The following is a 461,373-nucleotide window of genomic DNA, read 5'->3' on the forward strand; positions in this document are numbered from 1 at the left end:
TACTTGTGCTTCATCACGATTATCACAAGCGATGCCATAGGCTCTGCCACCATCTTCCATGATTTCAGCAACAACTTTATCGAGTTTTTCTTGGGTACGCCCTGTAATAATCACTTGTGCATCCAATGATGCAAGCTCATGAGCTGTACAACGTCCAATACCAGAACCACCTCCTGTCACAATGATGACCTGATTCTGAAATAAGTTTTCCTTGAACACTGAGTTATATGTCATGCCAATCCTTAGGTTGTAATTTTTATCGACTTGCAAAATTATCCCGATTTTTTAACAGTTGCAAGATCATAGAATTTTATAATTGTTGTTTTAAATGCTAATCAAACCTTTCATTCAAGGGCTATGGTATCGTTTTTACAAAACGCATTAAGATTTTTCTTACCACAGGTAAAAATATTAAGATCAATGGAAATGCGATTAACCAAGACATTGCCCACGTCTTTATCCAGACCACCCAGATCCCATCAAAAAATCCACGATTCATTACAATATTAATTAAAGAAATTGAACCACTCATCAAACATGACAAAATTAACGGCATCAGCCAATTGAGATGTTTGGGGTGAAATTTTGGGAGTGCTTTATTCATTGTAGCGCCTAATCATTTCATCTCATTTAATTTAGCACCAATGCAATCACTATTCCTATATTTTTCAAGTTTCAAGCACACAAAACTAATCCAATATCGTTAAAATTTTGAACCTTGAGGCATGATTTAATATTTTTTCTTAGTAAATGTATATTAAATAGAATGGATTAGTTTCCATCTTAATCAAGACTCATGAGCAATAAAAAAATATTTAACTTTAAACGATGATTTTATTTTTTAGCTTTTCTACTCTACGAAAATGTTTTAAGTTTTTAGTTCAATTTTACCGTTAATCTCTATTCTTTAGATTCGAAGCATTTTTTTCAGTTTTTGCATAGCCTCTCTAGGCATAGGCGCTGTCATCATTTATTGGTATTCTAAACAAGCTTTACTAGGGTGTTTTTGTTGTATCGGAGCATTAACACACACCGTTAAGAGCATCAAAAGCAAATACGCTATTATTTCATAATATCTCGAATTTATCGTTAATGTTTACCCTATCTTAGCTCATTAAGACTAGTGTGGTCGTTATTAACTTTTAAATAAAAAAACCCACCATCAGGCGGGTTTTTTTAAATCAGTCAATCTTAAAGACGAACCAATTCCACAATCTTCTCAGCCAATTCTTCAGCAGCTTCTACTTCAAAACTTGCATCCGTACCTGTTGCAGTATCAGTAATGACCACCACTCCAGTTTCACGTAATAATGCAACTTGCTCAGCAGTTAAACCAGCTTTAGCAATCGCGACAACACCTTGTTGGATCAATAAGCTTTCTAATACTTGTGCATTCACAATTGCAGCATTTGATACAGTTACCGCAGCAGGTTTTTGACCCAAACGCGCCGCACGTGCTTCTGATGTTACAGGCTCATTATGTGCAGTCCACTCAACTGCCTCTTCAACCATACCTGCACCAACTGTAACGTTGCTTAAGCGGTCAATAAAGATAAATGAACCTGTGTAACGGCTATCTTGATAACGGTCAAATACGACTGGTGCATCAAATTCAATCGTTACATTCGCAATCGCATTCAGCTCTAAGTTTTCAACTTGAACTTTTTCAAGCGTATTTACGTTTGTACGGAAGTTAATTGCTGTTACCTTAGCAGGAACAGTTTGCGTACCAATCTTCACGTTATATAACTTACCAATCGCAAGCGGTTGATCTGCCATCCATACAACAGTCGCTTGAACAGAACGAGAAATTGCCGGTACTTCTTGGTCTGCACGTACAAGTACGTTACCACGAGAAATATCAATCTCGTCGTTTAACGTTAATGTCACTGCTTGACCAGCAACTGCACGTTCTAAGTTACCATCAAAAGTAACGATTTCTTTAACTGTAGATGATTTACCTGATGGCAACGCAGTAATCGTATCTCCAACGTTGATATCACCTAGTGCGATCGTACCGCAGAAACCACGGAAATCGAGGTTAGGACGGTTCACATACTGTACAGGGAAGCGGAAGTCACCTTTAGCTGAAGTACGATTAATCTCTACAGATTCAAGCGTACCCATCAAAGTTTCGCCTGTGTACCACGGCGTATTTGGAGATTTGTTTACAACGTTATCACCATTTAACGCAGAAATCGGCGTAAAGATGATGTTAGATGGTTTACGGTCACCCAATTGTGCAACAAAGCCTGCATATTCAGTTTGAATCTCATTGAATCGTGCTTCAGAGAATTCAACCAAGTCCATTTTGTTGATCGCAACAATAATGTTCTTAATACCAAGTAAGCTTGCAATATACGTATGACGACGTGTTTGTGTCTGAACACCGTAACGCGCATCAATTAAAATGATCGCAAGATCACACGTAGACGCACCTGTAGCCATGTTACGTGTGTATTGTTCATGCCCCGGAGTGTCGGCAATAATAAACTTACGTTTTTCTGTAGAGAAATAACGGTAAGCTACATCAATCGTAATACCTTGCTCACGCTCTGCTTGTAAACCATCTACAAGTAGCGCTAAGTCAGGTGCATCCCCTGTTGTACCGACTTTTTTAGAGTCACGTGTAACGGCTTGCAATTGATCTTCATAAATCAATTTTGAATCGTAAAGTAAACGACCAATTAAAGTTGATTTACCATCATCTACGTTACCGCAAGTCAAAAAGCGTAATAAGTCTTTATTTTCGTGTTGTTTTAAATAACCCAAGATATCTTGGCTAATCAAATCTGATTGATGAGACATGGCTCATAGCTCCACAAATATGTTGAAATCGGTGTATTTGAATCCCCCTCGTTCCCCCTTTGAAAAAGGAGGATGACTCCTCTCTTTTACAAAGAGAGGAGCAGCACTGCTGCGGCAGAGAGATTCTAGAAGTAACCTTCTTGCTTTTTCTTTTCCATCGAGCCCGCTTCATCATGGTCAATCATTCGACCTTGGCGCTCAGAACTCGTTGCAAGCAACATTTCTTGGATAATTTCTGGCAAGGTGTTAGCAGTTGACTCCACCGCACCTGTCAATGGGTAACACCCCAAAGTACGGAAACGAACCGATTTCATTTGTGGAACTTCACCTTCTTTTAAAGGCATACGCTCATCATCCACCATAATTAATGTACCACTACGCTCAACAACAGGTCGTTCTGCCGCTAAATACAATGGAACAAGTGGAATACTTTCTAAGTAAATATATTGCCAAATATCAAGCTCAGTCCAGTTCGACAATGGGAACACACGGATACTTTCGCCTTTATTCACTTTACCATTGTAAAGATTCCAAAGTTCTGGACGTTGGTTTTTAGGATCCCAACGATGTTTATCATCACGGAATGAATACACACGTTCTTTGGCACGTGATTTTTCTTCATCACGGCGAGCACCACCAAATGCAGCATCGAACTTGTATTTATCTAATGCCTGTTTTAAACCCTGAGTTTTCATGATATCAGTATATTTCGAACTACCATGATCAAATGGGTTAATCCCAGCATCCTTACCTTCTTTATTTTGGTGGACGATAAGATCGAAACCGTGTTGCTTAGCCATATTGTCGCGGAAAGCAATCATGTCCTTAAATTTCCAACCTGTATCTACATGTAACAGTGGAAAAGGGAGTTTTGCAGGATAGAATGCTTTAAGCGCTAAATGCAGCATAACTGCCGAGTCCTTACCAATCGAATAAAGCATGACTGGATTTTCGAATTCTGCAGCAACTTCGCGAATGATATGAATACTCTCAGCTTCAAGCTGTTTAAGATGAGTAAGTCTTTCCTCATTTAATGACATGGACAACACCAGCTAGAATATGTGTACTTATGACACTTTTGAAAATTTATATTCATTATAGTGATTTAGACAACGGAGCTTTATCTCGTTTTTTTATATTAATATACTCAAATAGAATATAAGCAAAGAGACAATCTAATTATGATAACAATTACAGGCCTTTCAAATATAAAATACCAAGAATGGTTAGCCCTTTGGTCAGCTTACCTTGAATTCTACAAGACCGAATTGAATCCTCAACAAGCGGCTCTGACTTTCAAACGATTATCTGATGCGTCGCAAACCGATATGTTTGGCTATGCCATTATAAAAAATCAAAACGTCGTCGGAATTGTACATCTCATTTCTCACGCAAGCACTTGGACTAAACTCCCTTATTGTTATCTCCAAGATTTGTTTATTGATGCAAATTATAGAAATCAGGGCTTAGCCAGGAAATTAATAGAATTTAGCTATGACGAATGTAAAAATAATTATGATAGAGTGTATTGGTTAACCCATAAAAGCAATGATAATGCTAGACTTTTGTATAATCGTGTTGCAACCGAAACGGGATTCATTCAATATAAAAAATCTCTAAATTAGTTATTTTTATCTCCCATGCTTAGCCTTGAATCTCTTAAACAACATTTAGAGCGAGCTCAAATTGCTGGTCATATTTATCAGCATCATCAAATTCTAGTGTTACAAGAACCGTTTACTGAAAATGGTTCTGCTTTAAATATTTTTGTTCAGCACGAGTTAACTGCTGATCAAATTGGCTTACAGTTTGCTGTTGAACATACTGATCAAAAACTAAAGTTCTTGATTGGCGTTACACATAGCAATCAAGATCATAGAAGTGAAATTAGTATTGGTCATTTAAAAGGCAATCAAAAAGCTTTTAATTTGTGCTACGCCTTTTACAATTATCCAAAACATTTTTTTGTAGTTGAAACAGATTTATATGCGAACGCTGAGCAATTTAAAGACTGCTTAGAAAAGCAATTATTCAGTCAACCTGAGCTTAGTTTTTTAGACACAGCCACTAAAGTAAATCCAATGGGACAGAATTACCCATGGATGAAGGATTATATCGGGCAACTTAGCTTAGAAATGAAAGTTCGGATACAAACAAGTCTCATGTAAAAAAAGCCACCTTTTTAGGTGGCTTTTTCAATTGCTAATCTAAGAATATTAACGTCCCAGTTTTTTGACATCTAAAGGTATTTCAATACCAACAGAAGCACCTGCATCATTACCATGACGATCTGAATCTGCAATCCAACCATTAATCTTTAATGGCAAATTCGGCTTCACAAAATGCGTCCAAGTTAAATCTAATGCTTGGATATCATCTTCCTCAGAAAATGCAGCATTGGTATCTCGATTTGATTGATTTACTTTTGCAAATAATACGCGACCTGAAAGTCTGTTCATGGCATCAAAACGAATATTTCCACCCAAAGAAATCATCTCACCATCTCCTCCAATCGCATGTGCAAGAGGATAGCCATGTTGATAATATCCATCTGTGTAAATATGATGATTATAAGATATCCCTCGAGCCTTACCATTTGTAGTGGTGTCTACCCACTCTGCATAAATCTGATAAGGCATTTTTTTTAAAGATGAAGAATAATCCACGCCGGCTTGATACATTTTCTTAGCAGGTAAACCACCAGCTTCATCTTCACCCACGTATTGAGCATAAAGGCCTATTGGTTGGTTCGATAAATAGCTTAGATTCAATCGTGCATCGAGTCCAGCAATTTGATTTGATGCATTACCCTCACCACTACAATTATTATTTTCACACTCATTATCTTTTCCAATGAAAGCGTTCCAATAAGATTTAACAGAATTTGGTTGACCTTTACCAGCAATTTGAAAAATTCGTGATAATCCCAATTCTAGATAAGGTAAAGGCTGAGCTGTAAAACGTAAGCCAATTAACTGGGTACCTGACACAGCTTTATAATCATCTAACTGGCCGCCAAAAGCTTGGTATTGCCAAGGCCCGATCCATGATAGCCATTTATGATCAAAAGCAGACTGTTCAGCACGCTGTAGAGTGAAACCATATACTGGTCGACTTGCATCTCCACGTATCAAACTACCATCGTGTGCAGGCCCCCAGTAAGTTGGAATCTGACCAGCAATGAGCCATTGATTCCAAAGTTTACCCGCAAGATATGAGCCTTCTAGATTAACGTCTTGCCCATTGTCTATCTGAGGATTTTTTTCACCTCTAACTTTGAGCTTCGCATCCCAATTTTGCCCCCCAAGATTTAACTCTGCACCAAGCGCATATTGTGCTTTTTGATGATCGGCAAAAGATTGTGGGATTTTCTTTTGATCACTCTCCGCGAAAGCATCAACTTTTAATGTTTCATTTTGCTGCTTAATCGCTCTTTCGACTTCCTGAATAACCTTTTGTTGTTCGATGGAGTTAATTTTAGCATTGGTGAGGGCACGCTGGACTTCATTACCACTTAGCGGCCATGTTGAGGTGCTTATTTGAATCACACCTTGTTGATTCAGCCAATTTAAATCATCTCTCAGGTTTTCATCGTTGAGGAGAATACCATTGGCAAAGACCCATGGACTAGAAAATAGTAAGCTCGATGAAAGGATTTTTATAAGTCTATTCGGGTTCATCACAAATCAATTTAGGATTATATCTTATTGATTATTTGAATTTTTAATTTATAAATCCATTAACTTTACATTAAGTATTTAATTAGATACATTTAATAACATTGTGTAAATATTTGGATAAACATACAGCTGGTTAAACAGATTAGCTTTAATGATAATTTTCTATATTTTTTATCACCTTAATTAAATATTTTGTGATTAAAACCTCAAAATACACTCACACTAAAAAACATTTAAATTTAATTTTATGTTAAGAAAAATTAAAAAAGCCCTTCAAAGAAGGGCTTTTTTAATTTCACTATTACGCATTTTTGTGACGCATATGTGGGAATAAGATCACATCGCGAATACTTGGCGCATTGGCAAATAGCATTACCAGACGATCAATACCAATCCCTTCACCTGCTGTAGGAGGTAAACCATATTCAAGCGCCTCAACGAAGTCGGCATCATAGTGCATTGCTTCATCATCACCCGCATCTTTTTCAGCTACCTGTGCTTGGAAACGCTCAGCCTGGTCAATTGGGTCATTTAACTCTGAGAAGCCATTTGCAAGCTCACGACCACCAATAAAGAATTCAAAACGGTCAGTAATGTGCGGGTTGTCATCGTTACGACGTGCCAATGGAGAGGTTTCCGCAGGATATTCAGTAATGAAGGTCGGTTGACGAAGTTTCGTTTCAACAGTTTCTTCAAATACAATCGTTTGAAGCTTACCTAGACCAAAACCTGGCTTCACTTGCTCTTTAAGTTCATTCTTAACAAACTCAGCTAAGAACTCGCGATCATTTACATTTTCAGGTGTAAATTGTGGGTTATGTTCAAGAATTGCATCAAACATTGAGATTTTCTTGAATGGACCTTTGAAGCTATATACTTCTTCGCCATAAGGTACATCTGTCGAACCTAAGATATCAATTGCTAGTTTTTCTAGCATTTGCTCTGTCAGTTCCATCAAGTCTTTGTAGTCTGCATAAGCTTGGTAGAATTCGATCATGGTGAATTCTGGGTTGTGACGTGTAGACACACCTTCATTACGGAAGTTACGGTTAATCTCAAACACACGTTCAAAACCACCTACAACCAAACGCTTTAAGTAAAGTTCTGGTGCAATACGTAAGAATAATGGCATGTCTAAGGCATTGTGATGCGTTTCAAATGGACGCGCAGAAGCACCACCTGGAATCACATGCATCATTGGCGTTTCAACTTCCATATAACGTTTTTCAGTCAAGAAGTTACGAATACCAGCAACTACTTTTGCTCGAATTTCAAAAGTCTTACGCGTTTCTTCGTTCACGATCAGATCAAGATAACGTTTACGGTATTTTACTTCTGTATCTGTTAGACCGTGGAACTTATCTGGAAGAGGACGGAGTGATTTAGTGAGGAGTTCAAAATGTTCAATATGCACATAAAGATCACCTTTGCCTGAACGTCCAATGTAACCTTCAACGGCAATAATATCACCTAGATCAAGACCTTTAATGGTGTCTAAAGTCTCTGCAGATAATTCTTTACGTGCAACATAAAGCTGAATACGGCCAGTCATGTCTTGGATCACCATGAACGAACCGCGGTTCAACATCACCCGACCCGCAACTTTGACATAAACTTTTTCACTGCCTTCAATTTCTTCTTTTGATTTATCAGCAAACTGATCCTGAAGGTCTTGTGCATAATGTTCACGCTTAAACGTGTTTGGCCAAGGGCTCGTACCCTGCTCTTGAGCCTTATCTTGAATCTGTTTTAACTTGGCATGACGCTGTGCGATTAAATCGTTTTCGGAAATGGCTTGTTCAGAAGTCGATTGAGCGTTTTGTTGCGTCATCTCTGCCTCGTAATTTTATTTAAAAAAGAAGTTGCATAGCATAGCAGAATTCAAAGTACTTGAGCATTAGAAAATAATCAGCCATTTGAAAAACGCTTAATTTCATCCACTAAAGTCTAGGTCTGAACATTTCTTAGACCAAAAGCTAAGTTGTACTTTGAATACAGCACTCTACAATCATCCTATAAATTGTGGAAAAGTATACTTTCAACAATCATAAAAAATAGAATGGATTTAATGATGACTTATGAACACTCAAGACCCTAAAGTATTGTTTATGCATGGATTAGATTCTTCAAGAGAATCTACCAAGTTTCAGGCAATTCTTTCTAAAAATAAATATTGCATTAATGTTGATTATCGAAATTTAAAATACGCTGCTGTTGAACGTTTTTATATCGATATGATCGAGAAAATTAAACCAGACATTTTAGTAGGACATAGTCTAGGTGGTTACTGGGCATTAAAGATGTCAAATCGATTTCAACTTCCTGCTGTGATTGCAAATCCGAGCTTAATGCCATCTTTTGATCCTGATTATCCAGCGATTACAATTGAGGAGCTTCAATCCAAAACCTCATCTCAAATCGCTTATATCGAACTTGGTGATGAACTGATTGATATGCATAGTACCTCTGACTTATTAGAGCCATACATGTACGTTGAAAGTATTATTGGTGGCCGTCATCAACTGGAAAACCCTGATCGTCTGAATTACCTGATCGGATTAGTCAGCCACTCAAATCATCAATCACATTAAAAAAGCCTTGTGAATCACAAGGCTTTTCGACTTAAATTTGAGGTTTTGATTTATCGTCCAAAACAGACCAAATATTCATTCCTAAATCCGCGTGTAAGTCTGGCAAATCAAGGAAAATACTCGCCCCTAAAACAGTGTGCTGACATTTATCCATCAATTGCTTAACTGCTTTTAATGTACCACCTGTGGCCAATACATCATCAACAATAATCACTTTTTGAGCCTGTACATCCGCAGACATTTCTAAACGGTCCATGCCATACTCAAGGCTATAGCCCACACCAATCACTGGTGGTGGTAATTTTCCAGCTTTACGAACCAACAACAACCCCTTACCAGTACGTTGCGCCAACAAACTCGCCAAAACAAACCCACGTGCTTCAACCGCAACGAAACTCTCTACCTCTGCCAATTGCTCCGCAGGAATACTTTCGATTAAGGCGTCAGTTAAAGGTGCAATGCTCTGCATGAACAAAGGAGTTAAATCAAAGAAACAAATTCCTGGTTTTGGAAAATCTTGGACCGTACGAATGTGTGACCACAATGATGTAGACAAAGAAGTAGACATAGGAGATAAAAATTAGACAAAAGAATGCGTGAATTTTAACGAATTATTGACAAAAAATATAGCAAACATGAGCTAAGAAAAAATACCGACCAATATAACTTATTGATTTTTAATAAACCATTTTTTAATTAAATAACAAGTATAAAACACAAACAGTATAAATTTTATATGAGTAGCTGGTAAATCAATACGCGACAAAAGTCTGACAATTTTTTTTAAATCATAATACATATAATTTTGGCAAATATTTCAAAGATTTAATGCTCAGTCCTATCATGCATTAGCATAATTAGCATGCGTTTTGTCCTAATCTGCCATTCAGCTTCTCTTTTAGTCAGCTAAACTCCGTTATTTACTTTACTTTCCACCTCGAACTGCGTAAAAATTTGCTTGAATATGAACGATAAAAATTCATATCACTCGAGTCTAGGTGTGAGAAAGATTTTGGCTGACACCAATAAATGGAATTGTCAGTATTTTTTGGAGAATCAAATGAAAAAATATCAATGCATCGTTTGTGGATGGATTTATGACGAAGCAGAAGGCTGGCCACAAGATGGCATTGCTGCAGGCACTAAATGGGAAGATATTCCAGATGATTGGACTTGCCCAGATTGCGGCGTATCAAAAGCAGATTTTGAAATGATTGAAATCTAATACAGATTTCCTTTAAAGACCATTTTGATATGGTCTTTTTTCTTATTTACTAAAAAAATTATCAGTATTGGAGAGTACTATGCAACCGATCATCATTGTTGGCTCTGGCATGGCAGGTTACACATTAGCGCGAGAGTTTCGCAAACTGAATGCTGAACAAGCACTTGTTATGATTTGCTCAGATGATGCGGTGAACTATGCAAAACCAACTTTATCTAATGCACTTGTAGGTAAAAAAGCGCCAGAGCAAATTGCCTTAGGTGATGCTGAGAAAATGTCTGCGCAATTGAATATGCAAATTATTCATCATGCGACTGTAACTTCAATTTCTGCAGATCAACATCAATTGACCTACACAAAAGATGGACAAGCTGAAAACCTTATATACAGCAAATTAATATTAGCTGTAGGTGCTAACCCTATTCGTTTAGCCATTTCAGGTGATGGCGCTGATGATATTCATGTAGTTAACTCACTGATTGATTATCGTGAATTTCGCTCTAAGCTCGACCTTAAACAAGACAAGCGTGTTGTCATTTTAGGTGCAGGCCTCATTGGGTGTGAGTTTGCCAACGATTTACAGAACACTGGTCATCAAGCGACTGTGATTGATCTTGCCCCACAACCTTTGGGTCGCCTTCTACCAGAACACGTTGCACATGCTTTCCAGCAAAATCTTGAAGAAACAGGTATTCAGTTTGCATTAAGTACCACCGTAGATCGGGTAAGTAAAAACTCAGACGAAAGCTATACCGTAACGCTTGCAAATGGACAGAGCTTTACAGCTGACGTTGTTCTTTCTGCTGTTGGCCTGCAACCCAATACATCAGTTGCACAAGAAGCAGGAATCCATACCAGCCGTGGGATTGTGACTAACACTTTAATGGAAACCAATAAAACCGATATTTATGCATTAGGTGATTGTGCAGAAGTAAATGGTTTACTGCTTCCGTATGTCATGCCAATTATGCAACAAGCACGTGCTTTAGCTAAAACATTGTCTGGTGAAAATACACAAGTTCATTATCCAGCGATGCCAGTTGCAGTGAAAACTCCTGCTGCACCACTGACTGTATTACCTGTACCTCAAGGTGTGGAGGCAACTTGGGAAACTGAAGAACTCGATGACGGAATGATTGCTAAAGCACTTGACCAAGAATCAACGCTTCGTGGATTTGTGCTACTTGGACCAACAGCAGCGAAGCAACGTTTAACATTGACCAAACTGGTCCCAGATTTAATTCCAGCTGCCGTTTAATTATTCAAAGATTTAGGGTATTTTCAAATGAAAGTACCCTTTTAGTTTGGACACAATAAAAATGAATAACGCACTAGAATATCAAGTTTCACCTTATGCTCCATTCATGCAAGAAAGTAAAGTGAGTCTAGGCAATGGGATCGACCTTCATATTGAAGTTGGAGGCAAGGCTGAACATCCTACGATTATTCTCATCATGGGACTGGGTGCGCAGATGCTTTTTTGGCCAGATTTTTTTTGCAAATCTTTAATAGACCAAGGTTTCAGAGTCATTCGTTTCGATAACCGAGATATTGGCCTCTCAACAAAAATTAAGCACAAGGGACCTCGCCTCAATACATTTAAACTTATGGGTCGATTTGCTTTTGGTCTAGGAAATCAAGGCTCTCCTTACAATTTATTTGATATGGCTGAAGATGTAGCGTTACTCATTGAACGATTAGGTCTTGAAAAAGCGCATATTATTGGTGCATCAATGGGGGGAATGATCGCTCAGATATTGGCAGCAAAATATCCAGAAAAAGTGGATAAACTAGGATTATTATTTACCAGTAATAATCAGCCATTTCTTCCGCCACCATTTCCAAAACAATTATTTAGTCTTATTGGTCGCCCTGCATCGAATGATGAAGATGGTATTGTAAATCATAGTATTAAAGTCATTCAGACGATTGGTTCACCTGGTTACGTCAATCAATTGGAAGTTATTCAAAACGCGCGTAAATTATATAAGCGTAGTTATCATCCAGCGGGTGTACTTCAACAGTTTTTAGCAATATTATGTACAGGCTCATTAGTTTCTATCGATAAGCAAATTCAAAAGCCAACACTGGTTGTACATGGCTCAAAGGATCGTCTACTCCCTTTTAGCCACGGCAAGGCAGTATCAAAAGCAATATCAGGCGCAAAGTTTGAATTAATCGAAGGAATGGGGCATGATATTCCTGCGCATTTCATCCCACAACTGAGTGGTTTGTTTGCAAAACATTTTAAATGATAAACACTAGGACACTATGGCTGCATTACCATCCCTAAGACAGCTGTCATATCTCGTGACTCTGTCTGAGACGTTGCATTTTACAGAAGCAGCACGTCGCTCATTCGTTACTCAGTCTACGCTTTCTGGCGGGATTATGGAGCTCGAGCGTTTATTGGGTGGCGTTCTCGTTGAACGTGATCGCCAAAATGTACGTTTAACCCCTCTCGGTGAGCAAGTGGTTGCACGAGCACGTGTCCTTCTTGCTGATGCTCAAGATCTCATGCGACTGAGCCGTGAGATGAGCGAACCACTTACTGGTGATCTTCATTTAGGAATTATTCCAACGATTGCACCATTTATTTTGTCGCAATTGTTAGAAGAAGTTCATAAAGAGCTGCCTAAAATTCAACTACATCTTCATGAAGCACAGAGTGAACATTTGGTTGAAAAGCTAGAACATGGCAATTTAGACATGATCATGTTAGCGCTCCCATTCGACACACGTGGCTTAAAAGTCGCTGAAGTTGCGAAAGAGAGTTTGTACTTAGTTGCAAACAAAGCTGACCACAAAACGGCGCAAGCTAAATCTCTAGAAGACCTTGATTTGACACACCTCATGTTGCTTGAAGAAGGTCATTGCTTAAGAGACCATACTTTAAGTGTATGCCCTATCGGTGAACGCAAGAATGATCATCGCCTTAAAGCGAGCTCATTACCAACCTTGGTTGAAATGGTGAGTTCTAATCTGGGCTTTACATTACTACCTCAGATTGCGGTAAATACACATATGCTGAAAAATAATGATCAATTGGTGATCCGACCAATTGAGAATGCCCCTTCACGCATTCTGTCATTAGTGACGCGTAAAAGTACGCCATTGCAAAGCGAATTTGATGTCCTTTTACAAATTCTACAGCGCATTACTGCTGATATTTGCTAATAAGTCATCACAAAAAAGGAGCCATTTGGCTCCTTTTTTTATAAAAATCATTTAAGATTTAAAGAGTTCAAGCAATTTATGTTGCGCATTATGAGGAGTCTCACCTTCATCGCATTGCGCACGTGACCAAGTTCCATCACCATTTAACAACCAAGCTTGTTGATTATCTTTCATATAATTCAATAAACCATGTTGATAAATGTGCTTTCTCAAAGTTGGATCCTCAACAGGGAAACAAACTTCAACACGATTAAATAAATTACGATCCATCCAGTCTGCGCTTGAACAATACAGTCGTGGTTGCCCTGCATTTCCAAAATAATACACACGTGTGTGCTCTAAGAATCGTCCAACGATAGAGCGCACACGGATATTCTCAGAAAGCCCTGGCAAACCTGGTCTTAAACAACAAATTGAACGTATGATTAAATCAATCTGCACACCAGCTTGTGATGCTTCATAAAGTTTATTAATCAGTTGCACTTCAGTCAGCGCATTCACTTTCACAATAATCTGAGCTGGCTTACCCGCTTTGGCGTGAGCAATCTCTTCATCAATATAACTAATTAACTGTGTATGCAACGTAAATGGCGCATGAAGTAATTTCTTCAATTTTGCCATTTTGCCCATTCCAGTCAACTCTTGGAATATACGATGCACATCTTCACAAAGCTCTTTGTCCGTTGTCATCAATCCGTAATCGGTATAGATCCGGGCATTGGTTGCATGATAATTCCCTGTACCTAAGTGCACATAACGAACCAATTTATTATTTTCACGGCGCACAACGAGAATCATTTTTGCATGTGTTTTATAGCCTACGATGCCATAAACCACCACAGCACCAGCCTCTTGCAAAACATTTGCTACCGCAATATTTGACTCTTCATCGAATCGCGCTCGAAGTTCAATGACAGCTGTGACTTCTTTACCATTACGTGCAGCTTCAGCCAACACTTGAACAATCTCAGAATCAGGCCCACTTCGATATAATGTTTGCTTAATCGCTAAAACTTGTGGATCTCGTGCTGCCTCACGTAATAAATTAATAACTGGAGCAAATGATTCGAATGGATGATGTAAAAGAATGTCCTGTTTCTTCATCGCAGAAAAAACATTTTCAGACTTCTTTAATACTTTAGGAATGACCGGCGTATGTGAGTCATATCTCAAATGCGGACGTTTAAAATTAGACACTAAACGTGCCAAGTTCACAGGTCCATCAACTTTATATAATTGTTCTTCATGCAAGTCGAATTCGTTGAGAAGGTAATCATAAATATGTTTTGGACAATTTTCTGTCACTTCTAAACGGACAGCACGTCCGAATCGACGAGAGTTTAACTCCCCTTTTAAAGCTTTTGCCAAATCTTCGACATCTTCATTAAGGGCTAAATCCGCATTTCGCGTCACACGGAATTGATAGCAACCTGTCGCAGTCATTCCTGGGAATAAATCAGAGACATGCTCATGAATAATCGCTGACAGCATCACGTGGTGTTCTTTACCATCGGTTAACTCGTCAGGTAAACGAACCACACGTGGTAAAGAACGTGGCGCAGGGACAACGGCTAAATCAATCTGTCGTCCAAAAGCATCTTTGCCTTCTAGCGTGACGATAAAGTTGAGTGATTTGTTGACTAAACGCGGGAATGGATGTGCTGGATCTAAACTAATTGGAGTAAGTACTGGCGCAACTTGTTCCTGAAAATATTTTTTAATCCATTGGGATTGAGCAGGTGTCAACTCTCCACGACGTAAGAAGCAGATATCTTCTTCACGTAATTTTGGAAAAATTTCATCATTCAAAATACGATATTGACGCTCTATTGCAGCATGCGCAGTCTGTGAAATTTTCTCAAGAACTTGCTTTGGTGTTAACCCATCTGGACTACGGCTTTCATTACCGAGCTCCAATTGCTCCATAACACCAGCAACACGAATTTCAAAGAATTCGTCCATATTTCTTGAAAAAATCAATAAGAAATTCATTCGCTCAAGCAATGGATGCAATGGATCAACTGCTTGTTCTAAAACACGAAGATGAAAGTCTAAAATCGAAAGTTCACGATTGATATATCGTTCATTATAAGTATATTCAGTTGGAGTATTTGTAATCGCGGTATTCATACCACAAACCTGCATGCTAAAGATCTGCCTTAAGTATGCTTCAAATTTATGACAATTTCATAAAAAATGCACATGATCACTGTGCATTTTTGATCTCACGAGAGTTTTTTAAACAAGTCCATCTCACGGAATTCTTGAAGTATTCATGTAACGCAAAATAATTCGCTGTTTATTTTTGAGTTTACGATCTTGACGGTGGTGTTGATAATAACGCGGATTCGGCAAGATCGCTGCCAAAAATACGGCTTGCTCACGTGTTAGACTGCTTGCCGATTTTCCAAAATAATGACGTGCTGCAGCTTCCACACCAAAAATATGATCTCCAAATTCAATGGAGTTCATGTATACCTCAAGAATGCGTTGTTTTGACCACATACGCTCCATCATGACAGTAGCGACAGCCTCTTGTCCTTTACGTAAAAAAGAACGCTTATTAAATAAAAATAGATTTTTGGATAATTGTTGGGAAATGGTAGATCCACCCGCAACCACTTGTTCTTTTTCTTTATTTCTTTCCAAAGCATGTTTTATGCCGTCAAAATCAAAGCCATGATGTTGCATAAATTTAGCATCTTCAGCTGCAATAATCGCACGTTTCAGATGATCACTGATATTCTCATAATCACGCCATTGATGCTGAATAGGCTTCGAACTGTCGGTCCAGTATGTCCAACGCATGAGCATCGTTGTATCAACAGCATTGGTTCTCCACCATGCAAGACTTGAAAAAATCCATAGTTGAATTACAAGGATGATACTGACAATGACCAATAAAGTTCGAACAATAAATGCTTTCATGTCAGTGTGTTGCTCCTTTTGTTAGCGTAGTGCATGCTTGACCTTAATCCATATCATTATCACAGAATACAATGACATGACTGAAATGCAACCACCCCAATTTCAAAGCCAATCACGTCTACCCTTAAGTCAGATTACGTTTTTACTCATTACACTGAATGTTGGACTTTTTATCTGGCAAATCTTTAGCGGGGTGGATGTATCAAACCCAGCAACAATAGATGCTTTGCGCTGGGGTGCTGATTATGCACCGCTGACTTATTTAGAGGAACCCCTCCGAATCTTCAGCAGTACATTTTTTCATTTTGGTCTTATTCATTTAATGCTCAATATGTGGGCATTGTATATCTTTGGCAATGTCGCTGAGAAAACACTTGGACACGTTTATTTTTTAGGCTTGTATCTATTAGCAGGCATTATGGGAAGCTTGATCAGTGGACTGATTGATATTCGGAATAGTTACGAGTTATTGGAGCATGTCAACCATGATTTATTTCCACGTGTATCCGCAGGTGCATCAGGTGCCGTTATGGGTTTAGGTGGTGCTTTAACGCTCTTATCTCTTTTTCCCCCTTTACCACAACAACAATTTCTCTTTGATCGTAAATCGCTGCTGATCATCTTGGCATTAAATATTGGTATGGGATTCATGATCCCTGGAATAAATAATGCAGCGCATATTGGTGGAATGTTGATGGGTGCAGTCATGGCTTTATGTTGGTACATCGGTCAACGATTTAGACTAGGCTTCACCACTACCATCGTGGTACTTCCTCTAGGCATCTTCTTATGTTGGCTCATGTATCAATATAACTTAGGCTTAGTGAGCGGAATACAACCCATTTGGGCTGAAATGTTGCAGCAAATGAAAATGCAATTGGCGTATTAATTCCAATTGCATTTTTTAGACCTCATATATTTTATGATTGATTGAGTTCGCGCAAGCTTTTTAATGGAGGAATCTCAGTTAAGTAGCTTAAACGATAACGACCTATCAGCGCACATAAGATCATCATGCTCATAGGTAGAATCACCCAGATTTCCCAATGCGGTTGTATTGCGAGATCCATTTTATAACTGGCGATCGCACTGATGACCTCAGCAAAAAAACACGATACTAAGCCAGCCATAAAGCCGATAAATCCAATTTCTAAACTCAGCATATTTTTCAAATTGGATTTTGAGCTGCCAAATGATCTTAAAATCGCGACTTCTCGCTTTCGCTCATCCATCAATAAATTAATGCAAGCAATCAACACCAAAAAACCTGAAACACTGACGAGAAGCGCAAGAATGGTAATAATCTGAACCAGAACAGATACTAAGTTTTTAATTTCCTCTAAAATTAAGGAAACATCGATAAATACAGTATTTGAGAACTGCTGAATCAGATTGACCAACTTGGATTTTTCATCTTGAGGTACAAAAAAACTTCCTAAATAACTTCCAGCATTTTCATCCATCGTATTCGGTGCAAAAATGAAGAAAAAATTTGGACTGAAGCTTTCCCACTCGACTGTTCTTAAATTTACAACTTTGGCTTGAAGTTCACCTTCTGGCAAGCTAAAGCTGAGTTGATCACCCACTTTTATCCCTAACTCTTCAGCAAGATTTGCTTCAACAGAAACATCTCCCACCTGCTGCAATTGTGGCTGCCCACTGACAATGACATTATCTTCTGGATAGCCTTGAGCTTGAGTCAAATTCAACTCTCGTCTGAGTGAGTTATTTTGCGCTCTTAATGATTCCGAAAATGGCTGACCATTATGTTTAATTAGGCGTCCGCGGATATTCGGATACAAGGGTGTACTTGGCCAACCTTCTTTTTCGATCTGAGCTTTAAATTGCTCAACTTCAAATGGAGGAAGACCATAAATAAATTGATTTGGCGTACCTTCAGGTAACTGTTGCTGCCAACGATCTAATAGATCCGTCCTTAATACTACAAGAACTGTAATCAGGCTCAGACCTAATGCAAGTGCAGTAATTTGAAATGCTGTTTGATTAGGTACACGTACATAGGCTGACCATCTATTTTTCAAAGATTTGATCATCTTTAATAGCAACCAAACTATGCTGAACATACTTGCACACAATGCGAGGATCGTACCGATAACGAGCAATGAGAGCTGTATATTTTGAGTGAGCAAAATACAAAATAAAATAAGACTTACAGCTCCCGCTCCCAATAAGGTCAAGAGAGAACGCGTAGATTTAACATCCTCACGGATAACACGAATTGGAGGCGTATTTAAGAGCTGCATCAAACTTGGGACAATAAATCCAAACATCACAATGACACTGGTGAATATTGCAATCGGCAAAGGACCCAAAACCAAATCAAACAAGCTAAATTGGATGTCTAAATGCGGAATTAGTTGTAACATAAACTGCAATAAAATATAGCCTAGACCAATCCCTAATCCAGTACCGATGAACATCGCAATTGCGACGGCAATCATAAGTAATGCAATATAGTTCTTAAGAATTTGGAACTTTGCAGTCCCCATACATCTCATTAAAGCAACATGATCTTGATTTTGTTGAACGTACCGTTGACTGGTCAACGCAATTGCAATACCGCACAGTAAAATTGTAAGAATGTTTGCAAGCTGTAAAAAAGTATCTAGATTTTCAATTGGACGCATCAGGCGGGTATTCGCCTCATCCGCAGTTCTCAAGCGAATTGAGCTTGGGGTTTCCATTGCTTGCTGATCATCTGCATTTGGTTCAATCATTTTTTTAGGATGGAGCTGATCAAAATAAGCCGTAAACTCATTAAGTCTATTCGGCTCACCAGACATAAGCAGACGATATTCGATACGACTTCCAGGCTGAATCGCATTGGTTGCCGCAACATCAGATTGTGAAATGATCACTGTAGGTGAAAAGGCTGAAAATCCGAGTTCTTGGTTAGAATCCTTTTCAATGACTCCTGTGACTGTAAAACTCACATCTGCGATTTGAACCCTCTCCCCTATTTTAACATTTAATAAATCTAAAGCACGTTGACTCAGCCATACCTCTCCTGACCGAATAGCAGTCTGATCAGGTTGAATAATGAGTTCACCACGTAGCGGAAAATTGGACTCAATCGCTTTGACATTCACCATGACAAATTGTTCATCGGTATGTGCCATTGAGCCAAAAACCGTCACTAGGGACTGGTGTAGATTGAGTTGACTTGCCTTCTTTTTAAATTTTTCATCGAGCGGATATTGATCACTTAACACTAGATCTGCAGCTTGAAGCTTAGCAGCCTGCAATGAAACAGCTTGTTGAATCTGATCATTACTGAACTTTAAAGCGGTTGTCGCACTAATCGCGAGACTCAATGCAAAAATGAGCAAATAAATCCCTGTACTAGCAAAACTTTGCTTCAACAAAGGTTTAAATAGCGCACTCATACACGCTCTCCAGATCTTGAAGCACCTTGTACTTTTTGTAATTGACCATTGATCAATTCATAATGCGTCTCACATTTTTGTGCTAGCTGTTGATCATGGGTGACTAAAACCAATGTAGTGCCCAGCTCCCGATTCAAATCAAATAAAAGCTGTTCTATCTCCTGGGCTGTCGTCCCATCTAAATTTCCCGTTGGTTCATCCGCAAATACAATTTTGGGCTCAGCAATTAAAGCGCGTGCAATTGCTACACGTTGTTGTTCTCCCCCAGACAGTACTTTAGGTGTTTGAGTACTTTGACGATCTAAACCCACTTTGTTCAACCAATAAAGGGCTTGTTGTTCTGCTTTGGCATAATCAAAATTCTTTTGAATTCTCAGCGGTAACATGACATTTTCAAGCGCAGATAAAGAAGGTAAAAGCTGAAAGGATTGAAATACAAAACCAATATTTTCAAGTCTAATTTGAGCGCGTTGCTCTTCGCTTAATTGCTCAACTGCTATACCATTAATCGACAATGTTCCTGAACTTGGCTGATCTAATGTCGCCAGAATTCCCAGCAGTGTAGATTTTCCAGAACCCGATCTGCCTGTGATTGCGACTTGCTCGCCAGGATAAATTTGTAGATTTAGATTCTCAAAAATCGTCAACTTTTTTTGTTGGATCTGTATCGTTTGTGTCAATTGCTGTGCAGAAATTAACGCTTGTGGCATGATTGAAGAAGTTGAGTCATTACGAACCATAGAAAGCCTTTATGCAAATCAGTCAAAGTTTAAATATTGTTACGTTGAGAAAAACTGCCTTTTTATTTATCTGCAGTTGTCTGTTTCTTTTACCGATCAATAGCTTTGCAAAAACTATCCTTATTCTTGGTGATAGTTTAAGTGCTGGTTACGGCGTGCCTACCGAGAAAGGTTGGGTCAATCTTTTACAAAAACGTCTTGATCAACAGTATCCGAAACAACATCGAGTGGTCAATGCAAGTGTCAGCGGTGAAACAACCAGTGGTGCATTAGCACGTTTGCCCAAATTGCTTCAAACACACAAACCAGATATTGTCGTAATTGAATTGGGAGGTAATGACGGTTTACGAGGTCAACCTCCAAAAATGATTCAACAAAACCTAACTCGATTAGTTCAATTGAGCCAAAAATCTAATGCCAAAGTCCTTATGTTTGGCATGAAGATTCCTCCAAATTACGGCTCAGCCTATAGCAAATCCTTTGAAAATAATTATAGGGTTGTGAGCCAGCAATTTAATGTGAAGTTGCTCCCTTTTTTTCTAGAAGGTGTTGCTGGAAATAATAAACTCATGCAAAAAGATCTGATTCATCCTAATGAACAAGCTCAACCTAAACTCTTAAATAATGCATATCCTTACATTAAAGGCGCTCTATAAAGTTATAGACATAGAGATCCATAAATCCCAATCAATAAAAAAGCCAGCTTAAGCTGGCTTTTTTAAAATGCTGATATTAGAAGTCAAAGAATGTAACTTCACCTGTTTCAAGTGAGTATTCTGCACCTACAACTTTTAATTTACCTTGTGCAATCAAGTTTTCCAACACCGCAGAACCATGGCGCAACTGGTTAACTGAAGCAAAAACATTTGAGCGAACCGCGTGTACTGAAAGCTTTTTCAAATCATCTTTTAACTCAGTTTGCATTAAAATTTCGACTGATGGACGTACGCGATTGACAATAGACATCAAATTAACAGATGGCGGTTGTTGAGGATTACGTAATGCTTCAATCGTTGAGTCGATTGCGCCGCAATGTGTATGACCCAATACAATCACTAAAGGACAATTAAAACTTTCGGCTGCAAACTCCACACTTCCAACTTGAGATGGAGCTACGATATTACCTGCTACACGAATAACAAATAAATCACCTAAGCCCTGATCAAAAACCATTTCAGCTGGAACACGTGAATCAGAACATCCTAATACAATCGCAAATGGCTCTTGAGTTTCAGCCATCTGAGCGCGCTCATGATGCGTCAATAATCGTTGATGCTTGGTTTGACCTTCAACAAAACGTTGATTACCAATTTTTAAACGTTCTAAAGCTTCTTGTGCAGTTAGCATCTTGTATCCATGGTTTATCAAGGTTTGAAGTAATTTTAATACTGTGCTTTTTGATTGTCACTGACAAAATTTAAACTCTGTTACAATTTTTGTTAATTGCTAAAAATATCTTCAATTTCTTCAAATCTGATGATTATGATCATTCCTTACTGAATCACTTTAGCAGCTGATTCAGCGCTTAAATTTATGTTTATGAAGTAAAACTTATTTAAATCGAGAACCAATTATCACAAAAATAGGATTTATTTTTTTACTTTTAACTACTACTTTATAAAAGTCACTTGATTATAATGTCGCCCTGTTTTAAGGGATTTCACCTGCATGTTTGTTCATCTTCCTTTACCCATATTAAAGCATCAACATTTATTTTCCATTTTACTCTCGTTAATGCTCAGCCTCGGTACCTCATCTACCCGAGCAAATACTGTTGAATTTATCGACTATCAAAAAGTTTTAAATGAAGAACGTGCTTGGTCAGGATTATCCAATAAAACGATTCGCGTCGGAGATGTTGTGTGGTCTTATAGCGAAGGTGGTCCTGCTGATCGACCTGCCTTATTGCTCATTCATGGTATAGGCATGAACCGAGACAGTTGGAATCATGTAGCTCGGAATCTCACACAGCAATATCGCGTCATTATCGTTGACTTGCCTGGAAGTGGACAAACGCTAACACCGAAGGGATTTGACTTATCACTTCCTCATCTGACTGAACAGTTACGTCGTTTTGCAGAAGCATTACGCATTGAAAACCAGCTTAATCTAGCGGGTCACTCTGTCGGTGGATCAATCGGACTGATGTATGCTGCTAAATATCCTCAAGAAATGAAAAGTTTATTTCTGATCAGTGCCGGTGGATTATTCAGAAGCAACAAAACATTCTTCCTTAATAACCCAATTTATTTAAAGCAGCTTTTAATCTCACAACCTGGTGACTTGAATTATGTTTCTAGGAGAGTCATGCATAAAGCTCCCTTCGTACCCAGTTTAATCAAGAAACAACAAGAGCAAGCACTTATTCAACGCGCGGCGGATACATCTGAGTTGATTCATCAGCTTGTTAAACTCAATCAACAGTACACCGTTGAATCATTTGCTCAATTGTTAAAAAATATTGAGGTTGAAACATTGATTTTGTGGGGAAAACAAGATCAGATAGTCAATGTTGAAGTTGCACATGAATTAGGGACCGCCTTAAAAAAAGCACATCCCCCTATTCTATTAGATCAAATTGGTCATACACCTATCGTAGAAATACCTGATCTTGTGGCGCAACATTACTTAAGTTTTTTAAATAAGATGAATACCGTTAAAACGTCATCATCAAATTAAGGATATTGAGAATTTTCATGGAAAAAAATCCTAAAATCGAACAGTTGATTGAGGCACATTTGGCATTTCTTGATCATGAATTTTCTCAAGACGACACCATTGAAAATGAATTTTTATATTTTTATCAATGGTTTAGAAAACAACCTTTAAAGCAAATTTGGTCTTTCGAGGCGATTAATGCACTGCTTCAAAAACAAATTCTAAATACACCTGCAACTGATTCTCTCATTCAACAGATTGCGGAGCATATTCGATTTGCGTTGGTTCACCCGCTTAATGAAACGACTCAAATCGAAGATATTATCTCGGTTCACACCATTGATCGAATTGCACTTTATATTTCATCTAAAAGTGCTCACCGCCAAGCTCTAATTAAACGTATTGTAAACAATCCCGCATTTTCGAGTATGCTCACCGAGTTAATCCATCATTCTATTCAGGATTATATTGATAATTCAGTGATGAATAAAAAAGTACCCGGTGTCGGCCGCTTTATGAAAATGGGCAAATCAGTTCTTGAAAGTGTCACTGATTCAAATCTTGATGATACGGTCAAACATTATCTTCAAAAAAATATTATCAAGATCAGTCAAATTAGCGAACAAGTGATTAACCAACACTTTGATGATAATAAGCTATACCACTTCCAAGCCAATCTTTGGCACAAAATAAAGCAAGTCCCACTCTCTGCTGTTAAAAACTATATTGAAATCAATGATCTACCAAATACTGTGGCAATGGGACATGATATTTGGGACAACCTCCGTCAAACTGAATACCTAAAGCAACAAGTACACGATGGTATTTATACGTGGTATTGCCATAATCAAGACCGCTCTTTTGATCTGATCATGCAAGATATCAATATCAACGAAAGCCTTGTTCAAAATGAATTAAGTGCTCTACTCTGCCCCGTAATTAAGCATATGATTTCTAGTGAACACCTTAAACAACGTGCACGTGTATATCTTGAAAAATTCTACTATTCTGAACCAGCACTAAGTATTCTCACATCTTAATTAGAAAACCGCTCCTTAGAGCGGTTTATTAGAAATATGTCGTCGGTATTTGAATCTCAATTTGATGCTCACTCAGCCATGAATTGAGACGTTCTATTTTACGTAGGTCCTTTGATTTTCTATGCTCGCTTATAGGGTAGATATAATGGCAATTCATCAATAAAAATATACTCTCAACAAGTAGTTTTAAATTTTGCTGAAAACAAGGAAGGTGATGTAACTGTTGAAAAGTTTTAGAACCTGTTCTTAAACTTTCAATAATGACACTCATCACCTCCTTCGGAGCTTGAATTGGGCCAATTGATGTTTTTAAATTAATATTATCCAATCGCTGATTGTTAAGAATAAGATCTAATCTAATCTTATGTAAAATTCCTAAATGGTCTTCAAAACGGTAATTCACTGATTTTTTTTGAAACAAATCCATACGCTGCTTTGAATCCCGAGCAATATCTTTTAGATACTCTTTTGTATTCGAAATATTCACATCTGATATCAACTGTTGCAAGTCGACTGGAATGCTAAGAGAATCTAAGTTTTCAGTTGGAACTACACTCCCAATATATGATAGATCAGCTTCAATCTTTAAAATCTCATGTACATCTACACTATAAAGGGGTTGCCAATAATCAGTTAAAAGTTCGTGAGCGAGATAATTGGTATCATTTTTTAATGTATTCACAATTCCTTGTATTTTGTCATATCCAATAAAAGCGCCTCTCCGATTTAATTCACTCACTAGTGCTGTAGACAATTCAATACTTTGAGCAGATTGCTGAGACGTATTTTTATCAACCAAGTTAAAGATTTTTTGAATAGGCTTTAAAGTAGCGGATCCAGGAAAGCACATATAGTGTAAATAGAATAGCCCTTGGTCCTTTAAAGATTTATCTAGAATCTGCCTAATAAAATATTGATTGTATTCAGAAACCCAAGAATACACTCCATGACAGACAATGAAATCAAACACTTCATTATTATTTTTGTTAAATTTTTCAAAGTCTATATTTAAGAATCTTATATTGCTTAACTGTAAGGATTGAGCAAGATCTGTAGCTCGTTGTATGTGTTTGTCATTAAAATCCACTCCGACAAACTCAGCGTGCGGATTTGCAATTGCTGCCACAATCAAGTTAAGACCACAACCACAACCCAACTCTAAATATTGAAAATTTTGAGATATATCTGGCGCTATATAACCTTGAAATTGGCTGATTGTACTCAGCCAAATTGGCTGCATCTCTGGATAAAAAAACATAGGATAGATGGTGTCAACCACATAGCCATCGACGCGCTTCATTATTTTCCTTCTAAACTCGACTATTCAAAGCTTGGAGTGAGATTGTCGCTCTCACTCCAAGCACAAGACATTAAAACTTATAATTCAAGGCAAAGCTGTAACGTCGACCATCAAGCACCCAATCATTTCCATCTTTCAGTACATTTTTGTTTGCAACATTATATACACCAGTAGATAGCTGGAATTGGTCACTATACTTATACACAGCTCCAACATCTACAAATGTATAAGCTGGTGTTTTATCTCCATCGGTATCACCCACTGTTTTGCCACGATAATTCAATTGAGTCCATAAATACAATTGATCATTAAAGTCCCAATCTAAGCCTGCATTAAACATATGTTTAGGCAAATTATTCAATGGTTTACCTTCATACTGTCCAGATTTTTGCTCACTATCTGTGAATGTATAAGAGTGTCTATATTTTAAGTAATCTGTGATGTTGTAATCTGTGGTCAGTTCAAGCCCTCTAATTTCGGCTTTATCAATGTTATAGTTGAGTGTATAACCATTTGCGTTATATGGCAGATTAGGGTTGGACTGATAGAAAGCACTGCTATCAACGAAATCATTAATTTCAGATTGAGTGTAAGGCGGCTCACCGTCATTTTTTGGGGGAAGTCGACTACCATCTAAACGACCAGATCGAGTAATTTTATCGTTAAAGTCAGTTTGATAGACCATAAGACTTGCAGATAAACCCAATTCAGGATGAGTGAATGCAAAACCTGTTTCATACGTTAAACTGGTTTCTGGCTTTAAATTTGGGTTTGGCATAATTGCCCCGCCCATTGAGTTCAGCATGTAATCTGGAGAAGAATTACGTAAGCTCGGCGCTTTATAGCCTGAAATTACACCTCCTTTTAAAGTCACGTTGTCTGTAGCTTTATAAACTGCATATGCCTTTGGACTGAAATTATCACCAAAAAACTCATTTTCATCGAAACGACCACTTAAGGTTAGTGCTAACTTATCACTGACATTCCAAGTATCTTCTGCAAAAATAGACCATTGATATCGATCCATTTTAGTGACTTTACCAGCCATCGCTGCATTTTGGTTACTTGTACCATCCTCGAGATTTTCTTTTAAATATCGCCCGCCAATGGTCAGACTATGATCTTTGAAAAAGTACGTTCCTTGTGTATTGGCTGTGATAGTCTCAAATAAAATCCCCCCTGGATTTTGAACTTTACCCACAGTACGCCCTGTAATTGCATTATTTTTATCTTTATCATATTGCAAGTAAGAAGTGAGTTTTAGATTGTCGTAATCACCATCATGAGTAAGACTAAAATTATTTTTTTCTAATTCGGAGTAAGTCCCTGTATTCGGTACGACATCTGAACGATAGATTAGGTCACCATCATCATTACGATTATTCGTATTATATGCTGGATAATAATTTCCATTAGATAGAACGAAATCTTTACCATCGATATCAACTTTAGGCCCCGTTACTGAAACATACTGGGTATAACTTTTACCTGGGTTGTGTGTACGCTCTTGTTGAGTTCTTACATATTCAGCAGTGAGTGTGTTTTTTTCATCTGGTGTAAAAACAAACTTTGTACCTAGATTTGTTTTTTGAAAATCTGGTTCACTCTCACCTGTTTCAGCTGTATTTTTTTGTAATGAACTTTCTTCAATTGTTTGAAGACCAGCCGTAACTTGGACTGAAAGAAGCTTATCAATTAATGGCGCATTTACATACAAGCTGGTATTGGTTGCGTCGTTGTTAACATCATTCGATTTTCCAGCTTTGATATATTCTGTTCGAATACTTGCAGTCAAACGATCTTGATGCTTTTTAGTAATGATATTAATTACACCACCCATAGCATCAGAACCATATAGAGAGGATGACGGGCCTCGAATCACTTCAATACGTTCAATTGATTCTATTGGCGGTAAGAAGTTTACTGATGCTCCTTGAACCCCCCCATTTGTTGTTAAAAGACTACCATCATTCATTGGACGTCCATCTACTAAAAATAGGGTATAAGCTGATCCCATACCCCGAATGGAGATCGTCTGGTTCGTTCCACCACCTTGTACAAATACACCTGGAACATTTTTCAATGCATCAGTTACATCACTATAAGATTTTTTTTCTAATTCTTCGGCAGTAATCACTGAAATCGTAGCAGCAGCATCCGCTATATTTTGCTCATAACCACTCGCTGAAGTTACGACAATTGTTTTTAACTTAGTTGTATCTTGTTTTGCATTAGTATCTTGACCAATTTGCTCTTGTGCAAAACTTGAAACCGACATGGTGGTTAAGACAGCAAACGCTAACTTAGATTTTAAAAATGTCTTTTGCATTGTGTAATTACCAAAGAATGTGTGGAGAGATCTTGTTCGAATTGTGTCGCATTGTAACAAATGATAATCACTTTGCAATAGATTATGATAACTATTCTCATTTATAGTTTTGTTTTTACATTTCAATTTTATTGATATTACTCATTTTGTTCAGTTTTCATAAAAAAAGCCCCCTTTTAATGGGAGCTTTTCAAATCAACTTTTGTAAATTTAAAGGCAACTTATTTGATATAAGCGCCTTCTGATTGGCTGTGGTCTGTCTGGTCCACAACACGTTGTAACTCTGGGATATGCTGTTTTAGCGTAACTTCAACACCTTGTTTAAGTGTCACATCAATTGCTGAACACCCTTGACAGCCACCACCAAATTTCAAGACCGCTGTTAAACCATGCTCAGCATCTTCAACCACTTCAACCAATGCACAGTTTCCACCATGCCCTGCTAAACCAGGGTTAATTTCCGACTGTAATACATAGGTTATACGTTCTTCAATCGATGCATCTGGACCTACACGTGGCACTTTCGAGTTAGGTGCACGGAAAGTCAACTGACCACCAAAGCGATCTTTGTTGTAATCAATCACTGCATCCAATAAGTATGGGATTGATGGTGTATCAATATATGCAGCAAATTTTGGATATTCTTGTTTATAGTCGGTTGGAACGACTTCATCTGGTGCACTATATGCCATGCAGCATTCAGCACGTGGTGTACCCGGATGTTCTACGAAAACACGTACCGCGATACCAGGAGTATTTTGCTTCTCTAAAAGTTCAAACAAATACTCTTGCGCAGTTGGTGTAATTAATAAATTTGGAATTTCTTCAGCAACTGCAGTGCTGGTGTTCTCAGTCGACATAACAATTTTTCCTCAAGCTGAAGACTCTATTTTAACTGAAGATCGGGGGTAATATTTAAAATTCAACTAAATTTGTCAGAATTATTATATTAATAACAATTAAATTTAAAAAAATGGCATGATGAACAGAATTAAAGCAATTTATTCAATCTTATCCATATGCTTGATTTACCTTTTAATCATACTGTCACCATCGTTTTAATTACGGTTGCCATTTCACTGGTTGCATTTTCCAATCAAAATATTATGAATCGTTTGATTTTTTGGCCTCCAGCCATGCAGAAAGGTCAATACGATCGATTTATCACGCATGGTTTTATACATGCAGATGGAACACATCTACTGTTCAATATGATCACACTCTTTTTCTTTGGAAGTGTAATTGAGAGTTTTTATCGACAATACTTATATGAACTCGGATTTGTTCTGTTCTATTTAGGCGGTTTAATCGCGGCAATTATTCCAAGCTATTTAAAACATAAAAATGATCACCGCTGGGCAAGTCTAGGGGCTTCTGGAGCAGTGTCAGCAGTCTTGTTTGCTTATATTTTATTTCAGCCCTGGAAACTGATATTTGTCTTTTTTATTCCTGTTCCAGCCATTATTTTTGCCGTGCTTTATGTTGCTTATAGTATTTGGTCAGGTAAACGTGGAAACAGTAACATCAACCACAGCGCACATTTATGGGGTGCAGCCTACGGTGTCGTAGTTACGATATTGATTGAACCTCAAATTATTCCACATTTCTTCAGCAAGTTGCTTCAACTACCTTTCTAATCCTTTGATCATTGCGGAGGGTTAAAACACTCCGCACAAATACCCTTAAATTCAAAATTGATGCTGTTAAATAAATCAAAAACACAAACTCAACAATGATAATGATTATCATTTATATATTCATGTTAAGCTTTTATCAAACCACGAGGTATTGATATGACTTACATTAAACTTCCATTGGCACTCATTCTTTCATTCAGCGCCTTTGTTTCATATGCTCAACCTGTTCAATTCACTTATCAAGATCAAACTATTCAACTTCAAAATACACCACAGAAGCTGGCTGTTTACGAACTATCCGCGTTGGATACACTGAATGCTTTAGGTATTCAAGCATCAATCGTACCCGAAACTACATATGTTGGTGCTTTGAAAAAATTTAATGACAAACAATATTTAAAAGCTGGATCTTTATTTGAACCCAACCAAACCTTATTAAAAGAACAAAAGCCAGATCTCATCATTGTCGGCGGGCGTTCTGCTGCAAAATTAAATGAGGTCAAAAAAATTGCACCTGCAATCAACCTCTGGCCTGATACTCAAAACTTCAATCAAGACCTGAAAAATCGCACACTTTTTTTAGCAAAAATGTTTAATAAGGAACAACTCGCACAATCTAAATTAGATCATGTCTATGCCCTTCAAGCACAACTTAAACAACTCACTAAAGGCAAATCCGGCCTGATGCTTTTTGCCATGGGTGATAATTTTATACCGCATGCAAAGAATGAAAGATTTGGATTTGCCTATGATATTTCTGGCTTAAAGTCAGTGGTGCCGACTGCAGCACCTCAAGCCTCAAGTACTCGACCTGCTCCAAACTCACCAGAAGCTCTTGCTGCCGCGCAACGCAATTTAGAGCGTCTAGCGCAAGCAATAAAACAAAATCCTGATTTCATCATTGTGTTAGACCGTGGTGCTGTAAACACGCAAAACTATGCTGCGAAACAACATATTCAATCACATCCATTACTCAAGAATAGTCAAGCAATCAAAGAGAATCGTGTCATCTTTGTTGATGCCGATGCCTGGTATTTAACGGGCGCTGGCTTAGATAACACTGCATTTATGTTAGAAGAATTGATCAATGGTATAAAAAATACTAAATAATTGATTTTATTTATAAAGGAAGTCTTCGGCTTCCTTTTTTTAGAAATATCTCGTAATAATTCAATCAATATCTGGTAATTAATGCCACCTAGATCATTAATTTTGTCAGGATAATGTAGGCATCCGCGAATTTATTCATTTTTTTTTGAGATTTTTTGCATGTCTAATCAACCTGATGGTTTACAATTTTCCTCTAACACGTCCTCTAAACCCAGCAGTTCAAAATCAGGCCAACGCATCGTCAGTGCGGCATTACAACAAATTCAGCCAGAATACGCTGATGCAGTTATCAATGAAAAGAATTGGCGCAAATCCTATCCGATTCATTTTAAACGGTTGGTAGAATGTGGGCTCTCATCACCTGAAGCTGCGCTGCTCATCGCTCATGATGGACTTCAACAAGCTTATGAAGAGTTTAGTTTTCAACGTGATCAACATACACACGCATTGAATGAAGTGATGAATCTTAAATCAAAAGATTTAAATACCTACACACTTCAAGGAAACTCTACTGCTGAGCCGCAATGGTTTGTACCTTATCAGGGTAAAAATTTAGAAGGTCAAGCCCTACTCGACCAAATTCAACTCTGGTTAGACAGAGGTATTATAGAAGCATCACATGCTCAGGCACTACAAGCGTGTGTGCAGCATCCAGAGTGGTTTGACCTTTCGGATCGAACAATGGTGCTGTTTGGTGCAGCTTCTGAAGCAGGACCTTTACCTTGGCTGGCGAAATGGAAAGCCAATATCGTGGCGCTTGATTTAAATCATGAGCGAGTATGGACAAAGATTTTGAATACTGTTCTGCAAGGCAATGCGACCTTATACGCTCCAAGTGTCGAATCAATAGATTCATCTGCATCTATACGTGAAGCTGCAGAGCGTTTAGGCGTTAACTTATTAACAGATACCCCTGAGATTGCACATTGGCTCACCCAGTTTGATCAAGACTTAGATCTTGCCGCAATTGCGTATTTAGATGGCGAAAAGCACGTTCGTGTTTCTATGGCGATGGACGCCATTATGCAACATGTCAGCCAACAAAAATCCAATACCAGTTTAATGTATATGTGTACGCCCACTGACGTCTACGCTGTACCACAGGAAGTTATTCAAGGTGGATTAGATAAGTTTAAATCACGCTCTAAACTTGAAAATATTCTGTCCAAGAGTATTTCGACTGTCTCTCGTGATTATTTTTTCAAACAAAACGAAGAACGCTTATTCCAATGTCATGATAAACAGTATGGGATCTGCGACTGTCTTGTGGTTGAACAAGGTCCAAATTATGCGTTGGCGAAAAGGATTCAACAATGGCGCGCTACGTTAGCACGGTCACAAGGTCAACGTGTCAGCATTAATATTGCTCCATCGACCACTACACATTCGGTAACCAAAAACCCATTATTAAAAGCTGCTTTCAATGGTGCCAATTTGTTTGATGTTGAAGCATTTGAACCCGCGACGACCAATGCGATTATGGCTGCGTTGTGGATTCATGATTTGAGAAACCCACAGTCGGTTGCCAATCCTGAAATCGCCCTCAATCATCCATTAGACTTAATCATGCATGGTGCTAATCATGGTGGATTATGGCGTGTAGCATATCTCGCACGCACCGCCCTACCATTTGCCGCATTATATGGTTTTGCTGAGGAAAAACTCCCCTTGAAAAAACTTTGGTCTAAATTCCAAAAATAAGCGTCATAAACAATTGATCATAAAAAAAGCGCTGATTGTTCAGCGCTTTTTTAGTCTTTAAGTATTGAATTCAATCAGGTGAACTGAAGGAACAACCAGAATAAACCACCTGATAAACAGATTGTTGCTGGCAGTGTGAAAATCCACGCTGATAAGATTGTGCGAACCATTTGGAAGTTTAAGCCCGACTTATTCGCAACCATCGTACCTGCTACAGCAGAGTTTAAAACGTGTGTTGTTGACACTGGCATACCAAAGCCATCAGCAGCAGCAATCGTTGACATTGCAACTAACTCTGCAGACATCCCCTGACCATACGTCATGTGTTGTTTACCAATACGTTCACCAACGGTAACAACAATACGTTTCCAGCCTACCATCGTCCCTAGACCTAATGCCAATGCAGTCGCAACTTTCACCCATGTTGGAATGTATTGAAGGAATGAATCTAAGTTATCACGGTAGTTGTCCACTGTTTTTTCTTGCGCTTCAGTCATGGCAGGTAAAGCTTCTGCTTTATCTAAACGCTTGAATGCAGTCGTGCTGAGGTACATATCATTACGGAATTCAGCCACTTGATCTTCAGGAACATCTTTAATGGATGTGTAGCTTCCTACTTTTTCACCTAAATGATCCGTCAAGCTTGCCAAAGCTGGCACAACTTCAGGTGTGATTTCTTTGGTTTGGATATATGACGTGATAATTTGACGCGCTTTTTCATCTGGAATATCTTGGTGATTTGGATAAATCAAATCAGCAGTTTGAGCAGATAACTGACCAAACGTTTGGATATGTTGTTGATCTAGACTCTTGTTTAAAGAGTAAGCCAATGGCACGATCCCGATCAGAATCAACATAATCAGACCCATACCTTTTTGGCCATCATTTGAGCCGTGTGCAAAACTTACACCGGTACACGTGAAAATCAAAATGGCACGAATAAGTGGCGGCGGCGGTTTATTCCCTTCTGGTGGTTGGAATAATTCCACTTGTTTCTTAAAGATTTTTTTAACCAATAAGAACAATACAGCCGCAAATGCAAAACCGATTAATGGTGAGAATAAAAGTGCTTTACCCACTTTCATCACCTGTTCCATGTCTACACCTGACGCACCATTACCTGCGTTTAAGATGTAGTTCATGATGCCCACACCTAAAATCGAACCGATCAGAGTATGAGAGCTAGAAGCAGGGATACCGAGGAACCAAGTTCCTAGGTTCCATACGATTGCGGCAATCAACATGGCAAAGACCATGGCAAAACCAGCACCTGAACCGACGTTCATAATCAATTCAACAGGCAATAGCGCGATAATACCGTAGGCAACTGCACCACTTGCGACCATTACGCCAAGGAAGTTACAGAAGCCTGCCCACATTACAGCGACAGGTGCAGATAAAGCGTTGGTATAAATAACTGTTGCCACAGCATTGGCCGTGTCATGGAAACCGTTAACGAACTCGAAACCCAATGCGATAAACAATGCCGTGGCCAACATGATCACAGCATAAAGATTTAAAGCAGGCACATGAGATAAATCAGCAGCCAACTGAAAACCAATGTAAATCAAGGTTGAAACAATCAGTGTAAGGAACACTGGCATAAAGAATTTCGGCGTTGGCACGTGAACATTCGTCGACTGCATAGGCGTTGACGATTGTGCTGAATCTGAAACTGGAGTTTGATTAGAATTCATGCAAGCAGAGAAAGAGGATAAATATCCCCTCTATTGTTCAATTTAATTATTACAATTATATGACAAAGAGCTGTCATATAAGTCATCCAAACGATACTTATTTAAGAAAATTAAACTTTAAAAACAACCAATATTCAAAATTTAACAATAATAATCAGATAGTTAATACAAAACCCTCGCCTTTAATCTTTATTTCAATCGGCAATTAAATAGATGAAATAAAGATGACATCACTGTCACATTTGTTACAACGGCAGTTATTATTACATTAGATTATGACAACATGATGAAATATAGACAGTTTCAGTTTTGATAGGTTGATCATCGTAGTCGATGGATGAAATTCATCCTTAATTTTTTGGGAATAGGTTCATAAATTTTTATTTATCAGAAAAGTGGACGTAACTCTGCTAAAATATTGCACCATTATTTGTGCAGATTTTTGTGAGAGTCATTTGATGTCTACCCTCGCCACCTTAAAAGCGCTTCTTGCCAAACGTATCCTGATTATTGATGGTGCAATGGGTACCATGATCCAACGCCACAAATTGGAAGAAGCTGATTACCGTGGTGAACGTTTTGAGGATTGGGCCTACGACCTTAAGGGTAATAACGACTTATTGGTTCTAACTCAGCCACAGATTATTCAAGGCATTCATGAAGCTTATCTTGAAGCTGGTGCAGATATTATTGAAACCAACTCGTTCAATGGAACGCGTGTTTCAATGTCTGACTACCATATGGAAGATTTGGTTCCTGAGATTAACCGTGAAGCAGCTCGAATTGCCAAAGAAGCATGTAAAAAATACTCAACACCTGAAAAGCCACGTTTTGTCGCGGGTGTATTAGGACCAACGTCACGTACCACTTCAATTTCACCAAATGTAAATGATCCGGCATTCCGTAACATCACCTTTGATGAGTTAAAAGTTAACTATATAGAAGCGACTAAGGCATTGATTGAAGGTGGTGCAGATATCATCTTGATTGAAACGGTCTTCGATACCCTAAATGCCAAAGCTGCGATCTTTGCAGTGAAAGAAGTGTTTAAAGAAATTGGTTACGAACTGCCAATTATGATTTCGGGCACCATTACCGATGCATCTGGCCGTACACTCACAGGTCAAACCGCAGAAGCATTCTGGAACTCAATGCGCCATGCTGAGCCTTTATCGATTGGCTTTAACTGTGCACTGGGTGCAGATGCGATGCGTCCACACGTCAAAACCGTGTCTGACGTTGCGGATACTTTTGTTTCAGCGCATCCAAACGCAGGCTTACCAAATGCGTTTGGTGGTTATGATGAAACCCCTGAAGAAACTGCAGCATTTATTAAAGAATTCGCTGAAAGTGGTTTGATCAACATCACCGGTGGTTGTTGTGGTACGACGCCTGATCATATTCGTGCGATTGCGCAAGCAGTTGAAGGTATTGCGCCGCGTCAAATCCCTGAAATTGAACCTGCATGTCGTTTAAGTGGTTTAGAGCCATTTAACATCACTAAAGATTCATTATTCGTCAACGTCGGTGAACGTACCAACGTGACAGGTTCTAAAAAATTCCTTCGTTTAATTAAAGAAGGTAACTTCACCGAAGCTTTAGATGTGGCACGTCAACAAGTTGAAGCCGGTGCGCAAATCATCGACATCAACATGGATGAGGGGATGCTGGATTCGCAAGAAGCGATGGTGCATTTCCTGAATCTGATCGCGTCTGAGCCTGATATTTCACGTGTGCCAATCATGCTTGACTCTTCTAAATGGGAGATCATTGAAGCAGGTTTGAAATGCGTCCAAGGTAAAGCGGTTGTAAACTCAATTTCCTTAAAAGAAGGTTATGACGAGTTTGTAGAACGTGCTCGCCTCTGCCGTCAATACGGTGCAGCGGTGATTGTCATGGCGTTTGATGAAAACGGTCAGGCGGATACTGCTGAACGTAAAAAAGAAATCTGTAAGCGCTCTTATGATGTCTTAGTCAACGAAGTGGGTTTCCCATCTGAAGATATTATTTTTGACCCGAACGTGTTTGCGGTCGCAACAGGTATTGAAGAACACAACAACTACGGTGTGGACTTCATTGAAGCAACCGGTTGGATTAAACAAAACCTTCCAAATGCGATGGTGTCAGGCGGGATCTCAAACGTATCGTTCTCATTCCGTGGTAATGAGCCTGTTCGTGAAGCGATCCATGCGGTGTTCTTGTATCACGGCATTCAACAAGGCTTAACCATGGGGATCGTCAACGCAGGTCAGCTTGCAATTTATGATGATATCGATGCTGAGCTAAAAGAAGCGGTTGAAGATGTGGTACTGAACCGTAACCAAGGCGCAAGCGGTCAAGAAGCGACTGAAAAATTGCTAGCTGTTGCGGAAAAATATCGTGGTCAAGCGGGTGCGCAAAAGGCTGAAGAAAACCTTGAATGGCGCAATGAACCTGTAGAAAAACGTCTTGAATACGCGTTAGTTAAAGGTATTACGACTTATATCGATGAAGATACTGAAGAAGCACGTTTAAAATCAGCTCGTCCACTTGATGTGATCGAAGGTCCACTCATGGCAGGGATGAACGTGGTGGGTGACCTGTTCGGTGCCGGCAAAATGTTCTTACCACAAGTGGTGAAATCTGCACGTGTGATGAAACAAGCCGTGGCTTGGTTGAACCCATTTATTGAAGCAGAAAAAACCCAAGGCGAAGCCAAAGGTAAAATCTTGCTTGCTACTGTTAAAGGCGACGTACACGACATCGGTAAAAACATCGTGGGTGTGGTACTTGGCTGTAACGGTTATGACATCGTTGACCTTGGCGTGATGGTACCGTGTGAGAAAATCTTACAAACTGCGATTGATGAAAAAGTTGACATCATCGGTTTATCAGGTTTGATCACACCGTCATTGGATGAAATGGTTTTTGTTGCCAAAGAAATGCAACGTAAAGGTTTTAACATTCCATTGATGATTGGTGGTGCAACAACATCGAAAGCGCATACTGCCGTGAAAATTGCGCCGCAATATCACAATGATGGCGTGTACTACACGGCTGATGCCTCTCGTGCAGTCGGTGTTGCAACGCAACTTTTATCTGCTGATATGAAGCCTCAATTGGCAGCGGACTATGCAGCGGATTATGAAAAAATCCGTACACGTCTAGCGAATAAGCAACCGAAAGCTGCAAAACTGTCTTATGCTGAATCAGTTGAAAATGGCTTCAAAATTGACTTTGAAAAGCATGCACCTGTAAAACCAAACTTTATTGGTTCTGAAACATTCACCAACTATCCTTTAGAAACTTTGGTGGAATACTTCGACTGGACACCATTCTTTATTTCTTGGAGTTTGGCGGGTAAATACCCGAAAATCCTTGAAGATGAAGTTGTGGGTGAAGCTGCACGTGATTTGTTTGAACAAGCACAAGCGATGCTCAAAGACATCATCGAAAATAAACGTTTCGATGCACGCGCTACTTTCAGTCTTTACCCTGCCAACCGTGTTGCAGCAGACACTGTTGCGGTAACGGATGAAAATGGCAATGTGACGCATACCTTTGAGCATATTCGTCAGCAGTCTGACAAAGTCACAGGTAAAGCCAATTTCTCACTGGCTGATTTTGTTGCACCAAAAGACGTGGCTCAAGATTACTTGGGTGGTTTCACCGTTTCGATCTTTGGTGCAGAAGAGCTTTCGCAAGAATATAAAGCCAAAGGTGATGACTATAACGCGATTATGGTTCAAGCCTTGGGTGACCGTTTTGCAGAAGCATTTGCAGAACACTTGCACCAACGTATTCGTAAAGAGTTTTGGGGCTACCAAGCCGATGAACAGCTTTCTAATGAAGAATTGATCAAAGAGAAGTATGTGGGTATTCGTCCTGCACCGGGCTACCCTGCTTGTCCTGAACATTCTGAAAAAGCACCGCTGTTTGATTGGTTAGGTACGACTGATAAGATCGGAACTTACTTAACCAGTAGCTTTGCAATGTGGCCACCTTCATCAGTGAGCGGTTTCTACTATGCAAACCCTGAAACGGAATACTTTAACGTGGGTAAAATCTCTGGCGATCAGTTGGAAGATTATGCGAAGCGTAAAGGTTGGACGTTAGATGAGGCGAAACGTTGGTTAGCGCCGAATTTGGATGATTCTGTGGTTTAATTGATTATCTGAATACTTTTGAATCCCCCTAAATCCCCCTTTTTCAAAGGGGGACTTTCGCGTATCAAATGGATTACGTTACGGCTCCTCCCTTTTTTAAAGGGAGGTTGGGAGGGATTAGATATAGAAAATAATATTTATTTTTAATATATTAGATCAAAAAATTACACTAAAAATTTTATGAAAAATTATATCGGATATTTATCTTACGAAAACATCCAAAATATTCCTAGTAAACATGTGCCTACACATGAGTTTATCTTCTTCCTACATGATCAATGTGCAAGTTTGTTAGTGCAATATGAACAAAGCAACATCAATGAAATTGGTATAGATAAAATAGTAGAGGCATACTCAGAGAAGTTTCCAGATCATAACTCAGATATAATTGAAATATTACAATTTTGTAGGGATGGAGGATTTGATACTCCCTATTATCATTTCCTAATTTCGAAAATTTTACTGGGACTAGCAAGTGATCTACTGCATTTTACGTATGAAGCATTAAAATCTTTCGAAAAAAGAAAGTTTGCCGTTGCCTATAGCCTACTAAGAAAACCATTTAAAGAAAATTTAATATTCATCTGTCAGCTCTTTAATAATTATGAGAACTTTATAGAGCTTTTTGAACAGGAGACGGATAAATCTTTAAATAATATCTCTCAATCAAAAAGACTATCCATATTTCAAGAAACAATATCAAATCTATCTTATTCTGAACTTTTTGATGCAACCTTAATTGAAGAAATGATCTTTTCAAAACAACACCCTTTGGGTTTAGAGATATCATGCCAAAAAGCAACACATCTGATCACTTCTCAAGGAGCATACTTAAAAACTGGAAGAATGTTCATTAACTCAATTTTCGAGGATCCAAATAATATTGACCAATACGAACCGCTTTATACTTCACTTCCCATAGTCATGATTTTTACTACTCACGTAATCCTAGAAACCTTCCAAAAATTAGCTCCATTAAATAAAAATACTTATCAACATATTACAATTAGTACTCTAGGTTGCTATGAAAATTTGTACATTGATGGAAGAAAGAGATTATTAACTAGAAGTTATGCAAAAGCATGTAAAGATTTTTTAGAATGTATCCATTGTGGAAAGCAAATTTTTCTAACAAAAGAAAACTCTTTAAGAATGTTCATGACGGGTATACTTATTTGTAATCACTGCCATCAAAATTCTGAGTTTCCCTTTTATTGGCTTTTATCAAAGTCTACTGCTACGTTTAAAAAAGATGAATCTGAAGATGATAATGCATGGAAAGATACGATTCTTTCCCGAATGTTTAAATCTGAAAAAGATGAAAATATATAATCCCTCCTAACCTCCCTTTGAAAAAGGTGAGAAACTACGTTTCGCAAGAGGGGGATTCCTGCTGAATAAATTGAAAAATTGTATCCACTACCTCATTAATCCGCCCCATCACTTGCCTATTATCAAACCTTAAAACTTTTAACCCCAACTGAGCCAAAGCTTCATCCCGAATCCGATCTGCTTCTAAACCATCTTCCGTAAAATGCTGACTACCATCACACTCAATCACTAAATTGGCAGCAGGACAGTAAAATCTACGATGTAATTTAAGATTGGCTTTTGCCGATAAAACTGCAAACCTAAAATTTGCTTATTACGAAGTCGTGACCATAACAGCTTTTCAGCATCAGTCATGTTATTGCGTAAAACACGTGAGGCTTGTTTTAAGTTTTTATTGTAGGGCTTCATTTTTATTCTCTTTTTTAAAATCTCCCCTAGCCCTGAGCAATATATGGCGCAAGGGAAAAGAGGGAAATTTCACGCATCTAAAACCGCAATCAAATTCGCGCAAGTTCCCCTGAGCGAGACTTAAGCACTGCTTTATGTAGAAGCGCAAGAAAGGGGGATTTAGGGGGATTCTTTTCATCAATATATACATCAAAATCCGCCCCCTTTTCTAACCACCCGCCCCCCAAATCATCCGTTTTAACATTTTTAGATCAGCAAACCTTTCAACTTTAGTGAATAATTAATACTTATTAATGAAATTACCAAAAGTTTGATATTTCCATGAAAAAACTCATCAACCACCCTGAAAACTTGGTTGTCGACATGTGCAAAGGCTTTGTCTTGGCACACCCAGAACTTGCATTCACTGAGTCTCACAAAATCATTTCAAGAAAAGAAAAACACAATAATGTTGCTCTCATCAGTGGTGGTGGTTGCGGGCACGAACCTGCACATGCGGGCTTTGTCGGTAAAGGCATGTTAGACGCTGCGGTATGTGGCGATGTCTTTGCATCGCCTTCACAAATTCAAGTCTATAAAGCACTACAACACGTCGCAACTGACAAAGGCGTGCTGATGATCATCAAAAACTATTCTGGTGATATGATGAATTTCCAGAACGGTGCAGCTTTAGCAACTGAAGATGGCATCAAGGTCGACTACGTCAAAGTGGCAGATGATATTGCAGTCAAAGATAGTTTATATACCGTCGGACGTCGTGGTGTCGCAGGCACAATCTTTGTTCATAAGATTGCAGGCGCAGCAGCATCAAAAGGCTTAGAATTAGGTGAAGTTAAAACAGTCGCTCAAAAAGCGGCTGACAATGTCATCAGTTTAGGTTTTGCCTATAGCTCATGTACTGTTCCTGCTAAAGGCACACCAACCTTCACCCTTGCCGATGATGAAATGGAATACGGCGTGGGTATTCATGGTGAACCGGGGATCCGTCGTGAAAAAATCTTGCCAGCAAAAGAACTGGCACAACGTATGGTCGATGATCTATTTTTAGATCGCCCAGACATGAAAGAAGTCGCAGTATTGATCAATGGCTTTGGCTCAACTCCAATGCAAGAACTGTATCTGTTTAATCATGATGTATGTGAACACCTTGCACATAAAGGCATCAAAATTTACCGTACCTTTGTCGGCAACTATATGACCAGTATCGACATGAATGGCGCATCCATTTCATTACTTGAATTGGATGATGAACTCAAAACATACTTAGATGCCGAAGCCAACACCCCTGCCTTTAAACTTGATGGTTCACCTGCTTTAGCCATTGAGTTTGCGATAAAAGATACGGCTACCCAACATCAAGGCAATAGCGAAGTTGAAACTGCAGCAGAACATGCTGAAATTCAAAATGAGCTATTCACCATTGAAAACATGCGCTATGTGGTCGATGTCATGGCTGCCTGTATTATTAAAAATGAAGTGCCATTTTGTGAGTTAGACGCACACGCAGGTGACGGCGACTTCGGCATGAGTGTGGCTAAAGGCTTTAAACAACTCAAGAAAGAATGGCAAAGCTTGATCCAAGCGAAGCATATGGATGAATTCTTGCTCAATAGCTCCATGATCATTATGGAACATTGTGGCGGTGCATCAGGTCCAATCTGGGGTTCAGCATTCCGTGCCGCAAGTAAAGCCATTCAAGGTAAAACCACGTTAAGCGTGGCGGATTTTGCCGATATGCTGCAAGCCGCAGTAAAAGGTATTCAAACCACAGGCGAACGTTCATTTGGACGTGGCGCGGTAGTGGGAGATAAAACTCTCATTGATGCGCTCGTGCCATGCGCAGATTCATGGTCTGCCAACACAGACAAAAGCTTTAAGGAAAACTTTATCTTAGGTGCTCAAGCTGCTGTTCAAGGCGCAGAATCAACCAAAGAGATTGTTGCACGTATGGGTCGTGCAGGTACTGTCGGGGATCGTAGCTTAGGCTATCCTGATGCAGGTGCATATGGTTTAGGCGTGATTTTTACCGATATTGCTGATCATCTAAAATAACATCTAAACATGACATAAATGATTGATTAGTTATGTAAAAAAGCCCTGATGATTCAGGGCTTTTTTTGCTTTTTATTTTTTAAAACTTGATAATAATGCGCTGGTAATCGCCTGATTATGTGATGCCACACGAGACTTCTTCGCTTTCGCTGACTGGTCAGCTACACGTTGAATTTTGACTGCTTTTAATTTACCTTGATTTTCAACAACCTGAAATTTGACTCGGTCATTGCGTTTTGGCTCACCTTCATCTGCAGGAAAGTCAGAAATGTGGAAAAAAATATCCTCACCTGCACCACCAATAAAACCAAAACCTTTATCGGCATGATAAATTTTAATTTTTCCTTGCTGGACTTCAGACTTCATAACATTCCCAAAAAACGGTATACAATTTTCAATATTATACACGCATCTTAAAGTGCATCATCTTTGCTGATCACTTTAAATAATCATGCAAATGCTGTTGGACAATGACGCGTTTGTGTCCTTTACTTTGTTGTTCCGATAACAATGATTCCGCATCTAAGACCACTACTCTGTGACCATCATCCTGTAGACGTTTCACACCTTCAAATAACATTCGAGCACCGACATCATGGATTAAGGTCAGATGTGTAAGATCAAGCACTACTTTATTTTTACCTACAGGCTCATTCTGTAACTCACGCAAGAACATTTCAGTCTCTGTAAATTGCAAGACACCACGTAGCTCATACACCACCATGCCATTATCATACTCACGGCGACTTTGGATAATGGTTTGTGCTGAAGGGGTTCCCTCCATTAAATGTAATCCCATATCACTTGATAGACGTTCAAAGATTTCCACACCTCGAACACTGTTGCCATGGCTGTCTAATTTAGGCGAAAAAACCGCAATTCCAACCTGACCTGGTAAGACACCAATGATCCCCCCTGCCACACCACTTTTGGCAGGAATACCAACGGTGGTCAACCAATCTCCAGCTGCATCGTACATACCACACGTCATCATGACGCTAAGTACCTGACGACATACCTGACGATCTAAAATACATTTCCCCGTAACAGGGTCTTTTCCGCCATTCGCTAATACACTGCCCATTCGCGCTAAATCTTTCACGGTGACTTTAATCGCACACTGTAGAATATAACCATGAACAATATGCTCTGGGTCTTCTTCTAGCACGCCGACGGTACGCAACATATATCCAATCGAAAGATTACGAAATGCTGTTTTGAGTTCAGATTGATAGACTTGCTCATCAAAGGTTAATTCACGCCCACACAGTTCACTCAAGAAACGTCGTAAATGTTCTGCACGAGAAACAGTCTTTTTATGAGGTAATAAAGAATGTGTCGTAATCGCACCCGAGTTAATCATTGGGTTCTTGGGAATCGATCGTTCTTTTTCTAATGAGATTTGATTAAATGCTTCCCCCGACGGCTCAACGCCAACTTTTTCTAATACTTTAGCTAAACCATGTTCTTGAATCGCTAATGCATAAGCAAATGGTTTAGACATTGATTGAATCGTGAACTCAACCTCATCATCCCCTGAAGAATAAATCGTACCATCAATGGTCGAAAGTGCTAAAGCGATACGATTTGGATTGGCGGCTGCCAGTTCTGGAATATAGTCAGCCAATGCTCCTTCGGTATTCGCATGACATTGGTCCAATACATGGGCAAGATAATCAGGTACAGGTGTCTTCATTTTTATTCTCTTGGTGATCAATGGAGACCCCAAATAAGATCTCAAATGTTAAATTCAGCTGTCGATATCGTGTCACATCTGACTTGATTACGACCATTTTGCTTTGCAAGATATAGTGCTTTATCCGCTGCACTATAAATCCTTTGCTTTACTTCGTCTGTGTATAGATGTGGTAAATTTTGTGACATCGCCACGCCAAAGCTTGCGGTCACTTGAATAAAAGTCGCTGGGCTAATCTCAATTTTTTCACTTTCGATCGTTCGACGGCAGCGTTCTGCGATGTTTAATGTTTCGTCGATATCACCATCTGTCAGTACTAGAACAAACTCTTCACCACCGAGTCGTCCCACTATATCCTCTTCTCGTGTTTGCTGTTTTAAAATGAGAGCAATACGTTTAAGTACAAGATCACCAACATCATGACCATAATTGTCATTAATCTGCTTGAAGAAATCGAGATCTAAGATGATGAAAGCAAAGCTTCGATTTTGTTGAATTAACTTACTAATAAACTGATTGATGTAACGACGGTTATAGAGGTTGGTTAACGCATCTTTCTGACTTAGTACTTCAATCTTACGCTCACGTCGTCTCCACTGCGACAAGATCAACTCAAAAAATACTGCTGAGCACAACAGTATGGGTAAATATAGTACCGCCATACTTTTCAGCCAAAAAGGATTGGCATACAAATTAGATTGATTCAGTGCATCACTAAACAATGGTGCATAAGTCAGTTGACCATTGGCCGTCAGTACTGCCAACCACACGATAATACAAGCAATAATAAAAGAGACGCTATAAATGATGCGCTGTTCATATAACACAAAACCAATTAATACAATATTGACCGTTCCCGCCATCACCGCAGGACTATAAATCCCAACCGTGTATCCCGAAAAAATGACAAGCAATCCATAAAATAAGGGAATTAAATAGCCCAAAATTCGGCGAGCAGTAGCATTTTTTCGAAGCATTAAAGCGATTATCAGAAAACACGTGGTCAAAATCACTTGTAAACATGTGGTCAATGTCCGATGAGGATAATATTCTGAATCTAACCAAATTTGATATTCTGAATGGAAAGTTAGGTAGTACCACAACCAATGACCGATGAGCATCAACAGCCCAAATATAAGTAACAGAATCCCTTTATTAAAGTTGGACCAGTTCATAATAGAACGATCAGATTCTAACAAGACATATTTGATAGCTTGCAATAAACTGCGCTGTTGTTGTACTTCATTCTCTCGAGTCATCATCTAATTGTATTATCAAATATTCATATTTATTTTATTAAAATTTGGATGTATTCAGCGATCATGTCAATGCGCTTTAAGCATTAAAAAGACTGCTTTATCGTTCAGATCAATTTATGGTATGAATTTGATGATCACTGTCCAAAACAGAAGCATTGCTATAAAAAAAACCTAAACGTATGTTTCTCTATAGTTAGTAGTACCAAAACCGAAATTTAATCATTCAACTAAGCTGACCGATATAACTGTACCTGATTTCGTCCGCTTTCTTTGGCAATATATAAAGCGTGATCTGCACAATGCGTAATGACGTCTTGATCAGATAACTCATGGGATAATGCTATACCAAAGCTTGCCGTCACATTTAACGAGGTTCCATCATCCAGCACAATCGGCTGCTGTGCAATTGCGTTACGGCAACGTTCTGCAATATCAACCGCTTGATCACGACTGAGATTGTCCAGAATTAATATAAATTCTTCACCGCCATAACGTCCAACCGTATCACCAATACGAACATGATATTCCAAACGCGTCGCCACCTGTTTCAGGACTTCATCTCCTGCTGCATGACCATATTGATCATTAATTTGTTTAAAATGATCCAAATCCAATAAGATCACAGCATAATCAGCACGATCCTGCTGAAAATGTGATAACACTTCATTGATTTGACGACGGTTATAAACGTTCGTTAGTGCATCAAATTTACTGCTGGTTTCGAATTGTTTTTCACGACTGCGCCATTGGGTGAGTAAAATCTCAAAGAATAAAACACTCATAAGTAAAATGGGCACGTAGAGCTGTACCATGCTCATGACCCAAAAATCATTTTGGTAAACGATACTTTTATTCAACTCATCACTAAACATAGGTGCATAACGAATTCGATCGATATGCGTCAAGTAACACGTTAATAACGTGTATATCGTAATTGGAATTGCAATCCCATAAATAATTTTACGGCTATAAAATACCAACCCGACCAATACAATACTAATGAACCCTGCCATTGTTGCAGGACTATAAATTCCAATCGAATACCCTGAATAAATCATGGTCATTCCAAAGAAACTAGGGGCAAAATAAGCAATGAAGGTTTGAAACTTAGCGATATGCTGAAACTTGAAACAACTCCAAAACAGGACAAGATAAATCACGGAGGTCACCAACAATTGGGTAACACGTAATTCAAAATAGTCAGGATTTAACCACTGTGCTTTTTCAGGGGTATAAAAAGCCACAATTAACCAGCGAGCGACCTCAAGTTGGCTTAGAATTCCAAAAAAGAGGATAAGCCGTCCCTTTTTAAAATCACTCCAATTGATCAGCATATTTTGAGGATCAAGGATGTACGTATTGGCCATACGATACAATCGCTTAATCATATGTTGAATCTTCCTGATTAACTTCATTCTGTCCTTTTATCTTTTATATTGTCTTTTTAAGCAGCGTGAACTCGCTCTACAAACAAGATCCCATCAAGATGGTCAATTTCGTGTTGAATAATTCGTGCAGGGAATCCTGAAAAAGTCTCAGTAATTTCCTGTCCTTGCATATTACGATAACGGACACGGATTGATGAAGCTCGAGCTACTTCCGCACGTCGATTCTCTACACTTAAACATCCCTCTTCTCCTAAAACAACATGATCAGAACGCTCCAATATTTCAGGATTAATCATGTAAATAGGCTCCATCTCAGGCGCATCGGGATACCGTATATTGGGTTTTGAAGCGACGATAATAATCCTTTTAGAGACATAAACTTGTGGTGCAGCAATACCGACACCATTGCGCTGTTGCATCGTAAAATTCATTGCTTCAACCAGATGCGTTAACCAGCTACTACTAAACTCAAGTTCACTTACCGGCGATGCAACCAATTCAAGGATCACTTCACCTTTTTGAGCAACGGGTAGTATCGTCATAATACGTTCATCTCAATTATGATAAGAATTTGATCTTCATAATTTTTTAAATTTTAAATCAAATATTTGATTAATAGTCAACCAATCTTAAAGCATTTCAAGATGAAGTAAAACTGATTTAAATGACGAATTTGTGACCTGATAATTTTACGGCTCAAGTTTCACTTTTTTGTATGACATCAGCATCCTGAAGTTCGTGGTAGTGTCTAACCTGATTACGACCACGTTTTTTTGCTAGATATAATGCTTGATCTGCATGACGAATCACCGCTTCTTTATTTAAATTAAATTCAGAAATGGCTATACCAAAGCTTGCTGTCACTCTGATTGTCGTACGTTCATCGATATAAAAGAGCTCATTTTCAATTTCTTTGCGACACCGCTCAGCGACCTCCATCGCAGCTCTGAGGTTTTTATTCTGCAACAGCATCACAAACTCTTCACCACCAAATCGCCCGACAATATCTGTATCACGTATATTTTGACGTAGTACATTGGCAACACGCTTTAAGACGTTGTCTCCGATATCATGACCATAGTTATCATTAATACTCTTAAAATGATCAAGATCTAACAGAATGAGAGCAAATTTTCGTTCTTGTAATTGAATTTCATTGAGTTCTAAACCTATTTTTCGACGGTTATAAATCCCCGTAAGCGGGTCCATTTGACTCATTAAATTAATTTGTTTTTCTCGATTTCTCCATTGCGTCAACAAAATCTCAAACAATACAAAAGTCGCAAAAAAAATAGGCACGTAAAAATAAAGTTGTGAATAAACCCAGAATTCATTAAATACCATGACTGAATAATTGAGCTGATCACTAAAGACCGGTGCGTAGGTCATATAACCCAATGCACTACTGACAATTGCAATGAGCATATATACAGTGACTGGTAAAAAAAGCAGATATACAATCTTGCGTTCAAATAAAACCAGACCAACTGTTAAAATACTGATAAATCCCGCAACGGTAGCAGGACTACTGATACCAACCGAATAGCCACCATAAATAAAGCTTACGGAAAATACCAAAATAATAAAGTAAGGTAAATATTGTATCACCCATTCTTTATGACGCCATATGACACAAGGAATAATCAGTAAGAACTGTAATACACAGCACAGCAACATCCGTGATAGGTGAAAATAATAATAATCAGGATTGAGCCAATGATGTAATGCAGGATGATGAAATGAAAATAAATACCATGTAATCCAGGTGATATGTGCAAGCCCGCCCAATACCATGACCAGAATACATTTATTTAAGTTACTCCAATTCATCAACACACTTTGATTCATAAATGAATGAAGTGTATAGGGGCGAAAAATTCGATTGAATAGTCTTAACATAATGAACTAACTCAATTGAAACAGCTCATCAAAATAAACTATATTTTCATTTAACTCTGTAATCATTAAATCTATTTCACCCCTACAAAATATAGTGAATAAAATCACATATTTTTTATTATAATTGCACTTATTATCACAATCTAACCTTAAGATTAGGATTTATCAAGGTTTTTTTACCATTTATTCTATTTTTTTTTTAAAGCTTTTTTTGCTTAAATCCAGCTAAGGATACGCTCAAGCATTTTAATTTGACTCAGCTAAAAATTGCTAAACACACTCCTAACTCTTAGAGATCGAGTTCTCGATAAATAACTTTAATTTCTTGTGCAATGTGAATACTAACTTGATGATGCAAATATTGAATCAAAATATCAAATTGCTCTGCACCATCGTCTAATCCAGTACAAAAATATTCAGTATGAGGAGGAAGCGTTTTTAACCACTGACTTTGATAAAAATCGGCAACGGATTCAAAGTTAAGATAACGATGAGGATGCTGTTGTAATGATTTTACAAATTGCAGAAATCGAGCTTCCCAAAAGTGGATAATCATACATTTAAAGTCTACTGGTTAAATTCAATTTCATTGTTACGTCGATCTGCTTTATTTTGCAGATCGAATCATTCAAATCAATGTCCAAGGATGTAAATTTTTCAGAGTGAGTAGACGGTTTGCTGTTGAACTTGATATTTTTTCTTCCACTGAAGATAACCTAATAAGGCTAAAACAATAAATGCGCCATAAAGACCAGCCGTCAAGTATAGATCTTTATACATAAACATCATCACATAGATGATATCCACCACGATCCAAGCAGGCCAAATTTCCAAATATCGTTTTGACGTCCAATATGTAATGAGCAGACTTAAACTTGCCAATTGAGCATCTAAATAAGGAATGGAAGCATCCGTAAAATAATCCAGACCTAAACCAAAAATAAATCCTGCCAACATTGTAAAAAACACATGTTTGATAATTCTCAACCCTTGAATACGATTGATGGCAAGTTGCTCTTGTTGTTTAAACTGAGCTTTCCATATCCACCAACCATACAGTCCTAAACCGATAAACACGCATTGCAATATCGTTTCACCATAGAGTTGATAGTCATAAAATAACTTTGCATATAAGCCATAAGCCACGAGATTCACAGGCCAACACCATATATTACGACGAATCGTGAGGGTTACACCCAATACACTCATCAATACTGAAATAATTTCTAAAAGGCTCATACACTACTTAAAATGATCGTGGTTTATTCAATACGTCTATCCTAACGTATATTGAATGGCACCATACATGATTCTTAACAAACACCACTTAGCGATGTTCAATTTGAACTGCACAGTTTTGACCTAACCATTAAACTCCTCTAAAAATAGAATGTCCTCAATGGAAAATAATAATGATGAATACAACTCAAACGACCAGAATAACCATTGAAATTCGCAATCATCTGATGTTGATTGGTTTAAACCGTGCTGCGAAGCGCAATGCATTCGACAGTCATATGATTGATGAACTTTCACAAGCACTTACCACCTATGAAGACCAGTCCGATTTACGCTGTGCTGTGATTTATGCACATGGAGAGCACTTCACGGCAGGATTAGATCTGCTTGAGCTTCAGCCGCGTATGTCAGATGGTATATTTTCGGAAGATATGAATCTGATTAACCCATGGGGCACGACTGGTCGTAAACGAAAAAAACCAGTCGTTGTCGCTGTGAAGGGGTATTGTTTTACTGCTGGAATAGAATTGATGTTGAATGCCGATATCTGTATTGCCCATCAAAATACCCAATTTACTCAACTTGAAGTGCAACGTGGCATCCTCCCCTTTGGCGGAGCAACTTCACGCTTCGTTAAAACTGCAGGTTGGTCTAATGCAATGCGCTACTTATTGACGGGGGATTTTTTTGATGCTGCAACTGCATATCGACTTCATTTAATTACCGAAGTAACAGAACAAGATCCGCTTGACCGTGCCATTGAACTCGCCGAATCCATCGCTTCAGCTGCTCCACTCGCTGTTCAGGCCACATTGACGGCTGCTCATGAAGCAATTTCACATGATGAACAGTACGCTTTTAATCAGTTAAAGACTCATCTTCTTCCACTAATACAATCTGAAGATGCAGTCGAAGGTATGCGAGCAATGAGCGAAAAACGTCAACCTCGCTTTAAAGGTCAATAGTTCAATATCGGGAAATATAGACATGCAAGCTATTCCAAATGTGAACCAGATGCCAAGAAGCATCAATAAAACTCAAGTTCAGTTTCCTGCCTTAGATAACTATATGCTCACCGGCACTCGCTACCTATCATCTGGTGTGAAGACTGTTGCACGTATTATTGTGGCTTCAGCGACAGCGGTTCCCCAACCTTTTTATCGCAGATTTGCAGAGTATGCTGCAGAACGTGGTTTTGAAGTGCTAACCTTTGATTATCGTGGTGTGGGGGCATCATCTCCAGCACAACTCAAAGGTTTTAAAATGAGTTATTTGGATTGGGGGAAACTTGATCTCGCTGGTGCCATTGAATACTTTTCTAGCGATACTTTCCCCTTATTTGTGACTGCACACTCTTATGGTGGTCAAGCCTTGGGACTTACCCCTAATCATCATCGAGTCAGTGCCATGTGTTGCTACGGTACAGGTGCAGGTTGGGCAGGATATATGCCGTTCAAAGAAAGATTCAAAGTATCCGTGATGTGGAGTATTGTGTTTCCACCCATTGTCGCAGTCACAGGTTATTTACCTTGGAGTAAATTCAATATGGGCTCTGATCTGCCTTTAGGGGTATATCAACAGTGGCGTCGTTGGTGCAAAAATCCGTTATATTTTTTCGCTGACCCCGAGCAACAAGATTTAAAAGCACAATATGCAAGTGTTAAAACCAAAATTTATGCTGTTTCAGCATTAGATGATGATTGGGCTCTCCCAAATTCGAGGCAAGCCTTTATGCAACATTATCGTTCTGCTGATATGCGCTACATTGATATCACAGCCAAACAGTATCAAATGCCTGCAATTGGACACATGGGATATTTCAAAAAAGGCGCAGAAAAAATTTGGGATGACATGCTCCAAAATTATCTCAATTTAGTTAATGATTAAATTCTAAATTACTGAATGAAGTCAGATTGATGCTCTACCCCTTGTGCGTCAGTATGTCGATACATGATGCCATATTGACTCACATAGTATTCAAGAGATTGATTGCGATATTCCCATAAAATCGACCACTCACCTAAATCAAATTGATTGATCTGACATAAAGTTCGTGATGGCATCTTGTTCAAAAACTCATATTGAATTTGCTGAGCAAACTTGATATCACGATGATTTACACGTTTCTCAAACAGTAATTTAGCAACCTCATCAAACATACGAATATCTTCGATAGAATCCGTATCATACACCAAGCGCGCCGGCTGGCTGAGATCAGTAGGCTTGAGGAGTTTTGTTAAATCAAAGTGCCTCTGCGTATTCCCCATAATCAATTTAGGTTGTAATAATAGTCGCCATACGGCATAGCAACTGACCAAAGCAAAACACACCACGATTAGCATCATATTTTTTACTCATTCCGATGATTATTCATTGAATCGTTCATTACAGAAATGATTATTTCTTTATTTTTATTGTTAATTTTCTTGGTGTTATTAAGTTTTAACTTTTAAAATATTAACTTAAAAACCAGTAGAGGGATGGCACGAAACGTAACAACTCATTTCAAAATCCACATGTTATGTAAACCGTGTAAATCTAGGTAATTTTATTCAATTAATATGACTTAAAAGTACGTTGAAAGATTCTCATTAAAATAGGGTTTAAAATCTTAGTGTTCTAAATCATTACGACATTTTTTGTCGTTTAACTTGATACGCATCTACACTATTCTTTTCTCAAATTTTATAATTTAACCATGAACTATTCCCGTAAACGCAAACCCATTACCAGTGCATGGCCAGTTGAGCATGATTGCTTCCTCATTGAAAACAGTCATCTTCAACTCGAAGCATTGCAACAGACGCTTCCTTATTCTGCTCAAGAAATTCAAGATCGCCAAGAAATCTTGGGGCTCACGAGACGTCGTCGTCAAATGAAAAAATTAGGTCAATTTTAATTTTCTAATGAAGCTAAAAATAAAATCCCAATAATCCATCAAGTTTAAGTATTTTTTGTTTAATAAATTAACCCCTCGTGCCCTCTCTGACAATGAATCAATTTCGCCATATTCTTGGATGGTGATTTGCCATCATTTTTGCTCAAAAATAATTATTATTTAAATGCTCTCTCAAAAATGGATCCAAAATATTTAGTTTTAAAGATTATTATTGACTTTTTATCTAAAAAATAGAATTATTGGATCCAATTGATAAGGAGATCAACTCATGTTTGTAAAAAATGCTTGGTATGTGGCGGCACGACCTGAAGAAGTACAAGATAAGCCTCTAGGAAGACAAATTTGCGGTGAAAAAATGGTTTTTTATCGTGGAAAAGAAAACCAAATACATGCCGTTGAAGATTTTTGCCCACATCGCGGTGCACCTTTGTCATTAGGCTTTGTTGAAGATGGTCAACTGGTCTGTGGTTATCATGGGTTAGTGATGGGATGTGACGGCAAAACGGTTTCAATGCCTGGGCAACGTGTACGTGGCTTTCCTTGCAATAAAAGCTATCGCGCAATTGAAAAATTTGGCTTTATTTGGGTATGGCCAGGAGACCAATCGCTTGCAAGTGAAGATCAACTCCCAACTTTAGAGTGGGCTGAAAATCCAGAATGGGCCTATGGTGGTGGACTATTCCACATCAACTGTGATTACCGCTTGATGATTGATAACTTAATGGATCTCACCCATGAAACATATGTTCATGCAAACAGCATTGGTCAAAAAGAAATCGATGAAGCTGCACCAACCACTCGTGTTGATGGTGACCACGTTGTGACTGAACGTCATATGGAAAACATTTATGCACCTCCATTTTGGCAAATGGCTCTAAAAGGTAATAATCTCGCTGCAGATGTCCTAGTAGACCGTTGGCAAATTTGTCACTTTCATGCACCTAGCAATGTTCATATTGAAGTTGGTGTTGCCCACGCAGGCCATGGTGGTTACAACGCACCGGAAAATAAAAAAGTGTCTTCAATCGTTGTAGATTTTATTACCCCCGAAACGGAAACGTCTCACTGGTATTTCTGGGGAATGGCTCGACACTTCCAACCCGACAACATCGAATTAACTAACCAAATTCGTGAGGGACAGGGCAAAATTTTCTCGGAAGATTTAGATATGCTTGAACAACAGCAACAGAATTTATTGAGACATCCTGATCGTAAATTGCTGATGCTGAATATTGATGCAGGCGGTGTTCAATCTCGAAAAGTAATAGACCGCTTGATCAGCATAGAGCAAACGAATGATGAGCAGAAAATTACAACTTTGAATGTTGTTTAAAGTAAACCCACATTTTATCAGTTTTTCATTTTACCAAGGAGCGATACTCACATGGATGTGACTATTCAGAAGATTTATCGTCATAATGAACACATTTTATCTTTCGAACTGGTAAACACCCATGGTGAATTATTACCAGCTTTTCAAGCCGGTGCACATATTGATGTGCACTTAGGTAATCAATTAATTAGACAGTATTCTTTGGCAAATTGTAGTTCAGAGCAGCACCGTTACGTCATTGGTGTCCTGAATGATCCTTTATCACGTGGTGGTTCTAAATTTATTCATGAACAACTTCGTGAGGGTCAGCAGCTCAAGATTAGTGAACCACGAAATTTGTTTGCCTTGGTTCCTGAGACAGAATATGCATATTTGTGTGCAGGTGGAATCGGTATCACTCCTATCTTAGCAATGGCTAAAGAGCTTAAACGCAATAATCAGTCCTTCCAATTACTGTATTTTGTGAAAACGAGAGCTTCTATTGCATTCCAACAAGATTTAGAGGCTCTAGGAGATTCCGTCCACATCCATATTGATGATGAACCTGAAACACATATTCTTTTGAATACGGTCTTTGCCTCTCCTCATATCGATCATCATATTTATGTATGTGGCCCAGATGGTTTTATGAACTATGTGATCCATACCGCAGATACGCTCTCTTGGCCTAGTCATCAAGTACATAAAGAGCATTTCAGCGCACAAGCTATTGATACCAGTCAAGATGGCAGTTTTGAAATTGAGATTTTAAAAACAGGGCAACGTATTCATGTCGCAGCTGATCAATCTGCAGCACAAGCTTTAGAACATGCTGGAATCTGTATCCCTTTATCTTGTGAACAAGGTATTTGTGGCACTTGCTTAGTAAATGTAGTTGAAGGTGAAATTGATCACAGAGATATGTATTTAACTGAAGAGGAACAAGCTGCAAATGATCAATTCACACCTTGTTGCTCAAGAGCCAAATCTCAACGAATTATCATTGATGTTTAATTTGGATCGATAGATTTTCAAGTGTAGCCCTTCATTAATTGAAGGGTTTTTTATATAGACCCATCTGTGTGAAATATTGAACGCATAGTCTCCCCTAAAGTAACCACATGACTATGCTCACGCATTAAACTTTCAGCGCGTGCTGAGTCTTGTTGCTTTAATGCATTGAATATTGAGCAGTGTTGGATATGCGCATATTGCAAACGACGAATTTCAGACAGCGCATTATTTTTATCATAAGTCAGTGCTTGTGCAGATGCCATAGGTAACTGATTGTTTTTACTAAGTGCTTGCACAATTGCAATATTATCCGAGCCTTGAATAATAGTATTGTGAAAAATAGTGTTGTAATGATGGTAGGTTTCTAAATCATCGCTTGTTAGTTCTAGTTTATTGAATATGGAATCAATTTGGGTAATACAATTCAAAAGTGTTTGATGTTGATCTATCGTCATGCCTTTTTCAGCAAGCGTTTTTGCAGCTAGACCTTCTAAAACGCCACGTACATGCAACGCATCATGAACTAATTTGGATGAAATTTCTCGAACAGTATAGCCTCGAGTTGGATTTTTAACGAGTAAGCCTTCTTGCTCTAAAAGCCGAAAAGCCATTCGAATGGGTTGACGTGATACACCTAGCATTTCAGCAGTCGGAATTTCAGCCAAACGAGAACCTCCTGCAATCTCCCCAGAAATAATCATTTTGCGAAGTTCAATTAACACTTGCTGCCCTGAAGACATATAACTACTCAATATTTTTGATCATGATTGATCCTAACGAGTCAGATTTGGAATATCAATCTCTGTTGACTTAAAGGACTCTTTTAGGCCGGAAATTCACTATTCTATTTTTGATAACTGAGGTGATTATGAGTTCGTATCATCAATATTTATTTTTTGAAGATTGGTTGCCATTAACTCTAGATTGTTTCGAATTAAATAAGCTAAATGGATATCTACCCCATCTAACATTTTTTGTTCTATCTCATTAACAATGTTTCGACATTGTTCGAGTTTTTCAAATCCTTTAGGCGTTACATTAATTAAAATTCTTCGTCCATGTGAGGGATCTGAAGCTCTACTGATCCAATCCTGGTTTTGTAAATCTTGTAGAATTTTATTGGTAGATTGCGGTTTAATAAATGAACGTTCTGCAAGTTTTGCATTAGATAGATTGCCTTTCGCAGCGATAACTGACAATGCTGTAAACTGAGATAAGGTGATATCTAAGTCTTTTAAACGTTCAGTTAAAAGTTTACTCACAATACGATCAACCCTTGCAATTATATAGCTCAGTGTCGGAATCGAATGATTAACTTCTGACATTTTATATTCCTTAATAGATGAACAAAAGTATGACTACTGTCGTAATCATACTTTTAACATATGTTTAACGTGTAGTTATATTTAGAACAGCATCAGACTGCTCTGGACGTGGTTTGCGTACAAGCATTAATGCCGCAATAGCTGCAAATAAAATCAGTGGAATACTTGCACCAATGACCATTGCTGAACTAGAACCTAACGACAGTAGCATGCCAGCAAATAGGGGCCCTGCAAAAGATCCTATACGCCCTACTGCGACTGCAGCGCCTACACCCGTGCCACGCATTTCTGTTGGATAGAACATCGCTGCCAATCCGTAGAGCGCTGATTGGCCACCTACAATAAATAGACCACAACCCACAGCAGACAATACAAGTAAAGCAACAGTTGGTGAGATTGCAAGACAGCACAGTGATAACAAGATACCAATATATATAAATTTAATTACAGTACTCATGCGAATCTTATCAAGTAAAGTTCCCATGAGAATCGACCCGAAGATACCACCGATGTTGTAACCAATTTGAACATAGTTCGCTTCTGTTTTTCCTAAACCTTGTGCACCCATCAATAGTGGCAACCAGTTGAGTAAAAAATATAAAACAACTAACGTAAAGAAAAAACTGATCCAAATTTGAATCGTGGAAAAACGCCGTTCTTTTGCAAACAACACTTCAAAGAATGGAGTAGAAGTTTTATTCTTCGTCGCTGTTAAATAGTCTTTAGACTCTGGCAAATACTTCATTAGCAAAGGAATTAAAAGAATTGGAGCGAAGCCACCAATGTAGAAGATATGTCTCCATTGCGCATCACCAGCTAAACCCATTGCCACGAATGATGTCAACATTCCACCAAATGGAATACCGCTATACATAATACTGACTGCAATGCCTTTATGTTTCTCTGACACTGCCTCAGATGCCATGGTGATCATCATTGGTAAAGCACCACCCATCCCTAACCCAGTTAAGAAACGAATGATTAAAAGCAGTGTGTAATCAGAAGCATATGCCGTTAGAACTGACATCACTCCAAAAATTAAAATACTGGTCAATAGAACTGCCTTACGCCCAATTTTATCAGCGTAACGACCTCCTAATAATGCACCAGGTAAAGTACCCAAGATTGCCGCGCTAAACGCCCATGCCATTTGAGTATTATCTAAGCCAAACTCTGCTCGCATCCGTGGTGCTGCTACGCCCATTGATTGAAGATCGAAACCTTCAAATACAGCGATAGCGAAACACAGTACGAGTGTAAGCGTAGCTTTAGTCTTACTACTTACACTTTGTTCCATTTTTTATTGTCCCTTTTAGAGCTTTTAAAATACTTTTAAAAAAATACACATCCTATGTATTGCCTCCGTCCAGGCAACTCAAAAAATATCACCTAAACTTATAAAATAATCAATATTTTTTTTTAAATAAAATTCATTTAAAATATTATTTTATTAAATATCAATATATTATAAAAATTATATAAAAAATTCAAAAAAACACTTGTATGTAAGTTTAACTGATATTATCTTAATTTCATCAGGACATAAAACAAACACTAAGGAGCTTATCATGTCTTATCAAAATCGCTGGTCCACTGTAGATGTAAAAGTTGAAGCTGGCATTGCTTGGGTCACTTTAAATCGCCCAGAAAAGAAAAATGCGATGAGTCCAACCTTAAATAAAGAAATGATTGATGTACTTGAAACGCTTGAACTCGATCCAGAAGCAGGTGTTTTGGTACTCACTGGTGCTGGGGATTCTTGGACAGCAGGTATGGACTTGAAAGAGTACTTCCGTGAGGTTGACAGCCAGCCAGAAATTTTCCAAGAGCGAATTCGTCGTGATGCATCACGTTGGCAATGGCATTTACTTCGTTTTTATTCAAAACCAACGATTGCAATGGTAAACGGCTGGTGCTTCGGTGGTGGATTCTCACCACTAGTCGCATGTGATCTAGCCATTGCAGCAGATGAAGCTACATTTGGCTTGTCTGAAGTGAATTGGGGAATTCCTCCAGGTAACTTAGTGAGCAAAGCTATGGCTGATACAGTCGGTCATCGTGCTTCTATGTACTACATCATGACAGGCAAAACCTTCTCTGGTGTTGAAGCTGCAAATATGGGCTTAGTGAACAAGAGTGTTCCACTTGCTCAATTACGTGCAGAAGTAACTGAATTGGCAAATAATTTGCTTGAAAAGAATCCAGTTGTACTGCGTACTGCGAAGAATGGTTTTAAACGCTGTCGTGAGCTGACTTGGGAGCAAAACGAAGATTACTTATACGCCAAACTGGATCAATGCAACTACCGTGATGATGAAGGTGGTCGTGCACAAGGTATGAAGCAATTCTTGGATGACAAAACAATCAAACCAGGTCTTCAAACTTATAAACGTCCTGCTTAAGCAGAATCTACTTTATTCGTCATGATGGACATGTAAGGAAACATTCACCATGCAAAACGTACAGTTACTTATTCACGGCCAATCTGTTGCAGCAAGTTCAGGACAAACTTTTGAAAGAATCAGTCCAATTAATGGCTCAATCGCATCAACGAGTGCAGCAGCGACTTTAAGCGATGTTGATCGTGCAATTGAGTCAGCGCATGAAGCATTTAAAACTTGGTCTGCTCTATCACCAACAGACCGACGTTTAAAATTGCTTAAAGCTGCAGATTTGATGGATCAAAAAACTGAACAGTTTATTCAAACTGCAATACATGAAATAGGTTCAACTGCGACGTGGTATGGCTTTAATGTCCATCTTGCTGCCAATATGCTGAGAGAAGCGGCAGCCATGACTACACAAATTGATGGAAATATTATTCCATCAGATGTTCCTGGCAATATCGCTATGGGTGTTCGCGTTCCATGTGGTGTCATCGTTGGTATGGCGCCGTGGAATGCTCCTGTTATCTTAGCCACTCGTGCCTTAGCGATGCCTCTGGCTTGTGGGAATACAGTCGTACTTAAAGCATCTGAAGCTTGCCCTGCAACACATCGATTAATTGGGGAAGTACTTCATGAAGCAGGTATTGGCGATGGTGTTGTCAATGTCATTACTCATGCTTCGCAAGATGCTCCACAGATTGTAGAGCGTTTAATCAGTCATCCATTGACTAAAAGAATTAATTTTACAGGTTCAACGCATGTAGGACGAATAATTGCACAAACTGCAGCGAAATACCTCAAACCAGTGTTGCTGGAACTTGGTGGCAAAGCACCGGTCATTGTATTGGAGCAAGCGGACCTGGACGAAGCCGTTAATGCCATCAGTTTCGGCGCTTTTTTCAATCAGGGACAGATCTGTATGTCGACAGAGCGTGTTCTTGTGGATGAAAAAATTGCAGACCAATTCATCGAAAAATTGATCAATAAAGTTCAGAATATCAGAGCAGGAAATCCACTTGAGAGTCAAGAACCCCTAGGCGTTCTAGAAAGTTTAAAAGCTGCAACAAGAATCAAAAATTTAATTGAAGATGCACGTGAAAAAGGTGCATATTTACCACTAGGTTTAAGCATTGATGGTGCTATGATGCAACCTACTATCGTAGTTGACGTCACTAAAGATATGCAGATTTATGCCGAAGAGTCTTTTGGTCCTGTGTGCACCGTTCAACGTTTTAAAACTATTGATGAAGCAATCGATTTAGCAAATGACTCAGAATTTGGATTATCTGCAGCAGTTTTTAGTCAAGATTTATCCCTAGCTCTAGATGTTGCTAAACGTATCGAATCAGGTATTTGTCATATTAATGGTGCAACCGTTCATGATGAAGCGCAAATGCCTTTTGGTGGCGTGAAACAAAGTGGTTATGGACGATTTGGGAGTAAAGTCTCAGTTGCAGAGTTCACTGAGCTGCGTTGGATCACCATGCAAACCAAAACTCGTCACTACCCTATTTAACGAATATTTCAAAGAGTTGACATGAAGTCAGCTCTTTTCGTTGGAAAAGAATAGCTAAAAATACATGGAGTGAAAACAATGTCGAATATGACGGTTCATACGCATAAATATCCTGAGCGATTTGTTAAATTAGGCAGTCACGAGATTGAGTTTCAATCTAAAAATGGCACTTTGTATATTTCCCCAAAAGAACAACTTAAACCATACCCACAAAAAATTACTGACCGTTTAATTCAATATGCTCAAACACATCCCGATCGTGTATTCGCAGCAAAACGTGGTCACGATGATGAATGGATTAAGCTTACATACGCAGAAACATTAGATCAAGCATGGCGTATTGCACAGAGTTTGAAACAATATTCACATCTTTCAACTGAACGTCCTATTGTCATTCTATCTGGGAATGATCTAGAGCATCTTACTTTGTCAATGGGAGCAATGCTTGCAGGGATTCCATTCTCCGCAATTTCTCCTGCCTATTCACTTATTTCTAAAGATTTTGGCAAGCTCAAACATGTGTTTGATGTTCTAACACCAGGTTTGGTTTTTGCTAATGATGGTCAAGCTTTTGCTAAAGCGATTGAACATTGCTGCGATACAGATGATATTGTGATCGTTACGAATTCTGGAAAATTTGGTGAGAAAAATTGCCTTGCTTTCTCTTCATTCCTCTCCTCTGAAATTAGTGATATTAAAGATCATTATGAGACCATTGATGAACATCAAATAGCGAAATTTCTATTTACATCTGGCTCAACTAAAATGCCGAAAGCGGTACCTACAACGCATCTAATGCTATGTACCAATCAACAGATGCTGCTTCAGACCTTCCCTGAGTTTGAAGAGACCCCCCCAGTATTAGTTGATTGGTTAGCATGGCATCATACTTTTGGTGGCAGTCATAATGTAGGAATCGCATTATATAACGGCGGCACAATTTATATTGATGACGGCAAGCCAGTTCCAGGAAAGATGGAAGAAACCATCAGGAATCTTAAGGAAATTGCACCTACTGTGTATTTAAACGTTCCTAAAGGATGGGAAGAAATAACCGTAGCTCTTGAACGAGATGCTGAGTTACGCGAAAAATTTTTTAGTCGAGTTAAAATTTTGTTTTTTGCTGGTGCTGCACTATCAGAAGCTGGTTGGAACAGACTTGACCAAATCGCGCAGTCACACTGTGGAGAACGTATTCGTATCATGAGCGGTTTGGGGATGACTGAGACTGCACCATCATGTGTGTTTACAACTGGTCCCAAAGTAATGGCTGGGTTCATTGGATATCCAGCTCCAGGTTGTGAAGTGAAGTTAGTGCCTTATGGTGACAAACTTGAGTTTTGTGTTCGTGGTAAAAATGTCATGAAACATTACTGGCGTCTACCTATAGAACAACAAGCTGACATCTTTGATGATGAAGGCTTTTACCGCACCGGGGATGCTGTGAAGTTAGTGGATCCATCCGATCCAAGTCAAGGACTCATGTATGATGGCCGTATAGCTGAAGATTTTAAGTTAAATACAGGTACCTTTGTCAATGTTGGAACTTTACGCAATAAAGTTCTCATTACAGGTAATCGACTTATTCAAGATGTATGTATCACCGGTTCTAATTTAAGTGCGATTGGATTTTTAATATTTCCCAAAATTGCAGATTGCGCTGAGTATGCAGGATTAGATTTAAGTCTAGTGGATACTAAAGAGGTACTTCTACACCCTAAAGTTCAACAGTGGTTTAAGCAGTTTTTAATTGATTTCAACAAAGATGCGACAGGTAGTTCAAACACTGTTTCAATGCTTTACCTCATGATTGAACCTCCACTTCTTGATGCAGGAGAAACCACTGATAAAGGCAATCTCAATCAAAGTGGTATCTTGAAACGTCGCATAGCAATGGTGGAAGAGTTATACGAAAAAAACATTAATAATCCTCTCATTATTCGCATTCCAACCCTTAGAAATTAACTCAACTTTTTTATTCAGCAGCGTTTAGTCAAACGCTGCTTAGACAGTTGCATTCAAAATTAGGATAACGCTATGCAGAAAGATAGTGATTTTGAGCTGTTTCGGGACAATTATCGACGCTTCCTAGCAGAGTTTGTCGCCCCATATTATGAGTCATGGGAAGAGCAAGGACTCATGCCTCGACAAGTTTGGGATCAACTTGGACAAAATGGATTTTTATGCGTCGATGTGCCTGAACAATATGGAGGTTACGGCGCACCGATATATTATTCACAAATGATCGTTCAAGAAACGGCTCGAGCGGGCTTCTCTGCGTTAGCCGTTGCAATCGGTGGTCAGAGTGAACTTGTTTCACCCTATATCCAGAATATTGGAAGTGAAGATCAAAAACAATATTGGTTACCTAAAATGGTATCCGGTGAAGTTGTTACAGCTATTGCAATGACTGAAGCCAATGCAGGTTCAGACCTACAAGCCATCCGCACTCAAGCCTTATTAGATGGCGATCATTATGTGGTAAATGGCTCAAAAACGTTTATATCGAATGGTCAACAGGCAGATCTCATAGTTTTAGTTGCTAAAACTGATCCTCAAGCAAGAGCTAAAGGTATTTCGATTTTATTGGTGGATGCTCATTTAGATGGAGTAAAAAAAGGTCGTGGTCTAAAAAAAATTGGGCTTCAATCTCAAGACACTGCCGAATTATTTTTTGACCAAGTCAGAGTTCCTAAAGACCAATTATTAGGTCAGGAAGGTCAAGGCTTTAGCTATCTCATGCAAGAACTTCCACGTGAGCGTTTGAGTATTTCTCTCATGGCATTAGGCGCTTTGCAAGGTGCTTTAGAAATTACTCAAGAATATGTCCTCGAACGTAAAGCTTTTGGACAATCAATTGCACAATTTCAAAATACTCGTTTTGTAATCGCTCAAGCCAAAATTAAAACTCTAGCAGCCGAAGCCTTTGTCGAAAAATGTAAGTCGCTTTATCAACAGGGAGTATTGGATGTAAGCGAAGTTGCGGCATTGAAATGCTTCATCACTGATACCCAATGTGAAGTCATTGATCAACTTCTGCAATTGTTCGGGGGATATGGATACATGCGGGAATATCCAATATCTCGATTTTATGTCGATGCACGTGTTCAAAAAATTTATGGGGGAACCAATGAAATTATGAAAGAAATCGTTGCAAGAGAACTTTTAGGAAAATAACACAAAGATTACCTCTATGTATTAATACTATTTCAGGATGAAATAAAGATGAAAAAATTATGGATCACACCACTTCTATTATGTACCGCTCCAGCATTTGCAAATAATTTTATCGACCAAAGTAAAGTCGAATTAACTGCACGTAACTTCTACTTTGACCGTGACTTTAAAGTTGAGAATAGATACCCCGCATTAAGAGACTGGACACAAGGATTTATCTTTAAAGCGCAATCTGGATTCACTGATGGACCGATTGGTTTTGGTTTAGATCTATTAGCGACTGCAGGTTTTAAACTGGATGCTGATGCTAAATATGGAGGTACAGGAAACTTAATTCGTTCCTTGGCAACCAATGAGCCTGCAGATCAATATGGTGAAGTTGGAGTCACTTTAAAAGCTAAAGTTTCTGAAACCGAGGTACGTATAGGGACCCTTCAACCCATGACTCCTGTTTTAGTCGGCTCTCCAGCACGACTTTTACCTCAAACGTATCGAGGTGTTGCAGTTCAATCTAAAGATATTCAAGGTCTGGATCTCCAAGCATCCTATATTGATGAAGTCAATCAACGTGATTCTACAAATTATGAAGCTATAAAGATCTCTGGAGTAAATGGTCGTTATATTTCTGAAGAAACAGATTATTTGTATTACTTAGGTGGACATTATGACTTAACTAATAATCCATTGCGGTTGACTGCATTTCATATGGATGTTAACGACTTATATCGCCAATCGTTGTTAGGCATAACCTATAAATATCCAATCTCTAATCAATCCACTTTTACAACACAGTTGCGTTACTACATTAGCGATGAAGATGGGACTGCTAAAGCGGGTTTAGTTGACAATAATTTACTTCATAGCCATTCAGAACTTCAACACCAAAACCATAAGTTTATCTTTTCTACATTTCACCACTTTGGAGATACTGCTTTTCCGTACTTAACTGGAGGAGAAACTGGACTAGCAATTGATACTTGGACTGGTGAGTTTTTGAATGCGAAAGAGCGTGTTTATAGCCTGCGTTATGAATACGATTTTAAAGACTATATTCCAGGTCTTCGTTTTATGACCCGCTATACCCATGGTAGCAATATTTACGCACCACAGTTGGGTGGTACAGATTTTTCGGAAGATGAATTGGATTTTGATCTAGCTTACATAGTTCAAAATGGCCCACTAAAAAATTTAGGTTTACGCGCGCGTTACGCGATCTACGATAATGATATGCCAATTACCGCCAATATTAAGCCAGCCAATGAAACTCGTATCAATCTTGATTACACATGGAAATTTAAATAATAACAAAAGGGTTCTTTACTGAGGAACCCTACCCTCTCTAAGGATAATAAGTATGAAATATTTAATCGGCTTATTGGTCTACACCACCACTACATTAAGTTTGGCAAATACCCAATATTCACCACAACCCATAAAACTTGAACCCCTTGCGACATTCAATGTTGAACTCACAGCCCCAGTTTGGGAACTAGGTAAAACTTCAGATTTAGGGCAAAGACGCATTATCCCAATCACTGGAGGAACTTTTTCTGGACCAAGTTTGAAGGGGCGTATTCTTAACAATGGTGCAGATTGGCAAAAGGTCGATAGCAAAGGTTTGGCATATATAGATACGCGCTATTTATTAGAAACTGATGATGGTGCTCTGATTTATTTACAAACTAAAGGTTATCGCCATGCTTCACCACAAGTACTAGAACAATTAAGTCGTGGCGAAGATGTTAATCCCACTCAATATTACTTCAAGTTAACCATGCAGTTTGAAACTAGCTCAGAAAAATATGCATGGCTAAATCAGACAATTGCAGTTGGAAGTGCAATGCGTCTCGGAAAAGCCGTGATCTATGATGCATTTGCAGTGAAATAAATATTAAAGGAGTACTTTTCAATGGAAGAACAAGTTTTATCTAATCTGCCCCCTATTCATCATTTGTTGGGTGGTCATCAACTTCACTGGGACAAGGAAAAGCGAGAAATTTCAGTTCAATATACTGCTCTTGAAAGTTTTACTAATCCTAGGGGAAGTGTTGAAGGAGGCATGATCTGTGCCATGCTTGATGATGCAATGGGTATTTTAGCTGCCTTAAATCAAACAGAAAAACCAGCTGCCACAATTAATTTAACAATTGATTTCTTCAGACCATGTGAAGTTGGTGAAGTATTGGCAAAAGCGTGGTTCATCAAAGAAGGACGTAAAATTTTAAGCATTCAAAGTGAAGCTTGGCAGCATGGAAAGTTAGTGGCAAAAACCAGTGCTGCATTTATGGTTCTATAAGGATTAAAAAAAGAATGGATATCTTAAAATTAAAGGACTGTGTCGACAACGACAGAATAAGTTCATATCAAAAATTTGTCGTTTTTTTCTGTTTTATTTTATACATTATCGATGGATTCGATTTCATGATAATGGCTTATTTGGCAAGTTCAGTTGCCAATGAGTTTTCATTAACTGGTACTAATATAGGAACTTTAATTAGTGCTGGTTTAATTGGTATGACCGTCTGCTCATTTTTACTTGCACCTCTCGCAGATAAAATCGGTAGACGTAATTTAATTAACCTTTGTCTATTAATCTGTGGTTTGAGCATGTTTGCATCTGCATTTGCCACCGATTTTAAGCAATTGGTTCTGTGCAGATTTTTCACTGGTGTTGGTATTGGTGGTGTTCAAATCAGTGCTATGATTTTGGCCAGTGAATATTCTCCGACTAAATATAAAAGTTTTAGTGTTGGGATATTATCTGCCGGTTATGGGATTGGAGCAATTAGCGGAGCACTACTTGCTGTATATAGCTTAGAAAGTATCGGTTGGAGACAAGTATTTCTAATTGGTGGATTCGTTACTACATTTGCTTTTCTGTGCTCATTGAAATTTTTACCAGAATCGATCGATTATTTATTACTAAAACAACCAAAACATGCTTTGGAAAAATTGAATCAAATTTTCTCTAAAATGCATAAAAAACCAATTCTCACACTCCCCAAAGCATATGTAGAAAATCAAAAGTCTTCTTACGTAGAAATATTTAACCACAAGTATTTAGTTAAATCCCTTGTATTATGGGTTTCTATATTCTTTATTCTTTTTGGTTTTTATTTCGTGATGGGCTGGACACCTAAAATTCTCAATAGTTCTGGTCTAGATAACTCATTATCTATTAAAACTGCCATGATGATCAGCGTGGGTGGTATTTTAGGTAGTTTTATCATTGGTGTTCTTAGTTCTAAAGTCAGCGTATACATCAATCAAATTGCCTTTTTAATCCTCACGTACGTATGTATTTTATTGTTTGTGAACAATACAGATAATTTAAATATATTAATCATCGTTGCCACAACGCTAGGATTCTTTATTAATGGCTGTTTAGCTGGAATCTATGCCATTTCTACACAGCTCTATGAGGCAGATGTACGATCAACAGGCGTGGGGATTGCAACTGGTGTTGGTCGTTTTGGTGGTATTTTCTCTCCAATCATTGCGGGATACTTTTTAGACCTAGGGAACTCGCCTTTAGAATTGTACGGAAATTTTGGTTTTGCATTTGTTTTAGCAGCTATTGCCATTTTCATCATCTATAAGTTAAAACAAAAATCCGTAGTAAATACACCATACGTCGTTTTACAAAAAGAGCCTCCATAATTTATGCTCACGAATATATAACTTTGTATTGTTAAGATAAGTTGTTTCATCAAAATCTATTGATAGAAACAACAAAAGGTCAGTGAAATCACTGACCTTTTGTTGTTTCTTGTTCAAAGTTTAAATATCAAAGAATACAGTTTCATTTTCACCTTGAATACGAATATCGAAACGATAAACGATCTGACCATCACGCTCTTCACGCTTAGCAATGAGTGTTTGACGACGTGGTGCCCACTCAATACCATTCAAAATTGGGTCTTTCGCATTCGCTTCAGCTTCATCCTCGAAGTAAACTCGAGTATGTAAACCTAAATTGATACCACGCGCAAAAATAACCAGCGCGATATGTGGTGCTTGCTGTGAACCCTTACGTCCAGGAACAGCACCTGGTTTGATCGTATCGAAGCTCCAAAAACCAGTGTCAAAATCCGCACCCGCTCTACCCCAACCTAAAAAGTTTGGATCTGGCTGCTTCCCTTGCGTATCCTGCTGACTTGGATAAACACCATTGGCATCAGCTTGCCAAATTTCTACGAGTACATCGCGAAGTGGTAAACCCAAACCGTCAAAAACTTGCCCTTCGAGGCGAATACGTTCACCTTGAGTGCCATCTTTCACCATTTGATTATTGAAGCTATGCTCAAATACTTCTATACCAGCTTGATTAGGCATTAATCCAATATGGACATATGGACCACCTGTTTGAGATGGTGTTTCATGTAATTCTTCAAATTTCCAGCCATTCATCCTGATGCTCCCTATCAAGTCAAATCATTTTCAAAATATGTCGCACGACGACCACGTAAAGTAATGTCAAAACGATAGCAACGACTATCTGCTTCAATAAAGTTGCTCTTGTCTTCGAGCGCAATTAAAGCTCTTCGCTGTTGTTCTGAAGGAACAGTTTTTAAAATTGGACAGCTATCAATTAATGTATCGCCTTCAAAATAAAACTGGGAAATCAAACGCTGTGCCCAGCCATCTGCCATCACAGAAAAATGGATATGTGCTGGACGCCACTCATTGATACGGTTACGCCACGGATAAGGTCCTGGCTTTATCGTTCTAAAAATGAAGAATCCATTTTCATCTGTGAGCATTCGACCGCAACCACCAAAGTTAGGGTCCATAGCTCCCACATACTGATCATTTGGATGGCGATAACGTCCTGAGGCATTCGCTTGCCATACTTCAATCAAAGCATTTTTAACAGGACGACCAAATTGATCACGTAAATAACCATGAATAATGACGCGTTCACCAACAGGTAAACCATCTTTTGCATAATTTAAAATTAAATCATTGTCTTTAGGACCCAATAAGTCTGCGCTAAAGTGAGGTGCAGTAACCTCGGTTAATGTTTGCGCAATCGAAATCAGTGCATTTTTCGGGGAACGTAATACACTGGTTTTATATCCCGGTGCATATGCTGGTGGATGATCATCTGTATTTCGCTGTGCATAAGCACCCATCAGAATTTGAGACATGAATCTCTCCTTATTCAATTTAAAATATCGTCCGTTTATTTAATTTTCTCAGGCGAAATGCCTAACTCTGCAAATACTTCTTCTGCCATATGCATTGCAGCATTGGCTGCAGGAAGTCCTGCATATAAAGACGCATGCAAAAATAATTCTTTAAGATCATCTTTAGTAACGCCATTGTTGAAACAAGCACGAATATGCATTCTGAGCTCTGCTTCACGCCCCAATGCAAGTAAGATTCCAATCGTCACCAAACTACGTGTATGTCTTGGCAATCCTGGTCGTGACCAAACCTCACCCCATGCAAAACGACTAATGAAGTTTTGAAAATCAGCATTAAATTCATTTAAATTTTCAAGTGAACGCCCGACATGGGCTTCACCCAAGACTTCAGTACGGACTTCTAGCCCCTGCTTATAACGTTCTTCATCATTCATGAGGTTGTTCCTCTTTAAAATTGAAATTATTTGATGTTCAGATGTGCTTAAGACTGAATAAAAGCAAGCAATGCTTGGTTAAATTCAACTGGTCGCTCAATATTGGATAAATGCGATGCATCTATGACTGCAAGTTGACAGTCAGGTATATGTTGTTTTAAAAACTCACCATCATTCACTGTGGTCACAGGATCTAAGCCGCCACATAATGCCAAACAAGGCACAATAATTTTTCCAAGTTGATTGCGTAAATCCGTCTGAGCTAAAGCACGACAAGAGGCTGCATAGCCTTTAGGCTGAGTGACAGACAAACTCTGAATGGTTTTTTGAGCTGTCACATCGTGTAAATAATCAAACTGTTCACTAAACCAACGCGTATGTGTAGTACTGACGATATCAGCCAAACCATTTTGTTCAACCGCATCTGCACGACTCAACCATGCCTCGGCATTTCCAATTTTTGCTGCTGAATTTGCAATCGTAATAGAGTTAAAACGCTCTGGTGCAATTATGCCTAATTGAATCCCAGTAACTCCCCCCATGGAGATACCACAAAAATGCGCTTTTTCTATAGAGAAATGATTGAGTACATCAAGGACATCATTGGCCAAATCAATGATTGTGGTATTTTCAATGACATTACTTCTTCCATGACCACGTGTGTCATAGCAAATCACATCATAATCTTTGGAAAAATAATCAATTTGGGCTTGCCACATGCCATGATTAGTGCCCAGTGAGTTTGAAAAAATGATGCTTGGTTTTGTATCGTCACCAAAACGATAGACCGCAAGCTGCTGACCATTACGATTATTGATTAATGTCATTATGGTGTACTTCCTTGAACGCTCTCTAGTACCGCATCTATTTGTGCTTGAGTATTTCCTAGATAATGTTGCGGATTAAAAATCTGACGGAGTTGATCTAGATCAAAAATAGCTAATATTTCTGGATTATTTTGTACAACATCGAGTAAGTGTCGTTGTTCGGCAACTGCTTGCTTACAAGCAGCTTCCACAAGATGATGTGCATTCAATCGACCCATCTGAGGTGCGAGTGACATCATTAGTGCTTCAGCCATGATTAATCCTTGCGTGCACTCTAAATTTCTGAACATATTTTCAGGATCTACTTCTAATCCCGTAAATACATCGATTGCTCTACTTAAACTACCCGCCGTCAGTTGAAATAACTCTGGTAACGCTAGCCATTCAGCATGCCATGCACCTAAACTTCGTTCATGTTCTTGTACTAAGCTTTGGTAGATACTTGACATTAATGCAGGGACGCGATTTGCAGCGGCTAGAATTGAAGCAGCTGCAACAGGATTACGCTTATGAGGCATCGTCGATGACCCTCCACGCCCAGCACCACTCGGTTCAAACACTTCTGCAATTTCTGTTTGCATCATGAGTGACCAGTCACGGGCCATCTTGCCCAAGTTTCCTGTAATCGTTGCAAGTACATGTGCAATTTCGGCTACACGATCTCGCTCCCCATGCCATGTACATACGGGTGTATTTAAACCAAGTTTTTGTGCGTAGGTACTCACTACAGCCGAACCATATTCAGTTAGTGAAGCTAAAGTACCTACCGCACCACCTAACTGCGCTGTTAAGACATGTTGCTGTAACTGCTGAACACGCTTTAAATCTCGATCTAAACTAGAGAGCCACCGTGCTGTTTTATGTCCAAAGGTAAGCGGTAAACCTTGTTGCAACCATGTACGTCCGATCATCACCTGATCACGGTATTGAATCGTCAGTTTTTTAGTTGCCTGAATAGCCTGGATAAGTTGCTTTTCGATCAGCTGTAACGCATCTTGAGCTTGCAGCATAAAGGCCGTATCAATGATATCTTGGCTGGTCGCACCCCAATGCACATAACGAGAAGCATCTTCATTGATTTTTTTCACAGCAGCAGTGAATTGCTTTACGAATGGAATTGCAATATTGCCAGCGAGACCACTGGACTGTGCCAAATGATCAAAATTAATAATGGAATGAATTTCTTGTGCTGCAACACGTTGAATCGTTTCAGCAGCAATTAAGGGAATAACACCAACTTCAGCTTGAGCTTGAGCCAGTGCAACCTCTGCACGCAACATATATTTTACGAGTGCTTCATCACTAAATATGATATTTACATCATTCTGATAAAACAAACTTGCATATAACTGACTCATAACTTATCCCTATTACGCTTCATCATGTGTTTCACCATAAAGCGTCTGTCCAAAAATTGCTGTTAAACTTTTTCAATAATTAAAGCGATGCCTTGACCCACACCAATACACATAGAGCACAATGCATATTTGCCACCAGTTGCTTCTAGTTGGTTGAGAGCAGTCGTCACCAAACGCGCACCTGATGCACCCAATGGATGACCCAGTGCAATTGCACCACCATTTGGGTTTACACGCGCATCATCGTCGGCTAAACCTAGGTCACGTGTACACGCCAATGCTTGTGCTGCAAATGCTTCGTTCAGCTCAATCACATCCATTTGCTCTAGTGTTAAGCCTGTTTGAGCCAGTAACTTCTTAATCGCAGGTGCCGGACCAAAGCCCATAATGCGAGGTTCAACCCCCACAGTGGTTGCACCAATCACTTTGGCACGAGGTTTTAAACCATATTTTTCTACAGCTGCATCAGACGCAATCAGAATCGCAGCAGCACCATCGTTAATGCCTGATGCATTACCTGCGGTTACTGTGCCGTCTGTTTTTACAACAGGTTTTAACTTGGTTAAGGCTTCTAAAGTGGTTGATGCACGAGGATGTTCATCTTTTGCCACCACAACCGCATCACCTTTACGCTGTGGAATAGTCACAGGCACGATTTCTTGATCAAAGAAACCACGTGCTTGCGCTGCAGCCGTACGTTGTTGGCTGGTTAAAGCAAATTGGTCTTGATCAGCGCGGCTAATGTTGAACTGTTCAGCCACGTTTTCGGCCGTTTGCGGCATGGTTTCAACACCATACATTTCTTTAAGCTTCGGGTTGATAAAACGCCAGCCCATGGTGGTGTCTTCAATCTTTTGACTACGACCAAATGCACTCTCAGATTTACCCATCACAAATGGAGCACGTGACATAGATTCAACACCACCTGCCACAATCACGTCAGCTTCACCAGCTTTAATGGCACGCGCGGCCATTGCTACGGTATCGAGTGATGAACCACATAAACGGTTGACTGTGGTTGCAGGTACTGTATAAGGGATACCTGCTAAAAGCGCCGACATACGACCGACGTTACGGTTATCTTCACCGGCTTGGTTGGCACAACCAAATAAAACGTCATCGACGACATTCCAATCCACAGAAGGGTTACGTTCCATTAACGCTTTTAATGGCACTGCACCTAAGTCATCCGCACGGACAGGTGCTAAACCACCGGCATAACGACCAAAAGGCGTACGGATGGCATCAATGATGTATGCGTTTTTCATAGTGTAAGATCCTAAAACCAGTCTTAAGCCTGAGTGGCATCAATGAGTTTGGCACCCGTCATCGATTGAAGCTCTTCAAAAGATAAGCCTTCAACTTTCTCAATGACTTTCATGCCATCTGCCGTCACATCAATCACACAAAGGTCCGTATAAATGCGGTCCACACATTTCAAACCTGTCGCAGGATAAGTCAGCTCAGCAACGATTTTCGGTTCGCCTTTTTTAGTGACATGATCGGTGGTAATAAAGACTTTCTTCGCACCCACGGCTAAGTCCATTGCACCACCCACAGCAGGAATGGCATCAGGTGCACCGGTATGCCAGTTTGCAAGATCACCATTTTCTGCCACTTGGAAAGCACCCAGTACCGCGATGTCTAAATGACCACCACGCATCATGGCAAATGAATCACCATGATGGAAGAAAGCTCCGCCTTCTAGCAGGGTTACAAACTCTTTACCTGCGTTAATTAACTCAGGGTCACGGTCTTCTTCCGCAGGGGGTGGACCAAAGGCCAATAAACCATTTTCAGAATGTAAAAAGACATCTTTGTCAGCAGGTAAGTAACTCGAGATTTTCGTCGGTAAACCAATGCCAAGGTTGACATAAGCACCATCAGGAATATCTTGTGCAACACGTTCAGCAATTTGATCACGGGTTAATTTTTGATAACTCATTGTATTTCTCCAATCTCAAATTACTGCGCAGGTTGAACTTGTACAACGTGTTGTACAAAGATCCCAGGGGTGATGATGTGTTCAGGATCTAAGGCACCAAGTTCCACGACTTCTGATACTTGTGCGATGGTGATATCTGCTGCCATGGCCATAATTGGACCAAAGTTACGTGCAGATTTACGGTACACCAAGTTCCCCCAGCGATCGCCCTTATGCGCTTTAATTAACGCAAAGTCAGCTTTAATTGGATTTTCTAAAACGTAGTCTTTACCTTCATAATTCATGGTTGGTTTGCCTTCAGCAAGCAAAGTACCAAAACCTGTTGGTGTGTAGATTGGACCTAAGCCCATACCCGCCGCTTGAATACGGCAAGCCAAGTTGCCTTGCGGTACAAGTTCTAACTCGATTTTGCCTGCACGGTAGAGTTCATCGAAGACATAAGAGTCAGACTGACGAGGAAAAGAACAGATGATTTTACGTACAGCGCCTGCTTGTAACAGTTTAGCCAAGCCGTAATCACCATTACCTGCGTTGTTGTTGACGATCACTAAGTCTTTAATACCGAGTTCAATTAAGCCATCGATGAGTTCAGCAGGCTGACCTGCGGTACCAAACCCACCAATCATAATGGTTGAACCGTCTTTAATTTGGGATAAAGCTTCAACTAAAGACTGTGACGATTTATCGATCATCCAACAACTCCCTCTGTACAACATATTTTAATATTTGGGGAATCCACGATTAGCGCAATTTCAATCTGGACGGAGATTGAAATATGCAACTAAATCGCTTGGATTCCGTCACTCCATTCTTGATAAATTAAAAAGCTTGAGCTACCTTGAAAAAAGGTTTTTGTACGATTTACAGATTTTTTGTTCGATGATCGAACAATATCTTGAGTATATTGCTCAAGATTCTAAATCAGCATCAATAATTCAATTTTTAAAATAGCAAGGAAAATGCTGTGTCTACAGAATCAGACCCAAGGAACAGACAACTTCAAAATCCAGATAATAAAAAGTGGATTCGTCATGAAGACTTTATTGCAGGTATCAGCAAAGGACTGGCTATCCTAGATTGTTTTGCAAATGACCGTCACCGTTTAAATGTGACCATGGCTGCAGAAAAAACTGGGTTGACTCGAGCCGCTGCAAGACGACATTTAATGACTTTAGAATATTTAGGTTATTTAGAGTTTGATGGTCATTACTATTATTTAACACCTAAAATTTTAAAATTTTCAGGTGCATATTTAAGTGGTGCACAGCTGCCTAAAATTGCTCAGCCATTGTTGAATTTACTTACTCAGCAAACCTCTCTCATTTATTCCGTGATGGTATTAGATGGCTACGAAGCTATTACGATTGCACGTAGTGCAGCGCATCAACAGACTGATCGTGTTAATCCTTATGGATTACATTTAGGTAACCGACTACCCGCTCATGCGACATCTGCAGGGAAAATTTTATTAAGTTATTTATCCAAGGAAGCACAACAAGAATGGTTGGAAAAATATCCACTCAAAGCACTCACCAAATATACGTATACCGATAATGAGAAATTTATAAAATTATTAGCAGAAGTTAGAGCTGATGAATATTGTTACTCAGCTGAAGAACATGAGTTAGGCGTACATGCTTTGGCTGTACCTATTCACAATCATCGTGCTGATGTTGTCGCAGCATTGAACATTGTGTCACCGACAGGTAAAACCAGTAAGGAATATTTAATTCAGTATATTCTGCCCTTATTACAGCAAACCTCGATTGAATTTAGACAATTTGTTTAATAAAAAAACACACCAAATTGTGGAACAATTTGGTGTGTGCTAAAAATTAGCCAATGGATTAAGCTTAACTTCGAGGATTAACTCGCTTTTTGGAGTGGTAGTCCAACATAGTTTTCAGCAAGCGTAGTTTGCCCTGCTTCTGAACCAAGAATATAACTTAATTCAGCTTGTTTGATTTTATGCTCGAATTCGGTTTCTGTCTCAAAACGATGTAATAAATGAGTCATCCACCAAGAGAAACGCTCTGCTTTCCATACACGTTTTAAGCAATTTTCAGAATACTGCTCAATCCCCTGCTCAGAACCCGTTTGATAATATTCAATGAGAGCTTGAGAAAGATACGCAATATCAGATGCAGCGAGGTTTAAACCTTTAGCTCCTGTTGGCGGTACAATATGAGCAGCATCACCCGCCAAGAACATTTTACCAAAACGCATTGGCTCAGTGACAAAACTACGTAATGGCGCAATACTCTTCTCAATTGATGGACCAGTCACGAGCTTTTCACGGCTTTCAGGATCTAGACGATTTTTTAACTCTTCCCAAAATTGCTCATCTGACCAATTTTCAACTTTATCCGTTAACGGTACTTGTAGATAATAGCGACTTCTCGTGTTAGAACGCATACTGCATAATGCAAATCCACGATCAGATTGCACATAAATTAGTTCCTCCGCAACAGGAGGTACATCTGCCAATACCCCTAACCAGCCAAATGGATAGACTTTCTCAAAAGTTTTAATTTTGTCTTCTGGCACACTGGCACGGCACACACCATGGTACCCATCACAACCTGCGATAAAATCACATTCAACTTTAACTTGCTGACCATTATGCTCAAAAGTAACACTTGGTTGACCGTAGAAATCATGTACTTGAACGTTAGCTGATTCATAGTATGAAGTGAGTTGAGCCGCTGTGCGAGCCTGCATTAAATCTTTGGTGACTTCAGTTTGGCCATATACCGTAACTTGTTTACCACCCGTCAACTGCGTTAAATCAACACGGTGCTTTTCACCATTGGTTAGAATTTCAATACCCTGATGAGGTAACCCTTTTTCACGGAGTTGCTGATCTACACCAGCTTCAGTCAATAAATCTACTGAAACTTGCTCTAAAATCCCAGCACGGATTCGACTGGCAACATATTCAGCACTGCGCTGTTCAATTAAAATATGATCAATACCCGCTTTATATAGCAGTTGACCGAGTAATAAACCTGCTGGACCTGAACCAATAATCGCGACTTTGGTTTTTAAAATTTCCATATTGCAAACACCCTCAATTTTTTTCCTTTTGTAAAACCTAATGAAATTCCAACTGAGGTACTAGACTTTAGCCCTAAATACGACCGAATTTAGTGACAAATGACCGATCATCGGACAAGATATCAGAATTAAAGGGTGTAAATCAGAGCAATATCATGCGCAATGAATTGATTTCAAATGCTAAAAATAAAGAAGTAATTCAATATGATGATTATATTGCAGGCCTTGCTAAAGGTTTGAATCTATTAGAGTGCTTTGGTGTTGAACGTCAAAAATTAAATGTCACCCAAATTGCTGAACGTACAGGATTGAGTCGAAGCGCAGCACGACGATATTTAAGAACTTTAAAATTTTTAGGTTATTTAGACACAGATGAACATTTTTATTGGCTCACCTACAAAGTTTTACGCTTTTCAAGTGCTTATCTAAGCTCTGCATATTTGCCAAAAGTCGCTCAACCTATGCTGAATTTACTCAGTATCAAAACTGCACTGAGCTATTCAGTCACGGTACTCGATGAACATGAAGTAGTACCTGTTGCGAAAAGTGTTCCTCAACAGAACGAATCATCTAAAATGAGTCCGTTGGGTATTCATCTAGGTAATCGCCTTCCAGCCTACGCCACCTCAACAGGTAAAATACTACTCTCAAGATTGAGCCATGATGAACTTAATCAATGGCTTGCACAATATCCACTCAAGAGATTAACGCCTTTTACCATCATAGATCATCAAAAGTTTATAAACACTATTGCAACTGTTCAAAAACAGGACTATTGCATTTCTACAGAAGAACATGAATTGGGAATTATTGCTTTAGCTGTCCCTATTCTCAACATGCAAGGTGATACTGTAGCCGCACTCAACTGTATCGGATCCAGCCACAGAATTACAGAAACATATTTAATCCAAAATATTTTGCCCCAGCTTAAACAAGTAGCTCATGATTTGCGCGCTATTTTATAAAATTCGGAAGATTCGAATGAACTTTTAAGATTTTTTTCCTTTCTTTAACTGAGGCGTTCATTTTTTTAATCCCTAGTACTTTAGTATATTTTTCAAGTACTTCTTCGCAAATATGGATCCATTTAATCTAAAATATATCTAAGTTAATATTTTTTTGCTTGAATTTGGATCCAATAATGCTAAATTCATGCACATTGCAGACGTGTTGATTATTTCATCAATACCAGAATATGGACGGGTTCTGACTGCGATGAACACCTTAAACATTACTAGGATGACTTCTGAAGTCTGCCTACGTTAATGACATGTTATCACATGCCACACGTAGTGCTTTTCAATGAGGTCTTATTCCATGGAGAAAGTAAATGGTTCAGAACCCGCGTGAGGAAATGAATAACAAGACCATGAATGGGTTTCAGTGGTTTGTTATCGGTATCTGTATTTTATTAAATGTTATTGATGGCTTTGACGTTCTTGTCATGGCCTTTACTGCTGCATCTGTTTCTGCCGAGTGGGGACTGACTGGCGCTGAACTTGGTGCACTATTGAGTGCTGGCCTATTTGGTATGGGTGCTGGCTCACTATTTCTTGCACCTTGGGCTGACAAAATCGGTCGCCGCCCACTCATCTTACTTTGCCTACTTATCTCTGGAGTAAGTATGGTTGCAGCATCATTTGCTCAGACTGCAATGCAACTTGGCATGATGCGTTTTGTGACTGGTTTAGGCATCGGCGGTATTCTCGCAAGTAGTAATGTTATTGCAAGTGAGTACGCATCTCTGCGTTGGAGAAGTCTCGCAGTCAGCTTACAATGTACAGGTTACGCGATTGGTGCAACCGTTGGTGGGATTATTGCAATTGCGCTTATCAGCAATTTCGGATGGCGTGCAGTCTTCTTAACAGGTGGTTTAGCGACTTTATTCATGTTGGTCGTGTCTTATTTCACCTTACCAGAATCACTTGATTACCTTTTGGTTAAACAGCCAAAAAATGCTCTAGAACGTATTAATGTTTTAGCAAAGAAAATCAATATTACCCCATTACAGCAACTTCCTACGGTCACTATGACCAGCGAACAAGCAAAGAGTGGTTTGGCACGTTTGTTCAGCCCTAAATTGGCACTTCAAACGATTTGTATCTGGTTTAGCTTCTTCTTCGTTATGTTTGGTTTCTACTTCGTCATGAGTTGGACACCAAAAATCTTATCTGCAAATGGGATGACCACTGAACAAGGTGTAACAGCAGGTGTCCTGATTAGTGCTGGCGGTATGTTTGGTGCTGCGCTGTTAGGTCTGATTAGTTCACGTATCCGTATTTACTATGTTCAAGCGACTTTCCTTGCCTTAACTGCAATCTTGATCTGGTTATTTGTGAACAGTACTGGTTCACTCATGATCGCATTCATTCTTGCTTTATTCCTTGGCATGATGTCAAACGGATGTGTCGCAGGTCTATATGCGATGTCTCCTGCAATCTATGATGCTGATGTTCGTGCGACTGGTGTAGGTTATGCGATTGGTTTTGGTCGTGTAGGCGGTATTTTGTCTCCACTAGTTGCAGGTGCTTTCCTCGACAGTGGTATCTCATCACTTGTACTTTACGGTTATTATGCGTTGGCATTCGTTGCAGCCATTATCATGGTATTAAGCATTTCAAAACTCAAAAATAAAGAAACTGCACAATTGCATTTCCAACAACCAACATCTGCATAATCATTTTTTAAATACTTTAGAGCTAGACAAGACGTCTAGCTCCACTTTTCATATAGGGACAATAATGAGATTTTCTGCAATCTTTTTAGGGGTAATTGCGTCTGGATTTCTATCAACAACGCAAGCAAATTCATTTATAGATGATGCATCAGTCAATCTAACAGCTCGCAATTTTTATTTTGATCGCGCATATACACAAGATGCATCAGGTAAAGATCAGAAAGACTGGGCTCAAGGTTTTATCTTTAAAGCTAATTCAGGCTATACACCAGGTACCGTAGGACTAGGTTTAGACATTATGGCACTGGCAGGTTTTAATCTTTTAGGCAGTGATGCCGACGATTATGCAGCTTCGGGATTACTGCCAACCAGTCCATCAGGTAAAGCTGATCAGTATGGAGAAATTCGCTGGACGGCAAAAGCGAAAGTGGGCAAATCGACTTTACATGGGGGTACACTCGCACCAATGTTCCCTGTTTTGTTCTCTTCACCAGCTCGTTTATTCCAGCAAAATTATCGAGGTACACATCTTCAAATCAATGAAGTGGATAATTTGAAAATTCATGCCCTGTATGTGGATCGTGTGAATCAACGTGATTCAACAGATTATGAAAAAATTAAAGTTGGCAATCCTAATAATCGATTTAAGACTGCTGCCGAATCATCTGGCTTACACATGCTTGGTGCTGAATATAAATTTAACGATCAAATTAGTGCGCAACTCTTTCATGCCAACCTTCATGATGTTTATCACCAAAATTTCATTGGTGCAAAAAGCAAACATGATATAGGTATTGGGCATTTCTTAGGGGATGTACGCCTGTTTGTGAGTGAAGACTCAGGTCAAGCTCGTGCAGGACATATTGAAAATCAACATTTGAGCGGTATTTTTGGGCTTAACCGTAACAATCATACTTTCAGTTTGGGCTATATGCAGTCTTTTGGTGATACAGCTCTTCCGACCTTAGCGGGTTCAGAGCCAGCAGTGTTCTTAGATAGTATGAGTGCTGATTTCACCAACATTAATGAAAAAGTCTATCACGCACGCTATGACTATGACTTTAAAGACACTTCATTGAAAGGTCTAAAGTTTATGACTCGTTATAGTAAAGGCGATGATATTGAAATTCGTAACACCGACAATCAGACGTTTGAACAAGATGCTCTTGATTTCGAGCTCAGCTATCGTGTTCCAGCGGGTAAACTCGAAGGTTTAAATATTCGTACACGTTATAGTCGCTACCGTAACGATATCCCACCAGTAGGTATGGCATTTAAGTCGGATGACGAAATGCGTGTCAACATTGATTACACTTGGAAATTTAAATAAAACAAAGTTAAAGGGAGTTCAACGGAACTCCCTTTAACACAAATACCTTTCATCGACCACAGCTCATATTTTAATTTCACATCCATTTCACAAGATTGCCAGTAGATTAAAAAATAAGAATAAATTAGTGGATTGAGATCATGAAACACGTCAAAAAAATTGTGGCTGCGACATTGAGCCTTCCTCTACTCTTTTTATCAGGCTGTGCAAGCATCCCAAGTTACTCTGATGATTATGCTCAAGCAAGATCGACAGTTCAAGGCATCACCATGACGCCTGCCAAAGCTCAAGATATAGGGGTTCGTTTTACCAGTGCATTCAATACTTTAGGTACACCTGAATTCACTAACCGAGCAAGCAATTTGTATGCTGACAGTTTATATATCAATGACACACTTTCACAATTTAGTAAGCGTGAAAATCTAGTCGAACATTTCAAAGGTATGAATAACCGTGTCAGTAATGTTTCAGTCAAATTGCTCAACACATCACATTTTGACGACTCAGCCTATGTGCATTGGCGTATGGCATATGATTTTAAAATCTTCGGCACGACTCGAAGCATGGAATCACATGGAATTAGTGAAATAAAACTCAATGAGCAAGACAAAATTGTGTTCCAGCAAGACTTTTGGGACCCAGCTGATGGCTTATTTCGCTCACTACCATATGCTGGAGGATTATACGCATGGTTATTACCTTTCAAAAAATCGCAATAATGGCCCTCTCTGCTTTGAGTCTATTCTTCTTACCACTCGCGCATGCACAAAGTGTGCGTGAGTGTGGTCAAGGAGACCTCAAAGTCGGACAAAAAAATGTCGGTAAAGCAACTTATTTCGCTCAAAATTGTCAAAGCACTTGGAAGAATCAAGATATTCGCATGGACTTTGCTTATACTCAAAATATACCAGAATGGGCTTTTAAAAAGGCTGCAACGCACTTTCTCAAACGAAATGTCAAACAAGCCAATACGTTGAAACAGCTTGACCAGATCACACAATTGTATCAACCCGTTCGATCTGGTGATATTTACAGTCTAAGCTATACCCATACGACCCAGACTTTAACTTTGAGTCTAAATCAAAAAATTTTGGGTAAAGTTCAATACATGAATGCCAATGATTATTTTAATATTTGGCTGGGTTCGTCTCCATTTAGTGATACTTTAAAAAAGCAATTATTGGACTAATCGTGTCGCCATGACTAAACATTTTATTTTAATGGTCGAAGATCATTACGAACTTGCTTCAACATTATGTGAATTTTTAGAAGAGCATAATTTTGTGGTTGATCATGCGCGTAATTTGGATGTGGCACGTCAACTGCTTAAACAACATCCTTATCATATTCTACTGTTAGATATTAATTTACCTGACGGTACAGGTTATGACCTGTGTGAATGGCTTCGCAACGAACAGGGACTCGACCTCCCAGTACTGATGCTGACTGCTCGTGATACTTTGGATGATAAATTAAAAGGTTTCCGAGCTGGTACAGATGATTATTTAGTGAAACCATTTGATTTTAATGAATTGGTTTATCGTGTTCGTGCACTGATCAAACGCTCATTAGGAGAAGTATCTAACAGCCAAATTAAAATTCACGATCTCACATTAGACCCTGCTTTACAGCAAATCACACGTGCAGGTCAAATGATCGAACTGCCACCTATTCAATTCAAACTTTTAAAATTACTCATGCGAAACTCACCTAAAGTGCTCACTAAACAGGAGATCATGCTTGAGTTATGGGGGGATGAAGAACCAGAAAGCGATGCGCTCAGAAGCCATATCTATAATTTAAGAAAAATGGTCGATAAGCCCTTTGAACAAAAATTAATACACACCGTTTCAGGGGTAGGTCTAAAGATCGCAGTGGAATAAAACTAGTTACTACTGAATTCACACTTCAGATCAAATTCCCCCAAATACACTATTTTGGAGGCTGATCATTCAAGTAAACGACCACAATCAGTCCTGAACTGAGTGACAAGTCAACTTTTGGATGAGTCATCAAATAGTATTCACGATCAAATAACTCTACTCTCCAGCCAAGTTGTTTACATAATTTTTGAACCAGTTGTAGCCCGATACCATGACCTTTGATATCGAGTTGCAGCTGCTGATTCGTTAGTTCTTGCACCTTAGAGTTATTCGGTAAATCAATCCCGATACCATTATCTGCGACCAACACTTTATTTTTTTCGAGAATGACATTAATGCTTGTACCTTGAGAGTAATTCAATGCATTTCTTAAAATATTGCTGAATACCATTTTCGTCATCGATGGATATAAATGACGTTTGACCTCATCAACTTCGATGTTTAAATCGATACTCATTCCTTTAGCCAAACTGACACTATTCAAGTCGCTTACAACATCTTGAAGCAGTTCAGATAAACGGGTTTTTTCACTTTGTAAATTACTTGTGGTATTTCGAGCAATCGCCAAAAGTGTATCGACCAATAACTGCATATCTTCAATTGTGTTTTGCAATCGAGTAAAGGATTTGTTATCACCATAACGGGCCTGACAAAGTTGTACATTGCCCTTCAATATTGTGAGCGGTGTTCGAAGTTCATGACTAACATCGCCAGTAAACTCTCTTTCACGCTGAATGAATTCGCTTAGAACTTGATGATATTTTTCAAGTGCTTGCTTGAGATATTCAGCCTCCAAATTAGAATCTGTTTTAATTTCTTTAAATGGTGATGCTCGATTATTCTGATGTTCCCAATCGATATGTTCGAGTGCATTGGCTAAGCGTGTGATGGGCGAAAAATAGCGGCGTGCACGGCGATTCCACCACCACAGCACACTGTATAGCAAAAATAAGCTGACCATGAGTGGCGCTAAACCAAACAGCCAAATAAGCTTATTAACATTACTTTCACCAAACACTAAAAAAACGTGTTCACCATTGCGTGTCCCATAAACTGTCATCCGGTCTTTACCATCGATATAGTGTCGATGTACACCCGATTGGAGTTTTAAATTACGAAATTCAGAGGGGGCTAACTCGTCATCGGACCAACGATATCCATATAAATTTTTAGTGTCGGGTAAAGCAGCTTCTGGATTACGCTCCATACGCTGCCAGTAATGCTCCATCTCCTGTTCGAGCGCTGTGGTCAGCAATGTTCCTTTAATGACCCAAGCACTGCAACCAATCCCAATCACAATAGACAAGGCAATAAGACCAATTTGTAGCCAATAATAGCGGTTAAACACCTCACCCAAAGGATGATCGCGTTTATCCCTAAATAGCCTCATCATGGACATGTACCCTCTTCACCTTATCGCTAAAATTAGTTTGAACTTCAAACAGCTCGCTTCTTAAACAAATAATGGCCAATCACCCACTCACGACCTTTGTCATAACCAAACAGTTCTGCACAAGCCATGAAAAAGATTCTCCAACGTTGCCACCAGATTTCCGCATCTTGACCATAAGTTTGCTTAAATAGTGGTTTAAGTAAGTCCTTTTTTTGGTCCATATTATTTAACCATGCATTGGCTGTATGTTCATACTGTTGTCCAGACCATTGCCATTGGTTTTCTAGCTGTAAATGATCCTGAAAGTGCAGGAAAGTCGAAACAGCAGGCATTAAACCGCCTGTAAAAAAATATTTAGACATCCAGTCATAATCATTTTTAACTTCGAATGGATAGTGAATAAATCGATGGCAGAAAATATGACACCACAATAAACCATCTGCTTTGAGCCATTGGCTAATATTGGCAAATAATCGCTGATAGTTTCGAACATGCTCAAACATTTCAACGGATACAACACGATCAAAAGAGTTTTGCTCCAACTCGAGTTGATTTACATCACAGGTGATGACTGTCAAATTGTTAAATTGCTTTTCTTTGGCTTGTTGTTGAATGTGAAGACGTTGAGTATTGGAGTTTGATACTACCGTAATGTTGGCATTTGGATAATGCTCTGCCATATACAAACTGAGTGATCCCCAACCACAGCCTATTTCTAAGATGTCCTGACCATCTTGTAATTGCGCACGTTCACAGTAGACCTGCAGGGCATTTTCCTCAGCTTGATCTAAACTGGTTTTAGCATCATGGAATAAACTGGCACTGTATTTTAAACGCTTGCCCAACACGGCCTGAAAGAATGCTGTAGGCAATTCATAATGTTGTTCATTTGCCTTGTCTGTATCAATCGCGATTTCACTTTTTTTCAAGTCTCTTAATACATCCATATAACGCTGTGAAGCGAATCCAGGGTCAAAACGACCTTCTTGCTCAAGACGTTTTTTGCAAAGTGCTTGGATACCAAGACGAATCACTTGATCTGGAACTTTGCCACTTTCAATGAGTTTTAAAGATTGTTGAACGATTGAATCCATGTAATTACCTACTTTTTCGGTGGCCAAGGAAGAAACATTGATGTTTTTTGTTGGTACATCTTGTAGTTTGCACCACGATTTTTGAGTGCTTGCTGTTCACTAAATGGAATACCCGTGATGTAGTACAAAAAAAGCCACATCAACACTGGATAGATCCACAACCAAGGCGTTCCCGCCGCTATACCTAAGATTGGATAAGCAAACCAATGTATCCATTCAAAAAAGTAATTCGGATGGCGTGAATATTTCCATAACCCTTGATCCATCGTTTTGCCACGATTATTCGGGTTCAATTTAAATTGATACAACTGATGATCTGCGAGTGCCTCACCAATAAATGCAACCAGCATGATTAATCCTGAAATTAGCAGCAGCAGCTCTGTCGAGTTACTCCACTGCATCGCAGGTATACTGAGCAATTTGATCATTGGATATGAGAATAAGGAGATCAACCCAGCCTGAAATAGAAAAAAGAGAAGAAAACCTAAATGTTGAAAGTCTCCCATCGCACGGCGCATATTGGCATAACGCGTGTCCTCAGCATCTTCTCGGATATATCGTCTGAATAAATGCCATGCTAAACGGAGAAACCAAAGACCACTCGCGATCGCTAGAAAAATGCGAACAGATGTAGGGGCTTCATTCATTACATTTGCTGCGATGAGGACATTTAAAGCTATTCCAAAGCTCCAAATGACATCGACCAAACCTGCACGATGATTAAATGTCACCCAAATCCATGCACAAAGCATCAGGAAAACATTCATCACAAATAAATTGAGCAACATCGAGATGTCCTCTCACTGATTTAGTATGGACTTGCTTCAAACAATAAATGCACATCACTAATGACGCCTTCGAGAAAACCTCCTTCGCAATAACATAAATAAAAATCCCACATGCGAATAAAGTTTTCATCAAAGCCCAGTGCTAAAACTTGCTCACGCTGTTGTAGAAAACGTTCACGCCAGCAGTGAATCGTTTGTGCATAACTTAAACCAATATCTTCAAGATGCTTTAGACGTAATTTTTGCTCTGATGCAACGTTGGTCATCACGCTGATACAAGGAATAAAACTACCTGGGAAAATGTATCTTTTGATGTAATCGACCGTACTCAATGCCTTTTCATATCTCGCATCTTCAATGGTGATGGCTTGAATAAGCGCCAAACCATTAGGTTTTAACAGCTGTCTACACTTTTCAAAATATGTCGATAGATATTGAGCACCAACGGCTTCAATCATTTCAATTGAAACCAATTTATCGAATTTACCTTCAAGTAAACGATAATCTTTTAATTTAACTTCAACACGATGAGACAGACCCGCAGCGTCAATTCTAGCTTTAGCTTCGTCATATTGAGCTTGAGAAATGGTAATAGTAGTCACTTTACAACCATAGTTTTGCGCAGCATAGATCGCAAAACCACCCCATCCACTGCCAATTTCAACCAAATGATCCATCGGTTGAAGTTTCAATTTTTGGCATATGATTTCTTTTTTATAATCGGATGCTTGTTCCAAAGTCATAGATGGATCTTTGAATACCGCGCTGGAGTACATCATGCTCGGATCAAGAAATAACTTAAAAAAGTCATTACTTAAATCATAATGCTCAGCAATATTTTTGCGACTACCTTCCAATGAGTTTTTACGCGATGCATACCAAGTTTTGAGCAAGAGTTGACTCGCCTTTGCTAAGGCACTTTGGTTCATACGATCTAAAATATCGCGATTTCTCGCAAGAATTCGCACAATCTTCACTAAATCTGGTGTCGTCCAATATCCTTGAATGAAACCTTCAGCTGCACCAAGAACCCCCTGACGAAAAAGTAGATCCATCAACTTTGCATCATGGACCTCAATCACTGCGTCTAGATCACTCACCTCACCGACTGAACCCTCCCAAATCCCTTTAAAATGAATTTGGCCGTGTTTTAATTTCAGTAAATGACGTAATACCAGCGGTAGTGAAGATTGCTCTCCCATTAACAATGATTTCATATCACAGCTTATCCTTCGTTTTATTGGGATGCCGATAAAATGGAACTCTATTTATCCAAAGCTTAAAGGCATGATAATAAATACCTGCAACCATCTTGATCGGCTCAAATAGTTTAAAAACAGCATAGCGATGAAGTTGTGAAGGAAGTGTGATGGGGGTTAACTCAAAACGCATTGATGCATCGAATTGTAATTTTTCCTCTTTAAACAATTGCATAAGCACATAATTTTGTTTTTCAGCCAAACTAAACGTCCATTGATACTTCAGATCCATTGGCATGAAGGGTGACACGTGAAAAGCTTTGTCAAACTGGAAGTGGAAGCTCGTATATTCGGAATGCTGCTCCCCCCCGGTGCGACAATCGTGAACATATACCTGTCTTTCTAACCAGGGTGTATTGGTGATTTCACTGAGAATGAACTGTAATTTTTGCTGGGCATTAAATAGAAAATAAAAAACCACCGAATTAAATCTGAAGCCAAGCGTGCGCGGCAAAGCCAACACCCGAATTTCAGCGAGCTCCGTCGGCTCTTCTAAAGTATGCTCTTCCAACACATGCAGAACCTTCTCTCGAATCGTGCCTTGATAGTTTGCCAAGAAGTCATCAGAATCTAGGCTCAGAAAGTTCCATTTTTTCGTTGACCAAAGTATCGAAGTTTGCGCGAAGTGTTCGAGCTGTTCTGGATCAAACCACAAATACGTCAGCTGACTCTGAAAAGCATAAGGCTTAGGCAAGTAACGGCGATGACGAATGTCAGCAACTGCAATTGCAAGTGGATACAGCTGCATAAGTACTCCTAAGCGGCTTGATTTGATGAATTTAATAAGGCTTCAACCACCCATGACGCACTTCTTGCACCATCTTCATGAAAGCCCCATCCCCAATAAGCACCACAAAAATAGGTCCGATTTAAACCGTTTATTTCAGACCATCTTGACTGAGCTGCAATAGCTTCCGCATTAAATACAGGATGACGATAGTTACGCTGAACCCAGACTTTGTTTGGATCTAAATCAAAATTCGGATTTAATGTCGCAAAAATCTGAGTTTCACATTTCAAATTTTGTAGCTGATTCATCCAATAACTAAATCCATAATGGACACTACTTTGCTGAAATGGAGTGACTTGACCCGCTCTATTCGGTGTGACATGCACATGCCAACTTGCCCACTGACGTTTTGATTTTGGCATAATGCTGGTATCTGAATGCAACACCATATGATTGTCTTGATACTGAAATTTTTCTAATATTTCTGATTCTTTAAACGTTGGTTCAGCGAGCAACTTCAATGTGTCATCTGCATGACTTGCAAATACTACCCAATCAAACCGTTCAACTCCCTCCCCCGTTTCAATACTCACGTCATTTGCTGAGCGCTTAACTGACTTCACTTCTACTTTTTTAAACTGAATATGCTTTGCTTGAGTTTGAATTGCACGGATATATTTAGAAGACCCGCCTTTTATGGTTAACCATTGTGGTCGATCTTTGAGTTGCAACATACGATGATGTTGAAAAAAACTGACTACAAATTTATATGGAATCTGACCTGCTTGCTCCACTGGGCATGACCATAATGCACCACACATCGGATAGAGATGCTCTTGCCTAAACGCATCCAAGTATCCATGCTCGTTAAGATATTGCTCAATAGTGTAATGCGGGTCGGTCTCATCCACATCAAGATCTTTATTTGCTGCATAAAATCTGAATAAATCTGACAGCATCGCTCTAAAGCGGGTCTTTAAAAAATTCTGTGGTTTGAACAATAATGAGAATTTCCTGGAAGGGTTATATTGCAGTCCTGTGACCTGATTATTAACTGAAAACCCCATATCGCTGCTTTGAGCTTGTACACCAAGCTCCTTCAACATCTCACAAAATAAAGGATAGTTGTGTTCATTAAAAACAATGAATCCGCTATCCACTGCAACTTGCTCACCATCGATCTTTAATTGATGAGTATCAGTATGTCCCCCAAAATAATTATTCTTTTCAAATACGGTCACCTCATGCAACTTACTCAACTTCCAAGCTGCATAAAGTCCTGAAATACCTGATCCAATAATTGCAATTTTCATCTTGATTCCTTTGACTGAACTTGAGAATGTTGGAGTTTGGCCTTTTTCGAACGCGTAATTTTACTTGCTTCATAGACTCGAGCTGGTATGGGTTTCATTCCCCAAACCAAGCCGAACCATGACATAAATTTTAAGATGTAATAGGTCACATCGATCTGCCACCAATAGAACCCTTGGCGCGTACTTCCTGCATAAAAATGATGATTGTTGTGCCAGCCTTCACCAAGTGTAATCAGAGATAAAAATAAGTTGTTGCGACTATGATCATTCGTCTCAAAATCTCGGCTTCCATAATGGTGAGCCAGTGAGTTAATGCACAATGTGGCATGAATAAGCAGAACAGTTGAAATTGCGCCTCCCCATACCAATAACTGTAAACCACTGGTTCCCCAATGCGGCCACATCCAAGCAGCCCATTCCCCAAGACCATAAATTCCGATAGCCGTTATTAAGACGATCATCAAACTAAAACGATCTAACCAAATCAGCTCCGGAAACTTCAGCCAATCTTTAATGACACTTTTACGCGTTGAAAAATTATATTCATTTAAAAACCAACCAACATGGCTATACCAAAATCCATGCGTTGATGAATGTGGGTCTCGAGGAGTATCTGTATAACGATGATGATATCGATGATGTGCTGCCCACCATAATGGTCCACGCTGCGCACTCATTGTGCCAATTAAAATAAAGATAAATTGCAGCCATCTCGAAGTCTGAAAAGTTTTGTGTGACAAATAACGATGAAAAAAAGCCGTGATTGCGAACATGCGAATAAAATAAAAAAACAACATAAATGCAAAAGCAAACCAAGAAAATCCGACCCAAAACACTGCCAGACAAGCAAGATGCAGTAGGATAAAAGGAATTATTCTGAGCCATTGAATCTGTTTACTCTCAGAGGTCAATGCATCATGTGGTACGCTTACGGACCAACTATCCAGCCATTGCATGAGGCTTTTCAACATACAGTCATCCCAAACTAAGCAATCGATCTTTATGATTTAAATAAAGTGTAGTTCTTGATATATGAAGTTTATGTGAAGCACACGCTGTATCTTGAATTTCACGCTTAATCATTGAATTTAATATTAATTTAATTTAATCATATAAACTTAACTCACCCTCATTTTGACTACACAAATGCTAATCAATGAGCACTTCCCCCCCTTTTATACCCTCGTTGAGTTACATGACTGCACACTGATAAGCCAAACTAAAACGCTATGTATCTCGATTCAACAAAATAATCATAGGCAAACCTTTTGAATCTCGATATAAACTATAGGGAGAAATAAAAAAACCAAGAATATTGATGAAAAAGTTGAGACAACGATGTCTGAAACGAATGTAGAAACTGTATCGGATTCTAAACGCGACCCTGATTTAAGAATGGTGCAAATCAATCAAAATTATGTTGCTTGTGAAGAGTGCGATACGCTCTTTCGTAAATCCGATTTATATAAGAATGAACGTGCCTATTGTTCGGCTTGCGGTTCCGAGCTCTATCGTAAAATTCCAACATTTAACACACTGTTGGCCTTAGTCTGTACTGCGTTAATTATCTTTGCGATTGCCAATAGTTTTTCAATTGTCAAAGTTGAACTCCAAGGCATTTATTCAGAAACCACATTATTGGGTGCGGCTTGGGCAATGTTCGAGGCAGATCGTGCTTTTGTAGGCTTTCTTATTATGATGACCACTTTTGTTGTCCCTTTGGCCTACTTACTTCTGATGGGATATATTCTTTTGATGGCCATGTTCAATAAAAATGTTATTGCAACCCAACAGTATGCATCACTTAAACTCGCATTACGGTCACTCTTTCAATTGAGAGCTTGGGGAATGGTTGAAGTCTTTCTGATCGGCGTTTTAGTCACCTTAGTGAAATTAGTGGGGATGGTGGTTGTGATTCCTGGAATTGCCTTATGGGCATTTGCCATTTTAAGTGTTTTGTTGGTCTATTTAGTATCAATCAAAATCAAGGATCTATGGAATGTAATTGATGGAAATCAAATCTCATGACCATTACTTCCACTCATACGAATCAACCCGATCAGATGAAGCATTCGCCACACCCTGTGCAGAAACCCGCCTCATTAGAAACGCTTGCACCGCGTGCAATTGATCTTGAGCTCACACTTTGTCATTGCTGTGGAACACTCAACCGCATGACGTCCTTGTCGGCCATGGAACAAGCACGAAAATCCCGCTGTACTCGTTGTGATAGCCCCTTACATACCCGAAAAACCCGAAGTTTAGAACGAACTTTAGCTTATTTAATTGCAGCGAGTATTCTTTATATACCAGCTAATGTTTTACCGATGACAATTACAGAATCTATTCTTGGTCGTCAACAAGACACGATTATGAGTGGAGTCATCTATTTCTGGAAAAGTGGTGACTATTTCGTTTCGTCCGTTATTTTTATTGCCAGTATATTTATTCCACTACTGAAATTGGTCATCCTTGCTCTCCTGCTCAGTGCTGTACATTTACAAGCCTCAAAAAAAATTCACCTCTCACCGAAGCATTGCTCGATCATGTATAGAGTCGTGGAGTTTATTGGCCGTTGGTCAATGATTGATGTTTTCGTTGTCGCCATGCTCGCAGCACTAATCCAAATTCAATCATTGGCAACTATTTTAGCAGGCACAGGTGCAGTCGCTTTTGGTGCAGTGGTGGTTTTGACCATGTTAGCCTCACTGAGTTTTGATCCTAGAATCATTTGGGACAACTATTACGTTTCAATTCTGAGTCAGCATGAAAAAAAAAATGACGCTTCAGAACATTGAGATTTACATAAAACCCTTTCACTTCTTGCTTGATATTCATATGATGAAGCGTACAAACAACAACCACATTACGATTTAATAAGATCAATAACTATGTCAGAAAACCAATCGAGTAATGGTCATCCTCATGATGAACAAGTTCTGAGTCAGGTCGGTGTACCTGATAAGAAACGTAGCAAATGGAAACCTTCTCTCATTTGGATTATTCCAATTGTTGCATTACTCATTGCATTTTCATTAGCTCTCAAGGCGTATTTGAATACTGGTCCTGTTATTGAGGTTTCTTTTAGGACTGCAGAAGGCATTGAAGCTGGCAAAACTACAGTTCGTTATCGTCAAGTTAATGTGGGTCTAGTGCGTGAAATTGACCTTTCGGAAGATCGGTCTCATATCATTGCTAAAATTGAACTTCGGAAAGATGCCAGTAATTTTGCCACGGAAGATTCACGTTTTTGGGTAGTGAGACCACGTATTGGTGCAAGTGGGGTTTCAGGTATCGATACTTTACTTTCTGGCGCATATATTGAAGTAGATGGCGGTAAATCAGATGTCAAAACCACTTCATTTAAAGGGCTAGAAACTCCACCAGTTGTAACTTCCGATGTTCCTGGAAAAATCTTTTTCTTAAAGGCACAAGATTTAGGTTCGCTCGATTTCGGCTCACCTATTTATTATCGAAGAATCAACGTTGGACAAGTGACCTCTTACCAACTGGCTGATGATGGAAAAAGCGTTGAACTTCAAACTTTCATTAAGTCACCTTATGACAAATTTGTCACCACAGATGCGCGTTTCTGGCAAGCCAGTGGTGTAGATGTCAATTTGAATGCTTCGGGCTTTAGTTTAAACACACAATCTTTGGCAAGCATCATTTCGGGAGGGATCGCATTCGGTTATCCTGAAAATTCTGATGCAGCTCCTGCTCCGAATAAAATGAAATTTGAATTATTTGACTCTGAAAAGCTTGCGCTTAAAGAGCCTGATCTTAATCCAAGACGGATCGTAATGTATTTCAATGAGTCATTGCGAGGTTTATCAGTAGGAGCTCCAATTGATTTCATGGGTGTCGAAGTCGGTACTGTGAAAAAAATCAACACTGAGTTCTACAATAATCACTCGCAAATTCGAATGCGTGTTGATGCTGAAGTTTATCCTTCACGTATTGCTGGAGGTCATGAGTTGGACCCGCAAGGTACAGTATTCAAGCAATTTGTTGAGCGTGGTTGGCGAGCTCAAATGCGGACTGGCAATTTACTTACAGGTCAAAACTACATTAGCTTTGATCTTTTCCCTAAAGCTAAATATGCCACTGCAATCCGTCGAAATGATGGTGTAGTTGAAGTTCCAACAACTCCTACAGAATTAAAAGGCCTTCAAGCACAAGTGTCCCAAATCGCCGATAATGTATCTAAATTTCCATTGGTTGAAATTGGTCAGGACGTTCGTCAAACCTTGGCAAACTTAGATAAAACTATACAATCTTCAAAAAGTTTGGTCGATCAACTGGATGGCAAAGTTGCGCCTAATTTACAAGCCACTTTGGATGATGTTCGTAAAACAGTTCAGTCTTCTGAAACCATCTTGGCAAGTGATGCACCATTACAACAAGATCTACGTCGTGCTTTACAACAAATTACCCGTGCCGCAGCTTCATTGCAGTTAATGGCAGATCAAATAGAACAAAATCCTGAGTCATTGATTCGTGGAAAAACAGCGGAGCCGAAGAAAGATGACAGAGAATAAATTATTGAAATCTCAGCAACGCTGCTACCTAAAAGTCCTTTCAAGCTTGAGTGTTGGTTTGTTTGCACTCATCGTCAGTGGGTGCTCTTCATCCCCTACGCCTAAGTTCTATTCATTGAGCACTCAAACGCTAACATCATCTTCGTCAAATCAAAAAGTGAGGATGATTGAGGTGCTTCCTGTTGGATTATCCGATCGTTTAAACCGAATTCCATTGGTAATTCAACAAGAAAATGGGCAGGCTAAAGTATTGTTCGATGATCGTTGGACATCTACTTTATCGGCTGAATTGAGAGATGCTGTTTCTGCGCGTTTACAGCAAACATTAGGTGCAGTGGATCGTTATAATAGTGGTATGACTGGTGGACAAGCAGCTTATCGAATTGCCTTAGATTTTTCTAACTTTGATTTCATCGAAAAATCAAATCAGCAACGCTTTATGCTCATGAATGCGACTTGGACTTTAAGATATGATGATCCTAATCGCCCCTTATCCATACCCAAAAACGCTCAAACATTACCTCAACGTCATCAACTCAGTTGTCGGATGAGTTTTTATGAAGAAATTCCACAAAAAAATAAAGACTTAAACACTTTAGTCACTGTTTCGCAAAAAGCCATTGATCAACTTTCAATCAGTATTGCAAGTTCAGTCAAGCACTTAGAAAATAGGAATCAGCCGATTACTGGTGGGGTATGTAGTTAATTTTCATAAAAACTTGAGATTTCTTTTGAATCTGTTTTGAATACAGCAAAGCTCTGAGTTGTATTGATAACATTTATCTTTGATAGTTGGCTATACATTTGAATTGTTAGAAAATTACATCAAACAACATAGTGATCAATTATGCTTTAAATGTTCAGCCAAATCTTAGTTTCAAAATTTCTTTAAAATTTTTCGAACAAAAAGCCACTTATTAAGCGGCTTTTCAAAAAAGATGGTGTTAATTAAAATTAAATTATAAGTATTTAATATTAAATTAAAAAAACAAATTAAATAACCACTATACAGAATGCCATACAAAGATTCACCTGATTAATGAATACAACTATAGTGCAACCAACTCAGCTATTTTCTCTGCAACTATTGCCATAGTATCTTCTGATGTGTCCAAACCACTTCTCGAAGCTAGCATAGGACTAACATTACGTAGTTCATCATAAGTTGTATTATGTACAATTGGAATCAAGCGATTGCCTGCTAAAAGGGTGGAAAGTTCTTTATCTGCTACCCCTTCTTTAGGTAATCGTGATAATAACGCAGGTGTAACCAAAACAAGACCAATTTTCGAATTAGCTAAACCTTTATCAATAGCTCTCATCATTGGCACACCCAAACCAAGGTCTTTTTCGCTAAACCAGACTTTTACACCAGATGCCTCTAGTAAATCATGTAGTTCTTTAGCTACACCTTTGCGATCATCCCATGCGTGGCACAAGAACACATCACGAAGGTCTGGTTGCACAGAAGCTTTTTTACAATTTCGTCTCGAACAGGAGCTAGTGACATTATTTGATTTGAAGTATACGCAAGAGATGAGCCAGCTTTAGACCAACGAGGTTTAGAACTCCTTGTTGTAGTACTATCGCCTCCCCTACTTGTAATACCACTATAACTACTACTTGAACCGTATGATGGTGAATAAGAAGAATAACCGCTATATCGGGAACCATATCTGTTACGACATGCCGGACAAGCTGCAGCCGCTGCAGCAGAACTATGACCTCGAACAGGTGCTGTACATCTGGACATTTATTTTCCTTTTAATAATGTTGTGATTTCAAATTCGTATAATTAATAGACATTCTATGCATTATTTTCGTGAAACCACAAGGTCAAGTTATTGATTTTTCTATTGACTCAGTAAAAAAAAACAAGACAACATAAGTTCTCTTGGTCTTTATTAAATATCAACTCTATCGATCTTTCTTCTTATTTTCCTACCACTCAACCAATTCAATATGATCAAAATACACTGGTGCTTGTCGGCTTCTTCCATGATTAACAGGAATTGAAAAACTTGGATCGCTCTTGCGTAATTTATTCAATTTATCTCGTTCAAATGATAAAAAATGACAAACATCTTTACTTCTACAACAACACTATTTATGAATAGCATTAATTCAATATTTGTCGCTAATCAGCTTAGGCATAGCTTACACATGCTGATCAAACGCTATTTTAAATGGTTGCATGAATATAGAACTGGCAAGAAATTACGAAACTTAGCGTGGCAAGTGCAGCTTAAAAACTTCGAAATCAAAATCATCTGGAGTGAAAATGTGGCAAATATGTAGCAATAAAAAAGCCACTTAAAAAAGTGGCTTTTTTATAACAAGAATTTTGGTGGAGATGGCGGGAGTCGAACCCGCGTCCGCAAGCACTACACTCGAGATTACTACATGCTTAGATATCGTCTATTGTTTTAACCCTCAAAGACCCGACGAACAGGGTTAAGAGAGCGATCCTTTAAGTTTAGTACAACACCCCAAGGCTTGATGTTATACGGACTTGTGTGCGTGCGCTTCAGTCGGGATCTCTAACCACAAGTATTCAGAGATGCGGACAAGCTGCCCTTAGGCAGCTAGAGCGTAAGATTCGTCGTTTGCGACTATTTAAAATGCAAATTTTATTTACGAGAGAAAATGCGCTCTCGGCATGCATCTATGAGTTTCATCACCAGCGTCGAAGCCAGGAACATCCCCAAAGTACAACGCAATCATAGCATAAAAGTTTGAAAATACGACCTCAAATTTCACAACAATTACACATACACATGCGCTTATTTCAATAATTGAGATAAAATCCCTTTTTTCAAGTTCAAAATTGCATATTTTATGAGTTATTTACTTGCACTGGATCAAGGGACGACGTCAAGTCGTGCGATCATTTTTGATGAACATGGAAACGTTCATGCAACAGCTCAAAGAGAAACTAAAATACGAACACCACAGTCAGGCTGGGTAGAGCAAAATGCACAAGAGATTTGGAGTTCACAAATCACAGTAGTGCAGCAAGCAATTGCTGATGCACGATTACTGCCTAAAGATATCAAAGCTTTAGGCCTAACCAATCAACGCGAAACGACAGTGATTTGGGATAAAAAAACTGGTGAACCTCTAGCCCCTGCGATTATTTGGCAAGATCGCAGAGCAAGTGATTGGTGTAATTCCCTCATTCAACAAGACTTACAAAACAAGATAAATTACACCACAGGACTCCGCATTGATCCTTATTTCAGTGCTGGAAAATTAGTGTGGTTACTTGAAAATATTGATGGTTTAAGAGCTCGTGCGGAACAAGGCGAAGTGGCTTTTGGAACCATTGATAGCTGGCTAGTTTGGAATCTCACTCAAGGTGCTGAACACGTGATTGAAGTCTCGAATGCTTCAAGAACCATGTTAATGAATCTGCATACCCAGCAATGGGATGACGAATTACTCGCACTATTTAATATCCCAAAAGCAATACTACCCAAAATCGTGGCTTCTGATTGCCATATTGCCAATACAGCAAAAGGTCTCTTAGGTGCAGAAATTCCAATTACAGGGATTTTAGGTGATCAACAATCAGCGTTATTTGGTCAATCATGTTTTGACGTAGGCTCAGCTAAAAATACCTATGGTACTGGCTGCTTTATGTTATTCAATACAGGTGATCAAATTCAACTGAGTCAGAATCAGCTTCTCTCCACTTTAGCTTGGCAATGCAAAGAACACACCTCGTATGCGCTTGAAGGTAGTGTTTTTATGGCTGGTGCGATTGTGCAATGGTTACGTGATGGACTAGGAATTATTCAAAGTAGCCAAGAAGTTGAACAATTGGCGTGTCAAGTTAACAATACCGATGGTGTCGTACTTGTTCCTGCCTTTACAGGCTTAGGAGCACCTCATTGGGATACGGATGCCCGCGCATTATTATGCGGTATGTCTAGAGGGACAAATAAAGCACATATTGCGCGAGCAGCTCTCGAATCAATCGCATTTCAAGTCGCTGACGTTTTGAATGCCATGCAATCTGATATTCGAAACCCTTTAAAAGAATTACGTGTAGATGGTGGTGCGAGTCAAAATGATATGTTGATGCAGTTTCAAGCCGACTTACTGAATGTTCCTGTATTAAGACCGCAACTTTTGGAGTCAACGGCTTGGGGAGCTGCGGCAATGGCAGGTTTAACTGCAGGTGTATTTAAAAATCCGTCTGATATTGCGGCATCATGGAAATTGGAAAAAGCCTTTGAGCCAACAATGTCTGAAGATCAACGTCAATTTCATTTACATCAATGGAATAGTGCGTTAAAACGTTCAAGATCAGATGTTTAGTATAAAAAACCGCCTACAAGGGCGGTTTTCTTATAAGAGATACATAGATTTTTCAATATGCGTATGAAGCAATACCTGTTGCAATTGCTTTACCTTCATCATTCACCATATTCATGCGCATCGTACAACCTTTGCGACCCATGCGTAGGACTTCAGCAGTGGCAATAAAATACTTTCCGCGCCCTGGTGATAAATAATCCACTCGCATATCCACTGTTGCTAAACGTGAAACTTTCTTTAAAGTTTCAGGCAACATATCAGGCTCTGCACGCTTGTAAAGCTCGCCCATTGCAACAATCCCGCCAATACTATCGAGTAATGTTGCTGCTACACCGCCATGCAAAATTTGGAAAGAAATATTACCAATGAGATTAGGTTTCATCTCAATATAACCTTGGATTTCACCTTCTACGACACGCATTTGCATTTCGTTGTAAGCGAAATAAGGAGAGGTATTAAATACTTGAGTGAGTTGATTTAATACCACTTCAAGATCTGGTTTAGCACCTAAATGGAGGTTACCCATCCATTTTTTTTGGGAATCGTTCATACAAAACTCAAATTAACATCATGAGAAAAAACCATCAGCATTTTCCCAAAAACCGCCTTAAGGGGGCTACAATTAGACCCAAGTAAAATACCAAACATCGAGATTGTGATGACTTATACGTTTAATCGCCCTGCTTTTCCTGCAACACGCATGCGCCGTATTCGAAAAAATGACAAACTCAGAGCGATGGTGAGAGAAACACATCTTTCTGCTGAACATCTCATTTATCCGGTATTTGTTCTACCAGGTCAAAATCAAACCCAAGAAATACCTAGTATGCCAAATATTCACCGTCTTTCAGCTGATTTGTTGTTAAACAAAGCTGAAAAACTTTTAGAATTAGGTGTATCTAAATTAGCTTTATTCCCAGTTACCCCACAAGAAGACAAAAGTTTAACTGCTGAAGCAGCATGGAGAGATGATGGTTTAGTTCAAAGCACTGTCCGTCTTCTAAAAAAAGAATTACCAGAAATGGTACTCATCACTGATGGCGCTTTAGACCCTTATACAACACACGGTCAGGATGGCATCATAGATGAAACAGGTTATGTCCTGAATGATGAAACTGTTGAGTGTCTGATTAAACAAGGTTTAAGCCATGCAGAAGCAGGAGCCGATGTTTTCGCACCGAGTGATATGATGGATGGTCGTATTGCTGCGATTCGTCAAGCATTTGAAGCAAATGGTCATATTTATACCAATATCATGGCTTATTCTGCCAAATATGCATCAAGCTTCTATGGTCCTTTCCGTGATGCAGTGGGTTCAGCATCTAATTTAAAAGGTGGTAATAAGTATAACTACCAAATGGATGTAGGAAACCGAGCTGAAGCTCTTCACGAAATTGCACTAGATATTCAAGAAGGTGCAGACATGGTGATCGTAAAACCAGGGATGCCATATCTAGATATTGTACGTGAAGTTAAAGACACATTTGGCATTCCAACATTTGTTTATCAAGTGAGTGGTGAATATGCCATGTTGGCAGCAGCAATCCAAAACGGCTGGCTTTCTGAAAGTGTGATTTTAGAATCATTGATGAGCTGTCGTCGTGCTGGTGCAGATGGAATTTGGACCTATTTTGCTGAAGATGCTGCAAAAATGCTTAAAGATCTGTAATACACTATTGAATCAAAAGCGCTTTTACATAAAGCGCTTTTTTTCTACTACAATCATCATCATTGTATTCGAGACCCAACTTTTAACTCACTCATTTAACATCTTACATCTCATCGATCTCTTTTCATCATTGAGATTATTTGCACGATTAGAGCTTAAATATGGTCTAATACACCCCGTCATTTTGAAGGTGGATAAAAATGCACGTTGCCATCATTGGATGTGGAATTAGCGGCTTACTAACAGCGCTTGAATTACTCGAACAAGGTTGTGAAATTACCCTCATTGATCAAAAACAAGCAGCTAAAGCTGCATCTTGGGCAGGTGGTGGTATTTTGTCACCTATGTATCCTTGGCGTTATCCCAAAGCAGTCAATCAATTGGCACAACTTGGTAAATCGTTATATCAATCTTGGAATCAAAAAATTCAACCATTGAGTGGCATTGATTTCGAAATTCACGATTCAGGCATGTTAATTTTTGATGAAGATGATTTTGAGATTGGACTCAGTTATAAGGCGCAATATAACGAGCCGATGCAGCATTGCGATTTACTCGACGAGACTCAATTAAGAAATCTGAATCCACGAGTTTCTAATACTTTCAAGCAGGCTTTGCATTTTCCACAATTGTCTAATGTTCGTAATCCTCGTCTTTTAAAGTCTATTCTGACTTATCTTAAATCACATTCAAAAGTAAAGATTATCGAGCATAAGTGGGTAGAAAAATTACTGATTCAAAATCAGCAAGTTCAATCCATTGTTCTGCATGATCGACATCAAATTAAAGCTGATCAGTATGTTATCGCTACTGGAGCTTGGTCGGCACATTGGGCATCACAACTCGATTTCAATATCCCTGTTCAACCTGTTCAGGGGCAGATGATCCTATTCAAAACCCCTGAAAACTGGCTACCCACGATGTGTATGTACAAGGTCATGTATATGATTCCACGTCGAGATGGCCATATCGTCTGTGGTTCCAGTATGGCGGAATTAGGTTTTGAACATCGCCCAAATTTGAAAACACAACAATCCATTTACCAAGCATGCATTCAACTCATACCTGAACTTAAAAATTTCCCGATTGTGCAACAATGGGCAGGCTTGAGACCTAGCTCACCTGATGGAATTCCATATATCGGTTTAATGCCTGAAATGAAAAACTTATGGGCGAATTTTGGTCACTTTAGGAATGGTTTATGCATGGGGCCAGCTGCAGCGCAGTTACTACGACAGCTCATGCTGAATCAGACCACCCTCGTTGATCCTAGACCCTATGACCCATCTTTGAAGTTTCAAGTTTAATGTGATGGAAGTAGTTGCTCCAACGCCATTTTGAGTTCTGGATACTGAAATGTATAACCTGCTTGAATAAGTGCTTCTGGTATAACGTATTGTCCATTTAAAACCAATTGAGACTGCTCACCTAACATGATTTTAAACAATGAATCAGGCAGACTTAAAAGCGGTTTCTTGTTTAAAATTTTTGCTGCGGTGCGAACAAAATACACCTGATTCGTTTGTTCAGGAGCAACGAAATTAAAAACTTCGTTTGGAGTGTCATTCAACATCAGAAATTCAATCGCCTTAATCACGTCCTGAATATGAATCCATGCTAAGGGCTGCTGACCTGAACCAATTTTACCTAACAGATTAAATCGAATCGGTAAGAGTAATTGTTGTAAAATTCCTCCGCCATGCCCAAACACCACGCCTAAACGAATGACCTTAATATCAAACTGATTTTTGTATTGGAGCGCCGACCTCTCCCACTCTTGGCAAAGTTCGGACATAAAGATCGGTTGAGATGATCCCTGCTCATTGTTTTTTTCTGACCATTCTTGATCAGGATCAATACCATAATACCCCACAGCAGAACCAGAAATAATTCGCTTGGGATGTTGCTGATGGGTCAGCAGATAATGAAATAATGCATCGGTCGTCTTCACCCGACTGTCGATGAGTTTTTGTTTTCGCCTTTGTGTCCAGCGACCATCACCAATACTTTCACCCGCTAAGTTAATAACATAATCAATTTGAGCGTGTTGAATATCATCGAAAGATTGAACCCATGTCAAACGTGGATGCTTCATTTTGGGATTGGACTGTCGGCTTAAACCAATCACCTGATAATCTTGATCTAGCAGATATGCAACCAAATAAGATCCAATAAAACCTGTTGCACCAGTAACTAAAACGCAAGGATGATACATGGAAATACTCTTATGATCTGATCCCTCTATCATGGTGAAAGATGCCTTTGAGCTCAATTCATGATTACTTATTTACCACCAATTTATTCGCCATGCGCTTCGCTTGTGGACCATAAAACCAAAAGGTAATTAAATATAATGGGATCGCCAGCATCAAAATCATAATTGCACTGAGACTTAAGAAACTGGAATTTTGGACATAGATTAAAAAGTTCTGCCAAATTTCAGGGTCTTTTCTCGAGAAAAATAAAATACTTAAAAAAACACCAAGAAAGTTATAGCCCCAAAAAATCAATGTAAAGCCTAATGTGAATTTTTTACGTTCTTGATCCGAAGGTGCACGTTGTTGTTGATCAATAAATTTATATAAAACAACAATCATCGCAATTAAATATGGAAGTGCAGTGACTATTCCTGCAATTGCCGAAGGCAATAACGCTGCCAAAATACCTGCAACCAGCGTTAATCCTAAGCAAAGTAAAAAGAACCATAAAAAATATTTTCTTAAAGAAACCATAACTCTCAGACGCAATAAATTCCTGTCACAAAGCATAACCGAAAATAAATCAAATATTTTTAATTTTCTTGTCAACCGAATCACAACCTTATGCGTTATATAAGGTACAAGGTCAGTAGCAACCGCGTAGTCATTGCACCGGCATCCGCAATGATACACGGTGACCTTATACCCCAATGAGACCTATAAATCATGCTTCTTGCAGAAAATTTAGTTTAGCAGCCTAAATTTGAATGACTGAAGTATTTTGGCCGACGATTTCACATCACTCGAATCGTCGGCTTTATTTTTGAACTTAATAAATTTTCTAAATATACTTTTATCCATAAAGATGAGATAACAATCAGAATAAATCCTAGTCGCAATGTATAAAGAAAAAATTAAACATAAAATTAGTCTAAAAAAACGTCTAAATTTTAAATCAGACTTTTGGGATGTATTGAATTATCCATTCAATCGCTTTCTTATCAGTATCGTATTAGTTTGCTATTGCTTTGTTTTTATTAAAGCATTTATTAATCATCAATTTCACATACCGCTTACAATCATCAGTTTACTCTGTGGTGTTTTTTATCAAAGTTATCAAATCATTAGAAACAAAGAAAAAATCTTAATTTATTCAATTTTAAGCCTATTTTTGAGTGCACTTTCATTTATTTCTATACAGAGTAATAGCTCGAATCCATTAATAATTTGGGTCTATTTCTATCTTGGTGCTTACTTAATAGTTTTTTCTGTAGAGCATCATCAGAGTTTAACCACACCTTTTGGTGAAGGTCTTAGTTTTTTATTCGCACTTGGAATTTGCTATTGGTTTTTCGAAAAACAGATGCTTGGTGTTGATACAGTATTATCGACATTTATCACAATAATCTTGTTAATATTTTTACTTTATTCGATTGTACATGCCTTTTTTGAAATTAAGCATCATCATTTAAGCCGTTTTCTACTGAGTTTCTTTACTTGTTGTTCAATTTTAATTTTGTCTATTGATCAAATTATAGAACTTTATTCACAGGGCGATATTACATCTGAGCATCGTTGGGTTGAGCGTTTAATTTTATTATTTCGATATTTTTTACTCGGTATATCGTCTTTATATCTTTTTCAAAACTTAATGCTGCTTCTCAGCTATTTTCCCAATAAATACACGCGTTCTTATTTTTCAGATGTCAAACAAAATACGCTGATCCATATCAAACGTTTTGCAGAAGATCAAATTTCTAAAACAGAAGCTTGGTTTGCACTCATTTTTACGGTTTCAGTCTATTCTTTAAATTATATCTATCAAATAATTCCCATCAATATGAGTATTTGGCTAAGCATTCTATTGGTACCCTTAGTCATCCAATCTTTTTTTTCATCATAAAATAGATCAATCGTTAACAGCAGCTAAACTGCATGCATCCTCTTCTCATAAGCAAATCTCGATCAACTCGAGAATCAAAAATAGAAAAAAGAGAAAAAGACGAAAAAAGAGTAAATCGAATAAAAAATAGCGATTAAAAGCTGTCTTATAGAGATGTTAAAAATTTCGATGTTTTAAAGTCCGATATTGGATAAGATGACAATTGAGATGTTTTGGGGTTCGGTAATGGCAGTGCGTTTTTTTCATACTTCAGATTGGCATTTGGGGCAATTTTTTCACAATCATGATCGTGACTATGAACACACACAATTTTTAAACTGGCTACTTGCGCAAATTCAACAAAAACAACCGAATGCCCTGCTGATTGCCGGTGATATTTTTGATGTGGTCAATCCTGCATCATCTGCTCAAAAACAGTTATACCAGTTTCTCACCGATGCCCATGCCATTGCCCCGCATATGCAAACCTTAATGATCGCAGGTAATCATGATTCCGGTTACCGCATTGAACAGGTTGAACCTTTTCTAGCGAAATTCAATGCCAAAGCGGTCGGTATTATTGGCAAACAGGATGGTGAATTTGATCTCGATCGTTTGTTGGTACCTATTTATGATGCTGATAAAAATATCGTTGCTTGGTGCTTAACCCTGCCTTATTTACGCAGTGCCGAAATTACAGGCTTAAATGAAAATACCACCAACAGCCAAAATGCGATTGCCTATTTACACCAACAACTTATTGCGGAAGCTAAAGCGCGTAAACAACCCAATCAAGCCTTAATTTTGATGTCACATGCCCATATGCAAGGCGGTGAAACCTCAGATTCCGAACGTCCAATTGTGATTGGTAACGAAGAGGCTTTATCCACTGCATTATTTGATGATGTGATTGATTATGTGGCACTCGGTCATTTGCATAAACCGCAAAAAGTTGGACAGGAACATATTCGCTACAGTGGCTCACCTATTCCACTGTCTTTTAGTGAACGCAACTATAAACATCAAGTGGTTGAAGTCACCATTGACCCCGAAGCTGATGAACAAAATCATTTTCAATATCAAGCGCACATTATTCCACGTACCGTGGATTTGATTCGAATTCGTGAACCCTTGTCTGAATTAATCACTACGGTACATGCCCTGCCAAAAGGCGAAATTGACAATCTCAATGCACGACATTTTCTAGAGATTGAATATACGACAGATGCCCCACCGCCTGTAGACTTACGTCAGCAGATTGAACTGGCACTGCCACCAAATCGTTATCGTTTACTGCGTATAGCTCGAATTTATCAAAAAGCAACGGAGCAAAACGATGAAAGTCACAAAGTCGATTTAGCGCCCCCCACCCCTGAAAAATTATTTTTAAGCTTGTGGGAAAAAATGGGCTATGAGCAGGATGAATCGGTGAAGCGTGATTTCTTAACTTTGCTTGAAGCGGCACAACACGATTTGGATCAAAAAGCGCACTAAGGACAGGTCATGAAAATTATTCGACTCAGTTTAAACAACTTGGCCTCTTTAGCCGGTGAACAACATATCCATTTTGAACAAGCGCCATTGGCTCAGGCAGGTCTGATTGCCATTACTGGTAAAACAGGTGCAGGAAAATCGACGCTGCTCGATGCCATGTGTTTAGCTTTGTACGATGAAATCCCACGTTTACGTGGCGCAGCTGGCAGCATGAAAGATGTAGGCGGTAAAGACATTTCAATTAAAGATTCGAAGAATATTCTGCGTCGTGGTACCACCGCTGGTTTTGCTGAACTTGAATTTCTTGCCCTTGATGGTAAACGCTATTTGGCGCGGTGGGACATTAGCCGTGCGCGTAAAAAAGTTGATGGCAATTTAAAAGTCGAGCGCTTTGTTCAATGTTTAGATGATGGCGCGACCTTAACGCAAAAAATCTCGGAAGTGACGCCACTGATTGAAAAGCTGATTGGTCTCAGTTTTGAGCAATTTACCCGTGCAGTCCTGTTAGCACAGTCTGAAGTCGGTGCATTTTTAAAAGCCAAAGACCATGAACGTGCAGACTTACTCGAATATTTAACCAATTCGCAAATTTTTAGTGAAGTCAGTAAAAAAGCCGCTGATAAATTTAGTGAAATTAAACAGCAACGTACTGATTTAGAAAAGCAACTCGGTCATATTGATATTCTGAGTGAAGAACAACTTGCAGCCTTAAATCAACAACATCAGCAGTTAAAACAACAACTCGTACATTTGGCACAATCAGAAAAGCTGCTTGAAAATGAACGTAAATGGTATCTTGAGCGTGATCAATTGTATGCTGAAGTCCATGGCAAAAAAGAGATTTATGAAGTTCAGCTTGATGCCGTAAATAAATCCGCAGCACAACAACAATTGCTACAACAGCTTGATGCATTTCAAGCCATTCGTGAACAATATGTACAGCGTGCACGTTTAGAACCACAAAAACTTGAGGTGCAACAAAAACAACTGGCCTTTCAAGCTGAGTTTGTCTCTTTACAACAACAAGCTACTACTGAACAACAGCGCTTAAAAGCCTATGAACATGCCCAAGCGCAATTTGAGCAGCAACGTTTGGATATTAAGCCTCATCTTGAACAAGGCTTAAATTTGGATCATGACATTCACAGTATTTCTGAACAGTATAAAAAACTCAGTGCAGATAAAGATCAGCTTGTTCTCAATGAATTAGAACCGTCAAAACATGCTGTTGAACAACAACAGACCAGCGTATTGGCTTGGCAAAACAAACAGCAACAAATCAACTTTGAGTTAACCCAAAGCCAATTTTTACAATGCTTTGACCAAGAACCACAAAGTACTTTGCAGGCGCTACAACATTATGTCGAGCAATATCAGTTGCTTCATCAACAAGAGCCAGAACTATTACAACAATCCTTTGCAACTTTAGAACAGCAACAGCAAACCATTGTACAACGTCTGCAAAGCTATGTGGCTCAACATGAAAGTCTTGACGCTTTGACACAATCGCTAAAAAACATCCAACAACAGCGTGAACATCAGCAAAGTACGGTATTACGACTGCAACATCAACAGCAGCAGCTTGATCAAGTCATTACCCATATCAGCGAAACACACGACCTGACAGGCTCAATCGCTGAACAACAAAAGCAACTGCAGATTATTCAACAGACCCTTGAAAAACGCCTGAGCGAAAAAGCCACACAAGAAGCTGCTTATACTCAACTACAACGCATCTTGGAGGCACAGCGTCTATTACATAGCGAAAACGTGCAGCATTTACGTGAACAGCTCAAAGCCAATCAACCGTGTATGGTCTGTGGTAGCCATGAACATCCGTTTTTAGACCATCATCAACGCTTAGAACAAGGTTTATTGCAACTACACGAGCACCAATTGCAAGAGGCTCGTCAACAATTGGAACAGGTCAATCATGAGGTACAGCAAGCACAGATTGAGCAATCCAAAGTACAGACCTTACTTGAACAGCAACAACAGCGTATGGAACAGCTCACGCAATTCACTCAGCAACAGCTCGAGCACATTCAAGCAGCATTACAACAACTGGGTTCAAATCTCGACACGGCAGACCCGATTCAGTTGCAGCAGCGCATAATGCAGCAGATCGAAACACTGCAATCGCACATTGAACAACAACAGGTGCAAGAACAAGAACTTAGTCAATTGCTTGAGCAATGGCGTAAGGAGCAACAGCAACAACAGCAATTACAATTGAATATTCAACGTCGTGTGCAACTTGATCAAGGTATTCAACCCATTGTGCAGTTACTGCCTGCTCGCTATCAGCAAGACATGCCAATACATTGGGTGGCTGAATTACAACAGCAGCTACAGCAACGTGTTGCATTGCTCACCATGCAAAAACAGGTAGAGACATCACTGCTGCAAGCACAGCAGGAACTTGAAAAAATGACGCTGCGCTTTGAAGCAGCGCAAAAGCATGAACAACACCTGACTCACCAGATTGAACAACTGATTGAGCAAGGCAAAATGTTACGCTCGAAACTCGCGGAACTGACCCAAGACTATGCCGGTCAAAGCTACCGTTATGCTGCGGATTGGCAAAAACATTTAGAGGAAACTGCTGTCGCCCATGCCAATGAGGTTCATGCACAACGCAGTAAAACTGCACATGCTGAACAACAGCTGAATGCAGCCAATTTACAACAGCAGCAGTTGCTCAGTGATTTACATCATATTGAACAGGCATTACAGCAAGTACAACAGGCTATTCAGCAATGGCAACTGAGCCATCCGACCGTGACCACAGATCAAATCACAACATGGTTAAGCATTGATTTAGCCCAACATCAACAAATACGCCATGAGTTAAATACGCAGCGACAACTTTTAGAGAATGCCAAAACCGCTTGGCAAGTTTTAGAAGAACGTTATCAAGCCCATTTAAAACATCAGCCTGAACATGATCTCAGCATGCTCGAGCAGCAACTTGAGAACTTGCAAACGGAAAAGCTCGCTCAACAAGAAGCGCTCACCGATACAGAAACTCAGTTACGCATGAATGCTGCTAATCAAACCAACTATGCTAAGTATCAAAGCCAAATTGAGCAAATTAAAGCAGAAGAATATCGTTGGGGACGTATCTACGATTTGATTGGGCATAAGGAAGGCACCAAGTTTAAAAAGATTGCTCAAGAGCATCATTTAGATATTTTGGTGGAATATGCCAATCAGCAATTACAGCCGCTTGCGCCACGTTATCAGTTGCATCGTATTCATGACAGTTTAAGTTTGGCCATTATTGACTTAGATATGAACAGCGAAGTTCGACCTGTGTTGTCGTTATCAGGTGGTGAAACTTTCTTAGTGTCTTTAGCCCTTGCTTTAGCGATTGCTAACATGGCATCAGGTTCAATGAAACTTGAATCACTGTTTATTGATGAAGGCTTTGGTACGCTCGACCCGGCATCCTTACATATGGTCATGAATGCCCTCGATCATTTACAAAGCCAAGGTCGTAAGGTCGTGCTCATCTCTCATGTACAAGAAATGCATGAACGTATTCCTGTACAGATTCAAGTCAAACCTGTAGGTGCAGGTGCGAGTACCATTAATATTGTCGGTTAATGGTTAATGATAATAAGTTGAAGCCGTCAAATGATGGCTTTAATCTAAGCCAGTTTTCTTAAAGTTAAAATTTGCTCAGCTCGTCCAAAAGGTCCGTTCAGATCATGAAGAATAGATGAAGTTAACCCGATACCGTCATCACCATATTGTTGCACTGTTTCCAGACCTAGCCACTTACCTATTGGCATACGATAGAGATGTATCTGTAAATCTAAATTCGGGAAAGTATAGTTAAACGGCCAACCTTGTCGTGTGACAATTCCATTCGCTGTATCGACCATTCCCATCAACTTCACAAAGTCTGAATGTATTTGTCCTTCAACCATGTCATAAGGATTGGTTAGCCATACAATTCCCTTGCCTGCCCGTCGATCTAAACGACGTGCCTCAAGTGATTGAATATAGCCTCCAGGCCAGTTTCTAATTTCTTCCCATAAGATCCCCTCGTCAGGATCAGCAACTTTTTGATCTTCTAATCCTGCGACTGCCTGAGTATCACTCATCATCATTCGCCAAGTACGTGCCTGAATGCAGCTTTTACCATGTGCAGACATGGTCGACTCGATCAATTCAATGGTTTTTCCAGGTCGAATAATTCGAGTTTCAATTTGAAACTCCCCAGCGGGTATCAGGCCCAAAATATCTAAACTTATACGTCCAATCCGTAGGTCAGACCGAGCAGAAAAGTGATCCAACTCTGCACAAATAATCCCTGTTGCGGGCGCCATATGCTGTTCGTGCGCATTCCATGCGCCTTGAGCATGTATAGTCGACTTATACTTAGCCAGTACTGATCCATCATCACACACTTTTCGTTCTAAAAGCTGATAATACGAACTCATCCAATTCTTCCCTGTTTTATGATTATGTGAAATATATTGGTTTATTTTTATACATAAAAAGTTGTATTTACAATAACAGTGACTGAACCCGAAAGTTCAGTGCAGACTGAATCCAATCATTTTGAGTAATCTCGCGCCCCAAATAAGGCCGTCCCTATGCGAACCATAGTCGATCCAGCGCTAATCGCATCTTGTAAATCACCCGACATTCCCATACTCAAGGTATCCCAATCAGAAGGATGTGCATGATGCTCTTTCATCTGATCAAAAAGTGTCTTGGCATCATAGAGTGCATCTACATTGCCAGGCGCTGGAATGACCATTAATCCTCGTAATCGAAGTCGAGGTAATATGCTCATTTGAGCAACCAGATCTTCGACCTCTGAAACTGCACAACCATCTTTGCTTTCTTGAGCATCAATATTCACTTGAAGACAAATATTGATAGGCTCCTGTTCGATTGTGCGTTGATTAGAGAGTCGCTCTGCGATAATAAAGCGATCAACCCCATGCACCCATGCAAATTGTTCAGCCAACTGTTTGGTTTTATTGCGTTGTACATGACCAATAAAATGCCATTCGATGTCTAAATCATTCAGCGCTTTGATTTTATCTAATGCTTCTTGCAGGTAATTCTCACCAAATGCTCGTTGACCAGTCTGATACATTTCTCTCAAAATATCTGCTGGATGCGTTTTGGAAACAGCAAGGAGTTTAACCTCGTTAGATTGTCGTTGAGCAACTTCACAGGCTTGTTCAATTTGTCGAATAACACTATTTCTCGCTTGCTCTAGACTCATCATGTATAGCTATCTCAGTTAATTTATCTTTTTTTACTTTCTTGCACGCTAACTGTTGGTTAAGCTGTAGGAAAGCCTTATTATTCTATCAAAATAATTACGATTTTAATGCGTTCGGGGAATTTATGGATATTACAGAATTACTGGCATTTTCAGTGAAAAACGGGGCGTCTGACTTGCACCTTTCTGCAGGAATGCCACCGATGATTCGTGTTGATGGTGAAGTTCGTCGTATTAACTTACCAGCCTTAGAACACAAAGAAGTACACCGCTTAATCTACGACATCATGAATGATAAACAACGTCGCGATTATGAAGAAAAATTAGAAACCGATTTCTCATTTGAAGTACCCGGTGTAGCACGCTTCCGTGTCAACGCATTCAACCAAAATCGTGGCGCTGGCGCGGTATTCCGTACCATTCCTTCTCAAGTGATTTCTATGGAAGACTTGGGCATGGGGCAAATTTTCAAAGACATTTGCGCCTATCCACGAGGAATTGTTTTAGTCACAGGACCAACGGGTTCAGGTAAATCGACTACGCTTGCGGCGATGATGGATTACATTAACGACAACCGTTACGACCATATTTTAACCGTCGAAGATCCAATTGAATTCGTGCACCAATCCAAAAAGTGTTTGATTAACCAGCGTGAAGTGCATCGTGACACACACGGTTTTAATGAGGCGCTACGCTCTGCACTGCGTGAAGATCCAGATATTATTCTCGTCGGTGAAATGCGTGACCTCGAAACCATTCGACTTGCACTCACTGCTGCGGAAACTGGTCACTTGGTGTTTGGAACACTGCATACCACATCTGCCGCAAAAACAATTGACCGTATTATCGACGTGTTTCCTGCCGATGAGAAAGACATGGTTCGTGCCATGCTTTCTGAATCGCTTCAAGCCGTCATCTCTCAAACACTTTTGAAGAAAACAGGTGGCGGTCGGGTAGCTGCTCACGAAATTATGATTGGAATTCCAGCGATTCGAAATCTCATCCGTGAGAACAAAGTTGCACAAATGTATTCTGCAATACAAACCGGTGCAAATTATGGCATGACCACTCTCGATCAAAGTCTCAAAAATCTTGTCGCGAAAGGCATTATTACCCCGCAAGTTGCACGTACTGCGGCTAAACAACCAGAATCATTTTTATAAAAAAGTGAACGTCATTTGATTTAGGGGAATCAAAATGGATTTTAATGACCTGCTCGACATGATGATTGCGCGCAAGGCTTCAGATTTATTTATCAGTGCAGATATTGAACCATCAATGAAAATTAATGGTGAAATTGTGCCTGTAGTTAAAACAAAACTCACTGGTGAAATCATAGGTCAATTGATTCACTCGATTATGAGTGAAAGACAACGAATTGAATTTGCTGCAACACACGAATGTAATTTTGCTATTGCCAATCGTGATAAAACTGCACGTTTTCGTGTCAGTGCTTTTCAGCAACGTGATCAACCTGGCATGGTCTTACGTCGGATTGAAACTGTCATTCCAAGTATTGATGAGCTGAAACTACCACCCGTACTTAAAGATTTAGCAATGACTAAGCGCGGGATCATCTTATTTGTAGGTGCTACTGGTACAGGTAAATCGACTTCGCTTGCAGCAATGATCGGTCATCGTAATCAAAATTCTAAAGGTCATATCATTACCATTGAAGACCCAATCGAATTTATTCATCAACATCAAGGCTGTATCATTACTCAACGTGAAGTTGGCATTGATACAGACTCCTTTGAAATTGCACTGAAAAACACACTCCGCCAAGCACCTGATGTCATTCTTATTGGTGAAATTCGCTCACGTGAAACCATGAACTATGCGATTAGTTTTGCTGAAACAGGACATTTAGTATTTGCGACCTTACATGCCAATAATGCCAACCAAGCCTTAGATCGTATTATTCATTTCTTTGAGACAGATCGTCACAGCCAACTGTTTATGGACCTCTCACTGAACTTGAAGGCGATCATTGCACAACAGTTAATTGCGACTCCTGATAAAAAATCACGTCATCCTGCAATTGAAATCTTAATCAATTCTCCACTGATTTCAGACTTAGTGCGTAAAGGCGAAGTTCATGAAATTAAGGAAGTCATGAAGCGTTCCCGTGAAATTGGAATGCAGACGTTTGATCAAGCGCTATTTGACTTATATAAAGCTGAGAAAATCACTTATGACGAAGCATTACGTCATGCTGACTCTGCCAACGATTTACGCTTACAAATCAAACTCTCTGAAGAAGATCCAAACTATCTGTTGAATTCTGGCCCCCGCCTCACTTTTGATGGTCAAGATGATTAATCAATAGTGAATAAAAAAGGAGCAATCATTGCTCCTTTTTTAATGCAATCAAGATTTATTTTTTACGGTATGCTTCTTGGCATTCAGGCGCATCGCAATAACCATATAAATTCAAAGAGTGACCTGTTAAAACAAAACCAAGTTGTTCAGCAACATTATGTTGTTCTTGTTCAATCAAATCATTGTGGAATTCAACAACTTTGTTGCAGTTCTGGCAGACCATATGATCGTGGTGATCATCTTGCATGATTTCGAATACAGAGTGATTATTCTCGAAATGATGACGTTGGATAATACCAGCAGCTTCAAACTGAGTTAACACACGATATACAGTTGCTAGACCGACATCTTCGCCCTGCTCAAGTAAGGTCTTATAGATATCTTCCGCGCTCAAATGATGCTGTCTTGAATTTTCTAATAATTCCAAAATCTTGATTCGTGGAAGGGTAACTTTAAGTCCAGCTTTGCGTAAATCTTGATTTGAAATAGGCATATAAAAAGGTCTCTCAACAAATTTTAAGTTGGAATATGCAACAGAGTTGAGATGCAGTATGATCTATCCTTGGATCAATTGCATCATAATTAATTTGGGATAGTGTAGCAAAATGCAAAAAATCATGCTGACGTTATTCGTCGCTTCTTTACTGGGTGGTTGTTCTGTCTTTGGTGTATACAAAGTTGATATTCCTCAAGGAACACCATTAACCCAAGCGCAAGCTTCAAAAATTCAAGTCGGGATGACTTACCAACAAGTTCGTTTTTTACTTGGTAGCCCAACCATTTCAGATCCTTTGAATCCTTTACGTTGGGATTACATCTACAATTATACCCCAGGTACATATGCTAAAAAAGCAAATATTCCTGCAACTCAAGGTCAGCATCTAAAAGTATATTTCGATGGTTCTGGCGTCGTGAATAAAATCGAAGGTTTAGAAACTATCCCAGAAACTCAACCTGGTTTACCAGGTTCGAAAGATGCGATTTTGAACGCGCCACCACTATAAAGAATTAGACATAAAAGAAAACCCCTCAAAGAGGGGTTTTTCATATCATTTCAATTGTTTAAAGCGATTGCCACGACAATAGCGCCCAACTGGATTCGCTGCCGCTCGCTTACGGCGTATATCTTTTGGATTAATCGTTAATGCCCGATAGATTTCCACCCGATCACCTGCTTGCAAAACATGCGATTGATCTTGTACTTTCGTCCCAAAAATTCCAACAGCATACTCGTCTGGCAACTGCGTACACAACGCGATACCACTTTGTGTAATAGCATCCGCAACAGACATGCCTTCCACAAATTCAAGTTCAATGTGAAACTGCTGGTCTACAGCAGCATAAGCAACCCAAACTTTTGCATTTTGGATCATGGTAACAATTGACCTAAGTAAGAAATCATTGCAGCCACAATTGCTAAAGGTGTCACAATACGTACAGCCACACGCCAGATATTATAAAAAGCTTCATTACTAAAATTCAGCGCTTTACGTAAATGACTAATTTTCATGATCCAACCCACGAAAATTGCATAGATTAAACAAATGCTTAATCCCCAAAGCATTAAAATCGGAGTTAAAAATAGATCGGCTGCAGGGAATACCCAAATTAAAAGTGGTGCAAGCAATAAAAAATATTGCACCGCTTGTGCTAATCCACGATGTGCGAGTTGTTCCTTCCCAAGTTGCAGGAGTAAAGCTACTGCAAATATTGTCGCGATTAAAACGATATATGCTGGAATTGCAGCACTAATTGCAAAATATCCAAATCCAGCCACAGCCACCAGTTGCGCTAGCCAAATCGGTAAAGTTTTTGGCGTTGCAGCATCTTGTTTCTCTTGATTGAGATTTGTCTGCCAATATAATCCAAGCCCGAGACCTGAAGCTACTAAAGCGAGAATAGTTGCATTACCCCACTCTTTAAACTCAACAGGAGTCAGCTGCCAATCATTGACTTGGACACCAAAAACCTGAGCCGCGATTAAACTTGCAATCGTTGCAATCGCAGTAAGTACAACCAATACAGAACGTTGAAGAAATGATAAACCAAATGCAATGAATGCTGCGATACCCATCAAAATATTTGAACCAATACCAAAATCATTTTGTTGTGCTACAGCATTAGAAGTATTAAGTAATATACCGCCTGCTAAGAATGGAATAAAAATAACAGCAAGCCAGCCCACTACTCTCCAACGTTGGTTTGCATCGGCTTCACGGGTCAATTTTGATAATGCGTTCAGCGCTGAAGTTTGAGCTCGTTTCGCCAATCCAATTTCTAAATAAATAATTGGCAACGCTAAAAACAACATCGTTGCAAACCAAAGTAACCAAAAATCGAGTTGTCGATCAATTTGCAAGCCTAAGCTTGGTGCCAGACCCACAATAATGATAAATGATAAACAAAATGCCATCAGCGGCGATAACCATCGTGACATAGCGGTGTCCTGCATGAGGTATTCCATTAAAAAGTTTTACGCTATTTTGCCTAGCTCAATCATTAAAATCAAAGTCTGGCGTTAAAAAAGTAAGTGTAGATCTTAGCCACTTCAAATTAAATTTTTAATATTGATCCGCGCGAGTAACACGCTTCAAGCTTGGGTCACGGGCTTCTCTGACCAATCGCTCAACGTGAGTTATGGTACGTAATGTTGGCTTACCATCCTGAAATAAAATCATTTCGCCGGGCGTATATGCAAACCAAGCTTCATTATCTGTTAATGGTTCTGTCGTAATCACAGCCACACGATCTTCAGGTGTCGTGACCTGACTAAAATCGACTTCAACATCAATATCAATTAATCGTGCAGGTTGAAATGGATATTCGCGAACAATCCAGTGTAATTTTGTGGTCGCATAACTATACAAAGCCTGTCCATTTGATAAACAAAAATTGAATGTCCCATGCTCTGCTATTGTTGGTGAAATTTCTTCTAATGCATGAAATACATCGTGGACACTTGGCTCTACATAACCAAACTTTTGTACGAGATGTTCTAATAAATAGCAAAATGCAAGCTCACTATCTGTATTACCTACTGGTGTGAACTGTCCCGACAACCTTGGATGAAAATTATGCAGATCGCCATTATGCGCGAAAATCCATTGTCTCCCCCACAATTCACGAATAAATGGATGAGAATTTTCTAAAGTAATTTTTCCCTGTGTTGCTTTACGAATATGGGCAATGACATTACGCGATTTAATCGGGTAATTACGAACGAATTCTGCAATTGGAGACTCGACTGCAGATTGGTTATCAACAAATAAGCGACATGCCTTATCCTCAAAGAAAGCGATGCCAAAACCATCTGAGTGATCTGACGTTATTCCAGCACGCTGAGAAAAACCACGAAAAGAAAACGTAATATCCGTAGGGGTGGCACAATTCATTCCAAGTAGTTGGCACATAATCTTTCATTTTTCTTTAGTTATCAGTTTTATTGTGCATCAGCCTTATAGATGTTGCAAATATGAATATGGCAATTGAATATGTTTTATGCTGGATATATGGGACATAAAACGATTATTCTTATCAAACAAAAAAAGCCACCGAAGTGACTTTTTATTATGTGATTATGAATTAGTGCGCCGACTTAGAACGATTGGTAATCAATGTTCCAACACCGTGATCCGTAAAAATTTCCAACAAAGTCGCATGTGGAACACGACCATCCACAATATGCGCGCTCACTACACCACCTTTCACCGCATCAAGCGCACATCCCACTTTCGGAATCATACCGCCGTAGATCACACCTGTATCGATCAAGCGATCGACTTCTTGTGTTGTTAGTCCAGTGAGTAGGTTTTTATTCTCATCCAATACACCACTGATATTCGTAAGAAGAATTAACTTTTCTGCACCCAAAGCTTCAGCAACTTTACCAGCAACTAAATCTGCATTGATATTGTAAGTATTACCTTCCTCATCAACACCAAGTGGAGCAATCACTGGAATAAAATCACTTTGAGTGAACATTTCCAGAACGTCAGTTTTTACACCGACCACTTCACCCACTAACCCAAGATCAATTTGTTGAACAGATCCATCCTCTTGGGTTTTTTCCATCAACAACTTTTGAGCACGAATTAAGTTACCGTCTTTACCCGTTAATCCAATTGCACGACCACCATGTTGATTGATCAAATTCACAATAGACTTATTTACACTTCCGCCCAACACCATTTCTACAACTTCCATAGTTGCAGGATCAGTTACACGCATTCCATCAATACGGTCTGATTCACGCCCAAGTTGTTTCAAAAATGAATCGACTTGAGGACCACCACCATGAACCACAATCGGATTAAGACCAACTGTTTTCAATAGCACGATATCACGGGCAAACGAACTTTCTAATGCAGGATCAGTCATTGCATTGCCGCCATATTTCACTACAAGTGTTTTACCTGTAAATCTTTGGATGTATGGCAAAGCTTCTGTCAAAATTTGAGCTTTGTCGATGCCAGTTTGTTGGTGTGGCATTCGCCTCTCCTTCATTCCTACATTAGTGTGCATTCAAAATACTTTAGTGTGCATTCAAAATACTTTGAGCAAGCACAGGATATTTTTCATTTAAAATTTTTACAAAATGCTGGCGAATTTCATAAAGTTTCGATGGGCTATCTGCATCAAACCGTACCGTGAAGTATTCACCAGTATTTGATGCTCGCATAATGCCAAATCCGTAGTCAAAATCAAGGCGAATACCATCGATTTTACTCATTTTAGCCCCAGTACTTTTACAATTCTGCTCTATCAAGGCTAGGACGTCTTGCGGATTTGCATCTTGCGTTTCAATATAGGTATCTTCAGTACCAAAGCGATCTGGGAATTGAGCGAGATATTCAGATAGCGTGATATTAAGTTGACTCAATGACTCCATGACCCGTAATGCTGCATAGATACCATCATCGTAACCAAAACCACGACCATCATTGAAGACATAATGACCCGCATATTCTCCCCCAAAAACAGCTCGACCTTTGGATTGGGAAATATAACGGCGCATGAAACTGCTGCCAGTACGAATCATTTTTGCGATGCCTTGTAATTGTTCAATGGTTTTTGACACCATCGTTGAACATTTTACGTCATAAACAATTTCATGATGCGGATGCTGAGCTAAACACAATGATGCGAATAATGCTAACAAGCGATCAGCAGACACAATGTGAGCATTCTCATCCAAAATGACGGCACGATCACCATCACCATCAAGAGCAATCCCCAAATCCGCCTGATGCAACAAAATTTTTTCTTTTAGCTGCGTCAAATGCTTCGCTTGAGAAGGGTCTGGAGGATGATCAGGAAACTCTCCATTTTCACGACAACGTATTGAAATGACTTCACATCCCATTTTTTGTAGTACTAAATCAGCACAACGCCCAGCGGCACCATGCATACCATCTAATACAACCTTGAGTGGACGCTTTAATTGAATATCCTTGAGCAAAGCATGCTGATAAGCCAAGCAATACTCTGATTTAATCTGATGTGTCAGTTGAGGTGGCGTTGGAAAGTGATCATGTTGAAAATAGAAACATTCTGCATACTCCCCAACATTTTGAATCATGTCTGGACAAGGCGGTTCGTATTCAATAATCCATTTAATCCCATTATCATGTTTAGGATTATGACTCGCGGTCACCATGATGCCATTTCCATTTTTATGTCGAGCAGCAAAATACATTTGTGGGGTTGAACAACATCCAATGTTTTCGACATTCATCCCTTGGTTTTTGAAGACTGATTCAATAATCCAAGCAAAAGTAGGCCCAGTCAATCGAGCATCGTAACCTAGCACAATACTTTTCTGGCCACGTGATTGATACTGAGCAGCGAGCCCATGCGCAATCGCATAAATTGTTCTTGTATCCAATTGACTGACTTTTCCGCGAATATCATAAGCGCGGAAAATTTGTCTTGGAAAAATAAGTGGTTGGGTATTCATTCTTAATTAACACCGTTGACTGCTGAGACAGAACAGCGTGATGAGAGTTGATCCAAATAAATTTTGAATATATTGAGTAATAGAAAATATCGTTATTCTTTATATAACGTGTACCAATTTCAATTTATATAATCTTTGTTAATATTTTGCAACATATAAATAAAAGCCTGATTTTACAGGCTTTTATCCAAAATACTATTGTTTTCCAGTGTGTCCGAATCCACCAGCTCCTCGCTCACTTGCTTTGAATTCGTCAACTAAATCAAATTCAGCTTGTAAAACAGGAACCAATACGTATTGAGCCAATCGCTCACCCGGCTCTAATGTAAATGCATTTTGACTGCGGTTCCAAACTGAAACCATTAATTCACCTTGATAATCTGAATCAATTAGACCGACGAGATTTCCTAATACAATCCCGTGTTTATGACCTAAGCCAGAACGAGGCAAAATCAAACCCGCATAACTTGGGTCTTCGATATAAATTGCCATACCTGTTTTAACTAAAACAGTCTGACCAGGCTCAATAGTGATCGCTTCATCTACACATGCACGTAAATCTAAACCTGCCGATCCTGTTGTTGCATAAGTAGGTAATGGCCATTCTTGACCAAGTCGTTGGTCGAGTACTTTCACTTGAACTTTCATATTCAATCCTGTTTTAAAATGTAATTAACGTTTGAGTAAAGCTTTCAGATTTTGCAGATAATGCTGTGCCTGTAATTTTGGATCGATATTTTCAGCCAATTTCTTTTTTCGACCTAGCCAATCGACTTCATCTTGTGGCAATTCATCCAAGAAGCGACTTGGTGTCATTTGTTTCATCTGACCGCCATTTTTACGCTGTTCTGCAAGCGTCAAAGTCAGACCTTGTTTGGCACGGGTAATACCAACGTACATCAGTCGACGTTCTTCTTCGATGGTATCAGCCACAATTGAATTCTTGTGCGGAAGCAACTCTTCCTCAAGCCCCATAATATAAACGAATGGGAATTCCAGGCCTTTAGAAGCATGCAAAGTCAGTAAGTTTACTTTATCGATATCTTCATCTTCTTGCTGTTGCTCCAACATATCCAGCAACACCATCTTACGAATGACACTTTCGATATTTTTTTCATCGACATCTTCAGCACGATTGATCAAACTTTGAATACTGCTATAAAGCACTTCAATATTGTCAATTTTAGTTTTTTCTTGTGCTGGCGTCGCTGCCGTTTCTTTGATGTAGTCGATATATCCTGCCTCAACCATCATTTGGCGGACTTTAGGCACAGGTTCATCATCATCTAACAGTTCACGCGTAAAACCTTCGATAAAATCAGCAAACTCAGCCAATTGAGATGTCGCCTTCTTCGGTAATACCATACTTAGGCGCTGATCATTCGCGGCACCTAGTAGAGAAAGATTATTCTCTTGCGCAAATAAACCTAGTTTTTCTAAAGTCACAGGTCCTATGGCGCGTTTAGGTGTGTTGATAATCCGTAAGAAAGCACTGTCATCTTCAGGATTAATAATGAGACGTAGATAGCTCATAATATCCTTGATTTCAGCACGACCAAAGAACGACTGACCACCAGAAAGTTTGTAAGGAATCTGCATCTGACGAAGTTGTGTTTCTAAAACACGTGCTTGGAAGTTTCCACGGTATAACACGGCGTAATCTTTCCAATTTTTGCCATTCATCAATTTATGAGTCAGCAAATCTTTAACAACACGTTCCGCTTCATCATCATCATTACGACAAGTAATAATACGGATCACCTCACCATGTCCTTTATCACTCCACAATTTTTTATCAAAAATATGTGGATTATTCTCAATCACATGGTTTGCAGCTTTTAAAATACGACTGGTTGAACGATAGTTTTGCTCAAGCTTAATGACTTTTAAATTGGGGAAATCTTCCTTCAATAAGGCCATATTTTCTGGCTTTGCCCCCCGCCAAGCATAAATTGATTGGTCATCATCCCCTACAGCCGTAAATTGTCCCATGACACCAACAAGCAGTTTGACCAAGATATATTGGGCGGTATTGGTATCCTGATATTCATCAACCAATAAATAACGTACACGGTTTTGCCATTTATCACGGACTTCAACATTTTCTTGAAGAAGGCGTGTCGGCATTACGATTAAATCGTCAAAATCGACCGCATTATAGGCACGTAAATTACGCTCATAAAGTTGATAGAGATGCGCAAATTGAACATCTTCAGCCGTTTCACAAGTCGTATGTGCTTGCTCAGGCAAAATTAGATCGTTTTTCCAATCTGAGATCATCTTCATCGCTTTTGCGATCAGCTCTTTACTTTCTGCACCAGACAAATTATCTCGGTGCATTAAATCCATTAAAATACGCTTACAGTCATCAGCATCTAAAATGGAAAAGTTTGCTTTAAGTGGCGTATGTTTTAATTCTAGTCTTAATAAATTCAAACCAAAGGTGTGAAAGGTAGAAACAGATAAACCCTTTCCATCCTCTTTACCAAGCAATTTACCGACACGCTCTTTCATCTCTCGTGCAGCTTTGTTGGTAAAAGTCATCGCAGTAATACGATGTGCTGGTATACCGCATTTTTTGACTAAATATGCAATTTTCTGTGTGATTACAGAGGTCTTACCTGAGCCTGCCCCAGCAAGTACTAACAAGGGTCCTTGAGTGTATTTCATGGCTTCAAGTTGCTTGTCGTTCAAATGACTGGCTGATGACATATTCTTTCCTCTTTTCCTTCAGCGCTCGATTATAGTCATCTGCTTCGAATATGACTAACGTTAAATTTAATGAAGGTATATTTGAATAAATTTCAGACATAAAAAAACCACCCGAAGGTGGCTTTTTTCAGATCATGTATTATTGAACTGCGTAAACAGCAATCTCTACACGACGGTTTTGTTCTTTACCTGCTGCAGTTGTGTTATCAGCAATTGGATTTGAAGAACCTAAACCTTGAGCATTAATACGTGCTGTAGAAACACCCTTAGATGCTAAATAGCTAGCGACAGATTGAGCACGTGCTTGTGACAATGGGATGTTAATCGCATCATTACCTGAACTATCAGTATAACCAGTTACAAGGATACCGCTCTTGTTGTCTTCAGTTAAAACTTGTGCAACACGGTTTAAAGTGTCATAGAAGTTTGGCTTGATATTTGATTTATTTGTATCAAACGTGATAGCACCTGGCATTACTAAGTTAATAGAGCCATCTGGATTACGGTTTACATCAATACCTGTACCAGCAGTTGCTTGGCGTAATTTTTTCTCTTTATTGTCGAGATATACGCCTGCAGCACCACCTAATACAGCACCAATCGCTGCTGCACGGTTATTTTGACGGCTAGTGTTCGCATTACCTTTAGAAACACCGTAACCAGCTGCTGCACCAATTAAAGCACCCAATGCAGTTTTGTCATACTCGACGCCACCAATATTGTTACCAGTTGTTTGACAACCAGAAAGTACCATTGCCCCAACCACTGCAGCTGAAATAGCTAATGCACGCATGGGATGACTCCTTTTATATGTTTTTGTATGTGATGAATAATGATTTGTTAGAAACAATTTAACCATTACTATTTTGTTAATAATAAACAGTTTATTAACAATATGTAATCTTTTGTAGCATCTTTCGTTAATGCTTCATCATATTTTATACATAGTTAAGAAAACGGGCTTTGTGATTTGAGCGACTCGATTTATAGTGTTTTAAAAATTTCAATCACATGCAATCACTTTTTAGGACTGTGCAATGGCAGCAGAGAAGCAGAAACAACCTATTTTAAAAAAAATTTCTAAGGGTTTAACCGTAGGTTCTGTGATCACAGGAAGTACATTTTTTCGTGGCCCACCTATTCTTGCATTAGGTTTGACTAAACTCGTAAAAAAATCATCAAAAATCGATGAAACCAATATCAATATCGCCAATGGTTGGATTGGTACGAATAACTGGCTCATTGAAAAAGTTCTCCCTGAGCTTAAATGGCACATCACGATTGATGAAGATCTAGATCTCAATCTACAAGGTCGTTACATCATGACCTGTAATCACCAAAGCTGGGTGGATACAACTGTTACTCAATATTTTGGTCTTAAACGTATGCCGCTCACACGTTTTTTTACGAAATGGGAACTCATTTTTATTCCTTTTGTTGGGCAAGCATTCAAGATCCTTGGTTTTCCTATGATGAAACGTCATACCAAAGCGCAAATCGAAAAAAATCCTGCGCTGAAATATCGTGATATGGAAGAAGCGCGTAAATCGTGTGAACAACTGCTCAGCCAACCTTTTACCTTATTAAATTATTTAGAAGGTACACGCTATACCCCTGAAAAACACGCCCAACAAAAATCTCCGTATAAAAATTTACTTAGGCCCAAAGCAGGTGGTTTAGCACTTGCCCTAAACATTCTAGGAAGTGAAATTGATGCGCTAGTCGATATGACCATTGTCTATCCAGATGGTGTGCCAGGTTATGGAGATTTTTGGTTAGGAGAAGTTTCTCAAATCGCCGTGAATTTAAGAAAAATTGAAATTCCTGCTTGGGTGCATGGCGGCAATTATGAGGATGATGCCGACTATCGCGCTCGTTTCCAAAAATGGGTTGATGAGCTTTGGACAGAAAAAGATCAGTTAATTACACAGTTAAAACAACAGCTTCAAACTGAATCTGTAAATTAAGCTGTCCTCAGAATGTATTGCATATGACAGAACGCATGACTAATTCTCGAAAAACTTTCCGTCCACAGCGTCACGATACGTTATTTTGGAAGATGTTCCTGATTTATGACATCTTTATGATGCTCATTATTTTAGTCAATTTGTTTTGTCTATGTGCCAATGCATTTTTAATGAGTAATTTTGGCTCATGGGTATTTGACACGGTTCAATTACCTCAAATTCTGGAGTTTTATAAATCCGAGCTTCACCCATGGGTCATCATTACTGAAAGTTGGTTTATCACATTTTTAATTGTTGAACTCGCTGTAAGATGGCTGATTGCAATCGTCAATAAACATCATCAGCGTTGGTTTTTCTTTCCCTTCATTCATTGGTATGAAATATTAGCTATTATCCCTTACCTTCGCTTTTTACGTTTAATTCGCGTCGGAGTGATTGCCTATAGACTGCATGAGCTAGGCTATAAAGTCATACCTAATAAATGGTTCAGACGTCTTAATTTTTACTATAACGTGATCATGGAAGAGCTCTCTGATCGTGTGGTGATTACTATCATTGATAGTGTAAAAAAAGAGTTAGACACTAGCTCAACCCATAAAAAAATCATTCATGATCTGGTGAATCACCATCGAGACATGTTTGCCACGACATTAGCGCAAGTCTTACAAGAATCTTTAGCAACCGAATTAAAACTTCAAAAAGATAATATCTCGCAAGGCGTTGGTCACATTGTCATTAAAGCAATTGAAGACACACCAGAGCTAACACAGCTCTTAAAGCTGATTCCATTGGTGGGTGGTCGTATAGAACAGCAAATCCACAACATTGGTCAACGATTAGGTGAAAATATTACCGACGGTTTAGTTGAACCTTTTATTTCTGGAACCATTGATAAACCGAATGCGCATTATCAACTCATTGCTGAAAAAATTAGCCAGCTCAATATTGATAATCATGCATTAGAACAACTCGTTGAATCTGTCGTTTATGAAAGTCTTGAGTCTTTAAGAAAACAGGTGGCAGTAAAACAATGGCAAATAGAGTTATCAAAAAACAATCAAGTCAAGGAATGATCATTTCTCTATTAATTTAATATATCCGCTAGAGAATTCTTGAGAATTGAACTAGCATTTGCACAATTAACAATTTTTACTTCGATTATAAAGCGCGAAGCAAGCAAGGAATGAATATGGCAGATATTCGGATTACCGGTAGAATGGTGAATTTTACCCGAATTACCTTTGACACCAATGATCATAATGTTATCCGCCAACAATTAAGTGCCATGATGAGTGAAACCTCTTATGAAGGTGCGCTTGTCATTCTAGACACAACCGTTGAACAAGAACTCATTGGACTCATTCAATTGGTCATCAGTTTAGGGTTACAGCCAATGGCTGTCGTTGATGGTTTAATGGGTGATGAAGCACGTGCGATCCAATTCCCAGTTCTTGCGGCTGATCGTCCTTTGCAGCGCATCAAAGCAACAAAAGAACAAGTGGTAGAAGCTCCAGCAAATACCCCTGAAGCTGAGAAGGCTCCAACACACATAGCTCCTGCAACCACACATAAAACTTCGTATCACAATGAAGTGCTTAGAACAGGACAATGTCTGGTACAAGATCACGGCGATATTATTTTAACTGCTGGAATTAATAGTGGCTCTGAAATCATCGCTTCAGGAAATATACATATTTATGGCTCTGCTCGTGGTAGAGTCATCGCCGGCGCCGGTGGCAATACAGCAGCACGAATTTTCTGTCATGTTTTAGAAGCTGAATTAGTATCTATCGCAGGAACATATTGTGTTGCAGATGATATTCCACCACATATGCTAAAAAAGTCAGTACATATCTATTTAAATGATGCTCAAGAGCTTGTCTTTGAAGCACTCGAATTTTAATGTATAACTAAACATGAGAACCCCTATAGTATTGGGGATAAACATAACAGGAGTGGATTCGGTGGCGAAAATTGTTGTCGTAACATCAGGTAAAGGTGGCGTAGGTAAAACAACTACCAGTGCATCTTTTGCAACAGGTTTAGCCCTTCGTGGCCACAAAACTGTTGTAATCGATTTTGACGTAGGTTTACGTAACCTCGACCTTATCATGGGTTGTGAGCGTCGTGTTGTTTATGATTTTGTGAATGTATTAAATAACGAAGCGAGATTACAACAAGCACTTATTCGCGATAAAGAAATCGAAAATCTATATATTTTACCTGCATCACAAACCCGTGATAAAGATGCGTTAACCGATGAAGGTGTTGCACGTGTTATGGACGAACTTTCTCAAGAGTTCGACTACATCATTTGTGACTCTCCTGCAGGTATTGAACGTGGTGCGATTTTAGCAATGTACCATGCTGATGAAGCAATCATTGTAACGAACCCTGAAATTTCATCTGTCCGAGATTCCGACCGTATTATTGGTATGTTGGACAGTAAAACGAAGAAAGTAGAAAATAACGAAGGTCGTATTCGTAAGCATCTTTGTATCACACGCTTCAACCCTGAACGTGCTGATAAGCAAGAAATGTTAACAGTCGATGATATTTCTAAAGATATCCTTCGCGTGCCAACGCTCGGTGTAATTCCTGAATGTAAAAGCGTGTTACAAGCTTCGAATGAAGGTAAGCCTGTTATTCTTTATACTGAAGAAGCAGCTGGACAAGCTTATGACGATCTTGTTGCACGCTTCCTTGGTGAAGAACGTCCATATCGTCACATCTCTGTGAAGCCGAAAGGCTGGTTAGCACGTTTATTTGGAGCATAAAGATGGCAGGATTCTGGAGTAAACTTTTTAGTAGTGATGACAAACCATCAAGTGCACAAACAGCTAAAGATCGCTTAAAAGTTATCGTGGCATCTGAAAATGGTCTAGGTAAGCGTTTAAGCCAAGATAAAATTGATTTAATGAAAAAAGAAATCATGCAAGTTGTGAATCGTTATGTGCGTGGTGTAGATGAACAGCATATACAAATGTCGGTTCGCTCAGAAGCAAATATCGAAATGCTAGAAATGAATATCAATTTGCCTGAAGAACGTTAATCTGATTTTTGATTAGTCAAGCAAATTGAATCAGGGCAAAATATGAGAGTGGCAGAAATAGGCTATTAGCTATATTCCGCCCACTTGAAGCAGAGCTTCAAGTCTTGCGACTAGACAAAGCAGTGCTTCGCTCATCTAGTCTCATATTTTGCCCTTTTTTATTGATTAAAAATACCAAGGAGATTGTGATGGCATTATCACAGCCAGCCACGTTCAATGAAGAATGGTCAGACGAGCGTGTTTTTGCCTATTTAAATCAGTTACCTCCTGAAGGTGTAAACGCTGATTTTCATGTTCTCTATCATGCTTTTAAACATATGCGTGCTAATGACTATGAGCGTTTACTCACTAAATTTATAGCAGATGGTCGAGATCTTAACGCTCAAAATCCTGAAGGCAAACGTATTCATGATGTGATCGCAGAATTCCCACGCCAAAGTGCAGAATTCCTTGCTGTTTTAGCAAAATTTGCCTAAAAACAGATAAAAAAGCCTGCTTGAGCAGGCTTTTTTGATTTAAATCTATCTTATACCTGTTAAAAAATAGTTTCGTATTAAGGTTACTTATACGTTTGGGTGAAACTTAGATTATTTCCATTGCCAACCCAATGCAATAGCACCACCAACATCACCTTGTGAACTTGCGGTTCCAGATGCTTTATAGACAAAGCGATTCGTTTCAGAAACCCCACTAAATCCAATGGCAATACCTTGCTCACCATCCCATGTACCAGCAGCTGCACTGAACATACTTGCACCAGCATAAGTTGGCTGGGGTAATGAAGCGACAGCCAAAGACGCTGCAATAGCTGCTCGAGTGTCACGTCGTTCATCGGCAAAACTCTGTTCTAAAGCATTTACACGTCGACTAGTATACTCATTGGCCTGATTCAATATTTCATTGGTTCGTATATTCGTATATTCCTGTGCATCGCTCAAAACTTGCTGATCTGCTTGACGCATTTGTTTTACATTGACTGCGTCGGTATCCGCTGTACCTGCTGCCACATTAACAATTTGGCGCTGTTGCGTAGAGGAACCCACTGAAACCGTATTGTCCCGATCGGTAGACGAAGCATTTCCTAAAAGAACAGCATTATTTGCGTCAGACGTTATATTATTCCCAAGAGCTACAGTACTATTTCCTGAAATATTGTTGAAATTACCAACTGAATGCGTATTTTCACCCGTAACCGTATTGTGATTTCCTAAAGCTGTTGCATGTTCACCAGCGACTTGTGATTCAGCCCCAATTACAATACTCTCACGACCCGATGCTACTGATGAACTTCCGATTGCAAGAGCATCTTCACCTGTTGCATTTGGTAATATTGCATTTTCACTAGGATTTGTTCCAACAGATATTGCGACAGTTCCACCACTAGCCAAAGACGTTAGCCACTGTTGTTCGGTGCCATTAAAGCCATTTTGTACAGCAATCTCAAAAGCACTAAAACCTTGATCACCTTTGTCACCTTTGTCACCTTTGTCACCTTTTAAGCCTTGAAGTCCTTGATCACCTTTATCGCCCTTGTCGCCTTTTAAGCCTTGAAGTCCTTGATCACCTTGATCTCCCTTATCACCTTTCAATCCTTGAGGACCTTGGTTACCTTTATCTCCTTTGAGTGACGTCAGCCAATCTTGCTCTGTTCCTACAAATCCATTATTCACCGCCACTTGGTAAGCACTATCACCTTGTGGTCCTACACCGCCACCAGGTCCACCGCTTGCACCTGGTATACCTTGATCCCCTTTGTCACCTTTCAACCCTTGTGGACCTTGATCACCTTTATCTCCCTTATCGCCTTTTTCACCTTTTAATGATGTAAGCCAATCTGTTTCAGAGCCCTCAAATCCATTACTCACAGCAACCTCGTACGCACTTGGTCCAGCTGGTCCAGTGGTACCTGTACCTGTTTCACCACCAACACCATTATTTTCGAGTGCAGACACTCGGTCTTTTAACGCTGTAAATTCAATATCAATCCCTCTAATTGTTTGATTTAGGTTTTGGTATGTAGAGCCTTGCATTTCAAATGAAAGGGGCATCACACTCCCCTGAAACATAGTCACCCCAGTACCCAGAATTCTTTGTAAACTGGCTGTCAATTGATCAACATTAATAGCATCATGAGCATCTAATCCCCATGCTAAGTTCATGATTCGGCGTTTTAATTGATCACTACCGACTGAAATAACATTCTCTCGATCTGCAACCGATGCACTACCTAAAGCAACAGAGTTGCTCGCATAAACCTGACTCAGCTCACCAATCGCGACTGACTCTCTTACGGATGTATAATTTGGTCCTGGTCGAATAATAATAGAACCACCGACAGCCACATTAGTGTGACCTTGCACATTACTGTTGGAGGCAAATATATGAGAACTCGTCGCACCAACCTCATTAAATCCACCAAAAATCATCGAGCCATTAGTGTTGACGTCGTGAATATTATTCATACCAACAACAACAGATTTTACAGACGAGTTTAAATTTGAAATACCTATAGAGATACCCCCTTCAGCAGTATTTGAACTACCGATCGCAATACTCCCTTCCCCCTTAACCACTTGATTATTACCAATGGCAATATTACTTGTATGATGCGTTGTGTTTTGATTTCCAATGACCACATTATTTTGCGTTGTCGTTACAGCGTTTGGTGTCACCGTATTATTCAAACCAAAAACAGTATGATTCATCCCAATATTGACGTTATTGCTTTGTCCCATAACCACACTGTTCGGTGCAACCACTGAGTTATTTTCACCACAGATGAAAGATGTAGTGTCTGAATTCGTCGCTGTGCCTGTTGAACCCTCACATTCATCAGCTTGCACCTGACTCGTCATTGCGGTTAATGCCCCAATTAAAATCAGATAACCTGTCGTCATTCCAATATTTTTTAAAGATTGTGTAAAACGTGTACGTCCAAGTTCCCCTGTTACGACTAATTTTCCATTACGATTACGGATAACTCGGTATATATGGTTCATGTAATTCCCCTTAGTTTTTGACATGGTCATGTCACTTGCAGGTTTTCCATAGTTTGCAAGAAAGACCTTTTATAATGAGGAAAATCAAACCATAAAGCTGATAATCTAGAAGCCCCCCTTTAAGGGGGGATGAAAAAAATATTTTTGTGAAAAAATGATTAATATTTACTTTTTTATCTCAATTTTTTTAAAAAAATCTATAATTTGAATTTGTTATAATCAAAACAGTTCAATCGAAGATGAATTCAATAAGTTTTCGTAAAAGTGATCGAACAAGGCTCGGCACCCTCCATCGCCTGAGAAATCTTTGCTGTACTCAACTTCCGCTCCTTACCATTGCGCCCAGTATTTTTGACTATTTGAATTTTTTGATTCCACATGATGCCTACGGTATGGCACTGACCTATCCAAATGGTGAACCTTATATACTGTATTACAAAAATCTTAACCCTCGGTCGATGAGGTATGTGCAAGAAAATACTGAATTATTCTTAAACTTAAAAACCGAAAGCCATATCCGCTGGCTCAACTGCCCTATGTTACCCAAAGTCGGAAATCTTTTACGCCCAGATGATCCGTATTTTCATAGCTTAACCTACCAGATGATTGTGCGCCAAAGCGGTCTTCACCATACACTAGATTTAAGATTAGAACGCAATCATATTCCTGCAGGAGGTATTACCCTCTATAGGCGTATGTCACACCCCTTCCAATTACAAGATCATCGTTTATTAGAACAAGCTGGTGTCTATATCGAATATGCGCTTAACAATCAAATGGAGGATGGCGACGATGTAATTGAATCAGATCAAGCGTTGTTAATCGTGAATTCTCAAAATGATTTAGTCATGATGACTGATGCTGCAAAGGATTTACTGAATCTCTTCCCGATACATTATGAATTTTGGGAACCATATAAAGCGTTGCCAAAATCATGCTATCAAGTCATCAATGAGCTTAAATATGGGCAACAAATCCCCAAGCTTAGTTTGACCATTCCTAATGGAATATTAACCCTTCGTGCTGAATGGTTAAGTAGTCAAAATACAACCGATACAAATATCGCCTTATACTTAAAGCGCTCATTACCACGCTCCCTCATTATTTTAAAAAAACTAGAAGCACTTGATCTATCCCCCCGAGAATGCCAAGTGGCTTTTTCGTTAATTACAGGCATGAATAAAAGTGAAATTTTACAAAAATTATCCATTAGCCCTGCGGTATTTAAAGATTGTGTCAAGTCAGTTTATCAAAGCTTGAATGTTCACTCTGTGAGTGAACTGATCACATTTGCCAGCCAATGGACTACCCCCAAAAACAACACTTTTTTGAGTTAAATAAAAAAAAGCAACCTATGGTTGCTTTTTCTGAGTCAGTCTTCGTTAAACTAAAATTTCACGTTTACCATTTGCGCCCATTGCACTCACGATACCGTTTTCTTCCATTTGGTCAATAATACGTGCGGCACGATTATAACCCAGACTAAACTTACGCTGTAAAGATGAAGTGGATGCTTTGCGGGTTTCTAAAACAAAAGCAACACATTGATCATAAAGTGCGTCACGGTCAGAAGCACCATCACCATCCTCAAAGCCACGTGATGCTGGCTCTTCATCAAATGGAGTGAGAATTTCATCCACATAGTTTGGTGCACCACGCTCACGCCATGCATCACAAATACGGTTCACTTCGTCATCGGCAATAAATGCACCATGCACACGCTCAGGCTCAATTTTACCTGGTCCTAAGAACAGCATATCACCATGTCCAAGCAAATCTTCTGCACCACCCGCATCCAAAATCGTACGCGAGTCAATTTTAGAGTTTACACGTAGCGCAACACGCGTCGGTATATTCGCCTTAATTAAGCCCGTGATTACATCGACGGATGGACGCTGTGTCGCAAGTAATAAATGAATGCCAGCAGCACGTGATTTTTGAGCTAAACGAGTGATCATTTCTTCCGCTTTCTTACCCACCTGCATGATCATATCTGCGAATTCATCTGCAACAATCACAATCGAAGGCAATGGTGTAAGTCTAGGTGCACGTTCTCCAGCAACTGACTCACTGGCTTTCCAAGTTGGATCAAATAGATCTTCACCATTGGCAATTGCTTCTTCAACTTTACGGTTATAGTCACTCAATTTACGTATTTTTAAGAACGACATCAGCTTATAACGACGCTCCATCTCATTCACACACCAATTTAAAGCACTGACTGCATCTTTCATGTCAGTCACAACAGGCGTGAGTAAATGCGGAATATCGTTATAGTTCGCCAATTCAAGTTGTTTAGGATCAATCAAAATAAGGCGCAATTGATCTGGCGTATATTTTAAAAGCATCGATAGAATCATCGAGTTTACAGCAACAGATTTACCTGAACCTGTGGTACCCGCAACCAACATATGTGGTGCCTTGCCCAACTCAGTAATGACTGGGTTACCAGAAATGTCTTTACCCATGGCCATGGATAAGATTCCATCTGGATCCTTAAATTTTGGAATTTGTACCAATTCAATCAGGCGCACCATCTCACGTGTACTATTCGGAACTTCAATGCCAATGTAAGGTTTTCCAGGGATCACCTCAACAACACGTACTGATGCCATCGACATTGATCGTGCTAAGTCACGAGAAATATTAGTTACTTTCGAGGCTTTCACACCAGGCGCAAGATCCAGTTCAAATCTGGTCACGACTGGACCCGGTTGAGCTTCAATCACTTTCGCTTTGACATTAAATTCTTGTAATTTAATTTCTAACAGTTCTGATAATCTTGATAATTGTTCTGCAGTGAAGTTTACTTTTTTGTTTGGGTCTACTTCATCAAGTAAATCCAAACCAGGAAGTGGTGATAAATCTTTACGGCGCTCAGCAACTTGCATTGCACGAGACATTGGACGACCAGCAGCATCTGTTAATGGCGCATCGAAATCAAACTCATCCTCTTCAACTTCAGGCTTACCTACCGTTTCTTGCCAAGCTTCTCTAAAAGCATCTTTATCTGAAGATATACGTTGTTTTTCCTCATCACTCACTTTAGTAACAGGAATTGATGATCCCTCTTGCTCAACAATGTTTTGTGGTGATGGGGCAATAGTGTCTTGCTCTGATTCATATTCTGCGACTGTATCTGACTTAGGTGAAGTCATAAATTTAATATTTGGCGTCACCAAATTTGGACGCTTGACCTCTGGATTAGACAAAGCTTCTGCTTCATCCGCAAGTGATGCAAGACCATCAAGCTCAGAAGCTAACAGATCTGCTTTAGTGATCGCTTCCGCCGCTGCGCTCGATTGACTTGCGTATACAGCACTTGCACCAATAGCTGAGGTATTTTGGATTAGGGATGCTGTATTTTGATCATCAGCAGATTGACCTGAAGGATTTGTTTGATGATGAAAAGGAGTATGAATATCTTTGGCGTGCTGTCCTTGTGGAACAACTTCAAGTAATTCATCAAAGATTTGATCATCATTCCAGTCCAAAGCAGTATCTTGAACAGTTGAGCGCTGCTCTACTCGAACGTTTTTACTTAATTCATTAATTTCTGAAGTACGTTGATCAAGCTGATCCTCCTCTGCTGCGCGCAAAAGCTCATCAATTTCTCTTTTATGATCTTCATCGCTATGCAAGGCTTTCCAAACTTCACCCGTTGGAACAATACGTTGACTCTCACGCTCTAACTCATGCGCTTTCGCGATGGTACGCTCGAGCTCAGCCTCATCATCTTCATCAAAACGATGATTTTGTTGAGACTCTTGGAAACGCATATCTTCAAATAGTTTTTCAGCAGTACGTTCATGACGCGCTTGTAATTGATCTTTTTCTTCTAAATGACTGACATCATTGAGCTCAGCTTGATGAGGGACTGGAGCTGAATCTTTTACAGGAGGTTCAATTTCTTTTTTCGCTTTTGGCTGAGTCGTCAAATCATAAGCTGATTCAGTCTCAGGTACATTTTTATAGAATAAATCTTGCAAATAAGCGGGTGTCGCCTTCAAAGTAGACCATGTCTTGTTCCACTGAATACCAAAAGCCAGTGTGATTAGAACGATGCTGAGTACGATCAGAAAAAAAACGGCGCCATAAATCGTCAAAACCTGTTTTAAACTCTCACCCAATTCGTAACCAATGATTCCACCTGAAGCGTTAGCAAGCGTATCTGCAGGCACTGACCAAAGTAAATAAAACAAACTCGCGACGGTAAGTAGAATGAAAAATTGAGCAGCAAAACGAAATGGACGACTCAAAAAACTTCTTGGCCACCACACTTGAATCGCTTCAATGAATAAATAAATTGGGATCAGTAAACTTGCCCAGCCCAGAAATCCAAATAAGAGATCTGCAATCCAAGCACCTGCGACACCACTTGCATTTGAAACTTGTTGAGTATCACTCGAAATATGCATCCAACCCGGATCAAATGGCGTATAAGTCACTGTTGCTAAAAACAGATAAATACCAAATGATATTAAGAAGAATGTTAAAACTAAGCGCTGTGCATATACACTCGACACCGCAGTCATATACTGTCCTGTAAACGATTATTCATTAATGTTCTAATGTTGAAATGGAACAATTTCTTCATTATAGAAAACTTACTATTATGCACCTGTTCATTAAAAAAAGGTGCAGCTTTCTAAGGTTTCCTTGTTAACACTTTTAACTATATAGCTCAATTCGATTTAGTTGATCAATATAATCCACATTCATTCCACACAACTGTGGTGAAGTTTCACGTATAATTTTCAGCAAGTCGATATATCAAATTAAAAGGATGCTTATACATGAGCGCTCGTCACTCAAGATTGATTATTTTAGGTTCTGGTCCTGCGGGTTATAGCGCAGCTGTATATGCTGCACGAGCAAATTTAAAACCAACTTTAATCGCAGGTATGCAATTGGGTGGTCAGCTCACCACAACTACAGAAGTTGATAACTGGCCAGGTGATCCTGAAGGCTTAACAGGTCCTGCTTTAATGGAGCGTATGCAAGCTCACGCAGAACGTTTTGGTACTGAATTGGTTTACGATCACATTAACGAAGTTGACTTAAATGTACGTCCATTCGTTTTAAAAGGTGATATGGAAGAATACACGTGTGATGCTTTGATCATTGCAACAGGCGCTACGGCTCAATACTTAGGATTAGAATCCGAAGCTGCTTATATGGGTCAAGGTGTGAGTGCATGTGCAACTTGTGATGGTTTCTTCTATAAAAATCAAAAAGTCATGGTTGTCGGTGGTGGTAACACTGCGGTTGAAGAAGCGCTTTATTTATCAAACATTGCTTCACATGTAACACTTGTACATCGTCGCGATAAATTACGTTCTGAAAAAATCCTTCAAGATCATCTTTTTGCAAAAGAGAAAGAAGGGAAAATCAGCATCATCTGGAACCATGAAGTTGAAGAAGTACTTGGTAACCCTCAAGATGGCGTTACTAGTGTTCGTTTGAAATCTACAACTGATACTACAACTCAAAACGTTGAAGTGACTGGATTGTTCGTCGCTATAGGCCACAAACCTAATACTGCAATGTTTGAAGGTCAGCTTGAACTACGTGATGGTTATATCCAAGTTCAAAGTGGTACACGTGGTAATGCAACTGCGACTTCTGTTGAAGGCGTATTTGCTGCAGGTGATGTTGCAGACAATATCTACCGCCAAGCAATTACATCAGCAGGTTCAGGTTGTATGGCTGCTTTAGACGCTGAGAAATATTTAGACAACTAATATTTATTTAAAAACCCAAAAAACCACCTTCGGGTGGTTTTTTTATTCTTTCAACTTGGCATAATCATTTTAAACATTTTTATCTTCGGTTTTTCATTATTATTTTTAGAACTTAATCCCTATGCTCCCTCCTTCTGAATTTATTTTCCCTAATCCAATTGAATCCGATCCCGAAGGGCAAGGACTAATCTGTATAGGTGCTGACCTCTCCCCTTCTACATTATTTGAAGCTTATACACATGGTTTATTTCCTTGGTTTTCCGAAGGTGAGCCGATCTGCTGGTGGAGTCCAGAACCTCGCTGCATTATCTACCCTTCGTCATACCATCCAAGTAAATCACTCATTCGTAACATGAAAAAACATGATTATACGATTACCATTAACCGTGATTTTGAACATGTGATACGTTCTTGCTCATTACCACGAAGTTATGCCAATGAAACATGGATTAATGAAGATATCATTCAGGGTTACTGTTCATTATTTGAGTCAGGCTATGCATATAGTGTCGAAGTACGCAGAGAAAATTCGATTGTCGGCGGGCTGTATGGTGTCTCTATAGGTCAGGGTATTTTTGGTGAATCCATGTTTAGTCGAGAGACTGATGTTTCAAAAATGGCTTTTTATACCCTCATGTTGATCAGCCTTGAAAACCAGGCACCCTGGGTTGACTGTCAATTGGTGAATGATCATCTCATGAGCTTAGGTGCTTGCACAATTTCTCGCCAAGACTACCTTAATTCGTTACAAGATGTGATAAAACAGCCTCAGATTGATTGGCAAAAGTATAAAGACGGTGTATTTTCAAGTAAAACAATAGCATTTGATCAACGACTCATGGATTGAGAAATAGGAGGGACAATATGAATTCTTATCAACCCCAGTCCCTATTAAATGAATTGCAGTATTACATTACACCACCGCATGACTGCAGTTATCTTCCCGAGAAATCAGCACGGATGGTCTTTTTAGATCCTGCTCATAAAATCGACGTTGTAACTTTATCAGAATTGTCTCGTGTAGGATTTCGAAGAAGCGGAGATTTTGTCTATCGACCTGAATGTCATTTGTGTCGACAATGCCTTTCATGTCGTGTACCTGTTGATGCTTTTAAAATGAACAGTCAACAAAAGAAAGCTTGGAAACGTAATCAAGACTTAGAAGTTAGAATAACCCAAACTCAAGATGCTACTGATTTACACTATCAACTCTATGAACGTTACATCAATGAGCGTCATTCAGATGGAGATATGTTCCCCCCTAGCTATGATCAATTCGAGAAGTTTTTGATTCACAGTTGTAGCAATAGTTTCTTTATAGAACTTTGGAAAGATGATCGACTCATTTGTGTCTCAACCTGCGATGTATTAGATGATGGAATATCCGCCGTCTATACATTTTTTGATCCAGATGAATCCAAACGTTCTTTAGGTGTTTTTGCAGTCCTTAAGCAAATTGAATATGTAAAGCAGCACAATCAAGAGTTTGTATATTTAGGATATTGGGTACCCCATTCATTCAAAATGAACTATAAGTCCCAATATGCGCCTTTTGAATTATTACTGGATGGTCAATGGCGACGTGTTAATAAAATGCTCAGCAACGAAGAAATCGATCAATTAGGTCATATGCTGATGACGACACTTCCCTCTGAATGGAATAACTTTATTGTAAAGTAGGGTATTGAATTTTGTCACTTGAATAAATCTGCAAAATTATCACTGCATGCCTTTACCATAATGATGGCATGCTCTTTTCCACCATCTAATGTTGGATAATAGTTTTTACGCATATCAATTTGATGAAATCCGGATTTCTCATATAGTGCAATCGCAGCCTTATTACTTTCTCGGACCTCTAAAAAGATTTGTACGGGATCATTATTGAGTTGAGCCATTGAAGCTTCAAGCAATTGATATCCCAACCCTTTTCCACGCATTTTCGGATGAACTGCCATCAACAGCAAATTTGCTTCATCCAATACAGGCTGTAAAATACAGAAACCAACAACACGATTCTGGTATTCAATCACTGTGGATTGATATGAATCAACCGCTTCTGAAAATTGTTTTTTTGTCCAAGGATGCGTCTGCCCCAAACTTTCAATTTCATATACCACCTCAACATCTGATGTCAGCATCGGTCGAATCATAATCATTACATTGCATTTTTTAAGTTAGTACATTATAGAAAGTTCGAAAATAAATGAAATAAAAAAAGGCAGCTTACGCTGCCCGAATGCACAAAAGTAAATACTTAAAAACCGAGTTTTGCTTTCCATGTTGCCAATAAACCCACGGTATCCAAATCATTCGGATGGAAGCCTGGTTTAAAATAAGCCAACATTTCCTTACCCATACCAGAAATAATGCCTTTAGATGGACTATATCCATAGGTATAAATATCTTTCAAAGATGCAATATTTAACTGTTTATCGTCTTTCAATAAACGCGCTACAAAATAAGTCTGCACCATGAATAGCACAACCATTGCTGCCACTAAAGAAGATGTTCGAGCAAGATAAGATTTGATTCCTTTACCGAACACACCTTCAAATACATCATATGCGACAGCCTTATGCTCATTTTCTTCAATGGCATGCCAAGCCCACATCGTCGCCATTGTTTCATCAGTCATTAATGCTTGAATATGTTCGTTACGCAATAATTCTGAGGCAATGGTTGCTGTAAAATGTTCTAGCGCAGTCGTTCCCATCAGATCGATCATTTCTTGTGAAATACCAAATGGTTTCATAACGGTGCTAGCTGACTTACGAAAAGTTTGAATGACCGTATCTGTGGCTTTTTCAAGTGCAGCAACATCATGACCAAATTTTTGTGCTGATGCATTAAAGCCAGCATGCTCATGTGTATGCATTGCTTCCTGACCAATAAATGCTGAAATCTCTTTTTGGAGATCTTCATTATCTTTAATGGCTGGATGTTGGCGAACTGCACGGACTGAATCGATAAAGAATTTTTCACCTGCAGGAAATAATGCAGATAACGCTGTCATGAAATGAGTTAATCCTGCTGAACCATTCATCCAATATTCTGGTACGTGATCAAAATCAAATTGCATACGACGTACTGGAAATGATGCACCGGCACGATTTGTAATATTTACTTTAGCATTCATTGCTGGACTCCTATTCGGGATCTATCCAAATCTAGTTTTATGATTCTTTTCATTACTTCATCTTAGTGATTTATTATTTTTATGATAAATGCCTTATAGGTCACATCATTATCAGTTAAGGACAGCTTACAACTCTTATTGTCTAACAATTTTATAGATTCCATAAAAAAAACGCCCCAAAGGGGCGTTTCTTTCACACAATCAATACTTATGCAGTTACTTTAGCAACAACACCAGCACCAACTGTACGACCACCTTCACGGATCGCAAAACGTAGACCTGGGTCCATTGCGATTGGGTGGATTAATTCTACTGACATTTCTACGTTGTCACCAGGCATAACCATTTCAACGCCTTCTTGCAATTGAATCGCGCCAGTTACGTCAGTTGTACGGAAGTAGAACTGTGGACGGTAACCGTTAAGGAATGGAGTGTGACGACCACCTTCTTCTTTAGAAAGTACGTATACTTCTGCATCGAATTTAGTGTGTGGCTTGATCGCACCTGGTTTAGAAAGTACTTGACCACGTTGTACGTCTTCACGCTTAGTACCACGTAATAAGATACCACAGTTCTCGCCCGCACGACCTTCGTCTAGAAGTTTACGGAACATTTCAACGCCAGTTACTGTCGTTTTAACTGTGTCTTTGATACCTACGATTTCAACTTCTTCGCCTACTTTCACGATACCAGCTTCTACACGGCCAGTTACTACTGTACCACGACCAGAAATCGAGAATACGTCTTCGATTGGCATTAAGAATGCTTTATCAATAGCACGCTCTGGCTCTGGGATGTAAGTGTCAAGCGCTTCAACAAGAGCAACAACTGCATCTTCACCGAACTGACCAGCTTCACCGTTAAGTGCAGCAAGAGCAGAACCACGGATAACTGGAGTGTCATCACCTGGGAAGTCATAAGTAGAAAGAAGTTCACGAACTTCCATTTCAACCAGCTCAAGAAGCTCTTCGTCGTCTACAAGGTCACATTTGTTTAAGAATACAACGATGTATGGAACACCTACTTGGCGAGAAAGAAGGATGTGTTCACGAGTTTGTGGCATTGGACCATCAGTCGCAGCACATACAAGGATCGCGCCGTCCATTTGAGCAGCACCAGTAATCATGTTTTTAACATAATCGGCGTGGCCCGGGCAGTCTACGTGAGCGTAGTGACGAGTTGGAGAATCGTATTCTACGTGTGATGTATTAATTGTAATACCACGTGCTTTTTCTTCTGGTGCAGAGTCGATTGCAGCGTAGTCTTTAGCTTCACCACCGAATTTCTTCGCACATACAGTTGCGATAGCAGCAGTTAAAGTTGTTTTACCATGGTCAACGTGACCGATTGTGCCCACGTTAACGTGTGGCTTATTACGTTCAAACTTAGCCTTAGCCATGAGATCTTCCTTTTTAAACTACTCATGGAGGATCACTCCATGAGCACTTGGTTTTAAACTATGAATTAGTTGGGCTTATAGTAATCGAAAGATTACTCGTCGTCACCTTTTTTACCACCAGCTTGGAACTTAGCAATGATGCCTTCAGCCACGTTACGTGGAGTTTCAGCATATTTAGCAAATTCCATAGAGTAAGTCGCACGACCTTGAGACATAGAACGCATGTGTGTTGCGTAACCGAACATCTCAGAAAGTGGAACTTCAGCACGGATTGCTTTAGTACCGCCAGGTAAATCGTCCATACCTTGAACCATACCACGACGACGGTTTAAGTCACCCATGATATCGCCCATGTAGTCTTCTGGAGTTTCTACTTCAACTTTCATGATAGGTTCAAGAAGAACAGGATCTGCTTTCATGAAACCATCACGGAATGCGTAAGAACCCGCCATTTTGAACGATAATTCGTCAGAGTCGACATCATGGTAAGAACCATCGAACAATGTCGCTTTGATGCCAACAACTGGGTAACCAGCTAGGACACCATTCTTCATACGTTCTTGAATACCTTTGTCTACAGCACCAAAGAATTCTTTAGGTACAACACCACCAACAACTTCTTCAGCGAACTCGTAGTCTTTACCAGCTTCAGGATCCATTGGCTCTAAACGTACATATACGTGACCGAATTTACCTTTACCACCAGTTTGACGAACAAACTTACCTTCTTGCTCAACAGATTTTTTAATCGTTTCGCGGTAAGCAACCATTGGTTTACCAATGTTCGCTTCAACACCGAATTCACGCTTCATACGGTCAACGATGATGTCAAGGTGAAGCTCACCCATACCAGCAATAATAGTCTGACCAGATTCTTCATCAGTACGAACGCGGAATGATGGATCTTCTTTCGCCAAGCGACCCAAAGCAACTGACATTTTTTCTTGGTCAGCTTTAGTTTTAGGTTCAACTGCAAGTGCAATTACTGGCTCTGGGAATTCCATACGCTCCAATGTGATCACGTTGTTTTCATCACAAAGTGTATCACCTGTAGTCGTATCTTTAAGACCTACACATGCCGCGATATCGCCCGCACGAATTTCTTCGATGTCATGACGGTCATTAGCGTGCATCTGTACAATACGGCCAACACGTTCACGTTTAGATTTAACAGGGTTATAAACTGCACTACCAGCTTTTAGAACACCTGAGTAAACACGAACGAATGTCAAGTTACCAACGAATTTGTCGTTCATAATTTTGAACGCAAGCGCAGCAAACGGTGCTTCATCAGACGCTTCACGAGAACCTTCTGTCTCATCTTTGTCGTCTAAGATACCTTTAATTGCTTCAACGTCAGTAGGTGCTGGTAAGAATTCAATAACAGCATCCAACATACGTTGAACACCTTTGTTTTTGAATGCTGAACCACAAAGCATTGGTTGAATTTCATTCAACAATGTACGTGCACGAAGACCACCGATGATTTCTTCTTTAGTCAAATCACCTTCTTCTAGGTACTTATCCATGAGTTCTTCTGATGCTTCTGCAGCAGCTTCAACCATGTTCGTACGCCATTCTTGAGCAAGCTCAACAAGGTCAGCAGGAATTTCACCGTATTCAAACTTCATACCTTGAGATGCTTCATCCCAGATAATCGCTTTCATTTCGATAAGGTCTACTACACCTTGGAAGTTTTCTTCTGCGCCAACAGGAATCACGATTGGCACTGGATTACCACCAAGACGTGTTTTCACTTGTTCAACAGCACGGAAGAAGTTTGCACCAGTACGGTCCATTTTGTTAACGAACGCAATACGAGGTACTTTATATTTATTTGCTTGACGCCATACAGTTTCTGACTGAGGTTGTACACCACCTACAGCACAGTAAACCATGCACGCGCCGTCAAGAACACGCATAGAACGCTCAACTTCGATCGTGAAGTCAACGTGTCCCGGTGTGTCAATTACGTTAATACGGTGTTGTTCGAACTGGTTACCCATACCTTTCCAGAAGCAAGTTACTGCTGCTGAAGTAATAGTAATACCACGTTCTTGCTCTTGTTCCATCCAGTCAGTTGTTGCTGAACCTTCGTGAGTTTCACCTAGTTTGTGGCTCTCACCTGTGTAGAACAAAATACGTTCAGAAGTCGTTGTTTTACCAGCATCAATGTGTGCTGAGATACCAATGTTACGGTAACGAGAAATTGGGGTTTGACGAGCCATGATTTCTTGCATTCCTAAATTTTGTTGTTTAAAACAGGACGCTTTAAGCTGCTGAGCAGCTTAAAGCGATTCGATGACAAATCAGTGAAACCCGACTTACCACCCTCCTGAATAGGGGCTGTTTTATCCGCTTAGAAACGGTAGTGAGAGAAGGCTTTGTTGGCTTCAGCCATACGATGCACATCTTCACGTTTCTTGATCGCTGAACCTTTACCTTCAGCTGCGTCAAGCAACTCACCAGCAAGGCGTAACGCCATAGTTTTTTCAGAACGCTTAGCAGCAGCATCTACTAACCAACGCATCGCTAAAGCAGTACGACGGGATGGGCGTACTTCCATAGGAACTTGGTATGTAGCACCACCAACACGGCGTGCTTTTACTTCGACCATAGGACGAACTTTTTCAAGAGTAGTCTCGAAAAATTCAACTGGGTCTACTTTAGATTTTTCTTGAACGCGGTCTAAAGCACCGTAAACGATACTTTCAGCAATAGATTTTTTACCATCTTGCATTACGTGGTTCATGAACTTAGCGATTGTTTGGCTGCCGAACTTAGGATCCGGAAGGATTTCACGAGCAGCGACTACGCGACGTCTTGGCATTTTAATACTACCTATAAATATGACACTTCAGGTTTATCCAGCAGCAGTACAAAGTGTCATGTACTATTCGCTGGCCTTACTACACGTCGCTTGAATTTCACAAAATTAAATGCAGAAATCAGACAAGCGAGACGATAAAGGATTGCAGTTCTATACGTTTAAGAAAATGATCTAGTTAGATTATTTCTTAGGACGCTTAGTACCGTATTTAGAACGAGACTGGTTACGATCTTTAACACCAGCACAGTCTAAAGAACCACGAACGGTATGGTAACGTACACCTGGTAAGTCTTTAACACGACCACCACGGATAAGAACAACACTGTGCTCTTGTAGGTTATGGCCTTCACCACCGATATAGCTAGATACTTCAAAACCTGAAGTTAAGCGAACACGGCAAACTTTACGCATTGCTGAGTTAGGTTTTTTAGGTGTAGTTGTGTAAACACGTGTACAAACACCACGACGTTGTGGACAAGCCTTCAACGCAGGAACTTTTGATTTTTCAATCAAAGTCGTACGACCCTTACGGATCAACTGATTTGTTGTTGCCATGTGGCAATTCTCCCGTTAATAAAAAGCCCCAAAAAATACTACTTTTTGAGGGCATGCAATTGTAAGCCAAGAAGTAAAAATGGTCAACATTCAACATGACATCAAATATTGACCATTGTGTGCTTACAACGAAATTTTCAGAATGATTTGATCAACCATTCATAACTAAATTTATTGTTTTTTCTGTGAAGTAGGTAGTGAGTTTGCTGCTTCGTCTTTCTTTTTTGAATTACGACGCTTAGGGGGCACTTTTACCTGCACAATAGGTTCGCCTTGAGGCTGGTCTTTATCAGCGTCTTGAACACTTTCATTAGAAGCCGATTCCACATGTTTTTCAGCTAAGGCCTTAAGACCATCCTCAACACTGACCACTTCTTCTTTTTCAGACTCGGTAGATTTTGCTTCAATTTTAATTGCTGAAATTGAATCATTATGAACTGCAGACTCATCAACTTGAATAGACTCTTCTCCTTCAAGTTTTTTTGCAAACTCTTCAACCTCAACCACTAACTCATTATTGATTGACACTGCGGAATTCAATGCGAGTGAAGATTGCTTTAATAATTCTGTACCGCGCTCAAAGGCCTCCTGAACAGATACCTGCTCATCTGGATGTTGGAGAATGTACTTCTGCGCTCCTGAAAAAACAGCTCTAGCTTTAGTATGAGCCTCTTCCACCAAACGCCAGCTATATACTGCACCAATACCAGCACCAGCCACAGGTGCTAATTTAGATAAAATTGAAATTTGAGGAATCTGATTCAACCAATTCCATTTATAACCACCTTCAGGATTACTCAGCCAATTTTTTAAAGCCGTGAAGTCGTTACTAGAGCCCAATAGGGTTTGTAGCTGATGAGTATCTTGTGTTTCCAATAAATTTGCGACTGTTCTTAATGCCACTAAAAGTGTTTGCTTTTCCGCAATAACACCTAAATCGACTTGTTTGAATACATACTCAACGATCTCTTGCTCTTGACGATGATTAAGTTCAAAACCGTGCGCGCGCCCTTCTTGGTAAATACTACGCAACGTAAATGCCAACGAGAAAGGAATATCGATGGCCGTACCAACTACGCCTGTCGCACCAGACACTGCCCCCTGAACCGCTGCAATCAACTTATTTTGATTGGCTAATGCTTCACCGATACGATTCGCACGATCAGGGCTTGATTTAAGTTCATCCAAGCTTTTTGCACCAACTTCCTTTAATACATGCTCAACTGAACTTAACTCAGAAACAAAATCATTCAATTTATCAAAAAAATAATCTGCAACTTTGTTGTTTAAGTCCGGAGAGATAAAAGAAGCAACATTATTTAATTTACTGTAATGACGACCAAAAATTTTTTGAGAAACTTGAGGGACATGATCACGAAATAATTGTTGAGGGGTTTCGTACTTTTTTTGTTCAGTCATTTTTCTCTCATCTAAAGTTATGTCAATAATTTTTTGTGGATCAGGTTGTTGCGTCAATTTCGCAATTGATCCTGGTGCAACATGTTGTGCCAGTTCAAATCCAGTTGCACTGAGCTTTTTAGCCACTCCAAATGCTTTTAATACCAGTCCGCTAGATTGCTTATTATTAGAATTTGCCATTTACAACCCTCCTTCGCATTTATCACTTATGTTTAAAATTCTATGCGCAGTCAAGAGTTATCTCAACTTTATCGTGTTTTATTCGGTTGCAATATAGTGAACATATCTGCCAATAAGCGTTTTAACGCTGCGATATTGATTTGCCATAAGAATTTAAAATAGATTCTGATATCATGATACGAATTTTTGACAAGATCTTATGGACTTTTACATCCAATCAAATCATCGATGTGAATTTTTCCATAAAATGACTTCACCATAATAGGGAATTGTAAATGAAACGTGTTGTAATCACTGGTATGGGCATTAACTCATGCATTGGTAATACATTAGAAGATGTAAATCATGCCTTACAAAATGGTATTTCAGGCACACGTTTTAACCCAACTTATGCTGAACTTAATTTTAAAAGTCATGTTAGTGCTGCAGCAGAACAAAATTTTGACGGTATTGACCGTAAACTGAAACGCTTTATGGGTGTATGTGCGATGTATGCCTATAACGCTGCAGTCGCTGCGGTTGAAAATGCGGGTCTAACCGCTGAAGATCTTGCGGGCAATCCTCGTTATGGTATTGCGGGTGGTTCAGGCGGCAACTCTACAGCTTCTGTCGCTGAAATGATTGAACTTCTTGAAGAGAAAGGCGCACGTAAAATTGGCCCTTTCTTTGTTCCACGCAATATGTCAAATACTATTACAGCTAACGTTGGTGTGGCATTCAAATTACAAGGTATCGCTCACTCTATTACAAGTGCTTGTGCAACCTCAGCTGATGCCATTGGTTACGCATACAACCTGATTCAACTTGGCAAACAGGATCTAATGCTCGCTGGTGGTGGTGAAGAAGACCATTGGTCACAAAGTCTATTATTTGATGCAATGGGTGCTTTATGCTCAAAATATAATGACTCACCAGAAACCGCTTCTCGCCCTTACTCTGCTGATCGTGATGGTTTTGTCATTGCTGGCGGCGGTGGTTTCGTGGTACTTGAATCTCTTGAGCATGCTCAAGCGCGCGGTGCAAATATTCTTGCTGAAGTCGTTGCATATGCAGCCAACTCTGATGGTGCTGATATGGTCGCACCATCAGGTGAAGGTGCAACACGTTGCATCTTGATGGCACTTGATGAAGCAAAACAGCATGGTGTTGAGAAAATTGATTATGTAAATACACACGGCACATCTACACCAGCTGGTGATGTGACTGAATTGAAAGCAATGGAACGCGCATTCGGTGAAGGTCAAGTACCACCTTTAAGTTCAACAAAATCTATGACAGGTCATAGCTTAGGCGCTGCAGGTGTACAAGAAGCGATTTACTCTATTCTCATGATGCAGAATGACTTTATTGCACCAAATATCAACGTTACTGAGCTTGATGAAGGTGCAAAACCATTTGATATCGTACTTGAAAAACGCGATACAAAACTGAATACTGTAATGAGTAACAGTTTTGGTTTCGGCGGCGTAAATGCCTGCCTCATTTTCAAGAAATGGGAAGGCTAATTTAATTCCGCCCATAATGGGTGATTAGATGGATGCTCCTTCAGATGCTTTCCTATGGGTAAAAGCATTACATATTATTGCTGTGGTATGTTGGTTCGCTGCTTTGTTCTATCTACCACGGCTTTATGTTTATCATGCGATGAGTGACGATGCCATAAGTCATCAACGCTTTGAAGTCATGGAACGTAAGCTTTATCGTGGCATTATGTGGCCTGCGATGATCGCAACATTGATCACTGCACATTTTTTAGTGGACTGGGGTGATGCAACTCGACATTATCATGAAGCTTTATGGTTTTATTTAAAAGTTGGTTTAGTCGGATTACTGGTCATATACCACCTAGTGTGTGGATATTACCGTAAAAAACTCATTGATAATGCACACTATAAAAGTCATAAGTTCTGGCGCTATTTCAACGAAATGCCCACATTGATCTTATTCGCAGTTGTAATTTTAGTTGTGGTCAAACCTACATTCTAACTAAAGAATATAAAAAAACCTCCATTCGTGGAGGTTTTTTCTTTCTCTAAAAATTAATTATGGTTACGCTTACGCATACGTGGTTTATAAAGAACACGGTATGTTACAGCTAACAGAATCAACCAGATTGGGCTAATCATCAAAGCTTTAAGCGTGTCTGGCTCTAAACTTAAAATGATTAATGCAAATAGCAAAAATGCCAATACAACGTATGACATTGCCACTCCACCCGGCATTTTAAAATTCGACTTTTCATGTAGCTCAGGTCGCAATTTACGGTAGCGTATATAGCACACCATGATAATCGCCCAAATACTAATGAAAAGAATCACACACAGCGAACTTGCTAATGTAAAAGCTTCCATCGTATTTGGCACAAAATACTGAAATGCTGCACCGGCCATAATAAATGTACATGAAAAGATTAATCCCTTAGCAGGTACGGCACGACTTGAAAGTTCTGCTAGCTTTTGAGGGGCTTGGCCGTCACGGGCCAATCCAAATAACATTCGACTGGTAGAAAAGACACCACTGTTCATGGAAGACATCACAGAAGACAAAACCACTAGGTTCATAATCACAGCAGCTGAACCAATACCCGCAAATAAGAATAATGTGACAAATGGACTTTGATCTGCTGGGATATTGATCCAAGGTGTCACAGACATAATCATGATCAACGAAAGCACATAGAAAATAATAATACGTGTCGGAATAGCATTAACCGCTTTTGGTAAATTTTTTTCAGGATCTTTGGTTTCCGCAGCCATCGTCCCGAGTAACTCTACACCAACAAAGGCAAACATTGCGATTTGAAAGCCTGCCAAAAAGCCCATGGTTCCTTTCGGGAACATTCCACCATGAGACCAAATGTTACTGAAGCTTGCAACAGCACCTCTTGGTGACTGAAAACTCGTAAACACCATGAAGGCACCCACCAAGATCAATCCAATAATGGCTAGAATTTTGATTAATGCAAACCAAAACTCAATTTCACCAAAAAGTTTTACAGTGACTAAGTTAATTGCGAGTATGAATAAGACACATCCTGCACTAATCGCTGCTTGCCCCATTGGGGTAAACATTTGATCTGGAGGTAACCAAAAACTGAGATAATTGATAATTGCTGCTAAATCAGCAATACCGACCAAAATCCATCCCAGCCAATAGGACCAACCAATATAATACCCTGCACCTGGTCCAATGAGATCATGTGCCATATCAATAAATGATTTGTAGTGCAGATTAGATAAAAGAATTTCACCAAGGGCACGCATCAAGAAAAAAAACATGGCACCAATAATCATATAAATGATGATGATTGAAGGTCCTGCAAGTGAAATCGTTTTTCCTGAGCCCATAAACAACCCTGTACCAATCGCTCCACCGATGGCGATGAGTTGTAAATGTCGATTTGAAAGCTTACGCTGTAATTCATTGGGAGATGATTGTTCATCAATATTTGTGGTTGTCATTATTCAACATCCTTTTACACCATCTAATCTAATCGATCAGCCTAAATTCCGCTTCAAACTGAGATTCGAGAGATTTTGTTATTATGAGAGGAGCCATAAATGACTCTTCCTCGTGAAGTCTTACTTATATTCAGTTATTTCAATGCAGCAATCACTGCGATTTCAATTAACCATTCTGGATTAACGAGGTCAGCCTGAATGGTTGCTCGTGATGGTGGTATTGAATCCTCCATCCATTCAATCCAAATTTGATTGAAGATTTGAAAATCTTCCAGATTCTTCACGAAAACTTGTGCTGACAATAAACGAGATTTATCTGTGCCTACTTGAGCCAAAAGAGCGTCGATCGTATTCAGCACATCTTTCGTTTGTAAGGCGATATCAGGCGTCGTAATCTTAGGTACTTGACCAGAAAGATAAGCCACTTGATTAAAGACTGTAACTGCACTCATCACGCCATTACTATTGAATTTTTGAATATCCTGATTTTGCATATTAATTCCTTGATTACTCAGTATCGATCCTAGTGTTGATCGTTGAATTTTTAACATTAAATTTCTACAACAAATGGAACCCGCGTCGTTACGCCACACATTAACTCATATCCCACAGTACTCGCTCCTGCAGCGACCTCATCAATCGGTAACAAACTTCCGTACTTTGAGACGCCCCACAGTACGACTTCACTGCCAATTTTTGCATCTTCAATATGCGTGATATCAACAGCTAGCATGTCCATACTTACACGACCAATCAAAGAAGTTTTTTGTCCATTCACAAGCACTGTTGTGCCAGATTGAGTAATCCGTTGATATCCATCTGCATATCCACAAGCGACAATGCCAATTTTCATAGCTTGTTCTGCAAAAAATGTCGATCCATAGCCAATACTTTGCTGAGGATTAATTTCTTGAATTGCAATCAATTCACTTCTTAAAGACATTGTTGGTTTTAAGTCCCAATCTTGAATAGTATGGGTTGGATAATCCGGTGAACTCCCATACAACATAATGCCACTACGTACAATGTTAGAGTGGACATGATTGGCATGTCTAAGAATGGCTGCGCTATTACTTACTGAGCAAGGACCACCTAAAGCACTGACGATTTGATTGAATACTGAAATTTGATAGTCAACGCCAACCTGATTCAAGCGCTCGCCATCAGCATCAGAAAAATGTGTCATGTGAGTGATTGATGACACTTGCGGCAATTCAGTTAACAGACTCCAAATTTCAGAGTAACGTTGAGGTTGGAATCCTAAACGATTCATGCCACTGTTCATTTTCAGAAAAATATTAAAATGAGCATCTAAACCGCACCGATTAATCCATTCGAATTGAATCTCATTATGAACAGTAAATTGAAGTTCCAAATCATGACACAACTGTAAATCCGCTTCTTGAAAGATACCTTCCAAAAGCAAAATTGGGCCTTTCCAACCTAAATCTCGAACTCGTTGTGCTTCACTCAGCTCTAGAAGTGCAATCCCATCAGCATCCTTTAAGGCTGAATAAATGCGCTCGATCCCATGGCCATAAGCATTAGCTTTTACAACAGCAAAAATTTGGGCATTTGGCACATGTTGCTTAGCAACTTTCAAATTATGTTTGATTGCGTTTAAATGAATGACAGCCTGTATCGGGCGAGACATATTCCTTGTCCTATTATATTTTTTAATAGCAAACCACGCAGCCTTTAAGCTGCGTGGTTATAACGTTGAATTGAAAGTCCATCGGTACTAATCTCTGGAGTCCGATTCAGCACTAAATCACTAATCAGCTTTCCAGAACCACATGCCATGGTCCAGCCGAGCGTGCCATGTCCAGTATTTAAAAATAGATTCTTATATTTCGTCGCACCGATAATAGGCGTACTGTCTGGTGTCATCGGTCGTAGTCCCGTCCAGAAACTGGCTTGTGCCATATCTCCACCTGGGAACAAATCACGTGTTACCATCTCTAAGGTGCCACGGCGATCCTCATTTAACTCTTTATTAAAACCACTTAACTCAGCCATCCCACCAACACGAATTCGTTGATCAAAACGAGTTATTGCAATCTTGTAAGTTTCATCTAAGACAGTTGATTGAGGGGCATATTGCGCATCCACGATAGGTATAGTTAAAGAATATCCCTTTACAGGATAAATGGGCAAATCTAGACCTAATGGTTTAATAAAATCTCGTGAATAGCTACCGAAGGCAAGTACATAACGATCTGCCGTGAGTACCTGACCGTCTACAATAACGCCTTTAATTTCGTCGCCCTCAACTACGAGTTTTTCAACATTTTGATTAAATTTAAACTCAACACCAATACCTTTTGCATATTCAGAAAGCGCGTTGGTAAAGATATAGCAATCACCAGTCTCATCATTTGGAAGATGTAAGCCACCGACTAATTTGTCTTTAACTTCCGCTAATGCAGGTTCAACTCGACCTAGACCTTCACGATCTAATAACTCAAATTCGACACCTGTTTCTTTTAAAACTTCAATGTCTCGTTGAACTGCGTCTAATTGCGCATCCTTACGAAAAATTTGTAATGTTCCTTTTGAACGATTCTCATAAGATATGCCAATATTTTCGCGTAATTCTCTTAAACAATCTCGACTATATTCAGCAACACGTACCATACGCTCTTTATTGATGGCGTAATGTGCCGCATTGCAGTTCTTCAACATTTGAGCCATCCATTTCAGCTGCCACAAGCTTCCATCTACATTAATTGCTAATGGTGCATGATGTTGAAACATCCATTTAACCGCTTTAAATGGAATTCCTGGTGCGGCCCATGGTGTAGAATACCCAGGAGAAATCTGTCCTGCATTGCCAAAACTCGTTTCTTCGGCAGGACCTGATTGACGATCTAATACAGTGACGCTTGCTCCTTGTTGCGCTAGGTAATACGCACTTGCAACACCAATGACACCACTACCTAATACAATAACGCGCATGAACTATCCCTCAGCACTGTGTAGTTTATTTCACTAGTATATTTTTGCTTTAATAGTTTTTTTCACTCTTTTAAACGTTATAATTTAGGTAATTTAAGGGTTTTATCCTAAAAAAATTAAAAAATAAGGAAATTATTCATGCGGAAATTAGATCGCACTGATCGTATGATTTTAGATATTCTACAAAAGGACGGTCGTATCGCAATTAGTGAACTGGCTGCTAAAGTCAATCTTTCTACAACCCCTTGCTCGGAAAGAGTCAAAAGACTAGAACGAGATGGCATTATTATGGGCTATTACGCCCGCTTAAATCCGGAGTTATTGGAGCGTAATTTACTCGTCTTTCTAGAAATTAAATTATCGGCGAAATCTGGAGATGTTTTTGATCAAGTCGCCAAGAATTTAGTTGAGATACCTGAGGTATTAGAGTGTCATTTAATTTCAGGTGAATTCGATTACTTGGTGAAAGCGAGACTAAAAGAAATGAGTGCTTATCGCCAACTACTGGGTGACCTGCTTAAAATGCTTCCCTCCTCTGCATCCTCCCATAGTTACATCGTGATGGAAGAGGTCAAAGAATCCTTGTATTTGGATCTAAGCTAAGCTACGAAGAGCAATCTCTTGAGAGTTGCTCTTGAGCCCAAATTTCGGCTTAGATTAATCAACGTAATTTAAAATTTGATGGAAAGCTTGAATTCTGGCTTTGGGTGCAGCAGCGGCTAACTCTGCATCACTGCCATAACCGTATTCCACTGCAATCGTTTCAATTCCATTTTTTCGAGCACCGATAATGTCATGCTCTCGGTCCCCTACCATCAAACAGGTTTCTGGCTTAATTTTTTCTTGCTCTAAAATATATGCAATAAGTTCAGCTTTATTGGTGCGGTCACCATTTAACTCACTGCCATAGGCATAATCAAAATACGGTGTGAGATTGAAATGTTCAAGAATTTGCTGAGCATACACTTCAGGCTTCGCAGTAGCTAAAAACAATCTGTAACCTTTATTCTTAAGTGTTGCCAATGTCTCCGCTACATCTTCAAATAATAAATTTTCAAATAAACCTTTTACAGCAAAGCGCTCACGATAACCAAGTAAAGCCTGTTCCGCCAAATCATCATTCACATCAACCTTCAAAATTTTGGCCAACGAGGCTTTTAAAGGTGGTCCAATAATCCAATCAATATTCTCATCCTCCGCGATAAGATGACCTACTTTTTCTAAACCATAGCGTGCAGAAGTCGTAATACCCACTTTAGGATCAGTTAGCGTTCCATCTAAATCAATGAGAATATTTTTAATCATGCTGTACCTTTTTTAGAAATGCTATCGAGACTTCTCAGAAACTTGCCTATACTACTCCAAATTGATCGATGAAGGACATTGTTGTGCGCCCTACTGTATTGTGCTTTTCTGGTTTAGATCCATCTGGTGGTGCTGGCTTACAAGCAGATATTGAAGCGATCGGCCAAAGTGGTGCTCATGCAGCAATCGCATGTACAGCGTTAACCATTCAAAACTCTCAACAAGTTTTTGGATTTGAAGCAACCTCAAAAGATTTACTGCTGGCTCAAGCGAATGCTGTAGTGAATGATCTTCCTATCAAAGTAGTGAAATCTGGCATGCTCGGTACTACCGACAATATCGCCGCTTTGGCAGAATTCCTAAGAGCACATCCTGATTTTCAATACGTACTCGATCCAGTTTTGGTTGCCAATAGTGGTGGCTCATTAGGAAATCAAGCAACATTGGTCAAGGCTTTTGTTGAATTGATTCCTCTTGCTACGATTCTTACACCCAATACCGTTGAACTTCGCGCATTAACAGGCTGTGAAGATTTAGATCAAGCCACACAGAAGCTATTTGAAATGGGTGCTAAAGCGGTATTAGTCAAAGGTGGTCACGAAGACACACCGACTTATATTAGAAATGCACTCTACATTAATGGTGATATGGTCTCTGAAACAAAATGTCCTCGTCTTGAAGGTGAGTATCATGGTTCAGGCTGTTCTCTTGCAAGTTTTATTGCAGGAAGGTTGGCACAAGGTGATCAAATTAAAAATGCAGTTCACCATGCGGAAACATGGCTATTTGGTGTATTAAAACGCGCTGAAATCCCAGTTGAAGGTGGCCAAAGAATTCCAAAACGCTTCTAAATAAAAAGCCCACTAACTGTGGGCTTTTTTTTATTAATTTTTTAGTCTTTCTTTGACTGATCGAATATGTTCTCTATTGGTTTTCCACGATTTTTGAAGCGCTGCTTTTTCAAAACGATATTTAATTCTCTGTAATCTACGATCATCAATCACTTTCATTTGGTAGTTTTTAACTTCTTCAATCCAACTTTTACCCAAATGAACATGTACAGGAATTGGTGTTTTAAACTCACAATTAGGCACGAAAACTACTAACCCATGTATCGACAGATTTGAATCGATTAAATCTTTTAACAATCCCTCTAAAACCTTTATATGCTTGTAGTTTTGGTGCAATGGATTTTGAAATTTATGGCTAGATTTATAAATTTTTTGAGTCCACATTTTTTGATGTGATGAGCCAAAAATCCAACCTTTATAGTTTTTGGTCTCAATCACAAATATTCCATAAGGACTCAATAAAATATGGTCAATCTGTGTGGTCTGATTGTCCTGATCCAAAAATGTTAGATCATTCAGTAAAATATAGTCCTCATTCAAAAATTTTTTTGCATGATATTGGACAATGTATTCACCCAATTTTCCTTTGATATAAGGTACAAACATTTTGAATACAGAGATGATTGCTAGAATTAAGATCAACCACCATAACTGCGATATGAGATTAAAAACAATTGTAATTATAGGATTTTCATTAGACATAATTTTTGTATTTCATATGTTTATGCTGTTATAACATCACCACTTATCATCTTCAAGCTGCAGCAGCTTAAGCTTATTTTCCACACCTCCTGAAAATCCGACCAGCTTGCCATTAGCACCTATTACACGATGACAAGGTACAATGATCGCGATAGGATTTTTTCCATTGGCCAAGCCTACCGCTCGAACCGCTTTTACATTCCCAACATCCTCAGCAATTTGCTTATACGTTCTAGACTCTCCATAAGGAATTTTTAACAGCGCATTCCATACCGAGCGTTGGAATTCTGTCCCATAAAGTTCTATGGGCAAATCGAATACCTGACGTTGTTTTAAAAAATATTCGCGAAGCTGTTTTTCGGCAATGCATAAAATCTCGTGATCATCCCGCTGAATGAGTATTTGATTTTGAATAAACTGAGGAAGTGTATTTTCCCAAGCGACAACAATCAATGCTTGATCATGAGCAACCAATTGAAGTTCACCGACAGGTGTCATTATTTTTTTAAAATAAAGCTGAGTCATTTTTTTAATCGCTTGTAAGTTGAATCATCTAACTATGCTGATGATAACTTCATCAAGACTAAACCCGAAATAATCAATACTGCAGCGATCATTCTCATTGCATTTGCAGGTTCTCCAAGAATAAAAATCCCAACCATAAAAGAACCTACAGCACCTATGCCTGTCCATACGGTATAAGCTGTCCCGAGTGGTAAAGTTTTCATCGCATGGGAAAGTAAAGCAAAACTTGCGATCATGAAAACTATCGTCAAAATACTGGGTGTCAATTTGGTAAAGCCATCTGAAACTTTCATAAAATAGGCCCAGACCACTTCCAACAACCCAGCAACAATCAAAACTAACCAAGCCAAAATAAACCCTCTCTCAATTAAAAAAGCAGCGTATGAATACGCTGCCTTAAATCTTACGCTGAAGCTAATTTCATCATCACTAAACCTGAAATAATCAGAATAGCCGCAATCATCCGCATTGCTGTCGCAGGCTCACCTAGAATAAAAATGCCGACTAAAAAAGACCCTACTGCACCAATCCCTGTCCAAATCGTATAGGCAGTTCCCAAAGATAATGTTTTCATGGCATGTGCCAACAACCCAAAACTGAGAACCATAAAAAATAGAGTAATTGCAGTCGGTGTGAATTTAGTAAATCCTTCAGACATTTTCATACTATATGCCCAAACGATCTCAAATAAACCCGCGAGAATAAGAATAAACCAAGCCATGATGCCTGCTCCCAATTAAAATAATTTAAGAGTCAGGCCGTCCTGACGATTTTTCTCAGAGAAATGAGGGAGGTCGTTCCTCCAAATGATGGTTGAATTATATCAACACACGCACAAAATAGGCGCAATTTTACAATTTTTGACCCAAAATACACCTACAAAAAATAGGTCATTATCGGACTAGCTTTTCTAGATTATTTCTGCATTTTTAGGCTATTGCATTGCGAAGGCGATCGCTATTGTCAGATGGAAGACTAAATCCGAACTAAATTAGAACACTTCACTGCACTATAGAAAATCACTGGTCTGGGATGTTTAAATTGATTTTTTATCTCGCTCTTTTAAGACTTATTCACGAAGATAAGCCAAATAATGAGCAACGAAAATTTCTCCCCCAAACAATACAACAGAAAAGATAAGAAGATCCATTTTTTGTAAAAAAGGACTCAAATGAGTCCTTTTTATACATTTATTGTCTAATAAACAAACCATTGAACTAAATATGATTATAATCTAATCAAATTATCCAGACTGTTATCAACACAGATATCCACCACGTTATCCATAGACTTATCCACAGATGTGTGTAGTGTTATACATGTTTCGGATCAAACGTTAATTGAACCTACTTTCGCCAACTCTGCACGCATTTCATCAATTACAGCTTTATAATCTGGCTTTCCAAAAATGGCAGAACCAGCTACAAACATATCTGCACCAGCTTCAGCGATTTCACGAATATTTGCTGGACCAACACCACCATCAACTTCTAAGCGAATATCTTTACCAGATGCATCAATAATTTTGCGTGCTTTACGAAGTTTATCTAGCGTCATTGGGATAAATTTTTGTCCACCGAAGCCAGGGTTGACGCTCATTAATAAGACTTGATCCACTTTATCCAGTACATAATCAAGGTAATGTAAAGGCGTTGCAGGGTTAAAAACTAAACCTGCTTTAGCACCACCAGCTTTAATCAGCTGCAATGAACGGTCGATATGGTCTGATGCTTCTGGATGAAAAGTGATGATATCTGCACCCGCTTCTAAGAAATCTCCGATCATACGATCGACTGGTTTCACCATAAGATGAACGTCAATTGGGGCCTGAATACCATATTTTTTAAGTGCCTTACATACACCAGCACCAAAAGTTAAATTTGGTACATAATGATTGTCCATTACATCGAAATGGACCACATCTGCACCTGCTTCAAGTACGTTTTCGACTTCTTCACCTAAGCGAGCGAAATCAGCAGATAAAATCGATGGAGCAATTAAGAATGGCTTGGACATGTCAGGACCTGGCGGGAAATTAGAATTCAAAAGTTGATTATAGCAAAACTTCGTTTATTCATTCCTTCGAAATTACTGCTATTTAAATTTCAACTCAAAATGCAAATCGTTGATAAAAAAATCTTCAAGGACGGAATATGACTTATGCAAAGCTATGTTGCATATTCGGAACAACCTTATGGTGAGATGAATGTTAAGATACAATAAATTTCAAGCATTACGGTAAATAATGAAAACAACCACAACGATAGACAGCTCCGAAGCATTACGTATCGCTAAACGATTAAGCAATCATTGGAAACATAAATTTGATGTCACCAATACCGATGACCAATATCAAATTTTTATGCCAAAAGTGACAGTTGAATTATCAATACAACCTGATCAACTTCATGTCAGTATTGTGAATAAAGAAGAAATATCTTTAGAAGAATTAATACGACTAGAAAATGTCGTGCTTGATCATATCAATCGCATGGTTCAAGCTGACTATCAAGTTATATGGTCTAGAGAAAGTTAAAGAAAAACCGACATAAAGTCGGCTTTTCATTATTGTTGCTGTTTAAATTCAGTAACACGGCGAATTCGTTCTTCAGTGGCAGGATGACTTGCAAAGAGATCAAGAATTTTTGATTGATCTTCGTCTTCTCCCATATCATCACTCATACGTTTTAAAAAGTTTGCAAAATGCACTGTATCCATTTCATGTTTATGCATGAGTTCTAGCGCATACTGATCTGATTCTAACTCAAACTTCCGTGAATATCCTGCACCAATCATGGCAACTGGCAAAGTCGCAATTAAATCCGATCCATCACCAGTGATAGCAATATAAAGTACACTGAATCCTAGGCTCGAAAGACCTTGTTGTAAGCTGTGACGTTTTAATAAATGTGCTTGTTCATGTGCCAAAACGCCGATAATTTCCTGATCATTCTTGGCAAGCTTCACTAATTCATCGGTGAGATAAATTGTATTGTTTGGCAATGCGAGTGCATTGGCTCCAAGCGAGGTACCTTCCCTAAATTTCAACTGAGCGGGACGACCCTCAGCAACATATTTCAGATAATCCGCGAGAATCCGATCCTGTCTTTGCTGTGATAACTGAGAAGGTTTAGTGTATTCGGCTAAATAAACTTCTGCCTGTCCACCCAAACGATTCAGCGTATTTTCTGGCAGCTGGAAAGCAACAATGTGCGATGCCGTCGGTATTCCCCATTTAATGACGGAGAAACCAAGTGCGACCACGAAAATAACACTAAAAATAATCAACGATGGTGTACGTTCAAGTTTCCATACTTTTTGATGAAAATTTTTATGCTCAACAGGCAACCATTCAGGAAGCTGACGCTCATGAAATTCAATCCTAGCGTCATGTGTTAACTCTAAAGCTGGATTACGTCGACCAATTTTACCAAGCAATACCATTTCATCTGCATGATAGTAGACTGTTTTCACTTCGCCTTTATCTGTATAACTGACAGCGATACTGTCTTGATTAGCAGGGCGAATCTGTGCTGTAAAAGGCTTAGAAAGAACACCATCATAATATGTCACTGTGAGAGGTTGATTCATTGAATTAACTCCTAAAGTGAAATATCAATATCAAAAATATCACTAATTTCTTCCGCGATGGCACTATGATCACTTTGCGCAATATTCATCATCAGGTTTGGATCATCATTTAATTCTAAGCTCATCGATTCAACTTGGTATCGATAAATGCGAATAGCAGCCCATGCTGACAATAATCCTAAACTTAAGATTCTAGCGATCCAATTACTCGCAACAATCCATGCATAGCGCCATTGATTACAACTGGTCTTAAACTGACTGCTGTTGAGTGTTGTGCTATTCCACGTAGTAATAAAAATTCGTGCCTGTATTAACGGACCAATAAACAACATTCCAATCGCATAAACGGCAAAGATCATCATCAGCATCATATCCATTCCATGACCACTGAGTATTGATAATGTCGAACCACCAAATCCGATGAGCATAAGAATCAATACAAAGAGAATCATGGGAACATATACTGCTCGCATATAACTAGGCCAGTCATTGTTTAATTGAAATTTGAGTTGTCCAACGTACAAATGATTAAGCGTATATTTTTTATAAATCCAAATTGCGACAGGGCTAAATATACCTAATGTAAAAATGGTGATAGCAAGCGCAATTAAAAATTGTTTATAGGCTTCTTTATTCGTGCCAGAAAAATAAAAACGGCTGTTCCCAAATTTACTGTTGCGCGCATTAAATCGAATTGTGGCTCGTACCAACCATGGAAGAGCAATATAAATAATCAGTCCACCAAATGCTGCTATCGTCATATCCATATATGAGGCAATCGCAAATATTGCCCAAATGCCAATGGCTATCAGTCGACCAATCAAAATTTTAGTCGGTAAACCAGTAAAATCAAAAAAGCGATGAAAAAATTCGGTATTGTTATAAAAATATCTTAAACGACGTACTTTCGCCCATGGCGCATATAGGCTCAATGTCGCAATCGTCAATAAAATATTGACGATCCATATGCCAAAGTACTCCATCGCATTGCCATGAAATTTAAATTTAAATACTTTCCCCATATAAATCGGTCGATTTTCATCTGCATCAGATAATGGAAATGGATCGTTGATCAATGGTAAGGGTGCTTGTTCAGCGGAGTGTTCTGATGAATTCATTATTATTTTCTCTGATTATAAAAAATGACATCCCGAGAGATGTCATCATTCAACATGGTTTAAATGTGATATCGCACACATTATAACGAACTTAAGTATGAATATCTTAAAATTCAAATGAGATTAATTTTGCAATTGTAAAGCATGGAATTGCAGATGATCATCAATAAAACTTTGGATAAAGAAGTATCCATGATCATAACCCTCATGCTCCCGCAATGTGAGTTTTTGACCTACGGTTTTACATGATTCAGCAAATAGTGCTGGATTAAGTTGAGCATAAAACTGATCTGCAACCCCCTGATCAATTAAAACTTCGTGATATAGAGCACCCTTTGCTTTCACGAGTTCATTCGCATCATGTGCTTTCCATAACTCACGTTCTTCTCCGAGGTAAGCTGAAAATGCCTTTTCACCCCATGGACAAATTGATGGCGCACAAATCGGTGCAAATGCTGAGACTGACTTAAATAAGTCTGGATACTTCCAAGCAAGCGTGAGTGCACCGTGTCCTCCCATGCTGTGACCAAAAATACCAATCCCCTCATCCTGTACAGGAAACGATGTAAGAACTAGAGAATACAGCTCCTGTATAAGATACGACTCCATCTGATAATGCTCAGCCCAAGGTGCTTGAGTTGCGTTTAAATAGAATCCAGCCCCTTGCCCTATATCCCAAGAATCCCCGACCGCCACGTCGTCACCACGAGGTGATGTATCTGGAGCAATCAATATAATTCCCAATTGTGCAGCTAAACGTTGTGCGTGTGCTTTGATGACAAAAGTTTCTTCAGTACAAGTCAAACCTGCAAGATAGTACAACGCAATACATTTTTGACCTTCGAGTGCCTGTGAAGGTAAAAATACAGAAAATTTAGTGGGATTTTTCAAAAACTTTGAATTGATCTGATAAACACGTTGTTCACCATCAAAACATTTATTCTTTTGAACCAATTCCATTGCACTGCCTCACACATTTAATTTTTAAAACATCATCGCATATTCGTAAACTGAGCACTATCACTCTGGTGTTCACTACTTACGGTTGATAATCCAACCTGAGGAAATAATCTCTTTTCAAGTTGCGGCAACATAATTTCCATATTCTTACCAATGACCCATTGTGGCTCTGATGGCATAAACCCTTGTGCATTTTCCCAATGCGCAATATTGACTGATGCATCTTCAAAGGCTTCACGTAAGCTATTTTTTTCACGCATCGCTAAATCAAAGAAAGCACGTCCAAAATAAGTCGAGTCTGCATCATTTGAACAACCAAAAGACTCTCGATCTGCTGCAGCTGCAGTAATGACTAATGTATCTGGCGATTGCAACGCTGGAATAAAACTACCAGAGAAACATGATGAAATCACAATGACTCTCCATCTGATCCCTGATCTATCAAGCGTTTGGCGCAACCATTTTGGATCTATGTCTTCCAAATCAATTGGCGTATTTTCCATTTGAAATTGGTTACTCAATCCATGGGAAGTCATATAAAGAAACAGGACATCACTTTCACGATTCATCTGAGCGCCAATACGTTGCAATGCCAAATCAATACTGGTCTTTGACGCAATTGGATATTCTTCGCGAGTTGCAGGATTATTAATTAACGCAATTGAACGACCAAAGGTTCCGAAACGCGTATCAAATTGATCTTTAAATCTTTGAATTTCCAATTTGAATACATCTTGATAACTTGTACCAGCTACGCCCATAAAATACCAATGCGAGTTCGCGAACTCTCCAAATTGGATCTGTTCAAGCGCCTGATTTAATAATCTGCTTTGCGCGTAAAATGATTGTTCTGAAATACTTGGAGGCGCCTCATCTACCTTCCAAATTGGTTGACTTTGTGACGAAATCTGCCACACAAAAAGTGTAAAAAACGTGGCGATCATGATGAGCAGTCGCTCCCACCAAGGCCATTTTAATTCACGCGAAAAAACCCAAACAACAGCTAAACTTTGCCAAACAAACAATAAAGAAAATATGTGCTGCAAATGATCAACAAGGAAATTAGGTTGATAGTCAAAGTTATTAAAATAATATTGGATAAGACACTGAATCAAAACAATATGTGTGTCTAGTACTAACCAAAGTAATGCTGGCACCAACATCAAACGTGGATTATTAGTACGCTGTGAAAGGAAAATCCCAACAATTAAAGCAATAAATGGCCAGAGCGCATAACTCACTAATCCTTGAGAATTAAATTCTCCAGCACCATTCGATAACAACCAGCTAAATAAAGAGCTCGCTGAACCTCCAAGAATTCCCCAAAAAATAAGTTGAAGAATTGATGGCCTTACAATCTGTAGTGATTTCCTTGAACCTAAAAATAACCAAATCCCTGCAAGCTGGTTACTTTTTAAATCATGCCAAAAGTTAATTGAAGGTTTAAGGTCTATCATAAGATTACTGTGTAGGTGCTTGGATCAGCTTTTTTAAGTTTATGCTCGGTTAAATAATTATCAATGCTACTTTTAACTATATAACAATTTTTCGATTATTTTTGAGTCATTTACCAAACTACTCAGAAACAATCGTTTGAAAATAGGCATCAAAGCGACATGCATCACCTAACCATTGATGATCAGGTTTTTGCGCATTGAGATAAACAGCATGTCTTGGTCGCTTTACAATAACTCGCTTAGCAACGCTTTGAGCCAATGCCAACAATTCTTCACCTAAATCCATCTCTCCATCTTCAGGCAACAGAAGATGTAACAGCTGCATTTGTTTTTTCACTTGCGCTTGTTTTTTAATGGCATTTTGATTCTGATCGCGCTGTGGAAACATTGGATCTAAATACACCACATCGGCATCGACGAGTTGGTTTGCACATTGCTTAAGATAATCAGCAGAATCTGAGTAAACCAGCTGAATACGCGCAACAATACTCTTTAAAAATGGGTCAAGACTCGCTTGTTGATGAGTAGATTCTAACAAAGTATATAAAATTGGATGTCGTTCAACTAATGTGACATTTGCCCCTAAATGTGCCATCAGTAAACTGTCATGCCCAAGCCCTGCGGTGGCATCAATGAGCTGGGGTTTTTCAGATAACTGGCATGCCCTCGCAATCATTTCAGATTTCAAGCTAGCACGTTTTAAGCGACCGACTTCGGCTTTCCAATCAGGTTGCATACGCATGCCCTGTGCGCACAGCCACAACCCATCTTGATCAACACAAAGCGCAAGTTCAGGATGATGTCTGAAAAATCGAGCATTCAATTTTTCAACCTCTTCGATTGTTGACTGCACCCCACGAGAAGAAAGCACAGCATTAAAATGCTGTGCTTTCTCAAGAAAATCTCGTTCAGCAAATAAGCGTATTTCGCTTACCATAATTTCCAACCTGTAAATGCAAAGAGAAGGATCACTAAACCTGAAGCAATTCGATACCAAGCAAAAATCATAAAATCACGTTTTGCGACATAGGCAACCAAAGCTCGAATGAGTAATAAAGCTGAGACAAATGAAACAATCAACCCAGTTGTCAACACTGCCCAATCTTCAGCAGTCTGGAACACATCATAGCTTTGATATAAATCTAATAATCCAGCACCAATAATGACTGGAATTCCAAGAAAGAATGAAAATTCGGTCGCTGCTTTGCGGGAAACGCCTAAAAACATTGCCCCGATGATCGTAGCACCAGAACGTGACGTACCTGGGATCAAAGAGAGCACTTGAATTAAACCAATCCAAATTGCATCTTTATAACTGAGCTCTTCAACTTCTTTGACACGTATTCTTGGGGGATTTTTTTCTACCCAAATGATAATTAAACCACCCACAATCAGGCCAATTGCAATCGCGTAGTTATTAAATAATAGCTCTTTTACTGTTTGCCCAAAGGTCAAACCTATTGTAACAATTGGGATTGAAGCCAAGATTAAACCAAATCCGAGTCTTCTACCTTGTGCTTCGCCAGTGACCAAACCCGTTGCAGCACCCCATAAGCGCGACCAATATTCATAAATAACCGCTGCGATTGCCCCCATTTGAATGGCAATCACAAAGACATCACTTTTTTCCTTGGTCCAGAAATTCATGAGTTCAGCGGCTAAAATTAAATGGCCTGTACTAGAAATGGGTAAAAACTCAGTAATACCTTCAACGATACCCATAATTGCCGCTTTAAGCAGCAGTAAAAGATCCATAGAAATTCCTAATTATGCTTTGCCTTGTTCTGGAATTTTTTTCCACGCATTGTCACGTAAATAAACGGGTAGTGCGAGATCGGCACTGAGCCATTGTTCTTTTAAAGCATGTTCACGTGCAATCGTCGCTATATCCTCAGCAGTTGCTTGGACATGTGAATAATCATTTAATTCGGGATGAATACATTTTGTTCCTGAACCAATCATTTGAAACTTTTGATAGGCTGCAGCATTTTCATAATTTAATAATTGCTCTTCATCCACCAACTGCATTAAACCTTGAGCATTTAACTGAAAACTTGCAATGTAGACCTCACTCATTCTTGCATCAAGTACAGCCGTAACTTCTGTCAGTTGATACATTCGATAAGCAGCCTGTGCCAGAGCTTGAAGGGATGAAACAGGAATCACAGGCACGTCATGTGACCATGCAAGCGCCTGAGTGACTGCTGCATTAATACGCACACCGCTGAATGAGCCAGGACCACGACTAAAAGCGATCGCATCCAAATCTGAAACGTGTACTTCAGCTTGCTGAAAAGCTGCTTCAATCATTGGGAGGATAGATTGGGTCTGCGCTTTTGCACGATCATCTAGTTGATAAAAAAGTACTTGATTCTCATCAATTAACGAAACTGAGCACTGCTCATTGGCAGTTTCTAATGCAAGCAATTTCATGCATGCCCCTATAAATCGTTAAAAATGGTGCTAATCATACTCCACTCGAATTATTCCTGCGAGAGCAGATCTGTTCAGATTTAGTGATTATTGAACGCTCGTATCAATGTCAACACTTATATTTAAAATTCAAATTTTTCAAGCTGAGTGAAATTTTTGAAATGATGCGCATAATGCATCGCACTCATTTTGAGTTTAGCTTCTGCAAACTCATCTAATGTTTTAATTACTTTGCCAGGAGAGCCCATCACCAATGAATTATCTGGGATGATTTTACCTTCTGGAATCAACGCATTCGCGCCAATAATGCAATTTTTACCGATTACAGCATTATTTAATACGACGGCGTTGATACCAATCAAACTATTATCTCCAATCGTACAACCATGTAACATTGCTTGATGACCAATGGTGACATATTGCCCAACATTCAATTCAATGCCCGGATCAGTGTGTAAGACGGCATTTTCTTGAATATTACTGAAATCACCAATACGAATTTTGCAGTTATCCCCGCGTATTACCGCACCAAACCAAACACTCACCTCTTGTCCAAGTTCAACATCGCCAATCACAGTGGCATTTTCTGCAATCCATCCATTCCATGGTTGAATCGTCGTTGAAGGGGTTTTGTCTTGAAATTTGTACATCATATACAGCAATCCTATGCATTTAATATTTTAATGTTGTTTGAAAATTGAAGATTTAAAACTTGGGGAATTGAGCAAAAAGGGCCAGTTTTTTTTATAATTTAAGCCATACTGAAACAACGAAATCAGGATCCTTGCTGTAAGACCCCATATCACCTCATTCTCAACTCTTAAACTTGGAAAATAGATTGATTGCTTAGCCAATCGAACTTCATAAGGTGTTGGGCGAGCATCCATCATTTCGCGGATTGAAGCAAAAAAAATACGATCGATTTCTGTAGGTTGTGGGACAAGCTTCACATTAGGCGGTATCAATCCAACCACAGGTTTTACTAAAACACCCGCTTTCGAGCGCTCTGAAGGCAGATCACCTAGCAACTTTACATCGAACGGATTCAAAGCCGTTTCTTCCCACGCTTCTCGGAGTGCAACAACAATATTACTGGTGTCGTTCGGATCTCTTTTTCCTCCTGGGAATGACACTTCACCCGCATGATTATTCATATAAATAGAGCGACGCGTCAGCAGAATTTTAGGATCATCTTCATTGGTGATTGCAAGTAATACTGCAGCATCAGCTTTTTGAATGCGTTTAGAAAACCTAAGGTGTTGTTGCAGTTGCAATGTTAATGAATGATCCATCATCTTGAATAGCTCGATCTCTCTTTTTTATTCTCATCCCATCATATATGAAATTTTGTGCATAAGGCTATAAATGATGCGAAAGTTATTTTTTTGGGGTATGCTGAATCATCTCATTTTTACTTGACAGCATATGCCTTTTTGCACGGCCTGTGGGCAACCGACGACCGAACAGATTCCTTTAGGTGATCATAAAGTACGCCAAGTCTGTACGCATTGTAAGACCATTCACTATGTGAATCCGAAGGTCATTTGTGGAGCCTTAGCGATTTGGGAAGATAAAGTACTCTTATGTCGTAGAGCGATTGAACCGCGCTATGGTCTTTGGACGCTACCAGCAGGATATATGGAACTCTTCGAGACAATGGAGCAAGGTGCAGCTCGTGAAACTCGTGAAGAGGCTGAAGCTGAAGTGGAAATTGAGCAATTGTACTGTATGTACAATATCCCTCGTATTGGTCAAATTTACGTATTATTTAAATCTCACCTTGTTGAAGGTAAATTTGGAGCTGGTGAAGAAACCATCGAAAGTCGTTTATTTGAAGAACACGAGATTCCATGGGATAGTTTAGCTTTCCCAAGTGTTGAACGAACGCTTCGTCATTATTTTGAAGACCGAAAATCGAATCATTTTCCTACACACTTAGAGACCTTAGGTACTCGACTTGATCAAACAGGTTAAAAAAAACTCCATCTCATAAGATGGAGTTTTTTTGGTTAAGCTTTTCGACCTATTTGATAACAAGGTGTTAAAGCAATTTCAATTGTTCCTGTTCTAAGCTTTGCTAGATTAAGTTGTTCAGTCGTTGGTTTATTCTCTGGAATCGAATTGTACGTGTGTTGGTATGTCGCATGCGTATTCACCCATTCAGCTGCGGCTGTAGAGCCCTTAGTATCCCAACTCGTGATATTAATACCCGCTCTTATGTCATTATTTACGATTAAGTTTTGTAAATTTAAACGTACACCTCCAGATGACACAAGTTCACTATTAGAATCGACTCCAAAGTCTGGTCTGTTATTTAGTCCAGCTCTGACCCCATTTAGGTTCCCAAAAATTGGATTCGCTAGAATCATACGTATTGTCAGAGATTTATCATTTGCAGTTGAATATGTTGTGCCTGTCGTACCAACAATGAATTGTTGAACATCCAATTCATCGGTCATGGTTGAAGTATTCTTAATGCTTGGACAAGTGGTAGATTTTAAACTCGATGCAGTACGATTGGTTCGTATATCTCCATTTTCATCAATGACAATACTCACTGTTTGTGATGGAATCGTTTTATCATTAAAGTTAAACACTAAATCTGCGTATAATGGGAAAATAATTTGATCCCCAACTTCAACATTTTTACGTGTTTTGAACACTTTACGATCTAAATAGCTCACTGGACTGTATTTTAGAATATCAAGCTTACCTGTATAGCGCTCAGAATTGACATCTTGACGCCACTCCCCATATACCTCAGTGCTTGTAGGTGTATCCTTGCTGTCTAAGAAGCCTTGATAAGCATACTGATTACCAGGAATAATGGATTGACCAAACAGAGTTCCTTTATAGATTTCTAATTTGTCATTTGAAGATTCAATACTTTTAAAAACTAAAGGTTTTTGTATTTTTTGTGAGATATTATTCAACCAATCTTTTGAATTAGAAACGACATCTAATTTTTCAGGTGGTACTTGATTGATTAATAATACTCGTGCTAACTCTTCTGAAGTATTACTACCCGTAACAATTGGTTTCCCTCTCCACTGTGAGAGATAACCACTCGCATAACCTTCGCGCGTAGTAATTACGCTCATATCAGCAATTGCTTGATTATTGTTTAGGCTTGAGCCGTGAAACCCTGCGAAATTAGTATTTTGTCCAATAAAGAGTAAGTGATTGGCCTGATAAATACCCACACTTCTCATTCTTATGATCTGTTGTGCTACTTTTTCCGCATCATCAATTGATACCTTATCGACATCTAACCATGGTTTCAGGATCTGAACATAACTGCCATTTTTGAACTCATTGGCCGTTATATTTTGGCTGATCACTTGAAGCCCATCCAAATTGTCTTTTGAAAGCACAACTTGCTGTATATCACCAGGCACATTACTGATTTGATCTACACCTAATGTTTGCAAAATTCGTGTAATTCCGACCATTGCGTTATAGGTAGGATCGGACATATTAAAATTTTCAATTGGCTTACCAGTTAGCCCTTGAGCCATATCTTGCACACCAATCTGAATATAAACATCGCTCATTTTCTTAGGCACAATTGAACCTAAATCGACCGTCCCTAACTCAATTTTTCGAGCACTGGCTTCACCCTGAATATAAAATGTAACTTTGTCTCCCACTTTGCATGAACCAATCGCAACATTAGGATCGAGTTCAGTTCGATAGTGATTCAATTTGTCAGTACTACAATCGAACTTTAGTCCCTCTACAGGATAGTCCAAGACAAATCCCAGACAATTAGCATCATTTGAGGTTAAACAACCATTAGAGGTTGTAACGGAACCACGGTTAGGATCTTCATTTATTTTAGCACTCTCTCCACCACATCCAGTCAATGCTAAAAAAAGCGTGGAAAACGTGAATGGGATAATATTAGACTTTTTCATTCTAGTTCTCTTTTATTTGATGGCCTTGAGCTTTAGCTGACCAGTATTCACGAGTTTTTGATTTTGAATATCAATTGATTCGACTAAAGGGGTGAGTAATAAATATCGTGTTTGAGGTGGTTTTTTTAATATACCTTCGAGTGCAGAGTATGTCGTGACGTTGGCTTGAGTATCTGTACTTTTAAAACCAGTCGCTCCCTCTAAAATGCAACCTTGCTGATCCAAAAATACTGCAATCGGCCAATAAAAAGTTGGGTTATTTTGAGATGAAGCAAATGATTGAATTTGAATCTGATCAATTGATTCATCTAACTCCACCACCTCGTAAGCAAAACGTTCTTTCAATGGCGCAACTGGCCATAAACCAATTTCATCTTGAGCACCCTTCAAACGCTTAGCTTTCTGAATTTTTTTATCTTTAAAACATGTATGTTCCAAAGATTCCGCAAGATCTTTTGCTTCAATACGCATATACGTACTCGATAAAGCCATTGCTTCTTTCGCTGTAGGCTCTGTCGGCTGTAGGAACTGAGATAAAACGGCTTTGGTAATCCCTTTTTGTCGCTCAATTGTTTCAAAACGAGCTGCACCTACACCCTGCGTATCAGGAACTACATAAAACCGTTTTCTTCCTTCCAGATTAAACTCACGATCTTCAAGATATTCATGATCAATGTATTCAACACCATCAATCAGAGTTACAGGACTTCCTGTTTCAGCTTTCAGTGAACCACCTGCTTTTTTGCTATCTGAAATCTGCTCAACACGTTGAACGCTTTCTTTAGAATTTTGATCGTGTGTAGATTTATTTTTTGTTAATGACTGCTCATGTTTCGTATTGACTTTAGTCTGTGCAAGATCAATTTTCGTCATTTGATCTTGAGTCTTTTTTTCAACACTCACTGTTGATTGTTCAACATTGTCATTTTGACTGCGCCCAACTGATTTGCTCGCTGTAGGAGCTTTAATACTCGGCTGAGCGATTTCAACCTGTATTTTTTTAGGCTCATCTGCTGGTTTGTTTTGAATGATTTTTGGCTGAACATTTTCTCTTTGAATTGATTTTCGATTTTTAATAGATTCGTTTTTTTGAGCACTAGATGCAGCTCTTTCGATGACAATCGGTCTACCATCTGGACCTATAATTGTGTAAAAGTCTTGGGCATTCAATGTAGGACATATTAAAAAAGAACCTGCGCATAAGACACAACCGAGAGACTGGCTTACTCTTGTCTTTATTTGTTTAAATTGCTCAAGATTTAAGTCCATTACCATCTCGTTCTATAATTTATACCTAAAATCGTAACTTTGGTATTCGTCGATACATTTAAGCCAGCATATGGATTAAGTAATAAATTATCCACGGCGTCTAGATTGGCTAGGCTACTTGATCCCGCTGGAATTCTATCGCGGCTCCGAAGGAACCCGACTGATAAATCAATATCTGTATCTTCATCAAAACGGTAACCAATACCCAATCCAAACAATTGTGCATTATTGATCGGTACCATTGTATTCCGCTTTCCATCTGGGATCGCACTTGTTCTAGGTTCATAACCAGCACGGAATTTCAAACGGTCATTGGCAGAATATTCAACGCCAACGCCCCAACTCCATGGAGATTGAAAACCTAGAGGCAGAGATAAAGATGAGTCTGTTACATCATTAGATAACAGTTTTGCAATTTTCAGAGCAGAAATTTGACGATCGAACTCAAATTTAAACTTATCCCAAGCCGCATAGTCAGTCCATCCCACATCGAAATTTACCTGTAAGTCCGGGAATACTTTGTACTTAATCCCTGCTTGGAAATGTGCTGGATATTCTAAATCCATAGACATTAGACCAGTTTCAATCGCAGGTACATAGTTCGGAAAACCAAGTATGGTTGCCAAAACTTGCCCCGTAGGTGAGGAGTTTAGTCCTTTGATTAATTCTCGGGATGCGTTTCCATTTTCTACAATATATTTACCCTTTAAGCGCATTTTAGCACCGCTTTGGTAAACCAGCCCCAAACCAAACTCTTCAGTGGGTTCCCACAAGACACCTAAGTTGTAGCTTGGAGATAAACTCTGCTCCAGTTCAACATTGATCTTTCCAAAGGTTGAAAATGGATTCATGCCCTCATTGGTATTACATAAGCCGAATAGCAAAATATTCGTGACAATATTGTCATTTCCTCCACGGAAAGGGGCACAGACAGACTCATCCACCATCCTAAGAAGACCTATCATTTCATTTGGAAATCGCAAATCTGTTTTCATGGCAATGGCTTGATAAGACATTCCCACTGAAGCACCAATCGAAAGTTCATCATTTACTTGATAAGCAATCGATGGCGATAAATATGTAATACGCTCCATGGCAACTTGCTGCCCCATGAAGTTACCCGGATTACCATCTTCTGCACCGAAACCTGCAACCAGAGGTGCATAAACTGCAGTAGCGAAAGTAAACTTAGATCCTGGTGGATTGTAGGAGATCCCTCCAGTTGGAGCTGCTACTGGCCATCCTTCTCCTAAATCCACCATTTTTTTCAATACAGGAATATATAAGGATGCGTACTCGACATCACCTCTCACAGAATCCTTAAAATCAGTACAGAGGTTTGATGGATTATCAAGCGCATCATTACAGATTAATGGATCATCAGAATATCCAAAGACGTCATAACCTGATGGCGCGGAAAATTCACGCTGAATATCAAAATTAGCAACTAAGCCTTGAACGTCGGTTTGTAACCCTTTGAGTTTGGTTAAACCCGCAGGGTTAAAGTGAATTGCACTAATCCCGGGTGGATCTGCAGTGACAGCATTACCCATTGATAATGAGCGTACATCTACAGATAAATTCTGCCCAAGGTGTGCAAAGACTTGCGTACTACATCCACTCAGAACAATTGCTGTAACTAAAGGATGCAAACGGAATTGACTCATTTCCGAACTCCTTTAGCTTGCTTTTTTCTTACCGAAGCCAAGTATATCTAATGGGAACGATAGGCCGAGAGACACATCTGGAGAGTCTTCAGTTAAACCGATACCTATCGTTCCATTGACAATCGTCTTCGGACTAACACGTACACCGAGTGCCACCGCAAACATAGAGCTGGTCTGAGTCGCAGGCTCGTAATATTCACCTGTATCATATGTAAATTTGGTACCCATGTTCATCGATTGCTGATAAGACATGGTCAAGGAGACATCATAGTTAAATGAATATGCAAACCCGAACGAGAATCCAGCCGTAACACCGGGTTCAAAAGTATCTAAAACACGGTTACGCCCAGTTAAACCTTCACCTTGAGTATTTCCTCCCCCTCGGATTTGATTTAAGCCAGATTCTTTAAAACCATAATTTGTTGATACTGACGCAAACAATACAACTGGATCAATATATTTTCTTGTACTTGCACCAACACCAACTGAATAATACCCCTTACCTGTTGAGAGATCCGTCAAAGGATTAATTTCATAGGGGCTATCACCTGTTTTTGTCGATAGATTACCAAACAAAATAAGTGGCAAACGACCTTCTTTCAGTGGAAATGGCTCCCAACGCGCCCCTAAACTAATATCACCCAAACCAGCAGTGGTCGTATCTTTGACACTATCAGACTTTGCAACCAATGGAATTGAAGCGTTTAGCGTGATGTTATCTCTTAAACCATATTGCGCTGTGATGGTATTGGTAATCGTATGATTTGCATCTTCATCAATACGAAGTTGATACAACTGTCCTTCATCGATCGAAGCATTTATTTGTGAATCCCGATAGTACGAATAATCAAGATCATAGAACGTTGAAAACTCACCACGCTTAATCAGTGAATATTGTCGCTCATTAGAGGAAAAAACCTCCTGCAAGTTAGTCTCTTGCGTCGCATCACCTTCTTTTTGTTGGAGTGCATTTGCAGCCTGCCCTTCAACACCTGGCTTAAGAGAAGGTGTTGCATCAACATTTTCAGTAGATTCTGCCGTATAACTTGATTGTGCTTGTTCAAGCTCGGTCGCAGAACTATTTTCAGTATTATTTTGAGTATCTTGAGAAATATTCTCTTCTGATGGAGCTTCAACTGTTTCGGGTGCTGCATAGACGCCTGTGACAATCATTTGAATACTGATTGCGAGTAGCGTTCTTTTCGTCCATTGATTATTCATTTTACTTCCTACCACAATTCTTCATTATTTGGATTTTGTTTCAATTCAATTTAATTGCATTTAAATTACTTACGTTTATAGTAAAGCCGCATATATGTTGTAATGGGTTGATTATACGTTGGAGATTTGGGATCAAGATCTAATACTTTACGCATAGTTGAGGCTTTATCTGCGATTTTATTCATATAATCTGACGAAAATTGTGCATCAACTAAGGCGTAACGGTTAATTGTTGCATCATCGACATGTCTTAAATCTGTTTCTTGTAATGCCAATAGATCTGTCTGTTGAGATTCAGGAACGTTCACTAAAAATAAGGTATTGTTTTCCCAAATTTCTTTAAATCGTGCTTCATCAAAACTGATATTTCCTAATGCAGGGTCAGCAACATAAACCCTTCCATCTTTATATGCTTTGTATACAACAAAGTGCTTAAAACCTGCATAGTGAATTGGAACAATAGCAGGTTGTGTCTGTTTAATCAGGTCTTTGAATTCACCACGGTAACCCCCACTTTCATAACCTAAAGCAGTGACGAAGCGCTTCATATCCAATAATGAAAAGCTTCTACGCTCAATGATTCGATCATACTCGCCAAATCGCAACAATCCCTCCATGGTTTGTTGTTCTGTCAAATTTAGACCAGCGTGACCATTAAGAACTGTCGTCAACGCCGCAGAACCACAACTATAGTCATACGCTTGACGGACTATTCCTCTAAACTGATTTTCGATAGCCGGCTTGATAGCTACAGGTTCACGGTGATTTTTTGTATAAGATAGATGTCGTGAGTCTGCAATCTCACTGTAATAAACTGCTTCGCGTGGTTTTTCTTTAATTTCGAGAGCATGACTCGCAAAAAAATACATGATTGCAGAGCCTAAAGTAATTTCTATCATAATGTTAACTGTTCTAGTTCGGCGTACTTGCCTTTATGATTCTGTAGTTGGAGTTTGCACTCACATTTATTCTTATATTCAGAATACCTTTTTCATCCTAAAAATACAGTACTTTTACTTTTTAATTTCAAATTCGCAAAATTTAAAAAACGCGTGATCAACACGCGTTTTTTGTATAAAAACTTAGTGACCAGAAATTTTGATTGAAGTGCTACCCAAATTCAAACCTTGAACTTCGATTGAACCGATACTCTTATTAGCTTCACCTAAAGAAACTTTTTGGATGTAAGCATTCAATGGTGATTGAGCTGGGCTGATATATAATCCATCTTTTGTTACACCAATTTTGGCGTCAGCATTCAGGTTTTTACTGCCTGAACTTGTAACTTTCAAGCCCTCGATTCCAATGCTACCACCACCCGATGTAGATGTATCATTAATAGTTAAGCTTGTAGATAAACCACCAGTGATTTCAGAATCAACGACAATCATAGCGCCTTGAGGTGCATTACCTAATTGAACGTTTGCTTTGGTTGCACCCAATGATAATGTTAAACCTGTAATAATTTGTTTTTCAGAACCTTCAACAACACCACGAACATTGTCATCAGAACTGTAAGTGCCAGAGCTTGCAACCCCAATAGAACCAACATTGATGTCTAAAGCACCAGTTTCAGCAAGAACATTAAGTACCGCTTGACCACCAACATCTGCGGCATCAACTTTCAACGTTGCTAAGTTTTGAGTATTTCCAGTACCCTTTGAAATCGTTAAACCGTTAACCGTGATTGCACCAGCACCAATTGTTGGATCAGCAGTGCCAGCTGTATTAATGGTCGTATCACCGAATGTCAAAGCGCTATTTGTAAAACCATCATTATCATGAATATATAACTTATCGATTTCGATACCAGCAGTTGTATCAATGGCAATAGTAATACCATCTTGACCAGTCGTTGCGCTGAGTGATGCATCATCCATTGCCTGCATCGCCATAGCATTCACGCTCACCGCCATTGAAGAAACTAAAGCCAATTTTGTGAATAATTTCATTATGTACTCTCCCAAGAGCATTTTTTTCATTTTTTTGACTGCTCTCCGTGTTTCTGAAGTTTTTATAATTTAACGACTGAAACTTCATCCTTGAGCAGTTCGCTTTGCAGTATTAAGTTAACCTTATGTTATCTTATGATCAATATCTGTTAAGAAAATTCGACCTATTCCCGATAAATGGCATAAGTGTGAACTAGTATTAAATGGGTGATGCAAATTTTCTGAAAAGAGTGTAACAAGTCACAAATGGTAAGTGCTTCATTTTTTAAACAAAACTTAAAAATTTCAGGACTAAGTAAAGCTGATTTTTTGCAAAAAATTGGTTCATTGACAGGATTGGTATATCTTGAAAATCAGGATTTACCGATTATCGGATTTTTGCCAAAAAAATATTGCGTTTATATAAACGGCGGATTCAGTCAATTTGTGCGTTGCTCTGATTTTAATTATCAGTATGAAAGCCAATTTTCTTCACTCAAAGATTTTGTTCAATGTAGCGAAAATTCACTTCCAGATTCTGCAAGCCATTATTTCAGAGGCGGTTACATTGGTTACTATGATTATAATTTTGCAGCAAATTTTCAAATCAACACCAAGGTAAAAAAACAACCACAATTGTTTTTTGGCTTGTATGAAAGCTATTTGATTTATGAAAATAATGATTGGGTTTTCTATAGCACTGAACATAATGCCGAGTGCCTTTATACACGATTATTAGACTGTTTTCAGCAATCTAGTCCATCATCATTTCAACTCAGTTCACCCATGCAAGCACGTTGGACTAAACAACAATATCGAACTGCATTTCAACGAGTACAAGATTACATTGTTGCTGGGGATTGTTACCAAATTAACCTAACTCAAGAATTTGTAGCACAAGCTGAAGGTGAGCTACTGAGTATAGTTAAACCTTTTTGGGCACTCACAAATGCTCCTTATGCTGCTTATCTTAAAATTGATAACCTTGAACTTTTGAGCTGTTCACCTGAGTTATTTATCGAGTTTAGACCCAATAAAAAAATGATCACTAAACCGATCAAAGGCACCATGCCACGCTTTAAAGATCCTCAAAAAGACCAAGAATCAAAACAAACACTCATCAACTCTGAGAAAGATAAAGCCGAAAATCTAATGATTGTTGACCTTCTCAGAAATGATTTAAGCATTTATGCAGAAACTGGCACTGTCAAGACACCAAAATTATTTAACATTGAAAGCTTTAATCAAGTCCACCACATGGTCAGTGAAATTGAAGCGACGTTAAAATCCGATGTTCATCAATTAGATGTTTTACACGCAGCGCTCCCCGGCGGTTCAATAACGGGGGCACCCAAAATTCGAGCGATGGAAATTATTGAAGAACTTGAAGAGTCCCCACGCGGTGCATACTGTGGCTCTATTGGTTATTTCAATTTTGATGGTACTGGTTCTTGGAATATTTTGATCCGAACAATTCAAAAATATCAGCAAGATGTGTCTATTTGGGCTGGTGGTGGTGTCACAATCAGTTCAGATTGCGATGCAGAATATCAAGAATGCTTTGATAAGGTTGAAGCCATGCTAAAACTGATGAATCAATGGTACGAATCATAAAAAAGCGACCTATCTGGTCGCTTTTTCAACAACAAAAATTTGCAGCACTCACACTTTTAAAATGTCATTCTTCAAGGTGTCTACTAAACGTTGATTTTGCTCATCTGTACCAATGGTGATACGCAAATACTGATTAATACGTGGTTTATTAAAATATCTTACGATAATGCCACGCTCTCGCAATTCATTTGCAAGCTGACCTGCATCTTTGCTAGGCAGTGTTGCAAATATAAAATTTGCGGCAGAAGGCAACACATCAAACCCTAAGGATTTCAGTTGCTCAACTAACTTTATACGACTAGCAATCACTTTGGCATTTTGCGCTTCGAAATAGGCTTGATCCTCGAAAGACGCCACTGCAGCGGCAATCGCAAAACGGTCCATTGGATATGAATTGAAGCTATTTTTTACCGCTTCTAACGCTGCAATTAAATGCGGCTGTGCAATCGCAAACCCGACCCGTAATCCCGCAAGCGAACGTGATTTCGAAGTTGTTTGACAGACCACCAAGTTGTCATATTTTTCTACGAGAGCCACTGCAGATTCAGCACCAAAGTCTACATATGCTTCATCAATCACAACCACTGAATTTGGGTTCGATTGAAGTACTTCCTCAATTGCAGACAAACCAAGTGCAATACTGGTAGGGGCATTTGGATTGGTGATAATGATGCCGCCATTTGGTTGCTTATAGTCATCCACAACAATTTCAAATTTTTCGTTTAAAGGCAAAATTTGAGTTTTCACACCAAAAAATTGGCTATAAACAGGATAGAAACTGTAGGTAATATCTGGATAAAGAATTGGCAAATCTTGAACAAAAAATGCCTTAAAAATATGAGCTAAAACCTCATCAGAACCATTACCAACAAACACGTGTCCCACTGGAACATGTTGCTGTTTCGCAATTGCTTGCTTTAATTCCGATGCGTCAGGGTCAGGATACAAACGTAAAACATCCGCGCCATTTGCTAAAACTTGTTGTACCGCTTCTACAACTTTTGGAGATGGTGGATACGGGTTCTCGTTGGTATTCAATTTTAAAAGATTTTGGATCTTGGGTTGTTCACCAGGCACATAAGGCTCTAGTTCACGTACTTCGGGACTCCAAAAACGCATTTGCTCTACTGTAATATTCATTTTTAAATTCTCTAAATTCCCCTCACTGACTAAGGAGGTTAGGGAGAGATTTTTTAATTACCTTCACCTAACCTCACTTGCATTTCGATTTCAAGCAATGCTTAAAAACAGATTTAGAGAGGAATATTCATTCTAAATTTATCGCTTAAATTACTGATAACGATATCGTGCTGAACGAGCGTGAGCATCTAAGTTTTCTTGCTGTGCAAGAATATCTGCTGTTTTCGCTAAGGTTTTCACGCCATCCTCTGAACACATGATTAAGCTTGAACGCTTTTGGAAATCATACACTCCGAGTGGTGATGAAAAACGTGCCGTACCCGAGGTTGGCAATACATGGTTCGGACCTGCACAGTAATCACCAATTGCTTCAGGCGTATAACGCCCCATGAAGATAGCACCTGCATGGCGAATACCTTCAGCCATTTCTTGTGCTTCATCTAAACATAGCATCAAGTGTTCAGGGGCAACTTGGTTGATCAATTCTGCACCTTCGGCACGGTCTTTAACTAAAACAAGCGCACCACGATTAGCAATAGAAGTTCGTGCGATTTCTGCTTTAGGAAGTGCTTTTAAGTGCTCTTCAATTGCAATCGCGACATCATGAAGCAGTTGCTCGTCTGGCGTAATAAATACAGCTTGAGCAACAGTATCATGCTCTGCTTGAGACAGAAGATCCATTGCAAGCCATTCTGCATTATTGTCCCCTTCAGCATACACTAAAATTTCTGAAGGACCTGCAATCATATCAATACCTACCTGACCAAATACGGCGCGTTTTGCTGCTGCAACAAAACGATTGCCCGGTCCAGTAATTTTATCTACTGCTGGAATGGTTTCAGTACCATAGGCCAATGCTGCAACCGCTTGCGCACCACCAATCGTAAACACTCGAGTGACACCTGCCAAATACGCAGCTGCCAACACCAATGGATTTAAATCACCATTTGGTGCAGGCACAACCATAATAATTTCAGGCACTCCTGCGACGTGTGCAGGAACTGCATTCATGAGTACTGATGATGGGTATGAAGCTAAACCACCTGGCACATAAATTCCAACACGGTCAAGCGGCGTCACTTTTTGGCCTAAGGTGTTACCCAAAGCATCAACATAGGTCCAACCATCTTGTTTTTGTGCCTGATGGAATTCACGGACACGATTTGCAGCCAACTCTAAAGCTTCTCGAACTTCAGCCGTTAAATTATCAAATGCAGCTTTAAGTTGCTCTTGAGTCAGTTCTAAATCTGAAAATTGATGCGCTGGATGTCGATCGAACTGTTGTGTGAGTTTTAGAACATGAGCATCACCGTGTTGACGTACATCGGCAATGATTTGATCTACTGTTTTTAAAAGTTCTGGGTCACTCACGGTTTCAAAAGCGAGCAAGTCTGCAAAGTCTTGCTTGAAGTTTTGATCTTGAGTCGATAAACGTCGCATCAATTTATCCACAATAAAATAAACGGGAAGCTTTAGTTTACCTGTTTTCTGGTGTTTTGTGGGTATCTTCATTCAACCAAAAGAGATTGAGGTGATTGAAAATAACTTTTGATTAAATTGAATTTTCATTTGAGCTATATTCTTAAAATTATTCATTTTTTATTCGGGGGAAATTGATGAAAGATATAGAAAAATATGTTGGATACTATTTAGGTGTTTATGTTGTAGTTTTAGCCATTTGTGGATTTTTTCAATATTTTTCTAATTGTCAGGGTCAATCTTTGACCTGTGCTGTAACAAGTGATGGTATTGAAAAGATAATAACGGTTACTGCATATGTACTAACACCAATTATTGCCATTATCGGCTTTTTAAATTGGAAGCAGCAACATAACAAACTAGTTCTTGCAGATGAAGCTAAAAAACTATTATTAGCGATCAATGATGATATTAAATTATTTGCTGATATTTCTGGATACCTGCGCTTAAGAGAAGGCAATATAGCGATTAGAGATTATTCGGATATGGATTACTTAGATCTTGTTCGAAGGCTCGGAGACAACGTAACAAATGTATCTTCCAAAGCGTTAATACTGTACGAGTTAACAGACGATGAAGATCTTAATACTTTAAGAGTCGAATATAGTCAATTTACGAATAATCTATATATACAACTCATAAATGATTTTATGCAAAATATAACCATACGCGAAGTCCTAGAATTACTAGATTTTAATAAAGAATCCTTTGTGGAAAACAACAAACTTTATAAGAAAAAAATTAGAACTTACATAATAGTTCAATAAAATCTCACCAATGAAAAAACCGCCCTTTCGGACGGTTTTTAAAAAATCTACAATCTTAAGCAGTTTTAACCTGCTTTGCTTTTTCTCTTTCTTCCACTGCTTTTTCAAGCTGTGCAAGAATCGGATTAAGTAAGGCTTGCTTACGCTTAAAACTCGCTTTGTTCACGATTAAACGAGAAGACACTTTGCAAATTTCTTCAAGAGGCTCTAAGCCATTCGCGCGAAGCGTATTACCTGTGTCCACGACGTCAACGATGTAATCACCCAAACCAACCAATGGTGCAAGCTCCATCGAACCGTAAAGTTTAATCACATCAACTTGCTCACCTAAGCTCGCATAGTATTGACGCGTCAAATTCACGTACTTGGTCGCGATCTTCAAACGACCTTTCGGACGCTCCATACCTACTTTGCCCGCTGTCATTAACTTACAGTTTGCAATTTTAAGATCTAATGGTTCATAGACATTTTGTGCACCATGTTCCATCAGTACATCTTTACCTGCAACACCAATATCAGCCGCACCATTTTCTACATAAGTTGGTACATCAGATGCACGTAAAATTAAAATTCGAACATGTTTATGCGTCGTAGGAAAAATTAATTTACGCGATTTATCTGGGTCTTCTAAAAGATTAATCCCTGCTGTTTCTAGCAATGGCAATGTCTCTTTTAAAATACGACCTTTACTCAATGCTAAGGTTAAACCATGATCAAAATTGCCCATTACGTCAAAATTAGGATCATCGTTTCTCATATCGCTCATTAACTTACTCGCTCACTCGCTTAATTTGGGCACCTAAACCTTGTAATTTTGCTTCAACATCTTCATAACCGCGATCAATGTGATAAATACGGTCAATTAAAGTCTCTCCTTCAGCAGCTAAAGCAGCCAAAACTAAAGAAAATGAAGCACGCAAATCTGTTGCCATAACAGGTGCAGCTGAAAGTTTTTCAACTCCTGTTACAACTGCATCATTACCTTCAACCTGAATATTAGCGCCCATACGTGACAATTCAGGTACATGCATAAAACGGTTTTCAAAAATCGTTTCTGAAATTGTTGCAAACCCGCGACCGATTGCATTGACCGCCATCAATTGTGCTTGCATATCTGTTGGAAAATCTGGATGAGGCAATGTACGGAAACTAACAGCCTTAGGACGCTTACCCATCATATCGAGTTCGATCCAATCATCACCGCGCGTAACTTCTGCACCCATTTCTTCAAATTTATCCAACACTGATTCCATCAGCAATGGATCTGTATGTGTCGTTTTAACTCGTCCACCCGTAATAGCAGCAGCCGCTAAATAAGATCCTGTTTCAATACGGTCAGCAACAACTGAATACTCACAACCATGCAAACTTTCTACACCAGTGACGATTAATGTATCCGTATCTAAACCTTCAATCTTCGCACCCATTTTTATGAGCATTTGTGCAAGATCAGTGATTTCAGGTTCACGAGCCGCATTACGGATGGTAGTAACACCTTCTGCTAAAACAGCAGCCATGAGGATGTTTTCTGTCCCACCTACAGTGACCATATCGAAAACAACTTCACCGCCTTTTAAGCGACCATCAACTTTTGCATTGACATAGCCTGCTTCGACTTCAATTTCCGCACCTAAAGCTTCTAATGCTTTTAAATGCTGGTCAACAGGACGTGAGCCAATAGCACAACCACCAGGTAAAGATACTTTTGCACTACCGTAGCGCGCCAGTAATGGGCCAAGCACCAAAATAGACGCTCGCATAGTCTTTACGAGTTCATATGGTGCAAATTGATTATCAAGGGTTGAAGTATCAGCGACTACAGTGTCACCTTCATACTTCATGGTAATCCCAAGACCTGCAATTAATTTTACAAGCGTATGAACATCTTTAAGCTTGGGTACATTTCTGAGCGTAATTGGTGTTTCAGCAAGAATCATTGCTGCTAAAAGTGGCAATGCAGCATTTTTTGCACCAGAGATGCGAACTTCGCCTTCTAGTCTTTTACCACCAGTGATTAGAAATTTATCCATTTATTCCTTAAGCTCCGAAAAGACTAGCTTTGCGCCATTCTTCTTTTGTCATTGCGCGTATGGTTACAGCGTGAACTGCACCACTTTTAATATATTCGTTAAGAGGAGCATAAACTGCTTGTTGACGAGCAACTGTTCTTTTACCTTCAAACAGATCATCTACAATACGGAGGTCAAATTTCCCACCTTGTCCACTTACAGCAATATCAGCAGAAGGGAAAGCAGCTTTTAAGATTTCAGTGAGCTGTTCACTATTCATTGCAAAGACCTCTCATGGGACGATCGATTGTGTAAAAACGGATTATTTTACTATAACTCATTCAATGAATTCATCTGCTATACAATTTATCTATAAAAAAAAGAGGCAATATACCTCTTTTTTTATTTTCAGCTACATACCGTCATATAGGCAGCGGCTGAAAAGCCATTTGCATTTTACGATATCGCATTAACTGTCTTTTTATTTTCTCAGTTAATTTTTTAATTGATGCATACATATCATCGCCAGATGCTTGAGCAAAAAGTTCGACGCCGGGTAAACGCACGATTGCTTCAGCGATATGATTCGAACTTCCTTTTTTCGAACGCTTATCGACTTGGTGATCCTTTGTGAGTTTCACCTGCATACTATTGACCTGATCAAGGTGCTTGGTCATTTCGGCGAATTTACAACGAATATTCTCTTCTATTGCAGGAGTAATACTTAAATGATGTCCACGAATTGTTATTTGCATAATCCTATCCCTCTCCTTCTAAAGGATTTGATTGAGTTAAGCCATGTGATTGCATGACAGAACATTCAACATAGAATTATTCTGCAAATTTAAGTCATGAAATCATGCTGGCTAAACCTCGTGTAACTAAAAAAAAGAGATTCATTATTTCGTCATAATGAACCTCTAGAATAATCACACTTCAAATTTCAGATCAAGACTTTTCGATCGGATGATGCAGGAATATGTAACGATTCGCGATATTTTGCGACTGTACGACGTGCAACATCGATACCATCCTCATTTAACAACTTAGCTAAACTGTTATCAGATAATGGTTTTCTTGGGTTCTCTTCAGCAATCAACTTTTTAATTTTTGCTCGGATCGCAGTTGAAGACGCTTCACCACCTGACGTTGTTCCAACATGGCTTGAGAAAAAATATTTAAGTTCAAACAACCCTCTCGGGGTAAGTAAATATTTATTCGTGGTTACACGAGATACTGTTGATTCATGTAACTCGACTTCCTCCGCCACATCTCTCAATACCAAAGGTTTCATTCCTTCAGCACCCAACTCCAAAAAATCTCGTTGATGCTGAACAATACATGTCGCTACTTTTAAAAGCGTTTTATGGCGCTCATCTACACTTTTAATAAAATTTTTAGCATCAAGCATTTGATTGCGTAAATATTGATTATCTGCACTTTGATCAGCTCGACGAATCATATTTGCATAATAAGGATTGATGCGTAATTTTGGCAAAATATCCGGATTTAAGTGCACATGCCAACTGTCATTTTTCTTTGCCACCACCACATCAGGTACCTGGTAATCAGATTCTTTATTCTCAAACATTAGACCTGGATAGGGTTGTAATGATTTTAAAAGTTGTATTGCTGCTTTTAACTGTTCAAGTTTAAAACCTGTTTGCTTCAGTAATTTATTTAGGTCATTGGCAATCAATAATTCATAATGCTGCAATAACAATAACGCGTCATTACGGCATGGTAAGGTATTAGGCAAAACTTGAAGCTGAACATATAAGCATTCCACAAGATTGCGTGAACCAACGCCAATCGGCTCTAGTCTTTGAATATGTTTCAACACCACTAAAATTTCATCAATCTCAACATCTTCTTCAATATCCATCTGTGCGAGTAAAGTCAGCACTGCGTGGTGAATTTCTTCAACGCTCTCATCTAAAAAGCCTTTTTCATCCAAACCATCTACGATGCAATAGGCAATCAAAAGATCAGTTTGGGAGAAATTTAGGAGATTAACTTGCTCTAAAATATGATCTTTCAGTGTATTTTGAATTGAACGATTATCCTCACGTTCTTCATATTCTGGTAATTCCATTGATGATGATTGATGAGTATAGACATCATCCCATTCAGTATCTACAGGTAAATCATTTGGTAAATGATCTGCATTTAATTCTCGAGTAAGATCACTAGCAGACTGCTCCTGATTCAACTCCTCCAAACTTTGCATTGGGGAATCGTCTTCCACTTTCTCAAGTAAGGGATTACTATCCAACTGCAATTGAACTTCTTGCTCCAACTCTAAGCTGGATAATTGTAAAAGTCGGATCGCTTGTTGGAGTTGGGGTGTCAAAGACAAAGAATTGGATACTTTTAGTCCTAACGCTAATTTCATTAATCATTACCCCCTAACATCGTTATTATTTAAGCAATAATCATGCCTACAATTCTTATAACATAAGTTTCAAGTGTTAGGTTAATCAATTAGTCTTAATTGTTAATAACAAATAAGGATAAAATACATTATAATTCAACCACTTTTTTTTAATTAATATTCAAAAAAAATATGAACACTCAAGTTTAAATTAAAAAAATAATTTTTTAGCGTTATCTGCAGTTATGGTTGATTAAAAATAAACCACTTACTCATGATCAAGGTTTTATAAGCTCATGATTTGTTTCGCGTTAATCAAAAAATCTAAATTCATTCGAATTTCGAGTATTTTTTATTCTTTACTTATTCTCATAGAAAGTATAAAAATAATTAATAGCTTATTTTGAATAGATTTCAACCAAATTTGAGAACTGTCAAAATTATAAGAACGATATATTAAAAGACATGGAGATTTCTTGATGAAAAGTCTATCTGGTAAAGTCCTTCTCAGCGCATTAGGCTTCATCATCGCTGGTGGAACAATGAGTCAAGCCAATGCTACTGACACCATTGCGAAAATCAAAAAAAATGGAAAAGTGATCATCGGGTATCGTGAATCTTCTGATCCAATCTCATATATTGTTGGTGGTAAACCTATGGGGTATGCCATCGATATCTGTAATAACGTAGCCCACGAATTAAAAAAAGAGTTAAAACTCCCCAACTTAAAAGTTGAATATAAAGCGGTTACTTCTTCCACGCGAATTCCTGAAATGCTCGCTGGAAACATTGATATGGAATGCGGCACAACAACCAATTCTGTTCAGCGACAACAGCAAGTCAACTTCTCTACAAATTACTTTGCCACTGAAGTACGTATGGCAGTCAAAGCTTCAGCGCCTTTCAAAGATTTAGGTGATTTAAATGGTAAAGCCGTTGCCACAACGCAAGGAACAACCTCGGATAAATACATCAAAATGGGTGCACGAGGAGAAAAAATAAAAGTTACCAATGTCTATGGTAAAGATCATGCTGATTCTTTTGCAATGGTCGCTTCGGGACGTGCAGCTGCATTTGTTATGGATGACAATATTCTTGCAGGGCTCATTGCCAAATCATCAAAACCTCAAGATTTTAAAATTGTAGGTCCAGTCCTTTCGTCAGAACCTTACGGAATTATGCTGCCTAAAGGCGATGCCAAGTTTAAAGCGATTGCAGATCGTGTGGTAACTGGAATGTGGAAAAATGGTCAAATGGATACCCTTTATAAAAAATGGTTCTTATCACCTATTCCACCACGCAATATCAATCTAAACATGCCTATGAGTAGCTCATTTAAAAAATTAAAAGCATCTCCGAATGATGCAGGGATTAAATAACAAAAATTATGAGGGCTTAAATAGAAACACTTAAGCCCTTTTTTCTCGTAACCATTGCAGGGAATTTCAATGGCTGTTGGTTCTTTAAATTGGACGTCATTTTGCTTGGCATCCAACGAATATGGCGTTGATAAAAAAGATTGGGCTGAATCTATCTGTAGTGCGATTGGAGGTTCAAGTTATTCAGCTGTTGCTGATGCACCGACCTGGTTACAGATACTTGGATCAGGTATTTGGACCATGATCTGGACTGCTGTCATTGCCTTTTTCATCGCATTTTTACTTGGTTCACTTATTGGCATTATGCGCACATTACCCAATAAATTACTGTCATTCATTGGGACTTGTTATGTAGAGTTATTCAGAAATATACCCTTAATTGTTCAATTATTTTTCTGGGCATTCGTTTTCCCTCAACTTCTACCATTGAGTATGAGTACTGGAAGTGGTGAAATGGTTTCTGGCGGATGGTGGCAAAATATTTTAAATAATAATCCAGCAATTATTGGTGTTTTTGCGCTGGGTCTATATACCGCTGCAAGGATTGCTGAGCAGGTTCGAGCAGGTATTAATACCGTTTCACAAGGTCAAAAAAATGCAGCTTATGCGATCGGTTTAAATTTAAACCAAAGTTATCGTTATGTCATTCTGCCAGTGGCTTATCGAATCGTTTGGCCAACACTGACATCAGAAGCAATGAATGTATTTAAAAATTCAGCCGTACTTTTTGCCTTAAGTGTTTTGAATTTTTTTGCATATACCAAAACAATGCGAGAAGAAACCTCTCAAGACGTGGTCATTTTAATTCTTTCAACACCTGTTTATCTCATCATCACTTATTCAATTAAATACCTAATGGCATGGATTGAGAAACGGATGGCGGTACCAGGTCTAGGTTCGGGAGGTAAATAAAATGGACTTCAGTGTTCTAACTCATCCCGATGTTGTTGCAAGTTTGATCGCTGGTTTTAAATTCACAGTTACAGTAACCATTCTTTCAATTATTGGTGGGATTCTTCTTGGTACACCAATCGCGATGATGCGTCTATCGAATAATAAAATTGCCAGTGGATTTGCAAAATTTTATGTCGACTTTTTTCGAGGTGTTCCCCTCATTCAAGTTATTTTTATCTTTTACTTTTTACTTCCTAAGTTTTTCGATTTCCAATATCACACCTATTGGGGACCTTTATTTTCAAGTGTAGTAACCTTCGCTATTTTTGAGGCTGCCTTTTTTTCAGAAATTGTCCGTTCTGGCATTCAATCAGTTTCTAAAGGACAAGTGAATGCAGGTTATGCCTTGGGGTTTAATTATCGCCAGACAATGTCATACGTAGTTTTACCCCAAGCTTTTAGAAATATGTTACCCGTGATATTGACGCAATCCATTGTTCTTTTTCAAGATGTTTCTTTAGTTTATGTCATCAGTGCACCAGATTTCTTAGGCAATGCAAATACTTTAGCTAATACCTATGGTTCGGAAACCAAAGCCGTTTTCTATCTAGTTGTTGCTGTCGTCTATTTTGTCATTTCATTTGCACTTTCGCGACTAGTTAAACGCTTACATCAAAAAATAGCCATTATTCGATAAGGAGAATCAAAATGCCAATGATTGAAATTCAAGATGTATCCAAATGGTATGGAGATTTTCAGGTACTTAGCGAATGCTCAACCACTATCAACAAAGGTGAAGTTGTCGTTGTATGCGGTCCATCTGGCTCAGGTAAATCTACACTTATTAAGACAGTGAATGCTTTAGAACCTTTTCAACAAGGAAATATTATCGTTGATGGTACCGCTTTAAAAGACTCTAAAACGAATCTAGCAAAATTCAGATCTAGAGTAGGTATGGTATTTCAACATTTTGAACTTTTTCCTCATATGACTGTGTTAGATAACCTAACAATAGGACAAATCAAAGTACTTAATCGCTCAACTGAGGAAGCTAAAATAAAGGCTTTACAATATTTGGATCGAGTCGGTTTGACAGCACACAAAGATAAATTTCCAGGACAACTATCAGGTGGTCAACAACAACGTGTCGCGATTGCACGTGGTCTTTGTATGGACCCAGTCTGTATGCTTTTTGATGAACCCACTTCCGCTTTAGATCCTGAAATGGTCGGTGAAGTGCTTGAAGTCATGAGCCAACTTGCAAAAGAAGGCATGACGATGATGTGTGTTACCCATGAAATGGGATTTGCAAAAAAAGTTTCAGATCGAGTGATATTTATGGATCAAGGTAAAATTCTAGAAGATTGCCCGACTGATGACTTCTTTAATAAGCCACAAGAACGACATGAAAGAACAAAATACTTTTTAGAGAAGATTTCAGCAGTGCACTAAACATCAGAATGAATCCAAAAATTTCGCGATATCTACTCAAATTATTTTCAAATTCAATTTATATATATAAAAAAACACCCCCTTGTATTGAAGGGGGTGTTTAGAATAATGAGCTGGCGATGACTTACTCTCACATGGGTAACCCCACACTACCATCAGCGCTAAGAGGTTTCACTTCTGAGTTCGGGAAGGGATCAGGTGGTTCACTCTTGCTATTGTCGCCAGCACAACTGTTGTGACTTTGCTTGGGTCTTATTCGCATATATTGTTTGCGTGCCTTTGCTTGGTCAAAGAAGTTATTAACAGCTATTTGAGTTGCTTTAGTTTGTGCAGTTTAGCGTTTTATCTAACTAAATCAAGTTATTTGTCATGATTTGAACCACAACACCAACTGTTTGGGTGTTGTATAGTCAAGCCTCACGAGTAATTAGTATTGGTCAGCTTCATACGTCACCGTACTTCCACATCCAACCTATCAACGTTGTAGTCTTCAACGGCTCTTTAGAGGACATAAAGTCCTTGGGAAATCTAATCTTGAGGTAGGCTTCCCGCTTAGATGCTTTCAGCGGTTATCCCTTCCGAACATAGCTACCCGGCGATGCGACTGGCGTCACAACCGGTACACCAGAGGTTCGTCCACTCTGGTCCTCTCGTACTAGGAGCAGATCCTCTCAAATTTCCAACGCCCACGGTAGATAGGGACCGAACTGTCTCACGACGTTCTAAACCCAGCTCGCGTACCTCTTTAAATGGCGAACAGCCATACCCTTGGGACCTGCTTCAGCCCCAGGATGAGATGAGCCGACATCGAGGTGCCAAACACCGCCGTCGATATGAACTCTTGGGCGGTATCAGCCTGTTATCCCCAGAGTACCTTTTATCCGTTGAGCGATGGCCCTTCCATACAGAACCACCGGATCACTAAGACCTACTTTCGTACCTGCTCGACTTGTGGGTCTCGCAGTTAAGCGCGCTTTTGCCTTTATACTCTACGCGTGATTTCCGACCACGCTGAGCGCACCTTCGTACTCCTCCGTTACTCTTTAGGAGGAGACCGCCCCAGTCAAACTACCCACCAGACATGGTCCTCGCTCCAGATAATGGAGCAGAGTTAGAACCTCAATATTACCAGGGTGGTATTTCAAGGACGGCTCCATAGAAACTGGCGTTTCTACTTCAAAGCCTCCCACCTATCCTACACAAGTAAGATCAAAGTTCAATGTCAAGCTGCAGTAAAGGTTCACGGGGTCTTTCCGTCTAGCCGCGGGTACACCGCATCTTCACGGCGAATTCGATTTCACTGAGCCTCTGCTGGAGACAGCGCCGCCATCATTATGCCATTCGTGCAGGTCGGAACTTACCCGACAAGGAATTTCGCTACCTTAGGACCGTTATAGTTACGGCCGCCGTTTACTGGGGCTTCGATCAAGAGCTTCGCTTACGCTAACCCCATCAATTAACCTTCCAGCACCGGGCAGGCATCACACCCTATACGTCCACTTTCGTGTTTGCAGAGTGCTATGTTTTTAATAAACAGTTGCAGCGGCCTGGTTTCTGAGGCTGCCAGTAGCTCAAGGAGCAAGTCCTATCACCGCCGGCAGCGTACCTTCTCCCGAAGTTACGGTACCATTTTGCCTAGTTCCTTCAGCAGAGTTCTCTCAAGCGCTTTGGTCTACTCGACCTGACCACCTGTGTCGGTTTCGGGTACGATTCCTGTGTAACTGAAGCTTAGAGACTTTTCCTGGAAGTATGGTATCAGCCACTTCGCTAGTAAACTAGCTTGCTATCGATTCTCAGCATAGAGTACCCCGGATTTGCCTAAGATACATGCCTACAATCTTCCACCTGGACAACCAACGCCAGGCTGACTTAACCTTCTCCGTCCTCTCATCGCATTACACAGAAGTATTGGAATATTAACCAATTTCCCATCGACTACGCCTCTCGGCCTCGCCTTAGGGGTCGACTCACCCAGCCCCGATTAACGTTGGACTGGAACCCTTGGTCTTTCAGCGAACGGGTTTTTCACCCGTTTTATCGTTACTCACGTCAGCATTCGCACTTCTGATACCTCCAGCAGACTTCTCAATCCACCTTCATCGGCTTACAGAACGCTCCCCTACCACTTGCAATAAATTGCAAATCCGCAGCTTCGGTACATAGTTTTAGCCCCGTTACATCTTCCGCGCAGGCCGACTCGACTAGTGAGCTATTACGCTTTCTTTAAAGGGTGGCTGCTTCTAAGCCAACCTCCTAGCTGTCTATGCCTTCCCACATCGTTTCCCACTTAACTATGATTTAGGGACCTTAGCTGGCGGTCTGGATTGTTTTCCTCTTGACTACGGACGTTAGCACCCGCAGTCTGTCTCCCGGATAGTACTCATTGGTATTCGGAGTTTGCATCGGTTTGGTAAGTCGGGATGACCCCCTAGCCGAAACAGTGCTCTACCCCCAATGGTATTCGTCCGAGGCGCTACCTAAATAGCTTTCGGGGAGAACCAGCTATCACCAGGCTTGATTAGCCTTTCACCCCTATCCACAAGTCATCCCCTGGCTTTTCAACGACAGTGGGTTCGGTCCTCCAGTAAGTGTTACCTCACCTTCAACCTGCTCATGGATAGATCGCCTGGTTTCGGGTCTACACCCAGCAACTAAACGCCCTATTAAGACTCGATTTCTCTACGGCTCCCCTATTCGGTTAACCTTGCTACTGAATGTAAGTCGCTGACCCATTATACAAAAGGTACGCAGTCACATCACGAAGATGCTCCCACTGCTTGTATGCATGCGGTTTCAGGATCTATTTCACTCCCCTCACAGGGGTTCTTTTCGCCTTTCCCTCACGGTACTGGTTCACTATCGGTCAGTCAGGAGTATTTAGCCTTGGAGGATGGTCCCCCCATATTCAGACAAGGTTTCACGTGCCCCGCCCTACTCGACATCATCATGTAAGCCCTTTCGTGTACAGGACTATCACCTACTATGGTTGCACTTCCCAGAGCATTCCACTAAAGCTTACATAACTTAATGGGCTTTTCCCCTTTCGCTCGCCGCTACTGAGGGAATCTCAATTGATTTCTTTTCCTACGGGTACTGAGATGTTTCACTTCCCCGCGTTTGCCTTGCAACACTATGTATTCATGTTGCAATACCTATCTTATGATAGGTGGGTTCCCCCATTCAGATATCTCCGGATCACAGGATATTTGCCGCCTCCCCGGAGCTTTTCGCAGGCTATCACGTCTTTCATCGCCTCTGACTGCCAAGGCATCCACCACATGCACTTAATTACTTGACTATACAACCCCAAACAGTCGTTCGATCCTACAAGTAGATCGTTCAACATTACAGTTTGAAGTACTGTGTATCTAAACACTGTACAGCTTCAATTCAAATTCATATACCAAAACGCTTGATTCAGTTAATTTCGCTAGTTCTCATTTCAATCACTTCAACTCAATAACTTACGTTATCTCGTTTCCGCTCTTTCTATGAGTATGAACAAATTATTTCAACTCAAATATATGCTGTTAATGATTCACTACGTCTTCGTCAGATCGCAGTCAACTGTGATAAATCACAGAGCTTAATAATCAAGGCGTGCAGTATACACAGCTTTATTACTAAGCTCTATAAGCTATCAACTCGTTTGCTTACTACGTATTCGAATGAATACGTGGTGGAGACTAGGAGAGTCGAACTCCTGACCTCCTGCGTGCAAAGCAGGCGCTCTACCAACTAAGCTAAGTCCCCAGCTTATCATTTAGATCAATGTATCTTTCTTCTGTATGAATTGCTTCGTCAGTAGTGGTGGGTCTGACAAGACTTGAACTTGTGACCCCACGCTTATCAAGCGTGTGCTCTAACCAACTGAGCTACAGACCCTCAGATACATCGTCATGAAGAACAACTTGTTGTGGATTCTTACCAATCGTCAATCTTTCGTTAAGGAGGTGATCCAGCCGCAGGTTCCCCTACGGCTACCTTGTTACGACTTCACCCCAGTCATCGGCCACACCGTGGTAAGCGTCCTCCTTACGGTTAGACTACCTACTTCTGGTGCAACAAACTCCCATGGTGTGACGGGCGGTGTGTACAAGGCCCGGGAACGTATTCACCGCGGCATTCTGATCCGCGATTACTAGCGATTCCGACTTCATGGAGTCGAGTTGCAGACTCCAATCCGGACTACGATCGGCTTTTTGAGATTAGCATCCTATCGCTAGGTAGCAACCCTTTGTACCGACCATTGTAGCACGTGTGTAGCCCTGGTCGTAAGGGCCATGATGACTTGACGTCGTCCCCGCCTTCCTCCAGTTTGTCACTGGCAGTATCCTTAAAGTTCCCGGCTTAACCCGCTGGCAAATAAGGAAAAGGGTTGCGCTCGTTGCGGGACTTAACCCAACATCTCACGACACGAGCTGACGACAGCCATGCAGCACCTGTATGTAAGTTCCCGAAGGCACCAATCCATCTCTGGAAAGTTCTTACTATGTCAAGACCAGGTAAGGTTCTTCGCGTTGCATCGAATTAAACCACATGCTCCACCGCTTGTGCGGGCCCCCGTCAATTCATTTGAGTTTTAGTCTTGCGACCGTACTCCCCAGGCGGTCTACTTATCGCGTTAGCTGCGCCACTAAAGCCTCAAAGGCCCCAACGGCTAGTAGACATCGTTTACGGCATGGACTACCAGGGTATCTAATCCTGTTTGCTCCCCATGCTTTCGTACCTCAGCGTCAGTATTAGGCCAGATGGCTGCCTTCGCCATCGGTATTCCTCCAGATCTCTACGCATTTCACCGCTACACCTGGAATTCTACCATCCTCTCCCATACTCTAGCTTCCCAGTATCGAATGCAATTCCCAAGTTAAGCTCGGGGATTTCACATCCGACTTAAAAAGCCGCCTACGCACGCTTTACGCCCAGTAAATCCGATTAACGCTCGCACCCTCTGTATTACCGCGGCTGCTGGCACAGAGTTAGCCGGTGCTTATTCTGCGAGTAACGTCCACTATCCAAGAGTATTAATCTTAGTAGCCTCCTCCTCGCTTAAAGTGCTTTACAACCAAAAGGCCTTCTTCACACACGCGGCATGGCTGGATCAGGCTTCCGCCCATTGTCCAATATTCCCCACTGCTGCCTCCCGTAGGAGTCTGGGCCGTGTCTCAGTCCCAGTGTGGCGGATCATCCTCTCAGACCCGCTACAGATCGTCGCCTTGGTAGGCCTTTACCCCACCAACTAGCTAATCCGACTTAGGCTCATCTATTAGCGCAAGGCCCGAAGGTCCCCTGCTTTCTCCCGTAGGACGTATGCGGTATTAGCATCCCTTTCGAGATGTTGTCCCCCACTAATAGGCAGATTCCTAAGCATTACTCACCCGTCCGCCGCTAGGTCCAGTAGCAAGCTACCTTCCCCCGCTCGACTTGCATGTGTTAAGCCTGCCGCCAGCGTTCAATCTGAGCCATGATCAAACTCTTCAGTTTAAAATCAATAGTACCTAAAGGGTACCAATCTTGGCTCATCAATTACTGACAAAAAATTTGCTCAAATAAACTTCGAGAAATTTCTACCAATTATTAATGATAATATATATCGATCAATCAACCAGTAAAAATCCACACAAGTTGTTCTTCATAATCTCTTAATGATCTTCTTAATGCTTCGTCAGCATCAAGCTAGGTCGGCTATATTACCCTTTCTTTTCAGAAAGTCAACTAGCAATGTTAATTTATTTTCTAACTCATTCTCAAAACTTAGATCCAACATATTCAGCTAAATCCTTGTTTTTCAACAAGTTTTAATCAACATCACCGCCGATGGATGTGCATTCTACAGTATTTCATATCCAATGCAACCTCTTTTTTCAATATTTTAGTATTTTTTTAAATTATGAGTTTTGAGTGGACATTTAATAGTCAAATTCACATCATTCAGTATGATATTGATAAAAAATCGAACACTTTAACTTTATTAAAATTAGATTAGAATAGTCACTATTATTTAACTGACTAGAACTATGTTACTAAATGGCTATATTTAAAATCAAAAAAGCCGTATTGATCTCCCTACTGCTTTTGATGTGCAGCTTTAGCCATGCCAATTCCAACCAGAACATTTATCAAATGACTCTATCTATTTTGAGCTATGCCAAAATTTCATCTCCACAACCAGATTTATGTCTAATTGATAACACTGTGGCATTAGCAGAGTTTAATCAAACTATTCAAAAGCAAAATTCAAATATCAAAGCACAAAATATTCATGATTATGAATTAAACAAGACCAATTGTGATGTTATATTTTTCTCTAAATCTTCTCCAACAGTCGAACAAAAGCTCATCCGAGAATCACTAAATAAGTCAATTCTCTCATTTTCAACAAATAATGAAGATTGCGAGGTTGGAAGTGTTTTCTGTCTCTATAGCAATAAAGCAGGTATTACAAAATTTAAAGTCAATTTAGACAGTCTTGCAAAAACCAAAATCCACGTTGATCCTCGTGTATTACTTCTTGCGCAGAATATGGAGTAATTCAGATGATTGATAAATTTTTTGGATTAACTTCACTCCAATCACTATTTAGAAGATCACAATTTTTAATTTTTGCGATCACTTTTTTGATCTGCACTTTAATTTTTGCAACGATTTCAATCTTTACGGTGAAATCATACGCCAATCAAAACTTAACCTTAGTGAGTCGCACAATTGCGGAACGCATTCAACCTGCTCTTGTTTTCCAAGATAAATACACTTTAGACAATATTTTACACGAGTACACACAACAACATTCAATTCGCCTTATCCAAGTATTGGATAGCAATAAAGTTAAAATCACTGAAAGCAGCAAACTGATAGATCGCCATTCAGAACTTCAAACTTGGTTTGATGGATTATTTTTTTCTAAGCCGATTCAAATTGAAGTTACTCACAATGGACAATTGGTCGGTGAGCTTCATCTATTCGGCAGTTCTCAAGATATCATTTTATTCATTATCAAGATTTGCTTAGCCTTGATTTTAGGTATGCTTTTTATGATTTTCGCCTTATGGTGGTCGGTTAATGCAACCTATCGTCATATTATGAATTCTATATCACCAATTATTCATACAGCACAATTAGTGAGTCAACAAAAAGCATATAATCTCCGCTTTCCAAAAAATGATATTCAAGAATTTCATCATCTAAACTCAGTATTTAATCAACTATTAGAAGAAATTCAATCTTGGCACAATCAGTTACAGTCTGAAAATACTCAGCTTAATTATCAAGTACAACATGATGAATTAACACAATTACCAAACCGACATTACTTTTATAAAGTTTTGTGTAGCCTTTTCGATCAGCCTGATAAACTTGAAAATACTGTTTTGATTTTTATAGATAACAATAAATTTAAGTCTATTAACGATCAATATGGTCATTTAGTAGGGGATGAAGTGTTGAAAGAAATGGCTAAACGATTAAAACAAAACACTCGTCAAAATGATTTTGTCGCAAGATTAAGCGGTGATGAATTTGCAATTATCCTAAGTCCTGTCAGTCAGGTGGATCACTTAATTTCGATCGCCGAAAATCTTATAAAATGTTCTGATGAGCCCTTAAAATATAACGGACAATCAATTCATTTTAGTTTTAGTCTTGGTATTGCTTTGGCTAAAGAAGCTCATAACCCAGAGGACTTAATTTCTCAAGCAGACCAAGCGATGTACAAAGCGAAGAATCTAAAACATCATTGGCACATATTTCAACAATAGAGTTTTTACTGAGGATTAATACCTATGCTCAATCGTAGTTTCAAACTTTTTATCATGAGCATTCTTTGTATAGGATTAAGTGCATGCTTGGGTATGGGATCTTTAAGCTATAAACAAGTAAAAATGTTAAAACAACAAGGTTTCGTACTCACAGAGGAAGGTTGGAGTTTGGGACTACCTGAACGACTTCTTTTCGATTTCGATCAGGCTGAAATCTCTAAAAAAAATCGTGAACAGATTCAACATCTCGCAGCACAACTACAAAAGTACAATTTAAAGAAAGTCCGTATCGTCGGTCATACAGATCTTATTGGCAATCCAGATTATAATTTTAAACTTTCTGAAAGCCGTGCCCGAAGCGTAAGCACTATTTTTATCGAAGAGGGTTTTAACCCTGCTCATATCCAAACTATTGGTCGCGGTTCAACCCAACCTATTAATACTGCAAATACTGACGCTGCCCATGCAGAAAATAGACGCGTTGCTGTTATTATCGTGCCTTAAACATTCAACAAAAAAGATCCTGATAGGATCTTTTTTTTATCAGCAAAAATCAGACATAAAAAAACCGCTTAACGCGGTATCTTTTATCTGACCATTTATATTGAAATAAATGGTCGGAGCAGTAGGATTCGAACCTACGACCCCCTGGTCCCAAACCAGGTGCACTACCAGGCTGTGCTATACTCCGATTACATCGGTTTGTGTTGGGGTGAATGACGGGATTCGAACCCGCGACAACCGGAATCACAATCCGGGGCTCTACCAACTGAGCTACATCCACCATCACAAAATTTGGCTCTATAAAATCAAGCGACCAATGGCGCGCCTGACAGGATTCGAACCTGTGACCATCCGCTTAGAAGGCGGATGCTCTATCCAACTGAGCTACAGGCGCATTACCCATGATTGCGAGATCATTGGAAAACCTTTGCCTTGAAGAATTGGTCGGAGCAGTAGGATTCGAACCTACGACCCCCTGGTCCCAAACCAGGTGCACTACCAGGCTGTGCTATACTCCGATTCATCTCAGCTTTTGTACCGTTCAACTTATCGTTTGATGTATCGTTCGGTACGGTGTGCATTCTAGGCGTGACGCTGGATAACGTCAACACCTATCTTCAAAAAAAATCAAAAAAACACTTCAAATGTATATTTATCAAGCATTTTGACTAATATTAACGCTTTAATGACGCACTAAAGTTTAACATTCGATCTAATGGTAATTTAGCGCGCTCTGCTAAAGCGGGATCAACATGGACTTCTTGATCACCATGTCGTAAAACATGCAAAATGCCATCCAATTCATTCATTGCCATCCATGGACAGTGTGCACAAGAACGACAAGTTGCTCCCTCACCTGCCGTAGGAGCCTCAATCAAAGTCTTATTCGGCACCATTTGCTGCATCTTATAAAAAATACCGCGATCGGTCGCAACAATCATTGTTTCATGCGGTAGTTCTTTTGCAGCCTTAATCAATTGTGAGGTACTTCCTACTGCATCAGCAACATCAATCACCGATTCTGGTGATTCGGGATGGACTAAAACTGCAGCATCAGGATAGATGGCTTTCATTTGAGCGATACCACGTGCTCTAAATTCTTCATGTACAATACAAGAACCATCCCAGAGCAACATATCCGCTCCAGTTTTCTTTTTAATGTAACGCCCTAAATGCTGATCAGGTGCCCAAATAATTTTTTCACCTAAACTATCTAAATGCTCAACAATTTCGACAGCACAACTTGATGTCACCACCCAATCTGCACGTGCTTTTACCGCAGCTGAGGTATTTGCATAAACTACAACAGTATGATCAGGATGAGCATCACAGAACTTGGTAAACTCATCTACAGGACAACCTAGATCGAGTGAACAAGTTGCCTCTAAAGTAGGCATTAAAATGGTTTTGTTAGGTGATAAAATTTTAGAAGTTTCACCCATAAACTTCACACCAGCCACAACGAGTGTTGTCGCATCATGATCACGTCCAAAACGTGCCATTTCAAGTGAATCTGAAACACAACCACCAGTAAGCTCCGCAAGCTCCTGTACGACCGGATCACAATAATAATGAGCAACCAATACCGCATTACGCTTTTCCAATTCAGCCTGGATCTCAGCAAATTTTTGCTGCTTTAACTCTGGTGTTAAATCTTGATTGTTAGATTCACCAATCAGGTCTAAATGAGCTTGAACAATTGCTTTCGCATCATTTGCAATTAAATTGGTTGCATCATTCATTATTTGCATCTCTATCCATAGCGCTTATCAATATAAGCAATTACACACCGATTGGATTTGACCAATCATTAAAATTTGATAAATAAAAAGCCTCAACAGGGAGGCTTAATTTATTTAAGAACGATAATCTGCGTTGATCTTGACATAATCATATGACAAATCACAGGTGTAAACCGTATCTTTGGCAGAACCACGGCCCAAATCAACGCGGATAGTAATTTCTGATTGATTCATTACTTTAGCACCAGCCTCTTCTGTGTAATCTGCCGCTGCACCACCATCTTTACAGATCTGGACATCATCTAACCATACTTGGATTTTGTCGACATTTAAATCTGGGACACCAGCATAACCGATTGCAGCCAAGATACGCCCCCAGTTAGGGTCAGAAGCAAAGAACGCTGTTTTTACCAAAGGTGAATGTGCAATGCTGTAAGCGATGTCACAACACTCTTGCGTATTTGCACCACCTTCAACTGAAACAGTTATAAATTTGGTTGCACCTTCACCATCTCGAACGATCAACTGAGCCAAGCGCTTCATGACACGTGTAAGTACATCTAAAACAACAGAGTAACGAGCATCTTCTTTAGATGTAATTTCAGCACCACCTGCTTGACCAGTTGCTGCAAAAATACAAGAGTCATTAGTAGATGTATCACCATCAATTGTGATGCGGTTAAATGATTGTTCAACCGTGGTTTTTAATAGTTTTTGAACCAATTCACGAGCAATAGGCGCGTCTGTCGCTACGAAAGACAACATTGTTGCCATATTAGGACGGATCATTCCTGCACCTTTTGAAATCCCCGTCATTGTATAAACAACCCCGTCAATTTCAAATTGTTCAGAAGCACCCTTAGGTAAAGTATCCGTCGTCATAATACCTGATGCTGCCTGAGGCCATACATCATCTTCAAGACTCACAAATGCTGGTTTTAACCCAGCAATCAAACGCTCCATTGGTAATTGTTCACCAATTACGCCTGTTGAGAATGGCAAAACCTCGTTCTCATTTACACCAGCAATTTTGGCAAATTCAGCACAAGTGTCCTTTGCATTTTTCATACCTGTAGGACCAGTACCTGCATTCGCATTGCCTGTATTAATTACAAGGTAACGTGGATTTGTTTGAGACAAATGCAGTTTTGAAATATGTACTGGCGCTGCGCAAAAAGCATTTTGGGTAAATACACCTGCAACTTGAGTGCCTTGTGCAAATTCAAATACAACCAAGTCACGTCGATTTGGGTAACGTACATACGCTTCTGCTGAGCCAATTCTTACACCCTTTACCACATGCATTTGTGGCATTGATACGTCACCCACCGCCATTTTTGATTGTCCGAATTAAAAAAAATGATGGCTAAGCTTATTAGAAATTAGAAAAAAAATCGAGTGAATAAGGCATTAGGGTTGATTGAAATGAATGATTTGAAATAAATCTCGATCCCTAAAAACAATAAAGCCAGTCAAAGACTGGCTTTAGTACGAAATTCTAAAATTAATTAGATACAGTTTGTTCTAATAAAGCTTGTTTTGCTTTTTCTTGACTTGAACTTGAAAGAGCTGGATTTGATGCAACAATACGATTTGCTGTAGCTGGTGTTGCTGGTGCTATTGCAGCTGTTTGAAGAATAATTGGTCGACCAGCCGTATTACCAAGTGTATAACGAATACCAGTGCGTGGACTTATCACCGTTGTGGAGTCATTTTTAACTTCAGTTTGTGCTTGAGTAACACCCGCAGCTGCTTGAACTTTCGCTAGAGGTACAGTTTTTGTATCAGTATTGGCAAATGCAAAAGCTGGTAAAGCAAAAACTGCAAATAAAGCCGGTTTTAGTATTTTTTTCATTGTCGCTTCCATATATTCAATCATGCAAAATTAAATAGCATTAACTGAGAAAATTGGCAATGCTTATTCACATGAACTGACCAAGCACTATAATAAAATAAAAAAAGCAGAACCTAAGTTCTGCTTCATGAAATTTAGATTTTACCGTGACACTGCTTGTATTTTAAACCAGAACCACATGGACAAGGTGCATTACGGCTTTGAGGTGGCGTAATCTCAACTTCATTCTGATCCAATTCTTGAGTATTAACTGTTTGCTCACCTGTTAAACCATCAACTTCAGCATGAGAAAGTGAAAGTTGCATCGCTTCAGCTTGAGCTTGCTGCTGTGCTTCCATTTCTGCCAGCTCTTCAGGCGTTGGTAATCGCACCAATGAAAGATCTGTCACAACATCAGACTTAATGACAGCTAACATATTTACAAACAGATTAAATGCTTCTTTCTTATATTCCTGCTCAGGATTCTTTTGCGCATAACCGCGTAAATGAATACCTTGACGTAAATAATCCATCGCTGCTAAATGATCTTTCCAGTGGCGATCTAAAGAACTTAACATAAAGTTTCGTTCTAACACTGCTGCAGATTCAGCCCCCATTTGTTCACGACGCGCACGATAGCGTTGTAAAACCTCATCAGTAATACGACGTGCTAATGCTTCTTCATCTAATCGACGATCTTGATCCAACCATTGCTGCACAGGAAGATCAATATTAAAGTCTGAGCGTAATGCAGATTCAAGACCTGGGACATCCCACTGATCATGAATTGATTCAGGTGGGATATACGTTTCAATCACCCCTTTCATCACTTCTTCATGCATTGACTCGATGTATTCTTGCAATGTACTTTCTGCCAGAATTTCATCACGCTGTGAGTATATAATTTTACGTTGTTCATTATTTACATCATCATACTTCAACAGGTTCTTACGAATATCGAAGTTACGTGCTTCAACCTTACGTTGGGCGTTTTCAATCGAACGAGACACCATTTTATGTTCAATGGCTTCATTTTCTTGCAGACCCATTGCACGCATCATTGCGACGACACGATCACCTGCAAAGATACGCATCAAATCATCTTCTAACGATAAGAAGAAACGCGAAACACCTGGATCACCTTGACGACCTGAACGACCACGTAATTGGTTATCAATACGACGAGATTCATGACGTTCAGAACCAATAATGTGTAAACCACCAGAATTCAGCACCAGTTGGTTATTTTGTTCCCATTCTGCTTTTAAACGTGCTTCATCTTCAGGAGTTGGATTTTCAATTTTCGCCAGTTTCGCTTTCCAGTTACCACCGAGCAAGATATCCGTACCACGCCCTGCCATGTTGGTCGCAATAGTCACGGCACGTGGAGAGCCAGCTTGTGCAATAATATCCGCTTCACGCTCATGCTGTTTGGCATTCAGCACTTCGTGTGCGATACCCGCTTCTTTCAGTTTATCCGATAAGATTTCAGAAGCTTCAATTGTTGCCGTACCAATCAAAATCGGTGCAACACCAGCTTCATGAATTTTCTTAATTTCTTCAATAATCGCATTGTATTTACCATTACGATTCAAATAAATTAAGTCATTCAGATCTTTACGAATCATTGGTCGATGGGTTGGAATCAGCACCACATCTAAGCCATAAATTTCTTTCATTTCAGCAGCTTCAGTATCTGCTGTACCTGTCATACCTGAAAGTTTACGGTATAAACGGAAATAGTTTTGGAATGTGGTCGTTGCAAGCGTTTGGTTTTCAGGTTGAATTTCTAAACCTTCTTTCGCTTCTACCGCTTGATGTAAACCTTCAGACCAACGACGACCAGGCATCGTACGACCTGTATTTTCGTCGACAATAATCACTTCACCGTCATGGACAATATAATGCACGTTACGTTGATACAAGTAATGTGCGCGAATAGAAGCTGTCACATGATGAACAAGATTTAAGTTGGCTGCAGAATATAGACTCTCACCTTCTGCCAATAATCCCATCGCAATAAGTTCACTTTCAATGGCTTCAAAACCAGCTTCTGTGATTTCGACTGAACGTTGCTTTTCATCGATCCAGAAGTGCCCACCATCTGCAACTTTTTCTTCTTTTTGAGCATGTAACTTTGGCGGAATCGCATTCATTGCCGCATAAAGTTGCGAAGAATCTTCGCTTTGACCCGAAATAATAAGTGGAGTACGTGCTTCGTCAATTAAGATCGAGTCAACCTCATCGATAATCGCATAAGCAAGACCACGTTGTTTTTTCTCGGCTAACGAGAACACCATATTGTCACGAAGATAGTCGAAACCAAATTCGTTGTTTGTACCGTAGGTAATGTCTGCTCGATAAGCTTCTGCTTTTTCGACAGGATTCTGCATGGAGTAAATCACCCCAACAGATAATCCCAAAAATTCATAAAGTGGACGGTTCAACTCAGCATCACGTTGCGCCAGATAATCATTGACAGTAATAACGTGAACACCTTGTTCACTAATTGCATTTAAATATACAGCCAAAGTACCCATTAGGGTTTTACCTTCACCTGTACGCATTTCTGCAATTTTACCTTCATGTAGGGTAATACCACCAATCAACTGTACGTCATAATGACGCATACCCATAATACGCTTACCAGCTTCACGACATACTGCGAAAGCTTCTGGTAACAAGCGATCAAGACTTTCGCCGTTTTTATAACGTTGTTTGAATTCTTCTGTTTTTGCAGATAAGTCTGCATCACTTAACACAGATATCGTCGGCTCGAGCGCATTGATCTTCTCGACAATTTTACGCATACGCTTCAATTCGCGCTCGTTTTTAGTACCGAAGATTCCTCCGATCAGACTTGCCAACATATAGACTCTCTAAAACTTACTTATCAAAATGATTTTTCTCAAACGTTATTATGGTGCTAGAAATTTGAAGTACAAGGGTTTTAAACAAATGCAATCAAAAAATTTCTGGATTATTTTCCATGACGCATGAGCAACGGCGAGTTAATGTAGCAAATTTGATCAGAAATATATATCGTTCAAATTCAAATTTATGAACGTTTATTCGCCTCCAGAGAGTGAAACAAATCTGTTTTTTTCATAACCAAATAAAAAAACACTATTTTTAATTATAAATAGTTTCCGCCATATTAATTTCAGCACATTAAGGTTTTGATAAGAATAGAGGTATATATGGCATTACGTTTAGGTGACACCACTCCAGACTTTGAACAGCAATCAAGTGAAGGAGTAATTAATTTTTATGATTTTCTAGGAGATCATTGGGGAGTTTTATTTTCACACCCTGCCGACTACACTCCCGTATGTACGACGGAATTAGGTTTTACAGCAAAACTAAAAGACGAGTTTGAAAAACGTAATGTTAAAGCGATTGCTCTCTCTGTAGATGATGTTGAATCACATCATGGTTGGATTAAAGATATCAATGAAACTCAATCTACCACGGTAAATTTCCCAATCATTGCTGATCAGGATCGTAAAGTTTCGACTTTATATGATTTCATCCATCCCAATGCCAGCGAGACCCTAACCGTCCGATCTCTTGTGATCATTGATCCAAATAAAAAAGTACGCTTGATTATTACGTATCCAGCGTCAACTGGTCGCAATTTCCATGAAATTTTACGTGTTATAGATTCATTACAGTTAACAGATAACTATAAAGTGGCAACCCCTGCAAACTGGCAGCATGGTGAAGATGTTGTGATTGTTCCCTCTATTAAAGACGAAAATGAAATTCAACAACGCTTCCCTAAAGGGTACAAGGCAGTGACACCTTATCTACGTTTAACACCTCAACCTGATCTTGATTAATTTTGACGAGCCATCAAGTTTCAGCGTTCAGCCTATCCTCAGATAGGCTTTTTTTTGATTATGGCTTATATTCTTTAACATATTAATTTAAAAAAGGATTCAAATTATAGTTTGAATCCTTTTTTCTAAAACAAAGCAAGAAACTATTGACGCTTATCCAGTGGTACCCAATCAATCACCCATGCTGATTTCATATTTAAACTTGCATCACTGTTAATTTTCTTACGTAACGCATCTGCCGAATCACGATCTTTAGATGGACCAACCATAATTCGAATACCTTTCGACGTTGGACTCTTCGTTACCTTATATCCTTTGGCACGAAGCTTAGCCGCAAGCGCATCTGCATTCGCCTCATTCGCAGCCAATGCCACTTGAACCATCCATTGACGATCTCCATTTTCCAGCAGATCACGAGCTTTTTCTGCCTCAGCTTTTTTCTTCGCTTCTTCAGCAGCTTTGCGTTTTTTCTCTTCTGCAGCTTTTTTATCAGCTTCAGCTTTCTTCTTCGCCTCTTCTGCTTTACGTTTTTCCTCAGCAGCTTTTTGCTCTGCTGCTTTCTTTTCAGCTGCACGTTTTTCTGCTTCGGCTTTACGCTTTTGTTCTTCTGAGGATTTCGCCTGTTGTTCTTTTTGCTCAGCTAAACGCTTCTGTTCAGCTATGCGTTTTTCTTCAGCCAAACGCTTTTGCTTTTCAGCTTCATCCTCAACCAATTCAGGAGGAATATTGTCTGAACTTTGCTGAGCAGCGTTTCGACGAGCATTCATTGCAGCATATTCTTCAGCAGCGCGACGTGCGGCTTCAGCTTCGGCCTCTTGTTGCATTCTTAAATATTCAGCAGCACGAGCCTCTTGCTCTGCCACAGCTTTCTCACGAGCACGTCGTTGCTCTTCAAGTAAACGCTTTTCAGTTTCCACATCAACTGTGAGAGGTTGAAGTTGTACTGCTTCAGGTTCATTCTTTTTTTGTTGAACAGCTTCAACCGGTTGTTCAACATTATTTTGGTGGATCTCTTCTTTGCCTTTTAGAAGTAATGCTGCCAATAAAACACCACCACCCAATAAAACAACACCACCCATCCAGCGTTGTTTGTTATTCATTGACATTCTCTAAATACTCCCAGACCGCTTCTAAGGTATGAAACGAACCACACACCAAAATCAGCTGATTATTTTTTGTTTCTTCAAGTGCTGATTTAAATGCGACCTGTACATTTGAATACTGTTGTACTGTCTCACCTTGAAGCGCTGACTCTAATTGTTGTAATGGTGCTGCACGAGGCACATCCATCGGCGCAATTTTCCACATAAATACCGTGTTTTTCAATAAATTAACGACTGATTCTATATCTTTATCCGCTAACATCGAAAACACAGCGATAACTTCTGTGTACTGTTTATTGTATTCTAAATAATTTCGCAATTGCTTTAACAAAAATTCTACACCATGCGGATTATGTCCCGCATCGAAAATCACTGTTTTTCCTGCGATTTCCCTTATTTCAAATCGACCTGGTAAATGTGCTTGAATAATGCCCTGCTCTAGTGCAGTTTGAGAAATTTTCAATCCACTGACCAATAATGCAGCCACGGCAGTAGAAACATTATCTAGGGCCAACTGACCACATGGTAATTTTAAGGTCAGTGCTGAACTTGAAAATGTCCAAGTTTTACCATCACCATTTGCTTGATAAAAATAATCCTGATTTAGACATGACAGCGTCGCATTACATGCGATGACTTTATCCTGAATTGATGTTGGAAGTATTTGTTGCCCACCAAAAATGACTGGAATATCTGGACGAATAATACCCGCTTTCTCAAAAGCAATTTTTTCAATGGTGTCACCCAGCCAATCTGTGTGATCCAATCCAATATTGGTAATGACCGCAACATTTGGATTAACGACATTCACAACATCCAAACGTCCCCCAAGTCCAACTTCCAATACCCAAACATCACATTTCTGTTGTTTGAAGATGACAAAAGCTGCAAGGGTTGTTGCTTCAAAAAAAGATAAACTTAAATCACATTCACGTCGTGCTTGATCAACTTGAACAAATGCTTCGATCAGAAGCTCATCTGAAACTTCCTGACCTGCGAGTTTTACACGCTCATTGAAACGATAGATATGCGGAGATTGATACAAACCGACTTGATATCCTTGAGCATTCAGAATAGAAGCTAAGGTTGTGGTTGTTGAACCCTTACCATTCGTACCAGCGACAGTAATGACTTTCGCTTGCGGGTGTGTAACGCCCAATTTTTCAGCCACAGGAATGACGCGTTCAAGCCCTAAATCAATTCCTGTAACGTGAACATGGCTCCAATAATCGAGCCATGTTTGTAAATTATCTGTACTGAGTGGAGCAGTGAGGTTCAAGGCAAATTCATCAATTTCGCTACGATACGATAAACTGTATCACGTAATGCGTGACGATGAACAATTTGATCGACTACACCATGATCAAGCAAGAATTCAGCACGTTGAAACGGCTCTTCTAACTTTTCGCGTACAGTCTGTTCAATGACACGTTTACCAGCGAAACCAATCATTGCTTTAGGCTCAGCGATATGCACATCACCCAACATGGCTAAAGATGCGGTCACACCACCATATACTGGATGAGTTAATACAACAATGTACGGAATACGAGCATCTTTCATTTTTTGAATCGCAGCTGATGTACGTGCCATTTGCATTAAAGATAACATTCCTTCTTGCATACGAGCACCACCAGAGGCAGCAAAACAAATCATTGGCTGTTTGGTTTCAATCGCACGCTCTGCTGCTTGTACAAATCGATCACCAACTACAGTACCCATCGAACCGCCCATGAAATCAAATTCAAATGCACAAGCGATTAAAGATAAACCTTTGATTTGTCCTTCCATCACCACGAGTGCTTCAGTTTCGCCAGTTTTCTCTTGTGCTTCTTTCATACGCACAGGATAAGCTTTGCTATCCACAAACTTGAGTGGGTCTTTTGCAACAAACTCTTGACCTAATTCTTTTGCGGTTTGATCAAAGAACCAATTTAAGCGGTCACGTGCTTTCATTTTTAAATGCTCATCACATTGAGGACAAACATAAGCATTGAAAGACATCGCCGTACGAGTCACCAGAGCATGACATTCTGGACATTCAATCGTAGGCTCAGTAAACGTCGCTTTTAACGATTGCTGTTGATCAGGGATTTGAATACCTGGTACTGAACGATCTGTCCAAGGTGTTGCAGGTGCTAAAGTTTTCCCTGATTTAACTTCTTGATTCATACTAACTCATCGAGCGCTGCTCGAAGCTCCTTGACTTTATTGACCGCCTGTTCAACTGCTTGATCAGGAGTTGTCTGTGCAAATGGTTTAACAAAAGCACTACCAACAATGACCGCATCCGCTGCGCTTCCGATTGCTTTTGCAGAGGCTGCATCACTAATACCAAAACCTACACCAACAGGTACATCCGTCATCGACTTAATTTTTTCGATGCGTTGAGCAGCTTCATTCACATCTAAAGTCGCTGCACCTGTTACACCCTTCAAAGACACGTAATAAATAAAACCACTCGCTTGATTAGCGACATGTTGAATACGTTGATCTGTAGATGTTGGCGCCAACAAGAAGATCTGATCCATATCAAACTTTTTCAAGACAACATCGAGCGCTTGTGCTTCTTCAGGTGGTAAGTCCACCAACAGAATACCGTCCACACCACAGTCATGAGCAGTTGATACAAATTTTTCATATCCAATGACTTCTACAGGATTCAAATAACCCATCAACACCACTGGTGTATCTGTGTCCTTTTCACGGAATTGCTTGACCATTTCCAATGCATCCAATGTATTTGTACCGGCTGCCAATGCACGCTCAGCCGCAAGTGCAATCACTGGACCATCGGCCATTGGATCTGAAAATGGTAAGCCAAGTTCAATTACATCCACACCTGCTTCCACCATTTGATGTAACAAAGGAACCGTTACGTGTGGATGAGGGTCACCTGCCATGACATAAGAAACTAGAGCCTTACGCTGTTGAGATTTAAGCTGTGCAAATCGTGTGGCTAAACGTGACATAGGGATGTACTTTCCTTGAATTGTATAGAATTGAGGAGTTGGTTTTGTAAAATACAAGACGGCCCATTGTAACGCTATTTTTTACTCATTGAACAGAGTGTGATGAAAAGCACCAAACACTCTTTTCAGTTAAGTATTCCAAGTGCATATTTATCAATGTTTTGATTTTTTTAACAATGATCAAAAAGCTCGATTTTTTCTGTTTTTTCTAAATCATGAATATTTATATGAACTTATGTTTATTGATTAAAAATGTTTAAAAACAAATAGCTTAGCACTTACATTTTAACTTTTCTGAATTAGCCAAAGCTGTTCTATACTATACATGCTTACTCTTTTATTTCTTATGTTATGACCACAATCTCCCCAGGCAAAGCTTCTCCGCGAGCGCTTGCCCTTCTACCGCTTATTGTGTTTTTAGCCATTTTTTTGGGCAGCGGTATTTATCACACTCTGATTGGCACTGAGTTTGCCTTCTACCAAATTAAAGCACCCATTGCTGCTATCCCTGCCCTCATTCTTGCGGTATTACTTTATCGTGGCAAATTAAACACAGGTATAGATGAGTTTCTCCGTGGGGCAAGCCATCCTAATCTTATTTTAATGTTTATGGTCTTTATGCTGGCAGGTGCTTTTGCCAGTATTAGTAGCGCCATTGGTAGTGTGGATGCAACAGTACAATTAGGTTTATCTCTCATTCCTTCGGATTTTGTCCTGCCAATGCTCTTTGTTATTTCAGCATTTATTGCTACCGCGATGGGAACCTCGATGGGTACTATCGCTGCTTGTGCGCCGATCGCATTTGGCTTCACTCAAGTCACCGATATAAATCCTGTTGTTGCGATTGGTGCTGTGGTTGGAGGAGCCATGTTTGGTGATAACTTGTCTATGATTTCAGATACCACTATCGCTGCAACTCGTAGCCAACGTGTAGAACTAAAGGATAAATTTAAAGTCAATGTATGGATTGCAGTACCAGCAGCGCTTTTCACGATTTTGATTTATTTTGTGATGAGTCGTGATACGCAACAAATTTCTTTCAATGACTATAATTTTTGGCTGATTTTGCCTTATTTAGCCGTATTTGCTTTGGCTTTTAGCCGATTACATGTGTTGGCTGTACTTATGCTGGGCATTGTTATGTCTGGACTCGTCGGTCTGATTCAAGCCCCTGACTTTAACCTACTTAAATTAAATAATGCGATTTACGATGGCTTTTTGGGCATGTTTGAAGTCGCATTGCTTTCAATGTTACTCGGTGGTATTTCTGCCCTTATGCGAAAAGAAGGTGGCTTAGAGTGGCTAATACAACGCATTTATCAACTTACGCGTTTATTCAAAGTGGGGACGCAAAGAGCTGGTGAAATCGGAATTTGCCTTCTGGTGATCTTGTCTAATTTCTTTGTGGCGAATAATACGGTTGCCATTATTCTATCTGGCGATATGGCACGTGAAATTGCTAAAGAATATGGTGTTGACCCAAAACGCTCGGCTGCTTTGTTGGATATTTTTTCTTGTGTTGTTCAAGGCTTAATTCCGTTTGGCGCACAATTATTATTGGCGTGTTCAATTGCAAAATTATCGCCAATGGAAATGATCCAAAACGTTTATTACTGCTGGATCTTAGCGGTGATTGCTATACTCTCCATTGCTTTTAGATATCCCAAAATACAGATGAATCAATTTTAGACTGGCATAAAAATGAAGTCTTTAAAGGTAAGCTACATGCTTACCTTTTTTATTTCCATAATCTAACTTAGATTATGGTGTTGAGTTGGTCGTTGTTTAAGTTGTTTTTTAAACTGCAACAGCGTTATTCCATTATACATTTTAAATGCTCTAGCAAGCGCAGACTGATCTGAGTAACCGAGTTGCACTGCGATATCAGTTAACTCTAGCCCCTGATTTAATAGGCGCTCACATTGTGACATCCGCTCTTGCTCAAGTATGCGTTTAAATGATGTTCCGCGATCTTTTAATTGTCGTTGCAAAGTCCTCACCGACAAACATAATTCTGTCGCAATATCTTCAATCTTTGGCGCTTCGTGACGAATACGCAAATACTCAGCAATAATTAAGTGGAGTTGCCGATCAAGACTCGATTGCACGGGTTTTGATGCAATCGCCTCTTCCGCTTGTTGAACCAACAATTGCATAAGTGAAGGATCTGCTTGTTGGGGTTTTAGCTGCAACCCCTGCGTGCGAATTTGAAACTGATATTCAACATGGCTGAACTCTACCTGACAACCATAGAACTTTTGATATTCATACAATGGTGCGATAGCTTCATGCGCCATGATCACTTTATACAGTGGAAAGGTATCATGCACTAATATTTGCTTTGCCAATGAAACCATCATGGCATTCGTCAGCTCATTGATAAAATTATAGTCATCACAAATAAACGGCCAGCTTAAAATCAGTATTTCACCGTTCTGGTGAATCTGCATGGGTGTAATCTCTTCACCATCAATCACCAAGCGGCTAAATCTTAAAATATAGTTCAGTGCTTCCGCCACCGTCTCACTTCGTGTCGCCATATATCCAAGCACACCAAAATGCTCAGGTTTCACATATTGAGCCATTTCAAAAATATAATTGGCGCGATTCAAATAAACCTGCGTGAGAGAGTTAAGTTTTAAGAAAAAAGAATAAGATGATTGCATGGCAATCGGTGCTACCAAAATCTTATTCAGCGTATCAACATCCTGATTTAATGCAGTCTTTATCTCTTTATCGAGCTGTTTCACTTGAATAAATGTTTGCCATAAATGGAAATATCCATTGGGTATTTGAATATCTTTCACGATGCACTATTCCTTTAGGCAAAATTGACTTTATTCATTTTCATTTGTCGTAAAATGTATAAAAAATGGCAAGTACTGTCAAAACAATCAGACCAATGCCATACATACTTAAACGATCTAAAGCGGATGAATGAAAATAAGATGAACGCATTGGTAAAATATCAAGTTGATCCTGTCGTACGCACGAATCTCAATTTCAAGCTCTCAGAAATTCCTCGTTTTTGGTTTGGTGGAGATCCATTCAAAACCCGTATGTTTGATGCATTGAGTCTAACTTTCCCAGACGGAGAGCGCTACTTCATTGAATCAGTTCGATTATTTAGAGATAAAATCAAAGACCCTGAATTACAAAAACGCGTCGCAGATTTTATTCGACAAGAAGCACAGCATGGAATTGCGCATGACAAGATGAATCAGGTCATGAAAGATCAAGGTATGCCTGTCGATCAATTTATTAAGGTTCTTAACAAAATTTTTAAATTCGAACTGACACGTCGTTCACCTCAATATAATATTGCCATGACTGCTGCAGCCGAACACTTAACTGCATTAATGGCTGATACTTTTTATAGTCAAAAAGCAACCCTTGAAGATGCTCACCCCTATGTGCGCGCGCTTTTAGCATGGCATGCTATCGAAGAGATGGAGCATCGTGATGTGGCTTTTGATGTCATGAAACAAGTCGGTGATGTTCCAGACCTTACTCGACAATTTGCTTTGGCATTTACAACTTTCATGATGCTTGGATTTACAACTTATCGTGCCAATATCATGTTGAAGTATGACGGATTTAGTCGTTTAGACCGTTTCAAAATGACCGTCAAAGGACTTCCATGGTTTATCGGTCGAAATGGCATGTTAACGAGAATGAAAGGTCCATACTTAGATTGGTTTAAAAAAGACTTTCATCCAAGCCAACATCCTGTGATTGCCCAATATGATGTCTGGGTAAAAACATTAGCCGAGACCAATGATCCAATTCAAGCTGGTGAAGCATTCTGGCAAGCAGCTCGATAATATTCCTATCGCCGGCTAAATCATTTTTATTCGGATGATTTAGCCGACATTACTTACAGTTTTAATCTCCTTCTCTCTTCTTTTGTCCTGTAGAGATAATGACCTCAATGTGATTTTTTTACATACTTGTTCTTTCTGCATAAGTGATAAAAATAAAATGAATGCAATTACCACATACCATCCAGTGATTCGTAAGCACCTTGATTTCCGACTTAACGAAGTACCACGATTTTGGTTTAACAACGATCCTTTTAAAACACGTGTATTTGATGCTTTGAGTTTGACATTTCCAGATGGAGAACGATATTTCATACAGTGTGTCCGACTATTTCAACCGCATATTCAAGATCCTGTCTTAGCCAAACGTGTGAAAGACTTTATTCAACAAGAAGCGCAACACGGTATTGCCCATGACAAAATGAATAAAATTTTAATTGAGCAAGGTATGCCAATTGAAAAATATATTCATCAAGTCAATCAACGTTTCAAACATGCGTTAAAAAGGTATCCTGATCGTTTTAATATTGCGATTACCGCTTCATGCGAACACTTAACCGCTTTAATGGCAACGACCTTTTTCAGTCATAAAAGTACGATGGCCCATGCACATCCTTTTGTCCGTGGTTTATTTGCATGGCATAGTATTGAAGAAATGGAACATCGCGATGTAGCGTATGATGTCATGACCGAGGTAGCGCAGACTTCAAACCTTACACGTTATACCGCCTTGGTTTTAGTTACGCTTATGATGTTTGGATTTACCATGCAAAGAACACATGGACTTCTCAAACAAGATGGCTTTACTCGAATTGAAAGGTTAAAAATGTTTGCTCAAGGCTTGAAATGGTTGCTTGGGAAAGATGGCATTTTAACGGCAAAAAAACGAGAATATTTAGACTGGTTTAAACCTGATTTCCACCCAAACCAACACCCTATTATTCATCAATACCAAGTTTGGGTTGATACGCTCGCTGAAACTCAAGATCCAATTCAAGCAGGTGAAGCTTTTTGGCAAGCTGCGATATAAAAAAGAATGTAAAAAAAGTCCGATCAATCGGACTTTTTTGTTGTTATGACGCCATTACCATTTAGCGTAATGTTGCTCTAATAGTCCATACTCTTGATTAAGCTCAATATGCTGACCATCATCTGAAATAATAAAACCCGTAATTTTAGATTGCCACTGACTGAACTGGCTGCCTACCATTCTAAGATTAAGATTTTCATAACGGCGCCAGCCTGTTTCAATGGTCAATTGTAATTTGTCATCCATAGATCGTATGGTCCACATCTGATCATTTTGCATTTCAAAAAGAACATCCGTCAACGCATAAAGGCGCCCATTAATCCACAAACAGTTTTCATTGCCAAAGCTTTCATTCACGCCAGAGGCAAGATTCAAACCCACACGGTTTCCTTGCGCATCCCAAAAATTAGAAGATAGCCAAAACCAAGCCGTTTCAGGTCTTAGAAAACCGCAAGTATCATCAAGCGAAGCAAAAGTTCGTGAGTTAAATTCAATTTTTTCTTTTTGTTTATTAATGAAATACCCTTCAACGGCCAATGTAGTTAGTTTCTGAGTATAGGTCCAACCATTAATACCAGTAGGACTGCACATCGACAAAGGATCTGTTCCAGCACAAAAGATTCGTGCAGACAGTTTTTCTTCACCATGTTTGATCACTTTGATATAACGAACACCATTGGCATGTTGGATATCTAGTTGGATTTTTCCATGTTGAAAATGGCTATGATTAAATAGTGGCTGTTCATCTAGAACCGTACTGTGTGCCAATACATTAATCGCATTCCACTCGACGACTTGTCCGGTGTTATGGTCATAGATATAGATGAAACCATGTCCCGCCCAAGCGATATCGACGATAGCCATCCCAATGCTGTATTGCTCATGTTGGATACTACAAAACTTAAATTTCTTATATTTAAGTTTTTTTCTCCACCCTTTGAGCACTTTGCCATATGGCGTTTTATAAATATATTTTGAAACAGAAATTGCGCTTGGCAATTCTGTAAAACGCCCATAGCGCGGTTGACCATTTACTTGAATTAAATCCATTGGGACTCAGCCTAATTTCATTCCATGACAATTATAGACTTTAGTCTAAAGTATTTCATTTACTGTGTGACAGCATAGACTAAAGAACCGATACAGATCGCCTCTTTTTTCTCATATATTCAATACCTTGACTACCAGTTCCCTTCACCCAGTGTTTGGCCGATATAATGATACTGTGCCTTGGATCTTGAAAATTTAATTGGGCAAGCCAACTGTTTTTCTACCTCATTTGCATCTTTCCTTAGAGGTACATCTACTGTCCAAGCACGTTGTTGAGCCAAATCTGACGTCAGAGCTTCGTCTAGATTTAACACAGGTTCTACACATACGTCTAATTCAGAAAATGTTTTACGCCATACATCAAAACTTTTTTCCTTGATTTTATCAGCGATGGCAGTCTTGACTGCTTTTCGATCTTCAAGATCAAATGAAGTTCCTTTTTCCAATAAGATAGGCAGTTCTAATACAGTTGCCAAACCTGTCATAAATTGAGGTTCTAAACTTCCAATTGAGATATAGCGCCCGTCTTGCGTTTGATAATAGTCATAAAATGTTCCCCCGTTCAGATGTTCATTTTCAGGGTACTGATTCTGCCCACCTGCAAGTACAGCTGCCGCGGCCATATTGTTTAAGGTCACCGCACAATCCGTCATGGAGATATCAATATATTGACCTAAACCGCTTCGTTGCCTTTCAATCACGGCTGTTAAAATGCCGATCACTGCGTGTAAAGAACCGCCTGCGACATCAGCAATTTGAATCCCCATCGGTGGTGGTCCACTTTCCTGCCGACCTGAATGCCCAGCAATCCCTGAGAGCGATATATAATTAATGTCATGTCCCGCTTTATCTTTATAAGGACCTGTTTGCCCATATCCTGTTATTGAACAATAAATCAAACGAGGGTTTATTTCAGATAAAGTTTGATAGTCGAGTCCTAAGCGTCGCATCACTTCAGGACGGAACTGCTCAATGACGATATCGTATTCTGAAATTTTTGATTTAATGAGTTCAATACTCTGACTATCTTTTAAATCTAGGGCAATCGACTGCTTGTTGCGATTCAAATAACTGTGCGCTGTGGCTTGACCATTTGCATAAGGTGGCAACAATCTGACAAGGTCTGGTCGATTTGGTGACTCAATATGGACCACCTCTGCCCCTAGATCTGCTAAGTACAAAGTCGCAAAAGGTCCGGGTAATAATGTGGAAAAATCTAAAACTTTCAATCCCTTTAATGCAGCTGTCATTGTTATTTTCACCAAGAATATGTTGATTTTTCACCCATAATAGAAATATAAAACAAGATTAACAATGTCATGTTCAGCCATTTACCTTGATCATTTCGGCAATTTATGATGTAAAAGAGCAATTACTCTAGTGATAATTGCCAATTAAATTATTTTTTGTGTCATTTAGGTCAAGTAGCAGTGAACATCAAAGAGACTGAAGGATTTAACATGAGTCGCGATACGATAAGTATCCATTTTGTGAATGCAGCCCTGACTGGGGTAAAACGTCTAGGGATGGATGTTGACACTTTACTTTCACATGTCGGCATTGAAGCTGAACTACTCCGCCAACCTAAAGCACGTATTTCTCCTGAGCAGTACACACGCTTTGTTAAAATGCTGTGGATGGTTACCCAAGATGAACACGTTGGTTTTGATATCCAGCCACGTCGCTTAGGGACCTTTGCGATCATGTGTCAATTGATCATACATGCCAAAACTTTAGGTGATGCGCTTGAGTTATCATCACAGTTCTACAAGTTATTTGGTGATGAGTGGTCTGTGACTTTAGAGCGCGATAAGCATGAAGCACGCTTAGTTCCACTCATTCCAAAAACAATGGATCCTGACCATTTCATTACTGAAAGTATGCTCATGATCTGGCATGGTTTGGCATCGTGGCTCATTGAGCGTCGTATCCCGTTAGAGCGTGTACATTTTTCATATCCACGCCCACAACATGCAGATGAATATGATGCGTTATTTTTTGCACCAGTAATCCAATTTGATTCAGCTCGTACTGAAATCACATTTGCTGCAGACTACTTAGATCTTCCAATTCGCCAAGATGAAAACACCTTGGAAGAGTTTCTAAAAGGTGCTCCAGCGAAACTGTTGGTGAAATTCAAAAATACCAATTCGCTCACATCACGTATTCGTGAAGTATTGAAGAGCCAAATTGGTGAAGAAATGCCAACATTAAATGATGTTGCAGCCATGCTTTATTTATCACCACAGACGCTTCGCCGTCGCTTAGCTGCTGAAGGTAAGAGCTATCAAGGTGTAAAAGATGCCTTACGTCGAGACGCTGCAATTCACTTACTGTTAAACCCATCTTTAACTTTAGAAGATGTGGCACAACAAGTCGGCTTTAGTGAAACCAGTACCTTCCACCGAGCATTTAAAAAGTGGACAGGGGTAACACCAGGACTGTATCGTCAATTACATGGTTATCATTAATTTATTCAAACATAAAAAAGTCTGACATTGTTCAGGCTTTTTTTTACATATGGATTTAAGTGCTTATTTAACAAAAATATTCAAGTTGAAATTAAAATATTCGTAATATTTAAAGGAATAATAAGATGACACTTACTGCAATCTTAATCTCAATTTTGATTGGAATAGCAATTTATTTTTACAGTGTAAAATCGCACAGCTCTCGACCTCAAGCTGATATACGGTACACTTATAATATTGTCGGAGAAAATGCATATCAAAAAAATTTACTTAAAATAGCTGGTCAAAAAAAATCTGTATCTAAATTTCATGAATGTACTGCTCATGTTCTATCAGAACCATTTAACCAATACGATCCAAATGCGATCAAAGTTGAAATCAACGGATTAACAGTTGGCTATTTAAGTAAATTAGAAGCTGAAAAACTGAAAGGGCAGATTATCAATAAAAAAGTGCCCGCTGTAATTAACGGTGGTTGGTATGTTGATGAAGATGATGAAGGTTCTTATGTTGTAAAGCTTACCATATCAAACGCCAAAGATTTGATATAGCAAAATTATAATCAAAGTATTCACAATACAAATTTGTTTTTTAATTCGTCAAAAACTTTCATTTCACAATCTAAAACATTTAATTTTTCAGTGACCAAAAATATCAAACGACTCATCCGTTCTCGTCATTGCACAATCACATAGATCATCTACACTCAAAACACCATAACAATTTCAACCTATAAAAAAGGAACTATTATGAGCGAGGCTTACATCATTGATGCCATTCGCACACCACGCGGAAAAGGAAAAAAAGATGGTTCTTTACATGAAGTAAAACCAATCACATTACTCACAACGCTGTTAAATGAACTTCAAACTCGCCATCAACTCGATACTTCTAAAGTCGATGACATCGTACTGGGTTGTGTAACTCCAATTGGTGATCAAGGCGGTGATATCGCTAAAACTGCTGCAATTGCAGCAGGCTGGAATGATGATGTAGCAGGCGTTCAAATCAACCGTTTTTGTGCTTCAGGACTAGAAGCTGTCAATCTTGCTGCACAGAAAGTTCGTTCAGGCTGGGAAGATGTTGTCGTTGCAGGTGGTGTAGAGTCAATGTCGCGTATTCCAATGGGCTCCGATGGTGGACCATGGGCACTCGATCCAGAAACAAACCTGAAATCTACCTTTGTTCCACAAGGAATTGGTGCTGATTTAATCGCAACTTTAGATGGCTACTCTCGTGCTGATGTAGATGCTTTTGCTGCAGATTCACAAAAGAAAGCAGCAGCGGCTCAAGCGAATGGTTACTTCAATAAATCAATTGTACCAGTAAAAGATAAAGCTGGCGTTGTCGTTTTAGATAAAGACGAGTTCATCAAACCAACGACTACCGTTGAAGGCTTAGCCAAATTAAATCCAAGCTTTGAAATGATGGGTGGTATGGGATTTGATGCACTCGCATTACAAAAATATCCAGAAGCTCAGAAGATTAATCACGTTCACCATGCAGGAAACTCTTCAGGCATTGTAGACGGCGCTGCTGTTGTTCTACTTGCATCTGAAAAAGCGGTTCAAGAACAAGGCTTAAAACCACGTGCCAAAGTATTAGCAACTGCGCTTGTCGGAACTGATCCAACAATCATGTTAACTGGTCCAGCACCTGCGGCACGCAAAGCTTTGGAAAAAGCTGGCTTAACCATTGATGATATCGATTTATTTGAAGTGAACGAGGCGTTTGCGGCTGTAGTAATGCGCTTTATTAATGAACTCAATGTCGATCCTGCAAAAGTCAATGTAAATGGTGGTGCAATTGCAATGGGTCATCCACTCGGTGCGACAGGTGCCATGATTTTAGGTACGTTGCTCGATGAACTTGAGCGTCAAGGTAAAAAACGTGGCTTGGCTACACTGTGTGTAGGTGGTGGTATGGGTATCGCAACGATCATTGAATTGGTATAAGGAGAAGAATAATGAGTGCAATTCAATTTGAAAAAAATGCTGATGGCATTGTTATTCTCACCTTAGACTCACCTAATCAGTCTGCCAATACCATGAATGCAGATTTCCGAGTTGCTTTGGAAGAGACGGTAACAAAACTGAAAGCCGAATCTGGCATTACAGGTATCATTTTTAAATCTGCAAAGAAAACCTTTTTTGCAGGCGGTGATTTGGATGAGTTGATTCAAGCTCAACCAGAACACGCCACTGAATTCTTTGGCATGATCCAAAAAATGAAAGCGGAATTCCGCTATATTGAAACCTTGGGTGTACCTGTTGTCGCTGCATTAAATGGAACAGCTCTCGGTGGCGGTTGGGAAATCGCATTAGGCTGTCATGCTCGTATTGCATTAAATGATCCTAAAGCGAAATTTGGTCTACCTGAAGTTACCTTAGGATTGTTACCAGGTGGCGGTGGTATCGTGCGTATGGTACGACTGCTCGGCTTGCAGAATGCTTTTCCTTTCTTGATGGAAGGTAAACAATTTGGTGTAGAAAAAGCAAAATCTCTAGGCTTAATTCAAGATACGGCTGATTCTGAACAAGAGCTCATGGATAAAGCGATTGCTTGGGTTAAAGCAAATCCAAAATCTCAACAACCATTCGATGTTAAAGGATACAAAATTCCAGGTGGTACGCCATCATCACCTCAAGTGGCTCAAGTCCTTGCGATTGCACCAGCGATGCTGCGTGATAAAACAAAAGGTTGCTATCCAGCCCCTGAAGCCATTATGGCTGCTGCCGTTGAAGGTGCTCAGGTAGATGTTGATACTGCATTAACCATTGAATCTCGCTATTTTACGTATTTGGCAACTGGTCAAGTTGCGAAAAACATGATTGGTACTTTCTGGCATGGACTGAATGCAATCAAATCAGGTGAAAGCCGCCCTAAAGAGCCTGCAAAATGGCAAGCGACGAAAGTAGGTGTTTTAGGCGCTGGAATGATGGGCGCTGGCATTGCCTACTCGACAGCGATTAAGGGGATTCAAGTCGTCCTTAAAGATGTATCGATTGAAAATGCAGAAAAAGGTAAGGCATATAGTCAAAAACTGTTAGATAAACGTGTTTCACAAGGTCGAATGACTGCTGAAAAGCGCGAACAAATTTTATCTCTCATTACCCCTACAGCAAATGCATCCGATCTACAAGGCTGTGATTTAATCATTGAAGCTGTATTCGAAAATCAAGAACTCAAAGCCAAAGTAACTCAAGAAGCTGAGCAATATTTGGTTGACGGCGGTGTGATGGCTTCTAATACATCCACCTTACCGATCACAGGTCTTGCAACAGCAAGCAAAGATGCGAAAAACTTTATTGGACTGCATTTCTTTAGCCCTGTTGATAAAATGCAGTTGGTTGAAATTATTAAAGGTAAAGAGACTTCAGCTGAGACACTAGCTAAAGCCTATGATTATGTTCAACAAATTGGAAAAACACCTATCGTTGTGAATGATAGTCGTGGTTTCTTCACCAGCCGCGTATTTGGTACTTTTGTCAACGAAGGTTTGCGTTTACTGGCTGAGGGAGTACATCCAGCCAAAATTGAAATGGCTGCTTTAAAAGCAGGTATGCCAGTCGGTCCATTAGCAATCCAAGATGAAGTCGCATTAACCTTGTCTGAGCATGTGACCAACGAAACGCGTAAAGCGCTTCAGGCTGAAGGCAAAGATTTACCACACTCCCCTGCTGAAGATGTTTTAAAGCAAATGATCCATGAGTTTGGGCGTAAAGGGAAAGCTGCTGGTGCTGGTTTTTATGAATATCCTGAAAGTGGTAAAAAATACCTTTGGGATGGTTTAAACCATTGGACGAAAGAAACAGATATTTCTGAACAAGAAATGATTGATCGCTTCCTATTTGTTCAATCCTTGGATACGCTGCGCTGTTTGGAAGAAGGCGTTTTAGAGTCTGTCATTGATGGAAATATCGGTTCTATTTTTGGCATAGGATTCGCCCCTTGGACTGGCGGCGCTTTACAGTTCCTCAATCAATATGGACTCGCACAAGCGCTTGAGCGCGCGAATCAGCTTGAAGCGAAGTATGGTGAGCGTTTTAAAGCACCTCAACTCCTCAAGGACAAAGTTCAGTCTGGTCAATCAATCTGATTGATATAAATTAAAAACCTCTCTTCGAAGAGGTTTTTTTCGGTCTTGTCGATAAATATGTGTTATAAAGTAACATATTCTCAGATTCATTTTACCCAACTTGGTATAGCATTATGACTGATCACTCTTCACCAGAAAAATCTCCTTGGGGTTGGAAAGCGCTAATTATCGCGATCATTTTAAGTATTATATTTATGGTGATTTTCTATGTAGCCATTGAAAATGAACCTGACTATATGCCAAGTAAACAACGAACAGAAACCAGTGAACATCATGCATTCAAAGCATCACCTGTGATGTCTGAAGAAGCAGCAGCAAAAATAGAAGCCAACAAAGCTGCTCAAGCTAGTGCAACTGAACACAATATGACTGAAGATGAACACGCAGCAATGGGCGAACACAGTCATACACATGATGGTGAATCAGGTTCACATAGTCATTGATATTTGTGATGAAAAAACGGAGCATTGGCTCCGTTTTTTTATTCAAGCTGCATCGTCATATAAACATGAGGAATACCACAATCTAAGTATTCCTTACCTTGGGGCTCAAACCCTAAACGTTGATAAAATGGTAATGCATGAACTTGAGCAGAAAGATTCAAGGTTGGTCGCTTTTCCCTTTGAGCAAACTCAATTATAAATTTCATGAGCTCAAACCCAACACCTTTTCCTCGATAAGCCTTTATGACTGCTACCCTTCCAATACTATGGTTTTGAAGTAGTCGAGCCGTGGCGATTGCCTCACCTTCATGGAAAACAACGAAATGAATCGATGTCTCATCTTCCATATCCCATTCGTCTTCAGGTGAAATTTGTTGTTCCAGAATAAATACTTGCTCTCGTATCTGCATCGCGTAGCACTTTAATTGCGACCATGAACCTACTTGAACATCGAAGACATTACTCATGTGTTAATTCCCAAAGGGGTGTTAGCACTTTTCACCAATATTTTGTTGCTCCCACTCTCCTTTTAGAAGCAACTCTAATGAGTGCTTTTGAATACCATACATATTTTTTAATGCAATTATTTGATCTAACACTTGCTGATCTGGTGCGTTCAAATCTTTGCGCTTGGTGGCTAAAATCATTTTATTTTTGCTGGTATGTTCCAAAGCCACAAATTCAAAAACTTTAGTCTCGTAACCATAGGCTTTTAACAATAGCGCTCGAATTGTATCTGTCAGCATTTCAGCTTGTTGCCCCTCATGAATACCAAACTGCAACATTGGTTTTAATACAGAGGGACTTTGCATTTGAGGTCTCAACTCTTTGTGGCAGCACGGCGCGCACATAATCATTTGCGCATTCAATCGAATACCGGTATGAATCGCAAAATCAGTTGCTACATCACAGGCATGCAACGCAATCATGACATCGAGTTTTTCAGGCGAGTAAGTTCGTACATCTCCTTGGAAAAAATCTAAATGCTTAAAATCTGATTTACGGGCAACATCTTGACAGAATTGAACCATTTTCTCGTTCAGTTCCACACCTGTAACATAAGGATTATAATCATTTTTTTGTAAGTAGTCATACAGTGCAAAGGTGAGATAACCTTTACCTGAGCCAAAATCGACAACGTTGAGCTGCTGATCAACTTGAATTTGGTTTAATGCGCCTGAGCAAATCTCAACAAATTTATTAATCTGTTTCCACTTACGCGCCATGCTTGGAATAATTTGTTCTTTTTGATCCGTAATACCCAACGGTTGAAGAAAATAACTTTCTTGCTCAACAAAACGGTGTTTTTGACGGTCGTGTGATTTTTCAATGATCTTGGAGACTGAAGCCTTTTTACTTTGAGTTAAGATCGCTTTTTTCTTATTTTTCTTGAGCTGTAACTCGCTGTCCAATGTAAAAAGATTGGCTTGTTTGCATTCACTGACCAATTTACTCACCAACGGATCAGCTTCATCAATTGGAAAATTTTTGGTCACATCTTGAGTTTTAAAGCGATACAGAACATTCAGCATCCATTCATCTTGTAATCGAATCATGCGTAAAGTCATCTTCTCTAAAGCTTCTATCTCGCCCTGATATTGACTCAGAATCATACGATCAAAACGCTGAGAAGCTAATGCTTGATGAAATGCTTCAAGAAATTGTTGCTCTTGCGGGGTGGAAGATGCCGAAACGGTCATAAACAGTGCCAAAAAAAGAAATGCTATTAAATTTTAATGCGTCTTACGCGAAAAGCAAAATTCAATTACGATACAGATGTATAATTAAATGTGTAAGTGAACAATGAAAGCATCTCCTGCTTCGTATGATCCATTAGAAGAAAAAATTAATTTCATCAGTCATGCCATTGGTGCTGTCTTGGCCGTCATCGGTGCCATTTTATTGATTATAAAAGGTGCTGCTTATCCTTTGGCACAATGTATCGGGCTATGGGTCTATGGACTTAGTTTAGTTCTACTCTTTACGGCGTCTAGTCTTTATCATTTTGCGGAAACACCTGAGCGTCGGGGTTGGTTTAAAAAATTGGACCACACGGCTATTTATTATCTCATCGCAGGAACATACACGCCTTTTCTATCTATAGCTTTACCAACGCAAAAAGCTCACTATTTATTAATTGCGCTTTGGGTAATTGCGGCGATTGGCACTTTATTCAAATTGGTGTTTATTCACCATTTTCAAAAAATATCGCTTTTTGCCTATCTCGCAATGGGATGGTTAGCATTACTTGTGATTGATGATATGCGCACATATTTATCTGATCAAAGTTTAACCTTCCTTATTGTTGGTGGCCTTGCGTACACCATAGGCGCATTGTTTTATGCTTTAAAAAAGGTAAGATACACTCACGCTATCTGGCATATTTTTGTATTGATAGGTGCAGGATCACATTTCCTGTCTATTTATCTTTACGTGCTATAACCACTTTAACTACATCGTCTAGCAACCCTAACACCGTAGAGCAAGCTGGTATTTCGTATTTTTTTAAGAAATTACGCCTTTTTTAAAAAGATTACGCTATTAAATCTAAGTTTTTTATTTTTAGTAAGTGTAAGGTCTCTCATGGCGTCTAATACAGCATCACAACAAGCTCAACCCGCAAACTCTAAAACTCGGGTATTAACTGCAAGTCTCGTTGGTACAACCATCGAGTTCTTCGATTTTTATATTTACGCAACAGCTGCAGTCATTATTTTCCCCTACTTGTTCTTTCCAACAAGCACAGATCCTATGACAGCAACGATTCAATCATTAGCAACTTTTGCAATCGCATTCATCGCACGTCCTATCGGCGCCGCACTATTCGGTCATTTGGGAGATCGAATCGGTCGTAAAGCAACCTTAGTGGCAGCCTTGCTAACCATGGGACTTTCTACCGTTGCGATTGGTTTACTTCCAACCTATGCGCAAATTGGCATTGTGGCACCCTTACTTTTAGCTTTGTGCCGATTAGGTCAGGGCTTAGGTTTAGGTGGCGAATGGTCAGGTGCAGTTCTACTCGCAACTGAAAATGCGCCAGAAGGCAAACGTGCTTGGTACGGTATGTTCCCTCAACTTGGTGCACCAATCGGCTTCATCCTTGCCACAGGCTCTTTCCTTACGCTTGGGGCATTCATGAGTGAAGAAGCATTCATGTCATGGGGATGGCGTATTCCATTTATTTCAAGTGCCTTATTGGTGATTGTAGGCTTGTGGATTCGCTTAAAGTTGCATGAAACGCCAGCATTCCAAAACGTGCTTGATAAACAAAAAGAAGTGAATGTTCCTTTTGTACAAGTTTTTAAAAAGCATTCAAAAATGCTTGTACTCGGAACGATTGCAGCCATTTGTACTTTCGTAGTTTTTTACTTAACCACTGTATTTGCTTTGCAATGGGGTACAAAACAATTAGGTTACTCTCGTGAAGAGTTCCTACAACTTCAGTTGGTTGCAACGCTTTGTTTTGCAGCATTTATTCCCCTTTCTGCAATTTTTGCGGAAAAGTTCGGTCGTAAAACCACTTCGATCGCGGTGTGTGTAATTTCTGCTATTTTTGGTATTTTCTTTGCGGACATGTTGGAGTCAGGAAGTACACTGATTGTGTTCTTATTCTTATGTATTGGTCTTGCGATTATGGGCTTAACCTATGGTCCAATCGGTACGGTACTTTCAGAAATCTTCCCGACATCGGTGCGTTATACTGGTTCGGCGTTAACATTTAACCTTGCTGGTATTTTTGGTGCATCTTTCGCACCTTTGATTGCAACGAAATTGGCAACTGAATATGGTTTGTCTGCAGTAGGCTATTATTTGACGGCTGCATCAATCCTTTCGCTGATTGCTTTCCTCATGATTCGCGAAACGAAACATGATGATGTGAATAATCAAATTTGATGCTTTCAGCTAATAAAAAAACCGGCTTAAGCCGGTTTTTTTATTAGCTGAGCTCAATGATATCAATCATCGGTGGTACTCTGAATCTGAATGGGACACCTACCATACCAGTACCTACGGACACATAAACATTGGCATGTTCATGCTTATATAAACCACGTTTATGACCCAAGATAGACACTTTTTTCATGATGTAATCTGTCAACCACGGAAGTTCCACTTGTCCCCCATGAGTATGCCCTGACAACATCAACGGATGAGTTGGCAATTTTGGCACCATATCCACCGTATCCGGATTATGTGACAGAATTAACCACGGCTTATCTTGTGGTAAATCAGGCATATCCCGCATGTCAGCCTTACCTGCCCACAAATCCCCCACACCAATCAATCTAAACTCATCAAACTCAACAATCTTACCTTCAATATCCATCACCTGATTTGAAGCTAGCGCATCTTTTAATAATGCCTGAATCGGTGGACCTGGATATTGCTCATCATGATTACCATTCACAGAATAGACAGGCGCTTGAATTTCTCTTAATACTCGGAGCTCTTCTGCCAGCTTATTTTCTGGTTCATAGGTCCAATCACCTGCCACAACCACTAAATCTGGTTGAGCTTGATTAATCTTATTCACGATAATTTTCAGTTGTCTTTCATGCCCAGAAAACAATCCAATATGTAAGTCTGCAATTAATGCCACTTTAATCGGATGTTTAAAGGGTTGCGCCGAACTTAACTTGTAACTCAGGTTATTCACTACTACACGATGAGGCTCAATGAAACGTGCATAAATCAATACACTGCTCAACAAGAAAATAAACACACCTTCATGCAATGAAAATATACCTTGCCAAGTAGCAAAAATACTAAAAAACCACAACGGAACAAGTAAATAAGAAAGATAAAATGCCAAGAGATGAACAAAGGCTTTAAATGGATGTATGGTTTCAGTTCGAGATTGGCTCATCCATGCTTGCGTGACTCCCCAAATAGCGAAGAGCGAGAAAATAATATAGAACGCAGCAAGGATGTTATTTGTTGTCCACATATTCAATCTCTTTCATTAAATCAGACGAATAATCTGAGTGGTTCATTTATCTTTTAAATGGTGCTCTTTATACTTTAGCACATTGAGTTCAAAGAATAGATTATGCAAGCAAATCACATGGAAAAGAATCAATCTCAACAATTGAATCGCCAAAAGAAAACATCTTTTAAAATGCGCTTCATCATGAGTTCATGTTTGGTTCTTGCTTTACCTGCATGCTCAACTTTACCCACTCAACAAGCTATTGCACCTCAATATGCGTACGACATCGACACTCATGGCACTTCATTGGCGCAAATTGTCGAACCTTTGAAAATTAAGAATCCTGAATTAACAGGTTTTCATGTTTTATATGATCCAATCGAAGCGATAGCTGCACGTTTTCAATTAATTGAGAAAGCTGAGAAAACACTCGACCTTCAATATTACATTTGGGATAACGACCGTGTAGGTGCATTGGCTCTTTATAAAATCATTCAAGCTGCTGATCGTGGTGTAAAAGTCAGATTGTTAATGGATGACAACAACGCTAAGACGATGGAAAGTATTTATCTCGCGCTGGATCAACATCAAAAAATTGACGTAAAGTTATTCAATCCTTATAAATTCCGACGCCTTAGACCCGTTGATATGATTTTGGATCTGAAACGTATCAATCGACGGATGCACAACAAAACGTTTACAGCTGACAATCAAATTACCCTGATTGGCGGCCGAAATATGAGTAATCAATACTACAATGTCAGTGACCGATATCAATTTTCAGATGTTGATGTCATGCTTGTCGGTCATGCAGTAAGTGATATTACACACTCGTTTGATGAGTACTGGAATCATGAATATGCCTATCCAGTTAAAAATATTGTCAATCATCAACAATATACATTGCGCTATGAAGGTTTAAAACAGCAACTGCAAAAGCACTTTGATGATGGTGCTGTACGTAGTTATGTTGAAATTACTCGTGAATCTCATGATTTTGATCGTTGGCTCAATCAAGAAATTAAGCTGGATTGGGTGAAAGCAGAAGTCATCAAAGATTCTCCTGAAAAAATCAAAGCGAAAGCTAAGAAAGAAGAACATCTCAACTTTCAACTGGTTGAACGCTTAGAGAAACCAGAAAAAAGTGTCGATATCATTTCCGCTTACTTCGTTCCTGAACGCAAGGGTGAGCAACGCTTAAGTGCGATCGCACAAGATGGCGTTAAAGTTCGCGTACTGACCAACTCTTTTAAAGCCAATGATGTTGCGCTTGTACATGCATTTTATGCGAAATATCGTCAGGATTTACTGCAAAACGGCGTAGAGTTATATGAGTTCCTCCCTGCTTTGCCAGAAGAATTCCAAAATAAAAATAATATTGAAATTTCTAAGCAGTCCAAAGTGAGCCTTAAAGGGCTGAGTCGCTCAAGCCTGCATGCAAAAATGATGGCTTTGGATGATAAGCAAGTATTTATCGGATCATTTAATTTTGATCCACGTTCAGCCAATTTAAATACTGAAATTGGCGTCATTTTAAACAGCCAGCCCCTAGCGCAAGCTGTGCATAAAACCATGGATCAGAACCTAAAAAAATATGCCTATAAATTAGTTCTAGATTCACAAAATAATATTAAATGGAAACAAGCGACACCTGAAGGTATTAAAATCTATACCAAAGAACCAAAAATGAAATGGTGGCAAAAAGCAAGCTTGAAAGTTATCTCGTGGTTGCCAATAGAAGGATTCATGTAAAAAGCAGGGATCATCATGATCCCTGCTTTGCTTCTACTGATTAAGCTTTGAGCACTTTTTGATGTAATACTTCCAATCCTTCCTGCATTCTGAGTTGCACTTCTCTCGTTAAGCTTTCAACTGTATGTCCAGTAACATCAATCGTGGGCAAAGCTGTTAAATGTGCAACGACTTGAGGCATTTCCAATACTGCTTTGAGATGCGCTGTAAATCCAATATTTCCGATAAAGGGAGCAACCTGATCTAACTCCCCCTCTTGATTGACATAACAGATTAAACAAACTTGCACAGGTTTTTGAGCCTCGATAGCTGCAGCTAAAAGTCTTCCATGCACTTTTTTGACTTTAGTTCCATCAGTCGTGGTTGCTTCTGGAAAAAATAAGACAGGAATATTTTGCTTCAAAAATTCTGTGATTTGCTCTTTAATACGGACCGAATCTCCTGAACCTCGGTTAATGAACAGTGTTCCACCACCCTTGGCAAGTTTCCCAAAAATCGGCCAATTTTCAATTTCTGCTTTTGCTAAGAAAAATACACGCGCACTCGAACCTAATACAGGAATATCTAACCAAGAGATATGATTGCTCACCCATAATGCGGGTTCACGAGGAATGTTGCCATGTACTTGTAAATCGATATTAAAAACTTTGCATAAGCGACGGCAAAAATGTTGTACATAGCGAGTATTGTTTGGATTATTCGGATTTTTATACATTTGATGCCTAAAAATTAAATAAAACCCTTCAGTGACAGCAGCAGTACCTGAGATGATTTTTTGGCTATATAGCGCTGTTTTTGAAAATAAATTGAGTTTTTTAGGCTTTAATGTTGTCATAAATTATTTCACTGAATAATAACAGGCGTTATCCACTATAGCTCCATTCTATACTGAGCTCACCAGAGATGCATTGATTATAAAAACCGTATACATAGATTTGAAAATTCAATTTCAATTCAAATACCCAATAAAATATAATTTTTAAATCGAATTTATAGATTTAAAAATTATGCAAACTACAACTCAATCACCATCAAATCAAGTCATTCCCATCTGGTCGGCACTCTTCTCATTGGCATCAATTGTCGGTGGCGTCTTTTTATTTATGCTGGCGTTTATACTTATGTTCAAAACCGCTTTAGGTTAATTTAAATCTATTTCCCTCAATTGTTCAATTTCCTCTACACTAGAGTTTTGATGTGGAGTATTAGCTGAGTGGAAGTTACTGGACAAAATCAAGCAAATGAACGTGCGGTCTTGGTGAGTGTTAATGTCCAAATATTAGAAGATCTTGATCAAGAAGAATTTCGTTTATTGGCCAAATCTGCTGGTGCAGAGATTCTTGAACATATACAAGCTCAACGTATTAAACCTGACCCTAAATTTTTTATTGGTTCGGGTAAAGCTGAAGAAATCGCCGAATTTGTTGCAGCGGTAGAAGCTGATATTGTCATTTTCGATCATTCCCTCACACCATCTCAAGAACGTAATCTCGAGCGTGTTATTCAATGTCGTGTTATCGATCGTACTCGCCTGATCTTAGATATTTTTGCACAACGCGCACGAACACATGAAGGTAAACTACAAGTTGAATTGGCTCAGTTAGACCATCTCGCTTCACGTTTAGTGGGTGGTCGCATGGGCTTAGATGGCCAAAAAGGTGGTATTGGTTTACGTGGTCCAGGTGAAACACAATTAGAAACAGATCGTCGTTTACTTCGTCTCCGCATAACCCAGCTCAAAGACAAACTTGAAAAAGTCCGCCAAACACGAATTCAAGGTCGTGCAGCGCGTCAAAAAGCGTCTATTCCAACAGTGTCTCTAGTCGGTTATACCAACGCAGGAAAATCCACCCTATTTAATATTCTTGCTGAAAGTGATGTGTATGCAGCAGATCAATTGTTCGCAACTCTTGACCCAACTTTAAGAAGATTAAATTGGGATGGCATTGGAACATTGGTCTTGGCTGACACAGTGGGATTCGTTCGCAATCTTGCACACTCCTTAGTAGAGTCATTCAAAGCAACCCTTGAAGAAACACTTGAGGCGACTTTGCTTTTGCATGTTATCGATTCAAATAGTCCAGAAAAGCTTGAGCAAATTGATGCTGTTGAAAAAGTCCTGAAAGAAATTGGGGCTCAGGTGCCAATATTACGCGTATACAATAAAATTGATCAAACGGGTGAAGAGCCTAAAATCATTTATGCTTCTCCCAATTTGCCCGATCGAGTCTATGTTTCAGCACACTCAGGTCAAGGTTTAGATTTACTGCGACAAGCCGTTCAAGAATGTTTAATGGGGCAAATACAACAATTTGAACTCACACTCAGTCCTGAATATGGCAAATTACGCAATCAACTGTATGAATTAAATGTGATTCAGTCTGAACATTATGATGATCTAGGTCATTTGATTTTAAATATTCAAATTGCGCCACATAAATTAGAGCAACTTATAAAACAAGCACATTTACCAATTGATCAAATTCTTGGTGATAAGGCGCAACAATTTAAAAGACCTTTAGAAGAGTTTGAAATCAAATCATAAATCAGTTAAAACGTGATAAATAATGTTAAAAGTATAATCATGATGCAGTGGATGAAAACGATAGATTGGCCAGCATGGATTGGCACCATAGTGCTTATTATTGGCTTCCGAGAAGGTTCAGTTTGGCTTATGACTCAATTGAATCATCCCGAACTGGGCAATCTTGTCGGGTTGCTTTCCTTACTACTTGTACTGTTTGCTTGGCGTAGATTTGGCACTCTTCCAACCAGAGTTGTCGATGTAAATAATAAAATCATGAAAGAAAGTGCTTTCGCATTTTTACCAATTAGTGCTGGGGCATTGGTTATGTTGGTTCATATGGGTAAAGAAATTCCTCTTTTTTTACTCGTACTCACGTTAAGTACACTTATTCCACTTTGGGTTTACGCCAAAATGGCAAAACGCTGGTTATAGGAGAGAAATATGCTCGCAATTTTAATCGGCTTTGCTATTACGTTATTCGCCTATTTAATTTCAAAACCCTGTAACCGTGTTGTACCACAGATTCCTGTAATTGTATTCGGGATGTTCTTTGTGATCGTCATCTTACTGATTATTGGTATTCCTTATGATCACTACATGAAAGATGTCAATCCGATTTTTGATCATTTATTAGGATACGTCACAGTGGCTCTCGCGATCCCACTTGCAGCGATGCGTTATGACGATTTACCACTAAAAGGCATTTTAGGAATATTAGTGTTTGCTAGTGTCAGTGCTGTCGCATTGCCTATGGGCTTAGCGTATCTACTGCATATGGCAGATTCGACCATTATGGCTTTCGCTACACGTGCAGTGACAACACCAATCGCAATTAATATTGCGACCTTACTCCATGCACCAATTAGCTTAGCCATTTTAATCGTTATTTTATCTGGCGTGATTGGCGCAGCTTTTTCACCACTCATACTACGTCATATTAATGATGAGCGTGCCTCAGGCTTAGCACTCGGTTTAGCAGCCCATGCGATTGGGACAGCTCAAGCTTGGCAACGAGGCAGTGTAGCTGGTCGTTATGCTGCATTTGGTATGGCGGTAAATGCAACGTTTACAGCCGTTTGGCTCCCTACTTTTATTCACTTTTTAAAAGCGACCTCTTGATATACCCACAACTGAAAATAAAAAAGCCACTGATGAGTGGCTTTTTTATTAGACGAAAACGACCAAAAGTAGATTCTATGCAAACATAGGATTATCAACAGCAAACATTTGCTGATCTTCAAGACGATACGCCATTAATTGATTGCCCCAGACACAACCACCGTCAACATTCTGAATATGCGCAGATATTGTTTTGCCCTGTAAGGCAGCCCAATGTCCAAAAATGACTTGATGAGTTTGAGCAGCTTTTGACTCATATTCAAACCATGGCTGATAGCCAGCTGGCATCGGCTCATCTAAAGCATCTTTAAAACTAAATTCAAGTCGACCCTCTGGATCAGTCAAACGCATACGGGTTAGATAATTCACGATACATCGTAAGCGCTCATATCCTGTTAAATCATCTGACCATAATGTAGGTTCTTTACCATACATTTCTTTCAAAAATGCATCCAGAACATCAAAATCATCATGCGCAATAACCGTTTCAACCTCTTGAGCAAACTGTTTCACTTGCTCTACTGTCCAAATATGTGGAATACCCGCATGTGTAATGACAATATTTTCATTTGGACATAAACATAAGGGTTGTTTGCGTAACCAGTCGATTAAATCATCACTGTCAATCGCATCAATCACATCACGAGTATTGTCTTTCTCTTTAATCTCTTTAATGCCCCTTGCGCCCGCTAACAAGGTCAGATCATGATTACCCAAGACTGTCGCAGCAACGCCACGATCGACCAGTTTCTTGATAAAACGTAAAGCGCCAATCGAGTTCTCACCACGTGCGACTAAATCACCCGCAAACCATAAAAAATCCTGATCAGGATCAAATTTGATTTCCTTGAGTAACATTTTCAAAGCTTCAAAACAGCCCTGAACATCACCAATCACGTAATTATATCGAATGTTTTCACCAGCCATTTATGCATCTACCATTTGATCTGCAAGTGCAACAAATTGAGCAAGTGTTAATGTTTCTGGACGCGCCATTGGATCAACACCAGCTTTTTCAAATCCTTCCTCTTGCAACATGCCTTTTAAACTGTTGCGAAGTGTCTTACGGCGTTGTGTAAATACATGGGAGACTAAACGTGCCAAGGCTTTTTCATTCTTCGCCACTATTGGTTTTACATCATACGGCTCTAAGCGAAATACCGCAGAAGTTACTTTGGGTGGTGGGTTGAACGAACCAGGTGGCACTTCAAACAAGAATGTCGGTTTACAGTAGTACTGAATCATGACTGATAAACGACCATATTCTTTGGTATTTGGTGATGCCGTAATACGATCGACCACTTCTTTTTGCAACATGAAGTGCATGTCTTTGACCTTGTCACCAAACTCTAATAGATGAAATAACAAAGGCGTAGAAATGTTATAAGGTAAGTTACCGACAACACGCAACGGACGACCATCAAACAATTCAGTGAAGTCGTAGCGTAAAGCATCAGTTTCCACAATAGTTAAACGTTCAGGATGCGGTACACGACCCGGTAATCCAGCTGCTAAATCACGGTCTAATTCAATGACAGTCAAAGCATCACATTCACCAATTAAAGGCGATGTTAAAGCAGCAAGACCTGGACCAATTTCAACAATATTGTCACCAGTACGCGGGTTCACCGAACGCACAATTTTGGCAATGACACGTTGGTCATGTAAGAAGTTTTGACCAAAACGCTTACGCGTGTGATGCCCTTCATCTTTAGGGTTTAAGGCATTAATCTGATACATAAAGATTTCCAACGTGTAATTAAGACAAGATCACTGACGCGCTAAATCGAGCGCTAAGTCCACAGCCACATGTAAGCTCGAGCTTTTCGCAAGTCCAGTACCTGCGAGGGAGAGTGCTGTGCCATGATCGACAGAGGTGCGAATAAACGGCAAGCCCAAAGTAATATTAATGGCTTCACCAAATCCTTGTGATTTTAACACAGGTAATCCCTGATCGTGATACATGGCTAAAACTGCATCGGCATCTTTTAAATTTTCTGGTGTAAATAAGGTATCTGCAGGCAGACATAAACTCATGTCTATCCCTTGCACACGATAGCGTTCAAGTACAGGATTAATCACTTCGATCTCCTCCACTCCTAAATAACCATCTTCACCTGCATGAGGATTTAAACCGCACACCAAAATTTTGGGAGATTCGATTTTAAATTTTGATTTTAAATCATGAATCAGAATGTCGATGACCTGATGCAAGCGCTCAGCTGTAATCGCATCCGCAACCGCACGAAGGGGTAAGTGCGTGGTTGCAAGTGCAACACGTAAGGTTTTGGTTGCCAGCATCATGACCACGCGTAATACACCAGCAAACTCTTGGTAAAACTCAGTGTGACCACTGAAATGAATACCTGCCTCATTGATCACTGACTTTTGTACAGGTGCTGTCGCCACGCCAACGCTTTTACCTGACATCGCATAGTCTGCAGAACGGCGGAGTTGCTCTAAGACATAACTCGCATTTTGAGCATTTAACTCACCCAGTACTACAGTTTCATTTAAAGGAATATGTTCCACATAAAGCTGACCCACTTTTGACGATGTTTGTTGCCCTTGATACTCAATCACTTCAACTTCAAGATGAAGTTTTTCTGCACGTTGCTTGAGCATTTGTATATCAGCAAGCACGACAAGTGGACGCTCATCCAAACGTTGCGCAAGGCTTAAACAGATATCAGGACCAATTCCAGCAGGCTCACCGCTGGTGACATACAAAGGAAGCATAACGATCATCATTCAAGGATTTTTATTATTTTAATACAGATCGAATGTAGGATGTTCAACAATACCAAAATGGTAAAATCTTAGCCCTCTGATTTTTTTAATCGTTCTTTTGAGTCTTTTAGCGCCAATCCATACGAAATCTTGCATCTAATAGACCAAAAGCATGAACGACTTCGGATATACATACAATCACGATGACGAAGAACAAACCCAACAAAAGAATCTGTCCAATCGTTGAACGCGCTGAATAAAATGCTGAATCTTTAATGCACAAGAAACCAAAGCCACCGATTAAATAGATGATCCAAGGGAAAATCATAAAATGTGCATACATTGAATATATAAGAATGACACTTAAAACATCGATTCCATAAATAGTGCCAAACACCATGCCTAACGCTAAATATATTCCGAGAACAATGAATAAAAATCCGGTCAAAAATTTCGTCACCTTGCTCACTTTGATTTGATCATGGCGTGAAGATAAATCTGAATGATGATCAGGAGGAGAGAAACGATCATTATTATTTTGTGAACTCATCAAAACTCCGAGCTATTATTATGATTATTTCCTCATTCTAAAAGAAATTGATTAAATAAACCGCTATACTTTTCAATCTAAATTAAATAGAATATACCCCTCGAAATCTTAATATTTTGATTGTGGTTCTAGTGTTTTTCCGCTAGAATTCGCTCTCCTTTTTGTTTGGACAGATTCCACCGTCCAAACCAACTATAATAGGTAGTGGTTAATGAAAACTCTCAGCGCTAAGCCAGCTGAAGTTCAACACGACTGGTACGTTGTTGATGCTTCTGGCAAAACTTTAGGTCGTCTTGCGACTGAAATCGCACGTCGTTTACGCGGTAAGCACAAAACTTCTTATACTCCTCACGTTGACACTGGTGATTACATCGTAATTATCAATGCTGAGCAAGTTCAAGTAACTGGTAACAAGTCACTTGATAAGAAATACTATCGCCACACTGGTTTCCCTGGTGGTATCCGTGAAACTAACTTTGAAAAATTAGTTGCTCACAAGCCAGAAGAAATCTTCCAACGCGCTGTAAAAGGCATGTTGCCAAAAGGTCCTCTTGGTTATGCTATGATCAAGAAAATGAAAGTGTATGCTGGTGCTGAGCATCCTCACACAGCTCAACAGCCACAAGTTTTGGACATCTAAGGGATACAGCACATGGCTACTAACTATGGTACAGGTCGCCGTAAGACCGCAACTGCACGTGTTTTCCTATCTGCTGGTACTGGTAAACTCGTTATTAACAACCGTTCTTTAGAACAATACTTCGGTCGTGAAACTGCTCGTATGGTTGTACGTCAACCACTTGAGCTTTTAGATGCTACTGAGAAATATGACCTTTACATCACTGTTGCTGGTGGTGGTATTGGTGGTCAGGCTGGCGCAATCCGTCACGGTATTACTCGTGCATTGATCGCTGCTGATGAAACTTTAAAACCTGCTCTTCGTCAAGCTGGTTTCGTTACTCGTGATGCTCGTGAAGTTGAACGTAAGAAACTTGGTTTACGTAAAGCTCGTAAACGTCCACAATTCTCTAAACGTTAATTCGTTTTCCGAATTCGGACAAAAAAACCTTGGCTTATGCCAAGGTTTTTTTTCATCTTTATATTTTCCCTTACTCATGAAAATCAGTCGTACACGATACTTTAAAATGAATATTAAACTCTGATATCAATAAAAAGACGCTAGTTTTTATTGCTCTATTTTGACTGACTTAAACAAATATATGCTTAATCATCTATCCCAATTTGAGGATTGTTAACTTTTTACAACTTTATTACAAAATACTTACATGCAGTTTTTTAAATTAAGAGGATAAAAATGTTAAATAGGGAAATATGTTTATCATTCGCCGTAGCCGCTACAATATTAGGTACATCCAATATTGCACAAGCAAATAACTCACAATCGATAGATGCTTTAGCCGTGTGCTGGCAATCCAATACGGGTAAGCATGTTTGTGATGGACCCATACAAAGATTAATGTCTTCATATGAAAACATAAATAAAGCATTAGAGTTAGTTGGATGCTCAGATGGATACCCTGTACAAAATAACAGTCTGGTACATCGATCTTTAGGTCAAAAATTCTCAGTGGTTTACAAGTGTGGCTATAAACTTAGACCAGGCGACACAAGTGCATTAACTAACAATCGCGACGTCCGTCAATGGTGGAGTGGAATCATACATTAGTGCACAAGGCCGATTTAAAGATCGGCTTTTTACATCGCTTTGGATAAAAAAGTTAAAGATTGAATTTCAACAATACAAGGATAGAATTTAATAAAAAACGTTCCAGACATAAATACGAATCAATATAAAATCCAAGTGTTTTAATATGCACCGCTCATTAAACGATGATTTTAGCGTGCATTTTTAGTATCCTTATCTATTCATTAATACTTTGATTGGAATATGTCAGTCGAAACCACCCCATTACAAGGCATCACCATTTATAGTCATGCAGATGACTTTCGATCGCATTGGATTCGCTTCTTACTGGCAGAAAAACAAATTAAACATAATTTATTTATTGTCGACGAAGACAACGAGGATCTTGCGAGTTTAAATCCATACAATCGACTCCCGATGATGATTGAAAATGAGTTAAAACTTTTCAATACATCCATCATTTCTGAATATTTAGATGATCGCTATCGTCAGAATAAGTTATATGCAGATGCTCCTGCTCCACGTGCAGAACAACGCCAATATATATGGCGTTTTGAAAATGACTGGTTAAAACTTGCAGATGATATGATGCGCCACCCAGACACACTTGATGTTGACGCACAAAAGGCAGCTCAAAAAAAGTTAAAAGATACGCTTATCTCGCTGACACCTTTGTTTCAGCACTATCCTTATTTCATGTCTGAACAATTTACAATTTTAGATTGCATGTTGGCACCGATTTTTATACGGTTAAGAACGATGGGGATTGAGCTTCCAAAGCAACAATGCCGCCCGTTTTATTTATATTGCCAGCGTGTTTTCAGTCGTCCAGCCTTCATTAAGTCCATGACGGTTCAGGAAAAAAATCGTTATAGTCCTGAATTAAAATCCGCTTAAAAAAGCAAAAGAGTGAGTCACATGTCTGATCAAGAAATCAAATTAAGTCCAACTCGCCCGTATTTAGCACGTGCGATTTATGAATGGATTTGCGATAACAATCTCACCCCATATCTACTGGTAGATGCCACACAGCCTTATACCGATGTACCTACACAGTTCGTTCAAGACGGTCAGATTGTTTTAAATATCGTGCCACATGCTGTGCATCAACTACACATGAGCAATGAAGCGATTACCTTTTCTGCACGTTTTGGTGGTGTTTCCAAAGATATTTATGTGCCAATCAATGCTGTACTCGGGTTATATGCAAAAGAAAATGGTCAAGGATTATTCTTTGATCCTGATGAATATGCCAATGCACAAACGGATGAAAATCCGATAGAATCTAAACAGCAACAAAATCAAGAAAATGAAGCACCAAAGAAAAAACCGAGTTTAAGAATTTTGGATTGAAAAAACTTACAGGAGAGTTGAATGGCTTTTGATTTAGTACAATATTTTGCTGAGCAGACCAAAATTCAAAAGCCTCAGCTGTTGAAACAGTATCCAGCTGAACAACGGCATGAATATCTCAATGAATTAAATATCTTAGCTTTAGGTAAACTCATCAGCCTATGGCGTAAAGACGAAAAAAAAATATACCAAGAAATTCATGCCGCTGACCAACTTTATATTCAAGAAGTCGCACGGCATTTGACGACATCTCAACATAATCAGTCTACGCTGTCTCATCAAGAACTTGAAACTGCGACATCAGAGATTTTGACCTTACAGCTTAATGAACTTAAACAACTTGATGTAACAGGTCATTATCAACTACAAGGCATGAATGAATTACTTCAGGGTCAAGTTGAACATCTCTCTGGTAAAGCAAAAGATTGGGTTTGGCTAACAAATAACCTAAATGAGTTGATTGGTTCTCAACCTGTCATTCAAGAAGAGATATCATTAGACCAAACGATGAAGGAGTTTCATGATATGGTCAATCAAGTTCAACATGATCACCACGATGTTGCTGAGCCAGAAGTAGTGGCTACACCAACTTGGGCAAAAGTTTTAGAACCTGTAGTTGCGATTGCAATTCTTTGGGTGCTTTACTGTGCCGTACAAACAGTATTTGCATAAATCCGGTCATAAAAAAAGCCATCGTTAGATGGCTTTTTTTATTGCTTATTCAGCATCAACCTCAATATTCATCAAGATTTGACGTTTTTTCACTTGCTGACCAACTTGTCCTACGATTTCACCCACAACACCGTCGACATCTGACTTAATTTGCTGTTGGATTTTCATCGCTTCAAGAATCAATAATGTTTGCCCTTTAGTTACACGCTCTCCAGGTTGAGCAATGACATTTATAATTGCACCATCCATTGGGGCACGAATTTTACCATCCCCTGCCACATCGGCAGTCTCAGGTGGTAAATAGGTAATATTTTCCACCATGACGTTGCCATTCGCGCGATCTAAATAAACAAAATTACCATCAAGAACATAGTCGATTCGACGTCGAATTCCATTAATGCTATAAATCAATTGCTGTGTATTTTGCGCTACAACCTCAATCGACTGGCTTTCACCACAGGTTTCAACACTCACTGAACGACCATCACGATGCACAATGAGATCTAACTTTTGATCATCATATCGAAGTTTCAGTGGTAATGCTGAAGAAACTCCTGTGTTCCAATCTGTTTGCGCAGATGCATTTATCAACAACGCTGCAATCAATGCTAAGCTTTCTAAATTTAGACTCTGTTTATTCAAACTCACATCACTTTGGAAATGCTGTTGAATAAAACCAGTGTTCACATCACCCTCCACCACAAGTGGATGACGTAATAAGTTAACTAAAAACTCCTTATTACTGTTTACACCTAACAGTACAGAATCATTTACAGCACGTGCAAGTAAACGAATCGCATCGGTACGTGTTTTGCCATGTACGATGATTTTAGCCACCATTGGATCGTAGAATGGGCTAACTTCATCAGTTGGCATCATACCGTGATCGATACGTACGCCTTCTAAATCCGAAGGTTGCCAACGCAATACTTTGCCTGTTTGTGGTAAGAAGTCTTGGCGTGGGTCTTCTGCATATAAACGCACTTCAATGGCATGACCATTCATAGTCAATTCTTCTTGCTTGAGCGGTAATGTTTCACCGTTTGCCACACGAAGCTGCCATTCCACAAGATCAAGACCTGTAATCATCTCTGTTACAGGATGCTCTACTTGCAAACGTGTGTTCATTTCTAAGAAATAAAACTCACCTGATTGATCTAGTAAGAATTCAACCGTACCTGCACCCACATAGTTACAAGCTTTGGCTGCGGCAACTGCGGCATCACCCATGGCTTGACGTGTTTCTTGTGTCAATACTGGACATGGTGCTTCTTCAACCACTTTTTGGTGACGACGTTGAATCGAGCAATCACGTTCAAATAAATACACGTAGTTGCCATGTGTATCACCAAAGACTTGGATTTCTACATGGCGAGGCGCAATCACTGCTTTCTCGATAATCAGCTCACCCGAACCGAACGCATTTTCTGCTTCAGAACGGGCAGTTTTTAACGCTTCAAGCAAATCAGCTTCTTGATGTACAAGACGCATACCACGTCCACCACCACCTGCTGATGCTTTCACCATCAATGGGAAACCTACTTTTTTCGCTTGATCTGCTAAAAAGTCGATGTCTTGTTGGTCGCCTTCATAACCCGGTACACAGGGTACGCCTGCTTCAATCATGGCGATTTTAGACAAACGCTTGCTACCCATTAACTCAATCGCACCTGCTGGTGGACCAATAAAGGTAATGCCATTTTCTGCACATGCTGCAGCAAAATCAGTATTTTCTGATAAGAAACCATAGCCCGGATGCACGGCATCTGCGCCAGTTTTCTTACATGCTTCGATGATATTTGGAATCGATAAATAAGATTCTGATACTTTAGAAGGACCAATATAAACCGCTTCATCAGCCACTTGTACATGACGCGCATTTTTGTCGGCATCAGAGTACACAGCAACGGTTTCGTAACCTAAGACTTTTGCTGTACGCATCACACGAGCAGCAATTTCACCACGGTTTGCAACTAATACTTTTGTAAACGCCATAGTTCCACCAATTTTTTTGGCTCCTCTTGTTTTGAGGAGCGTATCCTTTTTAATTCACATTCATACAGGCGTTGGAATGTGGTTTATTCTGCCCAGCTTGGTTGGCGTTTTTGAATAAACGCCATTGTGCCTTCCATCCCTTCTGCGCTTGCCACAGCATCTGCAAATTGACGTGCTGCATCATCAAGTAACGGCCCCAATTCTTCTTTGGTGGTACGATGTAATAATGCTTTTGTTGCACGCGATGCCAATGGCGCACAGCGTTTAATTTGGGTAATGGTTTCTTCAAGTGCTGATGCAAGTTCAACTTCATCTTCAACCACTTGATGCACAATCCCCACCTCTAAAGCGGTTTGACCTTTAAAACGCATACCTAAAAGTGCTAAACGACGTGCTTGAGTTAAGCCCACACGTGTCACTACAAATGGTGCGATTTGTGCAGGTAAAATCCCTAAGCCAGTTTCAGGTAAGCCAAATTGTGCTTCTGCATGCGCAATTGCTACATCAGAGACACATGCCAAACCAAAACCACCACCAAGTACAGCACCTTCAAGTACAGCCACAACAGTTTGTGGCGCTTGATCCACTTGCTCAATCAGTGCACCAAACGTACGGTTAAAATCGGTATATGGTGTGTTATTACCCACTTCCATTGCTTTAGCACGGATCGCTGCCATATCTTTGATGTTACCACCTGCACAGAAATGACCGCCTTTACCACGCAAAATCACAGCACGTACAGATACATCATCTTTGATTGCAGCGAATACTGCTTGCATCGATTGCACCATTTTTAGGCTCATCGCATTACGGCTTTCAGGATGGTTTAACCATAAAGTTAAAATACCACCGTCTTGCTCTAGGATGATGCTGCCATCAACTTCTAAATTGGCAATTGAACTTGATAATGTCATATCAGATCTCCTGCTTATTTTTTCTTACCAGGAAGGATGTCCATCATCTTACAGATAATGCCAAGCATGATTTCATCCGCACCACCGCCAATCGAAACTAAACGACCATCACGGTAGAATTGTGCTGCTGGGTTGTCTGCCATAAAGCCATTACCACCCCAGAATTGTAAGCAGCTATCTGCAACTTCACGTGTTAAACGACCTGCTTTCAGTTTTGCCATAGACGCCATTTGCGTTACGTTTTCGCCTTCGATATGTAATTGGCAAGCACGATAGGTTAATGCTTTCAGCGCTTCAATTTCAGTCATGAGTTCTGCAAAACGGAAATGGATATATTGGTTATCAATTAATGGCTGACCAAATGTCGTACGCTCTTTAGTGTACTGAATTGTTTTTTCGATACATTGCAACATACCACCCATGGCGTTAGCAGCACCCCACATACGCTCTTCTTGGAACTGAAGCATTTGCATCATAAAGCCCATGCCTTCTTGACCCACTAAGTTACGCTGTGGCACACGTACGTTGTCAAAGAACACCTGTGCAGTGGTACTTGAACGCATACCTAACTTGTCTAATGGCTCAGAGAATGTAATACCCGGTGTATTTGCAGGAACCACAATCATTGATTTGTTAAAGTGTGGCTTACCATCAGAGGTATTCGCTAATAAACAGAAGAAGTCTGCTTGTAGAGAGTTTGTAATCCACATTTTGTGACCATTGATGATGTAATCATCACCATCTTTAGTTGCTGTGGTTTTTAGTGCTGCAACGTCAGAACCTGCTTGAACCTCAGATACTGCAATCGCTGCAACTTTTTCACCTGCAACTGCTGGCGTTAAAAACTCATCACGTAACTCTTTAGAACCAAAACGTGCAATCGCAGGCGTTGCCATATCGGTTTGTACACCCATCGCAAGTGCAACACCACCAACATTGATACGACCTAATTCTTCTGCAACCACCAAGTTATAAGAATAATCGAGTGCCAAACCGCCGTTTTCTTCAGGTTTACAGATACCCAATAAACCCAAATCACCCATTTTTTTGAATACTTCGTGGATTGGGAAACGACCTGCTTTTTCCCATTCTGCTGTAAATGGGTTGATTTCGTTTTCTACAAATTGACGTGTTGTACGGCGTAGCGCTTCATGTTCTTCAGTAAATTTCATTTTTGTCTTCCTTAAAATTTCAATATTTTTTTTTAATCTTTAATCTCCCTTGCGAAGCCATGCTTCTCACCACTTTAAAAAGAGGGGGAATTCCTCACTTTTCACAGGGATGAGGAATATATTCCGCAAGAGGGATTTATTAGAATCTTGGTACACCAAAACGTGTTGGGTTCAGTTCACGTGCTTGTGATTCGTTAATCGTTTGCAACAAGAAAATCAACAGTTTACGTGTATCACGTGGGTCGATAATGCCATCATCATGCAACATCGCTGTGTTGAATAATGCGGTCGATTGCGACTCCAATTTCATTGCTGTCGATTGTTCTAAGAAATCTAACATTTGCTCATTTGGCTCCATGCCAGATTCACGTTGTTTCGCTTCCGCAACAATACGAAGTACCTTACCTGCTTGCGCACCACCCATCACCGCAACACGAGAGTTCGGCCATGAGAAAATAAATTGTGGGCCAAGTGGACGACCACACATCGCATAGTTACCTGCACCATATGAACCATGGGCAATGATCGAGATCTTCGGCACTGTACAGTTGGCAACAGCTTGGATCAGTTTAGAACCATGTTTGATGATGCCGTTTTGTTCTGCATCTGTACCCACCATAAAGCCTGTGGTGTTATGCAAGAATAAAATTGGGCGACGTGTTTGTTCACATAACTGAATAAACTGCGCTGCTTTTGCTGCACCTTGTGGGGTAATTGGGCCATTATTGGTGATGATACCTAAATGCATACCACCAATTTGCGACCAACCACATACCGTATGTGAGTCATACTCATTTTTAAATTCGAAGAAATCAGAATCATCAACAATACGAGCAATGATTTCTTTCATATCCAAAGGTTGTTTTGGATCTGATGGAATGATGCCAAGCAATTCTTCTGCTGAGTAACGTGGCTCTTTATATTCTGGAATATCAAGCTTAACTTGTTCTTTCCAGTTTAAATGTTTAAAGATTTCACGTGCGATACGGATACCATCAGCATCATTTTCTGCCAAGTATTCTGCTGTACCTGCCACTTGTGCATGCATTTCTGCACCACCCAATTCTTCAGCAGTTGCGACTTCACCTGTTGCAGCCAATAATAATGGCGGCCCTGCAAGCAACATTTCAGTTTGCTTACGTACCGTAATTACGTAATCAGATAAACCTGGTTGGTATGCTCCACCTGCTGTTGCGTTACCATGTACTACAGAGATTTGTGGAATCCCTTTCGCAGATAAACGTGCTTGGTTGGCAAATGTTGTACCACCGGCAGTAAATACTTCTGCTGCGTAGTTTAAGTTTGCACCACCACTTTCTGCCAAAGTAATGATTGGTAATTTTTGCTCTAAAGCAATTTGGTGTAAACGTAAGCTTTTGTGTACGCCCATTGGTGCAATTGTACCGCCTTTGATCGCGCTGTTATTCGCAGCCACCATACAACGTGTACCGTTTACAAAACCAATCCCTGCAATGATCCCACCACCTGCTTCTGAACCATCTTTATCATCATGCATCTTGTAACCCACAAGACCACATAACTCTACAAATGGAGAATCTGCATCTAACAATAAACGTACACGTTCATGCGGTAAGATTTTGCCTTTTTTATCAAACTTTGGCTTTGCTTTATATGAGCGATCTAATGCGCTTTGTTGAATAGCACGAATTTCTGCGAGTTGCTCAAGTAGTTTGGCTTTATTCTGTTCAAATACTTCACTTCCTACTGCAACTTCGGACTGAATCACCGCCATACAGTTTCCTCCTTGTAATCTGAATTACTTTTTGTCTTCTTTTTTCTTTAATACTTCTGGAATAAATGCACGGTGGAAGCCATTATACGACTCACTATTATTCGCAGATGATAATGGGAATACGCGTGTCCCTTGTGATGCAGCACCGTCAATGCGTACCGTCATACCTGAAACAAAGTTGGCTGCTTCAGAGAGTAAATACACAATCGCTGAAGAGACTTCCGATTCTGTTCCCATACGTTGTAAAGGCACATTGCTTGAAAGATTAGGGATAATAAATTCCGCCACAGGGCCAGAATACGTATCCATGCCTGATGAGATAATCCAACCCGGTGCCACACAGTTTACGCGTACACCTGATTTACCCCATTCTACCGCAGCCGTTTTGGTCAAGTTATCAACACCTGAACGTGCTGCACCCGAATGACCCATGCCCGGCATACCGCCCCACATATCTGCTGCCATATTCACAATAGCGCCACCATTTTTTGCCATCCACTGGTTATAGGCTTCACGCATTAAAAAGAATGTTGCGTGTAAGTTATTACGGATGACCGCATCAAAACCATTGGCAGAAATACTTTCTAAAGTCGATGGGAACTGACCACCTGCATTGTTCACTAAACCATCGATGCGACCAAATTTTTCGATCACCTCGCTAATCATATTCTTCACTTGTTCTTCTTCGCGGTTATCACACACGATGCCATGTGCACGTCCGCCATCTTCAGTGATCTCAGCAATCACTTTTTCAAGTTTTTCGATCTTACGACCTGTAATCACCACTTGCGCACCAAGTGATGCAAGCTCATGTGCCGTACAACGACCAATGCCCGAGCCACCACCTGTCACAATCACGACTTTGCCAGCGAATGCATCATTTCTAAAAATTGATTGATAACCCATTGCGCATACTTCCATTTTTAATTGATGTAAATTATTTTGAATTGGGCACCGTCTCGATGCCCAAATCTGTGCTTACAGTAAATCTGCAGGCACTTTCACTGGCATATCTAACAATTGCTGTGCAAAGGCTTTACCTTGTGGGTCAATACGTAAGCTCGCTACACCACCACCGCCAAGTGCATCAATTAACAAGAAGTTAAGTGCATTTAAACCCGGCAATTCATAGCGACGAACTTCGCCACCTTCACCGCCTTCAAATACATGCTTCATATATTCAGCAACATTGGCTTCCGTTAAAGATGCACGAATCCAAGGTAAGAATTCTGGTTTACGTGCAAGCACACCGATGTTGCTGTAATTACCTTTGTCACCACTACGTGCATGTGCCACTTCAACCAATGGCACTTCAATTTCGTTACCTGTTAAAGTTGCGACTTCACCTGCAGGGATTGTTGGAATTTCTGCAAGTGGCTCACCATGTGGTACATCAACTTTATGACGCTCACCATTGATATCTACTTCAACATTTAGTTGAGATTTTTCTACCAAGAACGAGAATAATTTAATCACTGGAGATGGTTTTGGACGACCACCCACAATACCTGTTAATGCAGGTGCCATACCTGTGGATGCTTGTGCAATCTCAGAAGCAAAGAACATACATGCTTCTTTAAACATATGTTTAACGGCAATTTTCACCACAACTTCACGTGGTTTTTGTACACGGCGGTTTGCACCATACGTTGTTTCTGTACCTAAAATCTCAATTGATTTTTCAGTAAATGGGGGAATCGAACGAAGTGCCATCACACGTTCAACTTTATTTAAAATCGCGTTTGATACGGCATAGGCTTTTTCTTCTGCATCTTGTCCTGCAAGTAAGAAACTCACCAACACACGGTTACCATCAGGATATGTCGTGCTTACTTTATAGTGCTGTGTTGGCGCTGTACCTTTTGCACCTGTTACCAATACACGATGCTCGCCTACTTGCTCAAGTTTGACTTGGCTAAAATCAGCAGTCACATCAGGCAATAAATAAGCTTGTGGGTGACCGATTTCATACACAATTTGCTCGCCCACTGTACCTGTAGACACTAAACCACCTGTACCATTTGGCTTGGTGACGATAAATGATGAATCTGCTTTTACCTCAACAATTGGGAAGCCCATGTTGTCAAAGCCTTCAACCAAACGCCAATCTGTGAAGTTACCGCCAGTACACTGTGCACCACACTCAATCACGTGACCTGCAAGCGCCGCTTGTGCCAATTTGTCGTAATCTGCTAAATCCCATTTATATTCGTGCAATAAAGGCCCAATCACCACAGCCGAATCCACCACTCGACCTGTAATCACAATATCTGCACCTAAATCTAAAGCATCACGAATCGCCACAGCACCTAGGTAAGCATTGCTACTTGCAACATGCGCAGGCAAAGGCTCGCCCGTAAACATTTCTTTGGTGCCTTGCTTTTGCAATTCACTTTGCTTATCCATTAAATCATCGCCTAAAACGACTGCAACTTTTAAATCTAAACCAGCATTTACAATCACTTGTTGTAAGGCATCACGACACGCCAATGGATTAACACCACCTGCATTGCTCACCACTTTAATTTTTTTATCGGCAATTTTTTTGATGAGCGGTGTCATAACACGACTAACAAAGTCCAATGCATATCCATGAGAAGGATCTTTCATTTTGGCTTTTGCCATGATAGACATGGTGATTTCTGAAAGATAATCAAATACTAAATAGTTAATATCCGACATGTGTACCAATTGAAATGCAGCTGTGTTGGTATCTCCCCAGAAACCTGAAGCACAGCCAATTTTTACAATTTTTTGTTCGTCCTGAATATTTGTCATAACCATCTCATTATTCTGTTTAGAATTTGAGCTTAATCTACCAAGCAAGCGCTTGGTTTGTAAAGTGCAAAATGTTATTATTATTTGCAAATCTGCTTATTGCGCTAAAATTTGCATGGAAGCAACGCGTTTAGAAAACAAAATAGGATAAAATAACAAGATGATCGCGACCTCTATTGACCAAATTCAACCAATAGCCTGCTTTGACGATACACCACGTGGTCGTTTACTTTTGGGGGCAGCTTATTTATTCCATAAACAAGGTTATGCCAAAACCACTGTTCGTGAACTCGCACAGTTTATTGGCATCCAATCTGGAAGTTTATTTCATCATTTCAAAACCAAAGACGATATTTTGGCGCATGTGATGGAACAAACCATCATTTACAATCACGCTTGCCTTGAAAGTGCCATATCCACTTCAGACCATCCAGAGCAACAACTCAAGGCTCTGATTAAAGCTGAACTCGATGCGATCTCTGGGGATACAGGTTCCGCTATGGCTGTATTGGTCTATGAATGGTTTTCACTTTCTGAGGAAAATCAGAAGAAACTATTAAAATTAAGAAATGATTATGAAGGGATATGGCTGAGTGTCATCAAGGTATTACATGACAAAGGCAAAATTAAGCACGATCCTTTTATCTGGCGAAGACTGATTGGTGGTTCAATCGCTTGGACCGTAACTTGGTACAATCCAGAAGGGAAAATGTCACTTGATGAGTTAACCAATATCGTCTGGGATATGGCAATGAATGCTTAACTTTATATCTGATCAATTAAAAAAGGTGGCTTAATCCACCTTTTTATTTCTTTTAGAAGCCCAGCTGTCGGCTTGCCAAATCTTTCATAATTTCCTCAGCTCCACCGCCTATCATATTCACTTTAACTTCGCGATATATACGTTCAGATTTCATGCCACGCATAAAGCCCATGCCACCTAGTGTTTGAACGGCTGCATCAGCACAGAATTGCATAGTTTGCGTTGCTACGTTTTTGAGCATACAAATTTGTGCAATCATTTCATTCCCTTGAAGTTCAGGACGACCCATTTTATATGCCGTATCTTCAAGTAAAGCACGAGTCGTTTGTAAACGTGTTGCCATATCTACCAATTTATGACGAACAACTTGATGATCTACCAAGCGTTTACCAAAAGTACGTCGCTGTTGAGCCCAATCTAGAGCTTCTTCATAACAAACTTTTGCATAACCATAACTACTCGCAGCCAAGAAAAAACGTTCCATATTGAAGTTATTCATGATAACAAAGAAACCCATATTCTCAGGACCAATCAAATTTCTTGCAGGCACTTTAACTTCATCGAAGTGTAGATGAGCGGTATCAGAAGCCCACCATCCCATTTTATCTAACTTCGTTTTTGTAATACCTGGTGTATGGGCATCAATCAGTAGCATTGAGATACCATTGGGTCCTTTTCCTTCAGGATCAGTTCGAACGGCAACGGTATAGTAATCAGCGCGAATACCAGAAGTAATAAAGGTTTTTTCGCCACTGACTACATAGTAATCACCTTCTTTTACTGCTTTTGTTTTAAGTGCTGCAACATCAGACCCCCCTCCCGGTTCTGTTATTGCTAATGCCGAAATCTTCTCACCTGATAAGATTTGTGGCAAAACCTCTGCTTTCACCTCTTCACTTGCAAAGCTATTGATTGGCGGTGCACCGATCATATGTGAAAGTAATGAAGCGATTAACCCTCCTGATGCAGCCTTTGCCAACTCCACACACCCCAATAAAGTATAGAATGCATCTGTATCAGGGATACCACCGTATTTTTCATCAAAACCTGATGCCATCAATCCAACTTCTGCAGCTTTTTTGTAGAGTTCTCGTGGAAAAGATTCGGCTTCATCCCACTCATTTACATAGGGAATAATTTCTTTTTCTACAAATTTTTTTACTGCATCTGCAAATGCAAAGTGTTCATCTGTGTAATAGATCGGATTGTATTGCATCAACTATGTCCCTGAAATTATTTAAATCCTCATAGGCATACTGACATTTATTGTTGTTTTTTTAATTGCAAGAATCATCAATCTTTTGGCATAAATTAACTGAATGGAGCTTCTTATTTAAGTTAAAAGGATTTAATTATTTTCAAATTCATTCTTTACTGCATAAAAAAACACCCCCTTGTATTGAAGGGGGTGTTTAGAATAATGAGCTGGCGATGACTTACTCTCACATGGGTAACCCCACACTACCATCAGCGCTAAGAGGTTTCACTTCTGAGTTCGGGAAGGGATCAGGTGGTTCACTCTTGCTATTGTCGCCAGCACAACTGTTGTGACTTTGCTTGGGTCTTATTCGCATATATTGTTTGCGTGCCTTTGCTTGGTCAAAGAAGTTATTAACAGCTATTTGAGTTGCTTTAGTTTGTGCAGTTTAGCGTTTTATCTAACTAAATCAAGTTATTTGTCATGATTTGAACCACAACACCAACTGTTTGGGTGTTGTATAGTCAAGCCTCACGAGTAATTAGTATTGGTCAGCTTCATACGTCACCGTACTTCCACATCCAACCTATCAACGTTGTAGTCTTCAACGGCTCTTTAGAGGACATAAAGTCCTTGGGAAATCTAATCTTGAGGTAGGCTTCCCGCTTAGATGCTTTCAGCGGTTATCCCTTCCGAACATAGCTACCCGGCGATGCGACTGGCGTCACAACCGGTACACCAGAGGTTCGTCCACTCTGGTCCTCTCGTACTAGGAGCAGATCCTCTCAAATTTCCAACGCCCACGGTAGATAGGGACCGAACTGTCTCACGACGTTCTAAACCCAGCTCGCGTACCTCTTTAAATGGCGAACAGCCATACCCTTGGGACCTGCTTCAGCCCCAGGATGAGATGAGCCGACATCGAGGTGCCAAACACCGCCGTCGATATGAACTCTTGGGCGGTATCAGCCTGTTATCCCCAGAGTACCTTTTATCCGTTGAGCGATGGCCCTTCCATACAGAACCACCGGATCACTAAGACCTACTTTCGTACCTGCTCGACTTGTGGGTCTCGCAGTTAAGCGCGCTTTTGCCTTTATACTCTACGCGTGATTTCCGACCACGCTGAGCGCACCTTCGTACTCCTCCGTTACTCTTTAGGAGGAGACCGCCCCAGTCAAACTACCCACCAGACATGGTCCTCGCTCCAGATAATGGAGCAGAGTTAGAACCTCAATATTACCAGGGTGGTATTTCAAGGACGGCTCCATAGAAACTGGCGTTTCTACTTCAAAGCCTCCCACCTATCCTACACAAGTAAGATCAAAGTTCAATGTCAAGCTGCAGTAAAGGTTCACGGGGTCTTTCCGTCTAGCCGCGGGTACACCGCATCTTCACGGCGAATTCGATTTCACTGAGCCTCTGCTGGAGACAGCGCCGCCATCATTATGCCATTCGTGCAGGTCGGAACTTACCCGACAAGGAATTTCGCTACCTTAGGACCGTTATAGTTACGGCCGCCGTTTACTGGGGCTTCGATCAAGAGCTTCGCTTACGCTAACCCCATCAATTAACCTTCCAGCACCGGGCAGGCATCACACCCTATACGTCCACTTTCGTGTTTGCAGAGTGCTATGTTTTTAATAAACAGTTGCAGCGGCCTGGTTTCTGAGGCTGCCAGTAGCTCAAGGAGCAAGTCCTATCACCGCCGGCAGCGTACCTTCTCCCGAAGTTACGGTACCATTTTGCCTAGTTCCTTCAGCAGAGTTCTCTCAAGCGCTTTGGTCTACTCGACCTGACCACCTGTGTCGGTTTCGGGTACGATTCCTGTGTAACTGAAGCTTAGAGACTTTTCCTGGAAGTATGGTATCAGCCACTTCGCTAGTAAACTAGCTTGCTATCGATTCTCAGCATAGAGTACCCCGGATTTGCCTAAGATACATGCCTACAATCTTCCACCTGGACAACCAACGCCAGGCTGACTTAACCTTCTCCGTCCTCTCATCGCATTACACAGAAGTATTGGAATATTAACCAATTTCCCATCGACTACGCCTCTCGGCCTCGCCTTAGGGGTCGACTCACCCAGCCCCGATTAACGTTGGACTGGAACCCTTGGTCTTTCAGCGAACGGGTTTTTCACCCGTTTTATCGTTACTCACGTCAGCATTCGCACTTCTGATACCTCCAGCAGACTTCTCAATCCACCTTCATCGGCTTACAGAACGCTCCCCTACCACTTGCAATAAATTGCAAATCCGCAGCTTCGGTACATAGTTTTAGCCCCGTTACATCTTCCGCGCAGGCCGACTCGACTAGTGAGCTATTACGCTTTCTTTAAAGGGTGGCTGCTTCTAAGCCAACCTCCTAGCTGTCTATGCCTTCCCACATCGTTTCCCACTTAACTATGATTTAGGGACCTTAGCTGGCGGTCTGGATTGTTTTCCTCTTGACTACGGACGTTAGCACCCGCAGTCTGTCTCCCGGATAGTACTCATTGGTATTCGGAGTTTGCATCGGTTTGGTAAGTCGGGATGACCCCCTAGCCGAAACAGTGCTCTACCCCCAATGGTATTCGTCCGAGGCGCTACCTAAATAGCTTTCGGGGAGAACCAGCTATCACCAGGCTTGATTAGCCTTTCACCCCTATCCACAAGTCATCCCCTGGCTTTTCAACGACAGTGGGTTCGGTCCTCCAGTAAGTGTTACCTCACCTTCAACCTGCTCATGGATAGATCGCCTGGTTTCGGGTCTACACCCAGCAACTAAACGCCCTATTAAGACTCGATTTCTCTACGGCTCCCCTATTCGGTTAACCTTGCTACTGAATGTAAGTCGCTGACCCATTATACAAAAGGTACGCAGTCACATCACGAAGATGCTCCCACTGCTTGTATGCATGCGGTTTCAGGATCTATTTCACTCCCCTCACAGGGGTTCTTTTCGCCTTTCCCTCACGGTACTGGTTCACTATCGGTCAGTCAGGAGTATTTAGCCTTGGAGGATGGTCCCCCCATATTCAGACAAGGTTTCACGTGCCCCGCCCTACTCGACATCATCATGTAAGCCCTTTCGTGTACAGGACTATCACCTACTATGGTTGCACTTCCCAGAGCATTCCACTAAAGCTTACATAACTTAATGGGCTTTTCCCCTTTCGCTCGCCGCTACTGAGGGAATCTCAATTGATTTCTTTTCCTACGGGTACTGAGATGTTTCACTTCCCCGCGTTTGCCTTGCAACACTATGTATTCATGTTGCAATACCTATCTTATGATAGGTGGGTTCCCCCATTCAGATATCTCCGGATCACAGGATATTTGCCGCCTCCCCGGAGCTTTTCGCAGGCTATCACGTCTTTCATCGCCTCTGACTGCCAAGGCATCCACCACATGCACTTAATTACTTGACTATACAACCCCAAACAGTCGTTCGATCCTACAAGTAGATCGTTCAACATTACAGTTTGAAGTACTGTGTATCTAAACACTGTACAGCTTCAATTCAAATTCATATACCAAAACGCTTGATTCAGTTAATTTCGCTAGTTCTCATTTCAATCACTTCAACTCAATAACTTACGTTATCTCGTTTCCGCTCTTTCTATGAGTATGAACAAATTATTTCAACTCAAATATATGCTGTTAATGATTCACTACGTCTTCGTCAGATCGCAGTCAACTGTGATAAATCACAGAGCTTAATAATCAAGGCGTGCAGTATACACAGCTTTATTACTAAGCTCTATAAGCTATCAACTCGTTTGCTTACTACGTATTCGAATGAATACGTGGTGGAGACTAGGAGAGTCGAACTCCTGACCTCCTGCGTGCAAAGCAGGCGCTCTACCAACTAAGCTAAGTCCCCAGCTTATCATTTAGATCAATGTATCTTTCTTCTGTATGAATTGCTTCGTCAGTAGTGGTGGGTCTGACAAGACTTGAACTTGTGACCCCACGCTTATCAAGCGTGTGCTCTAACCAACTGAGCTACAGACCCTCAGATACATCGTCATGAAGAACAACTTGTTGTGGATTCTTACCAATCGTCAATCTTTCGTTAAGGAGGTGATCCAGCCGCAGGTTCCCCTACGGCTACCTTGTTACGACTTCACCCCAGTCATCGGCCACACCGTGGTAAGCGTCCTCCTTACGGTTAGACTACCTACTTCTGGTGCAACAAACTCCCATGGTGTGACGGGCGGTGTGTACAAGGCCCGGGAACGTATTCACCGCGGCATTCTGATCCGCGATTACTAGCGATTCCGACTTCATGGAGTCGAGTTGCAGACTCCAATCCGGACTACGATCGGCTTTTTGAGATTAGCATCCTATCGCTAGGTAGCAACCCTTTGTACCGACCATTGTAGCACGTGTGTAGCCCTGGTCGTAAGGGCCATGATGACTTGACGTCGTCCCCGCCTTCCTCCAGTTTGTCACTGGCAGTATCCTTAAAGTTCCCGGCTTAACCCGCTGGCAAATAAGGAAAAGGGTTGCGCTCGTTGCGGGACTTAACCCAACATCTCACGACACGAGCTGACGACAGCCATGCAGCACCTGTATGTAAGTTCCCGAAGGCACCAATCCATCTCTGGAAAGTTCTTACTATGTCAAGACCAGGTAAGGTTCTTCGCGTTGCATCGAATTAAACCACATGCTCCACCGCTTGTGCGGGCCCCCGTCAATTCATTTGAGTTTTAGTCTTGCGACCGTACTCCCCAGGCGGTCTACTTATCGCGTTAGCTGCGCCACTAAAGCCTCAAAGGCCCCAACGGCTAGTAGACATCGTTTACGGCATGGACTACCAGGGTATCTAATCCTGTTTGCTCCCCATGCTTTCGTACCTCAGCGTCAGTATTAGGCCAGATGGCTGCCTTCGCCATCGGTATTCCTCCAGATCTCTACGCATTTCACCGCTACACCTGGAATTCTACCATCCTCTCCCATACTCTAGCTTCCCAGTATCGAATGCAATTCCCAAGTTAAGCTCGGGGATTTCACATCCGACTTAAAAAGCCGCCTACGCACGCTTTACGCCCAGTAAATCCGATTAACGCTCGCACCCTCTGTATTACCGCGGCTGCTGGCACAGAGTTAGCCGGTGCTTATTCTGCGAGTAACGTCCACTATCCAAGAGTATTAATCTTAGTAGCCTCCTCCTCGCTTAAAGTGCTTTACAACCAAAAGGCCTTCTTCACACACGCGGCATGGCTGGATCAGGCTTCCGCCCATTGTCCAATATTCCCCACTGCTGCCTCCCGTAGGAGTCTGGGCCGTGTCTCAGTCCCAGTGTGGCGGATCATCCTCTCAGACCCGCTACAGATCGTCGCCTTGGTAGGCCTTTACCCCACCAACTAGCTAATCCGACTTAGGCTCATCTATTAGCGCAAGGCCCGAAGGTCCCCTGCTTTCTCCCGTAGGACGTATGCGGTATTAGCATCCCTTTCGAGATGTTGTCCCCCACTAATAGGCAGATTCCTAAGCATTACTCACCCGTCCGCCGCTAGGTCCAGTAGCAAGCTACCTTCCCCCGCTCGACTTGCATGTGTTAAGCCTGCCGCCAGCGTTCAATCTGAGCCATGATCAAACTCTTCAGTTTAAAATCAATAGTACCTAAAGGGTACCAATCTTGGCTCATCAATTACTGACAAAAAATTTGCTCAAATAAACTTCGAGAAATTTCTACCAATTATTAATGATAATATATATCGATCAATCAACCAGTAAAAATCCACACAAGTTGTTCTTCATAATCTCTTAATGATCTTCTTAATGCTTCGTCAGCATCAAGCTAGGTCGGCTATATTACCCTTTCTTTTCAGAAAGTCAACTAGCAATGTTAATTTATTTTCTAACTCATTCTCAAAACTTAGATCCAACATATTCAGCTAAATCCTTGTTTTTCAACAAGTTTTAATCAACATCACCGCCGATGGATGTGCATTCTACAGTATTTCATATCCAATGCAACCTCTTTTTTAAAATTTAATTATATTTTCTTAACAAGTGATTATATTTTCTACAAAATCACTCTTTTTTCACGGTTAATTCACATTTTTTGTGCAAATATACTTTAGTAAACTGCTTTCAACTCTCGCTATAATGGCGTTATTCTGTTCGTACTTACTATTTATTTAATAAGACTAATATTCAGCTTTTATTCTAGGATGTTTTTATGCAGTACTCTCAACTTATTTGGGTCAGTATGTTAAGTATTGGTTTAGCAGCACCCGCTTACGCCAAACAACCTGAGATTGCAGGCAATAAAATTGCTGACGATACTGCATTATCAACATCTGATAAGTTGTCTACCTCAAATGATAATAACCAGCCTTTAAACAACGATATTGCTAAGGCTTCACAACCAGCTTTAGAAAATTCAGTTAACACCAATGGATCTATCAAAGATTTAAAAAATTTAAAAATTGATAATTTCAAAGTCAATGCAACAGCAGCATTACCTGAAAATGAAAAAGATCCACTTCAACCTTTAAACAGACAAATCTACGCATTTAATGATGTTGTCGATCAAAATGTCTTGCGCCCTATAGCCGTGCAGTACGCTGATAAAGTTCCAGAACAAGTTAGAGATTCATTACGTGGCTTCCGAGACAATTTGGGTGAGCCATGGAATGCTGTAAATCAGGTTGCTCAAGGTCGCTTTAAACGTGCCGCACAAACGTTTGGTCGTTTTACATTAAATACAATTACAACGCTTGGTTTCGCTGATCCTGCACGTCGCTTATCTCTGCCAATGGAAGATGAGGATTTTGGAACTACTCTAGGCTATTACGGTGTCCCTTCTGGTCCTTACCTCGTTCTTCCTTTTATGGGACCAAGCACCTTCCGTGATACTGTTGGTCGCGTAGTAGATAGTCAGGCACGCCCTCAAAAATATTTACTCGATGGTCATGATCGCATCTATTATAGTGACTGGGCACTTAGCGCATTAGATACACGTGCTCAACTTTTAGAGATTGAACAAGTCTTGCAAGGTGACAAGTATGCAGCAATGCGTGATGCCTACTTACAACGAAAAAACTATGTTATTGCTGAAAAACGCGGTCTAGAAACGGGTTCTGGACTATTTATTGAAGATGATTTTTCAGATGATGAATCCTTCATGGATGAGTCTATGGAATCCGAATAGAAGCCATATGCAAGTTAAAGTCTAAATCTTCTGTTTTTAGACTTTAACTTGGCGTTCGATATAAGTTCGTCTAAGATAGTTTTATAAATAAAGCATTTAGGATTGATTCTTTCATCTATGTATTTCATTCAACCCACTCGTGACATCCATCTTCTAGATAGCGTTCTAGAGGCTCTGCCGAGTTTACAAATGATTCATATAGATGATCTTCATCTTTACGATTCAACCATCATTGCCATTAGTGATGTTAATGATTTTCTGCAATTTAAATGGACTCTCCCTACGATCGTGATAGGTCATGCAGATGAGGGACTTCAACTCTCGCAAGCATGGGAACTTGGTGCACTCGCTGGCTGGATTTGGGATCGTCTTCCAAAAGACCTCGCAAAATCGATTGCTAAAATCGAAGCAAAATACAAACGTAATCAGGACAGCCGCGACCTGCCCTCCGCAGCCGAATTACAAAAAAAACTATTACCCAACCCAATCGACCTGCTTAATTATGAAGTCGAGACTTTATTTCAACCGTCTGCTTATTTATCTGGTGATTGGTATGATTATTGGAAACTCAGTGATCGTGAAATTTTATTTTATCTCGCGGATGTTTCTGGGCATGGTGTAACAAGCTCACTTCTTACCTCTTGGATGGCTGCATTTCACGGTAGATCGAAAACCCCACGAGAACTCCTCAAAAAACTTAATGGCATGCTTTTACAAGAGAACATCGAAAAGCATATTACAATGATTGCAGGCACATTGAATCTAGAGACCCACCAGCTTAAGTGGTCAAGCGCAGGGCATTACCCTCCAGCAATTATCTTTGAACCTAATCAGGATGCTCGCATCCTCAACACCAGCAGCTTTCCCTTAGGTCTTACTGAAGATCTCGAAATTGAAGAGTTTGAATGTACGTTGAATCGTGGAGCTCGTTTTATTATTTGCTCAGATGGTGCACTTGAACCTTTTGATGGTGGATTGAATGAACAATTTACACAATTGGTCTATCACTTGCAAAATCAATCATTCGAAGTTCCTGAACATGTTGCAGATGATATTGCAATACTCAGCTTCCAACGTCTAAATTAAGTTAATAATCAATAGTGTAGCTGTTTATAAATCGATCTACGACTGAAGACTACTTGAGTATCGACTTGCGCTATGTGATAATTTTAGCATCCTTTCTGCAAATGGCATTTATATGTCAACAGGTCATGTTGAATATGCAAGCTTGGATGGTACGCACATTTTCAAACTCATTGGAGAAGTGCGCGCTCAATCTTGTATAAGCCTTGATAAATTATTATCTCGGATTGAACAACAACAAAACGTCGTAGGCGCAATTGTTGATTTAACTCAAACTACATTCATAGACAGTACTGTGCTTGGAATCCTCGCAAAACTAGGATTAAAGCTCAAACAAGTGCATCAAGTTCAAGCTGTTATGTTATCTACTAACCCAGATATCACTACACTTGCGAACAGTATGGGTCTTGGTCAGGTTTTCGTAATTTTAAACTATTGCGGAGATCCGAATGTGTGCACGCGCGCTTTATTGGACGAACACATCACACATAATGCAATGCTTTCAACTGTATTAGATGCTCATCGTACATTAATGAAATTAAATGCTGATAACCAAAATATGTTCGAGCCTTTGGTTAAACAATTAGAACAACAACAAGATACCATCGATCACAGCATCTGATATTCTCTTAAGCATACTGAGCGCTTAAGGAGAACCTCATGACAACCTTACTTTCTGTCACCCAAATGAACTCCCAAAATGATATTGAAAATAACTTTCAAGTCATTGAATCATTGTTAGCAAAAAGTAAGAATCAAGGGGCCTCCTTGATCGTTTTCCCGGAGAATTTCGTTTGTTTTGCGGCAGGCAAACAGCGTGAGACTGCTGAACGATTTGAAGAAATACAATCTCGTTTAGAACAACTTGCTCATCAATATCAAATGTGGATTGTTGCTGGGACACTCCCCTGTCCTTTTCGCCCAGACGGCACCATTGTGCCAGATGGTCGTGTCAGAACAACCAGTCTTTGTATTAGCCCTGAAAAGACAGAAGCACGTTATGACAAGATTCATTTATTCGATGTTCAAGTCGGTGATGCGGTAGGTGGATATCAAGAATCTAAGTTTTTTGAACCAGGTGATCACACCGTCATTGCTAAAACTCCATTTGGCAATATTGGTTTAATGGTCTGCTATGACCTTCGTTTTCCTGAACTTGCTTTAAAGCTGCGCGCACAAGGCGCAAATATTTTAACAGCACCTTCTGCTTTTACTTACACGACAGGTCAAATGCACTGGCAATTACTTTTACAAGCTCGTGCCATGGATAGTCAATGCCAAGTTTTAGGCTCAGCTCAACAAGGGTGGCACGGTGAAAAAAGACAAACCTGGGGTCACTCTGGTGCTGCGAATTCTCGTGGTCAATTGTTAGATATCATCTCTGAAGAAGGTGCTCAAATGATTACAGTTCCGTTTGACATCGATGAACAGAAAAAAATTAGAGAATCGATGCCATTAATTCAGCATCGTAAACTTATTCAGCTTTAACCTGCTCACACATAAAAAATTGAATACCAAGCTTTACAAAATTACCGCTTATCATTCCTTTTAAATCAGAGAGTATAGATATTCACCTATACTCTATCTGGAAGGAATCATGTCATTAGAAAAAGTTGTTTATACCGCACATGCAAAAGCTACTGGTGGGCGTGATGGTCGTGCTACATCATCAGATCAAATTTTAGATGTTCAGCTCGCTGTACCAAAAGAAATGGGTGGTCCCGGTGGTGGAACAAATCCAGAGCAATTATTTGCTGCTGGTTATTCTGCATGTTTCTTAGGTGCGATGAAATTTGTTGCCAACCGCGATAAATTGAAAATCACACCAGATGCTTATATTGAAGGTGAAGTGAGTATTGGTCCTATTCCAACTGGTTTTGGAATAGCAGCCACTTTAAATATTCATCTGGAAGGCTTGGATAAAGAGCAAGCTCAAAAGCTAGTAGATGCTGCTCATATCGTTTGTCCATATTCAAATGCAACACGTGGCAATATTGATGTGACCTTGAATGTGATTGTTTGATCCAGTTGTTTCAATCCTAAAAATCACGCTGATATGCATATTGCATCTCAGCTTTTTTGTGGTTATAAGTTAATTTCAACTTAGAAAAAGAAATTTTATGTTAGGTGGGATCAAGTAGATTTATGTGTATCTAAAGGAATAATGACTCTTTGCCTCAGCTTGCAGTAATCAGTCCTGCAGCTTAATTTAAAGAAAAATAGTGATTTGGAGATACCTCCACTAACTAGTTCAGTATCTCCAAAATTTCCGTCTTCAACTATATCAATTCAAAAGTACATATGTCTTTTTAACTATTACTCTTTTAATCTAGCAAGTAAACTATTTAAAAAGTATTGCTAAGTCAATTAAGGCGGGCGTTGTAATTGAGCCGATCATTGACTTCATAACACTAGGCGTCCCATTAACGGAAATAGCTGGACGTGCACGAGGAGTTGTAAGTGCTGTATCGCTATTTAGATCTATACGGTATAGGATAGAAGCACCATTATTGTTGCTTATTGCCGCTAGAGCTAATCCATTATCACCACCAGCAATATCGAAACCATCATTCAAGCTTAAGTTCACGCCAAGACTACCTAATCTCACCAATGTTCCATCATTGGGTGGAACTTGCTTCGTCAGTAACTGATTGGCCTGATCTAGATTAAATAATTCGGTGCTAAGAGCTGAAATAGGTGTTTTAAAACTGTTGGTATATGCCGCAGCGCTAATCACTGCATTTGTGATCCCATTAATTTTGCCATCTTGAATGGTTTCACCCGTATCGACATTGATTCGCAGATTTTGCCCTGAATTACTGATGACTCTTAAACGGTCAGCCGTTGGATTGAAGTCAACAGCAAACTGTGTGCCGTCTAGAGTACTAAAGTTACTACCCGTGCCTGCTTTAAGTGCAGTCACAAGTGTTGCAGCACCAGAATTTGGGTTAATGGTATACAAGTTTGCTTGATTAGTTAAACCATATAGTGTATCGGTTTTATCAGCAGCAGTACGTAATCTAAAATCAATACCTACGAATTTCTCATTGACCAATACGCCTGTAATTTTTTGTTCGGTCGTATCATTTGGACTATTGATTTCAAATCTAATTAAAGAATTATTATTGGTCAACCCAATTCCTTTTGAAGTGGTTTCTTCTGCTCGATTAAGCGCAATCCCACGAATGGAGGTTTGACGATATTCGTTAGGCAAGTCGCTTGTCTCAAAAATAGCGTTATTGGTCGTTCCGACTTGAGCAAGATTAACTTGAAATAGTTTATATGCACCCGAGACTTTTAATGCAGCAAAACCAATATTATTTATTGGGTCTATATCAAAACCACCGTTATTCGATACATCCTGACCTAAGGGTGCAGAGATACCTAATGTTCCGGCATTTGCATTTTGCAGATAAATGCGATCTGTCGAAGATTCGATACTGTATAATTTTGTACTTGCCGTTCCAGCAAAAGCATTGGTATAAGCTGCGGCACTTACTTCGGTTGTAGCATCACCAACCCGACTAATTTCTCCATCGGTGATGGTGAGACCTCTATCAACATTAACTCTTAGGTTTTGACCATCTTGACCAATAATTCTTAGACGATCCGCAGCAGGGTTGAAATTCACGCTAAGCGCATCAGGATTGGAAGTAATTTTACTAAAAGCTGCATTACCATCTGTCGTATCTGCTGGATCAGCTGTCATTTTAATAACGAATTTTGCTACTCCAGAACTTGGATTTAACGTGTAAATATTACCCAACAAACCTACTGCATATAACTTTCCATCACTTGGACGATGGTCCATTCCAACCAGCTGATCCCCAGAAACTAAACCTGAAATTTTAATATTTGAAATCAGCGAACTAGGTTGGTCGTGATTGAGTGAGCTAATCATACCGTCACTGGTCAGTACCAAGAGATTACCAGTAGCATTTGTTGGAGGAATAGGCTCAGATGAATTTGAATCATTACATCCAACTAATCCGATACCACCGAGTGCGGTGAGGGTGCAGATGAGTGTTTTGAGTTCCATGTATAATTTTCCTTAATTACTGATATTTGATTTTGAAGAACTTCTGATTACACGGTTCAATATGTAAAACAACTCAGCTTTGCTGAGAAACACGTCGAGGTATCTTTAGACTTGGAAAGGATCATTCTATAGTTAAGCATGTAGAATACATAGAAATGTAGATCTTCAAGTGCAATGTCTGTCGCATGTTAATTAACCATATGTTTTTATTATTTTTTAGTAAATATATGTTTTATAGCTATTGTTTTGTATTGTTAGATCTATTTGGTAATACTTCACAGATTTTTTACATTAAGTATGAAACCAAATGCAAAATTAAATTATCACATTGCAAAATCTAAATATTACATAATCTTTAATTTTGTAAAATAATTTTAGTGAGATGTCTTACTGTAATGGCGTTTTGACATAAGATAATTCATAAATATTCCTATAATTCACCTTATAAACCTTATTCAAAATTATTTTTATTTATTAATGTAATTCATTACCTTATGCGAATGCGAAATGCCCAACTATTATAATTGAGCTCTTTTGTTGAATCCTCAGCTTTCGAGCTTAATTTCAAATCAGCGCTTCTTCGTTTTATCGAGAATTATTAAATAATCTCTGAATCACTCCGCCGCTTCATTTGTTACTCGAAGTACTTCCTCTAATGTACTCTTACCTTCAAGCACCTTTCGTAATCCATCATCACGTATCGAACCTGACTCCTGGCGAGCATAGTTTTCAACTTCAAACTCTGCAGCATTCCCGTGAATCAGACGGCGCATTCCATCATCAACAGGGACGATTTCATAAATGGCGGTACGACCACTAAAACCTGTATGCGCACAATGTTCACACCCCTCTGGTTGAGGCAGATTGAGCGCAATACCATCATGGACATTCTTAAAAATTTCTTTTTCAAAGTCATCCGCGGCACGCCAACTATGACAATGCGAACACAAAGTACGAACCAATCGTTGCGCAATCACACCAATTAAAGAACTCGACAGAAGAAATGGCTCAATTCCCATGTCTTTTAAACGCGTCACTGCACCAATCGCAGTATTGGTATGCAACGTCGACAATACCAAGTGACCCGTCAAAGATGCTTGCACAGCAATTTCTGCAGTTTCTAAATCTCGAATTTCCCCCACCATCACCACATCGGGATCTTGACGAAGCATCGCTTTCAATGCACGCGCAAATGTCATATCCACTTTAGTGTTAACCTGAGTTTGTCCAATACCTTCAAGTTGATATTCAATTGGATCTTCCGCGGTCAAAATATTCTTAGATCCATCATTTAAATCCGAGAGTGCAGCATAAAGTGTCGTCGTTTTACCAGAACCTGTCGGTCCGGTCACGAGAATGATACCGTGAGGACGATGCACTAATTGGGTTAATCGCTCGTAATCATCTTTCATCAGACCCAAATGGGTCATATTTAAACGACCTGCTTGCTTGTCTAAAAGACGCATTACTACGCGCTCACCATGTGAAGAGGGTAAAGTCGAAACACGGACATCCACCTCACGACCAGCCAGTCGTAAAGAGATACGACCATCCTGAGGAATTCGCTTTTCAGCAATATCAAGTTTTGCCATTACTTTAATACGTGAAACTAACAATGGGGCAAGTTCACGACGTGGTTGCACGATTTCTCGAAGTTGCCCATCAACACGTAAACGAACCGATAACTTTTTTTCAAAAGCTTCAATATGTATATCTGATGCACTCACTCGAATGGCTTCGGACAATAATGCGTTAATCAATCTAACAATCGGAGCATCGTCTTCCTGATCCATCAGATCTTCTGCTTCAGGTACTTGATCGGCTAAACTTAACAAGTCAGGATGATCTTCTAAACCAGCAGCCACTTGCTGAGACTCGCCTGTCTCGCCAGCATAACTTGAACTGAGTAACTGACTAAAATCTTGTTCAGTCGCCAATTGATATTGGGCTGTACGCCCCACGTAACGGCGTGCTTCTTGCAAAGCAACCAAAGCAGTATCTTGACGACGGACAATAAAAACTTGATCCCCTTCATAACGCAACAAAACGCCATGCTTTTTTGCAAAACTATACGGTATTTGTATTTGTTTAAGTACTTGCATAAGGGATGATAATCATGATTAAAATTACCTCGAGTGTACTCTAAGCATTTGACAGCGTGAAGACAGTTTTTTAATGAATTTATTTAAGGATATTCCCTATTGTCACTAGATCAGAAACTTGAGCAAAACCCTTCGACTTTAAGATGGTGGGGTGAGCAGCATTTTGAACTCAATCAAGTGCGTGCTTGGCAATTTGGTTCATTGCTCTTTCGACTCACTCGTGGCTTACAAGAATGGCGCATGGAGTACTACCGTCCTCAAATTCAATACGACTACGAACAAAAGTGGCAGGAAATGGATGACCCCCATTTTTCATTTCCTCGTCCAGTGCATGTAGAACGTTACATGTTCAGGGAAACTCACCCTAAAATTCAATTGATACCACGTCTTGCAGATCGATCTGTGGTGATCCGTCCTGTAGACCCAATTTACATTCCAGCTGGTCAACGTGGCACGCTTTATATTAGTACCCCTCTGTGGCTTTCAGGTTATGTCGAAAGTCAAAAGACCCCATTATTCGATATACCGGTCATTATGCCTAAAGATACATGGTTCGGACCTGATCAACGCAGTGGTGAAATGTGTTACGCCACTTCAGTTGATGGTCGAACAGAACTCAAACAACTTCGTCCACGTGCATTTCGTGCAGTCACTCCAATTGACTTTCACAATGTCAGTGGACATCAACTCCGTTTCGATCGAATGAATGTACCTGTTCCTGCCCTGCCTTTGTTTTATAGTGAAAGTACAGAGCGATTATGGACGTCACAAATTAAAGTCATTCACGAAGGGATGGATCGACCAGCACGTATTCGTATTGAAAATCGCACCCCACCATTGGCTGGTGATGTAATTTATGTCAATCCAGCACGTGCCCCAGGTAGTACTTTATTTAACATGTTTGATTCATTCTTCTAAGGGGGGCATATGGCAGATAGTCTTACCGGCACCATTGCTGATAGCCTCAAAAGTATATTTACCAATATCAATACGGATCGCTTAACTGAAATTATTATTGCGATTGTGCTTTGCTTTATTGGATTCCTTTTTGCTCGAGTCGTTTCCAATACTTTTGTTAGAACGATCGGCGCCAAATTTAATGCTCATCAGCGTTTGGTATGGCGGCGCGGTATTTTTTATTTTATTTTCCTCATCTTTGTGATGGCGAGTTTAAAAGAAGCAGGTTTTAAATTAAGTGTATTTCTAGGTGCCGCTGGTATCTTGACCGTAGCGCTGGGTTTTGCCTCCCAAACCTCTGCGACGAACTTGATTAGCGGTTTATTCTTGATTGGTGAAGGTTCTTTTGAAATTGGTGACACCATTCAAATTACGTTAATTCGTGGACATACCATCGAAGGCGAAGTGATCTCCATTGATTTACTGTCTGTCAAATTACTGACTCAAGATAATGTCTATGTCCGTTTACCTAATGAGCAATTAATTCGTGCTCCCGTACACAACCTTTCTAAATTTCCGATACGGCGCATTCCCATTACACTTGCAATCAACTTTCATGAAGACATCATTAAAGTACGAGAAGTTTTATTAAAGGTGGCGAACAGCTATCCTTTAGTGTTAGCAGATCCTAAACCTGCTGTGACGGTAACCGCATTCCGTGAATCTTCAATCGAATTGTTATTCGCCATTTGGTGCCAACAGGAAAACTTTTTGAAAGTGCGTGATGAAATGCAAGAACGCATTCGAAATGGTTTTGTTGATCACCATATTGAAATTCCTGTACCTAAAATGGGCTTTGTTGATCGCCCTCCACAACCCTCGTTGACAGATGAGGAAATAGACCAATACGCCAATGATAAGGAAATCAAAAGAGAGCCTAAATTATAATGAATTAAGGTTAATGCTTGATCTCAGGATCAAGCATTAGTCTCTTCTACTCGTTTTTGCTCTGGCGCTGGAGCGATGTACGCAATAATCAACATTAATCCTCCCGCGCCTAAAAATGATAAAACTCGACTTAGAGTGCCGATATGGGATAAATCTAACAACACCAACTTAAAAGTCACGATCGCCAAAATACTTGCACCAAACATCCATACCACTCGATTATGGATGATAGCGGCATATTTCATCACAATGAATGCCATGACCACCCACAATAATGTCAACGCCAATTGCACTGCAGAATCTTGCCAAATGATCCACTGGTTATAAGGTGTAGCAAAATAAAAATGTAAGGCTCTAAGAAGTACATAACTACTTACCCATAGCACAGCGAGTAAGATCAAGAATGCGCCAAGTGTTCGCTCTAGCCCCATTCTGATTTGACTGCGAAGCACCTGAATAAGCACCCACAAACCAGTCAGACTGACGAAATCAATAGGGTTTAAGATTGGGATAAAATATTTCCAAAAGGGTTCTACCACCCAAATTTGTGAGCTGACAATCCAGCACAACAATAAAATGAGGCTGGTCTTTGTTAACCAAAGCTTATTCAAGTCTGTTGTTTTAGAAACACTATAGCCATAAAGTATCAACGGTAAAAGAACAGCTCCCATCATAGGTGACATTGAAACTACACCCACACTGGCACAAGCTAAAGAAGCGAGTCCACCAAAGGCGATCCATTCATTTTCGTACTGAGCATTTGAAATTGGTTTTAACCACAGATAGCTCAGGCCCAAGCAAGCCAAGATAAACAAGCCTTGCTCACCAAATGACTGCCAGACGATGACTCCTTGAGTGTATTGATCGATCAGCATAATAGCTGCGAACACTACAATAGGAATCAGCCCCAACCATTTTGGTAATAACCATGACCATGAGACTACTTGGCGCGGTTGCAACACAAAATTGGCAGCAAAATAAATCGCAGTTGTGAATGCAAGTGTGTAGATTAATCTCATCGGTTCACTAAAACTTTCCACACCTTGATAAAGCAGTAAAAGACTCGCAAAAAAAGAAAAAATAGACAGGAAAATTTTATCTGACAGTGTCAGCTGTTTTTGATAACGCATCACAACATTGGAGACCACAATCGCAAGGATATAACTTAGACCTAGTAACCATGGGATGATATTTGGAATTGATGCTAACTCGATCAAATAGTATAAATACGAAAATAATCCAACTGTTAACAACGCATAACCTAATGTTCGCCCTACCCTAAACTCACGATGCAAACCCCACATTAAAATAAGAAGTCCTTCAAAAATCCACCCGATCACACTCCATACTTGTGGGATCAAGATCGGCGGGATAAAACTTAGAAAAATAAAACCTAACATTAAATAATTTTGTTTAATCGCCGTATCAAATTTCGCGTGCTGCACAACTTTAAAAATCGCAAAGTGAGTCAATGCAAAACCCAAACACAAGGCAATTTGAACCGATTTTTGATCTAAATACATGAGATGTAAAAATGCGTATGCGACCAAGGGACTGACATAAATCAATGCGGAGTCAATAATACGCTGACCTAAATGAGCTTGATTTTGATGTGTAGCGAGCTGGTTAAATCTGAAACCCAACCAAATAAATACACTCGCATGTGCAATAACTAGACAGGATAAAACGAATCTCTCTGCAACACCGCCATTCAAAAAGGCATAACCATCACCGATAACAACAATGAGCAGCAACGCTATTTGAGTGAGTATTTTCCATGGATGTAATGTACAAATTACACCTACAACACAATTGACCGCTAGATAATAAGACAGTAATTGAGCTGAGGAAAAATCTGCATGAGGTAATGTGAACGGTGCAATATAAGCAACCAAAACTCCCATCAGGGAAAGCTCCACTGACCGCTGTTTTAAAATCAGTATGACCAACGACAGCATGCTCAAGCTGTAAAGCGTAATCGTATTAATGAGATTTAACAGATCATCGTGATAAGCAAATAGAATACTTAATAACAATCCCGCAAAACCCAGTCCTTGTAAAGCAAGACCAAAGCCGCGGTTTTTTTTCTGTATATGATAACCAAAGGCAACACATATGACGGCGATGACAGCAACAGCCAAAAGTTTGATTGAAAGACTTAAGGTCCAATGTTCAACCATATATCTCAATAATAAGACGACCCCAATCACTAGGACAGTAATCGCAACTTTCAGGACAGGGTTCCCATGAAAGATCCATCGTCTGATTTGCGCCCCAAAACCCAAATCATGCTGCTGATTTGTGTGGATTCCCTCTGAACTTTGTAAAATACTTGTGATGCTGGTCTGATCGTCTGGATCTTGTTTTATTAACTTTTCCTGTAAAGCACCGATTTGAATTAATCGTCCCTCAAGTTGTCGCAACCAGTTTAGGAAAAAATAAATCCAGAATGTTAAACCTAATCCAACCAACCATGTCCAATCGAACAAGCTGCCAATTAGTGCAAGAAATGACGAAATATATAAGGGCAATCGTGATGTATTCTGTTTCGAATAATGAGTCTGTTGCTCAATGTTGGTAAGCGGTTTTTCAATATGATGGGCATATTGCATAACACTTATGAGGAATGCAGCAACACATAAAAACGTAATGATCGGCAACGCTAGAACCCAAGTACTGATCGCTACTATGATGAGGAGCATCAACCAAATCATTTTTATTTCACTATGTTGCTTCAGCATACACATCATTCCTTTTTAGCTAGATTGATGATACCTCAGCAAGAATTGGCATTTTGCGTTTTTCATCGCATATTCTGTACACTTGATTGCAAATCTTGTATCAGCGCAACTGCTGAAAATCACGTACAATGAAAAAGTTAATTGGATTAGGAACGTTTCAATGCCACCATTTGTCTTGGTCGATGGGTCATATTTTTTATTTCGTGCTTATCACGCACTACCACCGCTAACGACGTCAACAGGTTTACAAACCAACGCAATTCGCGGAGCTATTTCTGCTATCCAAAAGTTAATGCGTCGTGTTCAACCTACACACATGGCTGTCATTTTTGACACACCTGAACCAACTTTCCGTCATCAACTTTCCCCAATATATAAAGGGGATCGACCGAGCATGCCTGACGAACTCGCTCAACAAATTCCGTATTTACATAATTTAATTCGTGCTTTAGGTATCCCACTCCATGCCATACCTGGTGCGGAAGCCGATGATATCATCGGTACGCTGGCAAAACGTGCAGAAAAAGAAGGCTATCAAGTCTTGATTTCCACAGGCGATAAAGACATGGCTCAATTGGTCACGGACAAAGTGACACTTGAAGACAGTTTTAAAGACAAGCCCATGGATGTGAATGGCGTTTTTGAAAAGTTTGGTGTTTGGCCGAACCAAATTATTGATTATTTAACCCTCATGGGAGATGCCTCTGACGGCATCATGGGCGTTCCTGGTATCGGAGCAAAGACTGCGGCTAAACTGCTGAATGAATATGGTTCAATTGGTGGCATTCTTGAAAATGTCGATAAAATTAAAGGCAAAGTAGGCCAAAATATTAAAGACAATGCAGATGGTATTGCGCTAGATCATCAGCTAGCAAGTATTGTTTGTGACTTAGACATGAATCTGACCTACGATGATCTTAAACTCCGAGATCCAAATGTTGCAGAGTTACGTCAGCTTTACACCGAACTTGAGTTTAGAAATCAACTTCAGTCTTTAGATCATCCCAACAATCCAAATAGTGCTGCCTATAAACAATCAAGTCAAGTTGTCGCAAAACCGAGTACTGCAACATCGAAAATCGAAGACCAAGCGGTTCAAACTAGTGTAGATGATCAGCTTGGCGAGGCAACTTACCATACCGTTTTAACACCAGCGGATTGGGAAAAACTCTTTCAAAGATTGACTACTGAGAAACGCTTTGCTTTCGATACTGAAACCACAAGTTTAGATTATCGTGTTGCAGAGATGGTAGGCTTCTCTGTGGCATTTGATGCCCAAGATGCATATTACGTTCCGCTTGCTCACGACTATGAAGGTGCTCCAGAGCAATTGGATCGCGACGCTATTCTTGCGCAAATCAAACCAATTTTAGAAAACGCTGAGATTGAGAAGATTGGTCATCATTTAAAATATGATGCTCATATTCTCGAAAATCATGGAATTCATTTACAAGGCTGGTACTTTGACACCATGCTTGCCTCGTACGTGCTCAATGCTGTGGCGACGCGCCATGGTATGGATGACGTTGCGCGCGTTTATCTTAGCCACTTAACCACTACTTACGAACAAGTGGCGGGCAAAGGTGCTAAACAAAAAACCTTTAATCAAATTGAAATCGAAACAGCAGCGCATTATGCCGCTGAAGATGCCCATGTAACCTATCGTTTGTATGAGGTATTGGAGCGTAAGCTTAAAGAAATCCCAGAGCTTCTCAATATTCTTCATCAAATCGAAATGCCGACAGCTGCAGTTCTGACGACGATGGAAGAAAATGGAATTCAGCTCGATTTGAGTTTCCTCGATCAATTGGGTCAAGAATTTTCTAATACAATTCTAGAGTTAGAAAATCAGATTATCGAAATCGCTGGTCAACCTTTTAATGTCAGCTCACCTAAGCAGGTGGGTGATATTCTTTTTGATAAGTTAGGTTTAAAAGGTGGTAAGAAAACTTCAACAGGTCAATACAGTACCAGCGAAAGCATTCTTGAGAAAATTGATCACCCGATCGCTGCACTTATTTTAGAATATCGTGGCTTGTCTAAATTAAGAAGTACCTATACTGACGGTTTAATCAAACAAGCCAATAACGAAAGTCATCGTGTTCATACCAGCTACCATCAAGCTTTAACCGCAACTGGACGATTATCTTCTACTGATCCTAATCTTCAGAATATTCCAATTCGCGAAGAGATCGGTCGTCAAATCCGAAAAGCTTTTGTTGCACCTGAAGGTCGGGTTTTACTTGCTGCCGATTACTCACAAATTGAACTACGTCTTATGGCACATTTTTCACAAGATGAGGCTTTAGTTGACGCGTTTAATCACGGCCAAGATGTTCATCGCCGTACTGCAGCAGAAGTATTAAATATTGCTTTGGATGATGTAACCAATGATCAACGTCGCCAAGCCAAGGCAGTCAACTTTGGATTACTTTATGGCATGTCTGAGTTTGGTTTAACACGTCAGTTGGGATTCACACGCGAAGAATCTCAAAATTACATTAAACAATATTTCCATCGCTATCCTGGCATTTATGAATATATGCAACGCACACGACAAGTCGCCTTAGAACAAGGCTTTGTTGAAACCATTACAGGGCGACGCTTATACACCCCAGATATCGATGCGCGCAATATGATGATTCGAAAGGCAGCTGAACGCGCTGCAATTAATGCGCCTCTTCAAGGTTCTGCTGCGGAGATTATCAAAATGGCAATGATCGAAGTAGATAAAATTCTCCCTAAAGATCAGGCCAAATTATTATTGCAAGTTCACGATGAATTAGTGTTTGAGGTAGATGAAGCGATTGCTGACGAGATCTCTATTAAAATCGCAGATGCAATGCAAGGTGTTGTTCAACTCTCTGTGCCACTTGTTGTTGAAGTCGGCAAAGGGAAAAACTGGGGCGAAGCGCACTAATTTCTAAGATTCTTAAATTGTAAAAAAGGACTCATTTGAGTCCTTTTTTATAAAATTGTTAAAATCCGTAATCTAGATTTAACCAATTGATTTCAACATGATTTCAGCAATATAAAGTGTAAAGAATGCAAGGATTGGAGATAGATCAATCATCCCTAAATTTGGCATTACTTTACGGAATGGTGCCAACATCGGTTCAGCTAATTCTTGAATCACTTCAATATAAGGTGAACGTGTTTGTGAAAACATCAAAATCCAACTACATATGATGTAAGCGAACAGTAAATATTTAAGAATTGAAATTAATGCCTGCAACATTGAAAGTACTGTTGAACCAATAAAGTACAATACATCGCCTGTTGGTAAGGCATTTAAATATTTATAGCCAAATACCTTAAGAAAATACAACAACACGATCAGCACTAAAGCTGCTAGATTTACACGCCCCTGTGCCACAGTTGGCAAGATTCGTCCAAACACATCTACAATTTTAGTTGCTTTCACTGTCGATAGCACAACAGGGTTATATGGACTGACTGCCGCCAATTGCATTAAAAAACGGAAAAATACCAATAAAATCGCAACATTAATGATAATGTCAAAAAATAGCGCAGAGTTCGCACCCATACTTCAATTTTCCTAAAATTTAGTTATTTAGAACTATCACTTAATTCCTGAGCGAGCTCCTGACTGCGTTTTTTTGCAGCCGCAAGAGCAGCTTGAATATTCTGTGAAATTTGCGCTCGATCAAAAACTTCCAAGGCCGCTTGAGTTGTACCATTTGGTGATGTCACATTTCTACGCAGTTCAGATGGCGTATTAGAACTGGTGATCGCCATTTGTGCAGCACCGAGAGCTGTTTGTAGCGTTAATGCTGTTGCAGTTTTCTCATCCAAGCCTAAATTTTTCCCAGCACGAATCATACTTTCCATCATATAGAAAAAGTACGCTGGCCCTGACCCCGATACCGCAGTTACTGCATCAATTTGCTCTTCTGAGTTTACCCAAAGTGTTAAGCCTGTTGCAGCTAAAATCTGACTTGCCAATTCACGCTTTGCTTGGTCAACAACGTCATGAGCATATAAACCATGGGCACCTGTTTGAACCAATGCAGGTGTATTAGGCATGACACGAACGATAAACTCCGTCCCCGTTAATGCAGCAATCGTTGCAATTTCAGCTCCTGCTACAATCGAAACAATTAACTTATTCTCAAATTTATCTTTTAACGGTTTAAGAACTTGTGCCAGTACTTGTGGTTTCACCGCCAGAACAACAACATCAGCATTTTGGATCGCGTCTTCATTATTGTCTGTAACTTGAATTTCTTTTTCTTTTAATAACTCTCTCACACGTTCTACAGGATCGGAAACTGTAATACGCGTTGTTGGTAAACCACGACTAATCAACCCTCCAATTAGGGCTTGAGCCATATTACCACCACCAATGAAACAAATATTACAGTTTAACGCAACACTCATGAACGACTCTCAACCTTGATTTTATAGCGATGAAACTAACTTTGGCTGCCAACCACCGACTTCACAATACTCTGATTCAGCCAGCCAAAACCCTTTTGGCGTGAAAACACCAAGCATAACATTATCTAAGCTTAAAATTTGAATAGTATGACGCTTCCATGGAAAAATTTGTGCCTCTTGAATTGCTTTTTTTAATGGCCATTTCCCCACACGTCCATGCAAATGGACTTTTTCCCCACCTTGACGATAATGCAATGTCAAAGGCTGATTTAAAAGTTCTGTACGCAGACCATACTCTTCCTGATGTTGGCAGATCTTAAATTGACCCGAAGCTAAATTTACAACTTGCTGGATTTCAAATTTTATTTCTGAATCAGTTGTATTCGATTCTGCTAAGTATGCATCCTTAGCAACTCGATATAAGACGTTTTGGAAACGAACATAATATTGTCCATTCCAATGCAATGCTGCTTGTGCATCAGGTTTCGCCAAAATAACTTCTTCATTCAACCGCTCTACCATCTCAAATGCAGGACGGTATTGATCCTTACCTTTCATCCAATTGGATAAAAGTTGTCTTCTTCTTGCTAAACTTAATTGATTGAGTTGTCGTAAATCTAGATGATCATCATCGCCACAGAACGCCAAATCTTGCTGTAAAACCTCTTGCAAAATTTCATCCGCATCTTGCATCAGCACACTAGTTCTCACAATCGCCTGTTGCATTTTAGGGAATCGGCTTTGCAAAATATTCCAAAGCTCATGACGGCACCAAGCTCGATCATAGTGCGTATCAAAATTGGTCGGGTCATCCACGTAGGGCAATTTGAGTTGTTCTACCCATTGGCAAATCTGCTCACGACTGAGATTCAATAATGGTCGCCAAATAATGATGTCTTCACGTGAATCTAATAATTTCATCGCGGACAACCCCTGTATTCCAGCACCAGAGAACAAACGTAATAATACGGTCTCAGCTTGATCCTGCTGATGATGTGCCAGTACTAAAATATCTGTGTCGGATAAATGATGTTTAAAAGCTTGATAACGTGCTGCTCGAGCTTGCTGCTCCAAATTCCCTTCAGCAACTTGAACTGTCTCGAGAACCACAGGGATGTGCGCTGCTATACAAAATTGATGGACGAATTCGGCCCATTCCTGATTTGCAGATTGCAACTGGTGGTTAATATTAATCGCACGGATTTTTTGGGGAATTAATTGAGACATGACATACAGCAACAGCATGGAATCCATGCCGCCACTGCATCCCACTAAGAACGTGTGTTCATCACCAAATTTGGCAATTTGTTTTAAGAAGCTAGACCTGAATTGTCGCTGCCAAACTTCATTAAACGTTGGTAACGTGCTTCGCATCTTGCATTTGCATCCATTGGAACAAGCTCATCAAGTGCAGCTTGTAACACATGTTTTAAATTATCCATGACTACGTCTGGCTGAAGATGAGCACCCTCACCTTCATCTACAACATACTCAACAATACCAAGTTCTTTCAGTTTATCTGCAGTGAGTGCAAGTGCTTCACTCGCTTGCTCAGCTTTTTCAGCAGTTTTCCAAAGAATTGAGGCACAACCTTCAGGTGAAATCACAGAATAAATACTGTGAGAGAGCATAATCACACGATCTGCAACGCCAATGCCTAATGCGCCGCCAGAACCACCCTCGCCTAGAACAGTCGCGATGACAGGTACTTTTAAACTTGAGAGTTGAGCTAGACTCGTTGCAATTGCTTCTGCTTGTCCACGCTCTTCAGCACCTACACCAGGGTATGCACCCATGGTGTCAATAAATGTGAAAACTGGAAGATTAAAGCGTTCAGCCATATCAAGTAAACGCTGAGACTTGCGATAGCCTTCTGGATTACTCATCCCAAAATTATGCTGTAACTTTTCACGTGTACTACGACCACGATGTTGACCAACCACCATCACAGCCTGACCATTAAAACGTGCTAAACCGCCAACCATTGCACCATCATCACCATATAAACGGTCACCATGAAGTGCATCAAATTCTGTAAAAATTTCGCTCACATAATCTAAAAATTGTGGGCGATCTGGATGACGCGCAATTTGAACCGTTTTCCATGCTTTAGATTGAGCAGCTTTATTTTTCATAAGTCGATGAATATCCCTAAATTAACTATGACGTAGTTAACTAATAAAATTCGCTTATCAGCTTCTGTTAGCCAATAAATTGTTCCGACTGAATATTCAAAACGATATCCCAATGTTTAAATTGCACCTGCTCATCATGCAGCTCTGCAACCAACAAAGGCCATTGTTTTGCATCACCAGAAACTTTCAGTTGCCATTGTTGCTCATCTAATATCTTTAATTCAATGGCAGGAAGCATCTCATCGCTTCGGCTGTGATTCAGCAAAATTGCGAGACGAAGGAGCAAACATAGATAGACAAGTTTAATTCCACCGACTTTCGTCACATCATTTTTTGCTTCAGCACGCAATTTACGGCGATGATGAGCGACCAAATGTGACAAATGATTTTGATCAATTTGTGAAAAACCAGCAATGTCAGAATGCTGAAGCAAATATGCGCCATGACGATGATAACCACTATGACTAATGGCTAAACCTATTTCATGAAGATAAGCTGCTCGACGTAGCAAATCACTATCGTCATTATTTAGACCAAGCGTTCCTGCCACGCTATCAAATAAATGTTGAGCCGTTTCAACAACACGTTCTGCTTGTTTTTGATCAGCACCATAACGCCCCATCAAGGCTTGTACGCTACGATCTCGAATATCTTCATGCTGGAAACGCCCGAGTAAATCATACATTACACCTTCTCGTAAGGCGCCATCTGAATAGACCAGCTTATCAACTTGAAGAACTTCAAATACAGCGTATAAAATCGCAATACCCGCAGGTAGGACTGCACGACGATCTTCCTTAAGACCCTCAAATTCCATGTCTGAAATATGTTTATATTTGAGTAATTTATCTTTAAGTTTTTCCAAGCCTTCACGAGTCAAGTTTTCCTGATCATCGCTCCAGCCCATATTTACCGCAATTTGACGACAGGCTTTAATGGTTCCACTTGAACCGACAACAGTATCCCATCCTGCCGCACGATAAGTTGTCGCGATACCCGAGATTTCTTTGCGTGCAGCAGTCACCGCACGATCGAAAGCTTTTGGATTAATATCGCCCTCTGCAAAATAGGCCTTTGTAAATGCAACGCATCCCATTTGCACGGATTCAGTATGAATCGGCTCAAACTCTTCACCAATGATTAACTCAGTCGAGCCACCACCAATATCAATCACCAAACGGCGACCGCTGTTCGCCATAGTATGTGATACACCTAAATAAATTAAACGTGCTTCTTCACGACCAGCAATAATTTCAATAGGTTTAGGCAGAATTTCAGCTGCTTTTTGAATGAATTCATGCCCATTCTTAGCTTGGCGCAACGCATTGGTGGCCACAATTCTTAAGCGATTGGATTGGACTGAACTTAGGCGCCCTACAAATCGAGCTAAGCATGCTAAACCACGTTGTTGAGCAGCTTCTGTCAAATTTTTATTTTCATCTAAACCTGCGGCCAATTGGACCTTTTCAGACATCGATGCGACTTTTTTTACCTCACCATGATCAACTCGAGCAATCGCCAAGTGGAAGCTGTTTGAGCCCATATCAATGGCTGCAAGGAGTTCTTCATCAATCAAAAAATCAGACATTGTTGCGCTAAGTTCAACCAGAATTGTGCCTAGATTAATTCACATAACTGTAATTTAAAAGCCATTTATTTAGTCAATTTAACGACTATTTAAAAAATCATCATATATGACAATTGTGTTACACCGATCATGGAAATCGTGAGCATCAATTAGACATTTACAGAATTTAGTCCGAAAATAAACCCTATCCCCTACTTTGTTAAAGTGGTCTATGTAATACTTATATACATAGATAGACTGTTTTCAAAAAATTATTCGGAGCAAATTCCATGTCTGCTAATATTGTTAATACAACTGATGCTAATTTTGAAGCTGACGTTTTAAATTCTGACACGCCAGTTCTTGTTGATTTTTGGGCAGGCTGGTGTGCGCCATGTAAAGCTATTGCTCCTGTACTTGAAGTTTTAGCAACTGAATACGAAGGTAAGGTTAAAATCGTAAAAGTTGACGTAACTTCATGCGAACAAACTGCTGTAAATTACAATATTCGTAATATCCCAGCTTTATTGATGTTTAAGAATGGTGAAGTTGTTGCTCAACAAGTTGGTGCAGCTCCTAAATCTAAACTTGCAGCTTTTATTGAAGAAAATATCTAATTCTTTCAATTTTAATTGCTTTGAAAGCGTCAAATTTTTGGCGCTTTTTTTGACGGTAAAATTGACAAAGAGCCATATCTCACTTATATTGCATGATCAAGAAACACTTGGACAATTTCTCCTCGTTTCTTACAATACACAAAACATAAGATCGCCGCTCGGCTAAAGAAATTGTTTACACATTTCTCCTCGAAAGAACTTACTAGATTCTGAGTTTGTTATTGTGCAAATCAATTGCTGCTCTTTTCTTGCACTGCGGATGTCTTTTGCTTCTATTCTATCTGTGTTCCACACTTCCTTTTAATTCAATCGACCATTTATGAACTTAACTGAACTCAAGAAAAAACCGATAGGCGAACTCATCAAAATTGCTGAGTTCATGGGCCTTGAAGGAATGGCACGTAACCGTAAGCAAGACATTATTTTTGCCATTTTGAAACGCCATGCTATGAATGGTGAAGAAATTTTCGGCGATGGTGTTCTTGAAATTCTGTCTGATGGTTTCGGTTTTTTACGTTCTGCAGCAGGGTCTTACCTTGCGGGTCCAGATGACATTTATGTCAGCCCTTCTCAAATTCGCCGCTTCAATTTGCGCACTGGGGATACGATTACAGGTACGATTCGTCCACCAAAAGAAGGCGAACGTTATTTTGCACTTTTAAAAGTGAATCAAATTAACTACGACACGCCAGAAAACTCTCGCAATAAGATTCTTTTCGAAAACTTAACGCCTTTATTCCCAACTGAACAATTAGTGATGGAGTTAGGAAATGGTTCGACTGAAGATTTAACTGCGCGTGTTGTCGATTTAGTTGCTCCAATTGGTAAAGGTCAACGTTCAATTATTGTTGCACCACCTAAAGCTGGTAAGACAATGTTAATCCAAAACATTGCTCAATCTATTGTTCGTAATAATCCTGAATGCTTCCTAATCGTTCTTCTCATTGATGAGCGCCCAGAAGAAGTAACAGAAATGGAACGTACCGTTCGTGGTGAAGTTGTTGCTTCAACATTTGACGAATCACCTGCACGTCACGTTCAAGTCGCTGAAATGGTGATTGAAAAAGCGAAACGTCTGGTAGAACACAAAAAAGACGTTGTTATTTTGCTTGACTCAATTACACGTTTAGCACGTGCATATAACACTGTTATTCCATCATCAGGTAAAGTTTTAACTGGTGGTGTTGATGCCCACGCTTTAGAACGTCCAAAACGTTTCTTCGGTGCTGCACGTAATATCGAAGAAGGTGGTTCACTTACGATCATTTCTACTGCTTTAATTGAAACTGGCAGTAAAATGGATGAAGTCATCTACGAAGAATTCAAAGGTACAGGTAACCAAGAGATTACGCTTGATCGCCGTATTGCTGAGAAACGTGTATTCCCTGCGATGAATATCAAGAAATCTGGTACACGTCGTGAAGAACGCCTCATGGATGAAGATAAACTACGTAAGGTTTGGATTTTACGTAAGCTTCTCCATCCTATGGACGAACTTGCTGCGATGGAATTCTTACTTGATCGCATGAAGGAAACCAAGACCAATGATGATTTCTTCGATCAAATGAAACGCAAAGCTGCCAACTAATACGCAAAAGGCCATCATTTATTGATGGCCTTTTATTTGGGTTGACACCATTTACATAAATACACAATACTAACTTTTGAATGTAACTTTTCTTGCAAGTATGTGATTTTTATCATCTTGTATTTTAATTCCCTTTATTTTTTAAGTATTTACTTAGTATTTCTCCAATTCAAAATGCAAAAATGATTGTAATTTTCTGTTAAAAATAGGGTCAAATTTCTCATTTTTTAAGCATTTTTTCATCTCGCCTAGTAGTAATTCAAAATACTCAGTGATAGCATGTCGGCATACCAGTTAGGCTGCTCCATGCGTTATTAACCTTACTAACGTTAGGAATAATAAAAGCACACAACAGACTAACCGGGTTTTTTGTCTCAATTTATTTTAATGAGAGTGATGCCATGTTATTCAAAAAAATTGCTATTGCTGCTGCCGTTGCTACTACTTTAGCTTTCGTTGGTTGTGCTAAAAAAACTGAAGAAGCTGCTGCTGACGCAAACGCTGCTGCATCTGAAGCTGTAGAAGCTGCTTCTGAAGCTGTTGTAGCTGCTGACGCTGCTGCTGTTGAAGCTTCTTCTGAAGTTGCTGCTCAAGCTGACGCTGCTGCTGCTGAAGCTACTGATGCTGCTGCTGAAGCTACTGACGCTGCTGCTGACGCTACTGCTGCTGCTTCTGCTGCTCAATAATCTAAAGTTTAGATTATTCGAAAAAAAGAGAACCTTTGGTTCTCTTTTTTATGCGCTGAATTTTATGAATACGCATAAAGTTAAGAGCATAAAAAAACCTGAGCTGAGCTCAGGTTTTTTTATGTTATTTGATCAAGCGATTAATCGACTTGCTCTGTCCCTACACGCTGTCTAAACTTTTGACCAGCACGGAAGGTCACTACACGGCGAGCAGAAATAGGAATCTCCTCACCTGTTTTTGGATTACGCCCTGGGCGCTGACGCTTGTCACGCAGTTCGAAATTACCAAAACCCGATAATTTGACATGTTCACCAGCAATTAATGCCTGGCTAATTTCATCAAAAAACAACTCAACCATTTGTTTAGCTTCACGACGATTTAAACTCGTCAGCTCACTCAAATGATCAGCCATTTCTGCTTTTGTTAATGCTGTCATGAGGCCCTCAATGTCGCTTGGTAAGTGTTTTCTAACACTTGTAAAATATTATCCATACCAGATTTAATTTCAGCATCCTCAAGCGTGCGACTCGGATGCTGCCATAAAAGTGCAAACGCCAATGAACGTTTACCCTCTTCTACACCTTGACCCGTATACACATCGAATAACCAAGAAGAATCAAGTAACTCTCCTCCAGTTTTTTCGATAAGTTGCTGAATTTCACTAACATTAATCTTATCACTAATTAAAACTGCAATATCACGTCTCACTGAAGGAAATCGTGATAATTCTGTAAAATTAGATACATAAGTTTGCAAAACAGACGATTGATCGAGTTCTGCTACCCATGTCGGTGCGAGATCAAGCTCATCTTCAAGCGATGGATGTAAACGACCAATATAACCAATTGATTGTCCGTCCACTAAAATTTCAGCAGCTTGACCTGGATGCAACCATGAACGCTCTGAACGCACATATTCTACTTGAACTCGTCCAGCCGCCAATACAGCCTCAATTTCACCTTTAAAATCGAAGAAATCCATTGGCTGAGGTTTAGCATGCCAAGATTCCTGATTCTTCGCACCTGTTGCCACAATCGCTAGTGTAGGTATTTGCTTAAGATCATGAATACTGGTGGCTTCTTGATAATCAAAACGCAAGCCAAGTTCAAAGAAGCGCACACGACTTTGTTGACGATTAACGTTGTATTGGACACAAGGAATTAAGCTTGAAAGTAAAGTCGAACGCATTACCGCCAAATCACTTGAAATTGGATTTGCCAATGCCAAAGGATTTACACTTGGATTTAACTGTTTTTCAAGTTTTAGATCAGCAAAACTAAAGCTGATTGCCTCTTGATAACCAAGTGAAACCAAAGTTTGACGTAATTGTGCAACTTCAAATTGATCTTGGTATTTTGCAAGTTTCACATCAATCACAGGCAAGCTGATTTGAATGTTGTCATAACCATGAATACGCGCAACCTCTTCAATTAAGTCTTGGTAGATTGCCATATCATAACGATGTGATGGCGGTACGACAGACCATTGACCTTGTGCTTTAATTGTTACCTGACAACCTAGACGTGTTAACGCATCAGTAATAAAGTCAGAGTCAACTTTATAACCAAGAAGTTGATCAACTTGCGCCTGCTCAAGCTCGATTGCTTCGCGTGTTGGCAATACTCTTGGATTTTCTGCTACCGTAATTGGACCAAATTCACCACCTGCAAGCTCAGAAATCAACTGAGATGCACGGTGCATTGCGATCATTGGAAGTTCGAAATCCACTCCACGCTCATAACGCTGAGACGCATCTGTATGTAAACCGAAGCTACGCGCACGACCCGCAATATGAAGTGGTGCAAAGAATGCTGATTCAAGGAAGATTTCAGTCGTTGCGTCTGTCACCGATGAAGACAAGCCACCCATGATGCCCGCAATTGCTAATGCTTTTTCGTCATCTGCAATCACCATCACGTTGTCTTGCATTTCAACTTCTTGCTCATTCAAGAGAACAAGTTTTTCACCTGCAGTTGCTTGACGAACGTGTACCGCACCTTGAACTTTACCACCATCAAATGCGTGAAGCGGTTGACCCAACTCCATCAATACATAGTTGGTAATATCAACTAAGATACTGTGCTGACGGATACCAGAACGAGCCAGTGCGCGTTCCATCCATTCAGGAGTTGGCGCTTTGGTGTTGACGTTTTTGATCACACGACCTAAGTAACGTGGGCAACCTTCAGTAGATACAACGACCTTCTTTTCATCAGCAATCGTTGCAGCCACTTCTTTAATTTCAGGCGCAGTCACGGGAAGTTGGTTAATCACACCAATTTCACGTGCAATCCCACGAATACTGAAACAGTCACCACGGTTTGGTGTGATACTAATATCAATCACGTTGTCATCAAGGTCTAGATATTCACGTACGTTTACACCGACTGGCGCGTCCGCAGGAAGCTCGAGTAGACCGTCGATTTTATCTTCTAAATCAATTTCAGATGCACCGCACAGCATACCTTGTGATTCAACACCACGAAGCTTACCTTTTTTGATTTTAAAATCACCTGGCAATACTGCACCGATGGTTGCTACGGGTGCTTTCATTCCTGCACGTACATTAGGTGCACCACAGACGATTTGTAATGGTTCACCCACACCAATGTTGACAGTCGTTACACGTAAACGATCTGCATCTGGGTGCTGTTCTACCGTAAGTACTTCACCTACAACCACACCTGTAAATGGTTTTGCAGCAGGAGATAAATCATCTACCTCAAGGCCAAGCATGGTCAGTTGGTCAGATAAAGTATCGCTATCGATGGCTGGGTTAACCCATGTGCGTAGCCAATTTTCGCTAATTTTCATTGATATAAAACCTGTAATTCAAATCTCTAGAATCCTCCCTCTAACCCCCTTTGCCAAGGGAGAGAACCCCAAATGATTCTGTGGAGTTCCTCAAGTTAGGAGAGGATTTAATAAAAAGTTTTAAGCAAACTGGCGTAAGAAACGCACATCATTTTGGTAGAACATACGCAAGTCGTTTATGCCATAACGAAGCATTGCAAAACGTTCAACACCTAAACCAAATGCAAAGCCTTTGTACTTGTCTGGATCAATACCCGCTGAACGAAGAACATTTGGATGTACCATGCCACAACCTAATACTTCTAACCATTTTCCTCGCTCATCCATGATGTCGACTTCAGCACTTGGTTCTGTGAATGGGAAGTAAGATGGGCGGAAACGTACTTTCAAGTCTTTTTCAAAGAACTCATTCAGCAAATTAACCAATAATCCTTTTAACTCAGCAAAGCTCGTATTTTCTGCAACGTACAAACCTTCAATCTGGTGGAACATCGGAGAATGTGTTTGGTCTGAGTCACAGCGATACACACGACCTGGACATACAATACGAATTGGTGGTTGCTGTGTTTCCATCGTTCGAATCTGTACACCAGAGGTATGCGTACGAAGCAAATGGTTTACATCGAAGTAAAAGGTATCGTGCATTGCACGCGCAGGGTGATGACCAGGAATATTTAATGCCTCAAAGTTGTGATAATCATCTTCAACCTCTGGACCAGTCGCAACAGAAAAACCTGCTTTCGTGAAGAATTGACAAATACGCTCTTGTACTTGGGTCACTGGGTGGATACTGCCCACCTGTTGTCCACGACCAGGCAACGTGATGTCGATCTGTTCACTTGCTAATTTTTGTTCTAGTGCAGCTTTTTGTAATGCAGTTTGACGCTCAGTTAATGCGCCATTAATCGCTTCTCGAACTGAATGAATCTGCGCACCAAAAACCTTACGCTCTTCCGGATCCATTTTACCCAGTGCTTTCGATTGTTCAGCAAGCTGGCTTTTCTTACCCGTAAATTGCACTCGAACCTGATCGAGTGTTGCAAGGTCTTGAGCTGCTGCAATGGCAGCGAGCGCTTCAGTGGTCAGGGCTTCCAGTGACATAGTAACTCTCAAAGCAACAAATATAAAAAATAATATAACTGCGCATTCTAACAGCTTTTATAGCTCCGTATGAAGATCAGCAAGTGTTAAAATTGGATGTGGAATTAAATTGGAAATTACATTTATAAAAAGTTTAAGATATGCGCAATGATCATTGAGAAGATATGTCATGGCATTAGATCAAATTTGGAAACAACAGCTCACACTTGTGACTTACGGCAATGAGTTTTTAAGTCAGGATTTAAGTTTTCAACACTGGAAAAATCATGCGATTTTTAATCAGCACCATTTCCTTTTTCGAGATTTAAATACGCAACACTTATTGGCACAACATTTCCAAGTTTGGTTAGAAAGCTTAAAACGTCAGGGTGTCACACGCTTAAGCCTACATAACTCAAGTTTATTAATCGATGAAAAAAATCCCAATCCAAATGTTGAGCTTTTACCATATCCCCATTTCATTGTCAGTCATCACCGCAATGTAAAAACAGCATGGATCTGTGGTAAAGAACTTGCCGAATGGTATAGTTCTGAACAAGACTTCGAGATACCAAACAACCAAACACTCCCTGCACGAATTGAAACATTTTGGCGTTTTGATCTATCCACCCAACATATCAAACGTGTTGAGGCAGATCTTCAAGCACCTAATTGGAATGATATTCACGACTACACAGAGAATGAGCTGTTCGATCGCGCATTAGCACAAGGGGTGGAATCTGTTAAACGTGGCGCAATCTTTTATGGTACTGACGATCAATCACCCTCCAACGCTGGAGCTGCCTTACCATTACTGCCACAAGATTATGCAGCACCTTATGCCAATGAAACCTTAGTGCGTTTCATGCATCTAGAACAACATTTAAAGATTCAAAAACGAAAGCTTTTGGAGCAAGATCATCAAGAATCTCTTGAGGAAGAAAAACAACTGAAGGTATTTCAACAAAAGTTAGATGACCTGAGTGCAAAATTCATCACTAAAGTAGCAAATCACTATAAAACTGCTCATTTAAAAAGCCCCGAAATTCACTCCCCTTTGGATGAAGCCTCAACGCATACTCAACATGGAAAACGATTTTTCAACAATGATTCCAGTTCTCACCAACCCACACCTAAAACAGGTAAATCAAATGTGTTTGCCCTCATTTTAGTCACTGCAATAATCTGTTTCTGCGCTTACTATTTTGGACTGTGATGTTTTAAAAATTCATCTAATTGTTCAGTTTTATGAAAATGTAGCCACTTTATATGATGATATTGAGTGGCATTCATCATCTGCAAATATTTAAATCTATTTTTCCCATGTGTTTGGACTACCCACAATATTATTGAGTCTTTACTTAACAATTTCGCCCAATGTTCTCTATTGTTAGAATTTTTCCATATTTTCTTTTGGCTAATCACACGGTATAGCGACCTCTTAATCACACGATAAAGATTTACGCGTAGTGAAAAATCCAACCACATCACAGTGTCGATCTCACTTAAGATTAAATTTTGAATCAGAGAATAATTACCATCAATCACGAAGCCCTTATTCATAGACCTAACACGATTTATAAATTTTTCTTGAAATTCTATTGAAGATGACTCAGTCCAGTTATCCAACCAAAAGAGATTATCAAGTTCAATATGATCGACTTGCAGTTGAACAGCCAACTTACGTGCAAAGGTTGTTTTCCCAGATGCTGCTGTACCGACGACCATAATTTTATTCATACTAATCTCTTGGCTTTATTTGGTCGTAAACAATGAAAATAAAAAAGACCGCTAAAAAGCGGTCTTTTTCTCATCTACGATGATTAAGCAGCTAATGCGCCTTTAGCTTTTTCAGCTAAAGCAGCAAATGCAACTGCGTCATGCATAGCGATGTCAGCAAGTACGCGACGGTCGATGATCACTTGAGCTTTTTTCAAGCCATCGATCATACGGCTGTACGACAAACCATTTTGACGTGCACCAGCATTGATACGCGCAATCCATAAAGCACGGAATTGACGTTTCTTTTGACGACGGTCACGGTAAGCATATTGACCTGCTTTGATTACCGCTTGGAACGCTACGCGGTAAACACGTGAACGAGCACCATAGTAACCTTTAGCGCGAGCAAGAATTTTTTTGTGACGGCGATGAGCCTGTACACCACGTTTTACACGAGCCATTTATAATCTCCTTAGATGTACGGGCACATACGACGAACTGAAGCAACGTCACTTACGTGAACCATTACACAGCCGCGCAATTGACGAATACGCTTAGCAGATTTTTTGGTCAAAATGTGGCGTTTGAACGCTTGTTTACGCTTAAAACCGTTAGCAGTCGCTTTGAAGCGTTTTGCTGCACCACGGCGAGTTTTCATCTTAGGCATAACAACCTCTTTTGAACACCTGTTCGGCTCGTTTGCACCATTACAATACGACCTGCAGGTAAGGGAGCGAGTATTCTATAGCATCTTTGCGCAAAACAAAAGCACCGTTAATCTTGATTCAGACAAATTAATCTTGATGAGTTTTACTCTACGAAAATTTAGAACAAACCAAGATACACCCAGTAAATAAATAGATACCGACCTGTTTTCGCTATACCCACCACGAAGATAAATTTCCAGAATTTTTCTTTCAAAATTCCTGCAATTAAGGTGATTGGATCACCAATGATAGGCACCCAACTTAAAAGAAGTGACCATGTACCATACTGCTGATAAGCCCGTTGAGCACGAATCATTTGATCTGACTTAAATGGAAACCACTTTTTGGTTTTAAACTGCTCTATTTTTAAGCCCAACCACCAATTAACGCATGAACCCATCACATTCGCTACACTTGCAACAAAAATAAGCATCCACGGCGAAAATTGTTTTAGAGCAAATGACCCCAACAATATTGCTTCGGACTGTAAGGGCAATAAAGTGGCGGCTCCAAAGGCACTTAAGAACAATAAAATCAGATTCATTTACTGGACTTATTCACCGCTAGAAGTTTCTGAGTTTTACGATATTCTTTTATCGACCACGCAATTGCCAACACTACTATGATGACACGTAGCACCGTATATTTACTCGTAATTGCTGGAATCACCTGTTTTAATTGATCCCTAGAATCTGGATCGATTGCTGCAATGATATTTTGCACATGAAATATTTCGACGATATAAGAAGCAACACAGAGTAAAATACCAGCAATAATTGCCCAGTATACTTTTGAATTAGATTCAACAATTTTGCTAAAATTTAAAAAAAAATCCTTCATGGCAGTTCTCCATAAAAAAACCACCAAATGGTGGTTTAGATATGTAGAGTTTATCACACTTAAATCCGTGATCTACTTTAGTAGTGCAAGCGCCTTTTGTACCGCTGGTCTCTGTTGGATACGTTGAATATAAGCTTCCACTTCAGCAAACTCTGCTAAATGAATACTTTGCCACTCGTGCCGCATCAACCAAGGGAAAATTGCCATATCCGCAATAGAGTACTCACCTGCCACATAGTCTTGCCCAACTAACTGCTTATTGAGCACCCCATATAATCTTTTAGTTTCTGTAATGTAGCGCTCGATCGCATAAGGGATTTTCTCTTTAGCAAATTTAGCAAAATGATGATTTTGACCTAACATCGGTCCTAGACCACCCATTTGCCACATCAACCATTGTTCAACCTGAATCCTCGCGATTTCGTGCTGAGGATAGAATTGTCCCGTTTTACGTCCTAAATATTGCAGTATTGCACCAGACTCGAAAATCGAAATCGATTGATTATTCGGTCCATTTTGATCAACTATCGCAGGAATTTTATTATTAGGAGAAATCGCAAGAAAGTCAGTTTGGAACTGATCATTTTCTAATATATTGATTGGATAGATTTGATAATCTAAAGCCATTTCTTCGAGTGCAATTGTTATTTTTAATCCGTTGGGTGTTCCCCAGTAATATAAATCGATCATTACAGTTCAGGCTCCATATGCCCTTTGTTGATTGATTTATCCACCATAAATCATTTCAAACCAAACAACAAGGATAGAAATTTTTTATTTATAAGTTATAAAAAATCAATTATTTATAAAATATTTTAAAAATTTTTTGAATTTATTATTGAAAAATTTCGGTCTGAACCTATATAAAAAATTGCCAGATTTATGATGATCATCTGGTTCTGTTGATGATAGTCATGACAGAACAACATTCTTATTTTTATGACTTTGCTGACCTCAGGAGGTTTTAATCATGAGTAACTTAAATCTTCATCCATTGTTTCGTCGTAGTATTGGTTTTGATCGTTTAAACGATTTTATTGATTACGCAATGCAAAGTGATGCTCCAAACTACCCACCTTATAACATTGAAAAAAAAGGTGAGAACAGATATCGCATCGTGGTCGCTACTGCAGGATTTAGTCAAGATGAGTTAAATATCAGTCTTGAAAATCAACTTCTCTCAATCACAGGAAAACCGGAAGCTATTCAATCTGAACAAACCGAATATCTTCATAAAGGAATTGCGCGTCGTTCATTTAAATTATCGCTTCGCTTAGATGAACACATTGAAGTTCAACAAGCAGATTATGAAAACGGCTTATTAGTGATCGATTTAGAGCGTATCATTCCAGAAGAGAAATTACCTCGACAAATTCCAATTGGCAAAAAACTTCTGTTAGAAAATACAGAGTCTACTGAAAAAACAGTTCATGTCGAATAAAACATCGAAGTTGATGAGTCACAAAAAAGCCGATGCAAAAGTATCGGCTTTTTTTATAGATCAAATCTACAGGTGCTTTGAGCAACTAACTTTCTGATGAACTCATGTGCAATAAAAAAGTCTTTATGAATCATCTTAAAGACGTTAAAACACTCCAAACCTATTCAGCTTTACCATCCATCTAGAATTTTCTATGCACAAGTACGAGTTTACCTGTCGAAATAATTACATTTTTTACTCAAGCCACAAAATGATTCGAGAAGTTTAAAATATACGTTTATTAGACTTCACTAAAGTACTGCCTGATGGAAATATTCAACTGATGATTTATACCACAACTACAGTCGTTCCTCTCTTTACTAACTCAGGTGTACCTATATTCCTTCAATCAACATATAAAAAAAGCCCTGCATGTGCAGGGCTTTTTCTCTAAATCGGTTTTACTTTTTCTTTTTAGGACCAAGTAACATACCCATTTGACGGCCTTCCATTTTTGGTGCTTGTTCCACTACACCGATTTCAGCCACATCAGCTTCAATCTTTTGTAATTGAGCAAGACCCAATTGTTGGTGAGCCATCTCACGACCACGGAAACGTAGAGTAATTTTAACTTTGTTGCCTTCTTCAAGGAATTTCAGAATAGCACGCAACTTAACATTGTAATCACCAACGTCTGTACCAGGACGCAACTTGATCTCTTTAACCTGAACTTGATGCTGCTTTTTCTTAGCATCTTTTTGCTTTTGCTTCAGATCAAATAAATGCTTGTTGTAATCCATGATTTTACAAACAGGCGGCTCTGCATTCGCAACGATCTCAACGAGGTCAAGATCAACTTCTTCTGCAGCACGCAACGCTTCAGCAAGTGAAACGATGCCTTTTTGTTCTCCGTCAGCGCCAACGAGACGCACTTCTTTCGCACGAATCTCATCATTTAATGCAGGACGATTGCTTTTAGCACCTTGTTGTTGGTTACGGTCAGGCTGTTTAATCTTTCTTACTCCACAATATACCGGCCGCGTTCGGCTACGGCTACTTTCACTAAGTCAACGAATGCATCGATAGACATAGTACCTAAATTTGTTCCAGAGCGAGTACGTACATTCACTGTACCTTCCTCTACTTCTCGATCCCCAAGCACCAATAGGTATGGAATACGCTCTAAAGTACGCTCACGAATCTTAAAGCCGATTTTCTCATTTCTCAAGTCTGAAATCGCTCGAATGCCATTTTCTTGCAATTTAGCGACGACTGACTGACAAGCATCTGCTTGAGAATCGGTAATATTCATCACACATGCTTGAATTGGTGCCAACCATGGTGGCATAAATCCAGCGTAGTGTTCAATAAGTATACCAATAAAACGTTCAAAACTGCCAAGAATTGCACGATGAAGCATCACAGGATGATCACGATCGTTGTCTTCAGTGACATAAGATGCATCTAAACGTAATGGCAAGTTAAAATCGCATTGGATTGTACCGCACTGCCAGATACGACCTAAACAATCTTTCAAAGAAAATTCAATTTTAGGACCGTAGAACGCACCCTCACCAGGTTGTAAATCCCAAGCGAGACCTGCTGCATCCAGTGCGTCAGCTAAAGATTTTTCAGCAACATCCCAAAGCTTATCATCCCCTACACGCTTTTCTGGACGTGTTGAGAGTTTCATTTGCACTTCTTCAAAACCGAAATCTTTATAAACATCTAAAGTCAGTTTGATAAAGTCAGCAACTTCTTGACCAATTTGCTCAGTTGTACAGAAAATGTGTGCGTCATCTTGGGTGAAACCACGAACACGCATAATCCCATGTAATGAACCCGATGGTTCGTTACGGTGACATGAACCAAATTCAGCAAGACGAATTGGTAAATCACGGTAAGATTTTAAACCTTGGTTAAACACTTGAACATGACATGGGCAGTTCATTGGTTTAACGGCATAGTTACGGTTTTCAGAATGTGTAGTAAACATGTTTTCTGCATAGTTTGCAGCATGTCCTGATTTTTCCCACAGACTAAAATCGACCACCTGAGGTGTGCGAATCTCTTGATAACCATTGTCCTGCTGAACTTTACGCATGTATTGTTCTAAAACTTGATAGATCGTCCAGCCATTTGGATGCCAGAACACCATGCCTGGTGCTTCTTCTTGCATGTGGAACAGATCAAGCGCTTTACCAATTTTACGGTGGTCACGCTTTTCAGCTTCTTCAATACGTTTGATATAAGCAGCCAACTGCTTCTTATCCGCCCAAGCCGTACCATAAATACGTTGAAGTTGTTCGTTTTTCGCATCACCACGCCAGTAAGCACCTGACATCTTCGTCAACTTAAATGACTTTAAGAATTTAGTGTTTGGTACGTGTGGACCACGACACATATCCACATATTCTTGATGATAATAAAGACCCATTTGAGTCTCATCTGGCATATCTTCGATGAGGCGTAATTTATAATCTTCACCACGCTCAGTAAATACTTTGATCACTTCATCACGAGGTGTCATCTTTTTAATGACATCATAATCTTGATCGATGAGCTTTTTCATACGCTCTTCGATGGCAGCCATATCATCTGGTGTAAATGGTTTTTCACTGTAGATATCGTAATAGAAACCATCTTCAATGACAGGTCCAATCACCATCTTTGCTTCGGGGAAAAGCTGCTTCACTGCGTGACCAACTAAATGGGCACAAGAGTGACGAATAATTTCAACACCTTCATCATCTTTAGGCGTAATGATCTGCAACGTGGCATCATCAGTGATTAAGTCACATGCATCAACTAGATGGCCGTTTACACGACCTGCAACCGTATTTTTTGCAAGACCTGGACCGATGCTTTGAGCAACTTCCATGACAGAGACAGCTTGATCAAATTGTTTTTGATCGCCGTTTGGCAAAGTAATAATTGGCATAAAAAATCCTTAAGGAGTGATGCCCCGTACAATGGAGCATGTCACCGCGAGATTATGATCGAGGCGAACCTCAAAAGATAAAAACGGTGGATAAATAAAATCGCTAGAGATTTTACACGTGTCACGTTGTTTAATAAACCGTTAATCGAGCATTAGGCGATAGCAGTTTTAATTGTGACAAAAATAGTTAAAATATATTCCCAATCTAATATTTAAACCAATATTATCCCAATTATAGAAAAATAATCTTTTATACTTTCTATTAGATGATCAACATACTTTTAAACAAATAAATATAACCCACTGAAATCATTAGGCAGGTCATATGAAATCTCACCCACTAATTGCTTGGTCTACACTCCAGCCGCTTAAACCCGCATATGCTTTAGCAGCCAATGTGGATCTTGTTGTTCTTCGTCTTGAAGATCATGATGAAGAAAAAGTCGTAGTCATGTATGGTCGTTGTCAGCATCGCGGAGCACTCATGTCCGATGCCCATATTCAAGGCGACAAAATTGTATGTGGCCTTCACGGCTCTCATTACATCTATAAAACTGGCATTAACCCGAGATATCTCAATAAAAATCTGCAAAAATTTAAAGCTTGGATTCATGATGATCATGTCTATGTTGACTTAGAAGAAATCGAAGCTTGGGAAAAAAGAAATCCACAGCAATTCAACCGTGATCGTTATCAAGGACTCTACGCAGATTCTCAGCCTGCTCCTGAAGAGCCACACAATAGATTCATCTTAGAATTAGCTCGAAATGGTCTAAAAAATTTCGGTCATCATGGTCCTACCGCAGCCATGGGTGTGCCTTTTGACAAACTTCCAAAATGGGAAGATATTCAACTGGTCACAGCTCAACTTTGGAAAGTTCCTCTACTGGATGATGCCCCCGTTGCAAGCGAAGTGATTATTGGACCAAATGCAAAAAAACCATTGAGACTCAATATTCCATTATTTGTTTCCGACATGAGTTTTGGAGCTTTATCGCAAGAAGCAAAAACTGCACTGGCAATGGGTGCGGAAATGGCAGGTACTGGCATCTGTTCTGGTGAAGGTGGAATGTTAGATGATGAACAAGCCTCGAATTCACGATATTTTTACGAGTTGGCCTCTGGTCGTTTTGGCTATGACATTGAAAAAGTAAAAAAGTGCCAAGCTTTTCACTTTAAAGGTGGACAGGCAGCAAAAACAGGAACAGGCGGACATCTACCCGGGCATAAAGTGGTCGGAAAAATTGCAGAAGTACGTGGTTTAGAAGAAGGACAATCTGCGATTTCTCCCGCAACCTTTCCGGATTGGACTGAACTTTCACAGTACAAGGAGTTTGCAAACTATATACGCGAGCAGACAGGTGGCATTCCGATTGGCTTTAAACTGTCTGCACAGCATATCGAAAAAGACATTGATGCTGCGATTGCGATAGGTGTGGACTACATTATTTTAGATGGTCGTGGTGGTGGTACAGGTGCAGCACCAACATTATTCCGTGACAATATTTCAGTGCCGACCATTCCTGCTTTAGCACGGGCACGTCGTCATTTAGATCGTTTAGGACGTCGTGACATTAGTTTGGTCATTACAGGTGGCTTACGTGTCCCTGCTGATTTTATTAAAGCCTTAGCGCTGGGTGCAGATGCCATTGCCGTGTCTAACTCTGCCATGCAGGCAATTGGTTGTTTGGGAATGCGCGCGTGTAATACAAATGAATGCTCTGTCGGTATTGCAACACAAAAAGATCATTTGCGTCGAAGACTCGAAATAGAAAAATCAGCACAGCAACTCGCCAACTTCTTCAATGCTTCAGTCGAGTTGATGCAAGTAATGGCGCGTGCTTGTGGGCATGACCATTTAAGTAAATTTAATTTGGATGACTTAACCACTTGGAAAAAAGAAATCAGTGAATTAACGGGCATCCATTACGGCGGCGTCCAATAAATTTCAAACCAATGCTAAAAAGGGATGATTAACTTCATCCCTTTTTTTCTTTTAATCACTACTCTCTAAAATTTTCCCAAGGTTCAAATCTACTCGTTTCCAAATCAGATGAATTCCACTCATTTTCTTTTCGATAAAGGTACGTGCGATTGAACTGCGGGATGACCACCTCACTCTGGCTCGGTCGAATAAATACATAGTCATCAGGATGGATATCAATTTTACGATCGACACAAATCATTTCCTGGTTGGTGCTTCGTCCATACAATAAATGAGGATGAGATTTTGCTGGATAAACATATTGACCCATCCAATAGCCACCGTAGATAAAAACCGCTTGATGCTTCTGAAAGAATTTTATTTTTTTAAATGAAGGTATCCCTGGCAATGAGACTTCGTCTAATACTTTCAGTACGGGACTCGCAATATATAAAGCGGGTTTAAGCAAAGAAAGATGTTCAGAATCAAAATCGCTGGGCTTTAGCAACATTGAGCCAAATGACAGATCATTACACACACTATGTTTCACGTGAAAACTAAAGGTTGGACTTCCTCCTCCGTTAAAACACAGCTGAGCATGATTTAAATCTGGGAATTGGTGTTTTAAGATGTGCTGATAATTTTGATAAATATGTTGAGACTCAGCATAAGCTGTTTCTGCACGCTTCACCATCTTAGGTAGTTTAGTAACATGCGCATCGTAGCCCATTAAACCACTCAAATTTAGCGTTTTTTGATGCTGCTGAATATAATTGAGCATTTGTATAAATTCAGCAGAATTTTGAACGCCTCCACGATGTAATCCCACATCAATTTCAAGATTGATATTGAAGCTAAATCCCAGTTGATCAGCCAAGGCATGATATTGTTGCAAACGAGCAAAGGAATCAATTAACCAATGTATCTTGCATTTGATTGGCGTGTGATGGTTTTGATAAAACCTTTCTACTGCACGAATTGGCATCGGCTTGCCAAAGAGTAAATCAGCTTGATCAAAATGATTGAACATCAATTGTAAGTGATCAATATGGAACACCATAAAGTGTCGGGTGTCTAAATCGAAACTTAGCTTTTTTAACAAAGGCAAACAAGCCAAAGATTTAACGACTAACCGCGGTTTTAAGTGCTTTGCCGAAGCTAGCTGCTGTTTTACATAAGCAATATTAAAGTTTAATGCATCGTCATCGATCAAGAGCATAGGTTGACCTAAACCATGTGCCCGCAAATCATCATTCATTTGATTAAAAAAACTATTCATCTCTCATCCTTGTTGCCCAAGTAATAGTTTTTCAAGATAGGGATTGAGAAACTTTCGATGGGGATCGAGCGCTTCTCTGATTTGCATAAATTCATTCCATTTCGGATAAAGAGCTCGCATCTCTTGGTGAGACAGTTGATGCATCTTAGCCCAGTGTGGACGGCCTCGATATTTTTGAAAAATCGGCTCAATAAGATCAAATACTTTTTGAGGTGACTGCTTATAATATTGATGGATTGAAATCGAAATACTGTCTTGCTGATAGAAAGGACTTAGCCAAATATCGTCCCCTTTGACCACGCGGAATTCGATAGGGAAAAAAGAATTTATTTGATATTTTCTAAACGTTGCAATCACTTCTTTGATGCATTGAATACCATTCTCAATTGGAATTTGATATTCCATTTCATTGAATTTGGTATTCCGAGGTGTTGCAAAAATATCACCCGACCAATCAATGAATTCTGTTGGCTTCACAAAAACACCGACTAATTTTTGAAGATATTTCGTCAAAAAAGGGGCTTTTTTAGAAATTTCACAACACCATGTTAAAAGTTGATCCTCAGATGGCCAAGAAGTTTCTCTTGGCTTCACCTCACCCTCTGTAACATCAAGTGTTTTAAAAATTAACTGATCTGTAAAAGGGAAAATAAAATACTCCAAATGCCGATGTTGGTGCATCAATTGGAGAAATTGATCAAGGCTTTCTTCTACAGGGGCTAAATGAATTTTCTCTTCCAATTTATATCTAGGGCGGTTTTGCATGGTTATTTTCGTTAATATCCCGAGTGATCCCAACGATACTCTCCCTGCCTGAAAAATTTCAGTGTTCTCCGTCTTGGAGCATTGGATTAACTCCCCGTTTGCCTGTAATAGCTCAAAATCTTCTACATAGCCTGAAATAGAATATAGCGCTGCACCTGTCCCGTGTGTTCCTGTAGACACAGCACCAGCTAAACTTTGTTGATCAATATCACCCTGATTCATAAGCGACTGTTCATAAGGAGCAAGATGCTGTCCTAAATTGAATAGTCGAGTACCTGCCCATAACGTCGCTTGGCATTTAGCCTGATCAGCATTTAAGACACTTGAAAATCGGTCTAAAGAAATAATAGACGCATCCGTTTTTACCAAAGGAGTAAATGAATGCCCTGCACCAACCACACGAACTTTAGGATGTTGAATCACAATATCCTGTAATTCATGTAATTGATCTGGATATAAGATATGTTGCGGGTTTGAGTGGCAATATCCCGACCAGTTAGACCAATAATGATGTGTCAGATTACTCATGTTGCCAACTCCTTTTGTGCAACGGCGGTTTGAACATTTCCCCGATTGGTTCTTTTCTCTAATTCTTTTTGAGGTACTGCTTTAGGTACGCAATTTGATAATTGACGTTGTTCAGGTGGCAAACAAATCTGTTTAGCCAAATGTTTAAAATAGGTTTGAAAAGCTGCCAAAGTCCATTGACCAAATAAAGTGTGTCCACCTTCATAGGCTTGTTCTTGATATTCTTCGAATGTCGTGACATAGCCCATATAGTCATTACAATAAGATGCAAACCAAATTTTTGCGTTAGGAAATGTCGGTAATACACTTTTCTGAATGGTATTTAATACGCGCTTACCTGAAGTTGTTGTAAACTCTCCGGGAGCACATACCAAAAAAAGTTGACCGATTCGAATGAGCTGAATTGGCACAATATGTGGCACTAAATCGCTCTCTTGAATTGCGCCAGCGTGAACTTGAGCATTCATTTCAGCAATGAGTGGATCTAAAACACCAGGAAGTGAACCTAATTTTTTTCCTAATATCCGATGCTGACCCGATTCAAAAATAATATTTTTGGGTCCTTGAGCATGATAAAGCTTCTGATAATAAGCACTTTCCGCTGGATCTTTTGAATTCAATTTACTTCGTTTGAATTGTTTTGAAAGTAAATTCATAGCCATGATCAATGGCTTTGCAGCACCCACACCATCGACTGGTGTGCCCGCAATAAATGCTGTCCCATGACAAGCTTGGCTTGTTATCGCATTGCTATATCCACCTGAAAACTCTGGATCAGCCACAGTATTTGCCATATCAACATACTCGAGTACTGCATCCAAATCTTGATATTGGATGTTTTGATTCTGTTGCTCAAGTAAAGCGGCTAAAGCATACTCACTCTGTATACGACCATTGTTTCTCGCATAGATGTATTCTGCTTCTCCTTTTATCTTTTTTCTGATCTTAGTCTGATTCTTTCCATGGAAGTGTGGTGACACATCGCCTGCTGTTGCTTGCGCAAATATACAAACTGGTCCATCCACCCCAGCAGCACTTAAGGTCTCTTCCGAAAGTGTTGCGGCATAGCCTTTATTATCACCATCATGAGCGTCTAATTGATTGCCCAAACATGTCGCATGCACACCAAACAGTGACAACAGAGAATGAAGCTTTTCCCCACGATAAAAGCCAAGGACTTGCATTTGTCGATTGATTGCTTTGTAAGTTTCAGATTCACCGACGAATGCAGTATCGAGATTTCGATTATACGCTTTTATCGAGCGATTCCATGCCACAGGGACTTGCTCAGGAATGTCAATTGTCGCTAATCGAATCTCTGTAAAATCGCGATTGAATAATGCCTGTTGAATACTGGATTGCACAGCATCCACAACTGCATCAAGGTGCTCAGGCACAAATCCTGGTGTCGGCATATTATAAAGAGCTTCATAACCACAACCGCCTGGACCTGAATGGGTATGCGTTGCCATTAGAACCAAACGATGCGGATCGAAACAATCCCTCAACGTTTCATTCAAGCGTTGGATTACATTGATTCGAATTGCTGAAGTAATACAGCCAAAATCTAGACAACATAATATCAATGGGGCATCTTGATCTTTTTGAATGGTCACTGTTCTCGCATACAGCGCAGTTCTTTTTTTATAGGCACGGTGATGCCACATCCCATAGCCAAACATGGCATAGCCTTTGGGTTCGATGTTAATTTCATCTTTCCCCCACCCAACAATATACATATGCAAAATCCTTTTGCTTTTATTATTCGATTTTGAAACTTAAAATCTGTTTAAAATTTACCCTATTTCTCGATCAATTACATTATTCAGCACAAATAAATATCACCAACTTCACGAATAAATCGCAATAAAATGAAGTTAAAAAATATGAAATTTCGCCTAATTGACAAAATGTCACGTTTGCTCGACTAAAGGATAAATGTATTCCGTTTATTTTTTGCTTATCTTTTACTCAGGATTATAAAAATGAAGATGGATACTAAAATGAATTTAAGTCCGTATGACGAACTACCTAGAACGCCAGCAAATTTTGTTGCCCTTTCTCCACTCAGATATTTAGAGCGTGCGGCCTATATCTACCCTCAGCAAGATGCAATTATTCATGGTACACGCCGGATTAGCTGGAAAGAAAAGTACAAACGTTGCCGGCAATTTGCCGATCAGCTGCAAAAGCTTGGTATTCAAAAAAATGATACTGTGTCGGTATTACTTCCAAATATTCCAGCCATGATCGAAGCGCATTTTGCAGTGCCTATGGCAGGCGCTGTACTCAATACATTAAATACGCGCCTAGATGCAAAAACACTCGCATTTATGCTTGAACATGCTGAATCAAAAGTACTTTTAGTTGACCCTGAATTCTCAGAATTAGCACAGGAAGCTTTAGCACAAGTTCCTCAGGACATTTATGTTATCGATGTTGCAGATACTGAATATGAATTCAATGATCAAGCGCCCCGTATTGGAAAAATTGAGTATGAATCTTGGCTTTCACAAGGTAATCCTGAGTTTGAGTGGCAATTACCACAGGATGAATGGGATGCCATCAGCTTAAACTACACCTCAGGCACAACTGGGAATCCAAAAGGTGTGGTCTATCATCATCGTGGGGCTTATATTAATGCAGCGAGTAATATCATTGCTTGTGGTATGACACCCCGTGCCACCTATTTATGGACTTTGCCTCTGTTCCATTGTAATGGATGGTGTTTCGCTTGGACCATGGCCGCCAACGGTGGCACAAATGTTTGTCTTCGAAAAGTTGATCCAGCACAGATCTATCAATTGATCGCGGATCATCAAGTCGATTACTTCTGCGGTGCACCAATTGTATTGTCCATGTTGATCAACACACCAAAAGAGCAACAACGCGAAATTAATCATCGAGTCGAAGTGATGGTTGCTGGTGCAGCGCCACCAGCTGCCATTATTGAAGGTATGCGAAATCTAGGAATCAATGTTACCCACGTTTATGGTCTCACTGAAACCTATGGACCATCAGCGCTATGTGCTTCGCAAGCAGGCTGGAGTGATTTAAGCATCCAAGAACAAGCTCAACTACATTCACGCCAAGGTGTACCTTATCCACTTCAAGATGGGATGAAAGTATTGGATCCTGAAACGATGCTGCCTGTACCGAACGATGGTCAGACCATGGGGGAAATTATGTTCCGTGGCAACATTGTCATGAAAGGTTACTTGAAGAACCCTGAAGCCACCGCTGAAGCATTTGCTGGTGGATGGTTCCATACTGGCGATCTTGCCGTATGCCAGCCTGATGGTTATGCCAAAATTACAGATCGCTCGAAAGATGTGATTATTTCTGGTGGTGAAAATATTTCTTCACTTGAAGTGGAAGAAGTACTTTATCAACACCCTGCCGTGCTGACAGCTGCAGTTGTTGCAAAACCTGATCCACGTTGGCAAGAAGTTCCATGCGCATTTATTGAATTGAAGCAAGGGCAACAAGCTACACCTGAAGAAATCATTGAATACTGCAAACAACATCTTGCTCGATTCAAGGTACCCAAAGACGTAGTGATTACTGAAATTCCTAAAACCTCAACAGGCAAACTGCAAAAGTTTGTGTTGCGAGATTGGGCAAAAGATCGTGCTGCACTCTAAATATTAAGCATCTAAGAAATAAAAAAGGTCTGAAACATCAGACCTTTTTTTTTACCATTAACGATCAGAGATAAGTGCAACTTGCTGAACGTAATTCAGCAAATTTAACTTAGATTGTGCAACAGCATCCTCACCTAAGTTTTTTTGAATATCACGTTCAATACGAAGTAAATGCTGACGTATTGCATGATGCTCTGCAGCATTGTAAGTCTTCATAAATTCTTTAATAACAGGCTCACCTTGTGCAATCATACGATCGACCCAGCGGTGCAATTGTGCTGTCTTTTTCGCCCCTTGTTGAGGTGTCAAATAAGATAAGATCATGCTCTCGTCTTCATTGCGTAATAATTTACCAATACGCAAAAATTGACGACGACGAGCCTCACCTGATGTTATCAATTGAACATCCAATAAAGCTTCAATTAAGCGCTCTTCCACAGGAAGGCTTTCAATCTTTTTTTTGGGTAACTCAGCAAGTTGAGCCCCTAAAGCAGCCATACGTTGTACAGCTTTCTTTTGTTCAGTTTTACTTGCACGTCCTTCTAAAGACTCAAAATCATCTTCAGTAAAACGTTGCGATCGACGTGCCACGATTATTCAGCCTCGTAAAATTTTGCTGCGAATAATGCTTGAACTTCAGACAAAGCTTTCTCTTCATCTGCCCCTTCAATCACTAGTCTTAATGTAGTTCCTTTGCCTGCACCGAGCATGAGCAAAGACATAATATTTTTGGCATCGACTAATTTATCGCCCTTACCAATTTTAATCGAACTTCGAAATTTGGTAGTGACCTCAATGAGCTTGCCTGACGCACGCGCATGTAATCCTAATTTGTTAATTACGTCAACAGTTGTGTCAATCATGACCAGTGCTTCATTTCTCTATGCAAGACCTGAATAGACCATTGTGCCTCAAGCGCCTTTTTGAGTCTATCCACAATAAATACAGAGCGGTGCTGACCACCTGTACATCCAATCGAAACCGTAATGTAATGGCGATGCCCTTCTGCAAAGGCAGGCAACCACTTCTCTAAAAATTGCTTTAAATCCTCAAACATCATATTCACTTGGTCAAATGATGTCAGGAATTTTTCAATGGGCTCATCTAAACCCGAATATTTTCTAAGCTCTAAATCCCAATGTGGATTGGGTAAATGCCGCACATCAAAAATAAAATCAGCATCCAACGGAATACCATGCTTATATCCAAAAGACTGTAAAATAACAATTAAGTTATCTACCTGCCCTAAGCGGGATAATAATGTATCTTTAAGATCATGGACACTTTTATCTGATGTATCAATCTGTACAGTTGCTCTTAATTGAATCGGCAACAGTAATTGTTTCTCTTCCTGAATGCACTCATTCAGACTTTTAAAACGATTCGCCAGTGGATGAGGTCGACGCGAAGCACTAAAACGAGCAATTAACTCTTGATCTTTGGTGGTGAGATAAATCACCTCGACCTCACCATGTTTTTCCAGTTGCTGATAAACTTGCTCAAATTCTTGCAAATCAGCGCGTGTACTCCGAACATCAACCCCTAAAGCCAATTGTTCTAAATTATTTTCTTGATCTAACTTTCCAACGATCTCAGGAAGTAATGCTAGCGGCAAATTATCGATACAGTAATAACCTAAATCTTCGAGAACCTGCAATGCAGATGACTTCCCTGAACCGGATTGTCCTGTAACAATAAGAATTCGCTTCATGCACCACACCTGACGATCATCATCGAGTTTAATCCTGTTTTAATGACTGATTTGTAAATTGTCGATCAAGCGTGTCGAACCAATTTTCGCAGCAACAAATAACACAATATCTTGGTCAAATTGCTCTACTGCCTGCAACATTGGATTACGTGCTTCAACATAATCCACGACAAAGCCAGCATCACTTAAAGTTGATTTTATCTCAGCAAGAACCTCTGTAAGCGCTTGACCTTGTTTTAAATTTGTTTCAGCAGTTTTTAAAGATTGATAAATGACTGGTGCAATTTGACGATGTTCAGCCGAAAGATAACCATTACGTGAACTTAATGCCAAACCATCTTCAGCACGTGCAATTGGCACACCAATAATTTCAATCGGCATGTTCAAGTCACGTACCATTGTCTTAATCACAGCCAACTGCTGGTAGTCTTTTTGACCAAAAAATGCAAAATGCGGTTGTACGATATTAAATAACTTCGTTACCACTACCGCAACACCATCAAAGTGCCCCGGACGTTGAGCACCACATAAATCATTGGTAATTTGACCGACACTAATGTTTGTTAAGCGAGGTTGACTGCCATACATTTGCTCAACTGAAGGTGCAAAAATAATGTCACAACCCTCTTCAGCCAACAACTGACTGTCTTGATCAAGTGTGCGTGGGTAACTGTCATAATCTTCATTTGGGCCAAATTGAATCGGATTCACAAAAATACTGACCACAACCACATCACATAATTTACGTGCTTCACGTACTAAATTTAAGTGACCTTGATGTAGATTCCCCATGGTCGGGACAAAACCAATAGTCTTTCGTGCTTGACGAGCAGCATGAAGGGATGCGGTTAAACCATGGATTGTTGTTTCAGTTTTCATGATTAAAGCTCAACTTGGAACGTATGTTCTTTAGCAGGGAAAGATTGATCTAGTACAGCAACATGATACGATTTGATTGCATCAAGAATGGACGTTTCACCAGACTGTTCTTTCATAAAATTACGTACAAAACGTGCAACACGACCGAAGTTTAATCCCAGCATATCTTGAACAACCAGAACTTGACCATCGGTTTGTGCTCCAGCACCAATACCAATCACAGGTACATGCGGAAATAGTTCTGTAATTTCTTGACCCAATTGTGCAGGTACACACTCTAGCAATAACACTGCAGCCCCAGCCTCAACAACGGCTTTACAATCAGCAATCAGCTGATCCGCAGCTTCACGCGTTTTGGCTTGTAATTTATAGCCACCAAATACATGAACGGATTGCGGCGTTAGTCCAAGATGGACACACACTGGAATACCATTGCGAGTCAATACTTCTACCGTTTCAGCAAGCCAAGCACCACCTTCAAGCTTGACCATTTGTGCGCCAGCCTGCATCACTTTTTTCGAGTTTACTAGTGCATCATTAAGTGTGGCATAACTCATAAAAGGCAGATCAGTTAAGATGAAAGCATGGTTATTTCCACGACGTACAACTGAGGTGTGATAGACCATATCTTCCACATTCACAGGCAACGTTGAATCATGGCCTTGAATAGTCATCCCAAGCGAATCACCAATTAAAATGGTATCTATTTCAGCAATTTCCATTGCCTTCGCCATACTGGCGTCATAACAAGTCAGACATGAAAATTTTCGACCTTGCTGTTTGAATTGTCTTAAATCGCTCAGACTGATCATAAGATGCCCTCTAACACAGTTCCTTAGAACATTTTAAAGTTTAAATATTGATCCAAGATGAATCTGCTAAAACATCCAATTGGCTGTGTTTTGCAATATTCGTTTCTCGAATTTTCTGTCCATGAATTTCTAATTCGACATCCAGATCTAATAACGGCAGTATGACAAAATCTCGCTCAAATATCCCGATATGCGGAACAGTTAAGCGATCATTTTGAATCGTTTGATCACCATATAACAATAGATCTAAATCGAGTGTGCGTTCACCCCAACGACGTAAACGCACCCGCCCTGCTTCATTTTCTATTTTTTGTAATTCATCCAATAATTCAAGCGCCGTTAGACTCGTATCTAAACGAACGACCGCATTGTGGTAATGTGGTTGGTCTTGAGGACCCATAGGTGGACTATGATAAAGCCTTGATGCTTTCACCATACCCAGCATTGCCAGTTTCGTATAGGCTTCTGCCATCAACTGCTGAGAATCACCTAAATTACTTCCCAGTCCAATATATGTTCGTACTGTCATTGGATAGGACCAAACACCACTGTATTTAAATCGCGTTTGACACGTTTACGCTTCAAAATAGGATGATCAGCTGCAATACCATTATCCAAAGCGATACTCGCATTTTGCTCTGTTCTTCGCTCATTCGCTGAAGCGGCCTTACGACTGCGGCGGCTACGTGACTCCGTTTCTTTAACTAGCGGTTCAATCTGCTGAGGCTTTGTTTCCGCAACATCTTCGGTCACGGCAACTTTACGTCGTGATTTAGTCCGTTGACGATTGTACTGCGCAATCACACGCTCTTTTTCGTCCAAAGACATCAACTGATAAGCATCCCACCATTGACCCATGCCATTGGTCGTCTGATCTCCAGACTTTTCACGCAGCAACATAAAGTCAAAACCTGCTCTAAAACGAGCATGACCTGAGAGTGCTTCAATTTGCTGAGGTTTTGGGTTCAACAAACGAGTTTGCATTTCCCAAACTTCACGAATAAATGTTTCTGCAAAACGCGGGATAATCGTGCGTGTCGCTTGGCGCTTCAGCACATCTAAGCCAGCTTGAGCACGTGCTTCAGCTGCCACAACACCTTTGTGCATATAAAAATCACAACGCTCAAGGAATGGTTTCCACAACAATACCGCATAGAAAAATGCAGGGTTGATCGTTTTACCAATTTGAATTCGCTGATCTGTATTTTTCGCTGCACGTTCAATAAATGCATCAATATGAGGAGGAATATCTGCAAATAATTGCTTCCAGATTCCAAACTCAATCAACATCGGGAGCACACGATTCAAATGCCCCATTGTGAATAACTTTTGAGATTCATCATATAAACGATGTGGTGATACATCACGTAAAAGCAAGGTTGCTTCAGGTGTAAATACGTCTAAAATTGCAGGATCAATTTTAAAGTTAAGTTTCGCAGCAAATCTCAGTGTTCGTAACATACGAACTGGATCTTCTTCAAAGCGTAACTTTGGATCACCCAATAAACGCAATGTTTTTGTTTTTATATCATCAATAGCGTTACAGAAATCAAGAACGATACCCTTACGCGGTTGGTAATACATCGCATTGATTGAGAAATCTCGACGAGCAAAATCTTCCTCAATTGAGCCCCAATTATTATCTCTTAGAATCATCCCTGCAGCAGAAGTCACTGCTTTTTTAGGAGGAGCTCGGAAAGTGGCCACTTCAATTAATTCACGACCAGAATAGACATGAGCCAACTCAAAACGACGACCAATAATTCGGCAACGACGACCAAATACTTCTTTGATTTGTGAAGGTGTCGCATTGGTTACAGCATCGAAATCTTTAGGCGCAAGTCCAAGCATCAAATCACGGACACCACCACCGACGATATAAGCTTCATAGCCGGCTTTAGTTAAAGAATCAATAACATCTAAAATGGAAGAAGGTAATTGTGCAGTGGATAAACCGCACTTTGACGCGTGCAAAGTTTGCAAAAGACGCTGTCTCCTACGTCAGAACGTAAAATCATAATTGTGCTAATCATAGCTCTAACACAATCAAAGGGCAATTTTATTCTCCAGGATTCACTGTCAAAATTGATTAAATTTCAACACCCCTTAGTACCATTCGTTCTCTATAAAAATGTGTTAGAGGGCTAACTGGTTGCGATTCTTTTCGATAAACTTGGGACCTATTCCTTTGACATTTTGAAGTTCATCTATTGACTTAAAACTGCCATGCTTTTGCCGATACTCAATAATTGCAGCAGCTTTCTTCTCACCCACTCCTTTAATCATTTGTAGTTCAACCATTGAAGCCGTATTAAGACGAACTTTAGTTGATTGCCCGACACCACCAGCTGCTTGCTTTGATGATGTATTTACGGCTGGTCGAGATAAATAATGGTTCGCACTTTGCCGGTTAAGTCGTTGATCATGAGCTTCTTGCTCTGCTTTCCATTTTAAGTAAGATTGATCAAACTGTTGTGGATATGCCGAACTGATTAAACTCACACATGCAGTAAATATCAGAAGAAGAAAAGAAATGATGCTATTCATGTTGAACCTGAATTTTATTGTTATGTCGCTTTAGATACACTTTTGCCTGATCCCACAATTGGTCCATTTCTTTGAGACTCATATTTTCAATGGGCGTATTTCTATTTTTTGCCTGCAACTCAATGTATGAAAAACGTTGTTTAAATTTGTGGATGGTTCCAAGTAGAGCCATCTCACTTGAAATGCCGATTTTACGTCCAACATTGATTAAAGAAAATAAACAATCTCCAAACTCTTCTTGTATTTCGTCGGAATTTTGATGGTTGAGGGCTTCTCTTAATTCAGATAACTCTTCATCTAACTTTTCATACGCCTGCTCAACATTTTCGAAATCAAATCCAATCTGAGCTACATTTTTTTGAATTTGCTCGGCTTGATCTAAGGCAGGACCCGCTTTAATTTCATCTAAACGTGATTTAGTTTTGTCTTTGTTCTCTTCAGCCTTAATTTTTTGCCAAAGTTCACTCACCTGCTGTTCATTCAGTTGTTCAAATTGAGCTGATTGAAAGACATGAGGATGTCTTCGAATCAACTTGTCGCACAACGTTTCCACCACATCATGAAAATTAAATGCTCCTTGCTCACTATACATTTGCGCTTGAAATACAACTTGCAGCAGAAGATCTCCTAATTCCTCTTTTACATGCGCTGTATTTTGTGATCGAACTGCTTCTTCAACCTCATAAGCTTCTTCAATCGCATAGCGAGTCAAGCTTTCAGGCGTTTGTTTTTGATCCCATGGACATTTCGCACGAAGCTCTTGCATGATATTTAAAAGTTTTTCCATGAAAGTTGATCTCTAGTGAATGATGAGTTTAAAGTTATTGTTGATTCAATGAACAATCTTATGCTCAACTAGGAACATAAAATGATGTAAAACAACAAGGATTTTCGATGACATCTAGCATTTTTATCAGTGGCGCAGCACAAGGGATTGGCGCAGCTACCGCAAAACTATTCTATCAGCAAGGTTATAAAGTCGGTATTTATGACATCAATCTCGAACAAGCTGAACAATTGGCTCAATCTTTAGGGCCAAATGCTAAAGCGGGTTTGCTAGATGTTTCCCAATACGACCAATGGCAAGGTGCTTTAACTGAGTTCAACGAATGGGCTGGTGAAATAAATATATTATTAAATAATGCTGGCATCTTATATTCAGGGGCATTCGAAAATACAGATATCTCATCGCATCATCGAACATTTAATATCAATGTTAACGGCGTTCTCAATGGCTGTCACGCTGCGCTCCCTTTCTTAAAACAGGCCTCCCACGCACGTATCATCAATATGTCCTCTGCTTCTGCTATCTATGGTCAAGCTGATTTAGTGTCCTATTCAGCAAGTAAATTTGCTGTTCGCGGCATTACAGAAGGTCTTGATGTTGAATGGCAAAAATATGGAATACGCGTATTAGACATCATGCCATTATTTGTTCAGACTGCCATGGTAAAAGGCATGGATGCGGGTACGATTCAAAATATAGGAGTCAGTCTCAGCGCCCAAGACGTTGCTCAGGAAATTTACCGTGTCGCTCGTTTAAAAAACCATCACTTAACCGTGACTCACCATACGGTTGGCATCAAAACTGAATTGATGTATCACCTGTCAAGATTTAGCCCTCAATTGATCAACAGAGTGACAAACTTAATATTAAGTAAAAAGAAATGACAAATTGGTCACATTTGTGTAATATTCTCTCGCCTCAACAGGGGCATTTATAACAATGCGTTACAAATGAGAATATATAATGAAAAAAATTTTAACTTTAGCTATCGCTACTGCTTTAACAACGACTCTTGCTCAAGCTGCGGGTGAACTACCAACGCATCAGCACTCAACTGCTGAACTCAAGGCAATGGATTGTGCAACACTAGCTGTTGAAAAAGCCAATGCTAAGCGTAACTTAGAAAATGCTGATAAAAATATTGCAGCTGCTGCAACCCAAACACCAGCTAAATCATTGAGCAAATGGGCGGGTATGGCAGGTAATGCATTATCTACTTTCGGTGGCAACTCAGAAAAAGCAACAAAGATGGGGCAAGTTGCAAACTCTGTAGCGGGTGAAAGTGATACTTCTGATGCTGCAAATATTCCATTACAGCAACAGATCAAAGCTGCATCACAAGCAAACATTGATAATATTGGAATCTATCAAGGTTCTAAAAAATGCAAAATCTGATTTAACGCTATTTGAGTGATCAGTCATAAAAAAGCCTGCTAAAGCAGGCTTTTTTTTAATTCCCTTGCACCAAACGTCTTGCGCTAATGATGCCTGGTTGCTGTTCCAATCGAGCCAACAAGCGAGACAATTGAGCCAAACCTTTGACCTCAATCAACAGCTTCATATTGGCAATACCATCCGCTTCGGAAATGGTATTCACTTGGCGAATATTAATCTGATCTGAAAAAATCACTTGGGTTAGATCCTTCAGCAGTCCTCGACGATCATAAGCCTCAACCACAATTTGGACACTCTGTCCTCTTGTCGGTTGCATTTCCCAATCTGCTTCAACAGCGCGTTCAGGTTCTTGGCTGATCATACGTACATAATCCGGACAAGCCACCTTATGAATACTCACCCCACGATTGAGTGTGATATATCCAGCAATCGACTCACCATGAACAGGCTGACAACATTGTGCAATATGTAGTTCAACATTATCCAAACCGTCAATCAGAATCCCATGCGCTGATAATGTATGACTCGCCCGTGGATTTAATGCTGGCTTCAGCACTAACTCAGGCTCATCTTGATCCAAGTGCATATGACGATTGACTTGATTAATCAATGCATGAAGACTGATATCTCCACTCACCAAGGATACAAGAATGTCCTCACCTGTTTTAACGTTAAAATGAGCACAATAATCACTCAAATCAATACTTTTTGGGTGAATTGCAAGACGTGATAATTCCTTGGTGAGAATCTCTCGACCGACTTCTAAGTTCTTACTACGGTCTTGCTGTCTGAACCAATGGCGCAACTTGTCTCTTGCACGTGCTGTCTTGATATAACCTAAAGAGTTCACCAACCAATCACGATTTGGCTCACGATCTTTCTTGGTCAAAATCTCGACTTGTTCACCTGTTTTTAATGTATAAGTCAGTGGAACATAACGTTGGTTTACACGTGCTGCATAACACTTGTTGCCAACCTCCGTATGCACATGGTATGCAAAATCTAAAACGGTTGAATTACGTGGTAATTCTTTGATGTCACCATCACGACTAAAAACATAAATTTTTTCAAAATCTTCAAAATCTTGAAGCTGATTGAAATTTTCAGTTTCGTCTTCATTCGGATGCGCACCTGCTTCATTTCGTTCTTGATAATGCTCAAGCACGGAACGTAAAGAGTGTAAACGATGATTAAATGAATAATCTGTAGTTTTCGCACCTTCTTTATAATTGAAATGAGAACAAACGCCTAACTCAGCTTCTTCATGCATTTCAGTGGTTCTGATTTGTATCTCTAAAGATTTATTTTCAGCAATCACTGCAGTATGTAAAGAGCGATAACCATTGGCTTTCGGGTTAGTGATGTAATCATCAAATTGATGGGGAATATGACGCCAGATTTGGTGTACGATCCCCAAAGCGTGATAACACTCAGATACATTTTGAACTAATACACGAACAGCTCGAATGTCATATAGCTGATCGAAACTTAAGTTCTTGCTTTTCATTTTTCGATAAATCGAATAAATGTGTTTCACACGACCTGAGATTTCAGCCTCAATGCCATGCTTCAACAACTCACTTTTCAGCTTATCGACCACGAATTGAATATATTGTTCGCGCTCTAAGCGTTTTTCATTGAGTAAAGATGCAATTTCTTTATAGCGCTCTGGTGCTAAATAACGGAACGCAAGATCTTCAAGTTCCCATTTTAACTGCGCGATACCAAGACGATGCGCCAAGGGCGAGTAAATGGTCAAAATTTCTCGTGCGACACGCTCTTGACGCTCTTTTGGAGAGTTTGCCAACTCACGCAAAGCCAGCGTACGCTCAGCCAACTTGATTAATACAACGCGAACATCCTCTGTTACTGAGATCAACATCTTGTAGATCCCAGTTAAATGTTCACGCTGATTATTATTGAAGTGATCTTCTAAACGTTTATTTTTTTCGATCAGCTCTGACAACTTACCCATTGCCAAAGTGCCTTTCACCAAATTGTAGACACTTTCACCAAAGCTTTTACGAATCTCCTCAAGCGACGTCATGCCCTCACGCACACTACGATAAAGCATCGCTGCTGACAAAGTATCTTCATCAACATGTAGGTGAGCCAAAATATCTGCCATACCTAAGCCAGTCGCGAAGGTATTGGTTTTATGATGGTGATCAGAAGTCAGTTCTTTTTTTAAAACACTAAGAGCGACTTCTTCTAATTTTTTAAGTTCTGCACCGTCTAAAATAATCCGCGCACGGTCTAGCCAAGTTGCTAAACCAAGTTGCGCTTCAGCGGCATGTTCTACAGTCGTTTCCTCAGACAACTCAGTCAGTCGTCCAGGTAACTGCTCACGTACTGTGACCATACCCTTCTCCTTTTTTAAATCTAATCTTCATTTTATTAAATCAACACTTAGCACTAGCTTTTTTCAAATAAAGCAATAGATTCAACATGGCCTGTATGACTGAACATATCCATCACACCAGCTTTCTTCAACTGATAACCATGTTGTACTAAAATCCCTGTATCACGTGCTAATGTAGCAGGATTACAGGAAACATAGACGATTTTTTTTGCACCAAAATTTGGCACATAGTGCATAATTTCTTCAGCTCCAGCGCGTGGTGGGTCTATTAAGAGTGCATCGAACCCTTGATTTGCCCAAGAATGTTGCGAAAAATCTTGCGTTAAATCCTGAGCATAAAATTTTACGTTTGTGATGCCGTTTTTCAGTGCATTTTCTGTCCCACGCATCACCATTTCCTCACTTCCCTCCACCGCGACGACCTCACCCCGTGTTACAGAACGTGCAAGTGGCAATGAGAAATTCCCTAGACCACAGAATAAATCAAGAACACGCTCATTTCCGCTCAGGTCAAGCAATTCACATGCCAGCTTCACCATTTGTGGATTAATGGTGGGGTTAACCTGAGTAAAGTCAGTCGGTTTAAAACCAAACGTCACGTTAAAATCCGGTAGTGAGTAATGTAATCGCTCAGATAGGTCACCATCCGCACGATGAACACTACTTACACCAGCTGGTTGCAAATAAAGCTGCCATGATCTTTCTAACGCAAATTCACGCAGTTGGTTGACATCATTTTGCAGTAATTTGTTGGTATGACGTATCAAAAGTGCAACCTCTTGATCTCCTTTCGCCAATTCGATATGACCTATATCTGCTTTTGCTTTTAGATTTTCAAGGAGTACCTTGAGGTGAGGTAACGCAGCATCTAGCTCTGCATCTAAAATTTTGCAGGTTTTAATTTCTATAAGCTGATTAGATTGAGCCTCACGAAAACCCATGACTAATTTATTTTTTTTAGCAATGTAGCGAACGCCAATACGAGCCTTGTGACGATAATCTTCACGTGTCGAACGCAATGGTTCTAGCCACGACTCTGGAAGAGCACCTGCAAAGTGGGTGAGATGCGACTCTAAAACTGATTGTTTTAAACGAATTTGTTCATCTAATTTTATGTGCTGCATATTACAGCCTCCACATTTTCCAAAATGTGGACAAACTGGCTGTGTACGAATTGGACTCGGCGCCCCAATCAACTGCACACAATCAGCTTCTTCTAATTTTTTTGCCTGATGGGTAATTTGAGCTTCTACTGTTTCTCCTGGCAGTGCAAAACGAATAAAAACCTTTTTACCCAATTTGTCTTGAGGATGTTCCTGTCCTTGAAAATGTGCGATCCCTCGCCCTTCATGTGAAAGTCTCTCAACTGTAAATGTATAACGAGGAAGTTGAGATGAGCGATGTGCGGCACGTTGTTTCAAAGAGATAACCTAATGTTGAGTTGATTTAAAATCAGAAGCGGTGAAGTCAGTTTTTTCAGCAGTTTCTTGCCAAATACGCAAAAATTCTGTTTGCTGGGGTTGACCTTGAAGATAATGAATCGTCGCTTGAATCCACAGACGATGATCTTCAGGCAAAATCTGTCCTTTTAACAATACATAGCGCAGATAGACTAACCATGTGTTTAAAACATCCCCTTCACAATAACTGGTTAATTCTATCCAATTATTGTTACGAACATATTCAGGGATAAAATAACCTGGTGTTCCGCGCTTACCCGGGTAACCGAGCATATAGGCGACATCATCCAGTTTTTGGAAGTGACGCGCATTAAACATTGCCATAAAATCCATCAAATCAATATGACGATGATGGTAACGATTCTGGTAGTTATTATAGCGCTTTTGTGTATCAATTTCGCCTTGATCAAACAGACTTGGCGCAGACAACCCATGATACATTGCTCTATACATAATAACAGGCAGATCAAATTGGGAGCCATTCCAACTGACTAAAGTCGGATTACGTTTATCAAAAATTGATAGAAATTTTTGTAAAATTTCAGGTTCTGAATAATGTTCACGACTGAATGAAAATAATTTCATTCCCGCCTTTTCATCAATCCATAGTCCTGAAATACAGACAATTTCATGCAAAGCAAGTCGCTGAAAGTCAGTGCCCGCTTCTTGACGTCTTAACTTACTCAGCGCTTGTTCAATACTATCTTCTGGTAAATCTAAGCCATATAGATGCGCTCCTGATTTAAGATCGGTCAATGTTTCAATATCAAACACTAAAACAGGTAAGCGCATATAGATTTACTCGAATTTATTGTTCATCTTCTACAGAGAATAACCCCGTAGAGAGATAACGATCACCACGATCACACACGATACATGCAATCACAGCACTAGGATGTTGTTCAGCGATTTTTATTGATGCCCAAACTGCACCACCAGAAGAAGTACCAGCACTAATTCCTTCCTTACGTGCCAATTGACGAGCCATTTTTTCAGCTTCAATTTGTGGAATATCCATAATTTGATCAACACGAGAAGCATCAAAAATCGTCGGTAAATATTCTTGAGGCCAACGGCGAATACCTGCAATATTCGACCCTTCAGATGGCTGTAGACCAATAATTTGAATATTTGGATTTTGTTCTTTGAGGTATTTTGAAATCCCCATGATGGTTCCCGTTGTTCCCATCGAACTTACAAAATGCGTAATTTTACCGCCAGTTTGTTGCCAAATTTCTGGACCAGTTGTCAAATAGTGTGCTTGGACATTGTCTGGATTACCAAATTGATTGAGTACTAAACCTAGACCATCTTTTTCCATTTGCAATGCGATATCACGAGCTTCTTCCATATTCTCGGATTCAATAAGCTCAGCACCATACGCACGCATTGCATCTTTGCGCTCTTGACTAGAGCTTGCAGGCATAATCAATTTCATTTTATAGCCACGCATTGCCGCAACCATGGCTAATGCAATACCTGTGTTACCGCTAGTCGCTTCGATCAGCGTATCACCTGGCTTAATGTCACCACGTTTTTCAGCTTGCATGATCATGTTATATGCTGGGCGATCTTTGACAGAGCCCGCTGGATTATTACCTTCCAGTTTTGCCAATACAGTCGCTTGAGTATGACTTGCCAGACGCTGTAACCTAACCAATGGGGTTTTACCCACATAGTGGTCTAATAAAAAATCGTCTGATTGAAAATCTACTTGTGTATTACTCATTATTTGCACCTATATTGAGGTGCAGGTATTGTATGAAAAAAAGTATCTCACTGCATCAATTTCAAAGGCTTTTTAATGAGGGTGATTAAAGCACCATCATTTTTTTAAAGCGTGCTAATATTCCTAACATGGGGAATGAGTCACTCTGCACATGTCGAATTTGAATAAAAAAATCTTCAATCGCTTAAAACTAAACCATGCTTATGGGCAATTGATTGCCCTTATTTTTGTCCCCATTGCAGTACTGGCAAGCGTCGGCTCTGCACTGGTGCTCACAGAAACCTCCAATTCTGCAAAATCAGAACAACGCTTTGCCGCAAATGCAATTTTAAGTCGTTATAAATACACGACAGAAAACCTACTTATTGCGCTAGAAAACAATCCCTCACAAGCGCAACAAGACCGCGCTAAAAGCATCTTACAAAAGATGTTTAATGAAAAATATTTACTCAGTGTCGCAGTCCTAGACCAACAACAAAAACCATATTTTGGGTTAGGCTATCGCAATGAAAAACCTTGGCCTAGCTTCCCGACCAATGTACAAACATTTGGTCCGATTAAAGATCAACATAATCATATTTATGGCTTAGCATTAAATACGCCTGATCAAAGTAAAAAATGGCTTGTTATCGAGCTAGATAATCAACCTCTAGCCATTTCTCAATATCGTGTTTTCATTGTACTGATCACGACGGGTTTGTTGACACTTTTACTCTTATTACTGTGCTTGAACTTTTATTCACGACGTTGGATTGCGCCTATGTACGAAATACGTATGCAATTACAGCGACTCAATGCAGACACACTCGACCAACACATGGTCATCAATAGTACTGGCGAGTTAAGGTTACTCCAACGTGATATTGCGAATGTCGTGAAGCGTCTACATTTCAGCTTTTTAGAGCTGAAGGAACATACCGAGCAGACCGAAGACGATTTAAGACGTACGCTTGATACACTTGAAGTGCAAAATATTACTTATAAACAAGCACGCGATCAGGCCATTTCATCCAATCAGGCAAAATCTGTTTTTCTTGCCAATATCAGTCATGAATTGCGTACCCCGCTGAATAGTATCGATGGTTTTATTCACTTGTTATTGCGCCAAGAGAATCTCAGCAATGATCAAAGCCTGTATTTGCAAACGATTCGCAAATCCTCTGCACATCTTTTAGCACTGATCAATGATGTCTTAGACTTTTCAAAAATTGATGCCGGTAAACTTGAATTAGAAACCGCATCATTTGATTTAGAAGAAGCGATCTTCGATGTTATGGACATGTTGTCGCCATTAGCCGCCCAAAAAAATATCGATATGGCCTTCTACTATGCCGATAACATTCCAAAGTATGTGATTGGCGATGCTTTACGTTGTAAACAGATTTTGACTAACCTGATTTCAAATGCCATCAAATTCACTCCTGATGGTGAAATTATTGTACGTGTTCGCATGGAGCATGACGATCTAGAACATTGCCTATTGCATTTCAGTGTTCAAGATAGTGGTATTGGATTAAGTGGTACAGATCGTAAACGGTTATTTGAATCATTTTCTCAAGGCGATGCTTCCGTTACTCGTCAATTTGGTGGCACAGGTTTAGGGTTAGCAATCTCAAAACAATTGGTTAATCTGATGCATGGCCAAATTGGCTTTGAAGATAACCAAGAACGCGCCCCAACTGAAAAGGGTTCAACATTCTGGTTTACTGCGAAATTTGCGGTTGATGAATATGAAATTATTCATCCGCAATTCCATGACATGCGTGTCATCTCCTATTTAGCCCACCCTGCAACTGCGAATGTTTTACGTCATTATTTAGAAAATTATGGTGTTGAACACACAGAAGCTCAATCCATTCTAGATTTATTCAGCCGTCTAAACGGTTTGACACATCAACCTGAAAATACGTGGTTGATTGTAGATCACAGTGGTGATCCAGAGGCTTTATTAAAAGAGATTCGCGGACGTTATCAAGGTCACTTAGCCGTATATGGCTATCAGATGGCACTCGACCTCAACATGTTGAATGAATACAAAGCGAGGCCACTGTATCAACCTCTGAGCCGCTCATCATTAATTCAGCTCTTGGAAAATCAGCCAATATTTGAAGTTGAACCTCATGATAACTTTAAAGCCCTTAATTTACATGTACTTGCAGTAGACGATCATCTACCAAACTTAATCGTTTTAGAAGCTTTGCTCGGCGAAATTAATGTTCAAACAACTAAAGCGCAAAGTGGACAAGAGGCACTACAAATTTTACAACAACAGATTCAAAATGATGAAAAGCCGTTTGATCTGATATTTATGGACATTCAAATGCCAGTGATGTCTGGCATCGATACGACTCGTGCGATCAGATCGTTAGAATCCACCATCGAGGGACGTCACACACCAATCATTGCACTCACAGCACATGCTTTAGCAGATGAGAAACAAAAATTACTTAAAGTCGGCATGGATGACTATGTCACCAAACCAATCCAAATGGATCAGATTATTCAAATTCTGACCCATTGGAGCAGTGATAAGTTTATTCATCCAATTAAATCCCAAGAAAAAACTTTACGTATCGAAACCTTAGATCATCAGGTTTTAGATTGGAAACAGTGCGTTCAATTGGCAGCGAATAAAGAAGATTTAGCACAAGATTTATTGAAGATGCTGGTAGATAGTTTCCCAAATGAACTTGCTGAAATAGAACAACTCATCGAACTTGAAGATTATCCGCAGCTCGAACATGTATTACACCGTTTATATGGGGCAACACGCTACGTCGGCACTCCGAATTTACAAAGCATCACAGGTGAATTTGAACAGTTCGTTTCAACGCTGCGTAAAGAGCGTAGAAAAGCAGATGAGCAATTTATTGAAAATGTGATGAAACGGCTGGATGAATTAAAAGATGCGATTGTACAAGTAAAAGAAGCAGCCGAGTCTATTTTGAATCATTAATAGACGATCAACGCACTGTATTAGGCAATACGTGATGACTCTACTGTCACGACAGTCTATTTTGGACATGTTATGCTTAAAACAAGAAACAATAAACTCGAGTCACAATAATGGCTGTCATACGTGTAGAAAAAAATAATGGAATTGCGACGGTTTTTCTGAATCGTCCCGACAAACGTAACGCGATGAGCTTTCAACTTTTGAAAGAGTTGGTGCAAGTCGCAAAAAAAATTAAATCTGATCGTACTATCCGCTGTGTGATTCTCACTGGTGAAGCCAACGTATTTAGTGCAGGTATTGATTTAACAGACCTGAATAATCCACAAAATCGTGCTTATGCCGCATGGGAACTCATTAAACCTGGTCAAAGTCTATTTCAAAAAGCTTTTTTAATCTGGCAAGAACTCCCTGTTCCAGTCATTGCAGCTATTGACGGGTATTGCTTCGGTGCAGGTATGCAATTGGCTTTAGCGGCTGATATTCGAATTGCTCACCCCAATACCCAAATGTCGATCATGGAAACCCGTTGGGGCTTAGTTCCAGATATGGGGTTAACGCGCTCAATCAAAGGTATTATTGGAGTCGACCTAGCCAAAGAATTATCATTAACAGCACGTGTATTTGATGGTGAATATGCCAAAGTAATTGGATTGATCACGCATGTTGATGACAAGCCGATGCAAAAAGCTCAACAGCTTGCCGAAGAAATGTTGCAACGCTCACCAGATGCCTTAGCCGCAGTCAAACAAGTCTTAGATGCAATGGAACACGCACCCAAAAAATCACTTCGTCTTGAGAAAATTTGGCAACTCAAATTACTCCTTGGCAAAAACAGTCAAATCGCGCGTAAAAAAGATAAAAATCCAGATTTGGAATTTTTACCACGTCAATTTAAATAAATTGGTTTTCAAACTTAGATCAGGGATTAGCTTCAATAATGATTAACGGTCAAACTAAAATCGCGTTCTTAGGTATGGGTTTAATGGGTAGCAGAATGGCGACTCGATTGATACAGGCTGGGTTTTACACTGCTGTCTGGAACCGAAGTCCAAACGCATGTGAGCCGTTAATCCAGCTTGGCGCACATCCCCTTCAACTCTCTGAGATAGCACAATTTGATCTGATCCTAACTTGTTTAGCCGATGACAATGCGGTAGAGGCTGTTTTTTCTCAAATTGAATCACTGATTCAACCCGAGCAGATTATTGTGGACTTCTCGAGTCTATCTGTGGATAAAACTAAAAATCTTGCACAACGTGCAACTGCTAAATCAGCGCATTGGATAGATTCTCCTGTGTCAGGTGGAACAGCTGGTGCTGAAAATGGCAGTTTAGTTATTTTTGCTGGCGGACCATCGAGCATCATCGAATCTTTACAACCAATGTATCAAGTTCTTTCACAGCGTATAACCTGTATGGGTGGAACTGGAACAGGACAAGCCACCAAAATTTGTAATCAACTGATCGTTGCTGCAAATAGCACACTTATCGCAGAAGCTGTTGCTTTAGCAGATCAGGCGGGTGTTGATACTCAACTGCTTGCACCCGCCTTAGCAGGTGGATTCGCCGACTCTAAACCTTTTCAAATTTTAACACCACGTATGGCAACGCATGAGTTTGAGCCTGTGCAATGGAAAGTTCAGACCCTGTCTAAAGATTTAAATAACGCCTTGAGTTTGGCTCGACAATTTGACCTTAATATTCCTGTCGCTCAACAAGCCTTAGAACAATTGAAAGCGCATCAATCCAATGGCTTTTCTGAATCAGACCTTGCCTCAGTCATTCTGCAAGTTGAACAAAACAATAAATAGGTCGCATTCAATATGAAGCTCGCTGTTAATTTATCGATGATCTTTACAGAAGTTCCACTCATTGAACGCTTTGCGCTAGCTGCTGAATATGGATTCCAACATGTAGAAATTCAATTTCCATATGAGCTGAGTATTGAGCAAATTCAGCATGAACTTAATGAACATCAACTTAGCTTGTGTCTCATCAACGTTCCTGCCGGAGATTTAATGCAAGGCGGATGCGGATTAGCAAGTATCCCAAGTAAAACTGATGAATTTAAACAAGCTGTTGACTTAGCGATTGAATATGCATGCTCACTCAATATACCTCGAGTGAATATTTTGGCTGGTAAGCAACCAGATAATGTTGAATATCAGGTCTGCTATGAAACCTTGGTCTCAAATCTTAAATATGTCAGCGAGATCCTCACAGCGCATGGGATTCAACCCGTTTTTGAGATGATTAATGGCTTTGATATGCCAAATTTCATGATTCAAACAATACATCAAGCCAAAGAGTTACTGAAAGACGTCAATCATCCAGCTTTAAAAATGCAATTCGATTGCTATCACATGGCTAGAATGCAAGAAGACCTGATTCTGTCACTCAAAGAAAATATGCAACACATTGGGCATATCCAATTTGCAGATGTACCAGGTCGACATGAACCACACACAGGGACAATTAATTATCCCGCTATTTTTGAATGCATTGCAAATTGCATGTATGAAGGATTTGTCGCAGCCGAATATCGCCCCCAATCTCATTCAAGAGATTCTTTCGAATGGAAAAATAAACTTCTTTAATATCACAATCTTGTAGTATAAAATTTGTTCAAAGTTTGAATTTTCAAGCAGAAAGCGCTATAGTGAAAGATGAGTTATAGTCAGGAAAATACACTTCTCATGAATTTAGAACCATCGCCCGGCGCTTCTAATTCTCACGAACTCTCTTTGAATTCTCCAAAACAAGACGTTCAAGCTTGCTTAAAAGTTGTTCAAGAAGCATTGCTTGACGTTAAAGCAAAAGAAATCACAACGATTGATGTTAGCGAAGTGAGCAATGTTGCAGATGCAATTGTCATTGCTTCAGGTACTTCTACACGTCACGTGAAAGCGCTTGCAAACAACGTCGCTGATGAAGCACGTAAAGCAGGTTTTCGCCCTATCGGTATTGAAGGCGAAAGCGATGCAGAATGGATCCTTGTTGATCTTGGCACTGTTGTAGTACATCTGATGTTACCTACAGCACGTAAGTTTTATGATCTAGAAAACTTATGGCGTAATGCTTCAACTACAGATTCTGTAGCATAAACATATTAAAGCGACCTTCTTGGTCGCTTTTTTATACTGTGCAGTTTAAATTTATAACAATAAAGCCAACAAAAAAGAACTCACTAATTTGGTTTACCTTGATATGACCATGATAAAAGCCACAAGAACAGATCACGATGCACTAGTAGAAACATTAATGCAATCCTTTTGGAACGAAGAGTTTTGCAACTGGGCGATCCAAGCTGAAAAACTGAGTTTCCAACAAAAACATGAAAAACTTGAGCAATTCTTTAGTATTCAATTGAAAGATATCGCTCAACCATATGATGAAGTCTATACCAATCCCGATCGCTCAGTTGCTGCACTTTGGATTCCGCCAAATCAGTGGGATTTAAACCTCATTCAGCAGGTTAAACTACTCCCTCAATTAACGAAGATTATCGGTTTAAGACAACTGGTGAAATTTATTCACATCATTAATCTGGTGCAGAAACATCATCCCAGTGAGGCGCATTATTATTTACAACTCATAGGTGTAAGTCCTGACCACCAAGGACAAGGCTTAGCCAGCAAAGTCTTAACACCTATTCTCACCAAGAGCGATCAACACGGTATCCCATGTTATTTAGAAACTGCAACACCAAGCAATGTTGGACTCTATCGTCATTATGGATTTGAAGTGATCTTTCACCTTCGGGATCTGCCCTACGATGCACCTGAAATTTGGGGAATGTGGCGAAAACCTACACATGAAAAATAAAAAAACCACCCGAAGGTGGTTTTTTTAAAACAGTCTATAAATTAGTGACCTGTACCATTAATGGCTTTCGTCATATCTTCAACAACTTTCTTCGCATCACCAAAGATCATCATTGTTTTGTCGTTATAGAACAAGTCATTATCAAGACCCGCATAACCTGTCGCCATAGAGCGCTTGATCACCATAATGGTACGAGCTTTATGTGCTTCAAGAATAGGCATACCATAAATTGGCGAGTTTGGATCATCTTTCGCTGCAGGGTTAACGACGTCATTCGCACCGATGACCAACACCACATCTGTTGCTGGGAAGTCTGAGTTAATCTCATCCATCTCTAAGATGTCTTCGTACGGAACATCTGCTTCAGCTAAAAGGACGTTCATGTGACCAGGCATACGACCTGCCACTGGGTGAATCGCAAAACGTACAGTTACACCTTGCTCTTTCAATAAATTTGCAAGCTCTTTCACCGCATTTTGAGCACGACCTTGCGCCATACCATAACCCGGTACAATTACAACACTGTCTGCATTTGACATTAAGAAACCAGCATCGTCAGCAGAACCAGAACGGTAGTTGCGTTGAACTGCTGCACCAGCTGCTGCTGTCGGTGCTGCAGCACCACCCATTGCACCACCAAACAATACGTTGATGATTGAACGGTTCATTGCTTTACACATAATATAAGACAGAATTGCACCTGACGAACCTACAAGCGAACCTGCAACAATTAACATGTTGTTTTCAAGCGTAAAACCAATCCCTGCTGCCGCCCATCCAGAGAATGAGTTAAGCAAAGACACCACAACTGGCATATCACCACCACCAACAGGCGCAATCCATATCCAACCAAAGGCTAAAGCAAGTGCTGTCATTGCCCAGAACGAGGTCATGTTACCCGTCAAGAAGAAGTTAATCCCTGCTGCTAGCATAGCAATAAAAATCAAAGCTTGAACAGGTTTAACCCATGCACCTGAAATCGTTTTTGCCCATTTCTTTGCCGCCAATTTACCATAAGCAAATACCGATGCAGTGAATGTAATGGCACCAACGAAACATCCTACGAATAATTCGAATAAATGTACGCGACTCATTTCATGGAAGTTCACACCATTTGCAGCCAGTAAGTCTGGCCCAAGCTCGACAAGCTTGTTGTTGTGAATAATTGCAGCGATCGCAATCAACACTGCAGCAAGACCCACGAGTGAGTGCATGAGAGCAACTGTTTCTGGCATTTGTGTCATAGGCACTGTACGAGCTCGAGCAATACCAACAATCGCACCCAATACCATTGCACCGACAATCATCCATACCACAGGATTATCAGCAACAAAGAAAGTTGTTAACACGGCGATTGCCATTGCAATCATACCGTAACGGTTACCTGCAATTGCTGTCTTAGGACCAGACAAGCCACGCAAAGTTAAGATAAAAAGAACGGCACCGATTAGGTAAAACCAATCCGCATACTCACGAATAAATTCCATGTATTAACCCTCTTTTTTCTTTTGCTTTGGCTTAAACATTTCAAGCATACGAGCGGTTACAGCGAAGCCACCGAAAATATTAATGCTTGCTAAGAAAACAGCGATCGCACCTAATACACTCACCACATTGATGGTTTGAAAATCAACAGCCCCCTCAACACCCATAACAGGTAGACCAACAGTTTGGATCATCGCACCGACAATAATAATTGAAGACAATGCATTCGTTACGGCCATCAGCGGCGTATGAAGCGCAGGTGTCACTCCCCAAACAACGTAATAACCTACGAAGATTGCGAGGACAAAAATTGTAATAGTTTCAACCATGATCAGTCTCCTTAACCACGCTTCAACAGCACTTGACCACCATGAGTGACAAGCAATGCTTTTTGGATTTCATCTTCTTGATTAATGCTGTAGTTTTTATCTTGATCAAAAAGCGTTTCAACAAAGTTATAAACGTTACGTGCATATAGCGCTGAAGCTTCTGTAGAAACGGTCGCTGGAATATTTGGAATACCCAAAATTTTCACGCCATTATCAGTCACAACAGTTTCACCGCATTTTGAGCCTTCAACGTTACCGCCAGTTTCAACTGCCATATCGAGGATGACTGAACCTGGTTTCATTTTGGCAACTGTTTCAGCTTTAATTAAGCGCGGTGCATCACGACCTGGTAAAAGCGCCGTCGTGATCACGATGTCAGCATTCGATACCGCTTTGTCTACAATTGCAGCTTGGTCTTTAATATATTGTTCACCAGGCATCCAACCATAACCATTTTTTGCAGCTTCATCGGCACGCGCTTGCTCTTCTGCTGACATTGGTACGTCTAACCATTTACCGCCTAAAGATTCAACTTGATCTTTGGCTGTTGGACGTAAGTCTGTCGCTTCAACAATAGCACCTAAACGTTTGGCTGTTGCAATCGCTTGTAAGCCTGCTACACCAACACCCATAATGACTACACGAGCTGGTTTAACCGTACCCGCCGCTGTCATTAACATTGGGAACATACGTTGGTACTCTGCCGCCGCAAGAAGCACAGATTTATAACCTGCCAAGTTTGCTTGTGATGACAAAACGTCCATATTTTGGGCACGAGATAACGTACGTGGTAATAACTCAAGTGCAAATGCAGACACTTGCTGAGCAGCGAATTGATCAAGTTCCGTATTACGGTACGGATCAAACATCGCAACCACTGTGGTGTTTGGGGCTAATTTTTGTATTTCTTCGCCTTTAGGTGCGCGAACTTTTAAAACCAATTGACTGCCGGTATAAGCATCATCAACAATTTTTGCACCAACCTGTTCATAGGCACTATCAATATAAGCAGCTTTAACACCTGCATTACGTTGGATAACGACACTGTGACCAGCACCAATTAACTTCTTTACTGTTTCTGGTGTCGCAGCTACACGACTTTCACCAACTACAGTTTCGGTAGGGATTCCGATCTGCATGAGCATTCCTCAAGCTAATTTTTCTTAAAGTAGATATCGCATTCCTGCGATATACCCCTGGATGTATTCATGTGAATTTTTTGGATTCTAATTGAACTTTTTTAAATTACCACCCAATATTTATTTAATAAATACCCTCATTTTGAACTCATGATTCACGATCATCACAAAATTTCATGGTACTTGATCTATCATTTTCATAAAAAATAGTTCCAGTTTCGTTTAATTTTCGATCCATTTTTTAACAAAAAAGAAACTTTTTTCTAATTTATCGTCAGTATAGGGAGCTTGACTTTATTAAGCTTTGATCATTCTGACATTTTTTAGCTTTCTTTTTATCCCTTTTGATTGTGTTAAAGCGCCGTGCATGTCACATTTTTAGTTGCTTCTTTCATTCTCATAAATTTCAATTTGCCGAATTGACAAAAAATCAGACTAATCGATTCAAATTCTCACGATATTCTTAAAAATTATAAATAAGACAAAATTTAGATAAATCTAGGTTTACACATTGGGCTTAGATTTTGGCTGAACATGAAATACAAGATGACAGATTCTTGAAAAGAATGCTTACAAACCGTGCAAAAAAAATTTGAAATATTTTTTTGATGTATTTTTTGGGTTGATAGACCACTGTTTTTTTCATATTACGCACCACAATGATGCATTTAAACAAAAAATCAAAACGCCTTATGTCGCTAGGTAGGTGATTTAGCGAAAATTAGAGATTGAATTTTAGAGCTTACAATGAAGATTGGCTTATACTTCCATTACTTAAAAATTGATTTTTAACATTTATGGTACTTAAGCTGACTCCCACTCAGTTAGGGAGTTTATGTGCGCTGTTGGCAGCATTCTTGTTTAGTAGTAAAGCGATCTTAATCAAACAAGCTTATGCAGTTTCTGAAGATGTTGATGCAACATTGCTGGTTGCCTTAAGGATGCTCAGTGCCTTACCCGTTTTTCTTTTTATTTGTTGGTTGAACCGACACCGTAATCGTGGATTTTCAGCGCAGGATTGGGCCCTACTCCTCGTTGCTGGTTTGATTGGATATTATTTTTCAAGTTGGCTCGATTTTATGAGTCTGATGTACATCAGTGCCTCTTTGGAGCGTATTATCCTATTTCTATATCCTACCATGACAGTAATTGCATCAAGTGTAATTTTCAAACATCCTCTTTCACTGAAGACTATTTTTGCAATTGGACTAAGTTATGGCGGCACGCTTATGGTGATGCTCCAAGAACAAAGCAATGTGCCTCATGAAAGTAATTTTTGGCTAGGTGTGAGTTTAGTTTTCGCAAGCGCGATTTGCTTTGCGAGTTATCTATTGATGACTCCAAAATTAATTCAAAAATTTGGATCGTGGAATTTTACGGGCTTAGCGATGTCTATCGCCTGCTTAGGGACGATTCTTCACTATTTTATTGCTCAGCCAAGCCCTGTATCCAATATCCTTGAACAACCCATGGAAGTAATCGGATATGGTGTTGCATTAGGCATTGGGGTAACGGTGATTCCAACTATTCTCATTGCGCAAAGTATTGCTCGTTTAGGTGCTTCTCAAACAGCCATGATTGGTTCACTTGGTCCAATTCTGACCATTATATTGGCAACTATCTTTTTAGGGGAATCAATGAATATGATTCAATGGTTTGGTTGTGCGCTGAATATATTGGGTGTGATGATGATTACGCTTTCCAAAACTAAACTGAAATAAAGACAACATTAACCTCACAGTTCAAATTTCAAAATAATGCTTCACGATGAAACTTAGTCTTCATAGTGAATTTCTATTTTCCCTTGATCATCGTCAAATTTAATGTCGAGTGGAACAAAGTGGGAACCCGACGATGTAGCCCCCATTTGATCATTTTCATTTCTTAGTGGGCATTCAGTTAAAGATAAGCACCCACAACCAATGCACCAATCCAGTTGTTGACGAAGTTGAAGCATATTTAAAATTTTTTGATCTAAAATTTTCTGCCACGCACTTGATAATGCGGTCCAATCTGATTTAGTCGCGGTTTTATTCTTAGGGAGTATGTTAAATGCTTGCTTCACTTCAGAGAGTGAAATCCCTACCTGCTGTGCCACTTTGATGATGGCAATCCTCCTCAGCATATATCGAGGATATCGCCGTTGATTTCCTTCCGTCCGCACACTCCAAATAAGTGCTTTGTCTTCATAAAATCTGAGTGCTGCGACCGATACACCACTTCGAGCAGCTAACGCGCCTATACTGAGCCACTGTTGTAATTTTTGTTCTTCCATGCTCTTGACCTCAAGTTAAGTTGAGCTTTCATAATTCTTTTCTAAGCTTAATCCAGAGAAGATAGAATGACAAAACCAAATAAGCCAACGTTTAGTTTAACCACTAAAAATCCGCCTCAGCTTTATTCCCCAAGGCAATTTGCATATAGCCACATCTGTGAGGTCAAACACTTCAACACAGTCGTTCATATATCAGGTCAAGGTGGTGAAAATGCCGACGGACATTATTCCACTGATTATGCAGAACAACTCAACCAAGTCTTCGAAAATCTCAAAATTGCTCTCAGCTATGCACATATCGACTTTTATAACATTGCTGTTCTAAGCGTATTGATTGTCAATTTTGACCAACAAAAACATCACCTGTTAAATCTGAAAATGAATACAATATGGAAAGATCAAAATTTCCCAGCATGCACACTAATCCCTGTGTCTCGCTTGGCATTAGACGCCATGCAAATTGAAATCGAGGCCACAGCTTACTGCTCCTCATCCTCTGAGCCATTTATTCATGTATAACGATCTTGACAATTTAAATAAAAAAGACATCACGAATGACACTGCTTTACTTTGGTTGATGGCCATTGCTTGTGGTATTTGTGCAGGCGCTAATTATTATTCGCAGCCCTTAATTCACTCTGTTCAACTTTACTTTAATGCCCCTGCAACAGATGTGGCATTAACTGTCACTTTGGCTCAAGTCTCTTATGCTGTCGGACTGCTTTTTATCGTACCACTTGGTGATATTCTCAATAAAACGAAATTAATCCCATTTTTAATGTTCTTTGCAGCAGTGGGATTATTTATTTGTGCTTTTTCGCTCAACCTTTATATGTTATGGGCTGGCACAATTATCACTGGGCTTTTCTCGGTTGCAGCACAAATTTTGATTCCGTTTGCCACGATGGCGGTTCGACCAGAACGAACAGGCGAAGTTGTCGGGTTACTGATGAGCGGATTATTGGTGGGTATTTTGATTTCGACCAGTTTAGCTGGTTTGTTATCCAACTTATTTAATTGGCAGCTCATTTATATCGTCAGTGGAATTTTGATGTTAATGGTCGCTGTGGTACTTAATATTCGTCTGCCTTATATTCCTAGCTCTAAAATTAGTTATTTTGCTGTATTTAAATCCATGGGGTTGCTACTTAAAGAAGAGCCTCGTTTAATCTATCGCTCTATCATTGGTGCCTTTGCATTTGCAACGATGAGCATCCTCTTCTCGACCATTTCTATTTTACTTAAATCCTCTTTTTCTCTTGAAGATGTCATGGTGGGTTTAGTCACTTTGGTTGGCGTATTTGGCGCCTTGTCCACCAAGAAAATTGGTAAGATCGCCGATCGTGGTTACGTCAAACAAATCACTTGGTTTGGCATTTTAATCCTAGGTAGCGCATGGATATTCCTTTATTTAGGTGCATTCTATTTAAGTTGCTATATCATCGGTTTTGGACTGATGAATCTCGGTCTAGCATTGGTGCATAGTAGCAACCAGAATGTGATTTTTAATTTAAGACCGGATGCTAAATCTCGTGTAAATTCACTTTATATGACCAGCTATTTTATTGGTGGCGCAAGTGGTTCCGCGCTAGGAATTTATGCTTGGGATCATGGTGGATGGGCAATGGCGTGTATCGTAGGATTAATCTTGGTCAGTTGTACAGCACTATTCACGCTAGTGGATCAACGTTATCATCGAACCCAACTAAGCTAACTCATAAAATATGCATGTTAAGCCTCTATAAATGGAGGCTTTTTCACTAATTTAGCCTCTGCAGTCATCATTCAGTCCTCTAAAGCTGTGTATCTCTTGTGCGTAATCACACACACTGTTCACTATCATTATAAAAAATATTCGTGAACAAGAATGAAAGCAGTTGTATGTCATCAAAATGAATTAACACTTGAAGATGTCAGCCATCTAACACCATCACAAGGACAAACTTTATTAGAAGTTGTGCGATGTGGTATTTGTGGCAGTGATTTACATATGCAACATAGTTGTGACCACATGCATGAACTTACGGCTAAAGTGGGTCTAAAAGGTGTTGCAAAGTCAACAGACCGTTTTGTCATGGGGCATGAATTTTGCGGTCGTGTTCTAGATTATGGTCCTAAAACTAGAAAAAAATTTAAAACAGATACCTTAGTTTGTGCGATGCCACTATTGAAAGTTGATCAGTGGGGTTATCAAGCGACTGGTCTTTCCCCTCAAGCTTCTGGTGGTTATGCCGAACAAATCTTGGTGCAATCTCAACTCATGTTTGCGGTGCCAAATGGATTACATCCCGATCTTGCGGCAATGACCGAGCCAATGGCGGTAGCTTTACATGCAGTACGTCGGAGCAGAATAAAGAAATCAGAACCCGCAATTGTTATTGGTTGTGGTCCAGTAGGCTTAGGTGTCATTTTAATGCTCAAAGCGATTGGTGTGAAAAAAATTATTGCCAGTGACTTTTCACCAAATCGCCGTAGGCTGGCTCAACTTTGTGGTGCAGATGTCGTCATTGATCCTAAACAATCATCGCCTTTTGAGAGTTGGAAAGAATACGGTTTATTGGGTGATGCTTCTGAAGCGATTAACTATGGAATCGGTATTTTTGAAAAGATACAGTCTATGCATATTCCATGGTGGCATGCGTGGCGTGTGGCTGACAAATTAGGTGCTTTACCCAAACGTCCTGTGATTTTTGAGTGTGTCGGGATGCCAGGCATCCTTCAACAGATTATTAACGGTGCGCCATTATTTTCTAAAATTATCGGTGTGGGTGTATGTATGCAATCCGACAGCATCGAACCCGCTTTGGCTTTAAACAAAGAAATCGAAATCCAGTTTGTGATTGGTTATACGCCACTTGAGTTCAGAGATGCGCTCCATATGATCGCTGAAGGTCAAATTGATTGTTCTCCTCTGATAACGGGCGTTGTAGGTCTTGCAGGAGTCAAAGATGCTTGTCAGGCCTTAGGTGATCCTGAACAACACGCTAAAATTTTGGTCGACCCCAAAAAGACCGGATCTGATATCAGTGCACTTTAGATAATCTTTAGGTTCTATACGACATAAGTGCTCAGCGATTTTTTTACTATGGGGCTCAAACTTGATCAGAGTCCCTTATTCATCCTGCGTGATACTCAATCGAACTTTAAAATTTTAATTTCATCTATGAATAGATCTTAAACAAGGAAGTTTTATGTCAAATTTAAATCACATGCCTTTCAATGTTGAAGCAAGTTGTTCTTGTGGCGCAAATACTTTTCGCTTTTCTCATGCGCCCATCGCACATTTTATTTGTCACTGCCAAGTTTGCCAAGAATATACAAGTAAGGCATTTTCAGATGTTTTAGTATTCTTGAAACAAGATGTTTGTGATTTAAATATTAAACAGACTACTTTTAAACGTTTGAAGTCACCACCCAATATCCGTCGTGGGATATGCAAACAATGTCAGTCCCCTTCTATTGAATTTGGAATATTAGATCAGTTGGTATTTATTCCTAAATGGAACTTAAAAAACTTCTCGCAAGTTCCCCCTGAAAATATGCATATTTTTTACCATCGTCGTGTGCAAGATGTAGCTGATGATTTGCCAAAATATAATGGTTTTATCCAGAGTCAAACTCAAGCAGCTAAGTTTATTTTAAAAGGGCTTAAAGAGCGAATATTCTCTTTAAATGAACATTAAAGTTTAGATTGGCTTTGTTGCACAAAGATTTGAAAGGCAAAGCGCCCCTAATTGAGCCAAATTTAAGGCGTAACTTGGGTAAGTGGTCGACCTAATTCCGTAAATCTGTTGAGGACTGCTACACGTGCATGAACCTCATTGACTTGGCTATCAAAGCTCCTTGCACTGAGTTTATCTCCTAATAATTTGATGCAGTGCATTTTAGTCTCAACCAAACTTCGGCGATGATAGCCTGACCATTTTTTCCATAGTGTCCTACCTAAACGTTTAACTGTTCGAAGTAATTCATTTCGCTCTAGCGAGCTGCTCTTTGTATCTTTCCATGGTTTCGCATTTTTTCTAGGTGGAATCACCGCATGCGCTTGCCGATCTGCAATGGCCTGACGGCATTACTTGGTGTCATAAGCTCCATCGGTATAAACAGAGTCAATCAGCTCATCTTGTGGAATCTGATCAAGTAAATCACCAAGTACCTGTGAATCACTGATATTATTGGTTGTGAGCTGAATAGCACGTATTTGAAGAGTTTCAGCATCTATAGCAATATGTAGCATACGCCATTGGCGACGATATTCAGGTCCATGTCTTGCGTTTCCATTCGCCCTCACCTAGAAACTTCAAGCCTGTAGAGTCCATGAGTAGATGCAGCCCATAGCTACTTTTTTGGTAGCTGATTGCAATATCAATATACTTTTGTCTTCTACAAAGCGTACTGTAATCTGGCGCTGTCCAATTTAATCCGCAAAGTTTAATCAGACTTTGCACAAAGCCAGTGACCATACGTAAAGACAGACGAAATAAGGATTTAATCATTAAGCAGCATTGGATGGCTGCGTCGGAGTAGGTTTTATTTCGTCCTTGTTTGCCTTTTGATAGAGCATACCATTGCGTAGTAGGATCAAACCAAATGGCAATATTTCCGCGATTAATGAGTGCTCGGATATATGCGGGCCAATTGGTTGTGCGGTAGATTTTGTGTGTAGGCTTCTTCATTTGAAAATTATATGGCTGAAGAAGCCTTAAGAATAGCTTTGTGCAACAAAGCCTTATTCATATAAAAAGATTTATATAACAAAGCCAAAACTTCTGATAATATTTAAATTAATATTGAAAATATCCAACCGCCTATAACATTGATATAAGAAAAAAAATACCATCTAATTTTAAGTAGATTTAATTCAAATAAAAAACTAAATATCCAAAAAAATATATTTAAAGCAAAACATATACAAAAATAAGTGAGAATTAATGTTAGTTCCCCAAAAAAAGAACTCTGATAGTGATCAAACAACAAGTCAATACTGAGTACAAATGGAAGCGAGCCAATTACAATATTCCAGTTCAATATCTTTTCTCTTTTCTCTTTTAATTGCCAACCAAAGAGAGTCAATGTAGACTGAAAAATAAAAAAATATGCCAAAATGAGTAAAAAGTCTCCTGGGTTTTTAAAACCGCTCATCATTTTGAAACCCCACATTTGGCTTCATAGCCCATATCCACACATCCTTTATCTATTCGATCTTGGACATTTAAAATATTCTCGATTTTTGCTTTACCTTGCATAATTAATCTTAATGGAGGTGCTAATTTAGAAACATATTTTTCATGAATAGATTGTAATGCAACCTGTTCATCTACCAAACGCTGGATACTCCATTGCTTTAAATCTATTGTTTGGTAATTTTGATAAACATTTTTAAAGTCTTCATACCCTAATTTCATAATGGCATCACCTGCTTCAGATCTCCATTGTGATAGTGTTGTTTGCGTACCGTATTCATTTTTAAACGCAGCAAGCACGGTCTGCAATGTACGATCATATTCCGCTCCCAAATTAAACATCAATCCAGATAAATCGTTTCTTGAAACTTGTTCTGCGGCAAGGAACCACTTCGCTCCTGTTTTTAGGTACATTGCACTAAAAAAATCAGCCCTTGTATCTATATCATTGACTGCTTTATAAAATGAATCAGGACTTTCGATAATTTTAGAAAGTATGAAATCTCTTGTACGTATCTGATCTATTTTTAATTTATTTAGTGCCGTTGATGTTGTTGGAGCTTTAGAATACCAAAAGTCGCTACTAGAATAGTCTAAAGCCACCTTTATCATTGAATTACATGCTGAGTACAAGGAGTTATTAGTACAGGTATCAATTAATGTTTGATCATTTTGTTTTGATAGAGTCATATATTCTTGCACAAGATTATCACGGCATGCCTCAGAGTCACTTTTCAAGCTACAACCGACATATTCCAGCTCATATATTGTTTTTTGTTTTGGATATAAAAAATTGTTTTTGACAGCAGTTTCTGCTGAGTTGGCTGCAATATTTACATCGTAGCCTGAATATGCTGATACAATTCCAGCTATTAATTTTGTAGTATCTATTACTTTCTTGTTATACTCATTTCTTTCTTGCCTTGACATATCTTTAATTTCTTTATTTCTCGGCACAAAATCTGCAGTAACTTCCCCTACGAAAGCACCCATAGCGCCTGCTTCACAACTTCTTTGAATTTCACCAGCTATGCAACCTGCGGCAGCATGAGCAAATTTATGAACTAAATAATTAACGTCCTCTAACGGTTTAATGTTTTGGGCTAATTCTCCCTGTAATGCTCCTGCCAATCCTGCTAATAATGCTTTTTCAAGATTATCTTTTAAGTCTCCACCATTTACAGCAGTCTGAACTAATGTTGAGCCAATAGAGTTGGTGAAGTTTTGAATTAAACGATCAGAAAACAACAAAGGATTTGGTTTTATATTTAATATAGTTCCAACTTCACTTAGTAAACCAGCCGTGACAACGGATGTAACTAATCCTTTAATAGATTCATTACTACCAAGATCTTTTAAGGTTTTACTTATATCCCCACCATTATTGATAAGGCTTACGCTCGTTTGTGAAGCTATGGTTGCTACTGCAGCTTTTGTTGCTGCACCACCTCCAAATGTACTAGCTGCTGCTGTTCCTGCACCAGAGGTTAAAGATGCGACAATTAACACAACAAGAGCAGCCCCAGGTCCGGTTAGACCTTGAGACTTATAATCCCATTCTTGTTGAGTTAGAATTACCTTATTCCAGTTAACATCATCTCTTTTAACCAGCTCGTTTAAATATTCATTACCAGGTTTATTTGCAAGTTTGATAATTTCTTCTTTAATTTGAACCTTATGTTGATCTTTTTCTCCAATTGGAATCTGTACTTCCATACCACCTTCTGCTTTAAAGGTTGAAGGAGTCGGTCCATTAAAACTAGGAAGTTTTGCGGTTTCTGTGATTGAGCCTTTGTCTTGCATTGATTGCCAAACAACTGAGTTACTTTCTTTTTTAAGTGTCTCCTCGATTCTAGTTGAAGCACCTTCTAAAATAATTTTTTTACCCGCTTCAATAACAGCACCATCAAGATATTGAAATTCTGTTCCTACAAGGCGTGTATCAAAACCGGATTTAACGCCAATATAATTTGCTTCTAAATAAGATGGCACTTCAGAAATTATATTACTTGTTCTAGTTACTTTAGAATCATTATATTTAATGCCTACGAATGAGCTTTTCTTAGTAATATCATTAGTAGTAAGTGAAATATCATTTGCTGTTAAAAAATTAATATCTCCACTAGCCCGTATGTTTATTTTTTTAGCATTATTATTTAGTGAAATATTAGACAGTACAGTTGAGTAGAAATCAATACTATTTCTTTCAGTTACTGGTAAATTTTCTGTGTTGACTCCAGAACTCAAAATATTAATATTATTTGCATAAATGTTAACTGAATCTCCTTGAGATTTCTCACTTGTATTAAGTGTTGTAGTTACTGTTTTCTTTCCATACCATTTTCTTTTTGTTTCAATTTTTTTACTTTTATCATATTTATGCTTTACCGCTACATCAAATATGATATTTTTATTACTTTCGATGTTCACATCTCCATTATATGATGATAGTAAAGCACCTTGTAATATTAAATTATTATTAAAACTATCACCTTTAGTTTTAATAAATATTCCATTATTCCCATTAATGTATGAGTTCCTTAATGGACTGAACCAAAGGTAGTTATCATCTGAAAGTAGACCTTGTTCATAGTAATCATATAGAGAATCAATAATAATACTAGACTTCAATTTCCCTTGTTTAACGCTACTTAAATTATTATTATACTTACCGCTTATTTCATGTTCAAAATCCTCTAGAACACCCTTAGCCTCAATATCAATATAACCATTAAATGAGTTTAATTCGGATCCACTTATGGCTACCCCTTGATTAGATATTAACTTAATATCGCCCTTTCGGCTTAGCAATATTGATCCTAAATTTTGTACGCCAGTAAAATTACCACTATTTAAATTATTCAAAACATCTTTATAATAATTTTTTTCAGAAGAATTTTTAGTATTTTCATATACAAAATCTGGATAATTTAACAAAATATAATTATTCAGTTTATACAATCCATCATTTATATACTCCTCTAACTCAGTTGGAGTTTTTATATTTTCAGAACCATCCTGAAGATACTGAAAAGCAATAGCATTAAATTTTTCTACAAAATCTTTATAACCTGGTGAATTAGATAACTCTTGATCTTTTATTTTTATTTTTTGAAGTATATTTTCAATAATATTTATACTACCTTTTATATTATTTCTAACACCTGAAACAATCAAATCATTTCTTGTTGACAATATAGATATATCTCCTAATGAATTAAATTTACTCCCCTGAATTTCTATTTTCTCACCTTGCAGGGTAATACTACCATTTTCTGTTTTTAAATCAACCACTTTCTCGGAACCGCTTCCATTATCTCCACCATAACCTATAAATTTTAACTCACCATTTTTTGAAATAATTTCAATGTCACCAACCGCACTTAATTGGTGTTTTTTGGGATCTATTATTAGCGTATTATTACTTTGAATAGCCAAATCACCATTAGCACTATTCAAATTTAAATCATTTTTTAAGAAATTACTACCAGTAGAATTCAATACTACTTTATAAGGAACATTAAATGATTCCCCAACTTCAACTAAAACAGCACCTCCTATAGTTTCTAAATCTAGGGCATTTATACTTTTATCACTAATGATTGAGATAATTCCAGGGGATGTTATTTTATTTTTTTTCAAATCAAATTGATTATTAGGCTCACTAAGTACTATAGGGCTTTCAAATGTAATATTTTTTTTGATTTTAGAGCGACGTGCTGCTGCGAATCAATAATAACCTCCTGAAATTTCAAGTTTTCTGGAGAGAATAATTCTATATTTCCCTTTGATTTAATATTAATTTTATTAAGATTCGTATTACCGTTACTTTGTATTTTAATATTTCCTTCTTTAGACTTTAATTCAGTTGAACTTAAATCAATTTTAGACTCAGTTGATGCAATAATGATATCCTTGTTAGCATTAATTTTAATTGGCGTGACATTAGAATCACTAAAACTAGATTCTCCAAAATCTACGTGCCCTTGTGCTATTATGGAAACTTTCCCCTGCGTTGAATCTATATCTAGATTTTCAGATTTGATATCACCTTTTAAGGATACAATATTTATATCATTTTTAGATTGAATTTTACTATTCAATTTTAAATTTTTACCATGAATATCGAAATTATCTCCCACATCAAAACCTCCGCTATTAATATTAATCCCACTATCCGACCTTAAACTAACACCCCCTGAAATAGTAGAATCAACCGTACTATCCCAAATTATTTTTTTTAATGCTTCAACATTTAAATTTTTTAAAGATGTTGAGTTACTATTTAAATCTAGATCTTCTATTTTTAATACACCTTTGCTATATACATTTAAATTCGCATTATTTGCACTAACTCTAACTCCTTTAAGTATTGTATCTGTTTGCAATCTGTTATTTTCAACTCTAAAATCTTTTGAAATATTTCCAGCTTGATCTATAGTATTAATAATAAAGTAAGGAGATTCAGAATTAAACTCTACAGGTGATGCTCCACTTTTATCTATTATGCCAGTATAAAATATATTATCTTCCGAATCTCTTATTCTTAATGTTGAGCCAGCTTCACTCTTTATATTAAATTTTAAAGGTATCCATTTTTCATTTTCATTATCAAAACTAAAAATATCAATATTGTTGTTTATTGTTGATAGGTTGCTATCTAAAATTTCAGATTTATTTTGAGAACTTAGATATAACCCATTGGATCCATGTATAGTACTATTGTTCTGAATTTTAATGTCTTTATTTGAGATGAGTTCTAAATTTTTATTACTTTTAATGATTGATTCACCATTGATAAAAACATCTCCTGAATTAATATAGGTATTGCCAGATATATTTTCTATTTTTGATTTTTTTGTTAATTCTGTATTTTTTTCTGAATTTATATAAATATCTCCTTCACTATTTTTATTGCTTTTTTCAATATAACCACCATTCATTAAAAAATTATTGCTTGAATTTAATAGGATATTATTATTTGCAATAATAGAGCCTTTGTTAACAATATCGGCAGCCTCAAGTGTATTGATACTTAATAAACTATTTTGAGGATTGGTATTCTTTATCGTCCCTTTATTTTCAATTTTACCTGAACTGGTAATGACCAAATTCTGAAGCGATTGAATCGTTCCTGCGTTACTTACCCCTAGGCCTTTTTCAGTACCGACAATAAAAATATTGTTCGCATACATTCCACCCAATGCTTTGACATCTAATGCAAAAGTAGGGCTCGTACTCTCAGGATTATTCGATTTAATTTCGCTTAAATTATCACTAATATTATTTGAACCCGTAATCACCTGAAGATCTTGATTGGCATGTACTTGAGCATTCAGCTCTACTGCTTTGGCATAGATATCGACATAATCTGCATTATTGTTATTACCACCAAGACCTAAGCTATTTTCAGTTGCATTAACATTGATTTTACCTTGACCAATGACAAACTGTTTAATACTTCCATCTTCATTTAGTTGTGGTTTCCCTGTCGTAAAAATGGCTTGATTGGCATTAATAAAACCACCGCCTTGAATATTAATTCCCGATGGATTGGCAATTATCACATCTGCGCGTTGTCCTGCAACTTCTAAATTCCCTTCAAAACGAGAAGCAGCAGCAGAATTTACTTCATTTAAAATGACACGAGCTTCACCTGTTTGCAGATATGGATTAGCTTCAACTTTTCCAACAATAACTGAACCTGCGCCATTACGGCTGTTATTCAACACAACACCAGGTTGTAATACATCAAACCGATTATAAACGTTGTGAGAAACACCATTTTTTGGGGTTTGAATATTAATGACAGGTACATTTTGACCTTGTTGATTTTTTCCTACACCTATAACGGCTCTTTGGTGAGCCGATGCAGCAGGATCTGCCTGTATTTGTGCATATACAGGGGAAAACATCATAAATAAGCTTATCGAAGCGACAATACTTTTGACTTGCCATAATTGATGAAATGATTTTGAATCATGTATTTCACTAGAAGCATTTATTTGATTTGAATTGGTGCTTTGTCCTGCTGCTTTTGTTTGACTTTTAATATTTTCAGCAACAGCAATAAACATATTTTTTGATTTGCTGAAAATTACGCGATAACGATTTTTATTCATTTTTTTAAAATCCTAAGTATTTTTTGATTAATATGAAAAATTTAAGCTAAAGCCTGTAACCCACTCTTTTTTTATAATCTCAGGTGCTTCCAGACCATGCCCCACAAAGGCATCTAAATAGATGCCTTTGAAATAACTTCTAAGACCCAATACGCTACCTATTAAATGGCGCTTTCCAGAATAACTATTACGACCATTTACCCAACCCTGATCTATGCCTGCATAAAATTGTGTGGAAGGAATATAAGAGGTATTCCAACTCAATTCTTGTTGTACGTAATGACCGTTATCTCCTGACAACATCAGCACATCATCAAAACCTCGAACACTATATCGTCCACCAATATAAAAGCGGTCTTGGGGAACTAGAATTTTAGGTGCAACTTGTCCTCGCCAATTTAATCGGTATTGAACAGGATGGTCTAAGATAGTAAAGGGTTGAGAGTAACGAATATCAGCACTCCAAATTGGAGCGCGTGCGTAACCCTCAACAGGTAATGGGTTGTTATAAATATCAACGATTTTTTCTTCTGGCGCTGCTTGCGCTCCTAGTGCGCCTGTACCGCGTCGATAATCAATTTTTAAATCAACGAGTGCATTGCCTAGATATTGTCGATGTTGAAGGCCAGCATTCCATCCGGCCGTTTCTCTGCGTTGAACACCTACTTCTAGGTTTTGAATAAAATTTTGATTTTCTTTATGGTAACCCTTGGTATAAAAATTGGTTTTATGATGTGCACCACGACTGATCATGCGTGAAAGAGAGAGATTACTTTGTTTGGTTTTACCACTATATAAAATAGGTTTATCGAAACCCGCTACTTGTTGTTCATAATTATATTCATTGTAAGTAGCAGATAGTTCATAATTTTTTAATGGAAAAGAGTAGTTTGCATAAAAGCTTTCATTAAAATTTTTATCCCAGTTATCTAAGGAGTGGCTCAAATTGACATTAAGGACATCATTCAAACCTAATGGATTATTGAGTGTTATACCCAAAGATCCAATATATTCTCCTGTATTTTTAGAACCTGAATTATCAACATTCAAATTCAATCCAATTTTTTTATAAGGCCTAGAGGTCAAGATAAGATCGCTATAGCCAATCATTTCTGTACCATCATCAGATACTGCTGGCTCTATTTTGATATCAACATCGCGATTAGTGACTCGTTTTAAATTTTCTAAACCTTGATCGATCTTTTTTAAATTTAAGATTTCATTTTTTTTAAATGGCAAAGCACTCCATATTTCTCTTTTAGATATCGATTGATCTTTGGAGATTATTTGATTAATTCGACCGATGTGAATATTTAAAACTAAATGACCTTGAGTCAAATCTTGTGGATTGACGACAACTTGAGTTGTAATCAGTCCCTTCTTGATCAGCTCATTTTGAGCATATTTAAAAATATTTTGAAGGCTTTGAGTGCCAATACATTGTCCAATTATAAAATTTGGTTGATTTAAAGCATAAATTAAATCATTAAAAATATTATATTTTTCACTTTGAAGTGGATCATTAATAATAATGTGAAGTTTTTTTATTTCAAAACATAGTTCATCTAGTACGACAACATTTTGACGACTTATTATATTTAACTTTTTCTGTGGAGCTAAAATTATAGTCTCATCTTTAAGCTTTTTTTCTAATTCGCTAATTCTTTGTACTTGTCGCACGTCTTCTTGAACTAATTTATCTTCCTGTGCAGCAAAAATAGGCGAAGCAAATGAAGCAAATGAAGCAAGTAGAATTATTTTATACATTTAGTGTTTTTTTGTGTTAAATACATCACAAATTTAGGTTATTTTGAGTTTTTTATCAAGTATGATGTTATAAAAACTTAACAATAGATCTCTTTCATAAATCAAAAAACGATCTATCCCTTGCTGACTATTTGTACCGAATAATCTTAAATATTCATGCATAATTTGCGAATGAAATACATCGACTCCAAGAAGCTTTCTGAAACACAGTTTAAGCGATATACAGGCATCTCATGGTCAACCTTTGATTTAATGGCTGAACAGCTAAATATGCTTGTACCTGCTAAAGGTAGACCATCTAAGTTAAGTGTAGAAGATCAAATCCTTCTGTGCTTAAGTTATTGGCGTGAATATCGAACATTGTTTCATGTCGCAACGAGTTATGGTGTGTTAGAGCTTACTGCTTTAAGAATCGTCCGCCACGTAGAAGATTGCGTGATCAAGTCTAATCTATTTAATTTACCCAAGGGTTTGGCTGAAGGCGAAGGTATCGATTGGAATGTGGTGATCGTAGATGCCACAGAAATTCCAATTCAAAGTCCTAAAAAAACAGAAGAAATGCTATGGTGGTAAGAAGAAGGCACATACTTTTAAAGTAGAAGCCATTATCCATTATAGAACACAGCAAGTTCTGAGTTTATGCACGAGTCGTGGTGCTGTACATGATTTCGAGCTTTTCAAACGTAACCTGAATCAAATTCTTAAAGGGTCTTTTATCCTTTCAGATAAAGGCTATCAAGGGATTTATACGGTGTATCCAAATAGTCTATTGCCATTAAAAGCAAAAAAGCGCTGTAAACTACATCCTGTAGCTAAAACTTTATAACCAAGAAATCAATAAAAGAAGAATTGGGATTGAGCATGTATTTGGGACTTTGAAGACCTTCAAAATCCTTGCTGAGCGATATCGCAACCGTGGCAAAAGATTGGGATTAAGATTCAGTTTAATCGCAGGGATTTATAATTTAGAACTGAGTAAAAAATGATTTATGAAAGAACCCTTATAATTAATTTTTTTAAATTAATCTAATTTTGTAGTTAAATTAAATTTTGAGTAGGCTTGTAGAAATATTCAAACTAGCATTCTATTAGCAACATCTGATCAACACTATCGAATTTAAGCTTGAAGACGTATAATCGCCTGCTCTCTTATTCGTCTTCAAGATTAGGTTTTCTTATGTCGTCGATCCAATCCTTACAGCCTCGAATTTCCGTCGCACCCATGATGGATTGGACGACCCGTGATTACCGCTTTTTTGCACGTCTATTCAATCCAAATATCATCATGTACACCGAGATGGTGACCACAGGCGCAATTTTATTTGGCGATGCAGCCCGTCATTTAGATTACAGCAAAGAAGAACACCCTATTGTGTTACAGCTTGGTGGATCAAATCCTAAAGACCTCGCAACCTGTTCTAAAATGGCTCAAGATTGGGGCTATGATGAAATCAATTTAAATGTTGGTTGCCCTAGTGATCGTGTTCAAAACAATAAAATTGGTGCTTGCCTCATGGCTGAGCCTGAGCTGGTTGCTGAATGTATTGCTGAAATGCAAAATGCAGTTGATATTCCCGTCACGGTAAAACACCGAATCGGCATCGATGATATGCAATCGTATGAGGAGATGCTGCATTTTGTCGATACCGTTGCAAAAACGGGATGTCAAAATTTTATCGTGCATGCACGCATTGCTTTACTACAAGGTTTGTCACCAAAAGAGAATCGAGACATTCCGCCTTTACGTTATGAAGATGTCTATCGTCTAAAGCAAGATCGCCCAGAACTATTGATCGAAATCAATGGTGGGATCAAAACATTTGCTGAAACTCAACAACACTTACAACATGTGGATGGTGTCATGATTGGTCGCGAGGCTTATCACAATCCTTATCTACTGGCTGAACTAGGACAATTATGGAATTTGTCAGCACCTGACCGTTTTGAGATCATGCAGGAAATGATGCCATATATTGCAAAACGTTTAGCTGATGGTGCGCCACTATCAGTGATTACACGTCATATTTTAGGCTTATTTCAAAACCTTCCTGGTGCACGAAAATGGCGTCAAGCCCTGAGTGGCGGTAACGCGAAAACATTAAAAGATATTGAAAATGCCTTAATCGGTATGCAACAAGCCATTCAAAGACATGCTGAACAAGAAAGCTTAAAAATCAATGCTGAATAAACAAATAACATCAGTAAAAAGGTCTCTTGATAGAGACCTTTTTTGATAATCACTTTTAGGCTTGTTTTGCTTGAATCGAATCTAATCGTTTTAACACTTCAGCCACAGCTACCATTGCAAAACTTGATGTCACCACCACGGCTGAACCATAACCACCACATCTTAACCCAGCACTCGCACAAACATCAGCATTCGAAAAAGGATTATCCACCGAATAAATACAGGTGATACCGAACTTCTCTTTCGGCTTTTTACAGATACCTTTTGAGCGTAACTGACTTCTTAATTTTGCCAGCATCGGGTCGTATTCTGTTTTTGACAAATCTGCGACCCGAATTTTGAGTGGATCTAACTTACCACCAGCACCACCAGATACAATCAAGGGGACTTTATTGAAACGACAATGTAGCATCAATGCGAGTTTTGCTTTGACATCATCAATGCAATCCAACACAACATCTGGATTTGAACTCAAAATCTCCGTTACATTTTCAGGCGTTAGATAATCATCAATTAAATTGATTTTTATACGTGGATTGATTTGGCGACAACGCTCTGCCATCACTTCAATTTTTTCATGACCTAATGTTGATGTCATCGCAGGTAACTGACGATTAATATTTGATGCTGCAACAGAATCCATATCCACTAATGTGAGCTCGCCCAAACCTGTTCTAGCCAAAGCTTCGACAGCCCAAGAGCCAACACCGCCAATACCGATCACCATGACATGACTGTTTTCATAATGCTGAAAATTTTCTTCGCCATAAATTTTGGCTACACCGGTAAAACGGCGTTCATATTCATCATCATGAACTAAGTCAGTCATATTGCTCTAACACTATTTGGAAAAGGCGTATTTTAGCAAAACTTCAGAGGAATAGAGAGTTTTGAACTCACGACAATTTCAGTTCATTTTTTAAGTTGAGTGCAGACACACTATTCTCCCAAACACGTTGCGCAATGTCTTCGACTCTCGTATTTAGACTATGTGCCAAACCATCTAAAACATAAATTAAATTCTGTGGGGTATTACGGGTACGGTGTTCAGTTGAAGCTTGACAACATAATGGCGTCATATCAGGACAGTCTGTTTCAATGACCAGATGTTCAATGCCAACATACTGAACTATTTGGTGTAATTTTTTAGCATTGGGATTGGTAATCTGTCCCGTGACCCCTAACTTAAATCCAAGTTGAATAAATGCCTTTGCTTCTTCTACCCCTCCACTAAATGCGTGGGCGATACCTCCCTGAACAAATTGCTTTGCTTTTAACAGTCTTAATACTTCAGCATGAGATTTACGAATATGTAACAGCACAGGAAGCTTAAATTGTTGAGCCAAATCGAGTTGTTGCGCAAAAAAATCCTGTTGCTTAGCGAAAACTTCCGACTGCTTATGTTGCTTGAGAAAAGTATCTAAACCAATTTCACCAACGGCGATGCATTGTTGTACTTCAAGAATTTTTTTTAAATCGTCTAGATGATGAGGCTGATGTTGTTCGATATAAAAAGGATGTAGACCAGGAGCGAGATAACTCCTCGGTGCCTGATCTAAACCATTTAACCAATGGTGTGTTTCAATCAGTGTATGAAAGCGTTGGTGTTGAAACCCGATCAATACAAGGGCATCCACTCCCTTCTGTTTAGCTTGATACGCAAGTTGCTCACGATCGAAGTCAAAAACTTCTACATCAAAGTGCGTATGCGTATCAAACAAACGTGGCATGGGCATGTTATTTTGCTTCACCTGCAGCTTGAGGTACAGCAACTTGAACCGCAGGATGAACAGCTTCCAGCATTTCAGGTTTAATCACACCCTCTAGCTTTTCATAAGGAATCGTGAGTCTTGGCAAACCCACCACATAAGGACCAATTTCATATTCACCGTATTGAAGAATTAAACCCTTTTTACCCAAATAATAGTTATCAGTGAGTTTAAATTTCCAAGCCTCTTCATACTCTTCAACGTTATCTGCTAACTGCGAATCTATGACCCATTTTTTAAATTCTTCATGGGCCAATTGATTTAATTTATTCTTTTGGTCTTTCACTAAAATTTGATCCAGTGACACTTGTTTCTGCTGTTTCAAATCAAAATTAAAGTAAGTTTGTGAAGAAGAACCATGTGCACCTCCTAAATAGTTACTCGTATTCAATACGACGGTTGCAAGTGGTCCTTGTGAATTTAAAATTTTAGGACTAATACTCAAACTAATTTGATGTCCAACCCCCAAGTGCTTTAACTCTTTATCTAAACCCACAAAGTTATCAATATAGGGCTGAATCTGCTCTGCAAGTAACTGCGCTGCAGTTTTATATTCAACAACTTCACTTGCGGCTTGAGTATCTTTGTCTTTAGACAGCGTCTGCTCAGGTTCGAACAACTCTAGCGTTTCTTGTAAATTTTTGATAATCGCTTGATCAATCAAGCCATCTAACACAAATTGATTCGTTCTTAATCGATCAATTGAAATTTCTGGACAATTGTTACCATCACATTCTACCAACCGAACAGGCACTTTTTCAGTTTCACCCTGAAGCATGAGTATCTGAACTTCCGATGCTGCTTGAGTTTGAGTGTCAGGTGACTCTTTAGGCCCGTCCCCTTTTGGCTGACATGCGCTCAGCGTAATTGCGGCAGTAAGTACAGATACAGTCCAAACTATTTTATTTTTTAACATCTCACAACCTTGAGGAGAAACGGTCATTTATCATTGATTTAAGCCTAACCCGATGAAATTGATAGCTCAAGCTTCGTTTGTATGGGTTTAACTGCAATTGTATATGCTACATTACAATATTTGTAATATTTCAAAACATCTTTTGGAAGATCTGCGGCACAACTACTTGCTTAGTTTGAGCATGATTCAAATAGATATCCAATTGCTCACCACCTTTGACAATTTCGTTCGCGCGAATATGAACACCAATCCCTTCACCATCAAAGAACCACTCCTGATTTTTCCAGCTAAGATTCACTGGAGCGATACTTCTCACTTCACTACTCTGGGCCTTTAACCATTTTTGATAGGACAACTGAAGTATTCTTTCAAAATCATTTATTTGGTTCTTTCGAATCACATCCTGCAACTGTAAAACTTTTTTCTGCTTTCGATCCAATACCAGAAAGTAACCACGATCTTTAACGATCACTTCAGCTTGTTTTGAGTTTACGATGAATTGTATCAACACATATTGATTTCGTTGGGTGGCGACTTGCGTCAGTATATCCAACTCATAAGGCTGATTCAGTGAAAACTCCTTCATCCATGATTCAGATCGACTTATATAGGTTTCGATGGATTGATCCAAACTCAATTTTTCTTTTTCATTGATTTGATCTTGAATCACAAAAGCCAAATGGTTGTTAAGTTGTTGATAGACCCACTGATCTGCGGTTTTTAGACTTAAAATTTCAATTTTTTCGCAGACCGATTTTGTACAATTTTCGCTCTTTATTTCAACTTGAAACGCGTCATCATTTAAGTAAGGTAACACATCAGCGTTTTTAACTTGGGCAGACTGCCCTGACTTTTGTGTCGTAGACTCTGGTTGTTTTTCACAAGATGCCACCCCAATGACTAAAGTAGCAAGAAGAATACGCAATCGTTTTTTTTGTAAGTTTAGAGTAATCACAAGAATCAACCGAAATTAAAGCATTGGTTATTCTTATACAAAAACAGCTTCACGAGGAAGCTGTTTTACATTTTCAAGCAAAATTAATGTTCACGTGTATTACGGAAAACAATATCAGGATAACGCTCTTGCATTAATTGTAAATTGACACGGCTAGGTGCTAAGTACGTTAAATGCCCACCACCATCAACTGAAAGTTGGTCATGTGCTTTTTTCTTAAATTCATTAAATTTTTTCTCATCTGGACATGAAACCCAACGAACAGTGTTAATGCTCACAGGCTCGTAAATACAATCTACTTTGTATTCTTCTTTTAAACGATAAGCAACAACTTCGAATTGAAGAACACCCACAGCACCGACAATAAGATCATTACTGTTTTGTGGCATAAATACTTGAGTTGCACCTTCCTCTGAAAGCTCTTTTAAACCTTTTTGAAGTTGCTTTGATTTCAAAGGATCTTTTAAACGAACACGGCGGAACATTTCAGGAGCGAAGTGAGGAATACCTGTGAATTGCAAGTTTTCACCCGAAGTGAAAGTATCGCCGATTTGAATCGTACCATGGTTATGTAAACCAATAATGTCACCTGGCCATGCCTCTTCTAAATGCTGACGATCACCTGCCAAGAACGTTAATGCATCTGAAATACGCACATCTTTCCCAATACGCACATGCTTCATTTTCAAGCCTTTTTCATATTTGCCTGAACAGATACGCATGAAAGCAATACGATCGCGGTGTTTAGGGTCCATATTAGCTTGAATTTTAAAGACAAAACCAGAGAAACCCTCTTCAGTCGCTTCAACTTTACGGTCTTGGGTAGGATGTGCTTTTGGTGGTGGTGCATATTCACTAAATGCATTCAAGACATGGTCTACACCAAAGTTACCCAACGCTGTACCAAACAATACTGGAGTTTGACGCCCTGCTAAGAATTCTTCACGATCAAGCGGTTCATTTGCCATTTGAACTAATTCTAGTGACTCTTCAAATGCAGCCCAAGCTAATTCACCGACTTTTTCACGAAGGTCAGCATGGTCATAACCGTCACGAATTTCAATATCTGTAATGGTTGAACCAAAACCTGCTTTATAGACATAGAATTTTTCTTCGATCAGATTAAAAACACCCGCGAAGTCACGGCCTGTACCTAAAGGCCAAGTTAAAGGTACGCATTTAATTTTCAGGACATTTTCGATTTCGTCGAGGAGCTCAAGCGGCTCACGGATTTCACGGTCCATTTTGTTGACGAATGAAATAATTGGTGTGTCACGCATACGACACACGTCCATTAACTTAATAGTACGATCTTCGACACCTTTCGCACCATCAATCACCATCAACGCTGAGTCTACGGCTGTAAGGGTGCGATATGTATCTTCAGAGAAATCTTCATGCCCCGGTGTATCGAGCAGGTTGATCATTTTGTCTTTATAAGGGAACTGCATCACAGAGGTCGTGATCGAGATACCACGCTCTTTTTCCATTTCCATCCAATCTGATGTCGCAGCACGGTCAGATTTACGGCTTTTTACCATACCTGCAACTTGGATCGCTTGCCCCCACAACAATAACTTTTCCGTCATTGTGGTTTTACCCGCATCGGGGTGGGAAATAATGGCAAATGTACGTCGCTGAGCAACTTGCTCCGCTAACTCTTGCTTAAAGCTCATGAATAACACCTACTGCAGACATGCAGTTTAGAAGATCAAAAAAGATCAAAATAAAAATTGGCGATATTGTAGCAGATCAATACCGAATGTGAATGTGATGAATCAGAAACTGACCAGAAGTTAATAGTTCTTAAATGTGCTTTCTAAACGATCCACAGGTAATGGCATACCCAATAAATAGCCTTGTAATTGCTGACAACCTAAACGTTTTAAGATATCGGCTTGTTTTTGAGTTTCAACGCCTTCAGCTGTCACCACCAAACCTAAACGTTTAGCCAATACAATAATACTTTCTAAGATAATTTCATCTTTAGTATTGGGTGAAAGATTTCGAATAAATTCACGGTCAATTTTAAGCTCATCTACCGGGAGATTCTTTAAATATAAGAAGCTAGAATGACCAGTTCCAAAATCATCAATCGCAAGCCCAATCCCCAAATTACGTAGGCTCTCAAAAGTACGAATACTGACATCGATATGATGCATTGCTGTCGATTCAGTAATCTCAATAATTAAATGGGCTGGATCGATCTGGTATTGCGTGATTAAACATCTTAATGTATCTACCAGCGCTTTATGTTCAAATTGTACAGCTGATAAATTTACAGCGATCGGACAGAAAGGCAATTTCTTTTTTTGCCAAGCTTGAATCTGTATACACGCTTGTTCAAGAGCCCAGTAGCCCATTTTAATAATAAGACCTGTTTGCTCCGCACCCTCAATAAACATATTTGGTGCTAGAAGTCCTAGACTTGGATGCTTCCAACGAATTAAAGCTTCAACGCCACAAATTTTAAAATCTGCTGTGAATTTCGGCTGATAAAATAAAATGAATTGTTGTTCTTCAACAGCACGATACAAATCATTAATAAGTTTTGATTGGCTACGTGCGATTTCTTGTTGATCTAATGAATAGTTAAACACACTGTAAGTATTGCGACCTTGCTCTTTGGACATCAGCATTGCAGCATCAGCATTCACCAACAAATCATGTAAATCAGCACCATGATCTGGATAATAGACCACACCTAAACTTGCTGAGATATTGATTTCCTTCCCAGAAATCACAAAGCCTTCTTGGATTTTACTCAATACTAGATTGGCAACTTGATCAATTTGGTCTGTAGAAAAGTCTTCAACAACCAATAAAAACTCATCACCACCAATACGAATTAATTTTTGGTTTTTTTCGAGTAATGCATGAAGTCGATGCGCTAAATTCACTAAAAGCTGATCACCAATATGATGTCCAAAAGCATCATTCACTGCCTTGAAACGATCCAAATCAATATAAATGAATGCAACTTTATGATCTTTAGATTGGTGAAGTGAAAATAATGAAGTGGTGTAATCAAGCAAAAAAAGTCGATTTGGAAGTTTGGTCAAATTATCTTGAAGAGCAAGACTTTCCAATTCCTTATTCATTTTGATTAGTTGTTGATTTCGTTCTTCAAGTCGTAATTCTAAAATAGCGACAAAAAAACTGACCACTAAAACCAAGCAGGTGACAAATATAATGACAAAAAGTAATAAACCTTGACCTTCATGGAGTTGATTCAATGCTGCATATTTGGCATCCACGGGTTGGAAAGTCGCAGCCGCCATACCAATATAATGCATTCCCACAATACTAAAAGCGATCATGAATGCCACGGCAAGCTTGAAAGCCAATTTATTGTGATAGGTACGCTTATATTTAAACATCAGCCAGAATGACAATCCTGAACCACATACAGCAATCAGTACAGAAAAAATCACCAAAATGGTGTCATAACGAATAATGTAGTTGGGAACGATCAATCCCGCCATTCCAGTATAGTGCATACCTGAAATACCGAAACCCATCAGAAGTGCACCCAAAACCAATCTAGCCAAAGGAAGTGTAGATCTAGTCGTGAGCCATATGGCAAAAATTGAAGCGAGAGCTGCGATCACATAAGAGAATAGCGTTAAACCTATATCGAAACTATGATCTTCGGGTAAATGACAAGCCAGCATTCCAACAAAATGCATGACCCAAATCGCAAGACCAAATATCATGCCACTTACACCGAGCAGCACTTTTTGACCAACTGGGTTTTTGTGGGTACTAATGAGTTGTTCAAATGAAATAGCAATAAAGCAGACGATCACTGCCGCCACAGCAGAACCCGCCACCATTGCATAATCGTAACTCATATGAATCATATAGAGACTTATCCGTACCTGAACCTGTTTTTATTTTATTTAAACCCCAAAAGTACAGCAAATAAATGTAAGAAGGTTCAACTTTTTAATGAGCATTTGTCGCCTACAACAATATCACCATCTCATTGAACGTCAAGTTGTTTTTCGGCGAGATCCATAAAAAATGGCGTATCGAAATACGCCATTTTTAAGTAAAACTTAACAATAAATATTTTTATTTTTGCAAGGCAATGTAATCGAGCAAGATATGAGCTGATTCAGTGACAAATGCCTCTTCTTCAGGTAAAGGTGGGCGTTGATTAGTTTTCATCTTAGCACGCGATTCAGCCAAAGCTTCCATCGACGCCTGATAACTTTCCCAATTTGGATAAGCAGTTTTACCCATTGCTATACGGCGTTTGTTTTCTTCTGCCAACGTTTCTTTTTCCAAAGCGATGAGTTCAGCTTTACGTTGATCGATATCCAACACGATTTGTTTATTCTCTTTAGCTTTCTGCGAAATCGCTTTACGCGCTTCTAAATACTTAAATTGAATATCATTCGCAACACGCTGTTTTGAATGAGCAGCTAATTTTGGTACAAAGGCTTGCACTTCTCCCTCACGTTTGAAAGGAGCTGTAGGGATGGTATCCCACTCTAAAGCATTCTTAGCTTTACGCTCCCCAAACTCTTCATCGTAGATATCAACCAATTGAATATCAGGCACAACCCCTTTATTTTGTGTGCTTCCACCAGTAACACGGTAAAACTTTCGTTGCGTCAATGTCGCTTGACCATACGCTAAGCTGTCCAATTGAACTTGAGCTGTACCCTTACCTGTCGTAGTACTTCCAATCACAATCCCACGACCATAATCCTGCACAGCAGCTGAATAGATTTCACTTGCTGATGCAGAAGCCAGATTCACCATGACAGCCAATGGACCTGCGTAGGTTTGAGCGCCTCCATCACGATCTTCGAAGACACTGACGTTACCATTCCCATCCCGAATTTGAACCACTGGACCAGATTTAATCACTTGCCCAATCATTTTTGCCACTTCTTCGAGTGAACCGCCAGGGTTATTACGAAGATCGACGATAATGCCATCGACATTTTGCGCAGCTAAACTTTTCAATGCATTATTGGTATCTTCAGATACTGAACGATAGCTTTCACCAGCACGACGGGCACGGTAGTTGTAATAGAACGATGGAATTTCGACTACCCCAACTTTATGTTTCTTGCCATCTCGTACAATTTCTACTGTTCTTGAACGTACACCTGCATCCTCTTCTTGAATCACATCACGTACGATAGTTACGGTACGTGCCTGACTCATAGATGCTCCAGGTCCGAGCAATTTAATGGTGACTTTAGTCCCACGCTTACCTCGGATCAATCCAACGATTTCAGAACTGGTCCATCCAATGACGTCGACCATTTTGTCACCGTCTTGCGCGACACCAATAATACGATCACCAGACTTAACCTGTCCTGTCTTAAACGCAGGACCACCATCTACGATCGTCTCGATACGCGTATAGTCTTCATTCCCGCGTTCTGGACGGATCGACACACCAATCCCCTCAAGCTGCAATGTGGTCTGACGATTTAACTCAATCGCATCGATTGGCGGGAAATAATTACTGTGCGGGTCATAAGTCGCCAACATAGCATTGAGCGTTTTTTCTAAAACGTCATCGCTTTTTGTACGCTTCATACGTTCTAATTGACGCATATAGCGCTTGGTCAAAGTCTGAACTGGCGTTAAATCTTCAGCTGAAGTGAGATCTTGTCCTGCTGCTAAAGAAGGATCATCTTTCAGCGCTTTTTGCTTAGCCAAATCTTCTTCTTTAGCAATCGTTAAATTGATTAACTGAGACACCAGCATTTTGCGCCATTGATTTTCTTGCTCAGCTTTATTTTTGAAAAATGGAGCCTTTTCACGATCAGACTCGATAAACACATTAGGTTGATTTAGGTTTTGCGGTTTTTTTAACTCCGCCAACATAAACTCATAGAATGACTTTAAACGATCACGGTATTGAGCGTGAATGGCATAAGGTCCTTCAAGGTTACCCGCTTTGAGCGCCGCTCCAAAAGTTGGTCCGTATTTTTTCTTATAGTTTGCCACTTCATCTGCCAAGAAAAGGCTATGGTCAGGATCAAGACTATCAATATACATATCAAAAATACGTTGTGAGGTCGTAGCATCTAAACGCATATTTAAATAGTGCTGACGATCCACCAAAGTTGCTAATTGTCTTGAAACTAAAGCTTGTTCTTGTGTGGGCTTTATATTCTGAACCTGTTGAACCGCTGGTTGATTCGCTGCGATCGCAACATTAATTGTATGACCAAAAAATAAACCACCAGTGGCAATGGCTACCGCGCAAGCGATTGTTTGAAGTTTCATAACGAATTTGTCTTTCCTTGGATAAACCAAATTTACACTATTGTTTTCAGATAGAAATATTAATATTCAAAACCTTAAACAACTTTTTTTATTTCTGCCGTATAGTTTTATCATAATCTGTACGGAGAAAATGTAGCAAATCATTGCAGAATTCGGGTATTGTTTTCTCTTTTAAAATTAGAATCACGGATTCCACTATGATTGGCGCATTGATGCTTGATATTGAGGGCACAACACTTAATCAAGAAGATATTCAACTCCTTCAATCTCCACAAGTCGGTGGAGTCATTTTGTTTGGAAGAAATATTGAATCACCTCAACAAGTTCGCGCCTTAACGGATCATATGCGCCAAGTTCGCCCCGATATTTTAATTGCAGTCGATCAAGAAGGTGGACGCGTACAACGTTTAAAACAAGGCTTCACTCTCCTTCCTGCTATGGGACGTTTCGGTGAGCTCTATCTAAGACAGCCAGAACGCGCAATTGAATTGGCTGAACAATGCGGCTGGCTCATGGCTACCGAAGTTCTTGCAGTCGGGATCGACTTTAGCTTTGCACCTGTATTAGACCTTAACGACATCAGCGATGTTATTGGTGATCGTGCTTTTGCTAAGAATATCTCAGATATCATCCCTTTAGCCCAAGCCTTTATGCAAGGTATGAAACGCGCAGGCATGGCAACCACGGGGAAACACTTCCCTGGCCATGGCTCGGTTAAAGCAGATTCACATATTGCTGCAGCTGTGGATACACGAAGTTATGCTGAAATTGAAGCTCAAGATATGCAAAGCTTTATTCAACTCCAACCTCAACTTGACGCACTCATGCCAGCACATGTGATTTATGAAAAAGTAGATCCAAATCCTGCTGGTTTTTCTCAGTATTGGGTTCAAAAAGTACTTCGTGAAACACTTCAGTTCGATGGTGTCTTGTTTTCTGATGACTTAACTATGCAAGCAGCTTGTGTTGCAGGTGGTGCAGATGCTCGCATCAAAGCCGCGCTTGAAGCTGGCTGTGATATGGGCTTAGTCTGCAATAATCGGGAATCTGCATGTGTCGCGCTCAGTGCCATAGAGAATTATCCATTGCCGAACCAAGAACGCTTAGAGCGTATGCGCGGTAAGATTCAAGAGATTCGCATTGGTGAACAACTTGACTTAGGCAACGAATGGAAATCTGTCAAAAAGGTCATTGAAGATTTTAGACAATCATTTTAATAATAAAGGGAGCATCTAAATGCTCCCTTTATCTTGACCAATCCAATAATAATCATAGCTAAGGATGTGTATGTCTCAATCAAAACAATCAAAGCACCGTCATATTTCGTTTACTGCTCACTACACTGGCTATATTTGGTACCAAATGGGTATCTCTCACGAAGCATTTGCGACTTCGAAAGGTAAAGCGTTGGCGCAATTCGCTCACCCTTTTGAAAGTATGGCTGAGAAGTTTATCGGTGGAAGTATGCGTTCAACTCTGAAGACACGACATACATTATTAGACGACCATTTAAAATTATTAATCAAACAATATCCAAACCTGCAAATTTTAGAAATTGCAGCGGGACTTTCACCTCGTGGTTGGTGGTTTAGATCTCGTTATCCCGAAATAGATTATCGCGAATTAGATTTACCAGACATGGCTGCCACAAAACAATCCGCTTTGAATAAAATCGATCCCGAAAGCCCTAAAGTTTTATCAGCAGACTTATTCACGGATGATTTCAAAACAGCTTTTGACGAATTCGACCCAACACGACCGCTAGTGATTATCAGTGAAGGATTAATCAATTATTTTAATCAAGATTTACTCAAACAATTGCTGAATTCAATTGTACGTTTTGGTCAACCATTCCAAACGCTTCATTATTTAACTGACCTTTATCCCGAACCTGTCCAACATAAACTGGCTAACTTAATTTGGTCGAGCAGCAAATTACTCAAATACGCTTCAAGAAGTGCATTTACCTTCCACTTTAAAGACCCTTTAGAGGTACAGCACTTTTTTAAACTGTCAGGTTTTACTGAAGTTGAAGTCATTCAACCTCAACTGTATTTTGAAAAAAAGAATCAAAATATGGATACAGATCAGCATCTTGGTGATCTAGTATGGATGATTCATGCAATAAAATAATGATTCATTCGTAGCAATATTACGAAGTATCTATTTTTTGATTCAAATGAATTCAATGACAGCCTAATCCACGCTGTCATTGTGTTTATGGGTATCTATAAATTGAAGTAAGCGATCAGCCACTTCAAAATAACCATGCTTGAATAATGCTCTTACTTCATTTCCAATAAAATCGAACATTAAACATTCGACAGCAAAATGTCCTTGCTCATCCTCAAATTCAATTGCAAAACTTCGAGCATCTTCCTGTAAGACTTCAACTTGAGATGGATCATCCAAAAAGAATGATACACCAAAGTAATTCAGGTCTTTAATTTCAACTTCAAAACGTTGTGCATTTGTTTGATGAATTAAAACAGAATGTGCATTTTTAAGGGCAAATCGAACTTCCCCTCTGCGATCCAATGATTGCATTTGGTCTTTATCTAAATAAATGATCCCATCTAGATTATGAATCGATTCGCCTTTTAAGAAACTGGTAAAAAGATTCATGGTTTCTTTTCGGCGTTGCAGTTGAGGCACATGATCCGCATTTGCAATCATTGCAAACTCAACATCAGGACATTGCAAGGCAAAATTCGCATTCTCAAATGGCAAAGTAAAACTATCGAATTGACCACATGCTACTAATGTTTTACACATCGGAATTGGAACATGGGAAAGACGCAATAAACGATTACAGTTGATTTCATATCGCTCACGCTCAGCGATATCAAACTCAGACATCTGCTTATAAAAGAGTCGTTTAGCTGTTGGAGACATACGCGTTTGATCTAATTTTGCATGATTCACCAAATACAAAATGACAGCCTGACCAAACTCATCCATACGTTGCTCTTGCATCAATATTAATGACTCTTCAAGCAACATACGCCAGCTTTTCCGCGTCTTCTGCATGACGCCCATCAGAATTAATCGATCTACCAGTTCTGGACGATAATGAGCAAAACAGGAAGCAACCACAGAGCCTAATGACATCCCCATAACAGAGACTTTCTTAATCTCCACCAAATCCAACCATTGACCTAACATTTTTGAAAGCTCTGGTAGCTCTAGAGTACCAGCAGAAATTCCAGTATCACGATTGTGGATTTGTTGATTTGAACCTAAAGATGGTAAGTCGATTAAAATAACAGGTCCTTTCTCGAAGAGCTGTTCAACGCAATATTTATATGAATTAAAATTTTGAAATGCGCCTCCGACAATCAGCGTTGGCGTCTGATGCAGTGTTTCTGGCGATGCGATCGCCATATATTCAATTTTCCACCCATCAATCCATGTGGTTCGTGGCGGCTCTTTAAAACTATTTTTATGGTACAGATCAAAAAAATGAGTGCTGTCTTCAGCTGAATAATCTTCAAGCTCCATTTTTATCATGGAATTCATTCCCTTATCTCCATTTGGCTTTATTGTTTTGTTTTCACAGCCGTTAATTTGATCATACTCTCAATTCGTTATGATTATGCAACATAATTAACATTCATTTCATTTTATACAGATGCATGAAATCTGCGCAATGCAAGAATTCACCTTTTATCTTTTTTAACTACCGTTAGGTTCTAAAAATAGTTACAAGTTTTATCAACTTAGCTTTTTTCGCTGATAAACATAGATTGTTGTCATCTGCGCTGCTACTATTTGAATGAGATTTTAAAATGATCAGTTAAACTGCTATGCAAGACTCCATCGAACAGTACATGCAAGTCGTCGGTCAGAATGCGCGTGAAGCTTCACGCTTTTTGGCTGGATCTTCGACTTTTGAACGAAATAATGCTTTGACGGCAATCCATACCGCTTTGGAAGACCATCAAGCTCAAATTCTAGCTGCGAATAAGCTAGACATGACTCGTGGTCATGAAAACAATTTAGACAGCGCATTACTCGATCGTTTGGAACTTACACCCACACGCTTCAGTGGAATGTTACAAGGTCTTAAAGATGTCATCAGTTTAATTGATCCCATTGGTGAAATTACTGACCTAGCTTATCGCCCGTCTGGTATTCAGCTTGGAAAAATGCGAGTGCCTTTAGGTGTCGTAGGTATGATTTATGAATCACGTCCTAACGTCACTCTAGAAGCAGCCTCTTTAGCGATTAAGTCTGGCAATGCCATCATTCTTCGCGGTGGTTCAGAAGCATTAGAGTCAAACAAAGCCATTGCTACCGCAATTCAAAAAGGTTTAGAGCAAGCTGGAGTACCAGTCAACGCAGTGCAGGTTGTAAATACAGCTGATCGTGCTGCTGTTGGACAATTGATTACTCTCTCTGAGTATGTTGACGTTATTGTTCCACGTGGTGGCAAAGGCTTAATTGAACGTATTACACGTGAAGCAACTATTCCAGTAATCAAACATCTTGATGGTAACTGTCACGTCTTCGTTGAGGCTCAAGCAGATCTACAAAAAGCATTGCCAATTGCGTTAAATGCAAAAACTCATCGCTATGGCGTATGTAATGCCATGGAAACGCTGCTAGTTGATGAAAAAGTTGCTGATGACTTTCTGCCTCGCATTGCTGAACTTTATGCTGAAAAACAAGTTGAGCTGCGTGGTTGCTTAAAAGTAAAAGCAATTTTAGGTGAACAGATTAAAACTGCGACCGAAGAAGACTGGTATGAGGAATATCTAGGACCTATTTTAGCGGTTAAAGTGGTCAGTGGCGTTGATGAAGCAATTTTGCATATCAATAAATACGGATCGCATCACACTGATTCGATTATTACTGAAAACTTTAGCACGGCGCGAAAATTTCTTACACGCGTCGATTCAAGTTCGGTCATGGTCAATGCCTCTACCCGTTTTGCTGATGGTTTTGAATATGGTTTAGGTGCTGAAATCGGCATTTCAACAGATAAAATTCATGCCAGAGGTCCAGTCGGATTAGAAGGACTCACCTCACAAAAATGGATTGTTTTAGGCGATGGCCAAATCCGTCAATAAACCTAACTTAAAAAACAAAGCCCTTTGAGTAAAGGGCTTTGTTTTTGAGTGATTCAACTCATCATAACGAAATAAAAAACGTATAAATTAAATCAATTACAAAGCAGAAGTGGTATATAAAAAATACAATACATGCTATGTTTTACGCATACAATTTAATTAAAATATAACCATCATTTATTTAATAAATGAATAAAGAAAGACTATAAATTTTAATTATTATTGCCTTAGTGGTCGATAGTGCTTAAGTCTAATCACCTAAAGTCTATCTAGGACAATAAAAAAACGCATGATACAAATGCTTCACGATCAAGAAATAACATTTTTTGTTCATTTGGAAGAAAACAAACGAAATATTAAAATTGCCAGTAAAGGAACACACCATGCCTCATTCAGTTCTTATCATCAATTGCGGTTCTTCTTCGATCAAGTTTGCATTATTACTTAAAGATCAAGATTTCCGAATTCATGGTCTTGCTGAAAATTTAGGTACGCCAGAAGCGCGCATCAAAGGCGTGACTGTAGGCAACGAACCAGTTGATATTCGTATTCCAAATGCAGACCACAAAGAAGCACTTGAAGTTGGATTATCTCGCTTAGCGAATCACAAGCCTGATGCCATTGGTCATCGTATTGTACATGGTGGTTCTTTAACTCAAGCAGAGTTAATCACCGATGAAATTATTGAAAAGATCCGTGAAGCAACACCTTTAGCTCCATTACATAATCCTGCACATCTCGTTGGGATCGAAGCGACTAAACGTTTGTTCCCAGACTTACCGCAAGTTGCAGTGTTTGATACAGCGTTCCATCAAACAATGCCAGCGCATGCCTATCGTTATGCGGTACCAAAATTTTTATACACTGAACATAATGTTCGCCGCTATGGATTCCACGGTACAAGCCATGCCTATGTATCAGATCGTGGTTCTGAGCTTGCTGGTAGTTTCCGTGAAGGTGGTTGGCTCACCGCTCATTTAGGCAATGGTAGTTCTACTTGTGCAATTTGGAATGGTAAAAGTGTTGATACCTCTATGGGATTAACGCCGCTCGAAGGTTTAGTGATGGGTACCCGTAGTGGTGATGTAGATCCAAGCTTACATAATTTTTTAGCCAAAAACCTAGGATGGGACATTTACAAAATTGACAGAATGCTCAATAGCCAATCTGGTTTATTAGGACTTTCAAACCTGTCAAACGATATGCGAACACTTATCGAAGCTTCAGAAGAAGGCAATGAAGATGCTGCACTTGCTATTGAAGTATTCTGCTATCGTCTTGCTAAATCATTAGCAGCACTCAGCTGTGGTTTACCTCGTCTTGATGGCTTATTCTTCACAGGTGGTATTGGTGAAAACTCAGCATTCATTCGTGAAAAAACATTATCTTATTTGCCACATTTTGGTTTTAACTTTAGCAAAGAAAAAAATAACCAATTAGCTCGCGGTACTGAAGGTCGTATTGATAATGGTACTGGTCCGCAAATTTGGGTCATTCCTACAGATGAAGAAGGACGTATTGCACAAGAAACAGAACATGTGGTGAATCAAATCGGAGATGTGAATTCATCTGAAAAAAAGTCTGAACTTGAAACCGCGACTGCTTAAGCAGTCGCCCGCTCAGACATATTTACATATTTCTTTTTTATTTTTAGATATAGATTTTGATGATATGAAAACAATTGTACTTGTTCCAACTGGTGAAGGTGTAGGTCTGACATCAGCGTGTTTAGGCTTAATTTATGCACTTGAGTGTCAAGGTGTAAAAGCTGGTTTTGTTAAGCCATTTTCACAAGAAGTACATGCTGAAAATTTCGATCGCACCACAGCGTTATTCCGCCATGTTTCTCAGAACGAAACAGTTGAACCAATCTCATATCAAAATGTAGTTCAGCAATTAAATGCTGGTGAAAGTGATGAGTTATTAGAAGAAGCTGTTCGTCTACATCGTCAAATTGCTAAAAAACATGATCTTATTATTGTGGAAGGGTTAGTTCCAAACAGTCGTGATAGTTTTGCATCTGAACTGAATGCTCAACTTGCTCAAGCACTAGATGCGAAAGTCATCATTGTGAGCAATGCTGATATCAAACAACCAGCCTATACAGCAGAAAAAGTAGAAACCCAATTACGTAATTTTGGTGGAGCAAACAGCAACCGAACAGCTGGTGTGCTTTTCATGCGAACCAAAGGTCTGTCCGAGGAGTCTGCACAGATTCCAGTGACCATTGATCCAAGTCTGCGTCTGATACAAGAGACTCAACAATTTGTTGGGGAAATTCAAAAAACACATCCACTGATTGGTTCCGAACAACTTCCTGTTATTGCATTAGTACCATTTAGCAATACTTTAAGTGTGCCGCGAATGTCTGATATCGCGCAACATATTCAAGCAGAATGGATTAACTTAGGTGAGGCTGCACAACGACGTGTTCTGCATAGTAGCCTGATCGCTTCAAATATCGAGCGCGAACTGCACAAATTCACGGCAGGCGAACTGATTATTAGCGCATCAGATCGTATTGATGTCTTACTTGCAAGTAGTTTAGCAAGCAGCAATGGTATCCCTCTTGCTGGTTTAGTATTGACTGAACATTATGCACCTAATCAACAAGTACTGGCTTTCTGCCAAGCTGCGATAAAACAGGGCTTACCTATTTTACACACACCATTGAGCACCTTTGAAACGGCAACCCAACTGGCTAATTTAAGTAATGAAATTCCTGTAGATGATACTGCTCGCGCTGAACAAGTCACTCGATTTGTATCTAGCCATATTGATGCGGATTGGGTAACGCAGTTGCTGAATGGTTCATACCAACCACGTCTTTCTCCATCTGCATTCCGTCATGAGTTGGTACAAAAATCAATTGCAGCGAAGAAAAGAATTGTTCTTCCTGAAGGTGATGAACCTCGTACGATTCAAGCAGCCGCGATCTGCCAATCACGTGGTATTGCTCACTGTATCTTACTGGCAAAACCAGAAGCAGTTTTAGATGTAGCCAAAGCTCGAGGGATTGAATTACCTGATGATTTAGAAATCATTGATCCAGACCTCATCCGCGACAATTATATTGCGCAAATGGTAGAGTTGCGTAAAGGCAAGTTAAATGAACTGCAAGCGAAAGAACAGTTACAAGATACAGTGGTTCTTGGAACGATGATGTTAGCACTAGATCAAGTGGATGGATTAGTTTCAGGTGCAGTTCATACCACAGCCAATACAGTTCGCCCTGCATTTCAGTTGATTAAAACGGCACCTGATTACTCTTTAGTTTCGTCTGTTTTCTTTATGTTATTACCAGATGAAGTGTATGTTTATGGTGACTGTGCAATCAATCCAGATCCTAATGCAGAGCAACTTGCTGAAATCGCGATTCAATCTGCCGATTCGGCAAAAGCGTTTGGTATTGATCCACGTATTGCCATGATTTCATATTCAACAGGAACATCTGGCACAGGTGCTGATGTTGAAAAAGTTGCTGAAGCAACACGCATCGCAAAAGAACGTCGTCCAGATTTATTGATTGATGGACCCCTTCAATATGATGCTGCCTCTGTAGAAAGTGTAGGTCGCTCTAAAGCACCTGACTCTCAAGTGGCGGGTCGTGCCAATGTGTTTATTTTCCCTGACTTGAATACTGGTAATACCACCTATAAAGCAGTTCAACGCTCTGCCAATGTGGTCAGTGTCGGTCCAATGCTCCAAGGTTTAAACAAACCTGTAAACGATTTATCTCGTGGTGCATTGGTCGATGATATTGTCTTTACCATTGCTTTAACAGCGATTCAAGCTGAGCAACAAGCCCAATAATTTGATTTGCATATGAGTTACCATCCTCGCGAAAGTGAGGATAGTTTTTTCAATAAGTCCCTTAGAACACTCAGATCTATGATTAACTCCTACGTGTTGTAACTTAGAATCATGAGGTTAACTAAAGACTTATATAAAAAAACAAGAACTCTGATGAGTTCTTGTTTTTTTATAATAATTAAAATTAATTCTGAATAAATTCAAGAAGGTCAGGATTAATCACGTCAGGATTAATAGTGAGCATCCCATGTGAATAACCTGGATAAATCTTTAAAGTTCCATTTTGTACCAATTCAGCCGATAACTTTCCTGAAATATCAAGAGGAACAATTTGGTCATCATCACCATGTAAAACTAATACTGGCACTGAAATTTTCTTAAGGTCTTCTCTAAAATCAGTTTGGGAGAAAGCCACAATCCCATCATAGTGTGCTTTAGCAGAACCCATCATCCCTTGTCTCCACCAATTTTGAATCACTGGTTCAGACGGCTTCGCATTCGGACGATTAAAGCCATAAAATGGACCTTCAGGTACAGCACGATAGAATTCAGCTCGATTTTTAAATAACTGAGCCTGCATATCATCAAAAACAGCTTTCGGCAATCCATTTGGATTATCTTCAGTTTTCACCATATAAGGTGGTACAGAGCTCACAAGAACAGCTTTAGAGACACGTTCCTCACCATATCTTGCTATATAGTGTGCAACCTCTCCACCGCCTGTTGAATGACCAATATGAATCGCCTTTTTAATGCCCAAATGCTCTACAACAGCCGCAACATCATCAGCATAATGATCCATATCATGACCTTCAGACACTTGAGAAGATCGTCCATGACCACGGCGGTCATGCGCCACTACACGGTAACCTTTGTCTAAAAAGTAAAGTATTTGCGCATCCCAATCATCTGAACTTAAAGGCCACCCATGATGAAAAAAAAGAACCTCACCGTCACGTGATCCCCAATCTTTATAAAAAATTTCAACACCGTCTTTAGTCTTTACATAACTCATTTTCAACTCCTTAAATTGGTTGAATAATAATTGAATATGAAATCAAATTAATTCTTAAGCAATTGAATATTTTTTAAAATTTAATTCGATTTATTAGGATTAGAACTTCATTAAAAACTTAAATGTGTTAAAAACCAAGTAACCATTTAGAGTGTTAAAACTGTTCTACCTCAGATTAAAGTAACGGATTTGGCATAAGTTTAATTGACTCAGATGATATAGTTTAAGTATCAATTGAATCATTTTCTGGAGATTTTTCTTTTTCGGTATTGCAAAGGTGTCTCACCCGTCCAACGTTTAAATGCTCGTGAAAAAACAGAACTCTCTGAGAAACCGAGAACGCTGACAATATGGCACATGGAAATCTCTTTGGATGCTAATAATTGCTTTGCAGTCCGAATACGATAATGAGTTAGAATTTTCTCAAAAGAAGTGTCAATAGCGTTTAAAGATGCACGCAAGGTGTTGACCTTCATATTTAACTTGTCTGCCACATGCTTTAATTGAACATTGCCTGATTCGAGTAAAACATCAGCTAGAATTTGTTCTATATCAGAAATAAGTTCATATTTTTCAACCTGTCTCATCTGACGTTTTGCATAAGTTTCATGGATGGCAAATAATTCAGGCTCATACCAGTCAAATTTTAAATTCAACAACGCTGCATCAAATATAATTTTCCCATCTGGACAGCCCAACTCAACTTCACATCCCCATACGCGCTTGTATTCTATTAATGTCGCACCATATTCATAGGGTAAATAAATTTTAATTGGGCGGAATTGATCATCTGTAATGAATTTCAAAAACTTTAAAATCACACTGATCACAATCTCTAAATAGTGCCGAACAGGATGATTAAACCCTTGAATTCCAGCAACATGCTCATCTGTGAACAGGCTAAAATGAAAAGCTGAAGAAAGTAATTTTTGGTAATTTAAAGCTTTCTCTAGTCCAACTTTAAATCCCGAACTACTCAAAAACAGATACTCAATCACTGAGCCTCTAATTACAGGAAAATGCTCTCCTACATGTAAACCAATATCTCTGTCATTAGAAACTTTTTGCGCTGTATTCCAAAATCGGTACTGACATGAATTATCTCTGCGAACTGTCTTATCAGGCAACTGTGCGGGCAATCTTACATCTTCTAAAATTTGCTCTACATTTAATCCCATCTGTTGCATTGTGATATAGGCATAACTTAGAAAGACTCCAGCGTCACTTGACTTCATATTTAATTAACTTCTAGATTTTATGAAATATATAAATAATATTGATTTTTAATTATATAAATATTTACTTAATACTTTCTATTGAAAATCTTAACAAAATTTAATTTCATAAAGTCAATGTATTAGAATTATTGATGACTAAAATAGTGAAATTTCACCCATTTAATCTAAAAATATTATGAGATAAATTTGAAAAAAATTATTGTTATTTATAAAAAAGCTTAAACAACTTATTACGTAAACGTATTTCCATCTAAAAAATTAATTAGCAAATATTAATTTTAACTTTTCTATGAATGAATCTGCTCTCTTAAACTTTCGCCCAATTCCTCAGCAAAAAAGCCACAATTGAATCATTTTGTCTTATAATTTAGCCCGCTAGCTATCAGCCCGCTCAAGAGATATTTGTATGACAACTATTATCAAGCAAGACGACTTGATCACATCCGTTAAAGATGCGCTTCAGTTCATTTCTTACTATCATCCACAAGACTTCATCCAAGCAATGAGTCGTGCGTATGACCGTGAAGAAAACAAAGCTGCCAAAGATGCGATCGCACAAATCTTAATCAATTCACGTATGTGTGCCGAAGGTCACCGTCCGATCTGTCAAGATACTGGTATCGTCAACGTATTCGTTGAAGTGGGCATGGACGTTAAATTTGATTTAACAATGAGCTTAGACGACGCGATTAATGAAGGTGTTCGCCAAGGTTACTTAGAAAACTCTAACGTACTTCGTGCATCTGTACTTGCTGATCCTGCTTTTGGCCGTAAGAATACGAAAGACAACACCCCTGCTGTGATCTACCATAAACTTGTTCCAGGTAACAAAGTAGATATCACTGTTGCAGCAAAAGGCGGTGGTTCAGAAAATAAATCTAAACTTGCAATGTTAAACCCATCTGATTCAATCGTGGACTGGGTACTGAAAACTGTACCAACCATGGGTGCAGGCTGGTGTCCTCCTGGTATGCTCGGTATTGGTATCGGTGGTACAGCTGAAAAAGCCATGATGCTTGCTAAAGAAGCATTGATGGAAGAGATCAACATGGACGAGCTTCTTCGTCGTGGTCCACAAAATAAACTTGAAGAACTTCGTATCGAAATCTTCGAGAAAGTAAACGCGCTGGGTATTGGTGCACAAGGTCTTGGCGGTTTAACGACTGTTCTAGACATCAAAATTAAAGACTACCCTTGTCACGCTGCGGGTAAACCAGTCGGTATGATCCCGAACTGTGCTGCGACTCGTCACGCACACTTCACACTAGACGGTACAGGTGTTGCGAATATTATTGCACCTAAACTTGAAGACTATCCTGAAGTCACTTGGGACTCATCTTCTTCTAAACGTGTTGACTTAGATAACATCACACAAGAAGAAATGAACTCTTGGAAACCAGGTGATACGCTTCTTCTTAACGGTACAATCTATACAGGTCGTGACGCTGCGCACAAACGTATGGTTGATATGTTAAACAACGGTGAAGAGCTTCCTGTAGACCTTAAAGGTAAGTTCATTTACTACGTTGGTCCTGTTGATCCAGTGGGTGACGAAGTTGTAGGTCCTGCAGGTCCAACAACTGCAACACGTATGGATAAGTTCACACGCCAAGTTTTAGAAGCAACTGGTCTTTTCGGTATGATCGGTAAAGCGGACCGCGGTCCTGCTGCGATTGAAGCAATCAAAGACAATAAAGCAACTTACCTCATGGCTGTAGGCGGTGCTGCATATCTCGTATCTAAAGCAATTCGTGAAGCGGAAGTTGTCGCTTTTGAAGATTTAGGTATGGAAGCAATCTATAAGTTCGTGGTTAAAGATATGCCTGTATCTGTTGCAGTAGACGTTAACGGCACATCAGTTCACGCAACTGCACCAAAAATTTGGCAGGCTAAAATTGGTAAAATTCCAGTTGTAGATGCAGCTGCACAATAAATAATATTCGACTTGTCTCAAGTTCAAAAAGCACTCTATCATTAGGGTGCTTTTTTATACCGAGAATACTCATGAAAATTTTAAGAACATTATTTTTGAGCGGATGCATGATCTGCTCACCTGCGGTTATGGCAGCTCAAGCGACTGATCAACAAATCGAAAAACTCATACAAGTATTGAATTTAGATCAGCTCTTACAAAGTACGCTTAAACAAATCCGACCTCAAATTGATCAACAGGCCTATAGCATTGTTCAAAATATTGTTAAGGCCGAAAAATTAACACCACAACAACAAGTTATTGCCAATGAACTGGCTGATAAAATTCACCAAGAAAATATTAAGCAAACTTCTTGGGAAAAACTTAAACCGATCTATCTCAAAATTTATAAAGATGTCTATGATGCCCAAGAAGTTCAAGCCCAGATCGACTTTTATTCCTCTCCAACAGGTCAATCCATTTTAAATAAAGGTCCACTTGTTGCTCAAGAATCCATGAAAATCCTGAATCAACAACTTGCAGGCTCTTTACAATCTACAGAAAAGAATTTTGCTGAAGTCCAAAAGAAATTAGAACAACTACAAAAACAAAGTATTCATACTGACTCGAAATAAGCTAAAAACCATTATGCTGAATCAGAGTTACCATGTGCGTGGATCATATATCTTAAAAGGTTCTGTTAAGCGCACATCATCACTGGCTTTATATTCTTTATTTTTAATTTTTTCTTTTGATTTTTGCAATGTTCCGTTCGGTTGAATAACGGCAACATAGTTAAGCCCAGGCGTTTTCAACTGAGTCATGCCAATTTCTCTTAATGCCTGTTTTGTTGGCATTTGCATCAATGGTCCAACTCTGAGGAGATCTTCACTACCATTTGGTCCACCTCGAAACTGTTCTTCTTCATATTTTAAGAAATACTGCTGCCCCGCTTTAACACTAAAACTTGCAACCAAAGGTTTTTGAAAATGCATCACAGTTAAAGGTCGACTGATACTAAGTTGATAATCCCCTTCAGCCAGCTCTATCCAATAATAATGATTGCTGATTAAACTCGGAATGCGCTTACCATTTAGAAAAAAACTCGGTGCAATAATTTCCTGACGATTCCACTTACTATCAGGACGGTACAGATACAACACTGCGGCTTGCTGATGTTGAGGTTTTACACGGCTGAAAAACTGTCCTGGTTTTTGATTTACCCATGAGCCCAGATCAAATCCTGCAACTTTATATTGAGCTAGCTTCTGAGATACAAAAGTTTTTTTCTCACTAAAATCTACCGGTTTTAACGTTGAAACCACATGAGTTTGATTATTATCGTTAAGCCCTTTATGTGTCTGACATGCCACAAGAAACAGACTCAAAGCACACACTGCTACGCTTGATCGCATGATTATCCCTCATCACGAATACTTTTTATTCTATGTCATATTTTTGTTATCGTTAGATTATCATCTCAATCCGAGATTAAAAACAAAAAACGCGCAAAAAGTGGGACTTTTTACGCGTTTCAGATGAATTACAATCAATTAAGCAGATTTAGTATCTAAAATCTTTAAATCGACCTTTTCTTCAACTTGTTGTTCTTGTTTAGGTTGGCGCTCAGTTCGATATTCTGGTTCAGCATTTTCATTGATCACAGCTTCATTGATCACAACAGTACCAATATCAGAGCGACTTGGTAAATCGTACATCGTATCGAGTAAGACGTTTTCAAGAATTGAACGTAAACCACGTGCACCTGTATTACGCTCAAGTGCTTTTTTCGCAACAGCTCGCAATGCTGAATCTTCAAATAATAGATCAACATCTTCCATTTCGAACAAGTATTGATACTGACGCGTTAATGCATTTTTTGGTTCAGTCAAAATTTGCATTAATGCTTCTTCGTCCAATTCTTCGAGCGTTGCAATCACTGGCAGACGACCAATGAATTCAGGGATTAAACCAAATTTCACAAGATCGGCAGCTTCTACCTGACTAAATAATTCAGATAACTTCTTAGAGTCATCTTTAGTCTTTACGTCAGCAGTGAAACCAATTCCACCTTTTTCTTGACGCTGTTGCACGACACGCTCCAAACCAGAGAATGCACCACCGCAGATAAACAGGATATTAGACGTATCAATTTGAATGAACTCTTGCTGTGGATGCTTACGACCACCTTGAGGTGGAATTGAAGCTACCGTACCTTCGATCATTTTTAAAAGCGCTTGTTGAACACCTTCTCCTGAGACATCACGTGTAATTGAAGGATTTTCAGACTTACGGGTAATCTTATCGATCTCATCGATATAAATGATACCCTTCTGTGCTTTCTCAACATCGTAATCTGCTTTTTGTAGCAATTTTTGTACGATATTCTCAACATCTTCACCAACATAACCAGCTTCAGTTAATGTCGTTGCATCAGCCATCGCAAATGGGACATCTAATAAGCGCGCTAAAGTTTGTGCCAATAAAGTCTTACCCGAACCTGTTGGTCCTATGAGTAAGATATTGCTTTTAGCAAGTTCTACACGATCTTCTGACTTTGCAGTAGATTGAGTTACTTTAAGACGTTTATAGTGGTTATATACCGCAACAGAGAGCGTTTTTTTCGCAGTGTCTTGACCAATCACATATTGATCTAAAGCTGCACGAATTTCATGCGGCTTAGGTAATGGACGAGTTGCCCATTCACCAGTTTCGACTTGCTGGCTCGTCTGAACTAAATCTAAGCATACATCTACACATTCATTACAAATGTAAGCGTCCTCGCCTGCAATGAGTTTACCCACTTCAGACTGCGTTTTACCGCAAAATGAACAATGCTTTTGTCCTTGAGGATTTTCAGACATCTTCACTCCAAATAAATTTCTATGCTTTACAGCTTAAAGTTGCGGACGTTTCGTTAAAACTTCATCGACCAAACCATATTCTTTTGCAGCTTGAGCGGTCATAAAGTTATCACGGTCTGTATCACGTGCAACAGTTTCATAATCTTGGCCACTGTGTTCAGCCATTAGACGGTTCAAACGCTCTTTAATAAATAGAATTTCACGTGCATGAATTTCAATATCTGAGGCTTGACCACGGAAACCACCCAATGGTTGATGAATCATAACACGAGCGTTTTCTAAGCAGTAACGTTTACCCTTAGCACCAGCATTCAATAAAAAAGCGCCCATTGATGCCGCTTGACCCATGCAATACGTCACGACGTCTGGTTTGATGAATTGCATCGTATCGTAAATTGCCATACCCGCAGTCACTGAACCACCAGGTGAGTTAATGTACAAATGAATATCTTTTTCTGGGTTCTCAGCTTCTAAGAACAACATTTGCGCAACGATTAAGTTCGCCATATTGTCTTCAACTTCACCCGTTAAGAAAATTACACGTTCGCGTAAAAGACGCGAGAAAATATCAAAAGAACGCTCACCACGAGATGATTGCTCTACGACAACTGGAACCAAAGCATTATCAATTGTTGGAACATACATACGTTATTTATTCCTGAATTTTTTGTCACTCAATACATTTTCACAATATGAGGGATAATTGTCGAAAATGCAAAATATTCACCATTAAATATCAGATATTTTTTGATTAGGCTTTGTGAATACAGGACAAGTTGATCCATATTTTTTACAAGAAAAAAGGCGCGTTAAGCGCCTCTTCCTTCGGATAACCGATTAGCCTTGTTGACGAGCTTGTTGTTCTTTCAACAATTCTTCATAGCTAACAGCTTTATCAGTTACTTTAGCAGACGCTAAGATGTGATCTACAACTTGGTCTTCTAAAACAACAGCTTCGATTTGTGCACGTTGTTGCTTATCATTTTTGAAGTATTCAATAACTTCTGTAGGATCTTCATAAGAAGTCGCCATATCTTCGATATAAGCTTCTACACGTGCTTGATCAACTTCGATTTTTGCTTCAGCAAGAATACTGCTCACCAAAACACCTAATTTTACTGATTTTTCAGCTTGCTCTTTGAATAATTCATCTGGAAGCATGCTTGAATCAAATGCTTTAGCGCCTTGAGCACCAAACTGTTGAGTAAACTGTTGGATCATTTGTTGACGTTGACGGTCAATTTCTTGAGACAACATAGATGCAGGTACTTCAATTTCATTTGCAGCTACAAGCGCATCAAAAGTTGCACCTTTCACTTGATTGCGAAGACCGTTTTTCACTTCACGTTCCATATTTTTGCGAACGTCAGCTTTTAACTTCTCAACACCTTCTTCTTCAGTTAAACCAAAGATTTTTAGGAATTCAGCATCTACCTCAGGAAGCTTTTGTTTTTCAACAAGCTTAACTGTGATTTTGAATTGAGCTGATTTACCTGCAAGGTTTTCTGCTTGGTAATCTTCAGGGAAAGTTACATCAATTACTTTCTCTTCGCCTTTCTTCATACCAACGATACCGTCTTCGAAGCCAGGGATCATACGACCAGAACCTAATACAAGTTTGAAGTCTTCAGCAGAACCACCTTCAAATTTTTCGCCGTCAATAGAACCTTCGAAATCAAAAGTAACTTGCATGTCTTTTTTAGCCATGCCTTTTGTTTCAGTCCAAGTCGCGCGTTGCTTTTGAAGATTTTCGATCATTTGATCTACATCTTTATCATTTACTTCAGTAGATTTACGTTCAACTTCTAAACCGTCAAACTTAACTGAAACTTCTGGATAAACTTCAACAGTAGCTTCATAAACTAAAGCATCTTCTTTGTTTTCAACTTTTTCAATGTTAGGCATGCCTACAGCATTGATTTTCTCTTGTTGAATTGCTTCGAATACTGTGTCACGAATAACATCATTTACCACTTCTTGGTAAATGCTCGCGCCGTATTCACGACGAACAACATTTAAAGGCACTTTACCTGGACGGAAGCCGTTGATCTTAACTGTTTTAGCAGTACGTTTTAAACGAGCTTCGAATTGCTCATTAACACGGCTCGTCGGTACAGATACATTTAAACGACGGGCTACGCCCGAAACCGCTTCAGAAGTTACTTGCATGGCTTCCTCGATATAGAAATAGTAATTGCAATTTTTAAAGTGCCACATTATATGACAACAATCAAAGATATACAAAATACCTTTTTCAAACCATCTTTTTTATGAACCTGAGAATATTTTTTTTGCTCACAAGGTTTGACCATATTCAATTCATATTTCTTAATTATTGTTTGTTTTTTATTGCAAATGATAAAGTTTATCATTAATATTTGCATCAAATTTGATCATGCCCTCAAGCATCACTCATACCAGCGGAAGAACATAATATGAGTAAGTTTAAGCTTCAACCTCTTACAGTTGCATTATTCGCTTTGTCTAGCGGTGTAACATTTGCAAATACCACAAATGAAAGTAGTGCTCATCAACTTTCGACAATTGTCGTTTCTGCTGCGGGTTTTGAGCAGGATATTAAAAATGCACCTGCATCTATTAGTGTTGTAACTAAAGAAGATATTGAAAAGAAAAATGCGACAAGCATCGCTGATCTTTTATCAGATGTCCCTGGTATTGATATTCGTTCTGGAGTTGGGAAAACATCTGGCCTTAACGTTAAGATGCGTGGTCTTGGTAATGACTATAGCTTAGTTCTTATTGATGGACGCCGTCAAACAACCTCATCAGATGTAACACCTAATGGCTTTGGTGAAACCTCTAATAGTTTTTTACCGCCTCTAGCCGCTATTGAGCGAATTGAAGTTATACGTGGACCAATGGCTACTCGCTATGGTTCAGAAGCAATGGGTGGTGTGATCAATATCATTACTAAAAAAGTTGCAGATCAGTGGTCAGCAAATGTCACAACGAGTGGCAACATTATGGAAAGTAATGCTGAAGCAGACTCTTGGAAATCTAGTTTTGTGATTAATGGTCCACTTATTAATGACCGCTTAGGTTTACAATTAAGAGGTAGCTATTTGGATCGTCAACGTTCTGAACGTATTGTTGAGGGTTCGACTAGCCGTGATCCACGCCCAAGTAAAGCAGATAATTATGATTATGGTGCAAAATTAGACTTTAAATTAGATGAACAAAATGCTTTATGGATCGATGGTTTTTATTCTAGCCAACGCTATGACAACACAGATCAACGTTTAGGAAACTTTATTTCTCGTGGTGGTATCGCAGGCTATAACGATGAGCTTGAGTTCAATCGAACTCAATTTGCACTTGGTCATGATGGTAACTATGATTTTGGTTTGTGGAAAACTTATCTAAGCCATAACACAACAGAGACCCAAGGTCGCACCATTCCAACAGATGCATTCCCAGAGTTAGCAGGTCAAGCTCGAAAACTCGAAAATAAAGATCTTGTGATTGACTCTCATATTGTTGCACCAATCAAAAGTCATAAATTGACAGTTGGTACTGAATACAAAGATACAACCATTGCAGATGATATTGCAGGTATAGGAAAAGAATTTACACAGGATACTTGGTCTCTCTACGCTGAAGATGAATGGCAACTCAAAGACAACTTATTTTTCACATTCGGTGGTCGCTTCGAAGATCATAGCGGATTTGGTGGACAATTTAGTCCGCGGGCTTATTTAGTTTGGAACACCAATGATGCACTAACGATCAAAGGTGGCGTAAGTACAGGTTATAAAACACCATCCGCTAAGGATCTTTACGACGGAATCAATGGTTATAGTGGTCAAGGTGCTACACCGAGTCTTGGAAATCCAGATTTAGATCCTGAAACATCAATCAACTATGAGCTTGGATTTAATTATCAACCTTCTGATAATTTTAACCTTACAGCAACTGTATTCTTCAACGTTGTTGAAGACAAGATCGTTTCTAGAACGTTCAGTTGTAACACCAATGATTGCTCTAATCTTAGTGATAAAGCAACTTCTTATAGCAAGAGTTTCAACACGGATGAAGCAGAAATTTATGGTTTAGAGACATCCCTAAATTATCAAATTATTCCAGAATGGAGCTTAAAAGCGGCTTACACCTATACCGATTCAGAAATAACTAAAGGTCAAGACAAAGGATATGCTTTAGAGTCTACTGCGAAACATTTAGCTAGCCTAACATCTACTTGGCACATTAATGACTCTTTAGACCTATGGTTACAACATGAATATCAATCTGGTCGTCCTCGATTTACTAGTGAACCTACAGACGCTGGCTCAATTAGTATTTTGGAACAAACCAATAACGAATTTTCTGGTTATAATTTATTTAATCTTGGTGCAAGTTATCAACTGAACGATAAAATTCGTATTAATGCTGCAGTAAACAATCTATTGGATAAAGACTTTACTCAAAATATGGAATATGTAGATATTAACGGCGATCTTCAACAAGCTTATAAATATCTTTCAATTGGACGTAGCTCTGAAGGCACATACTTAGCTGGTCGTAACTACTGGTTATCTATTTCATATGATTTCTAATTCTAGGTAGATTCTCTCTAGTAAAACCCTGCGCTAGCAGGGTTTTTTATTTTATTAAAATTTAATTCCCTATCAAAAATAGCCATACAAAAATGTAGAAACTTTAATTTTTCCAATATTATTTAAATTCATTTACTTATACATAAAATATTACATTATTACATTTAAGCTTCCGTTATTTAGCTTAACTTAAATCGCAAATATCAATTTTAAGACCCGTTAAAGCTAAAAAAGAATCATTATTATTCTCAACCTGAAAACAAATTCATATCAGGTTGAACATGGCCTTTATCACGACACGTAAAAAAATCGTTTCATCTGCAATAGCAACGTCATTGGCTGTTATTTCAGGTCAAACTTTCGCACAAGAAGATACAGCGCATTTAGAAACAATTAAATCAGAGGCTCAATCAGAGCAGTCATTTAAAGTCGACAAATCCTCAAACGCTAAATACGTTGCTCCCCTACTCGATACTCCCAAATCAATCTCTGTTATTTCTCAAAAACAGATACAAGATACTCAAGTGACTACGCTGTCTGATGCTTTAAGAACTGTTCCAGGAATTACACTTGGTGCGGGCGAAGGTGGCAACCCAAATGGTGACCGTCCATTTATCCGTGGTTATAACTCTGAAAGTTCAATGTACGTTGACGGTGTGAGGAACTCTACTTCTCAAAACCGAGAAATGTTTGCCGTTGAACAGGTTGAAGTCACCAAAGGCTCCGCCTCTACTTTAGGTGGTGGAGGTTCTACGGGTGGTAGTATTAACCTAATTTCCAAATTAGCCAAATCTGGAGATGCTTTCCAAGGCTCTGTTGCTGGCGGTACTGATGCTTATGCACGTATCACATTAGATGCAAATAAAGATTTTGGGAATGGTATTGCGACTCGTGTCGTGGCAATGGGTCACCAGAATGAAAAAGCGGGACAACATAATGGCGCTGAATATGAACGTGCTGGTATTGCACCAAGTATTAGCTTTGGGTTAGACACGCCCACTCGAGCGACACTAGCCTACTACTACCTAAAGTCTGATGATAAGCCAGATTCAGGTATTCCATATAAATACGACACTAACAGAAAAGCGACCGTCGGCTCACCCGTTGATGTTAAACAGGGTACATACTACGGTTGGTTAAATCGTGATTTTCAAAAGCAAGAAAATCAAAGTGGGACCCTTAAGCTAGAGCACGATTTTAGCGAAAATCTAAGCTTGATGAATACTGCTGTCTATAGCAAATCAAAAAATAATTACTTATGGACTCAACCAGATGACAGTCAGGGCAACGTCGCAAATGGAAAAGTTTGGCGTCGTCTAAATACCAACCTAACAACCACTGACAGTTTTACAGATCAACTCGCATTAACAGGTAAACTCCAAACAGGCATCATAAAACATAATTTCAATTTGGGTGCTGAATACAGTAAACAAGATTCTGAACGCGGCACAAACATTGTAACCGACCCTAATACCTCGTTAATAGGCGGTAGTGGTGCTAATAATGCATGCTCATTAAATATTTCAAATGGTTGGTGTACTGATCTTTATAACCCCAATTCGAATGATGCTTGGCTAGGTAAAGTTCAAGCTAATCCAAATGTCATGAAGATTAAATCTGAAACACAATCAGTATATGCCCTAAATAATATTGAGCTTAATCCTCAGTGGCTCCTTGACCTTGGTATTCGCTGGGATGAATTCGAAACTGAAATGAAATACAATCAAGATACTGGTTCAGGCACTTCAGCAATTCAAGCAGGAACAAAATATAATTCAAAACACGATTTCTTCAATTATCAAGCTGGATTAACTTTTAAACCAAGAGAAAATGGATCAATTTATGCAAGCTATGCGACTTCAGCTAATCCCGTTGGAATCGATGCTGGTAATGGTTCAGAAGGGTTAAGTGTACCAGGACGCAATACAACTGATGCACAAGCAAGAGCAATTAACAACCTCAAACCTGAAGAAGTCAAAACCTATGAAATCGGAACCAAATGGGACCTTTTGAATAACAGAATTAATCTTACAGCTGCTATTTTCCGTACAGAAAAAGAAAATACTCGCGCTTTAGATAATGATGGATTTACAAGAAATATTGGTGAGACTCGTGTTGATGGTGTTGAATTAGCCTTAAACGGCAATATCACAAATAAATGGGCTTTATCTGCAGGATACACATATTTAGATAGTGAAATTGTTGATGCAGGTTATGTCAAAAATAGCGATGGAAGTTATTCGGCTAGCCCAACTAATGGTAACCAAGTCCAAAATGTCGCAAAACACTCTGCCACTTTGTGGACAACTTACCAAGTTCTCCCTAAATTACAATTAGGTGCTGGTGTTTTAGCTATGGATCGAGTGTATGGAGATGCTGCAAATACCAAATTTGTACCAGGCTATGTTCGTTATGACGCCATGGCTCGCTATCAAGTAAATTCAGATATTGATCTTCAATTGAACGTCAATAATCTCTCAGATACACGTTATTTCACGAAAGCTTATGCTTCGCATTATGCAACTGAAGCTGAAGGTCGAAATGCTGTATTGTCTTTAAATTTCAAGTTTTAATTTCATTTCAGCATAGCTCTATACAAGCTATGCTTTTCATCACCTAAAGCAGTGAGTGATCGTAGTGATTCATCATATTCCAAATATTCTAAGCCCTGAACAAGTTCGATATTTTCGTAAAGAAATGTCTAAAGTAGATTGGGTCAATGGAAAGGTAACAGCTGGAACACTCTCTGCAACAGTGAAACATAATCAGCAACTTTCCAATGATCATCCCCTGACAAAACATCTAGGTGATATTATTTTAGAATCCCTAGGTCAACATCCTTTATTCTTATCAGCAGCAATTCCACTAGATATCATCCCTCCTCTGTTTAATCGCTATGAGCAGCATCAATCATTCGGTTTTCATGTCGACAATTCGATTCGCAGAGTTCAAGGCTCACAAGAACGCTTGAGAACAGATTTATCTTGTACCTTATTCTTGAGTGATCCGCACGAATATGACGGCGGTGAATTAGTCATTGAAGATACTTATGGATATCACGAAGTCAAACTCCCTGCAGGAGATTTGATACTTTATCCATCTACTAGCTTACATGAGGTCACTTCTATCCAATCGGGTTGTCGCTTGGCATCATTTTTTTGGGTACAAAGTATGATTCGAGATGATTCAAATCGACATATGTTATTTACTTTAGATCAATCTATTCAGCAACTTCGTATGGAATTAGGGGATCAACATGAGCAAGTCATCAAACTCACGAGCCTCTATCACAATTTAATTCGAAAATGGGCAGAACTATAATTTATTTTTCACAGTTAATTTTTATAATGAAAAATATTATTAAAAAAAAATATATTGTGAAAAAAAATTTCACATTCATCATACTTTGATCTAAATCAGGGAATAATTCTCTTGAAGATCGCACTATACTAAAAGAAAGAATTTACAAGCACTGTGACGGTATAGCTAAGCTCTATATATTCAAAAGATTTTTAGGGAATTCAGCAAAATGATGCAGTAAGCCACTTGTAAATTGATAGAATAGACACAATCGATATAAATAGCGCAGTGCCTTTACACAAGACCCAAGCATGTTGTGCTATGAAAGGAGTTATCTCATGATGTTGGCTGATCCAAGCAAAAAATACCGTCGCATGTACCAACGTGTAGACTTACCTGACCGTCAATGGCCAAATAACGAAATTAATAAAGCGCCTATCTGGATGAGCACCGACCTCCGTGACGGTAACCAAGCTATTTTCGAACCAATGAACATTGAACAAAAGTTCAAGATGTTCCAAATGTTGGTGAAAATTGGTTTCAAACATATTGAAATTGGCTTTCCATCTGCCTCACAGATTGATTTTGACTTTACCCGTAAATTAATCGAAGAAAATCATATTCCAGATGATGTCTATATCGAAGTATTAGTTCAAGCTCGTGATCACTTGATTCAACGTACATTTGAATCATTACAAGGTGCCAAACGTGCAATTGTGCATATCTATAATTCAAACTCACCAACATTCCGTCAAAAAGTATTGAATGTTGATGTAGCGGGTGCGAAAGCCTTAGCGGTGAATGCGGCTCAAAAAGTGAAAGAATATGCAGCACAATATCCTGAAACTGAATGGGTGTTCCAATACTCTCCTGAATGCTTTACCGCAACTGAATTAGAAGTTGCAAAAGATGTCTGTGATGCAGTCACTGAAATTTGGGATGCTCGCCCAGATAATAAAGTTATCTTGAATCTACCCGCGACTGTTGAAGTTTCTGGGCCTCATGTTTACGCTGACCAAGTTGAATGGATGCATCGCAACTTACAACGCCGCGATGGTGTCATTATTTCTGTACACTGTCACAATGACCGTGGATGCGGTATTGCAGCATCCGAGTTAGCGATCATGGCTGGTGCTGATCGTGTGGAAGGTTGTGTATTTGGTAATGGTGAACGTACAGGTAACGTTGACGTTGCAGCGATTGCATTAAATATGTATACCCAAGGTGTCGCTCCAAATCTAGATTTTTCAAATATTAATGAAATCATTTCTACTATTGAAGAATGTACAGGTATACCCGTTCATCCACGTCATCCATATGCGGGTGATTTAGTATTTACTGCATTTTCTGGCTCACACCAAGATGCGATTAAAAAAGGCTTTGAGTTCCAGAAAAACGAAGAAATTTGGGACATGCCTTACTTACCAATTGATCCTAAAGATTTGGGACGTGATTATGACGCAGTCATTCGTGTCAATTCACAATCAGGTAAAGGTGGTATCGCATACTTGTTAGAGTCGAACTACAACGTCGTATTACCACGTCGCTTACAAATTGAGTTCTCGCAAGTCGTGCAACAGGTAGCTGACGAAGAAGGCGTAGAAGTTTCTGCTGAGCAAATTTGGAGTTTATTCCAAAGTACATATGTAAATCAGAAAGATAAACATTATGTCGCGAAAAACTATCGATTATCTGATGAAAATGGCAATCAAGTCATTGAATTAGATATTGAAGTCGGTGGTCAAGTTCAACATCTACGTGGTGAAGGCAACGGACCAATCTCTGCAATTTTAGATGCTTTACAGTTGCCAATCGATGTTGTGAACTATGAAGAACGTAGCATTGGTTCTGGTGCAAATGCTAAAGCGTTGGCACTAATTGAACTTCAAGTCAAAGGTACAGGTAAATCAGCATTCGGTGCTGGTGTACATGACAACATCGTGACTTCATCTATTGAAGGAATTATTGCATGTACAAATCGTTTAATTGATCAAGGTGTTTTGAGCACAGATCAAGTGATCGCTGCGGCAGTATAAATATTAGCAATAATATTTAGCACGAAAATGACTTTAGAAGGATACCCTCAAGTGGTATCCTTTTATTTATTCATACTTAAGATTTTAGGCGAATTTATCCTGTGTCTTTTCCAGCTGACTCAGTGGGCATTGTTGTTCCACAAAAGTTCCAATTTGAAGAACCACTCGCATTAGAATGTGGCCGCGTTTTACCACGTTTCGAATTGATGGTCGAAACTTATGGCACACTCAATGCAGATAAATCTAATGCAATTTTGATCTGCCATGCGCTTTCTGGTCATCATCATGCTGCTGGTTATCACCATGAAGATGATAAAAAAGCAGGTTGGTGGGATGCTTGTATTGGGCCAGGCAAAGCAATTGATACCAATACATTTTTTGTGGTGGCATTAAACAATATTGGTGGTTGTAACGGATCAACAGGACCAACCTCCCCAAATCCTGAAAATGAAAATCGTCCTTATGGTCCAGATTTTCCATTAGTGACCGTGCGCGATTGGGTTAAAACTCAAGCAATGCTGTCTGATCGTCTTGGTATCACTGTTTGGCACTCTATTATTGGTGGCTCTTTGGGAGGCATGCAGGCACTTCAGTGGTCTGTAGATTATCCTGACCGATTAAATAATTGTGTCATTATTGCCAGTGCACCTAAACTTTCAGCGCAAAATATCGCGTTTAATGAGGTCGCGCGCCAATCCATTTTGTCTGATCCTGATTTTCATCATGGTCGCTATTTAGAAAAAGACAGCTATCCTAAACGTGGTCTTATTCTAGCGCGGATGGTAGGTCACATTACCTACCTTTCTGAAGAAGCCATGAAACAAAAATTTGGTCGTGATTTAAAATCTGGCAAATTCATGTATGGTTTCGATGTTGAATTCCAAGTTGAAAGTTATCTTCGCTATCAAGGTGAACAATTTAGTCGTAACTTTGATGCGAACACCTACTTGATCATGACTAAAGCTTTGGATTACTTCGATCCTTCTCGTGAGTATGAACAATCTTTAGTTAAAGCAATGTCGAATACAAAATGTAAATTCCTTGTGATTTCATTTACTACGGATTGGAGATTCTCTCCTTCCCGATCTGTTGAGATTGTGGATGCATTGATTACCAATCATAAGCCTGTGAGCTATGTTGATATTGATGCAGAACAAGGTCATGACTCGTTCTTGTTTCCTATCCCTTTATATGTCAAAACTTTAAGGGCTTTCTTAGGTGGTGTAGACCATCTTGCTTCAACCCCTAAGGAGACCGTGTAATGCGTATTGATCAGAAGCTTGCAGAAAAATGGATTAAACCTGATTCAAGCATTTTAGATCTTGGTTGTGGCGATGGTGAGTTACTGGCTCATATGAGCAAAAAGCACAACATTCGTGCATACGGATTAGAAATCGATCAAGAAAAGATTGCAATTGCAGTCAGTCGAGGGTTAAATATCATCCAACAAGACTTGAACCTCGGTTTGGGACGCTTTGCAGACCAGTCATTTGACTATGTTGTCATGGCACAAGCTTTGCAAGCTGTAGATGCACCTGATGTGCTTTTGCGCGATATGGTGCGTGTTGGGAAACAAGCAATTATTACTTTTCCTAACTTTGCACACTGGAAAACACGCTCTTTCCTTGCTTTAAAAGGGAAAATGCCTGTTTCGGATGCCTTACCCTATATGTGGTATAACACTCCAAATATCCATCTGTGCACGTTTAAGGATTTCGAAGCACTTTGTGCTGAGAATCAAATTAAAATTATTGACCGTTTAGCCGTGAATGGGAATCAACAAGGGAGTTTGCTCAGCAAGCATATCCCGAACTTGTTTGGCGAGGTCGCGATTTATCGAGTGAGCGCTCTATGAAAAAGTTATTCTTAGGTACTTCATTATTTCTAGGGTTGTTGAGTTTCCAAGTTCATGCAGATTATGTACCTCAACAACCATCAACTTCTGCACTAGCTGCACAGTATTCACGTATGCCTGTATCTGAGCTCCAAAAAGCTGCTCGAGCAGGTCAACCGGCTGCCCAGTTTTATCTGGCAACACATTATCAACATGGTAAAGATGTTGCTAAAGACCTAAAGCAAGCTTTCGTTTGGTATAAGGCAGCAGCCGATCAAGGTATTTCATCTGCTCAGCTGAATGTGGGTCGTATGTATGCTGACGGTATTGGTGTTGCTAAAAATGAAACCTTAGCTCGCCAATACTTCGAAAAAGCAGCAAGTCATGGTGACAATCGTGCAAGCTTCAATTTAGCCGTTATGGAAGAGCAAAAGAAAAACTATATGGGTGCTTACCAATGGTATGAGCTTTCTACACGTGATGGCATGTTAGATAATAAAGTGATCAATATGTCTGAGACGAAAAAGACGGCTTTGGCTGCCAACCTGACACCAGAACAAATTCGTACTGCACGTGACCGTGCTGATCAATGGATTCAAAGCCGTTAATTACGCTTATAAGTTTGAAGAAAGCACCTATCGGTGCTTTTTTTATTCGACCATCTTCTTCATTCTTATGAATTTCATATCTTCGAATATTTCCACTTCACTCTGCGAAGTAAAACCTAATTTTTTATAAAAATGAACAGCCCCTATATGCGCATTGACTGTTATCTGTTGGATCTCCGTTTGAGTTAATTGATCTAACACATAATTAAATAAATGAGTTCCAACGCCTTGAAATTGCAGATTTGGATGAACAAAAAAATGAAAAATATGGGCGGGTTATTTGTAAGCAATCACCCCCACAAGCGACTGCTCTAATTCTGCAACAAAGTATTTTATCTCTTGATGATTGATGTGCGATACAAGAGCTTCTTTTGAAAATAGGGACTTACTTTTTGGCATCTCATCAAAGTGATTCAAAGCGAAAGCAATACAGGACGCAATATTTTCAGCATCCGCGATCTCTACTTGACGAATATGAATGGTATTTAAATTTCTCATTTTTAATGATTGGTTATTTTAGAGATGAGTTCATCTGTATCATCGCAAATATCCGTTAGAATAGCTTCAAATTTGAAACAGAAAGTGATTCAACATGGCGTCTAAAGATTGGTTAGATCAAGGTACTTTGGTTTTAGCGAGCAACAATAAAGGGAAAATAGCTGAGTTCGAAAAGTTATTTGAAGAATTAAAACTCCCTGTTAACGTTGTTCCCCAAGGACAACTGAACATTGAGGATGCGGTGGAAGATGGATTAAGTTTTGTAGAAAATGCCATTATCAAAGCACGACATGCTTCTAAGATTTCGGGTAAACCAGCTATAGCAGATGACTCAGGTATTTGCGTCCCTGCACTTGGTGGTGCTCCTGGTATTTACTCTGCACGTTATGCTGGTGAGCATGGCGATGATGCTGCCAATAATGCTAAATTACTGGCAGATTTAGCACCATTACGTAACAATGGTGACGTGATTGAAGGGATGTTTGTGTGTGTACTCGCCTTAGTTCAACACGCCGAAGATCCTTTACCTCAGATTTTCCAAGGAATCTGGAAAGGTGAAATTTTGGAAGTAGCACGTGGCAAAAATGGTTTTGGCTACGACCCACTGTTTTGGCTACCTGAACTCAATATTAGTAGCGCTGAAATGACCAAAGAAGAAAAAAATAAGATCAGTCATCGTGGTCAAGCCATGCAGTTATTCAAAGCAAGCCTCGAAACGAACTAAACGATCAGTCCATGATAAACCATGGCAAATAAACCAATTGTCATGCAACTTACGATGGTACCCGCTGCGATATATTGGGCTGAAACACCTGTTCCTGAATAATGTGTTTCTAAAGCAACAATATTCGCTGCGGGTGGTAATAAAAAAAACATAGACATCAGTGCAATTACAACCAGTTCGTGAGGAATCGGTAGAAGAAAATAGGCTACCGCACAGCACACTAAACCAAATAGAAATTTAATCAAAGCAAGTTTTAAACTTTCAATTAAATCGGACAAGTGAATTTTTACTTGAGATAACCACATCCCAAGGATACACATCCCTGTAAAGGTCATTAACCACTTATCCAATATATACAATGATTGAATCATTGCATTCTGCTGAAAATGACTAACATTCCATAACGAAAGAAAACCAGCAACTAATAAAGCTAAAATCGGTGGAGAGAAAGTCAATTTTCTCAAAATCTCCATCGCAGACTGCTTTTCAGCACTTAATACGGTCACTGCACAAATATTACCAAAAATAGAGCCCCCGACATAAAGTGCAACCATAGGACTAGATGCTTGCGCACCAAAAATAGCGAATGCAAATGGAAAGCCAAGCCAAGCCATGTTGAGGTAACTGGAACATAAGGAGACTAATTTGTCTTTTGTACGGTAATAAACAAATAAATACAGCAAAAATGAAGCGATAAAACTAAATAACATCAACCATATACTGCCCTCTTGGTAAAACACCATATTGTAAATAATGATGAGAGGAATCAGCACTTTCGCCAACAACATCGCCATAAAGGGACGAATTTTTTGTAAATATTCTACGCCAAAATAGCCGATAAGAAAGGAGACTAGTGGGAGTAGAAGAACCATATTAAATATGAAATAGATTTTTTCTCATCTTAGCACAACATCTATTTCACTTCAGAGTAAGTCTCTTGCACACATAAAAAATCCATGACTTCAAACTGAAATAATTCCGTCAACTTGCTGTCATAAAGAACTGTTGAAATCATTCAAGATCATTTTCAATAAGGAATATATCATGGCTGGATTATCAATTTGGCACGTACTTATTTTCGCAATTGTCGTTTTACTTTTGTTCGGTACGTCTAAGCTAAAAAATTTGGGTAAAGATGTTGGTGGTGCGGTTAAAGATTTTAAAAAATCAATTAAGGATGACGAAGACCAGAGCACATCTGCTCAATTAAAAGAACCACGCACGATTGAACATCAAACATCTCATGATTTGAATTCAACAGCGAAACATTAAAGGTAGGTAACAGTAATGCTGAATATTGGTATGGCTGAACTATTAATGTTTGGCATCATTGCATTGCTTGTTCTTGGACCTGAAAAGCTTCCTGAGGGTGCGCGATTTGCTGGTAAATGGTATGGCAAAATTAAACGTATGGTCAGCAATGTACAAAATGATATTGATCGTGAACTAAGAATGTCTGAACTTAAAGAACAAATGCAGACTGAAATGAAGCGCATTCAAGAATTAGAAGAAAAAATGAAAGCGCAAATGCAGGAAATTGAAAAACACACAGTATTAAGCGATGAATATTTAAATCCACCTATCCATCAACAGGTTCGCTCTGAAACAAGCCCTGTTTATGTGTATTTAAACGTTCAGCAAAGTACAGCAGTTCCTTTTAGAGGACACGCTACACCTAAGCAAAGTTTTATTCATATTCAAAATTCGGCGCAACACAATAAACCGTATGTAGTCTTAGCGGAGGCAGTATGAGTCACAATACTCTCCCAAATATCATCTCTTCAAATGAGGAAAATCCTCAGCTTGAAGAAATGCCAATAACCAAGCATCTTATTATTTTAAGAAAATATTTATTTAGAATAGTTGGGGTCATTCTCGTTTTATTCTTTTGTTTATTACCATTTGCAAATCAAAGCTATCAAATGATGTCTGAGCCTCTTAGAGCTCAACTCCCAATAAATTCATCAATGATTGCAACTGATGTCACCGCGACATTTATGGCACCATTTAAGTTAAACTTCTTCGTTGCTCTAATGATCGCCATGCCATTTATCATTTATCAAATATGGGCTTTTGTCAGACCGGCGCTTTATAAAAATGAGAAAGCTTTAGCTCTACCATTACTCATCGGAAGTATTACATTATTTTATGCAGGTGTTGCTTTTGCTTACTTTATAGCCCTCCCTTCGATTTTACATTTTTTCATTAGCGTTGCACCTGAAACGGTTGCACCCATGACTGACATTAATAGCTATCTGAGTTTCTGTTTAAAATTATTCTTGGTTTTTGGTTTAACTTTTGAAATTCCAATTGTGACTTTATTACTCATTATGATTGGGGTCGTTACCACAGAACAATTGGTTGAAAAAAGACGTTTTATTATTGTAGGTTGTTTCTTCGTTTCTATGTTTGTGACGCCACCTGATGCACTCTCGATGATTATGTTAGCGATACCAATGTGGATGTTATTTGAATTGGGACTTTTGTTTGGAAAATTACTCGAAAACAGAAGAGCAAAGTCAGTACTTTGATATCTTGACCCTTTTACACATAGGCGAGTCTGAAGACTCGCCTTTTTCATACTCTTTAAATAAAAGCTTAATTCAACTGACATAAATCTATCACTTGATTGTCATGATTCCGCATTAAGTTGTTTGTGACGCTAAAAACTACCAAGCAAGATGCTAGGAACGAACATGACTGATTTAACACCTTTTAACGATGATTACGATAGCAATGATTCGGGGAATCCAGAATTTCACCATTTACTTGAAAAGCAAATTACGCGTAGAGATCTCATTAAGAAGACTGCTGGTGGTGCAGTAGCATTGACAGTAGCGGCTTCAGTAGCAGGCTGTAACAGTGACGACAATGACAATAACAACTCAAATCCTTCTCTACCTGAATTCGACAAATCAAAAACGCCAACTGAACTAACATTTAAAGCGGTTGATAAAAATATTAAAAATGAATTCACAGTGCCTGAAGGATATGAAGCACGTGTTATTTATGCACTAGGAGACCCGCTTTTTGAAGGTATGCCTGAATGGGATGCAGATAATATTCCGAGTGGTGCTTCATTTACCATGCGCTCAGGCGAATGTCATGACGGTATGACATATTTCGGCATGAAAAATAGTCGTTATGATCAAAATGAGTCAAATGTAGGTTTACTGGTACTCAACCACGAATATGTAGATAACAAAGCGATTTTGCATCCAGCGAATAATACCATTTCAGCGGATATTCGTTCTGAAGATGAAGCATTACGTGAAATCAACTGTCACGGCGTTTCAGTGATTGAAGTACAAAAAAATCCTACAACTCAACAAGTCACTCTAAACAAACGCTCTGTATTCAACCGTCGAATTACAGCTGCAACACCGATCGATTTCGCTGGTCCTGTAAAAGGGCATGAATTGGTACAAACCAAGATCAGTCCAGAAGGCACATTTACATTAGGTACGATCAATAACTGTGGTAACGGTTATACGCCTTGGGGCACATACTTAACCACTGAAGAAAACTTTAACCAATACTTTACTCGCGATGATAAAGATCGTTCTGAAAAGGATTTGGAGTCGTTAAAACGCTATAAAATTGCTTCAAATAGTTCTTATAAGTGGCACACAGTTCAAGCACAACTGTTCCCTCAAGATGTCTATGAGCGCTGGTTAACTAAAGTCTCTGCATCTTCTGCAACTCAAGATTTTAGAAACTCACCAAATACATTTGGTTGGATTGTTGAAATTGACCCGTTTGATGGTCGTCAACGCCCAGTAAAACGTACAGCTCTTGGACGTTTTGCACATGAAGATTGTCGTGTCAGTCGTGCCATTCCTGGGCAACCACTAGCCTTCTATATGGGGGATGACTCTCAAGGCGAATATATCTATAAATTTGTTTCAGATGCGGTTTGGGACCCTAAAGATATCAACGGCGGTTATGCTGCTGGTGATAAATATATGAATAACGGTAAATTCTATGTTGCTAAATTTAACTTTAATGAAGCAACTCAAAAGACGTCTGGTGAGTGGATTGAACTCAATATCTCCAATCCATTAATTGCTAGTTATTCAAAATACAAATTTACAGATCAAGCTGATGTATTGGTAAATGCCCGTTTAGCAGGTGATGCAGTTGGTGCAACCAAAATGGATCGTCCAGAATGGGTTGCAGTAAACCCAGAGAATGGTGAGGTTTATGTCACCTTAACAAATAACTCATTACGTGGAAGTGAGCATACGATTGATGCTGCCAACCCTCGTAATTATGCTGATAATGATAAAGGTGGTAGTCCTCGCGGGAATATCAACGGACATATTATTCGTTTCCGTGAAACTGGTGATACTGTTACAGCAAAAACATTTGTATGGGATATCTTCTTATTTGGCGCAGAAGAAGATTCACTTCCGGGTGTAAACCTATCTGGACTCACATCTGCAAATGATTTCTCAAGTCCAGATGGCCTATGGTTTGATCCACGTGGTGTCTTATGGGTACAGACTGATGATGGCGCTTATACAGATGAAACGAATTGCATGATGCTTGCTGCACTTCCAGGTCAAGTAAGTGATGGTAAAGTGACTTCTGCAAATGCTGGTTCAAATAATGCCACTCAACTTACTCCTGCTGGCGCACAGCTTGATGATTCAAAGTTACGTCGTTTTTTAACAGGCCCTTCAGGCTGTGAAATTACAGGTGTAACGATGACACCAGACTATAAAGCTATTTTTGTGAATGTTCAGCATCCAGGTGGCACTTGGCCTGCAAATCACAGCAACACTATCAGCGGTGGTAAAGGTACACGTCCTCGCTCTGCGACGGTCGTGATTACACGTAAAGACGGTGGCGAGATTGTTGGGGAAAGTCTAGAAAAGAAAGAAAACACTCCTGCTGCTTAATTCAAACATTGAAATAGAAAATGCCGACTACGATGTCGGCATTTTTTTTGAGAGATGCAAATCAATTTTGACTATTTGATTCTGATGCTTACCTTGCTGCGTTTTTTCAAGCCAAGTCCATTGATTTCTTTTCATCAATAAATAGTTTGAACATCGTGTTCCATATATTGGGCTTCGTATAAAAGTAGAAGATAACAGCTGCTCCATTTCCACCGATATGCCCGTTTGAGGTAATAAGTCTAAATCAATTTTTCTTTCATCTTGTAAGATATCCCAAACGACATACTCTAAATCATACGCTTTTTGATCATTGGGATTTAATTGCAATAAGGGCAAGAACTCTTGTGTAAAGCGTTTACGCAAATGTTTGGTTTTTTCCCATGGATCACTTAATACACCATTGGAAACCACATATACACCTTTGGCAAGAACTTGTGGAGATTCACCACGATTACTCATATAAACCGCTTGATCAGAGGTTCCGATAAAAAGGTTAAATCCAGCGTAATCACATTGCTTTTTTTCTAATTCTTGGGCAAATCGGATCGGTGCTAATTCAGACTCCAGATATTGCTGAATGATATGTCCTCTTGAAGTTGGATATTCCTTCTTATCATTTGCATCACGGTAATTTGTCACAAGTGCCCAACGCCCTGCAGCAGTAATCCCCATCCATGTCCCACCAGATTGTAAATCTTGACCTGCAATAATTGGGCTATTTTCCCACTTATGAATTTGTGAAGCAGGTCGGTGATAAAACTCATCCCGATTTGAAATTAAGCATAATGGTGTTTCATCCAACACTTGCCATGCGATTGCTACAATACACATCGTTGCATCCTTAGAACTTTACACATTGAATGTACAACATTTTTTCAGTCTTTCCGTTAGAATCGACACAAAACATAATATAAAGGAAAAGCAATGCTGACCTATCCTTCTATTGACCCAGTGGCAATATCTGTGGGTCCATTACAAGTTCACTGGTATGGACTCATGTATCTACTCGCATTTTTATTTGCGTGGGGCTTGGCAACATTCCGTGCTAAGCAACGAGGATGGACACCAGATATGGTCTCTGATCTCATCTTTTACGGCGCATTAGGTGTCGTGATTGGTGGACGAGTGGGCTATGTGTTCTTTTATGGTTTTGATCAATTCCTTGCAAACCCAATATGGTTATTCCAAGTTTGGACAGGTGGCATGAGTTTCCATGGCGGCTTCTTAGGTGTCATGTTGGCCATGTTATTGTGGTGTAAAAAATACAAAATGAGTTGGTTCCAAACACTGGATTTTATTGCCCCATGTGTTCCAACAGGTCTGATGTTTGGTCGTATTGGCAACTTTATTGGCGGCGAACTTTATGGCCGACAAGTCACAGATCCAAATTTCGCATTGGGTATGATTTTCCCTACAGATCCTTTACAACTCGTACGACATCCATCCCAACTTTACCAAGCACTCTGTGAAGGTTTAATTCTTTTTATTGTTCTGTGGTGGTTTAGTTCTAAACCTCGTCCACGCATGGCTGTTTCTGCTCTATTCTTAATTGGATATGGTATCGCTCGCTTCACAGTTGAATTCTTCCGTGAGCCAGATAATGGACAATTATTTATCGGATGGATGAGCAAAGGACAATTCCTTACAGTTCCAATGATTCTCATCGGCCTATGGATGCTTTGGTATGCCTACCAAAAGAAATTATATGACTGGGGTCCTCTACAAAATAATGGCAAATAAGTAAATCATGCCCTCAAAGGTGAACATCTTGTTCACCTTTTTTTGTGCTAGAGTTTTGACTTATTTACTTTGATTCAGATTACTATGCTCGAGTTTTGGTTTGATCCTAAAGTTTCAATACAACACAAAGCTTTATTTTTTATTTTGATCGCGAGTGCTACCGCTACGTTATATTGGATGCAACCGCTTAACTTTGATGCCATCTTAATGTTTGTGGGCACAGGTATCGTTTTTCTTATTTGCCGTTACTGTAAAATTCATTTCGCTTCACACCATCCAACAAGGTTGATGTACCGATTATTTACTTGGATTCCTATCGCTCTGCTACTTGCCTTAATTTTCATGCATGCAAAGGATGGAGAAATTCTTTTACCTGGTGCTCAAGGATTAGGATTTATGGCTTTATCTATTTGCTTATTTTCTCCACTGTCTCTACTTCATCAACATCAGCATTAAGACGTCATTATGTTAAATTTCTGGTATTCGGAACGATGCACACGCACGATTAAATTGATCATTTGTATATCAACGTGTGTAGTGATTCTGTTGACAGCTGAAATTAAAAAACTTGATTTTCTATCGACACTAATAAGCTTATGTTTAGGCTTAAGTCTACACATTATTCATCATGTTTTGATCCAATCTAAGCGTCTAAAGCATCAGCTGAAAGCATATTATGCTTTTAGTCCTTTCATCTTGATTGTATTTTTTATCTTCATGCTTTCAGCGCTGAACTTTCAAAATAGCAGAGAGTTTTTTGCACTTTTTGTACAACTCATGGGTTATAGCGCAGTGGGATTATTCGTAGTGAGTTTATATGCATCTCGTACACCCCGCTGAATTTCAAAACTACTAAGCAAATGAAAATAAATATAAATTAATCACACTCACTTAACGCTTTGCTACAGAACAGTATTATTTCTACTCCAAAACTGTGCCTATACTCAAAGGATGTATCTAATTTAGATTAAATGGAGTACATCATAATGAGTCAAAATTTAACGACCGTATCTAACTTCCAACTTGAACGCTATTTAGGTACTTGGTATGAGATTGCACGCTTACCAATGAAGCACCAACCTGAAGACAGTACGGATATTTCGGCAGTCTATACCTTAAACAGCGATGGAACTGTACGTGTTCAAAATCGTTGTCTTGATGGCAACAAAGAACTGGATGAGTCTATTGGCGAAGCCACAGTTGTAGATGCTGAACAGGGCAAATTAGAAGTCAGCTTTTTGCCTGAAGGATTTCGTTGGATTCCATTCACTAAGGGTGACTATTGGGTACTTAAGATCGATGAAAATTATCAAACTGCTTTAGTCGGTGAACCTAATCAAAAATATCTTTGGATTCTGCACCGTGAACCTGTGTTAAATGAATCTATCAAACAAGCGTATCTAGCATATGCTCAATCCATTGGCTATGACTTATCAGAGCTGATAGACACCGTACATACAGGGCGTCAAACTGCATAGTTTTTACATTAAAAAAGCACCTTAAACAGGTGCTTTTTTAATGCCTCTTTCACTTTTGTCACACCGGTATAGACATTCTAAAAAATACAAAAAAGATGATATGATGACTCCAATTTTCAAGTTGCCCCAACCTTCAACTTCTTCCTTCTTCTTGAAGAAAGTGATCAGAGGCTTTGATTAACGAATTGATTAGAGAGACCTATGCGCCAATATCTTGACCTTCTACAACACATCCTCGACAACGGTGGCGATAAAGGCGACCGTACTGGTACAGGTACTCGTTCTGTATTTGGTCATCAAATGCGCTTTGATCTTTCTAAAGGTTTTCCTCTACTGACCACAAAGAAAGTTCACTTCCGTTCAATCGTGATTGAATTACTTTGGTTCCTTAAAGGTGATACCAATGTTAAATATCTGCAAGATCATAAAGTTACAATTTGGGATGAATGGTCGACAGCTGAGCAGACTGCTCGTTTTGGACGTCCTGAAGGAGAGCTAGGTCCAGTATATGGACACCAATGGCGTAACTTTGGTGCAACTAAAAAAGACGATGGTTTATACGAGCAAGATGGTTTCGATCAAATCAAATGGTTAATTAATGAAATTAAAACCAATCCAAACTCCCGTCGTTTAATCGTATCAGGTTGGAACCCAAAAGAAGCTGGACAAGTGGCACTCCCTCCTTGTCACACGCTTTTCCAGTTTTTTGTTCAGGATGGAAAATTATCATGTCAGCTTTATCAACGTAGTGCTGATGTTTTTCTTGGCGTTCCATTTAATATTGCAAGTTATGCACTTCTCACCCATATGATTGCGCAAATCTGTGATCTAGAAGTCGGTGATTTTGTGTGGACAGGTGGTGATACTCATCTTTACGCCAATCATTTCGAGCAAGCACAACTTCAATTAACACGTGAACCACTTCCATTGTGCCAACTCAAACTTAATCCTGAAATTAAAGATATTTTTGATTTCAAATTTGAAGATATTGAAATCGTAAATTACGAATCGCACCCTGCAATTAAAGCACCTGTTGCAGTTTGATTTTAACTAAGGTCTTTTGGGATCACAGTTGATACTAATCGTGATCCAACTTTACATTTCCCCCTTTAACTCATATTCGCTGGAAGAATAATCATGGCATTTCAAGGTTTAGAAGTCGTACACGTCGTTGCAATGGATCAGCAACGTTGTATTGGCAAAGGAAATGATTTGCCATGGCATATTTCAGCTGATCTCAAACATTTTAAAGAAATTACCCAAGGTGGTGTTGTGGTGATGGGACGTAAAACACTTGAGTCTATGGGTAGAACGCTTCCTAAACGTGTAAATTGGGTCATTACACGATATACGTCATGGCAATTTGAAGGAACAAAAATCGCGCATACAATCGAGAGTGCACTTGAGCAGGCAGTCCATGATGTAAAAGCTTCAGAAAAGCCTGGATCTATTTTTATCATAGGTGGTGGAGAAATTTTTAGCCAAACGATCTCTATTGCGGATCGCTTAGAACTCACGCATGTTGAATTAGACGTTCAAGGTGATGCTCATTATCCTGAGATTCCACCTGAATTTAAAAAAGTGGCATCAGAGCAACACATTGATGACAAAACAAATATTGCATTTGAGTTCGCAACCTACCAAAAATAAAGCTTTCTTACATATAGCCAATAACAATGCATAACATCGGTAAAAGAGAGTTTATTCTTGCGCTTGCAAAGGGAGCTTTTCACTCCCTATTTAGTTTATTTGTCATCTTCTCTTCAATTTGGTTATGTATGGCCTTATGGGTTCAAGAGCCATTTGGCTGGTTAGTCAGTCGTATTATCATTGGCTTTTGGGTCGCTTTTGCCTTAAGTGTTTTAGGCATATATGCAACACAACATTTTTTCAGCCGTAGTAAAGATGTTGTCTTATATATTGTCTTTTTTGCGTTCAGTTTAGTTTGGTATTTTAGCATCCCTGCCAAACAAGACCGTGAGTGGAATCCTGAAGTCGCAAGAATTCTCAATTATGAACGTCAAGGTGATTGGGTCACTTTACACAATGTGCGTAATTTTGCATGGAATGAAGACGGAACCTATCAAGAACGCTGGGAAACACGTCAAATTGATTTGAATCAAATCAGTGGCATTAACATCATTACTTCATATTGGATGGGACCACAAATCGCCCACACTTTAGTCAGCTTTGATTTCAAAAACTCTAAACCACTGACCTTTTCGATTGAAATTCGCAAAGAAAAAGATGAAGAGTTTTCTGCTATTGGTGGTTTTTTTAGAAAGTACGAAGTCAGTTTAGTTGCTGCTGACGAGAAAGACATTATTTATACACGTAGCAATGTACGTAATGAGCAGGTCTATTTTTTCCCAATCAACATGGAAGCTGCTGAAATGAAAGCTTTATTTGAGGAATATTTAGAGCAAGCAGATCAACTTAGTCAAGAACCAAAATGGTATAACACCTTGACGAGTAACTGCACCACTTTGGTTTTTGATATGGTTCAAGCGATTTCCAAACATGAACTGCCAGTGGACTACCGATTATTAGCCTCAGGTTATTTACCTAATTATCTGTATGACTTAGGGGCATTACAACATCATTGGGATATCAAAACATGGTACAACAAGGCACATGTCAACCCAAGAACAGACCAATTTAATCAATTTAAATATCAAAGTAGTGAAAATTATTCAAAATTGATTCGTCTGGGTCTCCCTCAGAGTCAGCCAGAGCTTGCACCTTAGCGTATCAGTTGATATACATAAAATTGACTTGAATTTAATTTACATTAGAAAGAAATAACACAGGGGCATTTCATATGTTAAAACAACTTTTAGCCGTATCCGTTATAGGCTCAGCATTACTTTTTACAGCATGTACCACAACACCATCTGCTGAAAAGCAACAACAAGCACTTAATCAATTGCAAAATAAAACTTGGATTTTGACACATATTGGCGCAACAGAATTTAAGACCGACCCTACTGCACACAATGTTCCAAGTATTCAATTTGATGCAGCATCTAGTCGTTTGAGTGGTGCAGATGGTTGTAACCGTTTTATGGGTGCATATAGCATTAAAGCTGACAAAATTAGCTTGAGTGAAGTTGCAACTACACAAATGATGTGTGTGAATACTCAAGAACTTGCAAATCGCTATAATGCTGCCTTGGCAAAAGTCGCGGCATTCCAAGTCTATGACAAAACGCTTCGCCTACTCGATGAGAATGGTAATCCAGTATTGCAGTATGAGTCTGCAATACAACCGCGTTAACAGTTAAGCAACCATTTCACTGGTTGCTTTTTTCATTCTACACCCCATTATTTCAGTCATTGCAACTCAATAAGGTGAATCCCATGCAACAAGCTTTGCTCGGTGGCGGATGCTTCTGGTGTGTTGAAGCAGTTTTCCTTCAACTCAAAGGTGTCACTAAAGTCGTGAGTGGTTATGCGGGTGGGTATACGGCCAATCCAAGCTATGAGGACATTTGCAAAGGAGACACCCATCACGCAGAAGTGGTTTTAGTGGATTTTGATGAAAGTCAAATTAGCTTTGCTCAATTGCTTGATGTATTTTTTGCAACACATGATCCAACCACACTCAATCGCCAAGGTAATGATATAGGTACGCAATATCGCTCTGTCATTTATTATTTTAATGAAGAACAGCGCCAGATTGCAGAGAAAGCGATTCAACAGTTAAAAGCAGAAGGTTTAGATATTGTTACAGAACTAAGCTCAGTACCGACCTTCTACCCTGCTGAAGAATATCATCAAAATTTCTTTGCTCGTAACCCGACTCAGGGCTACTGCAATTTTAGTATCCCACCAAAACTTTTAAAGCTTCGCTCTAAATTTGAAGGTTTACTCAAAGACTAATACAGGTATAAAAAAAGCGACCTTATGGTCGCTTTTCTCATGTTAATCAGTTAATTATCTGTGGCAAAGGCAATGTCAGCAAGCCCGGCTTCGCTTGCACGTGACATCACTTGAGCAACAGTATCATAACGTGATTCTTTATCTGCTTTAAGAATAATTGTCGGTTGTTGTGCTGAACCACCGGCATCGTTAAATCTTTTTTGCAATTCATCTAAGCTGATAATTTCTGAATCCCATGCAATCTCACCCTGTGAGTTAATGCTTACTTGAATCGATTCAGGTGGCGGATCAATGATATCCGCTGTCGTTTTTGGTAAAGTTAATGGAATTGATGGGTTAGCAACGGTCGCTGTCACCAAGAAGATGATCATCAAAACCAACATAATGTCAATTAACGGGATGAGGTTCATCTCCGTCATGCCTGTATCGTTGTCTTCACCCAATTGAAAAGCCATTAAGCTTGACCTCCAACGTAACTTTCTTGAGTCGCTTTCACTTCAACTTTTTGCGCAGAAGAATCTTGTTGCAGCATCGTGTCGATTAAAAGACTGTGAGCATGATCTTGTAGTTCATTACTTAATGTACGATTAAAGCGAATACAAATGTTGTATGCGATCACTGCTGGAATAGCTACTGCTAGACCAATACCCGTCATAATCAGGGCTTCACCCACAGGGGTTGCCACTTGTGCAAGTCCTGCTTGACCGCTTTTACCTACTGCAACCAATGCATGGAAGATTCCCCATACTGTACCAAATAGCCCTACAAATGGTGCAAGTGAGGCAATTGTTCCGAGTACAGCAACACCTTTTTCAGCAGATGCTTTTTCCAAAGCAATCTGACGCAATAAAGCTTGCTCCGCAACAGCTTTACGTTGTTCAAATCCCAAAGGAGCGAGTTTTGCTTTCAATCCTGCTAGTGCTTTAGAGAGTTGAGCATAAGCAACTTCTTTCAGTTGACGTGTTCCCATCACACGTAAAACGACAATCGTCCATGTCGCAATAGACATTGCGAGTAAAACGAAATAAAGCGTCTTACTGACTGCATCAGCATGTTGCCAATAAACTGAAAAGTTCATACTCGAACTCCTAATAAAAGTTAGCCGTTAGAATTCAACTTAAGTTCAAATGGTTGTTCCGCTCTAAACGGATAAGCCACACCATTTTCCTTATAAGGTCTGAATTTTGCATTACGCACTGAGCGTAAAATCTTTTGATCAAGCGAATCAATTCCACTTGATTTTGTGATTCTGGCATTCACTACATTACCGTTAGTGTCCGCTTCAATCGATACTACAACAGTACGATCAGAACCTTGTAAATCTCGGTTGGTATATGATGGCTTCGGTGTACGAGACCATGATATTTGCCCAATACTTAAATTCTTTGGTGTATTACGAGCTTGCTGCTCACGACGTTCTTGTTCGCGTCTTTCATTTTCCAAGCGCTCACGTTCTTGTTGCTCACGTAGCTGTTGGTCACGCAATGCTTGCTCACGTCGCTGCTGTTCAAGTAACTCACGATTTTTACGTTCTTGCTCTAAACGCTGTTGTTCCTGCTTTTGCTTTTCTAATTTATCTTCTTGAACAATTGCTTTTTGTTCGACAGGTTTAGGCTTTTCAGCAATGACTTTGGGTTTAACCACAGGAGGTGGTTCAACGACTTTAGGTTCTGGTTTTGGTTGAACTTGAGGTTTCACAGGTTCAACAGGAGGTGGCGGCGGTGGCGCATCCTCTTTAATCTGAACAAAACGAACCTTAATTGGGTCTTTATCAATAGGTTTTAATTCAGGTGTTTTCATCTGACTCACGGCAAATAAAACACCAATATGCCCGATCACCACTGCAATGAGCGAAGTAAGCACTTTCTTTTTCATTGAGATTGGATTTTGCATCATAGGAATGGAAGATGGGCTCATTAAAGTTTATGACCTGATATACATTGACGCTGTCTTCAGAAGGAAGATTTCAATCAAACTTATCGGTTAGTACAATTAAAGTACGCCAATAATAAATGAGAAGTGTTTTCATTTGCAACTATTAATTCTGCAGTTTTGATGAGTTTTTTTGATCATCAATAAAAAAGGCATGCTCACGCATGCCTTAATAAATCAGTGATATTTAATTAAAAATCACTGGAATACCACAGTTTTATTACCATCAACAATGATACGGTCTTCTAAATGCCACTTAACAGCACGCGCCAAGACATTACGCTCAACGTCTTGACCTAATTCACGTAATTGATCAACTGTAAAATCATGGCTGACACGTTCAACATCTTGTTCAATAATCGGGCCTTGATCCAAATCAGCTGTCACATAATGCGCTGTTGCACCAATCAGTTTTACGCCTTTTTCATACGCTTGCTTATAAGGGTTAGCACCCACAAAAGCTGGAAGGAAAGAATGATGAATGTTGATCACTTTCATTTCCCACTTAGAGACGAACTCTTCATCAAGAATCTGCATATAACGTGCGAGTACAAGCAAATCATTACCTTGCATTAACTCATCAATTTTTGCATATGCTTCGCGCTTGTTCTCTTTATTGACAGGCACAACTTCAAAAGGAATACCGAAATTTTCCACAGACTCACGTAGATCTTCATGATTCGACACAACCTTAGTGATTTCACAAGGTAATCCACCACGTGCATGACGCCATAAAAGTTCAAGCAAGGCATGATCGACTTTCGATACCAAAATACCTACTTTCTTTACATCTGACACTAAAGCTAGACGCCAATGCATGTTGTAACGTTCAGCTACGTTTGTGGCGAAAGTTTGTAGAATATTTTCCTTACGGCTTTGCAAATTGTCGAGTTCAAACTCAACACGCATGAAATAACGCCCGCCCTGAGCTTCTGTTGCATATTGATCAAGCGCAGTGATGTTTGCCCCTTGATGATACAAAAAGCTCGATACAGCCTGCACGATTCCTGGTTTATCTTCGCAAGTAATCAGTAAACGTGCTGTGTTAGCAGTTGTCATATTCATGATGATTTATATCACTTAACAGTTAAATTGAAAAACAGCCGCGTATTCTAACTCTTTTTTTAATGCTTTCAAATTATCTTTGCTGAAATCAATCTTCTCGATCAGCAGAAAGACTAGCAAATAATTCAGATGTTCCCAGCGTTTCAAGCAAGCGCTCATAAGTCTGACGACTTTCACCACGTAAATAAGGACCTTCAAGAAACACCATTTGACGCAGTGCCTGCCAAACCCACTTTTCATCTAGATGGTTGGAATCTTTTAAATGACCAGACATATAGAGAAAGTTCGTCCAATTGGTTAGGACGATCCATAGGTTAATGATCAACGCTTCAATTTCAGACTCTGTCATTTGCATGAGACCTGCATTGACGAAGGCTCGGTAAATCTTTTGACCTTGTTGCATCACTTTACCTGCGAAACGCGGGTAAATTTTTCTAAAGTCATCATTATTTTCGGTTAAATGATATACATCACGATGCAGAAAACGATAGGCCCATAACTGACTACTGAGTACTTGAAAGTATCGGATTTTATCATTGGCATTTACATCACGGTCTTCTGGCAATGCTAGCAGCTCTAAAGTTGCATGCTGATATTGCTCCATCAACTCTTTAATGATCTCTTGCTTGTTACGAAAGTGATAATAGAGATTACCAGGGCTAATACCTAACTCTGCTGCGATATGGTTAGTTGTGACAGATCGCTCTCCACGTTCGTTAAAGAGTTGCAAACTAATTTGCAAGATTCGGTCTTTGGTTTTTAACGTTTTGGAATGCGACATCCTAATACCATCTATAACAAGAATAATGACATTTAGCCCAAGCTAACATAAAAGTGACTTGACTTTTAGAGTATTTACTCTAAAAATAAAAATCACATCAACCCTTACATTAGTGGTACTGGTCATGAACAGTCAAACAAAAACAAATTTAATGACGACTGAAGCATCGGAAGTTCAGCATTTACATGATCTTCTAGCGCTTCAGAAAGCAGCCTATCGACGTTATCCGAACCCGACAGCAAAACAGCGTATTGAACGTTTGGCTCGTCTTAAAGCAGTTTTGATTAAATATCAGGACCAAATTGCAGAAGCAATTAGCCAAGATTATGGTAATCGTTCGGTTTCTGAAACGAAAATTGGTGAACTACTCACTTCACTCGAACAAATCAAATATTACAGCAAACATTTAACAGAGTGGATGAAGCCTTCTAAACGCCATATCGGTATTTTACATCAACCTGCAAAAGGTTGGGTTCAGTATCAACCTTTAGGTGTTGTCGGTATCATTTCCCCTTGGAACTACCCTTTATTATTGGCGATTAGCCCATTAGTATGTGCATTGGCAGCGGGCAACCATGCCATGATTAAAGTTTCAAGCACCTCTCGTAACTTTGGCTATGTATTACAAAATGCTTTATCTGAAGCGTTCCCACAAGAGTTAGTTGCCGTTGTTACAGGTGGTGGCGTAATCTCTGACACATTCAGTCATCTTGCATTTGATAAATTAGTCTTCACAGGCTCTACCAATGTTGGTAAGACTGTGATGAAAGCAGCATCTGAAAACTTAGTTCCAGTTATTCTAGAACTTGGTGGTAAATCACCAGTTATCGTGCACCCTTCAATTGACTTAAAGGATGTCGCGGAGCGTGTTGCATTCGGTAAATTGTGGAATGCGGGTCAAACTTGTGTCGCACCAGATTATATTTTCCTACCACGTGGTAAAACTTCAGAGTTTATTCACCAGTTTGAAACCGTTGCGAAAACGATGTATCCAACATTACGTGACAACCAAGATTACACCTCTATAGTGAGCGATAAGCAAAATAAACGCTTACAAGGTTACTTAGAAGATGCGATTCAAAATGGTGCTCAAGTCACTGAAATTAACCCATTAAAAGAAGAGCTTGCTTCTGTACGTAAAATAGCGCCAACCCTTCTGACCAATATCAGCCCTGATATGGAAATTATGAAGAACGAAATCTTTGGTCCAATTTTACCAATCTTAGAATATGATCAAATAGACGAAGTTATCGAGTTTATTAATGACCGACCACGTCCACTTGCATTATACTATTTCGACTTTAACGATGCTCGAGCAGAATACGTTTCGCAACGTACTCACTCTGGACACTTTGGTCAAAACGCTGTTGTTACTCATGTTGCACAAGATGATCTACCTTTCGGTGGCGTTGGTGCATCTGGTATGGGCAGATACCATGGTCCCGAAGGCTTCTTCAGTTTATCAAATGAACGCTCAGTCATGTCTATTCCAAAGCTATTCAGCTTGAAATACGTACTGCCTCCGTTTAATAGACCGATCCCTAGTCTTATCCGTAAAGCCTTTCTTCGTTAAATGATCAAGGCATGATCTATCACAACAGGTCATGCCCTGTTTTTATCAATTTCGCTTGTCTTTTAAGCGTATTTTTGATATAAAACGCCCCTTGAATGAATTCAATCCGTTTTATTTTGACTGGCCATACAGGTTTGCTGTTGGCTAAATCAATGGAGTTACACCATGTCTAAGGTTTGCCAAGTTACCGGCAAGCGTCCAGTCGTTGGTAACAACGTCTCACACGCCAACAACAAAACTAAGCGCCGGTTCGAGCCGAACCTGCACCACCACCGTTTTTGGTTAGAAAGCGAAAAACGTTTCGTACGTCTTCGTCTAACTACTAAAGGTATGCGTATTATCGACAAATTGGGCATCGAAAAGGTTGTTGCTGACCTACGTGCTCAAGGTCAAAAGATCTAAGGAGCAACGAAAATGCGTGATAAGATTCGCCTAGTTTCTTCTGCTGGTACAGGTTATTTCTATACCACTACTAAGAACAAACGTACTATGCCGGAAAAAATGGAAATCAAAAAATTTGATCCAAAAATCCGTCAACACGTAATCTTCAAAGAAGCTAAAATCAAATAATTTTAGTTCTTTAAAAAAATACGACCCATTGGGTCGTTTTTTTTGCCTTTTTTTTCTTCAGGTTGTTAAAATTTAATCTCAGTTTGGCATTTTTTATGCTTATACAGCTCAAAAGCCAATTCATAATTTATAAATATTTAAGGGGTGATTAGTGCCACATGATGTAGATTTAATTATATTGCTTGCGGTTGGTTTTGGCTTAGCCCTTATTTTTGGCTTTATCGCCGCACGTTTACGTCTACCCCCTCTTGTTGGCTATCTCATTGCCGGCATTATTATTAGCCCCAAAACCCCCGGTATCGTCGCCGATATCACACTAGCCAATCAACTCGCAGAACTGGGTGTCATGTTTTTGATGTTCGGTGTCGGGATGCACTTTTCACTGAAAGATTTAATGCAAGTTCGGCGTATTGCTGTCCCTGGTGCAATTTTACAAATCACAGTGGCTACCATCCTCGGGATTGGCGTCTCCATGCTATGGGGATGGAGTTTTGGGTCAGCATTGGTGTTTGGCTTAAGCTTATCTTGTGCGAGTACTGTGGTACTCCTAAAAGCTTTAGGTGACCGAGGCTTACTGGATTCAGTCAATGGAAAAATTGCTGTGGGATGGCTACTCGTCGAAGACCTAGTCATGGTGCTCGCTTTAGTTTTATTACCCGCTACAGCTGTACTCCTTGGCGGAACAGCACTGGAAGGCGCTGATCCAGATCAAAATGTCTTTGTGACTTTAGGAATAACCTTACTTAAAGTTGCGGGCTTTATTGCCTTTATGCTGATTATTGGTAAGCGCCTCATCCCTAAAATTATTCAGTTTGTCGTACGCTTGGGTTCTCGCGAGCTATTTACACTGACTGTGGTTGCAGCAGCCGTATCCATTGCCTATGGTTCATATGCGATTTTTGGCGTTTCAATGGCATTAGGTGCATTCTTTGCTGGGATGGTGGTTAAAGAGTCTGACTTCAGTCATCGTGCTGAAGAAGAAACGTTACCACTGCGTGAGATATTCTCCATCCTATTCTTCGTCTCTGTCGGAATGTTGTTTGACCCAACAATTATCGTTGAAGAACCACTTCATATTCTGGCTGTGATTAGCATTATCATGATCGGAAAAACATTAGCAGCAATGGCGCTGGTTTTGTTCTTCCGCTATCCATTAAATACCGCACTTACAGTAGGTGCCTCACTCGCTCAAATCGGTGAGTTCTCATTTATATTGGCAACACTCGGTCTATCTATAGGATTATTAACCCCTGAAGCTCAAAACTTGATTTTAGCCGGGGCATTATTTTCTATTTCGCTCAATTCTGTTTTATTTTCAGCCATTGAACCCGTACAGAAATGGATTCGTGAGCGCTCGCATTTGGCTCGTTTGCTTGAGCGTAGTGGTGATCCATTGGCGATGCTACCTGACGAGGTCTCACAGGACTACCTGCGCGATCAAGTGGTCATGGTCGGTCATGGAGAAGTTGGACGTCGCTTAACAAAAACACTGATGGAAAATAACATCAAAGTGGTGATTGCTGAAGAAAATCGAGAAATTGTTGAAAAACTACGTGCAAAAGATATTGCTGCAGTATCAGGTTCAGCAACAGAACCGGGCGTATTAATTCAAGCGCATATACAACATGCGAGGCTTTTAATTATCTCGCCGATGGATATTTTAGATATTCATAAGATTGTAGATACTGCCAAACTTCTGAATCCACAGATTCAAGTTTTGATCTGTTCAGAAAGTAAAGAAGAAGCTGAAGCAATACGTGCAGATGAAATTGGTGAAGTGTATTACGCGAAGGAAGAAATGGCGAAGAATATGAGCAATCATATTCTAAATCAAATTGAAATCGCACATCATCATGCACCATCTCACTAAGTAAAATAAAAACCGCGCTATTTGCGCGGTTTTTTCTTAGCTATAAAACTGTGGTTTTTCATCTACGACTTCCGCATGCCATTCATTCGATTGTTTTTCGAGAAGTGCAAATAACGCAGCCTGAATCATGTGTTGGGCAATCAAAGGCATATGATCACCTAATAAAGCTTTCACTTCATCATTAAATTGAATTTTCACAAGTGGCTCATCCTCGGATGCAGCGTGACGAAGCGCTAACTCGCCATTCTCAAGTTGCACCAATTCTAAAATTGCTTCTTGTGTTCCGAATAATTCTTTCAATTGCTCTATAGACATATACCCTCCATGATTCACATGGTGGCAAAATGCTGAATGCACTTTGCATAGCTTAGACTATTTTATATAAGTTCTAAAATTTATATTTCAAGTCTAATCGTTTAAAACTGTCATGATTACAATTAAAACTCAACCATTTCGTTACGAAAACCGTCAATAAGATGGGTTAAGTCACGATGCCACTCTCGAAGAATTTGAGTGTCTGGCAACCACGCTTGAGGTGTCTGCGTGACTTTAATAATAAGATTTGAAGAAGTCTCATCCTCAGGTTCTGGTGCACTTGGTTCAGGTGCATACTGGCACATACGATAAGCGCGCTTTAGTTCTGCAATAAAACCATCCTTTGCAAGATGCTGTAAAACGGTGATTTCTGGAGAAACTTGCCCTTTAGCGGCCATATGCTCTTCAATAGATTTTAATGTAGGTGAAAAATCATTTAAACGGTAATAACGAACCAACTCTTGCAAAAATGCCAAAACCGCTCCATGCAAATGAAAGACTGCCGCTTCACGATGGGCTTGAGCTTGTTGAATATGATCTGTCTGTTCTGCTTGCTGACATGATAGACGGGCAAAATAGAGTTTTTGATTAGTGCGATCTGCATGAAAACGAGCAACACGAGACATGAAAACTTCCTAGCAACATTTATGTCATACAACTTAAATGTTGGCGCCATATCACGCAATGCTTTTAAGAAAAAAATAAAGATTAATTTTAGATCAACAAGATTGATTGAAAGCTTGATGATTAATGCATACTGCTTAAAAAAAAAGCCAGCCAAATACATGGCTGACCCTTTCGAATGAATCTAAGGTTATATTAGCGAACAATACCCTTAAAAATTCCTAATGGATTATAAGTCCCATCGCCTTTTTCATTGTCATAATGAAATTTGACCTGATCTTGATCACCACCTAACAGTGTTCCAGCCTTGTAAAGACCTTCTGAAATCGCAAGGAAGCCAACATCAATTGCTTGATGAACTGTACCAACACCAGGAATTAGGCTCAGTGGCTTCCAAATTGGAGCTTGAACATTCAATGTGCTCGAAAATAAGTTTGATGCGTTTTGAAGCGTGTCACCGATTAACGTACCTGCACCTGATACGATTTCTGTTTCTAAATGATTTAATTCTTGAATAGACATTTTTATAACCTTTTGGGGTTTTATAATGGAGCTTTTATACTACACACTTCACTCAAACTTATTCAATCTATTATTAAGATATACTTCACAATAATTTGTATATAAATGTGATTTTAAGTGTATATTTTTAATAAAAATATTAATATATAACAGAAATACATTTCAAAAATATGTCAATTCTTCAAAGTACAAAAGTCGGTCAAAAAAGCTAAAAAAGATTCATATTTATTAGTGAAATTAAATAAAATATCAAATAAAAAGGAGCAATAACTGCTCCTACTTTATTTAGACATCAAGTTATGCTTCTGGCTTTTCGTCTGCAGCTTTTACTCGAATACCTGCACCTTTAACTTTACGGGTGTTCAGCCCCTTAATTGCTTTCACAGCTTCACGACCATGTGGCATTTCAACAAAGGCAAATCCTTTCGATTTGCCTGTTGCAGCATCTAATACCAATGTACATGAGTCTACTGTTCCAAACTGCTGAAATAACTCCAGAATCTCAGCTTCAGTAATGCTGCGCTCTAAGTTACGAACTAAAATTTTCATGAAAAAACCTTAAGAAGATAGGCAAAAAAACCAAAAAGTACGCGCCTACTCTACTTTTTGTATGAAACAATCTAGATAGTTTAATCGAGATCAATCCCAAAATCTAAATTAATCGACTGTCGCTCAATCAAAGCACTCTTAACCGTTTGCTGCCTGGTTTTATAATGTGTTTCACTTGTACACAAATGTCTTGAAAGATCATTAAGAAAATAGCTTTCAACTTTTCGTCCTTGCTCATCGACTTGTTCCCTTGCCCACGTCACCAAATTTTGCTTGGTTAAAATCAATTCATTTTGTGCACGGGTAAGTGCTACATAAAGCACACGGCGTTCTTCTTCAACTTCATCAAAATCCCCTTGAGCTCTTGCATGTGGATACTGACCAGGTGTCACATTCGCCACGTAACAAACTTTTTGTTCAGTTCCTTTAGCAGAATGTATCGTGATCAAGGTAACAACATCAGTATCTGACTGGCGTTCGATTTCACTGATTGAAACTGGATCAAGCACGTAGGCTTCTAAAAACTCACTTAACTGAGTATGTTTTGAAGCTAACTGTTTCACCAACTCAAAGTCTCCTTGACGACGCCCCCAATCCTTTTTGTAATTTTCACTCAACTGAATTTCTATTGCCTGAATTGCCAAGCTTACGCAAGCTTGAACTTCAGTCTTTATCACATTCAACTGCTTCATAATGAGTAGAGCCTCAGCAGGAATACGTCCAAATTTTTCTAGTTTTTCCGCAATGACGTCATCTTGAGGGTCCTGTAACAACTGTTGCGCTAAACGGCTTGCGCCAACATCACCGACCCCATCCCAAAGCGTCAAAAACCGCATCCATGCAATATCGTCTGAAGGATTGGCAATGACCCGTAGTAAACTCAGTAAATCCTTAACATGCGCAGTTTCAAGAAGTTTCATACCACCAATAAACCGATATGGGACATTGGCTGCAATGAAAGCTGCTTCAATATGACGAGCTGCAAAGCTTGAACGTACCAGAACCATATGATCGCGCCAAGGACTTCCCTCAAGCAAATGTCGCTCTTTAATATCTATGGCAATCCATTTTGCTTCATCAAACTCATTCGGGAAAATATGAATTTTAGGCTTTATGCCTGTACCTCGATACGCATTTAAGCGCTTGTCATATTTAATCTCACTTTGATCAAGCAACCAATTTGATAAATCTAAAATTTCTTGAGTAGATCGGTAGTTTTTTTCTAATTTAAAGATCTGTGCTGCTGGCACACGCTCTTTAAAATGATGAATGTTTTCGAAATCTGCTCCACGAAAACCATAAATCGATTGAGCATCATCCCCGACACAAAACAAACTTACTCGATCCTTTAAAGGCTCTAATAGCGCCCATTGCAATGGATTGGTGTCTTGCATTTCATCCACAAGCATATGTCTGCAAATCGAGGCCACATAATCGACTAGACCCTCAGACTGTGCTAAAGCTGATGCCACGATCGCAAGAATATCGTCATAATCAAGAAAGCTGCGTGCCTGCTTTCGAGTTTCATATTCTTTCATGATTTCTGCAATCAGGTCTTTCATTGCTAAGAATTCAGGCATTTGCTTTTCTATGGCAACACTTAGCTTTTGACGCGTATTTCTAGCATATGAATACAGATCACATAATTCAGCAGGCTTCGGGAGCTGATTGGGATTCTTCTTATCATCTTTACCACGTATCAAACGAAACGTCATGAGTTGATCATCACGATCAATAATTGAGAATTGCGCTAAGCCGAAAGCTTTTGGTATACGACGCAGCAAGTACATACAAAAAGTATGGAATGTTGATGCTCGTAATCCTTTTGCTTGTTCACCGAGTGCCAATTCGACACGCGCCACGATTTCACTGGCAGCACGACGCGTAAACGTCAAAATTTGAATTTGATTGGCGGGTACACCTTGATCAATAAGATAAGCAGCACGTGCCACAATCGTTTTGGTTTTACCACAGCCCGCACCCGCCAACACCAAACTATGTAAGGCTTCTGTGGTTGCAGCTTGTTTTTGTTGAGGATTTAATTCATCAATCAGGCTGTCTAAACTCATCGCTACTCATCAATTTTACAATAACAATAGTTTAACAGAGCTAGATTTAGAAAATACAAACACGCTTCAGTTTTAAACCTCAAAGCCCACTTACATAGAGGATTAGATATACTGCCTTACGATATTTTGTACCGTTAAATCTAAATTCTGAACTGCATTTTTCAAGGATTCTGACAAACTTTGATCCAGAGGATTAATACTACAGATGTGATGAAACCCTTGTTCGTACAATGGTTCTACCCCTTCACCAACTCTACCAGCGAATGCAAATACAGGCTTGTTGTGCCGATATGCGACTTGAGCAACGGCAAATGGGGTTTTACCAAATTGAGTCTGAGTATCAATTTTCCCTTCACCCGTAAATACATAATCAGCTTGCGCAATTTTTTCAGCCAATTGAGTTTCCTCAATGATTAATTCAGCACCCGATCGAATATCTGCGCCTGTAAATGCCATCAAACCAAATCCCAAACCACCTGCTGCACCAGCACCAGATCGATGACGTAAATCGACTAAAAGCTGCTGCTCTACCACCCCTGCAAAGTGCAATAAATTATGATCCAATACTTGCACCATTTCAGGTGTTGCCCCTTTTTGCGGACCAAAAATATAAGATGCGCCAAGTGGACCACATAATGGATTGTTTACATCTGAAGCAATAACAATATCTGTTTTAGTCAATCTTGGGTCGAGTTGTGACACATCAATGGAATCGATTTGGTTTAAGTTTCCACCTGTTGGCTCAAATGCTTCATGATATTGATTAATAAATTTCACGCCCAAAGCATGCGCCATACCAGCACCACCATCATTGGTCACACTCCCACCCAATCCGATGATGATCTTTTTCACCCCGAATTCGAGAGCTGCAGCAATCAGTTGCCCTGTTCCTACAGTATTAGTGAACAAAGGATTTCTTAAATGAGGTGGTATGAGATGAATGCCATTGGCTTTCGCCATTTCAATGACTGCTGTTTGTCCCTGATCAATTAATCCAAAATGAGTCATGACACGCTGATTAGCGAATGGGCCTTGTGCTTCGCACGCGATTTTTAATCCTGATTTTGCCATGACCAATGCATCAATGGTTCCTTCACCACCATCTGCCATTGGATTCAAAATACATTGTGCATCGGGTAAGACTTTATGGATGGCATTTTTCATAATCATGCATACCTGCTCAGCAGGCATGCTTTCTTTGAAAGAGTCGGGAGCCAAAATAAAAGTTTCTATCCTTTGCTGCATACTTTATTGCTATTCTCATATTTAAATTAATTCAGATACTTATTTATTACATTGAGATTTTCAATTTTTCAAATAGAACCCTTATATATATTGTAATAAACTTACAATTCCCCAAAAAAAATAACGGTATAACAATGCAAAAATATCAAATATTTAAAAAAACTTTAGTGCTGTGTACATTCATTTTTGTATGTAATCAAGCTACCAGCTCGTCTGCAACCAATTCACACAGTAGTGAAAATATTCAATTATCAGCACTTTCAGCCAAATGGAAATGTACTGAAGAAATGGATTACATGGGTTATGCTGCGAAAAGCGAAATAGTGTCTGAGTTCAAACCAAATGGTCAATATTTTGAAAAAAATCAAATGACCTTTATTAAAGATAACGAGAAAGCAATTGCTTATACCCAATCTGAAGCTCAATGGAGTTTACAAGAACATATACTCACAATTGATCAAAATAAATTACTGAAATTTGAAATAGACAATGCTCAAGTTGAAGAGCAATTAAACCTTAAATCAGCTTTAGCTGATCCTGATGCTGTGAAATTACTAATTAAAAAACTCGATAACAAAGAAATGATTGCGAATTTCATTCTATTTGATACAGAAATAGAAAATCTCTCAAGAGTATGTGTAAGACAATAAATTTAATGTCATAAAAAAATGCTGACCTAGGTCAGCATTTTCTGTTATTTAAACGTTAAGCTTCAATCCATTTACCATCTTGGTAAATCAAAGACCATTTCGTTTGTTTACCTTCAGGCGTTTCAGAACCAATATATTGCGCTTGATTTTTACGACTAAACTTCACTAAAGTTGGGTTTCCATCAGGGTCAGTATCTGGCGCTTGCAGAATAAACTGATACTTTGGATCTAGCTGTTCAGCAACCGTACGCAATTCCGCAACCTTAGGAGCACGAGTTTCACGCACTTTAGGGAATTTACTTGCTGCTAAGAATAAGCCTGCTGCTCCATCACGTAATACGAAAAAGTCGTCATGTTTCGTTGAGCGCAAATGTTCCATTTTAATCGGGTCGACACGAGGAGGTGCTGGTTGACCATTCTTCAATACTTTACGTGTATTTTCACAGCTTGTGCAGGCAAAATAAGGACCAAAACGCCCTGTCTTTAACTGCATCTCACCATCACATTTGTCACATGGAATTGTTGGACCATCGTACCCTTTAATTTTGAACTCACCTTCTTCAAGCTCAAAACCTTCGCAGTCTGGATTGTTCCCACAAATATGAAGTTTACGACCACCATCAATAACGTAGCTATCCATTGCTGTTTCGCAAATTGGGCAACGTTTTTTCGACATTAAATCTGCGGTTTCTGCAGACTCATCATCAGATAATGCAGCCAAAGACTCTACTGGCGTTAAGTTAAGTGTACCTTTACAACGTTCTTTCGGTGGTAAGTTATAGCCAGAACAACCTAAGAATACACCTGTGGTACCGGTACGAATCTGCATCGGACGATCACATTCTTTACAATGCACAGCATCAACTTCAACAGGCTGATTACGGCGCATGCCATTTTCACCCTGTGCAGTAGTCAGACGTTTCTTAAAATCACCATAGAAACTATCTAATAACTCTTTCCAATTACGCTCACCATCTGCAACTTTATCCAGTTGACCTTCTAGATCTGCAGTAAATGCATAATTCATTAAGTTGTTAAAACTTTCGTCCAAACGATCTGTAACGATTTCACCCATCTTCTCTGCATAGAGACGACGGTTATCCAATTTCACATAGCCACGATCTTGGATCGTTGAAATAATCGCTGCGTAAGTTGAAGGACGACCAATGCCTTTTTTCTCAAGCTCTTTCACCAATGATGCTTCTGTAAAACGTGCAGGCGGTTTAGTGAAATGTTGCGAAGGATCTAACTTTTGAAGTTGTAGAACTTCACCCACTTTCACAGCAGGCAGTAAAACATCATCATCCGACTTGTTCTGGCCACGTACTTTCGTAAAGCCATCAAATACCAAAGTACGACCTTTAGCTTTAAGCTCTACACCATTCGCGTCAACCAAGATCGTCGAAGACAAATATTCAGCAGGTGTCATTTGACATGCAACAAACTGACGCCAAATCAGATCATATAGACGCTGAGCATCGCGATCTACACCCGCAAGTTGATCACCCTTCAGTGCGACGTTTGATGGACGAATCGCTTCATGGGCTTCTTGCGCACCTGCTTTATTTCCAAAACGGTTTGGCTTTGCAGGGAGATATTTTTCACCATACTCAGTTTCGATATGTCCACGTACCATATTGACCGCATCATCACTCAAGAATGTAGAGTCGGTACGCATATAGGTGATATAACCTGCCTCATACAAGCGCTGTGCCATCGTCATCGTTTTCTTTACAGAGAAACCGAGTCGAGTACTTGCTGCTTGTTGTAAGGTCGAGGTGATATAAGGTGCGCTCGGATTAACTTTGGTCGGTTTATCTTCACGGGCAGCAACTTTGAATTCAGCGTCTTTTAAAACATCTAATAAAGCATCTGTTTGTGCTTTGTTTTGAAGTTTTAATGTCTTACCTGACTGTTTGACTGCTTCTAAACGAATATCATCTTTTTTAGATTTGGTATCTGCAAAAACTTGCCAATATTCTTCAGGAATAAAAGCACGAATTTCTCGCTCACGCTCAACCACAAGTTTCGCAGCAACTGACTGTACACGACCCGCAGATAAACCACGTGCGATCTTCTCCCACAATAGTGGTGAAATCATAAAGCCAACAATACGATCAAGGAAACGGCGTGCTTGTTGTGCATTGACTTTATCAATATCTAAACGAGCAGGCTGTTTAAATGCTTCTTGAATGGCATTTTTAGTAATTTCGTTGAAAACCACACGTCTATAACGAGAGTCATCACCACCAATAACTTCTTTTAAATGCCAAGCAATCGCTTCTCCTTCACGGTCCAAATCAGTTGCGAGATAGACCTCGTCAACCTGCGAAGCAAGCTTTTTCAGTTCTGAAACAACATTTTCTTTACCAGGAAGCACTTCATAGTGTGCTTTCCAACCGTGCTCAGGGTCTACCCCCATACGATTGATCAGTGCCTGTTGAGCTTTTTCAGCTTTCTCTTCAGCAGTCTGTTTGGTACGTGTTACTGGTTTCTTTTCCGTACTTTTTGAAGCACCTGTTGGTAAGTCACGGACATGACCCACAGATGATTTCACAATGTAGTTTGAACCTAAGTATTTATTAATGGTCTTCGCTTTAGCAGGCGACTCGACGATCACTAAAGCACGTTTTTTTCCAGCTTCTGACGATTGAGCTGTAGCGCTTTTGGATGTGGACTTAGGAGCATTCGCCATAGTGAACCGTTATTCCTATAAGATTAAAAAATTAAATTTCAGCCAATTTGTGTAAAAGTGCTTTCATTTCATCAAGTTGTGTAGCATGAAGATCTTCTTCTTCCTTCCAGTACAAACCGACGCAATTAGACTGCATATCAATAGCATAAATCCCTTTTAATGCAATGGGGAAATCATTAAATTTCTCATTCCCGTGAACAACCTTAAGTTTTTCATTTTCAACCAATGCGCGCATTAAAGGTAGGCGACCATCAGGAATGATAACGCTGTAATACGCTACCATACTGGCACGATTTTCTGATGCCATTGGAATATTGGTCCATGAAGGTGCAGCAATCAAACGCGGGTGTAATCCCATTTTTCGCGCTTTCTCACGCATGATCCCCAAAGCTTTTTCTCTTGGATTTACACGTAATCCGAAGATCGAGCCCAGCACAAAAACAACGATAAGAATCGTTATCCAAAGTCCAGCATTTTCCATAGTTCACCTTTTGCTTCTTATATTAGAGTTGCATAAGCCGAATATAAAAGGCAAGTTGAAAATTAAAAATACGATTTATAGCGGCATGAAACCAGTATTGAGACCTGAACCAAATAAGGCATGATGTGGTATAACTCACCTAAGCACAGTGCAACTGAAATAAAAAAAAGCGATAAAATCATCGCTTTTTTCCGAGGCATTTTTAGTTCAAAAACATCTCATGGCTATAAAGTACTTCATGACCATTCCAATAAATATATCCTTTATCAATCATTTCCTTAAGCAATAACCGCACATCTGATTTTGGAAATAGTTGTTCTAATAAATCACGCAGTTCATAAATATCTTTAGGCTTTCCGGATTTTAAAGCATTCAATTTTTGGATGACTTCCAGCTGGACAGGATCTATTTTTTCAAAATTTTTAAACAAATCACTCTGAATATGTTGAATGTCTTGTGACTCTTCAATTTCAGCTAAAATGTCTTTTGCTTCGATATGTAGCTTCGCCAATAACGCATCTACCTGCCCAAGCTTGTGGTCTGCTACTACATCTTCATCAACATTCATATCCAATTGAGCCCACTGCTTTAATACCTTTTTACGAAAGGAAATTTGCTCACCTTCTTTTTTAACTACCTTTAAATTAATCAGCATGCCAATCAATTTAGCGCTGTGCTCGTCATTTATTCTCAACGTATTCTCGATCGAGTTTTTAAGCTTAGCTAAGGTGTTGGGCTTCCCTTCCATACGAACCACAACATCACAATACTGCTTTACTTTAAATAAATCATGATTTTGACGAATAGTTTCAACTGAAGGCACGTTGTATTTGAGTTTTGACACAGGTTGCTCTGGTTGTACCTGTATCAAATTACATTGAATGCCAGAAGCTCGCATCATGTCAGCCAACATGGTGCTACAGTCTCGTGCAGAAATCACATCAATCTCTGCGCCATGCTCAACCAATGCCAAGATTTGCCCCACAATCACAGCGTACTCAAATTCTTTTTCTTTTGCCTCAAGCATTTCTAAAATGACAATTTGACCACTACTAATCCAACTCGCAAATTCAGTCAAATCAGTGAGACTGTAATGAAAACTCCCTTTCGAATGAAATAGATAGGTCGTGGTGTAATGTTGCACAATCTCCCGAAATAACGTCGAAGTCGGCATGTTATTTTCAAGATCTATTAGGACAACTTTAGCGCTCATAGGATAAGATTCAGAATTCGGCAAGTGAAAAGACTATTACAACGACCTTCATATCAAAGGTCAAACTATTTACGCATACTTCTTGATAAATAATCAGTATTTATGTCACGTCTTAATAATGTGGCGGTTTATCCAAAATTGGATCAAATGGAGCAACACCATCGTCAGCATGAGTAGCTTCAACACGTTGATACAAAATTTGCATTTGTTTCTTTAAATCGCTGATTTCACGGCTTTGTAATGCAATTTGAATATTTAACTGATCAACTAATTCATCTAAAAATGCAATTCGGACTTGCAAATCTTCTATGGGTGCGGAAAATGACGCCTGCTCATTTAGATTTTTTTGATTCGACATTATAAGTCCTCATCAGGGGATTTCAGGAAACATTATGGCCTATATTACCTTAAGGGACGTCCAACTCGCATTTGGTGGACCGTACTTACTCGACGGCGCGAATTTTAGTTTAGAACGCGGCGAACGAGTGTGTTTGATTGGCCGTAATGGTGAGGGTAAGTCTACTTTACTTAAACTCATTGATGGAAGTTTATTGCCTGATGCTGGTGAAGTTTCCCTGCAAAATGGCATCACCATTTCTATGCTGGCTCAAGACGTGCCAATGGACTCGGGACGTGTTGCAGATATTGTGGCAGATGGCGCAGGTGAAGCAGCTTTTGTTCTTAGAGCTTATCACGAAGCAAGCGAAGCTTGTGTACTCGGCGATATGGAAGCTTGCGATCGCATGGGTAACTTGCAACATAAAATGGATCAATTAGATGGTTGGGCACTTGAAACTAAAGTGAATTCAATCCTCAGTAAAATGGGACTTGATCCTGATGCTGATTTAGCTGATCTTTCAGGTGGTCGTAAACGTCGTGTGCTTCTTGCACGCGCACTACTCACCCAACCTGATGTTTTGTTACTCGACGAACCAACGAACCATTTAGATGTTGAAAGTATCGAGTGGTTAGAAAAATTCTTACTCGATCAAAATAATTTAACATTACTCTTCATTTCGCATGACCGTTCATTTGTAGACAGTATTGCTACACGTATTGTGGAACTGGATCGTGGCATCTTACGCAGTTATGAAGGGAACTATTCACGTTACCTCGAACTCAAAGCTGCACAGATGGAAGCTGAAGAAAAACAAAATGCGCTGTTCGATAAAAAGCTAGCAGAAGAAGAAGTTTGGATTCGTCAAGGCATTAAAGCACGTCGTACCCGTAACGAAGGTCGTGTACGTGCCTTAAAAGCATTACGTGAAGAATCTAAAGCCCGCCGTTCGCAGCAAGGCAAAGTGAGCATGGCTACCCAAGATGCTCAACGTTCAGGCAAAGTGGTCTTCGAAATTGAAAACCTCAGTGTGCAATTTGGCGACAACACTCCAATTATCAAAGATTTTAATGCACTGGTTCTGCGTGGAGATCGTATTGGTCTCGTGGGCGATAACGGTGTCGGTAAAACCACGCTAATCAAAGCAATTTTGGGTCAACAAGAACACTCAGGTACGGTCAAAACAGGGACACAACTCGAAGTGGCTTATTTTGACCAGCTTCGTAACGTACTCGATCTTGAAAAATCGGTAAAAGACAACGTGGCCGAAGGGTCAGACTTTGTCGATATCAATGGCGGACGTCGTCATATCTATAGCTATTTACAAGATTTCTTGTTCTCCCCTGAACGTGCTCGTACACCTGTAAAAGCCCTTTCTGGTGGTGAACGTAACCGCATTTTATTAGCGAAATTACTGCTTAAACCATCGAACCTCATCGTGATGGATGAGCCAACCAATGACTTGGATATGGTGACGCTTGAGCTGCTTGAAGAGATGCTCAGTGATTACAAAGGAACTTTATTGTTGATCTCGCATGACCGTGCCTTTATGGACAATGTCGTGACCTCAACTTGGGTATTCGATGGCAAAGGCAATATCGATGAATATGTCGGTGGTTATCAAGACTACCTCATGCAACGTCCTGATCAAACTGTAGTCGATCAGAAATCTGCGGTGAAGAAAGCAGCTGCAAAAGCTGAAGCGGCGGCAACCCCTGCACCAGCGGTTAAAAAAGTAAAACTAAGCTATAAAGATCAACGTGCTTTAGAACAACTTCCTGCTGAAATGGAAGCTTTGGAAAAGGAACAAGCCGAGATTAATGCGCTTTTAGCAGATGGTTCTTTATTTGTGACAGATAGTGACAAAGCAACTCAACTTTCGATTCGCCTTACTGAAATTGATGAGTTACTTTTAGAGAAATTAGAGCGCTGGGAAGCGCTTGAAAGTCTTGCGAATGGTGGCTGATTACCCTGATGAATAAAAAAACTCCGCGCTTGCGGAGTTTTTTATTTTGCCAAGTTTGATCACGCTAAACCAATTACTGCAACCAATGCTGCTAGCACACCTACAATCTTTTTACCTTGTGGAACAAATTTCACCATCAATGCCCCTAAACCCAGTCCAAGAGCATAAATCATTGCCATGGCAGTAATCATGCCTAAAATCTGAACGCCAACATTTCCATTCATCGCTAATTCAGCTCCGTGTGCTGAACCATGAAAAACTGATAGAAACACTGCTGCAACTGGAAAAATTCTGTTCGATTTGGTCCATAAACTTACAGCTAAGATGAACAATGAACCTACAATTCCAATTTCTGCAACGCCATTCGGAATAATTCCATGCGCACCTAAACTGAATCCAGCAACGAGCGCTGTAAGCAAGCCCCATGCCCCAATCATCTTCCAAATTTTAGACATGCTCCACATCAAAACGCCGAAACTGAGTGCCATCATCAAATGATCCAATCCTGTAAACGGATGAATGAAGCCCGTCCAAAAATTAGCGTCATGGTGATGATGGCCTGGATGTGCCATTACAAGGCTCGGAACACTTGCCAGAATGAATAGACCGAATTTATTGCATTGTTTCATCCTTTAAGCCCTCTTGTTTAAGCTTTGAATAAACCTTGTTTTTCAATAAAACTGATAATCTCGTTTAAACCATCTTCAGTTTTCATGTTTGAAAACAAGAACGGTTTATCTCCTCGCATACGCTTGGCATCTTGATCCATCACCTGCAAATTCGCTCCAACCATTGGCGCCAGATCTGTTTTATTGATAATCAGTAAGTCAGACTTGGTAATGCCTGGACCGCCTTTACGTGGAATTTTTTCACCACCAGCAACATCAATCACATATAGCGTCAGATCAGACAGTTCAGGGCTAAACGTTGCTGCCAAATTATCACCGCCACTTTCAATGATAATTAACTCTAGACCATCAAACTTTTCGCATAAGTCATCAATCGCTGCCAAATTGATTGAAGCATCTTCACGAATAGCCGTATGCGGGCAACCGCCAGTTTCCACCCCCACAATACGATCGGGTGACATGGCTTCATGACGAGTTAAGAAGTTGGAATCTTCTTTGGTGTAAATATCATTGGTCACCACCGCCATATTGTATTTATGGCGTAAGGCACGACATAAATTCAGGGTAAGTGCTGTTTTACCTGAACCGACTGGTCCACCAATTCCAACACGTAAAGGAGAACGTTCTGACATGATTGATTCCTTATGATAATTTTTAAGATCTAAATAGACGCGAATACTGGGTTTCATGTGACATGCTGAGCATGGCGTACTGAGGAAGTGCGCTGCTGAGTTGCGTATCGTCTAAAAGCAATGCTTTTTCGATGGCCTGAGGGACGAGTCCATGTAAGTGCCACAAAATCCGTTGACCACTCATCTGACCGAGCGGCACAGTTTTGACTGCGCCAAGTACTTGGTTTTCTAAAACAGTAAACGTATACGCCGTTAAAACATCTTCGATATTCAGATCCAATCGCCCACATAACTGAGCATATACGGGTACAAATCCAAGTTGTTTTTTGACCGTAACGGGCATTTTCAATACATCTTTAATCCATGCGTTCAAGGAAAATGCCAACTGCTGCGATTCAGCCAATAACTCACGACTTTCACGACTGGCTCGATACAACTGCGCCCAATGATTAAACTGCTGTTCATTATCATGGGCCTGCATCAAACGCTTCAATACAGGTAGCTCAAAACGAACTAAAAGCATTTCCAGAACTTCTTCGAAGTACGCAATACTGGATTGCTCGTCATGAATCAAACCTTGATCGATCGCACTTTCAACACCTTGCGAATAGCAATAAGCGCCTACAGGCAAAGCTGTAGAGGACAAAGTTAACAGTTTGAGTAAATGAACTGCATTAGTGTTGCGCATGAGCATGAATCGCTTTGATTGGGCTTAGACGATGATCATGTGCATGCTGAGCATAAGCACCACTTTCTGGCTCAAATGGATGATCCACTTCCGTGACCAGTAAACCCAATCCTTCGACCATTTCGGCTAAGACATGATCAGGTTCAAAATATAGTGCACTAGGCGTGAGCATAAGAGGGACATGACGATTCCCTAAATGATAGGCTGCTTTCAAAAGCTCAAATTCAGATGAAGCTTGGACACACATCAGGCGTTCAGGCAATGCATCCACACGCAGTAAGTCACCTGTTTCAGTTGCAATAAATGATCCTCCGCGAAGAATGCCTGTGCGCGGTAAATCTGCACCAATATCGCACCCTGAAACTAAAGTTGCACGAAAACGGCTCTTTTGTCGTGTATCAAAGTTGAGTTGCACAGTTTCGAAAGCTTGATCTTCTGTCACTGCTTCTATTCTTTGAGTATAGATTTTCATGCCTTTCCTATTGTCGCTTGAATACTTTGCTTTAATTTCAACTCGCGAAATGTCTTGTTCAACATCAATCCATTTACGCATCAAAATTAAGCATTATTCATGCCAACATGAAATCTATTGGTGCATCCCCTTCTTCTTATTAAAGAATATTCAATGATCTATAAAAATGTTTAAGCCCAGATCACCAAGATTGCCGCTATCACAACTAAGGCTAATCCCCAATGTTCGGCTTTCGCTAACTTTTCTTTAAAGAAATAAGCGGAGATCAACAAACTAAATAAGATTTCAATTTGACCAAGTGTTTTCACCACTGGGACACTCATCATACTCATGGCAGTAAACCATCCGAGAGATGCCATAAAACTACATACACTGACTTTAAAGGTCAGTCCTAGACGTTGCCACATCGCCAGCAACGTTTGATGACTGAATAAACTGAGATACAAAAGCATACTCAAACATTGTAAGCCAATCACCGACAGTAATACCCATGCAGCGCGATGAATTGTTGGCAACATTGTTAGTTCAAGACTGGCCTCTCTGACCAATAGTGAAGTGATAGCAAAACACAAACCACTCCCGATGCCAATCATCAGTGTTTTGGGTGAAAATCCAGTAAAACCATGTCCCCGACTCAACAGAAACACAGCAAAACCACCCAGTAACACCCCAAACCATGCCAACCATGACAAATGATCAGAGAGAAAAGCAACGCCAATGATTGCAGCTAAGATCGCTTCACTTTTAGCCAGTCCCACGCCAATGGCATAGTTTTTTTGCTTAAACAACTGCACCATTAACGCAGTCGCTAAAATTTGGCTAATGCCTGCGATAAAAATATAAACCCAATATTTTGTCGTAAATTGAACAGTCGCTGTTACCGGTGAAAAGTGATAAAGGCTACTCAAATAAATCAATGCAAAAGGCAAGGCGAAGATAAAGCGTGCAAGGGTCACGCCCCATACATCGACAGTGGTACTCAGTTGTTTTTGAAAGGCATTGCGCCAAGCCTGCATAAAAGCAGCCATGAGGGTAAAGAGAATCCAACTGAACGCCATAAAAATATCACTTTAATGAGTAGGACTGACGGGTTTTATTCTATGCCTCATCCAGTGTAATGACTAATCAAAAAAGGATTGTATGTAGATAGCATAAAGTTTGATTTTATTCGTTAGATAAAAAGATGATATTTTTTGAGCTAACATTCCTCGTGTAACTGTCACCTAAATCAGTTGAAGTAACATGGTATCTAAATTGCATAACATTGAGATCACTGATAAATTTTTCACATGAATATTTTTATATGTTAAAAGTATGTAATTAGACCCTAAGTCTAATTGCAAGATGCTGCCCCTTAATGCAGTATTTACTTATAAAAAAAATGATTTATCAGTGACGATATTTCACCCTATACCCGATAGCCGGAAGCCATCTCAGGTAAGGACCTACAATGACCAGCTTACAATATTATCAAACTATTTTTGATAAAGCGGGCGATGCAATTTTTGTACATGATATTGGCAGTGTCCAATTTATGGATGCCAATGAAGCCGCTGTAGAACTTACTGGATATAGTAAATCTGAATTGACACAAATGAACGTTGAAAAGATCAGTGCTTTTCAACATGGTTTTGATTTGCATCATGCACTCCGAAAAGTTCAACAGGCCGCCACTACAACAGACGAAGCAATCACATTTGAATGGTTAATAGAGTCTCAAGACCAACGTCATATCCCAGTTGAAGTATGTCTTAAAAAAGTTGAGATTGAAAATGAACCAAAGCTTCTCGCTCTAGTACGTAACATCAGCGAAATCAAAAAGTATCAATATGCTCTACAGTCTAAAGATCAATATTTCAAAATGCTGCTTGAGCATTCGGGAGATGGGATTGCTATTCTCGACTTACAAGGCAAACTACTTTATGCCAGCCCATCATTACAAGGTATTCTTGGTTATCGGGATCGCTTTGTACTCAATAAGAATGTGTTAACTGCAATTCATCCTGATGATCGTATTAAAGTCAGACAGCTTCTATTTAAAAAAACAGAACAACGTGCACTTAGTGTGATTCATTACAAAATCTTGCACCACAATGGAAAATGGCGACACCACGAGGCAACCTATCGTAACTTATTAGATCACCCTGATATTCAGGGCATATTGGTGAATTATCGTGATATCACTGAGCGTATTGAGGCTGAAGAAAAAGCACGTGCTCGTGAAAAGCAACTTGGTCATATGTCACGTTGCAAAACGATGGGCGAACTGGCTACAGCACTCGCCCACGAATTAAATCAACCACTGGCTGCACTCAACAATTACGTCGGAGGTAGTATTATTCGCATTCAAAACGGTTTAGCCAACACACAAGAGACTCTTGATGCCCTCAATGCTGCTTTAAATCAAACACATCGCGTTAATGGCATTATTCACAGCATGAGAAGCTTTTTACGTAAAGGCGAAGCGAATTTCCAGATTCATTCTGTGAGTCATCTTATTCAAGAGTTACATCCTTTGATTAAGCTTAAAGCAGATCAAGGTGGATGTACCATCCATTATGAATTAAGTGTTTCGCCTATTTTTATATCAGCAGATGAAACGCTCTTTAGCCAAGTCATTATCAATCTCGTCTTCAATGCGGTCGATGCTCTACAAACTAACCCTGAGGGTGAAAGGGACATTTATATCCGCACTTGGCAACATAACCAACATGCTCGAATTGCAATTGCAGATAATGGGCCTGGACTCGAAGGGCAAAATCCAGAACAAATTTTTGAATCTTTCTATTCAAGTAAAAACAACAGCATGGGTATTGGCTTAACTCTGTCTCGAAGCATCATTGAAAACCATCATGGTTATTTATGGGTCTGTGAAGGTGAGTCCGGCGCTATTTTTAATATCTCTCTGGCAGCACAGGAGCGTACAAAATGTATTTAACCAATTCTCATGTTCCCGAGCCCATTGTGTATGTGATAGATGATGATCAAGACATTTGTAATTCACTCACATGGTTGCTCGATTCCGTGCAACTCGAAACAAAAACATTCAATAGTGCTACTGAATTCCTGAATTATCAGCGCCCGCAAACGCCTGCATGTTTGATTCTTGACATTCGTATGCGAGGAATGAGTGGCTTGCAATTACAACAACAATTGAACCAACAAAAAACCCGTATGCCGATCATTTTCATGACTGGCCACGGCGACATTCCAATGTCGGTCAATGCGATGAAAGCTGGGGCATTTGATTTTTTAGAAAAACCTTTTAATCCACAACATATGCTTAATCAAATCCAAGCCTGTCTGCAACTTGCTGAACAAGACTTTATTGAAGAAGAAAAACGTCAAGAACAGATGATTAAATTGAAATCTTTATCACCAAGAGAAAGTGAGATTATAAATTTATTGGTCGATGGACTTTCGAGTAAACATATCGCACAAATGTTGAATATCAGCCATAAAACAGTAGAAATTCACCGCACTCATATTCGTCAGAAATTAGGAACTGAATCTATCGCACAGATCGTCAATATGGTCTTGATGTGTCGTGATCGCTCAATACCGGCGATGGGTTAACCATCGCCTGAGCGGGAGAAAAATGATATCTTCGATTAAAAGAAACGATCAAAATGAATTTGTTGTTGTGGAATACCTGCTTGATGGGCCATTTGTTCAATAGATTTCACCATCGGTGGCGGACCTGCACAATAAATTTCATGCTCAAGCAACTGTTCGCCTAATACATCTTGAATCACTTCATGAATAAACCCCGAACGGATACCTTCAATGAGTTCAGAGGAGGTTGCAGGTACATAATTGAGGCGTTCCCCTAACTCTGTCCAGTCACGTAATTGATTTTCAGTAAACAAATCACGTTGCTCACGACCACCATGGAAAAACCAGACTTTTTGATGTTGCAAATGTGGGTTAACTGCAACGCCACGAGCAATCGCTAACATGGGAGCAAGTCCAGAACCACCAGCCACACAGACAATAGGGCGAGGCTTCTCTTGTAAATGCGCTAACCCATATGGACCATCAATTTGAATATCAGCCTTTTCACGTAACTGTTCATCAAATAACAAATTGGTCATTTTACCATCAGGAACACGTCGAATTTGGAAGATCCATAACCCCTCTTCATTCGGTAGGTTAGACATTGAGTACGCACGAAGTAACTGTTGATTCACCCAAATTAAAGCGTATTGTCCAGGAATAAATTGTGCTGGCTCATCTGATTGAAAATGTACTTCCAAAATATCATGTGTCACCAAATGAGCATGCTTCAATGTTACTCTTTTTTGTTTTGGAATAATTTTAGGAACACATTGTTCGTCTAAACGAAGCTTAATGACACAATCAGATTTGGGGCGACACTGACACGCCAGTAACCGACCTTTACGTTTATCACGATCGCTTAATCCAGGTGCATCTGCCCATAAATTTTCTACTTCACCTGACAGGACTTCGATTTTACACGTCCCGCAACCACCCGCATTACATTCGTAAGGAATGCCTAATCCTTCACGTAAGCCACCGCGTAGCAATACATCATTAGCTGAACAATAAAATTCGGCTTGACCGTCTATTTGGATTTTATACATCGGCATCACTCCACCAAATAAACATTATTGTCACGTACAATCGATTGATAGGTTTTCAGTGGAATCGTACAAGGTGCACCACATGGTTCACCGGTTTTGATATTAAATGCACCCGCATGAAATGGGCACTCCACTTCACAGCCATCAATCTCACCATCTGCCAATGATGCATCACCATGTGTACACGTATCATCGGTGACATAGAACTCGCCATCTTCTAAGTGAAACACTGCCAATGGAGGATAACCGTCAATAATGATTTGTAGTCCCTCACCCTGTTCCACATCAGAGGTTGAACACAAAAATTTCTCAGCAACATTGGTCATTTTAATGTTCATTGAGTTAACTCCTCTATCGGTGAATCTGTGGCTTCAGGACCTAGAATGTGATAACCACCATCGGCATGAATCACACTGCCTGTAAGTAATTTTGCTTTCGGGCTACACAATAAACTTAATGCTTGTGCGACTTCCTCTGCATCCGCAATACGTCCTAACACATGGAAACGTCCTGCCACTCGATCAGTTTTGGCGCGGTCTCCGCCGGAAATCATTTGCATTGGGACGGACCAAGTCCAACCTAATGAGAGTGCATGTACACGAATACCATCTTGTGCTAGATCCAGTGCCATGCTTTGTGTGAGTTGCTCTAAAGTTGCTTTAGATGCTGGATAGACCCAGCGTTCTTTTTGTGCAATACGTGCACTGACACTGCTGATATTAATTACGGCACCATCAGTACTTTTTTTCAAAAGTGGTCGACATGCTTGTACTAACGCTGCGTGACCAAATACCGTGACATTGAACGTGTTTTGCCAATCTTGACGTGTAGATTCAGATCCATGATCTTCATACAAACACGCTAGGTTAACCAAGACGTCTAACTGAGTGAGTTTTCCACTTAATGTGCGAATACTGTCATCATTAGCGAGATCTAGAAATTCGTACTGAGCTTGGGTTGATTGTGCAACTTGCTGTCCTTGAGTTTGATTAATATCAGCAACAATGACCTGTGCACCTAAGCCTTTCAACTCTTGGACTACGGCTTGACCAATATGTGTCGCACCACCTGTCACCAAGACGACTTTTCCATCTAAGTCTGTCATGAAACCTCCTTGTACTCAGGCCATTCATTAAATTGTCCCTTGCAAAACAGCAGAGGTCGTTGATTACTGTGGCGACATTGCTCAATTTTACCGAGGAAGATTTGATGATCACCCGCTTCAATTTGTTGAGCTCTTTTGCAAATAAATTGCACGACACATCCTTCTAAAACAGGTGCTTTCGAACCTTGAATTTTCCACGTACCATACTGAAATTTGTCCGCAATCGGCTTAGCGAAGTTTAAGCCTACTTCCTGCTGATGTGCACCTAAAATATTAATGGCGAAGTATTCAGCATTTTCAAAAATAGATCGGCTTGGAGAATGATTGACTAAACTCCATAACACCAATGCAGGATCTAAAGACACTGAACTAAAGGAATTAATCGTCAACCCTACAGGTTGTTGATCTTGGTCTAGGCAAGTGACGATCGCCACTCCTGTCGCAAAGCCACCAAATGCCTGACGGAGCGATTTCGCTTCCGCCAGATCAACATCCTGCCAAAGTAATTCAGGCAGCTGCATGTTGAAACTCCTTTCGTGACAAGTATTCTTTTGCCCCAGCTTCACCATCTACCGCTGGCCAGAAACCACATGGATTGTTGAAATGCCCCATAAAATCATCTGCAATCGCTTGGTTTTGCGATGCTGCGCCTAACACTTGCAATAAGCTTTCACTTGGTGGGTTTAACAGCAAGTTGGTAAATTCTGTGGTATAATGACCTGACTTTTCCCAGAATTGCTCGAATACTTCTGTCATCCAATCTGCACTAAAGTCTTCATCACCTCGTGCTAAAATCGCAGCTAAATAATGCTCCACCATACGAGTTGCATTGTTTGCGCCTTGTCCTGCGATTGGATCATTTACAATGACAGTGTCTCCAATCCCCCAAATTTTTGCACCGTTATCTAAGGTTGCAACAGGATCTCGAACTTCAGGGCGGAATGCACCTTTGAGCCATGCATTTGGATCACTTAATTCCATATTATCGACCATACGGAAGCTTTGATCTGGTGTTACTTTGGCAACCGCTTCTTTCATGCGTTGGACCATTTCTTCGCCATTGGTGACATCATCGAAGATATCCATGGGTCCATTCGGCACACACTCAAAAAGGAAGCTACGACATGGGCCATGTGTGTGGCTGTAGAATGGCATACTGAAGTATTCACCTGCACCTGCCACGAAGTTGAAATGTAAGGTCTGTGAGGGTTGACCTTGCCAACTATTTGGACCACACAAATCATCACCTACGACGAGTGCAGCAGCCAATTTACGTGGCGGCGTTTGATGCACTGAACGTGTTTCATTGCGTTTGAATAAACTCGTGATATTGCCCTTACCTGCCGCCAAAATCGTCAAATCATTTTCAGCAGTGATTACTTCCAAATCTTCTGGACTGACATTTTGAATGATGAGCTTGCCACCACGGCGCGGATATTCCTCTAACCAACGGTGATATTTGGTTCGTTGGTCCATGGCAATACCGTCATTATCATGTAAAAAACCAGTCACAGGTAACATGATATCGCCGTTTGGTGCACGAAAATCGACATGCAATGCTTGACCACGATGCGCTTTCCCATCCCAGAAATTCAAACCAAGTTTGCGTTCAAACTCTAATGTATTGGCGAAGAACATCGTGGTACTGACCATACGACCGTGTAACAATTCATCCGCAGGGCGATCTACATATAAAGTGACATCATATTTATTTTCGAGTAGCGAGAACGCGAGTAATAAGCCTGCTTGTCCACCACCGATAATTGCAATTTTTCTCATCTTAAATTCCCCTTAGGCCGTATTGATTCAGTGCCTATTTAACTGTGTTCGGATAGGGTTGATTGAAGGTCAAATTCAATTCGACGCGTTCAAATTTCCATTCACCCTGCTCATTCCGACTTACTTCTGTTTTATAAAATCCACCTAAGCAACAGGTCGTTGCAGGTTTAACTTGATCTGTTGCGGCTGTTGTTGATTCCTCGGCTAAATTACAGACTTCCCATAACATCCAAGTTGCCTTTGCATGGTCTTGATCTAGGAGCTGTATATCGGGCATGGCCATAATATGTAAGCTCCATAACACTTGAGCCTCTGCAATATTGGACAATGCCTCTAAAATATTTTGACGTCCTTGATACTCCCCAAAACCCTTAGCACACCAAACGGCATTTTGGTGAAATACATGCTGTAAAATGGCTGGATTGTTGCGCTGATCAGCCGCTGTTGCATAGCGACCGATCAGGCCACGAATCGCCTCGCAGGCCTCCAGATAATGCAAACGCTGTTCTAGATTGTGCTGGCTCATCCTGTATTCCTCTTAAACGTTGACCATGTCACCAGTTTCATAAATGAAACGGTTCTCCGCAAATGCATACGGTACGCCAACTGAACCCTTATAAAGCTCGATGTGTGGTGCAACTTCAGCAAAGCTGAGACTTAACCAATACAACTTATGAAGCTCTTCAGGTAAGGTCCCTAGGACATATTGATCGAGTGCGGCAAGTAGCTTGCGCATTTCGGGCAAAATAGCATCGTAAAATGCTTGCAATTCTTCTTTGGTTGAGTTCAAACGCGCTTCATGGCGTTGCTTACCCGTTCCTAAAGCCCATTTCGCAACAAAAGGTTCTAAGCTTGCAAAGTCAGCTGGCAATTGTGAAATGATGTTTGACATGTGCATTCTCCTTATGCGCGATTCAGGTATTGTTCAAGAACGTGGTAACCGTGACGAATCAGGATTTCTTCGTCTTGTAGATGCATCACTTTTTTCGCTCGAGACTCAAGTGCTTCTTGGGTATCTTCCATGGTGGCAGTATCTTCTAACCACGCATTACGTTGTAATACTTGTGCAAACTCTTGCGCCCAACGCTCTGAATAGGTTTTCGCTTTAGGCAGGTAATAGCGACCCTCCCAACGGGTTTGGTTATGGCCGACCGGCCAGAACTGATGGGTGAACCATACTCCTTCAGTCACATGCACCAAGATATTCGGGAAAATGACAGATAATTCAAACGAGAAGTCATCACGATCATTTGGATTGACTGATTTAGGTAGCTGAACACGTTCATAGTGATTCACCAATGATGCGCCAGTGATCTCACCTGACAATGCAGCCGCTGGTTTTGGATTGGCGTTTTTGGTTAAGCACACAGCGCAAGTACGATGATCACCAAACAATTGCACTTCTTGTAAACCTGATGCGAATACATTCGGGAAAGAGCCTGCATGAATGGTCGCCACGTGATACGCTTCAGCAAATGCGTCATGAGCGACTTTCCAGTTACAGTTCAGAACTGTGTTATAGGCAAAGCATTCTTCCATTTCATGGAATGGATAACCGCCTAAATGCTGTCCCATACCGCCTAAGAATTCTTCTACCGATTGAGTGCCGTCATTATCCAAATTGATGAAGATAAAACCTTCCCACACTTCGGTGCGTATTGGTGCTAAACCGTTATGACCTTTGTCAAAGCAAGATGTGAATTTTTCTTCTTCAGGTACGCTGACCAAATCACCTTTAGCATCGTAAACCCAACCGTGGAAACGACACGTCACGACTGCGGCTTTGTTTGAACCAAAGGTTTCATTGCCGGTTTCCACCACAACTTTGTTACCACGGTGTGAACAAATATTGTGGAATCCACGGATTTCACCATCTTTACCATGCATTAAAATGACTGAGGTTTTAGCAAAATCTAAGCGTTTAACTTTATAGTCGCCTTTCTTTGGTATTTCTTCTACACGCCCCACTTTCAACCAAACTTTTGAGAAAACTTTTTCAATTTCTTCCTGATAGATCTCTGGCGAAATACATGGTTCGGTTGGAATAGGCTCAATACCAAGTTCTGGATATAAATCGCCCCAACGGAGTTTTGCATTACTGTTCATATGACATTCCTGTTCAAGTTCTCGTTTCTAAGTTTTAAGTTCAGTAAATTTCATGCTTTTTTCGAACAGCGTTTGAATCACCCGAATCAACCGCCGTTCACGTGATGAATTAAAGTTGGTAATGTTCGCGAACTAAGTTTGCGATCCCCAATTTTTCTAAAATTGGCATTGGGCATAAGAAGGTTGCACGTACCATTCCTGGTAAACGGCTGATTTCGATAGAGCCTGTGATGGTGCAACGGTTCATAACCTCATCCACACTTAAACCTGTGACTTTTGCCGCTCGATTTAAAGCATTGTCCGTTGCATCATTGAGGTTCTTACCTGTTCCCATAAATGTGATTGGACCACTTTCCTCAATTTCAGTTTGTCCCCAACGCGCACCTAAAGCTTTCACTTTTTCACGCTCTTCCTTGGTAAATGGACGTGCCATTGGTGGTAAGTCATCTGGTGCTTGAAGTAAAATTGGACCATCAATAGTTAAGCCTTTAATCACTTCCACTTGTAATTCTGTTTCGCCTGAAACGTCCGTGGCATGCCCTGCAATTTCACCATTGCCTTGTTGCGCATGCATATCTCCCATGTAGACACCTGCACCTGGTACTTTCACAGGGCAAATCAAAATACAGCCTGGACGAATCGAATTGGTATCCATGTGACCGTCAGTTTTGGCTGCGATAAGCTCTTCTTCAGTCATCCCGAATTTATGCGGTGCATTAATCAAGTACTGACCGAAGTCGTGACAGTTATGAGAGTCTGGTAAATCACGTGAAGGTGTCGTACCAATATTTCCGAGGAATGGACGCATGTGTGCAGCAACACCCGGCATGTCAGCACGCGCTAGTGATAGAATAGAATGCTGTGCAGCATGTTCAGGTAATGCAGAAAGCTCATTGGCATTACCAGCTAACTTGTTGGCAATCTCTTGATTGACCGTCAAACTCACTTTATTTTCTTCGTCCAACACGATCACATAACCATGTGAAAAGCGAAAAGCACTGACTTCTGCACCACAGTTTTTACAGTGAATCGCGTCGTCGCCAATCCCTTCTACATAACTTGCCGGTTGCTCTGTACCACATGCCTCACAATATTTCGCAACAAACGGATCGCCTTTATAACGCCCCTCAACAAATTGCATCACACCAGATGAGGTCGCCGTAGAGGTCACATGCATGTGTTTTATCTTTAAAGCGACAGCATCGCCCACCTCTGCACCTTCAATAAAGACAGGCAGTGTTACTTCATGCCCACCTTGGAATGCAGGTGTAATCATGGGACCCCAGCATCCTGGAGGTGTACCAGTTTTAAGTGTCCCACCATTTTTTAAAGGGCCAAGCATACGTTGGCTCGGTCCGACGATACCGCCTGAAAACTCATTCACCACTAAATAATCGACAGCTCCAGCACTGCCTGCTGCATATTCTTGATTCTCAATTTTCATGGCCTTACCTCTATATGCTTGCTCTAATGTTTGGGTAACAATGTTTTAAAATGGAATGGTGATATCAATTGCGAACTTCTGACCTTCTGGTCGGTTTTCAACATCAAATTCTTTTTGATATTTCGCTGCGATTGCATACCCTTTAGGGAATTGATAGCGAACCTGTGGTCCTACGCTGGCTGCTTTAGCTTTAAAATCACCTAAAACAGCACCTTCACCTGAGTCACCTTCAAGCTGACGATGTACGTAACCACCAACACCAACCGCCAAAGGTCCCATGTGTTTCGCGACTAAGTAATCGACATGCAAAGCATTACCCGACTCGTATTTGGTATCTTTATTCTCGAAATTGATGTCATACATCCACTTGGTACTGACTTCGATACCTTGTTTATTTAAGTATGTGGTCGAGATAATCGGTTGAATGGTGTAATAATTACGTCCAATATTTGCGAGTCTATTTTTGTTGTAAGAGCCAACTGGAATATAAAAGTCGACACCTGTCGCCACATGCCAATCCCCTTTATGCCAACCCAATAAGAATGGATCGATAATGAGATCACCCATTGCCATGTGATCATCTTGACGACCACCTAATGTAAGATCTGCATGGGCATATACAAGGAATGCATGCATGCCCCATGTCGCGCCTAAAAATGTTTTGTCACTGACATAGACACCACGAGCAACTGTGGCAAAGGTGTCAATTTTAAAATCATCAAATACTGGATGATCATTTTTAAATTTATCTGCGTTGTAGTATTGGTTATAACTGACGAGATACATCCCAGGTGGCGGCATTGCGCCACCAAAAAAACTCTCTGTCCCATCTGGATAAGCACTTCCGCCATTTTCAGCGGCAAGCGCTAAACTTGCGCTACTGAAAAGACATGTGGTCAATGCCACAGAAGTTAGATATTTCCTTACCATTTACCGCATCCCCCTCGTTGCTAAATTCCTTGCTGGCGATGTTCTAAATCGTCTAGCGCATGTCTTAATCTAGTCTTGAAAGGAGGCAGGGAAATATAAGGATGAATCTATGTTGAATTAAGGGATTATCTTGTAGAAATATTGATTTTTTCTCACTGGTATAGAGGTTTTAGAGAAATAAAATAGGTTTTCTTCACTATAGTGATAGGTAAAATCCCTTATAAATGTGAATGATTTATTATTTAAATTACATGTTTTGAAACATTTGAAAGTTAGCGTTGTCATATCGCTGTTGTACTTTGTAGAACACAGAGCAGCTAGATGTGCACAATCATGAATATTAAAAGCAACTCCATCATCGGCGTGGGCATCATGTTGATTGATCAACGTCAAAAAGTTCTATTGGGTTATAGAAACAAAATTGATGAACCTGCCTCATGGTGTTTTCCGGGTGGAAAAATGGATGCGCATGAATCAGTTGAAGATGCTGCAGTACGCGAATTGTTAGAGGAAACTGCTTTAGATCTGAGTCAATATATTGAGTCTATTCAACCCTTAAATACGATCATTGATCAAGATTCTGAGGCAGTAAAAGTTACGTTCGGAACGATTTATCAACTTTTAGATGAACGTTTAAAAACTCAAATTTGCGTGACAGAACCTGAGATTTTTGAGCGTTGGGAATGGTTTAGTTTTGATGAGCTTCCACAACTACTTTTTCCTGAAACTGAAGTGATAATTAAATATTTTTTAAATCAGCCTCAGGAAAAAAGATGGGCTGTTTACTCAAACCAATCCAACGCTAAGACTTCCTAAATTCACTTACTAATTTCGCTAATTGCTCCATACCATCAAAAGTGGTTGGAATCTTTTCATCTGAAGAAACGAGCGGTGAGAAGATAATATTTTCGAATTTTTCAAATCCAGCTTTATTTTTTGCATGTAGCTTTTCTGAATCTTCCGCATAATTATGAATAAATTGACAAAGTGCCATACGAAGTTCAAGTTGCATCATTTGGGATTGAACTGAACGCTTATCTTGCAATGAAATTTTGACTAAATATAAGGTTATTAGAATTAAGGTTATAAAAGGAATTGAAATTAGCCACATACTTGAAGGTAAATTACCTTGAAAATATATAAGTGCTCCAATTAAAATTATAAGTTCAAAGAAAGGAACCATGAACATAACTGTTGACACAAAACCGTACATGTCTTTCGTTCTCTTTAACTCAACTTTCTTTTGATCATATAATTGTTGGAAACCTTTATTCAAAAGAACAAAATCATAAGTTGTTTTATAACTTTCTAACTTTTTTTCTAATTCTTTGACTTCATAAATTTTCACATCAAATGTTGAATTCCAACCGCTGATCAAATCAGATGCCTTCTCTGATTCTTTAATCAAAGCCTTATAGTCACTAAAATCTTTTTCTTCTAAAAATTTTCTAATTTCATTCAATTTAGAGTTACTATAAATTTCGCCACATATAACGAAAGGTAATTCATCTACGAAATCATAATGCGTTTTAAACTCTAAATATCTTTGATTTTTTTCAGTATAAATGAAGTCATAGAAACTTCTTACAATAGGACTTTGTTGTTCATTTTCTTTAATTCCACGTCTAAATTCCCATTCTTTTAGATAAATATAAAAACTCAGAGCACCATATTTTAAGTGTTCTAGATCATCATCCAATATAATTTTAGCAAGCTGATTTAAATCAAATAGATTCCATTTTTTTGTTTGCTTAAGATTTTCATCTAGGTATCTGAGATTTTCCTCGTTATAGAAGCCTTTTAATGATCTAATTATATGAGACCATTTTTTAAGCTCATCATCATTTGAATCTAGATTATTTTGTGCTGTCTCAAATAAACGATCTAGAGCATTCCGAAAATCTGATGAAACAAAAGAAAAGCCCATACTATCCTCTTATATTTTTATTTAAGCATATAATTTTATTATAAATAAAAAGCTCCAAAAATGGAGCTTTGTTATTCAAAACAAGAAATACCTTTGCGCCATCGGCAATACTTCCGCAGGCTCACAAATCAGCAACTTCCCATCTGCTCGCACTTCATAAATTTCAGGATCAACCTCCATCACAGGACAGTAGTTATTCAGTTTCATATCTTTCTTCTGAATATCACGTGTGCCTTTACATGGACTGATCAACTTTTTCAGCCCGAGCTTTTCATGCACGCCTGCCTCTATCGCGACTTGGGATAAAAAGGTGATACAGGTGTTATGCACACCGCGCGCATTAGCACCAAACATCGGACGATAATGCACTGGCTGTGGCGTTGGAATAGACGCATTAATGTCTCCCATCGGCGCAGCCGCAATCATCCCGCCTTTAATAATCATCGACGGTTTTACCCCAAAAAATGCAGGCTTCCACAGTACCAAGTCAGCAAGTTTACCTACTTCCACCGAACCAATTTCATGGCTTAAACCATGCGTAATTGCAGGGTTAATTGTATATTTAGCGATATAACGTTTTACACGATTATTATCATGTGTCGCATTGTCACCCTCTAAAGGTCCACGCTGCACTTTCATTTTATGCGCGGTTTGCCACGTACGAATCACCACTTCACCGACACGCCCCATCGCTTGCGAGTCTGATGACATCATGGCAATGGCACCTAAGTCCTGCAAAATATCTTCTGCTGCAATGGTTTCACGTCGAATACGACTTTCCGCAAATGCCACATCTTCAGAAATCGCAGGGTCTAAATGGTGACACACCATCAGCATATCCAAATGCTCATCAATGGTGTTGATGGTATACGGACGAGTTGGATTGGTGGAAGATGGCAACACATTCGGCTGACCAATGGCTTTTAAAATATCAGGGGCATGTCCACCGCCTGCGCCTTCGGTATGGTAGGTGTGAATGGTACGATTTTTAAATGCAGCCAAGGTTTCTTCCAAGAAACCGCTTTCATTTAACGTGTCAGTATGAATGGCCACCTGCACATCAAATTCATCGGCAACACTCAGGCAATTATCAATCGCTGCGGGGGTTGAACCCCAATCTTCATGTAGCTTTAAACCCACTACCCCTGCACGAATTTGCTCACGAATTGGGTCGGGCTGACTTAAATTACCTTTACCCAATAAACCAATATTCATCGGTAAATCATCTATGGCTTGAAGCATCGTCCCGATATGCCAAGGCCCCGGTGTCACTGTAGTTGCAGAAGTCCCTGCCGCAGGGCCTGTACCACCACCAATCATGGTGGTCACACCGGACATCAGTGCCGTTTCCACTTGCTGCGGGCAAATCCAATGAATATGCGTATCGACACCGCCTGCGGTGAGAATCTGTCCTTCACCAGCGATCACTTCCGTCGCTGCACCAAGTGGAATGGTGATATCGGGCTGAATATCTGGATTTCCCGCTTTCCCAATTTTCCAAATGCGACCGCTCTTTAAACCGACATCAGCTTTGACAATACCCCACCAATCCACAATCAGCGCATTGGTAATGACCGTATCCGCAACATCTTCAGCCAACAGTTGTGATTGTCCCATGCCATCACGAATCACTTTACCACCGCCAAACTTCACTTCCTCACCATAGGTAGTGAGGTCTTGCTCAACTTCAATAAACAGCTCAGTATCCGCGAGACGAACTCGATCACCTACCGTTGGACCAAACATTTCCGCATAAGCACGGCGTGACATTTTCATTATTATTTTCCCTTAATCCAACTTACCCATAACACGACCCGCAAAGCCATACACCTCACGCTTACCTGCGAGTGCAACAAGTTCAATATCTCGACTCTGTCCTGGCTCAAAACGCACCGCTGTACCTGCCGCAATATTCAGTCGATATCCTCGTGCTAACTCACGATCAAACTGCAACGCATCATTCGCTTCAGCAAAGTGATAATGTGACCCAACCTGAATCGGTCGATCCCCTGCATTTGCTACCGTCATTTTGAGCGTTGCCCGTCCGACATTCATTTCAATGTCTGTATTGGACGTAATGATTTCACCTGGAATCATATTTAATTTTTCCTCTCAGACATCACACAATCGGTTGATGTACAGTGACCAGTTTTGAACCATCAGGAAATGTCGCTTCCACTTGGACCTCTGCGATCATTTCAGCCACGCCTTCCATTACTTCATCCCGTTTTAGCAATGTTGTTCCAAAATGCATGAGGTCACTCACACTCATTCCATCACGTGCACCTTCTAATAGTGCGGCAGAAATATAAGCCACTGCTTCTGGATAATTCAGCTTTAAACCACGGGCCTTGCGTCTTTCCGCTACAAGCCCCGCAGTAAAAATCAGCATTTTGTCTTTTTCTGTAGGTGTTAGTTCCATAATGCTTTCCTCACTATCTTTAAATATTGATGCAAGATGTGTGCTCAAATGTTTGTGTTAAAACAACTTAACTATGTTGCTATGACAAGAATAAATTTATGTGCGCCAAATTCTTGGGAACTCTTCATCAAGATCAAACCAATAACGACGAAGCTTTGCACGAATTGCAGCAAATGCATCATGACACTCACGTACATCATCTCCGAGATAACGTGCGGTTACGACGTAATCGAGTAACGTCAATGTGACGTTAATATTCATACGCATGATTAATTCACGAATTTGATCAATATGTTGATCAAGATAGAAATTTGGCCGGTATTGTTCTGGAGGCACTGCCCAAAAACTGGCCATCACTGCATGACCGTTCATCCCTAAACAAGACTTTAACCAACGATCATTGCCTTTAAAATTTAAACAGTCTGCAACCAATATTTTCTGATTTTGATAAAGCTGAAATTTATTTTGGTAAGCACCCTGCGAGAAGGTTTCATGTCGTGCTTGCCGTCCAATCACCAACATATCCCAACCGATAAAACTGGCAGCAACGTCTAAATGTACGATCGTTTCTGAATTTGCATTCGCACCATTAAAGAGCATCGTCTCTTGAGGAAGCCATTCGAAAATCGCCTCATCTTGGACATGAATATGAATATGTTGAAATGCTTGTTTAAGATTGGTTTTGTACCACTTCCCTGCGCCAGGTGTGGTAACCAAAGCATGCGAATCCTGATCTATTTTCATTTCAAAGGTGAGATGATCTCCACCAGCAATTCCAGCAGGTGGATGAACAATAATGGCATGACATACTCCTGTTTTTTCAGGCCACAGCATCTTTTGCACGCGAACAGGTCCAAAGTGCTTACGATGCGCCAAAATTGTGCGATTTGAATCTTTGGTAAAACCTAACTCTAATTTAGCAAACCAATACTGTGCATTTTTGACTGGCTCATTGAACAATACTTGATTCATTCACGGTCATCTTCGTATTCATATCATTTTCAGTAAATGTTCTGCAAAAATTGCACCAAGTTTGCTCAAGCTAATTTTGGTTAAAGGTTCTTAGGCACTTAATGTTGATATTGATGAGTAATTCATGTGAAAAATCTAAGAACGTTTTTCTAAAGAATCCGATTGTTGCCTTCGTCGAAAAAAAACAGTTCGTGCTAATATAGTGAATTACCTTAAATTGTTATCAAGTTTGAATATGAGTAAACAGAAAAACTACCAACCGGGAGAGTTCCAGTGGTCTTTCTTAATGCCAAAATATTGGGGCATTTGGATTGGTATTATATTTCTGATGCTCCTTGCGATATTACCTTGGGCAATTCAGCATCGTTTAGCGTATCTGATGGGAAATGTAGCTTTCAAATACTTGCGTTCACGTCGTGAAACAACTTTAAGAAATTTAGAAGTCTGCTTTCCTGAATGGATGCCCGAACTCCGTTATGAAAATGCTCGCCAAGTCTTTATTGATCAAATGGTCGGTGTTTTTGAAACACTGAATGCTTGGTATTGTCCCAAATGGTTTAAAGATCGTGTAACGATTGAAGGTTTAGAACATATTCAACAAGTGCAAGCTGAAGGGCGTGGGGCTTTACTACTTGGTACACACTCTACCCTACTCGATGCAGGTGGATATGTATGTGCCCAGTATTTTGATCCAGATGTCGTGTATCGTCCGCAAAATAATCCATTGCTAGATATGCTGATTTACCGTTGTCGTGCCACGATTTATACCAATCAAATCGACCATGATGATATGCGTGGATTAATCCGTCATTTAAAAGAAGGACGACCTATTTGGTATAGTCCCGACCAAGATTTTGGTCTTAAACAAGGTGTTATGGCGCCCTTTTTTGGTGTACCCGCAGCCACTGTAACTGCACATCGCCGTATATTAAAAATAACCAAAGCTGCCGCGATTCCACTTTACTTCTACCGTAAAGGTGATATTACAAATCCGAAATATCATATTTTGATTGAACCTGCGTTAGACAATATGCCAAGTGAAGATGAAATTGCAGACGCGACACGAACAAATTTGATTATTGAAAATCAACTTCGTTTAGCACCAACCCAATATATGTGGTTCCACCGTAGATTTAAAACACGTCCGGAAGGTTTTGAAAAAATTTATTAAAAAAAGCGGCTGAGCCGCTTTTTTATTGTGTTTCTAATACATCTGAATTTTTATCAGTATCAGGCTTTTTCGCCTCTACCATCTTATAGCGGTTGATACGACCTAACTCATCTTTTAAAGTCATATGCTGCATGTCCAAGACATTTAATATCAGCTTTTCTGAAGTTTTATTTTGATTCTGATCTGTCCAATTTACATTGAACTCCGTACCTAAACGAGTCCATTGATTTGCATGAATTTCCCCGACAGCAACAGGGGTTATAAATTTTGGTACTTTTCCGTTGAGATCAATTTGAATCTCTTTTAAATCCACCCTTGGACATTGCTCAGCAAAACATTGATAGGCTGCTGGTTCAGGCGTTACTTTTTGAGCAAAAGACTGTGCTTTAGCTTCTTTAGCTTCTTTAGCTTCTTTAGCTTCTTTAGCTTCTTTAGCTTCTTTAGCTTCTTTAGCTTCTTTAGCTTCTTTAGCTTCTTTAGCTTCTTTAGCTTCTTTAGCTTCTTTAGCTTCTTTAGCTTCAGTGTTCGCGACCTGTTCTTGAGATGCAACCGCATCCATCATTTTTTCATCAGCTTCTTGTGCAAAAACATTGGTACTCATTAGTACATTTAACACAACGATTGAAGCGAAGGATTTGCTTGTAGTTATGTCTTTCATATTTTTAAGAAACAAAGTCATACCCCATCTGCTCAATATTTTCATTTTGGCAAATCATAGCATTAATAAAAGATTAGAGCTGAATAACGAGATTTAATTCATTCGACCTGTATGCATATAAACGTTTAAATCCACCATAAACTAAACCCGAGTTCTACATCCTGTAAAACTCGGGTCGATGAGGTTGTGCTTTTCAAAAATCATATTATTGTTTTATTGGCTTTCCTTTCCTACATCATCTCCATGATGATTTTCCGTCGGCGTCGTCTTCCATATTGGGATCATTCCATTCCCACTCCCTGTGCCGATAAGCTTAGATTACGCTTAAGCTCGCTTGGTGACTATGGGTCAACAGACACATTCATTGTAAGCAATTTCTTACACGCATCTATTCACACTTGTTTGCCATCTTTATAATCTTGCGCAATTTCATCTGTCACTTGTTTCTCTTCTTTCTCAGCTTTCGCAATACCTTCTTGAATCGCCTCTTGAGCCTCTTGCTCATCAGCATCCGTCTGTTCTAATTCTTGCTGTACTTGCTCAAATTGTCGTCCAGTTTGTAAAACAACGTACACAGGAAAGTGATCCGAACCAATATGCGGTAATCGCTCCATTTTCACCAAAGCAAAATCAGTGCTGTGGAATACATGATCGAGTGACCATCGTAATAGCGGATAGTCCGCATGGAAGGTATTGACATAATGACGTCCAACACGCGGATCTAACAAACCACTGATACGTTGAAATAGTCGTGTGGTACGAGACCATGCCACATCGTTTAGATCTCCCATGACAATGCAACTTTCATCCAAGTCTTTAATTTGATCACCGACCATCAACAATTCAGCATCACGTAATGTAGAGTCTTTGGCTTCAGTTGGACTCGGCGGTTTGGGATGTAAACAATATAATTGAACTGGCTGTCCAGAACGTAATTTCACTGTGGTATGAATAGAAGGAATCTCATTACTCAGTATGAATTTGACTTCGGTATCACTCAATTCCAACTTACTGTAGAGATGCATTCCATAGAGATTATCTAAAGGTACTGGAACACGATAAGGATAATCCGCTTCGATGACTGAAAGTTCATTCTGCCAGGTTTGGTCTGTTTCAAGCGTCAATACGATATCGGGTTGATGCTGATGAATCTGTTCAATCAAACGATGATATTCTGTATTTGGTGTTAAAACATTCGACACAATTAAAGAGATTTGCTTTGATGGATCAAGTTGATCCGGTTGGACCTGTTTCACCTGTTTTTTCCAAATTAAGGTATAAGGCAAGACCATCTTCAATTGATATGCTAATGCAGCAATTAATCCAACAAATATGACTTGGCGTCTTAAATCCCATTCCCCATCCCAAATCAACAGGAGGAGAAATGCGATAAAGCCTAGGGCTAAAATTTGTAGTCTTGGAAAATCGGCACCTCGAAACCACCACTCATCACGCGGAATCAAAGACCAAAAACTTAACCAAATCACAACAACAGCCAGTATCTCAATCCATAGCATAGCGCTTCTCTTTATATATTCTTAATTTTTCGATGATTCATAAATTTATATTAGTTTTGCATGTAACATAAACAAGATATATTGCACAATATATTTGCTGTTTTGATTGTGTACCACTTGCAGTTATACACTCTTTTGATACACTCGAACCCCCTTTTTTATTTTAACGCACCGAGGCAAAGTGACATGAAAGTAGGTCTGGTCGGTTGGCGCGGGATGGTTGGTTCCGTCCTTATGCAACGTATGGTTGAAGAGAATGATTTCGCTCATTTTGAGCCATTCTACTTCTCTACCAGTAATGCAGGTGGTGAAGCCCCTGCGTTTGGTGGTAAAACTGCCCCAGCACTTATGGATGCGACAGACATTAATAGTCTGAAGCAAATGGATGTCATTATTACCTGCCAAGGTGGTGATTATACCACTGAAGTTTTCCCTAAGTTGAAAGCTGATGGTTGGAATGGTTACTGGATTGACGCTGCATCTACATTGCGTATGGACGATGAAGCAATCATCGTATTAGATCCAGTCAACATGAATGTGATCAAAGACGGTTTGGTAAAAGGTACGAAAACATTTGTAGGCGGTAACTGTACTGTTTCATTGATGTTAATGGGTCTTGGTGGTCTGTTCCAAAACAATCTTGTTGAATGGGCGACTTCAATGACTTACCAAGCTGCTTCTGGTGCGGGTGCGCAAAACATGCGTGAACTCATCACAGGTATGGGCTATTTGTATAACAATACAAAAGATCTATTAGACGATCCACGTTCTCCAATTTTAGATATCGACTCTAAAATTGCTGAATTACAGCGTGGTGAAGGATTCCCTTCAGCAAACTTCGGTGTACCTTTAGCAGGTTCTTTAATTCCTTATATCGACAAACAGCTTGAAAGCGGTCAATCGAAAGAGGAATGGAAAGGTCAAGTTGAAACCAATAAGATTCTTGGTAATTCACAAATTGTACCTATTGATGGTCACTGTGTACGTATTGGTGCAATGCGTTGTCACTCACAAGCATTGACTTTAAAACTTCGTAAAGATGTTCCTTTAAATGAAATTGAAGACATCATTGCAAGTGCAAATGACTGGTCTAAAGTTGTGCCGAACACACGTGAAGCATCAATGACTGATCTTACACCTGTTGCAGTAACTGGCACGCTTACAGTTCCAGTAGGCCGTTTACGTAAACTCAATATGGGTAAAGAGTATTTAGGCGCGTTCACTGTTGGTGACCAATTACTTTGGGGTGCTGCTGAACCTTTACGCCGTATGCTACGCATCTTGATTGACTATAAAAATGCTTAATATTTAATAGTCACTTCAATAAAAAGCCGGTCTGATTAGATCGGCTTTTTTTATGCAATTTGAATTGATTAGAGCTTGGAGTGCTATTTGAAAGGAAATATTATGACATCGATACAAAAAACAGTTAAATTACAATCTCATCACTTCTTATTTCGAACATCTTGATCGATACATAATGATGAACTGAGAATATAAAAAATCGAGATTAAAAACAGTCCAATATTTCGAGCACTCAGGTATTAGATTTGCAATAAATTCATTGAATTCAATGAAGGGGAAAAATTATGTTGTATGTCATTCCATTTGTCGTCTTGCTGTTAATCGCACTGGTGCTCAAAAAACGTGAGGATAAACAAAAAAATGGTGACACAGGATCAACAAAATCTAAAAAAAATGTGAGTGTAAAACGCGCTAAGAAAAGCCCCAAAACTCGTTCCACCCCACAACAAGCCTATTCACAGCATGGTCATGGCGCACCACAAGACTTAAGTGCCGAACCAGTGGCTGATGAACTTAAAGCCAGTATTGAATACTTAATTCAATCAGAAAGCTATATGTCAGCCGAAGCAAAAATCAATCAAGCATTGAATCGCGATCCTAGACAACATGAGCTTTACTCGTATTTGATTGATATTCACATCTTACAGAATGATGAATTTGCTTTAAAACAATTGAGTAATTATTTACGCTCCACTGGATTACATTACATTGCGGATGAAGCTGAAGACAAACTTAAAGCTGCAAAAGAAGCGGAACGGAATAAAGAAATTGCGAAAGAATCACGGGATATATCGAACACCGAGAATCAGCCTCGTCATGCTGCACAGTTTCATAGCACCAGTTTTATAACTGAAATCCCTGCAGTGCAATCAGAACAAGCTTTTGATCATCTCATCAAGTCTCAGGATGAACAACATAGCTCTCAGGAAAGCACACCCACTGAAACAAATGAGACCACAGAGCAATCTTCTCTTCCTTCTCAAAGCTCAACATTTGTGTTTGAAACAGAACAATACCCACATCCCTTACAAGCCAAAGAGAAGAAAAGCACTCCTGAGGAAGAAACTGAGCATGTCTCTGCTGAACCTACTGCTCATTTTGTATTTAGCTCAGAACAGCTGGATTTAGCAGAAGAGTTTACGCTCAATAAAACCAATGAAGAAATCATTGACCAGCTCCCTTCTGATCAGGCTGAAAATCAGCAGGCAACTGAACAACAGACTCCATCGCAAAACGAGCATTTTGAACTCGATTTTTTTATGGAAGATACACCGCAACCAACCTCACAACACCCATTCGAGCAAGATGATGAGAAGACTCCTGCATCAAAAGAGCAAACACCTTTAGAATTTATAACGACAGATTTAACTTTCGAGCCAAATGCTCAAACACAGACTGAATCTGAAACAACCAATCAATCGACTGAAGATCGCGCCCCCTTAGAGTTTGATTTAGATTTCTCCAGTTTTCAGTCTGAAAATAAATCACAAACAGCATCAGTGCACTCAACTGATGCTGAGAACCTTGCTTCAGAAAATGAGTCCATCCAAAATCTCGACTTCACACTTGATTTGAGTCAAGAATGGGGTGAAAAAACAGATCTCCCTCATTCAGCACTGAGTTCTTCTCCATCAGAAAAAAATCTACAAGAACTGAATATTGAAATCGATCCATTGGAATTTAACTTTTCAGATCAATCGGAACAGTCTCATTCTCAAACAACAACATCCAAGGATGAACTCACTTTTGATCTTTCAGATGATTTTAACTTTGATGCTGAAACATCTAGCTCAGCAAAAGTTTCAAAGCAAAGCGTGAATGATCAGATTTTAGATTTTGTAACTTTCGACTTTGAGGAAAATCTTGATTCAAAATCTACAATAGAAAGCTCAATTGAACCGACAAACGAGTTTAATTTTGACCTCAATTCATCAGATGAAAATGTAGAAGTGCAACAGAATCATTCGCATGAAACATCTGCGATAAAAATGAATCCGAATCGTCCTGATGATCCTCTTGTACAACGTTTTCCTGAATTACTCAACGTTGATGAAATTCAACTTAACTTAGATTTAGCGGATCAATACATTAAATTTGGCGCGTTTGATGAAGCAGAAAAATTAATTACGGAATATGAATCGCATTACAATGACGAACAAAAAATGCGTGCAGCAAAACTCCGAGAGAGCATGGAATCTGATTCCAATTAATCTTAATATGAAGCAGTCTAATCAGGCTGCTTTTTTTATGAGTTCAAAAATAGCTTTAATCTATATGGGTGGGACATTTGGTTGCGTTGGTGAACCTTTAGCGCCTATGCCTGCTGCCGATTTTTTCCCGCAATTAAAAGAAATTTTGCCCGTTCAAAATCCAATAGAGCTTGTTCAGGCTCATGAGATTAAAGACAGTAGTGCATGTACGGCGCGTGATTGGTTGCTGTTAATCCAAAAAATTCAACAATTGCAAGCTAAACAATTTCAAAATTTTATTGTCATTCATGGTACCGATACCATGAGTTATGCTGCGGCTATTCTTTCTCGATTTCTCCATGATACGTGTCGAGTCATTATCACAGGTAGCCAATTTCCTCTGCTCAATCATGCAGCGACATCTTTGCATCCATCGAGCGATGCTTTAGATAATCTGAATCATGCCATCCAATATATGGAAAATGTGTCTGATGGTGTTTACTTATGCTTTAACCATCAAATTTTTCATGCCAGAACTGCAGTCAAGACTCATCGCACGGCACTAAATGCATTTTGTGGTGAAGCATTTACAAATGTCATCAAGCCCATATCAAGTTCTTTTGTCGACATTACTGAGCAACATATTGAACGCTCGACACAACTCAATATTGCGAATCTGAGTCTTCGCCCCATTGAAATCAAATTATTCAATCAGCATTTAACGCGTTTTATCGACAACTCGCCTCATGTACTCATACTTCAAGCATATGGAACCGGTAATTTAGCAATTAATGCGGATACCACAGATATTTTGAAGCAGCTTCGTGCCTTAGGCTGCCATATTATATTAAGTAGTCAGGTCATGTTTGGAGAATTAGATCAACGCTATGCAATTAGCAGTTGGATTCAAGCATCTGATATTTTAATAGACGATACACTCAGTGATGCCGATCTTTATGCCAAAATTCTAAAAATGTATTTACAATACCCTTCCACAGATCAATGGTTAAAACATTGGTATGATTCATCAAATTAGAGGTTCAAATGCCGCGTTTTGCAATCGGAATTGAGTTTAGTGGCGTTCGGTATCGAGGTTGGCAAACACAGCAACCTGGTGTGCCGAGCGTACAAGAAACCATGGAAAAAGTGTTGAGCAAAATTGCTGATGAACCCATCATTTTGCATGGTGCGGGTCGAACAGATGCAGGTGTTCATGCCACAAATATGGTGGCTCACTTTGACACAAATGCAATACGTCCAATTCGTGGCTGGCTTATGGGGGCTAACAGTACACTCCCTAAAGATATTGCCATCCAATGGATTCAAGAAATGGATAGTGATTTTCATGCACGCTTTAAAGCGCAGGCTCGCCGTTATCGTTATGTCGTTTATAACAGCCCCATGCGCCCTGCCTTACTCCATAAACAAGTAACGCATGCTTATTACCCACTTGATGTAGATAAAATGATTGCTGCAGCCTCAAAATTTGAGGGTACTCATAACTTTGAAAGTTTTCGAGCTGCTGCGTGTCAATCCAACCAACCTGTACGCCATGTGAGCCATTGCAAACTCATCAAACACGGTGCTTACCTTGTTCTTGACATCCAAGCAGATGGTTTTTTACATCACATGGTTCGCAATATTATGGGCTGTTTACTGGAAATTGGTCAGGGGATGTACGACATTGACCATATTGATGAAATATTCGCAGCAGAAGACCGTAAAGCAGCAGGGATCACAGCACCACCTGACGGCCTTTACTTTATCCAAGCACACTATCCTGAAGAGTTTAACTTGCCTAAAGTTCCGCTAGGCCCTCATTGGTTAAACATGCCTGAATAGATTTTTTATTTTGAATTGAAAAAAATCCCTTCATAAGAAGGGATTTTTTTAGCGCTGTTTACGCTTACGATATTCAACAGGTGTCTCATTGGTCCATCGTTTAAAGGCACGATAGAACGTACTTGGTTCTGAGAAACCCGTAAGATAGACAATTCTCTCTACGCTTTCATTGGTATTTGCCAAAAGTTTTTTAGCTAAACGACAACGATAGTCAGATAAAATTTGCTGGAAGCTTGTATTAGCTTCACTGAGCTGTGTTCTCAAACGACGTGGGGTAATATTCAACTGAGCTGCCACAGTTTCTAGCGTTGTTTCTCCACTCTCAAGTGTTGATCCAATAGCACGGCGCACCTCACCCACTAAATCGTATCGAGCCAACTCCTGTAATTTTTCAATCGCCAACTGCTCATGCAGTTGAAGTAATTCTGGCTCGGCTTGCCAAAGTACATAATCTAAAATTGCAGGATCAAAATAAAGTCGCGTTTCTTTTTGGCCTAAACTTACCGGGCACTCATATACACGGAAATACTCATCGTCTGAAGCACCCTCGCTAAAGTTAAAATCGATATATATAGGTTGAAAACGACCTTCAGTAATAAATTTGAAGAATCTTAAAATGCCTGAAATCGCGCACTCAGAAAAATGACGATTGACTAGGTTTTCAGAGAAAGGTTGTTCACCATTGGTTAGGTAGCAACGATCATCTTCAATGACCAACTTGGCATGAAATGCATCACTGATTAGACGTTGATACGCTAAAGCCCTTTTCAGGCCTTCGCCAAAATTTTCAGATGAAATAAAAAGATGTTCAATCACTTGACCACGATACAGTGGTAAATGCTCACCTAAATGTAGACCAATGTCTGGATCTTTACTGACTTCTTCGGCAGCAACCCAGAAAGCGTACTGCGCGCTTAAAGGCGTACGCGCATTTTGATCTACTTGATTTAAGGCCACACCCGCTTTTGTTAAAATTTCTTCTGTGGGCAATCCAGCACGACGAATTGCTTGATAACCTAATCGTAGAACAACCGAAGCATCAGTTAGCTGACTCACGCAGTGCCCTTCCTTGTATGTTATTAATATTTACTTAAAACTTATGAATTAGATTACAGTCGATTGACCAAACTGACAACATAGTTAAGCATTTTTTTGTTTAAAAATTTTATTTGTTTGTTCGACAAGTTTGACCATAGAAACGCCGACTGAACTTGGTTTAACCTTGTTTTTTTCTAAAATTTTGCCTATAATTTGCGCCTTTCCAATTTGATCATCAGGTAGGCTATGGCCAATAAAGAGGAACTTATCGAGTTCGAAGGCGTTGTCACCGAAACGCTTCCTAATACTATGTTCCGTGTACGTTTAGAAAACGGTCACGAAGTAATTGCACACATTTCTGGTAAAATGCGTAAACACTATATTCGTATTTTGACTGGCGACAGTGTTAAAGTTGAAATGACACCTTATGACTTATCTAAGGGTCGCATTACTTACCGTGCACGCTAAGTGTTAGTAAGCGAAAAGCCACATTGAGTGGCTTTTTTTGTTTTTGTACTTTTATTTTATGAACTACAGGAGATTCACTCTACTAAAGCAATCGTCTGTCTTTGTGAGAAGACCAATACTCATATGTTATAGAATAATTAAACTCACTATTTATTCATTCACTATCCAATCAAATATACCAACAAAGCCCATTTACACATTCAACATAAAAAATCTTCGTATCGCTCCACTATTTCATGCATTAAATCAATTGTGGTTTTCGCTCATTTGCATATTTACACTTTTCCTATTAACGACATGCCAAACAGCAAATTTTCAGAACAAAAAAATATGAACACTTATGTTTCACAATTTGTAGGGCAAGATATCCAACATATGCGTGAAAATATCAATTTGAATTCTTTTAACATTAAACTGAAGCCTAATCCTGTGATTCGAGATGAGCGGGAAATTTTCAGTTTTGAACGTATAGTCAACACCGCGATTCCAATAGGAAATTCGATGAAAGATGAAAATGGTTTTATGATTCCTGTACAGACAACTTCAGTAAGTCAGTACTACGATAACCTAATGACTTGCTCAAGTGTTTTTAGCTTAAAAAAACAATATCGCTTTCAAAAGCTCGGCAATAAAAAAACGCAGCTCATAGGCTGCGTTTTGAATGAATCAACTGAAATTAGTTAAACGCTGCAACAACTGCTTCACCCATTTCAACTGTCCCGACCTTCTTCATGCCTTCAGACATAATGTCAGCTGTACGTAAACCTTGGTCTAAAACATTCCCTACTGCATCTTCAATCGCTTTTGCTGCAGCTTCTTGACGGAACGTATATCGAAGCATCATTGCAACAGATAAAATTGTTGCCAATGGGTTTGCGATATTTTGACCTGCGATATCTGGTGCTGAACCATGACAAGGCTCATACATCCCTTTACCATTTTCATCTAAAGAAGCTGATGGCAACATACCGATTGAACCAGTCAACATCGCTGCTTCATCAGACAAGATATCACCGAACAAGTTACCTGTTACGATCACATCAAATTGTTTAGGTGCACGAACCAATTGCATTGCTGCATTATCGACATACATATGTGACAAGTTAATGTCAGCATACTGTTCAGCATGTAACTGAGTTACTGTTTGTTTCCAAAGCTCAGTGACTTCAAGAACATTCGCTTTATCCACTGAACACACTTTACCACCGCGTAGTTTCGCCATTTCAAAAGCCACTTTAGCAATACGTTTGATTTCTGACTCTGCATATACGTCGGTATTAAAGCCTTGCTTCTCACCATTCTCTAATTCACGAATACCCCGTGGTTGACCAAAGTAAATACCACCAGTTAATTCACGGACAATTAAAATATCTAAGCCTGAAACAATTTCAGGTTTCAAACTTGAAGCATCTGCCAATTGAGGATACAAGATCGCTGGACGCAAGTTAGCGAAAAGGTTAAGTTCACTACGTAATTTTAATAAACCACGCTCAGGACGAATTGAGCGCTCAATTGTATCCCACTTCGGACCACCCACAGCACCTAACAAAATCGCATCTGCTTTTTTTGCTTGTTCAGAGGTAACTTCTGGATAAGGTGAACCATGCGCATCAATTGCAGCGCCACCCAATAAACCTTGTTCCCATGTTAAATCTAGATTGAATTTTTCATTGACACGGGTGAGGACCTGTTCAGCTGCTTTTACAATTTCAGGACCAATGCCGTCACCAGCTAAAATCAAAATTTGTTTAGACATGAGATTTTCCATTTATAAAGTTAGTATGAACTAACGTGTTTTTAAATTTTTTTGTTCCACAAACTCACCTAGTCCATTGAGAACATTATAGGGTTTGCAGAAACGACGAATGGTTTGTTGCTCTTGCAACAAGTCAACACATAATGGCTCTGGTGCAGAAGCATCAAGTAAACTTTTTTTCCCACTGCTTCGATCTCTAAACATTACAAATCGGTAATCTTTTTTTGCTTCGAAGCGATGGATGACATTAATAGTTTCTGCTTTTTCCTCTGAAATCGGATAAAAGCGAACCACCACTTCATGCAGTCCAGCAGGAACTGAAAGATATAAGGCTTGCGGATCTTTCAAGGAGCCAGCATTTAATCGCACGATACCTTGCTTGATCGCACGCTGATCTAATCTTCGAGATTGAGCATCAACAATGGGATGCTCATCGAATCTTTCAAACTCACAATTCAGCGTTCCTGAGCAATAAATCAAAGCATGATTTCTGGTTTCAGGCGTTTCTTTAATCTTTTTCAGTTGTAATCGGTCTACGGTCTGACAAGCGGATAAAACGGCGACAGACAATCCGAAAAACGCATAGCGTAATAAAACTTTTGCCTTCATTTGTGCCCAACCTCACCAAACGGCGCAAAACTAAAAGAATAATTTTGCACCGATATTAGCAAGACTTGAATCAGAGCACTATAGCTTTAAGTATCAGTTACGCTTTGATTTCTTGGAATACCCATGGGCGAACAGCTTTAGTTCTTTCCTCATAAGCACGAATGTCTTCTGCCGCTTGTAACGTTAAACCAATATCATCTAAACCATTCAACAAACAGTGCTTTCTGAATGGATCAACTTCAAATTTAAATGCTTCGCCTGTAGGTGTACGTACTTCTTGTGCTTCAAGATCAATCGTTAACTGATAACCTTCTTGAGCTGCACACTCTTTGAATAATTGATCCACAATCTCTTCAGACAAGATCACTGGTAACATGCCATTTTTAAAGCTGTTGTTGTAGAAAATGTCTGCATAGCTTGGTGCGATTACGGTACGAAAACCATATTCTTCTAAAGCCCATGGCGCATGTTCTCGGCTTGAACCACAACCAAAGTTGGAACGTGAAATCAAGATTGAAGCACCTTGATAACGTGGTTTGTTCAACTCAAAATCTGGATTCAAAGGACGTTTTGAGTTGTCTTGCCCCAAATAGCCTTCATCTAAATAACGTAATTCATCAAACAAATTCGCGCCGAAACCTGTACGCTTAATTGATTTCAAGAACTGTTTTGGAATAATTAAATCTGTATCGACATTGGCACGGTCTAAAGGTGCAACGATACCTTGTTCAACGGTATATTTTTTCATGTTGTTTGCTCCTCTTAGAATGAACGTACATCAACAAAGTGACCTGCAATTGCAGCTGCTGCTGCCATCGCTGGGCTCACTAAATGCGTACGACCACCATTACCTTGACGACCTTCGAAGTTACGGTTTGATGTTGATGCACAGTGCTCACCCGGTTGTAATTTATCTGCGTTCATTGCTAAACACATTGAGCAACCCGGCTCACGCCATTCAAAACCAGCTTCAATTAAGATTTTATCCAAACCTTCAGCTTCTGCTTGTGCTTTGACTAAGCCAGAACCCGGAACAACCATCGCTTGCTTAATCGTGCTTGCAACTTTTTTGCCTTTTGCAACTTCAGCTGCCGCACGGATATCTTCAATACGAGAGTTGGTGCAAGAACCGATAAATACGCGATCCAATTTAATATCAGACAATGCTTGACCCGCAGTTAAGCCCATATATTGATAAGCACGTGTCCAATCGTTACGTTGTACATCATCTTTTGCTTGTTCTAATGTCGGTACTGCTTGAGATACAGGAATCACCATCTCAGGAGATGTACCCCAAGACACTTGTGGCTCAATCTCTTCACCTTGTAATACAACAACTGTATCAAAGTGTGCACCCTCATCAGAATGTAAAGTATTCCAATAAGCTACAGCTTGATCCCACTGCTCTCCTTTAGGTGCGTATGGACGACCTTTTACGTATTCAATGGTTTTTTCATCAACGGCAACCATACCTACACGGGCACCGCCTTCGATTGCCATGTTACACACCGTCATACGACCTTCGATCGACATATCACGGAATACTTGACCACCAAATTCGATGGCATGACCTGTACCACCAGCTGTACCGATTTTACCGATAATCGCTAAAACCACGTCTTTTGGTGTTACGCCTTGACCTAATTTACCGTCAACACGTACCAACATGTTTTTCATTTTCTTTTGAACTAAGCATTGCGTTGCCAATACATGTTCAACTTCTGATGTCCCAATACCGTGTGCCAAGCAACCAAACGCACCATGCGTCGCTGTATGAGAGTCACCACAAACAACCGTCATACCCGGTAAAGTTAAACCTTGCTCAGGTCCAACAACGTGTGCGATCCCTTGACGGACATCGTTGATATCAAACTGTGCAACATTAAATGTTTTACAGTTATCATCTAAAGTTTGCACTTGGATACGTGAAGTATCATCTTCGATCCCCGCAATCCCTTCAGAACGCTCTTTCGTAGACGTTGGTACGTTATGGTCAGGAGTTGCCACGTTTGCACTTAAACGCCAAGGTTTACGTCCTGCAAGTTGTAAGCCTTCAAAAGCTTGTGGAGAAGTCACTTCATGCAACAAGTGACGGTCGATATAAAGTAAAGAAGAACCATCATCGCGTTGTTTAACTAAATGATCGTCCCACAATTTATCGTACAACGTTTTTTTTGTTTGAGTTTCTGCTTTTTGGGTTTCGCCTGCCATGTCGATTTGCTCCACTGGACTGGGTAATTCTGTCATTAATTACGATTATAACGGCCTATTCACATAAATCTAATTTATCATTTTTATTAGTTTAAAAACTTTTTAGAATCAATTTAAACACAAAAACCATCTATAAAAACGATTAATTTAAAAATAATATTCGCTTTTACAGATTAAATAAGAATACTTATCATTTAAACATCTCCAAGATCACCACCAACTGAGGATGTTCACATGGCACATATTCAAAAATTTGTTGAAGATAATCAACGCATGTTCAAAAAAACATTAAGCTACTACATTATGCACATTACGGTAGCCATGATTGTAGGCTACCTTGTCACAGGCAGCATTTGGATGGCAATTACTTTGAGTTTACTTGAGCCTACTGTACAAGCCGTGGCTTATTTCATTCACGAACGCGTGTGGGAGAAAAAAACGATACAACAGGAAGAAAATATCGTCGCATAGTTTCACCTGTGATCCTCCTCATCTAAGCCGCACTATGCGGCTTTTTTTGCAACAGTTTATGAAGAATTACTTCGCAATAGATATAAATTTATTTTATAATTAAATAATATTTTCATAACCGAGTTTAAATTATGAATCTTGCTGCCTTTGAAGCTTTTATAAAAGTCATGGAAACGGGTTCGATTTCTATGGCAGCTGATCAACTATTTATCACTCAGCCCGCTGTTACCAAACGTATTCATAGTTTAGAAGATTATTTTGGTGTCAAATTATTTGAATCTGCTGGCCGAGGTGTACAAGCCACCCATGCGGCTCATTCCCTGCTTCCAAAAGTTAAAAATTGGTTAAATGAACTAGGTGATATTCATCACACCTTAAGCCACGACCAAAATCAGATTAAAGGAAAGCTTAAAGTTGGTACCAGCCATCACATTGGATTACATCATTTACCGCAACATTTAAAAAGCTATGTTCAGCAATATCCTGATGTGACATTAGATGTGCATTTTGTAGATTCAGAACAAGCGCATGAAAAAGTGTTAGCTGGTGATCTTGAACTGGCATTCTTAACCTTACCCCCTGTCCTAGATGAACGTTTAAAATATGTTCCTTTATGGAGTGATCCTTTGGTTTTCGTTGCTGCAGTTTTTCATCCATTGGCAAATATGAAAAATTTAAGCCTTGAAGATCTCATGCAGTATCCAAGTTTATTACCTGCAGCTCAAACATATACAGCGCAGATCACCCTTGCAGAATTTGAAAAAAATGGATTAAAACCTAAAGTGTCCATGAGCAATAATCCGCTTGAATCCATTCGCATGTTGGCTTCTATTGGGTTAGGTTGGTCTGTCTTGCCAAGTACTTTAGTCAATCAAGACCTGGTCAGACTGGATATTAATTTAGAAATGCAGCGTCAATTGGGTATGGTTTGGCATCCGGGACGCACCCAATCTAAGGCAGCCAAAGCATTGGTTGATTTAATGAAATAATTTCAGCACTCGATATTTAAAAGTCATCTAATCAGATGACTTTTTACTTTTTAAGACAAGTGAGCTACTTAAGCTTTTTTCTTCAATGAATCTTCATGTAAAGACTCATTGAGCTGATCGATAATTAATGCCCATGAACCATCTGAACATAATTTTTCTTTCAAAAATTGACGTTGACCTTCAGACCAAAAACTTGCTTCAGTCAAAAAGGTTTCAGCTTCTAACTGATGTGTTTCAATAAATTCTGCAATAGCTTGCTCGCTAGAATCCAATCCTAATTGCTCAAATAAGTTAGTCATTCTTGGCTCTGCATTTAGCATCGTGTATTCCTTATGATTTTGATTAATTTTAAGTTAGTTGTTTGCGCATAAGGTATCACCAAGCGATGAAAGCGTCTGTAAATTTATGCTGAATTTCATCTCAAGTTATTTCAATGCTGATCAATGAAAAAAAGCCATTGATACAATGGCTTTAGCAATTTTTAATTTTGAGAATAAAACTGTCTTAAATGGACCAGTCTTGGATATCCCAACCCTGCTCTTTAGCCAATGCTTCAAGACGATCATCTGGATTGACTGCAATCGCATGATCCGCATATTCCAATAAGAATCGATCGTTAATGGAGTCTGAATATGCCCATGATTCAGTAACGTCTCGTCCCTCGAGCCATTGATCTAATCGTGCCAATTTACCTTTTTGATAACACGGAATATTAATGACTTTACCCGTATATTTACCATCAACCACTTCTGCATTGGTTGCAATAATTTCTGTAATACCAAATTCACGAAAAATAGGTGCAGTAATAAAATCTGATGTTGCTGTAATCCCTACTAATTGATGCCCAGCATCTTGATGACGTTGAATCGCTTTATAACCTTCAGGACGCATTTGAGGTCGAATCACTTTTTGCATAAAAAGCTGATGTAAGTCGGTCAAATACTCATTGTCATGTTGCGTTAAAAATTCAAATACAAATTCGTTGTAGGCAATTGGATCAAGTTGTCCTGCTTTGTAGTCTTCATAAAATTTGTCATTCATGGCGCGATGTCGAACTGGATCAACCAAGCCTTCATTGACTAAAAACTCGCCCCAAGAATGGTCAGAGTCGGTATTTAACAAGGTGTGATCTAAATCAAACAACGCCAATTTCATGAAATTACTCGTTCAAACTGAAATTTAAGAAAAAAAATGTAAATCTATCTCCGCTAGTCGATAGAAATTCGTTAAGATCATAGCAATTTTAAAACATTATTACTTTGAACTTTTCGAGTTGGGCATAGAGAGTGGATGCCCCCGAACCCAAAGTCAACGAATTTAATAAATTTTAGGTGCCAAATGATCGACTCAGAAGGTTTCCGACCGAATGTCGGGATCATTTTGGCAAATGATATTGGACAAGTTTTATGGGCAAAACGCATTGGTCACAATGCTTGGCAATTTCCTCAAGGAGGCATCCAATTTGGTGAAACTCCAGAACAGGCACTTTTCAGGGAACTCCGTGAAGAAGTCGGGTTATTGCCGGAGCACGTCCAAATAATTGCTCAGACCGAAGGTTGGTTACATTATCGTTTGCCACTTCGCTACATCAGATCAGATTCTGATCCTGTGTGTATCGGACAAAAGCAAAAATGGTTTTTATTGAAATTAGTCGCGTCAACGAATCATATTCAGTTGAACTTGAATGATCCGCCAGAGTTTGATCAATGGCAATGGGTCAGCTATTGGTATCCACTAGGCCAAGTGGTGAACTTCAAAAAAGATGTTTACCGTCGTGCCATGTTGGAATTGTGTATGCATCTGCCATAGCATGATTTATATTAAACATTGAATTTAAATGTTTGATTTTTATTTCGACTATTTGAATAATCACCATAATTACATCCCTTTAAGAGGAGCACCGCTACATGTCGAACATGCAATTAGACTCTTTACGGCGCATTGTCCAAGAAATCAATGCGTCTGTCAGTTTGCATGATTCGTTAGAAATTATGGTCAACCAAATTTCTGAAGCAATGCATGTAGATGTGTGCTCTATTTATTTACTTGATGAACGTAACCAACGTTACGTTCTGATGGCTTCCAAAGGCTTAAACGCTGAATCCATTGGCAATGTCTCACTGCAGCTGGGTGAGGGTTTGGTCGGACTCGTTGGGCAACGTGAGGAAATCGTCAATATCGAGAATGCGTTTAAGCATGAGCGTTTCGCGTATTTTCCAGAAACAGGTGAAGAGATTTATAACTCTTTCCTTGGCGTTCCTGTCATGTATCGTCGAAAAGTCATGGGTGTTCTCGTGGTTCAAAATACTGAACCACAAGACTTTAGCGAAGCTGCTGAATCGTTTTTAGTCACACTTTGTGCGCAACTTTCTGGCGTTATCGCCCATGCGCATGCAGTTGGAAATATTGATGTTTTCCGTAAGCCAAATAATTCTCCAACCTATAAAACATTTCAAGGATCATCAGGTGCAGGTGGTATTGCATTAGGTCGTGCACTTATTCTTTATCCACCCGCAGATTTAGGTTCAGTACCTGACCGCGAAGCTGAAGATATTAGTGAAGAGCTTGAATTACTTGATCATGCGGTTGATTCAGTTCGCCAAGAAATTCAATCACTTGATGAAAAAATGCAAGATTCTTTGATGTCTGAGGAACGTGCATTATTTAGCGTATTCTTGAGAATGTTGGATGAGAATGCCCTGCCTGCTGAAATCAAAGAGTTAATCCGTGATGGTCACTGGGCTCAAGGTGCAGTTAAACACGTTATTGATCGTCATGTGGCAATCTTTGCACAAATGGAAGACGATTATTTACGAGAACGTGTTGCAGACTTAAAAGACCTTGGACGTCGCATTTTAGCAGCACTTCAAGAAGATGATTTAAGTCACCGAGAACTGAGTAATGACAGTATCATTGTGGGTGAAGAAATCAGTACGGCAGCATTGGTTGAACTTCCTGTCGATAAGATTGCAGCGATTGTGACGTCTGAAGGGGCTGCCAATTCACATATGGTGATTGTGGCACGTGCTTTGGGTATACCGACAGTCGTTGGGGTCACCGAACTTCCGGTGACTACCCTTGATGATGTGGAAATGATTGTTGATGCCTATCAAGGACGTGTATTTATCAATCCACCACGCCGTTTACGTCAACGTTATCGTGACATCCAAAAAGAAGAAGAACAAATAGCCAAAGATCTTAAACAGTATGAAACCAAAGATGCCATCACTCCTGATGGTGTTGCAGTACGCTTATTTGTGAATACAGGTTTAATGATTGATGTCGTGCGTGGTGTACAACGTGGTGCCAAAGGTGTCGGACTCTATCGTTCAGAAATTCCATTTATGTTGCGTGATCGTTTCCCGGGTGAAGAAGAGCAACGAGCGATTTACCGTCAACAACTTAGTCACTTTGCCAATAAACCAGTCGTGATGCGTACTTTGGATATTGGTGCAGATAAAGATTTACCTTATTTCGAAATAGAAGAAGAAAACTCAGCATTAGGATGGAGAGGGATTCGTTTTACCTTGGATCATCCTGAGATTTTCTCTTCACAAATTCGTGCGATGTTAAAAGCCAGTGTCGGCTTGAATAATTTGCATATTTTGCTGCCAATGATCACCAGCGTCAGTGAAGTAGAAGAAGCGCTTTATATTATTGAGCGTGACTTAGCTGCGGTTCAGGAAGAAGAACAAGTTAAAATTAATCGTCCTAAGATTGGCATCATGGTGGAAGTACCTAGTGTTTTACTCCAAATTGGTGAGTTTGCAGAATTAGTTGATTTCTTCTCTGTGGGTTCGAATGATTTAATCCAATATTTGTTGGCAGTCGACCGTAATAACCCACGTGTATCGAGTGTTTATTCTCACTTCCATCCCTCAGTGCTTCGAGCATTGCAACGCTTAGTTCAAGAGTGTCATAAATATGACAAACCTGTCAGTATTTGTGGTGAAATGGCTGGCGATCCACTCTCAGCAATTTTACTGATGGCAATGGGCTTTAATACGCTTTCAATGAGTTCGAGCAATATTCTCAGAGTCCGTAAAGCAATTTGTCATGTTCCAATGGTCGATGCGCAAACACTTTTGGATGAAGTGGTGAAAATGAGTAATCCACTCATTGTGAAAAGTTGGATGGAGTATTATTTCCGTCATCATGGTTTAGCGGATATGGTGAAATCGAATCGTATTGTAAATGCCTAATATGAATCTCGGTTTAAGCAGAGAAAGAGCTGAGTAACAACATAATCAATTGGCTTTTTTTTTTAATCTTCATGTTGATCGTAGCGATCTCGGTAATTCTATTTCATTTATATGTTAGTAAATTAAAAAGTAGTTCAAGACCCAATAAACCTATTTCAAATTATACGCTAGATCATGGTTGAACGATGAATTCTGAACACCAAATGAGCGAATCATCATATGTAGATATAGATTATGGTGGAAGTAGTGGTGGAGCAGACTAACCTTCACGTGTTTAGGCATATAAAAAAAGGGAGATAATCATTCGAATATCTCCCTTTTTTGTGCTTGCTATAGCCACGTTTTGCATTTTTCTTACGATCTACAAAAACTTGGCTTTTGTTGACTTCATGCATATGTTTTGCCACAAAGTTGTGAATCACAACTTCTGGCAACGCTTTTTTCTTTGCCATTTTTTAATCACCTTCAGTTTATCCATCCTTCATGATGGGAAAGCGATATTACGCTTTTTTGTACATTATACAAGCAAATTCATAATGGTTTTTTCAATGACATTCATCGAATGCATACAATGTTTAAGATTAGCTCTGCCATTTTTCTATGTTAAATTGATCAAAAACTCGAGCACCCGAAGGTACTCTTACTCAGCATAGAAAGGACTAAATCTTCATTATTTCGGTAGAAGACTAAATGTACCTCGATGATGATTAAATTTTCCATCTGGCATTGCGATATTTTGGTAAATGATCTTTTGCTTTTGATCGATGATCAGTACAACATTTTCTTTAGTCGCATCATCTGTCCAATACACCATAAACTGCTCAGGTCCAACCTGTGTGGCTAAATATTCAATATTGGCAGATGTATTTTGTCCTGATGTGATATTTAAAAGACTTTGGTCTTTGAATTCAAGACGCTGCGTTTGACCATTGATGTTTAACGCCAAAGTCTGTCCAATAGCGAAGAATGGTTTGTTCAATGCTTGTTGTAAACCGATGTCCTTGATTACACCTTTGACGCCTAGTATTTTGCCTTTAAGATGAATTGTTCCATCATTCCCAGCAATGTTGGTGTAAACGATATCTCGATTATAATCTTGAATATGAACGACCTTATCTCCTGATTTATCCTCATGCCAATAAACCATAAAAATATTTTTAGCAATCTCAACAGGTGTGTATTTTACCGCTTCAGAAAGATCTGGCCCAACTGCGCCACCGGCACCTGTAAAAGTTAGGTTTTGATGGTCTTTGACATCAAGATCAAATTTCAAACTCGTAAAATCGACTTGAATTTTTTGTCCTATTGGCGGATAAGGAGATGCAACTTTCCAATCGGTTTCTTTGGCAAATACTTGTGCAGACATTTTTAGCACTTCTTCACTCGACTCAAGATCTGGATACTTTGCTTTCATATATCCAAAAATCCCTTCCGAGCTTTGATTTTCAGTAACTGCTGTTTTAAAGTTCGTTAAATACCCTTTAATCCAATCCAATGGCTTAGGTGAAAAGTCACTTTTTACATAATGACTTGGGATCACTTTTTTAGGATTTAAACTCAGTATTTTATCAAGTTGCTTCTTCCAAAGATCGATCCCTTGCACACCATTGGTATCGGCCATCCACAAATGCTCACCATAAGCGACCGAAATACCACCCAATGCCGTTTTTAAACTTGGAATCCATAGGAAACTATGTGCGGAATCTTCTGGATCAAGTTGGACTTGAATCTTTTGCCCATCTAATTCCATATATCCTGAATTTAAGGCTTCAGGAATAATAATCTTTTTAGGGGCATCGCTTTTTGCTAATTGTGGCTGCCAAACTGATAACTTATCTTCTTTAGAGGCTTGTATTAAATAGGCTGTCTGCGCGGTTGAAACAACCTTAGCATTTGGAAATGCTTTTAAAATTTCATTGGTTCCAAAATAATAGTCAGGGTCACTATGCGAAATATAAATATATTTTAAATTTTTACCTGATTTCTTCATCAGATTGACTACGTCTTTAGCGTATTGATTCTGAAATTGAGCATCGACCAAAATAGCATCTTTTTTTCCTGAAATTAAAGTTGATGCAACGGCAAAAACAGCATCCTCTCCAGGAGTATAAGTCTGCAAAGTGAGTGGAGATGGATTTGATGAATCTTTTGGACTTTTATCATCAGAATCATTACAGCCACTTAAAGCAATGGTGGTCACAAATAAACTAGTGGTTAGGAGTTTTGTCATATCAGCCTCATGAGATAAATTTATCTATGGTTCTTATTGATCTTTATTTTTTAAATAAGCTTTAAAGCAAAAGTGCCATATTTCCCCTCGTCATACTGCGGATGTGGCAGTGCAACAAGACGAATTTAAAGCTTATTGAGGTAGAAGAAGGATGAGAAGTACTTACGGTTTAGTAAGTAAAAAAATCGAATTTACAGTTAAAATATTAGACTGATTTGCAACAATAAATTCCACGATAAAAAATGTTAACTTTAGTATCTTGAACTTTGAATACCTGTTAATACAGACAATACTCACTGAACAGCCATCTCTAATTTTTTCTTATTCATGGGCTAAGGCTTCAATTGGTTTTAAGTTTGCAGCACGTTTAGCGGGCATATAACCAAAGATCAAACCAACCAGTGTTGAAAATAGCAGTGCGATAATAGCAACTGACCATGAAAATACCATCTTATAATCTGAGCTAATCGCATTAAAAATAAAACTGGCGATCAAGGCGATCGCAACACCAATAACGCCACCAATTAAACATAAAACTGCAGATTCAATCAAAAACTGAGCCTGCACATCACTTTGGCGAGCACCAACTGCTATTCGTAAGCCAATTTCCTTAATTCGCTCGGTCACAGAAACGAGCATGATATTCATCACACCAACGCCACCTACGACCAATGAAATAAAGGCTACTGCAGAAATAAAGAAAGTCATCGTTCCTAAATATTTTTCAAAGGACTTCATAGACTCATCACTGTTATATATATCAAAATCCTCCACACCATGACGAGCAATCAATAGTTGCCTCACTTTCTTTTCGGCTTTCACTGAGTCAGTATTTTGATGTAGTACCGCAGTCAGCAGATTGACATTATCACTACTTGAAATTTGTGACATCAATACATTATAAGGCATCCAAATTTGTGAAGAACCTGAGCTATATTGAGGTTCAGCGATTCCAACAACTTCATAAGAACGCTTATTAAATAACACTGTTTTACCTAAAGCTAATTTTTGCTGTCCAAATAACTTTTCAGCAGCTTGCTTATCAATCACTACGATTTGGGAACGCTGTTCAACATCGCTCTGTGTAAAAAAGCGACCATATTGAACTTTCATGTTTCTAATTTTTAAATAAAAACCATCTGCACCTGTTGCACTCACATCAATATTACGATTTTGATAAATCATGTTCCCACTTAAACTGACATGTGGAGAAACATGGATAATTTCTTTCATCTCATTGAGTGCATTTAAATCGTCCATATTTAAACGGCTGGCAGATGCAGCTAAAGCTGTTCCCCCTGGATAAATCTCAAGTGTTGCTGTTTTCAATCCCCCCCAATCATTCAAAAATTTTTCTTTTGCTCCATTACCAATCGCAATGACAATGGTGACTGAGCAAATGCCAATAATAATCCCTAGCATGGTCAAAAATGACCTTAAACGATTGGCGAAAATTGAGTGCAAAGACATTTTCATCGCTTCATACACTTGGGAAACAAAGCTGAATTTCATGTCCGCATGAAAAACTTTTGATGGAGAAACTTGCCCTAAAGATTTACGCTGCGTATCCGAAAGAATGCGTCCATCTTTAATTTCAATGACACGATCTGCACGTTCTGCAATACTTTTATCATGAGTAACTAAAATAATCGTATGCCCTTGACGGTGTAGATCTTCCAAAATTTGCAAGACCATTTCACCACTTTCAGAATCCAAAGCGCCTGTGGGTTCATCGGCTAAAATAACCTCACCACCATTCATAAGCGCGCGGGCAATACTGACTCGTTGCTGCTGTCCACCCGACATTTCATTGGGTTTATTGTCACTCTTATCAGCTAAACCGAGCTGAGCTAAAAGTTGCAGTGCTCGATCCGCACGGTTTTCTGCATTCAAATTTGAATAAATCGCGGGCAAGGCGACATTCTCTAAAGCAGATAAAGCATTCAATAAATTATAGCGTTGGAACACAAACCCAAAACTTTTTAAACGTAACGATGAAAGCTCATCATTATTCAATAAGGAAATATCTTGTCCACGAAACAGAAACTGTCCTGAAGAGGCTTGATCCAAACATCCAAGTAAATTCATTAAAGTAGACTTACCTGAACCTGATTGCCCAATAATCGAAATAAACTCACCCTGTTCAATACTGAGACTGACATCTTTTAGGATGTGTTGTTGATTATTTTCTGGACCTACAAATTTATTTATTTTTTTTAGTTCAATCAAACTCATTAAGTATCGCCTGATGTATTCGCACTATCGTCAGGTGCCTCTGCCAAAATTTTTTCACCCAACTTTAAACCAGACTTGATTTCAATATCATTTGAGTCAGAAATTCCAGTCACGACTTTTCTTGGTTGAGGTTTTGTATCAGGTTGATAGAGGTAAACCATGGCATCTGATCCATATCCAATCACCGTTGTTTTCGGAATTTTCAGCACATTCTTTTTTTGATTTACAATAATGTCATTTTGGGTTGTCATACCGATACTGAGTTTACGCTCAGGGTTGTCCACCAACATTCTTGCATAGTAGAACACTGCTGCATTCGCATTTTCATTTTTATCGTCGTAAGTTCCTTTGGTCAGGGTCGTTAAAGCAGGATCAATACTTTGAATCACACCATCTAATTTCACATTGGGGTCTGCCAAGGTGCTAAATTTAACTGGCATGTTTTCTTTTAATTTAGTGTAGTCACCTTCTGCGACCTGCATTCGGATTTCCATCTTATTCAAGTTGGCGATCGTCGCGATCAAAGGTGTCGTTTGTGCAAAGTTAATGGTTTGACCAGCTTCAACAGGCATGGAAACCACGGTACCCGTCAATGGAGAGCGAATCTGTGTGTAGCCCAATTCAGTTTGTGCTGTATTCACATTAATCTGTAATTGTTTCAGCCGATATTCATTTGACTCAACATCTGCAATCGCTTGTTTAAGCTGATTATTCGCCTGTTCGAGCTCTTCACGAGAGCCTGCTTCAGCTTTGTATAAGGTTAATTTACGCTGATAGTTTTGTTTTAAAGTTTGTAAAGTGACACGTTTCGCTGCCAAGTCTGCCTTCGCAGCTTCAAGTTCGGCTTTACTGGTATTGAGCTTGTCCAACTGTGTTGTCGAGTCAATTTCAGCGATTAATTCGCCTTTTTTTACATCCTGTCCTAACTTGATATACAGCTTTTGAATTTGACCTGAGACTTGTGCACCCACGGAGACAATATCAGATGCATAAATTTCACCTGTGGCTTTAACAATCTGCGTTAGATCACCTTGAGTGACTTCAACGGTCTGCGGTTCTGGCTGCTTTTTTTGTGACTGAATATAGAAATAAACAGAAAGAGCTAAAGCAACCAATACCACTAAGACCAAAAAATACTTTAATTTTTTTGATTTTTTTTGCATGTGCATAATGACGAATAATCTTTATTGAGGAGATAACTTTTGATCAACATGTTTTATTCACTTTAATATGATCAAAATTTAAAAATTTTTAATGACACGATTCTAGTGAATTCTATTTTTTCACACTGTCGTACTTATTTATTTTTATGTATCGATAACAGCCAACCGCATCTATGTGTTGGCTGTCTATCAGAAAAGGGTTTTGGACAATAATTAAGCGGCAAATGCTCGATTTAAAATTGAGGTCACATCTACTTGTTTAGGATCAAGCATTCCCACCACTTGACCATGAAATTTTTGATACCGCGTCGCAATAAAAGCATTGGCAATAAAATCTGGTGCATAACGTTTCAGCAATACTGCTTGAGAGAGCACAACCAAACGACTGACTAAGCTTCTCCCCATAAATTGTAAATCATCAGGTTCCTGATGAAATAATCTAAACAGTCCCTGCAACTCTTCATTAAGTATTTTGTCGTGACTTGCAGTAGATGCTAAATCTTTAAATAAATGCTCGATTGATTCAGGATCACGTGAAATAGCACGAAGCACATCGAGACACATGACATTACCTGACCCTTCCCAAATAGTGTTCACAGGTGCTTCTTTAAAGAGACGAGCCATGATGCCATGTTCAACGTAGCCATTGCCACCGAAAACTTCCATCATTTCACCAGTCATCTCTACTGCTCTTTTACAGATCCAAAATTTTGCTGCTGGTGTCATGATACGTTTCCATGCCAAACAAAGTTCGCTGTCATGTTCATAACAATGAGCCAAATGGAAACTCAACTGCACTGCCGCTTCAGTTTCTAAAGCAAGATCTGTGAGCACAGACCGCATTAATGGCTGCTCAATGAGTCTCTTACCAAATGCTTGACGTTGACGAGTATAGGCAATGCTTTGTACTAGGGCCTGACGCATAATGCCACTTGAACCTACCGCACACGTTAATCGGGTATAATTCGCCATTTCAATAATCGTTGGAATGCCGCGTCCAGCCTCCCCCATCATAATGCCCCAAGCTTCTTTAAATTCGACCTCAGAGCTGGAGTTGCTGCGATTTCCAACCTTCTCTTTGAGTCGTTGAATATGAATCGCATTTTTTGTGCCATCTTCCAACCAACGCGGAACAAAGAAACACGCCAATCCATCATGCTCAGTTTTAGCAACAACCAAATGTGCATCGCACATAGGTGCTGAAAAAAACCATTTATGCCCAGTTAGTAAATAGGCTTGTCCTCTTCCAGACCGCCCAACTGGAACAGCTGTCGTTTCATTAGCACGCACATCAGAACCCCCCTGCTTTTCAGTCATGCCCATTCCAATCCAAATCGATTTTTTCTGAGCAATCGGTAAATCGCGTTCATCATATTCAGTGGATAAAAGTTTATCTCCTAGCTTTTTCCACAGCTCAGGTTCTTTTTGAATCAATGGAATGCTGCCCAAGGTCATTGAGTTTGGACATAAGTTTCCACACTCCACTTGACCACTGAGGAAGAATTTTGCTGCCCAATCCACCCAACCAGATTCTTGAGTGAAATTTAGAAAAGGATGTGCATGAACCGCATATTTACGATTTAACGCCATCCATTTGTGCCATGAAGGATGAAATTCAACAAAATCTGCCCGCCTGCCTCGAGCATCAAAACTATGTAAAATAGGAGGATGTTTATTGGCAAGATCAGCATGGTGATAAAAGCTTTCACAACCTACGACTGCGCCAAACTCACTTAAATGGACTGAGTTTCTACTGCCATAACGCTGTAAGATTTCTTGTAAGATTGGATCTGTTGTATATAGATTGTAATCTTGAAGCTCATCAAATTGATTATGTATTTGATGTGTCATCCATGCCGACATAAACGCACCCTCTTTGGAATTTTTATCTATAACTTCATTATTTATCTTATCGAGTATAGCTTTTGAAAGTAGATTATCTAGTGCAAATGATGACCTGAATTGTCATTAAATTTTTATTAACGTCTTAATATGATCTCAGTATTGTGTTCTGCTATTGTTGCATCATCTTTCGATATTTTGCTGGTGGCATACCCTTACAGCGCTTGAATGCTCTAGAAAAAACAGATACTTCTGCATAACCCAACCGTTCAGAAATTTGATCTATTGTGAGATCAGTACCCAGCAATAAATCATCTGCCAAATCCTCACGTAAATTTTTAACCAATTGGTGAAACGTAATCCCTTCATTGGCTAAATTGCGCTGAATGGTACGAATATTGACAGCTAAAGCTTTGGATATATCTTCAATCGTCGGCATTTGTGATGCATTCTTTAATAAAAACTCGCGTATTTTTTTACTATAGTCCCCTAAGCTTTTTCGGCGTCGAAATACATGCTCACACTCTTTTTGGTAACGCATAAAAGTGAAGTCATCAGCTTGACGCAATGGGGTAAGCAACAATTCAGATTGAATCGTGATTCGACTTTGTGGTTTCTCATAGAAAATAGGATAACCAGTTAATTCTTCTATCTGATTTGCATAGCAAGGCTTGGTCATCGCTAAATCTATCTGAAATGGTAATTGAGCACCAAGAATGTCATTTTGAAGTGTGATGATGGTCGCAATATCTCTTTCTAAAATAAATAATTGCATATCAGCACTTAGGTCATGATGAAATAAATTTAAATGTGTAAATTCACCATCTTCTTGCAAAGCCACATCAGAAAAAATTGCACCTAATTTTAGATACCGTATCGCAATCAACAACGCTTCTCTGACATTGGCACTACTTAAAATTGCAAATCCCCAAGCCCCTAATGTGGTGGTGTGATGTCGAAGCCCAGCTTCGAGCGCAATGGGATGTTCATCAGAGATTAGATTCATAATATTTCTGATGATCTGTAATTCATTTCGCTCTTGGATTTCAAAATTTTCTTGATAAAGATCCTGTTTCGTCAGTTGTGTATTTTCTAGGCATTGCTCAAAAGTAATACCGTAGCTTTCTGCAACATGACATAGTACCCGAGCTGTATTCGCTTCCCTTAAAAACTTCCATGAATTAAGCATCATTATTCGCGTTTTTATTTGTCATCTAATGTCAAATTTAACTGTTTAATGATCATTCTACAAGTGAATTCAATCTCTTATATTCATAAAAAAAGAAAATGGAATTTTTATGAACATGTATGCCAATCTTGCTGAGGAACAGCAAAGCCTGGTCAATGAACTCACGGCGTTATATCAAAAAACCAAAGCCGAGATGAACGACCAAGATATTGATCATATTCGAAATGTTGCTGCATATTCAAAGGCTATAAAATTACGCAGTGATCAACTTATTCGTGAATGTGTAAGTTTAGAATCTTGGGGACGGGGCATTATTCTGGGTTGTTTACACACCCTACTCGAATTTTCAGAGCTCGGTCATAACATCATGCACGGAAGTTATGATCACCTCCCCCAAGCAACCGAGTTTCACTCAGAACGCTGGGTATGGGACTTTGTGACTGATCCTCGTGAATGGCGCGTCATGCATCATCAAAATCATCATCCATTTACCAACATCGTTGGCAAAGATCATGATTTAGGGTATTCCTTTTTAAGAAGCTTGGCAGGTCAAAGCTGGTATGGGCATCACAGTGTTCAATTGCTGATTTACAGTGCGCTGATGATCACTCCATCCTACTATTTCACACTCTATACAGCCACATCAGCAGCACGTACAGAAGGTCGAAAAATCCTTTCCAAAGAAACCTTTACTCAATCACTTCGTCTCATAAAAGCTCATGCTCAAAAACAGTTTATTGAAGCACCAGTCGCTGCAAAATGGTCAAAAAAATTACCTGTTTTTATCGGAAATTATCTTACAACAACGATAGGCTATGGTTTTTTACTTCATATCCTCTTCTTAGAACATCACGCTGAAAATTTGGAGCTTTATTCAGATCCTGGACCTGATGAGACGCAAGAAGAATATTTCATACGACAGATTAAAAGTACCACCAATTTTATCCCATATGCACCGCTGGATCAGTTTCTCAAAAAAATCCTTGATGATGAGGTCCCGTATCCAAATCCACCTCCATTTGAAATCTTTTATGGCGGATTAGATACACATCTTGAGCATCATTTATTTCCAGATTTAGCATGTAATCGTCAAAGACAAATCAAAGCTGTAGTACGTAGTATTTGTGAAAAATATCATTTGCCTTATCACAATTCACCCATGGAAAAGCTGATTCCAGCGATACCGCTCAGCCTCATTAAAAGAACTCTACCTTTTGGTAATCAAGAAAAAAATAACCCTTTCAAATTACTCATTCGACCAAAAGAATTATTAAAACGTATCAAACGAGGAATTCAATATCAGCCACTCTCAACCATGACATATTTACACAAGCCACAGTTCTATAATGCGTCGACAAAAGTTATACAAGTCGAAATACAGCTTAATGGTCAAGTCAAAACACTCAAAATGAGCAAGCCTCAAGGCTGGGAACATTTAAAATGGCAGGCAGGTGCATTTATTTCATTAAGCTTTGAAATAAATGGGCAAACTTATATTCGTCAATACAGCTTATTGCATGAAAGCCAAAGCGCAGATGGCTATTTTGAAATAGCAGTGAAACGTACACCTGCGGGCATCGTTTCTCACTATATTCATGATCATGTTCCTGTAAATACAGAGGTGACGATTGTAAGTCCACCACAATCTACACCTGATTTTGTTTTAGACGCCCTCCCGCCGAAGTTAATCTTTATCGCAGCAGGAGTCGGTATTACACCAATTTTAAGTATGTTAAGAAAATATCAGCGTATCGAAAGTAAAGCTGAAGCTCATTTGTTTTACTTTAACCACGATGAAAACTCTATTTTGTTTGAAAATGAGATTCGTCAAATCGCGGGGCATTCGAATTTGAATGTTCACTTCATCTGCTCCAAAGTTCAGAACGAGTCGACATCTGATTTACGACAAGGACGTTTTAGTCTTGAAATTTTCCAACCTTATATTCGAGATTTTAAATGCCAACACGTATATGCCTGCGCCCCTCAAGCATTAATCGATTCTGCTCGCCAACAACTTATTCAAGCAGGCGTTAAAGCAGCAGCATTTCACACAGAAAATTTTAAACCTGCTCCTCTCAGTTTTGAGTCTGATGGTGTTACACGTCGAGTGATTTTCAAAAAAAGTAATAAAAGTATCGATATTGAAGGGAATGTCACTTTACTTGAAGCCGCGCGTTGGGCTGGACTAAAACTGCCAAGCGGTTGTCGACAAGGTTTATGCAAAGCCTGTGTATGCACTAAATTGGAAGGTCAAACTCAATTAGAAGTTAATTCATCCACTATTCAACATCGCATTACCCTATGCAACACTGTGGCTCGCTCACCAATCATTGTGCTTGATGTTTAACAAAGATTCTTAAGTTAATCGCCGTCATGAAGTAATCATGCAATGCTTCATGACAGTAAGATTCAAACACTTAAACAACCAAACTTATGATTCATATCCAAAAATTACACAACCAAAACCTTACTGTAAATCATCGTTAAATCCTTTTAACTTGAACCAAATATTCTATTGGTGAATATTCAAATAAACCCTTAATTTATATGAGGGTAATTGGAATTTTATTTACAAATTAAACACTCCAATTGAACGCATCATGATTTATGATGAATTTGTAAACTCAATAAAACACACATTCTTGTCACAATGTTGCTTTAGAATGATCGAACAAAACGGTTCATGTCTCTGATATTGGAGGCGCTAGAACTTATAAAAGTGAATGCTCAGCCAACCATCAAGAAAGGCATATATTATAAATGGAGAATGAATATGAGCGATGACTCAAAAAAATGTCCTGTCACCCACTTAACAACTGATGCTGGTGCTCCTGTAGTAGACAACCAAAACAGTATGACAGCAGGTGCACGTGGTCCTTTACTTGCACAAGATTTATGGCTGAATGAAAAATTAGGCAACTTCGTTCGTGAAGTGATTCCTGAGCGTCGTATGCACGCGAAAGGTTCTGGGGCATTTGGTACCTTCACTGTTACCCATGATATTACGCAATATACTCGCGCTAAATTATTCTCTGAAATCGGTAAAAAAACCGATATTTTTGTGCGCTTCTCTACAGTTGCTGGCGAACGTGGTGCAGCAGATGCTGAACGTGATATCCGCGGTTTCGCAATGAAATTCTACACTGAAGAAGGTAACTGGGATTTAGTAGGTAATAACACTCCAGTTTTCTTCTTACGTGATG

At 39.5% G+C, this 461,373-nt stretch carries 413 protein-coding genes, 8 tRNA genes, 6 rRNA genes, 1 other RNA gene and 4 pseudogenes (2 of these 432 only partly in view); 178 read left to right on the forward strand and 254 right to left on the reverse strand.

What is annotated here, in order from left to right; translation table 11 throughout:
* The 4 genes from AC1M9E_RS10250 to cysD all read right to left on the reverse strand — a co-directional run.
* Positions 1–234, reverse strand: the start of a protein-coding gene (locus AC1M9E_RS10250) for an SDR family oxidoreductase (protein ID WP_481588891.1). It extends 642 nt beyond the left edge of the window; 234 of the gene's 876 nt are visible here — the first part of the coding sequence; the start codon lies at positions 232–234; its stop codon lies beyond the left edge, outside the window.
* A gap of 121 nt (positions 235–355) precedes the next feature.
* The gene (locus AC1M9E_RS10255; protein ID WP_481609825.1) at positions 356–604 is read right to left on the reverse strand and encodes a DUF2798 domain-containing protein; all 249 of its coding nucleotides are present in this window, start codon (positions 602–604) and stop codon (positions 356–358) included.
* Between the two features lie 587 nt (positions 605–1,191).
* The gene (gene cysN / locus AC1M9E_RS10260) at positions 1,192–2,808 is read right to left on the reverse strand and encodes a sulfate adenylyltransferase subunit CysN (protein ID WP_488224758.1); all 1,617 of its coding nucleotides are present in this window, start codon (positions 2,806–2,808) and stop codon (positions 1,192–1,194) included.
* 125 nt (positions 2,809–2,933) lie between these two features.
* A complete protein-coding gene (cysD, locus tag AC1M9E_RS10265; protein WP_035266686.1) occupies positions 2,934–3,848 on the reverse strand; it encodes a sulfate adenylyltransferase subunit CysD in 915 nt (304 codons plus the stop codon).
* 141 nt (positions 3,849–3,989) lie between these two features.
* Here cysD and AC1M9E_RS10270 point away from each other — a divergent pair, with 141 nt between their 5' ends.
* On the forward strand, positions 3,990–4,433 hold the full coding sequence (locus AC1M9E_RS10270; RefSeq protein ID WP_179997707.1) for a GNAT family N-acetyltransferase: 444 nt from the start codon (positions 3,990–3,992) through the stop codon (positions 4,431–4,433).
* Positions 4,434–4,448: 15 nt separating this feature from the next.
* Positions 4,449–4,976, forward strand: coding sequence for a hypothetical protein (locus AC1M9E_RS10275; protein ID WP_488224759.1), 528 nt, complete (start codon positions 4,449–4,451; stop codon positions 4,974–4,976).
* Between the two features lie 48 nt (positions 4,977–5,024).
* On the opposite strand, the gene AC1M9E_RS10280 is transcribed toward AC1M9E_RS10275, so the two are convergent.
* The gene (locus AC1M9E_RS10280) at positions 5,025–6,488 is read right to left on the reverse strand and encodes a capsule assembly Wzi family protein (RefSeq protein ID WP_488224760.1); all 1,464 of its coding nucleotides are present in this window, start codon (positions 6,486–6,488) and stop codon (positions 5,025–5,027) included.
* A gap of 301 nt (positions 6,489–6,789) precedes the next feature.
* Positions 6,790–8,319, reverse strand: coding sequence for a lysine--tRNA ligase (gene lysS / locus AC1M9E_RS10285; protein WP_092766879.1), 1,530 nt, complete (start codon positions 8,317–8,319; stop codon positions 6,790–6,792).
* Positions 8,320–8,566: 247 nt separating this feature from the next.
* Between lysS and AC1M9E_RS10290 the strand changes: the two genes are divergently transcribed.
* On the forward strand, positions 8,567–9,079 hold the full coding sequence (locus tag AC1M9E_RS10290) for a YqiA/YcfP family alpha/beta fold hydrolase (protein ID WP_035266673.1): 513 nt from the start codon (positions 8,567–8,569) through the stop codon (positions 9,077–9,079).
* A gap of 31 nt (positions 9,080–9,110) precedes the next feature.
* Here AC1M9E_RS10290 and AC1M9E_RS10295 read toward each other — a convergent pair whose 3' ends face one another.
* The gene (locus tag AC1M9E_RS10295) at positions 9,111–9,647 is read right to left on the reverse strand and encodes an adenine phosphoribosyltransferase (protein ID WP_035266671.1); all 537 of its coding nucleotides are present in this window, start codon (positions 9,645–9,647) and stop codon (positions 9,111–9,113) included.
* 492 nt (positions 9,648–10,139) lie between these two features.
* Here AC1M9E_RS10295 and rubA point away from each other — a divergent pair, with 492 nt between their 5' ends.
* The 4 genes from rubA to oxyR all read left to right on the forward strand — a co-directional run bounded on the left by rubA (position 10,140) and on the right by oxyR (position 13,481).
* Complete coding sequence (gene rubA / locus AC1M9E_RS10300; RefSeq protein ID WP_000760495.1) at positions 10,140–10,304, forward strand: rubredoxin RubA; 165 nt, start codon at positions 10,140–10,142, stop codon at positions 10,302–10,304.
* Between the two features lie 79 nt (positions 10,305–10,383).
* Positions 10,384–11,562, forward strand: coding sequence for an NAD(P)/FAD-dependent oxidoreductase (locus tag AC1M9E_RS10305; protein ID WP_035266666.1), 1,179 nt, complete (start codon positions 10,384–10,386; stop codon positions 11,560–11,562).
* Positions 11,563–11,623: 61 nt separating this feature from the next.
* A complete protein-coding gene (locus tag AC1M9E_RS10310) occupies positions 11,624–12,559 on the forward strand; it encodes an alpha/beta fold hydrolase (protein WP_035266665.1) in 936 nt (311 codons plus the stop codon).
* A gap of 16 nt (positions 12,560–12,575) precedes the next feature.
* A complete protein-coding gene (oxyR, locus tag AC1M9E_RS10315) occupies positions 12,576–13,481 on the forward strand; it encodes a LysR family transcriptional regulator OxyR (RefSeq protein WP_035266662.1) in 906 nt (301 codons plus the stop codon).
* A gap of 51 nt (positions 13,482–13,532) precedes the next feature.
* On the opposite strand, the gene ppk1 is transcribed toward oxyR, so the two are convergent.
* Positions 13,533–15,611, reverse strand: coding sequence for a polyphosphate kinase 1 (ppk1, locus tag AC1M9E_RS10320; protein ID WP_481607542.1), 2,079 nt, complete (start codon positions 15,609–15,611; stop codon positions 13,533–13,535).
* Positions 15,612–15,734: 123 nt separating this feature from the next.
* A complete protein-coding gene (gene mtgA / locus AC1M9E_RS10325; protein ID WP_481607541.1) occupies positions 15,735–16,409 on the reverse strand; it encodes a monofunctional biosynthetic peptidoglycan transglycosylase in 675 nt (224 codons plus the stop codon).
* Between the two features lie 76 nt (positions 16,410–16,485).
* Between mtgA and AC1M9E_RS10330 the strand changes: the two genes are divergently transcribed.
* A complete protein-coding gene (locus AC1M9E_RS10330; RefSeq protein ID WP_481607540.1) occupies positions 16,486–17,298 on the forward strand; it encodes a rhomboid family intramembrane serine protease in 813 nt (270 codons plus the stop codon).
* A gap of 31 nt (positions 17,299–17,329) precedes the next feature.
* Here the strand turns inward: AC1M9E_RS10330 and AC1M9E_RS10335 are convergent, their stop codons facing one another.
* Complete coding sequence (locus AC1M9E_RS10335) at positions 17,330–19,816, reverse strand: ABC transporter permease (protein WP_488224761.1); 2,487 nt, start codon at positions 19,814–19,816, stop codon at positions 17,330–17,332.
* Complete coding sequence (locus AC1M9E_RS10340; RefSeq protein ID WP_416224319.1) at positions 19,813–20,526, reverse strand: ABC transporter ATP-binding protein; 714 nt, start codon at positions 20,524–20,526, stop codon at positions 19,813–19,815. The genes AC1M9E_RS10335 and AC1M9E_RS10340 overlap by 4 nt, the downstream gene beginning before the upstream one ends.
* A 41-nt stretch (positions 20,527–20,567) precedes the next feature.
* Here AC1M9E_RS10340 and AC1M9E_RS10345 point away from each other — a divergent pair, with 41 nt between their 5' ends.
* Complete coding sequence (locus AC1M9E_RS10345; protein ID WP_092766885.1) at positions 20,568–21,212, forward strand: arylesterase; 645 nt, start codon at positions 20,568–20,570, stop codon at positions 21,210–21,212.
* 76 nt (positions 21,213–21,288) lie between these two features.
* On the opposite strand, the gene AC1M9E_RS10350 is transcribed toward AC1M9E_RS10345, so the two are convergent.
* Positions 21,289–21,903 (reverse strand): carbonic anhydrase, encoded by a 615-nt coding sequence (locus AC1M9E_RS10350; protein WP_035266649.1) that lies wholly within the window; start codon positions 21,901–21,903, stop codon positions 21,289–21,291.
* Positions 21,904–22,224: 321 nt separating this feature from the next.
* Between AC1M9E_RS10350 and AC1M9E_RS10355 the strand changes: the two genes are divergently transcribed.
* Both AC1M9E_RS10355 and AC1M9E_RS10360 read left to right on the forward strand, forming a co-directional pair.
* Positions 22,225–23,235 carry an alpha/beta fold hydrolase gene (locus tag AC1M9E_RS10355; protein ID WP_481607538.1) on the forward strand — a complete coding sequence of 337 codons (1,011 nt, stop codon included), beginning with the start codon at positions 22,225–22,227 and terminating at the stop codon, positions 23,233–23,235.
* Between the two features lie 17 nt (positions 23,236–23,252).
* Positions 23,253–24,254 (forward strand): hypothetical protein, encoded by a 1,002-nt coding sequence (locus tag AC1M9E_RS10360; RefSeq protein WP_481607537.1) that lies wholly within the window; start codon positions 23,253–23,255, stop codon positions 24,252–24,254.
* 28 nt (positions 24,255–24,282) lie between these two features.
* Here the strand turns inward: AC1M9E_RS10360 and AC1M9E_RS10365 are convergent, their stop codons facing one another.
* The 3 genes from AC1M9E_RS10365 to nfuA all read right to left on the reverse strand — a co-directional run bounded on the left by AC1M9E_RS10365 (position 24,283) and on the right by nfuA (position 28,743).
* Positions 24,283–25,554 carry a class I SAM-dependent methyltransferase gene (locus AC1M9E_RS10365; protein WP_481607536.1) on the reverse strand — a complete coding sequence of 424 codons (1,272 nt, stop codon included), beginning with the start codon at positions 25,552–25,554 and terminating at the stop codon, positions 24,283–24,285.
* Between the two features lie 70 nt (positions 25,555–25,624).
* Entirely contained in the window at positions 25,625–27,883 is a 2,259-nt protein-coding gene (locus tag AC1M9E_RS10370; protein ID WP_488224762.1) for a TonB-dependent receptor domain-containing protein, read from the reverse strand.
* Between the two features lie 221 nt (positions 27,884–28,104).
* A complete protein-coding gene (nfuA, locus tag AC1M9E_RS10375) occupies positions 28,105–28,743 on the reverse strand; it encodes a Fe-S biogenesis protein NfuA (protein WP_481607534.1) in 639 nt (212 codons plus the stop codon).
* Between the two features lie 159 nt (positions 28,744–28,902).
* Between nfuA and AC1M9E_RS10380 the strand changes: the two genes are divergently transcribed.
* The 3 genes from AC1M9E_RS10380 (at position 28,903) to AC1M9E_RS10390 (ending at position 32,331) form a co-directional block, all read left to right on the forward strand.
* Complete coding sequence (locus AC1M9E_RS10380; RefSeq protein ID WP_179997692.1) at positions 28,903–29,520, forward strand: rhomboid family intramembrane serine protease; 618 nt, start codon at positions 28,903–28,905, stop codon at positions 29,518–29,520.
* A 156-nt stretch (positions 29,521–29,676) separates the two neighbouring features.
* A complete protein-coding gene (locus AC1M9E_RS10385) occupies positions 29,677–30,630 on the forward strand; it encodes an ABC transporter substrate-binding protein (RefSeq protein ID WP_481607533.1) in 954 nt (317 codons plus the stop codon).
* Between the two features lie 159 nt (positions 30,631–30,789).
* The gene (locus tag AC1M9E_RS10390) at positions 30,790–32,331 is read left to right on the forward strand and encodes a hypothetical protein (protein WP_481607532.1); all 1,542 of its coding nucleotides are present in this window, start codon (positions 30,790–30,792) and stop codon (positions 32,329–32,331) included.
* Positions 32,332–32,405: 74 nt separating this feature from the next.
* On the opposite strand, the gene AC1M9E_RS10395 is transcribed toward AC1M9E_RS10390, so the two are convergent.
* Positions 32,406–34,028: an inorganic phosphate transporter gene (locus AC1M9E_RS10395; RefSeq protein ID WP_180027990.1), complete on the reverse strand. Its 1,623-nt coding sequence runs from the start codon at positions 34,026–34,028 to the stop codon at positions 32,406–32,408.
* A gap of 458 nt (positions 34,029–34,486) precedes the next feature.
* Between AC1M9E_RS10395 and metH the strand changes: the two genes are divergently transcribed.
* Together metH and AC1M9E_RS10405 are read left to right on the forward strand one after the other, a co-directional pair.
* Positions 34,487–38,173, forward strand: coding sequence for a methionine synthase (metH, locus tag AC1M9E_RS10400; RefSeq protein ID WP_488224763.1), 3,687 nt, complete (start codon positions 34,487–34,489; stop codon positions 38,171–38,173).
* Between the two features lie 180 nt (positions 38,174–38,353).
* Entirely contained in the window at positions 38,354–39,505 is a 1,152-nt protein-coding gene (locus tag AC1M9E_RS10405; protein WP_488224764.1) for a hypothetical protein, read from the forward strand.
* Positions 39,506–39,539: 34 nt separating this feature from the next.
* On the opposite strand, the pseudogene AC1M9E_RS10410 reads toward AC1M9E_RS10405, so the two are convergent.
* Positions 39,540–39,913 (reverse strand): annotated as a pseudogene (locus tag AC1M9E_RS10410) (endonuclease domain-containing protein).
* A gap of 321 nt (positions 39,914–40,234) precedes the next feature.
* Between AC1M9E_RS10410 and dhaK the strand changes: the two are divergent.
* Positions 40,235–41,965, forward strand: a complete 1,731-nt coding sequence (gene dhaK, locus AC1M9E_RS10415; RefSeq protein ID WP_488224765.1) for a dihydroxyacetone kinase subunit DhaK — start codon at positions 40,235–40,237, stop codon at positions 41,963–41,965.
* A gap of 72 nt (positions 41,966–42,037) precedes the next feature.
* Here dhaK and AC1M9E_RS10420 read toward each other — a convergent pair whose 3' ends face one another.
* The 8 genes from AC1M9E_RS10420 to pnuC form a co-directional block, all read right to left on the reverse strand.
* Complete coding sequence (locus AC1M9E_RS10420) at positions 42,038–42,331, reverse strand: cold shock domain-containing protein (RefSeq protein ID WP_481586536.1); 294 nt, start codon at positions 42,329–42,331, stop codon at positions 42,038–42,040.
* 70 nt (positions 42,332–42,401) lie between these two features.
* A complete protein-coding gene (locus tag AC1M9E_RS10425; RefSeq protein ID WP_488224766.1) occupies positions 42,402–43,661 on the reverse strand; it encodes a glutaminase in 1,260 nt (419 codons plus the stop codon).
* A 41-nt stretch (positions 43,662–43,702) separates the two neighbouring features.
* Positions 43,703–44,920, reverse strand: a complete 1,218-nt coding sequence (locus AC1M9E_RS10430; protein WP_488224767.1) for a GGDEF domain-containing protein — start codon at positions 44,918–44,920, stop codon at positions 43,703–43,705.
* Between the two features lie 227 nt (positions 44,921–45,147).
* Positions 45,148–46,335, reverse strand: a complete 1,188-nt coding sequence (locus AC1M9E_RS10435; protein ID WP_488224768.1) for a GGDEF domain-containing protein — start codon at positions 46,333–46,335, stop codon at positions 45,148–45,150.
* Between the two features lie 29 nt (positions 46,336–46,364).
* Entirely contained in the window at positions 46,365–46,853 is a 489-nt protein-coding gene (gene def / locus AC1M9E_RS10440) for a peptide deformylase (RefSeq protein ID WP_481586554.1), read from the reverse strand.
* 151 nt (positions 46,854–47,004) lie between these two features.
* Complete coding sequence (locus AC1M9E_RS10445; protein ID WP_488224769.1) at positions 47,005–48,138, reverse strand: GGDEF domain-containing protein; 1,134 nt, start codon at positions 48,136–48,138, stop codon at positions 47,005–47,007.
* Positions 48,139–48,496: 358 nt separating this feature from the next.
* The gene (locus AC1M9E_RS10450) at positions 48,497–48,763 is read right to left on the reverse strand and encodes a hypothetical protein (RefSeq protein WP_092766902.1); all 267 of its coding nucleotides are present in this window, start codon (positions 48,761–48,763) and stop codon (positions 48,497–48,499) included.
* 101 nt (positions 48,764–48,864) lie between these two features.
* Positions 48,865–49,446 (reverse strand): nicotinamide riboside transporter PnuC, encoded by a 582-nt coding sequence (gene pnuC / locus AC1M9E_RS10455; RefSeq protein WP_488224770.1) that lies wholly within the window; start codon positions 49,444–49,446, stop codon positions 48,865–48,867.
* A gap of 173 nt (positions 49,447–49,619) precedes the next feature.
* On the opposite strand from pnuC, the gene AC1M9E_RS10460 reads away from it, so the two are divergent.
* Together AC1M9E_RS10460 and AC1M9E_RS10465 are read left to right on the forward strand one after the other, a co-directional pair.
* Positions 49,620–50,411 (forward strand): crotonase/enoyl-CoA hydratase family protein, encoded by a 792-nt coding sequence (locus AC1M9E_RS10460; RefSeq protein WP_481588868.1) that lies wholly within the window; start codon positions 49,620–49,622, stop codon positions 50,409–50,411.
* 22 nt (positions 50,412–50,433) lie between these two features.
* Positions 50,434–51,333 carry an alpha/beta hydrolase family protein gene (locus AC1M9E_RS10465; protein ID WP_488224771.1) on the forward strand — a complete coding sequence of 300 codons (900 nt, stop codon included), beginning with the start codon at positions 50,434–50,436 and terminating at the stop codon, positions 51,331–51,333.
* Positions 51,334–51,341: 8 nt separating this feature from the next.
* Here AC1M9E_RS10465 and AC1M9E_RS10470 read toward each other — a convergent pair whose 3' ends face one another.
* The gene (locus tag AC1M9E_RS10470; RefSeq protein ID WP_481607519.1) at positions 51,342–51,791 is read right to left on the reverse strand and encodes a hypothetical protein; all 450 of its coding nucleotides are present in this window, start codon (positions 51,789–51,791) and stop codon (positions 51,342–51,344) included.
* Between the two features lie 353 nt (positions 51,792–52,144).
* Between AC1M9E_RS10470 and AC1M9E_RS10475 the strand changes: the two genes are divergently transcribed.
* The 3 genes from AC1M9E_RS10475 (at position 52,145) to AC1M9E_RS10485 (ending at position 54,671) form a co-directional block, all read left to right on the forward strand.
* Positions 52,145–52,345, forward strand: a complete 201-nt coding sequence (locus AC1M9E_RS10475; RefSeq protein WP_035269110.1) for a hypothetical protein — start codon at positions 52,145–52,147, stop codon at positions 52,343–52,345.
* A gap of 268 nt (positions 52,346–52,613) precedes the next feature.
* Positions 52,614–53,678 (forward strand): aromatic ring-hydroxylating dioxygenase subunit alpha, encoded by a 1,065-nt coding sequence (locus tag AC1M9E_RS10480; protein ID WP_481607518.1) that lies wholly within the window; start codon positions 52,614–52,616, stop codon positions 53,676–53,678.
* A 51-nt stretch (positions 53,679–53,729) separates the two neighbouring features.
* Positions 53,730–54,671, forward strand: coding sequence for a PDR/VanB family oxidoreductase (locus AC1M9E_RS10485; RefSeq protein WP_180028002.1), 942 nt, complete (start codon positions 53,730–53,732; stop codon positions 54,669–54,671).
* A gap of 50 nt (positions 54,672–54,721) precedes the next feature.
* Here the strand turns inward: AC1M9E_RS10485 and AC1M9E_RS10490 are convergent, their stop codons facing one another.
* From AC1M9E_RS10490 to mhpT, 3 genes are all read right to left on the reverse strand, one after another.
* Positions 54,722–55,411, reverse strand: coding sequence for a GntR family transcriptional regulator (locus AC1M9E_RS10490; RefSeq protein ID WP_481607517.1), 690 nt, complete (start codon positions 55,409–55,411; stop codon positions 54,722–54,724).
* A gap of 126 nt (positions 55,412–55,537) precedes the next feature.
* Complete coding sequence (locus tag AC1M9E_RS10495; RefSeq protein WP_092766907.1) at positions 55,538–55,996, reverse strand: MarR family winged helix-turn-helix transcriptional regulator; 459 nt, start codon at positions 55,994–55,996, stop codon at positions 55,538–55,540.
* A 64-nt stretch (positions 55,997–56,060) separates the two neighbouring features.
* Entirely contained in the window at positions 56,061–57,293 is a 1,233-nt protein-coding gene (mhpT, locus tag AC1M9E_RS10500) for a 3-(3-hydroxy-phenyl)propionate transporter MhpT (RefSeq protein WP_481590589.1), read from the reverse strand.
* Positions 57,294–57,564: 271 nt separating this feature from the next.
* Here mhpT and AC1M9E_RS10505 point away from each other — a divergent pair, with 271 nt between their 5' ends.
* From AC1M9E_RS10505 to AC1M9E_RS10540, 8 genes are all read left to right on the forward strand, one after another.
* Positions 57,565–58,398: a p-hydroxycinnamoyl CoA hydratase/lyase gene (locus AC1M9E_RS10505; protein ID WP_035270071.1), complete on the forward strand. Its 834-nt coding sequence runs from the start codon at positions 57,565–57,567 to the stop codon at positions 58,396–58,398.
* Positions 58,399–58,447: 49 nt separating this feature from the next.
* On the forward strand, positions 58,448–59,899 hold the full coding sequence (locus tag AC1M9E_RS10510; protein WP_488224772.1) for an aldehyde dehydrogenase: 1,452 nt from the start codon (positions 58,448–58,450) through the stop codon (positions 59,897–59,899).
* 87 nt (positions 59,900–59,986) lie between these two features.
* Positions 59,987–61,864, forward strand: a complete 1,878-nt coding sequence (locus tag AC1M9E_RS10515; protein WP_488225209.1) for a feruloyl-CoA synthase — start codon at positions 59,987–59,989, stop codon at positions 61,862–61,864.
* A 72-nt stretch (positions 61,865–61,936) separates the two neighbouring features.
* Positions 61,937–63,076, forward strand: a complete 1,140-nt coding sequence (locus tag AC1M9E_RS10520; RefSeq protein ID WP_488224773.1) for an acyl-CoA dehydrogenase family protein — start codon at positions 61,937–61,939, stop codon at positions 63,074–63,076.
* Positions 63,077–63,124: 48 nt separating this feature from the next.
* Positions 63,125–64,378, forward strand: a complete 1,254-nt coding sequence (locus AC1M9E_RS10525; protein ID WP_488224774.1) for an OprD family porin — start codon at positions 63,125–63,127, stop codon at positions 64,376–64,378.
* 52 nt (positions 64,379–64,430) lie between these two features.
* On the forward strand, positions 64,431–64,964 hold the full coding sequence (locus tag AC1M9E_RS10530) for a DUF3237 domain-containing protein (RefSeq protein ID WP_481593932.1): 534 nt from the start codon (positions 64,431–64,433) through the stop codon (positions 64,962–64,964).
* A 21-nt stretch (positions 64,965–64,985) separates the two neighbouring features.
* Positions 64,986–65,372 (forward strand): PaaI family thioesterase, encoded by a 387-nt coding sequence (locus AC1M9E_RS10535; RefSeq protein ID WP_481607512.1) that lies wholly within the window; start codon positions 64,986–64,988, stop codon positions 65,370–65,372.
* 125 nt (positions 65,373–65,497) lie between these two features.
* A complete protein-coding gene (locus tag AC1M9E_RS10540; RefSeq protein WP_488224775.1) occupies positions 65,498–66,736 on the forward strand; it encodes an MFS transporter in 1,239 nt (412 codons plus the stop codon).
* Between the two features lie 120 nt (positions 66,737–66,856).
* Here the strand turns inward: AC1M9E_RS10540 and pcaG are convergent, their stop codons facing one another.
* The 8 genes from pcaG to AC1M9E_RS10580 form a co-directional block, all read right to left on the reverse strand.
* Entirely contained in the window at positions 66,857–67,486 is a 630-nt protein-coding gene (gene pcaG, locus AC1M9E_RS10545) for a protocatechuate 3,4-dioxygenase subunit alpha (RefSeq protein WP_092766915.1), read from the reverse strand.
* Between the two features lie 14 nt (positions 67,487–67,500).
* On the reverse strand, positions 67,501–68,226 hold the full coding sequence (gene pcaH, locus AC1M9E_RS10550) for a protocatechuate 3,4-dioxygenase subunit beta (RefSeq protein ID WP_092766916.1): 726 nt from the start codon (positions 68,224–68,226) through the stop codon (positions 67,501–67,503).
* Between the two features lie 35 nt (positions 68,227–68,261).
* Positions 68,262–68,660: a 4-carboxymuconolactone decarboxylase gene (gene pcaC, locus AC1M9E_RS10555; RefSeq protein WP_035269644.1), complete on the reverse strand. Its 399-nt coding sequence runs from the start codon at positions 68,658–68,660 to the stop codon at positions 68,262–68,264.
* 47 nt (positions 68,661–68,707) lie between these two features.
* Positions 68,708–69,490, reverse strand: coding sequence for an alpha/beta fold hydrolase (locus AC1M9E_RS10560; RefSeq protein ID WP_488225210.1), 783 nt, complete (start codon positions 69,488–69,490; stop codon positions 68,708–68,710).
* Positions 69,487–70,845: a 3-carboxy-cis,cis-muconate cycloisomerase gene (gene pcaB, locus AC1M9E_RS10565; protein WP_488224776.1), complete on the reverse strand. Its 1,359-nt coding sequence runs from the start codon at positions 70,843–70,845 to the stop codon at positions 69,487–69,489. Before pcaB ends, AC1M9E_RS10560 begins: the two co-directional genes overlap by 4 nt.
* Before the next feature lie 62 nt (positions 70,846–70,907).
* Positions 70,908–72,113: a 3-oxoadipyl-CoA thiolase gene (gene pcaF, locus AC1M9E_RS10570; RefSeq protein ID WP_035269641.1), complete on the reverse strand. Its 1,206-nt coding sequence runs from the start codon at positions 72,111–72,113 to the stop codon at positions 70,908–70,910.
* A gap of 23 nt (positions 72,114–72,136) precedes the next feature.
* Positions 72,137–72,790 carry a 3-oxoacid CoA-transferase subunit B gene (locus AC1M9E_RS10575; protein ID WP_180028014.1) on the reverse strand — a complete coding sequence of 218 codons (654 nt, stop codon included), beginning with the start codon at positions 72,788–72,790 and terminating at the stop codon, positions 72,137–72,139.
* 20 nt (positions 72,791–72,810) lie between these two features.
* Positions 72,811–73,482 (reverse strand): 3-oxoacid CoA-transferase subunit A, encoded by a 672-nt coding sequence (locus AC1M9E_RS10580; RefSeq protein WP_035269637.1) that lies wholly within the window; start codon positions 73,480–73,482, stop codon positions 72,811–72,813.
* Positions 73,483–73,754: 272 nt separating this feature from the next.
* Between AC1M9E_RS10580 and pcaU the strand changes: the two genes are divergently transcribed.
* Complete coding sequence (gene pcaU / locus AC1M9E_RS10585; RefSeq protein WP_481607954.1) at positions 73,755–74,579, forward strand: IclR family transcriptional regulator PcaU; 825 nt, start codon at positions 73,755–73,757, stop codon at positions 74,577–74,579.
* A 77-nt stretch (positions 74,580–74,656) separates the two neighbouring features.
* Here pcaU and pobA read toward each other — a convergent pair whose 3' ends face one another.
* Complete coding sequence (pobA, locus tag AC1M9E_RS10590; protein ID WP_481590765.1) at positions 74,657–75,847, reverse strand: 4-hydroxybenzoate 3-monooxygenase; 1,191 nt, start codon at positions 75,845–75,847, stop codon at positions 74,657–74,659.
* Positions 75,848–76,002: 155 nt separating this feature from the next.
* Here pobA and AC1M9E_RS10595 point away from each other — a divergent pair, with 155 nt between their 5' ends.
* The 6 genes from AC1M9E_RS10595 to AC1M9E_RS10620 all read left to right on the forward strand — a co-directional run bounded on the left by AC1M9E_RS10595 (position 76,003) and on the right by AC1M9E_RS10620 (position 81,737).
* Entirely contained in the window at positions 76,003–76,812 is an 810-nt protein-coding gene (locus tag AC1M9E_RS10595; RefSeq protein ID WP_180000496.1) for an IclR family transcriptional regulator domain-containing protein, read from the forward strand.
* Between the two features lie 365 nt (positions 76,813–77,177).
* Entirely contained in the window at positions 77,178–78,524 is a 1,347-nt protein-coding gene (locus AC1M9E_RS10600; RefSeq protein WP_481607955.1) for an MFS transporter, read from the forward strand.
* Between the two features lie 64 nt (positions 78,525–78,588).
* Entirely contained in the window at positions 78,589–79,854 is a 1,266-nt protein-coding gene (locus AC1M9E_RS10605) for an OprD family outer membrane porin (RefSeq protein WP_481607956.1), read from the forward strand.
* A 140-nt stretch (positions 79,855–79,994) separates the two neighbouring features.
* On the forward strand, positions 79,995–80,573 hold the full coding sequence (locus tag AC1M9E_RS10610) for a nuclear transport factor 2 family protein (RefSeq protein WP_171260728.1): 579 nt from the start codon (positions 79,995–79,997) through the stop codon (positions 80,571–80,573).
* The gene (locus tag AC1M9E_RS10615; protein WP_481607957.1) at positions 80,543–81,043 is read left to right on the forward strand and encodes a chalcone isomerase family protein; all 501 of its coding nucleotides are present in this window, start codon (positions 80,543–80,545) and stop codon (positions 81,041–81,043) included. The genes AC1M9E_RS10610 and AC1M9E_RS10615 overlap by 31 nt, the downstream gene beginning before the upstream one ends.
* A gap of 10 nt (positions 81,044–81,053) precedes the next feature.
* Positions 81,054–81,737 carry a response regulator transcription factor gene (locus AC1M9E_RS10620; protein ID WP_092768268.1) on the forward strand — a complete coding sequence of 228 codons (684 nt, stop codon included), beginning with the start codon at positions 81,054–81,056 and terminating at the stop codon, positions 81,735–81,737.
* Between the two features lie 49 nt (positions 81,738–81,786).
* Here AC1M9E_RS10620 and AC1M9E_RS10625 read toward each other — a convergent pair whose 3' ends face one another.
* Genes AC1M9E_RS10625 through AC1M9E_RS10655 form a run of 7 tightly spaced genes read right to left on the reverse strand, consistent with a single transcriptional unit; the run spans position 81,787 to position 89,285 of the window.
* The gene (locus AC1M9E_RS10625) at positions 81,787–83,130 is read right to left on the reverse strand and encodes a sensor histidine kinase (protein WP_481591954.1); all 1,344 of its coding nucleotides are present in this window, start codon (positions 83,128–83,130) and stop codon (positions 81,787–81,789) included.
* A 44-nt stretch (positions 83,131–83,174) separates the two neighbouring features.
* The gene (locus AC1M9E_RS10630; RefSeq protein WP_481607958.1) at positions 83,175–84,224 is read right to left on the reverse strand and encodes an SAM-dependent methyltransferase; all 1,050 of its coding nucleotides are present in this window, start codon (positions 84,222–84,224) and stop codon (positions 83,175–83,177) included.
* An 8-nt stretch (positions 84,225–84,232) separates the two neighbouring features.
* Positions 84,233–85,012 (reverse strand): DUF1295 domain-containing protein, encoded by a 780-nt coding sequence (locus AC1M9E_RS10635; RefSeq protein WP_035269401.1) that lies wholly within the window; start codon positions 85,010–85,012, stop codon positions 84,233–84,235.
* A gap of 20 nt (positions 85,013–85,032) precedes the next feature.
* Positions 85,033–86,229 carry a class I SAM-dependent methyltransferase gene (locus AC1M9E_RS10640; protein WP_481610335.1) on the reverse strand — a complete coding sequence of 399 codons (1,197 nt, stop codon included), beginning with the start codon at positions 86,227–86,229 and terminating at the stop codon, positions 85,033–85,035.
* A gap of 1 nt (position 86,230) precedes the next feature.
* Positions 86,231–87,019, reverse strand: a complete 789-nt coding sequence (locus AC1M9E_RS10645; protein ID WP_035269389.1) for a DUF1365 domain-containing protein — start codon at positions 87,017–87,019, stop codon at positions 86,231–86,233.
* An 8-nt stretch (positions 87,020–87,027) separates the two neighbouring features.
* Entirely contained in the window at positions 87,028–88,314 is a 1,287-nt protein-coding gene (locus AC1M9E_RS10650; RefSeq protein WP_488224777.1) for an NAD(P)/FAD-dependent oxidoreductase, read from the reverse strand.
* The gene (locus tag AC1M9E_RS10655; RefSeq protein WP_481607961.1) at positions 88,311–89,285 is read right to left on the reverse strand and encodes an acyl-CoA desaturase; all 975 of its coding nucleotides are present in this window, start codon (positions 89,283–89,285) and stop codon (positions 88,311–88,313) included. Before AC1M9E_RS10655 ends, AC1M9E_RS10650 begins: the two co-directional genes overlap by 4 nt.
* 424 nt (positions 89,286–89,709) lie before the next feature.
* Between AC1M9E_RS10655 and AC1M9E_RS10660 the strand changes: the two genes are divergently transcribed.
* The 4 genes from AC1M9E_RS10660 (at position 89,710) to AC1M9E_RS10675 (ending at position 93,561) form a co-directional block, all read left to right on the forward strand.
* The gene (locus tag AC1M9E_RS10660; protein WP_481608037.1) at positions 89,710–90,342 is read left to right on the forward strand and encodes a paraquat-inducible protein A; all 633 of its coding nucleotides are present in this window, start codon (positions 89,710–89,712) and stop codon (positions 90,340–90,342) included.
* A 35-nt stretch (positions 90,343–90,377) separates the two neighbouring features.
* Positions 90,378–91,112, forward strand: a complete 735-nt coding sequence (locus AC1M9E_RS10665) for a paraquat-inducible protein A (RefSeq protein WP_481596570.1) — start codon at positions 90,378–90,380, stop codon at positions 91,110–91,112.
* A gap of 93 nt (positions 91,113–91,205) precedes the next feature.
* Positions 91,206–92,855: a PqiB family protein gene (locus tag AC1M9E_RS10670; RefSeq protein ID WP_481591909.1), complete on the forward strand. Its 1,650-nt coding sequence runs from the start codon at positions 91,206–91,208 to the stop codon at positions 92,853–92,855.
* Complete coding sequence (locus tag AC1M9E_RS10675; RefSeq protein ID WP_180028029.1) at positions 92,842–93,561, forward strand: PqiC family protein; 720 nt, start codon at positions 92,842–92,844, stop codon at positions 93,559–93,561. The genes AC1M9E_RS10670 and AC1M9E_RS10675 overlap by 14 nt, the downstream gene beginning before the upstream one ends.
* Before the next feature lie 343 nt (positions 93,562–93,904).
* Here the strand turns inward: AC1M9E_RS10675 and AC1M9E_RS10680 are convergent, their stop codons facing one another.
* Together AC1M9E_RS10680 and ssrA are read right to left on the reverse strand one after the other, a co-directional pair.
* Positions 93,905–94,321, reverse strand: coding sequence for a toll/interleukin-1 receptor domain-containing protein (locus AC1M9E_RS10680; protein ID WP_481607962.1), 417 nt, complete (start codon positions 94,319–94,321; stop codon positions 93,905–93,907).
* 879 nt (positions 94,322–95,200) lie between these two features.
* Positions 95,201–95,561: a transfer-messenger RNA gene (gene ssrA / locus AC1M9E_RS10685) on the reverse strand.
* 132 nt (positions 95,562–95,693) lie between these two features.
* On the opposite strand from ssrA, the gene glpK reads away from it, so the two are divergent.
* A complete protein-coding gene (gene glpK / locus AC1M9E_RS10690) occupies positions 95,694–97,178 on the forward strand; it encodes a glycerol kinase GlpK (protein ID WP_481587867.1) in 1,485 nt (494 codons plus the stop codon).
* Positions 97,179–97,230: 52 nt separating this feature from the next.
* On the opposite strand, the gene AC1M9E_RS10695 is transcribed toward glpK, so the two are convergent.
* A complete protein-coding gene (locus AC1M9E_RS10695) occupies positions 97,231–97,728 on the reverse strand; it encodes a thioesterase family protein (protein ID WP_035266285.1) in 498 nt (165 codons plus the stop codon).
* A 108-nt stretch (positions 97,729–97,836) separates the two neighbouring features.
* Between AC1M9E_RS10695 and hemB the strand changes: the two genes are divergently transcribed.
* Both hemB and thiO read left to right on the forward strand, forming a co-directional pair.
* On the forward strand, positions 97,837–98,847 hold the full coding sequence (gene hemB / locus AC1M9E_RS10700) for a porphobilinogen synthase (protein WP_180000234.1): 1,011 nt from the start codon (positions 97,837–97,839) through the stop codon (positions 98,845–98,847).
* 200 nt (positions 98,848–99,047) lie between these two features.
* Complete coding sequence (thiO, locus tag AC1M9E_RS10705; protein ID WP_481587868.1) at positions 99,048–100,154, forward strand: glycine oxidase ThiO; 1,107 nt, start codon at positions 99,048–99,050, stop codon at positions 100,152–100,154.
* Here the strand turns inward: thiO and AC1M9E_RS10710 are convergent.
* Both AC1M9E_RS10710 and AC1M9E_RS10715 read right to left on the reverse strand, forming a co-directional pair.
* Positions 100,151–101,062: a TIGR01777 family oxidoreductase gene (locus AC1M9E_RS10710; RefSeq protein ID WP_481587869.1), complete on the reverse strand. Its 912-nt coding sequence runs from the start codon at positions 101,060–101,062 to the stop codon at positions 100,151–100,153. The two genes, thiO and AC1M9E_RS10710, sit on opposite strands and share 4 nt — an antisense overlap.
* 64 nt (positions 101,063–101,126) lie before the next feature.
* Positions 101,127–101,579 (reverse strand): ABZJ_00895 family protein, encoded by a 453-nt coding sequence (locus AC1M9E_RS10715; protein WP_481587870.1) that lies wholly within the window; start codon positions 101,577–101,579, stop codon positions 101,127–101,129.
* A gap of 364 nt (positions 101,580–101,943) precedes the next feature.
* Between AC1M9E_RS10715 and AC1M9E_RS10720 the strand changes: the two genes are divergently transcribed.
* From AC1M9E_RS10720 to AC1M9E_RS10730, 3 genes are all read left to right on the forward strand, one after another.
* Positions 101,944–102,948, forward strand: a complete 1,005-nt coding sequence (locus tag AC1M9E_RS10720; protein WP_481608016.1) for a hypothetical protein — start codon at positions 101,944–101,946, stop codon at positions 102,946–102,948.
* A gap of 225 nt (positions 102,949–103,173) precedes the next feature.
* Positions 103,174–104,421, forward strand: coding sequence for an exonuclease SbcCD subunit D (locus AC1M9E_RS10725; RefSeq protein WP_481587872.1), 1,248 nt, complete (start codon positions 103,174–103,176; stop codon positions 104,419–104,421).
* A 9-nt stretch (positions 104,422–104,430) separates the two neighbouring features.
* Positions 104,431–108,030, forward strand: a complete 3,600-nt coding sequence (locus AC1M9E_RS10730) for an AAA family ATPase (protein ID WP_481608018.1) — start codon at positions 104,431–104,433, stop codon at positions 108,028–108,030.
* Positions 108,031–108,074: 44 nt separating this feature from the next.
* Here the strand turns inward: AC1M9E_RS10730 and AC1M9E_RS10735 are convergent, their stop codons facing one another.
* On the reverse strand, positions 108,075–108,872 hold the full coding sequence (locus AC1M9E_RS10735) for a thioesterase family protein (protein WP_180028750.1): 798 nt from the start codon (positions 108,870–108,872) through the stop codon (positions 108,075–108,077).
* A gap of 116 nt (positions 108,873–108,988) precedes the next feature.
* Positions 108,989–109,675 carry a YggS family pyridoxal phosphate-dependent enzyme gene (locus AC1M9E_RS10740; protein WP_180028751.1) on the reverse strand — a complete coding sequence of 229 codons (687 nt, stop codon included), beginning with the start codon at positions 109,673–109,675 and terminating at the stop codon, positions 108,989–108,991.
* 122 nt (positions 109,676–109,797) lie between these two features.
* Here AC1M9E_RS10740 and AC1M9E_RS10745 point away from each other — a divergent pair, with 122 nt between their 5' ends.
* Together AC1M9E_RS10745 and AC1M9E_RS10750 are read left to right on the forward strand one after the other, a co-directional pair.
* Positions 109,798–110,835, forward strand: a complete 1,038-nt coding sequence (locus AC1M9E_RS10745; RefSeq protein WP_092768204.1) for a type IV pilus twitching motility protein PilT — start codon at positions 109,798–109,800, stop codon at positions 110,833–110,835.
* A gap of 34 nt (positions 110,836–110,869) precedes the next feature.
* Positions 110,870–111,994 (forward strand): PilT/PilU family type 4a pilus ATPase, encoded by a 1,125-nt coding sequence (locus tag AC1M9E_RS10750; protein WP_481587875.1) that lies wholly within the window; start codon positions 110,870–110,872, stop codon positions 111,992–111,994.
* A 55-nt stretch (positions 111,995–112,049) separates the two neighbouring features.
* Here the strand turns inward: AC1M9E_RS10750 and fur are convergent, their stop codons facing one another.
* Positions 112,050–112,487, reverse strand: a complete 438-nt coding sequence (gene fur, locus AC1M9E_RS10755) for a ferric iron uptake transcriptional regulator (protein WP_035267453.1) — start codon at positions 112,485–112,487, stop codon at positions 112,050–112,052.
* 112 nt (positions 112,488–112,599) lie between these two features.
* Here fur and AC1M9E_RS10760 point away from each other — a divergent pair, with 112 nt between their 5' ends.
* Entirely contained in the window at positions 112,600–112,998 is a 399-nt protein-coding gene (locus AC1M9E_RS10760) for an outer membrane protein assembly factor BamE (RefSeq protein WP_092768200.1), read from the forward strand.
* 45 nt (positions 112,999–113,043) lie between these two features.
* Here the strand turns inward: AC1M9E_RS10760 and AC1M9E_RS10765 are convergent, their stop codons facing one another.
* The 8 genes from AC1M9E_RS10765 to AC1M9E_RS10800 form a co-directional block, all read right to left on the reverse strand.
* Positions 113,044–113,367: an RnfH family protein gene (locus tag AC1M9E_RS10765; protein ID WP_481608019.1), complete on the reverse strand. Its 324-nt coding sequence runs from the start codon at positions 113,365–113,367 to the stop codon at positions 113,044–113,046.
* The gene (locus AC1M9E_RS10770) at positions 113,364–114,446 is read right to left on the reverse strand and encodes a hypothetical protein (protein WP_481596562.1); all 1,083 of its coding nucleotides are present in this window, start codon (positions 114,444–114,446) and stop codon (positions 113,364–113,366) included. Before AC1M9E_RS10770 ends, AC1M9E_RS10765 begins: the two co-directional genes overlap by 4 nt.
* A 109-nt stretch (positions 114,447–114,555) precedes the next feature.
* Positions 114,556–115,404: a class II glutamine amidotransferase gene (locus AC1M9E_RS10775; protein ID WP_035267429.1), complete on the reverse strand. Its 849-nt coding sequence runs from the start codon at positions 115,402–115,404 to the stop codon at positions 114,556–114,558.
* A gap of 172 nt (positions 115,405–115,576) precedes the next feature.
* The gene (gene argB, locus AC1M9E_RS10780; RefSeq protein ID WP_035267425.1) at positions 115,577–116,482 is read right to left on the reverse strand and encodes an acetylglutamate kinase; all 906 of its coding nucleotides are present in this window, start codon (positions 116,480–116,482) and stop codon (positions 115,577–115,579) included.
* A 43-nt stretch (positions 116,483–116,525) separates the two neighbouring features.
* Entirely contained in the window at positions 116,526–117,950 is a 1,425-nt protein-coding gene (locus AC1M9E_RS10785) for a phosphomannomutase/phosphoglucomutase (RefSeq protein WP_488224778.1), read from the reverse strand.
* Between the two features lie 195 nt (positions 117,951–118,145).
* Positions 118,146–118,598 carry a dUTP diphosphatase gene (gene dut / locus AC1M9E_RS10790; protein WP_035267418.1) on the reverse strand — a complete coding sequence of 151 codons (453 nt, stop codon included), beginning with the start codon at positions 118,596–118,598 and terminating at the stop codon, positions 118,146–118,148.
* A 24-nt stretch (positions 118,599–118,622) separates the two neighbouring features.
* A complete protein-coding gene (locus AC1M9E_RS10795; protein WP_488224779.1) occupies positions 118,623–120,662 on the reverse strand; it encodes a UvrD-helicase domain-containing protein in 2,040 nt (679 codons plus the stop codon).
* A 139-nt stretch (positions 120,663–120,801) separates the two neighbouring features.
* Positions 120,802–121,455 (reverse strand): YiaD family glycine zipper/OmpA-like lipoprotein, encoded by a 654-nt coding sequence (locus tag AC1M9E_RS10800; RefSeq protein WP_092768184.1) that lies wholly within the window; start codon positions 121,453–121,455, stop codon positions 120,802–120,804.
* A 244-nt stretch (positions 121,456–121,699) separates the two neighbouring features.
* On the opposite strand from AC1M9E_RS10800, the gene yihG reads away from it, so the two are divergent.
* The 6 genes from yihG (at position 121,700) to AC1M9E_RS10830 (ending at position 126,157) form a co-directional block, all read left to right on the forward strand.
* Positions 121,700–122,629, forward strand: coding sequence for a 1-acylglycerol-3-phosphate O-acyltransferase, YihG family (yihG, locus tag AC1M9E_RS10805; RefSeq protein ID WP_481591899.1), 930 nt, complete (start codon positions 121,700–121,702; stop codon positions 122,627–122,629).
* 35 nt (positions 122,630–122,664) lie between these two features.
* Entirely contained in the window at positions 122,665–123,702 is a 1,038-nt protein-coding gene (locus tag AC1M9E_RS10810; RefSeq protein WP_488224780.1) for a preprotein translocase subunit SecA, read from the forward strand.
* Between the two features lie 116 nt (positions 123,703–123,818).
* A complete protein-coding gene (gene minC, locus AC1M9E_RS10815) occupies positions 123,819–124,532 on the forward strand; it encodes a septum site-determining protein MinC (protein ID WP_481587882.1) in 714 nt (237 codons plus the stop codon).
* 61 nt (positions 124,533–124,593) lie between these two features.
* Complete coding sequence (gene minD / locus AC1M9E_RS10820) at positions 124,594–125,406, forward strand: septum site-determining protein MinD (RefSeq protein ID WP_035267390.1); 813 nt, start codon at positions 124,594–124,596, stop codon at positions 125,404–125,406.
* A gap of 2 nt (positions 125,407–125,408) precedes the next feature.
* A complete protein-coding gene (minE, locus tag AC1M9E_RS10825) occupies positions 125,409–125,681 on the forward strand; it encodes a cell division topological specificity factor MinE (RefSeq protein ID WP_035267388.1) in 273 nt (90 codons plus the stop codon).
* A gap of 188 nt (positions 125,682–125,869) precedes the next feature.
* Positions 125,870–126,157, forward strand: coding sequence for a PA4642 family protein (locus AC1M9E_RS10830; protein WP_035267385.1), 288 nt, complete (start codon positions 125,870–125,872; stop codon positions 126,155–126,157).
* Between the two features lie 111 nt (positions 126,158–126,268).
* On the opposite strand, the gene AC1M9E_RS10835 is transcribed toward AC1M9E_RS10830, so the two are convergent.
* Positions 126,269–128,680 (reverse strand): YadA-like family protein, encoded by a 2,412-nt coding sequence (locus AC1M9E_RS10835; RefSeq protein ID WP_488224781.1) that lies wholly within the window; start codon positions 128,678–128,680, stop codon positions 126,269–126,271.
* Positions 128,681–129,147: 467 nt separating this feature from the next.
* Here AC1M9E_RS10835 and AC1M9E_RS10840 point away from each other — a divergent pair, with 467 nt between their 5' ends.
* A complete protein-coding gene (locus AC1M9E_RS10840) occupies positions 129,148–130,017 on the forward strand; it encodes a helix-turn-helix transcriptional regulator (protein ID WP_035267383.1) in 870 nt (289 codons plus the stop codon).
* Positions 130,018–130,062: 45 nt separating this feature from the next.
* Here the strand turns inward: AC1M9E_RS10840 and AC1M9E_RS10845 are convergent, their stop codons facing one another.
* A complete protein-coding gene (locus AC1M9E_RS10845) occupies positions 130,063–133,215 on the reverse strand; it encodes a DNA translocase FtsK 4TM domain-containing protein (RefSeq protein ID WP_481953860.1) in 3,153 nt (1,050 codons plus the stop codon).
* Positions 133,216–133,476: 261 nt separating this feature from the next.
* Here AC1M9E_RS10845 and trxB point away from each other — a divergent pair, with 261 nt between their 5' ends.
* From trxB to AC1M9E_RS10860, 3 genes are all read left to right on the forward strand, one after another.
* Positions 133,477–134,424 carry a thioredoxin-disulfide reductase gene (gene trxB, locus AC1M9E_RS10850; RefSeq protein WP_035267378.1) on the forward strand — a complete coding sequence of 316 codons (948 nt, stop codon included), beginning with the start codon at positions 133,477–133,479 and terminating at the stop codon, positions 134,422–134,424.
* 115 nt (positions 134,425–134,539) lie between these two features.
* A complete protein-coding gene (aat, locus tag AC1M9E_RS10855) occupies positions 134,540–135,271 on the forward strand; it encodes a leucyl/phenylalanyl-tRNA--protein transferase (RefSeq protein WP_481587889.1) in 732 nt (243 codons plus the stop codon).
* A 17-nt stretch (positions 135,272–135,288) separates the two neighbouring features.
* Positions 135,289–136,104 (forward strand): arginyltransferase, encoded by an 816-nt coding sequence (locus AC1M9E_RS10860; protein ID WP_481591894.1) that lies wholly within the window; start codon positions 135,289–135,291, stop codon positions 136,102–136,104.
* Positions 136,105–136,118: 14 nt separating this feature from the next.
* Here the strand turns inward: AC1M9E_RS10860 and rimI are convergent, their stop codons facing one another.
* From rimI to AC1M9E_RS10895, 7 genes are all read right to left on the reverse strand, one after another.
* Positions 136,119–136,577 (reverse strand): ribosomal protein S18-alanine N-acetyltransferase, encoded by a 459-nt coding sequence (rimI, locus tag AC1M9E_RS10865; protein WP_481591951.1) that lies wholly within the window; start codon positions 136,575–136,577, stop codon positions 136,119–136,121.
* A gap of 104 nt (positions 136,578–136,681) precedes the next feature.
* Entirely contained in the window at positions 136,682–137,563 is an 882-nt protein-coding gene (locus AC1M9E_RS10870; RefSeq protein WP_035267371.1) for a metal-dependent hydrolase, read from the reverse strand.
* A 208-nt stretch (positions 137,564–137,771) separates the two neighbouring features.
* Positions 137,772–138,962 (reverse strand): elongation factor Tu, encoded by a 1,191-nt coding sequence (gene tuf / locus AC1M9E_RS10875; RefSeq protein WP_481592547.1) that lies wholly within the window; start codon positions 138,960–138,962, stop codon positions 137,772–137,774.
* 92 nt (positions 138,963–139,054) lie between these two features.
* Positions 139,055–141,190, reverse strand: coding sequence for an elongation factor G (gene fusA, locus AC1M9E_RS10880; protein WP_035268315.1), 2,136 nt, complete (start codon positions 141,188–141,190; stop codon positions 139,055–139,057).
* A 131-nt stretch (positions 141,191–141,321) separates the two neighbouring features.
* On the reverse strand, positions 141,322–141,792 hold the full coding sequence (gene rpsG / locus AC1M9E_RS10885; RefSeq protein WP_004648014.1) for a 30S ribosomal protein S7: 471 nt from the start codon (positions 141,790–141,792) through the stop codon (positions 141,322–141,324).
* A 180-nt stretch (positions 141,793–141,972) separates the two neighbouring features.
* The gene (rpsL, locus tag AC1M9E_RS10890; RefSeq protein ID WP_004648013.1) at positions 141,973–142,347 is read right to left on the reverse strand and encodes a 30S ribosomal protein S12; all 375 of its coding nucleotides are present in this window, start codon (positions 142,345–142,347) and stop codon (positions 141,973–141,975) included.
* Positions 142,348–142,518: 171 nt separating this feature from the next.
* Positions 142,519–143,946: an EcsC family protein gene (locus AC1M9E_RS10895; RefSeq protein ID WP_481596647.1), complete on the reverse strand. Its 1,428-nt coding sequence runs from the start codon at positions 143,944–143,946 to the stop codon at positions 142,519–142,521.
* A 275-nt stretch (positions 143,947–144,221) separates the two neighbouring features.
* Here AC1M9E_RS10895 and AC1M9E_RS10900 point away from each other — a divergent pair, with 275 nt between their 5' ends.
* Positions 144,222–145,451 (forward strand): beta-ketoacyl synthase N-terminal-like domain-containing protein, encoded by a 1,230-nt coding sequence (locus AC1M9E_RS10900; protein WP_035268310.1) that lies wholly within the window; start codon positions 144,222–144,224, stop codon positions 145,449–145,451.
* A 28-nt stretch (positions 145,452–145,479) separates the two neighbouring features.
* Positions 145,480–145,932 (forward strand): CopD family protein, encoded by a 453-nt coding sequence (locus AC1M9E_RS10905; RefSeq protein ID WP_481588043.1) that lies wholly within the window; start codon positions 145,480–145,482, stop codon positions 145,930–145,932.
* 53 nt (positions 145,933–145,985) lie between these two features.
* On the opposite strand, the gene AC1M9E_RS10910 is transcribed toward AC1M9E_RS10905, so the two are convergent.
* The 4 genes from AC1M9E_RS10910 to AC1M9E_RS10925 form a co-directional block, all read right to left on the reverse strand.
* Entirely contained in the window at positions 145,986–147,407 is a 1,422-nt protein-coding gene (locus tag AC1M9E_RS10910) for an amino acid permease (protein ID WP_488224782.1), read from the reverse strand.
* Positions 147,408–147,541: 134 nt separating this feature from the next.
* Entirely contained in the window at positions 147,542–147,901 is a 360-nt protein-coding gene (locus tag AC1M9E_RS10915) for a RidA family protein (RefSeq protein WP_035268302.1), read from the reverse strand.
* Positions 147,902–147,957: 56 nt separating this feature from the next.
* Positions 147,958–149,061 carry an alanine racemase gene (gene alr, locus AC1M9E_RS10920; RefSeq protein ID WP_481608027.1) on the reverse strand — a complete coding sequence of 368 codons (1,104 nt, stop codon included), beginning with the start codon at positions 149,059–149,061 and terminating at the stop codon, positions 147,958–147,960.
* A gap of 44 nt (positions 149,062–149,105) precedes the next feature.
* Positions 149,106–150,365, reverse strand: a complete 1,260-nt coding sequence (locus tag AC1M9E_RS10925; protein WP_481608028.1) for a D-amino acid dehydrogenase — start codon at positions 150,363–150,365, stop codon at positions 149,106–149,108.
* Positions 150,366–150,503: 138 nt separating this feature from the next.
* On the opposite strand from AC1M9E_RS10925, the gene AC1M9E_RS10930 reads away from it, so the two are divergent.
* The gene (locus tag AC1M9E_RS10930) at positions 150,504–150,968 is read left to right on the forward strand and encodes an Lrp/AsnC ligand binding domain-containing protein (RefSeq protein WP_092768640.1); all 465 of its coding nucleotides are present in this window, start codon (positions 150,504–150,506) and stop codon (positions 150,966–150,968) included.
* Between the two features lie 54 nt (positions 150,969–151,022).
* On the opposite strand, the gene AC1M9E_RS10935 is transcribed toward AC1M9E_RS10930, so the two are convergent.
* Positions 151,023–151,670, reverse strand: coding sequence for an HAD-IA family hydrolase (locus AC1M9E_RS10935; RefSeq protein WP_180000196.1), 648 nt, complete (start codon positions 151,668–151,670; stop codon positions 151,023–151,025).
* 83 nt (positions 151,671–151,753) lie between these two features.
* On the opposite strand from AC1M9E_RS10935, the gene AC1M9E_RS10940 reads away from it, so the two are divergent.
* Positions 151,754–152,521: a hydroxymethylpyrimidine/phosphomethylpyrimidine kinase gene (locus AC1M9E_RS10940; RefSeq protein WP_035268321.1), complete on the forward strand. Its 768-nt coding sequence runs from the start codon at positions 151,754–151,756 to the stop codon at positions 152,519–152,521.
* A 33-nt stretch (positions 152,522–152,554) separates the two neighbouring features.
* On the opposite strand, the gene AC1M9E_RS10945 is transcribed toward AC1M9E_RS10940, so the two are convergent.
* The 5 genes from AC1M9E_RS10945 to rpe form a co-directional block, all read right to left on the reverse strand.
* Positions 152,555–153,223: a nuclease-related domain-containing protein gene (locus AC1M9E_RS10945; RefSeq protein WP_488224783.1), complete on the reverse strand. Its 669-nt coding sequence runs from the start codon at positions 153,221–153,223 to the stop codon at positions 152,555–152,557.
* Positions 153,224–153,259: 36 nt separating this feature from the next.
* The gene (locus tag AC1M9E_RS10950; protein WP_488224784.1) at positions 153,260–153,748 is read right to left on the reverse strand and encodes a methylated-DNA--[protein]-cysteine S-methyltransferase; all 489 of its coding nucleotides are present in this window, start codon (positions 153,746–153,748) and stop codon (positions 153,260–153,262) included.
* Positions 153,749–153,780: 32 nt separating this feature from the next.
* Complete coding sequence (gene sugE, locus AC1M9E_RS10955; RefSeq protein WP_488224785.1) at positions 153,781–154,098, reverse strand: quaternary ammonium compound efflux SMR transporter SugE; 318 nt, start codon at positions 154,096–154,098, stop codon at positions 153,781–153,783.
* Between the two features lie 53 nt (positions 154,099–154,151).
* Entirely contained in the window at positions 154,152–154,469 is a 318-nt protein-coding gene (locus AC1M9E_RS10960; RefSeq protein WP_488224786.1) for a DMT family transporter, read from the reverse strand.
* 608 nt (positions 154,470–155,077) lie between these two features.
* Positions 155,078–155,764, reverse strand: a complete 687-nt coding sequence (gene rpe / locus AC1M9E_RS10965; RefSeq protein ID WP_481610419.1) for a ribulose-phosphate 3-epimerase — start codon at positions 155,762–155,764, stop codon at positions 155,078–155,080.
* Between the two features lie 229 nt (positions 155,765–155,993).
* On the opposite strand from rpe, the gene AC1M9E_RS10970 reads away from it, so the two are divergent.
* A complete protein-coding gene (locus AC1M9E_RS10970) occupies positions 155,994–156,284 on the forward strand; it encodes a DUF2218 domain-containing protein (protein ID WP_481594038.1) in 291 nt (96 codons plus the stop codon).
* Between the two features lie 29 nt (positions 156,285–156,313).
* On the opposite strand, the gene AC1M9E_RS10975 is transcribed toward AC1M9E_RS10970, so the two are convergent.
* The 9 genes from AC1M9E_RS10975 to AC1M9E_RS11015 all read right to left on the reverse strand — a co-directional run bounded on the left by AC1M9E_RS10975 (position 156,314) and on the right by AC1M9E_RS11015 (position 164,602).
* A complete protein-coding gene (locus tag AC1M9E_RS10975) occupies positions 156,314–157,339 on the reverse strand; it encodes a M48 family metallopeptidase (RefSeq protein ID WP_481588035.1) in 1,026 nt (341 codons plus the stop codon).
* Between the two features lie 11 nt (positions 157,340–157,350).
* Positions 157,351–158,361 carry a YjgN family protein gene (locus tag AC1M9E_RS10980; RefSeq protein ID WP_257219954.1) on the reverse strand — a complete coding sequence of 337 codons (1,011 nt, stop codon included), beginning with the start codon at positions 158,359–158,361 and terminating at the stop codon, positions 157,351–157,353.
* 219 nt (positions 158,362–158,580) lie between these two features.
* The gene (fghA, locus tag AC1M9E_RS10985; protein WP_481594037.1) at positions 158,581–159,417 is read right to left on the reverse strand and encodes an S-formylglutathione hydrolase; all 837 of its coding nucleotides are present in this window, start codon (positions 159,415–159,417) and stop codon (positions 158,581–158,583) included.
* Positions 159,418–159,449: 32 nt separating this feature from the next.
* Positions 159,450–160,874, reverse strand: coding sequence for a C13 family peptidase (locus AC1M9E_RS10990; protein WP_488224787.1), 1,425 nt, complete (start codon positions 160,872–160,874; stop codon positions 159,450–159,452).
* A 118-nt stretch (positions 160,875–160,992) separates the two neighbouring features.
* Complete coding sequence (locus tag AC1M9E_RS10995) at positions 160,993–161,811, reverse strand: class I SAM-dependent methyltransferase (protein WP_481608033.1); 819 nt, start codon at positions 161,809–161,811, stop codon at positions 160,993–160,995.
* Positions 161,805–162,629 carry an undecaprenyl-diphosphate phosphatase gene (locus tag AC1M9E_RS11000; protein WP_488224788.1) on the reverse strand — a complete coding sequence of 275 codons (825 nt, stop codon included), beginning with the start codon at positions 162,627–162,629 and terminating at the stop codon, positions 161,805–161,807. Before AC1M9E_RS11000 ends, AC1M9E_RS10995 begins: the two co-directional genes overlap by 7 nt.
* Positions 162,630–162,641: 12 nt before the next feature.
* On the reverse strand, positions 162,642–163,307 hold the full coding sequence (tsaB, locus tag AC1M9E_RS11005; protein ID WP_481592375.1) for a tRNA (adenosine(37)-N6)-threonylcarbamoyltransferase complex dimerization subunit type 1 TsaB: 666 nt from the start codon (positions 163,305–163,307) through the stop codon (positions 162,642–162,644).
* Positions 163,308–163,429: 122 nt separating this feature from the next.
* Entirely contained in the window at positions 163,430–163,960 is a 531-nt protein-coding gene (locus tag AC1M9E_RS11010) for a gamma carbonic anhydrase family protein (RefSeq protein WP_481598046.1), read from the reverse strand.
* A 27-nt stretch (positions 163,961–163,987) separates the two neighbouring features.
* On the reverse strand, positions 163,988–164,602 hold the full coding sequence (locus tag AC1M9E_RS11015; protein ID WP_035268255.1) for a CoA pyrophosphatase: 615 nt from the start codon (positions 164,600–164,602) through the stop codon (positions 163,988–163,990).
* A gap of 130 nt (positions 164,603–164,732) precedes the next feature.
* Here AC1M9E_RS11015 and AC1M9E_RS11020 point away from each other — a divergent pair, with 130 nt between their 5' ends.
* Complete coding sequence (locus AC1M9E_RS11020) at positions 164,733–165,281, forward strand: NUDIX hydrolase (RefSeq protein WP_035268253.1); 549 nt, start codon at positions 164,733–164,735, stop codon at positions 165,279–165,281.
* Positions 165,282–165,316: 35 nt separating this feature from the next.
* On the opposite strand, the gene filF is transcribed toward AC1M9E_RS11020, so the two are convergent.
* From filF to filA, 6 genes are all read right to left on the reverse strand, one after another.
* Positions 165,317–167,224 (reverse strand): putative pilus system protein FilF, encoded by a 1,908-nt coding sequence (gene filF / locus AC1M9E_RS11025; protein WP_481608034.1) that lies wholly within the window; start codon positions 167,222–167,224, stop codon positions 165,317–165,319.
* 12 nt (positions 167,225–167,236) lie between these two features.
* A complete protein-coding gene (gene filE, locus AC1M9E_RS11030) occupies positions 167,237–168,493 on the reverse strand; it encodes a putative pilus assembly protein FilE (RefSeq protein WP_481608035.1) in 1,257 nt (418 codons plus the stop codon).
* Complete coding sequence (gene filD / locus AC1M9E_RS11035; RefSeq protein ID WP_180028732.1) at positions 168,493–170,160, reverse strand: putative pilus system OmpP1/FadL family transporter FilD; 1,668 nt, start codon at positions 170,158–170,160, stop codon at positions 168,493–168,495. Before filD ends, filE begins: the two co-directional genes overlap by 1 nt.
* Positions 170,161–170,172: 12 nt before the next feature.
* Positions 170,173–171,381: a putative pilus system protein FilC gene (filC, locus tag AC1M9E_RS11040; protein WP_092768595.1), complete on the reverse strand. Its 1,209-nt coding sequence runs from the start codon at positions 171,379–171,381 to the stop codon at positions 170,173–170,175.
* 65 nt (positions 171,382–171,446) lie between these two features.
* On the reverse strand, positions 171,447–172,280 hold the full coding sequence (filB, locus tag AC1M9E_RS11045; protein ID WP_035268934.1) for a putative pilus system C39 family peptidase FilB: 834 nt from the start codon (positions 172,278–172,280) through the stop codon (positions 171,447–171,449).
* A 183-nt stretch (positions 172,281–172,463) separates the two neighbouring features.
* Entirely contained in the window at positions 172,464–173,333 is an 870-nt protein-coding gene (filA, locus tag AC1M9E_RS11050; RefSeq protein ID WP_092768589.1) for a putative pilus system protein FilA, read from the reverse strand.
* 246 nt (positions 173,334–173,579) lie between these two features.
* On the opposite strand from filA, the gene pabB reads away from it, so the two are divergent.
* Complete coding sequence (pabB, locus tag AC1M9E_RS11055) at positions 173,580–174,926, forward strand: aminodeoxychorismate synthase component I (protein WP_488213550.1); 1,347 nt, start codon at positions 173,580–173,582, stop codon at positions 174,924–174,926.
* Positions 174,927–174,974: 48 nt separating this feature from the next.
* Here pabB and hisC read toward each other — a convergent pair whose 3' ends face one another.
* The gene (gene hisC, locus AC1M9E_RS11060) at positions 174,975–176,066 is read right to left on the reverse strand and encodes a histidinol-phosphate transaminase (RefSeq protein WP_035268929.1); all 1,092 of its coding nucleotides are present in this window, start codon (positions 176,064–176,066) and stop codon (positions 174,975–174,977) included.
* Positions 176,067–176,216: 150 nt separating this feature from the next.
* Positions 176,217–177,518: a histidinol dehydrogenase gene (hisD, locus tag AC1M9E_RS11065; protein ID WP_488224789.1), complete on the reverse strand. Its 1,302-nt coding sequence runs from the start codon at positions 177,516–177,518 to the stop codon at positions 176,217–176,219.
* A 164-nt stretch (positions 177,519–177,682) separates the two neighbouring features.
* Here hisD and AC1M9E_RS11070 point away from each other — a divergent pair, with 164 nt between their 5' ends.
* Positions 177,683–178,312 carry a hypothetical protein gene (locus tag AC1M9E_RS11070; RefSeq protein WP_488224790.1) on the forward strand — a complete coding sequence of 210 codons (630 nt, stop codon included), beginning with the start codon at positions 177,683–177,685 and terminating at the stop codon, positions 178,310–178,312.
* A 55-nt stretch (positions 178,313–178,367) separates the two neighbouring features.
* Here AC1M9E_RS11070 and hisG read toward each other — a convergent pair whose 3' ends face one another.
* The 5 genes from hisG to AC1M9E_RS11095 all read right to left on the reverse strand — a co-directional run bounded on the left by hisG (position 178,368) and on the right by AC1M9E_RS11095 (position 182,716).
* On the reverse strand, positions 178,368–179,078 hold the full coding sequence (gene hisG / locus AC1M9E_RS11075; protein ID WP_488224791.1) for an ATP phosphoribosyltransferase: 711 nt from the start codon (positions 179,076–179,078) through the stop codon (positions 178,368–178,370).
* A gap of 4 nt (positions 179,079–179,082) precedes the next feature.
* Positions 179,083–180,342, reverse strand: a complete 1,260-nt coding sequence (gene murA / locus AC1M9E_RS11080) for a UDP-N-acetylglucosamine 1-carboxyvinyltransferase (RefSeq protein WP_180000148.1) — start codon at positions 180,340–180,342, stop codon at positions 179,083–179,085.
* A gap of 7 nt (positions 180,343–180,349) precedes the next feature.
* Positions 180,350–180,601: a BolA family iron metabolism protein IbaG gene (gene ibaG, locus AC1M9E_RS11085; RefSeq protein ID WP_488224792.1), complete on the reverse strand. Its 252-nt coding sequence runs from the start codon at positions 180,599–180,601 to the stop codon at positions 180,350–180,352.
* Between the two features lie 142 nt (positions 180,602–180,743).
* Positions 180,744–181,076, reverse strand: coding sequence for a ribosome hibernation-promoting factor, HPF/YfiA family (hpf, locus tag AC1M9E_RS11090; RefSeq protein WP_035268921.1), 333 nt, complete (start codon positions 181,074–181,076; stop codon positions 180,744–180,746).
* A 188-nt stretch (positions 181,077–181,264) separates the two neighbouring features.
* Positions 181,265–182,716 (reverse strand): RNA polymerase factor sigma-54, encoded by a 1,452-nt coding sequence (locus AC1M9E_RS11095; RefSeq protein ID WP_481590809.1) that lies wholly within the window; start codon positions 182,714–182,716, stop codon positions 181,265–181,267.
* 458 nt (positions 182,717–183,174) lie between these two features.
* On the opposite strand from AC1M9E_RS11095, the gene AC1M9E_RS11100 reads away from it, so the two are divergent.
* The 4 genes from AC1M9E_RS11100 (at position 183,175) to AC1M9E_RS11115 (ending at position 186,420) form a co-directional block, all read left to right on the forward strand.
* Positions 183,175–184,074, forward strand: a complete 900-nt coding sequence (locus AC1M9E_RS11100; RefSeq protein ID WP_481598038.1) for an amino acid ABC transporter substrate-binding protein — start codon at positions 183,175–183,177, stop codon at positions 184,072–184,074.
* A 69-nt stretch (positions 184,075–184,143) separates the two neighbouring features.
* The gene (locus AC1M9E_RS11105) at positions 184,144–184,986 is read left to right on the forward strand and encodes an amino acid ABC transporter permease (protein WP_481588018.1); all 843 of its coding nucleotides are present in this window, start codon (positions 184,144–184,146) and stop codon (positions 184,984–184,986) included.
* Position 184,987: 1 nt separating this feature from the next.
* The gene (locus tag AC1M9E_RS11110; RefSeq protein WP_180028741.1) at positions 184,988–185,665 is read left to right on the forward strand and encodes an amino acid ABC transporter permease; all 678 of its coding nucleotides are present in this window, start codon (positions 184,988–184,990) and stop codon (positions 185,663–185,665) included.
* An 11-nt stretch (positions 185,666–185,676) separates the two neighbouring features.
* Complete coding sequence (locus tag AC1M9E_RS11115) at positions 185,677–186,420, forward strand: amino acid ABC transporter ATP-binding protein (RefSeq protein ID WP_481612405.1); 744 nt, start codon at positions 185,677–185,679, stop codon at positions 186,418–186,420.
* Between the two features lie 111 nt (positions 186,421–186,531).
* On the opposite strand, the gene rrf (AC1M9E_RS11120) is transcribed toward AC1M9E_RS11115, so the two are convergent.
* From rrf (AC1M9E_RS11120) to AC1M9E_RS11140, 5 genes are all read right to left on the reverse strand, one after another.
* Positions 186,532–186,646, reverse strand: a 5S ribosomal RNA gene (rrf, locus tag AC1M9E_RS11120).
* Positions 186,647–186,826: 180 nt separating this feature from the next.
* Positions 186,827–189,718 (reverse strand): 23S ribosomal RNA (locus AC1M9E_RS11125).
* Between the two features lie 379 nt (positions 189,719–190,097).
* Positions 190,098–190,173 (reverse strand) — tRNA-Ala (locus tag AC1M9E_RS11130).
* Between the two features lie 55 nt (positions 190,174–190,228).
* Positions 190,229–190,305: transfer RNA gene (locus AC1M9E_RS11135), tRNA-Ile, on the reverse strand.
* 61 nt (positions 190,306–190,366) lie between these two features.
* A 16S ribosomal RNA gene (locus AC1M9E_RS11140) occupies positions 190,367–191,904 on the reverse strand.
* The 16S, 23S and 5S rRNA genes sit together here with 2 tRNA genes alongside, the layout of an rRNA operon.
* A 639-nt stretch (positions 191,905–192,543) precedes the next feature.
* Between AC1M9E_RS11140 and yfiR the strand changes: the two genes are divergently transcribed.
* From yfiR to yfiB, 3 genes are read left to right on the forward strand one after another with little or no spacing between them, the layout of a single operon-like run.
* Complete coding sequence (gene yfiR, locus AC1M9E_RS11145; RefSeq protein ID WP_488224793.1) at positions 192,544–192,951, forward strand: regulatory sequestration protein YfiR; 408 nt, start codon at positions 192,544–192,546, stop codon at positions 192,949–192,951.
* 5 nt (positions 192,952–192,956) lie between these two features.
* A complete protein-coding gene (gene dgcN / locus AC1M9E_RS11150; protein WP_488224794.1) occupies positions 192,957–194,174 on the forward strand; it encodes a diguanylate cyclase DgcN/YfiN in 1,218 nt (405 codons plus the stop codon).
* Positions 194,175–194,198: 24 nt separating this feature from the next.
* Positions 194,199–194,678 carry an outer membrane lipoprotein YfiB gene (yfiB, locus tag AC1M9E_RS11155; RefSeq protein WP_035267906.1) on the forward strand — a complete coding sequence of 160 codons (480 nt, stop codon included), beginning with the start codon at positions 194,199–194,201 and terminating at the stop codon, positions 194,676–194,678.
* A gap of 110 nt (positions 194,679–194,788) precedes the next feature.
* On the opposite strand, the gene AC1M9E_RS11160 is transcribed toward yfiB, so the two are convergent.
* From AC1M9E_RS11160 to secA, 8 genes are all read right to left on the reverse strand, one after another.
* Positions 194,789–194,865 (reverse strand) — tRNA-Pro (locus tag AC1M9E_RS11160).
* Between the two features lie 17 nt (positions 194,866–194,882).
* Positions 194,883–194,958 (reverse strand) — tRNA-His (locus tag AC1M9E_RS11165).
* 37 nt (positions 194,959–194,995) lie between these two features.
* A tRNA-Arg gene (locus tag AC1M9E_RS11170) sits at positions 194,996–195,072 on the reverse strand.
* Between the two features lie 47 nt (positions 195,073–195,119).
* Positions 195,120–195,196, reverse strand: a tRNA-Pro gene (locus tag AC1M9E_RS11175).
* Between the two features lie 156 nt (positions 195,197–195,352).
* On the reverse strand, positions 195,353–196,420 hold the full coding sequence (nadA, locus tag AC1M9E_RS11180; RefSeq protein WP_488225211.1) for a quinolinate synthase NadA: 1,068 nt from the start codon (positions 196,418–196,420) through the stop codon (positions 195,353–195,355).
* Positions 196,421–196,534: 114 nt separating this feature from the next.
* Positions 196,535–197,755: a bifunctional glutamate N-acetyltransferase/amino-acid acetyltransferase ArgJ gene (gene argJ, locus AC1M9E_RS11185; protein ID WP_488224795.1), complete on the reverse strand. Its 1,221-nt coding sequence runs from the start codon at positions 197,753–197,755 to the stop codon at positions 196,535–196,537.
* A 169-nt stretch (positions 197,756–197,924) separates the two neighbouring features.
* The gene (locus tag AC1M9E_RS11190; RefSeq protein WP_092768561.1) at positions 197,925–198,275 is read right to left on the reverse strand and encodes a hypothetical protein; all 351 of its coding nucleotides are present in this window, start codon (positions 198,273–198,275) and stop codon (positions 197,925–197,927) included.
* A 134-nt stretch (positions 198,276–198,409) separates the two neighbouring features.
* A complete protein-coding gene (gene secA, locus AC1M9E_RS11195; protein ID WP_035267914.1) occupies positions 198,410–201,124 on the reverse strand; it encodes a preprotein translocase subunit SecA in 2,715 nt (904 codons plus the stop codon).
* A gap of 330 nt (positions 201,125–201,454) precedes the next feature.
* Between secA and AC1M9E_RS11200 the strand changes: the two genes are divergently transcribed.
* Positions 201,455–202,096: a peroxiredoxin gene (locus AC1M9E_RS11200; protein WP_092768535.1), complete on the forward strand. Its 642-nt coding sequence runs from the start codon at positions 201,455–201,457 to the stop codon at positions 202,094–202,096.
* Between the two features lie 143 nt (positions 202,097–202,239).
* Here the strand turns inward: AC1M9E_RS11200 and AC1M9E_RS11205 are convergent, their stop codons facing one another.
* Genes AC1M9E_RS11205 through trpA form a run of 4 tightly spaced genes read right to left on the reverse strand, consistent with a single transcriptional unit; the run spans position 202,240 to position 206,171 of the window.
* Positions 202,240–203,202 carry an SPOR domain-containing protein gene (locus AC1M9E_RS11205; RefSeq protein WP_481587984.1) on the reverse strand — a complete coding sequence of 321 codons (963 nt, stop codon included), beginning with the start codon at positions 203,200–203,202 and terminating at the stop codon, positions 202,240–202,242.
* Positions 203,189–204,478 (reverse strand): bifunctional tetrahydrofolate synthase/dihydrofolate synthase, encoded by a 1,290-nt coding sequence (folC, locus tag AC1M9E_RS11210; RefSeq protein WP_488224796.1) that lies wholly within the window; start codon positions 204,476–204,478, stop codon positions 203,189–203,191. The genes AC1M9E_RS11205 and folC overlap by 14 nt, the downstream gene beginning before the upstream one ends.
* Positions 204,475–205,371 carry an acetyl-CoA carboxylase, carboxyltransferase subunit beta gene (accD, locus tag AC1M9E_RS11215; RefSeq protein ID WP_035267924.1) on the reverse strand — a complete coding sequence of 299 codons (897 nt, stop codon included), beginning with the start codon at positions 205,369–205,371 and terminating at the stop codon, positions 204,475–204,477. Before accD ends, folC begins: the two co-directional genes overlap by 4 nt.
* A complete protein-coding gene (gene trpA / locus AC1M9E_RS11220; protein ID WP_035267926.1) occupies positions 205,368–206,171 on the reverse strand; it encodes a tryptophan synthase subunit alpha in 804 nt (267 codons plus the stop codon). The genes accD and trpA overlap by 4 nt, the downstream gene beginning before the upstream one ends.
* 351 nt (positions 206,172–206,522) lie before the next feature.
* Here trpA and AC1M9E_RS11225 point away from each other — a divergent pair, with 351 nt between their 5' ends.
* Entirely contained in the window at positions 206,523–207,860 is a 1,338-nt protein-coding gene (locus AC1M9E_RS11225) for a Na+/H+ antiporter NhaC family protein (protein ID WP_035267927.1), read from the forward strand.
* Between the two features lie 62 nt (positions 207,861–207,922).
* Here AC1M9E_RS11225 and AC1M9E_RS11230 read toward each other — a convergent pair whose 3' ends face one another.
* Positions 207,923–208,978, reverse strand: a complete 1,056-nt coding sequence (locus tag AC1M9E_RS11230; protein WP_035267928.1) for an AraC family transcriptional regulator — start codon at positions 208,976–208,978, stop codon at positions 207,923–207,925.
* 141 nt (positions 208,979–209,119) lie between these two features.
* Here AC1M9E_RS11230 and AC1M9E_RS11235 point away from each other — a divergent pair, with 141 nt between their 5' ends.
* Together AC1M9E_RS11235 and AC1M9E_RS11240 are read left to right on the forward strand one after the other, a co-directional pair.
* A complete protein-coding gene (locus AC1M9E_RS11235; RefSeq protein WP_481608211.1) occupies positions 209,120–209,995 on the forward strand; it encodes a metal-dependent hydrolase in 876 nt (291 codons plus the stop codon).
* Between the two features lie 157 nt (positions 209,996–210,152).
* Entirely contained in the window at positions 210,153–211,022 is an 870-nt protein-coding gene (locus tag AC1M9E_RS11240) for a metal-dependent hydrolase (RefSeq protein ID WP_481608212.1), read from the forward strand.
* 54 nt (positions 211,023–211,076) lie between these two features.
* Here AC1M9E_RS11240 and AC1M9E_RS11245 read toward each other — a convergent pair whose 3' ends face one another.
* Together AC1M9E_RS11245 and AC1M9E_RS11250 are read right to left on the reverse strand one after the other, a co-directional pair.
* Positions 211,077–212,072 (reverse strand): DUF2804 domain-containing protein, encoded by a 996-nt coding sequence (locus AC1M9E_RS11245; protein ID WP_092768527.1) that lies wholly within the window; start codon positions 212,070–212,072, stop codon positions 211,077–211,079.
* Between the two features lie 131 nt (positions 212,073–212,203).
* Positions 212,204–213,322 carry a CaiB/BaiF CoA transferase family protein gene (locus tag AC1M9E_RS11250; protein ID WP_481608213.1) on the reverse strand — a complete coding sequence of 373 codons (1,119 nt, stop codon included), beginning with the start codon at positions 213,320–213,322 and terminating at the stop codon, positions 212,204–212,206.
* A gap of 210 nt (positions 213,323–213,532) precedes the next feature.
* On the opposite strand from AC1M9E_RS11250, the gene AC1M9E_RS11255 reads away from it, so the two are divergent.
* The 5 genes from AC1M9E_RS11255 to AC1M9E_RS11275 all read left to right on the forward strand — a co-directional run bounded on the left by AC1M9E_RS11255 (position 213,533) and on the right by AC1M9E_RS11275 (position 219,085).
* On the forward strand, positions 213,533–214,543 hold the full coding sequence (locus AC1M9E_RS11255; RefSeq protein ID WP_092768523.1) for an AraC family transcriptional regulator: 1,011 nt from the start codon (positions 213,533–213,535) through the stop codon (positions 214,541–214,543).
* Between the two features lie 125 nt (positions 214,544–214,668).
* Positions 214,669–215,094 carry a hypothetical protein gene (locus tag AC1M9E_RS11260; RefSeq protein ID WP_488224797.1) on the forward strand — a complete coding sequence of 142 codons (426 nt, stop codon included), beginning with the start codon at positions 214,669–214,671 and terminating at the stop codon, positions 215,092–215,094.
* A 198-nt stretch (positions 215,095–215,292) separates the two neighbouring features.
* Positions 215,293–216,498 (forward strand): acetyl-CoA C-acetyltransferase, encoded by a 1,206-nt coding sequence (locus tag AC1M9E_RS11265; protein WP_481608215.1) that lies wholly within the window; start codon positions 215,293–215,295, stop codon positions 216,496–216,498.
* An 11-nt stretch (positions 216,499–216,509) separates the two neighbouring features.
* On the forward strand, positions 216,510–218,642 hold the full coding sequence (locus AC1M9E_RS11270) for a 3-hydroxyacyl-CoA dehydrogenase NAD-binding domain-containing protein (RefSeq protein WP_481608216.1): 2,133 nt from the start codon (positions 216,510–216,512) through the stop codon (positions 218,640–218,642).
* Positions 218,643–218,755: 113 nt separating this feature from the next.
* Complete coding sequence (locus AC1M9E_RS11275; protein WP_481608217.1) at positions 218,756–219,085, forward strand: hypothetical protein; 330 nt, start codon at positions 218,756–218,758, stop codon at positions 219,083–219,085.
* 38 nt (positions 219,086–219,123) lie between these two features.
* Here AC1M9E_RS11275 and AC1M9E_RS11280 read toward each other — a convergent pair whose 3' ends face one another.
* Together AC1M9E_RS11280 and AC1M9E_RS11285 are read right to left on the reverse strand one after the other, a co-directional pair.
* Complete coding sequence (locus AC1M9E_RS11280; RefSeq protein ID WP_092768513.1) at positions 219,124–219,552, reverse strand: GNAT family N-acetyltransferase; 429 nt, start codon at positions 219,550–219,552, stop codon at positions 219,124–219,126.
* A 21-nt stretch (positions 219,553–219,573) separates the two neighbouring features.
* Complete coding sequence (locus tag AC1M9E_RS11285; RefSeq protein ID WP_481589547.1) at positions 219,574–220,785, reverse strand: class I SAM-dependent methyltransferase; 1,212 nt, start codon at positions 220,783–220,785, stop codon at positions 219,574–219,576.
* Positions 220,786–220,888: 103 nt separating this feature from the next.
* On the opposite strand from AC1M9E_RS11285, the gene trhA reads away from it, so the two are divergent.
* Positions 220,889–221,527, forward strand: coding sequence for a PAQR family membrane homeostasis protein TrhA (gene trhA, locus AC1M9E_RS11290; protein WP_481608218.1), 639 nt, complete (start codon positions 220,889–220,891; stop codon positions 221,525–221,527).
* A gap of 141 nt (positions 221,528–221,668) precedes the next feature.
* Positions 221,669–222,979 carry an MFS transporter gene (locus AC1M9E_RS11295; protein WP_035267948.1) on the forward strand — a complete coding sequence of 437 codons (1,311 nt, stop codon included), beginning with the start codon at positions 221,669–221,671 and terminating at the stop codon, positions 222,977–222,979.
* Positions 222,980–223,022: 43 nt separating this feature from the next.
* Here the strand turns inward: AC1M9E_RS11295 and AC1M9E_RS11300 are convergent, their stop codons facing one another.
* Positions 223,023–224,033, reverse strand: a complete 1,011-nt coding sequence (locus tag AC1M9E_RS11300) for a metallophosphoesterase (RefSeq protein WP_035270000.1) — start codon at positions 224,031–224,033, stop codon at positions 223,023–223,025.
* Positions 224,034–224,204: 171 nt separating this feature from the next.
* Here AC1M9E_RS11300 and AC1M9E_RS11305 point away from each other — a divergent pair, with 171 nt between their 5' ends.
* On the forward strand, positions 224,205–225,767 hold the full coding sequence (locus tag AC1M9E_RS11305) for a phospholipase D family protein (protein ID WP_488225212.1): 1,563 nt from the start codon (positions 224,205–224,207) through the stop codon (positions 225,765–225,767).
* A gap of 40 nt (positions 225,768–225,807) precedes the next feature.
* On the opposite strand, the gene AC1M9E_RS11310 is transcribed toward AC1M9E_RS11305, so the two are convergent.
* On the reverse strand, positions 225,808–226,602 hold the full coding sequence (locus AC1M9E_RS11310; protein WP_092768504.1) for a lysophospholipid acyltransferase family protein: 795 nt from the start codon (positions 226,600–226,602) through the stop codon (positions 225,808–225,810).
* A 378-nt stretch (positions 226,603–226,980) separates the two neighbouring features.
* Between AC1M9E_RS11310 and hflX the strand changes: the two genes are divergently transcribed.
* The 3 genes from hflX to AC1M9E_RS11325 are packed head-to-tail and all read left to right on the forward strand — an operon-like array spanning position 226,981 to position 229,413.
* Positions 226,981–228,312 carry a ribosome rescue GTPase HflX gene (hflX, locus tag AC1M9E_RS11315; RefSeq protein WP_488224798.1) on the forward strand — a complete coding sequence of 444 codons (1,332 nt, stop codon included), beginning with the start codon at positions 226,981–226,983 and terminating at the stop codon, positions 228,310–228,312.
* Between the two features lie 42 nt (positions 228,313–228,354).
* Entirely contained in the window at positions 228,355–228,726 is a 372-nt protein-coding gene (locus tag AC1M9E_RS11320) for a hypothetical protein (RefSeq protein WP_092768555.1), read from the forward strand.
* Between the two features lie 9 nt (positions 228,727–228,735).
* Entirely contained in the window at positions 228,736–229,413 is a 678-nt protein-coding gene (locus tag AC1M9E_RS11325; RefSeq protein ID WP_035270007.1) for an LrgB family protein, read from the forward strand.
* A gap of 75 nt (positions 229,414–229,488) precedes the next feature.
* Here the strand turns inward: AC1M9E_RS11325 and AC1M9E_RS11330 are convergent, their stop codons facing one another.
* The 4 genes from AC1M9E_RS11330 to AC1M9E_RS11345 all read right to left on the reverse strand — a co-directional run bounded on the left by AC1M9E_RS11330 (position 229,489) and on the right by AC1M9E_RS11345 (position 232,693).
* Positions 229,489–230,340 carry a symmetrical bis(5'-nucleosyl)-tetraphosphatase gene (locus AC1M9E_RS11330; RefSeq protein ID WP_092768500.1) on the reverse strand — a complete coding sequence of 284 codons (852 nt, stop codon included), beginning with the start codon at positions 230,338–230,340 and terminating at the stop codon, positions 229,489–229,491.
* The gene (gene rsmA, locus AC1M9E_RS11335; RefSeq protein WP_035270009.1) at positions 230,341–231,153 is read right to left on the reverse strand and encodes a 16S rRNA (adenine(1518)-N(6)/adenine(1519)-N(6))-dimethyltransferase RsmA; all 813 of its coding nucleotides are present in this window, start codon (positions 231,151–231,153) and stop codon (positions 230,341–230,343) included. It abuts the gene before it with no gap.
* Positions 231,154–231,183: 30 nt separating this feature from the next.
* A complete protein-coding gene (gene pdxA, locus AC1M9E_RS11340; protein WP_488225213.1) occupies positions 231,184–232,152 on the reverse strand; it encodes a 4-hydroxythreonine-4-phosphate dehydrogenase PdxA in 969 nt (322 codons plus the stop codon).
* A 118-nt stretch (positions 232,153–232,270) separates the two neighbouring features.
* A complete protein-coding gene (locus AC1M9E_RS11345) occupies positions 232,271–232,693 on the reverse strand; it encodes a hypothetical protein (RefSeq protein ID WP_488224799.1) in 423 nt (140 codons plus the stop codon).
* A 211-nt stretch (positions 232,694–232,904) separates the two neighbouring features.
* Here AC1M9E_RS11345 and rplM point away from each other — a divergent pair, with 211 nt between their 5' ends.
* From rplM to AC1M9E_RS11375, 6 genes are all read left to right on the forward strand, one after another.
* Positions 232,905–233,333, forward strand: a complete 429-nt coding sequence (gene rplM, locus AC1M9E_RS11350; protein WP_035270016.1) for a 50S ribosomal protein L13 — start codon at positions 232,905–232,907, stop codon at positions 233,331–233,333.
* 12 nt (positions 233,334–233,345) lie between these two features.
* Complete coding sequence (gene rpsI / locus AC1M9E_RS11355; protein ID WP_035270019.1) at positions 233,346–233,732, forward strand: 30S ribosomal protein S9; 387 nt, start codon at positions 233,346–233,348, stop codon at positions 233,730–233,732.
* A 276-nt stretch (positions 233,733–234,008) separates the two neighbouring features.
* Positions 234,009–234,380, forward strand: coding sequence for a hypothetical protein (locus AC1M9E_RS11360; protein WP_481592322.1), 372 nt, complete (start codon positions 234,009–234,011; stop codon positions 234,378–234,380).
* A gap of 222 nt (positions 234,381–234,602) precedes the next feature.
* Entirely contained in the window at positions 234,603–235,256 is a 654-nt protein-coding gene (locus AC1M9E_RS11365; RefSeq protein ID WP_488224800.1) for a glutathione S-transferase N-terminal domain-containing protein, read from the forward strand.
* A 21-nt stretch (positions 235,257–235,277) separates the two neighbouring features.
* Positions 235,278–235,712, forward strand: coding sequence for a ClpXP protease specificity-enhancing factor (locus AC1M9E_RS11370; protein WP_035269488.1), 435 nt, complete (start codon positions 235,278–235,280; stop codon positions 235,710–235,712).
* A gap of 21 nt (positions 235,713–235,733) precedes the next feature.
* Positions 235,734–236,384, forward strand: a complete 651-nt coding sequence (locus AC1M9E_RS11375; RefSeq protein WP_481596612.1) for a hypothetical protein — start codon at positions 235,734–235,736, stop codon at positions 236,382–236,384.
* 45 nt (positions 236,385–236,429) lie between these two features.
* Here the strand turns inward: AC1M9E_RS11375 and AC1M9E_RS11380 are convergent, their stop codons facing one another.
* The 6 genes from AC1M9E_RS11380 to AC1M9E_RS11405 form a co-directional block, all read right to left on the reverse strand.
* Positions 236,430–238,379 carry an acetyl/propionyl/methylcrotonyl-CoA carboxylase subunit alpha gene (locus tag AC1M9E_RS11380; protein ID WP_488224801.1) on the reverse strand — a complete coding sequence of 650 codons (1,950 nt, stop codon included), beginning with the start codon at positions 238,377–238,379 and terminating at the stop codon, positions 236,430–236,432.
* An 83-nt stretch (positions 238,380–238,462) separates the two neighbouring features.
* A complete protein-coding gene (locus AC1M9E_RS11385; RefSeq protein ID WP_481588008.1) occupies positions 238,463–239,293 on the reverse strand; it encodes an enoyl-CoA hydratase/isomerase family protein in 831 nt (276 codons plus the stop codon).
* Positions 239,294–239,307: 14 nt separating this feature from the next.
* Positions 239,308–240,465: an acyl-CoA dehydrogenase family protein gene (locus AC1M9E_RS11390; protein WP_481592318.1), complete on the reverse strand. Its 1,158-nt coding sequence runs from the start codon at positions 240,463–240,465 to the stop codon at positions 239,308–239,310.
* Between the two features lie 139 nt (positions 240,466–240,604).
* On the reverse strand, positions 240,605–242,218 hold the full coding sequence (locus AC1M9E_RS11395; protein ID WP_481608222.1) for an acyl-CoA carboxylase subunit beta: 1,614 nt from the start codon (positions 242,216–242,218) through the stop codon (positions 240,605–240,607).
* A gap of 24 nt (positions 242,219–242,242) precedes the next feature.
* Positions 242,243–243,124: an SDR family oxidoreductase gene (locus AC1M9E_RS11400; protein ID WP_481608223.1), complete on the reverse strand. Its 882-nt coding sequence runs from the start codon at positions 243,122–243,124 to the stop codon at positions 242,243–242,245.
* A 72-nt stretch (positions 243,125–243,196) separates the two neighbouring features.
* Positions 243,197–244,996, reverse strand: a complete 1,800-nt coding sequence (locus tag AC1M9E_RS11405; RefSeq protein WP_481608224.1) for an acyclic terpene utilization AtuA family protein — start codon at positions 244,994–244,996, stop codon at positions 243,197–243,199.
* A gap of 160 nt (positions 244,997–245,156) precedes the next feature.
* Between AC1M9E_RS11405 and AC1M9E_RS11410 the strand changes: the two genes are divergently transcribed.
* Entirely contained in the window at positions 245,157–245,759 is a 603-nt protein-coding gene (locus AC1M9E_RS11410; RefSeq protein WP_035269534.1) for a TetR/AcrR family transcriptional regulator, read from the forward strand.
* Between the two features lie 52 nt (positions 245,760–245,811).
* On the opposite strand, the gene AC1M9E_RS11415 is transcribed toward AC1M9E_RS11410, so the two are convergent.
* From AC1M9E_RS11415 to AC1M9E_RS11440, 6 genes are all read right to left on the reverse strand, one after another.
* Entirely contained in the window at positions 245,812–246,975 is a 1,164-nt protein-coding gene (locus AC1M9E_RS11415) for an acyl-CoA dehydrogenase family protein (protein ID WP_481608225.1), read from the reverse strand.
* A gap of 207 nt (positions 246,976–247,182) precedes the next feature.
* Positions 247,183–247,297 (reverse strand): 5S ribosomal RNA (gene rrf, locus AC1M9E_RS11420).
* A 180-nt stretch (positions 247,298–247,477) separates the two neighbouring features.
* Positions 247,478–250,369, reverse strand: a 23S ribosomal RNA gene (locus AC1M9E_RS11425).
* Between the two features lie 379 nt (positions 250,370–250,748).
* Positions 250,749–250,824: transfer RNA gene (locus tag AC1M9E_RS11430), tRNA-Ala, on the reverse strand.
* Positions 250,825–250,879: 55 nt separating this feature from the next.
* Positions 250,880–250,956, reverse strand: a tRNA-Ile gene (locus AC1M9E_RS11435).
* Positions 250,957–251,017: 61 nt separating this feature from the next.
* Positions 251,018–252,555 (reverse strand): 16S ribosomal RNA (locus tag AC1M9E_RS11440).
* Between the two features lie 576 nt (positions 252,556–253,131).
* On the opposite strand from AC1M9E_RS11440, the gene AC1M9E_RS11445 reads away from it, so the two are divergent.
* The 5 genes from AC1M9E_RS11445 to AC1M9E_RS11465 all read left to right on the forward strand — a co-directional run bounded on the left by AC1M9E_RS11445 (position 253,132) and on the right by AC1M9E_RS11465 (position 257,212).
* Positions 253,132–254,106, forward strand: coding sequence for an MlaA family lipoprotein (locus AC1M9E_RS11445; RefSeq protein ID WP_481588734.1), 975 nt, complete (start codon positions 253,132–253,134; stop codon positions 254,104–254,106).
* A gap of 117 nt (positions 254,107–254,223) precedes the next feature.
* Positions 254,224–255,192, forward strand: a complete 969-nt coding sequence (gene gigA / locus AC1M9E_RS11450; RefSeq protein ID WP_481607842.1) for an RsbU family protein phosphatase GigA — start codon at positions 254,224–254,226, stop codon at positions 255,190–255,192.
* 112 nt (positions 255,193–255,304) lie between these two features.
* Positions 255,305–255,811, forward strand: a complete 507-nt coding sequence (gigB, locus tag AC1M9E_RS11455; protein WP_035268529.1) for an anti-anti-sigma factor GigB — start codon at positions 255,305–255,307, stop codon at positions 255,809–255,811.
* Positions 255,812–255,849: 38 nt separating this feature from the next.
* Complete coding sequence (locus tag AC1M9E_RS11460) at positions 255,850–256,677, forward strand: carbon-nitrogen hydrolase family protein (RefSeq protein ID WP_092768369.1); 828 nt, start codon at positions 255,850–255,852, stop codon at positions 256,675–256,677.
* Positions 256,678–256,786: 109 nt separating this feature from the next.
* Complete coding sequence (locus tag AC1M9E_RS11465) at positions 256,787–257,212, forward strand: organic hydroperoxide resistance protein (protein WP_179998598.1); 426 nt, start codon at positions 256,787–256,789, stop codon at positions 257,210–257,212.
* Positions 257,213–257,530: 318 nt separating this feature from the next.
* Here AC1M9E_RS11465 and AC1M9E_RS11470 read toward each other — a convergent pair whose 3' ends face one another.
* Together AC1M9E_RS11470 and gspE are read right to left on the reverse strand one after the other, a co-directional pair.
* Complete coding sequence (locus AC1M9E_RS11470) at positions 257,531–259,228, reverse strand: DUF4394 domain-containing protein (RefSeq protein WP_488224802.1); 1,698 nt, start codon at positions 259,226–259,228, stop codon at positions 257,531–257,533.
* 614 nt (positions 259,229–259,842) lie between these two features.
* Entirely contained in the window at positions 259,843–261,330 is a 1,488-nt protein-coding gene (gene gspE / locus AC1M9E_RS11475) for a type II secretion system ATPase GspE (RefSeq protein ID WP_481607841.1), read from the reverse strand.
* Positions 261,331–261,429: 99 nt separating this feature from the next.
* Between gspE and AC1M9E_RS11480 the strand changes: the two genes are divergently transcribed.
* Positions 261,430–262,248 carry a DUF432 domain-containing protein gene (locus AC1M9E_RS11480; RefSeq protein ID WP_092768367.1) on the forward strand — a complete coding sequence of 273 codons (819 nt, stop codon included), beginning with the start codon at positions 261,430–261,432 and terminating at the stop codon, positions 262,246–262,248.
* A 9-nt stretch (positions 262,249–262,257) separates the two neighbouring features.
* Positions 262,258–263,175, forward strand: a complete 918-nt coding sequence (locus tag AC1M9E_RS11485) for a mechanosensitive ion channel family protein (protein WP_180028502.1) — start codon at positions 262,258–262,260, stop codon at positions 263,173–263,175.
* Positions 263,176–263,204: 29 nt separating this feature from the next.
* On the opposite strand, the gene AC1M9E_RS11490 is transcribed toward AC1M9E_RS11485, so the two are convergent.
* Complete coding sequence (locus AC1M9E_RS11490) at positions 263,205–265,916, reverse strand: DUF2339 domain-containing protein (protein WP_488224803.1); 2,712 nt, start codon at positions 265,914–265,916, stop codon at positions 263,205–263,207.
* Between the two features lie 160 nt (positions 265,917–266,076).
* On the opposite strand from AC1M9E_RS11490, the gene polA reads away from it, so the two are divergent.
* Positions 266,077–268,836, forward strand: coding sequence for a DNA polymerase I (polA, locus tag AC1M9E_RS11495; protein ID WP_481607838.1), 2,760 nt, complete (start codon positions 266,077–266,079; stop codon positions 268,834–268,836).
* Between the two features lie 78 nt (positions 268,837–268,914).
* Here the strand turns inward: polA and AC1M9E_RS11500 are convergent, their stop codons facing one another.
* The 5 genes from AC1M9E_RS11500 to ppx form a co-directional block, all read right to left on the reverse strand.
* The gene (locus AC1M9E_RS11500; RefSeq protein WP_481588726.1) at positions 268,915–269,463 is read right to left on the reverse strand and encodes a YggT family protein; all 549 of its coding nucleotides are present in this window, start codon (positions 269,461–269,463) and stop codon (positions 268,915–268,917) included.
* Between the two features lie 23 nt (positions 269,464–269,486).
* On the reverse strand, positions 269,487–270,317 hold the full coding sequence (gene proC / locus AC1M9E_RS11505; RefSeq protein WP_035268555.1) for a pyrroline-5-carboxylate reductase: 831 nt from the start codon (positions 270,315–270,317) through the stop codon (positions 269,487–269,489).
* Between the two features lie 21 nt (positions 270,318–270,338).
* On the reverse strand, positions 270,339–271,691 hold the full coding sequence (gene tilS / locus AC1M9E_RS11510) for a tRNA lysidine(34) synthetase TilS (RefSeq protein ID WP_481607837.1): 1,353 nt from the start codon (positions 271,689–271,691) through the stop codon (positions 270,339–270,341).
* Positions 271,628–272,452 (reverse strand): acetyl-CoA carboxylase carboxyltransferase subunit alpha, encoded by an 825-nt coding sequence (locus AC1M9E_RS11515; RefSeq protein WP_481593338.1) that lies wholly within the window; start codon positions 272,450–272,452, stop codon positions 271,628–271,630. Before AC1M9E_RS11515 ends, tilS begins: the two co-directional genes overlap by 64 nt.
* Before the next feature lie 67 nt (positions 272,453–272,519).
* Positions 272,520–274,040 (reverse strand): exopolyphosphatase, encoded by a 1,521-nt coding sequence (gene ppx / locus AC1M9E_RS11520; protein WP_481590343.1) that lies wholly within the window; start codon positions 274,038–274,040, stop codon positions 272,520–272,522.
* A gap of 269 nt (positions 274,041–274,309) precedes the next feature.
* On the opposite strand from ppx, the gene trxA reads away from it, so the two are divergent.
* From trxA to AC1M9E_RS11535, 3 genes are all read left to right on the forward strand, one after another.
* Positions 274,310–274,636, forward strand: coding sequence for a thioredoxin (gene trxA / locus AC1M9E_RS11525; protein WP_035268564.1), 327 nt, complete (start codon positions 274,310–274,312; stop codon positions 274,634–274,636).
* 319 nt (positions 274,637–274,955) lie between these two features.
* On the forward strand, positions 274,956–276,224 hold the full coding sequence (rho, locus tag AC1M9E_RS11530; protein ID WP_035268567.1) for a transcription termination factor Rho: 1,269 nt from the start codon (positions 274,956–274,958) through the stop codon (positions 276,222–276,224).
* Between the two features lie 401 nt (positions 276,225–276,625).
* Entirely contained in the window at positions 276,626–276,910 is a 285-nt protein-coding gene (locus AC1M9E_RS11535; RefSeq protein ID WP_035268570.1) for a hypothetical protein, read from the forward strand.
* Between the two features lie 140 nt (positions 276,911–277,050).
* On the opposite strand, the gene AC1M9E_RS11540 is transcribed toward AC1M9E_RS11535, so the two are convergent.
* The 3 genes from AC1M9E_RS11540 to pheS all read right to left on the reverse strand — a co-directional run bounded on the left by AC1M9E_RS11540 (position 277,051) and on the right by pheS (position 280,826).
* Positions 277,051–277,347: an integration host factor subunit alpha gene (locus AC1M9E_RS11540; RefSeq protein ID WP_035265376.1), complete on the reverse strand. Its 297-nt coding sequence runs from the start codon at positions 277,345–277,347 to the stop codon at positions 277,051–277,053.
* Positions 277,344–279,725 carry a phenylalanine--tRNA ligase subunit beta gene (gene pheT / locus AC1M9E_RS11545; RefSeq protein ID WP_481607836.1) on the reverse strand — a complete coding sequence of 794 codons (2,382 nt, stop codon included), beginning with the start codon at positions 279,723–279,725 and terminating at the stop codon, positions 277,344–277,346. The genes AC1M9E_RS11540 and pheT overlap by 4 nt, the downstream gene beginning before the upstream one ends.
* A 120-nt stretch (positions 279,726–279,845) precedes the next feature.
* Positions 279,846–280,826, reverse strand: a complete 981-nt coding sequence (gene pheS, locus AC1M9E_RS11550) for a phenylalanine--tRNA ligase subunit alpha (protein ID WP_035265373.1) — start codon at positions 280,824–280,826, stop codon at positions 279,846–279,848.
* A 169-nt stretch (positions 280,827–280,995) separates the two neighbouring features.
* On the opposite strand from pheS, the gene AC1M9E_RS11555 reads away from it, so the two are divergent.
* Positions 280,996–282,021: a hypothetical protein gene (locus AC1M9E_RS11555; protein WP_481607835.1), complete on the forward strand. Its 1,026-nt coding sequence runs from the start codon at positions 280,996–280,998 to the stop codon at positions 282,019–282,021.
* On the opposite strand, the gene AC1M9E_RS11560 is transcribed toward AC1M9E_RS11555, so the two are convergent.
* The 6 genes from AC1M9E_RS11560 to AC1M9E_RS11585 form a co-directional block, all read right to left on the reverse strand.
* Positions 282,006–282,545 (reverse strand): P-loop NTPase family protein, encoded by a 540-nt coding sequence (locus tag AC1M9E_RS11560; RefSeq protein WP_481607834.1) that lies wholly within the window; start codon positions 282,543–282,545, stop codon positions 282,006–282,008. The two genes, AC1M9E_RS11555 and AC1M9E_RS11560, sit on opposite strands and share 16 nt — an antisense overlap.
* Positions 282,546–282,628: 83 nt before the next feature.
* Complete coding sequence (gene rplT, locus AC1M9E_RS11565) at positions 282,629–282,988, reverse strand: 50S ribosomal protein L20 (protein WP_004867327.1); 360 nt, start codon at positions 282,986–282,988, stop codon at positions 282,629–282,631.
* A gap of 11 nt (positions 282,989–282,999) precedes the next feature.
* A complete protein-coding gene (gene rpmI, locus AC1M9E_RS11570) occupies positions 283,000–283,194 on the reverse strand; it encodes a 50S ribosomal protein L35 (protein ID WP_004278281.1) in 195 nt (64 codons plus the stop codon).
* 158 nt (positions 283,195–283,352) lie between these two features.
* Positions 283,353–283,778 carry a YqaA family protein gene (locus AC1M9E_RS11575; RefSeq protein WP_035265367.1) on the reverse strand — a complete coding sequence of 142 codons (426 nt, stop codon included), beginning with the start codon at positions 283,776–283,778 and terminating at the stop codon, positions 283,353–283,355.
* Positions 283,775–284,074 carry a hypothetical protein gene (locus tag AC1M9E_RS11580; RefSeq protein ID WP_481588718.1) on the reverse strand — a complete coding sequence of 100 codons (300 nt, stop codon included), beginning with the start codon at positions 284,072–284,074 and terminating at the stop codon, positions 283,775–283,777. Before AC1M9E_RS11580 ends, AC1M9E_RS11575 begins: the two co-directional genes overlap by 4 nt.
* Positions 284,075–284,146: 72 nt before the next feature.
* The gene (locus AC1M9E_RS11585) at positions 284,147–284,764 is read right to left on the reverse strand and encodes a glutathione S-transferase family protein (RefSeq protein WP_481607833.1); all 618 of its coding nucleotides are present in this window, start codon (positions 284,762–284,764) and stop codon (positions 284,147–284,149) included.
* A gap of 280 nt (positions 284,765–285,044) precedes the next feature.
* Between AC1M9E_RS11585 and AC1M9E_RS11590 the strand changes: the two genes are divergently transcribed.
* A complete protein-coding gene (locus AC1M9E_RS11590) occupies positions 285,045–285,515 on the forward strand; it encodes an Hsp20 family protein (protein WP_481595065.1) in 471 nt (156 codons plus the stop codon).
* 440 nt (positions 285,516–285,955) lie between these two features.
* On the opposite strand, the gene infC is transcribed toward AC1M9E_RS11590, so the two are convergent.
* Together infC and thrS are read right to left on the reverse strand one after the other, a co-directional pair.
* Positions 285,956–286,507, reverse strand: coding sequence for a translation initiation factor IF-3 (infC, locus tag AC1M9E_RS11595; protein ID WP_081403231.1), 552 nt, complete (start codon positions 286,505–286,507; stop codon positions 285,956–285,958).
* Positions 286,508–286,512: 5 nt separating this feature from the next.
* The gene (gene thrS, locus AC1M9E_RS11600) at positions 286,513–288,435 is read right to left on the reverse strand and encodes a threonine--tRNA ligase (protein ID WP_092768341.1); all 1,923 of its coding nucleotides are present in this window, start codon (positions 288,433–288,435) and stop codon (positions 286,513–286,515) included.
* A gap of 325 nt (positions 288,436–288,760) precedes the next feature.
* Here thrS and AC1M9E_RS11605 point away from each other — a divergent pair, with 325 nt between their 5' ends.
* Complete coding sequence (locus tag AC1M9E_RS11605) at positions 288,761–290,380, forward strand: glutamate synthase-related protein (protein WP_481591528.1); 1,620 nt, start codon at positions 288,761–288,763, stop codon at positions 290,378–290,380.
* Positions 290,381–290,438: 58 nt separating this feature from the next.
* Here the strand turns inward: AC1M9E_RS11605 and AC1M9E_RS11610 are convergent, their stop codons facing one another.
* Genes AC1M9E_RS11610 through AC1M9E_RS11620 form a run of 3 tightly spaced genes read right to left on the reverse strand, consistent with a single transcriptional unit; the run spans position 290,439 to position 294,670 of the window.
* Positions 290,439–291,638: an alanine racemase gene (locus tag AC1M9E_RS11610; protein WP_481607830.1), complete on the reverse strand. Its 1,200-nt coding sequence runs from the start codon at positions 291,636–291,638 to the stop codon at positions 290,439–290,441.
* 3 nt (positions 291,639–291,641) lie between these two features.
* Entirely contained in the window at positions 291,642–292,931 is a 1,290-nt protein-coding gene (locus tag AC1M9E_RS11615; RefSeq protein ID WP_481607829.1) for a D-arabinono-1,4-lactone oxidase, read from the reverse strand.
* A complete protein-coding gene (locus AC1M9E_RS11620; RefSeq protein WP_481607828.1) occupies positions 292,928–294,670 on the reverse strand; it encodes a neutral/alkaline non-lysosomal ceramidase N-terminal domain-containing protein in 1,743 nt (580 codons plus the stop codon). Before AC1M9E_RS11620 ends, AC1M9E_RS11615 begins: the two co-directional genes overlap by 4 nt.
* A gap of 264 nt (positions 294,671–294,934) precedes the next feature.
* Here AC1M9E_RS11620 and AC1M9E_RS11625 point away from each other — a divergent pair, with 264 nt between their 5' ends.
* Positions 294,935–296,575 (forward strand): acyl-CoA synthetase, encoded by a 1,641-nt coding sequence (locus AC1M9E_RS11625; RefSeq protein ID WP_481587552.1) that lies wholly within the window; start codon positions 294,935–294,937, stop codon positions 296,573–296,575.
* 57 nt (positions 296,576–296,632) lie between these two features.
* On the opposite strand, the gene yjgA is transcribed toward AC1M9E_RS11625, so the two are convergent.
* From yjgA to mazG, 9 genes are all read right to left on the reverse strand, one after another.
* Entirely contained in the window at positions 296,633–297,166 is a 534-nt protein-coding gene (gene yjgA, locus AC1M9E_RS11630) for a ribosome biogenesis factor YjgA (protein ID WP_035265351.1), read from the reverse strand.
* Between the two features lie 2 nt (positions 297,167–297,168).
* Complete coding sequence (locus tag AC1M9E_RS11635; RefSeq protein WP_035265349.1) at positions 297,169–297,438, reverse strand: HPr family phosphocarrier protein; 270 nt, start codon at positions 297,436–297,438, stop codon at positions 297,169–297,171.
* The gene (gene rapZ, locus AC1M9E_RS11640) at positions 297,435–298,286 is read right to left on the reverse strand and encodes an RNase adapter RapZ (protein ID WP_035265345.1); all 852 of its coding nucleotides are present in this window, start codon (positions 298,284–298,286) and stop codon (positions 297,435–297,437) included. Before rapZ ends, AC1M9E_RS11635 begins: the two co-directional genes overlap by 4 nt.
* Before the next feature lie 39 nt (positions 298,287–298,325).
* Positions 298,326–299,165: a pantoate--beta-alanine ligase gene (panC, locus tag AC1M9E_RS11645; protein ID WP_179998617.1), complete on the reverse strand. Its 840-nt coding sequence runs from the start codon at positions 299,163–299,165 to the stop codon at positions 298,326–298,328.
* Positions 299,166–299,167: 2 nt separating this feature from the next.
* Complete coding sequence (panB, locus tag AC1M9E_RS11650; RefSeq protein WP_481597617.1) at positions 299,168–299,977, reverse strand: 3-methyl-2-oxobutanoate hydroxymethyltransferase; 810 nt, start codon at positions 299,975–299,977, stop codon at positions 299,168–299,170.
* Between the two features lie 40 nt (positions 299,978–300,017).
* Positions 300,018–300,506 carry a 2-amino-4-hydroxy-6-hydroxymethyldihydropteridine diphosphokinase gene (gene folK / locus AC1M9E_RS11655; protein WP_481591534.1) on the reverse strand — a complete coding sequence of 163 codons (489 nt, stop codon included), beginning with the start codon at positions 300,504–300,506 and terminating at the stop codon, positions 300,018–300,020.
* Positions 300,503–301,960 (reverse strand): polynucleotide adenylyltransferase PcnB, encoded by a 1,458-nt coding sequence (pcnB, locus tag AC1M9E_RS11660; protein ID WP_481588712.1) that lies wholly within the window; start codon positions 301,958–301,960, stop codon positions 300,503–300,505. Before pcnB ends, folK begins: the two co-directional genes overlap by 4 nt.
* Positions 301,961–302,113: 153 nt before the next feature.
* The gene (locus tag AC1M9E_RS11665) at positions 302,114–302,524 is read right to left on the reverse strand and encodes a ComEA family DNA-binding protein (RefSeq protein WP_481607827.1); all 411 of its coding nucleotides are present in this window, start codon (positions 302,522–302,524) and stop codon (positions 302,114–302,116) included.
* Positions 302,517–303,311, reverse strand: a complete 795-nt coding sequence (mazG, locus tag AC1M9E_RS11670) for a nucleoside triphosphate pyrophosphohydrolase (RefSeq protein WP_481607826.1) — start codon at positions 303,309–303,311, stop codon at positions 302,517–302,519. Before mazG ends, AC1M9E_RS11665 begins: the two co-directional genes overlap by 8 nt.
* A gap of 107 nt (positions 303,312–303,418) precedes the next feature.
* On the opposite strand from mazG, the gene AC1M9E_RS11675 reads away from it, so the two are divergent.
* Positions 303,419–304,195, forward strand: coding sequence for an SDR family oxidoreductase (locus tag AC1M9E_RS11675; protein WP_488224804.1), 777 nt, complete (start codon positions 303,419–303,421; stop codon positions 304,193–304,195).
* 79 nt (positions 304,196–304,274) lie between these two features.
* Positions 304,275–304,706, forward strand: coding sequence for a hypothetical protein (locus AC1M9E_RS11680; protein ID WP_481588708.1), 432 nt, complete (start codon positions 304,275–304,277; stop codon positions 304,704–304,706).
* 55 nt (positions 304,707–304,761) lie between these two features.
* Here the strand turns inward: AC1M9E_RS11680 and AC1M9E_RS11685 are convergent, their stop codons facing one another.
* The 4 genes from AC1M9E_RS11685 to cysM are packed head-to-tail and all read right to left on the reverse strand — an operon-like array spanning position 304,762 to position 310,257.
* A complete protein-coding gene (locus AC1M9E_RS11685) occupies positions 304,762–307,068 on the reverse strand; it encodes a RelA/SpoT family protein (RefSeq protein ID WP_035265331.1) in 2,307 nt (768 codons plus the stop codon).
* A 53-nt stretch (positions 307,069–307,121) separates the two neighbouring features.
* Positions 307,122–308,489, reverse strand: a complete 1,368-nt coding sequence (gene rlmD / locus AC1M9E_RS11690; RefSeq protein ID WP_488224805.1) for a 23S rRNA (uracil(1939)-C(5))-methyltransferase RlmD — start codon at positions 308,487–308,489, stop codon at positions 307,122–307,124.
* Positions 308,490–308,498: 9 nt separating this feature from the next.
* Positions 308,499–309,320 (reverse strand): 3'-5' exonuclease, encoded by an 822-nt coding sequence (locus tag AC1M9E_RS11695; RefSeq protein ID WP_035265329.1) that lies wholly within the window; start codon positions 309,318–309,320, stop codon positions 308,499–308,501.
* 16 nt (positions 309,321–309,336) lie between these two features.
* Entirely contained in the window at positions 309,337–310,257 is a 921-nt protein-coding gene (gene cysM, locus AC1M9E_RS11700) for a cysteine synthase CysM (protein ID WP_481588705.1), read from the reverse strand.
* Between the two features lie 151 nt (positions 310,258–310,408).
* On the opposite strand from cysM, the gene AC1M9E_RS11705 reads away from it, so the two are divergent.
* The 6 genes from AC1M9E_RS11705 to AC1M9E_RS11730 all read left to right on the forward strand — a co-directional run bounded on the left by AC1M9E_RS11705 (position 310,409) and on the right by AC1M9E_RS11730 (position 317,037).
* Complete coding sequence (locus AC1M9E_RS11705) at positions 310,409–313,213, forward strand: GacS-like sensor histidine kinase (RefSeq protein ID WP_488224806.1); 2,805 nt, start codon at positions 310,409–310,411, stop codon at positions 313,211–313,213.
* 110 nt (positions 313,214–313,323) lie between these two features.
* Complete coding sequence (locus AC1M9E_RS11710; RefSeq protein ID WP_481607822.1) at positions 313,324–314,112, forward strand: crotonase/enoyl-CoA hydratase family protein; 789 nt, start codon at positions 313,324–313,326, stop codon at positions 314,110–314,112.
* 35 nt (positions 314,113–314,147) lie between these two features.
* On the forward strand, positions 314,148–315,023 hold the full coding sequence (locus AC1M9E_RS11715) for an NAD(P)-dependent oxidoreductase (protein ID WP_481607847.1): 876 nt from the start codon (positions 314,148–314,150) through the stop codon (positions 315,021–315,023).
* A 12-nt stretch (positions 315,024–315,035) separates the two neighbouring features.
* On the forward strand, positions 315,036–315,809 hold the full coding sequence (locus tag AC1M9E_RS11720) for a hydroxypyruvate isomerase family protein (RefSeq protein WP_481607821.1): 774 nt from the start codon (positions 315,036–315,038) through the stop codon (positions 315,807–315,809).
* Between the two features lie 99 nt (positions 315,810–315,908).
* Positions 315,909–316,316, forward strand: a complete 408-nt coding sequence (gene rsfS, locus AC1M9E_RS11725; protein WP_035265319.1) for a ribosome silencing factor — start codon at positions 315,909–315,911, stop codon at positions 316,314–316,316.
* A 103-nt stretch (positions 316,317–316,419) separates the two neighbouring features.
* Positions 316,420–317,037, forward strand: a complete 618-nt coding sequence (locus tag AC1M9E_RS11730; protein WP_481590354.1) for a GNAT family N-acetyltransferase — start codon at positions 316,420–316,422, stop codon at positions 317,035–317,037.
* Between the two features lie 41 nt (positions 317,038–317,078).
* Here AC1M9E_RS11730 and AC1M9E_RS11735 read toward each other — a convergent pair whose 3' ends face one another.
* Genes AC1M9E_RS11735 through AC1M9E_RS11745 form a run of 3 tightly spaced genes read right to left on the reverse strand, consistent with a single transcriptional unit; the run spans position 317,079 to position 319,990 of the window.
* Positions 317,079–318,524 (reverse strand): NAD(P)(+) transhydrogenase (Re/Si-specific) subunit beta, encoded by a 1,446-nt coding sequence (locus tag AC1M9E_RS11735; RefSeq protein ID WP_488224807.1) that lies wholly within the window; start codon positions 318,522–318,524, stop codon positions 317,079–317,081.
* A 3-nt stretch (positions 318,525–318,527) separates the two neighbouring features.
* On the reverse strand, positions 318,528–318,851 hold the full coding sequence (locus AC1M9E_RS11740; RefSeq protein WP_035265316.1) for a proton-translocating transhydrogenase family protein: 324 nt from the start codon (positions 318,849–318,851) through the stop codon (positions 318,528–318,530).
* Between the two features lie 11 nt (positions 318,852–318,862).
* Complete coding sequence (locus tag AC1M9E_RS11745) at positions 318,863–319,990, reverse strand: Re/Si-specific NAD(P)(+) transhydrogenase subunit alpha (protein WP_035265315.1); 1,128 nt, start codon at positions 319,988–319,990, stop codon at positions 318,863–318,865.
* A gap of 797 nt (positions 319,991–320,787) precedes the next feature.
* Between AC1M9E_RS11745 and AC1M9E_RS11750 the strand changes: the two genes are divergently transcribed.
* The gene (locus AC1M9E_RS11750) at positions 320,788–321,711 is read left to right on the forward strand and encodes a DMT family transporter (protein ID WP_481607820.1); all 924 of its coding nucleotides are present in this window, start codon (positions 320,788–320,790) and stop codon (positions 321,709–321,711) included.
* Between the two features lie 53 nt (positions 321,712–321,764).
* Here the strand turns inward: AC1M9E_RS11750 and soxR are convergent, their stop codons facing one another.
* Positions 321,765–322,265: a redox-sensitive transcriptional activator SoxR gene (gene soxR / locus AC1M9E_RS11755; RefSeq protein ID WP_488224808.1), complete on the reverse strand. Its 501-nt coding sequence runs from the start codon at positions 322,263–322,265 to the stop codon at positions 321,765–321,767.
* A 66-nt stretch (positions 322,266–322,331) separates the two neighbouring features.
* Between soxR and AC1M9E_RS11760 the strand changes: the two genes are divergently transcribed.
* The 4 genes from AC1M9E_RS11760 (at position 322,332) to AC1M9E_RS11775 (ending at position 325,948) form a co-directional block, all read left to right on the forward strand.
* Complete coding sequence (locus AC1M9E_RS11760) at positions 322,332–322,784, forward strand: RidA family protein (protein WP_481607819.1); 453 nt, start codon at positions 322,332–322,334, stop codon at positions 322,782–322,784.
* Positions 322,777–323,979: an MFS transporter gene (locus AC1M9E_RS11765; protein WP_481607818.1), complete on the forward strand. Its 1,203-nt coding sequence runs from the start codon at positions 322,777–322,779 to the stop codon at positions 323,977–323,979. The genes AC1M9E_RS11760 and AC1M9E_RS11765 overlap by 8 nt, the downstream gene beginning before the upstream one ends.
* Before the next feature lie 153 nt (positions 323,980–324,132).
* Positions 324,133–325,302, forward strand: a complete 1,170-nt coding sequence (locus tag AC1M9E_RS11770) for a zinc-binding dehydrogenase (protein WP_481607817.1) — start codon at positions 324,133–324,135, stop codon at positions 325,300–325,302.
* 154 nt (positions 325,303–325,456) lie between these two features.
* The gene (locus AC1M9E_RS11775; protein ID WP_481607816.1) at positions 325,457–325,948 is read left to right on the forward strand and encodes a GFA family protein; all 492 of its coding nucleotides are present in this window, start codon (positions 325,457–325,459) and stop codon (positions 325,946–325,948) included.
* Between the two features lie 62 nt (positions 325,949–326,010).
* Here AC1M9E_RS11775 and AC1M9E_RS11780 read toward each other — a convergent pair.
* From AC1M9E_RS11780 to AC1M9E_RS11800, 5 genes and pseudogenes are all read right to left on the reverse strand, one after another.
* A pseudogene (locus tag AC1M9E_RS11780) lies at positions 326,011–326,941 on the reverse strand (IS5 family transposase).
* A gap of 103 nt (positions 326,942–327,044) precedes the next feature.
* Positions 327,045–327,407 carry a hypothetical protein gene (locus AC1M9E_RS11785; protein WP_488224809.1) on the reverse strand — a complete coding sequence of 121 codons (363 nt, stop codon included), beginning with the start codon at positions 327,405–327,407 and terminating at the stop codon, positions 327,045–327,047.
* Positions 327,407–331,090 carry a DUF637 domain-containing protein gene (locus AC1M9E_RS11790; RefSeq protein ID WP_488224810.1) on the reverse strand — a complete coding sequence of 1,228 codons (3,684 nt, stop codon included), beginning with the start codon at positions 331,088–331,090 and terminating at the stop codon, positions 327,407–327,409. The genes AC1M9E_RS11785 and AC1M9E_RS11790 overlap by 1 nt, the downstream gene beginning before the upstream one ends.
* A 1,346-nt stretch (positions 331,091–332,436) precedes the next feature.
* Positions 332,437–333,570 (reverse strand): annotated as a pseudogene (locus AC1M9E_RS11795) (two-partner secretion domain-containing protein); the annotation flags it as partial.
* Positions 333,571–333,597: 27 nt separating this feature from the next.
* Positions 333,598–335,337 (reverse strand): ShlB/FhaC/HecB family hemolysin secretion/activation protein, encoded by a 1,740-nt coding sequence (locus AC1M9E_RS11800; protein WP_488224811.1) that lies wholly within the window; start codon positions 335,335–335,337, stop codon positions 333,598–333,600.
* A 171-nt stretch (positions 335,338–335,508) separates the two neighbouring features.
* Here AC1M9E_RS11800 and AC1M9E_RS11805 point away from each other — a divergent pair, with 171 nt between their 5' ends.
* The 4 genes from AC1M9E_RS11805 (at position 335,509) to dusA (ending at position 337,525) form a co-directional block, all read left to right on the forward strand.
* Positions 335,509–335,910, forward strand: coding sequence for a transposase family protein (locus AC1M9E_RS11805; protein ID WP_488224812.1), 402 nt, complete (start codon positions 335,509–335,511; stop codon positions 335,908–335,910).
* Positions 335,852–336,163 carry a transposase gene (locus AC1M9E_RS11810; protein WP_488224813.1) on the forward strand — a complete coding sequence of 104 codons (312 nt, stop codon included), beginning with the start codon at positions 335,852–335,854 and terminating at the stop codon, positions 336,161–336,163. Before AC1M9E_RS11805 ends, AC1M9E_RS11810 begins: the two co-directional genes overlap by 59 nt.
* A 49-nt stretch (positions 336,164–336,212) precedes the next feature.
* Positions 336,213–336,323: a hypothetical protein gene (locus tag AC1M9E_RS11815; protein WP_481595909.1), complete on the forward strand. Its 111-nt coding sequence runs from the start codon at positions 336,213–336,215 to the stop codon at positions 336,321–336,323.
* 191 nt (positions 336,324–336,514) lie between these two features.
* Positions 336,515–337,525 carry a tRNA dihydrouridine(20/20a) synthase DusA gene (gene dusA, locus AC1M9E_RS11820; RefSeq protein WP_481954838.1) on the forward strand — a complete coding sequence of 337 codons (1,011 nt, stop codon included), beginning with the start codon at positions 336,515–336,517 and terminating at the stop codon, positions 337,523–337,525.
* A gap of 55 nt (positions 337,526–337,580) precedes the next feature.
* Here dusA and AC1M9E_RS11825 read toward each other — a convergent pair whose 3' ends face one another.
* The 7 genes from AC1M9E_RS11825 to AC1M9E_RS11855 form a co-directional block, all read right to left on the reverse strand.
* On the reverse strand, positions 337,581–338,354 hold the full coding sequence (locus AC1M9E_RS11825; protein WP_481587568.1) for a tRNA threonylcarbamoyladenosine dehydratase: 774 nt from the start codon (positions 338,352–338,354) through the stop codon (positions 337,581–337,583).
* A 67-nt stretch (positions 338,355–338,421) separates the two neighbouring features.
* A complete protein-coding gene (locus AC1M9E_RS11830) occupies positions 338,422–339,255 on the reverse strand; it encodes a TatD family hydrolase (RefSeq protein ID WP_481607846.1) in 834 nt (277 codons plus the stop codon).
* A gap of 7 nt (positions 339,256–339,262) precedes the next feature.
* Positions 339,263–340,210 (reverse strand): RsiV family protein, encoded by a 948-nt coding sequence (locus AC1M9E_RS11835; RefSeq protein ID WP_481597606.1) that lies wholly within the window; start codon positions 340,208–340,210, stop codon positions 339,263–339,265.
* A 130-nt stretch (positions 340,211–340,340) separates the two neighbouring features.
* On the reverse strand, positions 340,341–341,165 hold the full coding sequence (locus AC1M9E_RS11840) for a hypothetical protein (protein ID WP_488224814.1): 825 nt from the start codon (positions 341,163–341,165) through the stop codon (positions 340,341–340,343).
* 83 nt (positions 341,166–341,248) lie between these two features.
* Positions 341,249–342,841 (reverse strand): peptide chain release factor 3, encoded by a 1,593-nt coding sequence (locus AC1M9E_RS11845; RefSeq protein WP_035265298.1) that lies wholly within the window; start codon positions 342,839–342,841, stop codon positions 341,249–341,251.
* 120 nt (positions 342,842–342,961) lie between these two features.
* The gene (locus tag AC1M9E_RS11850; RefSeq protein ID WP_035265296.1) at positions 342,962–345,028 is read right to left on the reverse strand and encodes a putative bifunctional diguanylate cyclase/phosphodiesterase; all 2,067 of its coding nucleotides are present in this window, start codon (positions 345,026–345,028) and stop codon (positions 342,962–342,964) included.
* 214 nt (positions 345,029–345,242) lie between these two features.
* Positions 345,243–347,426, reverse strand: coding sequence for a carboxy terminal-processing peptidase (locus tag AC1M9E_RS11855; protein WP_488224815.1), 2,184 nt, complete (start codon positions 347,424–347,426; stop codon positions 345,243–345,245).
* Positions 347,427–347,623: 197 nt separating this feature from the next.
* On the opposite strand from AC1M9E_RS11855, the gene nagZ reads away from it, so the two are divergent.
* Together nagZ and AC1M9E_RS11865 are read left to right on the forward strand one after the other, a co-directional pair.
* Complete coding sequence (nagZ, locus tag AC1M9E_RS11860; protein WP_488224816.1) at positions 347,624–348,643, forward strand: beta-N-acetylhexosaminidase; 1,020 nt, start codon at positions 347,624–347,626, stop codon at positions 348,641–348,643.
* Between the two features lie 70 nt (positions 348,644–348,713).
* The gene (locus tag AC1M9E_RS11865; RefSeq protein ID WP_488224817.1) at positions 348,714–349,559 is read left to right on the forward strand and encodes a class I SAM-dependent methyltransferase; all 846 of its coding nucleotides are present in this window, start codon (positions 348,714–348,716) and stop codon (positions 349,557–349,559) included.
* 63 nt (positions 349,560–349,622) lie between these two features.
* Here the strand turns inward: AC1M9E_RS11865 and AC1M9E_RS11870 are convergent, their stop codons facing one another.
* Positions 349,623–350,945 (reverse strand): alpha/beta fold hydrolase, encoded by a 1,323-nt coding sequence (locus AC1M9E_RS11870; RefSeq protein ID WP_481591556.1) that lies wholly within the window; start codon positions 350,943–350,945, stop codon positions 349,623–349,625.
* A gap of 287 nt (positions 350,946–351,232) precedes the next feature.
* Between AC1M9E_RS11870 and AC1M9E_RS11875 the strand changes: the two genes are divergently transcribed.
* The 3 genes from AC1M9E_RS11875 (at position 351,233) to pta (ending at position 356,311) form a co-directional block, all read left to right on the forward strand.
* Complete coding sequence (locus tag AC1M9E_RS11875) at positions 351,233–352,498, forward strand: glutamate-5-semialdehyde dehydrogenase (RefSeq protein WP_179998649.1); 1,266 nt, start codon at positions 351,233–351,235, stop codon at positions 352,496–352,498.
* A 383-nt stretch (positions 352,499–352,881) separates the two neighbouring features.
* Complete coding sequence (locus tag AC1M9E_RS11880; protein WP_481953493.1) at positions 352,882–354,105, forward strand: acetate/propionate family kinase; 1,224 nt, start codon at positions 352,882–352,884, stop codon at positions 354,103–354,105.
* A 64-nt stretch (positions 354,106–354,169) separates the two neighbouring features.
* The gene (pta, locus tag AC1M9E_RS11885) at positions 354,170–356,311 is read left to right on the forward strand and encodes a phosphate acetyltransferase (RefSeq protein ID WP_481608973.1); all 2,142 of its coding nucleotides are present in this window, start codon (positions 354,170–354,172) and stop codon (positions 356,309–356,311) included.
* A gap of 184 nt (positions 356,312–356,495) precedes the next feature.
* Here pta and AC1M9E_RS11890 read toward each other — a convergent pair whose 3' ends face one another.
* Together AC1M9E_RS11890 and AC1M9E_RS11895 are read right to left on the reverse strand one after the other, a co-directional pair.
* Entirely contained in the window at positions 356,496–357,326 is an 831-nt protein-coding gene (locus AC1M9E_RS11890; RefSeq protein ID WP_481597600.1) for an alpha/beta fold hydrolase, read from the reverse strand.
* 239 nt (positions 357,327–357,565) lie between these two features.
* Entirely contained in the window at positions 357,566–358,561 is a 996-nt protein-coding gene (locus AC1M9E_RS11895) for an AraC family transcriptional regulator (protein ID WP_488224818.1), read from the reverse strand.
* A 409-nt stretch (positions 358,562–358,970) separates the two neighbouring features.
* Here AC1M9E_RS11895 and AC1M9E_RS11900 point away from each other — a divergent pair, with 409 nt between their 5' ends.
* Together AC1M9E_RS11900 and AC1M9E_RS11905 are read left to right on the forward strand one after the other, a co-directional pair.
* Positions 358,971–360,497, forward strand: coding sequence for a fumarate hydratase (locus AC1M9E_RS11900; RefSeq protein WP_035265279.1), 1,527 nt, complete (start codon positions 358,971–358,973; stop codon positions 360,495–360,497).
* Between the two features lie 71 nt (positions 360,498–360,568).
* Complete coding sequence (locus AC1M9E_RS11905; RefSeq protein ID WP_035265277.1) at positions 360,569–361,111, forward strand: DUF2059 domain-containing protein; 543 nt, start codon at positions 360,569–360,571, stop codon at positions 361,109–361,111.
* 27 nt (positions 361,112–361,138) lie between these two features.
* Here the strand turns inward: AC1M9E_RS11905 and AC1M9E_RS11910 are convergent, their stop codons facing one another.
* The 4 genes from AC1M9E_RS11910 to tig form a co-directional block, all read right to left on the reverse strand.
* Positions 361,139–361,891 carry a DUF2846 domain-containing protein gene (locus AC1M9E_RS11910; protein WP_481591561.1) on the reverse strand — a complete coding sequence of 251 codons (753 nt, stop codon included), beginning with the start codon at positions 361,889–361,891 and terminating at the stop codon, positions 361,139–361,141.
* A 138-nt stretch (positions 361,892–362,029) separates the two neighbouring features.
* Complete coding sequence (gene clpX / locus AC1M9E_RS11915) at positions 362,030–363,340, reverse strand: ATP-dependent protease ATP-binding subunit ClpX (protein ID WP_035265272.1); 1,311 nt, start codon at positions 363,338–363,340, stop codon at positions 362,030–362,032.
* Positions 363,341–363,373: 33 nt separating this feature from the next.
* On the reverse strand, positions 363,374–363,985 hold the full coding sequence (gene clpP / locus AC1M9E_RS11920; RefSeq protein ID WP_035265270.1) for an ATP-dependent Clp endopeptidase proteolytic subunit ClpP: 612 nt from the start codon (positions 363,983–363,985) through the stop codon (positions 363,374–363,376).
* Between the two features lie 192 nt (positions 363,986–364,177).
* The gene (gene tig, locus AC1M9E_RS11925; protein WP_481587580.1) at positions 364,178–365,509 is read right to left on the reverse strand and encodes a trigger factor; all 1,332 of its coding nucleotides are present in this window, start codon (positions 365,507–365,509) and stop codon (positions 364,178–364,180) included.
* 266 nt (positions 365,510–365,775) lie between these two features.
* Between tig and AC1M9E_RS11930 the strand changes: the two genes are divergently transcribed.
* The 7 genes from AC1M9E_RS11930 to AC1M9E_RS11960 all read left to right on the forward strand — a co-directional run bounded on the left by AC1M9E_RS11930 (position 365,776) and on the right by AC1M9E_RS11960 (position 375,692).
* Entirely contained in the window at positions 365,776–367,914 is a 2,139-nt protein-coding gene (locus AC1M9E_RS11930) for a TonB-dependent receptor domain-containing protein (RefSeq protein ID WP_481607800.1), read from the forward strand.
* 281 nt (positions 367,915–368,195) lie between these two features.
* Complete coding sequence (locus tag AC1M9E_RS11935; protein WP_481607799.1) at positions 368,196–370,487, forward strand: TonB-dependent receptor; 2,292 nt, start codon at positions 368,196–368,198, stop codon at positions 370,485–370,487.
* A 64-nt stretch (positions 370,488–370,551) separates the two neighbouring features.
* Positions 370,552–371,235, forward strand: a complete 684-nt coding sequence (locus AC1M9E_RS11940; protein ID WP_488225214.1) for a Fe2+-dependent dioxygenase — start codon at positions 370,552–370,554, stop codon at positions 371,233–371,235.
* A gap of 317 nt (positions 371,236–371,552) precedes the next feature.
* Positions 371,553–373,250 (forward strand): 2-isopropylmalate synthase, encoded by a 1,698-nt coding sequence (leuA, locus tag AC1M9E_RS11945; protein WP_035265262.1) that lies wholly within the window; start codon positions 371,553–371,555, stop codon positions 373,248–373,250.
* A gap of 101 nt (positions 373,251–373,351) precedes the next feature.
* On the forward strand, positions 373,352–374,512 hold the full coding sequence (gene metX, locus AC1M9E_RS11950; protein ID WP_035265259.1) for a homoserine O-succinyltransferase MetX: 1,161 nt from the start codon (positions 373,352–373,354) through the stop codon (positions 374,510–374,512).
* Positions 374,512–375,105, forward strand: a complete 594-nt coding sequence (metW, locus tag AC1M9E_RS11955) for a methionine biosynthesis protein MetW (protein ID WP_092766759.1) — start codon at positions 374,512–374,514, stop codon at positions 375,103–375,105. Before metX ends, metW begins: the two co-directional genes overlap by 1 nt.
* Complete coding sequence (locus AC1M9E_RS11960; protein WP_092766758.1) at positions 375,102–375,692, forward strand: tetratricopeptide repeat protein; 591 nt, start codon at positions 375,102–375,104, stop codon at positions 375,690–375,692. Before metW ends, AC1M9E_RS11960 begins: the two co-directional genes overlap by 4 nt.
* Positions 375,693–375,734: 42 nt before the next feature.
* Here the strand turns inward: AC1M9E_RS11960 and AC1M9E_RS11965 are convergent, their stop codons facing one another.
* On the reverse strand, positions 375,735–375,959 hold the full coding sequence (locus AC1M9E_RS11965) for a GNAT family N-acetyltransferase (protein ID WP_481607844.1): 225 nt from the start codon (positions 375,957–375,959) through the stop codon (positions 375,735–375,737).
* Positions 375,960–375,968: 9 nt separating this feature from the next.
* Positions 375,969–376,190: a GNAT family N-acetyltransferase gene (locus AC1M9E_RS11970; RefSeq protein WP_481607798.1), complete on the reverse strand. Its 222-nt coding sequence runs from the start codon at positions 376,188–376,190 to the stop codon at positions 375,969–375,971.
* 94 nt (positions 376,191–376,284) lie between these two features.
* Between AC1M9E_RS11970 and rdgB the strand changes: the two genes are divergently transcribed.
* Complete coding sequence (gene rdgB / locus AC1M9E_RS11975; protein WP_481587585.1) at positions 376,285–376,914, forward strand: RdgB/HAM1 family non-canonical purine NTP pyrophosphatase; 630 nt, start codon at positions 376,285–376,287, stop codon at positions 376,912–376,914.
* Here rdgB and AC1M9E_RS11980 read toward each other — a convergent pair.
* A complete protein-coding gene (locus AC1M9E_RS11980) occupies positions 376,911–377,786 on the reverse strand; it encodes an AEC family transporter (protein WP_092766755.1) in 876 nt (291 codons plus the stop codon). The genes rdgB and AC1M9E_RS11980 overlap by 4 nt on opposite strands.
* Positions 377,787–377,958: 172 nt before the next feature.
* Between AC1M9E_RS11980 and tatA the strand changes: the two genes are divergently transcribed.
* The 4 genes and pseudogenes from tatA to AC1M9E_RS12000 all read left to right on the forward strand — a co-directional run bounded on the left by tatA (position 377,959) and on the right by AC1M9E_RS12000 (position 381,818).
* Positions 377,959–378,186 (forward strand): Sec-independent protein translocase subunit TatA, encoded by a 228-nt coding sequence (gene tatA, locus AC1M9E_RS11985; protein WP_035266725.1) that lies wholly within the window; start codon positions 377,959–377,961, stop codon positions 378,184–378,186.
* A 15-nt stretch (positions 378,187–378,201) separates the two neighbouring features.
* A pseudogene (tatB, locus tag AC1M9E_RS11990) lies at positions 378,202–378,451 on the forward strand (Sec-independent protein translocase protein TatB); the annotation flags it as partial.
* A gap of 211 nt (positions 378,452–378,662) precedes the next feature.
* Positions 378,663–379,445 (forward strand): twin-arginine translocase subunit TatC, encoded by a 783-nt coding sequence (gene tatC, locus AC1M9E_RS11995; RefSeq protein ID WP_481591565.1) that lies wholly within the window; start codon positions 378,663–378,665, stop codon positions 379,443–379,445.
* 165 nt (positions 379,446–379,610) lie between these two features.
* Positions 379,611–381,818 (forward strand): PhoX family protein, encoded by a 2,208-nt coding sequence (locus AC1M9E_RS12000; RefSeq protein WP_035266728.1) that lies wholly within the window; start codon positions 379,611–379,613, stop codon positions 381,816–381,818.
* Between the two features lie 27 nt (positions 381,819–381,845).
* Here the strand turns inward: AC1M9E_RS12000 and AC1M9E_RS12005 are convergent, their stop codons facing one another.
* The gene (locus AC1M9E_RS12005) at positions 381,846–382,649 is read right to left on the reverse strand and encodes an NRDE family protein (RefSeq protein WP_488224819.1); all 804 of its coding nucleotides are present in this window, start codon (positions 382,647–382,649) and stop codon (positions 381,846–381,848) included.
* Between the two features lie 93 nt (positions 382,650–382,742).
* On the opposite strand from AC1M9E_RS12005, the gene lgt reads away from it, so the two are divergent.
* The 8 genes from lgt (at position 382,743) to msrA (ending at position 388,918) form a co-directional block, all read left to right on the forward strand.
* Positions 382,743–383,558: a prolipoprotein diacylglyceryl transferase gene (gene lgt, locus AC1M9E_RS12010; protein ID WP_488224820.1), complete on the forward strand. Its 816-nt coding sequence runs from the start codon at positions 382,743–382,745 to the stop codon at positions 383,556–383,558.
* A gap of 84 nt (positions 383,559–383,642) precedes the next feature.
* Positions 383,643–384,014, forward strand: coding sequence for a hypothetical protein (locus AC1M9E_RS12015; protein ID WP_488224821.1), 372 nt, complete (start codon positions 383,643–383,645; stop codon positions 384,012–384,014).
* 530 nt (positions 384,015–384,544) lie between these two features.
* Complete coding sequence (locus AC1M9E_RS12020) at positions 384,545–385,036, forward strand: lipocalin family protein (RefSeq protein ID WP_481607794.1); 492 nt, start codon at positions 384,545–384,547, stop codon at positions 385,034–385,036.
* Positions 385,037–385,237: 201 nt separating this feature from the next.
* Complete coding sequence (gene thyA / locus AC1M9E_RS12025; RefSeq protein WP_481607793.1) at positions 385,238–386,080, forward strand: thymidylate synthase; 843 nt, start codon at positions 385,238–385,240, stop codon at positions 386,078–386,080.
* 93 nt (positions 386,081–386,173) lie between these two features.
* Positions 386,174–386,686: a dihydrofolate reductase gene (locus AC1M9E_RS12030; RefSeq protein WP_481607792.1), complete on the forward strand. Its 513-nt coding sequence runs from the start codon at positions 386,174–386,176 to the stop codon at positions 386,684–386,686.
* Positions 386,687–386,712: 26 nt separating this feature from the next.
* A complete protein-coding gene (locus AC1M9E_RS12035; protein WP_092766749.1) occupies positions 386,713–387,783 on the forward strand; it encodes an Lnb N-terminal periplasmic domain-containing protein in 1,071 nt (356 codons plus the stop codon).
* 74 nt (positions 387,784–387,857) lie between these two features.
* Complete coding sequence (locus AC1M9E_RS12040; protein WP_035266743.1) at positions 387,858–388,313, forward strand: META domain-containing protein; 456 nt, start codon at positions 387,858–387,860, stop codon at positions 388,311–388,313.
* Positions 388,314–388,396: 83 nt separating this feature from the next.
* Positions 388,397–388,918, forward strand: coding sequence for a peptide-methionine (S)-S-oxide reductase MsrA (msrA, locus tag AC1M9E_RS12045; protein WP_035266744.1), 522 nt, complete (start codon positions 388,397–388,399; stop codon positions 388,916–388,918).
* A 50-nt stretch (positions 388,919–388,968) separates the two neighbouring features.
* Here msrA and AC1M9E_RS12050 read toward each other — a convergent pair whose 3' ends face one another.
* From AC1M9E_RS12050 to AC1M9E_RS12070, 5 genes are all read right to left on the reverse strand, one after another.
* On the reverse strand, positions 388,969–389,373 hold the full coding sequence (locus AC1M9E_RS12050; RefSeq protein WP_035266746.1) for an ExbD/TolR family protein: 405 nt from the start codon (positions 389,371–389,373) through the stop codon (positions 388,969–388,971).
* Positions 389,373–389,996 carry a MotA/TolQ/ExbB proton channel family protein gene (locus AC1M9E_RS12055; RefSeq protein ID WP_180028347.1) on the reverse strand — a complete coding sequence of 208 codons (624 nt, stop codon included), beginning with the start codon at positions 389,994–389,996 and terminating at the stop codon, positions 389,373–389,375. Before AC1M9E_RS12055 ends, AC1M9E_RS12050 begins: the two co-directional genes overlap by 1 nt.
* 20 nt (positions 389,997–390,016) lie before the next feature.
* A complete protein-coding gene (locus AC1M9E_RS12060; protein WP_035266750.1) occupies positions 390,017–390,835 on the reverse strand; it encodes an energy transducer TonB in 819 nt (272 codons plus the stop codon).
* A gap of 213 nt (positions 390,836–391,048) precedes the next feature.
* Complete coding sequence (purU, locus tag AC1M9E_RS12065) at positions 391,049–391,915, reverse strand: formyltetrahydrofolate deformylase (protein ID WP_092766746.1); 867 nt, start codon at positions 391,913–391,915, stop codon at positions 391,049–391,051.
* Positions 391,916–392,003: 88 nt separating this feature from the next.
* Entirely contained in the window at positions 392,004–392,696 is a 693-nt protein-coding gene (locus AC1M9E_RS12070) for a TetR/AcrR family transcriptional regulator (protein WP_035266753.1), read from the reverse strand.
* A gap of 124 nt (positions 392,697–392,820) precedes the next feature.
* On the opposite strand from AC1M9E_RS12070, the gene AC1M9E_RS12075 reads away from it, so the two are divergent.
* From AC1M9E_RS12075 to AC1M9E_RS12090, 4 genes are all read left to right on the forward strand, one after another.
* Positions 392,821–394,269 carry a coniferyl aldehyde dehydrogenase gene (locus AC1M9E_RS12075; protein WP_035266754.1) on the forward strand — a complete coding sequence of 483 codons (1,449 nt, stop codon included), beginning with the start codon at positions 392,821–392,823 and terminating at the stop codon, positions 394,267–394,269.
* Positions 394,270–394,434: 165 nt separating this feature from the next.
* Positions 394,435–394,671 (forward strand): 50S ribosomal protein L28, encoded by a 237-nt coding sequence (gene rpmB / locus AC1M9E_RS12080; protein WP_000048256.1) that lies wholly within the window; start codon positions 394,435–394,437, stop codon positions 394,669–394,671.
* A gap of 12 nt (positions 394,672–394,683) precedes the next feature.
* Positions 394,684–394,839 (forward strand): 50S ribosomal protein L33, encoded by a 156-nt coding sequence (rpmG, locus tag AC1M9E_RS12085; RefSeq protein WP_001205031.1) that lies wholly within the window; start codon positions 394,684–394,686, stop codon positions 394,837–394,839.
* A 151-nt stretch (positions 394,840–394,990) separates the two neighbouring features.
* The gene (locus AC1M9E_RS12090) at positions 394,991–396,709 is read left to right on the forward strand and encodes a cation:proton antiporter (RefSeq protein WP_488224822.1); all 1,719 of its coding nucleotides are present in this window, start codon (positions 394,991–394,993) and stop codon (positions 396,707–396,709) included.
* Between the two features lie 36 nt (positions 396,710–396,745).
* Here AC1M9E_RS12090 and AC1M9E_RS12095 read toward each other — a convergent pair whose 3' ends face one another.
* From AC1M9E_RS12095 to AC1M9E_RS12120, 6 genes are all read right to left on the reverse strand, one after another.
* Positions 396,746–397,024 carry a hypothetical protein gene (locus tag AC1M9E_RS12095; RefSeq protein ID WP_035266758.1) on the reverse strand — a complete coding sequence of 93 codons (279 nt, stop codon included), beginning with the start codon at positions 397,022–397,024 and terminating at the stop codon, positions 396,746–396,748.
* Positions 397,025–397,146: 122 nt separating this feature from the next.
* Positions 397,147–397,650 carry a DUF6586 family protein gene (locus AC1M9E_RS12100; protein ID WP_035266761.1) on the reverse strand — a complete coding sequence of 168 codons (504 nt, stop codon included), beginning with the start codon at positions 397,648–397,650 and terminating at the stop codon, positions 397,147–397,149.
* Positions 397,651–397,843: 193 nt separating this feature from the next.
* Positions 397,844–398,170 carry a hypothetical protein gene (locus AC1M9E_RS12105; RefSeq protein ID WP_035266764.1) on the reverse strand — a complete coding sequence of 109 codons (327 nt, stop codon included), beginning with the start codon at positions 398,168–398,170 and terminating at the stop codon, positions 397,844–397,846.
* Positions 398,171–398,467: 297 nt separating this feature from the next.
* Complete coding sequence (locus AC1M9E_RS12110; protein WP_035266766.1) at positions 398,468–398,719, reverse strand: RNA recognition motif domain-containing protein; 252 nt, start codon at positions 398,717–398,719, stop codon at positions 398,468–398,470.
* An 80-nt stretch (positions 398,720–398,799) separates the two neighbouring features.
* Positions 398,800–400,788, reverse strand: coding sequence for an ATP-dependent helicase (locus AC1M9E_RS12115; RefSeq protein WP_488224823.1), 1,989 nt, complete (start codon positions 400,786–400,788; stop codon positions 398,800–398,802).
* Between the two features lie 102 nt (positions 400,789–400,890).
* Entirely contained in the window at positions 400,891–402,033 is a 1,143-nt protein-coding gene (locus tag AC1M9E_RS12120) for a glycerate kinase family protein (protein ID WP_481607790.1), read from the reverse strand.
* A 134-nt stretch (positions 402,034–402,167) separates the two neighbouring features.
* On the opposite strand from AC1M9E_RS12120, the gene AC1M9E_RS12125 reads away from it, so the two are divergent.
* The gene (locus AC1M9E_RS12125; RefSeq protein WP_481588666.1) at positions 402,168–402,683 is read left to right on the forward strand and encodes a hypothetical protein; all 516 of its coding nucleotides are present in this window, start codon (positions 402,168–402,170) and stop codon (positions 402,681–402,683) included.
* Positions 402,684–402,738: 55 nt separating this feature from the next.
* Here AC1M9E_RS12125 and topA read toward each other — a convergent pair whose 3' ends face one another.
* The 4 genes from topA to AC1M9E_RS12145 form a co-directional block, all read right to left on the reverse strand.
* Positions 402,739–405,378: a type I DNA topoisomerase gene (gene topA, locus AC1M9E_RS12130; RefSeq protein WP_035266776.1), complete on the reverse strand. Its 2,640-nt coding sequence runs from the start codon at positions 405,376–405,378 to the stop codon at positions 402,739–402,741.
* A 31-nt stretch (positions 405,379–405,409) separates the two neighbouring features.
* The gene (locus AC1M9E_RS12135; protein WP_035266779.1) at positions 405,410–405,859 is read right to left on the reverse strand and encodes a hypothetical protein; all 450 of its coding nucleotides are present in this window, start codon (positions 405,857–405,859) and stop codon (positions 405,410–405,412) included.
* Positions 405,860–406,061: 202 nt separating this feature from the next.
* Positions 406,062–407,072 (reverse strand): hypothetical protein, encoded by a 1,011-nt coding sequence (locus AC1M9E_RS12140; RefSeq protein ID WP_035266782.1) that lies wholly within the window; start codon positions 407,070–407,072, stop codon positions 406,062–406,064.
* 112 nt (positions 407,073–407,184) lie between these two features.
* Complete coding sequence (locus AC1M9E_RS12145) at positions 407,185–407,430, reverse strand: SlyX family protein (protein WP_035266784.1); 246 nt, start codon at positions 407,428–407,430, stop codon at positions 407,185–407,187.
* A gap of 34 nt (positions 407,431–407,464) precedes the next feature.
* On the opposite strand from AC1M9E_RS12145, the gene AC1M9E_RS12150 reads away from it, so the two are divergent.
* Positions 407,465–409,375 carry an ATP-binding cassette domain-containing protein gene (locus tag AC1M9E_RS12150; RefSeq protein ID WP_481607789.1) on the forward strand — a complete coding sequence of 637 codons (1,911 nt, stop codon included), beginning with the start codon at positions 407,465–407,467 and terminating at the stop codon, positions 409,373–409,375.
* Between the two features lie 59 nt (positions 409,376–409,434).
* Here the strand turns inward: AC1M9E_RS12150 and AC1M9E_RS12155 are convergent, their stop codons facing one another.
* From AC1M9E_RS12155 to AC1M9E_RS12175, 5 genes are all read right to left on the reverse strand, one after another.
* Positions 409,435–410,004, reverse strand: a complete 570-nt coding sequence (locus AC1M9E_RS12155; protein WP_035266789.1) for a HupE/UreJ family protein — start codon at positions 410,002–410,004, stop codon at positions 409,435–409,437.
* 17 nt (positions 410,005–410,021) lie between these two features.
* Positions 410,022–410,636 (reverse strand): urease accessory protein UreG, encoded by a 615-nt coding sequence (gene ureG, locus AC1M9E_RS12160; RefSeq protein WP_092766737.1) that lies wholly within the window; start codon positions 410,634–410,636, stop codon positions 410,022–410,024.
* A gap of 22 nt (positions 410,637–410,658) precedes the next feature.
* Positions 410,659–411,324 (reverse strand): urease accessory protein UreF, encoded by a 666-nt coding sequence (locus AC1M9E_RS12165; protein ID WP_481607787.1) that lies wholly within the window; start codon positions 411,322–411,324, stop codon positions 410,659–410,661.
* Positions 411,311–411,796 (reverse strand): urease accessory protein UreE, encoded by a 486-nt coding sequence (gene ureE, locus AC1M9E_RS12170; RefSeq protein WP_481607843.1) that lies wholly within the window; start codon positions 411,794–411,796, stop codon positions 411,311–411,313. The genes AC1M9E_RS12165 and ureE overlap by 14 nt, the downstream gene beginning before the upstream one ends.
* Before the next feature lie 170 nt (positions 411,797–411,966).
* Positions 411,967–412,854 carry a DMT family transporter gene (locus AC1M9E_RS12175; protein ID WP_092766734.1) on the reverse strand — a complete coding sequence of 296 codons (888 nt, stop codon included), beginning with the start codon at positions 412,852–412,854 and terminating at the stop codon, positions 411,967–411,969.
* Between the two features lie 392 nt (positions 412,855–413,246).
* Here AC1M9E_RS12175 and AC1M9E_RS12180 point away from each other — a divergent pair, with 392 nt between their 5' ends.
* Positions 413,247–414,734, forward strand: coding sequence for a PAS domain S-box protein (locus tag AC1M9E_RS12180; protein WP_481607786.1), 1,488 nt, complete (start codon positions 413,247–413,249; stop codon positions 414,732–414,734).
* A complete protein-coding gene (locus AC1M9E_RS12185) occupies positions 414,725–415,372 on the forward strand; it encodes a response regulator transcription factor (protein ID WP_092766732.1) in 648 nt (215 codons plus the stop codon). Before AC1M9E_RS12180 ends, AC1M9E_RS12185 begins: the two co-directional genes overlap by 10 nt.
* Positions 415,373–415,407: 35 nt before the next feature.
* Here the strand turns inward: AC1M9E_RS12185 and AC1M9E_RS12190 are convergent, their stop codons facing one another.
* From AC1M9E_RS12190 to AC1M9E_RS12235, 10 genes are all read right to left on the reverse strand, one after another.
* Complete coding sequence (locus AC1M9E_RS12190; RefSeq protein ID WP_481607785.1) at positions 415,408–416,400, reverse strand: 2Fe-2S iron-sulfur cluster-binding protein; 993 nt, start codon at positions 416,398–416,400, stop codon at positions 415,408–415,410.
* Between the two features lie 5 nt (positions 416,401–416,405).
* The gene (locus AC1M9E_RS12195; protein ID WP_092766730.1) at positions 416,406–416,738 is read right to left on the reverse strand and encodes a non-heme iron oxygenase ferredoxin subunit; all 333 of its coding nucleotides are present in this window, start codon (positions 416,736–416,738) and stop codon (positions 416,406–416,408) included.
* On the reverse strand, positions 416,735–417,505 hold the full coding sequence (locus AC1M9E_RS12200; protein ID WP_092766729.1) for an SDR family oxidoreductase: 771 nt from the start codon (positions 417,503–417,505) through the stop codon (positions 416,735–416,737). Before AC1M9E_RS12200 ends, AC1M9E_RS12195 begins: the two co-directional genes overlap by 4 nt.
* The gene (locus AC1M9E_RS12205; RefSeq protein WP_092766728.1) at positions 417,502–418,026 is read right to left on the reverse strand and encodes a flavin reductase family protein; all 525 of its coding nucleotides are present in this window, start codon (positions 418,024–418,026) and stop codon (positions 417,502–417,504) included. Before AC1M9E_RS12205 ends, AC1M9E_RS12200 begins: the two co-directional genes overlap by 4 nt.
* Complete coding sequence (locus AC1M9E_RS12210; protein ID WP_481607784.1) at positions 418,013–419,284, reverse strand: styrene monooxygenase/indole monooxygenase family protein; 1,272 nt, start codon at positions 419,282–419,284, stop codon at positions 418,013–418,015. The genes AC1M9E_RS12205 and AC1M9E_RS12210 overlap by 14 nt, the downstream gene beginning before the upstream one ends.
* Before the next feature lie 34 nt (positions 419,285–419,318).
* Positions 419,319–419,810: a nuclear transport factor 2 family protein gene (locus AC1M9E_RS12215; RefSeq protein WP_092766726.1), complete on the reverse strand. Its 492-nt coding sequence runs from the start codon at positions 419,808–419,810 to the stop codon at positions 419,319–419,321.
* Between the two features lie 12 nt (positions 419,811–419,822).
* Positions 419,823–420,176: a hypothetical protein gene (locus AC1M9E_RS12220; RefSeq protein ID WP_092766725.1), complete on the reverse strand. Its 354-nt coding sequence runs from the start codon at positions 420,174–420,176 to the stop codon at positions 419,823–419,825.
* A gap of 11 nt (positions 420,177–420,187) precedes the next feature.
* A complete protein-coding gene (locus AC1M9E_RS12225; protein WP_180028360.1) occupies positions 420,188–421,390 on the reverse strand; it encodes an aromatic ring-hydroxylating oxygenase subunit alpha in 1,203 nt (400 codons plus the stop codon).
* A gap of 109 nt (positions 421,391–421,499) precedes the next feature.
* On the reverse strand, positions 421,500–422,834 hold the full coding sequence (locus AC1M9E_RS12230; protein WP_180028361.1) for an acetamidase/formamidase family protein: 1,335 nt from the start codon (positions 422,832–422,834) through the stop codon (positions 421,500–421,502).
* Positions 422,835–422,879: 45 nt separating this feature from the next.
* Positions 422,880–423,764, reverse strand: coding sequence for a SphA family protein (locus AC1M9E_RS12235; protein WP_481588657.1), 885 nt, complete (start codon positions 423,762–423,764; stop codon positions 422,880–422,882).
* Positions 423,765–424,097: 333 nt separating this feature from the next.
* On the opposite strand from AC1M9E_RS12235, the gene AC1M9E_RS12240 reads away from it, so the two are divergent.
* The gene (locus AC1M9E_RS12240; RefSeq protein WP_481607783.1) at positions 424,098–424,580 is read left to right on the forward strand and encodes a nucleotide triphosphate diphosphatase NUDT15; all 483 of its coding nucleotides are present in this window, start codon (positions 424,098–424,100) and stop codon (positions 424,578–424,580) included.
* Here the strand turns inward: AC1M9E_RS12240 and AC1M9E_RS12245 are convergent.
* The 5 genes from AC1M9E_RS12245 to AC1M9E_RS12265 form a co-directional block, all read right to left on the reverse strand.
* Complete coding sequence (locus AC1M9E_RS12245; RefSeq protein WP_481593276.1) at positions 424,567–425,691, reverse strand: hypothetical protein; 1,125 nt, start codon at positions 425,689–425,691, stop codon at positions 424,567–424,569. The two genes, AC1M9E_RS12240 and AC1M9E_RS12245, sit on opposite strands and share 14 nt — an antisense overlap.
* A 75-nt stretch (positions 425,692–425,766) precedes the next feature.
* Positions 425,767–427,467 (reverse strand): urease subunit alpha, encoded by a 1,701-nt coding sequence (gene ureC / locus AC1M9E_RS12250; protein ID WP_481607782.1) that lies wholly within the window; start codon positions 427,465–427,467, stop codon positions 425,767–425,769.
* A gap of 12 nt (positions 427,468–427,479) precedes the next feature.
* Positions 427,480–427,788, reverse strand: coding sequence for an urease subunit beta (locus AC1M9E_RS12255; RefSeq protein WP_481607781.1), 309 nt, complete (start codon positions 427,786–427,788; stop codon positions 427,480–427,482).
* A 22-nt stretch (positions 427,789–427,810) separates the two neighbouring features.
* Positions 427,811–428,113 (reverse strand): urease subunit gamma, encoded by a 303-nt coding sequence (ureA, locus tag AC1M9E_RS12260; protein ID WP_035270654.1) that lies wholly within the window; start codon positions 428,111–428,113, stop codon positions 427,811–427,813.
* Between the two features lie 96 nt (positions 428,114–428,209).
* Positions 428,210–429,085, reverse strand: a complete 876-nt coding sequence (locus AC1M9E_RS12265) for an urease accessory protein UreD (protein WP_481607780.1) — start codon at positions 429,083–429,085, stop codon at positions 428,210–428,212.
* Between the two features lie 235 nt (positions 429,086–429,320).
* On the opposite strand from AC1M9E_RS12265, the gene AC1M9E_RS12270 reads away from it, so the two are divergent.
* On the forward strand, positions 429,321–430,256 hold the full coding sequence (locus tag AC1M9E_RS12270; RefSeq protein ID WP_488224824.1) for an LpxL/LpxP family acyltransferase: 936 nt from the start codon (positions 429,321–429,323) through the stop codon (positions 430,254–430,256).
* Between the two features lie 22 nt (positions 430,257–430,278).
* Here AC1M9E_RS12270 and AC1M9E_RS12275 read toward each other — a convergent pair whose 3' ends face one another.
* Positions 430,279–430,935: a hypothetical protein gene (locus tag AC1M9E_RS12275; RefSeq protein WP_488224825.1), complete on the reverse strand. Its 657-nt coding sequence runs from the start codon at positions 430,933–430,935 to the stop codon at positions 430,279–430,281.
* A gap of 371 nt (positions 430,936–431,306) precedes the next feature.
* Positions 431,307–432,431, reverse strand: coding sequence for an endonuclease/exonuclease/phosphatase family protein (locus tag AC1M9E_RS12280; RefSeq protein WP_488224826.1), 1,125 nt, complete (start codon positions 432,429–432,431; stop codon positions 431,307–431,309).
* 186 nt (positions 432,432–432,617) lie between these two features.
* Here AC1M9E_RS12280 and asd point away from each other — a divergent pair, with 186 nt between their 5' ends.
* The 4 genes from asd (at position 432,618) to truA (ending at position 437,767) form a co-directional block, all read left to right on the forward strand.
* Positions 432,618–433,736, forward strand: a complete 1,119-nt coding sequence (gene asd, locus AC1M9E_RS12285; protein ID WP_035264122.1) for an aspartate-semialdehyde dehydrogenase — start codon at positions 432,618–432,620, stop codon at positions 433,734–433,736.
* A gap of 284 nt (positions 433,737–434,020) precedes the next feature.
* Positions 434,021–435,946, forward strand: a complete 1,926-nt coding sequence (locus AC1M9E_RS12290; protein WP_488224827.1) for a hypothetical protein — start codon at positions 434,021–434,023, stop codon at positions 435,944–435,946.
* A 37-nt stretch (positions 435,947–435,983) separates the two neighbouring features.
* The gene (locus AC1M9E_RS12295; protein WP_481596215.1) at positions 435,984–436,961 is read left to right on the forward strand and encodes an asparaginase domain-containing protein; all 978 of its coding nucleotides are present in this window, start codon (positions 435,984–435,986) and stop codon (positions 436,959–436,961) included.
* Between the two features lie 8 nt (positions 436,962–436,969).
* Positions 436,970–437,767, forward strand: a complete 798-nt coding sequence (gene truA, locus AC1M9E_RS12300; protein ID WP_035264128.1) for a tRNA pseudouridine(38-40) synthase TruA — start codon at positions 436,970–436,972, stop codon at positions 437,765–437,767.
* 48 nt (positions 437,768–437,815) lie between these two features.
* Here truA and AC1M9E_RS12305 read toward each other — a convergent pair whose 3' ends face one another.
* On the reverse strand, positions 437,816–438,823 hold the full coding sequence (locus AC1M9E_RS12305) for an AraC family transcriptional regulator (RefSeq protein ID WP_035264130.1): 1,008 nt from the start codon (positions 438,821–438,823) through the stop codon (positions 437,816–437,818).
* Between the two features lie 228 nt (positions 438,824–439,051).
* Between AC1M9E_RS12305 and infA the strand changes: the two genes are divergently transcribed.
* Both infA and AC1M9E_RS12315 read left to right on the forward strand, forming a co-directional pair.
* Positions 439,052–439,273 (forward strand): translation initiation factor IF-1, encoded by a 222-nt coding sequence (infA, locus tag AC1M9E_RS12310; RefSeq protein ID WP_004692529.1) that lies wholly within the window; start codon positions 439,052–439,054, stop codon positions 439,271–439,273.
* A 330-nt stretch (positions 439,274–439,603) separates the two neighbouring features.
* The gene (locus tag AC1M9E_RS12315) at positions 439,604–439,957 is read left to right on the forward strand and encodes a hypothetical protein (protein ID WP_481596214.1); all 354 of its coding nucleotides are present in this window, start codon (positions 439,604–439,606) and stop codon (positions 439,955–439,957) included.
* Here AC1M9E_RS12315 and leuB read toward each other — a convergent pair.
* From leuB to leuC, 4 genes are all read right to left on the reverse strand, one after another.
* Complete coding sequence (gene leuB, locus AC1M9E_RS12320) at positions 439,950–441,029, reverse strand: 3-isopropylmalate dehydrogenase (protein WP_488224828.1); 1,080 nt, start codon at positions 441,027–441,029, stop codon at positions 439,950–439,952. The genes AC1M9E_RS12315 and leuB overlap by 8 nt on opposite strands.
* Positions 441,030–441,059: 30 nt before the next feature.
* Positions 441,060–441,638, reverse strand: a complete 579-nt coding sequence (locus AC1M9E_RS12325; RefSeq protein WP_179998722.1) for a hypothetical protein — start codon at positions 441,636–441,638, stop codon at positions 441,060–441,062.
* A gap of 97 nt (positions 441,639–441,735) precedes the next feature.
* Positions 441,736–442,386, reverse strand: a complete 651-nt coding sequence (gene leuD, locus AC1M9E_RS12330; protein WP_179998723.1) for a 3-isopropylmalate dehydratase small subunit — start codon at positions 442,384–442,386, stop codon at positions 441,736–441,738.
* 14 nt (positions 442,387–442,400) lie between these two features.
* Positions 442,401–443,849, reverse strand: a complete 1,449-nt coding sequence (leuC, locus tag AC1M9E_RS12335; RefSeq protein ID WP_481607306.1) for a 3-isopropylmalate dehydratase large subunit — start codon at positions 443,847–443,849, stop codon at positions 442,401–442,403.
* Positions 443,850–444,083: 234 nt separating this feature from the next.
* Between leuC and AC1M9E_RS12340 the strand changes: the two genes are divergently transcribed.
* Entirely contained in the window at positions 444,084–444,320 is a 237-nt protein-coding gene (locus AC1M9E_RS12340; RefSeq protein ID WP_035264169.1) for a DUF2061 domain-containing protein, read from the forward strand.
* A 131-nt stretch (positions 444,321–444,451) separates the two neighbouring features.
* On the forward strand, positions 444,452–445,309 hold the full coding sequence (locus tag AC1M9E_RS12345; RefSeq protein ID WP_035264171.1) for a LysR family transcriptional regulator: 858 nt from the start codon (positions 444,452–444,454) through the stop codon (positions 445,307–445,309).
* A 68-nt stretch (positions 445,310–445,377) separates the two neighbouring features.
* On the opposite strand, the gene AC1M9E_RS12350 is transcribed toward AC1M9E_RS12345, so the two are convergent.
* Both AC1M9E_RS12350 and AC1M9E_RS12355 read right to left on the reverse strand, forming a co-directional pair.
* Entirely contained in the window at positions 445,378–445,629 is a 252-nt protein-coding gene (locus AC1M9E_RS12350) for a DUF2789 family protein (RefSeq protein WP_035264173.1), read from the reverse strand.
* Positions 445,630–445,813: 184 nt separating this feature from the next.
* The gene (locus tag AC1M9E_RS12355) at positions 445,814–446,464 is read right to left on the reverse strand and encodes an HAD family hydrolase (protein ID WP_481587332.1); all 651 of its coding nucleotides are present in this window, start codon (positions 446,462–446,464) and stop codon (positions 445,814–445,816) included.
* A gap of 183 nt (positions 446,465–446,647) precedes the next feature.
* On the opposite strand from AC1M9E_RS12355, the gene AC1M9E_RS12360 reads away from it, so the two are divergent.
* Both AC1M9E_RS12360 and ptsP read left to right on the forward strand, forming a co-directional pair.
* Positions 446,648–447,118, forward strand: a complete 471-nt coding sequence (locus tag AC1M9E_RS12360; RefSeq protein WP_035264177.1) for an RNA pyrophosphohydrolase — start codon at positions 446,648–446,650, stop codon at positions 447,116–447,118.
* A gap of 98 nt (positions 447,119–447,216) precedes the next feature.
* Complete coding sequence (gene ptsP / locus AC1M9E_RS12365; protein WP_481587333.1) at positions 447,217–449,511, forward strand: phosphoenolpyruvate--protein phosphotransferase; 2,295 nt, start codon at positions 447,217–447,219, stop codon at positions 449,509–449,511.
* 266 nt (positions 449,512–449,777) lie between these two features.
* Here ptsP and AC1M9E_RS12370 read toward each other — a convergent pair whose 3' ends face one another.
* The 6 genes from AC1M9E_RS12370 to AC1M9E_RS12395 all read right to left on the reverse strand — a co-directional run bounded on the left by AC1M9E_RS12370 (position 449,778) and on the right by AC1M9E_RS12395 (position 458,170).
* Positions 449,778–449,963, reverse strand: coding sequence for a DUF7230 family protein (locus tag AC1M9E_RS12370; RefSeq protein WP_035264181.1), 186 nt, complete (start codon positions 449,961–449,963; stop codon positions 449,778–449,780).
* A gap of 218 nt (positions 449,964–450,181) precedes the next feature.
* A complete protein-coding gene (locus AC1M9E_RS12375) occupies positions 450,182–451,741 on the reverse strand; it encodes a MoaF-related domain-containing protein (protein ID WP_488224829.1) in 1,560 nt (519 codons plus the stop codon).
* A 321-nt stretch (positions 451,742–452,062) separates the two neighbouring features.
* Positions 452,063–453,976 (reverse strand): ABC transporter permease, encoded by a 1,914-nt coding sequence (locus AC1M9E_RS12380; RefSeq protein ID WP_481596207.1) that lies wholly within the window; start codon positions 453,974–453,976, stop codon positions 452,063–452,065.
* Positions 453,976–455,145, reverse strand: coding sequence for an efflux RND transporter periplasmic adaptor subunit (locus AC1M9E_RS12385; RefSeq protein WP_481607304.1), 1,170 nt, complete (start codon positions 455,143–455,145; stop codon positions 453,976–453,978). The genes AC1M9E_RS12380 and AC1M9E_RS12385 overlap by 1 nt, the downstream gene beginning before the upstream one ends.
* Before the next feature lie 207 nt (positions 455,146–455,352).
* Complete coding sequence (locus AC1M9E_RS12390; protein WP_481607303.1) at positions 455,353–457,002, reverse strand: acyl-CoA dehydrogenase family protein; 1,650 nt, start codon at positions 457,000–457,002, stop codon at positions 455,353–455,355.
* A 151-nt stretch (positions 457,003–457,153) separates the two neighbouring features.
* Positions 457,154–458,170, reverse strand: coding sequence for an AraC family transcriptional regulator (locus AC1M9E_RS12395; RefSeq protein ID WP_481607302.1), 1,017 nt, complete (start codon positions 458,168–458,170; stop codon positions 457,154–457,156).
* Positions 458,171–458,279: 109 nt separating this feature from the next.
* On the opposite strand from AC1M9E_RS12395, the gene AC1M9E_RS12400 reads away from it, so the two are divergent.
* Both AC1M9E_RS12400 and AC1M9E_RS12405 read left to right on the forward strand, forming a co-directional pair.
* The gene (locus tag AC1M9E_RS12400; RefSeq protein ID WP_488224830.1) at positions 458,280–460,517 is read left to right on the forward strand and encodes a fatty acid desaturase; all 2,238 of its coding nucleotides are present in this window, start codon (positions 458,280–458,282) and stop codon (positions 460,515–460,517) included.
* A 426-nt stretch (positions 460,518–460,943) separates the two neighbouring features.
* Positions 460,944–461,373 carry the 5' portion of a catalase gene (locus AC1M9E_RS12405; RefSeq protein WP_035264193.1) on the forward strand. It continues 1,091 nt past the right edge of the window, so 430 of the gene's 1,521 nt are visible here — the first part of the coding sequence; the start codon lies at positions 460,944–460,946; its stop codon lies off the right edge, out of view.

The sequence above is a fragment of the Acinetobacter sp. 24-47-47 genome, from assembly GCF_057737035.1.

Coding starts and splice junctions, on each gene's coding strand:
- AC1M9E_RS10255 (WP_481609825.1), bottom strand. CDS start 604: ATGAATAAAGCACTCCCAAAATTTCACCCCAAACATCTCAATTGGCTG.
- cysN (WP_488224758.1), bottom strand. CDS start 2,808: ATGTCTCATCAATCAGATTTGATTAGCCAAGATATCTTGGGTTATTTA.
- cysD (WP_035266686.1), bottom strand. CDS start 3,848: ATGTCATTAAATGAGGAAAGACTTACTCATCTTAAACAGCTTGAAGCT.
- AC1M9E_RS10270 (WP_179997707.1), top strand. CDS start 3,990: ATGATAACAATTACAGGCCTTTCAAATATAAAATACCAAGAATGGTTA.
- AC1M9E_RS10275 (WP_488224759.1), top strand. CDS start 4,449: ATGCTTAGCCTTGAATCTCTTAAACAACATTTAGAGCGAGCTCAAATT.
- AC1M9E_RS10280 (WP_488224760.1), bottom strand. CDS start 6,488: ATGAACCCGAATAGACTTATAAAAATCCTTTCATCGAGCTTACTATTT.
- lysS (WP_092766879.1), bottom strand. CDS start 8,319: ATGACGCAACAAAACGCTCAATCGACTTCTGAACAAGCCATTTCCGAA.
- AC1M9E_RS10290 (WP_035266673.1), top strand. CDS start 8,567: ATGAACACTCAAGACCCTAAAGTATTGTTTATGCATGGATTAGATTCT.
- AC1M9E_RS10295 (WP_035266671.1), bottom strand. CDS start 9,647: ATGTCTACTTCTTTGTCTACATCATTGTGGTCACACATTCGTACGGTC.
- rubA (WP_000760495.1), top strand. CDS start 10,140: ATGAAAAAATATCAATGCATCGTTTGTGGATGGATTTATGACGAAGCA.
- AC1M9E_RS10305 (WP_035266666.1), top strand. CDS start 10,384: ATGCAACCGATCATCATTGTTGGCTCTGGCATGGCAGGTTACACATTA.
- AC1M9E_RS10310 (WP_035266665.1), top strand. CDS start 11,624: ATGAATAACGCACTAGAATATCAAGTTTCACCTTATGCTCCATTCATG.
- oxyR (WP_035266662.1), top strand. CDS start 12,576: ATGGCTGCATTACCATCCCTAAGACAGCTGTCATATCTCGTGACTCTG.
- ppk1 (WP_481607542.1), bottom strand. CDS start 15,611: ATGAATACCGCGATTACAAATACTCCAACTGAATATACTTATAATGAA.
- mtgA (WP_481607541.1), bottom strand. CDS start 16,409: ATGAAAGCATTTATTGTTCGAACTTTATTGGTCATTGTCAGTATCATC.
- AC1M9E_RS10330 (WP_481607540.1), top strand. CDS start 16,486: ATGACTGAAATGCAACCACCCCAATTTCAAAGCCAATCACGTCTACCC.
- AC1M9E_RS10335 (WP_488224761.1), bottom strand. CDS start 19,816: ATGAGTGCGCTATTTAAACCTTTGTTGAAGCAAAGTTTTGCTAGTACA.
- AC1M9E_RS10340 (WP_416224319.1), bottom strand. CDS start 20,526: ATGCCACAAGCGTTAATTTCTGCACAGCAATTGACACAAACGATACAG.
- AC1M9E_RS10345 (WP_092766885.1), top strand. CDS start 20,568: ATGCAAATCAGTCAAAGTTTAAATATTGTTACGTTGAGAAAAACTGCC.
- AC1M9E_RS10350 (WP_035266649.1), bottom strand. CDS start 21,903: ATGCTAACTGCACAAGAAGCTTTAGAACGTTTAAAAATTGGTAATCAA.
- AC1M9E_RS10355 (WP_481607538.1), top strand. CDS start 22,225: ATGTTTGTTCATCTTCCTTTACCCATATTAAAGCATCAACATTTATTT.
- AC1M9E_RS10360 (WP_481607537.1), top strand. CDS start 23,253: ATGGAAAAAAATCCTAAAATCGAACAGTTGATTGAGGCACATTTGGCA.
- AC1M9E_RS10365 (WP_481607536.1), bottom strand. CDS start 25,554: ATGAAGCGCGTCGATGGCTATGTGGTTGACACCATCTATCCTATGTTT.
- AC1M9E_RS10370 (WP_488224762.1), bottom strand. CDS start 27,883: ATGCAAAAGACATTTTTAAAATCTAAGTTAGCGTTTGCTGTCTTAACC.
- nfuA (WP_481607534.1), bottom strand. CDS start 28,743: ATGTCGACTGAGAACACCAGCACTGCAGTTGCTGAAGAAATTCCAAAT.
- AC1M9E_RS10380 (WP_179997692.1), top strand. CDS start 28,903: ATGCTTGATTTACCTTTTAATCATACTGTCACCATCGTTTTAATTACG.
- AC1M9E_RS10385 (WP_481607533.1), top strand. CDS start 29,677: ATGACTTACATTAAACTTCCATTGGCACTCATTCTTTCATTCAGCGCC.
- AC1M9E_RS10390 (WP_481607532.1), top strand. CDS start 30,790: ATGTCTAATCAACCTGATGGTTTACAATTTTCCTCTAACACGTCCTCT.
- AC1M9E_RS10395 (WP_180027990.1), bottom strand. CDS start 34,028: ATGAATTCTAATCAAACTCCAGTTTCAGATTCAGCACAATCGTCAACG.
- metH (WP_488224763.1), top strand. CDS start 34,487: ATGTCTACCCTCGCCACCTTAAAAGCGCTTCTTGCCAAACGTATCCTG.
- AC1M9E_RS10405 (WP_488224764.1), top strand. CDS start 38,354: ATGAAAAATTATATCGGATATTTATCTTACGAAAACATCCAAAATATT.
- dhaK (WP_488224765.1), top strand. CDS start 40,235: ATGAAAAAACTCATCAACCACCCTGAAAACTTGGTTGTCGACATGTGC.
- AC1M9E_RS10420 (WP_481586536.1), bottom strand. CDS start 42,331: ATGAAGTCTGAAGTCCAGCAAGGAAAAATTAAAATTTATCATGCCGAT.
- AC1M9E_RS10425 (WP_488224766.1), bottom strand. CDS start 43,661: ATGAAGACACCTGTACCTGATTATCTTGCCCATGTATTGGACCAATGT.
- AC1M9E_RS10430 (WP_488224767.1), bottom strand. CDS start 44,920: ATGACTCGAGAGAATGAAGTACAACAACAGCGCAGTTTATTGCAAGCT.
- AC1M9E_RS10435 (WP_488224768.1), bottom strand. CDS start 46,335: ATGAAGTTAATCAGGAAGATTCAACATATGATTAAGCGATTGTATCGT.
- AC1M9E_RS10445 (WP_488224769.1), bottom strand. CDS start 48,138: ATGAATTGGAGTAACTTAAATAAATGTATTCTGGTCATGGTATTGGGC.
- AC1M9E_RS10450 (WP_092766902.1), bottom strand. CDS start 48,763: ATGATTATCCACTTTTGGGAAGCTCGATTTCTGCAATTTGTAAAATCA.
- pnuC (WP_488224770.1), bottom strand. CDS start 49,446: ATGAGCCTTTTAGAAATTATTTCAGTATTGATGAGTGTATTGGGTGTA.
- AC1M9E_RS10460 (WP_481588868.1), top strand. CDS start 49,620: ATGATGAATACAACTCAAACGACCAGAATAACCATTGAAATTCGCAAT.
- AC1M9E_RS10465 (WP_488224771.1), top strand. CDS start 50,434: ATGCAAGCTATTCCAAATGTGAACCAGATGCCAAGAAGCATCAATAAA.
- AC1M9E_RS10470 (WP_481607519.1), bottom strand. CDS start 51,791: ATGATGCTAATCGTGGTGTGTTTTGCTTTGGTCAGTTGCTATGCCGTA.
- AC1M9E_RS10475 (WP_035269110.1), top strand. CDS start 52,145: ATGAACTATTCCCGTAAACGCAAACCCATTACCAGTGCATGGCCAGTT.
- AC1M9E_RS10480 (WP_481607518.1), top strand. CDS start 52,614: ATGTTTGTAAAAAATGCTTGGTATGTGGCGGCACGACCTGAAGAAGTA.
- AC1M9E_RS10485 (WP_180028002.1), top strand. CDS start 53,730: ATGGATGTGACTATTCAGAAGATTTATCGTCATAATGAACACATTTTA.
- AC1M9E_RS10490 (WP_481607517.1), bottom strand. CDS start 55,411: ATGTCTTCAGGGCAGCAAGTGTTAATTGAACTTCGCAAAATGATTATT.
- AC1M9E_RS10495 (WP_092766907.1), bottom strand. CDS start 55,996: ATGTCAGAAGTTAATCATTCGATTCCGACACTGAGCTATATAATTGCA.
- mhpT (WP_481590589.1), bottom strand. CDS start 57,293: ATGGAACAAAGTGTAAGTAGTAAGACTAAAGCTACGCTTACACTCGTA.
- AC1M9E_RS10505 (WP_035270071.1), top strand. CDS start 57,565: ATGTCTTATCAAAATCGCTGGTCCACTGTAGATGTAAAAGTTGAAGCT.
- AC1M9E_RS10510 (WP_488224772.1), top strand. CDS start 58,448: ATGCAAAACGTACAGTTACTTATTCACGGCCAATCTGTTGCAGCAAGT.
- AC1M9E_RS10515 (WP_488225209.1), top strand. CDS start 59,987: ATGACGGTTCATACGCATAAATATCCTGAGCGATTTGTTAAATTAGGC.
- AC1M9E_RS10520 (WP_488224773.1), top strand. CDS start 61,937: ATGCAGAAAGATAGTGATTTTGAGCTGTTTCGGGACAATTATCGACGC.
- AC1M9E_RS10525 (WP_488224774.1), top strand. CDS start 63,125: ATGAAAAAATTATGGATCACACCACTTCTATTATGTACCGCTCCAGCA.
- AC1M9E_RS10530 (WP_481593932.1), top strand. CDS start 64,431: ATGAAATATTTAATCGGCTTATTGGTCTACACCACCACTACATTAAGT.
- AC1M9E_RS10535 (WP_481607512.1), top strand. CDS start 64,986: ATGGAAGAACAAGTTTTATCTAATCTGCCCCCTATTCATCATTTGTTG.
- AC1M9E_RS10540 (WP_488224775.1), top strand. CDS start 65,498: ATGATAATGGCTTATTTGGCAAGTTCAGTTGCCAATGAGTTTTCATTA.
- pcaG (WP_092766915.1), bottom strand. CDS start 67,486: ATGAATGGCTGGAAATTTGAAGAATTACATGAAACACCATCTCAAACA.
- pcaH (WP_092766916.1), bottom strand. CDS start 68,226: ATGTCTCAAATTCTGATGGGTGCTTATGCACAGCGAAATACAGATGAT.
- pcaC (WP_035269644.1), bottom strand. CDS start 68,660: ATGAATGATGAAGAACGTTATAAGCAGGGGCTAGAAGTCCGTACTGAA.
- pcaB (WP_488224776.1), bottom strand. CDS start 70,845: ATGAGTCAGTTATATGCAAGTTTGTTTTATCAGAATGATGTAAATATC.
- pcaF (WP_035269641.1), bottom strand. CDS start 72,113: ATGAAAAACGCATACATCATTGATGCCATCCGTACGCCTTTTGGTCGT.
- AC1M9E_RS10575 (WP_180028014.1), bottom strand. CDS start 72,790: ATGAGTTATCAAAAATTAACCCGTGATCAAATTGCTGAACGTGTTGCA.
- AC1M9E_RS10580 (WP_035269637.1), bottom strand. CDS start 73,482: ATGATCGATAAATCGTCACAGTCTTTAGTTGAAGCTTTATCCCAAATT.
- pobA (WP_481590765.1), bottom strand. CDS start 75,847: ATGGAAATTTTAAAAACCAAAGTCGCGATTATTGGTTCAGGTCCAGCA.
- AC1M9E_RS10595 (WP_180000496.1), top strand. CDS start 76,003: ATGCGCAATGAATTGATTTCAAATGCTAAAAATAAAGAAGTAATTCAA.
- AC1M9E_RS10600 (WP_481607955.1), top strand. CDS start 77,178: ATGGTTCAGAACCCGCGTGAGGAAATGAATAACAAGACCATGAATGGG.
- AC1M9E_RS10605 (WP_481607956.1), top strand. CDS start 78,589: ATGAGATTTTCTGCAATCTTTTTAGGGGTAATTGCGTCTGGATTTCTA.
- AC1M9E_RS10610 (WP_171260728.1), top strand. CDS start 79,995: ATGAAACACGTCAAAAAAATTGTGGCTGCGACATTGAGCCTTCCTCTA.
- AC1M9E_RS10615 (WP_481607957.1), top strand. CDS start 80,543: ATGGTTATTACCTTTCAAAAAATCGCAATAATGGCCCTCTCTGCTTTG.
- AC1M9E_RS10620 (WP_092768268.1), top strand. CDS start 81,054: ATGACTAAACATTTTATTTTAATGGTCGAAGATCATTACGAACTTGCT.
- AC1M9E_RS10625 (WP_481591954.1), bottom strand. CDS start 83,130: ATGATGAGGCTATTTAGGGATAAACGCGATCATCCTTTGGGTGAGGTG.
- AC1M9E_RS10630 (WP_481607958.1), bottom strand. CDS start 84,224: ATGGATTCAATCGTTCAACAATCTTTAAAACTCATTGAAAGTGGCAAA.
- AC1M9E_RS10635 (WP_035269401.1), bottom strand. CDS start 85,012: ATGTTGCTCAATTTATTTGTGATGAATGTTTTCCTGATGCTTTGTGCA.
- AC1M9E_RS10640 (WP_481610335.1), bottom strand. CDS start 86,229: ATGAAATCATTGTTAATGGGAGAGCAATCTTCACTACCGCTGGTATTA.
- AC1M9E_RS10645 (WP_035269389.1), bottom strand. CDS start 87,019: ATGCAGCTGTATCCACTTGCAATTGCAGTTGCTGACATTCGTCATCGC.
- AC1M9E_RS10650 (WP_488224777.1), bottom strand. CDS start 88,314: ATGAAAATTGCAATTATTGGATCAGGTATTTCAGGACTTTATGCAGCT.
- AC1M9E_RS10655 (WP_481607961.1), bottom strand. CDS start 89,285: ATGTTGAAAAGCCTCATGCAATGGCTGGATAGTTGGTCCGTAAGCGTA.
- AC1M9E_RS10660 (WP_481608037.1), top strand. CDS start 89,710: ATGGTGCAAATCAATCAAAATTATGTTGCTTGTGAAGAGTGCGATACG.
- AC1M9E_RS10665 (WP_481596570.1), top strand. CDS start 90,378: ATGAAGCATTCGCCACACCCTGTGCAGAAACCCGCCTCATTAGAAACG.
- AC1M9E_RS10670 (WP_481591909.1), top strand. CDS start 91,206: ATGTCAGAAAACCAATCGAGTAATGGTCATCCTCATGATGAACAAGTT.
- AC1M9E_RS10675 (WP_180028029.1), top strand. CDS start 92,842: ATGACAGAGAATAAATTATTGAAATCTCAGCAACGCTGCTACCTAAAA.
- glpK (WP_481587867.1), top strand. CDS start 95,694: ATGAGTTATTTACTTGCACTGGATCAAGGGACGACGTCAAGTCGTGCG.
- AC1M9E_RS10695 (WP_035266285.1), bottom strand. CDS start 97,728: ATGAACGATTCCCAAAAAAAATGGATGGGTAACCTCCATTTAGGTGCT.
- hemB (WP_180000234.1), top strand. CDS start 97,837: ATGACTTATACGTTTAATCGCCCTGCTTTTCCTGCAACACGCATGCGC.
- thiO (WP_481587868.1), top strand. CDS start 99,048: ATGCACGTTGCCATCATTGGATGTGGAATTAGCGGCTTACTAACAGCG.
- AC1M9E_RS10710 (WP_481587869.1), bottom strand. CDS start 101,062: ATGTATCATCCTTGCGTTTTAGTTACTGGTGCAACAGGTTTTATTGGA.
- AC1M9E_RS10715 (WP_481587870.1), bottom strand. CDS start 101,579: ATGGTTTCTTTAAGAAAATATTTTTTATGGTTCTTTTTACTTTGCTTA.
- AC1M9E_RS10720 (WP_481608016.1), top strand. CDS start 101,944: ATGTATAAAGAAAAAATTAAACATAAAATTAGTCTAAAAAAACGTCTA.
- AC1M9E_RS10725 (WP_481587872.1), top strand. CDS start 103,174: ATGGCAGTGCGTTTTTTTCATACTTCAGATTGGCATTTGGGGCAATTT.
- AC1M9E_RS10730 (WP_481608018.1), top strand. CDS start 104,431: ATGAAAATTATTCGACTCAGTTTAAACAACTTGGCCTCTTTAGCCGGT.
- AC1M9E_RS10735 (WP_180028750.1), bottom strand. CDS start 108,872: ATGAGTTCGTATTATCAGCTTTTAGAACGAAAAGTGTGTGATGATGGA.
- AC1M9E_RS10740 (WP_180028751.1), bottom strand. CDS start 109,675: ATGATGAGTCTAGAGCAAGCGAGAAATAGTGTTATTCGACAAATTGAA.
- AC1M9E_RS10745 (WP_092768204.1), top strand. CDS start 109,798: ATGGATATTACAGAATTACTGGCATTTTCAGTGAAAAACGGGGCGTCT.
- AC1M9E_RS10750 (WP_481587875.1), top strand. CDS start 110,870: ATGGATTTTAATGACCTGCTCGACATGATGATTGCGCGCAAGGCTTCA.
- fur (WP_035267453.1), bottom strand. CDS start 112,487: ATGCCTATTTCAAATCAAGATTTACGCAAAGCTGGACTTAAAGTTACC.
- AC1M9E_RS10760 (WP_092768200.1), top strand. CDS start 112,600: ATGCAAAAAATCATGCTGACGTTATTCGTCGCTTCTTTACTGGGTGGT.
- AC1M9E_RS10765 (WP_481608019.1), bottom strand. CDS start 113,367: ATGATCCAAAATGCAAAAGTTTGGGTTGCTTATGCTGCTGTAGACCAG.
- AC1M9E_RS10770 (WP_481596562.1), bottom strand. CDS start 114,446: ATGCAGGACACCGCTATGTCACGATGGTTATCGCCGCTGATGGCATTT.
- AC1M9E_RS10775 (WP_035267429.1), bottom strand. CDS start 115,404: ATGTGCCAACTACTTGGAATGAATTGTGCCACCCCTACGGATATTACG.
- argB (WP_035267425.1), bottom strand. CDS start 116,482: ATGCCACACCAACAAACTGGCATCGACAAAGCTCAAATTTTGACAGAA.
- AC1M9E_RS10785 (WP_488224778.1), bottom strand. CDS start 117,950: ATGAATACCCAACCACTTATTTTTCCAAGACAAATTTTCCGCGCTTAT.
- dut (WP_035267418.1), bottom strand. CDS start 118,598: ATGAAAGTTCAAGTGAAAGTACTCGACCAACGACTTGGTCAAGAATGG.
- AC1M9E_RS10795 (WP_488224779.1), bottom strand. CDS start 120,662: ATGTCATCAGCCAGTCATTTGAACGACAAGCAACTTGAAGCCATGAAA.
- AC1M9E_RS10800 (WP_092768184.1), bottom strand. CDS start 121,455: ATGCGTGCATTAGCTATTTCAGCTGCAGTGGTTGGGGCAATGGTACTT.
- yihG (WP_481591899.1), top strand. CDS start 121,700: ATGGCAGCAGAGAAGCAGAAACAACCTATTTTAAAAAAAATTTCTAAG.
- AC1M9E_RS10810 (WP_488224780.1), top strand. CDS start 122,665: ATGACTAATTCTCGAAAAACTTTCCGTCCACAGCGTCACGATACGTTA.
- minC (WP_481587882.1), top strand. CDS start 123,819: ATGGCAGATATTCGGATTACCGGTAGAATGGTGAATTTTACCCGAATT.
- minE (WP_035267388.1), top strand. CDS start 125,409: ATGGCAGGATTCTGGAGTAAACTTTTTAGTAGTGATGACAAACCATCA.
- AC1M9E_RS10830 (WP_035267385.1), top strand. CDS start 125,870: ATGGCATTATCACAGCCAGCCACGTTCAATGAAGAATGGTCAGACGAG.
- AC1M9E_RS10835 (WP_488224781.1), bottom strand. CDS start 128,680: ATGAACCATATATACCGAGTTATCCGTAATCGTAATGGAAAATTAGTC.
- AC1M9E_RS10845 (WP_481953860.1), bottom strand. CDS start 133,215: ATGACTGCGGTGTCGAGTGTATATGCACAGCGCTTAGTTTTAACATTC.
- trxB (WP_035267378.1), top strand. CDS start 133,477: ATGAGCGCTCGTCACTCAAGATTGATTATTTTAGGTTCTGGTCCTGCG.
- AC1M9E_RS10860 (WP_481591894.1), top strand. CDS start 135,289: ATGAATTCTTATCAACCCCAGTCCCTATTAAATGAATTGCAGTATTAC.
- rimI (WP_481591951.1), bottom strand. CDS start 136,577: ATGATTCGACCGATGCTGACATCAGATGTTGAGGTGGTATATGAAATT.
- AC1M9E_RS10870 (WP_035267371.1), bottom strand. CDS start 137,563: ATGAATGCTAAAGTAAATATTACAAATCGTGCCGGTGCATCATTTCCA.
- tuf (WP_481592547.1), bottom strand. CDS start 138,962: ATGGCTAAGGCTAAGTTTGAACGTAATAAGCCACACGTTAACGTGGGC.
- fusA (WP_035268315.1), bottom strand. CDS start 141,190: ATGGCTCGTCAAACCCCAATTTCTCGTTACCGTAACATTGGTATCTCA.
- rpsG (WP_004648014.1), bottom strand. CDS start 141,792: ATGCCAAGACGTCGCGTAGTCGCTGCTCGTGAAATCCTTCCGGATCCT.
- rpsL (WP_004648013.1), bottom strand. CDS start 142,347: ATGGCAACAACAAATCAGTTGATCCGTAAGGGTCGTACGACTTTGATT.
- AC1M9E_RS10895 (WP_481596647.1), bottom strand. CDS start 143,946: ATGGCAAATTCTAATAATAAGCAATCTAGCGGACTGGTATTAAAAGCA.
- AC1M9E_RS10900 (WP_035268310.1), top strand. CDS start 144,222: ATGAAACGTGTTGTAATCACTGGTATGGGCATTAACTCATGCATTGGT.
- AC1M9E_RS10905 (WP_481588043.1), top strand. CDS start 145,480: ATGGATGCTCCTTCAGATGCTTTCCTATGGGTAAAAGCATTACATATT.
- AC1M9E_RS10910 (WP_488224782.1), bottom strand. CDS start 147,407: ATGACAACCACAAATATTGATGAACAATCATCTCCCAATGAATTACAG.
- AC1M9E_RS10915 (WP_035268302.1), bottom strand. CDS start 147,901: ATGCAAAATCAGGATATTCAAAAATTCAATAGTAATGGCGTGATGAGT.
- alr (WP_481608027.1), bottom strand. CDS start 149,061: ATGTCTCGCCCGATACAGGCTGTCATTCATTTAAACGCAATCAAACAT.
- AC1M9E_RS10925 (WP_481608028.1), bottom strand. CDS start 150,365: ATGCGCGTTATTGTATTAGGTAGTGGTGTCATTGGTGTTGCAAGTGCG.
- AC1M9E_RS10930 (WP_092768640.1), top strand. CDS start 150,504: ATGCGGAAATTAGATCGCACTGATCGTATGATTTTAGATATTCTACAA.
- AC1M9E_RS10935 (WP_180000196.1), bottom strand. CDS start 151,670: ATGATTAAAAATATTCTCATTGATTTAGATGGAACGCTAACTGATCCT.
- AC1M9E_RS10945 (WP_488224783.1), bottom strand. CDS start 153,223: ATGTCTAATGAAAATCCTATAATTACAATTGTTTTTAATCTCATATCG.
- AC1M9E_RS10950 (WP_488224784.1), bottom strand. CDS start 153,748: ATGACTCAGCTTTATTTTAAAAAAATAATGACACCTGTCGGTGAACTT.
- AC1M9E_RS10960 (WP_488224786.1), bottom strand. CDS start 154,469: ATGGCTTGGTTTATTCTTATTCTCGCGGGTTTATTTGAGATCGTTTGG.
- rpe (WP_481610419.1), bottom strand. CDS start 155,764: ATGTCCAAGCCATTCTTAATTGCTCCATCGATTTTATCTGCTGATTTC.
- AC1M9E_RS10970 (WP_481594038.1), top strand. CDS start 155,994: ATGAAAACAACCACAACGATAGACAGCTCCGAAGCATTACGTATCGCT.
- AC1M9E_RS10975 (WP_481588035.1), bottom strand. CDS start 157,339: ATGAATCAACCTCTCACAGTGACATATTATGATGGTGTTCTTTCTAAG.
- AC1M9E_RS10980 (WP_257219954.1), bottom strand. CDS start 158,361: ATGGGGAAAGTATTTAAATTTAAATTTCATGGCAATGCGATGGAGTAC.
- fghA (WP_481594037.1), bottom strand. CDS start 159,417: ATGGAATTGGTTCAAAAGAATAAATGTTTTGATGGTGAACAACGTGTT.
- AC1M9E_RS10990 (WP_488224787.1), bottom strand. CDS start 160,874: ATGATAGACCTTAAACCTTCAATTAACTTTTGGCATGATTTAAAAAGT.
- AC1M9E_RS10995 (WP_481608033.1), bottom strand. CDS start 161,811: ATGGTAAGCGAAATACGCTTATTTGCTGAACGAGATTTTCTTGAGAAA.
- AC1M9E_RS11000 (WP_488224788.1), bottom strand. CDS start 162,629: ATGGATCTTTTACTGCTGCTTAAAGCGGCAATTATGGGTATCGTTGAA.
- tsaB (WP_481592375.1), bottom strand. CDS start 163,307: ATGAAATTGCTTGCATTAGAAACTGCCAATGAGCAGTGCTCAGTTTCG.
- AC1M9E_RS11010 (WP_481598046.1), bottom strand. CDS start 163,960: ATGATGTACAAATTTCAAGACAAAACCCCTTCAACGACGATTCAACCA.
- AC1M9E_RS11015 (WP_035268255.1), bottom strand. CDS start 164,602: ATGATGGATCATTCATTAACATTGCAACTGCAACAACACCTTAGGTTT.
- AC1M9E_RS11020 (WP_035268253.1), top strand. CDS start 164,733: ATGCCTTTTTGCACGGCCTGTGGGCAACCGACGACCGAACAGATTCCT.
- filF (WP_481608034.1), bottom strand. CDS start 167,224: ATGAAAAAGTCTAATATTATCCCATTCACGTTTTCCACGCTTTTTTTA.
- filE (WP_481608035.1), bottom strand. CDS start 168,493: ATGGACTTAAATCTTGAGCAATTTAAACAAATAAAGACAAGAGTAAGC.
- filD (WP_180028732.1), bottom strand. CDS start 170,160: ATGAGTCAATTCCGTTTGCATCCTTTAGTTACAGCAATTGTTCTGAGT.
- filC (WP_092768595.1), bottom strand. CDS start 171,381: ATGAATAATCAATGGACGAAAAGAACGCTACTCGCAATCAGTATTCAA.
- filB (WP_035268934.1), bottom strand. CDS start 172,280: ATGATAGAAATTACTTTAGGCTCTGCAATCATGTATTTTTTTGCGAGT.
- filA (WP_092768589.1), bottom strand. CDS start 173,333: ATGAAATTATTCACAAAATTGGCTTTAGTTTCTTCAATGGCGGTGAGC.
- pabB (WP_488213550.1), top strand. CDS start 173,580: ATGGTAAGTGCTTCATTTTTTAAACAAAACTTAAAAATTTCAGGACTA.
- hisC (WP_035268929.1), bottom strand. CDS start 176,066: ATGAATATTACAGTAGAGCAAATGCGTTTTTGGAGTCCCGAAGTACGT.
- AC1M9E_RS11070 (WP_488224790.1), top strand. CDS start 177,683: ATGAAAGATATAGAAAAATATGTTGGATACTATTTAGGTGTTTATGTT.
- hisG (WP_488224791.1), bottom strand. CDS start 179,078: ATGAGCGATATGAGAAACGATGATCCTAATTTTGACGTAATGGGCAAT.
- murA (WP_180000148.1), bottom strand. CDS start 180,342: ATGGATAAATTTCTAATCACTGGTGGTAAAAGACTAGAAGGCGAAGTT.
- ibaG (WP_488224792.1), bottom strand. CDS start 180,601: ATGAATAGTGAACAGCTCACTGAAATCTTAAAAGCTGCTTTCCCTTCT.
- hpf (WP_035268921.1), bottom strand. CDS start 181,076: ATGCAAATAACAATTCGTGGACATCATTTAAGTATTACTCCTGCAATA.
- AC1M9E_RS11095 (WP_481590809.1), bottom strand. CDS start 182,716: ATGAAATTAGCGTTAGGACTAAAAGTATCCAATTCTTTGTCTTTGACA.
- AC1M9E_RS11100 (WP_481598038.1), top strand. CDS start 183,175: ATGAAAAGTCTATCTGGTAAAGTCCTTCTCAGCGCATTAGGCTTCATC.
- AC1M9E_RS11105 (WP_481588018.1), top strand. CDS start 184,144: ATGGCTGTTGGTTCTTTAAATTGGACGTCATTTTGCTTGGCATCCAAC.
- AC1M9E_RS11110 (WP_180028741.1), top strand. CDS start 184,988: ATGGACTTCAGTGTTCTAACTCATCCCGATGTTGTTGCAAGTTTGATC.
- AC1M9E_RS11115 (WP_481612405.1), top strand. CDS start 185,677: ATGCCAATGATTGAAATTCAAGATGTATCCAAATGGTATGGAGATTTT.
- yfiR (WP_488224793.1), top strand. CDS start 192,544: ATGACTCTATCTATTTTGAGCTATGCCAAAATTTCATCTCCACAACCA.
- dgcN (WP_488224794.1), top strand. CDS start 192,957: ATGATTGATAAATTTTTTGGATTAACTTCACTCCAATCACTATTTAGA.
- yfiB (WP_035267906.1), top strand. CDS start 194,199: ATGCTCAATCGTAGTTTCAAACTTTTTATCATGAGCATTCTTTGTATA.
- nadA (WP_488225211.1), bottom strand. CDS start 196,420: ATGAATGATGCAACCAATTTAATTGCAAATGATGCGAAAGCAATTGTT.
- argJ (WP_488224795.1), bottom strand. CDS start 197,755: ATGGCGGTGGGTGACGTATCAATGCCACAAATGCATGTGGTAAAGGGT.
- AC1M9E_RS11190 (WP_092768561.1), bottom strand. CDS start 198,275: ATGAAAAAAATACTAAAACCGGCTTTATTTGCAGTTTTTGCTTTACCA.
- secA (WP_035267914.1), bottom strand. CDS start 201,124: ATGTTGGCAAGTCTGATCGGAGGAATCTTCGGTACTAAAAACGAGCGC.
- AC1M9E_RS11200 (WP_092768535.1), top strand. CDS start 201,455: ATGGCATTACGTTTAGGTGACACCACTCCAGACTTTGAACAGCAATCA.
- AC1M9E_RS11205 (WP_481587984.1), bottom strand. CDS start 203,202: ATGTCAATGAATAACAAACAACGCTGGATGGGTGGTGTTGTTTTATTG.
- accD (WP_035267924.1), bottom strand. CDS start 205,371: ATGAATCAAGAAGTTAAATCAGGGAAAACTTTAGCACCTGCAACACCT.
- trpA (WP_035267926.1), bottom strand. CDS start 206,171: ATGTCACGTTTAGCCACACGATTTGCACAGCTTAAATCTCAACAGCGT.
- AC1M9E_RS11225 (WP_035267927.1), top strand. CDS start 206,523: ATGACCACAATCTCCCCAGGCAAAGCTTCTCCGCGAGCGCTTGCCCTT.
- AC1M9E_RS11235 (WP_481608211.1), top strand. CDS start 209,120: ATGAACGCATTGGTAAAATATCAAGTTGATCCTGTCGTACGCACGAAT.
- AC1M9E_RS11240 (WP_481608212.1), top strand. CDS start 210,153: ATGAATGCAATTACCACATACCATCCAGTGATTCGTAAGCACCTTGAT.
- AC1M9E_RS11245 (WP_092768527.1), bottom strand. CDS start 212,072: ATGGATTTAATTCAAGTAAATGGTCAACCGCGCTATGGGCGTTTTACA.
- AC1M9E_RS11250 (WP_481608213.1), bottom strand. CDS start 213,322: ATGACAGCTGCATTAAAGGGATTGAAAGTTTTAGATTTTTCCACATTA.
- AC1M9E_RS11255 (WP_092768523.1), top strand. CDS start 213,533: ATGAGTCGCGATACGATAAGTATCCATTTTGTGAATGCAGCCCTGACT.
- AC1M9E_RS11260 (WP_488224797.1), top strand. CDS start 214,669: ATGACACTTACTGCAATCTTAATCTCAATTTTGATTGGAATAGCAATT.
- AC1M9E_RS11265 (WP_481608215.1), top strand. CDS start 215,293: ATGAGCGAGGCTTACATCATTGATGCCATTCGCACACCACGCGGAAAA.
- AC1M9E_RS11270 (WP_481608216.1), top strand. CDS start 216,510: ATGAGTGCAATTCAATTTGAAAAAAATGCTGATGGCATTGTTATTCTC.
- AC1M9E_RS11275 (WP_481608217.1), top strand. CDS start 218,756: ATGACTGATCACTCTTCACCAGAAAAATCTCCTTGGGGTTGGAAAGCG.
- AC1M9E_RS11280 (WP_092768513.1), bottom strand. CDS start 219,552: ATGAGTAATGTCTTCGATGTTCAAGTAGGTTCATGGTCGCAATTAAAG.
- AC1M9E_RS11285 (WP_481589547.1), bottom strand. CDS start 220,785: ATGACCGTTTCGGCATCTTCCACCCCGCAAGAGCAACAATTTCTTGAA.
- trhA (WP_481608218.1), top strand. CDS start 220,889: ATGAAAGCATCTCCTGCTTCGTATGATCCATTAGAAGAAAAAATTAAT.
- AC1M9E_RS11295 (WP_035267948.1), top strand. CDS start 221,669: ATGGCGTCTAATACAGCATCACAACAAGCTCAACCCGCAAACTCTAAA.
- AC1M9E_RS11300 (WP_035270000.1), bottom strand. CDS start 224,033: ATGTGGACAACAAATAACATCCTTGCTGCGTTCTATATTATTTTCTCG.
- AC1M9E_RS11305 (WP_488225212.1), top strand. CDS start 224,205: ATGCGCTTCATCATGAGTTCATGTTTGGTTCTTGCTTTACCTGCATGC.
- AC1M9E_RS11310 (WP_092768504.1), bottom strand. CDS start 226,602: ATGACAACATTAAAGCCTAAAAAACTCAATTTATTTTCAAAAACAGCG.
- AC1M9E_RS11320 (WP_092768555.1), top strand. CDS start 228,355: ATGCAGTGGATGAAAACGATAGATTGGCCAGCATGGATTGGCACCATA.
- AC1M9E_RS11325 (WP_035270007.1), top strand. CDS start 228,736: ATGCTCGCAATTTTAATCGGCTTTGCTATTACGTTATTCGCCTATTTA.
- AC1M9E_RS11330 (WP_092768500.1), bottom strand. CDS start 230,340: ATGGCTGGTGAAAACATTCGATATAATTACGTGATTGGTGATGTTCAG.
- rsmA (WP_035270009.1), bottom strand. CDS start 231,153: ATGTATCAGATTAATGCCTTAAACCCTAAAGATGAAGGGCATCACACG.
- pdxA (WP_488225213.1), bottom strand. CDS start 232,152: ATGCTTCCTTTGTATGTCACCAGCGGTGAGCCTGCTGGAATTGGTCCT.
- AC1M9E_RS11345 (WP_488224799.1), bottom strand. CDS start 232,693: ATGAGTTCACAAAATAATAATGATCGTTTCTCTCCTCCTGATCATCAT.
- rplM (WP_035270016.1), top strand. CDS start 232,905: ATGAAAACTCTCAGCGCTAAGCCAGCTGAAGTTCAACACGACTGGTAC.
- rpsI (WP_035270019.1), top strand. CDS start 233,346: ATGGCTACTAACTATGGTACAGGTCGCCGTAAGACCGCAACTGCACGT.
- AC1M9E_RS11360 (WP_481592322.1), top strand. CDS start 234,009: ATGTTAAATAGGGAAATATGTTTATCATTCGCCGTAGCCGCTACAATA.
- AC1M9E_RS11365 (WP_488224800.1), top strand. CDS start 234,603: ATGTCAGTCGAAACCACCCCATTACAAGGCATCACCATTTATAGTCAT.
- AC1M9E_RS11370 (WP_035269488.1), top strand. CDS start 235,278: ATGTCTGATCAAGAAATCAAATTAAGTCCAACTCGCCCGTATTTAGCA.
- AC1M9E_RS11375 (WP_481596612.1), top strand. CDS start 235,734: ATGGCTTTTGATTTAGTACAATATTTTGCTGAGCAGACCAAAATTCAA.
- AC1M9E_RS11380 (WP_488224801.1), bottom strand. CDS start 238,379: ATGGCGTTTACAAAAGTATTAGTTGCAAACCGTGGTGAAATTGCTGCT.
- AC1M9E_RS11385 (WP_481588008.1), bottom strand. CDS start 239,293: ATGACATTATCAAGTTCAATTGCCAATTTAGAAGTTGATGGCAGCATC.
- AC1M9E_RS11390 (WP_481592318.1), bottom strand. CDS start 240,465: ATGAAATTTACTGAAGAACATGAAGCGCTACGCCGTACAACACGTCAA.
- AC1M9E_RS11395 (WP_481608222.1), bottom strand. CDS start 242,218: ATGGCGGTGATTCAGTCCGAAGTTGCAGTAGGAAGTGAAGTATTTGAA.
- AC1M9E_RS11400 (WP_481608223.1), bottom strand. CDS start 243,124: ATGGGTTATCAATCAATTTTTAGAAATGATGCATTCGCTGGCAAAGTC.
- AC1M9E_RS11405 (WP_481608224.1), bottom strand. CDS start 244,996: ATGACAAATATTCAGGACGAACAAAAAATTGTAAAAATTGGCTGTGCT.
- AC1M9E_RS11410 (WP_035269534.1), top strand. CDS start 245,157: ATGATCGCGACCTCTATTGACCAAATTCAACCAATAGCCTGCTTTGAC.
- AC1M9E_RS11415 (WP_481608225.1), bottom strand. CDS start 246,975: ATGCAATACAATCCGATCTATTACACAGATGAACACTTTGCATTTGCA.
- AC1M9E_RS11445 (WP_481588734.1), top strand. CDS start 253,132: ATGCAGTACTCTCAACTTATTTGGGTCAGTATGTTAAGTATTGGTTTA.
- gigA (WP_481607842.1), top strand. CDS start 254,224: ATGTATTTCATTCAACCCACTCGTGACATCCATCTTCTAGATAGCGTT.
- gigB (WP_035268529.1), top strand. CDS start 255,305: ATGTCAACAGGTCATGTTGAATATGCAAGCTTGGATGGTACGCACATT.
- AC1M9E_RS11460 (WP_092768369.1), top strand. CDS start 255,850: ATGACAACCTTACTTTCTGTCACCCAAATGAACTCCCAAAATGATATT.
- AC1M9E_RS11465 (WP_179998598.1), top strand. CDS start 256,787: ATGTCATTAGAAAAAGTTGTTTATACCGCACATGCAAAAGCTACTGGT.
- AC1M9E_RS11470 (WP_488224802.1), bottom strand. CDS start 259,228: ATGGAACTCAAAACACTCATCTGCACCCTCACCGCACTCGGTGGTATC.
- gspE (WP_481607841.1), bottom strand. CDS start 261,330: ATGCAAGTACTTAAACAAATACAAATACCGTATAGTTTTGCAAAAAAG.
- AC1M9E_RS11485 (WP_180028502.1), top strand. CDS start 262,258: ATGGCAGATAGTCTTACCGGCACCATTGCTGATAGCCTCAAAAGTATA.
- AC1M9E_RS11490 (WP_488224803.1), bottom strand. CDS start 265,916: ATGCTGAAGCAACATAGTGAAATAAAAATGATTTGGTTGATGCTCCTC.
- polA (WP_481607838.1), top strand. CDS start 266,077: ATGCCACCATTTGTCTTGGTCGATGGGTCATATTTTTTATTTCGTGCT.
- AC1M9E_RS11500 (WP_481588726.1), bottom strand. CDS start 269,463: ATGGGTGCGAACTCTGCGCTATTTTTTGACATTATCATTAATGTTGCG.
- proC (WP_035268555.1), bottom strand. CDS start 270,317: ATGAGTGTTGCGTTAAACTGTAATATTTGTTTCATTGGTGGTGGTAAT.
- tilS (WP_481607837.1), bottom strand. CDS start 271,691: ATGCGAAGCACGTTACCAACGTTTAATGAAGTTTGGCAGCGACAATTC.
- AC1M9E_RS11515 (WP_481593338.1), bottom strand. CDS start 272,452: ATGAAAAATAAAGCTGCTCAATCTAAAGCATGGAAAACGGTTCAAATT.
- ppx (WP_481590343.1), bottom strand. CDS start 274,040: ATGTCTGATTTTTTGATTGATGAAGAACTCCTTGCAGCCATTGATATG.
- trxA (WP_035268564.1), top strand. CDS start 274,310: ATGTCTGCTAATATTGTTAATACAACTGATGCTAATTTTGAAGCTGAC.
- rho (WP_035268567.1), top strand. CDS start 274,956: ATGAACTTAACTGAACTCAAGAAAAAACCGATAGGCGAACTCATCAAA.
- AC1M9E_RS11535 (WP_035268570.1), top strand. CDS start 276,626: ATGTTATTCAAAAAAATTGCTATTGCTGCTGCCGTTGCTACTACTTTA.
- AC1M9E_RS11540 (WP_035265376.1), bottom strand. CDS start 277,347: ATGACAGCATTAACAAAAGCAGAAATGGCTGATCATTTGAGTGAGCTG.
- pheT (WP_481607836.1), bottom strand. CDS start 279,725: ATGAAAATTAGCGAAAATTGGCTACGCACATGGGTTAACCCAGCCATC.
- pheS (WP_035265373.1), bottom strand. CDS start 280,826: ATGTCACTGGAAGCCCTGACCACTGAAGCGCTCGCTGCCATTGCAGCA.
- AC1M9E_RS11555 (WP_481607835.1), top strand. CDS start 280,996: ATGGCATTAGATCAAATTTGGAAACAACAGCTCACACTTGTGACTTAC.
- AC1M9E_RS11560 (WP_481607834.1), bottom strand. CDS start 282,545: ATGAATAAAATTATGGTCGTCGGTACAGCAGCATCTGGGAAAACAACC.
- rplT (WP_004867327.1), bottom strand. CDS start 282,988: ATGGCTCGTGTAAAACGTGGTGTACAGGCTCATCGCCGTCACAAAAAA.
- rpmI (WP_004278281.1), bottom strand. CDS start 283,194: ATGCCTAAGATGAAAACTCGCCGTGGTGCAGCAAAACGCTTCAAAGCG.
- AC1M9E_RS11575 (WP_035265367.1), bottom strand. CDS start 283,778: ATGAATCTGATTTTATTGTTCTTAAGTGCCTTTGGAGCCGCCACTTTA.
- AC1M9E_RS11580 (WP_481588718.1), bottom strand. CDS start 284,074: ATGAAGGATTTTTTTTTAAATTTTAGCAAAATTGTTGAATCTAATTCA.
- AC1M9E_RS11585 (WP_481607833.1), bottom strand. CDS start 284,764: ATGATCGATTTATATTACTGGGGAACACCCAACGGATTAAAAATAACA.
- AC1M9E_RS11590 (WP_481595065.1), top strand. CDS start 285,045: ATGAGTAACTTAAATCTTCATCCATTGTTTCGTCGTAGTATTGGTTTT.
- thrS (WP_092768341.1), bottom strand. CDS start 288,435: ATGCCAATTATTACTTTGCCAAACGGCGATCAAAAACAATTTGATCAA.
- AC1M9E_RS11605 (WP_481591528.1), top strand. CDS start 288,761: ATGAAATCTCACCCACTAATTGCTTGGTCTACACTCCAGCCGCTTAAA.
- AC1M9E_RS11610 (WP_481607830.1), bottom strand. CDS start 291,638: ATGAATAGTTTTTTTAATCAAATGAATGATGATTTGCGGGCACATGGT.
- AC1M9E_RS11615 (WP_481607829.1), bottom strand. CDS start 292,931: ATGAGTAATCTGACACATCATTATTGGTCTAACTGGTCGGGATATTGC.
- AC1M9E_RS11620 (WP_481607828.1), bottom strand. CDS start 294,670: ATGTATATTGTTGGGTGGGGGAAAGATGAAATTAACATCGAACCCAAA.
- AC1M9E_RS11625 (WP_481587552.1), top strand. CDS start 294,935: ATGAATTTAAGTCCGTATGACGAACTACCTAGAACGCCAGCAAATTTT.
- AC1M9E_RS11635 (WP_035265349.1), bottom strand. CDS start 297,438: ATGATTGACACAACTGTTGACGTAATTAACAAATTAGGATTACATGCG.
- rapZ (WP_035265345.1), bottom strand. CDS start 298,286: ATGAAGCGAATTCTTATTGTTACAGGACAATCCGGTTCAGGGAAGTCA.
- panC (WP_179998617.1), bottom strand. CDS start 299,165: ATGAAAACTGAAACAACAATCCATGGTTTAACCGCATCCCTTCATGCT.
- panB (WP_481597617.1), bottom strand. CDS start 299,977: ATGATCAGTCTGAGCGATTTAAGACAATTCAAACAGCAAGGTCGAAAA.
- folK (WP_481591534.1), bottom strand. CDS start 300,506: ATGACAGTACGAACATATATTGGACTGGGAAGTAATTTAGGTGATTCT.
- AC1M9E_RS11665 (WP_481607827.1), bottom strand. CDS start 302,524: ATGAATAGCATCATTTCTTTTCTTCTTCTGATATTTACTGCATGTGTG.
- mazG (WP_481607826.1), bottom strand. CDS start 303,311: ATGGAAAAACTTTTAAATATCATGCAAGAGCTTCGTGCGAAATGTCCA.
- AC1M9E_RS11675 (WP_488224804.1), top strand. CDS start 303,419: ATGACATCTAGCATTTTTATCAGTGGCGCAGCACAAGGGATTGGCGCA.
- AC1M9E_RS11680 (WP_481588708.1), top strand. CDS start 304,275: ATGAAAAAAATTTTAACTTTAGCTATCGCTACTGCTTTAACAACGACT.
- AC1M9E_RS11685 (WP_035265331.1), bottom strand. CDS start 307,068: ATGGTCACAGTACGTGAGCAGTTACCTGGACGACTGACTGAGTTGTCT.
- AC1M9E_RS11695 (WP_035265329.1), bottom strand. CDS start 309,320: ATGCGCTTACCTGTTTTAGTGTTTGATATTGAAACATTGACCGATCTT.
- cysM (WP_481588705.1), bottom strand. CDS start 310,257: ATGAGTAATACACAAGTAGATTTTCAATCAGACGATTTTTTATTAGAC.
- AC1M9E_RS11705 (WP_488224806.1), top strand. CDS start 310,409: ATGTCGAATTTGAATAAAAAAATCTTCAATCGCTTAAAACTAAACCAT.
- AC1M9E_RS11710 (WP_481607822.1), top strand. CDS start 313,324: ATGGCTGTCATACGTGTAGAAAAAAATAATGGAATTGCGACGGTTTTT.
- AC1M9E_RS11720 (WP_481607821.1), top strand. CDS start 315,036: ATGAAGCTCGCTGTTAATTTATCGATGATCTTTACAGAAGTTCCACTC.
- rsfS (WP_035265319.1), top strand. CDS start 315,909: ATGAATTTAGAACCATCGCCCGGCGCTTCTAATTCTCACGAACTCTCT.
- AC1M9E_RS11730 (WP_481590354.1), top strand. CDS start 316,420: ATGACCATGATAAAAGCCACAAGAACAGATCACGATGCACTAGTAGAA.
- AC1M9E_RS11735 (WP_488224807.1), bottom strand. CDS start 318,524: ATGGAATTTATTCGTGAGTATGCGGATTGGTTTTACCTAATCGGTGCC.
- AC1M9E_RS11740 (WP_035265316.1), bottom strand. CDS start 318,851: ATGGTTGAAACTATTACAATTTTTGTCCTCGCAATCTTCGTAGGTTAT.
- AC1M9E_RS11745 (WP_035265315.1), bottom strand. CDS start 319,990: ATGCAGATCGGAATCCCTACCGAAACTGTAGTTGGTGAAAGTCGTGTA.
- AC1M9E_RS11750 (WP_481607820.1), top strand. CDS start 320,788: ATGGTACTTAAGCTGACTCCCACTCAGTTAGGGAGTTTATGTGCGCTG.
- soxR (WP_488224808.1), bottom strand. CDS start 322,265: ATGGAAGAACAAAAATTACAACAGTGGCTCAGTATAGGCGCGTTAGCT.
- AC1M9E_RS11760 (WP_481607819.1), top strand. CDS start 322,332: ATGACAAAACCAAATAAGCCAACGTTTAGTTTAACCACTAAAAATCCG.
- AC1M9E_RS11765 (WP_481607818.1), top strand. CDS start 322,777: ATGTATAACGATCTTGACAATTTAAATAAAAAAGACATCACGAATGAC.
- AC1M9E_RS11770 (WP_481607817.1), top strand. CDS start 324,133: ATGAAAGCAGTTGTATGTCATCAAAATGAATTAACACTTGAAGATGTC.
- AC1M9E_RS11775 (WP_481607816.1), top strand. CDS start 325,457: ATGTCAAATTTAAATCACATGCCTTTCAATGTTGAAGCAAGTTGTTCT.
- AC1M9E_RS11785 (WP_488224809.1), bottom strand. CDS start 327,407: ATGAGCGGTTTTAAAAACCCAGGAGACTTTTTACTCATTTTGGCATAT.
- AC1M9E_RS11800 (WP_488224811.1), bottom strand. CDS start 335,337: ATGTATAAAATAATTCTACTTGCTTCATTTGCTTCATTTGCTTCGCCT.
- AC1M9E_RS11805 (WP_488224812.1), top strand. CDS start 335,509: ATGAAATACATCGACTCCAAGAAGCTTTCTGAAACACAGTTTAAGCGA.
- AC1M9E_RS11810 (WP_488224813.1), top strand. CDS start 335,852: ATGCCACAGAAATTCCAATTCAAAGTCCTAAAAAAACAGAAGAAATGC.
- dusA (WP_481954838.1), top strand. CDS start 336,515: ATGTCGTCGATCCAATCCTTACAGCCTCGAATTTCCGTCGCACCCATG.
- AC1M9E_RS11825 (WP_481587568.1), bottom strand. CDS start 338,354: ATGACTGACTTAGTTCATGATGATGAATATGAACGCCGTTTTACCGGT.
- AC1M9E_RS11830 (WP_481607846.1), bottom strand. CDS start 339,255: ATGCCACGTTTGTTTGATACGCATACGCACTTTGATGTAGAAGTTTTT.
- AC1M9E_RS11835 (WP_481597606.1), bottom strand. CDS start 340,210: ATGTTAAAAAATAAAATAGTTTGGACTGTATCTGTACTTACTGCCGCA.
- AC1M9E_RS11845 (WP_035265298.1), bottom strand. CDS start 342,841: ATGAGCTTTAAGCAAGAGTTAGCGGAGCAAGTTGCTCAGCGACGTACA.
- AC1M9E_RS11850 (WP_035265296.1), bottom strand. CDS start 345,028: ATGATTCATATGAGTTACGATTATGCAATGGTGGCGGGTTCTGCTGTG.
- AC1M9E_RS11855 (WP_488224815.1), bottom strand. CDS start 347,426: ATGAAACTTCAAACAATCGCTTGCGCGGTAGCCATTGCCACTGGTGGT.
- nagZ (WP_488224816.1), top strand. CDS start 347,624: ATGATTGGCGCATTGATGCTTGATATTGAGGGCACAACACTTAATCAA.
- AC1M9E_RS11865 (WP_488224817.1), top strand. CDS start 348,714: ATGTCTCAATCAAAACAATCAAAGCACCGTCATATTTCGTTTACTGCT.
- AC1M9E_RS11870 (WP_481591556.1), bottom strand. CDS start 350,945: ATGAATTCCATGATAAAAATGGAGCTTGAAGATTATTCAGCTGAAGAC.
- AC1M9E_RS11875 (WP_179998649.1), top strand. CDS start 351,233: ATGCAAGACTCCATCGAACAGTACATGCAAGTCGTCGGTCAGAATGCG.
- AC1M9E_RS11880 (WP_481953493.1), top strand. CDS start 352,882: ATGCCTCATTCAGTTCTTATCATCAATTGCGGTTCTTCTTCGATCAAG.
- pta (WP_481608973.1), top strand. CDS start 354,170: ATGAAAACAATTGTACTTGTTCCAACTGGTGAAGGTGTAGGTCTGACA.
- AC1M9E_RS11890 (WP_481597600.1), bottom strand. CDS start 357,326: ATGAGTTATGTAAAGACTAAAGACGGTGTTGAAATTTTTTATAAAGAT.
- AC1M9E_RS11895 (WP_488224818.1), bottom strand. CDS start 358,561: ATGAAGTCAAGTGACGCTGGAGTCTTTCTAAGTTATGCCTATATCACA.
- AC1M9E_RS11900 (WP_035265279.1), top strand. CDS start 358,971: ATGACAACTATTATCAAGCAAGACGACTTGATCACATCCGTTAAAGAT.
- AC1M9E_RS11905 (WP_035265277.1), top strand. CDS start 360,569: ATGAAAATTTTAAGAACATTATTTTTGAGCGGATGCATGATCTGCTCA.
- AC1M9E_RS11910 (WP_481591561.1), bottom strand. CDS start 361,891: ATGCGATCAAGCGTAGCAGTGTGTGCTTTGAGTCTGTTTCTTGTGGCA.
- clpX (WP_035265272.1), bottom strand. CDS start 363,340: ATGTCTGAAAATCCTCAAGGACAAAAGCATTGTTCATTTTGCGGTAAA.
- clpP (WP_035265270.1), bottom strand. CDS start 363,985: ATGTATGTTCCAACAATTGATAATGCTTTGGTTCCAGTTGTCGTAGAG.
- tig (WP_481587580.1), bottom strand. CDS start 365,509: ATGCAAGTAACTTCTGAAGCGGTTTCGGGCGTAGCCCGTCGTTTAAAT.
- AC1M9E_RS11930 (WP_481607800.1), top strand. CDS start 365,776: ATGAGTAAGTTTAAGCTTCAACCTCTTACAGTTGCATTATTCGCTTTG.
- AC1M9E_RS11935 (WP_481607799.1), top strand. CDS start 368,196: ATGGCCTTTATCACGACACGTAAAAAAATCGTTTCATCTGCAATAGCA.
- leuA (WP_035265262.1), top strand. CDS start 371,553: ATGATGTTGGCTGATCCAAGCAAAAAATACCGTCGCATGTACCAACGT.
- metW (WP_092766759.1), top strand. CDS start 374,512: ATGCGTATTGATCAGAAGCTTGCAGAAAAATGGATTAAACCTGATTCA.
- AC1M9E_RS11960 (WP_092766758.1), top strand. CDS start 375,102: ATGAAAAAGTTATTCTTAGGTACTTCATTATTTCTAGGGTTGTTGAGT.
- AC1M9E_RS11970 (WP_481607798.1), bottom strand. CDS start 376,190: ATGAGAAATTTAAATACCATTCATATTCGTCAAGTAGAGATCGCGGAT.
- rdgB (WP_481587585.1), top strand. CDS start 376,285: ATGGCGTCTAAAGATTGGTTAGATCAAGGTACTTTGGTTTTAGCGAGC.
- AC1M9E_RS11980 (WP_092766755.1), bottom strand. CDS start 377,786: ATGGTTCTTCTACTCCCACTAGTCTCCTTTCTTATCGGCTATTTTGGC.
- tatA (WP_035266725.1), top strand. CDS start 377,959: ATGGCTGGATTATCAATTTGGCACGTACTTATTTTCGCAATTGTCGTT.
- tatC (WP_481591565.1), top strand. CDS start 378,663: ATGAGTCACAATACTCTCCCAAATATCATCTCTTCAAATGAGGAAAAT.
- AC1M9E_RS12000 (WP_035266728.1), top strand. CDS start 379,611: ATGACTGATTTAACACCTTTTAACGATGATTACGATAGCAATGATTCG.
- AC1M9E_RS12005 (WP_488224819.1), bottom strand. CDS start 382,649: ATGTGTATTGTAGCAATCGCATGGCAAGTGTTGGATGAAACACCATTA.
- lgt (WP_488224820.1), top strand. CDS start 382,743: ATGCTGACCTATCCTTCTATTGACCCAGTGGCAATATCTGTGGGTCCA.
- AC1M9E_RS12015 (WP_488224821.1), top strand. CDS start 383,643: ATGCTCGAGTTTTGGTTTGATCCTAAAGTTTCAATACAACACAAAGCT.
- AC1M9E_RS12020 (WP_481607794.1), top strand. CDS start 384,545: ATGAGTCAAAATTTAACGACCGTATCTAACTTCCAACTTGAACGCTAT.
- thyA (WP_481607793.1), top strand. CDS start 385,238: ATGCGCCAATATCTTGACCTTCTACAACACATCCTCGACAACGGTGGC.
- AC1M9E_RS12030 (WP_481607792.1), top strand. CDS start 386,174: ATGGCATTTCAAGGTTTAGAAGTCGTACACGTCGTTGCAATGGATCAG.
- AC1M9E_RS12035 (WP_092766749.1), top strand. CDS start 386,713: ATGCATAACATCGGTAAAAGAGAGTTTATTCTTGCGCTTGCAAAGGGA.
- AC1M9E_RS12040 (WP_035266743.1), top strand. CDS start 387,858: ATGTTAAAACAACTTTTAGCCGTATCCGTTATAGGCTCAGCATTACTT.
- msrA (WP_035266744.1), top strand. CDS start 388,397: ATGCAACAAGCTTTGCTCGGTGGCGGATGCTTCTGGTGTGTTGAAGCA.
- AC1M9E_RS12050 (WP_035266746.1), bottom strand. CDS start 389,373: ATGGCTTTTCAATTGGGTGAAGACAACGATACAGGCATGACGGAGATG.
- AC1M9E_RS12055 (WP_180028347.1), bottom strand. CDS start 389,996: ATGAACTTTTCAGTTTATTGGCAACATGCTGATGCAGTCAGTAAGACG.
- AC1M9E_RS12060 (WP_035266750.1), bottom strand. CDS start 390,835: ATGAGCCCATCTTCCATTCCTATGATGCAAAATCCAATCTCAATGAAA.
- purU (WP_092766746.1), bottom strand. CDS start 391,915: ATGAATATGACAACTGCTAACACAGCACGTTTACTGATTACTTGCGAA.
- AC1M9E_RS12070 (WP_035266753.1), bottom strand. CDS start 392,696: ATGTCGCATTCCAAAACGTTAAAAACCAAAGACCGAATCTTGCAAATT.
- AC1M9E_RS12075 (WP_035266754.1), top strand. CDS start 392,821: ATGAACAGTCAAACAAAAACAAATTTAATGACGACTGAAGCATCGGAA.
- rpmB (WP_000048256.1), top strand. CDS start 394,435: ATGTCTAAGGTTTGCCAAGTTACCGGCAAGCGTCCAGTCGTTGGTAAC.
- rpmG (WP_001205031.1), top strand. CDS start 394,684: ATGCGTGATAAGATTCGCCTAGTTTCTTCTGCTGGTACAGGTTATTTC.
- AC1M9E_RS12095 (WP_035266758.1), bottom strand. CDS start 397,024: ATGTCTATAGAGCAATTGAAAGAATTATTCGGAACACAAGAAGCAATT.
- AC1M9E_RS12100 (WP_035266761.1), bottom strand. CDS start 397,650: ATGTCTCGTGTTGCTCGTTTTCATGCAGATCGCACTAATCAAAAACTC.
- AC1M9E_RS12105 (WP_035266764.1), bottom strand. CDS start 398,170: ATGTCTATTCAAGAATTAAATCATTTAGAAACAGAAATCGTATCAGGT.
- AC1M9E_RS12110 (WP_035266766.1), bottom strand. CDS start 398,719: ATGAAAATTTTAGTTCGTAACTTAGAGCGCAGCATTACTGAAGCTGAG.
- AC1M9E_RS12115 (WP_488224823.1), bottom strand. CDS start 400,788: ATGAGTTTAGACAGCCTGATTGATGAATTAAATCCTCAACAAAAACAA.
- AC1M9E_RS12120 (WP_481607790.1), bottom strand. CDS start 402,033: ATGCAGCAAAGGATAGAAACTTTTATTTTGGCTCCCGACTCTTTCAAA.
- AC1M9E_RS12125 (WP_481588666.1), top strand. CDS start 402,168: ATGCAAAAATATCAAATATTTAAAAAAACTTTAGTGCTGTGTACATTC.
- topA (WP_035266776.1), bottom strand. CDS start 405,378: ATGGCGAATGCTCCTAAGTCCACATCCAAAAGCGCTACAGCTCAATCG.
- AC1M9E_RS12135 (WP_035266779.1), bottom strand. CDS start 405,859: ATGGAAAATGCTGGACTTTGGATAACGATTCTTATCGTTGTTTTTGTG.
- AC1M9E_RS12140 (WP_035266782.1), bottom strand. CDS start 407,072: ATGAGCGCTAAAGTTGTCCTAATAGATCTTGAAAATAACATGCCGACT.
- AC1M9E_RS12145 (WP_035266784.1), bottom strand. CDS start 407,430: ATGTCGAATCAAAAAAATCTAAATGAGCAGGCGTCATTTTCCGCACCC.
- AC1M9E_RS12150 (WP_481607789.1), top strand. CDS start 407,465: ATGGCCTATATTACCTTAAGGGACGTCCAACTCGCATTTGGTGGACCG.
- AC1M9E_RS12155 (WP_035266789.1), bottom strand. CDS start 410,004: ATGAAACAATGCAATAAATTCGGTCTATTCATTCTGGCAAGTGTTCCG.
- ureG (WP_092766737.1), bottom strand. CDS start 410,636: ATGTCAGAACGTTCTCCTTTACGTGTTGGAATTGGTGGACCAGTCGGT.
- AC1M9E_RS12165 (WP_481607787.1), bottom strand. CDS start 411,324: ATGCGCAACACTAATGCAGTTCATTTACTCAAACTGTTAACTTTGTCC.
- ureE (WP_481607843.1), bottom strand. CDS start 411,796: ATGAAAATCTATACTCAAAGAATAGAAGCAGTGACAGAAGATCAAGCT.
- AC1M9E_RS12175 (WP_092766734.1), bottom strand. CDS start 412,854: ATGGCGTTCAGTTGGATTCTCTTTACCCTCATGGCTGCTTTTATGCAG.
- AC1M9E_RS12180 (WP_481607786.1), top strand. CDS start 413,247: ATGACCAGCTTACAATATTATCAAACTATTTTTGATAAAGCGGGCGAT.
- AC1M9E_RS12185 (WP_092766732.1), top strand. CDS start 414,725: ATGTATTTAACCAATTCTCATGTTCCCGAGCCCATTGTGTATGTGATA.
- AC1M9E_RS12190 (WP_481607785.1), bottom strand. CDS start 416,400: ATGTATAAAATCCAAATAGACGGTCAAGCCGAATTTTATTGTTCAGCT.
- AC1M9E_RS12195 (WP_092766730.1), bottom strand. CDS start 416,738: ATGAACATTAAAATGACCAATGTTGCTGAGAAATTTTTGTGTTCAACC.
- AC1M9E_RS12200 (WP_092766729.1), bottom strand. CDS start 417,505: ATGACAGACTTAGATGGAAAAGTCGTCTTGGTGACAGGTGGTGCGACA.
- AC1M9E_RS12205 (WP_092766728.1), bottom strand. CDS start 418,026: ATGCAGCTGCCTGAATTACTTTGGCAGGATGTTGATCTGGCGGAAGCG.
- AC1M9E_RS12210 (WP_481607784.1), bottom strand. CDS start 419,284: ATGAGAAAAATTGCAATTATCGGTGGTGGACAAGCAGGCTTATTACTC.
- AC1M9E_RS12215 (WP_092766726.1), bottom strand. CDS start 419,810: ATGAGCCAGCACAATCTAGAACAGCGTTTGCATTATCTGGAGGCCTGC.
- AC1M9E_RS12220 (WP_092766725.1), bottom strand. CDS start 420,176: ATGTCAAACATCATTTCACAATTGCCAGCTGACTTTGCAAGCTTAGAA.
- AC1M9E_RS12225 (WP_180028360.1), bottom strand. CDS start 421,390: ATGAACAGTAATGCAAAACTCCGTTGGGGCGATTTATATCCAGAACTT.
- AC1M9E_RS12230 (WP_180028361.1), bottom strand. CDS start 422,834: ATGAAAATTGAGAATCAAGAATATGCAGCAGGCAGTGCTGGAGCTGTC.
- AC1M9E_RS12235 (WP_481588657.1), bottom strand. CDS start 423,764: ATGGTAAGGAAATATCTAACTTCTGTGGCATTGACCACATGTCTTTTC.
- AC1M9E_RS12240 (WP_481607783.1), top strand. CDS start 424,098: ATGAATATTAAAAGCAACTCCATCATCGGCGTGGGCATCATGTTGATT.
- AC1M9E_RS12245 (WP_481593276.1), bottom strand. CDS start 425,691: ATGGGCTTTTCTTTTGTTTCATCAGATTTTCGGAATGCTCTAGATCGT.
- ureC (WP_481607782.1), bottom strand. CDS start 427,467: ATGAAAATGTCACGCCGTGCTTATGCGGAAATGTTTGGTCCAACGGTA.
- AC1M9E_RS12255 (WP_481607781.1), bottom strand. CDS start 427,788: ATGATTCCAGGTGAAATCATTACGTCCAATACAGACATTGAAATGAAT.
- ureA (WP_035270654.1), bottom strand. CDS start 428,113: ATGGAACTAACACCTACAGAAAAAGACAAAATGCTGATTTTTACTGCG.
- AC1M9E_RS12265 (WP_481607780.1), bottom strand. CDS start 429,085: ATGAATCAAGTATTGTTCAATGAGCCAGTCAAAAATGCACAGTATTGG.
- AC1M9E_RS12270 (WP_488224824.1), top strand. CDS start 429,321: ATGAGTAAACAGAAAAACTACCAACCGGGAGAGTTCCAGTGGTCTTTC.
- AC1M9E_RS12275 (WP_488224825.1), bottom strand. CDS start 430,935: ATGACTTTGTTTCTTAAAAATATGAAAGACATAACTACAAGCAAATCC.
- AC1M9E_RS12280 (WP_488224826.1), bottom strand. CDS start 432,431: ATGCTATGGATTGAGATACTGGCTGTTGTTGTGATTTGGTTAAGTTTT.
- asd (WP_035264122.1), top strand. CDS start 432,618: ATGAAAGTAGGTCTGGTCGGTTGGCGCGGGATGGTTGGTTCCGTCCTT.
- AC1M9E_RS12290 (WP_488224827.1), top strand. CDS start 434,021: ATGTTGTATGTCATTCCATTTGTCGTCTTGCTGTTAATCGCACTGGTG.
- AC1M9E_RS12295 (WP_481596215.1), top strand. CDS start 435,984: ATGAGTTCAAAAATAGCTTTAATCTATATGGGTGGGACATTTGGTTGC.
- truA (WP_035264128.1), top strand. CDS start 436,970: ATGCCGCGTTTTGCAATCGGAATTGAGTTTAGTGGCGTTCGGTATCGA.
- infA (WP_004692529.1), top strand. CDS start 439,052: ATGGCCAATAAAGAGGAACTTATCGAGTTCGAAGGCGTTGTCACCGAA.
- AC1M9E_RS12315 (WP_481596214.1), top strand. CDS start 439,604: ATGAACACTTATGTTTCACAATTTGTAGGGCAAGATATCCAACATATG.
- leuB (WP_488224828.1), bottom strand. CDS start 441,029: ATGTCTAAACAAATTTTGATTTTAGCTGGTGACGGCATTGGTCCTGAA.
- AC1M9E_RS12325 (WP_179998722.1), bottom strand. CDS start 441,638: ATGAAGGCAAAAGTTTTATTACGCTATGCGTTTTTCGGATTGTCTGTC.
- leuD (WP_179998723.1), bottom strand. CDS start 442,386: ATGAAAAAATATACCGTTGAACAAGGTATCGTTGCACCTTTAGACCGT.
- leuC (WP_481607306.1), bottom strand. CDS start 443,849: ATGGCAGGCGAAACCCAAAAAGCAGAAACTCAAACAAAAAAAACGTTG.
- AC1M9E_RS12340 (WP_035264169.1), top strand. CDS start 444,084: ATGGCACATATTCAAAAATTTGTTGAAGATAATCAACGCATGTTCAAA.
- AC1M9E_RS12345 (WP_035264171.1), top strand. CDS start 444,452: ATGAATCTTGCTGCCTTTGAAGCTTTTATAAAAGTCATGGAAACGGGT.
- AC1M9E_RS12350 (WP_035264173.1), bottom strand. CDS start 445,629: ATGCTAAATGCAGAGCCAAGAATGACTAACTTATTTGAGCAATTAGGA.
- AC1M9E_RS12355 (WP_481587332.1), bottom strand. CDS start 446,464: ATGAAATTGGCGTTGTTTGATTTAGATCACACCTTGTTAAATACCGAC.
- AC1M9E_RS12360 (WP_035264177.1), top strand. CDS start 446,648: ATGATCGACTCAGAAGGTTTCCGACCGAATGTCGGGATCATTTTGGCA.
- ptsP (WP_481587333.1), top strand. CDS start 447,217: ATGTCGAACATGCAATTAGACTCTTTACGGCGCATTGTCCAAGAAATC.
- AC1M9E_RS12370 (WP_035264181.1), bottom strand. CDS start 449,963: ATGGCAAAGAAAAAAGCGTTGCCAGAAGTTGTGATTCACAACTTTGTG.
- AC1M9E_RS12375 (WP_488224829.1), bottom strand. CDS start 451,741: ATGACAAAACTCCTAACCACTAGTTTATTTGTGACCACCATTGCTTTA.
- AC1M9E_RS12380 (WP_481596207.1), bottom strand. CDS start 453,976: ATGAGTTTGATTGAACTAAAAAAAATAAATAAATTTGTAGGTCCAGAA.
- AC1M9E_RS12385 (WP_481607304.1), bottom strand. CDS start 455,145: ATGCACATGCAAAAAAAATCAAAAAAATTAAAGTATTTTTTGGTCTTA.
- AC1M9E_RS12390 (WP_481607303.1), bottom strand. CDS start 457,002: ATGTCGGCATGGATGACACATCAAATACATAATCAATTTGATGAGCTT.
- AC1M9E_RS12395 (WP_481607302.1), bottom strand. CDS start 458,170: ATGCTTAATTCATGGAAGTTTTTAAGGGAAGCGAATACAGCTCGGGTA.
- AC1M9E_RS12400 (WP_488224830.1), top strand. CDS start 458,280: ATGAACATGTATGCCAATCTTGCTGAGGAACAGCAAAGCCTGGTCAAT.